Origin of the sequence: Paenibacillus litoralis, from assembly GCF_046244365.1 — a bacterium.
GTDB lineage: Bacteria > Bacillota > Bacilli > Paenibacillales > NBRC-103111 > Paenibacillus_V.
On sequence record NZ_CP176395.1, the window covers coordinates 7,970,444 to 8,431,816 of the forward strand.

391 protein-coding genes, 19 tRNA genes, 4 rRNA genes, 3 pseudogenes, 4 riboswitches and 1 other annotated feature (1 of these 422 running past the window's edge) are annotated in these 461,373 nt (G+C 53.5%); of the genes and pseudogenes, 91 read left to right on the top strand and 326 right to left on the bottom strand.

The window, feature by feature from the left end; all coding sequences use genetic code 11:
* From ACKGJP_RS33470 to ACKGJP_RS33480, 3 genes are all read left to right on the top strand, one after another.
* A protein-coding gene (locus ACKGJP_RS33470; RefSeq protein WP_409343050.1) for a ThuA domain-containing protein crosses the window boundary here: on the top strand, window positions 1–141 show its 3' portion. The gene continues 597 nt to the left of window position 1, outside the view; the window shows 141 of its 738 coding nt (coding positions 598–738); the start codon falls outside the window, past its left edge; its stop codon occupies window positions 139–141.
* A 51-nt stretch (window positions 142–192) separates the two neighbouring features.
* Window positions 193–1,212 (top strand): Gfo/Idh/MocA family protein, encoded by a 1,020-nt coding sequence (locus ACKGJP_RS33475; RefSeq protein WP_409343051.1) that lies wholly within the window; start codon window positions 193–195, stop codon window positions 1,210–1,212.
* A gap of 439 nt (window positions 1,213–1,651) precedes the next feature.
* Window positions 1,652–2,263 carry a superoxide dismutase gene (locus ACKGJP_RS33480; protein WP_409343052.1) on the top strand — a complete coding sequence of 204 codons (612 nt, stop codon included), beginning with the start codon at window positions 1,652–1,654 and terminating at the stop codon, window positions 2,261–2,263.
* Between the two features lie 1,095 nt (window positions 2,264–3,358).
* Here ACKGJP_RS33480 and ACKGJP_RS33485 read toward each other — a convergent pair.
* The 3 genes from ACKGJP_RS33485 to ACKGJP_RS33495 form a co-directional block, all read right to left on the bottom strand.
* Entirely contained in the window at window positions 3,359–4,261 is a 903-nt protein-coding gene (locus tag ACKGJP_RS33485; RefSeq protein ID WP_409343053.1) for an IS3 family transposase, read from the bottom strand.
* 38 nt (window positions 4,262–4,299) lie between these two features.
* On the bottom strand, window positions 4,300–4,623 hold the full coding sequence (locus tag ACKGJP_RS33490) for a transposase (RefSeq protein ID WP_409343054.1): 324 nt from the start codon (window positions 4,621–4,623) through the stop codon (window positions 4,300–4,302).
* A gap of 339 nt (window positions 4,624–4,962) precedes the next feature.
* On the bottom strand, window positions 4,963–5,673 hold the full coding sequence (locus ACKGJP_RS33495) for a class I SAM-dependent methyltransferase (protein WP_409343055.1): 711 nt from the start codon (window positions 5,671–5,673) through the stop codon (window positions 4,963–4,965).
* A gap of 226 nt (window positions 5,674–5,899) precedes the next feature.
* Between ACKGJP_RS33495 and ACKGJP_RS33500 the strand changes: the two genes are divergently transcribed.
* Window positions 5,900–6,214, top strand: a complete 315-nt coding sequence (locus ACKGJP_RS33500) for a hypothetical protein (protein WP_409343056.1) — start codon at window positions 5,900–5,902, stop codon at window positions 6,212–6,214.
* Between the two features lie 20 nt (window positions 6,215–6,234).
* Here the strand turns inward: ACKGJP_RS33500 and ACKGJP_RS33505 are convergent, their stop codons facing one another.
* The 7 genes from ACKGJP_RS33505 to ACKGJP_RS33535 all read right to left on the bottom strand — a co-directional run bounded on the left by ACKGJP_RS33505 (window position 6,235) and on the right by ACKGJP_RS33535 (window position 14,852).
* Window positions 6,235–7,152 carry a Gfo/Idh/MocA family protein gene (locus tag ACKGJP_RS33505; protein ID WP_409343057.1) on the bottom strand — a complete coding sequence of 306 codons (918 nt, stop codon included), beginning with the start codon at window positions 7,150–7,152 and terminating at the stop codon, window positions 6,235–6,237.
* A 182-nt stretch (window positions 7,153–7,334) separates the two neighbouring features.
* Window positions 7,335–7,886 (bottom strand): sugar phosphate isomerase/epimerase family protein, encoded by a 552-nt coding sequence (locus tag ACKGJP_RS33510; RefSeq protein ID WP_409343058.1) that lies wholly within the window; start codon window positions 7,884–7,886, stop codon window positions 7,335–7,337.
* A 1,044-nt stretch (window positions 7,887–8,930) separates the two neighbouring features.
* Complete coding sequence (locus tag ACKGJP_RS33515; protein ID WP_409343059.1) at window positions 8,931–9,899, bottom strand: EamA family transporter; 969 nt, start codon at window positions 9,897–9,899, stop codon at window positions 8,931–8,933.
* Window positions 9,900–9,951: 52 nt separating this feature from the next.
* Window positions 9,952–11,436, bottom strand: a complete 1,485-nt coding sequence (locus ACKGJP_RS33520; RefSeq protein WP_409343060.1) for a sulfatase — start codon at window positions 11,434–11,436, stop codon at window positions 9,952–9,954.
* Window positions 11,433–12,968, bottom strand: coding sequence for an extracellular solute-binding protein (locus tag ACKGJP_RS33525; RefSeq protein WP_409343061.1), 1,536 nt, complete (start codon window positions 12,966–12,968; stop codon window positions 11,433–11,435). The genes ACKGJP_RS33520 and ACKGJP_RS33525 overlap by 4 nt, the downstream gene beginning before the upstream one ends.
* 30 nt (window positions 12,969–12,998) lie before the next feature.
* Entirely contained in the window at window positions 12,999–13,853 is an 855-nt protein-coding gene (locus tag ACKGJP_RS33530) for a carbohydrate ABC transporter permease (RefSeq protein WP_409343062.1), read from the bottom strand.
* Between the two features lie 57 nt (window positions 13,854–13,910).
* Window positions 13,911–14,852, bottom strand: a complete 942-nt coding sequence (locus tag ACKGJP_RS33535; RefSeq protein WP_409347332.1) for an ABC transporter permease — start codon at window positions 14,850–14,852, stop codon at window positions 13,911–13,913.
* Window positions 14,853–15,122: 270 nt separating this feature from the next.
* Here ACKGJP_RS33535 and ACKGJP_RS33540 point away from each other — a divergent pair, with 270 nt between their 5' ends.
* On the top strand, window positions 15,123–17,414 hold the full coding sequence (locus tag ACKGJP_RS33540; RefSeq protein WP_409343063.1) for a helix-turn-helix domain-containing protein: 2,292 nt from the start codon (window positions 15,123–15,125) through the stop codon (window positions 17,412–17,414).
* A gap of 134 nt (window positions 17,415–17,548) precedes the next feature.
* Here ACKGJP_RS33540 and ACKGJP_RS33545 read toward each other — a convergent pair whose 3' ends face one another.
* The 3 genes from ACKGJP_RS33545 to ACKGJP_RS33555 form a co-directional block, all read right to left on the bottom strand.
* Window positions 17,549–17,845: a hypothetical protein gene (locus ACKGJP_RS33545; RefSeq protein ID WP_409343064.1), complete on the bottom strand. Its 297-nt coding sequence runs from the start codon at window positions 17,843–17,845 to the stop codon at window positions 17,549–17,551.
* Between the two features lie 60 nt (window positions 17,846–17,905).
* Window positions 17,906–18,367, bottom strand: coding sequence for a hypothetical protein (locus tag ACKGJP_RS33550; RefSeq protein WP_409343065.1), 462 nt, complete (start codon window positions 18,365–18,367; stop codon window positions 17,906–17,908).
* A gap of 469 nt (window positions 18,368–18,836) precedes the next feature.
* Window positions 18,837–19,106 (bottom strand): hypothetical protein, encoded by a 270-nt coding sequence (locus tag ACKGJP_RS33555; RefSeq protein ID WP_409343066.1) that lies wholly within the window; start codon window positions 19,104–19,106, stop codon window positions 18,837–18,839.
* A gap of 13 nt (window positions 19,107–19,119) precedes the next feature.
* Between ACKGJP_RS33555 and ACKGJP_RS33560 the strand changes: the two genes are divergently transcribed.
* A complete protein-coding gene (locus ACKGJP_RS33560) occupies window positions 19,120–20,355 on the top strand; it encodes a sensor histidine kinase (protein WP_409343067.1) in 1,236 nt (411 codons plus the stop codon).
* A 192-nt stretch (window positions 20,356–20,547) separates the two neighbouring features.
* Here the strand turns inward: ACKGJP_RS33560 and ACKGJP_RS33565 are convergent, their stop codons facing one another.
* The 10 genes from ACKGJP_RS33565 to ACKGJP_RS33610 all read right to left on the bottom strand — a co-directional run bounded on the left by ACKGJP_RS33565 (window position 20,548) and on the right by ACKGJP_RS33610 (window position 32,043).
* Window positions 20,548–21,615, bottom strand: a complete 1,068-nt coding sequence (locus ACKGJP_RS33565; protein WP_409343068.1) for a MerR family transcriptional regulator — start codon at window positions 21,613–21,615, stop codon at window positions 20,548–20,550.
* Window positions 21,616–21,785: 170 nt separating this feature from the next.
* Complete coding sequence (locus tag ACKGJP_RS33570) at window positions 21,786–22,907, bottom strand: hypothetical protein (RefSeq protein ID WP_409343069.1); 1,122 nt, start codon at window positions 22,905–22,907, stop codon at window positions 21,786–21,788.
* A 123-nt stretch (window positions 22,908–23,030) separates the two neighbouring features.
* Window positions 23,031–24,074 carry an anti sigma factor C-terminal domain-containing protein gene (locus tag ACKGJP_RS33575; protein ID WP_409343070.1) on the bottom strand — a complete coding sequence of 348 codons (1,044 nt, stop codon included), beginning with the start codon at window positions 24,072–24,074 and terminating at the stop codon, window positions 23,031–23,033.
* 260 nt (window positions 24,075–24,334) lie between these two features.
* Window positions 24,335–25,555 carry an ABC transporter permease gene (locus tag ACKGJP_RS33580; RefSeq protein ID WP_409343071.1) on the bottom strand — a complete coding sequence of 407 codons (1,221 nt, stop codon included), beginning with the start codon at window positions 25,553–25,555 and terminating at the stop codon, window positions 24,335–24,337.
* Window positions 25,552–26,292: an ABC transporter ATP-binding protein gene (locus ACKGJP_RS33585; protein ID WP_409343072.1), complete on the bottom strand. Its 741-nt coding sequence runs from the start codon at window positions 26,290–26,292 to the stop codon at window positions 25,552–25,554. The genes ACKGJP_RS33580 and ACKGJP_RS33585 overlap by 4 nt, the downstream gene beginning before the upstream one ends.
* Window positions 26,293–26,427: 135 nt before the next feature.
* Window positions 26,428–27,519, bottom strand: a complete 1,092-nt coding sequence (locus ACKGJP_RS33590) for an endospore germination permease (protein WP_409343073.1) — start codon at window positions 27,517–27,519, stop codon at window positions 26,428–26,430.
* A 25-nt stretch (window positions 27,520–27,544) separates the two neighbouring features.
* Window positions 27,545–27,757: a hypothetical protein gene (locus tag ACKGJP_RS33595; RefSeq protein ID WP_409343074.1), complete on the bottom strand. Its 213-nt coding sequence runs from the start codon at window positions 27,755–27,757 to the stop codon at window positions 27,545–27,547.
* A 32-nt stretch (window positions 27,758–27,789) separates the two neighbouring features.
* Entirely contained in the window at window positions 27,790–28,983 is a 1,194-nt protein-coding gene (locus ACKGJP_RS33600; protein WP_409343075.1) for a Ger(x)C family spore germination protein, read from the bottom strand.
* Between the two features lies 1 nt (window position 28,984).
* Window positions 28,985–30,646 (bottom strand): spore germination protein, encoded by a 1,662-nt coding sequence (locus ACKGJP_RS33605; protein WP_409343076.1) that lies wholly within the window; start codon window positions 30,644–30,646, stop codon window positions 28,985–28,987.
* A gap of 167 nt (window positions 30,647–30,813) precedes the next feature.
* Complete coding sequence (locus tag ACKGJP_RS33610; protein WP_409343077.1) at window positions 30,814–32,043, bottom strand: NAD(P)/FAD-dependent oxidoreductase; 1,230 nt, start codon at window positions 32,041–32,043, stop codon at window positions 30,814–30,816.
* Between the two features lie 161 nt (window positions 32,044–32,204).
* Between ACKGJP_RS33610 and ACKGJP_RS33615 the strand changes: the two genes are divergently transcribed.
* Both ACKGJP_RS33615 and ACKGJP_RS33620 read left to right on the top strand, forming a co-directional pair.
* Window positions 32,205–32,435 carry a hypothetical protein gene (locus ACKGJP_RS33615; RefSeq protein WP_409343078.1) on the top strand — a complete coding sequence of 77 codons (231 nt, stop codon included), beginning with the start codon at window positions 32,205–32,207 and terminating at the stop codon, window positions 32,433–32,435.
* 45 nt (window positions 32,436–32,480) lie between these two features.
* On the top strand, window positions 32,481–33,236 hold the full coding sequence (locus tag ACKGJP_RS33620) for a spore coat protein (protein WP_409343079.1): 756 nt from the start codon (window positions 32,481–32,483) through the stop codon (window positions 33,234–33,236).
* A gap of 99 nt (window positions 33,237–33,335) precedes the next feature.
* Here the strand turns inward: ACKGJP_RS33620 and thrC are convergent, their stop codons facing one another.
* The 3 genes from thrC to mutY form a co-directional block, all read right to left on the bottom strand.
* Window positions 33,336–34,613 (bottom strand): threonine synthase, encoded by a 1,278-nt coding sequence (gene thrC / locus ACKGJP_RS33625; RefSeq protein WP_409343080.1) that lies wholly within the window; start codon window positions 34,611–34,613, stop codon window positions 33,336–33,338.
* A gap of 47 nt (window positions 34,614–34,660) precedes the next feature.
* Window positions 34,661–35,428, bottom strand: a complete 768-nt coding sequence (locus ACKGJP_RS33630; RefSeq protein ID WP_409343081.1) for a DeoR/GlpR family DNA-binding transcription regulator — start codon at window positions 35,426–35,428, stop codon at window positions 34,661–34,663.
* Window positions 35,429–35,859: 431 nt separating this feature from the next.
* Window positions 35,860–37,047, bottom strand: coding sequence for an A/G-specific adenine glycosylase (mutY, locus tag ACKGJP_RS33635; RefSeq protein WP_409343082.1), 1,188 nt, complete (start codon window positions 37,045–37,047; stop codon window positions 35,860–35,862).
* A 503-nt stretch (window positions 37,048–37,550) separates the two neighbouring features.
* Between mutY and ACKGJP_RS33640 the strand changes: the two genes are divergently transcribed.
* The 4 genes from ACKGJP_RS33640 (at window position 37,551) to ACKGJP_RS33655 (ending at window position 40,343) form a co-directional block, all read left to right on the top strand.
* Entirely contained in the window at window positions 37,551–38,414 is an 864-nt protein-coding gene (locus ACKGJP_RS33640; RefSeq protein WP_409343083.1) for a helix-turn-helix domain-containing protein, read from the top strand.
* Between the two features lie 8 nt (window positions 38,415–38,422).
* Window positions 38,423–38,998, top strand: a complete 576-nt coding sequence (locus tag ACKGJP_RS33645; protein WP_409343084.1) for a hypothetical protein — start codon at window positions 38,423–38,425, stop codon at window positions 38,996–38,998.
* 94 nt (window positions 38,999–39,092) lie between these two features.
* The gene (locus tag ACKGJP_RS33650; RefSeq protein WP_409343085.1) at window positions 39,093–39,794 is read left to right on the top strand and encodes a c-type cytochrome; all 702 of its coding nucleotides are present in this window, start codon (window positions 39,093–39,095) and stop codon (window positions 39,792–39,794) included.
* A gap of 153 nt (window positions 39,795–39,947) precedes the next feature.
* On the top strand, window positions 39,948–40,343 hold the full coding sequence (locus tag ACKGJP_RS33655; protein WP_409343086.1) for a c-type cytochrome: 396 nt from the start codon (window positions 39,948–39,950) through the stop codon (window positions 40,341–40,343).
* Window positions 40,344–40,420: 77 nt separating this feature from the next.
* Here ACKGJP_RS33655 and ACKGJP_RS33660 read toward each other — a convergent pair whose 3' ends face one another.
* The 21 genes from ACKGJP_RS33660 to ACKGJP_RS33760 all read right to left on the bottom strand — a co-directional run bounded on the left by ACKGJP_RS33660 (window position 40,421) and on the right by ACKGJP_RS33760 (window position 73,879).
* A complete protein-coding gene (locus ACKGJP_RS33660) occupies window positions 40,421–40,585 on the bottom strand; it encodes a hypothetical protein (protein WP_409343087.1) in 165 nt (54 codons plus the stop codon).
* A gap of 118 nt (window positions 40,586–40,703) precedes the next feature.
* Complete coding sequence (gene acpS, locus ACKGJP_RS33665) at window positions 40,704–41,168, bottom strand: holo-ACP synthase (RefSeq protein ID WP_409343088.1); 465 nt, start codon at window positions 41,166–41,168, stop codon at window positions 40,704–40,706.
* 170 nt (window positions 41,169–41,338) lie between these two features.
* Window positions 41,339–41,743, bottom strand: a complete 405-nt coding sequence (locus ACKGJP_RS33670) for a DoxX family protein (RefSeq protein ID WP_409343089.1) — start codon at window positions 41,741–41,743, stop codon at window positions 41,339–41,341.
* Between the two features lie 191 nt (window positions 41,744–41,934).
* On the bottom strand, window positions 41,935–42,183 hold the full coding sequence (locus ACKGJP_RS33675) for a hypothetical protein (RefSeq protein WP_409343090.1): 249 nt from the start codon (window positions 42,181–42,183) through the stop codon (window positions 41,935–41,937).
* 79 nt (window positions 42,184–42,262) lie between these two features.
* On the bottom strand, window positions 42,263–43,072 hold the full coding sequence (nadE, locus tag ACKGJP_RS33680; RefSeq protein ID WP_409343091.1) for an ammonia-dependent NAD(+) synthetase: 810 nt from the start codon (window positions 43,070–43,072) through the stop codon (window positions 42,263–42,265).
* Window positions 43,073–43,751: 679 nt separating this feature from the next.
* Window positions 43,752–45,134, bottom strand: a complete 1,383-nt coding sequence (locus ACKGJP_RS33685) for an extracellular solute-binding protein (protein ID WP_409343092.1) — start codon at window positions 45,132–45,134, stop codon at window positions 43,752–43,754.
* A gap of 156 nt (window positions 45,135–45,290) precedes the next feature.
* On the bottom strand, window positions 45,291–47,498 hold the full coding sequence (locus tag ACKGJP_RS33690; RefSeq protein WP_409343093.1) for a hypothetical protein: 2,208 nt from the start codon (window positions 47,496–47,498) through the stop codon (window positions 45,291–45,293).
* 153 nt (window positions 47,499–47,651) lie between these two features.
* A complete protein-coding gene (locus ACKGJP_RS33695; RefSeq protein WP_409343094.1) occupies window positions 47,652–50,075 on the bottom strand; it encodes a hypothetical protein in 2,424 nt (807 codons plus the stop codon).
* 115 nt (window positions 50,076–50,190) lie between these two features.
* Window positions 50,191–52,536, bottom strand: coding sequence for a twin-arginine translocation signal domain-containing protein (locus ACKGJP_RS33700; protein ID WP_409343095.1), 2,346 nt, complete (start codon window positions 52,534–52,536; stop codon window positions 50,191–50,193).
* Window positions 52,537–52,582: 46 nt separating this feature from the next.
* The gene (locus tag ACKGJP_RS33705) at window positions 52,583–54,316 is read right to left on the bottom strand and encodes an IlvD/Edd family dehydratase (RefSeq protein WP_409343096.1); all 1,734 of its coding nucleotides are present in this window, start codon (window positions 54,314–54,316) and stop codon (window positions 52,583–52,585) included.
* Window positions 54,317–54,357: 41 nt separating this feature from the next.
* Window positions 54,358–55,140: an SDR family NAD(P)-dependent oxidoreductase gene (locus tag ACKGJP_RS33710; protein WP_409343097.1), complete on the bottom strand. Its 783-nt coding sequence runs from the start codon at window positions 55,138–55,140 to the stop codon at window positions 54,358–54,360.
* 248 nt (window positions 55,141–55,388) lie between these two features.
* A complete protein-coding gene (locus tag ACKGJP_RS33715) occupies window positions 55,389–56,996 on the bottom strand; it encodes a hypothetical protein (protein ID WP_409343098.1) in 1,608 nt (535 codons plus the stop codon).
* Window positions 56,997–57,197: 201 nt separating this feature from the next.
* Entirely contained in the window at window positions 57,198–58,085 is an 888-nt protein-coding gene (locus ACKGJP_RS33720) for a carbohydrate ABC transporter permease (RefSeq protein WP_409343099.1), read from the bottom strand.
* A 16-nt stretch (window positions 58,086–58,101) separates the two neighbouring features.
* Entirely contained in the window at window positions 58,102–59,058 is a 957-nt protein-coding gene (locus ACKGJP_RS33725; RefSeq protein WP_409343100.1) for an ABC transporter permease, read from the bottom strand.
* A 59-nt stretch (window positions 59,059–59,117) separates the two neighbouring features.
* The gene (locus ACKGJP_RS33730) at window positions 59,118–60,116 is read right to left on the bottom strand and encodes a zinc-dependent alcohol dehydrogenase (RefSeq protein WP_409343101.1); all 999 of its coding nucleotides are present in this window, start codon (window positions 60,114–60,116) and stop codon (window positions 59,118–59,120) included.
* Between the two features lie 590 nt (window positions 60,117–60,706).
* Complete coding sequence (locus ACKGJP_RS33735; protein ID WP_409343102.1) at window positions 60,707–62,290, bottom strand: response regulator; 1,584 nt, start codon at window positions 62,288–62,290, stop codon at window positions 60,707–60,709.
* A complete protein-coding gene (locus tag ACKGJP_RS33740; RefSeq protein ID WP_409343103.1) occupies window positions 62,283–64,034 on the bottom strand; it encodes a sensor histidine kinase in 1,752 nt (583 codons plus the stop codon). Before ACKGJP_RS33740 ends, ACKGJP_RS33735 begins: the two co-directional genes overlap by 8 nt.
* Window positions 64,035–64,254: 220 nt before the next feature.
* Window positions 64,255–65,859: an extracellular solute-binding protein gene (locus ACKGJP_RS33745; RefSeq protein ID WP_409343104.1), complete on the bottom strand. Its 1,605-nt coding sequence runs from the start codon at window positions 65,857–65,859 to the stop codon at window positions 64,255–64,257.
* 51 nt (window positions 65,860–65,910) lie between these two features.
* Entirely contained in the window at window positions 65,911–66,798 is an 888-nt protein-coding gene (locus ACKGJP_RS33750; RefSeq protein WP_409343105.1) for a carbohydrate ABC transporter permease, read from the bottom strand.
* Between the two features lie 15 nt (window positions 66,799–66,813).
* Entirely contained in the window at window positions 66,814–67,776 is a 963-nt protein-coding gene (locus tag ACKGJP_RS33755) for an ABC transporter permease (protein WP_409343106.1), read from the bottom strand.
* A gap of 220 nt (window positions 67,777–67,996) precedes the next feature.
* Window positions 67,997–73,879 carry an OmpL47-type beta-barrel domain-containing protein gene (locus ACKGJP_RS33760; protein WP_409343107.1) on the bottom strand — a complete coding sequence of 1,961 codons (5,883 nt, stop codon included), beginning with the start codon at window positions 73,877–73,879 and terminating at the stop codon, window positions 67,997–67,999.
* A 331-nt stretch (window positions 73,880–74,210) separates the two neighbouring features.
* Between ACKGJP_RS33760 and ACKGJP_RS33765 the strand changes: the two genes are divergently transcribed.
* Both ACKGJP_RS33765 and ACKGJP_RS33770 read left to right on the top strand, forming a co-directional pair.
* Window positions 74,211–76,553, top strand: a complete 2,343-nt coding sequence (locus ACKGJP_RS33765; RefSeq protein ID WP_409343108.1) for a beta-galactosidase — start codon at window positions 74,211–74,213, stop codon at window positions 76,551–76,553.
* Window positions 76,554–76,678: 125 nt separating this feature from the next.
* Window positions 76,679–77,500: a helix-turn-helix domain-containing protein gene (locus ACKGJP_RS33770; RefSeq protein WP_409343109.1), complete on the top strand. Its 822-nt coding sequence runs from the start codon at window positions 76,679–76,681 to the stop codon at window positions 77,498–77,500.
* Between the two features lie 98 nt (window positions 77,501–77,598).
* On the opposite strand, the gene ACKGJP_RS33775 is transcribed toward ACKGJP_RS33770, so the two are convergent.
* The 3 genes from ACKGJP_RS33775 to ACKGJP_RS33785 all read right to left on the bottom strand — a co-directional run bounded on the left by ACKGJP_RS33775 (window position 77,599) and on the right by ACKGJP_RS33785 (window position 79,689).
* Window positions 77,599–78,033, bottom strand: a complete 435-nt coding sequence (locus ACKGJP_RS33775) for a BrxA/BrxB family bacilliredoxin (protein WP_409343110.1) — start codon at window positions 78,031–78,033, stop codon at window positions 77,599–77,601.
* A gap of 166 nt (window positions 78,034–78,199) precedes the next feature.
* Window positions 78,200–78,640, bottom strand: coding sequence for a DUF3905 domain-containing protein (locus tag ACKGJP_RS33780; protein ID WP_409343111.1), 441 nt, complete (start codon window positions 78,638–78,640; stop codon window positions 78,200–78,202).
* Window positions 78,641–78,657: 17 nt separating this feature from the next.
* Window positions 78,658–79,689, bottom strand: a complete 1,032-nt coding sequence (locus tag ACKGJP_RS33785; protein ID WP_409343112.1) for a hypothetical protein — start codon at window positions 79,687–79,689, stop codon at window positions 78,658–78,660.
* A gap of 525 nt (window positions 79,690–80,214) precedes the next feature.
* Here ACKGJP_RS33785 and ACKGJP_RS33790 point away from each other — a divergent pair.
* Together ACKGJP_RS33790 and ACKGJP_RS33795 are read left to right on the top strand one after the other, a co-directional pair.
* Entirely contained in the window at window positions 80,215–81,576 is a 1,362-nt protein-coding gene (locus ACKGJP_RS33790) for an arsenic transporter (protein WP_409347333.1), read from the top strand.
* 57 nt (window positions 81,577–81,633) lie between these two features.
* Window positions 81,634–82,305 (top strand): hypothetical protein, encoded by a 672-nt coding sequence (locus ACKGJP_RS33795; protein WP_409343113.1) that lies wholly within the window; start codon window positions 81,634–81,636, stop codon window positions 82,303–82,305.
* A gap of 3 nt (window positions 82,306–82,308) precedes the next feature.
* Here ACKGJP_RS33795 and ACKGJP_RS33800 read toward each other — a convergent pair whose 3' ends face one another.
* The 19 genes from ACKGJP_RS33800 to ACKGJP_RS33890 all read right to left on the bottom strand — a co-directional run bounded on the left by ACKGJP_RS33800 (window position 82,309) and on the right by ACKGJP_RS33890 (window position 105,898).
* Complete coding sequence (locus ACKGJP_RS33800) at window positions 82,309–84,642, bottom strand: universal stress protein (RefSeq protein WP_409343114.1); 2,334 nt, start codon at window positions 84,640–84,642, stop codon at window positions 82,309–82,311.
* Between the two features lie 66 nt (window positions 84,643–84,708).
* Window positions 84,709–85,326: a potassium-transporting ATPase subunit KdpC gene (gene kdpC / locus ACKGJP_RS33805; protein WP_409343115.1), complete on the bottom strand. Its 618-nt coding sequence runs from the start codon at window positions 85,324–85,326 to the stop codon at window positions 84,709–84,711.
* Between the two features lie 42 nt (window positions 85,327–85,368).
* Window positions 85,369–87,399, bottom strand: coding sequence for a potassium-transporting ATPase subunit KdpB (gene kdpB / locus ACKGJP_RS33810; RefSeq protein WP_409343116.1), 2,031 nt, complete (start codon window positions 87,397–87,399; stop codon window positions 85,369–85,371).
* 74 nt (window positions 87,400–87,473) lie between these two features.
* Window positions 87,474–89,153, bottom strand: a complete 1,680-nt coding sequence (gene kdpA / locus ACKGJP_RS33815) for a potassium-transporting ATPase subunit KdpA (RefSeq protein ID WP_409343117.1) — start codon at window positions 89,151–89,153, stop codon at window positions 87,474–87,476.
* A 114-nt stretch (window positions 89,154–89,267) separates the two neighbouring features.
* Window positions 89,268–89,345: a K(+)-transporting ATPase subunit F gene (gene kdpF, locus ACKGJP_RS33820; RefSeq protein ID WP_409347334.1), complete on the bottom strand. Its 78-nt coding sequence runs from the start codon at window positions 89,343–89,345 to the stop codon at window positions 89,268–89,270.
* 148 nt (window positions 89,346–89,493) lie between these two features.
* Entirely contained in the window at window positions 89,494–89,892 is a 399-nt protein-coding gene (locus tag ACKGJP_RS33825; RefSeq protein WP_409343118.1) for a hypothetical protein, read from the bottom strand.
* A 216-nt stretch (window positions 89,893–90,108) separates the two neighbouring features.
* Window positions 90,109–90,280, bottom strand: a riboswitch (cyclic di-AMP (ydaO/yuaA leader).
* Window positions 90,281–90,389: 109 nt separating this feature from the next.
* A riboswitch (cyclic di-AMP (ydaO/yuaA leader) is annotated at window positions 90,390–90,580 on the bottom strand.
* A gap of 911 nt (window positions 90,581–91,491) precedes the next feature.
* Window positions 91,492–92,664: a KamA family radical SAM protein gene (locus ACKGJP_RS33830; protein WP_409343119.1), complete on the bottom strand. Its 1,173-nt coding sequence runs from the start codon at window positions 92,662–92,664 to the stop codon at window positions 91,492–91,494.
* A 291-nt stretch (window positions 92,665–92,955) separates the two neighbouring features.
* Window positions 92,956–93,102: riboswitch (cyclic di-AMP (ydaO/yuaA leader) on the bottom strand.
* 554 nt (window positions 93,103–93,656) lie between these two features.
* A complete protein-coding gene (locus ACKGJP_RS33835; RefSeq protein WP_409343120.1) occupies window positions 93,657–94,220 on the bottom strand; it encodes an FAD-dependent oxidoreductase in 564 nt (187 codons plus the stop codon).
* A gap of 126 nt (window positions 94,221–94,346) precedes the next feature.
* Window positions 94,347–95,891, bottom strand: a complete 1,545-nt coding sequence (locus tag ACKGJP_RS33840; protein WP_409343121.1) for an MDR family MFS transporter — start codon at window positions 95,889–95,891, stop codon at window positions 94,347–94,349.
* A 26-nt stretch (window positions 95,892–95,917) separates the two neighbouring features.
* Window positions 95,918–96,862, bottom strand: coding sequence for a thioredoxin-disulfide reductase (gene trxB / locus ACKGJP_RS33845; protein WP_409343122.1), 945 nt, complete (start codon window positions 96,860–96,862; stop codon window positions 95,918–95,920).
* A 234-nt stretch (window positions 96,863–97,096) separates the two neighbouring features.
* Window positions 97,097–98,635 (bottom strand): MDR family MFS transporter, encoded by a 1,539-nt coding sequence (locus ACKGJP_RS33850; RefSeq protein ID WP_409343123.1) that lies wholly within the window; start codon window positions 98,633–98,635, stop codon window positions 97,097–97,099.
* Window positions 98,636–98,822: 187 nt separating this feature from the next.
* On the bottom strand, window positions 98,823–99,509 hold the full coding sequence (locus ACKGJP_RS33855; RefSeq protein WP_409343124.1) for a response regulator transcription factor: 687 nt from the start codon (window positions 99,507–99,509) through the stop codon (window positions 98,823–98,825).
* Between the two features lie 5 nt (window positions 99,510–99,514).
* Complete coding sequence (locus ACKGJP_RS33860) at window positions 99,515–100,993, bottom strand: sensor histidine kinase (RefSeq protein WP_409343125.1); 1,479 nt, start codon at window positions 100,991–100,993, stop codon at window positions 99,515–99,517.
* Between the two features lie 23 nt (window positions 100,994–101,016).
* Window positions 101,017–101,763: an ABC transporter permease subunit gene (locus ACKGJP_RS33865; RefSeq protein ID WP_409343126.1), complete on the bottom strand. Its 747-nt coding sequence runs from the start codon at window positions 101,761–101,763 to the stop codon at window positions 101,017–101,019.
* Window positions 101,756–102,499 (bottom strand): ABC transporter ATP-binding protein, encoded by a 744-nt coding sequence (locus ACKGJP_RS33870; protein ID WP_409343127.1) that lies wholly within the window; start codon window positions 102,497–102,499, stop codon window positions 101,756–101,758. The genes ACKGJP_RS33865 and ACKGJP_RS33870 overlap by 8 nt, the downstream gene beginning before the upstream one ends.
* Window positions 102,500–102,585: 86 nt before the next feature.
* Window positions 102,586–103,506, bottom strand: a complete 921-nt coding sequence (locus tag ACKGJP_RS33875) for a hypothetical protein (protein ID WP_409343128.1) — start codon at window positions 103,504–103,506, stop codon at window positions 102,586–102,588.
* 89 nt (window positions 103,507–103,595) lie between these two features.
* A complete protein-coding gene (locus tag ACKGJP_RS33880; protein ID WP_409343129.1) occupies window positions 103,596–104,195 on the bottom strand; it encodes an undecaprenyl-diphosphatase in 600 nt (199 codons plus the stop codon).
* Between the two features lie 12 nt (window positions 104,196–104,207).
* The gene (locus tag ACKGJP_RS33885; protein WP_409343130.1) at window positions 104,208–104,828 is read right to left on the bottom strand and encodes a DedA family protein; all 621 of its coding nucleotides are present in this window, start codon (window positions 104,826–104,828) and stop codon (window positions 104,208–104,210) included.
* 191 nt (window positions 104,829–105,019) lie between these two features.
* Complete coding sequence (locus ACKGJP_RS33890) at window positions 105,020–105,898, bottom strand: helix-turn-helix domain-containing protein (RefSeq protein ID WP_409343131.1); 879 nt, start codon at window positions 105,896–105,898, stop codon at window positions 105,020–105,022.
* A 663-nt stretch (window positions 105,899–106,561) separates the two neighbouring features.
* Between ACKGJP_RS33890 and ACKGJP_RS33895 the strand changes: the two genes are divergently transcribed.
* The 4 genes from ACKGJP_RS33895 to ACKGJP_RS33910 all read left to right on the top strand — a co-directional run bounded on the left by ACKGJP_RS33895 (window position 106,562) and on the right by ACKGJP_RS33910 (window position 109,335).
* Entirely contained in the window at window positions 106,562–106,816 is a 255-nt protein-coding gene (locus ACKGJP_RS33895; protein ID WP_409343132.1) for a hypothetical protein, read from the top strand.
* Between the two features lie 53 nt (window positions 106,817–106,869).
* Window positions 106,870–107,124 carry a hypothetical protein gene (locus ACKGJP_RS33900; protein ID WP_409343133.1) on the top strand — a complete coding sequence of 85 codons (255 nt, stop codon included), beginning with the start codon at window positions 106,870–106,872 and terminating at the stop codon, window positions 107,122–107,124.
* Window positions 107,121–107,777 carry a glycoside hydrolase family 73 protein gene (locus ACKGJP_RS33905; RefSeq protein WP_409343134.1) on the top strand — a complete coding sequence of 219 codons (657 nt, stop codon included), beginning with the start codon at window positions 107,121–107,123 and terminating at the stop codon, window positions 107,775–107,777. The genes ACKGJP_RS33900 and ACKGJP_RS33905 overlap by 4 nt, the downstream gene beginning before the upstream one ends.
* Window positions 107,778–108,057: 280 nt before the next feature.
* Entirely contained in the window at window positions 108,058–109,335 is a 1,278-nt protein-coding gene (locus ACKGJP_RS33910) for an NAD(P)/FAD-dependent oxidoreductase (RefSeq protein WP_409343135.1), read from the top strand.
* Window positions 109,336–110,017: 682 nt separating this feature from the next.
* On the opposite strand, the gene ACKGJP_RS33915 is transcribed toward ACKGJP_RS33910, so the two are convergent.
* The 5 genes from ACKGJP_RS33915 to ACKGJP_RS33935 all read right to left on the bottom strand — a co-directional run bounded on the left by ACKGJP_RS33915 (window position 110,018) and on the right by ACKGJP_RS33935 (window position 114,804).
* Complete coding sequence (locus ACKGJP_RS33915; RefSeq protein ID WP_409343136.1) at window positions 110,018–110,161, bottom strand: hypothetical protein; 144 nt, start codon at window positions 110,159–110,161, stop codon at window positions 110,018–110,020.
* Between the two features lie 24 nt (window positions 110,162–110,185).
* Window positions 110,186–112,114: an ABC-F family ATP-binding cassette domain-containing protein gene (locus tag ACKGJP_RS33920; protein WP_409343137.1), complete on the bottom strand. Its 1,929-nt coding sequence runs from the start codon at window positions 112,112–112,114 to the stop codon at window positions 110,186–110,188.
* A gap of 98 nt (window positions 112,115–112,212) precedes the next feature.
* A complete protein-coding gene (locus ACKGJP_RS33925) occupies window positions 112,213–112,731 on the bottom strand; it encodes a PadR family transcriptional regulator (protein WP_409343138.1) in 519 nt (172 codons plus the stop codon).
* A 403-nt stretch (window positions 112,732–113,134) separates the two neighbouring features.
* A complete protein-coding gene (locus ACKGJP_RS33930) occupies window positions 113,135–113,563 on the bottom strand; it encodes a hypothetical protein (protein ID WP_409343139.1) in 429 nt (142 codons plus the stop codon).
* A gap of 110 nt (window positions 113,564–113,673) precedes the next feature.
* Window positions 113,674–114,804 carry a Gfo/Idh/MocA family protein gene (locus ACKGJP_RS33935; RefSeq protein WP_409343140.1) on the bottom strand — a complete coding sequence of 377 codons (1,131 nt, stop codon included), beginning with the start codon at window positions 114,802–114,804 and terminating at the stop codon, window positions 113,674–113,676.
* Window positions 114,805–115,007: 203 nt separating this feature from the next.
* On the opposite strand from ACKGJP_RS33935, the gene ACKGJP_RS33940 reads away from it, so the two are divergent.
* Window positions 115,008–115,913, top strand: a complete 906-nt coding sequence (locus tag ACKGJP_RS33940; protein ID WP_409343141.1) for a helix-turn-helix domain-containing protein — start codon at window positions 115,008–115,010, stop codon at window positions 115,911–115,913.
* A gap of 47 nt (window positions 115,914–115,960) precedes the next feature.
* Here ACKGJP_RS33940 and ACKGJP_RS33945 read toward each other — a convergent pair whose 3' ends face one another.
* The gene (locus tag ACKGJP_RS33945; RefSeq protein ID WP_409343142.1) at window positions 115,961–117,199 is read right to left on the bottom strand and encodes a two-component system sensor histidine kinase NtrB; all 1,239 of its coding nucleotides are present in this window, start codon (window positions 117,197–117,199) and stop codon (window positions 115,961–115,963) included.
* Window positions 117,200–117,500: 301 nt separating this feature from the next.
* Between ACKGJP_RS33945 and ACKGJP_RS33950 the strand changes: the two genes are divergently transcribed.
* The gene (locus ACKGJP_RS33950) at window positions 117,501–117,833 is read left to right on the top strand and encodes a DUF4870 domain-containing protein (RefSeq protein WP_409347335.1); all 333 of its coding nucleotides are present in this window, start codon (window positions 117,501–117,503) and stop codon (window positions 117,831–117,833) included.
* A 160-nt stretch (window positions 117,834–117,993) separates the two neighbouring features.
* On the opposite strand, the gene ACKGJP_RS33955 is transcribed toward ACKGJP_RS33950, so the two are convergent.
* The 10 genes from ACKGJP_RS33955 to ACKGJP_RS34000 form a co-directional block, all read right to left on the bottom strand.
* Complete coding sequence (locus tag ACKGJP_RS33955; protein WP_409343143.1) at window positions 117,994–118,989, bottom strand: anion permease; 996 nt, start codon at window positions 118,987–118,989, stop codon at window positions 117,994–117,996.
* A 73-nt stretch (window positions 118,990–119,062) separates the two neighbouring features.
* Window positions 119,063–119,653, bottom strand: coding sequence for a TVP38/TMEM64 family protein (locus ACKGJP_RS33960; RefSeq protein ID WP_409343144.1), 591 nt, complete (start codon window positions 119,651–119,653; stop codon window positions 119,063–119,065).
* 15 nt (window positions 119,654–119,668) lie between these two features.
* Window positions 119,669–122,080 (bottom strand): heavy metal translocating P-type ATPase, encoded by a 2,412-nt coding sequence (locus tag ACKGJP_RS33965; protein WP_409343145.1) that lies wholly within the window; start codon window positions 122,078–122,080, stop codon window positions 119,669–119,671.
* Between the two features lie 108 nt (window positions 122,081–122,188).
* A complete protein-coding gene (locus tag ACKGJP_RS33970; protein WP_409343146.1) occupies window positions 122,189–122,392 on the bottom strand; it encodes a cation transporter in 204 nt (67 codons plus the stop codon).
* Window positions 122,393–122,476: 84 nt separating this feature from the next.
* On the bottom strand, window positions 122,477–122,821 hold the full coding sequence (locus ACKGJP_RS33975; protein ID WP_409343147.1) for a metal-sensitive transcriptional regulator: 345 nt from the start codon (window positions 122,819–122,821) through the stop codon (window positions 122,477–122,479).
* 127 nt (window positions 122,822–122,948) lie between these two features.
* Complete coding sequence (locus tag ACKGJP_RS33980) at window positions 122,949–123,671, bottom strand: response regulator transcription factor (RefSeq protein WP_409343148.1); 723 nt, start codon at window positions 123,669–123,671, stop codon at window positions 122,949–122,951.
* A gap of 334 nt (window positions 123,672–124,005) precedes the next feature.
* Complete coding sequence (locus tag ACKGJP_RS33985; protein ID WP_409343149.1) at window positions 124,006–124,512, bottom strand: C40 family peptidase; 507 nt, start codon at window positions 124,510–124,512, stop codon at window positions 124,006–124,008.
* Between the two features lie 196 nt (window positions 124,513–124,708).
* Window positions 124,709–126,406 carry an FAD-dependent oxidoreductase gene (locus ACKGJP_RS33990; protein ID WP_409343150.1) on the bottom strand — a complete coding sequence of 566 codons (1,698 nt, stop codon included), beginning with the start codon at window positions 126,404–126,406 and terminating at the stop codon, window positions 124,709–124,711.
* Between the two features lie 313 nt (window positions 126,407–126,719).
* A complete protein-coding gene (gene nagA, locus ACKGJP_RS33995; protein WP_409343151.1) occupies window positions 126,720–127,907 on the bottom strand; it encodes an N-acetylglucosamine-6-phosphate deacetylase in 1,188 nt (395 codons plus the stop codon).
* Between the two features lie 120 nt (window positions 127,908–128,027).
* Entirely contained in the window at window positions 128,028–128,501 is a 474-nt protein-coding gene (locus ACKGJP_RS34000) for a Fur family transcriptional regulator (RefSeq protein WP_409343152.1), read from the bottom strand.
* 218 nt (window positions 128,502–128,719) lie between these two features.
* Between ACKGJP_RS34000 and ACKGJP_RS34005 the strand changes: the two genes are divergently transcribed.
* The gene (locus ACKGJP_RS34005; RefSeq protein ID WP_409343153.1) at window positions 128,720–129,256 is read left to right on the top strand and encodes an acyl-CoA thioesterase; all 537 of its coding nucleotides are present in this window, start codon (window positions 128,720–128,722) and stop codon (window positions 129,254–129,256) included.
* A gap of 100 nt (window positions 129,257–129,356) precedes the next feature.
* Window positions 129,357–130,292, top strand: coding sequence for a diacylglycerol/lipid kinase family protein (locus tag ACKGJP_RS34010; protein WP_409343154.1), 936 nt, complete (start codon window positions 129,357–129,359; stop codon window positions 130,290–130,292).
* 121 nt (window positions 130,293–130,413) lie between these two features.
* Here ACKGJP_RS34010 and ACKGJP_RS34015 read toward each other — a convergent pair whose 3' ends face one another.
* From ACKGJP_RS34015 to ACKGJP_RS34025, 3 genes are all read right to left on the bottom strand, one after another.
* The gene (locus tag ACKGJP_RS34015; protein ID WP_409343155.1) at window positions 130,414–132,207 is read right to left on the bottom strand and encodes a PdaC/SigV domain-containing protein; all 1,794 of its coding nucleotides are present in this window, start codon (window positions 132,205–132,207) and stop codon (window positions 130,414–130,416) included.
* A gap of 1,161 nt (window positions 132,208–133,368) precedes the next feature.
* Window positions 133,369–133,830 carry a carboxymuconolactone decarboxylase family protein gene (locus ACKGJP_RS34020; protein ID WP_409343156.1) on the bottom strand — a complete coding sequence of 154 codons (462 nt, stop codon included), beginning with the start codon at window positions 133,828–133,830 and terminating at the stop codon, window positions 133,369–133,371.
* Window positions 133,831–133,931: 101 nt separating this feature from the next.
* On the bottom strand, window positions 133,932–134,732 hold the full coding sequence (locus tag ACKGJP_RS34025; RefSeq protein WP_409343157.1) for an RDD family protein: 801 nt from the start codon (window positions 134,730–134,732) through the stop codon (window positions 133,932–133,934).
* Between the two features lie 178 nt (window positions 134,733–134,910).
* Here ACKGJP_RS34025 and ACKGJP_RS34030 point away from each other — a divergent pair, with 178 nt between their 5' ends.
* A complete protein-coding gene (locus ACKGJP_RS34030) occupies window positions 134,911–135,885 on the top strand; it encodes a stage II sporulation protein M (protein ID WP_409343158.1) in 975 nt (324 codons plus the stop codon).
* Between the two features lie 127 nt (window positions 135,886–136,012).
* Here the strand turns inward: ACKGJP_RS34030 and ACKGJP_RS34035 are convergent, their stop codons facing one another.
* From ACKGJP_RS34035 to ACKGJP_RS34080, 10 genes are all read right to left on the bottom strand, one after another.
* Window positions 136,013–137,386 carry a DUF58 domain-containing protein gene (locus ACKGJP_RS34035; protein WP_409343159.1) on the bottom strand — a complete coding sequence of 458 codons (1,374 nt, stop codon included), beginning with the start codon at window positions 137,384–137,386 and terminating at the stop codon, window positions 136,013–136,015.
* Window positions 137,337–138,236: an AAA family ATPase gene (locus tag ACKGJP_RS34040; protein ID WP_409347336.1), complete on the bottom strand. Its 900-nt coding sequence runs from the start codon at window positions 138,234–138,236 to the stop codon at window positions 137,337–137,339. Before ACKGJP_RS34040 ends, ACKGJP_RS34035 begins: the two co-directional genes overlap by 50 nt.
* Before the next feature lie 27 nt (window positions 138,237–138,263).
* Window positions 138,264–139,550 carry a DUF4350 domain-containing protein gene (locus ACKGJP_RS34045; protein WP_409343160.1) on the bottom strand — a complete coding sequence of 429 codons (1,287 nt, stop codon included), beginning with the start codon at window positions 139,548–139,550 and terminating at the stop codon, window positions 138,264–138,266.
* Window positions 139,534–140,169 carry a DUF4129 domain-containing protein gene (locus tag ACKGJP_RS34050; RefSeq protein ID WP_409343161.1) on the bottom strand — a complete coding sequence of 212 codons (636 nt, stop codon included), beginning with the start codon at window positions 140,167–140,169 and terminating at the stop codon, window positions 139,534–139,536. Before ACKGJP_RS34050 ends, ACKGJP_RS34045 begins: the two co-directional genes overlap by 17 nt.
* On the bottom strand, window positions 140,166–141,497 hold the full coding sequence (locus ACKGJP_RS34055; RefSeq protein WP_409343162.1) for a hypothetical protein: 1,332 nt from the start codon (window positions 141,495–141,497) through the stop codon (window positions 140,166–140,168). Before ACKGJP_RS34055 ends, ACKGJP_RS34050 begins: the two co-directional genes overlap by 4 nt.
* A 61-nt stretch (window positions 141,498–141,558) precedes the next feature.
* On the bottom strand, window positions 141,559–141,897 hold the full coding sequence (locus tag ACKGJP_RS34060) for a hypothetical protein (protein WP_409343163.1): 339 nt from the start codon (window positions 141,895–141,897) through the stop codon (window positions 141,559–141,561).
* 146 nt (window positions 141,898–142,043) lie between these two features.
* On the bottom strand, window positions 142,044–143,459 hold the full coding sequence (locus tag ACKGJP_RS34065; protein WP_409343164.1) for a sulfatase-like hydrolase/transferase: 1,416 nt from the start codon (window positions 143,457–143,459) through the stop codon (window positions 142,044–142,046).
* 228 nt (window positions 143,460–143,687) lie between these two features.
* On the bottom strand, window positions 143,688–145,220 hold the full coding sequence (locus ACKGJP_RS34070) for an extracellular solute-binding protein (RefSeq protein ID WP_409343165.1): 1,533 nt from the start codon (window positions 145,218–145,220) through the stop codon (window positions 143,688–143,690).
* Window positions 145,221–145,289: 69 nt separating this feature from the next.
* The gene (locus tag ACKGJP_RS34075; protein WP_409343166.1) at window positions 145,290–146,156 is read right to left on the bottom strand and encodes a carbohydrate ABC transporter permease; all 867 of its coding nucleotides are present in this window, start codon (window positions 146,154–146,156) and stop codon (window positions 145,290–145,292) included.
* A gap of 31 nt (window positions 146,157–146,187) precedes the next feature.
* Entirely contained in the window at window positions 146,188–147,099 is a 912-nt protein-coding gene (locus ACKGJP_RS34080; protein ID WP_409343167.1) for an ABC transporter permease, read from the bottom strand.
* Between the two features lie 393 nt (window positions 147,100–147,492).
* Between ACKGJP_RS34080 and ACKGJP_RS34085 the strand changes: the two genes are divergently transcribed.
* Together ACKGJP_RS34085 and ACKGJP_RS34090 are read left to right on the top strand one after the other, a co-directional pair.
* Complete coding sequence (locus ACKGJP_RS34085) at window positions 147,493–148,026, top strand: YceI family protein (protein ID WP_409343168.1); 534 nt, start codon at window positions 147,493–147,495, stop codon at window positions 148,024–148,026.
* Window positions 148,027–148,128: 102 nt separating this feature from the next.
* Window positions 148,129–148,356 (top strand): hypothetical protein, encoded by a 228-nt coding sequence (locus tag ACKGJP_RS34090; RefSeq protein WP_409343169.1) that lies wholly within the window; start codon window positions 148,129–148,131, stop codon window positions 148,354–148,356.
* 245 nt (window positions 148,357–148,601) lie between these two features.
* Here the strand turns inward: ACKGJP_RS34090 and ACKGJP_RS34095 are convergent, their stop codons facing one another.
* The 5 genes from ACKGJP_RS34095 to ACKGJP_RS34115 all read right to left on the bottom strand — a co-directional run bounded on the left by ACKGJP_RS34095 (window position 148,602) and on the right by ACKGJP_RS34115 (window position 154,664).
* On the bottom strand, window positions 148,602–149,594 hold the full coding sequence (locus ACKGJP_RS34095; RefSeq protein WP_409343170.1) for a phosphotransferase enzyme family protein: 993 nt from the start codon (window positions 149,592–149,594) through the stop codon (window positions 148,602–148,604).
* Window positions 149,595–149,941: 347 nt separating this feature from the next.
* The gene (locus tag ACKGJP_RS34100; RefSeq protein ID WP_409343171.1) at window positions 149,942–150,508 is read right to left on the bottom strand and encodes a pyridoxamine 5'-phosphate oxidase family protein; all 567 of its coding nucleotides are present in this window, start codon (window positions 150,506–150,508) and stop codon (window positions 149,942–149,944) included.
* A 70-nt stretch (window positions 150,509–150,578) separates the two neighbouring features.
* Complete coding sequence (locus ACKGJP_RS34105; protein ID WP_409343172.1) at window positions 150,579–151,265, bottom strand: DNA alkylation repair protein; 687 nt, start codon at window positions 151,263–151,265, stop codon at window positions 150,579–150,581.
* A gap of 82 nt (window positions 151,266–151,347) precedes the next feature.
* Window positions 151,348–153,738: a helix-turn-helix domain-containing protein gene (locus tag ACKGJP_RS34110; protein ID WP_409343173.1), complete on the bottom strand. Its 2,391-nt coding sequence runs from the start codon at window positions 153,736–153,738 to the stop codon at window positions 151,348–151,350.
* A gap of 83 nt (window positions 153,739–153,821) precedes the next feature.
* Window positions 153,822–154,664, bottom strand: coding sequence for an AraC family transcriptional regulator (locus ACKGJP_RS34115; RefSeq protein WP_409343174.1), 843 nt, complete (start codon window positions 154,662–154,664; stop codon window positions 153,822–153,824).
* Window positions 154,665–155,449: 785 nt separating this feature from the next.
* On the opposite strand from ACKGJP_RS34115, the gene ACKGJP_RS34120 reads away from it, so the two are divergent.
* A complete protein-coding gene (locus tag ACKGJP_RS34120) occupies window positions 155,450–157,345 on the top strand; it encodes a DapH/DapD/GlmU-related protein (RefSeq protein WP_409343175.1) in 1,896 nt (631 codons plus the stop codon).
* 111 nt (window positions 157,346–157,456) lie between these two features.
* Here ACKGJP_RS34120 and ACKGJP_RS34125 read toward each other — a convergent pair whose 3' ends face one another.
* Both ACKGJP_RS34125 and ACKGJP_RS34130 read right to left on the bottom strand, forming a co-directional pair.
* Entirely contained in the window at window positions 157,457–160,087 is a 2,631-nt protein-coding gene (locus tag ACKGJP_RS34125; protein WP_409343176.1) for a heavy metal translocating P-type ATPase, read from the bottom strand.
* Window positions 160,088–160,285: 198 nt separating this feature from the next.
* Complete coding sequence (locus tag ACKGJP_RS34130) at window positions 160,286–160,648, bottom strand: ArsR/SmtB family transcription factor (protein WP_409343177.1); 363 nt, start codon at window positions 160,646–160,648, stop codon at window positions 160,286–160,288.
* A gap of 218 nt (window positions 160,649–160,866) precedes the next feature.
* Between ACKGJP_RS34130 and ACKGJP_RS34135 the strand changes: the two genes are divergently transcribed.
* Window positions 160,867–161,226, top strand: a complete 360-nt coding sequence (locus ACKGJP_RS34135) for a hypothetical protein (protein ID WP_409343178.1) — start codon at window positions 160,867–160,869, stop codon at window positions 161,224–161,226.
* Window positions 161,227–161,618: 392 nt separating this feature from the next.
* On the opposite strand, the gene ACKGJP_RS34140 is transcribed toward ACKGJP_RS34135, so the two are convergent.
* The 8 genes from ACKGJP_RS34140 to ACKGJP_RS34175 all read right to left on the bottom strand — a co-directional run bounded on the left by ACKGJP_RS34140 (window position 161,619) and on the right by ACKGJP_RS34175 (window position 170,946).
* Window positions 161,619–164,189: a hypothetical protein gene (locus ACKGJP_RS34140; protein ID WP_409343179.1), complete on the bottom strand. Its 2,571-nt coding sequence runs from the start codon at window positions 164,187–164,189 to the stop codon at window positions 161,619–161,621.
* Window positions 164,190–164,361: 172 nt separating this feature from the next.
* Entirely contained in the window at window positions 164,362–165,540 is a 1,179-nt protein-coding gene (locus ACKGJP_RS34145; protein ID WP_409343180.1) for an ABC transporter permease, read from the bottom strand.
* Complete coding sequence (locus tag ACKGJP_RS34150) at window positions 165,537–166,271, bottom strand: ABC transporter ATP-binding protein (RefSeq protein WP_409343181.1); 735 nt, start codon at window positions 166,269–166,271, stop codon at window positions 165,537–165,539. Before ACKGJP_RS34150 ends, ACKGJP_RS34145 begins: the two co-directional genes overlap by 4 nt.
* Window positions 166,272–166,294: 23 nt before the next feature.
* The gene (locus tag ACKGJP_RS34155) at window positions 166,295–168,088 is read right to left on the bottom strand and encodes an efflux RND transporter periplasmic adaptor subunit (RefSeq protein ID WP_409343182.1); all 1,794 of its coding nucleotides are present in this window, start codon (window positions 168,086–168,088) and stop codon (window positions 166,295–166,297) included.
* Window positions 168,089–168,173: 85 nt separating this feature from the next.
* On the bottom strand, window positions 168,174–168,755 hold the full coding sequence (locus tag ACKGJP_RS34160; protein ID WP_409343183.1) for a hypothetical protein: 582 nt from the start codon (window positions 168,753–168,755) through the stop codon (window positions 168,174–168,176).
* A 27-nt stretch (window positions 168,756–168,782) separates the two neighbouring features.
* Window positions 168,783–169,796 (bottom strand): FAD:protein FMN transferase, encoded by a 1,014-nt coding sequence (locus tag ACKGJP_RS34165; RefSeq protein WP_409343184.1) that lies wholly within the window; start codon window positions 169,794–169,796, stop codon window positions 168,783–168,785.
* 27 nt (window positions 169,797–169,823) lie between these two features.
* Window positions 169,824–170,225, bottom strand: coding sequence for a hypothetical protein (locus ACKGJP_RS34170; protein WP_409343185.1), 402 nt, complete (start codon window positions 170,223–170,225; stop codon window positions 169,824–169,826).
* A gap of 142 nt (window positions 170,226–170,367) precedes the next feature.
* Window positions 170,368–170,946 carry a ferric reductase-like transmembrane domain-containing protein gene (locus tag ACKGJP_RS34175; RefSeq protein ID WP_409343186.1) on the bottom strand — a complete coding sequence of 193 codons (579 nt, stop codon included), beginning with the start codon at window positions 170,944–170,946 and terminating at the stop codon, window positions 170,368–170,370.
* Window positions 170,947–171,279: 333 nt separating this feature from the next.
* Between ACKGJP_RS34175 and ACKGJP_RS34180 the strand changes: the two genes are divergently transcribed.
* From ACKGJP_RS34180 to ACKGJP_RS34190, 3 genes are all read left to right on the top strand, one after another.
* Window positions 171,280–171,963, top strand: a complete 684-nt coding sequence (locus ACKGJP_RS34180; RefSeq protein ID WP_409347337.1) for a response regulator transcription factor — start codon at window positions 171,280–171,282, stop codon at window positions 171,961–171,963.
* Window positions 171,960–173,438, top strand: coding sequence for a sensor histidine kinase (locus tag ACKGJP_RS34185; RefSeq protein WP_409343187.1), 1,479 nt, complete (start codon window positions 171,960–171,962; stop codon window positions 173,436–173,438). Before ACKGJP_RS34180 ends, ACKGJP_RS34185 begins: the two co-directional genes overlap by 4 nt.
* A 149-nt stretch (window positions 173,439–173,587) precedes the next feature.
* Window positions 173,588–175,642, top strand: coding sequence for a LuxR C-terminal-related transcriptional regulator (locus ACKGJP_RS34190; RefSeq protein ID WP_409343188.1), 2,055 nt, complete (start codon window positions 173,588–173,590; stop codon window positions 175,640–175,642).
* 4 nt (window positions 175,643–175,646) lie between these two features.
* Here the strand turns inward: ACKGJP_RS34190 and ACKGJP_RS34195 are convergent, their stop codons facing one another.
* The 7 genes from ACKGJP_RS34195 to ACKGJP_RS34225 all read right to left on the bottom strand — a co-directional run bounded on the left by ACKGJP_RS34195 (window position 175,647) and on the right by ACKGJP_RS34225 (window position 194,489).
* Window positions 175,647–176,873 (bottom strand): DUF418 domain-containing protein, encoded by a 1,227-nt coding sequence (locus ACKGJP_RS34195; protein WP_409343189.1) that lies wholly within the window; start codon window positions 176,871–176,873, stop codon window positions 175,647–175,649.
* A 228-nt stretch (window positions 176,874–177,101) separates the two neighbouring features.
* Window positions 177,102–178,070, bottom strand: coding sequence for a carbohydrate kinase family protein (locus ACKGJP_RS34200; RefSeq protein WP_409343190.1), 969 nt, complete (start codon window positions 178,068–178,070; stop codon window positions 177,102–177,104).
* A gap of 419 nt (window positions 178,071–178,489) precedes the next feature.
* Entirely contained in the window at window positions 178,490–186,886 is an 8,397-nt protein-coding gene (locus ACKGJP_RS34205) for a cadherin-like beta sandwich domain-containing protein (protein ID WP_409343191.1), read from the bottom strand.
* A 346-nt stretch (window positions 186,887–187,232) separates the two neighbouring features.
* On the bottom strand, window positions 187,233–189,650 hold the full coding sequence (locus tag ACKGJP_RS34210) for a sugar phosphate nucleotidyltransferase (protein ID WP_409343192.1): 2,418 nt from the start codon (window positions 189,648–189,650) through the stop codon (window positions 187,233–187,235).
* A gap of 37 nt (window positions 189,651–189,687) precedes the next feature.
* The gene (locus ACKGJP_RS34215; protein ID WP_409343193.1) at window positions 189,688–192,528 is read right to left on the bottom strand and encodes a 1,4-alpha-glucan branching protein domain-containing protein; all 2,841 of its coding nucleotides are present in this window, start codon (window positions 192,526–192,528) and stop codon (window positions 189,688–189,690) included.
* A gap of 25 nt (window positions 192,529–192,553) precedes the next feature.
* Entirely contained in the window at window positions 192,554–193,204 is a 651-nt protein-coding gene (locus ACKGJP_RS34220; protein WP_409343194.1) for a DUF4912 domain-containing protein, read from the bottom strand.
* A 217-nt stretch (window positions 193,205–193,421) separates the two neighbouring features.
* A complete protein-coding gene (locus ACKGJP_RS34225; protein ID WP_409343195.1) occupies window positions 193,422–194,489 on the bottom strand; it encodes a glycoside hydrolase family 15 protein in 1,068 nt (355 codons plus the stop codon).
* Between the two features lie 387 nt (window positions 194,490–194,876).
* Here ACKGJP_RS34225 and ACKGJP_RS34230 point away from each other — a divergent pair, with 387 nt between their 5' ends.
* Window positions 194,877–195,329 (top strand): hypothetical protein, encoded by a 453-nt coding sequence (locus tag ACKGJP_RS34230; protein ID WP_409343196.1) that lies wholly within the window; start codon window positions 194,877–194,879, stop codon window positions 195,327–195,329.
* 5 nt (window positions 195,330–195,334) lie between these two features.
* Here ACKGJP_RS34230 and ACKGJP_RS34235 read toward each other — a convergent pair whose 3' ends face one another.
* The 7 genes from ACKGJP_RS34235 to modA all read right to left on the bottom strand — a co-directional run bounded on the left by ACKGJP_RS34235 (window position 195,335) and on the right by modA (window position 201,364).
* Window positions 195,335–196,162 carry an undecaprenyl-diphosphate phosphatase gene (locus ACKGJP_RS34235; RefSeq protein ID WP_409343197.1) on the bottom strand — a complete coding sequence of 276 codons (828 nt, stop codon included), beginning with the start codon at window positions 196,160–196,162 and terminating at the stop codon, window positions 195,335–195,337.
* A 38-nt stretch (window positions 196,163–196,200) separates the two neighbouring features.
* Complete coding sequence (locus ACKGJP_RS34240) at window positions 196,201–196,935, bottom strand: ABC transporter permease (protein WP_409343198.1); 735 nt, start codon at window positions 196,933–196,935, stop codon at window positions 196,201–196,203.
* Complete coding sequence (locus ACKGJP_RS34245) at window positions 196,928–197,851, bottom strand: ABC transporter ATP-binding protein (RefSeq protein WP_409343199.1); 924 nt, start codon at window positions 197,849–197,851, stop codon at window positions 196,928–196,930. Before ACKGJP_RS34245 ends, ACKGJP_RS34240 begins: the two co-directional genes overlap by 8 nt.
* Before the next feature lie 98 nt (window positions 197,852–197,949).
* A complete protein-coding gene (locus ACKGJP_RS34250) occupies window positions 197,950–198,981 on the bottom strand; it encodes a sensor histidine kinase (RefSeq protein WP_409343200.1) in 1,032 nt (343 codons plus the stop codon).
* Window positions 198,971–199,684: a response regulator transcription factor gene (locus ACKGJP_RS34255; RefSeq protein ID WP_409343201.1), complete on the bottom strand. Its 714-nt coding sequence runs from the start codon at window positions 199,682–199,684 to the stop codon at window positions 198,971–198,973. Before ACKGJP_RS34255 ends, ACKGJP_RS34250 begins: the two co-directional genes overlap by 11 nt.
* Window positions 199,685–199,844: 160 nt before the next feature.
* A complete protein-coding gene (gene modB, locus ACKGJP_RS34260; protein ID WP_409343202.1) occupies window positions 199,845–200,522 on the bottom strand; it encodes a molybdate ABC transporter permease subunit in 678 nt (225 codons plus the stop codon).
* Window positions 200,519–201,364, bottom strand: a complete 846-nt coding sequence (gene modA, locus ACKGJP_RS34265; RefSeq protein ID WP_409343203.1) for a molybdate ABC transporter substrate-binding protein — start codon at window positions 201,362–201,364, stop codon at window positions 200,519–200,521. The genes modB and modA overlap by 4 nt, the downstream gene beginning before the upstream one ends.
* Before the next feature lie 209 nt (window positions 201,365–201,573).
* Here modA and ACKGJP_RS34270 point away from each other — a divergent pair, with 209 nt between their 5' ends.
* On the top strand, window positions 201,574–202,527 hold the full coding sequence (locus tag ACKGJP_RS34270) for a substrate-binding domain-containing protein (RefSeq protein ID WP_409343204.1): 954 nt from the start codon (window positions 201,574–201,576) through the stop codon (window positions 202,525–202,527).
* Window positions 202,528–202,613: 86 nt separating this feature from the next.
* Here the strand turns inward: ACKGJP_RS34270 and ACKGJP_RS34275 are convergent, their stop codons facing one another.
* From ACKGJP_RS34275 to coxB, 15 genes are all read right to left on the bottom strand, one after another.
* Window positions 202,614–203,351 carry a GDSL-type esterase/lipase family protein gene (locus ACKGJP_RS34275; protein WP_409343205.1) on the bottom strand — a complete coding sequence of 246 codons (738 nt, stop codon included), beginning with the start codon at window positions 203,349–203,351 and terminating at the stop codon, window positions 202,614–202,616.
* 117 nt (window positions 203,352–203,468) lie between these two features.
* Window positions 203,469–205,643, bottom strand: coding sequence for an MMPL family transporter (locus tag ACKGJP_RS34280; RefSeq protein WP_409343206.1), 2,175 nt, complete (start codon window positions 205,641–205,643; stop codon window positions 203,469–203,471).
* A gap of 116 nt (window positions 205,644–205,759) precedes the next feature.
* On the bottom strand, window positions 205,760–206,407 hold the full coding sequence (locus ACKGJP_RS34285) for a response regulator (RefSeq protein ID WP_409343207.1): 648 nt from the start codon (window positions 206,405–206,407) through the stop codon (window positions 205,760–205,762).
* Window positions 206,404–207,630 (bottom strand): sensor histidine kinase, encoded by a 1,227-nt coding sequence (locus ACKGJP_RS34290; RefSeq protein WP_409343208.1) that lies wholly within the window; start codon window positions 207,628–207,630, stop codon window positions 206,404–206,406. The genes ACKGJP_RS34285 and ACKGJP_RS34290 overlap by 4 nt, the downstream gene beginning before the upstream one ends.
* 192 nt (window positions 207,631–207,822) lie before the next feature.
* Window positions 207,823–209,109: an ABC transporter permease gene (locus ACKGJP_RS34295; protein WP_409343209.1), complete on the bottom strand. Its 1,287-nt coding sequence runs from the start codon at window positions 209,107–209,109 to the stop codon at window positions 207,823–207,825.
* Entirely contained in the window at window positions 209,106–210,005 is a 900-nt protein-coding gene (locus ACKGJP_RS34300; RefSeq protein ID WP_409343210.1) for an ABC transporter ATP-binding protein, read from the bottom strand. Before ACKGJP_RS34300 ends, ACKGJP_RS34295 begins: the two co-directional genes overlap by 4 nt.
* Before the next feature lie 21 nt (window positions 210,006–210,026).
* Complete coding sequence (locus ACKGJP_RS34305) at window positions 210,027–210,917, bottom strand: ABC transporter ATP-binding protein (protein WP_409343211.1); 891 nt, start codon at window positions 210,915–210,917, stop codon at window positions 210,027–210,029.
* Window positions 210,901–211,317: a GntR family transcriptional regulator gene (locus tag ACKGJP_RS34310; RefSeq protein ID WP_409343212.1), complete on the bottom strand. Its 417-nt coding sequence runs from the start codon at window positions 211,315–211,317 to the stop codon at window positions 210,901–210,903. Before ACKGJP_RS34310 ends, ACKGJP_RS34305 begins: the two co-directional genes overlap by 17 nt.
* 19 nt (window positions 211,318–211,336) lie before the next feature.
* Window positions 211,337–212,065 carry a hypothetical protein gene (locus ACKGJP_RS34315; protein WP_409343213.1) on the bottom strand — a complete coding sequence of 243 codons (729 nt, stop codon included), beginning with the start codon at window positions 212,063–212,065 and terminating at the stop codon, window positions 211,337–211,339.
* Window positions 212,066–212,347: 282 nt separating this feature from the next.
* Entirely contained in the window at window positions 212,348–212,803 is a 456-nt protein-coding gene (locus ACKGJP_RS34320) for a DUF420 domain-containing protein (protein ID WP_409343214.1), read from the bottom strand.
* 142 nt (window positions 212,804–212,945) lie between these two features.
* Window positions 212,946–213,827, bottom strand: a complete 882-nt coding sequence (locus ACKGJP_RS34325) for a cytochrome c oxidase assembly protein (RefSeq protein WP_409343215.1) — start codon at window positions 213,825–213,827, stop codon at window positions 212,946–212,948.
* 89 nt (window positions 213,828–213,916) lie between these two features.
* Window positions 213,917–214,231 (bottom strand): cytochrome C oxidase subunit IV family protein, encoded by a 315-nt coding sequence (locus tag ACKGJP_RS34330; protein WP_409343216.1) that lies wholly within the window; start codon window positions 214,229–214,231, stop codon window positions 213,917–213,919.
* Window positions 214,232–214,235: 4 nt separating this feature from the next.
* A complete protein-coding gene (locus ACKGJP_RS34335; protein ID WP_409343217.1) occupies window positions 214,236–214,853 on the bottom strand; it encodes a cytochrome (ubi)quinol oxidase subunit III in 618 nt (205 codons plus the stop codon).
* Complete coding sequence (ctaD, locus tag ACKGJP_RS34340) at window positions 214,853–216,697, bottom strand: cytochrome c oxidase subunit I (protein ID WP_409347338.1); 1,845 nt, start codon at window positions 216,695–216,697, stop codon at window positions 214,853–214,855. The genes ACKGJP_RS34335 and ctaD overlap by 1 nt, the downstream gene beginning before the upstream one ends.
* 179 nt (window positions 216,698–216,876) lie before the next feature.
* A complete protein-coding gene (coxB, locus tag ACKGJP_RS34345; RefSeq protein ID WP_409343218.1) occupies window positions 216,877–217,881 on the bottom strand; it encodes a cytochrome c oxidase subunit II in 1,005 nt (334 codons plus the stop codon).
* A 412-nt stretch (window positions 217,882–218,293) separates the two neighbouring features.
* Between coxB and ACKGJP_RS34350 the strand changes: the two genes are divergently transcribed.
* Entirely contained in the window at window positions 218,294–218,998 is a 705-nt protein-coding gene (locus ACKGJP_RS34350; protein ID WP_409343219.1) for a hypothetical protein, read from the top strand.
* 113 nt (window positions 218,999–219,111) lie between these two features.
* Complete coding sequence (locus ACKGJP_RS34355) at window positions 219,112–219,699, top strand: guanylate kinase (RefSeq protein WP_409343220.1); 588 nt, start codon at window positions 219,112–219,114, stop codon at window positions 219,697–219,699.
* A gap of 134 nt (window positions 219,700–219,833) precedes the next feature.
* On the opposite strand, the gene ACKGJP_RS34360 is transcribed toward ACKGJP_RS34355, so the two are convergent.
* From ACKGJP_RS34360 to ACKGJP_RS34375, 4 genes are all read right to left on the bottom strand, one after another.
* A complete protein-coding gene (locus ACKGJP_RS34360) occupies window positions 219,834–222,218 on the bottom strand; it encodes an S-layer homology domain-containing protein (protein ID WP_409343221.1) in 2,385 nt (794 codons plus the stop codon).
* Between the two features lie 332 nt (window positions 222,219–222,550).
* Window positions 222,551–224,086, bottom strand: coding sequence for an SPFH domain-containing protein (locus ACKGJP_RS34365; protein ID WP_409343222.1), 1,536 nt, complete (start codon window positions 224,084–224,086; stop codon window positions 222,551–222,553).
* A gap of 20 nt (window positions 224,087–224,106) precedes the next feature.
* Window positions 224,107–224,625, bottom strand: a complete 519-nt coding sequence (locus tag ACKGJP_RS34370; RefSeq protein WP_409343223.1) for a protease — start codon at window positions 224,623–224,625, stop codon at window positions 224,107–224,109.
* Window positions 224,626–225,017: 392 nt separating this feature from the next.
* Window positions 225,018–227,009 carry a DEAD/DEAH box helicase gene (locus ACKGJP_RS34375; RefSeq protein WP_409343224.1) on the bottom strand — a complete coding sequence of 664 codons (1,992 nt, stop codon included), beginning with the start codon at window positions 227,007–227,009 and terminating at the stop codon, window positions 225,018–225,020.
* Between the two features lie 357 nt (window positions 227,010–227,366).
* On the opposite strand from ACKGJP_RS34375, the gene ACKGJP_RS34380 reads away from it, so the two are divergent.
* Window positions 227,367–228,611, top strand: a complete 1,245-nt coding sequence (locus ACKGJP_RS34380) for an MFS transporter (RefSeq protein ID WP_409343225.1) — start codon at window positions 227,367–227,369, stop codon at window positions 228,609–228,611.
* Between the two features lie 84 nt (window positions 228,612–228,695).
* On the opposite strand, the gene ACKGJP_RS34385 is transcribed toward ACKGJP_RS34380, so the two are convergent.
* On the bottom strand, window positions 228,696–229,175 hold the full coding sequence (locus ACKGJP_RS34385; protein ID WP_409343226.1) for a hypothetical protein: 480 nt from the start codon (window positions 229,173–229,175) through the stop codon (window positions 228,696–228,698).
* Window positions 229,176–229,395: 220 nt separating this feature from the next.
* On the opposite strand from ACKGJP_RS34385, the gene ACKGJP_RS34390 reads away from it, so the two are divergent.
* The 7 genes from ACKGJP_RS34390 to ACKGJP_RS34420 all read left to right on the top strand — a co-directional run bounded on the left by ACKGJP_RS34390 (window position 229,396) and on the right by ACKGJP_RS34420 (window position 235,569).
* A complete protein-coding gene (locus ACKGJP_RS34390; protein WP_409343227.1) occupies window positions 229,396–230,595 on the top strand; it encodes a conserved virulence factor C family protein in 1,200 nt (399 codons plus the stop codon).
* A 127-nt stretch (window positions 230,596–230,722) separates the two neighbouring features.
* Window positions 230,723–231,505: a glycosyltransferase family 2 protein gene (locus ACKGJP_RS34395; RefSeq protein ID WP_409343228.1), complete on the top strand. Its 783-nt coding sequence runs from the start codon at window positions 230,723–230,725 to the stop codon at window positions 231,503–231,505.
* Entirely contained in the window at window positions 231,498–231,860 is a 363-nt protein-coding gene (locus tag ACKGJP_RS34400; RefSeq protein WP_409343229.1) for an SMR family transporter, read from the top strand. Before ACKGJP_RS34395 ends, ACKGJP_RS34400 begins: the two co-directional genes overlap by 8 nt.
* A 12-nt stretch (window positions 231,861–231,872) precedes the next feature.
* Window positions 231,873–233,294 (top strand): ArnT family glycosyltransferase, encoded by a 1,422-nt coding sequence (locus ACKGJP_RS34405; RefSeq protein ID WP_409343230.1) that lies wholly within the window; start codon window positions 231,873–231,875, stop codon window positions 233,292–233,294.
* Between the two features lie 203 nt (window positions 233,295–233,497).
* Complete coding sequence (locus tag ACKGJP_RS34410; RefSeq protein ID WP_409343231.1) at window positions 233,498–233,908, top strand: BlaI/MecI/CopY family transcriptional regulator; 411 nt, start codon at window positions 233,498–233,500, stop codon at window positions 233,906–233,908.
* 3 nt (window positions 233,909–233,911) lie between these two features.
* Window positions 233,912–234,757 (top strand): M56 family metallopeptidase, encoded by an 846-nt coding sequence (locus tag ACKGJP_RS34415; protein WP_409343232.1) that lies wholly within the window; start codon window positions 233,912–233,914, stop codon window positions 234,755–234,757.
* Between the two features lie 125 nt (window positions 234,758–234,882).
* Entirely contained in the window at window positions 234,883–235,569 is a 687-nt protein-coding gene (locus ACKGJP_RS34420; protein ID WP_409343233.1) for a YceI family protein, read from the top strand.
* Between the two features lie 490 nt (window positions 235,570–236,059).
* Here ACKGJP_RS34420 and ACKGJP_RS34425 read toward each other — a convergent pair whose 3' ends face one another.
* From ACKGJP_RS34425 to ACKGJP_RS34440, 4 genes are all read right to left on the bottom strand, one after another.
* Window positions 236,060–237,085 carry a Gfo/Idh/MocA family protein gene (locus tag ACKGJP_RS34425; protein WP_409343234.1) on the bottom strand — a complete coding sequence of 342 codons (1,026 nt, stop codon included), beginning with the start codon at window positions 237,083–237,085 and terminating at the stop codon, window positions 236,060–236,062.
* 142 nt (window positions 237,086–237,227) lie between these two features.
* Complete coding sequence (locus ACKGJP_RS34430; protein ID WP_409343235.1) at window positions 237,228–237,932, bottom strand: PIG-L deacetylase family protein; 705 nt, start codon at window positions 237,930–237,932, stop codon at window positions 237,228–237,230.
* An 11-nt stretch (window positions 237,933–237,943) separates the two neighbouring features.
* Complete coding sequence (locus ACKGJP_RS34435; RefSeq protein ID WP_409343236.1) at window positions 237,944–238,894, bottom strand: glucosamine-6-phosphate isomerase; 951 nt, start codon at window positions 238,892–238,894, stop codon at window positions 237,944–237,946.
* 22 nt (window positions 238,895–238,916) lie between these two features.
* Entirely contained in the window at window positions 238,917–239,729 is an 813-nt protein-coding gene (locus ACKGJP_RS34440; protein WP_409343237.1) for a sugar phosphate isomerase/epimerase family protein, read from the bottom strand.
* Between the two features lie 237 nt (window positions 239,730–239,966).
* Between ACKGJP_RS34440 and ACKGJP_RS34445 the strand changes: the two genes are divergently transcribed.
* Window positions 239,967–240,878: a helix-turn-helix domain-containing protein gene (locus ACKGJP_RS34445; RefSeq protein ID WP_409343238.1), complete on the top strand. Its 912-nt coding sequence runs from the start codon at window positions 239,967–239,969 to the stop codon at window positions 240,876–240,878.
* Window positions 240,879–240,992: 114 nt separating this feature from the next.
* Here ACKGJP_RS34445 and ACKGJP_RS34450 read toward each other — a convergent pair whose 3' ends face one another.
* The 23 genes from ACKGJP_RS34450 to ACKGJP_RS34560 form a co-directional block, all read right to left on the bottom strand.
* Entirely contained in the window at window positions 240,993–242,003 is a 1,011-nt protein-coding gene (locus ACKGJP_RS34450) for a Gfo/Idh/MocA family protein (protein WP_409343239.1), read from the bottom strand.
* A gap of 77 nt (window positions 242,004–242,080) precedes the next feature.
* Window positions 242,081–243,004, bottom strand: coding sequence for a carbohydrate ABC transporter permease (locus ACKGJP_RS34455; protein ID WP_409343240.1), 924 nt, complete (start codon window positions 243,002–243,004; stop codon window positions 242,081–242,083).
* Window positions 243,005–243,013: 9 nt separating this feature from the next.
* Complete coding sequence (locus ACKGJP_RS34460) at window positions 243,014–243,916, bottom strand: carbohydrate ABC transporter permease (RefSeq protein WP_409343241.1); 903 nt, start codon at window positions 243,914–243,916, stop codon at window positions 243,014–243,016.
* A gap of 1 nt (window position 243,917) precedes the next feature.
* Window positions 243,918–246,134 (bottom strand): DUF5696 domain-containing protein, encoded by a 2,217-nt coding sequence (locus ACKGJP_RS34465; protein ID WP_409343242.1) that lies wholly within the window; start codon window positions 246,132–246,134, stop codon window positions 243,918–243,920.
* Window positions 246,124–246,876, bottom strand: coding sequence for a Yip1 family protein (locus ACKGJP_RS34470; protein ID WP_409343243.1), 753 nt, complete (start codon window positions 246,874–246,876; stop codon window positions 246,124–246,126). The genes ACKGJP_RS34465 and ACKGJP_RS34470 overlap by 11 nt, the downstream gene beginning before the upstream one ends.
* The gene (locus ACKGJP_RS34475) at window positions 246,851–248,287 is read right to left on the bottom strand and encodes a hypothetical protein (RefSeq protein WP_409343244.1); all 1,437 of its coding nucleotides are present in this window, start codon (window positions 248,285–248,287) and stop codon (window positions 246,851–246,853) included. The genes ACKGJP_RS34470 and ACKGJP_RS34475 overlap by 26 nt, the downstream gene beginning before the upstream one ends.
* Before the next feature lie 35 nt (window positions 248,288–248,322).
* The gene (locus tag ACKGJP_RS34480) at window positions 248,323–249,201 is read right to left on the bottom strand and encodes a carbohydrate ABC transporter permease (protein WP_409343245.1); all 879 of its coding nucleotides are present in this window, start codon (window positions 249,199–249,201) and stop codon (window positions 248,323–248,325) included.
* 3 nt (window positions 249,202–249,204) lie between these two features.
* Entirely contained in the window at window positions 249,205–250,197 is a 993-nt protein-coding gene (locus tag ACKGJP_RS34485; protein WP_409343246.1) for a carbohydrate ABC transporter permease, read from the bottom strand.
* Window positions 250,181–253,153 carry an extracellular solute-binding protein gene (locus tag ACKGJP_RS34490; RefSeq protein WP_409343247.1) on the bottom strand — a complete coding sequence of 991 codons (2,973 nt, stop codon included), beginning with the start codon at window positions 253,151–253,153 and terminating at the stop codon, window positions 250,181–250,183. The genes ACKGJP_RS34485 and ACKGJP_RS34490 overlap by 17 nt, the downstream gene beginning before the upstream one ends.
* 26 nt (window positions 253,154–253,179) lie before the next feature.
* Window positions 253,180–254,301: an ABC transporter ATP-binding protein gene (locus ACKGJP_RS34495; protein WP_409343248.1), complete on the bottom strand. Its 1,122-nt coding sequence runs from the start codon at window positions 254,299–254,301 to the stop codon at window positions 253,180–253,182.
* Window positions 254,302–254,347: 46 nt separating this feature from the next.
* Window positions 254,348–256,792, bottom strand: a complete 2,445-nt coding sequence (locus tag ACKGJP_RS34500) for a glycosyl hydrolase family 28-related protein (protein ID WP_409343249.1) — start codon at window positions 256,790–256,792, stop codon at window positions 254,348–254,350.
* A 192-nt stretch (window positions 256,793–256,984) separates the two neighbouring features.
* Window positions 256,985–258,370, bottom strand: coding sequence for an extracellular solute-binding protein (locus ACKGJP_RS34505; RefSeq protein WP_409343250.1), 1,386 nt, complete (start codon window positions 258,368–258,370; stop codon window positions 256,985–256,987).
* Between the two features lie 620 nt (window positions 258,371–258,990).
* A complete protein-coding gene (locus tag ACKGJP_RS34510) occupies window positions 258,991–259,458 on the bottom strand; it encodes an SHOCT domain-containing protein (protein ID WP_409343251.1) in 468 nt (155 codons plus the stop codon).
* 106 nt (window positions 259,459–259,564) lie between these two features.
* Complete coding sequence (gene tyrS, locus ACKGJP_RS34515) at window positions 259,565–260,821, bottom strand: tyrosine--tRNA ligase (protein ID WP_409343252.1); 1,257 nt, start codon at window positions 260,819–260,821, stop codon at window positions 259,565–259,567.
* Between the two features lie 15 nt (window positions 260,822–260,836).
* Complete coding sequence (locus ACKGJP_RS34520; protein ID WP_409343253.1) at window positions 260,837–261,952, bottom strand: aminopeptidase; 1,116 nt, start codon at window positions 261,950–261,952, stop codon at window positions 260,837–260,839.
* A gap of 115 nt (window positions 261,953–262,067) precedes the next feature.
* The gene (locus tag ACKGJP_RS34525; protein WP_409347339.1) at window positions 262,068–262,946 is read right to left on the bottom strand and encodes an NAD-dependent epimerase/dehydratase family protein; all 879 of its coding nucleotides are present in this window, start codon (window positions 262,944–262,946) and stop codon (window positions 262,068–262,070) included.
* 240 nt (window positions 262,947–263,186) lie between these two features.
* The gene (locus tag ACKGJP_RS34530) at window positions 263,187–263,936 is read right to left on the bottom strand and encodes a YqjF family protein (protein ID WP_409343254.1); all 750 of its coding nucleotides are present in this window, start codon (window positions 263,934–263,936) and stop codon (window positions 263,187–263,189) included.
* A 12-nt stretch (window positions 263,937–263,948) separates the two neighbouring features.
* Window positions 263,949–265,550 (bottom strand): PH domain-containing protein, encoded by a 1,602-nt coding sequence (locus tag ACKGJP_RS34535; RefSeq protein ID WP_409343255.1) that lies wholly within the window; start codon window positions 265,548–265,550, stop codon window positions 263,949–263,951.
* The gene (locus ACKGJP_RS34540; RefSeq protein WP_409343256.1) at window positions 265,537–266,016 is read right to left on the bottom strand and encodes a PH domain-containing protein; all 480 of its coding nucleotides are present in this window, start codon (window positions 266,014–266,016) and stop codon (window positions 265,537–265,539) included. The genes ACKGJP_RS34535 and ACKGJP_RS34540 overlap by 14 nt, the downstream gene beginning before the upstream one ends.
* Before the next feature lie 323 nt (window positions 266,017–266,339).
* Window positions 266,340–268,535 (bottom strand): stalk domain-containing protein, encoded by a 2,196-nt coding sequence (locus tag ACKGJP_RS34545; RefSeq protein ID WP_409343257.1) that lies wholly within the window; start codon window positions 268,533–268,535, stop codon window positions 266,340–266,342.
* A gap of 144 nt (window positions 268,536–268,679) precedes the next feature.
* Window positions 268,680–269,555, bottom strand: coding sequence for a sugar phosphate isomerase/epimerase family protein (locus ACKGJP_RS34550; protein WP_409343258.1), 876 nt, complete (start codon window positions 269,553–269,555; stop codon window positions 268,680–268,682).
* Between the two features lie 109 nt (window positions 269,556–269,664).
* Window positions 269,665–270,522: a sugar phosphate isomerase/epimerase family protein gene (locus tag ACKGJP_RS34555; RefSeq protein ID WP_409343259.1), complete on the bottom strand. Its 858-nt coding sequence runs from the start codon at window positions 270,520–270,522 to the stop codon at window positions 269,665–269,667.
* A gap of 152 nt (window positions 270,523–270,674) precedes the next feature.
* Window positions 270,675–272,687 carry a methyl-accepting chemotaxis protein gene (locus tag ACKGJP_RS34560; protein WP_409343260.1) on the bottom strand — a complete coding sequence of 671 codons (2,013 nt, stop codon included), beginning with the start codon at window positions 272,685–272,687 and terminating at the stop codon, window positions 270,675–270,677.
* Window positions 272,688–273,004: 317 nt separating this feature from the next.
* On the opposite strand from ACKGJP_RS34560, the gene ACKGJP_RS34565 reads away from it, so the two are divergent.
* From ACKGJP_RS34565 to ACKGJP_RS34595, 7 genes are all read left to right on the top strand, one after another.
* Entirely contained in the window at window positions 273,005–273,844 is an 840-nt protein-coding gene (locus ACKGJP_RS34565) for an SMP-30/gluconolactonase/LRE family protein (protein WP_409343261.1), read from the top strand.
* A gap of 162 nt (window positions 273,845–274,006) precedes the next feature.
* Window positions 274,007–275,158 (top strand): DUF2264 domain-containing protein, encoded by a 1,152-nt coding sequence (locus tag ACKGJP_RS34570; RefSeq protein WP_409343262.1) that lies wholly within the window; start codon window positions 274,007–274,009, stop codon window positions 275,156–275,158.
* A gap of 95 nt (window positions 275,159–275,253) precedes the next feature.
* Entirely contained in the window at window positions 275,254–275,580 is a 327-nt protein-coding gene (locus ACKGJP_RS34575) for a metal-sensitive transcriptional regulator (protein ID WP_409343263.1), read from the top strand.
* A 166-nt stretch (window positions 275,581–275,746) separates the two neighbouring features.
* Window positions 275,747–275,947 carry a copper ion binding protein gene (locus ACKGJP_RS34580; protein ID WP_409343264.1) on the top strand — a complete coding sequence of 67 codons (201 nt, stop codon included), beginning with the start codon at window positions 275,747–275,749 and terminating at the stop codon, window positions 275,945–275,947.
* A gap of 59 nt (window positions 275,948–276,006) precedes the next feature.
* The gene (locus ACKGJP_RS34585; RefSeq protein WP_409343265.1) at window positions 276,007–278,235 is read left to right on the top strand and encodes a heavy metal translocating P-type ATPase; all 2,229 of its coding nucleotides are present in this window, start codon (window positions 276,007–276,009) and stop codon (window positions 278,233–278,235) included.
* Between the two features lie 31 nt (window positions 278,236–278,266).
* A complete protein-coding gene (locus ACKGJP_RS34590; protein ID WP_409343266.1) occupies window positions 278,267–279,130 on the top strand; it encodes a hypothetical protein in 864 nt (287 codons plus the stop codon).
* 57 nt (window positions 279,131–279,187) lie between these two features.
* On the top strand, window positions 279,188–279,805 hold the full coding sequence (locus tag ACKGJP_RS34595) for a nitrite reductase (protein WP_409343267.1): 618 nt from the start codon (window positions 279,188–279,190) through the stop codon (window positions 279,803–279,805).
* A 404-nt stretch (window positions 279,806–280,209) separates the two neighbouring features.
* Here the strand turns inward: ACKGJP_RS34595 and ACKGJP_RS34600 are convergent, their stop codons facing one another.
* Window positions 280,210–281,118, bottom strand: coding sequence for a helix-turn-helix domain-containing protein (locus ACKGJP_RS34600; protein WP_409343268.1), 909 nt, complete (start codon window positions 281,116–281,118; stop codon window positions 280,210–280,212).
* Window positions 281,119–281,305: 187 nt separating this feature from the next.
* Between ACKGJP_RS34600 and ACKGJP_RS34605 the strand changes: the two genes are divergently transcribed.
* Window positions 281,306–282,397 (top strand): glycoside hydrolase family 105 protein, encoded by a 1,092-nt coding sequence (locus ACKGJP_RS34605; RefSeq protein WP_409343269.1) that lies wholly within the window; start codon window positions 281,306–281,308, stop codon window positions 282,395–282,397.
* On the top strand, window positions 282,357–283,157 hold the full coding sequence (locus ACKGJP_RS34610) for a polysaccharide deacetylase family protein (protein WP_409343270.1): 801 nt from the start codon (window positions 282,357–282,359) through the stop codon (window positions 283,155–283,157). The genes ACKGJP_RS34605 and ACKGJP_RS34610 overlap by 41 nt, the downstream gene beginning before the upstream one ends.
* A 404-nt stretch (window positions 283,158–283,561) precedes the next feature.
* Here ACKGJP_RS34610 and ACKGJP_RS34615 read toward each other — a convergent pair whose 3' ends face one another.
* From ACKGJP_RS34615 to pxpB, 5 genes are all read right to left on the bottom strand, one after another.
* On the bottom strand, window positions 283,562–284,044 hold the full coding sequence (locus ACKGJP_RS34615; protein ID WP_409343271.1) for a dihydrofolate reductase: 483 nt from the start codon (window positions 284,042–284,044) through the stop codon (window positions 283,562–283,564).
* Window positions 284,045–284,253: 209 nt separating this feature from the next.
* Window positions 284,254–284,901: a pyroglutamyl-peptidase I gene (gene pcp, locus ACKGJP_RS34620; RefSeq protein WP_409343272.1), complete on the bottom strand. Its 648-nt coding sequence runs from the start codon at window positions 284,899–284,901 to the stop codon at window positions 284,254–284,256.
* A 272-nt stretch (window positions 284,902–285,173) separates the two neighbouring features.
* Window positions 285,174–285,950, bottom strand: a complete 777-nt coding sequence (locus ACKGJP_RS34625) for a LamB/YcsF family protein (RefSeq protein ID WP_409343273.1) — start codon at window positions 285,948–285,950, stop codon at window positions 285,174–285,176.
* Between the two features lie 52 nt (window positions 285,951–286,002).
* Window positions 286,003–286,629 (bottom strand): class I SAM-dependent methyltransferase, encoded by a 627-nt coding sequence (locus ACKGJP_RS34630; RefSeq protein WP_409343274.1) that lies wholly within the window; start codon window positions 286,627–286,629, stop codon window positions 286,003–286,005.
* A 160-nt stretch (window positions 286,630–286,789) separates the two neighbouring features.
* A complete protein-coding gene (pxpB, locus tag ACKGJP_RS34635) occupies window positions 286,790–288,976 on the bottom strand; it encodes a 5-oxoprolinase subunit PxpB (protein ID WP_409343275.1) in 2,187 nt (728 codons plus the stop codon).
* A gap of 406 nt (window positions 288,977–289,382) precedes the next feature.
* On the opposite strand from pxpB, the gene ACKGJP_RS34640 reads away from it, so the two are divergent.
* The 6 genes from ACKGJP_RS34640 (at window position 289,383) to ACKGJP_RS34665 (ending at window position 294,701) form a co-directional block, all read left to right on the top strand.
* Window positions 289,383–290,507 carry a sulfate ABC transporter substrate-binding protein gene (locus ACKGJP_RS34640; RefSeq protein ID WP_409343276.1) on the top strand — a complete coding sequence of 375 codons (1,125 nt, stop codon included), beginning with the start codon at window positions 289,383–289,385 and terminating at the stop codon, window positions 290,505–290,507.
* Between the two features lie 22 nt (window positions 290,508–290,529).
* Window positions 290,530–291,366 carry a sulfate ABC transporter permease subunit CysT gene (gene cysT / locus ACKGJP_RS34645; protein WP_409343277.1) on the top strand — a complete coding sequence of 279 codons (837 nt, stop codon included), beginning with the start codon at window positions 290,530–290,532 and terminating at the stop codon, window positions 291,364–291,366.
* A 15-nt stretch (window positions 291,367–291,381) separates the two neighbouring features.
* Window positions 291,382–292,284, top strand: coding sequence for a sulfate ABC transporter permease subunit CysW (gene cysW, locus ACKGJP_RS34650; RefSeq protein ID WP_409343278.1), 903 nt, complete (start codon window positions 291,382–291,384; stop codon window positions 292,282–292,284).
* Window positions 292,285–292,338: 54 nt separating this feature from the next.
* Window positions 292,339–293,424 carry a sulfate/molybdate ABC transporter ATP-binding protein gene (locus ACKGJP_RS34655; protein WP_409343279.1) on the top strand — a complete coding sequence of 362 codons (1,086 nt, stop codon included), beginning with the start codon at window positions 292,339–292,341 and terminating at the stop codon, window positions 293,422–293,424.
* A gap of 176 nt (window positions 293,425–293,600) precedes the next feature.
* Entirely contained in the window at window positions 293,601–294,431 is an 831-nt protein-coding gene (locus ACKGJP_RS34660; protein WP_409343280.1) for an alpha/beta hydrolase family protein, read from the top strand.
* A gap of 57 nt (window positions 294,432–294,488) precedes the next feature.
* Entirely contained in the window at window positions 294,489–294,701 is a 213-nt protein-coding gene (locus tag ACKGJP_RS34665; protein WP_409343281.1) for a YezD family protein, read from the top strand.
* 933 nt (window positions 294,702–295,634) lie between these two features.
* On the opposite strand, the gene ppdK is transcribed toward ACKGJP_RS34665, so the two are convergent.
* Window positions 295,635–298,388 carry a pyruvate, phosphate dikinase gene (gene ppdK / locus ACKGJP_RS34670; RefSeq protein ID WP_409343282.1) on the bottom strand — a complete coding sequence of 918 codons (2,754 nt, stop codon included), beginning with the start codon at window positions 298,386–298,388 and terminating at the stop codon, window positions 295,635–295,637.
* Window positions 298,389–298,732: 344 nt separating this feature from the next.
* Between ppdK and uraA the strand changes: the two genes are divergently transcribed.
* Window positions 298,733–299,995 carry a uracil permease gene (gene uraA / locus ACKGJP_RS34675; RefSeq protein WP_409343283.1) on the top strand — a complete coding sequence of 421 codons (1,263 nt, stop codon included), beginning with the start codon at window positions 298,733–298,735 and terminating at the stop codon, window positions 299,993–299,995.
* Between the two features lie 146 nt (window positions 299,996–300,141).
* Here the strand turns inward: uraA and ACKGJP_RS34680 are convergent, their stop codons facing one another.
* Together ACKGJP_RS34680 and ACKGJP_RS34685 are read right to left on the bottom strand one after the other, a co-directional pair.
* Window positions 300,142–300,573: a methylglyoxal synthase gene (locus ACKGJP_RS34680; protein WP_409343284.1), complete on the bottom strand. Its 432-nt coding sequence runs from the start codon at window positions 300,571–300,573 to the stop codon at window positions 300,142–300,144.
* 182 nt (window positions 300,574–300,755) lie between these two features.
* Window positions 300,756–301,226, bottom strand: coding sequence for a nucleoside deaminase (locus ACKGJP_RS34685; RefSeq protein WP_409343285.1), 471 nt, complete (start codon window positions 301,224–301,226; stop codon window positions 300,756–300,758).
* A 148-nt stretch (window positions 301,227–301,374) separates the two neighbouring features.
* On the opposite strand from ACKGJP_RS34685, the gene ACKGJP_RS34690 reads away from it, so the two are divergent.
* On the top strand, window positions 301,375–302,268 hold the full coding sequence (locus ACKGJP_RS34690) for an SDR family oxidoreductase (protein WP_409343286.1): 894 nt from the start codon (window positions 301,375–301,377) through the stop codon (window positions 302,266–302,268).
* On the opposite strand, the gene ACKGJP_RS34695 is transcribed toward ACKGJP_RS34690, so the two are convergent.
* On the bottom strand, window positions 302,265–303,257 hold the full coding sequence (locus ACKGJP_RS34695; protein ID WP_409343287.1) for an NADPH:quinone oxidoreductase family protein: 993 nt from the start codon (window positions 303,255–303,257) through the stop codon (window positions 302,265–302,267). The two genes, ACKGJP_RS34690 and ACKGJP_RS34695, sit on opposite strands and share 4 nt — an antisense overlap.
* A gap of 246 nt (window positions 303,258–303,503) precedes the next feature.
* Here ACKGJP_RS34695 and ACKGJP_RS34700 point away from each other — a divergent pair, with 246 nt between their 5' ends.
* Window positions 303,504–303,881 carry a winged helix-turn-helix transcriptional regulator gene (locus ACKGJP_RS34700; RefSeq protein ID WP_409343288.1) on the top strand — a complete coding sequence of 126 codons (378 nt, stop codon included), beginning with the start codon at window positions 303,504–303,506 and terminating at the stop codon, window positions 303,879–303,881.
* Between the two features lie 224 nt (window positions 303,882–304,105).
* On the opposite strand, the gene ACKGJP_RS34705 is transcribed toward ACKGJP_RS34700, so the two are convergent.
* The gene (locus ACKGJP_RS34705) at window positions 304,106–305,080 is read right to left on the bottom strand and encodes a helix-turn-helix transcriptional regulator (protein ID WP_409343289.1); all 975 of its coding nucleotides are present in this window, start codon (window positions 305,078–305,080) and stop codon (window positions 304,106–304,108) included.
* A gap of 202 nt (window positions 305,081–305,282) precedes the next feature.
* Here ACKGJP_RS34705 and ACKGJP_RS34710 point away from each other — a divergent pair, with 202 nt between their 5' ends.
* Window positions 305,283–306,257: an aldo/keto reductase family oxidoreductase gene (locus ACKGJP_RS34710; protein ID WP_409343290.1), complete on the top strand. Its 975-nt coding sequence runs from the start codon at window positions 305,283–305,285 to the stop codon at window positions 306,255–306,257.
* Between the two features lie 185 nt (window positions 306,258–306,442).
* Here the strand turns inward: ACKGJP_RS34710 and ACKGJP_RS34715 are convergent, their stop codons facing one another.
* Complete coding sequence (locus tag ACKGJP_RS34715; RefSeq protein ID WP_409343291.1) at window positions 306,443–307,102, bottom strand: phosphatase PAP2 family protein; 660 nt, start codon at window positions 307,100–307,102, stop codon at window positions 306,443–306,445.
* Window positions 307,103–307,419: 317 nt separating this feature from the next.
* Here ACKGJP_RS34715 and ACKGJP_RS34720 point away from each other — a divergent pair, with 317 nt between their 5' ends.
* Both ACKGJP_RS34720 and ACKGJP_RS34725 read left to right on the top strand, forming a co-directional pair.
* Window positions 307,420–308,625, top strand: coding sequence for an MFS transporter (locus tag ACKGJP_RS34720; protein ID WP_409343292.1), 1,206 nt, complete (start codon window positions 307,420–307,422; stop codon window positions 308,623–308,625).
* Window positions 308,626–309,666: 1,041 nt separating this feature from the next.
* On the top strand, window positions 309,667–310,020 hold the full coding sequence (locus tag ACKGJP_RS34725; RefSeq protein ID WP_409343293.1) for a phasin family protein: 354 nt from the start codon (window positions 309,667–309,669) through the stop codon (window positions 310,018–310,020).
* Between the two features lie 42 nt (window positions 310,021–310,062).
* Here ACKGJP_RS34725 and ACKGJP_RS34730 read toward each other — a convergent pair whose 3' ends face one another.
* A complete protein-coding gene (locus ACKGJP_RS34730) occupies window positions 310,063–310,194 on the bottom strand; it encodes a hypothetical protein (protein ID WP_409343294.1) in 132 nt (43 codons plus the stop codon).
* Between the two features lie 37 nt (window positions 310,195–310,231).
* On the opposite strand from ACKGJP_RS34730, the gene ACKGJP_RS34735 reads away from it, so the two are divergent.
* The 3 genes from ACKGJP_RS34735 (at window position 310,232) to ACKGJP_RS34745 (ending at window position 313,259) form a co-directional block, all read left to right on the top strand.
* Entirely contained in the window at window positions 310,232–311,908 is a 1,677-nt protein-coding gene (locus ACKGJP_RS34735; RefSeq protein ID WP_409343295.1) for an ABC1 kinase family protein, read from the top strand.
* Between the two features lie 117 nt (window positions 311,909–312,025).
* Complete coding sequence (locus tag ACKGJP_RS34740; protein WP_409343296.1) at window positions 312,026–312,364, top strand: winged helix-turn-helix transcriptional regulator; 339 nt, start codon at window positions 312,026–312,028, stop codon at window positions 312,362–312,364.
* Between the two features lie 184 nt (window positions 312,365–312,548).
* Window positions 312,549–313,259 carry an SDR family oxidoreductase gene (locus ACKGJP_RS34745; RefSeq protein ID WP_409343297.1) on the top strand — a complete coding sequence of 237 codons (711 nt, stop codon included), beginning with the start codon at window positions 312,549–312,551 and terminating at the stop codon, window positions 313,257–313,259.
* A 127-nt stretch (window positions 313,260–313,386) separates the two neighbouring features.
* Here the strand turns inward: ACKGJP_RS34745 and ACKGJP_RS34750 are convergent, their stop codons facing one another.
* Entirely contained in the window at window positions 313,387–315,273 is a 1,887-nt protein-coding gene (locus tag ACKGJP_RS34750) for an ADP-ribosylglycohydrolase family protein (protein WP_409343298.1), read from the bottom strand.
* Between the two features lie 120 nt (window positions 315,274–315,393).
* Between ACKGJP_RS34750 and ACKGJP_RS34755 the strand changes: the two genes are divergently transcribed.
* Entirely contained in the window at window positions 315,394–316,284 is an 891-nt protein-coding gene (locus ACKGJP_RS34755) for a helix-turn-helix domain-containing protein (protein WP_409343299.1), read from the top strand.
* A 485-nt stretch (window positions 316,285–316,769) separates the two neighbouring features.
* Window positions 316,770–317,492, top strand: a complete 723-nt coding sequence (locus tag ACKGJP_RS34760; RefSeq protein ID WP_409343300.1) for a hypothetical protein — start codon at window positions 316,770–316,772, stop codon at window positions 317,490–317,492.
* A 99-nt stretch (window positions 317,493–317,591) separates the two neighbouring features.
* Here the strand turns inward: ACKGJP_RS34760 and msrA are convergent, their stop codons facing one another.
* The 6 genes from msrA to ACKGJP_RS34790 all read right to left on the bottom strand — a co-directional run bounded on the left by msrA (window position 317,592) and on the right by ACKGJP_RS34790 (window position 325,416).
* Window positions 317,592–318,545: a peptide-methionine (S)-S-oxide reductase MsrA gene (gene msrA / locus ACKGJP_RS34765; protein WP_409343301.1), complete on the bottom strand. Its 954-nt coding sequence runs from the start codon at window positions 318,543–318,545 to the stop codon at window positions 317,592–317,594.
* A 178-nt stretch (window positions 318,546–318,723) separates the two neighbouring features.
* Complete coding sequence (locus tag ACKGJP_RS34770; RefSeq protein ID WP_409343302.1) at window positions 318,724–320,355, bottom strand: extracellular solute-binding protein; 1,632 nt, start codon at window positions 320,353–320,355, stop codon at window positions 318,724–318,726.
* Window positions 320,356–320,438: 83 nt separating this feature from the next.
* Complete coding sequence (locus ACKGJP_RS34775) at window positions 320,439–321,323, bottom strand: carbohydrate ABC transporter permease (protein ID WP_409343303.1); 885 nt, start codon at window positions 321,321–321,323, stop codon at window positions 320,439–320,441.
* 11 nt (window positions 321,324–321,334) lie between these two features.
* Entirely contained in the window at window positions 321,335–322,267 is a 933-nt protein-coding gene (locus ACKGJP_RS34780; RefSeq protein WP_409347340.1) for an ABC transporter permease, read from the bottom strand.
* A gap of 438 nt (window positions 322,268–322,705) precedes the next feature.
* Entirely contained in the window at window positions 322,706–324,994 is a 2,289-nt protein-coding gene (locus ACKGJP_RS34785) for an ATP-dependent helicase (protein WP_409343304.1), read from the bottom strand.
* A gap of 38 nt (window positions 324,995–325,032) precedes the next feature.
* Window positions 325,033–325,416, bottom strand: coding sequence for a hypothetical protein (locus ACKGJP_RS34790; RefSeq protein ID WP_409343305.1), 384 nt, complete (start codon window positions 325,414–325,416; stop codon window positions 325,033–325,035).
* Between the two features lie 26 nt (window positions 325,417–325,442).
* On the opposite strand from ACKGJP_RS34790, the gene ACKGJP_RS34795 reads away from it, so the two are divergent.
* A complete protein-coding gene (locus ACKGJP_RS34795; RefSeq protein ID WP_409343306.1) occupies window positions 325,443–326,084 on the top strand; it encodes a LytTR family DNA-binding domain-containing protein in 642 nt (213 codons plus the stop codon).
* A 198-nt stretch (window positions 326,085–326,282) separates the two neighbouring features.
* Window positions 326,283–327,797, top strand: a complete 1,515-nt coding sequence (locus ACKGJP_RS34800) for an acetyl-CoA hydrolase/transferase family protein (RefSeq protein ID WP_409343307.1) — start codon at window positions 326,283–326,285, stop codon at window positions 327,795–327,797.
* Window positions 327,798–327,879: 82 nt separating this feature from the next.
* On the opposite strand, the gene ACKGJP_RS34805 is transcribed toward ACKGJP_RS34800, so the two are convergent.
* The 13 genes from ACKGJP_RS34805 to ACKGJP_RS34865 form a co-directional block, all read right to left on the bottom strand.
* On the bottom strand, window positions 327,880–331,716 hold the full coding sequence (locus ACKGJP_RS34805; RefSeq protein WP_409343308.1) for a DUF2341 domain-containing protein: 3,837 nt from the start codon (window positions 331,714–331,716) through the stop codon (window positions 327,880–327,882).
* Window positions 331,717–331,849: 133 nt separating this feature from the next.
* Entirely contained in the window at window positions 331,850–332,581 is a 732-nt protein-coding gene (locus tag ACKGJP_RS34810; protein WP_409343309.1) for a response regulator, read from the bottom strand.
* Window positions 332,578–334,365 carry a sensor histidine kinase gene (locus ACKGJP_RS34815; protein WP_409343310.1) on the bottom strand — a complete coding sequence of 596 codons (1,788 nt, stop codon included), beginning with the start codon at window positions 334,363–334,365 and terminating at the stop codon, window positions 332,578–332,580. Before ACKGJP_RS34815 ends, ACKGJP_RS34810 begins: the two co-directional genes overlap by 4 nt.
* A 42-nt stretch (window positions 334,366–334,407) precedes the next feature.
* Complete coding sequence (locus tag ACKGJP_RS34820; protein ID WP_409343311.1) at window positions 334,408–336,111, bottom strand: extracellular solute-binding protein; 1,704 nt, start codon at window positions 336,109–336,111, stop codon at window positions 334,408–334,410.
* A gap of 63 nt (window positions 336,112–336,174) precedes the next feature.
* On the bottom strand, window positions 336,175–337,065 hold the full coding sequence (locus ACKGJP_RS34825) for a carbohydrate ABC transporter permease (RefSeq protein ID WP_409343312.1): 891 nt from the start codon (window positions 337,063–337,065) through the stop codon (window positions 336,175–336,177).
* A 25-nt stretch (window positions 337,066–337,090) separates the two neighbouring features.
* Window positions 337,091–338,020, bottom strand: coding sequence for an ABC transporter permease (locus ACKGJP_RS34830; protein ID WP_409343313.1), 930 nt, complete (start codon window positions 338,018–338,020; stop codon window positions 337,091–337,093).
* Window positions 338,021–338,208: 188 nt separating this feature from the next.
* Window positions 338,209–338,589, bottom strand: a complete 381-nt coding sequence (locus ACKGJP_RS34835) for a rhodanese-like domain-containing protein (RefSeq protein WP_409343314.1) — start codon at window positions 338,587–338,589, stop codon at window positions 338,209–338,211.
* Between the two features lie 14 nt (window positions 338,590–338,603).
* A complete protein-coding gene (locus ACKGJP_RS34840; RefSeq protein ID WP_409343315.1) occupies window positions 338,604–338,864 on the bottom strand; it encodes a metal-sensitive transcriptional regulator in 261 nt (86 codons plus the stop codon).
* Window positions 338,865–338,948: 84 nt separating this feature from the next.
* The gene (locus ACKGJP_RS34845; RefSeq protein WP_409343316.1) at window positions 338,949–339,428 is read right to left on the bottom strand and encodes a DsrE/DsrF/DrsH-like family protein; all 480 of its coding nucleotides are present in this window, start codon (window positions 339,426–339,428) and stop codon (window positions 338,949–338,951) included.
* A gap of 64 nt (window positions 339,429–339,492) precedes the next feature.
* A complete protein-coding gene (locus ACKGJP_RS34850; RefSeq protein ID WP_409343317.1) occupies window positions 339,493–339,720 on the bottom strand; it encodes a sulfurtransferase TusA family protein in 228 nt (75 codons plus the stop codon).
* Window positions 339,721–339,745: 25 nt separating this feature from the next.
* Window positions 339,746–340,882, bottom strand: a complete 1,137-nt coding sequence (locus ACKGJP_RS34855) for an MBL fold metallo-hydrolase (protein WP_409343318.1) — start codon at window positions 340,880–340,882, stop codon at window positions 339,746–339,748.
* Window positions 340,883–340,927: 45 nt separating this feature from the next.
* A complete protein-coding gene (locus tag ACKGJP_RS34860) occupies window positions 340,928–341,500 on the bottom strand; it encodes a sulfurtransferase TusA family protein (RefSeq protein ID WP_409343319.1) in 573 nt (190 codons plus the stop codon).
* A gap of 33 nt (window positions 341,501–341,533) precedes the next feature.
* A complete protein-coding gene (locus tag ACKGJP_RS34865; RefSeq protein ID WP_409343320.1) occupies window positions 341,534–341,854 on the bottom strand; it encodes a rhodanese-like domain-containing protein in 321 nt (106 codons plus the stop codon).
* 539 nt (window positions 341,855–342,393) lie between these two features.
* Between ACKGJP_RS34865 and ACKGJP_RS34870 the strand changes: the two genes are divergently transcribed.
* Window positions 342,394–342,867 carry an SRPBCC family protein gene (locus tag ACKGJP_RS34870; protein WP_409343321.1) on the top strand — a complete coding sequence of 158 codons (474 nt, stop codon included), beginning with the start codon at window positions 342,394–342,396 and terminating at the stop codon, window positions 342,865–342,867.
* Here ACKGJP_RS34870 and ACKGJP_RS34875 read toward each other — a convergent pair.
* Both ACKGJP_RS34875 and ACKGJP_RS34880 read right to left on the bottom strand, forming a co-directional pair.
* Complete coding sequence (locus ACKGJP_RS34875; RefSeq protein WP_409343322.1) at window positions 342,857–345,067, bottom strand: ATP-dependent DNA helicase; 2,211 nt, start codon at window positions 345,065–345,067, stop codon at window positions 342,857–342,859. The genes ACKGJP_RS34870 and ACKGJP_RS34875 overlap by 11 nt on opposite strands.
* Before the next feature lie 375 nt (window positions 345,068–345,442).
* The gene (locus ACKGJP_RS34880) at window positions 345,443–346,192 is read right to left on the bottom strand and encodes a class I SAM-dependent methyltransferase (protein ID WP_409343323.1); all 750 of its coding nucleotides are present in this window, start codon (window positions 346,190–346,192) and stop codon (window positions 345,443–345,445) included.
* Between the two features lie 213 nt (window positions 346,193–346,405).
* Between ACKGJP_RS34880 and ACKGJP_RS34885 the strand changes: the two genes are divergently transcribed.
* From ACKGJP_RS34885 to ACKGJP_RS34895, 3 genes and pseudogenes are all read left to right on the top strand, one after another.
* On the top strand, window positions 346,406–346,813 hold the full coding sequence (locus ACKGJP_RS34885; protein WP_409343324.1) for a MerR family transcriptional regulator: 408 nt from the start codon (window positions 346,406–346,408) through the stop codon (window positions 346,811–346,813).
* A 64-nt stretch (window positions 346,814–346,877) separates the two neighbouring features.
* On the top strand, window positions 346,878–347,804 hold the full coding sequence (locus tag ACKGJP_RS34890) for an alpha/beta hydrolase (RefSeq protein ID WP_409343325.1): 927 nt from the start codon (window positions 346,878–346,880) through the stop codon (window positions 347,802–347,804).
* Window positions 347,805–347,942: 138 nt separating this feature from the next.
* Window positions 347,943–348,074, top strand: a pseudogene (locus ACKGJP_RS34895) (SDR family oxidoreductase); the annotation flags it as partial.
* Between the two features lie 188 nt (window positions 348,075–348,262).
* Here the strand turns inward: ACKGJP_RS34895 and ACKGJP_RS34900 are convergent.
* The 5 genes from ACKGJP_RS34900 to ACKGJP_RS34920 form a co-directional block, all read right to left on the bottom strand.
* A complete protein-coding gene (locus ACKGJP_RS34900; RefSeq protein WP_409343326.1) occupies window positions 348,263–348,874 on the bottom strand; it encodes a flavin reductase family protein in 612 nt (203 codons plus the stop codon).
* Between the two features lie 51 nt (window positions 348,875–348,925).
* On the bottom strand, window positions 348,926–349,534 hold the full coding sequence (locus ACKGJP_RS34905; protein ID WP_409343327.1) for an alpha/beta hydrolase: 609 nt from the start codon (window positions 349,532–349,534) through the stop codon (window positions 348,926–348,928).
* Window positions 349,531–350,481 carry a ring-cleaving dioxygenase gene (locus ACKGJP_RS34910; protein WP_409343328.1) on the bottom strand — a complete coding sequence of 317 codons (951 nt, stop codon included), beginning with the start codon at window positions 350,479–350,481 and terminating at the stop codon, window positions 349,531–349,533. Before ACKGJP_RS34910 ends, ACKGJP_RS34905 begins: the two co-directional genes overlap by 4 nt.
* A 139-nt stretch (window positions 350,482–350,620) precedes the next feature.
* Window positions 350,621–351,076, bottom strand: coding sequence for a MarR family winged helix-turn-helix transcriptional regulator (locus tag ACKGJP_RS34915; RefSeq protein ID WP_409343329.1), 456 nt, complete (start codon window positions 351,074–351,076; stop codon window positions 350,621–350,623).
* 369 nt (window positions 351,077–351,445) lie between these two features.
* On the bottom strand, window positions 351,446–353,701 hold the full coding sequence (locus tag ACKGJP_RS34920) for a helix-turn-helix domain-containing protein (RefSeq protein WP_409343330.1): 2,256 nt from the start codon (window positions 353,699–353,701) through the stop codon (window positions 351,446–351,448).
* A gap of 286 nt (window positions 353,702–353,987) precedes the next feature.
* Here ACKGJP_RS34920 and ACKGJP_RS34925 point away from each other — a divergent pair, with 286 nt between their 5' ends.
* From ACKGJP_RS34925 to ACKGJP_RS34950, 6 genes are all read left to right on the top strand, one after another.
* Complete coding sequence (locus tag ACKGJP_RS34925; protein WP_409343331.1) at window positions 353,988–355,643, top strand: ABC transporter substrate-binding protein; 1,656 nt, start codon at window positions 353,988–353,990, stop codon at window positions 355,641–355,643.
* A gap of 48 nt (window positions 355,644–355,691) precedes the next feature.
* A complete protein-coding gene (locus tag ACKGJP_RS34930) occupies window positions 355,692–356,588 on the top strand; it encodes an ABC transporter permease (RefSeq protein ID WP_409343332.1) in 897 nt (298 codons plus the stop codon).
* A gap of 20 nt (window positions 356,589–356,608) precedes the next feature.
* Window positions 356,609–357,493 (top strand): carbohydrate ABC transporter permease, encoded by an 885-nt coding sequence (locus ACKGJP_RS34935; protein ID WP_409343333.1) that lies wholly within the window; start codon window positions 356,609–356,611, stop codon window positions 357,491–357,493.
* Window positions 357,494–357,933: 440 nt separating this feature from the next.
* A complete protein-coding gene (locus ACKGJP_RS34940) occupies window positions 357,934–358,824 on the top strand; it encodes a rhodanese-related sulfurtransferase (RefSeq protein WP_409343334.1) in 891 nt (296 codons plus the stop codon).
* 582 nt (window positions 358,825–359,406) lie between these two features.
* Window positions 359,407–360,405 carry an NAD(P)/FAD-dependent oxidoreductase gene (locus tag ACKGJP_RS34945; RefSeq protein ID WP_409343335.1) on the top strand — a complete coding sequence of 333 codons (999 nt, stop codon included), beginning with the start codon at window positions 359,407–359,409 and terminating at the stop codon, window positions 360,403–360,405.
* A gap of 443 nt (window positions 360,406–360,848) precedes the next feature.
* The gene (locus tag ACKGJP_RS34950) at window positions 360,849–361,982 is read left to right on the top strand and encodes an SGNH/GDSL hydrolase family protein (RefSeq protein ID WP_409343336.1); all 1,134 of its coding nucleotides are present in this window, start codon (window positions 360,849–360,851) and stop codon (window positions 361,980–361,982) included.
* 369 nt (window positions 361,983–362,351) lie between these two features.
* Here ACKGJP_RS34950 and ACKGJP_RS34955 read toward each other — a convergent pair whose 3' ends face one another.
* From ACKGJP_RS34955 to ACKGJP_RS34990, 8 genes are all read right to left on the bottom strand, one after another.
* The gene (locus ACKGJP_RS34955; protein WP_409343337.1) at window positions 362,352–362,849 is read right to left on the bottom strand and encodes a VOC family protein; all 498 of its coding nucleotides are present in this window, start codon (window positions 362,847–362,849) and stop codon (window positions 362,352–362,354) included.
* Window positions 362,850–363,050: 201 nt separating this feature from the next.
* On the bottom strand, window positions 363,051–363,683 hold the full coding sequence (locus tag ACKGJP_RS34960) for a class I SAM-dependent methyltransferase (protein ID WP_409343338.1): 633 nt from the start codon (window positions 363,681–363,683) through the stop codon (window positions 363,051–363,053).
* Between the two features lie 299 nt (window positions 363,684–363,982).
* Complete coding sequence (locus ACKGJP_RS34965; protein WP_409343339.1) at window positions 363,983–364,855, bottom strand: metallophosphoesterase; 873 nt, start codon at window positions 364,853–364,855, stop codon at window positions 363,983–363,985.
* 763 nt (window positions 364,856–365,618) lie between these two features.
* A complete protein-coding gene (locus tag ACKGJP_RS34970) occupies window positions 365,619–370,538 on the bottom strand; it encodes an Ig-like domain-containing protein (RefSeq protein WP_409343340.1) in 4,920 nt (1,639 codons plus the stop codon).
* Window positions 370,539–370,630: 92 nt separating this feature from the next.
* Window positions 370,631–371,467, bottom strand: a complete 837-nt coding sequence (locus ACKGJP_RS34975) for a carbohydrate ABC transporter permease (protein ID WP_409343341.1) — start codon at window positions 371,465–371,467, stop codon at window positions 370,631–370,633.
* Between the two features lie 29 nt (window positions 371,468–371,496).
* Window positions 371,497–372,456: a carbohydrate ABC transporter permease gene (locus ACKGJP_RS34980; RefSeq protein WP_409343342.1), complete on the bottom strand. Its 960-nt coding sequence runs from the start codon at window positions 372,454–372,456 to the stop codon at window positions 371,497–371,499.
* A gap of 135 nt (window positions 372,457–372,591) precedes the next feature.
* A complete protein-coding gene (locus ACKGJP_RS34985; RefSeq protein WP_409343343.1) occupies window positions 372,592–374,049 on the bottom strand; it encodes an extracellular solute-binding protein in 1,458 nt (485 codons plus the stop codon).
* Between the two features lie 258 nt (window positions 374,050–374,307).
* On the bottom strand, window positions 374,308–376,554 hold the full coding sequence (locus tag ACKGJP_RS34990) for a helix-turn-helix domain-containing protein (RefSeq protein WP_409343344.1): 2,247 nt from the start codon (window positions 376,552–376,554) through the stop codon (window positions 374,308–374,310).
* A 452-nt stretch (window positions 376,555–377,006) separates the two neighbouring features.
* Between ACKGJP_RS34990 and ACKGJP_RS34995 the strand changes: the two genes are divergently transcribed.
* Window positions 377,007–378,581, top strand: a complete 1,575-nt coding sequence (locus tag ACKGJP_RS34995) for an extracellular solute-binding protein (protein ID WP_409343345.1) — start codon at window positions 377,007–377,009, stop codon at window positions 378,579–378,581.
* A gap of 604 nt (window positions 378,582–379,185) precedes the next feature.
* On the opposite strand, the gene ACKGJP_RS35000 is transcribed toward ACKGJP_RS34995, so the two are convergent.
* From ACKGJP_RS35000 to ACKGJP_RS35050, 11 genes are all read right to left on the bottom strand, one after another.
* Window positions 379,186–379,371: a helix-turn-helix domain-containing protein gene (locus ACKGJP_RS35000; protein ID WP_409347341.1), complete on the bottom strand. Its 186-nt coding sequence runs from the start codon at window positions 379,369–379,371 to the stop codon at window positions 379,186–379,188.
* 681 nt (window positions 379,372–380,052) lie between these two features.
* The gene (locus ACKGJP_RS35005; protein ID WP_409347342.1) at window positions 380,053–381,273 is read right to left on the bottom strand and encodes an IS256 family transposase; all 1,221 of its coding nucleotides are present in this window, start codon (window positions 381,271–381,273) and stop codon (window positions 380,053–380,055) included.
* Between the two features lie 382 nt (window positions 381,274–381,655).
* Window positions 381,656–383,494, bottom strand: coding sequence for an ABC transporter ATP-binding protein (locus tag ACKGJP_RS35010; RefSeq protein WP_409343346.1), 1,839 nt, complete (start codon window positions 383,492–383,494; stop codon window positions 381,656–381,658).
* Window positions 383,491–385,293 carry an ABC transporter ATP-binding protein gene (locus ACKGJP_RS35015; RefSeq protein ID WP_409343347.1) on the bottom strand — a complete coding sequence of 601 codons (1,803 nt, stop codon included), beginning with the start codon at window positions 385,291–385,293 and terminating at the stop codon, window positions 383,491–383,493. The genes ACKGJP_RS35010 and ACKGJP_RS35015 overlap by 4 nt, the downstream gene beginning before the upstream one ends.
* Window positions 385,294–386,317: 1,024 nt before the next feature.
* Window positions 386,318–386,818 (bottom strand): Mov34/MPN/PAD-1 family protein, encoded by a 501-nt coding sequence (locus tag ACKGJP_RS35020; protein WP_409343348.1) that lies wholly within the window; start codon window positions 386,816–386,818, stop codon window positions 386,318–386,320.
* On the bottom strand, window positions 386,819–387,805 hold the full coding sequence (locus tag ACKGJP_RS35025) for a ThiF family adenylyltransferase (RefSeq protein ID WP_409343349.1): 987 nt from the start codon (window positions 387,803–387,805) through the stop codon (window positions 386,819–386,821).
* Window positions 387,805–388,116, bottom strand: a complete 312-nt coding sequence (locus tag ACKGJP_RS35030; RefSeq protein WP_409343350.1) for a hypothetical protein — start codon at window positions 388,114–388,116, stop codon at window positions 387,805–387,807. The genes ACKGJP_RS35025 and ACKGJP_RS35030 overlap by 1 nt, the downstream gene beginning before the upstream one ends.
* Window positions 388,117–388,189: 73 nt before the next feature.
* Window positions 388,190–388,585, bottom strand: a complete 396-nt coding sequence (locus ACKGJP_RS35035) for a hypothetical protein (RefSeq protein WP_409343351.1) — start codon at window positions 388,583–388,585, stop codon at window positions 388,190–388,192.
* A gap of 75 nt (window positions 388,586–388,660) precedes the next feature.
* Window positions 388,661–389,491 (bottom strand): class I SAM-dependent methyltransferase, encoded by an 831-nt coding sequence (locus tag ACKGJP_RS35040; RefSeq protein ID WP_409343352.1) that lies wholly within the window; start codon window positions 389,489–389,491, stop codon window positions 388,661–388,663.
* A 47-nt stretch (window positions 389,492–389,538) separates the two neighbouring features.
* Window positions 389,539–389,618: riboswitch (ZMP/ZTP riboswitch) on the bottom strand.
* Between the two features lie 150 nt (window positions 389,619–389,768).
* Window positions 389,769–390,524, bottom strand: coding sequence for a Cof-type HAD-IIB family hydrolase (locus ACKGJP_RS35045; RefSeq protein ID WP_409343353.1), 756 nt, complete (start codon window positions 390,522–390,524; stop codon window positions 389,769–389,771).
* A 219-nt stretch (window positions 390,525–390,743) separates the two neighbouring features.
* Window positions 390,744–391,121 carry a winged helix-turn-helix transcriptional regulator gene (locus ACKGJP_RS35050; protein ID WP_409343354.1) on the bottom strand — a complete coding sequence of 126 codons (378 nt, stop codon included), beginning with the start codon at window positions 391,119–391,121 and terminating at the stop codon, window positions 390,744–390,746.
* Window positions 391,122–391,249: 128 nt separating this feature from the next.
* Between ACKGJP_RS35050 and ACKGJP_RS35055 the strand changes: the two genes are divergently transcribed.
* Window positions 391,250–392,293 (top strand): zinc-binding alcohol dehydrogenase family protein, encoded by a 1,044-nt coding sequence (locus ACKGJP_RS35055; protein WP_409343355.1) that lies wholly within the window; start codon window positions 391,250–391,252, stop codon window positions 392,291–392,293.
* 295 nt (window positions 392,294–392,588) lie between these two features.
* On the opposite strand, the gene ACKGJP_RS35060 is transcribed toward ACKGJP_RS35055, so the two are convergent.
* From ACKGJP_RS35060 to ACKGJP_RS35105, 10 genes are all read right to left on the bottom strand, one after another.
* Window positions 392,589–393,065, bottom strand: a complete 477-nt coding sequence (locus tag ACKGJP_RS35060; protein ID WP_409343356.1) for a DinB family protein — start codon at window positions 393,063–393,065, stop codon at window positions 392,589–392,591.
* 138 nt (window positions 393,066–393,203) lie between these two features.
* Window positions 393,204–393,740, bottom strand: coding sequence for an orotate phosphoribosyltransferase (gene pyrE, locus ACKGJP_RS35065; protein WP_409343357.1), 537 nt, complete (start codon window positions 393,738–393,740; stop codon window positions 393,204–393,206).
* A 200-nt stretch (window positions 393,741–393,940) separates the two neighbouring features.
* On the bottom strand, window positions 393,941–394,678 hold the full coding sequence (locus ACKGJP_RS35070) for a hypothetical protein (RefSeq protein ID WP_409343358.1): 738 nt from the start codon (window positions 394,676–394,678) through the stop codon (window positions 393,941–393,943).
* On the bottom strand, window positions 394,675–395,214 hold the full coding sequence (locus ACKGJP_RS35075; RefSeq protein ID WP_409343359.1) for an RNA polymerase sigma factor: 540 nt from the start codon (window positions 395,212–395,214) through the stop codon (window positions 394,675–394,677). The genes ACKGJP_RS35070 and ACKGJP_RS35075 overlap by 4 nt, the downstream gene beginning before the upstream one ends.
* Window positions 395,215–395,479: 265 nt before the next feature.
* Window positions 395,480–396,436, bottom strand: coding sequence for a phosphotransferase (locus ACKGJP_RS35080; RefSeq protein ID WP_409343360.1), 957 nt, complete (start codon window positions 396,434–396,436; stop codon window positions 395,480–395,482).
* A 619-nt stretch (window positions 396,437–397,055) separates the two neighbouring features.
* Window positions 397,056–397,370 carry a hypothetical protein gene (locus ACKGJP_RS35085; protein ID WP_409343361.1) on the bottom strand — a complete coding sequence of 105 codons (315 nt, stop codon included), beginning with the start codon at window positions 397,368–397,370 and terminating at the stop codon, window positions 397,056–397,058.
* A gap of 15 nt (window positions 397,371–397,385) precedes the next feature.
* Entirely contained in the window at window positions 397,386–398,510 is a 1,125-nt protein-coding gene (gene dnaN / locus ACKGJP_RS35090; protein WP_409343362.1) for a DNA polymerase III subunit beta, read from the bottom strand.
* Window positions 398,511–398,526: 16 nt separating this feature from the next.
* Window positions 398,527–398,823 (bottom strand): ribbon-helix-helix domain-containing protein, encoded by a 297-nt coding sequence (locus tag ACKGJP_RS35095; RefSeq protein WP_409343363.1) that lies wholly within the window; start codon window positions 398,821–398,823, stop codon window positions 398,527–398,529.
* 326 nt (window positions 398,824–399,149) lie between these two features.
* Complete coding sequence (locus tag ACKGJP_RS35100; RefSeq protein WP_409343364.1) at window positions 399,150–399,707, bottom strand: adenylate kinase; 558 nt, start codon at window positions 399,705–399,707, stop codon at window positions 399,150–399,152.
* 244 nt (window positions 399,708–399,951) lie between these two features.
* Window positions 399,952–400,623, bottom strand: coding sequence for an O-methyltransferase (locus ACKGJP_RS35105; protein ID WP_409343365.1), 672 nt, complete (start codon window positions 400,621–400,623; stop codon window positions 399,952–399,954).
* 128 nt (window positions 400,624–400,751) lie between these two features.
* Here ACKGJP_RS35105 and ACKGJP_RS35110 point away from each other — a divergent pair, with 128 nt between their 5' ends.
* Window positions 400,752–401,648, top strand: a complete 897-nt coding sequence (locus tag ACKGJP_RS35110) for a LysR family transcriptional regulator (RefSeq protein WP_409343366.1) — start codon at window positions 400,752–400,754, stop codon at window positions 401,646–401,648.
* Between the two features lie 254 nt (window positions 401,649–401,902).
* Here ACKGJP_RS35110 and ACKGJP_RS35115 read toward each other — a convergent pair whose 3' ends face one another.
* Window positions 401,903–402,817, bottom strand: coding sequence for a phosphotransferase (locus ACKGJP_RS35115; protein WP_409343367.1), 915 nt, complete (start codon window positions 402,815–402,817; stop codon window positions 401,903–401,905).
* 155 nt (window positions 402,818–402,972) lie between these two features.
* Entirely contained in the window at window positions 402,973–403,143 is a 171-nt protein-coding gene (locus ACKGJP_RS35120; RefSeq protein WP_409347343.1) for a DUF6262 family protein, read from the bottom strand.
* Window positions 403,144–403,532: 389 nt separating this feature from the next.
* Between ACKGJP_RS35120 and ACKGJP_RS35125 the strand changes: the two genes are divergently transcribed.
* The gene (locus ACKGJP_RS35125; RefSeq protein WP_409343368.1) at window positions 403,533–403,856 is read left to right on the top strand and encodes a 2Fe-2S iron-sulfur cluster-binding protein; all 324 of its coding nucleotides are present in this window, start codon (window positions 403,533–403,535) and stop codon (window positions 403,854–403,856) included.
* Between the two features lie 318 nt (window positions 403,857–404,174).
* On the opposite strand, the gene ACKGJP_RS35130 is transcribed toward ACKGJP_RS35125, so the two are convergent.
* Both ACKGJP_RS35130 and ACKGJP_RS35135 read right to left on the bottom strand, forming a co-directional pair.
* On the bottom strand, window positions 404,175–404,681 hold the full coding sequence (locus ACKGJP_RS35130) for a UPF0158 family protein (protein ID WP_409343369.1): 507 nt from the start codon (window positions 404,679–404,681) through the stop codon (window positions 404,175–404,177).
* Window positions 404,682–404,860: 179 nt separating this feature from the next.
* A complete protein-coding gene (locus ACKGJP_RS35135) occupies window positions 404,861–405,280 on the bottom strand; it encodes a hypothetical protein (RefSeq protein WP_409343370.1) in 420 nt (139 codons plus the stop codon).
* Window positions 405,281–405,572: 292 nt separating this feature from the next.
* Between ACKGJP_RS35135 and ACKGJP_RS35140 the strand changes: the two genes are divergently transcribed.
* Window positions 405,573–406,556: a Gfo/Idh/MocA family protein gene (locus ACKGJP_RS35140; protein ID WP_409343371.1), complete on the top strand. Its 984-nt coding sequence runs from the start codon at window positions 405,573–405,575 to the stop codon at window positions 406,554–406,556.
* Window positions 406,557–406,941: 385 nt separating this feature from the next.
* Window positions 406,942–407,616: pseudogene (locus ACKGJP_RS35145) on the top strand (IS110 family transposase); the annotation flags it as partial.
* A 225-nt stretch (window positions 407,617–407,841) separates the two neighbouring features.
* Here the strand turns inward: ACKGJP_RS35145 and ACKGJP_RS35150 are convergent.
* The 40 genes and pseudogenes from ACKGJP_RS35150 to ACKGJP_RS35345 form a co-directional block, all read right to left on the bottom strand.
* Window positions 407,842–411,435, bottom strand: a complete 3,594-nt coding sequence (locus ACKGJP_RS35150; protein WP_409343372.1) for an exo-alpha-sialidase — start codon at window positions 411,433–411,435, stop codon at window positions 407,842–407,844.
* A gap of 746 nt (window positions 411,436–412,181) precedes the next feature.
* Complete coding sequence (locus tag ACKGJP_RS35155; protein WP_409343373.1) at window positions 412,182–412,874, bottom strand: DUF3888 domain-containing protein; 693 nt, start codon at window positions 412,872–412,874, stop codon at window positions 412,182–412,184.
* A gap of 200 nt (window positions 412,875–413,074) precedes the next feature.
* Entirely contained in the window at window positions 413,075–413,500 is a 426-nt protein-coding gene (locus ACKGJP_RS35160) for a hypothetical protein (protein WP_409343374.1), read from the bottom strand.
* A 211-nt stretch (window positions 413,501–413,711) separates the two neighbouring features.
* On the bottom strand, window positions 413,712–414,101 hold the full coding sequence (locus ACKGJP_RS35165; RefSeq protein WP_409343375.1) for a hypothetical protein: 390 nt from the start codon (window positions 414,099–414,101) through the stop codon (window positions 413,712–413,714).
* 225 nt (window positions 414,102–414,326) lie between these two features.
* A tRNA-Phe gene (locus ACKGJP_RS35170) sits at window positions 414,327–414,402 on the bottom strand.
* 15 nt (window positions 414,403–414,417) lie between these two features.
* A tRNA-Phe gene (locus ACKGJP_RS35175) sits at window positions 414,418–414,493 on the bottom strand.
* A 14-nt stretch (window positions 414,494–414,507) separates the two neighbouring features.
* Window positions 414,508–414,583, bottom strand: a tRNA-Phe gene (locus ACKGJP_RS35180).
* A 14-nt stretch (window positions 414,584–414,597) separates the two neighbouring features.
* Window positions 414,598–414,673, bottom strand: a tRNA-Phe gene (locus ACKGJP_RS35185).
* A 15-nt stretch (window positions 414,674–414,688) separates the two neighbouring features.
* Window positions 414,689–414,764, bottom strand: a tRNA-Phe gene (locus ACKGJP_RS35190).
* A gap of 72 nt (window positions 414,765–414,836) precedes the next feature.
* Window positions 414,837–415,069 (bottom strand) — a binding site (T-box leader).
* Window positions 415,070–415,349: 280 nt separating this feature from the next.
* Complete coding sequence (locus tag ACKGJP_RS35195) at window positions 415,350–415,748, bottom strand: NUDIX hydrolase (RefSeq protein ID WP_409347344.1); 399 nt, start codon at window positions 415,746–415,748, stop codon at window positions 415,350–415,352.
* A gap of 33 nt (window positions 415,749–415,781) precedes the next feature.
* A pseudogene (locus ACKGJP_RS35200) lies at window positions 415,782–415,865 on the bottom strand (hypothetical protein); the annotation flags it as partial.
* Window positions 415,866–416,562: 697 nt separating this feature from the next.
* The gene (locus ACKGJP_RS35205) at window positions 416,563–416,901 is read right to left on the bottom strand and encodes a helix-turn-helix domain-containing protein (RefSeq protein ID WP_409343376.1); all 339 of its coding nucleotides are present in this window, start codon (window positions 416,899–416,901) and stop codon (window positions 416,563–416,565) included.
* 202 nt (window positions 416,902–417,103) lie between these two features.
* Window positions 417,104–418,933: a glutamine--fructose-6-phosphate transaminase (isomerizing) gene (gene glmS / locus ACKGJP_RS35210; RefSeq protein ID WP_409343377.1), complete on the bottom strand. Its 1,830-nt coding sequence runs from the start codon at window positions 418,931–418,933 to the stop codon at window positions 417,104–417,106.
* 575 nt (window positions 418,934–419,508) lie between these two features.
* Window positions 419,509–420,849 (bottom strand): phosphoglucosamine mutase, encoded by a 1,341-nt coding sequence (gene glmM, locus ACKGJP_RS35215; RefSeq protein ID WP_409343378.1) that lies wholly within the window; start codon window positions 420,847–420,849, stop codon window positions 419,509–419,511.
* A gap of 29 nt (window positions 420,850–420,878) precedes the next feature.
* The gene (locus ACKGJP_RS35220; RefSeq protein ID WP_409343379.1) at window positions 420,879–422,294 is read right to left on the bottom strand and encodes a CdaR family protein; all 1,416 of its coding nucleotides are present in this window, start codon (window positions 422,292–422,294) and stop codon (window positions 420,879–420,881) included.
* Window positions 422,287–423,117 carry a diadenylate cyclase CdaA gene (gene cdaA, locus ACKGJP_RS35225; protein WP_409343380.1) on the bottom strand — a complete coding sequence of 277 codons (831 nt, stop codon included), beginning with the start codon at window positions 423,115–423,117 and terminating at the stop codon, window positions 422,287–422,289. Before cdaA ends, ACKGJP_RS35220 begins: the two co-directional genes overlap by 8 nt.
* 228 nt (window positions 423,118–423,345) lie before the next feature.
* The gene (locus ACKGJP_RS35230; RefSeq protein WP_409343381.1) at window positions 423,346–423,951 is read right to left on the bottom strand and encodes a zf-HC2 domain-containing protein; all 606 of its coding nucleotides are present in this window, start codon (window positions 423,949–423,951) and stop codon (window positions 423,346–423,348) included.
* 73 nt (window positions 423,952–424,024) lie between these two features.
* Entirely contained in the window at window positions 424,025–424,606 is a 582-nt protein-coding gene (gene sigW, locus ACKGJP_RS35235) for an RNA polymerase sigma factor SigW (RefSeq protein WP_409343382.1), read from the bottom strand.
* Window positions 424,607–424,695: 89 nt separating this feature from the next.
* The gene (locus ACKGJP_RS35240) at window positions 424,696–425,004 is read right to left on the bottom strand and encodes a hypothetical protein (protein WP_409343383.1); all 309 of its coding nucleotides are present in this window, start codon (window positions 425,002–425,004) and stop codon (window positions 424,696–424,698) included.
* A 202-nt stretch (window positions 425,005–425,206) separates the two neighbouring features.
* Complete coding sequence (ppc, locus tag ACKGJP_RS35245; protein ID WP_409343384.1) at window positions 425,207–428,002, bottom strand: phosphoenolpyruvate carboxylase; 2,796 nt, start codon at window positions 428,000–428,002, stop codon at window positions 425,207–425,209.
* A gap of 194 nt (window positions 428,003–428,196) precedes the next feature.
* Window positions 428,197–428,270, bottom strand: a tRNA-Gly gene (locus tag ACKGJP_RS35250).
* Between the two features lie 9 nt (window positions 428,271–428,279).
* Window positions 428,280–428,356, bottom strand: a tRNA-Pro gene (locus ACKGJP_RS35255).
* An 8-nt stretch (window positions 428,357–428,364) separates the two neighbouring features.
* A tRNA-Arg gene (locus tag ACKGJP_RS35260) sits at window positions 428,365–428,441 on the bottom strand.
* A 41-nt stretch (window positions 428,442–428,482) separates the two neighbouring features.
* Window positions 428,483–428,557: transfer RNA gene (locus ACKGJP_RS35265), tRNA-Gly, on the bottom strand.
* A 1,283-nt stretch (window positions 428,558–429,840) separates the two neighbouring features.
* Window positions 429,841–429,923: transfer RNA gene (locus tag ACKGJP_RS35270), tRNA-Leu, on the bottom strand.
* Window positions 429,924–429,930: 7 nt separating this feature from the next.
* A tRNA-Lys gene (locus ACKGJP_RS35275) sits at window positions 429,931–430,006 on the bottom strand.
* A gap of 6 nt (window positions 430,007–430,012) precedes the next feature.
* Window positions 430,013–430,087 (bottom strand) — tRNA-Gln (locus ACKGJP_RS35280).
* An 8-nt stretch (window positions 430,088–430,095) separates the two neighbouring features.
* Window positions 430,096–430,171 (bottom strand) — tRNA-Thr (locus ACKGJP_RS35285).
* A gap of 18 nt (window positions 430,172–430,189) precedes the next feature.
* Window positions 430,190–430,265, bottom strand: a tRNA-Val gene (locus ACKGJP_RS35290).
* An 8-nt stretch (window positions 430,266–430,273) separates the two neighbouring features.
* Window positions 430,274–430,348 (bottom strand) — tRNA-Glu (locus ACKGJP_RS35295).
* A gap of 8 nt (window positions 430,349–430,356) precedes the next feature.
* A tRNA-Thr gene (locus tag ACKGJP_RS35300) sits at window positions 430,357–430,432 on the bottom strand.
* A gap of 3 nt (window positions 430,433–430,435) precedes the next feature.
* Window positions 430,436–430,511 (bottom strand) — tRNA-Asn (locus ACKGJP_RS35305).
* 41 nt (window positions 430,512–430,552) lie between these two features.
* Window positions 430,553–430,669, bottom strand: a 5S ribosomal RNA gene (gene rrf / locus ACKGJP_RS35310).
* 104 nt (window positions 430,670–430,773) lie between these two features.
* Window positions 430,774–433,693 (bottom strand): 23S ribosomal RNA (locus ACKGJP_RS35315).
* A gap of 178 nt (window positions 433,694–433,871) precedes the next feature.
* Window positions 433,872–433,947: transfer RNA gene (locus ACKGJP_RS35320), tRNA-Ala, on the bottom strand.
* Between the two features lie 87 nt (window positions 433,948–434,034).
* A tRNA-Ile gene (locus ACKGJP_RS35325) sits at window positions 434,035–434,111 on the bottom strand.
* Window positions 434,112–434,223: 112 nt separating this feature from the next.
* Window positions 434,224–434,340, bottom strand: a 5S ribosomal RNA gene (gene rrf / locus ACKGJP_RS35330).
* Between the two features lie 106 nt (window positions 434,341–434,446).
* Window positions 434,447–435,987 (bottom strand): 16S ribosomal RNA (locus ACKGJP_RS35335).
* Together the 16S, 23S and 5S rRNA genes with 10 tRNA genes alongside form the textbook arrangement of a ribosomal RNA operon.
* Window positions 435,988–436,324: 337 nt before the next feature.
* A complete protein-coding gene (locus ACKGJP_RS35340) occupies window positions 436,325–436,543 on the bottom strand; it encodes a hypothetical protein (RefSeq protein WP_409343385.1) in 219 nt (72 codons plus the stop codon).
* Between the two features lie 127 nt (window positions 436,544–436,670).
* Window positions 436,671–437,273: a stage II sporulation protein M gene (locus ACKGJP_RS35345; RefSeq protein WP_409343386.1), complete on the bottom strand. Its 603-nt coding sequence runs from the start codon at window positions 437,271–437,273 to the stop codon at window positions 436,671–436,673.
* A 131-nt stretch (window positions 437,274–437,404) separates the two neighbouring features.
* Between ACKGJP_RS35345 and pdaB the strand changes: the two genes are divergently transcribed.
* Window positions 437,405–438,184: a polysaccharide deacetylase family sporulation protein PdaB gene (gene pdaB, locus ACKGJP_RS35350; RefSeq protein WP_409343387.1), complete on the top strand. Its 780-nt coding sequence runs from the start codon at window positions 437,405–437,407 to the stop codon at window positions 438,182–438,184.
* A 4-nt stretch (window positions 438,185–438,188) separates the two neighbouring features.
* Here pdaB and ACKGJP_RS35355 read toward each other — a convergent pair whose 3' ends face one another.
* The gene (locus ACKGJP_RS35355; protein ID WP_409343388.1) at window positions 438,189–438,803 is read right to left on the bottom strand and encodes a KinB-signaling pathway activation protein; all 615 of its coding nucleotides are present in this window, start codon (window positions 438,801–438,803) and stop codon (window positions 438,189–438,191) included.
* 177 nt (window positions 438,804–438,980) lie between these two features.
* On the opposite strand from ACKGJP_RS35355, the gene gerD reads away from it, so the two are divergent.
* Window positions 438,981–439,673: a spore germination lipoprotein GerD gene (gene gerD / locus ACKGJP_RS35360; RefSeq protein ID WP_409343389.1), complete on the top strand. Its 693-nt coding sequence runs from the start codon at window positions 438,981–438,983 to the stop codon at window positions 439,671–439,673.
* A 58-nt stretch (window positions 439,674–439,731) separates the two neighbouring features.
* Here gerD and ACKGJP_RS35365 read toward each other — a convergent pair whose 3' ends face one another.
* The 38 genes from ACKGJP_RS35365 to rpsJ all read right to left on the bottom strand — a co-directional run bounded on the left by ACKGJP_RS35365 (window position 439,732) and on the right by rpsJ (window position 461,344).
* Window positions 439,732–440,838: a P-loop NTPase gene (locus tag ACKGJP_RS35365; RefSeq protein ID WP_409343390.1), complete on the bottom strand. Its 1,107-nt coding sequence runs from the start codon at window positions 440,836–440,838 to the stop codon at window positions 439,732–439,734.
* A gap of 110 nt (window positions 440,839–440,948) precedes the next feature.
* Window positions 440,949–441,737: an N-acetylmuramoyl-L-alanine amidase CwlD gene (cwlD, locus tag ACKGJP_RS35370; protein ID WP_409343391.1), complete on the bottom strand. Its 789-nt coding sequence runs from the start codon at window positions 441,735–441,737 to the stop codon at window positions 440,949–440,951.
* A gap of 69 nt (window positions 441,738–441,806) precedes the next feature.
* Window positions 441,807–442,994 carry a sulfate adenylyltransferase gene (sat, locus tag ACKGJP_RS35375; RefSeq protein ID WP_409343392.1) on the bottom strand — a complete coding sequence of 396 codons (1,188 nt, stop codon included), beginning with the start codon at window positions 442,992–442,994 and terminating at the stop codon, window positions 441,807–441,809.
* Between the two features lie 61 nt (window positions 442,995–443,055).
* Window positions 443,056–443,748: a phosphoadenylyl-sulfate reductase gene (locus ACKGJP_RS35380; protein ID WP_409343393.1), complete on the bottom strand. Its 693-nt coding sequence runs from the start codon at window positions 443,746–443,748 to the stop codon at window positions 443,056–443,058.
* A 442-nt stretch (window positions 443,749–444,190) separates the two neighbouring features.
* A complete protein-coding gene (gene rpsI, locus ACKGJP_RS35385; protein WP_409343394.1) occupies window positions 444,191–444,583 on the bottom strand; it encodes a 30S ribosomal protein S9 in 393 nt (130 codons plus the stop codon).
* Between the two features lie 18 nt (window positions 444,584–444,601).
* Window positions 444,602–445,039, bottom strand: a complete 438-nt coding sequence (gene rplM / locus ACKGJP_RS35390) for a 50S ribosomal protein L13 (protein WP_409343395.1) — start codon at window positions 445,037–445,039, stop codon at window positions 444,602–444,604.
* A gap of 217 nt (window positions 445,040–445,256) precedes the next feature.
* On the bottom strand, window positions 445,257–446,018 hold the full coding sequence (gene truA / locus ACKGJP_RS35395) for a tRNA pseudouridine(38-40) synthase TruA (RefSeq protein WP_409343396.1): 762 nt from the start codon (window positions 446,016–446,018) through the stop codon (window positions 445,257–445,259).
* A gap of 79 nt (window positions 446,019–446,097) precedes the next feature.
* Window positions 446,098–446,463 (bottom strand): 50S ribosomal protein L17, encoded by a 366-nt coding sequence (gene rplQ, locus ACKGJP_RS35400; protein ID WP_113036302.1) that lies wholly within the window; start codon window positions 446,461–446,463, stop codon window positions 446,098–446,100.
* 30 nt (window positions 446,464–446,493) lie between these two features.
* Window positions 446,494–447,438, bottom strand: coding sequence for a DNA-directed RNA polymerase subunit alpha (locus tag ACKGJP_RS35405; RefSeq protein ID WP_409343397.1), 945 nt, complete (start codon window positions 447,436–447,438; stop codon window positions 446,494–446,496).
* A gap of 125 nt (window positions 447,439–447,563) precedes the next feature.
* Entirely contained in the window at window positions 447,564–447,959 is a 396-nt protein-coding gene (gene rpsK, locus ACKGJP_RS35410; protein ID WP_409343398.1) for a 30S ribosomal protein S11, read from the bottom strand.
* 18 nt (window positions 447,960–447,977) lie between these two features.
* On the bottom strand, window positions 447,978–448,346 hold the full coding sequence (gene rpsM / locus ACKGJP_RS35415; protein WP_409343399.1) for a 30S ribosomal protein S13: 369 nt from the start codon (window positions 448,344–448,346) through the stop codon (window positions 447,978–447,980).
* An 18-nt stretch (window positions 448,347–448,364) separates the two neighbouring features.
* A complete protein-coding gene (gene rpmJ, locus ACKGJP_RS35420; RefSeq protein WP_023388342.1) occupies window positions 448,365–448,478 on the bottom strand; it encodes a 50S ribosomal protein L36 in 114 nt (37 codons plus the stop codon).
* 226 nt (window positions 448,479–448,704) lie between these two features.
* On the bottom strand, window positions 448,705–448,923 hold the full coding sequence (gene infA, locus ACKGJP_RS35425) for a translation initiation factor IF-1 (RefSeq protein WP_113036298.1): 219 nt from the start codon (window positions 448,921–448,923) through the stop codon (window positions 448,705–448,707).
* 2 nt (window positions 448,924–448,925) lie between these two features.
* Entirely contained in the window at window positions 448,926–449,243 is a 318-nt protein-coding gene (locus ACKGJP_RS35430; RefSeq protein ID WP_409343400.1) for a hypothetical protein, read from the bottom strand.
* Between the two features lie 3 nt (window positions 449,244–449,246).
* Entirely contained in the window at window positions 449,247–449,999 is a 753-nt protein-coding gene (gene map / locus ACKGJP_RS35435) for a type I methionyl aminopeptidase (protein WP_409343401.1), read from the bottom strand.
* Window positions 449,999–450,649 carry an adenylate kinase gene (locus ACKGJP_RS35440; RefSeq protein ID WP_409343402.1) on the bottom strand — a complete coding sequence of 217 codons (651 nt, stop codon included), beginning with the start codon at window positions 450,647–450,649 and terminating at the stop codon, window positions 449,999–450,001. The genes map and ACKGJP_RS35440 overlap by 1 nt, the downstream gene beginning before the upstream one ends.
* A gap of 86 nt (window positions 450,650–450,735) precedes the next feature.
* On the bottom strand, window positions 450,736–452,040 hold the full coding sequence (gene secY / locus ACKGJP_RS35445; protein ID WP_409343403.1) for a preprotein translocase subunit SecY: 1,305 nt from the start codon (window positions 452,038–452,040) through the stop codon (window positions 450,736–450,738).
* Window positions 452,040–452,480: a 50S ribosomal protein L15 gene (gene rplO / locus ACKGJP_RS35450; RefSeq protein ID WP_409343404.1), complete on the bottom strand. Its 441-nt coding sequence runs from the start codon at window positions 452,478–452,480 to the stop codon at window positions 452,040–452,042. Before rplO ends, secY begins: the two co-directional genes overlap by 1 nt.
* Window positions 452,481–452,529: 49 nt before the next feature.
* Window positions 452,530–452,712 carry a 50S ribosomal protein L30 gene (gene rpmD, locus ACKGJP_RS35455; protein WP_409343405.1) on the bottom strand — a complete coding sequence of 61 codons (183 nt, stop codon included), beginning with the start codon at window positions 452,710–452,712 and terminating at the stop codon, window positions 452,530–452,532.
* Window positions 452,713–452,724: 12 nt separating this feature from the next.
* Window positions 452,725–453,222, bottom strand: a complete 498-nt coding sequence (rpsE, locus tag ACKGJP_RS35460; protein ID WP_409343406.1) for a 30S ribosomal protein S5 — start codon at window positions 453,220–453,222, stop codon at window positions 452,725–452,727.
* A 32-nt stretch (window positions 453,223–453,254) separates the two neighbouring features.
* Window positions 453,255–453,623: a 50S ribosomal protein L18 gene (gene rplR / locus ACKGJP_RS35465; protein ID WP_409343407.1), complete on the bottom strand. Its 369-nt coding sequence runs from the start codon at window positions 453,621–453,623 to the stop codon at window positions 453,255–453,257.
* Between the two features lie 46 nt (window positions 453,624–453,669).
* Window positions 453,670–454,212, bottom strand: a complete 543-nt coding sequence (gene rplF, locus ACKGJP_RS35470) for a 50S ribosomal protein L6 (RefSeq protein ID WP_409343408.1) — start codon at window positions 454,210–454,212, stop codon at window positions 453,670–453,672.
* 29 nt (window positions 454,213–454,241) lie between these two features.
* A complete protein-coding gene (gene rpsH / locus ACKGJP_RS35475) occupies window positions 454,242–454,640 on the bottom strand; it encodes a 30S ribosomal protein S8 (protein ID WP_113036288.1) in 399 nt (132 codons plus the stop codon).
* 31 nt (window positions 454,641–454,671) lie between these two features.
* Window positions 454,672–454,857, bottom strand: a complete 186-nt coding sequence (locus ACKGJP_RS35480; protein WP_113036287.1) for a type Z 30S ribosomal protein S14 — start codon at window positions 454,855–454,857, stop codon at window positions 454,672–454,674.
* 33 nt (window positions 454,858–454,890) lie between these two features.
* Window positions 454,891–455,433, bottom strand: coding sequence for a 50S ribosomal protein L5 (gene rplE / locus ACKGJP_RS35485; RefSeq protein ID WP_409343409.1), 543 nt, complete (start codon window positions 455,431–455,433; stop codon window positions 454,891–454,893).
* A gap of 29 nt (window positions 455,434–455,462) precedes the next feature.
* A complete protein-coding gene (gene rplX / locus ACKGJP_RS35490; protein ID WP_409343410.1) occupies window positions 455,463–455,816 on the bottom strand; it encodes a 50S ribosomal protein L24 in 354 nt (117 codons plus the stop codon).
* Window positions 455,817–455,863: 47 nt separating this feature from the next.
* Complete coding sequence (rplN, locus tag ACKGJP_RS35495) at window positions 455,864–456,232, bottom strand: 50S ribosomal protein L14 (RefSeq protein WP_409343411.1); 369 nt, start codon at window positions 456,230–456,232, stop codon at window positions 455,864–455,866.
* Window positions 456,233–456,277: 45 nt separating this feature from the next.
* On the bottom strand, window positions 456,278–456,541 hold the full coding sequence (gene rpsQ / locus ACKGJP_RS35500; protein WP_409343412.1) for a 30S ribosomal protein S17: 264 nt from the start codon (window positions 456,539–456,541) through the stop codon (window positions 456,278–456,280).
* A 31-nt stretch (window positions 456,542–456,572) separates the two neighbouring features.
* Complete coding sequence (gene rpmC / locus ACKGJP_RS35505) at window positions 456,573–456,770, bottom strand: 50S ribosomal protein L29 (RefSeq protein ID WP_409343413.1); 198 nt, start codon at window positions 456,768–456,770, stop codon at window positions 456,573–456,575.
* Entirely contained in the window at window positions 456,760–457,194 is a 435-nt protein-coding gene (gene rplP / locus ACKGJP_RS35510; protein WP_409343414.1) for a 50S ribosomal protein L16, read from the bottom strand. The genes rpmC and rplP overlap by 11 nt, the downstream gene beginning before the upstream one ends.
* Before the next feature lie 2 nt (window positions 457,195–457,196).
* Window positions 457,197–457,859: a 30S ribosomal protein S3 gene (gene rpsC / locus ACKGJP_RS35515; protein WP_409343415.1), complete on the bottom strand. Its 663-nt coding sequence runs from the start codon at window positions 457,857–457,859 to the stop codon at window positions 457,197–457,199.
* 13 nt (window positions 457,860–457,872) lie between these two features.
* Window positions 457,873–458,205 (bottom strand): 50S ribosomal protein L22, encoded by a 333-nt coding sequence (gene rplV / locus ACKGJP_RS35520; RefSeq protein WP_409343416.1) that lies wholly within the window; start codon window positions 458,203–458,205, stop codon window positions 457,873–457,875.
* A 41-nt stretch (window positions 458,206–458,246) separates the two neighbouring features.
* Entirely contained in the window at window positions 458,247–458,528 is a 282-nt protein-coding gene (rpsS, locus tag ACKGJP_RS35525; RefSeq protein WP_409343417.1) for a 30S ribosomal protein S19, read from the bottom strand.
* A 42-nt stretch (window positions 458,529–458,570) separates the two neighbouring features.
* Complete coding sequence (rplB, locus tag ACKGJP_RS35530) at window positions 458,571–459,401, bottom strand: 50S ribosomal protein L2 (protein WP_409343418.1); 831 nt, start codon at window positions 459,399–459,401, stop codon at window positions 458,571–458,573.
* Between the two features lie 32 nt (window positions 459,402–459,433).
* Window positions 459,434–459,724 carry a 50S ribosomal protein L23 gene (gene rplW / locus ACKGJP_RS35535; protein ID WP_409343419.1) on the bottom strand — a complete coding sequence of 97 codons (291 nt, stop codon included), beginning with the start codon at window positions 459,722–459,724 and terminating at the stop codon, window positions 459,434–459,436.
* Window positions 459,724–460,347: a 50S ribosomal protein L4 gene (gene rplD / locus ACKGJP_RS35540; RefSeq protein WP_409343420.1), complete on the bottom strand. Its 624-nt coding sequence runs from the start codon at window positions 460,345–460,347 to the stop codon at window positions 459,724–459,726. The genes rplW and rplD overlap by 1 nt, the downstream gene beginning before the upstream one ends.
* A gap of 24 nt (window positions 460,348–460,371) precedes the next feature.
* Complete coding sequence (gene rplC / locus ACKGJP_RS35545; protein ID WP_409343421.1) at window positions 460,372–460,998, bottom strand: 50S ribosomal protein L3; 627 nt, start codon at window positions 460,996–460,998, stop codon at window positions 460,372–460,374.
* A gap of 37 nt (window positions 460,999–461,035) precedes the next feature.
* Complete coding sequence (gene rpsJ / locus ACKGJP_RS35550; protein ID WP_005544556.1) at window positions 461,036–461,344, bottom strand: 30S ribosomal protein S10; 309 nt, start codon at window positions 461,342–461,344, stop codon at window positions 461,036–461,038.
* Window positions 461,345–461,373 lie beyond the last annotated feature (29 nt).

A 461,373-nucleotide genomic window follows, 5' to 3' on the forward strand; every position in this document is an offset into this window, starting at 1 on the left:
ACGCACCCTACTTACTATAATACGCAAATTCAGCGGGTTATCGCCAATGCGGCGAAATGGGCTGCGCCGTCGACCCGTCCGTATCCGAAATACGGCCACGCGCCGGTACCGATCGAAACGATCAAACCGAAAGACGCATAAAAAGACGACAGCGGGCCAGTTTGGATAGCTGCGCCGGGGTAGGAGCATACCATGAAAACGAACAAAATCGTCATTGTCGGCTGCGGCAATATGTCTCACGCGTGGGTAAAGACCGCCTTGGCGCGGCAAGATGCGGAGATCGTCGCGCTCGTCGATATTAAGGAAGAGAGTGCCAAACGGCTCTCCGAGGCGTTCAGCCTGGATGTCCCTTTCTTTACCGACGTTCAGGAAGCGATTCGCGGAACGAATGCCACTCTCGTCTTCGACGTTTCGATTCCGGAAGCGCGCAAGCAAATCGTGACCGCGTCCCTCGAGGCCGGCTGCGACGTGTTCAGCGAAAAACCGATGGCCGTTTCCCTCGGGGATGCCAGGGAGTTAGCGGCTGCGGCCGAACGCAGCGACCGGACGTACGCCGTTATGCAGAACCGTAGGTATACCAAAGGAATTCGCGCCTTGAAGGGACTTCTAGCAGAAGGAACCATTGGACAACCGGGTATGGTTTGCGCCGATTTTTTCCTTGGCCCGCATTTCGGCGGCTTCCGCGACGCGATGGCGAGTCCGCTTCTGCTGGACATGGCCATCCATACGTTCGATCAAGCGCGTTTTCTGATCGGCTCCGATCCCGTCTCCGTCTATTGCGCCGAATTTAATCCGGCCGGCTCCTGGTATCAAGGCAGCGCCGCCGCCGTCTGCCTGTTCGAGTTTGCGGACGGCAGCGTCTTCAGCTACCGGGGCTCGTGGTGCGCGGAAGGCGCCCCCACCTCATGGGAGGCCGCTTGGCGCATAACGGGAAGCGGCGGCACCGCCATGTGGGACGGCAGCGCCCCTCCGTACGCCGAAATCCCCGTGTCCGGCGGGCAATCCTCGTTGATCCGCGAAACCCGCAGGACCGAAGCTCCGCTTTCGTGGCCGGGGGAGGTAGGGCACGCGGGCTGCTTGGAGGAAATGTTCGCGGCAAGGCAAGCGGGACGGCGTGCGGAAACGGATTGCACAGACAATCTGAAGAGCATCGCCATGGTGTTCGGCGCACTCGAAAGCAGTGCGAAGGGCGTCAAGGTTTCGCTGGTTTAGCGGCGTTATGAAACCATTGCCTCTAATAAGGAGTTCCAGTCGGACTCCCTCGATAACCGTCTCTCCGCTATTGTGCGGGGTGGCGGTTTTTCGTTTGGAGAATGAGGAAGGTGCAATCGGGGCGTCTGATGAATAGAAAAGGGAGGCGGATTGGAGCAAATACGAACGGGGTACTATAGCGAAATGCCGCTCCCCCTGCCATCTTCGTTTTTCAAATGGACAAGGAATCTTTACGCAAACGACGTAAAAATTAGGAATAAACGATTTGGCAGCTGGAGCATAATAAACAAGGCATTTGAAGATGCCAAAATGCGACGAACACCCGTGTTTCAAGCCGTTAACCGAATTGGCGGCGACTTTCGATACATACATGTTGATTTATTATCGAAATTGCGGGATAATAGAGAAGTCACCATACATATTTAGGAGGGTTTGAACCATGGCACACCAATTGCCTGCGTTACCGTATTCGAACAATGCGCTTGAGCCGCACATCGACGAACAAACGATGATGATTCACCACGACCGTCACCACAATGCATACGTGACGAACCTGAATGCCGCTCTGGAAGGGCATGCAGACCTGCAAGCCAAGTCGATCGAAGATCTGATCGCAGACCTGAACGCCGTTCCTGAGAACATTCGTGCAGCAGTCCGCAACAACGGCGGCGGCCATGCAAACCACTCCCTATTCTGGGAAGTTATCGGACCAAACGGCGGCGGCGAGCCAACTGGCGCGCTTGCAGACGCAATCAACAACGAGCTTGGCGGATTCGCCAAATTCAAAGAAGACTTCGCTAAAGCCGGCGCTACACGTTTCGGCAGCGGCTGGGCATGGTTGTCCGTTGACAAAAGCGGCAAGCTTGTCGTAAGCAGCACACCTAACCAAGACAGCCCGATCATGGAAGGCAACACGCCGATCCTCGGGATGGACGTTTGGGAGCATGCCTACTACCTGAAATACCAAAACAAACGCCCTGACTACATCGCAGCGTTCTGGAACGTTGTAAACTGGGCGGAAGTCGGCAAACGCTACGAAGCAGCTAAGTAATAAGCTTTGACTTTGCTAACCATAAGCGGCAGCGATGCCGCGCAAGCAGAAAGCCCCGATACCGGCCGGTATCGGGGCTTTCTGCTTGCCTCTTCGAGCTTCCTGTGGAGGAGCCGGATTCATGGTAGGGGGAATGCAACTACGCAGCTCCTTTTCCCCCTCCAATCCGGGATAGCATACGGCTATATCCCACCATGGAGTAATAAGGTAACTGCCGTGATAATTAGGTTCACCGTTGTGAACCTGAGCCCGGGCGCCGTTTCTTCACCGTCGTGGCATACAAAGAGCAGCTAAAGATATACCTGAATCCAACGTTGGGAGCGTAATGCCAACCTCGCTTCTTCTCCCTACCATGGAATGTAAAGTAACTTAGTAATGGCTAGGTCCACCGTTGGGAGCGTAATGCCAACTTCGATTCTTCACCCCACCGTGGAATGTAAAGCAACTTAGTAATACCTAGGCCCACCGTTGTGAACGTAATGCCAACCTTCGATTCTTCCCCCACCGCGGCATGTAAAGTAACTTAGTAATGCCTAGATTCACCGTTGTGATCGTAATGCCAACTTCGTTTCTTCTCCCCACCGTGGAATGTAAAGTAACTTAGTATTTCCTAGGTCCACCGTTGTGAGCGTAATGCCGACTTCGCTTCTTCTCCCCACCGTGGAATGTAAAGTATCTTAGGATTTCCTAGGCCCACCGTTGGGAGCGTAATGCCGACTTCGCTTCTTCTCCCCACCGTGGAATGTAAAGTATCTTAGGATTTCCTAGGCCCACCGTTGCGAGCGTAATGCCAACCTCGCTTCTTCTCCCCACCGTGGAATGTAAAGTATCTTAGGATTTCCTAGACCCACCGTTGGGAGCGAAATGCCGACTTCGCTTCTTCTCTCGTGGGATTAGCGCAGCTTAGTGAAGCAAGGTTCACTATTAGTGAACGTAACTTCACTATCTCCCCTTCATATTGGAACAATATGCAGCATAGTGAAGCTAGCTTCACTATTAGTGAACTTGAGGGCAATTTCGGATCGGCCCCTCAATTATGGAGTCTTACAGTGAATTGCTTGGTTTTTCTTAGTTTCTCATTTCTTCACAGAGGCTTCATAGTGCTATCTTGATCGCAGGCAACTTGTTGGCCTTCCAAGCTTCGTAGAACTGTGCAGGACTCATTCGCTTTAAGCTGCCGTGGAAGCGCCTCTGGTTGTAAAAATCGAGGTATCGATGAACGGATTCGTATGCTTCTTCAAAGGTGCTGTAATCTTCTTTGGCGAACAAATCCCGCTGAATGATGCTATGGAACGATTCGATGTATGCGTTCATGTTCGGCGTTTTAGGCGGGATCCGTTCATGGATCAGTGGGTCTTGCTCATCCTCTAGGCACATCTCACCAAACCGATTACTGACGAATTGAGGTCCGTTATCCGTCCGGACGACAGGTTTCTTCTCGCCGGGTTGTATACGGTCCTCTAAGGCCCGTTTCACCGCTGTACAGACGTCTTTAGCCTCACAGCTGGATCCGAGGTGATACCCGACAATCGCGCGGTCAAATACATCAATGATGTCAAACAGAAAAAAGAAACGGTCATATCCAGCCACATACCCATATTTGATATCCATTTGCCATAGCTGATTCGGCCCTGTCACCAACCGGTTTTGAGGTAGGCGCCGTGGATGTTTAAACTTCTTGCGCCGCTGCTTCTGAAGGATGCCTAGCTTCTTACAAAGTCGGTATGCCTTCTTATGGTTCACCACGAGTCCCCGCTGGACGTATAGAGCATGGGCTAGGTTCCGGTAGCCATACCCCTGTTCCTCGCCCTCCACCAGTTCCATCAGCCATTCTTCGATCTGGGCATCACTGACTTTTTGCCCATGGATCGTTGTGGAATACTGGGAGTAGGGGCGGCCTACAGGAACCGGCTTTATCTTAGAGCCGTACTGCTGCTCCGAACGCCGTTTCTTTCGGGAGTAGTAGGTCGATTCATTCACGCCGACCAAGCGCAGCACGATGGCTGCATGATAGCCCCGCTTTATATATTTGTCGGCTATTTCGATTTTGTCTTGTAAGCGGGGTTGGTCTTTTTTACGAGGTCACGTAAAATTTCGATCTCTAAGTCTTTTTCCCCGAGCAACTTTACGGCCTTCTCGTACTTATTTTCTAACTCCTGAACACGCTTGGAGTCCGAAATTCGCTCTTCAACGGAAAGGACGGCTTCATCTCCGTACCTTTCTTTGTAAAACTTCACCCAGTTGTGAATGGTTTTAGGAGTAACGCTGTATTTGCGGGCTAAGTAGGCAACCCGGGTTCCACCAAGAGCTTCCTGAGCTACCTTGATTCGCATTTCATCGTAGATGGTTGTACTCTTCATAGGACTCATCCCCCTCATCACTAGTGTAATTCATTTCACTGTGATGACTCCATTCCAATTTTGGGGCTTAAGAGATTTAGTGACGTTTGGTTCACTATGCAGCAAAAAAGGCCTTAACACGGGGCAAATAGTGAACTTTGATTCACTAATAATGAACCCGTGTTCACTATGTGGCGTATCTGAGTGGGATATTCGTAGATAGCCAGGTATAGCTTATCATTTTCTGCTTTTGCCTTTGCCTTTGCCTTTGCCTTTGCCTTTGTCTTTGCCTTTGTCTTTGCCTTTACCTCTGCCTCTCCCCTATCCTTACCCCCTATCCCCCACCAATACAGCCTACTACTACGCCCACATCCGCAGCCACCATACGCCCGCCCATTCGGGCACGAATCCGGCTTTGCGGAACTCCCCTGCCGCTACGCGATCCGCCAGCGCGTTTCCAAAAAAGAATCGCGTCAGCTCCTCCGCTTCCTTGCCGTCTTCAAACTGGTAGTCCGTACGGATCCACGTATGGGAAAAACCGTATTCGCGCTTGAGCGCATCGTAGTAGCCGCGCAAGATGTCCGGCGCCTGCGGCGTTTCCGTTCCGGTGCCAAGCGTCTCAAACAGCACGATCGTGCCGTTCGGGCGGAGCACCCGCTTGATTTCGGCGATCGTTTGGGCCAAATGGTCCCGCCAGCCGGATACGTCCGAATTGGCGATATAGCAGACGCTCCATCCGGAAACGATCAGATCGGCGCTCCGGTCGGGAAGCGGCAGCGACCGGTGATCGCCGGTCACGGTGCGCCAGTTGTTCAGACCGCTTGCTCTTAGCCGGGCTTCGGTCACGGCCAGCATCGCCGGAGAACGGTCGACGGCGGTCACCGACTTCGCGACAGGGGCCAACAGACGCGCAAAGCGTCCTGTTCCCGCCCCCAGATCGACGACATCCAGCCCCTCAGCCGGACAAATATCCTGAAGCTGCGCAAGGATATTGCCTTCGCAGTCGGCCCCGTCTATCAGCTTCTCGTACCCCTCGGCATGGCGGGCATAAATCTCTTCGTGGGATGGCATAATGGAAATCCTCGCTTTCGTGTTGTCGTAAATGACAACTTTATCGTAAGCGTTGACCTAAGGTGAAGCTCAATCCCTTTTTTTATGAGGATGCCTGATTCCAGCTTTCCGTTAATGCCGGCAAAGCCTCCAAAAAAAGCGAAAATGCAACTTTTCCCTTTCCTTCTCGTCTAGTAGACAAGCCCAGGCCAATTATTGGGATCAATCAGGAAAGGGGCCCTCTCTTATGCCAATGGAAGAAGAAGTACTCCCGCTGCTTAAATTCGGATTCGGAATCGTCATGGCGGTTGCCTTTGCCGTAGTCATCGGCCTCTGGTTCATTCACAAAAAAACCGCCTTTGCCTGGATACTCACGCACCTGCTGCTGTTCAGCTTCGCGGCAGCCGGCTTCCTAGGCATTCTGTCGCCGGACCGCAGCCAAGACGGAATGGCCTCCGAAAACAACTCGCTGCTCATCGCGGGATACGGCGTATTATGGGCGGCTTCGATGATCTGCTTATTGATCGGTCTCATCGTGTTTGCGGCGGATCGCAGGCGATAAACGAATCGATCCCAGACATTCTATTCGAACAGGCAGGTTCCCGCAATACGCTTGAGCGGCTTGCGAACTGCCGCGGACTCATTCGCTGCCAGCGTGACGGCGAGCGTTTCCAGCGCATCCGTGTAGCTGCCAAGCACCATTTCCTGAGAGCGGCTCTGCACCGCGTCGATGAACCTACGGTCCTGCTCCATGTAGAAATCCATGCGGGACAACTCCGTCACGTCCTGCCGATCGTCCACGATCCGCAGGCTGTTGCCGTTCAACTGGACATAAAAGTTCCGTCCCGTGATCTCTACCTCGGAGCGTACCACTTGCGGCAGCGTGCACGTATTGCTGACATTTCCGACGGCACCGCCTTCCAGCCGCAGCGCGACCGTCCCGACATCATAGATCGTAGCCGCAGAATCGTCCTGCCGGATCGCCCGGATGTCGAATTGGGCGAACACTTCGTCGATCTCGCCTGCCAAATAGCGGATCAGATCGATCTGATGCGTCGTCTGGTCGACAAGTTGATCGCCGGACAACTCCACCCGCCGCCACCATGCCGGCACATGAGCGCCGCCGAATCGATAGGCTAGCGCCATGTCCGTCTGCTTATCCTCTAAGTAGCGCTTTGCCTTCTGCACCGTATCCAAATAGCGGAGGCAGTAGCCCGATGAATGGATAACCCCGCTTTCCCGTACCAGCTTTTCCTTCCGGATAACCTGCTCCAAGTCCAGCCCGAGTGGCTTCTCCACAAGAACGTGAATACCGCGGGATACCGCTTCGATTTCCGTATCGTCGCGCGCGAACTGCGGGGAGCAGACGAACAGCGCGTCGATACCGCTATCAAGCAGCTCCATCGTGCTTTCGAAGCCCTTTGCCCCGAATGAGACGGCCGCCTCCTGCGTTTTGTCCTTATCGATATCGTAAATGGCGGTAGTCTCGACGCCCGGCATTGCCCAACCTTGATCAATGAGCGCGGGCAATTTCACCCATGCCGATAAAACCGACTTTCGTTTTCACCTTATCTCTCCTTTGTTCTCATAAAATGTAATGGAGCCGGTTTGCCCTTCGCCGCACACCGGACGAAGCACATACACGACTCCATCGTAAGACAAGCATCATAAAAAGCGATGTCTCAAACCTCAAGCCAGCTTTTCAAATCGTCCACCGTCTGCCGGATGTCCCGCTCCTGCTCCTCGCCGTGCACTTCCCGCTCGATTATGAGTTCTCCGCTGAAGCCTCTTTCCTTAAGCAGCCTGATCAATAACGGAAAGTTCACTTTCCCGAGTCCCGTACGGACCTCGCGTCCAAGAGCATTTCCGTTCGTAGGATAAAAGCCGTCTTTGACATGGACGTTACGGACATAACCGCCGATAACATCAAGTGCATCAATCGGATTGCCTTTCCCGTACAAAATCAAATTGGCAGGATCCAGATTAATGCCAAGGTTCGATGTCCCGACCCGCTCGATCGTGCGGAGCAGAACAATAGGCGTTTCCTGCCCGGTTTCGAACCAGAACCCGATGCCAAGCCTATCACAATATTCGGCAACCTCCCGGATCGCCTCTACGACCGCCGGATAAGCGGGATCAGTCATGTTTTCCGGTATGAAGCCGCAATGCGTAATGATCGCCGGCGCCCCGATACGGACGGCAAAATCGACCCATCGCTTGAAGTACAACGACAAGAAAATATACTCATTAGCGACATGAAAATCCCGACAATCAAGAAAGATACAATTATACAACAAAGGCAACCGATCACTTTTTATTGTAATATTAGATACCCTTCATTCCAAAATCTAATAGAAACTGCAGCGGCGCAACCTCGTTGGATCAATCTTTGTAAGAACTGGATGCCCCTCCTTGCGAAGCCCGATAAAGTTCTTCTTGGGGATACGCACTGAATAAACCTTATTTCCTTTCACAAATAAGGCAAAGTAACGATCTACAGATCGAGCAAGATAAGCAAAGCGCGCTCTATTTTGGCATGTACATGCCCTCTTTACTGTGCTTTTTCTTTTGCAGGAGCAGCTTGATTTAACCGCAGAAGGGTTCTGCTTTTCGCAGAAACAACTCGTTTTAGCCGTTGAACTGCCTCCGTGTTTTTTGTGACAAGAACAGCCCAATAATATCGCCTCCCAACTCTCGTTATTTATATTGGATTCGATAATAGGGAGAAATGCTTGGACTAATGACTCAAAATAAAAAGGAGCATCCTCATCACGAGAAAGCCCGCTCAATCTCACAAATTCAAATACACTGCCCGTTAGGTTAGCCACCTTCACTTTACTTCGACAAAAGGGTCAAGTTCTTGTCGTTCGTCCGCAACAAGAACTTGACCCTTTTAACGATAAGAACCTGACCCTGGAATAACCTGATCGCCCGTGATCAGGATATCAAAGTAGACATTGATCTCGCTGCCAGTTTCCGCAGAAATCCAAGGAGGTAGCACAAGTTTGTAACCCTTCATGCTAATCACTCAATTTCGCTAAATTTAATTCAAGTCCAGTGCCCCGTCAAACTAAGCTCCGATTTAAGACTATGGGGAGCGACTCATTCGAAAAGCTGGAAATTTTTTTTCGCATACGATTTCATTAATTGCTTTATAGTAGACCTATTACGTCCTCCATTATTGTACAAAAAGCAACTTCCTCTATTATTTTCGTCTCTGCTGAAATCAAGATTTCCCTATGTCCCCAACATTCCGTTCAAACCAAAACGGATCGCCGTCATCCAAGCAGTCTGAGCACGACGATTCCGGCGAGCGTCAACAGCGCCCCTGCCGTTTCCATGCGGCTGAAGGGATCGCGGAGAATAAGCCGCGCATAAAGCAGGATGAGCACGACGCTCATAGCGCTAATTGCCGAAACGAGACCGGTTACGCCATACTTGAAAGCGGGCATAAGCAAAACCATCCCGGATATGTTGGTTATTCCGACAACCATACCCCAAACCACCGTTTTTCCGTATGGCCACAGGTCATCCTCCACGGCAGGCAGGACCGCCGTTTTCTCTTCGTCATCCGTACCTGCCAGCTTGGAGACGGCCGCTTCGGCGGCCGCCAATTGGAATGAACGGCCGGCAACGGACAACGCCTTTGCCGGCCTAGCCTTCAAGACGCTGCGCAGCCAGGTTGAGAAGAACATAGCCGTTCCCGTCCCGTACATAAGCGTCAGTGTCGGAAAAGTAAACCCGTTCCAGATCGTCGCTTGCTTTGAGGACAAGTCGGTAACGGCAAAACCGAGCATTGCGATGATCGCCCATTGCACGCCGTTCAGATTGGAGAACGACAGTTCGTTGGAATAGCGGATCATAACAATCCCGCCCAAAATGACGACGAAGGCAATGATTTGGCCGAAGTTAAGCTTCTCCTGCCATAAGACGTATGCCCCTACAATGACGACAACGGCCGGCAACGCCGTAATAATGGCAACGAGCGATGTTTTGCCGACAGCGAAGCCTTTGTACATCGAGGCGTTCGAAATGTAGGAAAACAAGCCCATAACAAGTCCCATCAGCGCGCCTTCCGTCCATGGCTGGCCGGTGATCGACGTTGCCGTCAAGGAGACGATTGTTCCGAATAAGTAAACGCCGAACAGCATCAGGCTCCGGTCGAGCGGTTTTTGCGAGGTCCATTGGTACAAGATGCCCCGCAGTCCGAAACAAATGGCCGCTGCTGAAGCGTATGCTATCCACATATGTGCAAACCCCTTTATGATGCCATAAAATGAATTTTTTCTAACCTAGCGCTTATAGACCCAGTCGGGCAAACTGCTCCTCCGGCGCATCGCTCTCTCGCATAAGCCGGATCAATATGGCGATCATTCTTTCCTCAAGAGCTCGATTTTGCAACGGGTTAGCCTGTCCGGGATCGTCTTGCAAATCGAACAGCAAGTTGCCGGTGAACAAGTGCTCGTAGCCGGTCCGAGGGACAAACCCTCCGGATTTCACTTTCAATACGGGACACCCCTTCGTAAAAGACAACGGGGAAACAAGCTTTGCCGATCGCAGCTCATCCGTTCGAAAAGGCGCTTTCATATGAGTCGGCATTAATGTGTATTCATACAAGTCTTCATTGAAAGGCTGCGCAGGCTGTCTCATATAGACATACCGGCCGTCGGTGCAATTGACGTGTCCGCCGAACACGCCGAACAGACAGGCTTCGCGTACAGTCTTGTTGTCTGCAACCGCCTCCTTCAGCGATTTCCCCTGCATGTCGCCGGGAATATCCAGCCCGAAAAAATCCAGCAAGGTCGGCGCCAAATCAATCGTCTGCACCAGGCAGTCGCATCGTACTCCCGCCCTCTTGCTGCGAGGGTCCCAAATAAACAGCGGCGTGTGGACGACCTCGTTATAGAACGGCTGCACGACCTTTCCCCACCAATCATGTTCGCCCAACAAAAAACCGTGATCCGTGTTGACAATAAGCATCGTATCTTCCCATAGATCGTACTCATCCATCAAGTCCAGCACTTTCCCCAATTGCTCGTCGCACATGGTGACTAATGCCGAATACTCCAGCTTGCAGTGTTCGGCTTGTTCGGACGTTTCCTGCACTTTCCTGTAAGCGGGCCAATCGAAATGCGGTCCGTCGTAATCGTGCTCATAATACCTTTTATAGGGTTCCGGAGAGTGGAAAGGCTCGTGCGGATCGAATGTTTCGACCTGCAAAAACCATTGATCCTCTTTATGATTGCACCGGATAAAATCAAGTCCCAGCTCGAACGTTTTCAATTGAGGATGACTGCCCGGCTTCTGCGTATGCTTGCGGTTGATCCAATCCTGCCGGACATGCTTGACATGCGTATTGGCATTAACGCCAATCGCTTGTACAGGATAGGCGGGGTCCAGCACCTCGCCTTTCCACGGATCCCCTTCCTGTCCCCGGACGATTTCCCAGCTGTTATACCGATTATGGTAGGTGGCCCCGCCATCTTCCCAGTAGTGGTAATGATCGCTGATCAGATGCGTATAAACGCCGGCATTTTGCAAAAGCTGCGGCATCGAATCGTCGAACGGCTCGAGCGGCCCCCAGCTTCGGTGAAGAAAATTATATCTTCCCGTATGGAGCTCCCTTCTCGCAGGCATACAAGGGAGGCTTGCCGAATAACTGTTGTCGAACGTCACGGTCTTCCTTGCAAGGCGGGCAAAATGAGGAGCATGAATATCCTCGCAGCCATATGGGGGAAGCATATGCCGGTTCAAGGAATCAAACATGACCATGATGGCCCTCATTTGAGCTGCACCTCTTCCCCGCGTTGATAAGCTTCTTTATAAACATCGACCATCTTTTGCAAGCCAAGCCCTTTGATCTCGGTTACGAACTTATCCCACTCGCTCAAGCTGCGATCGCCCATAACGAATTTCGCCACGTTCTCTTGCAGATGCTTCTTGATCGCCTCGCCCGTCAATGACAAAACCTCGTTCTCCTTCGCGTTGAAAGCCGGCCGCGGCTGCAAGGGCATATCATACTTGCGTGCTTCCGTGTACGCGTTTTGCAATTGGGAGGAGAATAAGGAAATATGCGCATCGTAATCGATCCATGTGTAAGTGCCGTTCGTAGCCATCCCGGTTTTGGCACGGAGGTCCGGTACGGACGTGAAACCGGGCACAAATTTTTTCTTGCCGTTCTCAACCGTGAACGTTTCCCCTTCTTTTCCCCAGCTGCTCATTTCACGGGCTTCCTCCGAATAAAAGAAATCCATGTATTTCATGACATCTTTGATGTTTTTGGACGTCGAAGCGACAGTCAAACCGTCGTCAACCACTTGAAGGTTCGGATTTTGCCGCTTGCCGCCCGGCGTTCCCGCAGGTGGGGCCATGAAATCCAGATTGAATTGCGGATTGTCCTTACGCATCGACGGGTTGAACAAATCGATTCGTCCAATATAATCGGCGGTAATGAACGCTTTGTTAGTCGAAATCAAATCCTGCCACTGCTTCGTCTGCATTGTCATCCAGTCCGGCGGAATAAGCCCTTCCTTGTAGAATCGGTTCATGTATTCGATAAGCGTTTTGAAGCTGTCTTCGATCGGGCCGTATTTCCACTCTTTCTTGTCAAAATCATAGTACATGCCGTTAAAGGTTTCAAAATTCGCCGACATATTCGTCAAAATATCCAGCGTTTGCCCGCGGTCGAAAGCGAACGGATACGTATCCGGGTAAAGCTCCTTAAGCTTCTTCATAACGGCATACAATTCTTCGTAGTCGTCGGGTGCCTTCAGCCCATGCTTGTCGAATATGTCCTTGCGGTACAACCAAATATTCCGGTTCGTTTCTCCGAACCCCTGATTAGGGAGTATATACATTTTGCCGTCCGCGCTTATTGCTCGCTTTGCCATTTCCGGATAGCTTTCGATCCATTTCTTGAAATTCGGCATCGAATCGACGTAGTCAAGTATATTCGCAAGCGCTCCTTGTTCCCCGTACTTATTGGCCAAAGTTGAGCTCATGAAGATCAGATCGGGCAAACTTCCCGATGCCATCGTCAAGCTGATCGTATCGTTCAAGGTGCCGGAAGGAAGCGTGACATCGAAGGTCACACCGGTTTTTTCCTCGATCCATTTCCAAATCGGCCATTCTTTCTTGTAGGGGAACGTCGGATTCGATGAGGTCAGCATCGTGAATTTCTTGTCAATCTTCCGGACCGCTCCGGATTGTTCTCCGTTCTCATCGCCTTTTGGAACTTGTTTCGGTTCGCTGCTGCATCCGGCAATCAGCAGAACGGCCATTATGGAAACCATTAGCAGCGATATCGTCTTCTTCATGAGTTGCTCATCTCCTGCGTCAAATTTTCGCTATCCTTTTACAGCTCCTATCAAAGCTCCCTTGACAAAGTACTTTTGCAGGAACGGATACACAAGGAGGATCGGAAGCGTCGATACCATAATCGTGGCAAACTTCAAGGAATCTTCCATAACGAGATTGTCCGCATTCGATAGATCCGAAGCGCTTCCAGCCAGTACAATATTTCTTAAGATAACTTGAAGCGGGAATAAGTCCGGATTTCGCAAATACATGAGCGGCAGCATAAAATTGTTCCAAATCCCCACCGCATAAAATAATCCGATCGTGGCGAACGCCGCTTGAGAAAGCGGGACCGCAATACGGAAAAAAATACCGATGTCCGTTAAGCCGTCCATGCGCCCCGATTCTTCCAGTTCTTTGGGAATCCCGCTAAAAAACGTGCGCATCATGATCAGATTCCAGCTGCTGACCGCGCCGGGCAGCAGCATGGCCCAAATCGTATCCATCAGGTGAAGCGATTTCACAACCAGAAAGGTCGGGATCATGCCGCCGCCGAAAAACATCGTGAATACGACAAGAAACGTAAACGTTTTGTGCAAGCTCATGTCTTTGCGGGATAAGGCGTAGGCGCCCATGGAGGTCACAAGCAGCGATAAGCAAGTGCCCAGCGCCGTATAAACAATCGTGTTGCGGTATGCCGTCCAAATGTCGCCGTTGCGGAACACGGCCTTATACGTCTCGACATTCAGCCCTTTGGGCCATAACATCACATCGTTCTTCATGACATGTATATTGTCGCTCAGCGATACGGCGGCCATGTAAACGAACGGATATAACGTAGCCGCAATGACGGCCAGCATAATCATCGAATTGAGGACGGAGAACCATGTTATCTTTTTCGCCACAAGAACCTCCCGATCGTCATGATTTCAAAACCTGCGTTTTCGCAGCGGCCGGCGCCTTTACCACAAACTGCTTTCCCCGGCTTTACGGCTCAAATAATTGGCGGAGAATACAAAAACAAAGCTAATGATGCTCGTAAACAAGTCGATGGCGGCAGCGTAGCTGTAATTGCCTTGGACAAGTCCGATCCGATAAACGTAAGTGCTCATAATATCGGCCGTTTCGTATGTGGCCGGGTTGTAGAGCAGGAATACTTTCTCAAAGCCGATATCGAGTATATGCCCGACATCCAGAATGAACATGATGACGATCGCCGGCGCAATTCCGGGAAGCGTCACATGGAGCAGCCTGCCCCAGCGATTGGCGCCGTCAAGCTCGGCGGCCTCGTACTGCTGCGGATCGATCGTTGTGAGCGCTGCCAAATAAATGATCGCCGACCAGCCCATGTGCTGCCAAATATCCGAGATGACGTATATGGCGCGGAACAGTTCTTTATCCATCATAAAGTTGACCGGCTGGAATCCGAAAACGCTGATGAACCGGTTTACAATCCCTCCGGTAGGCGACAAGAACATAATCACCATGCTGGCCACAACTACGTTGGATATAAAATGCGGCAAATAGCTGACGGTTTGTACGAACCGTTTAAAGAACGCATGCTTGACCTCATTAAGCAGCAGCGCAAAAGCGATCGGTGCCGAAAATCCGAACAGCAGCTTGTAAATGCCGAGCAAAAACGTGTTTCGAATCAGCTTAAAAAAATCGAGGTTCTCAAAAAACATAGAATAGTACTTAAAGCCGACCCACTCGCTTGCCCAAATCCCCTTAAACACGTTGAAATCTTTAAACGAAACGACAAGCCCGAACATGGGAGCGTATTTAAAAACCAGATAATACACCAAACACGGAAAAAATAAAAGCCACAAATATTTGCTTCGCCGCCAATGCCGCCTTAAACCGGATCGGTTTGCCGCAGCTGATACGCCCGTTGTTGATGCCAAGCCCAGACCCCCATTGTTACCTTTGCCTCCCAAAGCTCCTCCTCCTTTCCCTTACGGGTTAGCTCAAGCAGCCTCAGCGTAACAGACACGGTCTCCTAAAGATATTGACATCTCTACCTGCGCATCGGCGTTCTCACCAAAAACGGAGTGGATGAAGACGTTTCAAAGAAAATGAATATTGTTGGCTTGGTATAACGATGTTAGGATTGTTTTATAAACGGGGCTCGGAGAACGAAGACTTTGTATGCCGACAAATTGGGGGCCGCATTTATGATGAAGAAAATTGTACCGATGTGGAAATCGAAATCGCTATTTACCATGCTGCTGATCAGTTTCCTGACGATTATCGGTTTGCTGGTATCGTTTGCCTTCTTTTCTTCCTTCATTCTAAAAAACAAAATCTACGATGAAATCATCAAGTATAACGATGCGAATTTGGAGACGGCCGTTGCCGGTTACGAAAAGCAATTCAAATTTGTTTCAACGACTTTGCTGAATTTTTATATCAACGATAAGGTAAGCGCTCTCAGAAAAATGACGGAACGGACCGATTATGTCATGATGAGCGCCGTGCGCGCAGAGCTGCAGGCCTCGGTATCGAATCCGTTTCTATTTTTGGACAACATCATCCTTTACTTCAAGCGGAATGACATGGTATTGGAGAAGGAAGGAACGAACAAGGCGGAAACGATGTTTGCGAAGTTTTACAAAAGCGACCGCTATCCGCCCGAATATTGGAAGCGGCAATTCGAGGAATCCTACAACAGCCGCATGCTGCCTTCCGCGCCGTTTGTCGAGGTCGCTTTGCAGGCAAACCATTCGAAAGGAACGCTTCTGCCGCTCATCGTCAAATCCAAATTCGTCGACGATATGTATATGATTGCGATGCTGGATGCCGACCGGCTTTTCCAGTCGCTTCATGCTTCCATCAATAGAACGTTCTATATACTGGACGCAGACGGGCAGCTGATTTATTCCTCCGCTTTGAACGGAAGAACGGATATCCCCGTATCTTTCGAGTGGGGGGAACGATGGACGAAGCGCGGAACCGACTACTTTTTCTATCAAAAAGGTCCGGAAACCGGTTTTACGTACGTGAACATCATCCCGGCCAAAAGCATCTCATCGCAGCTGCTGAAGTTGAATAGCGTTCTTGTCATCCTGCTTATCGTATCGGTTGCAATCAGTATCGGGGCATCCGTCCTGTTTACCATTCGGTTCAATAACCCGATTCAAAAAATGATCCGGTCCGTGCTGCAGCTTAACCGGGTTAAGCCGCTGCACAGCCGTATTCAGGAATTCGATCTGCTCAGCAGCAAAATCGGTCAAATCCTCGAATCGAACGAGAACATTAATAACGATTTAGTCAAAAAAAATTCGCTGCTGCGCACCTACGCTTTCACGAACCGGATCAAAGAAATCTATATGAATGCGCATGATTTCGGCGACTTGGCCGAGACGGACAAGCCATTCGTTTTTATCCTGTTCCGTTTCAGGTTTAAAGAAGAGCCAGAGGCCCGGCTGCAAGACGGTACGAATAAGGAGCTCTATTTCTTTCGGGAGTATATCGATTTAACGCTTACGCAAAACCATAAAGAAACGGTTACCTTTCAGACGGAGAAAGATCGGATTTTGTCCGTTGTATCCGTCAATCCGGATGAAGCCGATGTTGCGGATACGCTTGAACAAATCATAAGGCCTTTTGAGGCCGACCGTACATCCTGTATTCCGACCATCGCCTTGAGCGACATCTATCCGGACTCTTCCCACTTTACGAAAGCGTATGAGCAGGTACAGATCAGGATCGGCATGCGCGTACTGAATGACGAAATCCAAATCATCGACAGAAGTCCGGCTAAGCAGCCGAAATTCGCGTTTACGGGGCTGCAGGAGCATGAGCTGGAGGCCAAATTGACTTCCGGCAGCGAAGAAGCCGCCTTTTTATGGATGAAACGCATACTGGAGCAGATGGAGAAAAACCAGGAAACCGCCGAGACGGTAGCGACTTTCGCTTTGGAAACGGCGGATCTATTGAATCGGATCATCATGAAGGTGAACGGCAGGCTTTTGAATGAATGCGAAGCCCCTGAGCTTGTCTATAAACAGATCAAAGGCTTTTACTCCTATCGGCAATTTGAAAAATGGTTCGAGAACCTGCTTCAGTCGGCAGTACATGGTTTAAAAAAAGCCTCGGAAAATCGCGATCCGATTATTAGCTACGTTTTTCATTATCTAGAGAATCACTACAATACGGATATCTCGTTGGACATGCTGTCCGAGCATCTGAACATTACCGCCAACTATTTATCCACCTATTTCAAAGACAAAACCGGCCTAAACATCAGCGACTGTTTAAACGACCTCCGTGTGAGAAAAGCCAAAGAAATGCTTTGCCATGTCGATCATAAAATCGTAGAAATCGCTACAAATGTGGGCTATCAGAACGTCAACTCGTTTATCCGCATGTTCAAACGATTTACCGGGGTAACGCCCGGCGAATTTCGCAAAATGCACGCAGCGAGTCCGGAGAGCAGCATGCGCGAAGGCGATGCTTCCATCTAAATAAGCACCTCTGGTGCGAAACGCTCATGTCGCTCGTACGTTATAGCGGGATTTTCATGTCATGAAAAAAACGACAAGAAGTTCTCCCCAAATGAAAAAGAACCTTGATATATCAAGGTTCTTTTTTGGGATTTTTATGTCGTTGTACTCTTGAGCGCGTCTATCCTCGCATCCCGGTATGCTTCCGGTACAAAGCCTAACGTAACCGGTCCCTCGGTGAAATTCCATTCAGCCGGTCCGGGCACCCCCGCCCACATGGCGCATACCCGTACATCCGCCGCTTTCGCCTCGCGTACGACCTGTTCAGCCACCTCCTGCGTAGTCAAACCGGTATCCCAACTAACCAACTGGCAAACATGAAGCCCGAACCGGCTTACATGCCCGAAGCAATCGCCGCCGTTCGCGAGCGTATTAATGACGCCAATTTCCACTACACTTCATCCTTCCTCCAGTACGCATGTGATCAGACCGCCACCATACAGCACTACAATCTACACAAAATAAAACGAGCCTATATGTTTATCCGTCAGATCGAATTGTATCGACATATTGATTAGAGCGTTGGTCAGCGCTCCGCTTACGGAAACATAGGCGTCAGGACCGGACACATCGAGCGTCACCGCCAGATCCCTGCTTTGCACCACATCGACCCTCGGCAGCGACATTTGCCAATTACCTGTGGAGTGCTTGAAGGCTTGATAAACGGATTCTCGCGCAGCCGTTTGACCGGGTACGTTCTGATTGTTTATGATCGCATACGAAATGTTGACCTTTAGCCACCCTAGACTATTCGGGCTGAAATTTTTGAATCGGGCAATTACCTCGCCTGCCGAGTAATCCTTAATGTTCGTATAACGGATCGTGTCGGTGAACGTATAATCTTCTGCATCTACCGGTATCTGTATGCCTTTCTTCATCGCATTGGTAGAGTAGCAGACGATCTCCTGCCCCATTTGCGAGTCGCCCGGGATGACCGCCAGCCGTTTTGCCGTCTTGCCCCATCAGGAAACCGTATACCGTTGACTAACTTCCAGTACATGCTGTTATACTCCGGCGTAGACTGATCGGCTGCGCCTCCGATGAGATAATCCCCTACTCTTATATGACTAGGCATGTTGATGTATTCGCCGATTTTCACAGGCGTGCCGGATGATATATCCAGAGCGACGGTCTTTGAAAAAATCGTGCTGTACCCGCCTACCGTCATCACTCCATTGGTTATATTCGCGTAGCGGGGGAGGTAAACCCCGGGAATCGTGAATGTTCCCCTGCCGTACACGTTCCCGTATTCGTCTATATCGAGCCGCGTAATATTATCGGTAGCCGTCCATGTGATGAGGTAGTGTATCGATCCGTTGGACGCGATCGTCGCATTCCCTAGCGCTCCAACGCTGAATTGCGTTTCGTTAGACGGCACGCCATTCACAATATCGAATCTGTCAATCTTCCCAAGCCCCAGTTGCAGGCGTAGAGCCTTCCGTTAATGATGCGGCAGGACTGCACAAACCCTTCATATTTACGCGTGATTTCGAGCTTGAAATGCAAAGCGGTGTCAACGATCCGGTACACTTTAATTTTATCCCCTGCAAAAACAAAGACTTTGTCGTTATGAATTGCCATCGCTACCCGATATTGGGTCGCTTCAAGATCGGCAAGGCAATACACCGGAGAACATTCGCTCCAGCACTTCATCTCACTCTTCTACATGACTCCTCCGGATAAAAAGGACAAACAGGGGGTTGTCGTCGTCAACATCGATACGGAGCGGCTCGGCAAATTTATCAATAATGTAAGCGACAACGTTCTCGAGGACATCTACATTATCGATAAGGACGGCACCGTACTTTACAATAGAGATTCTTCTCTCTTGAACCGTCCCATGTCGGATATCGGCCCTTTGAAAGATCTGCTCGAGGAGACCGAAGGGAAGCCCGTCCAAAAAAATATGAACGGGAGGACCGAATCGGTCACCTACTTGAGCTCTCAGTATAATGATTGGAAAATCATTTCCGTCCTTCCTCTTCAGCTATACCAGGAGAAGGATTCGTACCTGCGCAATTATTTGCTGCTCATATTCGCCGCCGGGCTGGCTGTCGCGCTTCTTCTTGCCTGGCTGATCGCGACGAAAGTGTTCCAGCCGATCCGCAAAATCATTTCAATCGTCGAAAATCCCGATAAGTGGACATATGTCGAGCTGGAGAAGCAGGAGCCTCACCTGAATGAAATCCGGCAAGTGGCGGCGGCGATCGCCCGGTCGCATGGCATGCGCCTGGAGCTGGAGCAGGAGCTGCGCAAGCGGCTCGCTTTATTGAAGCAAGCGCAGAACGTTGCCCTGCAGTCCCAAATCAGCCCGCATTTTCTGTACAATACGCTGGAAACGATCAACTGGAATGCCATCCGGCTGACAGGCGGCGATAACAAAGTATCGGAAATGATCTCTTCCCTGTCCAGACTTATGAGGCTGTCTCTCGAAACGCCCATGACTTTGATTCCCATCAAGGCGGAGCTTGAGCACGTTCAGCATTACATCGAAATTTTATTGATTCGTTACAAAAACAGCTTTTCTGTCGTATGGGAGATCGACGAGGCTATCCATGCGTGCAAAATACCGAAAATCACTCTGCAGCCGCTCGTGGAAAACGCCGTCTATCACGGTATGAAACCGAGACAAGGAAAAGGAACCGTCCGTATTTCCGGATGCGTGCAGGACGAGCTTATCTTGTTCGAGATAACCGACGACGGCGTCGGAATCGACCCTGAGCGTACGGAGCAAATCAATTCCGCGCTACAGCACGACTACAGCGAGCCCGGCGATCACATCGGCATCAAAAATGTGAACCAGCGCATCAAACTGACGTTCGGCGATCCTTACGGCATAACCGTCTTCAGCGAAAAGCATATAGGGACGACCGTGCGGCTTACGCTTCCTGTCGTGGAATGACAATCGCATAGACGCCAAAAATGACGGCACCGAAGCCCGTCATTTTTTGGCTTGCTATGCGATTGCCCAATGTTACTTGCTCCTAATGGAGGGGATGCGCACGAAGACTAGTCTTCCGGCACTCGTATCCACCCCCTGCAATCTCCATTCGTTGCAGCGCTGCAGGAGGGAGGGCCTAACCGGTTGCCGGCGCTACTCCTTCACCGCCAACACGACGCGCAGCGCACTCCCGTTAACGGCGACATCGCTTGCAGCGAAGCCGTTCCGGCGCAGCCAGCCCAGCAGCGCAGGGCGCAGCGCGTACACTTCCTCCGCCGCATGCTGGACGCCGGGCGCGAGACCGTTCTCCCGCAGCGCCGCAAGCAGCTCCGCGCGGTGCGCCTTGTCATCGGCCATCCAATCGGCGATGCACAGCCTCCCTCCGCGCTTCAGCACGCGGTTCATTTCCTCCAGCGCCAACGGCTGCTGTTCATCGGTCAAGTGATGAAACGCAAAGCTCGTTACGACGAAATCGAACTGCTGGTCGAAGCACGGCAGCGCCAGAAAATTGCCGATTTTGGTCTCGAGGCCCGGCACCTTGCCCGCACACCTCTTCAGCATTTCCCGCGACTGGTCGACGCCGACCATCGCCGCTCCCGCCGCAGCCAGCTTGGCCGCCAGGTTGCCCGTTCCGGCGCCGATATCAAGCCCAGCCTCGCCCTGCCGGGGGGCGACCAGCTCCGCGACCCGGTCCAGCGCCGCTTCGTAATAGCCGACATAGACGCCCGCCGTATTCTCCTCGCCGAACGATCCGTTCAGCTCCGCATCGTACGTTTCCGCCAGCCTGTCGAAGCCCCATCGGTCGGACCAGCCGGTTCTCGCGCTGCGCAGTCGCTTGGCACCGTCCGCCAGCGTATACATGTCGCTTACGTCCAGCTTATCCTGGCGCCGGATTCGCTCCATCATCGAATCGATCGTGCCGATCATCTGCTTGAGCTCCGCCCACTGCGCGAACAGCAGGCTGCGCTGCATGTCCAAGTAATGGCCGACTTCGTCTTTGTCGCCTTGATCGATCCGCTCCAGCATGCCGCGTATATCGTCCAGCGGCACGCCGATCTCGCGCAGCGCCGCGATCGTTTGGAGCCGCCATGCGTCCGTATCGCTGAAGATGCGATATTGATTATGCGAATCTTTAACGGGGCGAATCAATCCTTTGGCCTCGTACAAACGGATCGCCCGCGGCGTTACGTTAAGCTTCCGGGCCATTTCTTTAATTTTCACCGTAATCCCTCCATCCCCTCTATTGTAAACCTTAACCCAAGGGAAAGGTAAAGGGCAGGCTGCCGGAGAGAAATAAAAAGAACCGCTCTGAAAGCCGGTTCTTTTCCCTATCGTCGCTCCTATCGGCAATTTCGACCCGCCTCTCGGCCGGTCTCAAACAGCAGGCACCATTACCCCTGCGTCTCCACTTGCCGCTTCGTTTCGATTTTCTTCTTCATCTCTACCTTGAAGCCGCCCTTCTGGTCGACGAACTTCTCGAGCGCCGGCTTCGTCAGCTCCTGCAGCTTCGCGATCAGCTGGTCCTTCGAAATGCCTTTCTCCTGCGCGATATCAGCGATCGATTTGCCGCCTTCCAGCTCCTTCTTCAAATCGTCAACCGACAAGCCGACGATTTCGGCGACTTTGTCGAGAGGGGCATGAATACCCAGCGCGCCTCCCATCTTGCCGGGGCCCGGGCCAAAGCCGCGGCCGTGATCGCCTTCGATGCCCTTGAGGCCTTTTTGTTCAACGGCTTGCTTAACCTGCTCGGCGATTTTCTCCTTAACGGTCACAGCTTGCTCTGCCGTCAGCTTGCCGGCCTCCACCGTTTTGTCGATGCCGGCGTTCCGCTCCTCGATGAGAGCGGCTGTCAGCGTATCGACGGCAATCCCTTTCTCCTTGGCCACGTCCGCAAGCGATTTATCCGCCTTCAGCTCTTTTTTCAGATCCTCGACGGAAAGGCCGAGCACTTCAGCCGCTTTATCGAGGGAAGCGCCTTTGCCCCCTACCGCAACAAAGCCGAATTTCTCGCCGCCCGGCTTGCCGTGGCCGCGACCGCCTTCGCCGAAGCCCGGCAGCCCTTTCTGCTCGACGGCTTGCTTCGCTTGTGCAGCCGCCTTTTCTTTGGCGGTCGCCGCTTGCTCGGCGGTCAGCTTGCCGGCCTCGACCGTTTTGTCGATTTTGGCGTTCAGCTCCTTCGTCAGAGCGGCGATAACGGTATCGACGGCAACGCCTTTCTCCTGCGCTACGTCAGCCAGCGATTTGCCCGCTTCCAGCTCCGTGCGAAGCGCACTTTCTTCTATGCCGAGCGCATCGGCGGCGATGCTGAGATGCTGCTTCAGCTGGACGCCGATTTTGACGCCTTTCTCAGCTGCGAATTTGCCCCTGACTTCGCCTTTCCCTTGCTTCGCGCTCTGCTGCTGATCGGCTGAAGACGGTGCGGATGTGCTGTCGGACGCCGCATAGGCGGCCCCTCCCCCAAGGGCAAGCGTGAGGGCAATACCTGCGGCGATCATTTTGTGCGAACGTTTCATCGAATCACTCCTCCTATGTAACGAATTGTACATAGAAAGGATACCCCGCCGAGATTAAACCAAACTTAAGAACAGATTAAATAGGATTAGAAATTGCATAGTAATATTTCCCAATACTTCCGTCTAATCCTGCCAGTTCCACACTTCGATGCGCCCCAGCTGAAAATGATGAAATTCACGGTCTTCGCGCAGCTTCTCCAGCTCCCGTACCGGCCCGGTTACGACCCCTCCGTACACGATAACGCCGTTATTCCGCAAATACGCCAGCCGCTGCTTGTCGGTTTCCTTCCCTTCATACGAGGCTCCGCCTGTAAGCCACTCGAGATCGATTAACATCTGGTCTAAGGATTGCTGCAGCAAGGCCTCGTCGCCGAACCATTTCGAGAAGGAACTACCACTTTGATAATAGATTTTGAGAGGCCGCAGGTTCAAGTGCGGCAGCCAGTAATCGCTCCCGGAGCTGGAATAGGAGGAAAGCTTGGTGATCTCCTTCAATTCCCCCGCGTACACGGGCATGTTCAACAACCGGACATTCACCCCGTTCAGCCTCTGCTGCAGCTGCCCGGGCTCCATCCCGCTGCGGGTGGAGAACGCCATCTCGGCCACGTAACCGTCTCCGATATGGCTCAACTGCTCCCATACCCGCACGCTGTCGTTAGGCGCGATCGAGGCGGAGCCCTTGCCGTGCAGCTCGTTCGGAGCGACGAAAGCGAACGTTTTCGCAGCGTTCATATGAGGAGAGGAGAGCCTCAGCTCATAGTGCAAGTCGCCGAACAAGCTTTTGGATGCATGAACCTCCCCTGCCACGGCATCCCAATAGCCAACCTGACGGTAAAGCTTTAACGTGGTCCGCTGCGTAAGCCAAGGGGTCAAAGACGCTGCCCCGGTGCTGACATTCTCTACGCGCAGCCCGGTTTCGTGCGTTTCGACCAGCGTCGCCGTCAGCCGGTCGAATTCCGCGCTCTTGCCGGAAATGGTATAATAAGCGGCCAATGCCATCATGCCTATCAAGCCTGCCAACATTAAGCCGGCAATCGTAACGACAACTGTGGTCAAAATCGTAAACCGGGTACTCCACAGCATGCTTTTAAATGCGGCTTTTTCCTCATCGCCTCCATCCGCCTTCCTGCGTACCGCCGTCCTCTTCCATTCCTTCAGCGCTCCCATTCCCGGCTCCATCCCTTCTTCCATTTCCGACGCCGAACGGCCTTTCCTTTCGTCCTAGCGCCGTCCGGCTTCTTTCCCCCATACGCAGCCCATATCGCTCTTTCCATACAGCCGTTAAGTATGTCATATTCTGGTTCAACTACCTATATAACGCACCTTCCGTACACTTCCTGACGTTCCATCCGAAAATAGCCGTCAAAATAAAAAAATCATGCCTCCGCCAATTGACGAAAGCATGATTTATTACCTATATGCAGCTGCTACTTCCCCCATGCTCCGACGGTCTCGGCAACGGCATAACCGACCGCGGCGGAAATGGGAGTCATCCATAAAGCCCCCCACCAAGGGTAGACGACGGTACCAAGCACCGCGCCGATCAATAAAAAACCGGGCAGCATAATCAGGAAGACCGCTTTCTTGCGCGCTTCCCATACGGCGTGGTCCTGCCACCGGAAAAGCTTCAAAAAGGGCTCGGCGCCAACGTCCCTGACGTACAGCTTCGTGTAATAGGTCAGCAGCAAGCCGGAGCCGAACCAGAGCATCCACTTACCTGCCGCCGGTATCGCCACTATGCCGCCGCAGCTGATTACGGCCAGCTGGATGTACACTTTCATATTCGCTTTGCTGCGAAAGAATGATTTCACCGCAAGCTCCGTCAATCCGTTAACCTGAGTCCGCGAACGAAACAGCCGGTTGGACGACCGGAACAGGAGAGGACGTTTGCGGGCGATGCGCGATTTTTTCTGAATGATCTGCCCCAGCATAATGGCGGCGTACTTCATTCGTTCCGTCCGTTCCCGCTCGACATCATGATGGAATGCGCCCTTCCGCGCCAGCCGGAGGCGAAGCAGCCACGGGAATGCCGCAAGCAGCACGACGCAAGCCGCCGCGCCGATCAGCGCGTTCGAGCGAAGGGCAAGCACTACCGCCAGGAACGAAGCGGCTTCGGCTGCGAGCAGCGCTGCGGAAGCAAGAAATCGCCCGAAGCCGGCGAAACGAATCGACACCGCTTGACGCAGCATACTCGCGGTCATTTTGAACAAGACGAGCAGAAGGTACAGCACGAGCGTATCCGTCCACGACAAGCCGTGCGAGCGATGCAGCAGCGGGAAGAGGAAGACGAGGACAGCGGCCGCCGTTACCGCCTGAAAGGCGATCGAATACCGAACGCCCTGCAGCATCAGCCTTCGGAGCCATGCCGTATGCAGAATCACGAGCTGGTCCGCCTCCTGAACGAAATAACGGATCGTGCCTACCCTCGTCCACCCGTACAGTATGACTGCTACCGCAGCATAAGGAATGTAGTCGAACCAACCGGGCGCTTGCTTCCACCATAAGTAAACATGATAGCCTCCAAACAGCAGCGCCGGAATGACGACATACAGCGCGACGACCCAATCCACAGCCAGCCGCCATACGCTCCACTGGAACGCCCAGTCCTCCCGCACCCGCCGCCAAAAAAGCTTTCCGACGGTTATCATCGTCCTCCATCGCCCCCATCCGTAGGCGGCTCGGCAAGCTCCAGCAGGGAATGGAAGCAGTCGAACAACGATTCGCCCGGCATCCCGCATTGCTCCCGAATCGCCTCCAGATCGCCCGATGCCACGAGCTGCCCGTCAGCAAGCAGGACGAACGCGTCGCATAGCCTTTCCGCGGTATCCAGCACATGCGTCGACATGAGAACGCCGGCGCCGCGCTTCCTCTCCTCGTGCAGCATGTTCATGAAATCTTTCGTCGCCTTCGGGTCCAGCCCGATGAACGGCTCGTCGATAATGTACAGATCCGGCTTCTGCAGGAAACCGATAATGAGCATCATCTTCTGCTGCATTCCTTTGGAGAACGAGGAAGGGAGGTGGTGCTTGACTGCGGTCAGCCGAAACTGCTTCAGAAGCATCATGCCTCTTTCTTCGAATTCCGCAGTCTCCATCTCCAGAGCGGAAGCCGCCAGCTCCAGGTGCTCCCACAATGTCAACGTGTCGTATAGAACCGGATGCTCGGGAATATAGGCGACCCTTCCGCTGGGATCGGTAAAGCCGATTGTTCCCGCAACGTCGGGAAGCAGCCCGAGAATGGCTTTGATCGTGGTGCTTTTCCCCGCTCCGTTAGGACCGATTAGTCCGATTAATTGCCCCGCTTCAATAGTAAAATGAATATCGTTTATGACGCCCTCGCGGCCCGGATATCCGGCCCGATTGATCGAAACCTCGACGATTGACATATAAACCCCTCTCCGGAAAACGGTGTAGACGGAAGCTCCGCTAGTACGAGCCGCACCTGCCGTATCTACCCGAATATGTACGCTGCGCGAGCGAATAAGTTACGCAGCCGTTTCCATTCCGGACGCTAATACGGCTCAGCCTGGCGAAAGCTTTTTGCCGCGCAGCCAATAGACGAGCAAATACAAGACCGGGAGCAATTCCATAAAGTAAATATAAGTCGTCCAGGACGGAGAGTTCAAGAAATGTTCCAATTCCCCGTAATTCGTCGCGATTCCCATCGAAAGCGCCGTCATGAAGATCCCTATCGAAAAGGATAACGGCCGGTAGTCGCGTACATTGACGATATGCGAAACGCCGAGCGTCGACACGTACAGCAGCAGGCTTGCTTTGACCAGCACGCTCATCGTCCACCAAGATACGAGCAGCGGATCGACGTTCTCCAGGAAATCGCCGATGCGGATAAACCGCAGCATTTCCAGCACGGGGTAGGTTAAATGGGCGTTCAGCTTCGGGCCGAACAGCATCATGCAGAACAGCCAGGTCATTAGCACGAACATCATCGTGAACAGCCAGGCTATCGTCATGGAACGCATCGTCTTTTGCGGCTCTTTCACATTCGCCATGAGCACTACGATATAGAACATTTCCCCGAACCACGGAAACGTAAAGACGCTCGAATCAAGGATCCGCTTGAAATCGTAGTGCGTAACGAAAGCAATCGCCATATCGGTTTGCAGTTCTTTGCCGACGAAGAACGGGATGGCGACGCCGAGCACAATCGTGAGGAGAAAGATGGTTTCCGCAAAGCGCGCGATCGCCTCCAGCCCGGAACGAACCGCTAGAGCGGCGCAAAGCCCGATAATGAGCGCCAGCACCCACGAAGGCGTATCCGGCATGTAAATCGAGGTGAAAAAATCGACGTATTTCCGGACGGCGATCGCGCACAGGTGTATGGCAAAAAAACTGAATAGAATCAAAACCGGAATGTGCACCCACTTGCCGACGATTCTGCTGCCGAACTTCAGCCATTGGCCCGCAGGCTCGATCCGTCCCAGCACGATCCCGAAATAGGCGGCCAGAAGCGCCCCCGCCGAGCCTATAACCAGTCCCATCCAGCCTTGAAAACCGCCTAATTCCGTAAGCGGTGCGATCAGAAAGCCTACCGGCGACGAAAACAAATAAATCGTAAACAGCCGAATGACCTGGGCCTGCGAAATACGCTCCATGGGAACGCCTCCTCTCGTTCGAGATTCAGGAAAACAGCCTTACGATCGGCCCAATCACCCATTCGACCAGCAAATTCGGGCTGGGCAGCTTTTTGAACCACTCCAGCATGAAGTGGTACGAGAAACAAACAAACATGACGGCAAACACCTTGACATAGGTTTTCGGCTTGCGGTTCCGCTTATGCAGAAACAAGCCCTCGTACAAGGCAACGATGCCGAACAGGATAACCGTAACCATCTCGTTCCTCCACTTCTATCCGCCCGGATCGGCTATTCCCCAGGCTTCAGTTTTACCCAAAGCGGGTTCGTTTCTTTGCCGAGCCTTGTAATCTGCAGATCCGCACGCACCCGAAAGCTCACTTCATTTTTATAAACGTCTCGCCAGTCCTCGCTGATTTGTTTCCATTTTTTGGGATAACGCCAGTCGACATATTTCCCGAGCTGCAGCACGTCGGAGCGAAGCTGCTGCGTTCGGGACAATCCCTTGCGGATATACGCTTCCAGCTGAGCATTAAACCGCTTCTGAATAAGCTCCAGACTAGCCGGATCGACCAGATCCAAATTGGACTCCGAAGAAATGACATCCCCCACGGCCCGGACGATAATCTCATAAACGATGCCGCCATTTTCCAGCTTGACTAAAATATCCGGCTTTTCCGGGACGAACAGCACGCTGATCAGCTTTCCGTTATCCGGCATCCGAACGGTAATGGCCGCGCTCCGCATCCCGCCGTCCATCCAGAACAGCGCTCTCGTTTCGTCAACATCAAGCGTTCCGACCATGCGTCCTTCCCGGAAAACGGCTGACCCGTACGTGCCTGCCCACCCGCTCGTTTTGCCTTTTTCGCTGACCATTTTATTTTCGCCGAACGTAAGCAAATTCGTATACATATCCGGCTCGTCGTCCAGCGCCGTCAGAAAATCGCGGACATTCGTATCGATCAGCGCAGGCTGGGCCCCGAATTCCCGGAGCACCTCGTATGGAGAGCGCTCGAAGACCGGCGTCAATTGCGTAATCTCCCGCGCTTTGCCGGGGGCAACCATGACGAAGGTTTTGAGCTGAAAGGAGGGCTGCCGGGCGACAAACTCCAAAAGCGGCCGTATGCCCTCTTCCGCCAGCTCGCGGCCGATGACGATGATTCGCGTATGTCCCCATGCGATGCGCCGCGTCAAGTCGGACTGTATTTTGCGAAGCGCGATCGCGAAGTTCTCGCCTTGCTTCGTTACCGTGGCATACGGATTTCCGGAGCTTTGCGAGCCTGACTGCATACTGGACGAGATCCGGTTCGGCAGCGGAAAAGCCAGCGTCAGCTCCAGCATCCCCGGTTCGCTGCCTTTATCGATAAAAACCCCGGTGACGATCGAGCGGTCGTTAATTTCCACTCTGGACCAGCAGCCGCTCAGAAGCGGAACAAGGGCGAACAGAAGAAAGCAAACGGCCCATTGCCGCGCGCCGGTTTGCACCTCAATCCTCCTCCTCTCCGCTGATCGGTCTGCCGGACGGAACGAGCCGTTGCCGGTTTTTCGTGCCGAACAGGTGCGGTCTGATCATCATCTTCCACCATGGCACCCGAACAAAGACGTCTTTCAGGTCCCTGCGGTCAAGAGGCGCGATGGGCGCCATATACGGAGTACCGAAGGAACGAAGGGTGACGAGATGCAAATAGATGAGAAAGACGGCAATGATAATTCCGAAGAGTCCGAACGTGGTGGCAAGCAGCATGACCGGAAAACGCAGCAGACGGAACGACAGCCCGAGCTCGTAATGCGGGATAATAAACGAGGCTACCCCCGTTATCGACACGACGATGACCATCGGCGTTGAAACAAGCCCCGCCTGCACGGCCGCTTGCCCGATAATGAGCGCGCCGATAATCGAGATGGTCTGCCCGATCGTTTTGGGTATGCGCAGCCCGGCTTCCCGCAGCCCTTCGAAGGATATTTCCATGATAAGCGCCTCCACGATAGCCGGAAACGGCACATTCTCGCGCGAGGCGGCGACCGTCGTAAGCAGCAAGGGGGGCATCATCTCCGGATGAAACGTCGTAACCGCAATGTATAAGGAAGGGAGCAGCAGCGATACGATCAGGAACAGAAACCGTATCCAGCGAATCCACGTCGTTGCAATGTACCTCTGATAATAGTCTTCTGCCGACTGCATCATCATCGGGAACGTTGCCGGAACGATGATCGGATTCGGCGAGCCGTCGGCGATAATGCCGACTCTGCCTTCCAGTAAAGCGGCAGCCAGGCTATCCGGTCTTTCCGTAAAGATGACTTGAGGGAACGGGGAGTACGGATTGTCCTCGATGTACTCCTCGATGTAGTTCGCGCTTAAGACGCCGTCAATATCGATTCGGGACATCCGGTGCTTCACTTCTGCCACAAGCTCCGGTTTGCACACCGTATCGATGTAAACGACAACGACGGCCGTACGGGTCAAACGCCCGAACGTGAGCCGCTTCACTTGAAGAGCCGGGGTCTTGATTTTGCGGCGAATCATCGTCAAATTGGTCGCGATGTCTTCGACAAACGCTTCCTTCGGACCACGGATGACGCTTTCGTTCAGCGCCTCGAATATTTGCCTTTTCTCCACCTGCCGGATCGGAAACAGCATAACCCGTTCTTCGCCATCGACGAAAAACGCAACTTGTCCCTCCAGAATCGCATCGATTACCTTGGCCGATTCGTCTGCGACGGTTACGGCAACAGGCAATTGCCCCCGCTCCGCCACCTGCCTGAATATTTCCTCCGGAGTACGGACAAAGCCCGGAACGAGCAGCGGCTCCAATATTTCCATGCGGTATGTCGAATCGTCGATCATGTGTTCGATCGAAACCGTTGCGCAAGGCACCCTGCCGCCAACCATGAACTCGTGATACAGAAAATCGTCAGATCCGCCCATTGCATCGCGGATCTTCTGCAGGATGCGGCTGGCAGGCGTTCTGCCGGCCTCTTCGTTCTTCTCCCCGGAGTCCGGTCGGGGCCGTTCGGAGGACAGGTCTGAGGCGGCGGCAACAGCTTCGTCCTTCTTTGAATCCTGCCGGCTTTCCGGCTTGTGCCGAGCCGATTCGCCGGACTTTGCTCCCCCGAAAAGCTTTCGTTTAAGCAGCCTGAACAACCCCATCCCCTTCCCCCTCTCCCTTTATGCAAACATCGGATTTTACTTCCAAAGCCTCTGACTTGGTTGCCTTAGTTTGATGCAGAATACGGTAATTTATCCAGCGGGAAAAACCCCTTTAAGCGAAAGCGCTTGTCGGGGCTACCTTTTGACAATATTAATCTTTAACGGCTTTAAACGGTTGCAGTCGCATACTTATCCCGTTCGAACCGAAACAGGTCCGCGTCCGGATGATGTCCCTTCGTAATCAAACCGGTAATGACCGAAGCCGCGATCGTGCTGTAAGCCGTTCCGTTGCCCCCGTAGCCTAGCGCAAAGTAACAGCCGGGGAAGTCTTCCTGCATCCCGATCAGCGGATAGCCGTCATGCGTACTGCCGAATGTCGCAGACCAGTAGTACTCAGCCTTAAGCTCGGGAATCCTCGGAAACAGCTCCTGCAGCGCCTTCACAAGCAGATCGCGTTTGCGTTCAAGCATGGCATCGCGTTCTTTCGGAGCGATCACATCTTCGTCAAATCCACCGGCGACTATCCGGTTGTCCGGGGTCGTGCGAATGTACAGATAAGGACGCGCCGTTTCCCAGAGCAAGCACCGGTTGTGCCAGCCCTCGAAGGTGTCCAGCCGCTGGGTCGCGATTCCAAAAGAACTGGACAGCACGGCGTTCGGATTTCTTTTGATCTGCTGCGTTTCGTAGCCCGTCGCAAATACGGCATTGTTCGCAACGATCCGCCGATTGCCCTTGGTAACAAAAACAAGCCGGCCGCCCTCTTCGCGGCGGTTGACGATTTCCGTATTTACGTATGCCCGGGCTCCGCGCCGAACCGCCGCATCGATCAGGGAAACCGCCAGCTTATACGGGTTAACCTCCGCGTCGCCTCGGGAATAGATCGCACCGGCTTTGCGGAAGGAGAACCTGTCGCTGATCCGCTCCGGCGACAAGTATTCGACGGGGAAGCCGTTCGCGATGAGAACCTCGTATTCTTCTTGAAGCCGGACCGCGTCTTCCGGGCATGAAGCGAAGTAGAGGCTGTCCCTCCTGACATACTCGGGATCGATCGATAACTTGCCGCATATGTCCCCGACCTCGCCGACAGCGCGCTGGCAGCAACGGTAAAAGCGAATGCCCTTATCTTGTCCGAAGGTTCGTATGCATGAGGTCAGCTCTTTATCGTTCGCATATTGGATAAGACCGGTATTGGCTCTCGTGCTGCCGAATCCTATATGCCGTTTATCGACGACTATCGTTTTTACGCCTGCCTCGGTTAAGCCAAAGGCGCATAGCGCCCCCGCCTCTCCGCTGCCGATTACAAGCGTTTCGCACTCCGTGTCCTCCTCCAGCGGCGGATAAACCGGCACATGCGGCAAGGTGTCCGGCCATAACAAAAAACCCGTGCTAAGATTCAATGTGCAAACCCCTTTTACGCCAAAGTTGAATGTATTATATACCGCCGCGCAACCCCCTATTCCATTCGTTTACAGCTCTTCCCGCACCAGGGGATGTTACATATCGGCAGGGCAACCGGGCATACTACTTTGCGGAAAATAGAAGGGAGGAAGACAAGATTATGCATGCGCAACCGCTAACGGCCAAGGAGTTGGAGTATGTCGCAGACTGTATGTCAAATGAGGATTTGCTGATCAAGCAATGCTATGCCGCTTCGGCCACGACGCTAAATGCGGCAACCCTCCAATTTTGCGGACAGATGCTGCAAACGCACACGCAGCACTACCAAACGCTGATGCACCTGCTGGACCAGCACCGCCAGATGGCGCCTACTCAGCCTCAGCTGCAATAGGTCCCTTTCATTCCCGTCAGACAAACTCTTTCAGGAGGGATACCCTTGTACCAACAATCGCAGCAGCAGCAACAACAGCAGCAATCCGCTGGCCTCATTCCGGAAAAAGACATGTTGTACACCATTTTAGCCGATTTGAAAAGGTCTACCCGCGAGTACGCAACGGCGGTGACCGAGTCGAATTGCCCGATCGTCCGCCAAACGTTCACGCAGCTGCTGAACGGCACGCTCAAGCTGCAAGGAGAGCTTTACGATTTTATGAAGCGGCAAAACATGTACAACACGGCGTCGCCCGCGCTGCGTCAGGAAATCGACAAGCAGCTGCAGCAATATAAGCAAACGGAGCAGCAAACGGAGCAGCTGGTCAGCCGGCGCATGAGCGCGCCAAACGAACAGCCGGGCGGATACATGCAGTCCGCTTTTGCGCAGCAGGGGCAGTCGGGGCAAATGCAAGCTGGACAGGCTGGACGATTCGGGCAGCACATGCAGCCGGCCTTCTCGCCGCAGCAAGGGCGGTCCGAGCAACAAGTGTCCGGACAAATGCAGGTCGCCCAGTCCTACGGGCAGCACATGCAGCCGGCCTTCTCGCCGCAGCAAGGGCAGTCCGAGCAACAAGTGCCCGGACAAATGCAGATCGCCCAGTCCTACGGGCAGCACATGCAGCCGACCTTCTCGCCGCAGCACTCGTCCCAGCACGGCTTCGTTCAAGGGCAGTCCGGCGGTCGGCAGCAAGGACAGCAGGGAGCCGGGTACATGCAGCAGCAGAACCAGCCGCCCAAGCAGGCGCCTTACTTTATGTAAAGAAGATTCGCAAAGAAGCCTCCGGTCCCGCGTTCACCCGGGATGCCGGAGGCTTCTTTATGCTGCTTGCGAGGTTAGGGGCATTCACCATTCGTTGCGTTAAAGATGTTCCTCAAGAAGCCCGCGAAGCTCCCGCTCGCTCAAGCCGGTCTGACGAATCCGGTTCGGGTAAGCCGCTTCTGCCGAATCGCCTAGATGATAGTCGCGAATCGCATCGGTATCCTTGAGCACGTTCCCCGTCAAGATGCACACGGCGGTCTCGTCGGAATCCACAATCTTAAGCGCGGTTAACTTCCGTAAGCCGGCCAGCGTCGCGGCGGAAGCCGGCTCGCAGCCGATCCCGCTTCTGTCGATCAGCGCCTTGGCGTTAAAAATATCTTCGTCCGACACGGATACCGTCACGCCGTTCGTGTATTCGACCGTTCCTCGGAGCGCTTTGCGCCAGCTTGGCGGATTGCCGATATTCATGGCGGTGGCGCGCGTATACGGCGCCGGATCCGGGACGAAATTGCGGCCGCCCAACTCGATCATCCGGTGAAACGGGCTCGCCCCGTCCGCCTGTACGATCGCGACCCGAGGCAGCTTGTCGATGAGCCCCAGCGTAAACAGATCGCGGAGCCCTTTGCCGAGCGCCGTCGCGTTGCTAAGCGCGCCGCCGGGAACGACGATCCAGTCGGGAAGCGTCCAGCCCATGTTCTGCGCCGTCTCGTAGACGATGCTCTTCTGGCCTTCGATTCGCCAAGGATTGATCGAATTGCATACATACAAGCCTAGCTCTTCCGCAGACTGCTTCAAAAAGGCTATGCCGTCGTCGTACGTCCCGGGAAACGATACGACGCGAGCGCCGTATGCCAGCGTCTGAAGCACCTTATTCAGCGAAATGTTGCGGTCCGGCATCAGTACGAGCGAGGTCATCCCGGCAAGCGCCGCATACATCGCCAAAGAGGACGACGTATTGCCCGTCGAGCTGCAGACGAAGCGGTCATAACCGAGCGAACGGCCGTATGAAACGGCGACGGTCATCCCGTTGTCCTTGAACGACCCGCTCGGATTTTCACTCTGCGCCTTGAACCGGCACGACCGGACTCCCGCGTAGCGGTTCAACGCTTCTGTTTCATACAATCCTGTATTCCCTTCGTATTTCGTCGTCACGAACGGTTCCGGCAGCACCGGAGCGATCAGCTCCTTGTACCGCCATACGCCTCCCGAATGAAGCGTCATCCGTTCGCTCAACCGTTTGTCGAACAGCCGCTTCAGCTTCTCCCCGTCCATCGCGCCATAGTCGTGCACAATTTCCAGCATGTCGCCGCAATCGCAAGCATACCGATTTTCGGCAGCCGAATACGTTCGTCCGCATTCGATGCATACAAGTCTCATTTAAAATGCCCCCTTCGTTCCATTGCGTTTCGCCGATCCGGATAAGATTACGATCCCGGAACGAACCGGGTTTTGCTTGCTTCGAGCAAGCGCAGCGCCGCTTCGTCCTGCGTATTCGAGACGACCGTTCCTATGTCTCCCAGCGTACAGACGTTGTAGCGGTCGCGGCGGCTCCAATCCGCTGCGTCAAGCAAAATAACAGTATGGTTCGACTGCCGCATAGCCGCCTGCTTGATCGCCAGGCTTTCCTGCAAGCCTGTCGTCACCTGCCCTTCCGCCGAAATCGCGGCCGGCTTCAGGAAGCATTTGTCGAAGTTCATTTGCGCAAGGGTTTGCAGCGCGAACGGTCCGTAGCACGCTTCATCTTCGGGATGAACGGCTCCCCCGACATGGACGAGATTTACTTTGCGAACCAAATCGGCTAGCCCGTATATGCTGTTCGTTACGACCGTCACGTTCAGCTGGGGCTTGATCTCCTGCAGCAGCAGGTTCGTATAGCTGGACGACTCGACGAAAACGGTGTCCCCTTCCTCGATCAGGGCCGCCGCCGCCCGAGCGAGCGGGCGCTTGCGCTCCGGCTCGCCGCGGTCCCGGTACGGGACGAACGCCGACACTTTGTCGGACAGGACGGCGCCGCCGTACGTTTTGCTCAGCATGCCGGCGCTTTCCAGCGCTCGCAAATCCTTGCGGATGGCATCCTCCGTCACTTTAAACCGCTCGGCCAGCGCCTTCACCTGTACCCTGCCCTGCTCATGAAGCTGCGCCATTATCAGTTCCCTGCGTTCGTCACCGTATCGCTGCTCGCCGTCGCTCATCCAGACACCTCTTACTTTTTATTGTTATTTATTACTTTATCATTAATTTTTATTGTTTTCTACACAAAAAATCCTTCATGATTTCATGAAGGATTGATTTACGAGACCCCAACGTCGTCTAATTTCCCATTTCCGCGTGAAATGGATGATTTAGACGACGTTGGGGGCTTCTATTTCGGGGGCAACCCGCCCCAGACGGGCCAAACGCCCCCTTTACGAGCCCCTAACGTCGTCTAATTTCCCATTTCTGCGTGAAATGGACGATTTAGACGACGTTGGGGGCTTCTATTCCAGGGGCAGCCCGCCCCAGACGGGCCAAACGCCCCCTTTACGAGACCCTAACGTCGTCTATTTCCCCATTTCTGCGTGAAATGGACGATTTAAACGACGTTGGGGGCTCTTCCTTCGGGGCACCCGACCCGAGGCAGCCGCTACAGCTCCCACCAGTCCGCGAGAATGCGCAGGAAGACGTTCGGGAATGCATACTGCTCCATCTCGTCCGGATGGAGCCAGCGGTAATTCGGCGGCAGGGCAGCCATGCCCGCCGCCTGCTCGTTCAAGCGGCAGCGGTAGACGGCCAAGTTCCAGCGGATATGGCTGAACGTATGCTCCGCATCGCGCAGCCACTCCGCCGGGAGGACGTCGACGCCGTCCGACGCCGCAAGCTCCGCCCGCAGCGCAGACATGCTCGCTGCATGGGCGCCCGCCACAGCTGCGGCCCCGCCGGCAGCAGCTTGTGCCTGCAGCGTCGCGGCGAGCTCTCCTGCCGCCGCGGCCGCTCCGCCGGGCTTGCCCTGCGCGAGCGCCACGTGCGGCAGCTCCCACATCCGGGCGAGCAGCCCGTCTTCGGGACGCTGACGCACGAGCAGCTTGCCCGCGTGCGGCCCGCTGCCTTCGACCAAGGCAACCGCCCGGGCCTCCGGCCGCGGCGGCTTCGCCTTGGTCTTAATCGGCAGCTCTGCTTCCCTGCCCTCAAGACGAGCGCCGCAGCGCTCCATGACCGGGCAGGTCAAGCAGTGCGGCGAGCGCGGCGTACAAACCGTCGCGCCCAGCTCCATAAGCGCCTGATTGAAGTCGCTAGCCTCCCCTTCGGGGATAAGCTCCTGCGCCAGGCGCTCGATTTTGATCCGGGTCGATGGCTTCGCGATGTCATCCTCCAGTACGAAAAAGCGCGACAGCACCCGCATCACATTCCCGTCGACCGCAGGCTCCGGCTTATTGTAAGCGATGCTGAGCACAGCGCCCGCCGTGTAAGGTCCGACGCCCTTCAGAGAGGTGATCTCGTCCTTCACCGCGGGAACGACGCCGCCATACTGCTCGTGCACTTCCCGCACCGCCGCTTGCAAATTCCGGGCCCGCGAATAATAGCCCAGCCCTTCCCAAGCCTTCAGAACGGTTTCCTCGGGGGCCTCGGCCAGCGCTTCGACTGTCGGAAATTTCTCCAGAAACCGGTGGTAATACGGAATGACCGTGTCCACGCGCGTCTGCTGCAGCATCACCTCCGACACCCAAATGTAGTACGGATTTTTGCTTCTTCTCCACGGTAGTTCGCGTTTATTCGCTTTATACCAAGCAAGTAAACCATTTGCATAAAATATTTTCAGATCCTGGCTCTCCATGTTGTTCTCCTCTTCAAGTTATGGCAATTGGCGAACCTTCCGCCGCTTCTCTCCGCACTCGCTGTCAGGGCCCTTATCCCTCTTTTTGACGTCCGACTATACCGTTTCCGTCTATCTCTTCTATTTATCTCTTCTGTTTATCTCTTCTGTTTATCTCTTCTGTTTATCTCTTCTGTTTATCTCTTCTGTTTATCTCTTCTGTTTATCTCTTCTGTTTATCTCTTCCGTTCAACTCTTACGTTTAACTCTTCTGTTTATCGCTTCCGTCTATCTCTTACATTCATCTCTTACGTTCATCATTTATCTCTTACATTCATCTCTTCCATATCCATCTTCCCATGCAGTCCGTTTCTTCCGTCCCTCTATTCACCCGCATCTCCATGCTCCCGCCTATGAAGCGTCCCCTGTCCTGCATCCAAAGGCGGGAGCAAGCAGCGGCCGGCTGTGTTATAATGGGGAAGTATTCCGAAAGACCCGCAGTCGCGCGGGAGGAGGCTTGTCCCATGCTGACGCCCGGCGAATTAGCCGCCAAGCTGAATAAATTGGTGTTCTCGATCCTGCTGATCGGCCATCAAAAATGCGGTCCGGACTGGTACCAGCCGCTTCGCACGATCCGCCACCCTTCGTTCTGGCTTATCATTAAAGGCAAAGGGTCGTTCGCAATCGACGGCACGAATTATCCCGCAGAGCCGGGCAAAATTTTTTTCTTTACTCCGGGAACCGTCGTAGAGCGGCGCACGGATTCCGATAACCCGCTGGAATACTACCTGCTCCGTTTTCATTATACGGAAACTTACGAGGAGAAGGAACAATGGATTTCCCGCAGCGCAGCCGAAAGCCCGTTTCCGCTGGCCGGCATGTACACGGTACAAAATCCGCCTCAACTCATTTATATGATGGAGCAGCTCGTCATTCTTTGGAAGCGCAGGGGTCATATGACCGCGATGCGGCGCAATATTTTGCTGCATGAGCTGCTGCTCGCGCTCGTCCAGGATTTTCGTGCGCAGAAAATCGCCGGCGACGCCACAGCCGCCATCGAATCGACGCAGGATTATATGACGACGAATTACCGCGAACCGCTTACGCTGGAGGGACTCGCCAGCATGGCCGGCCTTAGCGTCAGCCATTATTCCCGCCTGTTCAAGAAGGTTATCGGCTACACCCCGATCGACTACTTGACTCACTTGCGCGTCGACCGCGCCAAGGAGCTGCTCGTTCTTTCCGACTATCGGCTCAAGTCGATCGCAAACAGCGTCGGCTATACCGACGAATTTTATTTCAGCCGCATGTTCAAAAAAATAGAAGGGCTGTCGCCGCGGGAGTATGCCAAAAAATACCGTGTCGCGCCTATCAGGCCCGGAGAATAGGTGATGGAATGCCGAAAACGAATATAACGCGGCAACAAGCCGCGCACGCTTACATACATATAGCCAAGCCTTGGCTGCCGCTTTTCGCCGTATGGGGGGCGGAGTGGATGATCGTCTCGATTACCGCAATCATCGGAAAATGGAAATTCCCCTCTTGGCTCGACGTTGCTTTACTAGGCCTTGCCGTTCTGCTCAGCATCGGCATTTTGATACGCAGCGCGTTAGGAAACAAAGCTCAAGCGGAAGGGGATCAGGGCGCTGCCTCAGGTCTCGTCAACCTGCTTCCCGCGCTCATCCTGGCCGCCGCCGTCGTGCTGTTGGAACGGCTGAATGCCGTCGACCCCTATTTTCGCGAACTGTTCCGTTCCCTCCTGCTGTCTTTCTTCTATGTACAGCTAGGCGTATTCGCCGGACGGACGTTCATTTATTTGGGGTTATGGCTGTTTGCTCTAAGCGCGATCGTCGGATCGTTGTACATCGGATTTTCCGTGGAGGTGCTCGGCTTGTTCGGTGGAGCCAGTCTCGTCGCGTGCGGTTGGCTGCTGGGACGGATGGCGCGCGGATCAGCATCGGTTAAACAATAACGAAACAAATAAACAGGCTATTCCACTGCCCCTTTGAGGCAGATGCGATAGCCTATTTTATTTGTTTGCTGGTCGGAATAGAAGGATTTTGGCCTTGCACCGAGAATACGATACGTACTACCATGGCAGGGCGAACATCGCTCGCCTCTCTATGGTTTACCAAGTGGAGGTGCGGTTGTATATGAGAAAAATGGCTCTTGCCCTTGTTTCCGCAGCTTTAATCGCAGCGCTGACCGCATGCGGCGGCAAAGAAAACGGTGCCGCTCCGGCAGCAACGCTCTCCCCGAGCGCCAAGCCGACGGCGTCTGTAACGCCCGCTTCATCCGGCAGCTCCCCTACGGCGAGCTCGTCGCCATCGGCGTCCCCGTCGGCGGCGGCTTCGTCAGCGCCTTCTGCCAGCGCATCCGCACAGCCTTCCGCAAGCGCCAAACCGGCCGCGCCCTCGGCTTCGCCTGCGGCAACCGCAGCGTCAACGGCCGCCCCGTCGCCAAGTACGGCACCGACCGCTCAGCCGGCAACGAAGGCGCCGGAGGTCCAGCCGTCCGCCAGCGCCACTCCTAAAGCAGATCCTGCCGAAGCGGCGCAAGCTTTGTTTAAACAAAGCTGCACGGGCTGCCATGGAGTCGATCTGAGCGGCAAAAGCGGGCCGAATCTGCAGAAAATCGGCGCCAGCCTGTCCAAGGACAAAATTGCCGAGCAAATCTTGAACGGCGGCAGTAAAATGCCCGGCTTTAAAGGGAAACTAAAAGACGACGAGATTAGCTCTCTTGCAGAATGGCTTGCAGCCAAAAAATAAGTAAATCATACCGGTCTCTTCTTGCGGATTGCTGCAAACACTTCCGATGAATGAGCGTCGCGGCGATGGTTATGCTAACCATGAAGGCGGAATCCTTTCCGCTCAAGGCGATGAAAGCCGCTCCAGGGCGGTCACTCAAGGAGGAAACGCAGCATGAACAACAAGTCTAAAGCGATGCTCGTCGCGTTGCTGCTATGCGCTATTATGGCCAGCGGCTGCGGCAAGAAAAGCGAACCGGCCAAGAGCCCTTCGCCGTCTCCGGGCGCGACGGCCGGAATAACGGGAAGTCCATCCCCTTCCCCGGGCGGGTCTGCGGGCACAGTCGATGCGCAAGCGGTCTACAAGCAAAATTGCATCAGCTGCCACGGCGATAATCTGCAAGGGAAAATGGGTCCGAACACCGATATTTCCAAGGTGGGCACGAAGCTATCCAAGGACAAAATCGTCAATCAAATTTCGAACGGCGGCGGCGGCATGATGGCATTCAAAGGAAAACTGAAGGACGAGGAAATCAACGCCCTTGCCGATTGGCTAGCTGCCAAAAAGTAATCGCCCCGCAAAAAGGCAAACACCCGCATCGCCGGAAACGGCGATGCGGGTGTTTGCCTTTTTGGCTTATCCGGTTTCTAAGTATACGTTACCCAGTCCAGCGACTCGCCTTCCTGCGCATGCCCATGTGAAGAGACGCTTTGCTCAGGTGCAGTCATATCCTCTTGCCGCAAGCAGTCCAAAAACCAATCCCAATCCGGCAGATGCGGAACCGAGCTGCCGGTGCGCTCCGATTGCTCCAAGCGGGATCACCTCCAGAGAACGGGTATCCTTATCGTTCCAGCCCGTTCCTAGCATGTCCCTTCCGGCAGCCCGTTATGCGGCAAGCACGATTCGCCGCCCCGCTTCCTTCCGGAACCGTTAATCGATCCGCTCCGCCACCGCATAGGCGCCGGCCGTATCCCTGCTGTGCGTAATGCTGAGATGTATGCGGAATCCCGCGCCGAATGCAAGCCGCTCAGAGGCGGCAGCCGAAAGCCGCACTTCCGGTTTGCCCAGAGCGTCCGGCAGCACCTCGATATCTTGAAAGCCGACGGCCTTTCCAACTCCGCAGCCAAGCGCTTTAACGACGGCTTCCTTCGCGGCGAACCGCCCGGCTACAAACTCCGTGAGCCGTCCCGTTCTAGGCGCAGCGGCTTGTCCGGCCGAGCTTGCTTCATGCCAAGCGGCCATCGCCTCCGGGATGGAGACGCCGAGCCGTTTTTCGAGCAGCTCCCTCTCCCCGGGCGTCAGCACCCGTTCGATAAAGCGTTCCCCTGAGGCTTGCCGCAGCAGCCTGCCTACACGGTCAATATTCAGCAAATCGATGCCTACTCCGATAATCAACGCAATCATTCCCGATAGTAAAGTGACCGGCCTTATCCCGGCTTTGGCTACCTCCCGAATTTCTCTAGGGTGCCGGCCGTTTGACGGATCAGGCGGATTTATCACCAGTGTACCCGATTCGGACGCAATTTGCACCGGGGCAGCGCGTTGTGCTCAAACGAGCAACGGCGTTACGCTTTCCCTCCGTTGTCGAATAGCTGACCAAGACCGTATCCCAGCCTAGGATTTGCAGCTATATAGAGAGAGGCCGTCAGCAAGGCAAGATCGATCTCATAGCCCGCCGATTTACCGTCGCCCAGAAGGCCTGCAGGCAGTTTGACCGTCACGATCGCCCCAACCATAATGACGGCAAAGGCAATTGCAGCCCAGCGCGAGCCTAGCCCGACGATCAATGCCGCTCCGCCCAGCATCTCCACATAAGCGACCAAAAAGGCCAAGAAAGGCGGCAGCCCGACGCTTCCGAACCAGCTTGAAATATTGTCCAGCCCGCTTTCCAGCTTATCGATACCATGAGCAAGAAATATAATGCCGACCACGACCCTCATCAACGTAAAAAACAAGCTTTGCTTCACCATACGATCACCCCTAACCTATATTTTATAACTTACTAATTGTAAGTATATTACCTTATAAAACTTACTTATGTCAAGTTGCTTATTAAAAGTTTTTTACCGAGAACGGGGCACGCCTCGTTCGTCTTCCTCCGCGCGCACAAAAAAACCGTTCCAACGGCTGCAGGCCGTCAAAACGGTTTCCTCTACTATGCTTAACGCTTGAACAATTCCAGGTAGCCGGACAGGGTACCCGCCGCCGATTCTTCGATGCCGATGCTGCGAACCGATGCAAGAGGTATCAGGTGTTTGACTTGCCCGCTGCGTTCCGCGTAAGTAAACACTTGTGCGCTCCGGTCGAAAGCTACGATCATGCCGATCAATTCGTTCTCGCCCGCGCCGATCGTTACCGTCGTTTGTTCGGCTATCAGCCGGTCCATGATTGCGCTGAATGATTGCTCCATTCGGTTCCCCTCCAATAGGTCGGCCTTCGCCGCCGCGATTGTTAAGCTCTTTAATGCCGCATGATGAGTTCGATTTGGCTTAGATGCCCGGAATCGGTGAGCGCTTATGCTCGGTTTTCAAGTACTGCTTCTCGAGCTTTTCTTTGGCAGCCGGATCGATCTCCTTGCCTTCCAGATAGCTGCTGTTATCGCCGTAGGTAATGCCGAGCTCGTTCTCATCCGTTTGCCCGTCCCACAGGCCGGCGGTCGGGGCTTTGTCGAGCACGCTTTGCGGAACGCCTAGATGAGAAGCCAGCTGGCGTACTTGCCGCTTATTAAGCGAACTGAGCGGGGTAATGTCGACGGCGCCGTCTCCGTATTTCGTGAAAAATCCGGTGATCGCTTCCGAAGCATGATCCGTTCCGACGACTAGCAAATTAAGCTCGAACGCGAGCGCATACTGGACGACCATACGGGTGCGGGCTTTCACGTTGCCTTTGCCTCCGCGGCTCAAATGCTTGTGGATCCCGATCGACTTTAGTGCGAATTCGGATTCGAGCACCGTTTCGTTAACCGCTTCCTCGATGTTCGTTTCCACCTTCTTGTCCAGCTTGAAGGCTTCAGCCACCGCGTAGCTGTCGGAAATATCGACCTGCTCCCCGTAAGGCTGGAAAACGCCGAGCGTGATGTACTCCTTGCCGGTTTCCGCCGTCAGCTCGTCGGTCGCTTTTTTGCAAAGTCCGGTCGCCACTGCGCTGTCGATGCCGCCGCTAATGGCGATGAGCAGCCCGCTCGTTCCGGATTTGAGCACATATTCCTTCAAGAAGTCAATCCGCTTGCGAATTTCCGCATCCGCATCGATTTCCGGCTTGACTCCAAGCCGGTTGATAATGTCCTGCTGTAAGCTCATCGTCTCTCCACCTCTTTTGCGTGCAATCGTTTCTCCCTTGATTATACCGCTTTTATCCGTACAAGGAAAATAAAACAACTCCACTCCGGCCTCCGGTGACGGCACTAGCCGCCCTACGCCTTTTCGGGCAAAAACGACTACGCGAGCACTTTGTCGAACAACCGCGTTTGCGGGGTAGATCTATCGTTCCGACTTGGCAAGGATAAACGCCTACCGGCGTCTTTTGACGCTGGCGTTTACCGTAGGTGGAGAGCCGCAACCGAGGATATGAAAAACACCTTGAGGCGTCCTTGATGTACGATTTACGTCTGCGCGTGGGAGAGGGGGACGGGTATGGGATTCCAGCCACTCTTCCACCCCATACCCGCCTCCTCTTCTCACCTTCCCTGCTTTCTGTTACGTCTTGGTCTTGGTTACCTACCGGTCTTCCAGCCGGTATTCATTGCCATGAACACGGATGTTCTTATCCAGACGGAACGTAGATGCGTGATTTGCCGCATCCACTCTCGATTTCATAGCCAAGCGGAACTGCAGTACGTTATTCGCCTCATTTTGAATCATACACTGGCGTTTTGCCGGAAATAACGTACTCTCGTTCCGCTACAAAAAAGACCGTCCCCGGGCCACGACTCATGGCTCCAGGGACAGTATCTCCGCAATCCGTATAATGTACCTTCAGCTAGACGGCGCTGTCCGCCACCCGTTCCTCGATTTGCAAACTTAGCGTCTCCTCGTTCTCGAGGCCCGCCCAATACAGCTTCAGCTCCTGGTTCAGCTCGGCCAGCTCCGTCGCGTTGATCCCAAGGTCCGTGAAATACCGGAAGCAAGGCATCGTCTCGCGGAACAGCGAGAACCGGGACGGCCTGTAGCGCTGCTCCTCACCGACCCACTCCGCCGCCAGCTTGCGAGCCGGCAAGCTGTACGTCTGCTGCCGGATAAACAGCTGGGACTGGTAGGAGGTCAGGAACTCGACCAGCTTGACGGCCGCATCCTTCACTTGCGAATGACGATACACGGCTAACCCCGTATTCAAGAGCAGCGTAAGCGGCGTGCCAAGATGAGGGACCGGCGCGATATCAAAAGGAAGCTCTTCGCCGAGCAGATAATTCAAATAAAAATAACTGGTCATAATCATCGATACTTTGCCTTTGGCGAGCAGTCGCTCGGATTCGCCGGTCGTCACGCCTTCCGACAAGTACGGAATGCTATGCTTCATTTCTTTGCTGTACCGGAGAGCATCCATCATCGGCGTGCCGGACAGCCTGATTCTGCCGTCGGCGTTCCGCTCGAACTTGGCGCCCGCCTGAAGCAGCAGAAGCGGCCAGCGGTTCGGCGAGTACAGATCGCAATGGAAGCCGAGCCGTTCGTTCGGAATCGCCAGCTTGCCGGCGTTCTCGATCAGATCCTGCCACTGCCAGCTGCTATCCGGCTCAGGCAGATTGGCCTCCTGAAAATGACTCCGGTTATAGCAAAGAATAAGCGGCGAGAATATGAACGGCTGCACGAGCTGCCGCCCGTCCTTCGCCATAAACGCATCCGACAGAAAAGGATACGTAGCCGGATTCCGCTGCGTAGGTTCCAGCAAATCGCCGTTATCGATCTCAAGAAATTCCTGAAAATTCGTGTAGTTCATCATCACGACGTCCAGAATGCCGCCGGTCAAATAGTTGTGAATATAGGAGTAGCTATATCCCGACAACGGCACGGCCTGCACCCGGATATGCGGATTCTCTTTATGGAACAGGGACAACAGCCTTAAAATGTCCGCTTCACCGGTAACGGAAGTGTGGAAGCCAAGCTTCACGGTGACGAACGACCCTTCGGGCTGTCCCACCACTTTCGTCCCGACTCGAGGAATTTTCTCGATCAGCCCTTCCGAGACCAATACGTCGAGTCCCTTGCGAACCGACTGGTTGCTCAGGTTATATTGCTCTGCGAACGCTTTTTCGGAGGGCAAGTATTCGCCGGCCGTTCGTTTTCCCATCAAAATCTCTTCCCGCAGCAGGCTGACGAGATCGCCGAGCCGTGTTCGGGATGTTTTGCGACTATTCCGTTTGTCCATTTTAAGACCTCATTCTTCATGCTATAGGCCGAATCGTTTGCATAGCGGAAAATGCTGCTCCGCATGCCGTTAAATGTTATTATAGCAACCGTCTGCCATCTAATGTCAATAGAGCCCGCTTAAGAGGGTAAGATGTCCCGCAGCGGTTCAGAACGACTACTTAAACGTCAAGTTGCCTTCGCTATGCTTGATCATGCCGGATTCCTTCGGCAGCGACGAACGATCGACGCTTTCTTCGATACAGGAGGCCATGAATAAATACCGGCCATCTTCGCCGAACCCGCCGCCCGCAACCTCGTATTTGCCGCCGATAAACCGCGACCCGACCGCCTTTACTCGATGTTTGCCTCCGGCTATATGAAAATGCGCGGTGTCTTCATCTCCCGCGGTGCTGGTAACATCTCCGAAGCTCCAAGTTACCTTGTTGTCCGGCTCCGCGCTTTTCAAGAACGCCTTCTCGGCATTCGTACCGCTAAACTGAGCCCCGCCGCCGATCGTGACGGATTGCTGCCGCTTACCCGCCGCTTCCGCGTCCCAAGCTCCCGCCAGCACGATTCCGCAATTGCGGAGGCCGCCGCCTTGCATGAAAATTTCTTTGCTTTTCACTTGCAAGCTGCCAGCTTCCTGCGAAGCGCCTTCGAACCAGCTGTTGATCAAGACGAGACGGTCGATGCTGCCGATGCTCACCCGATCGACGGCATTGAATCTGCAGTTCTGCATCACGACTTCCGACGCAACGGGCCGGTAGCCGACATCCGTATTTGCTGCCGGTCTGGCTATTTCTATGTCGTTCACCGTGCCGAACGTGCAGTTGTCCAGCACATTCCTTCTGACGGAACGGGCCGAGCTTTGCGAGAGCGTCACCGTTTTTTGCGCGGTGCAGCCTTTCATTTGCAGCCCGTCCGCATTTGCCCATATAGCCCCGGAATACGGATTCCCTTCCTTGACGAAAACATGAACGTCCTCAAGCGTCAGATCGGTCAGCTTCTTGTGCGCGACGACCCAGCAAGCCGTATGCTTCTGAACCTTAATCCGCTTTGCGCTGTCACCCCAGTGGGTGCCGCTGTTGGCGAAAGACAGCAGACCGGAGTTGCCGACGAACGTCAGGTCGTGCTCGAACTGGCCGTGCGTCACGAACGGACCGTAATCGTCTCCGTCGCTGTGGCAGTTCTCGACCATACAGTAGGCCGCGCAAGTGAAATCGTTCAGATGGCGGGCGTTGCTCGCGTTGCAATCCCGAATATGCCCGTACAGCACATTGAGCTGCTGGGTCAAATAACCGGTTCCGCCCCAGTCGCGCTCCACCGGATTGATCAGCTCGCAGCGTTCCGTCACGAAGTAGGTGCAGTACCGGCGCTGAATGACCGGCCAAAACACATGAATCGCATGGATTCCGGAAACGTCGCAGCTAACCGCAAACTCGTACGCGATCGGGTTCGAACCGATCTGGTCCCACGTTTCAAACGGCCGGACGCTGGTTGAAGTACTCGGGGGCACCGGTACGCCTTTGAATTTCATATTCCGGACACTACAGCGCTCGACCGGATTCATTTTCTTGTAGGTGATTTCGCGTCCCGCCTCGATCGTCCAGCCCAGCTTATAGTTGACCCGAACATGTGTGGCATCGACGATTTCCGTCACCTTCAAGAGATAGTCCAGCTCGCGCTGCGCCTTGCCCTCCGGGCGGTTCGCGATCCGGGCGATCCACCAATCCTCCACTTGAAAGGCAGAGGAATCGGCGACCTCGAGTACATCCGCCAGCTCCGCAAGATCTGTGCTCAACCGTAGCGTTTGCGTATCGCCGGTCTCCGTCCCTTGAAAGAAGATAACGGCTCCGAACGGGTTATCCCTCGTATTTAAGGCGATACCTTCCGTCGTAACCGTATGTCCGTGAAAATCGAATTCCAGATTGCTGCGATGAAACGTATGCCGGCGCACGAAGTTCAGGTCCGTATGGGCTTCGATCCGGCGAATCGTAAGATCGTCCGCCATCGCGTCCATCGCATCGTCCGCAGGAACGGCCGCACCGAAGATCCCGAACCAGCGAAAATCCGCCACGCCGTTATGCACCGCTTCCCACCGGCCGTTCGCGTCAGCGCCCGCTCCTGCGGATGCCGGATCGTGAACCGTACCGCCGTTATCGGGCTTCCGGCTGTCCGCCGCCCAGCGCACCAGCTTCGCGCCGCCGTCGCCGCTCTCGAAATAACCGCCTACCTGGACTAGCAAGCCGTCCTGCAGCAGGTTCGCCGAGAGCGCCAGCAGCTCCTTCACACTCGCGGCCTGCAGCAACCGGCGGCCTTGCGGGACGCCCTGCAGCTGAAGATCGTCCATATGTTCCTTCGTGCCTTCGTTGTTTGGAAACATGGTTTAACAGCTCGTTTCTTTAACCAAGATAAACGCTTAACGGCGTCCTTTGACGCCGTGCGTTTGCCGAACGATGAACAATCATCGAGATATACTTTCTGAATCGTTAAAAAATTGATAGGGTGTATGAGTACTAGTATACCGTAAAGCCGCTTAGGTTAGTGCGATCGTTAAGTTGCCTGTGCTGTGTTTAATCGTTGCGGTTTCGGCCGGCAAGGAGGAACGATCGACGCCTTCCTCGATGCAAGAGGTCAAGCTGAAATAGTTGCTGTTGCCCGATCCGCTATTTTTAACGGTGTATTTACCGCCGATAAAGCGTGATCCTTGAATCCTCGCTTTATGCGTACCGCCTTCGATATGGAAATGCGACGTTGCCGCATCCGCCGTAGAGCTCGTAAGCTCTCCGAAGTTCCATGTAATCACATTGTCCGCAGCCACGCTTTTCAGGAAAGCCTTCTCCGGATTGGTGCCGCTGAACGACGCACCGCCTTCAACCGTGATCCATTGGTCGATTTTGTTTTTCGCATTGTTGACGTCGCCGTTCTTGTCCCATGCACCGGTGAACAAGAAACAGCAATCGACGAGGCCGCCGCCCCGCATGATTACTTCGCGAGTACCGACTTTGACCGTACCGCCCGTGCCGGGCAAGCCTTTGAACCAAGTGTTGATCAGCGTCAGCTTGTTGATCGATCCGAGGTTGACGTCTTCCACGTTGAAGAATTCGCTGTTGATAATCGTCAGTTCCCCGTTGCTTGGCGTATAGCCGACCTGCGTCGTGCCTGAACGGATCGGACGGGCAATCTCATAGCCCTTCAGCATGCCGAAGGAACAGGTGTCGATGATGTTTACTTTTTTGCCGCGGGACGAACCTTTCGAGATCGTCACCATTTCCTGCGCCGTACAGTTTCTCATAACCAATCCGTCCATGTTGACCCAGATCGATCCCGAGTTCGCCATCTTCGTGCCCGGCTTCGTGTACGTTACTACGGCATGGCAGTCTTCCAGCGTCAAATCCGTGATTCGTTTCATTGCCACGATCCGCGAAGCAATGTGCTTCTTGACCGTGATCCGCTTCGCGCTATCGCCCCATGTCGTGCCGCTGTTCGCGAACGACAGTAAGCCCGAGTTCCCGATATACGTAATGTCATGCTCGTACTGGCCATGCGTAACATACGGACCGTACTCGTCGCCGTCGCCGTGGCAGTTCTCGACCATACAGTACGCCGCGCACGTGAAGTCGTTCAAGTGACGGGCGTTGCTCGTATTGCAGTCCCTAACATGCCCGTAAAGTACGTTGATCTGCTGAGTCAGGTAACCCGTACCGCCCCAGTCGCGCTCCTCCGGGTTCATCAGCTGGCAGCGTTCCGTTACATAGTGCGTGCAGTAGCGGCGCATAACGACCGGCCAAAATACCGCCGTCGCTTGGATGCCTGATGCATCACATTCAACCGCAAATTCATAAGCAACAGGATTCGTTCCTTCCTGATCCCAGGTCGGGTAAGGTCTCAGGCTTGTGCCGTTGACCGACACCGGAATGCCGGTAAAGCCCATGTTTCTTACGTTACAGCGAAATGCCGGGTTCACTTGCTTATACGTGATTTCGCGGCCTTTAGCCAGCAGCCAGCCGGATTTATAGTTCAAGCGGATATGGGTTTTGTCGAAAATCTCGGTAACCTTGACCAGGTAGTCCAGCTCTTTTTGCTGACCGCCGGCCGGGTTGTTTTTGATTTGCGCGTGCCACCAGCTGCCTACGCTGAAGATGGACGAGTCGGCTACTTCAAAAATGTCCGAGTACTCGATAACGTCCTCCGACAACGTAACCTTCTGCGTTAGGCCGGTCAGCGTGCCTTGGAAGAACATAACCGCGCCGAACGGATTGTCGATAGTATTCAATTCGGCTCCGATCGTCGTGACCATATGACCGTGGAAATCCACTTCAATATCACTGCGGTGGAATACGTTCCGCTTCACGAAGTTCAAGTTGGAGTGCGCTTCCACACGATGGATCGACAAATCGTTTACCATCGCGTCCAGCGCGGCATCTGCGTTCTTCGTTGCATCAAAAATGCCGAACCAACGGAAGTCTGCAACGCCGTTATGCACCACTTCGAAACGACCGATATAGCCGCCGTCGACAAAACGCATTTCGGAATTGTTCGCACTTTGCACCCATCTGGCATCTCCGAGACTATACGGGTCATGCACCGTCCCGCCGTTATCAGGTTTAGAACTAGCTTCCACCCAACGTACAAGCTTGCCGCCTCCGTCGCCGCTTTGGTAGTAGCCGTTTACATAAACATGCAAACCATCCTTGAACAAACCGCGGGGAAGCTTTAGAAGTTCAGCCACGTTCGCAACCTGCAACACTTTATCACGCCCGTTGCCGTTAGATTGCGGGCTATCGGCAAATGCGAGCTGCGAAGCGATTGCGCTACCCGCGAGCATTGCGCCGCCGATGCCAAGCGTTTTCAGCATCGTTCTTCTGCTGACATTCTCCTTGTCGCTGCTGGATTCATTGTCCTTCAAGCCGGAGTCCTTCAGAACGTCAAGCTTTTCCTTGCTTTTATCATGAAACATCGTCATCTGCTCCTTTTTGCAAAAGGGATCGTGTATGCATTTACACCTACCGGCCAGGCAGATGTAAATACACACTCCTAACAGTTGTCGTACCTTGGGGCTATCAATCTGCCGATTAAATCGTTAGGTTGCCCTCGCTATGCTTGATCGTGGCGGTTTCCGCCGGAAGCGAGGAGCGGTCGACGCCTTCCTCGATGCAGGATGTCATGAATAAATAATTGCTGTTGCCAAATCCGCCGTTAGAAGTAACGTATTTGCCGCCTTTAAAATTGGAACGAATCGCCTTCAGCTTGTGCGTGCCGCCTTCGATATGGAAATGAGCCGTATCCGAGGTGCCAGCCGTACTGGTAACGTTTCCGAAAGTCCAAGTAATCACATTGTCCGTAGCAACGCTTTTCAGGAATGCTTTGTCCGGATTCGTGCCGCTGAACGAAGCGCCTCCGTCGACCGTAATCCATTGGTCGATCTTGCCCTTCGCATTGTTAACGTCCCCTACTTTATCCCAAGCGCCGGTGAACAGGAAGCAGCAATCGACGAGGCCTCCGCCCTGCATGGTGACTTCGCGGGTACCGACCTTTACCGTGCCGCCCGTGCCCGGCAAGCCTTTGAACCAAGTGTTGATCAGTGTCAGCTTGTTGATCGAGCCGAGGTTGACGTCTTCCACGTTGAAGAACTCGCTGTTGATAATCGTCAGTTCTCCGTTGCTTGGCGTATAGCCGACCTGCGTCGTGCCTGTACGAATCGGACGGGCAATCTCATAGCCCTTCAGCATGCCGAAGGAACAGGTGTCGATGATGTTTACTTTTTTGCCGCGGGACGAACCTTTCGAGATCGTCACCATTTCTTGCGCCGTACAGTTTCTCATAACCAATCCGTCCATGTTGACCCAGATCGATCCCGAGTTCGCCATCTTCGTACCCGGCTTCGTGTACGTTACTACGGCATGACAGTCTTCCAGCGTCAAATCCGTGATTCGTTTCATTGCCACGATCCGCGAAGCAATGTGCTTCTTGACCGTGATCCGCTTCGCGCTATCGCCCCATGTCGTGCCGCTGTTCGCGAACGACAGCAAGCCCGAGTTCCCGATATACGTAATGTCATGCTCGTACTGGCCATGCGTTACATACGGACCGTACTCGTCGCCGTCGCCGTGGCAGTTCTCGACCATACAGTACGCCGCGCACGTGAAGTCGTTCAAGTGACGGGCGTTGCTCGTGTTACAATCCCGCACGTGTCCGTATAGCACGTTGATCTGCTGCGTCAGGTAGCCCGTACCGCCCCAATCGCGCTCCTCCGGGTTCATCAGCTGGCAGCGTTCCGTTACATAGTGCGTGCAGTAGCGGCGCATAACGACCGGCCAGAATACAGCCGTCGCTTGGATGCCGGAAGCATCGCATTCAACCGCAAATTCGTAAGCAACGGGGTTCGTTCCTTCCTGATCCCAGGTCGGGTAAGGTCTCAGGCTTGTGCCGTTGACCGACACCGGAATGCCGGTAAAGCGCATGTTTCTTACGTTACAGCGAAATGCCGGGTTCACTTGCTTATACGTGATTTCACGGCCTTTGGCCAGCAGCCAACCGGACTTATAGTTCAAGCGGATATGCGTTTTATCGAAAATCTCGGTAACCTTAACCAGATAATCCAGCTCTTTTTGCTGGCCGCCGGCCGGGTTGTTTTTGATTTGCGCATGCCACCAGCTGCCTACGCTGAAGATGGACGAGTCAGCTACTTCAAAAATGTCCGAGTACTCGATAACGTCCTCCGACAACGTAACCTTCTGCGTTACGCCGGTCAGCGTGCCTTGGAAGAACATAACCGCGCCGAACGGATTGTCGATAGTGTTCAATTCGGCTCCGATCGTCGTGACCATATGTCCCATGAAATCCACTTCGATATCGCTGCGGTGGAACACGTTGCGCTTCACGAAGTTCAAATCCGAGTGCGCTTCCACACGATGGATCGACAAATCGTTAACCATTGCGTTCAGCGCGGCGTCCGCATTCGGAGTCGTGCCGAACACACCGAACCAGCGAAAATCCGCTACGCCGTTGTGCACGACTTCAAAACGTCCCTTACCGCTTGCCGGTTGATGAACCGTTCCGCCGTTTCCTGCTTTTTGGCTGTCCGCTACGTAGCGAACAAGCTTACCGCCACCATCGCCGCTGGCGGCAAAACCTGCAACGTGAATTAGCAACCCGTCTTTGAGCTGCCCGGCCGGAAGGGCGGTTAATTCAGCCACATTCGCGACCTGCAGTACTTGATTCCCCCCGTTGCCGTTCGACGATTGCGGGCTATCCGCAAAAGCGAGCTGGGAGCCGAACGCGCTGCCGGCCAGCATGGCGCCGCCCAGCCCTAGCGTCTTCAGCACTTTCCTTCTGCTAACGGCTTCATTCGCCTTGCCATTGCCCTCATTATTCACGTTCGCAGCATTCGGCTTTCCCTTATTTCCATCAAGAAACATCGTTCAACAGCTCCTTTTCGTAAGGGGGTTAAGTTGGTGTCGTTGCTTATTTTTTATTGCGAATCTCCGGCGGCTGGAGGAAGTCGAAGTCGCAGCCCTCGTCTGCTTGGAGAACACGCTCCAGGAACAGCAGTCCGTACCCGCGGTCATACGCAGGAGCCGGTGCCTGCCACTTTTCTTTGCGCCGGCGGAGCGTTTCGTCGTCGACGTACAGCTCCAGCTTGCGCGCATCGATATCAAGCTCGATTTCGTCTCCGTCCTCGACGAGTGCCAGAGGTCCGCCTACCGCCGCTTCCGGCGCGGTGTGCACGATCAGGGCGCCGTATGAGGTACCGCTGATCCGAGCGTCGGAAATCCGCACCATATCGCGGACGCCTTTCAGCAAAAGCTTCTTCGGAATCGGAATTTGCCCGATTTCCGGCATCGCCGGAGCGCCCTTCGGTCCTGCGTTCTTCAGAACGAGCACGCAGCTTTCGTCAACGTCCAGGTTAGGATCGTCTACGCGATCGATCAAATCCTGCGGCGAGTTGAACACGACGGCGCGGCCGCGGTGCTTCTTGAGATGCTCGGATACGGCCGTTTGCTTGATCAGCGCGCCGTTAGGGGCAAGGTTTCCGCGCAATACCGCGATACCGCCTTGCGAACCTAGCGGCCGGTCGAGCGGAGCAATGAGCTCGCGGCTCGGAATCGTAACGTCCTTCAAATTTTCCCGGACGGTTTGACCGGTGACGGTCAGGCAATCGCCGTTCAGCATCGGCTCCAGTTCCTTCATCAGAGCGGGCACGCCGCCCGCCTCGAAGAACTCTTCCATCTGGTACTTGCCGGACGGACGAACGTTGAGGATAAACGGTGTCGTTGCGCTGATTTCGTCAAAACGCTCCAGCGGCAGCTTGTAACCGAGACGTCCCGCCATCGCCACCAAGTGAATGATCGCGTTGGTCGAGCCCGCGCATGCCATCGTCACGCGAATCGCGTTGTCGAGCGACGCCGGCGTGATGATGTCGCGCGGACGAATGTTGCGGCGCACGAGCTCGACGATCTGAATGCCCGTTGCTTCCGACATATGACGGCGGCGGGAATCCGGCGCGGGGATTGCGGCGCAGCCCGGAAGAGCCATGCCGAGCGCTTCGGCGATCGCCGCCATCGTGCTCGCCGTGCCCATAACCTGGCAGTGGCCGTCGCTGCGGCAAACCGAGTTCTCCGCATCGGAAAGCTGCTCGTCCGAAATGTTGCCCGCTTTATGCTCAAGCGTGAATCCGTAGCAATCCGTGCAAGCACCGAGCGAACGGCCGTTCATTCTGCCGTTCAGCATCGGCCCGCCCGTCAGGACAATTGCCGGAATGTTGGCGCTGATCGCAGCCATCAGCTGTGCCGGAACCGTTTTGTCGCAGCCGCCGATCAAGACGACGCCGTCGATCTGGTGACCCTTGATCATTTCCTCCGTGTCCATCGCCATAAGGTTGCGAAGCAGCATCGTCGTCGGCTTTACATACGGTTCGCCGATCGAAATCGTAGGAAACTCCATCGGCAAGCCGCCCGCCTGCCAAACGCCGCGCTTGACGTATTCGGTCAGCTCGCGAAAATGGGAATGGCATTTGTTCAGCTCGCTGAACGTGTTGGCAATACCGATTACCGGCTTCTTCAGATCGCCGTCCGTATAGCCCATCGATTTAGTAAAAGAACGGTGAATGAAGCCCCAAAAGCCCGGATCGTTAAAAAACTTCTCCCCGCGCAGCTGCTCCTCGCCGTTTGTTTCAGACTTCTTTTCTTGCTCCGCCATGTTCGTAAGTCCTCCTTGGGTGAGTTTTCTCTCTATTGAGATTACAGATCGCTTGCATTGGCCAGGTGACCGCCGTCGACGACAATCGTCGTGCCGGTAATATAGGAAGCCTCGTCGGAAGCCAAGAACAGGAAGGCATTCGCCACTTCCTCGATCGTCCCGAGTCTGCGCATCGGCGTTCGCTCGGTCAGATTCAGCGTTTCAGCGGACTTTTCCTTCAGCTCGCGGTCGAGCGGCGTATCGATGAAGCCCGGTGCCACCGCATTGACGCGGATGCCGTTCCCGGCTAAATCGGCGGCCATCGATTGCGTCAGCAGCACGACTCCGCCTTTGGAGGCGTTATAGTGGGCAAGCACGGCGCTGCCGGCCAGACCGTTCTTCGAGGCCATATTCACGATAGAGCCGCGAATCACGTTCGCGATCATCCGCTTTGCCATCCATTGGCTCAGCTGGAACGTCGCGTTCAGATTGACATCGATAATCTTCTGCCAACGCGATAACGGAATGTCGACGAACGATTCGCGCGTCGCGATTCCCGCATTGTTTATCAAAATATCGATGCCGTCCCAGCAGTCCCACGCGGCTTGCGCCGCCTGCTCTACCTGCTCCGGATCGCTCAAATCGCAAACGACCGTCGACACTTGAGCCGTTTTTCCCAGCTCGTTGGCGGCTCTGCGGATCGTACTTGCCGACTCCTCAAGCTGATCGGCGCGGAAGTCGAGCAGAACGACGCTTGCTCCCTCCAGCACGAATTTCTCGGCAATCCCTTGCCCAATACCTCTGGCGCTTCCGGTAATCAGCACCCGTTTTCCTTGTAAACGCATGTAGAAAGCCCTCCGATTCGTATTAGCGAGAAAGCATCCACACGGCCATACCTACGAACTTGCAGACCATATGTAAGTCTGACAGGATGGTTCTCCCGCGACATCATTTTCACTCCTACCGATCCTGCATACCTATCTCTCTACCGCAAAAAAACTCTCTAGTTTATCGTGCATAGTATGGAAGAAAGGCCAATGCTACGATTGGCCTTTCCCTCGTTTCGTACTGTGAAATCAGAACGCGATTTCGATTAGTTTTCCGATTTGAACGTGATGGTTTTGCCTTGTGCCGCCGAAGTAAGCGCAGCATAGTTTTCGAAGATCGCTTTACCGCCGTATTTATTCATCACTTCTTGACGGTACTCGCCCCATTTGGAAGCGTCTTTCTCTTTAAACAAGATTTGCGTATGGAACACGCTCATCTGTTTACGCAATGCGCCGATATCCATGCCTTCTTTAACGGTCAGAGCAGTTCCGACCGAAGGATTGATTTTGTAAGAACGGATTTTCTCAACGATTTTCTTGTCGCGATCGGTGATGTTCGGATCGATGATGTTAAGTCCGAATACTTCCGGTTTACGCGGTGTGAACCAGCCGTAAATTTCCAGGAAGTTGCCGTTGTCGGTAATGTCTTTCTTATACGCATCCTTGTTGACTTCGATTTTCTTGCCGTCTTTTTTGTAGTGGGTTCCTTCTTGGCCGTAACGGGTCATCAGGAAGCCTTCTTCGCTGGCGAGCCAATCAAGAATTTCGATCGAGCGTTGAATTTTAGCGTCGGACGATTTCGAGCTAAGCAGGAACGGGTTGCCTGGAATCGTTTCTACCCAAGTACCGGTTTTCTCCCAAGGGTGGAAAGGCTGCCAGTTAGCGTTAGTTTGACCGGCTTGCTTCGATTTCACTTGCAGACCTGCGGCATTGTTGTCGAACGCAATTTCTTTGCCTTGACCTACGACGATACCGGCTTTGCCTTGTGCCGCCTTGTCGTATTGCTGTCCAGCTTTGTTCAGGAACCAGTCCGGATCAACAACGCCCAAGTCGATCGTCTTCTTGATATCGTTCAATACATTGGTCATGCCGATATCGGTACGAACGTCGATAAATTTATCGTCTTTCACATACGTATCGCCGATAAAACCGTTTTTGAGGAACTCAGGGAAGTCCATCGAAACGTTAGCGCCGCCGCCTGCAGCCGTGAAGCCGTACGTATCGTTCTTGCCGTTGCCGTCCGGATCTTTGAATGTGAAAGCTTTCATGACTTCGATGAGTTCATCATAGTTGGTCGGCATCTTCAAGCCGAGCTTATCAAGCCAGTCTTGGCGGATGTAGAACGTACGGTACAGATCGGTTTCATACGGCACAGGGGCACGCATGAATTTACCTTGCACTTGATAGGTTTTGAGGTTGGCTTCCGTTACCCAATATTTGAAATAGTTAGGCATTTTGGCAGGCGTTACGATACCGGTCATGTCACGGGCAGCGCCGTCCGTAATGTACTTATTGGCATCTACGCCTTGTGAATAGAACACGTCCGGAATTTGGCCCGATGCGATCAGCGTGTTCAGTTTCGTTTGGTAATCGGTACCCATCGGCAAGTATGTCAATTTCATTTCAACGTTAAATTTCGATTCAATCGCTTTCTTCACAAAATCTTTATCCGCCGATGGCAGCTGGGACGTTGCGTCTGCGATTACCATCCAGTCCAATGTCAGCTTTTCTTTAGCAGCCGCGCTAGGCGATCCGCTTGCAGCGCCGCCGGACGGAGCCGGGGATGTAGCCGGTTTTTCTTCTTTTCCGCCGCATGCGGCAAGCACGAGGGACGAAGCCAGCAATACGGATGTTACCTTCGAGAACGTTTTCAAAAAAATGACCTCCCTATTCGTTTCGCATAATTGAGAATAACAACTTACTGAGAGAGCTACAAGTCAAAACGTTTGGTAAACGGAACTTCCACCTTCGAACTTTGATCGCTGCCGATCCGGATGCTTCCCGCCCGGCCGTCATCACCCCCAAGTAGAATAAACCGAAGCTATTTCGCCTTGCGGTAAAGCCGCTGCCGGGCTTTAGCCTTTAATGGCGCCCAGCAGCATGCCTTTCACAAAATACTTTTGAAGGAACGGGTATATGATAAGGACAGGAATGGTAGCTACTACGACGGTCGCCATCTTGATCGTCTCCGGCGGCAGCGCGTTAAGTGTAGACTGTGACACCGCTAGTTCTTGACTGACGGCAGGCGATTGAATCATGTTTCGCAGCACGACCTGAAGCGGATAAAGCGTGCGGTCGCTCAAATACATGATCCCGCCGAAATAGGCATTCCAGTGGCTGACCCCGTAGAATAACCCGAGCGTCGCCATGATCGGCATAGAGAGCGGAAGCACGATCCGGATCATCGTTCCGATATCGCCGCAGCCATCCACTTTCGCCGCTTCCTCGACTTCGCTAGGCAAGCCCTCGAAGTAGGTCTTCATAATCAACAAGTTAAAGGATGATACGAGCCCCGGAATGATAAGCGCCCAGAGCGTGTTCATCAATCCCGTTGCTTTGACCGTCATATAAGTCGGGATTAGACCGCCCGAGAACAGCATCGTGAATACGATTCCCATCAGGACGATGTTACGTCCCGGCAAAAATCTTTTGGACAGCGGGTAAGCAAGCATCGTCGTAATAGCCAGATTGAGCGCCGTGCCTACTACCGTGATGAAAACAGTAACCTGCAGCGCCTTAGGCACCGTGTTGCTGGAGAAGATCGTCTTGAAGGCGTCGAAGGTGACCGAAGTCGGCCATACGACGAAGCCCCCGTTTTTCAGCACCTCGGTATATGGGGTTAACGACATGACGATAACGAAATAAAGCGGAAATAATGTCGCCAAACAGAACAGTGTCAGGCCTGTATACAGGACGGCATCGACAACGCGATCCGATTTGGTTTTCTTTAATGCGATTGACATTTTGGCGATGCCTCCTTTACCAGATGCCGGACCCGCCGACTTTTTTGGACAGCTTGTTCGCGCCTAAGACGAGGACAAGACCGATGACTGATTTGAATACGCCCATCGCAGCCGGGACGCTGAACTCCATCTGCTCGATACCGCGCCGGAAAATCCAGGTGTCGAGAATGTCGCCTACATCGAGTACCCTGGCATTCAGGAAAATGTAGATTTGCTCGAAGCCGGCATCCATAATATGCCCGATTCGCAAAATTAACAATAGAATGAATACTTCGCGAATACCTGGGAGCGTAATATGCCACAACTGGCGCCAACGCCCTGCCCCGTCGACGACAGCAGCCTCGTATAGCTCGCCGTTAATCGTAGAAAGTGCAGCCAAATAAATGATGGCTCCATATCCGGTACTTTTCCAGATGTCCGTCGTAATAATCAACGACCGGAAGTAATCCGAATTGGTCAATACATCGAGCTGCCCCCAGCCCATATCCCGGAACCAAGTGGTGATCAGCCCCGCGCCAGGCGCAAAGAAGGAGAAGACAAGACCGTACACGATGATCCACGATAAGAAGTAAGGACCGTACGTAATCGTTTGAACGATCTTCTTAAACCATTGCGACCGTATTTCGTTCAAGATGAGCGCCAGCATGACGTCCGGCAGCATGTTGAACACGATCCGGTAAAAACTGATCAAGACGGTGTTCCTGATCAGAAGCGGAAAGTCCGGCGAGTTGAAAATGGTACGGAAATTTTCGAATCCGACCCACTCGCTCCCCCACATGCCCTTCATCAGGTTATACTTCTTGAACGCGATAATCAGGCCGAACATCGGAACGTATTGATAAATGATGTAATAGAGAATCCCCGGAACCATCAATAAGTAAAGCCATTTGTACCGGAGAAACGTTTTCCAAGCGCTTTTTTTAGGAAATTGGATCACGGGCGTCTCGGAAGCCGCCGTCCCGTTCGCTTGCATCGTCTCTTCACCTCCATAATTTTTCAGTTACACTCTTGATGTCGGGCATGGCGGCTTTTCTAAGCGTAACGTACGACGATTCCCATCGATTGCTGCGGCGCCTCCGCCAAGCTCTTATACATCGTCGGCAGACGGTCAAGCACGCACTCGTTCGTAATTAGCGGCGTTACATCGATTCGCTTGCCTTCCAGCAGCCGCAAAAACTCGCTCATATTGCGGCCCTCCGTCCAGCGCACGTAACCGACCGGGTAGTCGACGCCTTCCTGCTCGTAGGAAGACTCATAACGGCCCGGGCCGCCTGCGCGTGAAATATGAACGCTGGCTTCTTTGACGAACAGCAGGTCGCGATCGAATTCCGTACCGGTATCGCCTACGATAACGACGCGTCCGCGATCGCGAAGCCAGTGAAGACCTTGGTCGATCATGCTGTGCTTCCGGTTGCTTGCGCAGAGCAGAACGGCATCGGCGCCTTTGCAGGAAGGATCCGCTTGAATCGCCCGCTTCAGCTCTTCCTCGTTGCGGCAAGCCGTCGCGCCGATCGCTTCAAGCATTTGGCAGCGCTCTTCCATCAGTTCAAGACCGATAACCCGATAGCATGCGGCATGCGCGATACGGGCGATCATCTGTCCCAAGATTCCAAGCCCGGCTACGATAACCGTTTCGCCAAAACGAAGATCGGCTTGTCGAAGCGCATGTATGGCAATGGCCCCTATTCCGACGAAAGCCGCTTCTTCCGGCCGAACGCCATCGGGCACCGGCGCTACAAGATACTTCGGCAGAAGCAAGTATTCGCGGTGAGCGGGTACGCCGTAGCAGGCTACTCGTTGACCCGGCGACACATGAGTAACCCCTTCGCCGACTTCGACTACAATACCTGTCGCACTGTATCCCAACGGGGCATCATTTGAAGTATTGCCCGTGTTGCGAATCATCATCAGTTCGGTTCCGACGCTGACAGCCGAATAATCCGTTTTTACTTTCACGAATTGAGCGCGAACTCCAGGAATCGGAAGATCGGTCAATTCAGCCGCGCCATTGCGACCAATTACAGCTCTCATTATGCACAACCTCTTTCTGGTTTCGAACTAAGTTTATGGGATAAATTATTCGTATAACATATGAGTTTCTAATTTGTTTCTGGTTTGTTTTTTAATTATATAGGTCTATTGGAAGCGATGTCAACGGCGAATTTTTACACAAAAATTCTAAAGAACTATTGATCTTCCAGTAATTAAACCGCTTTCAAGAACATATGTTCCATTGTCTATATGTTGTCTCTAATGAAACATCAGCCCTTCCGCATGTGTCTCTGTGGTGTTTTTAAGCTTAATTGTCGATTTGTGATTTGATTCTGATGTTTAATAAATCAGGATTCTGAGTTATCGGTATAATTTTTCATCTCATTCGACTGCATTCGATCTTTTTCGACATAATTATCCAAAACCCCCTTCACCTTTTCTGGTTTATTTCCTATCAGCCTGGTTTGAATTCCTTTCACTCTATCCCGTTTTGGAGTGTGCAAAGCACGCTTTCAGTAGTTCTCCACACAGTGAAATGTCATTCTGGTTTACTAATAATAAAAAACCCGGTTCCGCTGCATAAGCAGCAAAGCCGGGTTTATCGCGGATACAGCAGCCTGCCTCTACCTTTATTGGGCTGCTTTTTTATACTGTGTCGGGGTCGATCCTGTTACGCTTTTAAACAGTCTGCAAAAATACCGGTAGTCCGAAATGCCGACCGCCTGCGAAACCTCATATATCTTCATCGTCGTATGGCCGAGCAGCTCCTCCGCCTTCTTGATCCGGATGCGGTTCAAATAATCGGAAACGTGTTCCCCGGTCTCCTGCTTGAACAACTGGCCGGCATATGAAGGATGTAGCAATACGTGCTGCGCCAATTCGGTTACCTGCAAATCCTCGGTATACCGTTCGCGGATGATCCGGCACATGGTCTGCACTTCTTTGCGCATTTTGAACAGCCCTTGTTCGCCGATCGCTTGGTTCAAATGTTGAAGCATCTCGTCCCACCACTCCTTGAAATCCTCCATTCGCTCGATATATGGGATCGCGCCCAGCTTAGCCGCGACAGCCGGAGGCAGAACGACCAGAGCGGGATCGAGCAGCTTTTGGGAGATGCGGAGAAGATCCGGCGGATAATAAGACGGCTCCGCTTTATTCGTCATGTCCGCGACCGCTCTGCGCAGAGGATCGATCATGCCCTGCTCGAGCGATTTGACCGCATCCGCAAGCCATTTGCGGCTCGTCACCGGATCTACCCGCTGGAACGAAGCGGCTCCGGTTTCCGTTATATAGGGGCTGTCTTTATAGAAATAACCCGATAATCCGTCCCTCAAAGCCCGCAGCTGCTCCGTGCATTGCTGCGAATCGGTCAAGCCGCTTCCGTAATGCGTAAAGCAATGGGGTCCCGCAATCGATCGAAGCAAATCCAAGCCGGCCTTGGCGATCGACAGCAGCTCCGATTGTATGGCCGCGTGAGCGGACATGCCGATAATGACAAACAGACGGTTTTCCTTATAAGGAATGACGACGGCCTTATGCTTTTCCGAACCGGTTATGGCGCGATCGCGCATTTCCTGCGCGAGCCGGCTCTCAATCGCCATCCCCGCTTCCGCCTGAAGCTGGCGGGAGCGGTCATCCGCAGCATGGCCGCCGAACGTCCGGTATACATCCCAGCCATAGGCTACGATCGCACATGACGGAGAGCGCTTTTGCAGCAGCAGCTCGGCGACTGCCGGAGGATATTCCGTCCGCTCCGCTTCTCCGGACTCTCCGAGAACGCGTTCCGCCCACCGTTTGCGTTCCTTCCAATCCTGATGCCAATCCACGTCTATTTCTTTGCGAAGCTCCTGTGCGGCAAGCCTAACCGAGGCCAAAATATGCTCGGGCGATTTCGCCATTTTCATCAAGTAATCCGTTACGCCTATCGAGATGGCGCGCTGGGCAAAAGCAAATTCGCCGTAAGCCGTAAGAATAATAATCTTAACCTTCGGCCACCTCTCCCGGACGTATGCGGCAAGTTCCAAACCGTTCATGCCCGGCATCGTAATGTCGGTTAGAAGCAAATGCGGCCTCTCGCTCTCCATCAGCTGGATAGCTTCCTCCGCATCGGACGCCGCGCCGATCAGACGGATACCGATCGATTCCCAGTCGATTCGTTCGGAAAACCGTTCACGTACCCAGAGCTCGTCGTCTACGATCAGCAGCCTAAGCATGGGAGCGCTCCCCCCTGTTCGAAAATAAGGTTTGATCGATTTCCGCTGCCGGACCCGGAAGCCGAACGGAAACCGCCAAGCCTCCGCCCGGCTCGTTCTGGAATCGAAGTCCGTATTCGGATCCGAAATAAAGCTGGATACGCTCCTGGATATTGCGCAGGCCCAAATTATTCAATCCTTTGGCGGAGGAATGGGACTGCACTCCCGAAAGAAACCTCTCCAATTTTTCCGGCTCCATGCCCGGACCCGTATCGGAAACTTCGATTACCGCTGCCGTATCGGGCTCGGGCGATCCCGACACGATGATATGATTCACTTCCCGCTTCCGCAGACCGTAAAAAATGCTGTTTTCCACCAAGGTAATAATCGTCAGCTTTGGAATCGGCACGGCTAGCAGCTGCTCCGGCACGACGATATCGACCTCGAACGTCTCCCCGTAACGCAGCTTCATCAAGCGCACGTAATGCTCCACATGCCGCAGCTCCTCCTCGAGCGTGACGATATCGCCTACTTTATCGATCGAATACTGCAGCATGCCCATTAAGGAATGAATCATCGTCACCATTTCGGAAGCCCGTCCCGCTTCGTCCAGGCAGTATATCGCGTTCAGCGTGTTATTCAGAAAATGAGGATGGATTTGCGACTGCAGCACCTTCAGCTCATGATGGCGCTTCTTCTCTTCCGCAAGCTTCAGGTCTTCGAACAGCAGTTGAATGTTGTCCATCATCCGGTTGAAGCCGTCGGTTATAAGCGAGAATTCATCGTTTCGTTTCAGCGATACCCGGGCATGCAGATCTCCCCTGGACCCCGCCTTCATCTGCTTAATGATCACGCTAACCGGCTTCTGAATATATTTGGCGATCCAAATCGAAACAATGGCGGATAAAAAGACGGCCATCGCCAGCACGAACCACAGCTGCCGCTTCAGCAGCGAAATAAGCGGATAGGCTTCCTCTTCCTTCACAACGGATAGAACGACCCAGTTCCAGCGGTTTTGCTCGCTTCTTAATACTTTGTACGCCGCTTTCGACGTATGGATCTCATCGAACGGGGACCGGCTTATCGAAACAAGCTCCTGCAGCTCGTCAACCATCTGCCGATGCTCCATAATCGTTTCATAATCGCCTTGTTTCATATTGGAAGTAATGAATTCGCTCTTGTCCGTGAACAAAAATATGTTTTGATCCCTTTTCTGTACGATTAAAGGTCCCGCTAAAGCACGCAGATTCAGATCGATGACGATCATCCGGCGCTCGTTGATCCGCTTCGCTACCGAGAGCGACTTTCTTTCCGACACTTGATAGGGCGGACTCCACCAAAAGCCGGTTTTCTCCGTTTGCTTAAATAATCTCTCTACTTGCTGGCCCGGTATGAAAAATTGATAAGCAAAAGGAACGCTTCTCAATATTTGCCCGTCCTCTACGAGGTAAACCCCTTCGATCTCCTCCTGATGCAGACTGACCATATTCTCCATAAGCGACTGATAATCGTTCTTCTCATAGATCACCGGATTGGACAGAAACAGCAATTGGGATTGAATATTGTTCATAAACGTTTTCAAGTAGTTTTCAACTTCGACAACCGACGATTGAAGCGCTTTCTCGTTGTTCTCGCGAATCGGCTCGAATACTCTTTGGTAACCGAAAAAGCTGATGACCGTAACGACGCCGACGACCGAAATGAAGGTAAGGACGAACAGCTTTTTACTGATGCCGACAAAGCTCGGCTTTTTTATCATCCTCATGCTGGCAGATCCTTTCCCCGTCGAATCGATAAGGCAGTTACGAATCATTATATCACTTGACAAGGATAAACGGCTTCGTCTACACGTTTTCGAAGAAAACGGCATCGGAAGCATATGCTTTTGGCGGCGCGTTTACCGAGAAGTCGAACAATCGGCGGAGGATATACGTTCCGAGACTTCGGAAAAGCTGTCCGCGATGCGGACAGCCTTAGATGGCAGATCAATTATTCCGGAATGTGATCGGTTTCCCGAAAGCGCTTGAAACCTGCTCGGCGTAGTAATCGAAGATCGCTTTCCCGCCGAATTTGTCCATCAGCTCCTGGCGCATTTGCGGCCATTTCGAAGCGTCCTTCTCCTTGAACAAAATCTCGACATGGTATTCGCTCATCTTCTTGCGCAGCGAAGCGAGGTCCATCCCCTCTTTCACGACAAGACTCGTGCCGTACGACGGAATCAATTTATAGGATAAAATTTTAGCGGCAATCGCTTTATCCCGTTCCGTCATATTCGGGTCGATGACATCGAGTCCAAGCTGCTTCGCTTCGCTCTGCACGAACCAGCTGTAGATGGTCAAGAAGTTCCCGTTGTCGGTGATGTCTTTCTTATAGGCGTCTGCAATCGGTTCGATTTTATTGCCGCTCCGTTTGTAGTGAACGCCTTCCTTGCCGTACTTGGCCAGCAGGAAGCCTTCTTCGCTCGCGAGCCAGTCGAGGATCTCGATCGAGCGTTTGGCTTTCTCGTCCGACGACTTGGAGCTGAGCAAGAACGGATTAAGCGGCAGCGGCTCGTACCAAACGCCTGTCTTGGCCGCGATATGGAACGGCTGCCAATCCGCCTTCTGATCGCCGGTCACCGCTTTCGTCTTGACTTGAAGTCCGTTCGCATTGTTGTCATAGGCATAGTCGAGACCGTTGGCAAGCACGATGCCCACCTTGCCCTGCTGCGCCTTCTCCAGATGCTGACTGCCCTTGTTCAGCAGCCAATCCGGGTCGATAATTTTCATATCCATGACTTTGCGGATATCGTCCAGCACTTTCTGCATCCGCAGATCGGTACGAACATCGACAAATTGATTGCCGTCCAGCATAAAGTCGCCGACCAGGCCGTTCTTTATAATTTCCGGGAAGTCCTGAGACAAGGAGGCGCCGTTTCCGGATGCCGAAAACCCGTAGGTGTCGTTTTTGCCGTTCCCGTCAGGATCCTTCTCCGTAAATGCCTTCATAACGGCAACCATGTCCTCATACGTCTCCGGCATTTTTAAATTCAATTTGTCCAGCCAGTCTTTCCTTACATAGTAAGAACGAGCCATCGTCTTCGGGAAAGGGATCGGCGCGCGCTTGAATACGCCCAGCGCTTGATACCGTTTGACTTCGTCCTCTTTCACCCAATATTTGAAATAGTTCGGCATGGCCGCAGGCGTTACGAGCCCCGTCAAATCGCGGGCAACGCCGTCCTTAATATATTTCACCGACTCCAAGCCGTCCGAGTAGAATACGTCGGGAATATCGCCGGAAGCGATCATCGTATTCAGCTTGCTCGTATAGTCCGGACCCGTCGCCATATAAATCAGCTTCAAATCCACGTTGAACTTCGATTCGATCGCCTGCTTGACGAAGTCCTTGTCGGCCGAAGGCAGCTGCGCATTATTAGGAGCGTTAACGAACCAGGTAAGCGAAACTTTCTCTTTCTTGGCTGCCTCGGACGGCTTGACGGACGGCGCTGACGATGCCGTAGTGCCCGTATCCGTTTTAGTGCCGCACGCCGAAGCCGCTACCGCCGTCAAAAGCAAAACCGACATCCATGACCATGAGCTTCTTATTTTCATGTTTAGACCCTCCCGTGTTTTCATCAGTAGTTCACCGAATAGCGATACGCATTACCCTTTGATCGAGCCGAGCAACACCCCCTTCATGAAATATTTTTGCAGGAACGGATACAGAATCAGCACGGGTACGGTAGCGACGACGACAACCGCCATCTTGATCGTTTCCGGAGGCAGACTCTCCATCTGCGTCGCGGGAACCGCAAGCTCCTGGCTGACGCTCGGCGTTACGATCATATTGCGCAGCACCACCTGAAGAGGATAGAGTGTTCGCTCGTGCAAATACATGATCCCGGAGAAATACGTATTCCAATGCCCGACGGCGAAAAATAGAGCCAGCGTCGCCATGATCGGCAGCGATAAGGGCAGTACGATGCGCACAAGCGTCGACAAATCCCCGCAGCCGTCTACTTTAGCCGCATCTTCGAGTTCGGGAGGCAGCCCTTCGAAATAGGTTTTCATAATCAGCAGATTGAAGGTAGAGACAAGCCCCGGAATCATGAGCGCCCACAGCGTATTGATCAGCCCGAGCCCTTTGACGACCATATAGCCGGGAATGATGCCGCCGGAAAACAGCATGGTGAACACGATCATGAGCAGCATGACGCTTCTCCCCGGCAAATATTTTTTGGAGAGCGCATAGGCGAGCGCCGTCGTGACCGCCAAATTCATCGCCGTGCCGGCCACCGTAATATAAATCGTAATTTGAAGCGCACGCGGGACGGTCGCACTGCTGAAAATGGTTTTGAACGCCTCCAGCGTGAGCTCGCTCGGAATAAGGACGAAGCCCCCGTTTCGCATCACCTCGGTATAAGGCGTGACCGACATGATGAAGACGAAATACAGCGGAAACAGCGTTGCCAGACAAAATAAGGAGAGGATTACATACAGGAAGCCGTCGATCGCTCGATCGGACGCTTTCTTCTTAAGCACGAAAGACATCGATGTCACCCTCCATTACCATATACCGGAATTCCCGATTTTTTTGGCCAATTTATTGGCGCCCAGTACAAGCACGAGTCCGATGACCGACTTGAACACGCCCATTGCCGCAGGCACGCTGAAATCCAAATTCTCGATGCCCCTTCGGAAGATCCAGGTATCCAGAATGTCTCCCACCTCGTAAACGCGTGCATTCAAAAAGATATAAACCTGATCGAAGCCTGCGTCAAGAATAGCCCCGATGCGGAAAATCATCAGCAGGACGAACACTTCGCGGATACCGGGCAGCGTAATGTGCCACAATTGCCGCCAGCGGCTCGCGCCGTCGACTACGGCGGCCTCGTACAGCTCCGGATTGATCGCGGACAGTGCGGCCAAATAGATGATGGCTCCGAAACCGGTATTTTTCCAAATATCCGTTAGGAGGAGCATCGGACGGAACGTGTCCGCGTTGGTCAGAACATCGATCTCTCCCCAGCCCATATCGCGAAAGAATGTCGTCACAAAGCCCGCACCCGGAGCGAAGAAGGAGAACACGAGCCCGTAGACGATGATCCATGAAAGAAAATGCGGACCGTACGTAATCGTTTGAACGACCCGCTTGAACCATTTTACCCGAATCTCGTTAAGCATCAGCGCCAGGATAATATCCGGAAACATGTTGAACACGATCCGGTATAGGCTCAGAAGAATCGTGTTCTTCATCAGAATGGGAAAGTCGGGCGTATTCCAAATCGTCCGGAAATTGTCGAATCCGACCCACGGGCTCCCCCAAATCCCCTTCATCAGGTTGTAATCCTTGAATGCGATTACCAATCCGACCATCGGACCGTAGTGAAAGATCAGATAGTAGACCATTCCCGGAAGGGCCAACATATACAACCATCGGTACCGGTACAGCGTCCTGAAAAATCCTCCGTTAACGGACCGCTTCGTGAGGTTCGGTGTAACGAGAACGTTCGACTTGTCAATCTGCATATCATACTCCCTTCTGCCTTCAAGCCGCACGTTTCATACAACTGAAGCGCTTACATCGTTTATCTATTTTCATTATAAGTTGGCCGGGAGGATGAAAATATGCAACTGATTCTAAATTGTGTATACTTTTTCAAGAAGAGGCGCGCCCCCGCAGCATAAGGGCCGCAAACGGCCGAAGCACGGGGCGCGCCAGTTTAGCGGCTTCTCCTCAATCCCTTCGTTAAGGCAACTGGAATACGACCGTCGGGCTGGTTGCGATGTTATTCAAAAGTTCCTTCCGCACTCCTCCATAGGTCATACTGAACGTATACGAGACAGGCAGCAGCTCCTTGCCGATCTCTCCGCCGGCTGTAAGGCCGATCGTCCTCCAGCTACCCGCATAATACGAGGCGTTCCCGTTGTTCAGCGGATTTCCCTCGCTGTCCTTCAGCTGTACAATGGCCTTCACCGTCTGGAATACGACCACAGGGTCCGTTCCGATCTGCTGCACTTTCTGCTGGATCCCGCCTTCATACGTAATGCTGAACGGATAGTTGCCGGGCAGCAGCTCCTTTACGGCCTCTCCGCCGGTTGTAAGTCCGAACGTCTTCCAGCCTCCCGCATAGAACGCAACGCTGCCGCTATTCAGCGGATTTCCCAGGCTGTCCTTCAGCTGTACCTTGGCTTTTACCGTCTGGAAAACAACGGCCGAATCCGTTCCGATATGCTGTGTTTTCTGCTGATGCGCGCCTTCATACGCGATGCTGAACGGATAGTTGCCGGGCAGCAGCTCCTTGACGGCCTCTCCGCCGGTTGTATCCCCAAATGTTTTCCAGCCATTCGCATAATAAGCCGCGCTGCCGTGATCCAGCGGATTTCCCATGCTGTCCTTCAGCTGTACCTTCGCTTTTACCGTCTGAAATACGACCTCCGGGTTCGTTCCCGTATGCTGCACCTTATCCAGTTGGGTTCCCTCATAGGTCATGCGGAAGGTGTAGCTTTTGTTCGCCAAAGGCTTGGATGCTCGGCCGTTTTCGTCCGTCACGCCAAAATCTTTCCATCCCCCGTCATAATAGGTCACTACGCCTCCGCTGAGCGGATTTCCGCTGCTGTCCAGCAGTCGCACCGCGGCCGGCTTGTCGATCTTCACGATAGCCGTACGATCCGCCTCCCTGTTGCCTGCCTTGTCTACGCTCCAATAAGTCAGCGTGTGTGTTCCCTCTGCGGTTAGCACGACGGAGGTACCGGATTGCGGCGCGCCGCCGTTCACGGTATAGAAGGTGTTCGCCACGCCCAAGCCTTCATCCGTCGGACTCAACACGACGGTCGTTTCCTGACCGACCCATTCCTGCGGCGCGTTGTCCGTTGTCGTCGGCGGTATCTTGTCGATGTTGTTCACCGCATAGCTGCTTATATTGGACACGCGGCCTGCCGCGTCCGTACTTCTTGCATACACCGCGTCGTTAACGGAAACGACGACGGGAGCCGCGTAAGCGGTCCATTCGCCGCCCGCGCCAAGCTTGTATTCTTTCGACGTCACAGCGGCCGGATAGCCGATTGTTACGGTGACGTCGGTGTTGGTCGGTGCCGTTATATCCGCCGAGAAGGTCGCTTCCGCCGGCGGCTGAGCCTCCTGGCTTGCGGTATACGTCAACGGAATCCGAAAAGCGGCGCTCTCGGCTATATCGTATACATATCCTTTGCTGAAATCTTTCGAATCCTTATAGGATCGGATCAGCGTAATATCCCCGATGTCGAGCTTCAAGCGACTTCCGTTCAAGACGGATACCCCCTTGATGAGGTACGCCGCATTGCGGACGCGGTCATTTTGAATGATGATGCTCTTCCCGATCAAATCGGCCGGGGAACCGGAAAGCCCGGGAGCATCGACGATAATCTCGTTCTGCTGCGACAGCTCCTTCGTGAAGTCCGCGACCGTCCCCGTTACGGCTCCCGTGCGGTCCTGCAGGACTTCGCCGCTCTTCCCGATATAAGAGCCATCGTGTACATAAGTGCTTACCCGTCCGTCCTCCTGCACCGAATAAACGCCGAGGAAGCCTTTAAACGCCAGAGCGATTGCGGAACCAGGAAGTTCAACCGTGTAGGCTTTGCCCGAATCCAAGCTGTTCACGATCGTATCGGTTCTGCCGTTCGTGAGCGTCACGCTTACCGCACGAGCCTCGCTGTCGGCGACGGTTTGGCCGTTATGCTTGACGACAAGCGGCGTAATGGAGCTGATAAAGCGTTGTCCCTTGTACGGCTCGATGATCGAAGTAAAGATGCTATCCAAGCCTGTGCCGCTGCGGTGAGCGACCAGATAGCGGAGCTCCTTGGGGTTGCCCGCCTTATTGTCCGGCGGTACGCCGTCCGCAAGCGCCACGTCGTTCACGCCGCCCAGCATCGTTAGCCGGAGATGGACATCCGTCGCGGCTCCGCTGCCTTGGCCGTACACGTTCCACGTATCCTTCACGTTCCAATCGACGCTGAACGCCTCCGACGGCGACGCATCGCGCTCCACATTTTTCAGGTAATGGAACCCGCTGCCCTTGTACGGAACCCCGTCCTTATCGTCGACTCTCGTCCCAAAAGGCACGTCGGCTCCTGCATACGTTCCCGCTTCCTGACGGGTCAGATTCAGTCCTTCGGTCGTAACCGTTCCTTCCGCGCCGTGGAAGCTGAAATAATGATCCGTTCCTCCTTTGACCCGGAACAAATCCACGGCATAGGAGTTCTCGCCGTCCGCCTTGATCATCGCGGTAGTCCGCTTATAGAGCGTTGTCTGCGGATATACGTTGGGCGCTTCCACGTCGATGAGCTTGACCAGATCCGTATCGTCAAAATGCTTGGGCTCTGCCGCCCCTTCGTTCTGACTTTGCTTCAGCTTATCCACGACAACCGTATTATGGCTGATCGTATTGACGACCCACTGCTCCCGGTGCATATCGATCGTATCGGAAAATTTGGGATATCCGAGGTCCGGCGACAAATCGAGGCCGAACGCATGCATGCCGATGTTTAACGTATCCCGGTGGCCATGGCTCGAGTTGCGTCCATAGAACATCCACACGTCCCGAAGCGTGTTCTTCCCGCCGGCCTGCGCATCCCGCTCGGCGCGCGCCGCTGCGTTCAGCAGGTTCAAGACGCGAACGGCCATTTTGAAGCCGCCGGATGAAGGATGCTTTCCGATGCCCTCGAAGGAAATCCGGTGCGTTCCCTGCGCAAGGTTAAGCCGGGCTATCGACTCGTACCGGTTCAGATCCGTTCCGTAGAAGTCCAGCTCCTTAACGGGCTGCCCGTCGATGGAAATCCGGTACTTGCCGAAGGTCGGCGCTTTGACGGGGAGCAAATCCAGATCATACTCGTCCGTGTTCGGTACGATGAAATCGAAGGCAAGCGTCGCTCCGGTTTGCGCCGCCTCCAGCTGGACGGCGCCGGACTCCTCGAAAAATTTTGTCGGCACGCTCTGCTCGTGCACGTTCATGCCGCCGAAGCCGAGTCTCGTTCCGTAGTCGACATCCGGGCTTTCGCCGTCCCGCAGCGCGGCAAATCCGTAGCCGCTCCGGTTGTCGGTCTCCATGTCGAGCAGACCGTGCTCCTCTATGGCCGCTTCAATGCGGTCCGCGATCACGCCCGGATTTTGGGAGAATACATCCGTATGGATACCGTCCGTCGTATTGTTGTTCATAAAATAGGCAAGCTGCGCATAAATCGGATCGCCGTATTCCTCAAATGCCTTGATGACGTCCGTCATGCGGTAAATAAGGAACGGATTCCCCGTTTTGCCCGTATCTCCGATGTTTGCCGTATACTTCTCGCTGAGCAGAAGCGGATTCATGGCCGAAAACATTTTCTGAAACTTCACATTGCGGTAAAGATCGGCCTCCGGATAAAGATCGTAGCCGTCCAAAATATCGGCCGTCATCCGGTGAGTTTGCAGCCATAACACATTGTAGCCCGGTGCGCTCTCGTTGCCGTTCCCGTCCCGGTCGACGTCCGATACGAGCGAGTTCAGAATGTTTCCGCCTGTCAAGCGGGTAGGATTGGAAAGGACTTCGCCGGACTCAAAAATAAAGTCCAGCCACTCCTTCGTGTCGGGCATCGTATCGTAAACGACGGCGGCCATCGCCAGAGCGCTTTGGTGCATGCCGTCATTCCCGAGTATTTGCGTCTTCCCGACCGCCGGGAACACCTGCTTGATAATGCCGTCTTCGATATTCCGGCGGATGTCCGCTCCGGCGCTCTTCGTATTCGTCATCCGGAACTGCGCCGACTTCGCGCTCAGAAACTGGATGATTTCCGGGTCGTCCATCGCCGGGAAGAAGGCGTCGTACGCGCTGATGAACGATTTCACGAGTTCGGTTTCCCAAATGCCGCCCAGCACCTTGCCGTTCCCCTTCGATTTGCCCCATGAATTCAAATAAACGTTGATGTCGTACTTGCTTACGTCCATATCCGGATACACGTCCGCCACCCGGTCGAGCAAAATCGTGCCGGCGCGGGCATACTTGATGTCCCCCGTATACAAATAAGCGTCGCGGAACGCGTTAAGCGCCTGCTGAATCAGCGAATTTTCCTTGTACCAAGAGAACCAGTGGACGTAGTAGGCGATAAACGTATACCGGCGGCCTTGATCGTCCACCCAGCCGGAGCCGTCGTCGACTCCCCATGTAGGCCCCTTCTCGGGGTAGAGCGTGTTCACGAGCAGACTCCGGTCCGCAAGCTTCGGCTGGAATACGCCGTGTTCGTCCAGACCGCTGCGGTAATAGGCTCCGAAATCGTTGGTCGGATAGCGGTAGTAATTGCCGTTTGCGTCTTTGGCGCTCGGATCGACGATTTTCCACGGATCGTTCATCAGATCGGCCCGGTAAGGATAATTGCCGAATGCGTCGATTGCGGTGCCGCTAACCGGACTGCCGAACTTCTGATTGACGGCATAGCTGCGGGGAAGCGTTTGTCCGGGAACCGCATTCCATAGAAATTCCATGCCTTTGGCCAAATATTTATCGGCGTTTATAACCGCCGCGTCCTTCAGGCTTTTCGCCCATTGCAGCTGCTGCACGTTCTGGCGGGCGGCGGCAACCTTGCCCGTGCTGTACAGCGTCGTTCGCGTTTTGCTGTTCAAAGCTACACCTGTCCTTCTGAATGTCGCGTTATCGAAATATACGGTGCCTCCCGTGGACGGAGCCGTGCCGAGCCGCAGACTGATATAAGCGGTCTGTGCAGGGGTAACGCCCTTAAGCGTTACGGACTCCCAAGCGTTACCGGATACGCCCGTTTGGTACACCGATGAAAGAACGGTTTTGTCCGCATTCCAAAACTCCATCTTCAGCTCTGCCGCCCCGGAGCTCGCGAAGGCGAATACGCTGGACGTGTACTCCGTGCCGGGCAGTACCGGAATGAGATGGCTGCGCAGTCCTGCCGATTGGCCTTCCGCGTTCGTTATTTTCACGCTGCGGGCTCCGTCGTACGCTTTCGCGCCGGATATTTCCGCGACGCCGTCAACCTCGCGCCAATGACCGGCCCCTCCGTTTTCCGTTTGCTCGAACGAGCCGTTATTCAAATTCGGACTCGGGTCCGGAGGGAGTTCGCCGAACTGGGCGTCGTCAAAATAGGCGGTGCCGATGTTCGCAAGCCCCGTATACACCCGCAGGCTCGCCGTTACGGCTCCTGTCGGCGCCTTTTGCCGGATCGAGAGCGGCTTCCACTGGTTTAACGACGTATTGCTGGTAATCGGGAAAAGAATGAGCGTATTATTCGCGTCCCAAAACTCCAAATACAGGACGGAGCCGCCCTCCGTATTGTAAGAATACGCCGAAGCCTCGTAATCCCTGCCGACCGTAACCGGGAACTTCTGGCTCCGCAGACCGACGGACGCGGTACTGCTCGGATCCTTCAGCTCGACGCTGTAAGCGCCGCTGCGCACGACGTACGTGGAGGACGTCACCGTCCCGCTGATCACCGACCAGCCTACAGGCTTCCCGCCGGAAACCTGCTCGAAGCCGCCGTTAAGCGAAGCCGGCAGCGGATTCGCGTACAGCTTCCCGGGAGAAAACGGAAAGACCGATAACACCATCAACAAAGACAACCACATAGACAAGAAACGCAAAGCTCGAACTCGACTCATTCCTAAAACCATTCCCTTCCAACCGGATTTTGGGCAGTCGTGGCTGAATAGAGCGCTTTCATTTGACCCTCGACCATTATAAAGTCCATAAACGGCTTGAAAATAGGCATCCAATTCAACAAAGTGTTCACTAATTCAATACGGACCCGTTAGCCCTCCCCTATTCGAAGATGCCGTTCACTCACCGTTATTCCGCGAACCTATTGAATTTGTGAACATTTTATTGAATGGAACGCATAGTTTGAGTCTGCCGCGGACCTTATAATGGTCGATGATATGGAATGAAAGCGCTTCTATCCAGTAGGAGCTACCCCAATCAGGAGGATATACGATGACCGCTTCGATAAAAGATAACGAACCTCTTATTTACCGAATTTCCGCAGCAACCGTCAAAAATGAAGTTCTTCACGATCATCTCCATATGAGCGGAACAAATCCGCAGGGCGTTGAAATCAAAGCAAACAGCCGATATTTGACCGTGAACGGAAAACCGGTTCTCTTCACGATGGGCGAGTTTCATTTTTCCAGATACCCCAGAGCGTATTGGGAAGAATCCCTTCTTAAAATGAAGGCCGCCAACATTCGAATCGTCGCCTCTTATATATTCTGGATCCATCACGAAGGAATAGAAGGAAGCTATAGCTGGACGGGCAATCATGATGTAAGACGGTTTGCCGAACTTTGCGGAAAACACGGTTTGTTTTTTTACCCGAGAATCGGTCCTTGGAGTCATGGAGAATGCCGGAACGGCGGCTTTCCGGATTGGATTTACGGCAAATGCGAGGTGCGGACGAACGATCCGGCGTATTTGCGCTATGCGCGTCAATTTTACGGTCAAATCTATAGCCAGTTAACCGGGCTGCTGTATAAAGATGGCGGCCCCGTCGTCGGCGTCCAAATCGAGAACGAGTTTTACGGCGATATGGAGCATATTCGAACGCTCAAGCGAATGGCAGTGGAAACGGGGTTTGACGTGCCGATTTATACCGCTACGGGATGGGGGGATGCGGCCATTCCCCTAGATGAGCTTATTCCCGTTTTCGGGGGATATCCGGAGGCGCCTTGGACGCAGCATACCGGCGAGCTGGAGCCTAGCGTCAACTATTTTTTTCGTCATGTTCGAAACGATTCGAATATCGGGAACGATCTGTTCGAGCCGGGGCTCGAGTCCATGGGGAAGGATGATCCGAACATTGAACGGTACCCCTACTTCACGTGCGAAATGGGCGGGGGAAACCAGGTTACGTATCATCGCAGACCGGTTATAACGCCTGAAGACGTGGCTTCCTTATCGTTACTGCAGCTGGGCAACGGCTGTACGCTGCTCGGGTATTATATGTTTCATGGAGGCACACACCCAATCGGGCAACTCACGACGATGAACGAATCGAAAGAAACGGGGTATCCGAACGACTATCCGGTCCTTTCCTATGACTTCCAAGCGCCGATCGGCGAATTCGGGACGATTAAGCCCTCCTATCATGCCTTGAAACGATTGACCCTATTTGCGGCGGAATTCGGGGACCTTCTGGCGCCTATGATCTCGGTGCTTCCCGAGCAATATCCCGGCAGCTTCGACGATTCGGACACGCTGAAATATGCGATTCGCACACTAGATAACAGCGGATTTCTGTTTATCAATAACTATGTTCGCCGGTCGGCTATGAAAAGGCTGGAAAACCTCCGGTTCGAGATCGAATTGGAGCAGGAAACGCTGCGGTTTCCTCAGAAACCGATGACCGTTCCGAAGGGGGCTTATTTCCTTTTGCCGTTCAATCTGAGGCTGGCCGGGGGGATCGTCTTAAAGTACGCTACGGTACAACCGATCTGTAAGCTGGAGTATGAAGGGGTCACGTCCTATTTCTTGTTCGCTCCGGAAGGGATCGACCCGGAGTTCGCTTTCGATGCGGGAACCGTTCAATCGATAAACGCTTTAGGCGCGCAGGTAAATACCGAATGCGGAACCGTCTGCATGACAGGCCTGCAGCCGGACCCGTATGTGCCGATCCGTGTCAGGGGGGCGCAAGGGACAACGATCCAGCTGATCACCTTGACCGAGCAGCAATCGCTGCGCCTTTGGAAAGGCGAAGCTTGGGGACAACAGCGGATAGTCGTATCGCCGGCCAACATCCTGTTCGAGCAAGACCGGCTGCAGCTGTTTGCAACCGATGAAGAGAAGCTGTCGTTCTCGGTGTTTCCCCCGGCGGAGCATGATTTGAAGGCGGATGGCGAGCTGCTGCAGGCCGAGCGGGACGGCATCTTCTCGCTCTTCACGATAGCGGCTGCCAAGAAAGAAATCGAAGTCCGGACACGGTTAGCATCCGTTTTCCGTCAAGCAAACGAAACTTCCCAGTGGTCCGTCGCCATTCCGAAAGGGAGCATGGACGGCGTAAACGATCTGTTTCTTTGCATTCGATACGTCGGTGATGCCGCAAGCCTGTTTTTGAACGGACAGCGGATTGCGGATCATTTTTATGACGGAACGGAGTGGGTGATAGGCTTAAAACGCTTTATGCCCGACATCCTGGAAGGGGAACTCGTCCTGCATATTTCGCCTCTGAGCAAGGATGCGGACATTTATATGGAGCCTCGGCCCGATCTAACCGACGTACTGACGGCGGAATTGGAACAAGTAAGCATCATGCCCGAGTATCGTTATACGATCCAATCCTAGCCTGCGCAAAGACAGCCCTGGATTATTCCCGCTCCGGCATCGCTTATGGTATTCTGTAGCTAGGCTGCCAAGGCGTACGGATCGTACGACCTCGCCCTACCCGGTTGGAGGAGTCGACGTTTCCTATGAATGAATCCATTCTGTTTTTGCTGGAGCATGCGGATATCGACGTCATCACGTTCGATGTGCATACCCGCCGGGAAATCGGCATTTTCAACCGGGTATTGAAGTCCTACTATATGATGACCTATATCAAACAAGGAACCGCCAAGCTCCGTGTCGGCGGCCGTACCTACGTCCTTCGTCCCGGCACGGTTATTTTCATTCCTCCCCATTTGGAGCATGATCAATTTAAGGATACGGATGACGAAACGGTGTTCCTTTGGTGGCATTTCACATACAGAATCGAGAATTACATCGATGTGCTGTCCTTATTCGATATTCCTCTCGTGTTTCCCCTAAGCCAGAGCGAGCCGTTCGAGCTAGCGTTCGGCCAACTGATGAATACGTTCAACCGGCTTCATTCCATAACCGCCGCAATTTACCGGAAAGCCAAATGTCTGGAGGTACTGTCCATTTTGCTCGACAGCGCTCTTGGCCATGAAGCCGCCGTCATCCGTTCACCCGTCACGGCCCCCTTTCTAGGCGTCTTGTGCAGCATGATCCGGCATACCGGCTCGAAGCTGACACTGAAAGAAATAGCCAGAGAGCTTCATCTTAACGACACCTACGTGAGCGCCCGGTTCAAGGAGCTGTTCGGCACGTCCCCCATCCATATGCATCGCCAACTAAAAATCGAGAGGGCCAAGATGCTTCTCGCCACGGCGGATATGAGCGTCAAAGAAATTGCCGAAACGCTCGGCTTCGACGAGATTTCGAACTTCTCCCGCTATTTCAAATCGAGCGCCGGGATTTCCCCCATGCAATACCGCAAAAGCACTCGATAAAAACAACCCCTCCGGCTTCGCCGTTATCAACGGCGGAACCGGAGGGGTTGTCGTTTAGACGCAGAAAAAAGACTGCGGCTATGCCGCAGTCGCAGATCTTACTTGCAGAACTCCTCGAACGCACCCGTCAGATCGGCAGCGATCATGTCAGCGGAGCGGTCTTCGATCTGGTGACGCTGGATGAAATGCACCAGCTCGCCGTCCTTGAACAGCGCGATAGACGGGGAAGACGGCGGATACGGCGCCAAATATTCGCGCGCTTTCGCTGTCGCTTCCTTGTCCTGGCCTGCGAACACGGTGAACAGATGGTCCGGCTTCACATCGTTTTGCAGCGCTTTGGCAACGCCCGGACGGCATTGTCCGGCGGCACAGCCGCAAACGGAGTTGATTACGAGAAGCGCCGTTCCTTTAGCGCTTACCAACTGTTCGACGACTTCTTCAGGCGTACGCAGCTCGGTTACCCCGATACGGGTAAGATCGTCGCGCATCGGCTGAACCATGTCGCGCATATATGATTCAAAAGACATCGACATATTCCATTCACTCCTCTTTTTCCACTTTGGAAAAGTTGCTTACCTTTTTTATTATACATGGCAGGCAAGTGAATGCAAAGCATACCGTATCTTCGATCAGCCGTTTTTTGCATCCGGGTGCGGACAAGCGGCCTCCATTCGATACCTGATCGAATGGCGCCTCCGATCAGTCGGCGGAACGTTCGTCGTCCGCTTCGTCCGCCACCTGCTCCGTCGCCAAATCATAGGCGGAATTTTTGTCCGGATGCATGAAGTTACCGGTTTGCGGCGCGATGCCCCGTTCGAAATAATCGCGATTTTCGTCCGTTTGAAATCCGACATCCTTAAACGGATGCACCCATTCGTCGCCCGCCATGACGGAAGGATCGGTTTGCTCCGTCCACTGCTCCAGCGGCGAGTTCGGCGATTCGTAATCGTGATCCCCGATCACAACGCCGTGCTCGTTGACGAACGGCTCCTCCGGCCCCCGGTTTTGACGGAATTCCGGCAGAAATTCGATTTCAAACGGATCGAGCTCGGAACGGTCGTTCGTGACGGCCTTCTCAACGGGTTCTCCCGATTCGGTTTCATGACGCTCGGGCTGCTTGCCCGTCTGTTCGTTATTCATCGAAAACAAGCCCCCGATCAGGTTGACGGGCGATTCGGCCCGTTCAGTTTTTTATCCGTCTGTATCGAATCGGCTGCATCTCCGCCATGGTTGCGTTCCGCTTCGTTTTGCCGCTCCTGCTTGATTTGCGCTTTGGAATCGTTCTGTGCCATCGGTTCTTGCTCCTTTGCGGTAGTGTAGGCTTCCGCCCCGCTCGCCTTAGTATGCCGCATGGAGGGAAATTGTATCAACGCAAGCAAACGGGAGGCGTAATTACCGACAAGCACCAGTGCCGCATATCCCCACTGCTCGGCGGTGAGCAGGAAGACGGGTCCCTTGGAAGGCTCCTCGAGCAGCGACAGCGCAAGCAAACCAAGTCCTCCGAACGTACATACGTCGCGAATATACGTGCCGCTGCCGAGAGCATCGCGCTTGTTCCACAGCCATAGGCCCAGCACGAGGGATAGCAGCAGCGTATACGCGCCAATCGGGTGAACGCCGGTAAGCGAAGGCTCCGCGGCGATCGCCCAAGGCAGATCTGTCGGTTTGCCGCCGCTCCAAAGCGCCGCTTGCCTGACGGCATACGACGCAAGAACGCCGAATGCAGCCGCATCGACCGCCGTCTGCACGGCGATGCCCGCTCTTCGCAGCTGCGCAAGGACAAGCACGCCGGCCGCCACCACTCCAAGCGCCACCATATCCGCAGAGCTCCAATAAATGAGCAGGCCTAGCGGCTGCTCCCAGATGATCGCGGGCGTTTGCAGCAGGAAGCCGAACTTCCAGAACAAGAGCACGACAAACAGCCCGTTCGCCAAAATGTTCATCAGCCCGCTGCGGATCGGCCGGCCCCGGAAGCCTTCTTCATCGCCGTCTTCAGACGCAGCCCCCTCCGGCTCTACGCTGCCGCCCGCGCTTGCGCCGTTCACGAGTCCTCCATTCCTTTGATCCGTCAAACGATCCTCCCGCTTCAAGCGCAAGCTGACTAAGGCATAGCCCGCCCACACCGACAGCAGCATGCTCAACAAGCTCCACTGAAGCTGCAGCGGCCCGAGCGAAATGCTATCCGGCATTTTGCCCTCCCCCTTCGTTTTCCATGTTCTTCTTCTCTTTGTATCACACTTAGGCGGCGCGGAGCAAAACGATAGATTCGTATCTATCAACTAGAGTGGAATTTGCTGCCCGGCAGGCGTTAAGAGGAGAGCAAACCGTTAGCAGGCTACGTATACATAAGGTATCACTATCTATCAATGATAGTTGGTAGGTAGACGAAAACACTAGATGAGTCACACGGTTTAACCATGAACGCAGAAGCCGACATAGACGGGCTCAAAAGAAGGGGGGACACTGTCAGTCATGGTATCGGCCATTGCGACGTCTGCCGCCCGCGATTGCATGGGAGAGCGGAATCGAAGATTCCCGGTTCCGATCGCGGGTAAAGTCAATCTGCACCGCAAGGTTTGCAACGGAAAGTGAAATAGAGTCTTAAAGTACGTGTTCAAAAAGTCGGCTTATTAGCGTCGAAACATCTTCTCGATACATTCCGTGAACATAAGGCGGCTTTTTGAACAACCTCTTAAAGGAAAAAGGGTGACATGATGAACATATCCTCCTCCATGGTATCTTTGACCGTTCTGGCATTTCTATTAACAATGGTTCTCGTCCTATGGCGTCCGAGAGGGATTAATGAAGCGATACCCGCCACGGTCGGCGCGCTCCTTGTGCTTGCAAGCGGAAGCGTAACGATTGCGGATCTGGGAACAATCGGGGAAACGATAGGAGGCGCAGCCATTACCATTATGGCGACCATCGTCATGGCGATCGTGCTGGAAAGCTTCGGTTTTTTCGTATGGGCCGCCGAAGGGCTTGCCGCCAGGGCGAAAGGTGACGGCATCCGGTTGTTCTGGTACGTCAATCTAATCTGTTTTCTCATGACGCTGTTTTTCAACAATGACGGAAGCATTCTGATTACGACGCCGATTCTGCTGATCCTTCTTAAAAACCTCGGCCTCAAAAACCACCAAAAAATTCCCTACCTATTATCCGGCGCCTTAGTCGCTACAGCGTCCAGCGCTCCGATCGGGGTCAGCAATATCGTAAATCTGATCGCGCTCAAAATCGTCGGCATGGACCTCTACATGCATACGCTCATGATGTTCGTTCCGGCGACGCTCGGCCTTATTTTCCTGGTATTTCTGTTGTTCCTGTGCTTCTACAAGCAATTGCCGCGCAAGCTGCAGCCGCCGGCCAGAGGCATCCCGTTCCAAGGACCCGGTAAGCATCCGCTCGGGCCGCAGGCAAGCCAATCGATTTTTCTTCCGGAAAACCGCGACAAGTTCATGCGCAACTTGCTCTTATTCGTCTTCTCCATCCGCGTGAGTTTGTTCGTCGCTTCCTATTTACACATACCCATTGAAATCGTTGCCGTATTCGGTTCGGCGGTTTTGCTGCTATGGCGCTGGTATTACTTGAAGGTTACGCCGGTCGACATGCTGAAGAAAACGCCGTGGCACATACTCGTATTCGCATTCGGCATGTACGTGATCATTTACGGCCTGAACAATATCGGATTAACCGAGTGGCTCGTTCGCGTTATACAGCCGATGATCCACGGCGATTTGCTCAATGCCAGCTTGATGATGGGCGGACTGCTGTCGGTCATGTCCATCTTCTTTAACAACCATCCGGCTTTAATGATCGGCACCCTGACGCTAACCTCCATGCATCTGGATCCGCTGACGCTCAAAATCGCCTACCTGGCCAGCGTTATCGGAAGCGATGTCGGTTCCTTGCTGCTGCCGATCGGTACGCTCGCCTCGCTGATTTGGCTGCATATCCTCCGCCAGCATCATGTCAAAGTGGCTTGGAAGGATTATGTAAAAGTTACGATTATCGCGATACCGGCATCCGTAGTGTTTACGCTCGTTTGCTTGGCCTTCTGGGTGGATTGGCTTTACTGATCCGCTTACGACTCCTATTAAACTCACGTAAATCATCATATTGGCAGGAGGATTCCTATGCATACCTTTAAATCTTATTTAGGGAAAGATATCATCATCGAACTGTCCGGTGACCGCAGACGCGCCGGCATGCTGATCGATTGCGGGCCGGATGTGCTCGTTATTTACGAGGACACCAAATATTTGTATATTCCGCTCACGCACATTCAGAATCTGGAAGTCAGCCCTAAGAAAAATACGGACTATGCGGCACCTCCGCAGAAAAAAGCCCGCAACGGGGAAACGCTGAGCTTTGCTAAGATCGTTCAGGAAGCGCAAGGAAAGCTTACGGAGCTGTGCCTGGCGGAGAGGCAATCGGTCTACGGCCATATCCTGCATATCAAAAACGATTATATCGTTTTCTATTCCCCGGTTCATCAGACGCTGCTGATTCCTATATTCCATATTAAATGGTTGAGTCCTTATGAGGGCGGCATGCTTGCCGTTGACAAGAAAATCTCCGAAACCAACGCCGCGTCCGCACAGCCGCAATCGTATGCCGACTCGTTCGAAGCTCAGCTCCAAACCTTCGAAGGCAAGGTCGTCATGCTCGATTTCGGATTGAAATCAAACCGGCTGGGAACATTGGAAAAGATAGAAGATCATACCTTGGAGTTTGTTACCACGGATCAGCAACGACAGCATTTCCATATCAGCCATGTCAAAAATTTCGTCAGTCCGAATCCGTAAACGCTATGATTCAACTTTGAGCATGAGGGGGTCGAAATCGGCGACGACGAGTACGTCCATATGCCTGCCATGGTGCAGGAGCGTACCCGCGACCGATTTCCCCCGCACTTTTTCCCAAATGGATCGATTCGACTGACCGACGATGATTTGGGTCGCTTGATGCGAATTGGCTTGGTCCAGCAAAATATGCGGGATCTGCTTACGGCTCCGCGCGGCCGACAGCTCGAATCCGCCGCCCAACCGCGAGGTCAGCTCTTTTAGCGCTTCGATTCTCTTCTGCAGCTCCTCCGGAACCGCCGTATTATCGTGTACATAGGTTACCGTCCAATCCGCCTTCAGCCGGTGGGCGATGCGAAACCCTCTCCGGATAAGACGCTCCGCATTCGAGCTCGTTGTAACGCCGACGAAGATCGACTCCCTCCTGCGCCAGGGACCTCTCAAAGAACCGCTGCGTTCCCACGATTCCAACCGCTCGTCGACGTCATCGGCGATTTCCCTGAGCGCAAGCTCGCGCAGCGCGATCAAATTGCCCGTTCGGAAAAAATGGCCGAGCGCCTGCTCCACTTTATCGGCCGCATAAATTTTACCCTCGCGCATGCGCTGCTGCAGCGATTTGGGCGCTACGTCGATCAACTCCACCTCGTCGGCGAGCCGCAGCATATGATCCGGCACGGTTTCGCGCACGCGCACGCCGGTAATCTGTTCCACTGCATCGTTCAGGCTTTCGAGATGCTGCACATTCATTGTGGAGATGACCGAAATTCCCGCATTCAACAGTTTTTCGATATCCTCATACCTTTTTTGGTTGGCGCTGCCGGGCACGTTCGTGTGCGCCAGCTCGTCGACCAGCACAACCTCGGGGTTGCGGCGGAGTATCCGCGGAACGTCCATCTCCTCCAGCTTCGTTCCGCGATAGTCGATGACGGCTCGGGGGATAGTCTCAAGCAAGCCCTCCTGCTCCTTCGTTTCCTTGCGTCCATGCGTCTCAAGCAGACCTATGACGACGTCGATCCCTTTCTTGAGCAGATCGTTGCCTTCGCGCAGCATGGCGTATGTTTTGCCGACGCCCGGCGCCGCTCCGATATAAACCTTAAACCGTCCTCTGCGAATGCCGGCGATGCGGTCGTTTACCTCCTGATCGCTCAATCGCCGGTAAGCGTCGTTCGGGGCGCCTGCTGCCGACTTTGCCGGTAAAATGCGTTCGCCCTCCCGTTCCGCCCGGTCGGCGACGAAATAGACGTCGACGTTCTTGGTTTTGCGGAGAATTCCGCTTCCGATCGAGCCTTGCCATAACTCCTGCCACCGGCTTTGCTTGGAATGCCCGAGCACGATCCTCGTCACGTTATGCCTCACCGCGTAATCGACTAAAATACCGGGAAGCCGCCGCCTTCCGGGCAAGGGCAGCTCCTCGAACGCGGCTTCGACCTTCAGGGCCAGCTTTTTGACGGCCCGCTTGAACGTTTCCGCTTCTTTGGAGAGCCGCTTGCCCGGCCGGACAAACGTCACGACGAGCAGCTCCCCGCTCAACCGCTTGGCGATCTGCTGGCCCCTGCGTATATAGATGGAGCCGTTCCAATGGTATTGCGCCGAAACGAGAATGCGCTCCGCCGCACCGGAGGGACCGATCAAGCCTTCCTCCTCCCGGTGCTTTTCCAGCGAATCGTTGACGTCCTCCGCGACGAGCCGCAGCGCAAGCTCGCGCAGCTTCCCGATGTTGCCGCGCTTCAGGACGGAAGCGCCGGCCGCGCTGCGCAGATGCCCCTCCGCCAGCCTCTTCAGGATGGTTTCCGGCGTGGCGTCGATCAGCCTCACCTCGTCCGCCAGCTCCAGCGTATCGGCCGGAACCGTCTCTTCGACGGAAATGCCGGTCAGCTTCTGGGCCATTTCCGTGGCGCCCTCCAGCTCATAGACGTTGACCGTCGCAATGACGCTGATACCTTTGCTAAGGAGGAAGCGGATATCTTCGAGCCGCGTCTGAAATCGCGCGCCAGTGCGGTTGCGGTGCGCAAGCCCGTCTACCAGCACCACTTCCGGATTCCGCTCCACCAGCGCCTCCAGGTTCAAATCCTTTTTCTCGGAGCCGTCCTTCAGCCAGTGAACGCTCGGAATGCGCTCCAGATCCCCTAGCTGCTCCACCGTCTCCGGCCTGCGCATCGTCGATACGGCGCATATGACGACGTCGATCCCCTGCGACTTCAATTGGCAGCCTTCGCGCAGCATATGGTACGTCTTGCCCGAGCCGCTGACGGCGCCGATATACACTTTGAGCCGGCCCTGATGCAGCTTGGAGATCGACAGCAAAATTTCCTCCGGCGTCCTCCTTCTGAACGTTTCCATCCGCTCCCCCTCCTAACGCACGCAGGCCCTGCCTGCATAGAGACAGACAAGGCGGCATACTCGCTCCTATTTTTTCAGTAAACCTTGCAGGGCGATATTGATGTTCAGAACGTTCACCCGCTTCTCTCCGAAAATGCCGAGATCGCGTCCCTCCGTATGATCGCTCACCAATTTCTCCAGCTGTGCGGCAGGAATGCCGGTCAGCTTGCTAATGCGCGAAATCTGAACGGCAGCCGATTCCGGCGTAATATGCGGATCGAGTCCGGAGCCCGAGTTGGTCACGAGCGCAATCGGCAGGCTGTCGGCCGGTACGTCCGGATTGGCGGCCTTCCATGCCTCGATCGACTCCTGCGTCCGCTTCAACAAATCCGGATTGGACGGCGCATAGTTGTTCGAGCCCGAAGCATCCGCCTTGTAAGCGATGCTGGATACGCGTCCTTGAAAATACTTAGGGTCGCTAAACGTTTGTCCGATCAGCTCGGAACCCACCGTCTCTCCGCTTCCGTTCTTAACAAGACTCCCGCCAGCTTGATTCGGCATGAGCGCTTGGGCGATCCCTGTCGTCACAAGCGGATATACGATCCCCGCCAGCAAAACAAACAACACGCCGATGCGAATAAGGGTAAACAGATACGCGCCTACCGACTGAACCGGCGCCCGTTCCGCTGCTTCCATGTTTTTCATTCCTTTTTCATCCCTCTCGAAAAGCTTCTTTGTCTATATGTTTTATACCCACAAATGAACGACCAGATCGATCAGCTTGATGCCGATAAAAGGCGCCACAACGCCGCCAAGACCATAAATGAACAGATTTCGGCCGAGCAGCTTGGTGGAGCTCATCGGCTTATAGGCGACGCCTTTCATCGCCAGCGGAATGAGCAGCGGGATGATAACCGCGTTGAACACGAGCGCCGACAAGATCGCCGACATCGGGGAGCCGAGTCCCATCACGTTCAGCACATCCATCTCCGGAATCGCCAGCATAAACATCGCGGGAATAATGGCAAAATATTTGGCGATATCGTTCGCGATGCTGAATGTCGTCAAAGCGCCGCGCGTCATGAGCAGCTGCTTGCCGATCGCGACCACCTCGATGATTTTGGACGGGTCGGAATCGAGATCGACCATGTTCGCCGCTTCCTTCGCCGCTACCGTCCCGCTGTTCATCGCCAGACCCACGTCGGCTTGCGCCAGCGCCGGCGCGTCGTTCGTGCCGTCGCCGGTCATCGCGACCAGCTTGCCTTCGGCTTGCTCGCGGCGGATGACCGCGATTTTGTCCTCCGGCTTGCTCTCGGCGATAAAGTCGTCGACGCCCGCTTCCTTCGCGATCGTTGCAGCCGTCAGCGGATTGTCGCCGGTACACATGATCGTTCGGATTCCCATTCGGCGAAGCTCCTCGAACCGTTCCCGCATACCGGGCTTAACCGTATCCTTCAAATAGATGAGGCCGAAAATACGATCGTCGACCGCCACCGCCAGAGGCGTTCCGCCAAGCGAGGCAATCGCGTTTCCCTTCGCCTCCAGATCGGCCGGAACCGTGCCGCCTTGGGCGAGCACCCATTTGCGCACCGCGTCGACCGCGCCCTTGCGGACCCTGCGCCCGTCCTTCAGATCGACGCCGCTCATTCGCGTTTCCGCCTTGAATTCGATGAACTCGGCTCCTGCAGCGAGCCCGTCGTCGTAGCTCAAGCTTTGCTTTTTCATCAGCTCCAGCACCGACCGGCCCTCCGGCGTTTCGTCCTTGACCGAGCCGATCGCCGCCCAAGCCGCCAGCACGCTCAGTTCCTCGCCGCCCACGGCTTTGAACTCGCTGGCCATCCGGTTTCCATACGTGATCGTCCCCGTCTTATCCAGGATCATCGTGTTGATATCGCCTGCAGCTTCGACCGCTTTCCCGGACATCGCCAGCACGTTGAATTGCGTCACCCGGTCCATCCCGGCAATCCCGATCGCCGACAGCAAACCGCCGATCGTGGTAGGAATCAAGCACACCAGCAGCGCGATAAGCACAGGCACTTCCAGATCGACTTGCACATAAGAAGCGATCGGTCCGAGCGTCACCACCACGATCAGGAAGATGATCGTCAGACTGATCAGCAGCGTGTTCAGCGCGATTTCGTTCGGCGTCTTCTGCCGTTTGGCGCCTTCGACGAGGGCGATCATCCGGTCGATGAACGATTCGCCCGGATCGCTCGTAATCCGGACCTTGATCCGGTCGCTGACGACGCGCGTTCCTCCGGTAACCGAGCTGAAATCGCCGCCCGCTTCCTTGATCACCGGCGCTGATTCACCGGTTATCGCCGATTCGTCGACCGAAGCGAGCCCCTCGATGACTTCGCCGTCTCCCGGGATCATCTCTCCTTGGGAGACGATGACGATATCGCCTTTGCGCAGCTCGGTGGAGGCAACGACCTTAACGCCGTCTCCGACCGCCTTATTGGCGGAAATCTCCTTTTTCGACTGCTTCAGCGAGTCGGCCTGGGCCTTGCCCCGTCCCTCAGCCAGCGCTTCGGCGAAGTTCGCGAACAACAGGGTAAACAGCAGAATCAAAAAGACGGACAGATTGAAGCCGACATTGCCTTCGGCATCGAAGGCTGACGGGAACAGCGTCATGATCAGCACGATCAGCGTCCCGACTTCCACGACGAACATGACCGGATTTTTCATCATCGCGGCAGGATTCAGCTTCGTAAAGCTATCGATAACGGCCCGCTTGACGATTCCCGGCGTCAGCAGCCTTTTGCGTTTCGTATTCATTACAGTTCACCTCATTATAGATTGGCGGGCTATTCAAAATTAGACGCGGAGCACGCTCACCCGGACGGCTTCGGTTAACGGAGCGTCAGATGTTCGGCGATAGGCCCCAGCACCAGCACAGGCAGGAACGTCAGCGCCCCGATAATGAGGACAGTCCCGATCAGAATGCCCGTGAACAGCTTGTTATCCGTGCGAAACGTCCCGACCGTTTCCGGCACCCATTGCTTCTTGACCATCGAGCCGGCGACTGCCAGCAGGGCGATCATCGAGACGTATCGGCCGAACAGCATCACAAGCCCCGTCGAAATGTTCCAGAACTTCGTATTGTCCGCCAGCCCTTCGAAGCCCGAACCGTTATTGGCGGCTGAAGACGTATATTCGTAGAGCACCTGAGAGATGCCGTGAAAGCCTGAATTCGTAATCGCGCCTTTGCCGAGGTCGGTCATGAAAGCCAGCGCCGTCGGAGCCAAAATAATGAAAGGATGCGCCAGAATGGCGATGGCGATCAGCTTCATTTCGCGCGCCTCGATTTTGCGCCCGAGAAATTCCGGTGTCCGGCCGACCATCAGCCCCGCCAAAAACACGCCGAGTATGGCGTACATCAGCATATTCACAAGCCCGACGCCTTTGCCGCCGAAAACGCAGTTGAGCATCATTTCGGCCATCGGCACAAGCCCTCCGAGCGGGGTCAGCGTGTCGTGCATGTTATTGACCGTGCCGGTCGTCGCCGCCGTCGTTACAGCCGTGAACAGGGCGGATTGGGCGATGCCGAAGCGGACTTCCTTCCCCTCCATGCTGCCCTGAGACGCATCGATACCGAGTGCGTTCAACACCGGATTCCCTTGGCTTTCCGCATAGTACACAAGCGATAGGAACGAGAGGAACAAGAACATCATCGCGGAAAACACGACCCAGCCCTGCTTCTTGTTGCGGGCAAACAGCCCGTACGTGTAAGGAAGAGCGGCAGGCAGCATCCACATCGAGAGCATTTCGATCACGTTGGTTAACGGGCTCGGATTTTCGAACGGATGCGCTGAGTTAGCCCCAAAAAAGCCGCCGCCGTTCGTCCCCAAATGCTTGATCGATTCCAGCGAAGCGACAGGTCCGATCGCGATCGTCTGCGTCTCGCCCTCCAGCGTCGTAACGGTCAAATTCGGCTGCAGCGTTTGCGGCACCTTTAGTGCGACGAGAACTAGCGTAACGACGATCGCCAGCGGGAAGAATACGCGTGTATGGGCTTTAATGAAGTCTTCAAAAAAGTTGCCGACCGTCTTCCCTCTGCTCGTTATCCCGCGGACAAAGGCAATCGCAACGGAAAAGCCCGTAGCCGCCGAGGTGAACATCATCATCGTCATAACGGCCATTTGCGAGAAATACGATACACCTGATTCGCCGCTATAGTGCTGCAGATTCGTATTCGTCATAAAGCTGATGACCGTGTTGAAGATGAGAGACGGCTCCATATTGCCGATCCCGTTCGGATTAAGCGGCAATCCGTTTTGCAGCCGAAGAATGATATAGCTGATCGCGACTAAGACGATATTCGTCAAAATAAAGCTGACCGCGTACGTTTTCCACGACATGCCGCCGCGGTTTTTTAGTCCGACGATCTTGAATATGACATTCTCGAACGGCCCGAAAACCTTGTCCGTGCGATTCGGTTCATTTGAAAATACGTGAAACAAATAGGTGCCCATCGGCTTAACCAGCAGCAGCAGAATGACGATCACCGCCGCTATTTGCAGTACTCCCATTGCGATTCCTCCTCTTTCATTCCCCAAAAAGTGAAGCGAAGCTTCGAAGCTTATTCCGATTACTTCCGAGGAGCCCCGGTTGTTCCCCAAAAAGTGAAGCGATGCTTGACGGCGTTAAAATTTCTCCGGGTTAATTAACGCATAGATAAGATATACAAACAGGAATACCGTAAACACGTACACGAGTATCACCGGCCATCGCCTCCCGTTTCATCGACTACCCGGCCGCACCAGGCGAGAAACCCGTAGAACAACAGGAACGTACCTGCCAACGTCAAAATCATGACCAGATCGAGCATGCTTGCCCCTCCTTCTTCCTTCCAACCGTTTGGCGGCATCGCTACCGCATCAAGAACGACATTTCCTCTTGCCGGCTGTAGATGACATAGTCAGCGCCCAGCCCTTTATAGATGGCCCGCGGATTCGGGCTTTGCGTGATCACGTAAATCGGCTTCGACGTCCAGCTCCGGCAAACCTGAATATACCGGCAGCACAAGGGCAAGCTTTGTTCAAACAAAAAAACTTTGCCGATCGGCCAATCCGGCACTTGCCACGTATCAATCGCATTCGTATCGACCGTGCAGATTCGCTTAACGCCGATTCGCCGCATTCTGGCTTCTTCCGTCTCGTTATTTACCAGCGCCGCATAGGGGATTCCCTTCACTTCCAGCAGCCTGATCAAGCTTTCGCCGGCTTTGTTGGGCGCAGCGACGAGACAATATTCGATTTCCCGTTCCATTCCCGTTCTCCTCTCGTTCATGCAAGAGAGGGCAACCTGTACTCCCAATAACGGTGCTGTCAGTCAAAGCGCATTCCGGGCTGGCAAACCCGCTTCTGCCGAACTCCTGAAAACGTCTTTCACAATTCCGCACAGCAAAAAGAAGCCCGGTTGAAGAGGACTCTTCTCGTGGCTTCTAGCAAGCACGGCGAAATAACCGCACCCGTCACGATTCAGGTTGCCTCTCTCAATACGCTTACGAGGTTAGCTGCCGGATTCGGGCGTGAGAGTCGCCCTACCTCTATCGTTATGGCATTCGCATAACTTATAGAGGATTCACCCCATGCGCCATTAAGGCGCGTCGGTTCCCCCGCTCCCCGGTATTCCGGGGACTCAGCGTCTTTCCTTACGGTATAAGACAATACAAAACCACAGGGATGGAATCCCTGTGGCCGTTTAGGCGATCACAAAGCTTCATCATCCTCTCTCCAAAAGCACGTCTGCGGACTTTCTCCGCTTCGTGTGCCAAACAACGCTTGCGAGGTTAGCTGACGGATTCGGGCGGTGAGAGTCGCCCTACGTCCCGCAGCGCTCCATGGCGCCCTGCGGAACGATTCACCCCGTGCGGCGCATGCCCGGCTCTCACACCGGTTCGCGTGCCGCGATTGGTTCCCCCGTTTTCCTTGCGGAAATTCAGCGAATCAGAATTTGGAAACTGTATAAGTAAATCATGAATCGTATCTTACTCCCTGCTCTACGACCTGTAAAGCAACGCCGATGCCGAAATTCGGCGCGCCGGCCCCGCGCGGGATTGCCCTATCCCCCTCAAACCATAAAATCTCCCATTATCACTGAATATCTCTTATTTCCTACGATTATCGTTATTATCGCGAAAGATGAAGCAAAAGAGCTCCCAGCGCATGAAAAACGAACTTTCGGCCCGATGAAAGCGATACAATGGCGAATAGCCGTCTCACACGTCGTTTTCTCGCGATTGGAATACTTTACAAGCCATATTCGCTGCTGGTATCATTTCATGCTGCTTCGCGCAGATAGGGATACAAGAATAAACGCATTGCGGCGTCTTTAAAGCCAGACGTTACCGAGAAATCGAACAATTAGCGGAGGATATACTCTGAGATTTAAGAAAAACCTTCAGGAAAGTTCACCCTGTCGGTCCTTTTTGTGCGAAGCCTTACGTCTGCGCGTGGGAGAGGGGACGGGTATGGGATTCCAGCCGCTCTTGAAATCGTGTTTCATTGAATTGGTTTTACGGTAATAACACGATTTCAAAGGCGGCCGCTGTCGCTCTTCCACCCCATACCCGTCCCCTCTTCTCACCTTTCCTGCTTTCTGTTACGCCTTGGTTCCCTACCGGTCTTCCAGCCGGTATTCATTGCCATGAACACCGCTGTCCTTGTCCAGACAGAACGTAGATGCGTGATTTGCCGCATTCACTTTCGATTTCATAGCCAAGCGGAACTGCAGTACACTACGTCTTATTCCGAAAAAACCAGTCAAAAGCGCAAAATAAGAGTCCTCCACGTCTTCTAAAATGAGCGTTTTGCCACCACGAAAAAACCGCCTAGCGCATGCGCTAGGCAGTTTCTTTGCAAATCACTATCGCGTGGTTACACGCTTTTGCGGCATATCGGGCAGTTCGTTGACCGAAACGACGCGGTTCGTTTTTTTGACAGGCTTGATCCAGTGCCGCTCGTTGCCCGGCAGGTCATCGAACCAGGACGCATCGTCCGGGCAATCCAGCGTCATAAATTTGCCGTAATGGCCGTCGCGCGACTGGTGATATTTCAAGTAAGCTTTTCCGTTTTCGATCGCTAAAATTTCGATTTTCCCGGATGTGTGGCTCATGGACAGTCGTACCCGCTTACCGAGTCCCGACGTTCTCGCCTTGGCTCCTTCTACGATTCGGTACACTTCGTGCAAAGGAAGGACGAAGTCCCGATTGCCCGCCACCGGACGATTGATGAAAAAATAGTATGGCGTGACGCCCGCCCAGGACAGCCGGTTAAGAAGCTCGCCAAGCACCTCGGGATCGTCGTTGATTCCTTTGAGCACCGGCGTTTGATTAACGACGATCGCGCCCGCTTCATGGAGCGCTTGGAATCCTTTCTGCGCTTCGGGCGTGATCTCGCGGGGATGGTTGATATGCGCCATCACATAAATCCGCTTCTCGGGCGTAGAGTACATCCGGATCGTTTCGAGAAGCTCTTCGTCCTCGTAAATGCGCATCGGGTTAAAGACCGGAATTTTGGAGCCCAAACGGATGATTTTCACATGAGGAATTTCGCGAAGGCGCTCCAAAATCATGCGCAGCTTCGGCGTTGCAAGAATCAGGCTGTCGCCGCCTGTGAGCAGCACGTTGTTGATTTCCGGATTTTCGGCGATATAAGCGAGACCCGGTTCGACGTCGGACATCGCCTCTTTGACGTCGTTGCGGAACAGCCGCTTGCGGAAGCAGTACCGGCAGTAGGAGCCGCATACCTCCGAAACGATCAGCAGGGCGGTCGAACGGTATTTGTGCTGGCAGCCCGGCACGACATAATTGGTGTCCTCGTCCGAGGCGTCCCAGCGCCCGTATTCCTCGAGCTCGCCTTCGTTCGGGATGACAAGCTTGCGGATCGGATCGTTCGGGTCGTTCCAGTCGATCAGATTCAAGTAGTAATCGTTGACGCGAAACACAAACTTTTCGGTAATTTGCTTGAGCCGGGCCCGTTCCTTCTCGGGTATCGATGTGATTTTCTCGATATCGGTAATGTACTTTGGTTGTGGCATGGCATATTCCTCCTTAGGTTGTGTTGCATGTTTATATGTGATCCCCGGGACTGGCGGCGGCATGTTGCAAGCCTGAAGCTGCAGGAGCTTCCGTCCGAGTCCGATGGGGGCTAAGCGCCCTATCCCTCCCGATGAATGGCGAAATGCGAAACGATTTCCGTAAACAAAAAAATCCCGGTCCTGCTGCAAACGCGAACGAAACATGAACGCGCTTGAGCAAGCCGGGAGGTCCAGAAAAACGCAAAAAGACCCTATTCACGGGTCAAAACGTGCAGCAACTAATAAAGATCGGATTTGACCCATCCCCTGCTGACGAGGTTAGCTGACGGACTCGGGAAAGATGGTTCCCTACGATTCAACCTGCAAATCGATTCGCCCCAGAAAAGTGGTTCCCCCGCTTTCCGATTTCTACAATCGGAAATTAAGCGCAATTAAAGTGTAGCCCAATGTGAAAAAAAAGTCAAATTCGCATCCTTCGTTCGCAGTAGGAAGAAAACCGGAGAGAACATTGAAAACTTTCAAGCAACGGGATGGATTTGGTTAATTTCGGCTTATTTCCGGCTAAATCGCAAATAAAAACCTCCGGCGGCAAGCAGCTTAACCCGGTTCTTTCGCACAAACTCGGTTATTTCGATTTCATCTTCAAACGACACGCGGCCATAAACGCTAAACAGCACGCGCATCATGTTGTATGTTTTGCAGCATTTCGGCCTCCAAAACGATGTCCGGCTAATCGATGCTGCAATTTTTACAACATTTTTCTATATGGAAGGCCGGATTTGACCAGTCCAACGGAAAAATGCTGCATTTTGTGCAACATGAGCCTGCTCTTAGCAGGAAATTAAGAAAAAATGCTGCATTTTGTGCAACATCGCTCGCGTTTCATAGGCTGCCTGATTCGGCTTCCTGCCCGCCCAGCTGCAGCAAGGCAGGGGCATGCTTCGCGATTTAAAAAAAGCTGCCGGAATCTTCCGGCAGCCTGCAGCTATCCCTTACGCCTTCAACACGTCGTGATCGACATAACGCGCGCCGTTCAGCTCGCTGATGACGTTGATGGCCACCTTCGCGCCGTCGCCGGCCGTGACGATCGTATGCATGCTGACGCCTGCACACGTACCGGCAGCCCAAATGCCGCTTACGTTCGTTTGGCCTGTTGCGTCGGCCTTCAAAATTTTCGCGACGCGCGGCTCCGTCCCCGGAATCACTTCAACGCCGGAAGCTTCCGCCAAATCGACCAGCATGCCCGTTGCGATAATAACATGCTTCGCTTCGTAGGAGCCGTTCTCGGTGGAAACGGTGAAGCCGTTATCGCCCTTGGCGATGCCGGTAGCCTTGTCCTCTACGTACTCCGCCCCAAACTTGGTCGCTTGCTCTCTGCCGATGGCAACGAGATCCGGTCCGGAAATTTCCTTCACGCCGTAATGGTTTTCAACCCATGCGCGCTTAGTGACGCTTTTGTCGTTGTCGATAACGAGAGTCTTCTTACCTGCCTTAGCCGTGAAAATAGCTGCGCTGGACCCTGCCGGTCCGGCTCCGATAATGGCGATGTCGTACATGTTCGGATACACTCCCTCAAAATATAATGGCCTTGCAGCAATTCAAGCTTCCCCTGAGCCAAAACCTTTTATGCATAAGCTCCGCTGCCGCAAGAGCGGCGGAGCGGCGGGGCTAGGTTTATTCGCCTATTCGCCGCTGGCTTTGGCCGGCACGTTAGCGGCCATTGCGCCAGCCTGCCGTTTGGGCAGCAGGAACGCCCCGGCGAATGCGACGACCGAGATTGCGGCAAGCAGCAGGAATACGCCGTGCATGCCGGAAACGAGCACTTCCCTCAGCGCTTGCTTGGCGCCTTCCGGCAGCTGTGCCGCCGTCTCCGGATTAATGAGCCGGTTGATGTCTTCCAGCCTCATGCCGCCGGATTCGACTTGCCTTTCCGCCAGTTCGGACGCCAGCCGTTCATTGAAGTAGGTTCCGTAAACCGCTACGCCGAACGTCTGCCCGAGCGTACGGAACAGCGTGATCGAAGCGGTCGAAACGCCGCGCATCGTCCAGTCTACCGCGGATTGCGCGGTAACGGTGAATACGGTCACGACGATGCCGAAGCTGATGCCGTACACACCTGTAATGACGTAGAAAACAAACTGCGAAGCCGATATATCGAGCAGCGAGAGCCACAACGACCCGGCTATCAGAATGGCGAGCCCAAGGATGGCGCTGTAGCGAGTGCCTTTCTTGACAAGCAGCTTGCCGCTCAGGAAAGCGCCGACCGTCCAGGTGATCGTCATCGGCGTTATCGCAAAGCCCGCATACGTGGCCCCATAGCCGAGCACACCTTGAATCCACATCGGAATGTATACCATAATGCCGATCATCACCATGCTCGACAAAAAGCTGACGATGCTCGCGACGGTAATGTCGCGAATCCGGAACAGCTTAAGCGGAAGCATCGGCTCGGCCGCTTTTGTCTCAATGAACAAGAATAGCGCAAGAAAAACGGCTGCCGCCGCATAAAGCAGCAGCATCGAGCCCGATGCCCAGCTATGCGTTTCGCTGCCTTTCTGCAGGGCGTAAAGCAGCGCGACCATGCCGATCGTAAAGGTCGCTGCGCCGGCATAGTCGATTTTTTTGCGGCTGCGTTCGAACGATTCCTTCAAAGACGCCGCTACCAGCACCATCGAGAGAAGCCCGAACGGAATGTTGATAAAGAAAATCCAGTGCCAGGACAGCACCTCGACGAAAAATCCGCCGACGAGCGGCCCGACGACACCGGCAACGCCCCAAATCATCCCGATAATTCCCTGAACCCTGGCGCGCTGCTCCACCGGATACAGATCCCCGATAATCGTAAAGGTTACGGGCATAATGGCCCCTGCCCCGATTCCTTGCAGCGCCCGAAACCAGATCAGCTGATCCATATTTTGAGCAAAGCCGCAAAGGGTCGATCCGAGGAGAAACAGCACCGTCCCGACCGTGAAAATGACCTTCCGCCCGAACAAATCGGCCAGCTTGCCGAAAATCGGCGTCGTTACGGCCGAGGTGAGCAGATAGACGGCGAATACCCAATTCATCCGCTCCAAGCCGTGCAGCTCGCTGACGATCGTCGGCATCGCCGTGCTGACGATCGTGCCTTCGATCGCCGTGAGGAACGTAGCGACCATCAGCGCGATCGTGACGTTCCGGCGATTCGAGCCGCTACCCGGGGCTGCGCCGTTATTTTGTATATGTGACATAATGCCTCCTAACCGAATGTACCCAATTACGCTTGTTGAACATGCAGCTCCGCATGCTCCAAATATTTTTCGCAATCGAGAGCCGCCATGCAGCCGCTGCCCGCAGCCGTAATTGCCTGCCGGTATTTGTGATCCTGCACGTCGCCGCACGCGAACACGCCGGGAATATTCGTTTCCGAGGTGCCCGGTTTAACCGTAATATACCCGAGCTCGTCGGTTTCGATCTGTCCGTCCAGAAACTTGGTGTTCGGCGTATGTCCGATCGCTACGAAAATACCGTCCGCCTCCAGCAGCTCCTCGGAGCCCGTCTCGTTGTTGCGCACCTTCAAGCCCGTTACGCCCTTCTCCCCCGCTACCACTTCCAGCGGCGTACGGTCGAGGCTCCAAACGATTTTGCCGTTCCCGCGGGCGCGGTCCTGCATGATTTTGGACGCCCGCATTTCGCTGCGGCGATGCACAAGACGCACCTCCGATCCGAAGCGCGACAAGAAGCTCGCTTCCTCCATCGCCGAATCGCCGCCTCCGACCACGATGATCTTCTTGCCGCGGAAGAAGAATCCGTCACAGGTCGCGCATGTGCTGACGCCCCGACCCACGTTGTCCTTCTCCCCGGGAATACCCAAATATTTAGCCGAAGCGCCGGTCGAAATCACGATCGTTTCGGCGGTCAATTCACCGATACCCTCCACGGACAGCTTGAACGGACGCTGCGACAAATCCGCTTTGTTCACCCAGCCGGTACGGAACTCCGCGCCGAAGCGCTCGGCCTGCTTGCGCATATTGTCCATCAGCTCCGGACCCAGGATACCCTCGGGAAATCCGGGGAAGTTCTCGACCTCGGTCGTCGTCGTCAACTGCCCGCCCGGTTCGGGACCTTCGATAATAAGCGGCTTCAGGTTGGCGCGGGCCAGGTAAATAGCCGCAGTGAGTCCGGCCGGACCGGTTCCGATAATAATCGATTTGTATGTCATAGGAAAACCTCCCTCGATACGAATGATGACAGCTAACTTTACATACATTACATACATAATAGTATGTTAATTATGCGATTATGCGGAGGGAAAGTCAACCATTATTTTAACGTTCGTCTTACCAGGTCCGAATGCTCCTTCCGACGTCTGCCTTAACCCGCTCCCCGCGCCGACGTTCCTGCGGCATGCCAAAATAGCCTAACCGTTGCGGTCAGGCTGCTGCATCAGAAAAAGCTAGTGTCCTCCGTTCCATTCGACTTGCGCTTTAGACGCCTGTTCTTTCTCTCCCTTGGCCGGGATGATGAGACGGGCATTCCCCATGAACAACACCGCTGCCAAGGCCAGTCCTGCAGGAATCAGCGCCCACAAAAACATGGTGGAGATGGACGATGAGAGCGAGTCGACGATCTTATCCATGACATCCGCCGGTATGGCGGCGCGCTTCTCCGGAGAAAGCAGCTCCCGGGTATCCCCGAACGAACCGCCCGCTTCGCCGAACGCGTCGCCCAGCTTGCCCGTCAACAGGTTCCGCTGCAAGATGCCGAATACCGTAAGTCCGACCGTCATGCCAAGCGAACGGACGAAAGCCATCGTCGAATTCGCCGAGCCCCTTTGGCGCATATCGAAATGATGGATGCCGGCCATGCCGAGCACCGAGAACGAGAAGCCTACGCCGAACCCTGCCGCGATCATGTAGACGGTCAGCATCCATTTGGACGTATCGGGCGTAATCGTGCCGAGCAGGAACGTGCCCAGTATAAACACGACGGCGGAAAATATCATGATGTTCCGGTACGAGGTCTTCGTTGCGAGCATACCGCCTACCTGCGCGGCAGCTACGGAGCCGAGCGTCATCGGCAGCAGAATAAGTCCGGAGTTCGTCGCCGACCCTCCCGTTACCCCTTGAATATAGATCGGGATATACATGGCGAAGGTGATGAAAGCCGCACCGTACAGCAGCCCGGTTACCGTGCTGGCCGCAAAGAGCCTTTCCTTGAACATCGCGAAAGAGATGATCGGCTCCTCCGCCTTCGTTTCGACGACCAGGAACACGATAAGAAGAACAGCCGCCGCCGCAAACAAACCGAGAATGACAGCGGAATCCCAAGCGTATTCCTGTCCGCCGAGCTCGAGCGCGAACATCAGGCAGACGATCGAGCCGACGAGCGTCGCCGCGCCCCACCAATCGATGCGCTGCTTGGAATGCTCCATCGATTCATGATAGAAGAGCAGAATGAACGCCAGCGCAATCAAGCCGATCGGCAGATTGATGTAGAAAATCCAGCGCCAGTCGATATAGTCCGTAATGTATGCGCCGAGCAGAGGCCCGAATAGGCTGGAGGTACCGAACACCGCTCCGAACAAGCCGCCCATGCCGCCCCTTTTCTCCGGCGGAATGACATCGAACATCACCGTGAATGCGATCGGCACCAAGGCTCCGCCGCCTATTCCTTGAATTGCTCGGTAAATACTCAGCTCTACGATGCTGTTGGCCGTACCGCACAAAATCGACCCCAGCAGGAACAAAGCAATGCCCAGCACGAAAAACCGTTTACGTCCGTACATGTCGGACAGCTTGCCGAATATCGGCATCGCCGCCATCTCCGTTACGAGGTACGCGGATGTTACCCACACGAATTTGTCGAGACCGCCGAGATCCGAAACGATCGTCCCCATTGCGGTCGCCACGATCGTATTGTCGATCGCCGCAACGAAAATCCCGAGCAGAAGCCCGGCGATAACGTATCCCAGCTTGCTTTTTTGTTGTACCATAAGGTTCAAAATCCTCCTCAATCCATCGTTTACTCTCTTTCACAAGCTTATTTTAAGGGGCTAACGCTGACAGCACTGTGTCAGTGTTAGCGGGCGGAACAAAAAAAGACTTCCCCCTCCTGCCAAATGCAAGAGAGAGTAGTCTTATGGACGACGTCCCGATATACCGTACCCGTACCCATACTGCTCAAGCCCTGAAACGGTAGCCCGCCCCCCAGATCGTCTCGATATACTGCGCGTTGTCCGCGTTCATTTCGATCTTCTCCCGCAGCTTTCGGATGTGCACGGTCACGGTGGACGTATCTCCGATCGCATCCATGCCCCAAAGCTTCTCAAAAAGCTGATCTTTGCTGAACACCCGGTTCGGATTCGAAGCGAGATAGGCAAGCAGGTCGAATTCTTTGGTCGTCAGCGACACTTCCTGCTCATGCACGAATACCATGCGCGTCTCCGTATCGATCACCAGTCCGCGAATCCGAAGCTGCGCTGCAGGGGTTTTCCTGCCGACGAGCCGATCATAGCGGGCCAGATGAGCCTTGACTCTGGCGACCAGCGCGCCGGGGCTGAACGGCTTCGTAATATAATCGTCCGCACCGAGACCGAGTCCGCGGATCATGTCGATGTCCTCTTTCTTTGCGGTGACCATCAAGATCGGAATGTCGCGCTTCTCGCGAATTTGCCGGCACAGCTCGAAGCCGTTTATTTTGGGAAGCATCAAGTCCAGAATGATCAGGTCGTACTCCCCGTGCAGCCCCATCTGCAGCCCCTGCTCCCCGTTCGAGGCGATATCCGCGCGGAAACCGCCGATTTCCAGGTAGTCTCTCTCCAGCTCCGCTATGCTTTGCTCATCCTCAATCACCAGAATGGATTTCATCGTTTTCACCGCTCTTTGCCTGTAGATGATAGTACCTTTAATGTGATAAAAATAGAGGTGCCTACGCCTTCCGCGCTCTCCGCCCGGATCTCGCCCCCATGTCCCTCGACGATCTGCTTGGCGATGGCCAGCCCCAGCCCGCTGCCGCCCGTATCGGAGTTGCGCGACTGTTCCGCCCGGTAAAACCGGTCGAATATGTGAGGAAGCGACTCCGCTTCGATTCCCTGGCCGTTATCGGTTATTCGTATCCGAACGCCGCCGTCGCCCGATACCTCGGCGTGCAAGTCGATTCGTTTATCCGGCTTATCCATATAGTTCACGCAATTGCGGATGATATTATGAATGACGCGAATGATTTTGTCGCGGTCCAGCGAAACCCACGTTCCCGGCGGCAGCGCGATGTCGGAGCGGAACCGGAACCCCTTTTTCTCCAGATCGAACCTTAAGTCCTCCGAGCAATCCTGCAAAAAATCGGTGATGTCGACGCGCTCGAATGCAAACGGCAGCCTCTTCAAGTCCAGCTTCGAGTATAAAAACAGCTCGTCGATCAGACGGTCCATTTCTTCCGATTTGGCATAAATGGTGCTGACGTATTTTTTCATTTTTTCCGGCGTATCGGCGATTCCGTCCTGAATGCCTTCTACATATCCTTTAATCGCGGTGATCGGCGTCTTCAGATCGTGGGAGATGTTCGTCACCAGCTCTTTGCGGTTCTCCTCGTACTGCAGCTGCGTCTCGATCGACAGCTTCAGCTGGGCCCGCATTTCCTCGAAAGCGACGGCGAGCTGACCGATTTCATCCTTGCCGGTGGCCGCCACCCGAAAGTCGAGATTCCCTTCCTTGATCTGTTTCACGGCATGCTTGAGCGATTGCAAGGGCCGAATGATGCTTCTCGACATGAAATAAGTAAGAACGGTATGCGTCAGCACCAGAATGATTAGGAGCGCGAGAAAGAGGATCGGAAAAAACTTTTGGGCAAAATTCGCAAAAGGGCTTATCGTCGTAACCAGAAACACGCTGCCCGGCGTTTGATCCGGAAACAGAAAGTCGACCTGCGTGAATGCGTAAATCCGATTGCCGATCCGGACGGCGGACTCTTCCTCTTTATAGCCGGTATGTTTAAAGGCTGGCAGCCGGCCGATCAGCTCCGGCTCGTCGATCGAACCGGATATATGCGTGAGGTTCCCGCCTTTCCGCACGATAAAGCCCGCCTCATTTGGTGCAAGCTCTTGGTCGAGCTCCGCCAAGTACTCCGTTTGCGCGAAGCGTCCGGGGTCGCCTGCGGCCGTACGCCGAATATCCTTGATCCACCGCTCGTCATGCCACGATTCAAATTGACTGGACGCTTGGCCTTTTACGCCGCGAAGGTCCTGCACATCGCCCCGGAAAACGATAACCAGCAGCAGAGCGGTGATCACCATGAGAACGACAGGCACTACAAGCATGGCCGCATAGGAGAGCAGCAGTCTTACCCGTATCGACATCAGGCTCCCCCTCCGTTGTTGAGCTAAGCTTCTTTTCTATCAAACATAGAATATCCGAGGGACAAAAACAAGATGCAGCCCGACGCCAGCAAAAGCGAAGTAACCGCCAGCTTGCTGCCCGAAACGACCGGACTCAGCCACAGCAGATGCCAATCCGTATACGAGGCCGGCGAGAAAACCGAAACGGAGCCTGCGAAAAAGGGAGCCAGCTTTGCCGCTCCATACAACACGATCGAGCCGATGATCGCGCTGCCCGCGCTTTTGAAAAACTGCGAGAAGAAGACGAACACCGAAGCAAGCGCCGACATGGCGAAGAAGGCCGCCAAATAGGCTTTACCCGTTCCGAGCCAATCGCTTCCGCTGCCGGCCGCTCCCGCAAACAAGCCGCAAACGAGCGTAACCGCCCCAAGAACCGCTAGCAGAACGCCGATGCCGATTACGAGCGCCGCCGTCTTGGCCGCATAAACCCGGAACCGCGTAATCGGCCTCAGCAGAGCCAGCTTTAAGGTACGGGAAGCCGTTTCGTTCGGAAACAGATCCGCCGCCGTCACAAAAATAAAAAGCGGAATCCAAAACGCCGTATACATGCCGAGCATTTGAACGGGGAACGATTGACTGACGGCCACCAATCCCAATATCGGCTGCAAGGCATGAAGCGACAAGGCTAAAATAACCGGGATGCATGCGGAAATGATCAGAAACGCAATCATCTTTTTGCGGTACATCAGCAGCAACAGCTCATTTATTAAACCGGCTTGGAAGCTACGCACTCTCGATTCCCTCCCTTGCTTGTTGCAGCTCGGCGATGTAGAACGATTCCAGAGACTGATTGTGCTGCAGCAGTTCGGAAACGTTCCCTTCCTTCCGTAAACGCCCCTCAAACACGATGCCGACCCGGTTGCACAGCTGCTCCAGCTCATGGATCATATGGCTCGAAATGAGGAAGGATGTGCCTCTCTCCTCCGCCAGCCGTTTGACCAGCTTGCGGAAAATCACGGTTCCCTCGATATCCAGCCCGTTCGTCGGCTCATCCAAAATGACGAGCTCCGGCTCCGGCAGAACGGCGGCGGCCAGCGCCAATTTTTGCTTCATGCCCGTCGAGTACTGCCTGATTTTATCTTTACGAACCGCGAGCAGCCCGACCAGCTCCAGCGTTTCGTCCATTTTCTTCTCCGTAATGTGGGGATAATAACGAGCGATCATCCGCAAGTATTGGGACGCATTCAGAAAATCGTGAAAATCTGCCGATTCGATCATGCAGCCGACGGGCCGCATCGCTTGCTCGTAATGCTCCGCGATATCGTTGCCGAATAAGGCGACCGAGCCTGTTTTGGCCCGGATCAGTCCGGTCATGAGCTTTAAAATCGTCGTTTTGCCGGCCCCGTTCGGTCCGAGCAGCCCGTATACGTCACCGGCGCGAAGCTCGAGACTGATGTCCCGTATTCCCCTTCCGTTGCCGTATATCTTCGTTACTTGCTTCATGTTCAAAATAGCTGTCGGCGTCATCGGGATCCCGTCCTCTCTTCCATTTTTGAAAAAACAGATAGAGCAGCCATTGCGCCCTATCTGCCTGTTCGCTTGCCTGAACGCTATTAATTTTCGCGTTTCCACTTATGATCGTTTTTGATCGTTTGCACTTGCTTGCCTGTCAGATCGATCTGGTCCGGCGTCGTGCTGTTGTAGTCCGAGAGATCGGCGTTTACATGAAAGGTCACGACATGCGGCGTGCCGGCTTCGTCTTTTCCGGATACGGTAAGATCCGCTTCTTGATGCGTAATATAGTTCGATGCGTCGATGACTGCTTTTAGCGATACTTTATCGATCTTGATGTCTTGGCTCAGCTGCGGCTCCTGCCCAAGAAAGTCTTTGTTGAACGGGAGTTCGCCCTTATTGTCGACCGCCTCTTCCTTGCCGCCGTCATGATGTTCTTTTACCGCGTTCTTAATGGCGATCGGCGCGATCGCATTCACGACTGCCGGAAGCTGCGCATTGGTCAACTCGACGGAAACTTCCTTCGATCCGTCGGCTTTCGCGTCAACCGCCACATAATCCTTCAGGTTGCCGACAAGCGCGTCAATGACCGTTTCCACCTGCTGCGGAATCGCTTGGTCGATCGGCTCCTTGGCTTTTTTGCGCTTGTCCTGCTTATCCTGCTCGTCCTGACGGACGTAATAGACGTCGCTGTCGGCCGACTTCAGCACCGTTCCGCTCTCCTGCTTATAGAAGCTGAGCTTTTGTCCGGCTCCTCCGCTCGTTACATCGACCGTACCGCTTCCTGTCTTGTTGTCCAAACTTGCTTTAAAGCTGCCGTTCGCGCTGGTCAGCACAACGCCGTTATCCTGCACGACCGCTTCCGCTTGGACGCTGACGCTTTTCGCCGCTTTCGTCGTCTTAAGCGCCGATTTATACGTGTCGTACCCCGACGTTCCAGCCATTACCGACATGCCCGCCGTCACCATCACGATGCTGCTGATGCCGATGGCGCTGCCCAGCGTTACCCATTTCTTCTTCATGTTTTGCCTCCTTATTCGAATGATTTCCCTTACATGCCTATCGTACACGCCAAAAATAAAACGCCTATAAATCAACTATTAAATAAATCTTAACTCGTTCGGCTTGGCCAAACCCTTCGCTCCGCACGCTCGTAAAACGCGATTCCCGCCGTCATCCACTTGCGCAGCAGTCCGGATTTAACGAATAAACCATGCGCCCCGACTGCCGCTAGAACGCCGATTCCCGCTCCAGCCGCCACATCCAGCGGATAATGAACGCCTGTCCATATCCTCGAAAACGCGATACAAGCCGCAAGCAGCAGCCAAACCGATCCGTCCCTCTTGCGGTACAGCCATATCGACGCGGCAATGACGAAGGAGCCGATCGCATGATCGCTCGGGAGCGAGGCATTGGCAGCGTGATCGATCAGTTGCTGCACATGATGGGCGACAAAAGGTCTGTCACGGTAAAACAGATGGCTAAGCAGCATACCGATGCCAAATGCGGAGCATGCCGACATGCCGGCTTGTACGACCATTTTCCGGTTGGTCTCCGATCTGGTGAACCAATAGAGCACAACCCCCAAGTAAAAGAAATATTCCGCGTCCTGCGCTAGAAACCGCATAACGGCGTCAAGGACGGGAAAGCGCCCGGCTAAATCGTTAACCGACTGGAAAAGCGAATAATCAAAGCTGGTAATCGACATCATAATCGGTACTCCTTACCTATGAATTTTCTCGCCGCGAATTTTGCGCAATAGCAGCCAGCAGGCATAAACCAGTACCAGACCTGCCACCGCATAGCTGAACGGATGCATAAACGTTTCGACGACCTGCCATTGCTCGTGAAGCTGGAATCCCAAATACGTTAACGCCAAATTCCACGTCAAGCAACCAAGCAGCGTATATAGAACGAACCGGGAAATATTCATTTTACAAATGCCGGCAGGCAGCGAAATGAACGTCCGAACGACAGGCAGCAAACGGCCGAAAAATGCCGCCTTCCCGCCGTAACGGGCAAACCAGGCGTCCGCTTTCGCGATGTGCTTCGAATGAATCAGCACGTATTTCCCATAACGCTCCAAAACCTTTCGCGCCCCTGAAGCGCCGATATAATAGACGAGTATAGAGCCCGCCACGTTGCCTGCCGTGCCTGCGGCAAAAACCTGCCAGAAATCGAGCGTGCCCTCGGCCGCGTAAAATCCCCCAACCAGCATGATCACCTCGCTCGGTATCGGTATGCAGGCGCTTTCCAGCAGCATGCCTGCAAATATCCCGGCCGTTCCCCAATGTTCCACCATATAGGAGGCGAGGGACGATATCCATTCCATGATCTGATGCATCTGTCCACATCCTTTCGTAACCACTTTACCTTCAACAAATGAAATTTCGCTTAGGAGAAACGGTAGAAAAGATTAAAGAATAATTAACAAAAGATTAAGTCCGGCGCATAGGCAACGTAAAAAAAGCTTCGAAACGCCGGCCGGGGCAACCCCGGGGCATCTCAAAGCTTCGTTCGTTGTTCGGATTAAGATTAAGGCTCGGCGATAACCGCTTCCTTGGCCGAAATAAAATGAACCACCTTGCCGACGATCTGCATCTGCTGGCTGCGATGGTACACCATCGGCTCGAATTCCTCATTCTCCGAAACGAGCGTGGCATGCTCCTTTGACAGCTTGAACCTTTTGATCGTGGCCCGGTTCTCCACCATGACGAGCGCGATTTCGTTGTTGTTCACCATGTCCTGCTGGCGGATGATCGCATATCCGCTGTCCGTAATGCCGGCGCCGACCATACTGCGCCCCTTTACGCGAACGGCAAAACACCTTTTGTACTCCTCGGGAACGCCGAGGTATCCCTCGAACATGCGGATCGCCTCAATCGGTTCTCCCGCTGCCGCTTCACCCCAAATCGGCACCATATCCGCATTCGACAAGGCGGCGTCGGCCAGACCTCCGGTACCGTACTTGCCGGCGGCAGACGTTTCTTTAACTATGCGGCGGTCTTCGCGGGCGGTGGCTATTTTGTCATACGTATGCACCTTGGCGAGCTTCATGGCCATCGTTTTCAAAAGCTCGATCTCATCCTCAGGCAGCGATTGCGCCTCATTGAATAGCTCTTTGAGCGATTGCGTCGCATGGAGCCGCAGGGAGAGAGCTCTGCCTGCGCCGGCAAAATCGCCTTCAGCCTGCCCGTACTCATCCAGCGCTTCGCCCGTTCCTTTCAAAATCCAATCCGTCGGCACCTGGAAAAACTCCGATAGCGCAACGATCGAATTGCCGCCGGGAATACTCCGTTCCTTCTCCCATTGATTGACGCTGCCTCGGGAGGAGCCGATCTCGTCCTCCAGCTCCGCCATCGACAAACCTTTTGTCGTTCTAAGATGCTTGATCCGCTTTCCGATCGAGTTCAATCCGACCTACCTCCCAAGGATAACGTGTTGCGGCGTTCTTTGCGTTCCCACGATGGCCGGCTTCCGGAGCGTGTGCGGCTGTGCGAAGACGTCATGCATGAGGAATAGCGTTTGCTTACTATTTTTATTATCGCAGAAAAAAATCTATAAATACAGTTGCTTGTGCTGATTATTTTCTGTAATATAGACGTACGGGACATGCATTCCTCATAAATTATAGAATAAATTCAGTGTTTTGGCTATTGGCAAGTGATGAAAGTCCCCATCCATCAAGAAAAAAGCCGCTACCACTGAAAACGTTCATTGATAATGGCGGGTGACGCATAAACGCTTGACCCTGCCGCACGCGCTTTCTAGTGCCATACAGCCCGTTATCGGGATACGGGGGCCGAAACGGACACCGGTCGGCAGCCGGTGCGGCGTCGCGACGATCTGCAAAGCCGCAAGGAGCGATCAGCGGGAACGAACCGCGAACCCGTATCCGCTAGGAGCATTATGCTCCATTGAGGAGTTGGAAAGCATATTTATCCTTCGGTAACCGTGCGCCCCCCTCTTACGGTTCCGGCGCATCGTATGACAGAGAGCAAGCCGAATAGCTAGTGGAGAGGAAAGGTGATCCGAGGCTCCGAGCCGATCGGAGGTATTTTTATTGGAGGTGCTGGGATGCCGGACGAAAAGAACGAAATGTTTCAACGGATAACCCGGGTCGAAACGAAATTGGATATTATGAACAGCACTCGCGAAACCGCCCAAGAGGCGCTATTGAGCACAAAGGCGTCGCACCGCCGTCTCGATGAGCTGCGCGAAGAAATAGCCGCAATGAAACAAGCGCAGCGATGGCTGATCGGGATCGCCATCAGCGCGGCGGGTTTCGCGCTTGCTGTAGCTGGATTTCTGCTGAAAGTGGTGAATGGCTGATGGAGACCCGCCTGTTTACGTGGGAAGCTCTCTCCGCCATGGGAGGAGCTTCTTTGCTTACCTTTTTTATTGTTCAATATACGAAAGGCTTGATGGACCGGGTTGCGAGCCGGCTGCCTACCGATCTGTACGCTGTAGCTGTAGCCTTTATCGTGCTAGTTATGGCCCAATTGGCCGTCGGCGCGCATGCAGCGGATTGGCGGGTATACGGACTCGCCTTTGCGAATGCCTTCCTTATCGCCGCGGCCGCCGGCCAGATGCAGAACAAGGTCATACGGCCGCCGGGGTTAGGGGGAGACACGCCATGACACGAGAAGAGTTTATCGCTGCAGTCGCGCCGATTGCGGTCCATTTGAGACACAAAAACTCTCCGATCTTCCCGTCCGTCCGGATTGCGCAGGCCATGCTGGAAACCGGCTGCACCCTGCATCCGTGGAACAATCTCATCGGCTATAAAGTCGGGATCGGGCTGCCGAGCGATTATTGGCGCGGTCGCAACGTCAGCGCGAAGACGTGGGAGGTTTACGACGGCATGCGCGTCGACGGTGTCCAGGCCCACTTTCGGGCCTACGATTCCATAGAAGAATGTTTTATGGATCAGGATCTGTTGTTCGCCTGGAGCCGTTACGACCGTGTGAGGACCGCCCGATCGCCGCATTTGCAGGCAGAAATGCTGCAGGTATGCGGTTATGCCACCGATCCCGATTATTCGATCAAGCTGGTTCGCCTAATCGATTGGCACGAATTGATGCACTACGATCAGATGGAGGAGGAAATGATGGTTTTCGAGAACGATTGGCAGTGGAAAATGCTCGGCGACGCGCTGGACGGCTTATACCGCAAAGGGGTAGTCAGCGACTATACATGGGCCGAAAAAGCCTATAAACGCGAGCTGACGCAGTCGGAGCTGGCATGGCTTACGACGATCGCTTTTGCGCGGTTTAACGGGATTGAAATTTAGCCGGATCAACAATCGCAAGCGTTGCTCGAGGGTTGGCGGAATCGAAATGCAGCAGGAAAAAACAACCGCATGCGTTTGCGTTGGCACGGATTGCGGAATCGAAAGGTAACCGAATCAACAGCCTACACGCGTCGCGATAATTCGTGGCGGACATAGGATCCGGCACAATAACGAACGCTCTGCGTTTGTGAGGATAGCGACTATGTCTCTCATTTTACTTCCCGCCCCCGGTACGCTAGAATGACGGTAACGAAACATAACCGGTAAGGAGCAAGTACATTTGAACACAGATGTTATCGTAATCGGCGGAGGACCCTCCGGGCTGATGGCAAGCATCGCTGCCGCGGAACGCGGCGCGGAGGTGCTGCTGATCGACAAAGGAGACAAACTCGGGAGGAAACTCGGTATCTCAGGCGGGGGACGCTGTAACGTGACCAACGCCAAAGAAATAGACGAGCTTATCAAGCATATACCCGGCAATGGCCGGTTTCTGCACAGCGCATTGGCAACGTTCAGCAACCGGGATATAATCCGATTCTTCGAAGATCTCGGCATTAAGCTGAAAGAAGAAGACCGCGGACGCATGTTCCCCGTTTCCGATCGCGCCAAAACGGTCGTGGACGCGCTTGTCGGCAAGGCGCGCGGTCTTGGCGTGCGCATGCGCGTCAACACCCCCGTCGCAGAGGTAATCTACGGAGACGGGATCGTAAAAGGAGTTCGGCTTCGCTCCGGCGAAACGATCCCTTGCACAGCCGTCATACTCGCGACCGGAGGCAAGTCCGTCCCGCACACCGGCTCTACCGGCGACGGCTATGCATGGGCGGAAGCAGGCGGCCATTCGATCACCGAACTGTATCCGACCGAGGTGCCGCTAACTTCCCGCGAACCCTGGATTCGCAGCAAGGAGCTGCAGGGACTCAGTTTGCGCGACATTACGCTGTCCGTTTGGAATGCCAAGTCCAAAAAAGTAATCGAGCATGAAGGCGACCTTTTGTTTACCCATTTCGGCATATCCGGACCGACGGCACTGCGCTGCAGCCAGTTCGTCGTGAAGGCGCTCAAGCAATCCGGCGCCGCCGCCGTTCGGTTGACGATCGACCTGTTCCCGGATAAGCGTGCCGACGAGCTCTATGCGGAGTCGCTTTCACTAGCCAAGAACGAGTCAAAGAAAGCCGTGCGCAACGTGCTGAAAGGCTTGCTGCCGGAGCGGCTGATCCCGCTTCTGCTCGACAAGGCCGGGATTTCAGGAGACGTCACCTTCGACAACATTCCGAAGCAGCCGTGGACGGAGCTCTCGAAGCTCATGAAAGCATTCCCGGTCGATGTAAACGGCACGCTTTCCATCGAAGAAGCGTTCGTCACGGGCGGCGGCGTCAATCTGAAGGAAATCGACCCGAGCACGATGCATTCGAAGCTGACGGCCGGCCTGTTCTTCTGCGGCGAAATTCTCGATATACACGGATATACCGGAGGCTACAACATCACAGCGGCGTTCGTCACCGGCTACACGGCAGGCAAAAGCGCGGCTGAATTACGCGGCGCGTACGCGGAACGATGATTGGTTTGGCAAGGCAAAGCCGAAGCTTACAAGCTTCGGCTTCCGTTTTAATCGGCAAGGAAGCAGCCACGGAGCTTAAGTTTACGAATCGGATAGATAAAGGTTCTAACAACGGTTTACCGGTAACCTTCCTGGCAACGATATCTCCGCTGTCTGGCTGTCCGCTCCCCGTCCCCGCTGCTCTGTGGTTGACAGCCAACACGTATCGCCCCGCCGCGCGCTGCGCACGTTCCAATTCTATGGCCAACCTTGTTGCGAAGATTTACTATTTTGCCGACTGCCAAATGAAATAGTGAACCTAAGTTCACTGATAATGAGGCAAACTTCACTATTCTTTTCTCGACACCCCACTTTCCAGCTCATAGTGAACCATACAGGACTATTTTGACGCTCACGTTCACTAATAGTGAAGCTTGATTCACTATCCGCTCCTAAGCGCGGAAATCAATTGAATTAGTGAATTTTGGTTCACTAATAGTGAAGCTGTATTCACTAATTGCCCCAGTCACGCCTTCTGAGTGAACAACGAACCGCATTTACTCTTTCTCTGCCCCGACATTTACTCCCTACACTAACTGCGGACCTTCGCTTCAGCCCCCAACTACTTTCTGGACTAACTTTTTGCTCTGTAGATTAACTACGGATCTTTTTGTGTGTAGAAACCTTTGTCCTCCCCTGCCGCCTACTCCCCTTCCTCAACAGCCATCCCCGCCATACCAAAAACGGCAAGAGAAACGGTACAACCGACCGTTTCCCTTGCCGCATCCGTAGCTGCATCCCTGCCGCTCCCTCTCACGGAAGCGCTGTGCAGAACCTGCCCGCTCACCGCTCACGCTCCCCAGCGCAAAGCTTACTTCTTCTGGCCGGCGATCTGCTCGGCCAGCTCGTTCAAATACGTCCAGCGCTCGAGCAGATGGTCGAGCCGCGCTTCCTGCTCCTGCTGCTCGGCAACGAGCTTCTGCAATGACGCCGAATCGCTGCCCGCCGCGTTCATCTCCTCGCCGATGGCCTGCAGGCGCGCTTCCGTCGCCGCGATGAGCTCGTCAATCTGCTCGTACTCCTTCTGCTCGCTGTACGTGAAACGCAGCGCGCGCTCCTTGCGCGGCTCGGCCGGAGCCGCGTCGCCCTTGGCAGCGGCGGGCTGAGCCGCCTTCTTGCCGCTATCGCTTGGCGCGGCAGCCTGCTTGGCGGCAAACTCCCGGTACTCCGTGTAGTTGCCGACATGGTGGGAAATAACGCCGTCTCCCTCGAAGGCCAGCAGCTTCTCCACCGTCCGGTCGAGGAAATACCGGTCATGGGAGACCACGATGACGGCACCCGGAAAGTCGTCCAAATAATCCTCAAGAACAGTCAGAGTCTGAATGTCCAGATCGTTCGTGGGCTCGTCGAGCAGCAGCACGTTAGGCGCCCCCATCAGCACGCGGAGCAAATACAGCCTCCGGCGCTCCCCGCCCGACAGCTTGGCGATCGGCGTCCACTGCATCGTGCCGGTGAACAGGAACCGCTCCAGCATTTGCGAAGCGGATATGGCTTCTCCTTCCGCCGTCCGGACGACTTCAGCCGCTTCCTTGATATATTCGATTACCCGCTGATTCGGGTCCATCTCTACGGCCTCTTGCGAAAAATAGCCGATGTTCACCGTCTGCCCGATGTCGATCGCGCCGCCGTCCGGCGCAATACGGCCGGCAATCATGTTCAGCAGCGTCGACTTGCCGCTGCCGTTCGGCCCGATAATGCCGACGCGGTCGTCGCGCTGCGTGATGTAGCTGAAGTCGCGGATGAGCGTGCGACCCTCATAGCTTTTGCGCAGATGCTCGATCTCGAGCACTTTTTTGCCCAATCTCGTAGCGCCGACGGAGATGTCGAACTGCTCGCCGCGAGCTTCCGGGGCCGCGTCCTGCAGCTTCTCGAAGCGCTCGATGCGCGCCTTCTGCTTCGTCGAACGCGCCTTCGCGCCGCGGCGAATCCATGCGAGCTCGTTCCGAAACAGGTTTTGCCGCTTTTTCTCCGAAGCGTGCTCGCGCTCCTCGCGCTCCACTTTCAGCTCGAGAAAACGGCTGTAGTTCGCCGTATACGGGTACAGCTTTCCGCGGTCCAGCTCCAGCATCCGGTTCGCCACGCGATCCAGGAAGTAGCGGTCATGCGTAATCATCAGCAAAGCGCCGCGCCGTTTATTCAGAAATTGCTCCAGCCAATCGACCGTATCGTTGTCGATATGGTTCGTCGGCTCGTCGAGAATAAGCAGATCCGAGGGGTGAATGAGCGCTTCTGCAAGCGCCACCCGTTTCCGCTGCCCGCCGGACAGGCTTTCGATTTTCGCATCGAAGCGGTCGATGCCGAGCTTGCCGAGAATCGTTTTGGCGTCGCTCTCGAACTGCCAGGCGTCATGGGCATCCATCTGCGCGCTCAGCTGAAGAAGCTTCTGCTGAAGCTTCTCGTCCGCCGGCTCGCGTTCGATCGCCGCCATCGTCTCCTCGTAGGCGCGAATCGTCCGAATGACCGGAGAATCCCCCTGATAGAGCTGCTCCAGCACCGTTGCGCCCTCGAGAAATTGCGGGTTTTGCGGCAAATAACGGACGGTAACGCGATTTCCTTTGGACACCGTCCCGCTGTCCGGCGGCTCTAGACCGGCGATTACTTTCAGGAAGGTCGACTTGCCTGTCCCGTTCACGCCGATGACGCCGATTTTGTCATGCTCGTCGATGCCGAAGGAAGCGTTGTCGAACAATATTTTTTCCCCGTAGCTTTTGGAAATCGATTCAATCGATAATAGGTTCATGATTCAAATCCTTTTCGCTTAATGAAATGGATGCGCCGCCGCTCAAGCGGCTCCGCCGTTCGGCCTTATGCCCGTTTGCAACCGGCACGGTTGTCCCTTTAGCGCTCTTCCTCGATGTCCTTGATCGCCTGAATCAGCCAATCGCGGTCGCATCGCAGCAGCGCAATCCGGTGCCGGTTCGACAGATCGACGCCGATTCCGTGGCCGTGCGCGGGGGAAGCCTCGAACCATTTGAGCAGTTCCTCCAGCTTGTCCAGCCTCTGCCGCAGACATGCCGTCACTTCCGTCTTAGGCAAATGATCGAGGAACATCAAGCCGATGTCGCCGGCAGGCGTCACTTGATCATGGTTCGTAAGCGAGAACCGCAGCAGCTCGTCGAACTTCTTCTCGCCCAGCGGAGTAATCGCATATACTTGACGAGGCGGCCTATTTCCCTCCTGCTCGTGGGAAACGTCCACATAACCCGCTTTATTTAACCGTTTCAGAATGGCATAAGCCGTCGCCTTTTTCATATCCGAAACGCGTCCGAGATTTTTCTCGATAAATTCATTGATCTGGTAGCCGTGCTGGCTTTGCGACTTTAAGAGCCCCAGCACCAGCAGTTCGCGTTCATCCATTTCAAGCACCTCCCTTGCCTTCCGCAAAGCAAGCTTCATCGCCATCGCAGTAAAAAATCCGACGAAACCATACGCAAAGCAAACCGTTCATTCGGCATCCACGCCCTGCTCTCATTATAGTCCCACAAGACCGGCCATTCAATGGAATCATGAATCGGGACGACCGGCGAAGCCGCAATACGCCAAGGGAAGAACATGAGGTTAAACAGAAACGCGCTAAACTTCCTATGCTTCAGTCCCGTCTCGAACCCTAGTAAACAAGGATAAACGGCTTCGCCGTCCTTTTAGGGACAAGCGCGTTTACCGAGATTTAGAGCGACTTCCACGATATACTTTCTGATAAAACGAAAAAGAACGACCGCCACTTCCACGCGGATCGTCCTTTATCTTGTCCATCATCGCCTTACAAATGAATGCCCGCCGAAAATTGGCTGTAATCGTCATCCGACGGGTCGAACGGCTGATCGTCGCTGTTATCCGACGTCGTGCCCTGGTACGGGCCGCCGTCTGCCGATGACATATATCCTTCCGGCAAATCTTCCGTAACCACATGCGCGGGAATCGGGATGCCGTTCAGCCCGTAAGCCGACGTATAGGCCTGCGACTCGCTGCCGCTGTCTGACGTCTCCAGCAGCTGCCCGCCGAACGCCTGGGTAATTTCCAGCGCCGACGTCAAATCGTTGTTCTCGATATACACCTGCAAAGTCGGTCTATGCTCCGGATGCGCATGATCGATCCAATTGGCTCGGAATCCAAGCTCGTGCAGCGTATCCATCGCCTGATAAGCGGCTTTGCTCTCGGCGAATTGAAAAAAAATAGGGGCTAAGTGCATCCACACCGAATCCTTTCTGTACAAGCCGGCGCCGATCGCTGCATGAAACCATGCACGCCTTCGTACGCGCCAAGATGGAATGGATATAGCTTAACCCCATGATTTTCTTTTTATTCCCAAGAAATCTGCTGGAACGTGCCGGTAACGGCCGACTGCTTCGCTTTCAGACAGAGAAGGGCGCTTAACAGACCGTCGTCGAGCGTCGATACCGACTGGGTACCGCCTTGCATCAAGTCGACGAAGTTCTTCGCAAGCAGCGTGTCGCCGCCAAAATGCCCTTCATCCCCGCTTATCTCGTAGGTTTCCACGCGCGGCGTATGGTGCATGAACACCTTGACCATGCCCGTGTAGAAGTCGAACTCGACCGTTCCTTTATAGCCGAGGAACCGCGCCCCGCGAGCTGCAGCCTTGTTCCTGGCGAAGAAATTTTGCGAGTACGACACGTGCATGCCCGATTCGTAACGAATCAGCGCGCTGCCCGAGTCCTCATTGCCCGTATCCTCCGCATAGCAGCAGAACGGCCAAGCTTCCTTCAAGCCGTCCGTCCGGAAGGCGGTGCTTTCCTTACATGTCCGGTTTTCGTCGCAATCCACGCATTTCAGCCCCGCCGGCTTCGTGCCTTTGAAAATCTGCTTCGACATCATCGCGGCGACGGTTTCCGGTTTCGTACCGAGCACGTAGTTGATGTAATCGAAATCATGCGTCGCCTTCTGCAGGAACAAGCCGCCGGTTTCGTTCTCGTCGCGATACCAGTTCTGATAGTAAACGCTTCCGTACGGCACGTTGTTTACGGCCTGCACATGCTCGATCGTTCCGATCTTTCCGGAATCCACGATCTCCTTCACGAGTTGGACGAGCGATGTGACACGCAGCGGAAACGATACGACCACCTTGCGGTTGCCGGAAGCTTCATAGCCTTCCTTAAGACGCAGCACATCCTTCATCGTCGTCGCTACCGGCTTCTCCAGAAACAGCGGCAGACCGCTCGGCAGCACCTTAAGCGCCATCGTCGTATGCAAGGAGCAGCGCGTGCCGATCATAACGCCGTCCAGCTCCATGCCGTTCAGCATATCCTCCGGCGTCTCGAATGCGCGCACACCGGGACTTTCTTGTTCAACGTTTTGCCGCTTCTCCGGATTTACGTCTACAATGGCTGCCACCCGGATGCCCGGCTCCACCTTTTGCACTTCGCCAATGACGCCGCGAATACGCGCGCCGTATCCAATTACTCCTATTTTCAAGACGTTAGCCTCCCCTTACGGTCCCTTGTTGATCACCTTCAGTATAGTAGGAGAGCGCTTGCTTTTCTTTGTCCTGAAAGCCGCTTTTTTTGTTCTTTTTGTCCCGCCGAAAACCAATTTGTTTCTTTTCCGAATGCTTGTCCCGATGTATGATAGAGCCAAGGCTATACGAATCAGACGCAACCATGCGAGGGGAACCCTAAATGGCAGGCCAGATGAACTACCAGCGGACGCGCTTGAAACAAACGATCGTCATTCAAAACCTTATCACGATGTACTATTTCGAATTCGGCAAAAACTACGTGTTCCCGGGCGAGCAGCACGATTTTTGGGAGATCATTTACGTAGACAAGGGCGAGGTCGAATTTTTGGCGGAAACGACCCGCCATCTGCTCAAGCAGGGCACGATCATCTTTCATAAGCCGAACGAATTTCACAGCTTCTATGCCTACCGGGGAAAAGCGCCCAACCTGATCGTCATCACGTTCGACTGCAAATCGGCCGCGATGCGTCATTTTGAGAACCAAGTGATTGCACTCGCCGACGAGGAACGCAATTTGCTCGCCCAAATCGTCAAAGAAGGCATGGCTTCTTTCCAGTTTCCTTTTCGCTACCCTCTGGAACAATCGCGTCGCAGCGACGCTCCGATAGGCAGCGAGCAGCTCATCAAGCTTTATTTGGAAATGTTCCTGATCCAGCTGCTGCGCAGGGACAGCTTCACGGAAACGACCGAGCCGCTTTCCTCCGCCCCGCGGGAGAAGGACAACGCCGAGCTGATCCGAAACGTGATCCGTTACATGGAAGAACGTCTGGACACGAATGTCTCGCTGGCCGAAATCGGCGATGCGCTGCACATTTCCAAAACCCGGCTCAAGGATCTGTTCAAAAAGAGCATGGGCCATACCGTCATGGAATATTTCGCAAGAATGAAGATCAAACGGTCCAAGGAGCTCATCCGCGAGGAATCCTACAACATGACGGAAATCGCCTCGATGCTGGGCTTCAGCAGCGTGCACTATTTTTCCAAAGCGTTCAAAAAAGCGAGCGGCATGAGCCCCTCCGAATACGCCCGCTCCGTCAAAGGCCGGATCAAAGCCGGCGCTGATTAAGCAATTTCCTTTCTGACATGATAAAAAACGCAGCCATTCATGCCCGATTATGAGCTGGCTGCGTAATTTTTGACCTCGATGCTGGATACTCTCGGAATATTGATCGTAAACTCGGCGCCGTGATCCGGCAAATTGCGCACCGAAATCGCCCCGTCATGCGCTTTGATGATGGACTGGCAGATCGACAGTCCAAGCCCCGTCCCCTCTTCTTTCGTCGTGTAGAACGGCGTGAACAAATAATCCAGCTTATCCTCCGGAATACCCGGTCCCGTATCGCGAATGCGAATGATCGCCTGATTGTCATCCTCGTACAGCAAAATATCGATATTGCCGTTCTCCTGCACCGCCTCGAAAGCGTTGCGTAGCACGTTCAGAAAAACTTGCTGCAGCTTTTCCTCGGATCCCGACACGATGAGCTCCTTCTGCAGGTGGAGCCGGATTTGAATGTTCCACTTGATGGCGTCGGGCTGCATCAGCAACACCAAGCGCTGCAGCGACTCCCCCAGATGAACGTTCTGAATCGAGTCCGCAATCGTATGCGACTTGGAGAGCATCAGCACTTCCCGAAGCAGCTTGTCGATACGCGCAATTTCCGTTCGGATAATATGGTAATACTCCTGATAGCTGCCTCTTCGCTCGTTTTTCTCAATCAGTTGAACGAAGCCTTGGATGGACGTCAGCGGATTGCGGATATCATGGGCGATGGAGGCGGCGATTTGCCCGATCGTGGCCAAATGCTGCTGCTGGCCGAGCCGCTCGAAATTTTGCTCCCGTTCCAGCTTGCGGATGAGCAGCATATTTTCCCTGTAAATGTAACATATCATATGTAGGCCCGCCACGATGAACAGCTCCAGAAAAAGCAGCACCATCTGGGAGGAAGTCTCTTGCTGTAAAGCGATTACATTTCTGCCGAGCAGCAAAAATCCGATACTATAACAGCCAGCCACCGCCCAAATGAGGAGAGGCTGCAGGTAAAGCGCGGAAATGACGATAATGGTCAACGCATGCACAATCAGCACGGTGTAGGAAAAATCCATATGCCACCAGAGCGGCTCGCAGCAAAGCAGCCCGATAAAAAGAAAATACCGGTGATGGACGCTAGTCCGGCGCCACCAGGCGCTGCATGTAACCATAAGCACAGCGCCGGCGATGACAATGATCGTTCCCGGCAGCAGGTACCGCACTCCATTGTAAATCGAGACGACAGCCCAACCTGCCAGCAAGTGAACGAGCAGCAGGAGCAAAACGAACTGATCAGGCTTGTCGGTCGTAGCCGCGCGATTCATGGCCTGACTCCTCTCAAGCGCTTATCGGGATCACAATGCCGTTGCACCCGGCATATATGCTTGTTATGTATGTCCGCTTTCTATCTATCTGTGCTTACTCTAGTTCTTATAACCGTTAGATGTCGTCTCATATTGTATCACAATTACCTTTAATTAGAAAATAATAATTTCTGCGCGGATATTCGAGAGGGTTATCCACAGATTGACAATTCAATAGAAGGTGTGTCATATTTGTGAACAGGAAACATAGTATACGAGTATAACGGCATCATAGAGGTAAAAAATTTTGAGCGAGGTGTTCATGTTGGAGCCGAACTTGCAAACTCCGGAACCATCCGATGTACAGAAGAACAAAGGGATGGCTATTCTTGCCTACATTTTATTTTTCATTCCGCTTCTCGCAGCAAAGGATTCGAAATTCGCCATGTATCACGCCAATCAAGGATTGCTTATTTTTCTGGGCTACTTGATTGCGAACGTCGTTCTGACCATCATCCCGTTCATCGGTTGGATTTTGCTGCCGTTCGCCAACCTGTTCATCTTCATCCTCATGATCATCGGTATCATCAATGCGGCGAACGGCCAGGTGAAACCTCTGCCCCTGATCGGCTCGATTACGATCCTCAAGCCGTAACGGATCCGCTTCTCAACTTATACGGCACGAGCCTCCTCGCAGGAGGCTTTTTCTGTTTTCCGGGGCTTTTAGGCAAAATAAAAACCGCTTTTCCGCAATACCTTGCCGGTATCTAAAAAAGGCGGCTTGCTTTTTGTAAGTAAGGCCGATCGTGCCTGCGCTACAGTATCGCAAACAAGATCTTGAAAATAACGAAGGACAACGCCATCGAGATCGGAATCGTGATCGCCCACGTCATCACCATCCGGCCGACCACGCTCCAGTTGACCGACTTCGGTCTGAGCGCCGTACCTGTTCCAATAATCGAGGAGGTAATGACATGCGTCGTGGAGAGCGGCATGCCGAAGGCCGTGGCCGTCTGCAGGACGGAGAATGCGGTAATGTCGGATGTGAAACCGTTCATCGGCTCGATTTTGAAAATTTTACGGCCGACCGTTTTGATGATTTTCCATCCCCCTACCGATGTTCCAAGCCCCATTGCCGTCGCTGCCGCCAGCTTAACCCACAGCGGAACGTGCATCTCGGTCATCTGGCCCTGCGCCACAAGCGCGAATACGATAATCCCCATCGCCTTCTGAGCGTCGTTCGTACCATGGGAGAAAGCTTGAAGCCCCGCGGAGACGATTTGCATGGTTCTGAACGTCCGATTGAATTTGCTCGGAGAACCGTTGCCAAGCAGCCTGACGATTCCCTTGACGAGATTCATGAAGATGTAACCGACAATAAAAGCGATCACCGGCGACAGAATCAGAATGATGATGATTTTGTTGAACCCGGCCCAGTTCAAACCGCCCCAGCCCGCACCCGCAATAACCGCTCCAGCAAGCGAACCGATCAGCGTATGGGAGGAAGACGAAGGAATCCCGAAGTACCAGGTAAGCAGATTCCAGGCAATCGCCGAAATAAGCGTGGCGATCACGATTTCCAGACCGTGCTCGATTTTGAAAGGATCCGCAATGCTGCCGCCGATGTTTTTGGCGACGCCCTCGAACGTTATGGCCCCCACGAAATTGAGCACTGCTGCGTAAAACACGGCGAAACGGGGATTCATCGCTTTGGTGGAAACCGACGTCGCAATGGCGTTTGCGGTATCGTGAAACCCGTTAATGAAATCGAACAACAGGGCTAAAATTACAATTATGACAAGAAGTGTCACGTTACGCCTCCCGAGTGTTGCACATTGTCGAAATTGCACACTCGATTATTTTATGTATTTTTCGTAAATAAAGTCAAGCTGTCGAGCCAAGAAGCTCGAACCCGGCGATTGCGTATAGAGCCATGAGCGGCAATTTGCCGATTCCCGACGCAAGCGCGAACGACCAAAACGGAATTCGGATGACCGCAGCGTATATATTTATAGCTTGGGCAGGCAGCACCGGAATCATTCTCGAAAGCATGATGGAGACAAAGGGATGCCGCTCGATGAACGACGTGAATCTGTCGATGCCCTTATATTTGGCGAGCAGCAAGCGACCCTTGTCCGCACCCATTCCGCGCACGAGAAGCAGCATGAGGAGCGCCGCCAGGGTGGAGCCTGCCCAGCTCAGGGCAATGCCGACGGGAAGACCGTACTTGGCTGCCATAAGGCCGCTGACGACGCCGTAAGGGATAACCGGAACGGGCAGCATCGCAACGAGGGTTGCGACGGCGAGCATCACGAACACAGGCGGGCGGGCGCCTTCCTGAATCCATACCCGCAGCTCGTCCCTGTAAAGAACCGCAAGGATGACCATGCCGGCATAGAGCAGCATGGCCGCATATTTGATCATTCGGCTCAGCATAGAAGTCGGTACGATTCCTTTCTTTTCGAAGCCTTGCAAGGCCAAGTTGATCCGTTAGTCGGGGTTCGCCCGTTGCAGGCGCAGCGCGTTCAAGACGACCGACACCGAGCTTAGCGCCATTGCCGCTCCCGCTACCCAAGGGGCAAGCAAGCCCGCTGCCGCTATCGGAATGCCCAGCGAGTTGTAGGCAAGGGCCCAGAACAAATTTTGCCGGATATTGCCCATCGTCCGCCGGCTCAATGCGATCGCGTCGGCTATGCCGTTCAGATCGCCCCGCATCAGCGTAATGTCCGCCACCTCCATCGCGACATCGGTGCCCGTTCCCATCGCCATGCCGATATCGGCCGTGGCCAGCGCGGGGGCATCGTTGATGCCGTCGCCCACCATCGCTACCTTCAGCCCCTTGGCCTGAAGGCTCCGCACCATCTCGGCTTTGCCTTCCGGCAGCACATCCGCCGCGACCTCCGCGATTCCCGCTTGCCTAGCGATCGTTTGCGCAGTCCGGTAGTTGTCGCCGGTCAGCAGGACGACACGGAGCCCCTGCTTGCGCAGTCTGGACACCGCCTGGCGCGACGTACGCTTCATCGTGTCCGCAACGGCCAGAAGACCGGCAAACTTGCCGTTGACGGCCGCCAGCACGACCGTTTTGCCGGCTTCCTCCAGCTCCGCGATGCGGGCCGCTACGTGCCGGACGGCGACCCCGTGCATGTCCATCAGCCGGCCTGTCCCCACCAGCACCGCTTGTCCGTCGACGACGGCGCGTATCCCGCAGCCGGGTACCGCTTCGAATGCCGACGCTTCGGGCAGGGCGACGCCCCGTTCGGCGATGCCTGCGGCAATGGCTTCGGCCAGCGGGTGCTCGGAGCTTTTTTCGGCCGCTCCGACAAGCTGCAGGAACCGCTCTTCGTCCTGCATCACCGCGACGATATCAGTCAAGGCCGGCTTCCCTTCCGTAACGGTGCCGGTCTTATCGAGCAGAACGGCGTCGATCCGGTGGGCGGATTCCAGCTGCTCTCCTCCCTTGAACAGGATGCCGAGCTCCGCAGCCCGGCCCGAGCCGGCCATGATGGAGGTCGGCGTCGCCAACCCGAGCGAGCACGGACAGGCAATCACGAGAACCGCGATCAACTTCTCAAGCGCGCCCGCAAAATCGCCCGGGTCCGCCCACCAGTACCACACCGCGAAAGTCAACGCGGCGATAAGAATCACGACCGGAACGAATATGCCGGAGATCCGATCGGCAATCCGTTGTATCGGGGCCTTGGAGCTTTGCGCTTCTTCGACGACGCGAATGATCTGAGCCAGCCTCGTCTCCTTGCCGACCTTCGTCGCCCGTATCGTCAGCGCCCCGTTCTTGTTCAGCGTAGCGCCGGTTACAAGATCGCCCGGCCCTTTGCCGATGGGCATGCTTTCCCCCGTAAGCATGGCTTCATCGACCGCCGACAGCCCCCGCAAAACTACGCCGTCCACCGGAATCGTCGAACCCGGCTTGACGATAACCGTATCGCCCCGCATGACCGCCTCGGCGGGTACGACCGCTTCCTTTCCGTCTCTGAGCACGATAGCGGACTTCGCCTGCAAATTCATCAGCTTCTTGATCGCATCGGTCGTCCGGCCCTTGGCCAACGCTTCCAGCCACTTTCCGAGAACGATCAGCGTAATAAGCACGGCGCTTGTCTCAAAATACAGCGGTACGCCATGCTGGCCTCTCCCTCCCGACAGAAGCATCTGCACGACGCTGTAGCCGTAAGCGGCCGAGGTGCCTAGCGCCACAAGCACATCCATGTTCGCGCCGCCGCCGCGAAGCGCCTTGAAAGCGGCGATATAGAAGCGTCCGCCTACCACAAATTGAACGGGGGTGGCCAAAATGAGCTGAAAGGCCGGGTCCAGCAGGAACGCCGGCGTCCATATGCCCGAAGCGAACGCAAAATGACCGGTCATCGCCCACAGCAGGGGCAGCGTAAGCAGAGCCGAAATCATAAAAGAGAAGCGCTGCCAAGCCAGCTCCGCCTTACGGCGCTCCGCCTCCGCAGATGCTCCGATATCCTGCTTGATTGCGGCTTTATAGCCGATCTGGCTCACTTTGTCCGCGAGCTGCGCCGGAGTGACCAGCGCTCCCGCGTACTCGACATGCGCCGTTTCCAGCGCCAGATTTACGCTCACGGCGCTGACTCCCGGCAATCGCCCCAAGCCCTTCTCGATGCGAACGGCGCAGGCGGCGCAAGTCATGCCGGTAATCGTAAAGTCCGCGCTGTCCCTAACCGTCCCATAGCCGAGCTGCTCGATTTTCCGTTCGATTTGCGGCCAGTCGGCCCTCGACGGATCGTAAGAAACCGACGCTCTCTCGAGCGCCAAGTTAACCGCCGCCTCCACTCCTTCAAGCTTGTTTAAGCTCTTCTCGATGCGTGCGGCGCAAGCCGCGCAAGTCATGCCGGTAATCGAAACCGTCGCATGGCGGTTCCCCACTGCCGCTTCCTCCTCCCCAATCCCCTGCCTGGTTAACGGTACGAATGCCGCCGGCTAGTCTCACTCTTTCCACAAAAAAAATGCCGCCAAAGCGCGGCATTGCCGCGCCTATTTGACGACATCGTATCCTTGGTCTTCAATGGCCGACTTGATGGCATCAACCGAAACGGCGCCGTCATGGAATTTGACCGTCACCGTTTTGCTAGCCAGATCGACTTTTCCTTCCGCCCCTGCCTGCTTAACCGCACCTTCCACGGCGCTGACGCAATGGCCGCAGGACATGCCCTCGACCTTCAACGTGATCTCTTTCATCCGTCATGCTCCTTCCTCGCTAGGAGAAATGTTTGGGTAAGCCAATACCGCATACCGTTCCATACTAAGCTATGCGCCGTTTCTTTATTTCAGTAGCTTGTTTACCGTCTTCAGCAGCTCGTCAATGACCGCATGGTCCCCTTCTTGAATGCGTTCGATCACGCAGCTCCTCATGTGGCCTTCCAGCAGCAGCTTCCCGACGCCGTTCAAGGCCGCCTGGATAGCGCTGATCTGATTCAGCACGTCGTCACAATACGTATCCTTCTCGATCATGCCCTTCACGCCGCGAATTTGCCCTTCGATGCGGTTGAGCCTTGAGACAAGCGTCATTTTCGTTTGCTCGGAATGGTGGCTCTTGCGGCCGTTATCGTCTGCGGAACAGCAGGAGTCGTTCGAAGCGTCCAGCTCTGCTTTAATGATTTCGTCCATTTGCCTCACTCCCTTTATCCTCATCCTAACATACCCCCATAGGGTATGTCAATCCATGCGCAAAGACGGCCCGCCTCCCAGCTAGCAAGGCTTGACCGTCTCCTTTTCATCCGTGCGGCGGGCTCCTTCACGCGTCCGAACCGTCCTCTTCCGAGCTGATCCGCAGGCAGTAGCCGACTCCCCGGACCGTATGAATAAGCGAAGGGCGGAAGTTTTGATCGATTTTTTTGCGCAAATAACCGATGTAGACGTCCGTAATGTTCGTATCCCCTACAAAGTCATAACCCCAGACTTGCTGGATAAGCTCTTCCCGGCGAATCACCTCGCCAGCCCTCTCCAGCATGTACACGAGCAGATCGAACTCCTTCGGCGTCAAGTCGATCGGCTGCCCGCAACGCACGACGGTCCTCGCCTTCGTATCCACCTCCAGCTTATCGATTTGCAGCACATGCGGGTGCGGGTCAGGCTCCTCCCGATACGACGCTCTCGCATGCCGCAGGCAGGCTCGTATACGCGCAAGCAGCTCCTCGATGGCAAAAGGCTTCGTGATGTAATCGTTAGCTCCCTGGTCAAGCGCGGCGACCTTATCCGGCGTAGCCGACCGGCCCGAAACCATAATGATCGGCATACCCTTTCCGGCTGCCCGCAGCCTGCGGAGCACCTCCATCCCGCTCAGCTCCGGCAGGATGACGTCCAGCAAGATAAGATCCCACGAGCCGGACAGCGCCTGATCCAGCCCTTCGCGCCCCGTAGCGGCGCTTCCCACGGCATACCCGTCATGCGCAAGCTCCTGCTCCAGCAGCCATCTGGTTTCTTGTTCATCGTCCACGATTAATATGTTTTCGCTCATCGCCTGCGTCCCCTACCGCTCATCTCCGATTTCCTCCGTCGCTCAGCTGTTTACCGGCATTAATGAGCTGCCCCGCATGCGTCTGGCCCTTTGCGGAAGGTTTTCGAATAGTTTGAGCCGCGGCGTCCAAAAATATGAACCGTCATGAAATTAACCCTTTATCTTGCGAAAACGACCAAGGATAAACGCCTGCCGGCGTCTTATGACGCCGTGCGTTTACCGGTGAAATATAAGCGCTTATCGTGTGAAACCTATAAATTCTTAAAAAAAAGCCCGAAACCGTTGAAGGTCCGGACTTTTCGAATTCCCGATGCGTTCCTATGCTTGTCCCGAATCAGTAAACGCGGCGGGCTGTGATATAGTGGCTTTTCCACCAGCTGCTGTTGATGTTGGAGAATGTAACGCCCTGCGGGTTGCCGTACGTATTCAAAAACTTGCCGTTGCCCGCATAAATGCCGACATGCGCGACTTTGCCTTTGGAGCCTGCCGTAGAGAAGAACACGAGGTCCCCTTTGCGAAGCTGGCTTTTCGGAACGTACTTGCCGACCTTCGATTGCTGGCTTGAAGTGCGCGGCAGGCTGATGCCGAAATGCTTGAATACGTGCTGCGTGAACGAAGAGCAATCGAATGAAGCCGTCGTCGACGTAGAGGCGCCGAATTTGTAGGGTCTGCCCAAATAATTGTCGCCGTAGCTGATAAGCTTGTCGCCCAGCGATTGAGCGGAAGCGGTAGCGGCGTGTGCCGATTGAGGCGCCAGAGCCAGCGTGCCGGTAACGGCAAGAGTGACACTGAGGCCGATAGTGGCCATACTTTGCACAAGGCGTCTTTTGATGTTGATCATGATGGGATAGTTCCTCCTTGGGTTTCAGTAGTTAGGCCATTGCCTGAAACCCACTATATCACGAGAAAAAATGCCCACATTTACCACATCGCCCTGAAAGCGTGTCCAATCAACGGCTTAAGCCGGTTTCTAAGAATTCAATAAGAATTTTCTCATCCTTTTTTTATTGCATTTACCCTGCTGTGGAATACAAACCTTATTTATCCAAAATTACCTGCTGTACCTTCAACTGCTGCTGAAGCAGCTTCATTTGCGCGGGAGTCGGCTTATCGACCGAAAACTTCCGTTCCAGCGAAAGCGCCGCCGCCGTCCCAGCCGCATCGCCCAGCATGATCAAATTCGGATACACGCGCATCGCCGTCCAGGCGAAAGAGTCCATATTGGCCGCATAGCCCGGAATGAGCACATTCGTCAGCTTGGGCGAGCGCAGCACGTCATAAGGGACGTACCACGGCTCTTTGCCAAGCGGATTGGAAAGCTGCTCGCCCTTTTTATACGAGTTGGAGTCAAAATGATAATACCCTAGGCCGATCCGGCTCTCATAATACGGCTCGTCGTTTCCCGTCACGCCGTTCTTATCGAGGGCAAAACGGTAGGTGCGCGTCGCCGGATCCGCCACATTCGCCGTATGGACGCTTTCGCGGATATACAGCATTTCTCCGGCCACCGGTTCCCCGTCCTTCATCACAAGCTCCGCATTTTCCAGCCCGTTCATGCTTCGCAGCATTTGGATGAATGCCGGCTTTTTGAGCTCCTTCAGCGCCATTTCGCGCGCAACTTCCGGATCCAACCCGCCGCCCGAAGGATAGCTGCCCCCGCTCGCATCCGCATCACGAATCGTTTTGCGGGCATCCACGTTATAGACGAGCAGCATGTTCATCCAGAATTCCATCTCCGTCGAACCCGCTTCGCCTTTGCCGGAATATCCGTCTTCGCCCGCATTGTAAGGCTTGATGCGAAAGAAAGGAGACGCCGCATCGTACGCGAGGATGACGGGATTGCTGCGCATTTCGTGCCCCGCCCACAGCTGGAAGGAGCCTTTGTACGTCAAAGCCTTCCCCTGCAGCTTCGGATCGATAACCGCCTTCTTGGCATCCAGCCCCTTCAGCTTGAACATCAGGGTGGCCGCCATTTGCGCGCCATCCGGGTTCTGATCCTCCCGTCCTACGGTACCGACATGCTCGCCGGTAAACCGCACAAGCCTTCCGGTCTCGGAAGCGTCCACGAACAGAGGCGCCCGCACCTCACGTTCCTTCGCCGTACTGCTGAACCGGTAGTAGCCTTTTTCCCCTTTGACCAGCGGCCGCGTAACGACCGATTCGATTTCGAACGCATCGTCTCCCCCGCCCCCCGCGTGGACGGGAGCGCTCCCTGCAGCCGTCGGCCGGGCCTCGTTCGATAGAGCGGTTACCGCCTTTTTGGGCTTCCCCTTCGCAGCGTCTGCGGCGGCCGGCCTTATTTTGACCTCCGTAATGTCGGTTTCATAGGCGACCTCGATGTTCTTGTGAGCGCTAAGCTTCTCGGCCAAATAAGTCTCGAACCGGTCCGGAGGAAAGACGGCGGTCACATCCTGCATAAAATAATAAAACGTTCCGGCCTGCGAGCCTTCGTAGCTAGGCTTAACGCCGCGCGGCAGCGATTTCGGCTTGTAATAGTTAACGTCGAACAAATTTTGCTTGCCCAGCGTCAAAATCGATCCGAGCGCCCGCTCGGGAACGACCATCAAGATTTTTACCGGCTTGTTCGTCCGTTTAGCGGCAAGCGCAGTCGAAACGGCTTGCGGACCGCCGCCGTATATGACCAGGTCATAATCATGTTCGTCGTCGCGGAATGATGCAAATACCGCCAAAAGAGCGAGCACGGATGCGGTGATGCAGTATAGAGATTTGCTCAATGGATTGGCCCCCAGACCCCATGATATGACCGATAGGCAGCGGTTCGCCGCCCCTAAAGTGTCGACTTGCATGAAGGATTGCGCGGGAAAACAACTTACCGTTAAGATGGCGATAATCCCGGCATTTCATGTGTTCGCCGTCTTTCTTTATTTTCCTTGGTGCACCTGCAAAAATTTATCAAAGTACGCGTTTAAAAACAGGATTAGCCGCTCCGAAAAGGCCGGGTATTTGAAAACTCAGCAAAAAGCGCACCGGGACTTTTCCGTCCGTCCGGTGCGCTTTACCGATGCGTACAAGCGCCGACTCTCGGAGTTACGCCTGAAACACGTTTCTCCCTCTTACGTAGGTCGCTTTCACGTTAAGGTCTGCGTCTAGGATGACAAGGTCTGCGTCTTTTCCCGCTTCGATCGAGCCTTTGCGGTCGTCGATGCCGACTTGGCGCGCGGGATTGAGCGTAAGACCCGGCAGTACGCTTTCCAGGGATAAGCCTGTGAATGCGATCGTGTTGCGCAGCGCGCGGTCCATCGTCAGCGTGCTTCCCGCCAGGCTGCCGCCGTCGCGCAGCGTCGCCTTGTTATCCTTCACGATAATCGGCAGTTCGCCAAGGAAATAGTCGCCGTCCGGACAGCCGGTCGCTTCGATCGCGTCCGTGATGAGCACGATTTTGTCGGCAGGCTTCGTTTTATATACGAGCGAAACGATATCCGGTGTCATATGAATGCCGTCGACGATCAATTCGACCGCCAGCTCGTCCATAAGCAGCGCCGAACCCGCCACTCCCGGCTCACGGTGATGCATCGGGCTCATCCCGTTGAACATATGGGTCACATGGCTTGCGCCTTTTGCGACCGCTTCGCGGATGTCTGCGATTTTGCCGTCGGAATGCCCGATCGAAGCGGTAACGCCGTTCTGCGTTGCATAAGCGATCGTTTCGAGGTTGCCTGCAAACTCAGGCGCAATCGTCATGAGACGAATCGAGTGTCCGGAATCGTCCATATATTTCTTCATTTCTTCGACTGTCGCTTCGCGGATATGAGCCGGGTTCTGCGCACCGCAGCGGACCGGATTGATAAACGGTCCTTCCAGATGGATGCCTACCGCATCGGCGCCGGAAGTCCCTGCCTCGAGCTCCTGCGCAAGGCTTTGCAAAGCCGCGTCGATATCTTCCTTGCTGGCCGTGAGCGTCGTTGCCAGGAAAGCGGTAGTGCCGTGCTTGGCATGAAATAAGCTCATGCCGTCAAGCATCGGCTTGCCGGGACGCGAGGACATCACGTCGAACCCTCCGCCGCCGTGAACGTGAACGTCGACGAAGCCGGGCACCAGATTCGCGCCCCCTACATCGATGATCTCCGCTCCTTCCGTATCGGCCGAACCGGCAAGCGCAGCCGGGATGATCGATTCGATCATGCCGTCCCGCACCAGCAGGCTCGCTCCTTCAAAAACGCCGTCCGGCGTATACACATTCGCATTCGTAAACAGCTTTACGCTTGATTCAGGCATGGTATTCTCCCTCCAGATGGTTGGGCGTTCCGCCCTATGTCTGTGCTATAGTTGATCTAATGAGGCTAGTATTGCATAGCGCACGTCTTTTGACAACGCCGCGGACGGCTTGCCTTAGGGTTATTCGCCTTGCGTTTCGTCCTCGTTCTCCTGCTTTCTGCTCTGCTTGCAATCGGAGCAATAGCCGAATATTTCAAAGCGATGGGAAACGATGTCAAAGGAAGCCGGCAGCTCCGGAACGGAAGGCATCGGGCAGAACTCGAACGTATACGTCTTTTCGCAGGATAGGCAGATCAGGTGATGATGGTGGTGCGATTGGCAGCGCGCTTTGAATTTCAGCCCGTCGTTCAAATAAAACTGCTCCAGCACGCCCATCTCCGACAGCAGCCGTAAATTGCGGTAAACGGTGTCGAAGCTCATGCCGGGATATTTTTTGGTCATGTGGTCATATACGTCGCGGGGAGACAGATAACCGTCCGCATGCGCAAACAGCGTTGCGAGCGTTCTTCGCTGCTCCGTAATGCGCCACCCTTTCTTGACCATACTTTGCAAGATTTCGTGTACCGTCTGGTCCGTATGCGTAGCCACTGGCATTACCCCTTTATCTGATCCCGTTCGCCCGGGTGTCGTTCCTGCCGGGGAGCTTCTCAATTCTAGTACTTTACTAATAATAGTGCCCCAATCCGGCGAAGGAGTCAACCTTTGCCATATTTCCCCGCGCCGATGGGAACAACGGGAAGTATACGGCGCATTCGGCCGGGAATCGTACATAGCAAAAGAAACGATCAAACCACCAGCGAGGTGCTTCTAAAATGACCGCAATGAAATGGGTAAGCGATTCGCGTTCCGTCAATTCCAGCTACGTGCTGCCGCCGGATACGAACAATCACGGGACGCTTTTCGGAGGCAAGCTGATGTCCTATATCGACGACGTCGCCGCACGCGCAGCCATGCGCCATGCGGGGCTGCCGATCGTGACCGCATCGACGGATTCGATCGATTTCCTGCATCCTATCCGCGTCGGACACGAAGTTTTTCTGGAGGCGGTCGTTACGTGGACGAACAAAACGTCCATGGAGGTGTTCGTCAAAGTCATCGGCGAAAATTTGCTGACCGGCGAGCGCATCGTTTGCGCCACATCGTTCCTTACCTATGTCGCGCTCGGGAAAGACGGGCGGCCGACCGACGTTCCGAAGGCGATGCCGCAAACCGAGGAGGAGAAGCTGCTTCACGAATCGGCTCCCGCTCGTGCGGAAGCGCGCCGGCAGCGCCGGGCGGAGAGCAAGCGACTGGCCGAGACGTTCGGCGCCAAGCGGCCATGGGAGCCGAATCCGCATGAGACTAAATAGAGAGGCGAGCGGCATGCAGGATTTTTGCCGGGAGGCTCGAACTACATATAGCCTTGAGTAATCGAATAATGACTAGCATATAGTGGGAGCGGCTGGGCGGATGATTGTTTTTATCGTCAATCCCGTATCCGGGAACGGGCGCGGGAAGAAAGTATGGAAAGAAATTGAACGGGTGCTGCGGCAGCGAAGCATCGGCCATGCCGTTCGGTTTACGACCGGCGCGGGGACTGCCGGAGCGCTGGCCGGCGAGCTGCTGCGAACCGTCCGGCCCGCGGCTGTGATTGCCGTCGGCGGCGACGGCACCGTTCACGAGATCGTGAACGGGCTATGGGGAGCTGCCCGCTCCGGCGGCGCAGACCCAGCCGCGGCTGCAGACGCGGCTTGGCGGTTCGGATACATCCCCGCCGGCTCGGGCAACGACTTCGCCCGCGGTCACGGACTACCGCAGGAGCCGCTAGCCGCGCTTGAGCTTATTTTGGCCGGAACTTCCGTTATCCCGATCGATTTGCTGCTCATGGAAGGCCGGGTTGCCGCCAATTCGATCGGCACGGGCTTGGACGGCCAGGTGGCGCTGGAAACGAACGAGGCCGGCTATAAGAAACTGCTCAACCGGCTTCGCCTCGGCAAGCTTGCTTACGTTCTGGCGCTTGTACGCGTCCTTCTGACTTACCGCCCGTGCGACATGCGGCTGCTGGTGGACGGCCGGACTACGGAGAAATCCCGCGTCTGGCTGATCGCCGTCTGCAACATTCCGCATTACGGCGGAGGGATGATGATCAACCCGGCCGCAAAGCCCGATGACGGCCTAGCGGAAGTCTGCATCGTCAGCGGCATTAGCAGGCTGAAGCTGCTTTTGCTGTTCCCGCTCGTATATTCCGGCAAGCATGTCGGGCATCCGGCCGTCACCTTCCTATCCGGGCGTGCCATCGAGATCGAGTCGTCACGACCCCATGTCGCACATATGGACGGCGAGCTCGCAAGACCCGAACGGATGCGGATCGAAGTGCTGCCAGCCCAGATTTCCGTTATCAAGTAGCGTTTCGCCCGTCTGTTCGAAAGCAAGAATAAAGCCGTCAAACCCGCTTTGTAAGCGGTTTGACGGCTTCTTCTTTTTGAGGACGGGTAAACTATAACGGGATTACACCATGTCTGCGCGTTTAAGGCTGCGTATTCGAAGCAGCTGGTCCGGCAGCCTGAATGGCGATCGAATCCGCGCCGACTTTTACATCGGCCTTCAGAATGTCGGAGAAGAACGCAACCGGCACGAACATCCTGCCGTCCTCACGTATTACCGGCGCTGCCCCCAGGGCGATCGGCGCCATTTTATTGTACGCATACTCATCCTTGTCTACGCGAACGGTCGTCCATTGGGCGCCCTTCGACAGCTCGACGGCTTTCTGCTCGTCGTTCCACGTCAGCTCGTAGCCGAGCGCCTCGGCGATCACCCGCAGCGGCACCAGCGCTTTGCCCGATTGCTCCGGATAGAAGGCGCCGTCTTCCGCACCCAGCTCTTTGCCGTTTACGGCAACCTTGGCCGGCTTCAGCGCCGCATCCGTACTCCCGGCGCCTCCGCCGGCCAGCGGAAACCGGAACTCGGGAAAGCCTGCCGCATAAGGCGCGATTTCGTAAGGCGAGAACACGACGACCGCTTCGCCGTCTTCGATATAGAACAATTGAGCTTCGTCAATGCCGGCGAAATCGTTGGCAAAATAATCGTCCGGATGCTGGGCCATTTCCTGTTTGACGCGATCGTCGACAAGCGCTTTATAGCCGCTGCCGAGCAGATCGCCGAGCGTGATCCGCGCCGCTTCCGCATCGTTCTGCACGTTGTATGTGCTCATGGCCGGCATGCCGTGTGCGCCGCCTGTATAGACGTAGCTGTTCACCGCGAGCGAAAATTTTCCATTGTCCGCTGAGCCTCCGCCTGCGTTCACTTCGTAGCCGATCGTCAGCGAGTAAGGACGGAATTCGTAGCCGCTTTCCTTAGCCGCGGCTGCGTCTTCCTCCGCCTGTTTTTTGAGCTCGTCCAGGCCCGTCATCGCATTGCGCTCCAAAATATCGTTGAGCTGCTCCTCGTAACGCTTGTCCTTGAGCCCGGATACCACCGGAATGTTCAAATCCGCGATATACTGGGAAGTCTCTTCTTTGACTGTCTTGCTTGTCACGCTGACGGCTCCTTCGTTCGCAGCGGAGGCCGGAATCGGCATGCGAAACTCCGGAGTCCCTGAGGAACCGGGGGCGATCTCGTATTTGCCGAATACGATAACGGCGCTGCCCTTTTCGATATAAAAGGACTGGGTTTCGGAGATCCCTTTAAAGCCGTCTTGGAAATAACTTTCCGGTTTTTTGGCAATCTCTTTCCCGATTTCGTAATCGATCGTTTTCTTATAATCGGCGCCGAACAAGCCGCTGAGCTCGATTCTTTTGGCTTCCGTGCGATTGGCGACATTGTAAGTATCGATTCGAGGCATGCCGTTCGCGCCGCCCGTGTATGTATAAGTCGTCACCTTCAAAGAAAACATACCGGCATCGGCCGCACCGCCGGTTGCTTTTACCTCATAGCTGATTTTCAGTTCATACGGGCGTACGGGAAGCCCCGCTTCCTTCGCTTTGACGGCGTCGGCCTTCGCCTGCCGCTTGATGCCTTCCACATCCTTCATCGCGTGACGCTCGAGAATGTCGTTCAGCTCAGCCTCGTACTTCTTATCCTTCAATCCGGCGATAACCGGAATGCTAGCGTCGACGGAAACCTCGTCCGTTTTTTCGTTGACCGTTTTGGCCGAGACCTGCACCTCGTCCTGCTGAACGATTGCGGATATCGGAACCGCCGTTACGTTATACGGAATAGCGTCCGTTTGTTGAGAGCCTTCCGCGAAGGACAGCTGCGTCCCCGAAACGATTAGGCAGCTGCCCGCAATCGACAGCGTGAACATTTTAAAAGATCTTTTCATCAATATCCCTCCCGGTGCGATATGTTTCCATTATAAAGTCGTTCGGTCTGCCCGGGGTTACAATCCGTTTACATTTTCCATGTTGAGACGGCCGGCTTCGGGGTCAAGCTGGGATGATTTCCGCATCGTTAGCGGAGGGAGCTCCATACATTTTCGGGAAAGCGGTGGAACAACCATTATGTTTTGAAGGTCCCCTTGTTTGCGGGCGGTGATTTCCTTTAAGCCCACTAAATGAAAGGGAAAGTGTACGATCATGCTCCCGAGTGAACCTGCGTTCACTATTAGTGAACGCAGGTTCACTATTTCCGCACCATTCCCCCTTTTTCAAGCGGATAGTGAAGCAAATGGGACTATTTGGCCGTGAGGTTCACTATTAGTGAAGTTTTCTTCACTATTTCCAATGGGGGGCGTTTTTGAGCCCGGATAGTGAAGTTAGGTTCAGTATTAGTGAACTTGAGTTCACTAAACGGTCATGACGCCCAGTTTGCGGGGGAGGAGTTGTTTTGGCGGTTTTTTACGGGAGATGGTTAGGCGAACTTAGTTGTGGAGCTGGGATGGCGGCTGTTGCGACTAGTTGTGGAGCTGGTTGGGTGGCCGTACGGCGGTTGTTTGCGGGGCTGGTTGGGCGACTTTTGTGGAGCTGGTTGGGGTGGCTAGTTGTGGAGGTGGTAGAGCGGTTGTTCTGCGGTTGGTTACGGGGTTGGTTGGGCGTTTGTGGAGATGGTAGGGCGCCAGTTCGGCGGTTGGTTGCGGGGTAGGTGGGGCGGCTAGTTGTGGAGTTGGGAGGCAGCGAGTTTGGGGGCTTATTTAGCCACTTTTTTGACGGCTGTTGGGCCGCTGCTGCGAAGTTTTGTGGAACTGGTAGGGCGACAGTTCGGCGGTTGTTTGCGGGGCAGGTTGGGCGGCTAGTTGTGGAGCTGAGAGGCTATTGGGTAGCTGTTGGACGGCTGTCGAGCGGTTGTTGGGCTGCTAGTTATGGAGCTGAGAGGCAGCTGTTGAGCCGTTGTTTGTGAATCGCTATTGGGTAGCTGTTGAGTGGCTGTATGTCGCACTGTCGTGGGGTGCTTTGCGGGGCTCGTTCAACGAAAAAGGCCGTCCCACCGCCATTTTCATGACTTTTGAGACAGCCTCGTCGTAACCTGATACGGAATATGCTGCGGTTTATTTTTTCACCAGCGACTTATAGCTTCCCGGCACGTTGTTCACGGCGATCGAAAACCGGTTCCACCCGTTGATGGCCACGATCATCATGACCAGATCGACATACTGCTTCTCGTCAAAATGCTTCCGCGCTTCCTCGTACACCTCGTCCGGCACTCCGTTCGCCGAGATGAGCGTAACCGCCTCGGTAAGCGCCAAAGCGGCTCTCTCCTCATCGGTATAGAACGGCGACTCGCGCCATGCGGACAGCAAATAAATGCGCTGCTCGGTTTCCCCGTAAGCCCGCGCGTCCTTCGTATGCATGTCGAGGCAGTAAGCGCAGCTGTTGATCTGGGAGGCGCGTATTTTGACCAGCTCGATCAGCGTGTCCGAAAAACCCGTCGTCCGGGTATACGTTCCGAACTGACTCATGATTTGATATACCTCTGGCGCCACTTGATAAAAGTTCACTCTTTGTTTCATCTCGATCTCTCCTTCGTTATCCTGTTTTTGATTCTTGCGCAGGTATAACGAAGGAAGGCGCCCGTTTGTGACAAGAAAACGAAAAGGAAGAAAAAAATAATTTACACTTCCCACTCTTCCCGGAGCTGCCTATACAGCCAGACGAGATAAACCTGATCATGCTCGAGCATATGCAAATCGGCCAGCCCCAGTTTGGTTCGGAAATGCCGGGCGATCGGCGCCCCAAGCTCCACCGCCCTATGCGAGGTCAAATCCGGCAACCGCTCGATATACGCCGACAAAAGCAGCCAATCGTCGTGCCCGACAAGCTGTCTGTCCGTTTCGGACAGCGCCGCATGCGGCAGCGACGGGAGCCATGCCTCCAGCGACCTGTCGACGACGCGCCTTCGCTTCAGGCGATCGCGCTGCTGCTCCACGACCACGATCGTTCCGGCTGCCATATCGCCGATCCGCTTGTCGCGTTTGCTGAAAATCATCACCACCGTACCGAGGAAATACAGGGAAGGCAGCATGTCGAGCAGCCGGAAAAAATTGCGGATCAGCACCGAAAGAAACGTGGCCGATTGTCCGTTTTCCTGGACGACGCGGATGCCGATCCATTTTTTGCCGAGCGTTTGTCCCCCGTTGTAATGCTCCAGTCCGACATAGTACCCGACATTTAACAGGACGAAAAAAAGGATCAAGAAAGCCAGCGCATAATCGTTCGCCCACGAGGCAAGCGAGCTGCCGATCCATTCGGAACCGAAGGCGAGCAGCAGGAGCAGCAGCCCGTTCAAAGCCGCCAGCAGCACGTTGTCGAGGAAATGGGCGATGGCACGCGTCCCGATCCCAGCCGTTTGAAGCTGCAGCTCCACCCGTTCCGGCGTGACGACCGTAAATTGTTTTTCAAAGGGGGCGTTCATGAAATCTCCTCACCGATTCGAAATTATGGTAGCATAAGGAAGAAAGTCAACCGATCCCATGCGTCGTTGTGCCAGGAGACACGCTAACCGCAACATTCGATAACCGTGGCCTAACAGAAACCTCGCGCCCAATCTTGGCGCAGCGGCCTGACAACACGCCAGCAAAAGGAGGCTTCCGATGGATCTCGGCGCATTCACCAGACAGCATAAACCGCTTTGGTCGGAGCTGGAGCAATTGCTCGCCCGCTTCGGAAAGCGAAAAGGCCGCATCGCCGCTGAAGACGTGGACCGGCTAACCGCCTTGTATAAATCCGCTTCGTCCCATCTGGCCGCGCTCCGCACCTACCGGCCTAACGACGAAACGACGCAATACTTGAACCATCTTGTCTCCCGAGCGCACCACGCGATGTACCAGGAGAGCAATAAAAGCTCGGCCCAGCTGCGGCATTTTTTCGGACGCCATCTCATCGGGCTCGTTCGCGAGCGGCGCCTGTTCATTATACTGGCACTCGTTCTGTTTGCGGTAGGAGGCTTATCCGGCTACATAGCGGTTTGGCAGGATCCGGCCAATGCGTATGCCGTTCTTCCTGCAGGCATGGCCGACAGCATCGACCCGGCCAAAACCGAGCTGCCGCGCGGAGACATTCACAGCCCCGTCGTTTCGACGGAGATTATGACCAACAATATTCGTGTGGCCGTCCTCGCCTTCGTAAGCGGGATCACGCTCGGCGTCGGCACCGTCTACCTGATGCTGTATAACGGACTGCTTATCGGTGCGCTGGCCGCGGTATTCATGCACTCCGGCAAAAGCTACGTATTCTGGGCGTACATCCTGCCCCACGGCGTCATCGAGCTGACGGCGATCTTTATCGCCGGCGGAGCCGGTTTCTATATGGCTTACCGGATGATCGTGCCGACGCGCTACTCCCGCAAATACGAGTTCCTGCAGGCGGCCAAGCAATCCGCTCAGCTACTGATCGGCACTATTCCGCTTTTTGTGATCGCAGGAATCATCGAAGGCTACATCACGCCTTCCGTGCTGTCCCTCGAAGTCAAGTACGCCGTCGCAGGAGCCACTCTGCTGCTGCTGGCCGCCTACTACGCCTACGGAATCCGCTCGGCCCGGGCGGCCGAAAGAGAAAACACGGGCTGATCGCCGGAAAGGCTTCATGACGGAGCCGAGGTCGACTGCCAACACATGTCGCCCCACCGCGCGCTGGGAGCTGCGCACGGAGCCGAAGAACAAGATAACCAAGCAGAATCGCTCCCTCCCCCTAGCGCTACCACGCATCCTTCGCCTTCAGATCGAGGTAATGGTTGACCGCGCTTAGCGTATACTGGTCGGCCGGCACATCCAGCACCTGAATCCCGTTAAGCGCCATTTCATGCGCATATTGGCTGCGGTCGCGGCCGAATTTGTGCGCTACGCTCTGGGCGAAAGCCGTGCGGGCGTTCACTGCCTCCGCATGCGCCCAGCGGTGCAGCAGAGGATCCTGCATCGACAGCAGGAGCAGCATATGGCTCCGCCTCAGCTTATGCGCGTAGGCGGCCAGGTCCTGATGATACAAATAGTTTTCCATATCCGAAAAAACCGCGACGAACGAACGCTTCTTCTGTACCCGGAGCAAGTAAGCCAGCGCCATGCCGTAATTCGATTCCACGAATTCGCTTTGCAAATCGTAAGAGGCTTCGACGAGCCGGTTTAAGTGGGCGATTCCTTTGTCCGGCGGCACGTACACCTTCAAGCCCGCGGCGAAGGCAAGCAAGGCGACTTGATCCCCTTGCTTTAACGCAACCGCCGCAAGCGCGAGCGCCGCCTCGAGCGTCCGGTCCAGCTTCGTCTGTCCGTCCAGCTCGATCCCCATCATCCGTCCGCAATCGATCAGCAGCGTCACGGTTTTGCCTTTCTCCGGACGCAGCACGCTTGTCATCAGCTTGCCCGTTCGCGCCGTGGCCCGCCAGTTGACCGTACGCGGATCGTCTCCCTGCACGTAATCGCGAATCGAATCGAAATCGGAGCCGCTGCTCAGCTTTTTGAATATTTTTCGTCCCTCCAGCAAGAGCATGGAAGGAGTCGATTGAAGAATTCCCCGCACCTGCGACAAATCGGGGTAGATATTCACCTCGCCCGGGCATTCGAGCCGTATGAACTTGCGGACGAGCCCCAAACCGCCGGAATACAGCAAAAAAGCGTGATGAAGCTTATACCGGCCGCGTTCCGCGCCCGTTGTCGCGTACGTCAGCATCAGGCTGCGGCCGTTCATTTCGGCGTGAACCGTCGCCTGCCCGAAGCTCACCGGCAAGTCGTCGGTAAACGATACGCGAAGCGATTGCGGAATATCCGCATGAATCGTTACCGTCACGTCGAACGGCTTGCCGATATCGGCTTGCTCCGGCGCAATCCGATCCGCGCGAAACACGCGGTTACGCGGAAGCAGCAAGAAATCGACCGCGGCAAACAACAGTAGAAGCCCGTTCCAAATGAGGAACGCAAAGCGGCCTGCAGACGCCTCAAGCAAGCTCACGGCTGCCGTTACCGGAGCTCCTGCCGCGGCAAGCCATACGAGCCGGGACGTCGGCAGCGCGAACCGGCGGATGAACCGGTCAGCGAGGTACTTGCGCAGAGGCAAGCGCTTCTTGGATGATGACGTCACTTGTTCCGCCCTCCAATTCCGCCTGCGCCGACAGCAGAATGCGGTGCCGCAGAGCGGGACGCGCCACGAGCTTCACATCGTCCGGCGTCACATACGTTCTGCCGTCAAGCAGCGCCCACGCCTTGCTCGCCATCAGCACCGCAATGCCGGCCCGCGGCGAGGCCCCGAGCTGCACCTTCCGCGACTCCCTCGTTCGCCTGACGATAGCCGTTATGTAAGCGAGAACCGAATCCTCTACGACGACGTCCGCGAGCTGCCGCTGCTTCTCGCGCAGCGTTTCGGGAGTCAGCAACGGCTGCAGCGTTTCTTCCCTCTGTTCCCTGTAAGAGCGATGCTGCTTCAGGATATTCCGCTCGCTCGCTTCATCCGGATATTCCAGCACCAGCTTGAACAGAAAGCGGTCGAGCTGCGCCTCCGGCAGCGGATAGGTGCCTTCGTATTCGACCGGGTTTTGCGTTGCGATGACGAAGAACGGGTCCGGCAGCGGATAAGTCGTTCCTTGGATCGTCACTTGCCGCTCTTCCATCGCTTCGAGCAGAGCGGCTTGCGTTTTGGGCCCGGACCGGTTGATTTCGTCGGCCAGCAGCACATTCGTAAAGACGGGACCCTTCACCGTCTGGAATTCGTTGTCGCGCATTTGAAAAATAACGCTCCCGGTAATATCGCTAGGCATCAGGTCCGGCGTAAACTGAATGCGCCGGAAATCGCCGCCCGACAAACCCGCCAGCGTCCGCGCCATTCGGGTTTTGCCGAGGCCCGGCACCCCCTCGAGCAGCACATGGCCGCCGGCCAGCAGCGCCGTCACCAGCAGGCGCAGATTCGGCCCTTGGCCGAGCAAATGCCGTTCCATCGATTGCAGCACGTTATGCAAAGCGAATCACTCCTTCTCCAAATCGGCGATACATTCGCCGTACTCCCGCATGCGCGCCGTAAACTCGCGCGCGCTCACGGTCCCGCCGCGCCCTTCGGGCCGCGCGGCGCCATTCCCCTGCACCGGCTGCGCCAGGTGCAGGAGCCGCTCGAGGCGGCTCGCCCGGTCCGCATCCCAGTGGATGCGGGCGGCGCTTGCCGCCTCTTGCGGAGCAGCGCCGGGCGCAACGCCCCAGCGCTGCCAGAGCAGCTGGCGCAGCCGCTCCGCGCTGTGCGCCAGCGCTTCCGAGCGGAGCTTGCGCCGCTCGTACCAGCCGGCGACGGCGAGCAGCGTCTCGTCGCCGCGCCGCACCGTCCACGCCCGCGGAGCGTGGACGGGCCCGATGCGCTTCGCGCGCATCCACAGCCATAGGGCGAGCGCCAGCGCAAGCTGCGCGCCCGCCGCGAGCAGCCATTCCGGGTAGGCGGCGAGCAGCCCGGGCTTTGTCTGGATGCCATGGTGGTATTCGTCGATCCAGAGCGTATCCCACCGGCGTTCGAACAGCGGCCAGACCAGCTCAAATTGCTTATGCTCCAGCACCTCGCTGTTCAACAGCCAGTTCGGCGCCAGCACGATCGTCAGCGATCCGTCACCGATCGTCTGCCGCGCCCCCACAGCCCCGAGCTCGTCTTCGAGCAGCGTCTCGACGCCGGACGCCTTCTCGAGGCGACGCGCCGAATGGACGACCGCTTCCAGCGGCTCGGCCCCTGCAGCCGTGCCGGTCTTGCGGAGCTGGCGCAGCTCGGCATACGCCTTCCGGTCCGCTGAAGGAGAAGGCACGGGCACCGAACCATTCGCCGCAGCGACTGTCCCGCCTTCCTCGCCGCCAGTCTTCCCGGCACCTTGCGTTCGCCCTTCGGCCATGCCGCCTGCTTCATCGCTTGTCTTGCCTGTGTTCGGCTGAAAACCGGCCCATGCCGGAGGCAGCGAGGTAAACAGCACCACGTCGTTGCCTTGCGCCATCCAGCTTCCTAACGCCTTCAGCTCTTCGTCCGCAAGCTGGGAAGGCTGTATGATCAGAAGCGCTTCGCCGCCGCCGGACGGCAGTCTTTTCATCGGGAGCTCCCAAGTTTTGACCGTCTGTTCTTTCTCCCGCAGCAGCTCGGCGAATGCCTTCGTTCCGTCCAAATCCGCCGAGAACGACAGATAAGGCGCCATATTGGGAGCCTCCGGCTTATAGATGAAATACCCGAAGCCGATAAAAAGCGCGACGCTGACCGCCAAGCCGATATAAGCGTTAGTTCGTTTGCTCATGGCGGCTCGCCTCCGTTTCCCCGACGGTTTCCCGCACCTGCTCGTAAAAAGCGGTCAAGCCCGCCTCATCGATCGGCTCCTTGCCGTACCAGACCCGGTCGAACAGCTTCGCGCTGCCCCGAAATAACGGCACCAGCCCCTCGCGGCTCCGCTGGAGCTCCTCGCCATACTCCCAGTTCGTCTTCCACTTCTCGACAGCGATCCAGCTTCGCTCCTGCATGTAGAAGAGCAGCGCCAAAAACACGTAGCGCACGCCTTCGCGCCAAGCGCCTTCCGCTTTGAGCGTCTCCGCCTTTTGCAAATAGTCGCGATGGGACCAGGTAAGCTCCTCGTCGGTGAGCATCGGCTTGGGCCGGAAGGCTCCTTGCCTGACGAGCTGCTTGGAGAACCAGTAGATCGCCCAAACGAGCAGTCCGAATACGACGACAGCCAAGGCGTACGCAATTGCCGAACCCGCACCGTCGGATACATGAAGCGAAGGGAAGAAGTCAAACAGCTTCTTAAGCCACCGCCCGAACAGCTCCCACAGGCTCGTTCCGCCGCCGCTCTGATCGTATGCCCGGTACTCGTCTCTCTCTAAAATGTCGCGGAGACGCTCCTTATCGTCAGGCACGCTCATCCCTGCTCATCCTTTTTCGGGCCCGCTCCTGCCTCGCCCGCCTTGTTTCCCCCATTGTCCTGCGCCTCGGAGCTCTCGCTCCCGGCTGCAGAGTCGGCAGCGCCCGCTTCGGTCTGACTTTCGGCCGTTTTCGGCTGCCTAGGCTCAAGCCCGGCCTCGGTATTCTTCGTAGCCGTGTCCGCAAGCTCTTCCTGCGCCGCACCTTCATCTTGTCTGCTTGGAGCTGCGGAAGGAGCGTGATCCGGCTGAATGCCGTACACCTTTTGCCCGTAGCCTGTCTGCGCTCGCGATCCAAGCACCCCGTAGACGGGTTCTCCCTGCTCGGTACCGGTGCCTACCGTTTGACGAATCATGGCCTCCAGTCCGAAGCCTTCGCTGCGTACCCGCAGGTCGAAATAGCTCACCGCATACAGCACGACCATAAGCGGCGCAAGCACCGTGTTCACCAGCATCAGCGCCGCTTGCGATACCCAAGCCGGTGCGACAAGCAGCAGAACGACCCCGAACAGCATGCTTAGAATGATCGTTATGATATAAATAATCAGATACATGACAAACATGGTCCCGAACAGCCGCCAGAAGCTTTTGCGCGTCAATCCCCAGCTCCGGCCGAATCCGATCGACTCGTTCTCCAGCGCCGCCAGAGGCAAATAATACATCAAGCGGATGATGAAGAAGGCGGTCAAGATCACCAGACCCAGCATCGCCCCAAAAATCATGATCGCGATAAAAATCCCGCCGCCGATGCCGACGCTTCCGCCCGCAAAGCCCGCCGCCCCGACTACGAGCGTTACCGTCATCGTTACAGCCATAATGGCGATCATAGCTCCGATCGAAATCGCGATCAGAATGAGCCCGAACAGCAGATTGCTGCCGACTAGCGGCCAAAAACGGCGGAACGCCTGCTTTATCGTGTCGCCGATGGAGGGCTCCCCTTGCCCGTTCAAAACGCGGTGAACATAAATCACAACGGAGGCAATGGCGATCGGAATGATTGCGACGACAAACAATATGGAAATAATCGCAAATAGAACGATTTTACCGATCTGGACGCTTGCATCCGTTTCATAGTCGAGTAGACGATTTTCAAACACGCCGGCGTCGAGCCCCGCTCCGTCCCTAACACCCTCCAAGAATGATTGCAAAATAAAAGAATTCCCCGCCATGGCGTCCGGCAGCAACAGCTGCTGCAGGATGTAGAACGGGCCGTAAAACGCGAGTGCAAGCAAAAAAAGCTTAACGAAATGGCGCCGGTAAAACTGGAAGCTGTAATCCAGCATCCGGCCTATCCCCATCGGCTTCCAAGTAACATTCGTCACGGACGTCAAATCGAATCCTCCCGACTCCTCAAATGTAAAACATTGCCTGATTATTATACTATAGAAAGGGTTAGAGCGGACGAAAAAGCGAGTGATCTTCCTTGTCTATGATATCCGCATGTTGCACTAAATGCAGCATTTTCCCGGATTTCGGCAGCCTATCGATTAAATGTTGTACAAAATGCAGGATATTGGACGAAAACGGGCCTAAAACGGTCATATCCGGCCTAAATTGTTGTAAAAAATACAACATCACTCCCCAATACCAGCCGATCTGCTCCGAAATGTTGTAAAATCTGCAACACTTGATCCCTCTGCTTGTTGGCAGCGAATGATTTGACGCTCGCTCCATCCCTTCATCCGTTAAAAAAGCCCCAAAACCGGTATAAGCGGTTTTGAGGCTCTGCATCGCATCCTGCGATGCTAGTCTACTTGTGTTTATTGAGCTTAATCTCCGGCTCCCGGTACGCCTTCCTGCCGTTTCCGCACACGCCTGCCCACCTGCTTCCGCGAGCTGTCCGCAGCGCTAACCGGCTCGCGAAAACCCTCCAGGCTTTACTCCAGCTCCTGGTACGCCTTCCTGCCGTTCCCGCGTACGCCCGCTTCCGCGAGCTGGCCGTAGCCGCTGACCGGCTCGCGGACGCCGTCGACCGCCGGGTCGACATAGCGCACGAACCATTGTTCCAGCTGCGCTTTCATCGCTTCCCGCGTTTCGCGGTGCTCCGGCGCGTCGATCAGATTCGCCGCCTCGTCCGGGTCGCCGGCCAAATGGTACAGCTCATGCGGCCCATACGGATACCGGTGAACGTATTTCCATTCCTTGCTGCGGATCATTCGCACCGGGCCGTACTCGTCGTAGATGACGACGTTCTCCCGTTCGGCGGATGCTTCGCCCAAGAGCTGCGGCAGGAAGCTGCGTCCCGGCAAGCCGTCGGCAGCCGGACTAGACAGCCCGGCATAAGCGAGCAGCGTCGGCATAAAGTCGTAGCCGCTCGCCATCGTCTCCGACACGGCGCCCTGCGGAATGCGCCCCGGCTGGCTGAAAATGGCCGGCACTTTGACGGACGTATCGTACATGTTTTGCGGGAAGGTCCCGTTCCCTTTGCCGAACACCCCGTGATGGCCGAAATTAAAGCCGTTGTCGCCCATAAACACGACCAGCGTGTCGTCCGTCAAGCCTTGCACCTCCAGCTTGTCGAGGATGCGGCCGATATTCGCGTCCATCGCCGTTATCGACGCATAATAGCCGCGCATGTTCTCAAGCGGCTTATCCTCGCCCGGCGCCGTCTTGATCAGCCATGGGTGCCTCGGCGTATCGAGCGGGCACGACTCGCCCGGACAGTCGGCGTACAGATCGAGAACCTCCTGCGGATGGTTGCCGTTCAGCCAAGGGCTGTGCGGTGCGGTATAATGGACGCTCAAATAGAACGGGCGTCCTTCCCCCGCGTCCGCCTGCCGGTCGAGAAAAGCCAGAGCGTCGTCGGTGATGACGTCGGTCACGTAAGCCGGCTCATTATACAGCCTCCCGTCCCGGATCATCGGGGCGTTGTAGTACGGGCTGCCGCCGGTTTGATGCACGAACCAGTGCGTGAATCCCTTCTGCGGCTTGACGCTGTCGCCGAGATGCCATTTGCCGCTCAGGCCGCAGACGTAGCCGTTGTCCGCCAGCACCTCCGTATAAGCCGGCTGGCCGGCCAAATATTCGATCGCGTCCGGCCCCACGCTGCCCGCGCGAATCCAATCATGCACGCCGTGCTGCGACGGAATGCGGCCGGTAAACAGCGAAGCCCGCGCCGGTGAGCATACCGGAGACGTGCAGAAGAAGTTGTCAAACCGGACGCCCCTAGCCGCCAGCCGGTCCAGATTCGGCGTCTTTACTTCGGCGTTGCCTGCGCAGCCCATCGCCCAAGCGCCCTGATCGTCGGATAAAATAAATACGATATTCGGTCGTTTCGTTCTTGCTTCTCCCATGAAAACCGCCTCCGTTATTCATTTAGTACGGCACAACGCCGTCCGCTAGCGCCGATCGCTTCGTCCTGCGCACAGGGAACGGCCGGACGCTATAGCGCAATCCGGCCTGATTTACCCTTTGTTATGGTTTTTTGAAACCGCCGCGCATCCTAGCGGTGCGTGCGTCGATCCCCATCGACCGGCTCCGCCAACCTTGCTCCCTCACTGCGTCCAAGCGCTCGCGGACGGTTATTTTTTCTCTTTGTAGGCGGCGTTGACTTCCTCGAGAATTTTACTGCCGCCCTGCTCGCGCCATTTTTTGCCCAGCTCGGCAATGCCGGTGTCGACGTCCATTTTTCCGATCATCATGTTCGTAAAATATTGGTAGTACAGCTCGTTCACGACCCCATTGAATTCCGTTTCCGCCTTGGTCGTCACGTTAACGAGGTTAGGCTTCATGTTCTCCGTCGCCAGGCGCACCGAATCTTTCGCCCGGTCGGCCTGCGGCTCGGTTTGCGGCAAATAGTTCTCGGTAAGCGGCCAAACGACGCTGCCCCAGGCAAGCGGATGCGCCCAGCCGTTAGAGGCGAAGCTGTCCTTCGCGCGCTCTTCTTCGTTATACGTGATTTTGTCGCCCTGCTTCGTATAGTGAACACCTTCGAAGCCGAGCTCGAGCAGCTCGCGGCCTTCCTTGGACAGCATGAATTCGATGAACTTGGCCGCCTTTTCCGGGTTTTTGGAGCCCTTCGTAATGGCGGTGAATAGGCCTGATTTCGGCGTCGCGCTCATCCCGCGTTTGCCATCCTGACCGGCCGGCGGCGCCGTAAAACCCAGCTTCCCGCTCGGATTCACCTTCTGAAGGCTCGTTTCCAGCCTGTTGACGTGGCGGAATAATGCCGCATCCATAAAGCCGACCTTGCCCTGATAGAACTTCTGCTCCTTCATCTGCGTATCGTTGAGCATGTACTCCGGCTCGATCAGCTTTTCGTCCCACAGCTTTTTCAGGTATGTCATCCCTCTTTTGAAGGCGGGATGCTCGAATTTCGGAATGACGGAGCCCTTCTCGTCGAGCGCCCAGTCCCCGTTCGGCATGCCGTTCGCGTAGAAGATGAAATCGAAGGTCGGCACATTGGACCCGCTCTTCGCCGATGTCAGTCCGAACGTATCGTTCTTGCCGTTGCCGTCAGGATCCTTCGTAGCAATCGCTTTCAGTGTCTCGTAAAACTCGTCGAGCGTCTGCGGCGGCTTGAGGCCCAGCTTCTCCAGCCAGTCGGCCCGGTATACGATGTTCATGTTCGAGCGTTCCTCAATAAACGGATAACCGTAATATTTGCCGTTCACCGCCGTCCAGGACAGGCTGCTCTCCAGCTTCTTCTTCACCGTCGGCATATCCTTCAAATAATCGTTGATCGGCACGACGATGCCTTCGTTAATCCATTGGCTAAGCGAGTTCGTCGGATAGTTGATCGTCAGGACATCCGGATAGTCGCCCGTCGCCATGGCCACGTTGACTTTATCGTAAGAGCCTTCGGGAACGATCTTCAGAACGAGCTCGATGCCGAGCCTCTTATTGATTTCGGCGATGATGCGGTCATTTCCTTTCAGGTTGGCAGCCGCCTGGTCGCCGGTCGTCATGAAGACGAGCTTATAAGGCTTTTCGTCCGTCTGGCCTTGCTTGGAATCCGCCGATGCGCCCTCCTTCGCCTTCCCGCACGCCGATACTAGCGTAAATGCCATGGATGCGCTCAGAAGCAGCGCCGCTGATTTCTTAACTTTGTTCAAGTGAGAAACCTCCCTTTTGTTATTATATCGCAACGCGTTTTCGAAACGAAAACGCAGCCGATACTCCGGTTACTCCTTTACGGCGCCCAGCATGACGCCCTGCGAAAAGAAACGCTGAAAGAACGGGTAAATAAGCATGACCGGAATCGTTGCGACCATGATCGTCGCCATTTTGATCGACTGGCCGAGCAGGAACGGGCTGTCCGAGCCGCCCTGGTAGCTGGCCGCGTTCTCGACAAGCATCGAGCGCAGGAATAACTGCATCGGCCAGGCGTCCTTGTCTGTGATGTACATAACCGCCGCGAAAAACTCGTTCCACCGCGCCACCGCATAAAACAAGCTGATCGTCGCGATCGCCGGCATCGACAGCGGAATGACGATCCGGAACAAAATGCCGACGTCGGTGCAGCCGTCCATTTTGGCCGCCTCCTCCAAGCTCTCCGGCATGCCGAGAAAAAAGTTGCGCATAATGATCAGGTTATACGTGTTCAAAGCCATCGGGATGATCAGCGCCCAGACCGAGTTCATCAACCCGACTTGCTTGACGGCCATGTAAGTCGGGATGAGACCGCCGTTAAAAAGCATCGTGAACACGATCAAAAACATGATGGTTCGCGTGCCCTTCAGATGGCGTTTCGATAGGGCATAGGCGGCAAGTATCGTAAGCAGCATGCTGACCGCCGTCCCGACGACCGTCACGAAAATGCTGACCCGGTACGACGACCACAATTCGTCCATTTTGAACAGATGGCGGTAGGCCTCGAACGTGATGGTTTTCGGGAATAGATGAATGTTCGTCGCCATGCTTTCCTTCAGCGGTGTAATCGAAACGATCAGCGAATCCCAGAACGGGTACAGCGTCGTTAGCGTCACGAGCGCAAGCAGCGTATAGTTCAGCGTCTGAAAGGCAGCGCCTCCCAAGCTCGTTTTGTGCATCGTATATCCCCCTTTTGCCGGGTTAATCCCGTTAATAAACGCCCTGCTCGCCCATCATGCGAGCCAGCTTGTTGGCTACGATGAGCAGCACGAAATTGATCGCCGATTTGAATAATCCGACAGCCGCAGCCAGACTGAAGCGTCCTTCGGTCAAACCGATCCGGTAAACGTAAGTGTCGATAATATCCGAAACACTGTACACGCCCGTATGGTACAAGACGAAAATTTGCTCGAAGCCGGCCTCCATCATGCTTCCGATACGGAGCAGCAGCAGGATGACGATCGTGCTGCGGATACACGGAAGCGTAATGTGCCAGATGCGGTGCCACCGGTTGGCGCCGTCCATGACGGCCGCCTCGTACAGCTGCGGATTGACGCCTGCAAGCGCTGCCATATAAATGATCGTGTTCCAGCCGAACTCCTTCCAGATCATCGACCAGACCAGCGTGCTGCGAAAATGGCTGTCGTCGCTCAGAAACCCGACCGGGCTTCCCCCCAGCGATTCGATCACCTTATTGACGACGCCGCCGTCCGTGGACAGCAGATTCACTAGTAAACCGCCAAGAATGACCCATGAAATGAAGTGCGGCAGGTAGATGACGGTCTGCACCGTCCGTTTGAACACCCGATTCATGATCTCGTGCAGCAGAAGCGCTACGACGATCGGAGCCGGAAAGCCGAAGACGAGCCGGTAAAAGCTGATGACGACCGTATTCCAGAACACCGACCAAAACTTATCGAGCTCGAACAAATACGTAAAATGCTTCGTCCCGACCCACGGGCTGCCCAAAATACCTTTCGTAATATTAAAATCCTTGAACGCGATGATCGCCCCGTACATCGGGTAATAATGAAAGACCGCATAAAAAACGAGCGCAGGCAGCAGCATCAAATACAGGTAACGATTTGCGCGGACGTACTGCCAAACCTTGCCGAAAGCCATCGTGTCGAGCCCCCTTTTTCAACTTGCGCATGTGTCGCGATACCGGCTATTCCGCCGTTTTGGAAACGCTTCAGCATGCCGGCAAGCAGTCGATCCCAGCTGACAGATACCGTAAACCGCCATATCTAAAGCGTATTTTCAGCATACGAAGGGCGGGAACGACCGACAAGATTCGGAATCGGAAAACGGTTTCATTATCGGATTTCAGCCAGGTATCATTTTCTCGGATTGGCATCAAATGCGGAGAAACGGCCGGTTTTGGGGTGGAGATACCGCCTTATGTCATTTACAAAAATAACGATTGACAAAAAATAGGGGCTCGAATAGAATATGTATTATACGAATAAGTTAGTTAGTTATATAAAGTAAGTTAATAATGGGAGGTAGTTTCCAATGGCAAACACGAAATGGGCAGTCGATCCTACGCACAGCAGTCTTGATTTCTCCGTTAAGCACATGATGATCGCCAAAGTAAAAGGCACGTTCCATGCATTCGAAGCACAAATCGAAGCTGACCCTAGCGATCTGACGTCCGCCTCCATCCGCTTTGACATCGACTTGAACAGCATCGATACGAAGAACAGCGACCGCGACGCGCATCTGCGTTCCGCCGATTTCTTCGAAATCGAAAAATATCCGAAGCTGACGTTCGTTGCGACTTCGATCGAGAAATCCGGAAACGGCGAATACGACGTTACCGGCGATGTTTCGCTACACGGCGTTACGCGCTCCGAAACGTTCTCCGTTTCGTTCGAAGGCGCAGGCAAAGATCCTTGGGGCAACGAAAAAGCGGGCTTCAGCGCAACGGGCAGCCTCAAACGGAGCGACTACGGCCTCACGTACAACGCTGTGCTTGAAACCGGCGGCGTATTGATCGGCGACGAAGTGAAAATTTCGATCGAAATCGAAGCAGCCAAGCAAGCGTAAGCATCAATAATGAAAAACGGCATCGCTGGAGCAGTCCAGCCGATGCCGTTTTCTTTTATTTTGGGTGCGCCGGAGCATACTAACAGGCAAAGGAGGCTGGTCATGAACGAGGATTCGGTTGTGCAACGCAACGGCCTTTCAAACCGGCATATAGGCTCGGAAATAGCGGACTTTGGGGGCGTTATGATGGAGCCGATGCCGGGACAGAGGGGCTTTGCGGATTTTGAGGGCGTTATGATGGAGCCGATGCCGGGACAGAGGGGCTTTGCGGATTTTGAGGGCGTTATTCCGACCCTTCCAGCACGTCTATGCGGAATTCGCCTCGGATAAGACCCTCATAGTCCGCTATATGCTCCGTCACTCGCGAGACGGTCTTTTTAACGCCTCGAAAATCCTTTATTTCGGTAAGAGGGCTGATCGTCCCATCAGTGAAAATCGATGAGCTTGGAGCTGAAACTCGCGCCGGTAATCTTCCGCTGCCGTATCTCCCGGGGGATACACCTCCATTTCGGGCGCCCCTGGATTGCTCGTCTCCCGAAAAATATGCTGGCTCAGACAGTGCGGCGAACCGTGTCTCACTGCGTTGCCCGCCGGCGAAATCCCTCCCTGTCCTTCTCCAGCGAACGGAGCAGCTTCGTCCTTAAGCCTTCGTACCACGGCGGCGCATCCGGCACGCCATCGCTGTCCTCCAGAGCATGCAGAACACGTGCAAATCCGTACAAGCCGGAGAACCGCTCAAAATACGGAGCTAGCGCCAACTGCCCCTCTTCTAGCTCCTTAACGCTGCGATAGCCTTCCAAAAATGCTTCGGCGGCCGAGTCGGCTTCTTCCTGTCCGGAGTCGGCAATGTCCCTCAGCGTCGATACGACGTCCATGGCAAACCAGTGAACCATCGCATCGTCAAAATCGATGGCGGTGAATTCCCCCGTCGCTTCATCCAGGAAAACGTTATCCCGCTCGAAATCGTAATGAATATGGCCGTATTGCCCGGGTGTTTGAGGCAGCTTTTCCAAACGGTCGTTCAACCGGACCCACTCGGCGATCGCGTCCGTTTCATTCGGGTGCTGCCGCAATACGCTGCTTATGAAAGCCATCGCATCCTTCCAGCTGCCGCGTCCCGCTCCTTTCGGCTCGAACGTCATGGACGATCGGTGCAGCGACGCCAGCGACACCCCCCACCGTCCATAATCGGCCGCGGCCAGCTTGCAGCGGTCCAGCCTTATCCCTTTTGCTTCCTCGAACGCTACCGCATAGTAAATGCCGTGAGCCGTCGGAACCTGTTCGATCAGCTCGCCGCGGTTTGAGGCAACAGGCTTCACGGCAGCATAGCCGTCGTTCCGCAGGTGCTGCATAAATTCGAGCTCCGCCTCGATTTGACCGGCATCGTTATCTTCTTCATGGGAAAAACGTAAAAAATACGTCTCCCCCCGGTTTTTAATCCCATAAACAAAATTCGTGCTTGCCCGCCAAAACGCCAGCGTTCCGGAATCGTGCTCCCAGAGCCGAACGGCTTCCCTAGCTGCGGCGTCCGCTTCCAGACCGCGTACCATCCTCTTCAAATTCATCATCTTCTTTACCCCCTGCGGCCGGCAAAAGGATGGCAATTCGTCAAACGGCGTCTCCCCCTGCAGGCATAGTTAGTTGCAACTCGGTTCTCATCGATCCGCCACACCCCTTCCGTTCTTGTATTCTTTAAGAGCTTACCTCGGCATGCCGCTGAAATATATTGAAAGAATCTTTATACTTAAGTTTCCCGAGCAAGCAAGGACAACCGGCTTACGCGCCCTAACCGTTATATGATGCCGTACGTTTGCCGAGACGATGAACAATCAGCGGAAATATCCTTTCTGAACCGTCAAAAAGACGAGCCGACCGAAGTCATGCTCGCCTTTATTTACGATCGCCGATCCAGCGCTCATTCCGCTTCCGATAATCGCTTGCCGATCGGCGTCATTTGCCCATCCAGCGTATACGAATTTTTCTCGCGATGATAGTCGCGCATGCCGTCTTCGCCTTTATGTTCCGCCCATTTCTTAAGCGTCTCCCGTTCGCCCGTATACGAAAAGAACGGCACCGCATAGCCGCACGACGTTTGCACCATATGGATGTCGGCTACGATCAGCTGCCGCGCGCCGGGAAGCAGCTCGAAATGCAGGATGCGTTCCTCCCATTCGGGCGTACCCGGCAGGACGACGCGTCCCGTTCCGTACAGCCGCATAATCATCGGCGGACCCTCGAACGCGCAAAACATAAACGTCACGCGCCCGTTCTCCTCGACATGCGCGCTCGTTTCGTTGCCGCTGCCGGTCAAATCCAAGTAAGCGACCTCGGACGGCGAAAAAATACGAAGCACGTCATGACCTTTCGGCGAAAGATTGACATGGCCGTCCGCCTTCAGCGGCGCCGACCCGACGAAAAACATATGCTGCTTCTTGATAAAAGCCTCATGCTCCGGAAGTATTGCCGAAAACTGTTTCCCCATTGCCGCTCACCTCTATGAATGAAAATGATTCCTGATTCCATTATATAGGAACGGGCGGCATTTCACGACATTACCCTTTCGCCTGCTTAAGTATTCCCTTGAGCGCTTCGCGGCGGCTTAATGCAGCGAGCGGCTGTGCCTCCGCGAACGCGATGACCGCGGCGGGATCGGTTTTGGCGTATTCGCGCAGCGCCCAGCCGATCGCCTTCTGGATAAAAAATTCGCGCGAGCCGAAGCCGGTTTCGATGCACCGGAACAACAGCGGCACGTCCGTCTTCTTTTTGTACTTCAGCTGAAAAAGAATCGCCGTCCTCTGCAGCCACATGTTTCCTGACGACAGCCACTTGTCGATATAAGGGACGATCAGTTCGGGATAGGCCTCGAACAGGCTCCCTACTAGAATCGAGGCGATCGCATCGACCGTATCCCACCATGATTTATCGGTTACGAGCGTTTCCAGCAGACCGATATCCTGCTTGCGAAGCTTTTTCGCTTTTTTGGCGAGCAAATCGAGCGCCAAATAGTGGTACTCCCGCTCCGGAAGCTCCCAAAGCGCAATCACCGCGTCGCACAGTTCATCGCCCTCCGGCCACCCGCACTCGGCCGCATAACCGCGGATCAGCTCTTTCCGCTTCGGCGACGGGATGCCGAGAAATCGAAACTGATGCTTCATGTAAGCCTGCATCGGACCTGCCGCCTGCACATCGGCGTTCATTCGCATCACGTTTTGCAAACCTTCCGCATAGGCATTGATCATATATGCTTTCCCCTTTCGGTTATTTCTTGAGCCTTCACGGGCATCAGCCGGACAATCTCTCTGCCGTTTCACGATACGATGCCTATTGCTCCAAACGATCGATCACACTGTTGTTGCGGTACTCCGTCGGGGTCATCCCCAGCTGCTTTTTGAACGTGCGGATCAAATTCTGCTTCTGTCCGAAGCCGCACAGCTCGGCTATTTCGTTAATGCCGCGGTCGGTGCCGCGCAGCATGCCGCATGCGCTCTTGACGCGGACATCGGTCAGCAGCTCGTGAAACGACTGTCCCGTCTCTTCCTTAAACAGCTTCGATACGTAATTGCCGTTCATATAAACATGGTCGGCGATCGTCTGCAGCGTGAGCGGCTCGGCAAAATGACCGCGGACGTACTCGATGATTTTCCGGATCAGATCGGCGTTCTTGTTCTCCCGCTTGCTCTGAATATACGCGTGCGTCTTCTCCAGCACGTCGTCGAACCAGCCGCTCATCACTTGCAGCGAGTCGAGCTTGCCGAACTCGTTATAAATATTGTATCCGGGCGCGTAGACGTCCTCGATCTGGCCGTTGATTTCCAAAATGACGGTAACGAGGCTGTGCACGATTTGCGTCAGCACCATGTTTTTGTAAGGAAAGCTCAGTTCTTCTTCTCCCTGCAGCTCGGCGATCAGCCGGTTTTTGACCGCCTTGGCGTTTTCGAGAGAGCCCGCCTTCAGCTCCTGGATCAGCTTGTCCGATTGGCTCTTATAGGCGAGAAAGCTTTTGCGGCTGAACGGTCCTCCCATCATATCCGCATACGAAATGACGCTGCCCGGTCCGGCGACGCGCTCTAGGAGCAGCATTTCCATCGCTTCGCTGAACGATACGGAAATATCGGGCGCCCGGTCGTAAAAGCCGCCGACTCCGATCGTAGCCTGCAAGCCGAACTGTTCTTCAATCGCGTCGCGAATGTGCACGGCCGCTTCCTTCGCAAAACCGATCGCCGTATCGAGGCCGCCGTCGCCGATCCGCTCAGGCACGTTGAGCACGATTGCCGTGTCGAAGCGCTGAATGCGGCCGACGACGACCCCCTTGCCGAACCGGCTGACGATTTCTTCGCACAAGGTCATGATGCCGTAGCTGAGCAGATTTTCTTCACGTTCCATTTCCTCGTCCCGGCCGCGCGCGAACGTCTCCTGCGAATAGCCTTCCTCGGCCGTACCGTCCGCAACCGCCGCCGTTTCGCGAAAAGCGAGACCCTTGTGCCGCAGCACCAGGACGACGAAGCGCTCCGGATCGACGTTCAAGCCGTAATACTGCATCTGCCGCACGATATCGTGCGTGTCCTTCTGCTGGCCGATGAGCAGGCTGAGCAGAAAATGGTTTTTGAGCACCATTTCATTTTGCCGGAACCGTTCCTGGAATTCCTCGTTCTGCCCGACCAGAAAACGAAAAGAATCGGCGATGTAGCTGAATTCGTCCCGCTGCCCGGACGGCGGCGGAAGCTTGCCGAACTGCCCCTCCACAGCCCGAAGCATGCGGCGGATCGGCGTATAATGGCGGCCCGAAACGATAGAGACGAGAAGGAGCCCGACGGCGAGGCAAATGCCGGAAACGGTCAGCGTCATCTTGAGGACGACGCTCGATTTCTGGAATACCTCGCTGGCCGGATTCAGCGTCACGTAGCGCCAGCCGTTGAAATCGGACGTAATATACGAAACGAACGTGGAGACCCCGGCCATATCGACGATCATGTAGCCCGATTTGCTTTCGTCCATCCTGTGGTCCTCGGCCGGCTCAAAACGGTTGAACAGCATGCTTTTGTCCTTATAGGAAAGCACCTGTCCGTCCTTGTTCAGCACCGCCACATTGCCCAGCTTGCTGTTGTTGATGTTAACGACCGCATCGTACAGCAGATCCTCCTTGATGTTCAGAAGCAGCGCGCCAGACTTCGGGTATTCGTTGATCGGGACGCTCATCAAGAAGCTGATCAAATTCTCCTGCTTGCCGGTAACGCTGCCGACGGTTCTCGTATCGAGCCACCTATTCGGCGCCTTACTATCCAGGAACCCGCGAACCTCATCCTCAAAGCGGGAGCCGGCCAGCACATCGACGCCGCCGTTCGAAATGCTTTTGCCGTTCTTGACGTTGTACAAGTAAATGGAATGAATGTAGCTCGAGGATACCAGCTTGTCCCCGAACAAGACATTGACATTCTGCATAAAATCGTAGCTTTCCCTCTGATCCCATGGCAGCCAGACCGCCCGCTGCACATCCTTATTGATCGCAAGGGACAATGCCATTTGCTCGGTTTCGCGCAGAAAAAGCTCGATCATGTTTTTGGTTTGCCCGAGCAGCTCGGTGTTCGCTTGGAACACTTCCTCCTTCAGCGTCTGGTTGACGTAACGGTAAACGAGGGTACCGGTTGAAAGCGTTATCAAAATAACGGCGGCCGTCAGCTGCAGCAGCAGTTTCATAAAGGCTGTTCTTCTCACGATTGTTCATCCCTCTTGTGTATAAGGTAAGCTTCGCCGCTCTATTATACCACGGTTCGCCGTCATGGGCGGCCCGGAATGATTTAACGGCTTCTTGCGCGAAACTCGGTCGGGGACATGCCGTTCGTTTGCTTGAACGTTTTACTGAAATGGTATTCGTCCGGATACCCGCAGGATGACGCGATTTCCTTCATCGGAGCATTCGTATGCTGCAAATACCGGCAGGCATGCTCGTTGCGGATGCGGCTCAAATAGCCCTTCGGCGTGATGCCCAGCCTCTCGCCGAACAGCTTACGGATATACGAGCCGGAAATGCCGTGCCGGCGCGCCAGCTGATGCAGTTTGATGTCCTCGTTGTAGTGCCGCTCCAGGTATGTTTTTACGGCGTCGAAGGCAGCCGGCGGGGCACCGTTCTCTTGCCCGTTTCCGGCATAGAGAAGCAGCGCGTCGAGCAGCTCGAGCATGTTACGCTGCACGGCTAAACCGCCGCTGTCGGGACCGGGCACCCATTCCTTCACGACGGTCCGGAACATGGCCGACAATCGCTTGTCTTCATCGATGGAGCATCTGCGCAAAAAAGGCAAAGCAAGCTCCTCCGTCCGTCCCGGCATTTCCCAGCCCTCGGCTTCCCGCCGGACGGCCAGCAGATCGGTGACGATCATCGTCATTTGCAGCGGCCTTTCGGCATCCGTGAACATTTCCATCTCCAGACCCGGCTTCAAATAAACGGCCGTTCCTCCTTCCACCTCGAAGACGCCGGCTTGCGTTACAAAGGTGCCTCTTCCCTCGTGGATGTAGTAGAAGCTGTGCGCCCGAACGTTGCGCCTGCAATCCGTCCAGCCCGGGAACGTCGGCTTGGCGGCCGCCCAAAGCAAATGAAAAACCGCATAGCCGGGCCGGCCGGACTTATCGAACGCTGTAGTCATTTTTAACAACCCGCCTTTTCCTTTCAGCTAGAAACGTTAAGAGTAGTATACCAAACGGTGGAGCGTTTTTGACAAATCGCGGTGCTGTTTTTGCCATTCCTGATATCGCATGGGGAGTGGTACACTTCGGGTATCGGAAGCGGGAGCACCGGAAAGCATGCTGCTAGACAAAGGCGATGCGTCACCGCAGTTGATCAAGCTATCCCTTTTTGCTTGATTCCCGGCAGCCGCTTACCCACTAACTGAGATTGCTGATCGGCTGAGGTGACCGACTGGCTTCGGCAGCCTATCGACTGCGAGGGCCCGCTAACTGCGGCGGTTCACCAACTGCGGTAACCCTCAAACGAAGGCGGCTGATCGGTTGCGAGGTCCCGCTAACTTGCGGCGGTTCACCAACTGCGGTAACCCACTAACGAAGGCGGCTGATCGACTGCCGATGGCCCGCTAACTGCGGCAGTTCACCAACTGCGGTAACCCTCAAACGAAGGCGGCTGATCGACTGGTACCGACCTTTGCAATAGCGGACTTTGGAGGCGTTATCGGCTGCCTAATACCAAAATGGCGAGCATTAGCGGATTTCGGAGTGCTTATTCCGGCGAATTCCATCATTAACGAGCTGTGGAGGCTGGGATAGCGCCTTCAAAAACCGTTAAAATACTTTCCCATACTGTACTCAGGAAAGTAAAGACTCGAAAATCCGTTATTTTGGGAATCTTCGATGCCTGCCTCGGCTGAGGTTTGCATAATGCAGTCACAGAAAAATTAAAGTCGGGACGGTGACCTTGATGATATCCAAAGAAAACCGCGAGCAAGCTTGGCTGAACGACCGGATCGACCATATGCCATGGCTGGCCATGACCGAGGCGCAAAAAGCGGAGCAAGCGGAATGGCAGTCTTTCCTCGCTTCCAAGAGCGACGCCGTCTTCGGCACGGGCTGTTTCGTTTCGCCGAATGCGCATGTTTATGCCGACCGGCTGCGGATGGGCGACCGCAGCTACATTGCGGCGAACGCTACGGTGCGGGGCCCCCGCATCGAGATGGGCGCCGATTGCACGCTGAATCCGTTCGCCGCGCTGGCCGGCCTGGTTACGCTCGGCGACGGCGTGCGTATCGGCACGCACGTCAGCATATTCGGCTTCAATCACGGCTACGCCGAGATCGAAAGGCCGATCTTCCGGCAGCCGTGCACGCATGTCGGCATTCGCATCGGCGACGACGTATGGATCGGTGCGAATGCGGTCATCGTCGACGGCGTAACCGTCGGCGCGCACAGCATCATCGCCGGAGGCGCGGTCGTCACGAAGGACGTGCCGCCCTACAGCATCGTCGGCGGCAATCCGGCGCGGCTTCTCCGCAGCCGGCTGGACGGCGTGGCGGCGAGCGAGGAGCGCAGCGGGCAGAGCGTGGCGGCGGCGAGTGAGGAGCTCGGTGGGCGGAGCTCGGCGGCGGCGGCGGGCGAGGAGCGCAGCGGGCAGAGCGTGGCGGCAGCGGCAAGCGAGAAGCTCGGCGGGCGGTGCGCGGCGGCGGCGGCAGGCGAGGCGGGCGCAGCCGCTCAGGCGAGCGCAGGCCGCGATGCGGCGGTGCGGGCGAGCGCCGACACGGCCTCAAGCGAGCGAGCGGCGCTCGCCGAGCGGCTGCGCGAGTTCGGCGCGGAGGACGCTGCGCAGCTGCCGGCGCTTCTGGCGCGCTGCCTCGCGGACGAAGGCGGCGAGCTGCATTACCGCAACCGCCCGGACTCCGAACGTACCGTTCGGGCATGGTGCGATGCGGTCGAGCTCGCCGCGATGTTCGGCCAGCTGCCGCCGGGCTTCAGCCGCGAAGAGCTCGTCGCGCGGCTGCAGGGCTTCCAGGATCCGGCCACCGGACTGCTGCCGGATCCCTGGAAGCTGCCGGATGAGCGGACGAACGATCCGGCGCGAATGTCGGACCACCTGTCACGTTATCATATATTGGCGGTCGGCTATGCGCTTGAGACGCTTGGCGCAGCGTTCCTCCATCCGATTCGGGTTATCGAGGAGATGCCGGCGGAGGCGCTGTACCGTCAGCTGGAGCAGCTGCCATGGGAAACGAATGCCTGGGGCTGCGGCGACTGGATCGACGCCTACGCGACAGGCCTGTACTTCAACCGCAAGCAGTTCGGGTCGCAGCAGGCGCCTGACGCCTTGTTCGGATGGCTGCTCCTGCATGCCGACCGGTATACCGGCCTTTGGGGCAAGCCGACTGCGAAGGAGCAGTGGCTGCAGCCTGTCAACGGCTTCTATCGTCTGACGCGCGCCACCTACGCGCAATTCGGCGTCCCGCTGCCTTATCCGCAAATGACAATCGATACGGTGCTAGCGCACACCCGCAACGCCGCCTTCTTCCGGCCGGATCTGGGCAACGCCTGCAATGTGCTCGACGTCATCCACCCTCTGTGGCTCTGCCTAAAGCAGACCGACTACCGCCGGCCTGAAATCGAGCAATGGGCGGCTGGCCAGATTGACCGCATATTGTCGCGCTGGGTTCCCGGGGAAGGCTTCAGCTTCCCGCTCGAGCATACGGAAGCGCCGGGGCTGCAGGGCAGCGAAATGTGGCTGTCCATCCTGTATCTGCTTGCGGATGTATGCGGGCTTAGCGGCAGCCTCGGCTACAAACCTCGCGGCGTTCACCGCATAGAGGTTCCGATGCCGCTGATCGGTTAAGCAAGTAAGAAAGGCAGCCTCCGCGAACGATTGCTCGTTAGCGGGGGCTGCCTCTTCTCTTTCTTGCAGAAATCGATCGGCTAGCCGGAGGGAATTCCGGACGATCGCCCTTTACTTCGGTGCGCGCAGCAAGCGCATCCCGTTCGCGATGACGAGCAGCGAGCTTCCGGTGTCGGCCAGCACGGCCAGCCATAGCGACGAATGCCCCAAGGCGATCAGCGCCAGGAAAACGGCCTTGACGAGCAGCGAGAAGGCGATGTTCTGCTTGATCACGCGCAGCGCCTTCCTGCTCATGCTTACGGCTTCGGGGAGCTTGCCGAGATCGTCGCCCATAAGCGCCACATCCGCCGTCTCGAGGGCCGTGTCCGTCCCGGCCGCGCCCATGGCGATGCCGACGGTTGCCGAAGCGAGAGCCGGCGTATCGTTGACCCCGTCGCCGACCATCGCCACTCCGTTATGCCGCTCCAGCAGCTCGCGGATCGCCGTCACTTTATCCTGCGGCAGCAGCTCCGCCCGGTAGTCGATGCCGCCGAGCTGCCCGGCCACATTGCGCGCCGTACCCGCATTATCGCCGGTCAGCATGACGATGCGTCCGATGCCCGCTTCACGCAGCCGGCCGATCGTCTCCGCGCTGTTCGCCCGCACCGTGTCGGCAACGGCCAGCAGCGCTTCCGCTCGTTCTTCCGACGCCAGCAGCATGACGGTTTGACCGGCATCCTGAAGCGCCGCGATCCGTTCGGCCTCATAGTCCGGCGAAAGTCCGAGCTCCTGCCGGACCCAGCGCGGATTGCCGATCCGATACGTCCTTCCGCCGACGAGCGCGACCGCCCCGTCTCCCGGCACGGCGCGGAATTCGCCGCTCCCCGGCACATTCAGCCCCTCCTCCAGCGCTTTTCGCACGATCGCCTTCGCCAGCGGATGCTCCGAGTACCGCTCTACCGCTGCCGCCAGCGCCAGGAGCTCTCCTTCCGCTTGATCGTGCAAGGGATAGATGCCCGTTACCTGCGGTTTGCCCTCCGTTAGCGTTCCGGTCTTATCGAAGGCAATGGCGGAAATCGCGCCAAGCCGTTCCAAATGCGCTCCGCCTTTGATCAGAATGCCGGTTCTAGCCGCCCGGCCGATCGCCGATACGATCGTAACCGGGGTGGAAATGACGAGCGCGCAAGGACAGGATACGACCAGCATCATGAGCGCTTTGTAAAACCAATCCTGGAACGATCCGCCGAGCAGCAGAGGAGGAATGATTGCGATGACCGCCGCGATGGCGATGACCGCCGGCGTGTATATTTTGGCGAATCGGTCTACGAACCGCTGCGACGGCGCCTTTTGCGCCTGCGCCTCCTCCACCATGTGCACGATACGAGCCAGCGTGTTGTCGTTCGCAAGCTTCGTCACTTCCACCTCAAGCGCGCCGTATTCGTTGATCGTTCCCGCGAAAACGGCGTCACCCGCGCCTTTCTCGACGGGCAGCGATTCTCCCGTGATCGGCGCTTCGTTTACCGCGGAACGCCCGCTGACGACCGTACCGTCCATGGCCAGCTTCTCGCCAGGCTTAACGATCATGACGTCGCCTACGACGATGTCGTCGACGGACATGCTCGACTCCCGTTCGCCCCTGCGTATGCGGGCTTCATTCGGCGCAAGCTCCATGAGGCCGCGAATCGACCGGCGCGTCCGGTCCATCGTGAGCGCCTCCAGCGTCTCGCCGAGCGAGAACAAGGCGACGACCGCAGCGCCCTCCGCCCATTCGCCGATCGCGGCCGCTCCTATCGCGGCAATCGTCATCAGCAGATCCATGCCGATCGTGCCCGACTTCAGCCCGTATAGACCGCTCTTCGCGATCCGGTAACCGCCGGCGACGATTGCCGCCGCATACAGGATGTTCGGCAATGCATCCGGACCCGCTCCGGTCAGCGCCAGCAGCCAGCCCGCCGCAAACAGCGCTCCTGCAATCGCGGTTCCGGCCGCTTTCCGGTTTTTGCGCCAGAACGACGCTTCGCGATCCGCAGCGGGAACGTTTCTGCCCTTTTGCTCATACGCTGCGTAACCGGCCTGCTTCACCGTTTGGACGATCGCCTCGGCCGCTTTGCCGCCGTGCTCCACCGTCATTTTGGCGGCGCCGAAATTGACGGTTACCCGCGCAACGCCGCCCAGCGCGCCGACGCGCTTCTCCAGCCCGCGTGCGCAATCGGCGCAATCCATGCCGTCGATGCGGAACACGCTGACGGTACCTTCAGCTCCGCCGGCCCCCGCCAAGCCGGGCAGGGCTATGCCGTTCTCCGCCGCACATGCAACGTCGTCAGATGCCGCATGTCTGCCAGCGTCATGATCGCAGCATCCGCAAGCGGGCTTTTCCTTATGATGACTCCGTTCTTCCCCTGCGTCATGAACATGCGGATGACTATGCGGCCCGCAGCAGGAGTCCTGCGCCGAAACGAGGCGATTTTCGCGCTCCCCATTATGACTATAGGCATGAGTATGGCTATGATCGGCATGGTTATGGTTATGATCATCACTGCTGTTGCCATGGCTGTGACCGTGATCGTGGCTATGATTACATGTCGAGCCGTGACTATGTTCGCGTTGGCCGGCGTCGTGCTCTTCGCTGCAGCCATGAGCATGGCTATGCTCGTGATCATGACCGCAAGTCGAGCCGCGGTTAGGCCCGCCTTCTTTTGCATGACTAGGAGTATGCTTGTGCTTGGCGGCGGAATCGCTGCCTTGAGAAGGTTTAGAAGCCATTTTGAGCCGCTCCTTATATATGATTATATATTCATACGTTTGCTCCATCATATGCCTCATACGCAAATTTTGTCAATCATACATGAACAAATATTCATGTATTTATTTCCCCGATACATGCCAAAAAGCGGCACGCCGCAGCGTACCGCTTACCCTTTCATCGCCTTCCATCCTAAACGTTCCCACCGGCAACCATCTTTATTCATGCTTTAAATGCTGGAGCGTCTGCACGAAGATTTGTTCGATATGGCCGTCATCGAGCGAATAGTATACCGTCTTCCCTGCTTTCCGCCGTTTGACGATACGCAAATTGCGCAAATACCGAAGCTGGTGCGATACCGCCGATTGCCCCATCTCCAGCACGACGGACAGATCATGCACGCACAGCTCCTTTTGCAGCAGCGCATAAATGATCTTGACGCGGGTCGGGTCGCCGAGCGCCTTGAACAGTTCCGCCAAGCCGCCGGCCGTGTCGTCGGCGATCATTTTGCCTCTGACCTCGACCGCGTCCGCCGAGCCTCCGCACGAATCGTCGCATTGATCCTGCACCGTTTTATCCAAGCTTACACCGCCTCTACTACAACCATTGTCCCCATTATATAGAATAACGGCGAGCGCCGTCCACTCGCCTCCGCCCCGGCTACCCAATAGAAAGAAGTTCAACTACAATATTAGCAAGTCTTGCAGCCTCAGGCGGAATGCTCGGCAGAACGTCCAGGCGCCGCTCCTATGTAGATGGCACGCTTGACGAGAACCGTTTTTTCGTGCGGAGGTGGAGGATGAAGTCACTTCTGCCAAGCCGCAATATGGCGGTAAGGCTGGCTTACTGCTGCAGTCCGATATTTTCCAGCTGGGTTACCAACATGTACCGGCAAACGGACATGTTACCCGTCCTGAAGGAAGCTTACGGCGATCCGATGTACGATGAGCCCCAGCCTTTTTACGCGGGCCAGCAGACGCGCCGGTTTTTCGTGGAGATCGCCGAGAAGACGCCCGCCGTCTTCTTCTCCGACGACTTTCGGGCGCTGCGGGGAATCGCCGGACTGGAAATATACAAGGCGGTGAAGGGGGTCATTTCGCCGGAAGCCGCATTGCAGCAGATGGAAACGAAGATGAACGAGTACCGGAAGAAAAAATAACACTATATCCCGAAAAAACGAAAAGACTGCCCGGCAGGCTGTTACACCTGGGGCAGTCTTTTTGCTTGGGCCGGTTAAACGACCCAATATGAAGATAATAAGGGATTTCGGAGGCGTTATGACGAAACGTGCATCGAACGAAAGAAGCTTAACGGATTTTGAGGGCGTTATTCCGGTGGTCCCAGCCCATGAACGAGGGATTTGACCCCGATAAGACCCTCAAAGTCCGCTAAGTGCTCTTTCGTCCGCCAAACCGATCTTATAACGCCTCGAAAACCCGTTATTTCTGCATAATCAGACGCGAGATTCACTTTGAACCGTACATACCGCCAGCCATCTATGCCGACTGACTTGTATCGTCTAAATACAGCCAGACTAACCGAGTCTCCCGTCTAGTACAAAGACAAAGAGATCTTGCCGATCAGCCGGGTTCCGCCTTCGAACTTCTCATAGACGGCGAGTTTCGGACCGTTGATTAGCGCAGACAGATCGGGAATCGCATTAAGCGCCACGGACATTTTGTTCGTCTGGCCGCTTTCCAGCGCCGCCAACGTGCCCGTGCCGGTCGTCTGCGGTTTCTCCAGCGCATACTCCCATGTTTTGACGGCCGTATTGTTGTTGTCCTGCAGCACGAGCTGAATCGAACGGTTCTTGGTTGCGCCGTTGATCCCGCTCTGCCCTTCCTGCGTGTAGTCGAAGGACAGCTCGTATGTAGCGTTGGCGTTCAACAGCAGCTTCGCGTTCTGCAGCGTAATCGCGTACGGATAGAGCGACGCCTTGCTGATTTGTCCGCCGGCCGTACCCGTTTCCGGAGAAACGGCGAACGCATAGCTTTGCGGGTTCGTGAACGTATCGGCGTCGATTTTGGAGCCGAACACCATGTTCCAGCCATCCGTGCTTACGCCGGCAGGAAGCGTCGTCCACAAAGTCGTCAGCTCTTGGCCTTCCTTGGCGAGCTTGGTTGTATCTTCCGTAGCCTTAAGCGTCCAAACGTTGCCGTTGGCATCGGCCGCATAGCCTGCATAAGGAACGACGGAGCCGTTGCGGGTCGCTTTGTTCGTTTGCAAAATGCGGACCGCCATCATTTTTTGCGTGCCGACGTCGTAAATTTTGCTTTCCACAACCTTGCCTGTCGACAGCTGGCCGGCCTTGTTGATCATCCATTCGCCGCTTAAGCTTGCCTCCGCCGGCCCGGACAGCTTAGCGCTGAACGGAAGCTCGATCCACTCCGTCTTCGCCGCCGGAGTCGTTTTGGTATCGTTCGCGCCGAGGTAGACAGAGCCGCCGGAGGACAGCGCAGTATCGTAAGGAATTTTCGTATACACGTAAACCGTCGTAGCCTGCCCCGGATTCAGCAGGGGCGAGCTTTGCAGATAAATCGCTTTGCCGGACGCATCGTAAGAACCGATATGCAGACCGCCGTACAAGGCGTTTGCCGCAGGCAAGGTAACCACTTTGCTGTCGTTGTTCCGCACCTCGATCTCGCTCATGACGACGTCGTCTCCCGTTTCGGTCAACAGCCGGTAGGTCGAGTTCACTTTAAAAGCAAGCCGCCCTACGGATGTGTACACACCGTCGGACGATGAGCCGGAGGAGCCGGTTCCGGATGGAACCTCGGTTACGTTGACCGGCAGCGAGGCCGTGGCCGACGCCTTCTCCCATACGACGAACTGGATGCTCGATGCGTCTACGCCTTTAGGCAGCGTACCGGTAAACGAGTAGGTCGTGCTTTCCCCGCCGGCCAAATACGCCGGATGCGATCCGGCCGCGTTGTCGGCGGCGGCTGCGGACAGAGTGCTTTGGGATATCTGGTAGCCCGCGCTTATGCTCGGCACCGGGAGTACGCCGGCCGTTTCGTTCTTCAGCGTGAAGATGCCCGTCACCTGCGTGCCTTCCGACATCGGAACGACCGTAAACCGCTCCGTCACCATCGACAACGCGCTGCCGCCGACGCTCGGGTAAGCGATCGTGTCGCCCGCCTTCGTTTGCTTCATGGAGCCGGACAAATTCATCGTCCCGAGCACTTCCGCATCCGTATCGGCGGATGCCGCCGTCGAGGCAGACGAGGATCCGCCGGCAGCGCCCGTTCCGCTGCTGCCGGTCTGGGAAGAACCGTTCCCACCGGTGCCCGAGGCCGCTGTGCCGGCCTTCTTGATCAGCTCCAGCAAAAGCGGCTCGTTCGCCGTTCCGTCCCCGAGCGGGAGCTGCAGCACGAGCATGCTGCGCTGGTGCGGCAGCAGCGTTTTGTCCGCGCCCGTCACCGACGACAAAGCATACGTCAGCCCCTCCGTATCCTTCATGTCGAACGACAGCTCGCTCGGCAGCTTGAGGCTGCTGGAGCTGAGATTTTCCGCGATCACGTTCGCGTACAAATACCAGCTCCCGTTAACAAACGCCTTATACCCGTTCGCCAGCTCGAAGGAAACGATCGCGTCGTCAGGCTGCGATGCGTTCACATCCTGCAAATTTACGACGATCTGCCCTTTTTGCGACTGATCGACCGGGACGGCCGCCACAGACAGCATGCCTAGATCGCGCATGTAGGAAGCTTGGCTGGAATCCCATGCGAAAATGTCGACCTTCAGCTGATCCGGCGCGATGTTCTTCGGTATGGAAGCGATATATTTGTATTTGGAGGAGCTTCCCGCCGAAACGCGCGCTTGCGACCGCTCGGTCAGCTGCGCGGAGTAGCTGTTTCCGTTCGTATCGACGAGACGCACGCCGTAGCCGTTATAATCGAACGTCGACTGCGAGCCGTTGACCAGCTCGATGCCGAACCGTACGGTTTGATCGTCGGCGCCCGGCGACAACGCCACGTTGTCCAGCGTAAAATAAATGTCGCTCGACACGAACACGCCTTCCTTCCCGGCAAATACCGCCGGCGTGGCAAGCGGAGCCGCGGTGGAAGCGAGCAGCGTCATGGCAACGGATAGTCGAATGAATAAAGTTCGTCTTTTTACCACTGATGTATCCTCCTCAAACTTTTCGCAGGAAAAGTTACTTCGTAAGCGGCAAGCCTGCCGCTACATGAGCCCGCAAAGGGAAGGGAAGCTCCGAAACGTGTTCCTCTTCCTCCGCCTTTGCATGGAACTCCGAAACGGTTACCCAAAGAAATAGAAGCCCGGCAACCCCGTCTCAATCGGTGCGAAGCGCATCGATCGGACGCAGCTTGGAAGCCTTGTTCGCCGGATACAAGCCGAATATGACACCGACAAGCACCGAGAACAGGAAGGCGTATAGCCCGACATCCAACGAGATTTTGGTCGTTTGGCTCGGGTTGAAATGAGGCCAGGCGAACGCTAGCGCGATACCGCCCAGCAAGCCGATCAGCCCGCCGAGTCCGCTGATCACCGACGCTTCCACTAGAAACTGAATCAGGATATTCCTGCGCTTGGCGCCGATCGATTTGCGGATGCCGATTTCCCTCGTCCGTTCGCTGACCGTAACCATCATGATGTTCATGATCCCGATGCCGCCGACAAGCAGCGATATGCAGGCTACGCTGATCAATTGATTGGTCAAGGAGCTTGACGCTTCCTTCCGCGCGTTCATCAGCTCATCCTGATTGACGACCCGGTAGCCGTCGCTGCTCTTGAACTTCGTCGTCAAGTACGCTTCGATCGTCGCCTGGGCTGCGGCAATATTGTCCTTGTCGGCCGCTTCGATATTGAGCGTACGAATGCTGCCAAGCTTAAAGTCGCGCTGCGCGCTGATCAAGGGCAGAAAAATCGAGTTGTCGACGGACGTTCCCGTCGAATTCGAGCCTTTGGTTTTCGTCTTGCCGACGATGGTGTACACGACGCCGTCGATATTGATTTCTTCGCCGACCGGGTTGAGCGACCCGAATAAATCCTGGGCTACGGTACTGCCGACTATCGCCACTTGGCTGCGGTTCTCCACGTCGGCCGGCGTAATGAAGCGGCCCGTTTCCATCTCCGCCTTCATGACGTCCAAGTACCGGTCGTTCGTGCCGATGACCGTATACGTCTTCTTGGTGCGGTCGTATTTGACGTTCGCGCCCGCTTTGTTGATCGTCGGCGCGAAAGCGGCAAACTCCGGCAGCTGCTCGATCTGCATCAGCTCGTTGTAATCGAGCTGCTGGGCGCGTCCGTTGCCGAGCAGGTTGACGACGATCAGGTTCGTTCCGAGACTTTCATACTGCTTCTCGATCTGAGCGGACGTCCCTTGTCCGATCGCGACCAGCGTAATGACGGACGCTACCCCGATAATAACGCCCAGCATCGTAAGAATCGTCCGCATCGGGTTGGAGATGACCGTTCGCATCGCCATGCCGAATAGCTCTAGCACGTTCACGCGATCACCACCTCTTGCCTGGACGAAGCGGGAGCGGGGGCAGGCGCCGGCGAATGGCGTTCGTCGCTGACGATATTGCCGTCACGAATCGAGATGACGCGCCGGGCATTGGCCGCAATGTGCAGATCGTGGGTAATCAGCACGATCGTGTTGCCCGCCTCGTTCAGCTGCAGCATGAGCTCCATCACCTCGGCTCCGGTTTTCGTATCGAGCGCGCCCGTCGGCTCGTCGGCGAGAAGCAGGGAAGGCGAGCCCGCCAGCGCCCTGGCGATCGCAACGCGCTGCTGCTGGCCGCCGGAAAGCTCGCTCGGCTTATGGCCTCCGCGCCCGCCCATGCCGAGCGATTCCAGCATGGCGAGCGCTTTTTCCCGCCGCATTTTCTTCGGCATGCCGGAATAGATCAGCGGCAGCTCGACATTCTCCACGGCGGTCAGCCGCGGCAGCAAATTAAACTGCTGAAAAATAAATCCGATCTTCTTGTTTCTGAGCTCCGCGAGCTGATCTTCCTTCATCCGCTCGGTTTCTACGCCGTCCAGCGTATACGTGCCGGTGGTCGGGACGTCCAGTAGCCCGATCATGTTCATCAGCGTCGATTTGCCGGAGCCGCTGGGGCCGACGATGCCGACGAAATCTCCCTTGGCTACGTTCAAGGAGATGCCTTTCAGAATCGGCAGCTCTTCGCTTCCCCGGTAGTATATTTTTTTGACGTCCTGCAAGACGATCATGTCCATAAGGATCCTCTCCTTCCCAATCCTTAACGGCCGGCTCCGCCGCCACCTGCTCCACCGGTACCGCCGCCTTGGCCACCGTTTCTTGCTCCTTGGCCGCCAGCTCCCCCTGCTGCTCCGCCAACGTTGTCCCTTTGTATTTGCACGGCTCCCGTTCCGCCTCCTGCGCCTCCCGCACCGCCGAAGTTTGCGCCGCCTTGACCGCCTTGGAATCCGCCGCTGTTGATAAACTGCTGGCGCAAACGCTCCGCGTCCGTTTGGCTCAAATTCGTCGATTGCCGGACAGGAATGACAACCTGATCGCCTTCCTTGAGTCCTTCGGTTACCTCGATCGCCGTTTTGCTGCGAATGCCCACTTTGATTTCATGCTGCTCTTCGACTGTTCCGTCGGCTTTTTTGAGCTTCACGAAACGTTTTCCTTGCGCCTGCTGCATCGCATCGAGCGGAATCGTAATAATATCCGTTTTGTTTTGGATCAAAATTTCGCCTGTCGCCGTCATCCCGACCTTAAGCGCGCTGTTCGGATCGGCGTTCTTCACGAGCACCACCGCTTGGTAATTGGTAACGCCGTTCGTCGTCGTACCGACTGTCGACACCTGTCCGACTTCGCCTTCGAGCGATCTTCCGGAGAGAGCATCCACTTTCACCGACGCCTTCATTCCCGCCTTAATGTTCGGCAAGTCGAGCTCGTCGACCTGAATCGGCAGCTGCATCGTATCCAGGCTTGCCACTGCCCCGAACTGCGTGCCGGAGGCCACCTTGGCTCCTACCGGATAGTTGTTGAGCACGTTCGCTTTCTGGTTGGCAAAGTCGGAAGAAAATACGCCGTCGAACGGTGCCGTTACCTTCAAGGCGTCCACTTTCTGCTGGTTGTCCGCAACCGTAAGCTTCTGCCGCTCGATTTGCGACTGCTTGTTCTTGATTTGGGTCGGGAGCGTATCGTTTCCGAGAACCGCAATGACATCGCCTTTGCGGACGGTGCTGCCGCTTTTGGCGTTCAGCTGCTTGATCGTACCGCCGGCCTCGGCCAAGATCGGCTCCACCTTGGCGTAATCCAGCGTGCCTTTTTCCTTCGATTCGACGCTGCGTCCGCCGATGGCGGCCGTGGCGTTCAATTTCAGCCCTGAAGTCAAAGTACCGTCGTTTGAGAGCGAGATGTCTACGTCCAGCATTTTATTGCCTTTCGTATCCGGCCGCGGATCGCTCCCTACCGATTGTACGGTAGCGCTCTTCGTCAGCATGTAGCCGTCGATCGCCACCTCCAGGGTATCCCCCTTATGCAACTGCACGGCATCCTCTAACAGGAAAGGAACCTTCGCGGTAAACGTCGACGAATCGGAAACCGTTCCGATTTGCGCGCCTTTCTGCACATTGGAGCCTGCCGCGATATTGCCGGACAGCGTCAGCTTTCCGTTCGCCGTTGCAGCGATGCTCATATGATTTTGCTGGGCGAGCAAGTCGCTCAAGTCGTCCTCGTACTGCCCGAGCGTAACCTGGGATTCCTGCAGCGCCGTTTCCAGCGTCGGGTTGGAGATTTCGAACAGCAGATCCCCCTTCTTGACCGACAGGCTGCGGGTCAGCTTCATCGTTTTGATCGTGCCGTCCGCCGAAGCCGTAATATTTTGCACGTCCTTGGCTTCCAGCTGGGACGTTCCCGAAACGCTCACGCGAATCGAGCCTTTTTTGATCGTCTCCACCGTTTCCGTCTGTTTCGAAGCCGCTTTGGCGGGCTTGTATTCCAGGTACCCGTATGTAGCTGCGGCGCAAACGACCACAACCAGCGATATTGTCCACCATTTCTTACCGATCTTCCGCACCATTTGTGCTCTCCTTTCCGACTTTGCCTGAACAATGGTATGTCTCGTGCTCCGATTGCTGCGGTCTTGCTTTGCCTTCCGGCCTGCGTCAATCTTGCCGGCGGATCGACCTCCTTTGTTTCGTCACGGTTTTATGCGAAGCCGGGTGAATCGAGAGCCGGAGCATCGTAACCGATAAAACCGAGACGGCCGAGAACATGTACAAAAACCGAATGTGATGCGAGCCGCTGTCGGCAACGGCGCTAAATCCGTGCACGAGCGTCATGACCCAAATCGGATACGGAAGCAAATGTGCCGTCCGCCATGCCCGCTTTCCCATTTTCCCGCGAATATCCGTACTGAAAAGGATAACAATCATGCCGTAAGAGGCCAGCATGCCCAGCCCGGTTACGAAAGGTTCGTTCTTGGCGGCAAACGGAATCAGCGCCTCTTCCCATGAAGAGGGAGACCCGCCGGCTGCCGCCGCTGCGCCGTACAACAGCCCGATGGCCGCTCCCGCGGCGGATGCGCCCCTATGCACGCATAACAAAGACCGTTTCGCAGGTTCGTTCCATACGGGGATGCCGCACATAATGCCGACGCAAACGGCAAAAGAAAACAGCACATAAGAAATGACGCCGAATGCCCGAATGCTATCCCAAGTAGACAGAGCTGTCATCCATTCGATCATAAGGGCGTCTCCTCCCGATGCTGCGCTTCATGAGTCCGTACCGTATACGCGGTCAAATGCAATCCCCCGCCATTCGCAAACCGGCGATCCGCCCGTCCCCGCGAAAATCGTTTGCTTCCGGTCGGTAAACAGAAGCGCCTCATACGCCGGCGCCTTCTCCCGAAATCGCGGAAGCCCCTCTTCGCTGCCTAGAATGCAGAGCGCTTTGGCCCAAGCCTCGCAAGCCGTGACGTCGGGACCTGCCACCGTGCACTGAACCGTATCGCTCTCGCTCGGAAGCAGCGTGCGAGGATCGATCAAATGATGCATCGGTCCGCGTTCCGTCAGCCAGCGCCTGCCGAGCTTGCTGGAGGTAGCCGCGGCTCCGTTCGCCATGGCAAGCACGCCAGCATCCGATTCCGGCCTCCAGGGATGCTCGACGCCCACAAGCCAAGGCTGGCTGCTCCGCTTCCGGTGATCCCAAACCGTGAGATCGCCTCCCGCGTTCACCATGCCCTGCTTCAGCTTTCGCTGATGCTGCATCCAATGGGCAAGACGCTTGACCGCCCAGCTTTTGGCGATTCCGCCCAAATCCGCCTCCGTACCCGGCGACAGCCGGACGGCCTTCATGCCGGCGTCAAACTCGATCGGATGCGCGGCATTCGCAAGCGGCCGGGCAGGCGCTTCCAGACTTTGCGGCTTCGTCCCGCCCATATATTCGAACGATACATCATAACCCGCATTCCGCAGTGCGGTCAGCAGAAAAGGATTGAACGCGCCGGCCGTCTCTTCGCGGTATTTTTCCGCCAGGAGCAGCACCTCGAGCATATTTTCCGAGACGAGCGCCCGCCTTCCTGCGGACCGATTCAAGCGGCATAGCTCGCTGCCGGGCCAGAACCGGCTAAACGCCGTCTCGACGTTCTGAAACCAGCCGCGCGCCCGCATGTCCAGACTTCGGACATCTTCCTCGGCGCAAACGAAGCTGATGTCGATGTCCGTGTTCATCGCTCGAAAGCCGAACTGATGAAGAACGCTTACTCCTCCTGCAGCCGTTTCCGTCATGGCAGCCCCTCCTTATCCGCAATCCGGTTACGAACGGCCGGTTCTCGTCTGCGTTCTTCCGCTCTGCGATTGCGTATTCGGCTGGGTGCCGTTCGGCTGCGTCAATTGCGTATCGCCGGACTGTCCTTGACCGCCGCCGCTATTGCCCGGCATCCGGGCCCGCGGTCCGTTCGCCCGTTCCGTCCCCTGATTGCCGCGCGGAGGCGCGCCGATGCCCGTTTGACCGCCGTCCGCCGCACGTTTGTCGAAGCCGTCCCCCAGCGCGAGCTCCCCGCTCGACTCGGTATCGGCCTGTTTGCTTTTGGCCGCTAGCGTTTGTTCATGCGCCTTGGCAAAAGCGGCGCTCCCCTTCACCTGCTGAAAGAGCAGCCCGATCGCGAGCGCGCCGACGGCGCCGATTTGCCATTTTAGCCATTTGTCCTTTTTCATGGGAAGCACCTCCCGTTAATTTGATAGCTCTCCAGTAACGTTCGTATACAAACCATGCCCTCATTATGAAGGCGCAATCTGAGTTAAACATTAATGCCGGCTGAATGTTTGCTGAAAGCGTTCCCCTTTGAGAGGACGCAGGCTACCGTCCCGCGTGGCCTTTGGAGCGAAGCGCCGAAGCTTGCCCTGCAGGCCGCATGAAGATGCGCAGCAAGGTAACCGATAGAATCGCTCCCGCCGAGACGATGTATAAGACGCGAATCGGGGCGGTGCCGCTGTCCGAACCGAGCAGCAGGCCGTGCAGCAGAGCCATGATCCATATGGGGTAGGAGAGCATGTGAATAAGACGCCATGTTCTTCTGCCGAGCTTGCTTCGGATATCGGATGTGAAAATAACGATCAGCAAGCCGTACGCTGCAAGCGTTCCGAGGCCGCTCAGGAACGGGCGGTTGCCTGCAGCGAACGGAATCAGCACGCCGCTCCAGGAATACGGCAAATACGCGTCGATCACGGTAACTGCGCCATGCAGCAGCCCGATCACGGTCCCCCCGATGGTAGCTCCGGTATGAAGCCGGTACAAGTTCGCCCGCGTCTTTCCGCGAAATATCGGCATGCTGTGCGCAATGCCCAAACAAATGCCGATGCAGAGCAGCACGTACGACGTAATGCCAAGCGTTCGAATCATTTCCCATGTGGGCCATCCCACTATCCAATCGGTCATGTGCATTTCCCTCCTTCATTTCCCTTCGAAGCGCATAAGCACGTTGTTGCGCCGCCTTAGAGCCGTCATTGCTCCGTGCTCCTCTCCGGCTGCTTTTCCAGTATGCGCCCGCTACCTGAACCCGTCTTGAACGCAGGCTGAGTATTCGCTGAATGATTTCCGCGCAGCACCCGGCGAAAGGTTGCCCGCTTCTTCTTGCCGGAATAAAGAATGGCCGCACTCAGCTATTTTTCAGCTTGCGCTCAGGCCCTTTTTAGGTGGATGGCGGATAATGATGGAGAAGTCTTTTATACGAACCTTAAAAAGGTATACAATAACGTCGAGGTGATCCGCTTGCGCCAGCTAAAAGGTGTAAAAATACTGCTTGTTGACGATGAGCCTACGATTCTGCAGTTTCTGGAGCTTGGCTTGCAGAACGAAGGCTTTGAGGTGGCCACTGCACAGGACGGCATGTCCGGCATTATGCTAGCCAAGCAATTTCAGCCGCATATCGCCATTCTGGATGTGATGATGCCGGGCATGGACGGCTTCGAAGTATGCCGCATGCTCAAAAAATCGGGGAATATCGCGGTGATTATGCTGACGGCGAAAGAAGAAGTGGAGGATCGCGTCAAAGGATTGACGCTGGGCGCCGACGACTATATGGTCAAGCCGTTCAGCTTCGAAGAGCTGCTCGCCCGCATTCACGCGCGAATCCGCAACCATTTTCCAAACCTGCTCGGCGAAGTTGTGATGGGCGCGTTTCGCGTCGACGACCGCCGCAAAGAAATCGTATACGACAGCCGCGTGCTCGAGCTTTCGCCTACGGAATACGAACTGCTTAAGTTTCTAGTGATTAATCACGGGCTGGTGCTCAGTAAAGCGATGATTTTGGATAAAGTATGGGGCTATGACTTCGGCGGGGAGGAAAATATCGTCGAGGTGTATATCCGTTCGCTGCGGGATAAATTAAACGACAAAGAACATAAGCTGATTCGTACGCTCAGGGGCTCCGGCTACAGGATGGATTTGACATGAATGCGGCCAGACAGGCTTTAAACCGGCTTGTCCGGCGACTGTCGGTCCCCCGTTCCCTTCGCTATCAGCTGCTTTCCCGGTCCTTACTTATTCTGCTGGGGCTGCTGCTGCTGATCGGAGCCTTTCAATACGTGATCATGCATTCCTTCTTGTACCGAAACCGGGCGGAGACGATCCAGAACCAGATCCGGACGCTTCGGCTCGACATGTTCTCGCAAAACGGGAGGCCGAATACCTCGCCCAGGGAGGAGGGGCCGTCCCGCTTCATCTTCCCCGACTGGTCGCTTGCGATAATCCGGGACGGGGACTTTACCGTTATTGCCGAAGATACCAAAGCGGGGAGCATCCCGAGGCTTTCCAGCGAGGTGTATACTAATGCGCTCAAGCAGGATACCAAGAAGCCGAACTTCCGGACGGTTAAGAACGAGCAAGGCACGGAGCTTCTCGTCGTTCTGGAGCCGATCGGTCCGCGCGGCCACATGATCGGCGTCGTGCAGGTTAGCACCCCGACGGGACCGCTCCGAGACGTGCTGCTTCAGCAGATGCTTATTTTCGTTTCCCTCTCCATCCTTGCCTTGGTAGGAGGCTTGCTGTTGTTCCTGCCGATACTGAAGCGGACGCTCGTCCCTCTTTCCAATATCGTGGACAAAGTGGGAAGCATCGACGCAGGCAAGTTGGACGAACGGCTTCCCCCTGATCAGGGACAGACGGAGGTCGACCGCTTGTCGGTTTCGTTCAACGGCATGCTCGAACGCTTGCAATCGTCCTTCGAGGCCGAGAAGGAAGCGATGGAGCATATGCGCCGGTTCATTGCGGACGCTTCCCATGAGCTTCGGACGCCGCTGACCTCCATTCACGGCTTCCTGGAAGTGCTTCTTCGCGGAGCCGCCTCGCATCCGGAGCAGCTGGAGAAAGCTTTAAAAAGCATGTACGGCGAGTCCGAACGCATCAACAAGCTGGTTCAGGATTTGCTGCTTCTGGCCAAGTTGGACCGCAGTCCGACGTTCCATATGAAGGTCGAATCTCTCGATTCCGTCATCGTCGACATGGAGCCGCAGCTCCGGCTGCTGGCCGGAGACCGGAAGGTGCGGTTCAAGATAGCGCCGGACGTAAACATTCCTTTCAATCAGGACAAAATCAAACAAGTCATTCTTAACCTGTTCCATAACGCCGTACAGCATACGGACCCGATCAGCGGGATCGTCGAAGTTTCGCTCGACCGCAGCGGGAACGGCGTCGCCTTATCCGTGAAGGACAACGGCTCCGGCATCCCGGAGGAGCATCTGCCGCATCTGTTCGAACGCTTCTATCGCGTCGATTCCTCCCGCGCCCGCAAGCACGGAGGATCGGGTCTCGGGCTTGCCATCACGAAATCGATCGTCGACCTGCATAACGGATCGATCAAGGTGGAAAGCTCGGGAGGCAAAGGCAGCGTGTTCCGGATCTGGCTTCCCGGACAGCCGGCCATCGAATGACCCCGATGTAAAAGAACCAAAGCCTCGCAACCGCTAAACGCGGCGCGAGGCTTTTACTATTCCGATTCCTCCGGTATTACCCGAGCGGAGCATTAATAGTATACTTAGAGCATATGCATAAAATTGGAAATCGGGGAGACATGGGCTGCATGGACGATCAACTGAGCCGCATACAGCAGCGGGAAGACGACTTTCTGGTCGGACGGGAAGGCCAGCTGGAGCGTTATCTTCGTTTTCTGAACGGAGAAGCTTTATGCGGCAAAAACGTGTGGAACGTGTACGGGACAGGCGGCTTGGGCAAAAGCACCCTGATCGACGCCTTCCGCAGAATGTCCGTCCAACACGGCGGCGCCCTGTTTCTTTATCTGGATAGCCGCGATTTCCATCATACCGCCGATGAGCTTTGCAAGAAGCTGCTGCAGCAATGCGGCAGAAAGGATGCGCCTGCGGCCGATGCATCGAATCTGGCCGAACCGTGCCTGACGGCATTGCAAACCGCAGCGCAGACGGCTCCGGTTACGATCGCTTTCGATACCTACGAGGAAATGGACGATCTCGATCCATGGCTGATGGAGCATCTGATCCAGTGGCTTCCCGAGCGTATCCTGGTCGTCATAGCGGGCCGCACTCCGCTTAAAGGGAAATGGCAGCTTTCACCGGCCTGGAGGGAGAGAGTCGAGCGTTTTCCGCTCGTTCCGTTCGATCGCCGTCAAGCGTTTGCGTATTTGCGAAGTTGCGGAATCGAATCGGCGCACAAACAGGAAAGCTTATGGTCCAAATCCAAAGGCCATCCGCTTGCGCTATCTCTAGCGGTTGCGACCGATTTCGACAACGATGATTGGGCAACAGGCAGCGGCGGCGACTGGTTCGATCATTTGGTGGAGCTATGGCTTCGCGAAGTACCGGATCCTCAGCTTCGCCAACTGGTGGAAGTGGCCTCCACCCTGCGCCAGTTCGATTACGAGTCCCTGTCTTCCATCAACGGCGAGACGATTCCGCAAGAACGCTTTAGCCAGCTGTGCCGGCTGTCGTTCGTCCGCAAAGCGGCGCGCGGCTGGGCGCTGCACGATCTAATGAGGGAAGCGACGATCAAATTGCTTAAAAGCCGGCTGCCATCGCATTACCGCCATTTGCTTACGCGCTGCGCCTCTTTCTATGTATCGCGTATCTTGCAGGTTCCGCGGGACGGCAGCGCGGTATGGGAGATGGGCGAGTTGTTTTCCTATATCGGCAACGCCACCATCCGCTGGCTCGTTTCCCCCTCCGTCAAGGGGCATGTATTCTGGGAGCCCTTGAACGCGGGTAACATAGAGGACGCCGAACGCTATATTCACAAACGTTATGCCGAAGCCAGGCCGATCCAAAAAACCGAAACCGATCCTGCAACGGGCGAAACGCTCGAGCTGAAGATGGACGTTCTTATGGATCTGTGCAAGCTGAACGAACTGCCTCTGCGATCCTATCTCCAAATGAAAGAAGAGATCGTCAAACTTTTGCGTACAACGGAAGGCGAGGTTGCCGGTATAGCGGCCATCATTCCCATTCATTCGGCTACCTTACCTTATCTGCTGGAAGATCCGCTGGCGTCGCCCTATCTAAAGAGCCTTTCTCCCGCGGAATATATGGAATTGGACGTTCCCTCCGGGCGCAAGGCGGGATGGTTCATTCGGCTCATCGATATTTCCGATTCGGGGGACCCTTCCCTTGCGATGGAGGCCTTAAATCTGTTATTTACCCTTATGGTGTCCGACGGTATATTGATCGCATCTCCTCCACCTCACCCGGTGTACGTCAAATCGCATCTAAATATGGGGTTTGCGGAAGTTGCGGGCGTCAAGCATTACTATTACGACGATGTAACGCCTACCTCGACGTTCGTGCTCGACACCCGCGGAGATAAACTGGATGGTTTGCTTAACCGGCTGCTGCAGAATACCGGAATGAAGGAAACGCCCCTTCCGATGCCCGAAACGGAACCGGAAATACCGGCGCCGGCCGCACCCGGCAAATCGGAAATAACGGCAGCCCTTACGAACAGGGAGAAAGAAATCGTAGCCCTTACGCTGCAAGGCTTGTCGAACCTGGAGATCGCATCCCGCATTTTCGTATCGGAGGTTACCGTCAAGAAACACCTTCGTTCCGTATATGAAAAATTGCAGATACGCAACCGCAAGGAACTGCTCCGACTGCTTTTAACGAATTAACGGGCTACGTTTCCAAACGGCTGCTGTTTGAAGAACCGGCCGGTTTCCCGGACATCGGTTGGAAGGCCAAATACGTAAACGAACGCCATACCCATTCAAGCGGACCGAATCGGAACTTGCGCATCCATAGGGTGCTGATCAAGACTTGGCATGCATAAATCAGGAAACAGAGCAGAATGGCCTGTATGCCTCCTAGTCCTTTGAGGTGAAAGCCGACAACGAGCACGAGACAGACGACCGTTTGGCCTATATAATTCGTGAGCGCCATTTGCCCGACATAGCCGATCGGCCGAAGACGAACGATCCATTTGGGATTCATCATGAGCAGCAGGAATGAAGATATATACAAAATACTCATGGTAATCCCGCTTAGCTGGACGAATACGGTAGCAACCGAATCATGGCGAAAGCCGAAATCGATCCGTTTGGTCAGAATGAGAGCCAGGACCGACATGAAAGGGACATTGATGCATAGGCTGACGATCCACAGCTTGCGGATCGAGCGTTTGTTAGCGGTAAGGTTGCCCAGCCAATTTTGTTTCCCGCAGTAAACGCCGATCAGAAACATAGCCAGCACCGCCAGCGCGAAAATGGGCTCGAACGGAGTCACGGCAGGGACGACCATGTTCAGCTGGTAGCTGATCCACTTCGCATACGTCAAATGCTCGTAGATATCGCCCACGACCGGAATCAGCTTTTGTCCCTCGAGAGCAAGCTCCTGCGCTTGTTCTGGCGTCGAGATAAAGGCAAGGCCGAACAAGCCGACCCAAACGAACACCAGACTGATGATCCAGGTAACGATCGTTTTGCTTTTTCTTTTGTAGAACAGCATCAAAAACATTCCGGAGAACGCGTACAAATGCAAAATGTCTCCGCTAAACCCGAAAAGAAAATGAACGACGCCGAAAACGGCAAGCGCCGCTATTCTTCTGAAGTAGAGCCGGTTATAATTCAGCCCCTTGGCTTCCGCCCTGCTCATAAACAAATAGAACCCTAGTCCGAATAAAAAGGAAAAGACGGTAAAAAACTTTCCCTCCGCAAACAGTTTGATCATCAGGTCGCCCGCTTTATCGGCAGTTGTGCGCTCTACAGGTATGCCGTATACGCTGTACAACCAGGCCGGGCTAAAAAAACCGGGCAAATTCATCAATAAGATCCCTAGAAGCGCCACTCCCCTCAGGATGTCGATCACGACGTTCCGTTCCTTCGATTGAACCGGATTTGCTTGCATCTCCTACTCACCTCATACGCAAAATGATTTCTCCCTATACCATACCGCTGAAGAAACCGCGGCGGAATTATCCGCAAGGATACAAAAGCAGTATACCTGGGGATAAACGCGTGAATGGCGGGGTGAAACCGCAAGCAGCGTGGAGAACGAATCGGTTCCAGCACAAAAAAGCTGCAGACCTCCTTTACGGGAGCGGCTGCAGCTTTCTTGCGCGATTCATGAAACCCCTTAGATTCCTTCCATCAAGCGGGTAATTTCCTCCTTCGTCGCCATCGAGGGAATCGCCCCTTTTCGGGTCGTAGCCAGCGCCCCCGCAGCATTTGCAAAAGCGACCGCTTCTTCGAGCTCCGGCTTCTCCCATGCTTCAAGAGCTTTGCCGCTCTCCGCAGCCCGATACAGGAACGCCCCGAAAAAGCCGTCTCCCGCACCCGTCGTGTCGACCGTGCGCACCTCGAATGCAGGGACATGGCCGGAAGCTCCCGTTCCACGGTAATAAAAGGTCCCCTCAGACCCAAGCGTCACGAGGAGCAGCTTCAGCGCCGGGAACCGTTCCGCCAATTGCTTGGAACCAGCCTCCAGGTCGCCGGTGCCCGATAGGAAGAGCAGCTCCTCCTGCGAAATTTTAACCAGATCGGCGTAAAGAAACCCTTCTTCGATCGTTCTGCGCGCATGCGCTTCGTCTTCCCACAATGCCGGCCTGAGGTTCGGGTCGTACGAAATAACGGCGCCGCTTGCTTTCGCATGCCGGACCGCCTGCAAAGTTGCGGTATACGAAGGATCCGCTGTCATCGATATCGAACCGAAGTGGAAAATCGCCGTCTTTTCCAGGAGACGCTTATCGATTTCTTCCCCGCTCAGCTCTTGATCGGCTCCCGGCTGCCGGCAAAAGTGGAAGGAGCGCTCTCCCTGCTCGTCCAATTGGACGAATGCCATCGTGGTATGCGCGCGAGGAGCGAATACGAGCCCGCTCGCATCGATTCCTTGCTCTAGGAGCACATCGCGCAAATACTCGCCGAACGGATCTTTGCCGACCTTACCGATAAACGCGGTTTTCTTCTCCAGCTTAGCGAGCGCGGCCAGCACGTTGACCGGCGCTCCTCCCGGGTTCCGTTCGAACAGCGGCTGTCCCGCCTCCGACCTGCCCGCCGGCAAAAAGTCGATCAAATATTCGCCAAGGGCGACGACATCGTACATCATGCAAATCTCCTCCTCGGAAGTAACGTTGTCCCTATTATGAAGCGCGGGGCGATTTCCTGCAATCCCGACCGTGCAGCACTCGACTACCAACGTTTTCCGCCGCAGGGTTCGGAGCGAATAAGAGCCTCAAACGTCTTCTAATCGCGCCATTTCCGCCGTTTCGCCCCAATTAGAAGCCTCCAGGGGCTCTTATTCCGCTGCGCGATCCCCGTTCCGCCGGTTTCGGAGCGAATAAGAGCCTCAAGCGTCTTCTATTTGCGCCATTTCCGCCGTTTCGCCCCAATTAGAAGCCTCCAGGGGCTCTTATTCGCCCCCCCCGATCCCCGTTCCCCAGTTTCTCGCCCGCCGGCATCTCCCCATACCAAAAAACCGCTCCGGACCCTGATCGGGTGCGGAACGGTTTGTCGGCAATGAACGATCTACGGCTGAATCAATTCCGATTTCAGCAAGAGATTGCGAAGCAGTGTGGCCGTTTCGGCCCTCGTAATGGAGCGCTGCGATTGCACGCTGCCATCCTCATAGCCTTGCAGAAGGCCCAGCCGGATTGCGGAACCGATCGACGGCTTCGCCCAAGCAGGAACTTCGGATTTGTCGCTTACTCCGCTCAACGCGGAAGCAGCTTCTTCCTCCTTCGACGGCTGCTGTCCGGCGAGCTCCCAGGCTTTGCTCAGAATGACTGTAGCTTCCGCCCGCGAGATCGTCTGATCCGGACGGAACGTGCCGTCTTCATACCCGGAAATCAGCCCGTACGTTTTGGCCGTGGCCACGAACGAAGCGAACCAGTCTGCGGCCTGCACATCGATGTACGCCGATGCCGCGGCCTCCGGCGCCAAGCCCAGCGAACGGATGACGATCGCCGTAAATTCGGCTCTTGTCACCTTGTCGTTCGGCTCGAAGCGGTCGTCGCTTTTGCCGTTGACGACCAACCGGGAGGCGAGGTCTTCAACAGCCTTTTGAGCCCAATGCCCCTCGATGTCGGCAAATGTTTTGCTGTTCTCGATAAGCGAGTATGTGCTGTTCGTGAAGCTTTTCATGACAGCCCAATACTTGCCTTTGATTTGCGTTACGTAGGTCGGCACATGATACAAGCTGCCGTCCTCTTGATAGCGGACGCCCGTCGTGATCCGTTTCGGATCGATGCCTTCAGGCAGCGGAAGCGCCCTTTCGACATACTGCTCGTAACGGCCGGAATCGAGCGTACGGCCTTGGTACGTAAAGGTTACGTTGAAATCGACCGGCGTGCCGACGATAGCGGCGCCTGCAGACGCTGCGCTGCCCTCGATCGCTTGGCGAATCGATTCCGCCGAAGGCGTCAGCTCCACCAAGACTTTGATCGCATCAGGCGCGGTATTCAAGCCGAATCGGCTTTCCATATCCTTCGTGCGGATGGCCGACGCAGGAAGCGTATAGCTGCCTTGGCTGGTTTGGATAACCAGCACGGCTTCCTTCTGCGCCATCTTCCTCAGCAAGCTTCCTGTCAGCTCGCTAACGATCTTGTCATAACGCTCGTCGATCGAGATCGTAATAACCGGATTGGACGTTTGACTGTCGAGCGCCTTCTCCAGCTGATCCGGCACGAATGCGACATGCAGGAGGCTCGATCCGTTATTCGTCGTTTTCGTAGCGACCGCCGCCGTACGATTCGTGCTCTCGTTCACGCCGATGCTGAACGACGGAATCGTTGTGGTCGTAGCCGCGCCCGGATTAGGCGTTTGCGGCTCCTGCCCCGACGTGTCCTGCACCACCCGCGTAATGCCGATCGCGTAGACGTTGGATTCGGCGCGATCCGGCGATTCCAGCCTTACGAGTACGGTATTGCTGCCCGGATTAAGATCGACGACAGCACCGCTCTTATCGTCAATCGGCTTGCCGTTTACCGTCACAAGCGTACCTGGAACGGCCGGTACTGCATAGACCGTAAGAATTCTGGCATACGTCAGATTTCTGGCGGTATAGTTGCGCACCCACGGATCGAACGGCTTCGTGAAGACCATCTCATTGTTCAACGATAAATCCTTCAGGCTTAGCTCCGTACGCATCTGCTGCTGCCGGAAGACAGTCAGCGTATACGTTTGCTCGTCCCCGTTTTGCGCTTTCACCGCAAGCTTGAACCGGTTTGCGCCTGCAGCCAGCTCAAGCGCTGCCTTGCCTGACGCATGGAGCGGTTCGCCGTTCAGCTGTATGACAGCATGCGAATCCGCCGAGACGGCGTTCAGGGAAATTTTCGTCACATCGAACGGAACGGTCGCTTGATAGTCGAGCACATCCGCTCGGAATGTTCCCGGCGTCATCGGAGCGCCTTCCAGCTCCAGACTCCGCAAATCCGCGTTCCCGCTTGCTTCCCTATTAACATGGACCGCATAGGACGCCGCTTTGCTCCAATCGCGCTGCCCTTCGGCTTTGCGAGCTTCGTCAGGAGAAATAACCTGCACCGTAAAGGTGTTGTCGCCTACGCTCAGAGGCAAAGAAGCGGAAGCATGCGCGCTTGCTGTCTCTGTGCCGTTAACCCGGATCAGCGAGCCCTCTGCGGCAGAAGTAGGCGTGACGCTTGCCGTCGTAACGCCGTTCGGGACATTCACTTCATAAGCGGTTCTCGTGCTGTTGAATTTCGCGCTCAGTCCCAAGTCCGATGGATCGGACACCTCTTCCGGCAGCCCGTTCACTTTAAGATCCTTCAGAGCGGCAAGTCCCGACTCCGTAGCGATATGGAGACGGTAAGCCTTCTCGGCGCCGCCGGCCTTCACGACCGCCGTGACGACCGCACCGTCAACGACATCAATCAGCGCCGAACGGTCACCGTCCAACGCCGTTCCGTTCAAGGTGACGGTTGCGTTCAGGTCGGCCGGCAATGCCCATACGCGCAGCTTCTTCACGCCGGCATCGACGGACGTATAGTAATCCTGCCCTTCCGGAGCGAACGGCGACGTCAGAACGCCTTCATCTACGGCGAAGGCCGCAAGATCCGCAGGGCCTCCGGTGCTGCGGGCTTCCGCGCTTCTCAATACTTCCAGGCGGTGCTCCGTAGTATTGCCTGCCTCGTCCTTGGCGACGAGGACAATCGGCATTTTACCGTTCTGCGGGAATTGCACATAATAGTCGAACTTTCCGTTCCGGTCGACCGGCACCGCTATTCCGTTAACGGTCAAGCGAACGCCCGCCTCCGAGGCTCCCTCCAGCTTCACCCGGTTATCGCCGAGCACTTCCCCGTTAATCGGCGACTTCAGGTACAGATAAGGGGCCGTACGATCCACGACCATTTTCTGCTCATGAAAGCTTCTGTCGCCGCGCTCGTTGACGGCTTCCGCCGAGACCGTATAGTCCCGTTCGTTCAAGCCGTTCAGCTCGAACGAGGCGGCTTGCTGCGCAGTCGCTGCTTTCACGCCCGCGGATTTGCCGTTGACGAACAACTCGACCTGAGCCGCCTGATCGCTGCCGACCTCGATGGTCACGCGATTGGCAGCCGTTACCGTGAGCTTGTCCTTGAGCAGTTCCTTCTCTTGCTCGGTTAATCCGGCAAGCTCCTCGTCCTTCACATAGTACGGGTAATACGAATGCTCAACCGCCGTCTGACCGTGCGTGTTCAGCGCAAGCGACAGACCCGCAGGATTAGGATCCGGCAAATGAACGGTTACGGCTCCGGAAGGAGCGCTAACGAGGCCGCCCGTCTCCGTTTGCTGAAGAGCCATCACGCTCAAATGATACGTCTCATTCGTCTTCAATCCGGACAAGATCGCTTCCTGCGTTTCCCCTTGCTTAGGACTGACATCGAATACCGTGCCGTTGTAGTCCACTTTCCCTTGCTCATCGGCTAACAGTACCCGGTAAGCGGTCGCTTTGGCCGATTCGCTGTCTTTGAACCGCAGCGCGATCTCGCCGTTGCCCGTCGAGACGACTTGTACGTCCGTCGGCGACTGCAGCATGCTTGCGGCTTTCAATTCTACAGGACTGTCCATGATCTTGAAAACGGGACCGAACGTATCGCTGTCCGCCACAACCGCCAAGTAGTAGCTGCCCGGCAGGTTGCCTTCCGGAAGCGTTACGGCTTTGATGCCGGATGCCGGCAAATCGGCGGCGATGACTTGACCTGCAGCCTCCGCAGGATTTTCGGTCATGATCAGACTGACCTTCGTGTCCGGCTTCGGATTGTCGACGCGCCACGACACTTCGTAGCTGTTCATCGCGGCTTGAGGCGCGGCTTGCAGCACGCTAACCTCCGGTACCGGGTTCACCTTGTACTGGTCGATCGTAACGGCGCCGATCGTCTTGATCGTCCAGGTCCCGGCACCCGGAACATTTACCGTTACTTTAAGCGAATGATTGACCGTATCCAGAATCGCGTTGCGATCCGGGCGGTTCTCCTCATAAACGATCGGAACGGCGTTGCCGGCCGCATCCGTAATTTCCGTAGAAGCGTCTCCTCCGGCGATGTCGTACAGGAATTTCCCCTTCTCGTTCATCACCAAAGAATACTCGTACTTGACGCCTTCTGCGTTCAATTCCGCCATCGAGACGAACTGATCGAGAATAAGGGCCGACACATTCGTAAAATCGTTAGACTTCACGAGCCACGTGCCGTCTGCATTAATGTCGATCAGTGCGGTGATAACGCCGCGGCTTTCATCGAACACGGCATTCCAGCCGGCCGCCGAAGAATCGAACACTAGCGGATACAGGCTGCCGTCCGGCTTGTACAGCTTCGTTTCGGCGGAAGCCGATTCGATCTCAAGCAGCGCCTGCACGCCGGAAAGCCCGTTAAAGTCAGCCGCCGTAGCGAACTCGGGGGCCTCTCTCCATGCTTTCACTTTCGACATGGCGACGCCGGACTGTATTCTGTATAAGGATATCTTGGCGCTCGCGCCGGCGTCCGCCAGCCAGGTGCCGGTTTCCGCGACCTCGGCCAATATATACAGCTTGCCGTTGTCGGCGTCCAAATAGGTATTCCAAGCGGCTTCCTGCTCGTTCGCTTCGACCGCGTACGGTCTTCCGTCCGCTTTGAGCAGCGCAGCTTCCGCATTCGCTCCTTCGATCTCGACAAGATACGTGCCGCGCTCCGCGAACGTTAATGGAACATAAGCTTTGCGCCCGGCAGACGGCACGTTTCCGGCAACTTCAGCGAAAGTCATGCCGGGATTGCGGTAGAGCGACTTATGGATCTCCACCGATAAGGTGTCATCCGCTTCAAGCGTCCATTCGCCTGCGGCATTCAAATCGATTTCCGCAATCAGCGAGCCTGCGGCCTGGTCATAAACCGCATTCGCCCGATTGTTTAAACGAAGCTCGGCAAGCGTGCCGTCAGGCTTCATGAGACGAACGTCCGAATTCGCGTACTTCAGAACGATAACCGCTTTGTATGGAGCGTCTACCTTAAAGGCATGACGGACGGTCGATCCGGATTTGCTCACGAACGGATTCGTCTCGAGCAGCTGTGTGGTCAGAACGCCCGGAATCATGAGGCCGCCGGCCGTCGCCTTGACGTTCTCCGTTTCGAACAGCTTCTGTCCGATGATTTCCGGCTTCGCCGCCTTGCCGCCGGCGTCCGCGCTGAGAATCATGACGCCTTTCTTGGTAGGAGCGGTTCCGAATAAACTGCCGAAAAATTTCTTGACGCCGTTAACGATTTTTTTGCCGGTATTGATTACGGCTTTGCCTATATTTTTCACTGTGCTCGCCACATCGACGTCGAAGTCGGTCGCTTTGGTTTTAAAAGCGTAGGCAAGCTTGAAGCCGATTCCGATAACGGACAAGCCGGCTCTCATATCTTTCTCGTATACGCCGACTTCCGCCGATGCCAACCGGGTGCCGCCGATCAGCTTGATATTTCTCGGCACCTGGACGGCCGCTTTCGCGTATCCCGTAAAGGAAGCGCCTTGGAAATATTTTACCAGTACTTCTCCGATAATGACATCCAGGATGTTGACCTTCGCCCCCATCCGGAACCCGGCTTTGTTGAAGCCTTGATAGCCGGTAGGGTTGAAGACGACGAACGTCTCCAGATCGGCCGCTTTGATCTTATAGATGGCCAGCGAGCCGGAAGCTCCGAAATGGTTGGCCGACAGATCGATCTTCAGATCGTTGGCGTTCAGCATGTTCTCGCCGCCGATCGGAGGCGTCACGTAGTCCGACAAGGCGCCAAGCACGGAGAACGTAAGCGGCGCTTCTCTCTTGCCGGCCATATTGCTCACGCCGCCGCCAATTTTGGTCAATTGGGCGCCGGTCGAGCCGAGCTTCATTTTCTTCTTCACGGCGAAGCTGATCGCATCCAGTCTCGCCTTCTTGATCGTCAAATCGATGTCAAAGCCGATTTTGGCCTTCTTCAGCTCCGCCGAAGCGCCCGCACTGAATTCGGGAACCCTCGTGTCGATCCCGAAGCGAAGCTCCGAGCTTTCCAGAGGGCCGGATTTGAAATCCGCGCCGATGGAGAAGTCCGCGTCCAGATCGATGCGGTTCTTTTTGAATTCGAGCGCGTCGATTTTGGCTTTCCCGTTGATCTTCGCGGAGCCGACGCCGAACTCGACTTCCATATCGCCCGTAACGCGGATACCGCCGGGAATAAACGTAAACGACTTTACGACGACGGGCATATTCATGCCGATATAGTCGAAGGCATCCGTCACGTTCGAGAGATCGAACGAAAAGTTGTCGGGATTGAATTCGAACTCGCCTTCAAAAATCGTATACGTGGTCATAACCGGCACGACGCCCTTGCCGTTAACGTACAGTCTTCCGTTCCCCTTGATCGTTTCTTTGTTAGGATTGGTCTTGTCCACGACAAGCGACGTTCCTTTAAACAGCAAATTATCGTTAAGGGTGACGATCGCGTTCGTATCCTTCAAGTGGTATACGTCCTTCTGAGAACCGTATTCGACGAAAGGACCGCGTAAAGTAATGTCGACCTTGTTCGGATCCACTTTCTCCGATTTGTTCTCCACGACGATTTCGTCGTAATTTCTCGATCGATAGGCGGCATCGTCCGTAATCAGGAACGCGCCGGTGAAGGTCTTACCGCTAAAAAAGGCATGGCCGATCGTCAGATCGTAAGCGCCTAGCGGCAGAGGACTGCCGTCCGCCCGCTTCGGCAGCTCGATTTTCATATTCGTCGGACTGAGGAGCTTCAAGCTTTCACGGGGAACCTCATATGTCTGGCCGTTCCCGCTGACGGTAACCTTCAAATCGGTAACCGGCATTCTCTTGAGCAGCATGGTAAGATTTTGTCCGATCAGCGTAACCGACCGCTCGTCGTCCACGAACAAATAAGCCGGTCCGATTCTATCGTACGTAACGTCGCTGGGCTGCATCGGCATTTGCACGGCAAACGTCTTCGCTTCCCCGTAGCGGATGCCGCCGGTGTTTTTGGCATAGGCTCTCGCTTCGTAGTAGGTGTCTTCGTCGAGACCTTCCAGCGTGACCGGGTATTTGCCTGGCGTATCGATCACGTAAGGCTCGGCCCGCTGCGCGGTCCACTTGTCTTCCGGCGCGCTGCCTACGCTCTTCTTGCGATATTCGATTCCCCAATCGATGACCGATTCGTCGCCCGTACTCCGGATATCGGCTACGGCGGATGCCTTCATCTTCGAGCCGGGCGCCGTATAGATCGGGGTTACGCTATCGGTCGCCACCTGCGGAGGCAGTCCGATTTTGATATCTTCATAAGCGCCGAACTCCGTAGATACGCGGAATCGCGGCGAAGCTCCGTTCGGATCGCTAGGCATAAAATAAAACCCTGTCGATCCGTATGTATTCGTCGTGACCGACGGAGCGCCCGGATAAGGCTTCCATTCGTCATTCTCGTTCAGGAACTTGACGTTCGTCTCGTTGCTGATCTGAAGGGCGATGCCTGTTCCCGGGTTGCCAACCGAATCGCTCAAGCCGAAATCGGTGAAGTACACCGTCTCGCCGGGTCTGTACACGGATTCCGCAATCGATGTTTTGGCGTTGATCAAGCTCGGCGCTTCCTTGTAGCAGCCGCAGTTCACATCGATCGGATCGTATTTGTTCGTAAAATACCATTTCAGAATGTCATGGTTTTCATACGAGCCGCCCGTTGCGGAAGTAAAGCCCGCATAGACGTCCTCCGCCGTCAAAATTTTGCCGAGATCGACATTGTTCTGCACCAGAACCGGACTGCCCGGTCTTGTGCTGCTGTCGTTCAGGAACACTTCGAGCTTGCCGTTGTTTCCGTTATAATCGATCCAAACGTAGAACTGCTTGTTCGGATTTTTGAAATTGAACCGGCTTGGGTCTATGTCTGCATAGGCTTTGGTGCTGCCGTCCTTGTTCCGGTTTCTGTGGTTGACGGTGCCGTCCATATGAATGCCGATATGATTGGCGCTCGTTTCGCCGTATACCGTGCCGTTGTTATAGGTATCGAACTCGATGCCGAGGCTGTCCCGAATACCGTCATAGCCGATGCCGCCTCCCAGCGTTCCCGCGCTGTTGGAATTGGTCTGCAGCGTAAAGACGATTCCGTCCGCTCCCCCCTGACCCAAGTCATGACCGCTGGTCTGGAACGCAAAGTACGTGCTGAACGATTTGCTCGCGCTCAGCGATACGCGTTCTTTATTGAACACGGATCCGGCTTGGTTGTTTCTGGCCGGGGTCAACCTCAGGCGCCCGTCAGGCGTGACGGAAGCATTGTTGTTGAATCTGATCCGCGATGCGGCCTTTATAAAATCTTCATATAGAAACGTAATGTACTTCGGCGCAGGCGCAGGTTCCGCCGATGCGTCTTTAACGCGCGCGGCTGCAGGAGCGAAAATGGATACGATCATTTCGAGCACAAGCAGAAACGATAGCAGCAGCGCCGTTCTTCGCTTCAAATCCCGCTTTCCTACCAACCTAATCTGTTGCGGTGCGTTCACAGGATACTCCCTCTTTTCTTTCAGCGTTTGATAGCCCACCTAAGCGTGAGCGAACATCAAAAAACAGGCTTCACCTCGCTTGAATTAATCAACTCTAGTACTAACAACCTATTATACCGTCGGCCACTGAGCAAATTCTGAGCGAGTCCGACATCCTTCGCATGGCTAAGCGCGCATTGCCCCGGAACGTGTCGATTGCGCGCGACATGAAACCCTCGGGTATAGACGGGACAATGACAAAAAAGCCTTGCTAGGGCGCCATGTCCATGGAGCCAAGCAAGGCTTTTCATATAAGCTTACGCGTTTACGGGCAGTACCGTTTCCGGTAATCCTGAATTTTCTGGGTGTAGGTTACGGCCAATTCCCGGGCCGCCTGCTGGCTAGCCGCGTTGGCGAACACCCGGAACACAGGCTCCTCGTTATCGGGCAAAATCAACGTCCAGCCGCCATCGTGGAATATTTTGATGCCGTCGATCAGCTCCACTTGCTTCTCCTTCGTTTCCTCCATGAGTAGCCTCATGACTTTGCCCTTCTCCGTCCACGGGCAAGCCACCTTCTCCTTGAGCAGCGCGAAGCTCGGTATCGTGGCCAGCAGCCGGGACAGCGCCATCCCCTCGTCCGCGATCATCTGCATAATGGATACAAACGTATAAATGGCATCGCCGTACACATGGAAGCCTTGATGCTCGCATCCTTCCATAATGGAACGCATGTCGGCTTTCGTATGGATGACCTGACGGTTATACTGCCCCGCGAGCTCCTCCACGATATTCGGCACATGAACGGGCACGTACAGCGTCTCATCCTGCTTGTTCCGGATTTGGATCATGATTTGGAGGATCGACAGCAGCTCGTCCGTCACCACTTCTCCTTCATCCGTTACCAGTACCATGTTCTGCCCGTTGGCATCCAAGCGTATCCCGAAATCGGCGTTGGCCGAACGAACCCATTTGCCCAGCTCCGCCGGAGACGAGGTCATGCGGTTAAGCTGGATGACCTTGCAGTTCAGGCCTTTTAGCAGTCCGGCAATGACCGCGTTCATATTCCGGTTGTCAAATTCAAGCACGATCGTATACCGCTCGTAATCGCCTTTGGCCATATCGACCAGCTGCTCGCTATACAGCGTGCCTGCTTGCGGGCATATTTTTTTGCTGCCTGCAAGGTCCGGTTTGATCAACCGGAACTCCTCCTGGGCGTGCGCGTTCTCGATCTTGCGTTCCATGCCTTTGCTGATCGGGAGGCCGTCTTCATCCAGAAATTCGATAACCAGCTGATCCTCGGTTCCGTCCTCCAGCATCCTCACATGAATGCCGCCTTTGCAGTCGAGGCGATGTACGGCATATCTCGTTACGGCGGATACCCCCGTGCCGAAATCGTACGTATGAACGCCGGACGCATGCAGGCCCGAAGCGAAGGAGCCCGCTATAATCGACGCGAAGCGGGAGGAGTCATGGCCAATGCCTACGGTCGTCCCGGCGGCAACCGTCGTCGCGTAAGCCATCGCAAGCTTGTTCGCAAAGCTTGTGGTCATGTCGATGCCGCACGTTCCCTTGACGCCGAATTGGCCGAACAGATTCAGCACGTTCTTTTCGCCCCAGATCAAGGAATGGTTGAGCGTCGTATGAGCCTCCACCGCCTTATTCGGAAATACCTTGATTCCCGGCTGTACGACGCTTTTGATGCCGATGGTGCAGTTATCGCCGATAACGGCCCCTTCCCGGACGATGGCGCCTAGGCGAGTCACCACGTTGTGGCAGCATGTGCCTCCTTTCATTTCGACACCTTGCTCGATGTAGTTGTTGCTCCACAGCACCGTCCGCTCCAGGGTTACGCGTCTCCCGCTCAGCACGGATCCGGCTCCGACAACTGTGTAGGGCTTGATTTTCACGCCATTTTCCACGACGCAGTTGTTCCCGATAAAACAAGGCCCGCTTACCGTAACGTCAGGATCGATTTTGGCATTGTAGCCGACCCATACCCCGCCGTCCAACTGCGCTCCCGTGATCGTTACCTCTACTTTGCCGTCCAGCATATCGAACTGGGTTTGGCGGTATTGCACCAGATTGCCGATGTCCGACCAGTAGCCTTCCGCCACGTAGCCGTATAACGGCCTTTGGTTGCGCATCAGAATCGGGAACAGATCCTTGCTGAAATCGAACTCCTTCCCATGGTCGAAATACTTGAAAATTTCCGTCTCCAAAATATAGATGCCCGTATTTACCGTATCGCTGAACACTTCGCCCCAACTCGGCTTCTCCAGAAAGCGAATAATTTCGCCCGAATCATTCGTCATGACGACTCCGAATTCGAGAGGGTTCTCGACCGTGGTCAGCACCAGCGTGGCAACCGCTTGATTGCGCTCGTGGTAGGCGATCGCCTCCGATAAATCGAAATCCGTCAATGCATCGCCGCTGATGACGATGAAGGTTTCATCCAGAAACGCTTCCGCGTTCTTCACGCTTCCCGCCGTCCCCAAAGGGCTGTTCTCCTCGAAATAATGCAGCTTCACTCCAAAATCGGATCCGTCTCCGAAATATTGCCGGATGACCTCCGGCAAGTACTGCACGGTTACGGCGATTTCCGTAATGCCGTGCTTCTTCAGCAGCTCGATCGTATATTCCATGACGGGCCGGTCCAGAAGCGGCACCATCGGTTTGGGCGTATTGCTGGTAAGCGGGCGTAAACGGGTTCCTTTGCCTCCGGCCATAATGACTGCTTTCATAGTCGTTTATTCCCCCTATTTATGATATCGGATTGCATTAGCGCGTAGCCGCAGCTTCACGGTAGCCAAGGGCGTTTATCTTCTTATGAGCGACTTGACGATAAGTATCCAGCGTCTGACTCGCGATCGCTTCCCAGTCGTACCGGGCTTCCACTTTATGCAAGGCTCTCTCGGCCATAGCGCCTGCTGCGTCTTCTTCCTTCAGCATCTTGACGATGTGGAGCACCAAGGACGGCACATCTCCCGGTATGACCTTGTATCCGTCTTCCCCGTGGCTGACGATCTCGCCGAGACCTCCCACATCCGAAACAATAACCGGCGCTCCGAGCGCCATAGCCTCCAGTGCGACGATGCCAAAAGGCTCGTACAAGCTGGGAAATACCGCCGCGGACGCTAAGCCCAGCAGCTGGTTTCTCGTTTCGTCGTCGATAAAGCCGGTGAATGCGACCTTGGAATCGACCTTCATTTCCTGGACCCTTTGTTTCAGCTCATCCAGCAAAGGCCCTTTGCCTCCGATGACAAATTTCGCATCCGGAAACTGGGATATTACCTCGGGTATACTGGCAAGCAGCGTATGAACGCCCTTCTCATGCACAAGACGTCCAACGAAAAAAACGATTTTTTCATGCGGCAATGCAAAGCGCTCTCTTACGCCCGCATCTTTTTCGCCGACCCGGATCAGCTGCAGATCCACCCCGTTGGGAACCATGTCGATCTTATCGCCCGGCAGTTGGAATAGACCCTTAACCTCCTCCTCCATATAGTGGCTGCATACGATAACTCGCCATGCTTCGTACGTCAACTGCCATTCCAGATGATGAATGGAACGCTGCAGCTCGGTATGGAGCCCGCGATTGCGACCATGCTCCGTTGCATGAATCGTCGCGACGAGCGGAAGCTCCGTATATGATTTCAGCATTTTGGCTGCGTGCCCGACGAGCCAATCATGCGCGTGAATAAGGTCGAAGGGACCGTAGTTGGCCAGCAGATCCTTCCCGTAATCCGCCATCGCCAAGTTCAATTGAAAAATCCATTCCATAAATTGCAGTTCTTGCGCCTGATACGTCTTGACGCGATGGACGTGAACGCCTTGATTGATCTCGTATGCCGGATAACCGTCCACATGCGAAGTGATCACATGAACTTCGGTTCCCTGCATAACCAGCTTGCGCGACAAATCGTACACGTGGCGGGACAATCCCCCCACCGTCATCGGCGGGAATTCCCACGTGAGCATCAGGACGCGAAGGCCGCTTCCTTGCTCCGGCGCATGAACGTTCGCCAATTCCTTCGCCCGCTCCGGCATGTAAATGCGGTAATCGGCATCCGGGAATATCGCGTCGCGGCGCTCCGCTTCCGCCAGCCATTTCTCATCGAGCGAATCGCTTCGAAGATCGCGGCAAATCTTGAGAAAGCGGGAAATATGGCTCTTGATCCGCTTAATCGCGTATTCCACCGTCGTCCGGTTATCCATAATGAACGCCCAATCGCTGCTTTGCGCGAGCATCAGTTCCCGAGCCGCTTGATTCAAAGCCCGCTCCTGCAGGCCGGAGGCGTCCGCGAAGCGGCCCGCCAGCTCGATCATCTGATCCTCCATCCGGTGAAGATGCCTGTAAACCCACTCGTTGTCCTGTCCCAGCCACACTTCGCCGTAACCCGCCCTCCCCCAGCTCGAGAAGGAAAGCCGGCACTGCTGGTTCTCCGGGTATTCCAGCAAATAATCCGCAGGCGTAATCATTCGGATCGTTTGCTGATCGTGATGGATTTTGCGGCACAGATAGTCGATCCACATCGGCCCCTCGTACCACCAATGCCCGAACAATTCGGCGTCGTACGAGGCGACGATGATCGGTTTGCGGCCCGATTGAGCGAATAGATGCTCTGCCTGCTTCTCGCGGCAGAACATGAAATTTCCTGCGTGCGAAGCCGCCTTCTCCTTGGCCCAAGCCGGATGATACGGTTCCTTATGGCCGTCTTTGCCGGTAATCCGGTAATACTTCATCCCTGTATTCAGCCGGATGCCGGACTCGTGCAAATAAGGCTTGATATAGTCATACTCAAGGTCGTAGCCGATATCCCGGTAATATTCCCGGTAATCGTAGTCGCCCGGATACCCCTCCTGCGAGCTCCAAACCTGCTTCGACGTTTCTTGATCCCTCGCGAAGGCCGCAACGCCGCTCGGCGTGACGACCGGGCCGAATACGCCGTACTGCGGCTGCGGATCGGCATGCAGCAGGCTATGCGTATCCGTGAAGAAAAACTGCAGGCCGTATTCGCTCAGGATACGGTCCAAGCCCTCCTGAAAGCCGCATTCCGGCAGCCAGATGCCGCGCGGTCTTTTGCCCAGAACAGCCGTATGCAGCCTGACCGCGTTCTCGATTTGTGCACGAAGCGCTTGCTCCGTTCGGACGTAGGGAAGGAAAGCATGCGTCGCGGAGGACGTGATGAGCTCGAGATGGCCGGAATCCTGCAGCGCCCGGAACCCGTTTATTAAGTTGCCGCCGTATCTATGAATAAATTGCGATCGGATATGTGTAAAATGCTCGGCGTACATCGCGGCCAGAGGAGCGAATGCTTCGTCCTCTTTCGTGCGCTCGCACTCTTTGTCCGCCAGCATAATCAGGTTGTCCATATGTCGGATATACCTTGTTTGCAGCAAGGGGCTGCCCAGCATGGACAGCAAGGACGGCGTCAATGACATCGTCACGCGAAAATCGACGGCGTCGCGGATCAGCCCCTCGAATACGTCCAGCAGAGGGATGTACGTTTCGGTAATGGCTTCGAACAACCACCGTTCCTCCATATAGCTCTCGCTTTCGGGATGATGCACGAAAGGCAGATGGGCATGCAGGACAAGAGAGAGATATCCTTTGGTCACGTTGATGTTCCTTCCTATCGTTATATTAGGTTGAAGAGGATAGCGTGTAGCCTGTAAAAGAACGCTGCCAAGGCGGTTCCGGCAGTTCGGCGGACATATCCACTACCGCGCTTCGGGGCGACTGCCATCCGGCTGCCCCTGACGGCGGGATACGGACCGGGTTCGAACGAAGCAGTGTAATAAACCTGCCGTCCAATGCCGTCGTGCCGTAATCCACGATATAATCGCAGCCTGACGCAAGCCCTTTGACAAACCAATTGCTCGCTTCCTGATTGACGGCGATCAGCCAATGCCGATTGGCGTTATCCCCATTGAAGTGAATATAGCTCACATCGTAGACGCGCAAATATTTGGGAAGCTCTCCCCAGCCGCAATGAAAATGCTCCTCCGTCATCCGCTTTCTCCCGTCGGTGATCTCCCAGCAGGCATACAGACATTCCGGATCTCTCGGCAGCGCCGTCAACCGGTCGGCTGCGCCGTGATGCTGCTCCAAAGCGGCAAGGTCATCGAAGGGGCCAAAGCCTTCCTCTTCCGCTTGCGGGCTGCTTGTCTCCGACGCTTTGCGGTGCTTCGTCAATTGATAATTCAATTTACCGATGGTGATGCCCAGCCTTTCGGCAATCTGCTTGTGCGTCAATCCCTCTTCGGCCAGCTGCAGTATGATGTTTACATCCAATGCTAGATTTCCTCCTACCAGTCTCTATTAGTTTTGCATATGCTATAGTCTAATCCATGCGCTGTGATAATTTTGGCGAACGGTCGTGCCGGAAACCCACTTATTTTGTAGAATAATCTTTATTTTTCGTAAATGACTCCGACGGGATAACGAACGAACAGAAGGTGCGAGACGGAGAACGATGATTATTCTCCCGCAAAAAAAGGAAAGACCCGGCTTACGCCAGGTCTCGATGTTCCCGGTACCGCTTCAGGAACGCTTCCTTCGCCAAAATGTACATCGCGCTGCTCCAACCGAGCGGGGTGTTCCGGTTGGGAATGTCGGTGCCGCCGTAATACAGCTCCGGCAGCATGCCCGGCTCAACCATCACTTCCTCGGTCCTTCTCACATATTCGTAGGCCTTCCCGAAATTGCCGAGCTCCATATGGCAGAGCGCCAGCCAGGGCAGACCGAACGTCCACTCGGCTTCCGAGCCGATATAGAAATCGCGGGAACGGCCGCGTCCATATTCGTCCTCCAGCGTGCTGTAGTAGCTGTCGCCCGCATAGCGGATAACCCCCCGGCTGCGAAGCAGCTGCTCCTCCACCCGTGCAACGACGACTTCCCCTAACAGTCCCGTGAACAATCGGTACGGGTAAACCAGACTGAGCTGAGCCAAATCGGCCGCTTTGTTCCCGCTCTCCCGCGGATAAAGCCGCAGGAGTGTCCGTAGCCCTTGCTCGATCATGCCCTCCGGCAGGTCGACGAGTGAAGACACCGCCTTTAGCCCGGCTACGCAAGCGCCGACCGAGGAGGCATGAATCTCCCGCTCCTCTTCCCACATGCCGTTATCGGCATCCTGCCAATATTCGACCGATTGCAGGTAGCCGACTAGCTTTTGAACGATGTCCAGGCTTCTTTGGTCTTTGATCACGTTTTTGCCGTTCTCTACGCCAAGGCCGACCCCGTACAGGAAGGCGCCGATCATGTCGTGCTGGACATGCCCCCAGCTCTGATCGTGAATTTCCTTCACCTCGTCCCGGGAATAACGCGCGTGAACATACTCCCATTCCATGTTCGGCCTTTGCAGGCAGGCGATGTCAAGCTTCCATTCGTATTCCTTGAACAGCTCGAACAACCGGTCATAGGCTTTCTCGTAGCGGTCCCCCGGTTTATCGACAAATGGCAAAGACATATAGACGCAATCCCGTATCCAAATATACCGGTAATCCTCCGACGGACTGGCCATATACAACCCATGGGGCAAACAAAGCCTATCGAGCACTTGATAGCTTTCAGGCAGCATCTTGACTGACTCCTCCTCTACTATTTCCGTTTTCATATAGTAGTAGGATTGCCTGATTAAAGGATTTCTAATCCCGGGAGTCTCTTAATATAGGTAAAGTAGGGATAAAGAAGGATAGACGGAGCATTTCTGCCGCGCCGAATCGAAAGAGCCCGTTGAACCCGCTTTCATCAATGGAATTGTCCAAAAAAGCGCGGCCATCCCCTTCCGCCGATTTTACTTCGGCGCCGATTCGGCGTAAGATTCCTAGCAATAACGGAGAGAGAATCCGGGCCGGCGCTTCCGCTAAGCTGCAAAAAAAGCCCGAGAGCAGCGGATTCCTACTCTACGGACTTTTGGACAAAGGCGATCATTCGAGTCATTCATGATGAAGGGTGCGTGTATCTAATGGCATTAAGGATAGAGGATTTACCCGTTTCGTACGACTTGCATTTAGCGCATTACCGTATCGGAGCCGTTGAGCTATACCGGTTCGATCGGGAAAGCTTCAGGCCGATCGATTCCGCCGACGGCTCCGGCTACTGCTGCGGACTGCTCAAAATAACGAGCGGGAACAGCTTCGGCTGGGGAGCCTATGCCTTGCTCTGCCCGCAAAGGCACTTCGATCTTGTCCGCTGGGCTAACGTATACATGCAGCTTAAGGGACTTTCCGTCGCCGAAGCCGTCCATTGCGTCCGATCCAAAGGCAGCGCTTGGGGACTGGAACGCAAAACCCTTGCCGAAGCCGCTTTGCTTGATCTCGCTAACGATTTGAGGCGTGAATCGCCTCTGCAGAGAAAGGCATGTATGCTCGAGCGTTCCGCTTTAATCGCTTGCTCCGAATCCTATTTTTCCTTCTAGCGCAGCTATAGCAACACAAAATAAATCAAAGCGGCGAGCGCCAACCGGTAAAGAGCGAATGGAACAAGCTTAATGCGGTTAATCAGCTTCAAGAAGAAGCGGATCGAAAGAAGCGCGAATACGAATGCGCTGATGAAACCGACGATGAAGAAGGGGATCACATCGCCGGTGATCGAATCCCAGCTCTTCAAGAGCGAGATGAAGCTTGCGCCCGCCATGATCGGAACCGCCATAATGAAAGTGAAATCGGCGGCCGCGCGATGGCTCATCCCCGTCAGGATCCCGCCGGAAATGGTGGAGCCGGAACGGGAGAACCCCGGCCACATAGCCAAGCATTGCACAAGCCCGATAATTAGCGCTTGCTTATGCGTCATCCGGTCGACCGTCTCCGTCTTCGGACGGCGCGGCCGGAGCCACTCCGCCGCGAGCATCAGCAAGGCCCCGAGGACAAGGCCGATCACGACGTTCTCGGTAGAGAACAGGTATCGGTCGATATAATCCTCAAACAGGAAGCCGAGTACGCCGAAGGGAAGAAGCCCGACCAGAACCTGCGAAAGTTTTAGACGCGAGCCGCGTGCTTCCTCCCCTGCCGTTTTGCTCAATCCCAGCAGGTTCAGGAACCGGTCCCGCATCAGCACGACGACAGCCAGAATGGAGCCGAGCTGAATGACGATCTTAAACGTATTGGCCGCTTCAGGCGAGAACATATTTTTCGTTTGGAACAAAAAATCGTCGACGACAATCATATGCCCGGTGGAAGAAACCGGAGCAAACTCGGTAAGGCCTTCGACAAAGCCCAACACGACCGCAACAAATGCTTCCCATAAACTCACTGCTTTCACGCTCCCGGAGGTTGACTACTTGATGCGCTTCAATGGACGTCCGTCCGCTTAAAGTAAATGATCGTCGCAAGGAATCCGGCAATCGAAGTCAGCAGAATCGCCGCATACGAATAGAGGGCCGGATATGCCGGGGCGAATTCGCCGCTCGCAATGACATGTACGGCAGACCAAGGAAACAATCCCTGATAATCCTGTTCTGCGAGCGCGACATTGCCCATCGTGACAATCGCCGTAAAAATGATGGTAGGGACATAATTTTTGAACAGCAAGGTAATGAAGACGGTTGGCGTCGATAGAAGGAAAATAAAGGCTGCGCCCACGATATATTGCTTCAACGAGCCCGTTATGACCGAGGCGTCCAGTCCTTCGAACCGTCCGATAAGCCCCAGCAGGAGCGTCAGTCCCCAAGCGACCAGCGTCAATACCACGATCCACAAAAACAGCATGATCCATTTGCTGATCAACAGGCTGATTCTCGACACCGGGATGGTTAACAAATTTTTGAGCGTGTCCTCCGCATACTCGCGGTTAAACAAATACGCCGTAATGATTCCATATAAAAGCGTGCCGATCAGCAGCAGAACGTACAGATTGGTGTTGTAGAAGGAAAGCTCGAACGTGATCGGGGTTTCGGGTTTATCTTTACGCATATTTAAGAACCCGATGAACATCATGATGGGGGCGGCAGCCGCACCGACCACGCTGACTAGAAACATTTTCGCCCGCTTCAGCTTCAGCAGCTCCGTATAAACCAAGCTAACCAATCGTCCCGCCCCCTATCAATCGAATAAAATAATCCTCGAGTCTGTCTTCGCTCGTCGTCAGCTTCATAACCTCGATGCCATGCTCCACGAGCAGCTTGTTCAGCTTGCCCTGCTCGCCGATGTGGGAATACACGCGGATGTTTCCTTCGCCATGCACCTCGTAATCGGTAATCTGAAAATGCCGTTCCAGAAGCATAGCCGCTTTATTGTCATTCGACACTTGGAATTCCAAGTACTTGCGGTTTCTTTTCCTCAGCTCGTCGAAGGAGATTTCCTCAAGCAGCTTACCCTTGTGAATCACCCCGATATGATCGGCCAACTGCTCGACTTCGGTTAAAATATGGCTGGAAATCAAGATCGTGATGTTTCGTTCAACGGCCAGCGACTTGATGAGCTTCCGTATTTCCTTGATGCCGATCGGATCCAAGCCGTTGGTCGGCTCATCCAAGATGAGCAGCTCCGGATGGTGAAGAATGGCCCTGGCGATTCCGAGCCGTTGTTTCATACCCAAGGAATATTTGCCGACCAGCTTGCTCGTTTCATCCTGAAGGCCTACGATTTCCAGCGCTTCTTCCATGGCATTGCGTTTATGAACGCCCATCAGCTTTGCATTGATGAGCAGATTTTCCCTAGCCGTCAAATTTTCATAAAACCCCGAAAACTCGACAACCGATCCGATCCTTCTCAAAATTTCTTTTTGCTTGGCCTGCAGGCTTTCGCCGAATAGCTCGATTTGCCCATGGGTCGGCTTGATCAGTCCGAGCAGCATGCGGATCGTCGTCGTTTTGCCCGCGCCGTTCTGTCCGAGAAACCCGTATATTTGCCCCTGCTTCACCGTCATCTCGAGATTGTCCACGGCTTTCTGCTCGCCGTACGCTTTGGTTACCCCTGTGGTTTTTATAATGGTCGTGCTCATGCTGCACCTCCCTTTTTGCCCGATTCTCTTGCTCGGCTCCTGGTTACTATGATAGGGAGGCGAATTTAAATGCCTCTTAACGAGTTCTTAATTGTTTCTTAATTGCCGCTGTGCCGGCTCCGTTTAGGAATCGAAAAGCGAAAGGCCGTTTTCCGGCCCGGCTCGCTCTCCGCCAAAAGGACCCCGCCGTTTTTTTCAACTAGCGCTTTGGCTATCGCGAGTCCCAGACCGCTGCCTCCATGGCCGGAGCTTCTGGACCGGTCCGTGCGGTACATCCTTTCGAAAATGCGGGGCAAATCCTCGGCGGCGATCCCCGCTCCTTTGTCCCACACGCAGAGCTCGTACTCCGCATTGTACTCCGTAAGCTCAATGCCTGCAGCCTTGCCCTCCGCTCCGTACTGTACGGCGTTTTTCATTAAGTTATTTACGATTCGCAGCATGCTAAGGCGGTCGGCCAGAACCATGCAGCTTCCTTCCGGAATGCTTACTTGCAGCTCCATCCCGGCCATTTGCAGCTCAGGCAGGAAGGCAATGACCGATTCCCTAGCGATTTCCGCAAAATCCACCGCCTCCGGCTTCATCGGCGCTTCGTCGGCATCCAGCTTGGCCAAATGGAAAATTTCCTCGATCAGTTCCTTTAAAGCGCCGGCTTTTCTGGAAATAATCTCGACATACTCCCGTTTCAGCTCCGGCGAAGCGGCGATATCGTCCTTCAGGGCGTCGGCATATCCGATAATCGAGGTGAGCGGCGTTCGGATATCGTGGGAAATGTTCGTGAGCAAGCTCTTTCTTGCGGCTTCCGACTTAATCGTTCGCACGCCCAGCTTGTCCAGCTGTTCGATCAGTTCGTTAATCGAGAAAATAACCTCATCAAATGCGGGATCGCCCTTGGCCAACAATCGGGTATTTACATTTCCGCGAACGGCGCGGTTTAGCGCTTCAACCATGCCCTTTACTTTGGACAAGAACCGGAGCCTGATCAGCAGCAGCATGCCGGACAGGATGAAAAGCGCAGCGAAAAGAACCCCGCGAACGATTCCCGGGGGCTGATTCGTCATATCCAGGATCACAAGACCCGTTACCGCCAGAAACTGCAAGGCAAGATACAGAACGATTTTATCAATCTTCATCTTTATCACCTACGAACTTATACCCGATTCCCCAAACGGTCTGAATCATTTTCGGATTGGAGGCGTCGTCCTCTATTTTCATTCTGAGCTTGCGGATATGAACCATCACCGTATTGTCGTCTTCTATATAATCGCTGTCCCATACTTGGCGGAAAATTTGAGTCTTGGTGAACACCTGCCCCGGATGCGAAGCAAAAAAAGCAAGCAGCTCAAATTCTTTGGCGGTTAAAGCGATCTGTTCTCCGGCCTTCGTTGCCGTGTAGGTTTTCCTATCGATCTGCAGGTTGCGGAACAGGATGCGCGTTTCCTCTGGGGCGGCCCGGTCGCTGCTTAATACATAAAACCGCCTCATATGCGCTTTGATTCTCGCCACCAGCTCGTGTATGCTAAACGGCTTCGTCATATAATCGTCGGCCCCGATGCTGAGGCCAATGATTTTATCCATCTCTTGATCCTTGGCCGTCAGCATCAGGATGGGAACGTTGGACGTACTCCGCATTCTTCTGCACACCTCTATACCGTCGATTCTCGGCATCATCAGATCCAAGATGACCAAGCTGTAGCGATTCAGCTCGAACAAACGCAGGGCTTCCTCTCCGTCCGCCGCCGCGTCGACCTTATAGGTTTCCCTTTGCAGGTAAGTTATCAATAAATCCCGAATTTCCTTCTCGTCATCCGCTATCAGTATTCGGATCGGTTTCATCTTCTCATCATCGCTCCCGTTATCCGGTCCGGATCGGCCGCTTGTTTACGAGCGGTTCCTTGTAGTCATTATAGCAGGATGTGCGGGGACATGCCTTACGGACGAAGCCTGGAAATAAGGCAAAAAGAAAAAGCCCTGCCGGACTTTTAAACGGGTACGCTCAGTTTTTGTCGGCTTTACGGTTGGCGAACAACAGCAAGCCGAACGAGATCAAAATAATGGTTCCCGCCCAATACCACGCAAGGGTCTGGTCTCCGGATTCGACAGCAATATAAATGGCGGTAGGCAAAGTCTGCGTTTTGTGAGGGATGTTGCCCGCAATCATGAGTGTTGCGCCGAATTCCCCCAGCGCTCGAGCAAAACCAAGAATGTAAGCGGTCGTAACGGAGCGCCATGCCAAAGGCATGGTTATATATCGCAGAACTTGCCACTCGTTTGCTCCCATGGATCTTCCCGCATCCTCCAAATCTTTGTCGACCGAGGCGAAGCCCGTTTTCATCGTTTGATATACCAAAGGAAAAGCCACCACGATCGAAGCGATCACAGCAGCCCCCCATGTAAAGATGATTAGCCGGTTGAATAACGTATCCATCAGGTACCCGATCCAACTCTTTTTGCCTAGCAGGACAAGAAGAATGAAGCCCACGACCGTAGGCGGCAGCACCAAAGGAAGCAGAAACGCCGTTTCTACCAATGTCTTTCCGCGAAAGCTCTTCCTTGACATTCTCCATGCGGATAAGCCGCCTATCATAAGGACAAACACGCTGGAAACGGCTGCAACCTTTAGCGAGAGCACGATCGGATAAGTGAATTCCGTCCAGTCAATCCGTCCGATCATTGCTTGGGTATCGTGAAGCCGAATTTGACAAAGACGTCTTGGGCTTCTTTGGTTTGGAGATAAGCGTAAAAGTCTGCGGATTCCTTGCTATGTTTTGTTGCTTTTACAATACCCGCAGGATACTCGATGGGCGTGTACGTTTTTGAATCGACGCTGAAAGCGATTTTGACATTTTTGGAAGTCAGCGCATCGGTCTTATAAACAAAACCGGCCTCCGCATTCCCGGACTCCACATAGGTAAGGACTTGACGCACGTCTTTTCCTTGCACCGTTTTGGCTTGAAGCGAGTCCCATAGCTTAGCGTTAGTCAAAGCTTCTTTGGCATAGCTGCCGGCAGGAACGGTTTGAGGCTCGCCGACTGCAAGATGCTTAATGCTTTCGCTTGATAAGTCTTCCATCTTTTGAACGGCTGCTTTGCCGCTTGCCGGCACCACGACAACCAATTCGTTGATTAACAAATTCTTTTGCTGCGCACCATCGATCAGTTGCTTATCGACTAAGGCTTTCATATTTTTGGCTGCTGCCGATAGGAACAAGTCCGCCGGAGCTCCTTGCTCGATTTGCTGTTGAAGCGCGCCGGAGGCACCGAAGTTAAAGGTTAGTTTGACCTGTTTGTTTTTATTTTCGTAATTGGTTTGAATCTCTTTTAACGCATCGGTTAAGCTGGCTGCCGCCGAAATGGTGAGCTCGACTTTTTCAGCCGGGGTTTGCACGGCCGAGGCGGCTTGCGAAGGAGTCGTGCTGCTAACCGGTTGTTCCTTTTGACTGGCACATCCTGTGAAGATCACCGAAGCAATAACAAAACTTAATGAAAGATAACTAAACCTGCGAGCACTGAACATTTCTTCCCCTCCAACTATATAAATACATCTATTTGATTATAAATAGAATGGTTTAATGCTTTTCCATTATATATAATCCTGTTTAAATAGTAAATAATCCGGATTGAAGTCTTTCATCCGGCAACATATGATAAACTAAAATGAATCAGCAAGATCAATGGACGAACAGATTCGCGATGTTTTCCGAACAACATCTTTGGAGGACGGCTATGACAATCGACATTTCATATACAACCGAGGAAATTTCCCGGATTCTCAAAATATCCAAACTAACGGTTTACGATCTTATTAAAAAAGGCGAACTGCCCGCTTATCGCGTCGGCAAACAAATGCGCGTGGATGCATCGGATCTCGAAGCCTATAAAGCTCGAACCAAGGGCGGTTGGTCCTATGCACCCGGCGCGGATTTGTCGGTCTCTCCCGTACAGCACCAATTTCACGAGAACCCTTCTTCCAAACAATCGCTTGTCATAACCGGGCAGGATGTCAGCCTTGACATTTTGGCCAAACATATAGAGAAGACGGTTTCTCATTTCAGGCCGCTTCGTTCTTACGTAGGAAGTCTGGACAGCCTGATTTCTATGTATAAAGGGGAATCCGATATTGTCAGTACCCATCTGCTGGACGGTGACACGGGTGATTACAATCTCCCCTATATCCGAAAAATACTGACCGGTTTTTCCTATCTCGTTGTCAATCTTGTTTCGCGATCGGCCGGTCTGTACGTGAAACAAGGAAATCCAAAGCAAATATACGGCTGGGCCGATCTCAAGAAGCCCGGTCTCCGGCTGGTCAACCGCGAGAAGGGCTCCGGCGCCCGCGTTTTACTCGATGAACAGCTCCGCCTTCACGGCATAGCCTGTCAACAACTGACCGGCTATGAGCAGGAAGAGTCGAATCACATGGGCGTCGCGGGCAAAGTTGCCACAGGCGAAGCCGATATCGGGGTGGGTATAGAAAAAGCCGTGCACATGGTCTCCGGCGTGGATTTCATTCCGCTTATTCAAGAACGATACGACCTTGTGATGATAAAGAAGCCGGGGAACCTGGAGTGGATAGAACAGGTGAAGACCATTTTACAATCCGAATCGTTCCATAACGAGCTCCGGCCTATCCAAGGCTACGATTTATCGCAGACAGGACGCATCCTGTTCGAAACTTAACGCATCGGCGCAGGATCCATTCCCGCATCAACAAAGAAAGGCCGCCGTTCCCATGACGGCAGCCTTCTTCAGCATGTGCCCTATGTTTAGCCTTTAGCGATGGCATCATATACCGCATTTGCAATTGCTTTTGCTCCGTCTGCATTTGGATGGATTCCATCTTTGATAAACCATTGTCGATGGTTCTTCGTTACTTCATTAATATCTATTACTATTAAATCAAGCTCTTCAGCCAATTCCTTGCCAGCTTCAACGACTTCATCTACCTTATCCTTCTGTATATTGAATTTCATAGGGCCTTCCGTTTTGCCATTTACATAATAGGGAGTAGCGGGTGTACAGAGATAGACAACGGGTTTTGATTCTAACTGAGTATAGGATAGCAGAAGTTTCCGATATTGTTCTTTAAACTCCTCTTTACTTTTCCAATTTTGTACTTTTGAATCGTTAGTTCCAAACATAATGACAACAATATTCGGTAAGTAGTTTAAACTCTTCTGATAAATTTTCTCATCAACATACGGATTATCACCTGTAGTCATCGCAGTTCTGCCGCTATAACCGAAATTTTTCACATTATATCCGATGCCAAGCATGTTCTGTAATGTGATGGGATAATTTTTCTTATACCAGTTAACAACCCCAAATCCGTAAGTTATGTTATCCCCAACAGCAGCAACTCGGATGTCATTTCCCTTGATTTTATTATCATGCCTGATTGTTGAGGCACCCATAAAAGTGGCCAGAAAGCCTAATGAACTTATTAACGTTACCAAAAGGATGATTACAAATAAGAAGCTTTTCTTCGTTTTTTGTTTTACCACTATTCTCTCACTACTTTAATTGACTTTGTAATTTCACATCGAACTGTTAAAACAAGGCTGCCGTGTTGGTATTTCGGCAGCCCAATGTTTTTCACCATGATGGTTAGACCGTAAAAGCTAACTTGCCTTCTGATCGCCTTTATTGGAAACCATGCTTTCACCCTCAATATCTACCTTCGGTAACAAGCGGTCCAGCCATTTTGGAATGTACCACGCCGATTTTCCCATTAGAGCCATTACAGCAGGTACTAACGTCATTCTAACGATAAACGCATCAATGAATACCGCAGCCGTAAGGGCTAGACCCAAGGATTGAATGATTGGTTCATCCATAAAGATAAAGCCGCAAAATACAGAAATCATGATAAGTGCCGCAAGCGTTACGACTAGACCATTATGTTCCATACCGGAAATAACCGATTTCTTAGCATCACCGCTGTGACTGTAGTCTTCCCGCATTCGAGATACTAAGAAAACTTGGTAATCCATGGCTAGTCCGAATACGATCCCTACGACCAGTATAGGAAGGAAATTCAAAAGCGGCCCTACGTTCGTTATACCAAATAAATCGCTTAAATAACCGTCTTGGAAAACAAGCACAACAGCACCGAGAGAAGAGAAGATCGTAAACAGAAAACCAATTATCGCCTTTATGGGAACCAGAATAGAGCGAAACACAATAGCAAGGATAATCAAACCGAACCCTACAATAGTTGCGATGAAAATGGGCAAAGCGTTATTTAAACTATCCGTTATATCCATATTCATAACGGCAACACCTGTAAGCATAATGTCTGCTTGGTACTTCTCCTCAATTTCCGAATTATGTTTTCTAACCGATTTAACGAGCTCTAGAGTTTGATCTGCTAACGGCCCGTCACTTGGCATTAATGTTTGGATCGATACATTCTTCGATTGATTGAAGAATGGCTGTGATACACTTACAACGCCGTCCAGTTTGCTGATTTCTTCCCTAACGACGGAAGCAACCTGCTTTGTTGTTTCGCTGTCGGAAGCATTCACTACGACTGTAAAAGGGCCGTTAACTCCTGGCCCAAATCCTTCAGCCATGAGATCGTAAGCTCTTCTTTCGGTCGTTTCGACGGACCTTGTCCCATTATCGGGAAGTCCGGTTTTCATGTGCAGCACTGGATAACACATAGAGCCGATTAAGAGAAGAGTTACCAAAATGACGGGCGCTGGAAATCGCGAAACAAAACGTCCCCAAGAGCCAAAAACATTCGAAGTTCGCTGCTTTGCTGCCGCTTTTCTTCTTTTCGGAATGATACGCTTACCCATCAAGGAAAGAAGTGCGGGTAAAAGTGTAATGGAAACAGCCATCGCCATAAGGACCGTTAATGCAGCGGCGATCCCCATCTCGGTAAGAAACGGAATGTTAACCACAGCTAAGCCTACAAGTGCAATAATGACGGTCAGACCGGCAAAAATAACGGCACTTCCTGCAGTAGCAGTAGCAATAGCTATCGTTTCCGTTGTGTCTGATCGTTTGCTCGCTTCCTGCCGAACCCTGGAAATAATGAGCAGTGCATAGTCAATCCCTACAGCAAGACCTAACATCGTCGATAATGCAGTTGAGGAACTACCCATGGAAATGAAACCTGATCCGAAATTGATGAGCATTATTCCTGCAATGACACCAACACCGGCTATTAGTATCGGGATTCCTGCCATAAGCATGGACATAAATGTGATGACTAGGATCATAAAGGCAACCAGCATACCAATTAATTCAACACTAGCACCGCCATGACTGGCACTAAGTTGGACGGTTCCACTTAACTCCGTCTGAATTCCTGCATCTTTAGTGATATTAATATTGGTCAAGACTTGATCTTTTGATTCTTGTGGAACATCGTTTGCGACAACACCATAAGTCAAGTTGGCGTAACCGATCCGTTTATCCTGACTTAGGGTTCCCAGCGTATAGGGGTCCATGGCTGCAATGATTTCTTTATCTTTTTTGGAGGCCTCGATAAAGGACATGACGGCCTCTTTCATTTTTTCATCTTCAAGCGTTTTTCCTTCGGGTGCTTTGAAAACGACTTGAACGGTTCCACCCTTTGGTTCATTATTTCCGGATGAAAACTCTTTCGACAACAGATCATTAGCTTTTTGCGATTCCGTTCCCGGTATAGACATTGTTGTTGATTTCTCACCATTAAAAGACACGCCTAACGTGACGATTATACCCAAGATAAGTACCCAGGATAATAGGGTCTTCCCTCGATTTTTGGCGCACCATCTTCCAAGTTTATAAAGCTTTTCTGCCATCTAACACTCACTCCTCTTTTATTCATACACCCATCATAAGCTGAGGAGAAAAATAAAAAATCGTACAAAAGGGCAACCCCCTAATGTACGATCGGGCAAATCTATGAAATTTCCGATTATAAATGCAGGATTCCACGCTCCACCGCCACGGCGACGGCCTGCGATCTCGAATCAACTCCCAATTTATTATAAATATTGGTTAAATGGGCCTTTACTGTCCGTTCGGATATTCCCATATCGAAGCCGATCTCTTTGCTTCGAGACCCACGGGCAATCGCTTGAAGCACGATCAATTCTTTGTCTGTAAGAGACATCTTCGCCGAGGATGACTCTTTCGCCTGTATTGGCGTCTTGTTACCGAATACTTTCTCGGTGATTTCCGGAAGTAGCAACGTCTCCCCCCTCATCGCTGCATCAATCGAGCGAAATATCATCTCCCTTCCCGTATCCTTGAGCAAATACCCTTTGGCACCTAACGCCAGTCCTCCGATCATCATTTCATCCTCGTTATAGGTAGTCAAAATAATGACCGGAATATCGAGTCCTTTAGCTTTGAGCGCTGTCATGGTATCTAAGCCGCCCATCTCAGGCATGTTCAAATCCAATAGGATAATGTCCGGCTTGTATGCCTCCACCAGTCGGACCGCTTCCACACCGTTGGATGCTTCTGCGACTACCTCGTACCTTTGATTCGTTTCCAGGATCAGCTTAAGTCCCTCACGAACGACTAGGTGGTCATCCACTAAAAGAATCTTAATTGTCATAAGATGGTGTCCTCCTGTTGTAATGGAATGCGAACAGAAACTTTTGTTCCTTGCTTTCCGCTTTCGATTTGGATATCCCCTCCAATAATTCTGGCTCGTTCATATAGGCCAATTAAACCATAGCTACCGGATTGTTTCCCGATCAGCTTGGTATCGAACCCTATTCCGTCATCCGTAATTCGTAGCTCGATTACGTTTTCTCGTGCTGCAACCACGACTTCTACGTTCGTCGCGTTGGCGTATTTTGCTATATTTGCCAAGCATTCTCGTACGATGTGTAAGCTATGTTCGAAGATCAACTTCGGCACCGAATGGGGTATCGATAACTGTGTGGAAATATGAATCCCTGTCGCATGTGCGAAATGTTCAGCCTCATCCTGCACCGCTTTAGAAATTTCTATAACCTCTGCGGAATACGAACGCAAGTCGTCAATAGCGCTTCTCGCCTCTGAAAGCGTGCGCTTTGCTTGGGCTTTCGACAGCTGAACAATCTCGTGAGCGCGATGCATATTATCGTTCTCTAGATGCGCATCCACGGCATCAAGCTGCATGATGAGACCTGCCAGCCCTTGTGCCAAGGTATCATGTAAATCACGGGCCATTCTTTGACGTTCGTTGGCAATGGTTAGATCCTCCACTTTCCTGTGCGCTCGTTCCAATTCACGCAAAAACAACTGGGTCCGCAATTTAACACGAACCTGTTTATAGAACAGAGTAGCATAGCCGATTACGAAAACCATCATGAAGATGAGCGCTGGCAATGTTGTTGACAAATCCTCGCTCGTCCCGGGCCAAACCAGTGAAAAAGAAAACAAAGCACAATAAAGGGTACAGAGCAAAAGCACCTTGAACCGTTGGGAATATACACCAATACTTTGCCCGACCAAGACCATTAATAAACTTACAAAGATGAGAGAGTAATTCTTTGGCATGAGTAACGCACAGCCCCAACCGATGAATCCTTGCGTCACAAAATAGATCCAAGGCCTTCTATCGACGATGGACCCGGCATACCAATGCAACAAAATGTGGATCAGAATGAGACAAGTAAAAATAATAAATTCGAACAATATGGGGAACACGGGTATCTGGGAGGACAATACAGAAAAATAAATCAAAATGACCCAGATTAAAACAGGTAGTCGAGAGTCCCGCAGAACATTTGGGGAATCGGATCGGAAGTCTTCATAAGGTTGGTTTTTCGAATAATTCTGATCTTTCACGCAGGGTCACCTCTATCATGTACCTATTATAAAACAATGCAAGTTCATGTCCCTGTCAAGGGCCATGAACTTGCATCCATAAACATGCATTCATATTTTAACTCTTATTCGCCAAGAAGCCAATTTAAATCGACACCAAATTGCTTTCTCAGAGCTATCCATAACTCACTCACAAACCGAAAACCCAATCTCCTACACCTTAAAAGCCTTCATCGCCTTGCGAAGCTCCTTAAACGAAGGACGCTTGCCGTACATGAGCACGCCGGTGCGGTAAATTTTCGCAGCCAGCCAGCCCATCCCGAGGATCGAGGCGAACAGGATGCCGATGCTCAGCCAAATTTCCCAAACGGCCGGATCACTCATGCCGATACGCAGGAACATTAGCAGCGGCGAGAAGAACGGAATGAACGACATGACGACGACGAACGTCGCATTCGGGTCCTGCAGGCCGTACATCGATATCATGAACGCAGCAATGATGACGAAGGTAACCGGCATGATCGCTTGACCGACCTCTTCCGTACGGCTGACGAGCGAGCCGACCGCCGCGAAGATCGTTGCATAGATGAAGTACCCGGTCAAATAGAAGAGAATGAAATAGAACAGCAGCCCGATCGGCAGATCGTTCAAATTCAGGTTCAGCTTGTCGAGCAGCTCGCGGTTATGCGGCAGCACGAGGTTCGCTCCCCCGACCACGATGTAAAGGACGATCGATGTCAAGCCGAGCATGCAGACGCCGATAATTTTACCGAACATTTGCTTAAGCGGCGATACGCTGGAAATGAGCACTTCCATGACGCGAGAGCTTTTTTCGGCCGTAATTTCCGTCGCCACCATGTTGCCGTAGCCGATTACGCCGATGTAGAGCATGAACAGCAGCGCATAAACGAGTCCGAATGCAAGCGCCATCTGCGATTCCGATTTGCCTTGGCCGACGGAATCTCCTGTTGTGGAAATTTGTACGGACTCGATCGCGACAGGGCTGAAAAGCTTATTCAGAACGTCCTGGCTCAGGTTCGCGTCCCGCACGGCCATTTCCGTTTTGACGCTGCTCAGCGCCGTTTGCAGGTCGCTCTTCATGCCGGAGCCGATGGAATCCTCGGATTTATAAACGATTTTGGGGAAGCCTTTGCCCGCCTCTTCGGCGAATTCGACATAGCCCTCGATTTGCCCGTCTTTAATCTGATCCTTGGCGAATTTCTCGTTCGCCTCTTTGCCGCCTTGATCCTTGAGACGGATGACAGTCACATCGGGTTTTTCTTGCTTCTTGAAGTATTCTTCCAGCTTAACGGAGACGCCTTGCTGATCGTCGAACACGCCGATCTTCGACGGCTCGTCGGAGGAAAATTGCGAGATGATATAAGGCAAATTGATCATAACCGTAAGCAGAACGGCGAATATAAGATTCGAGATAATCGTCGACTTCGCCTTAAACCGTGTCCAAAACGTGAATTTTACGACCGTCCACATGCTGTTCATACTTGGCCACCTACCGTTCTAATGAAAATTTCGTTAAGCGTGGGCTCCATGATTTGAAAACGGGTAACCGTCGCTTGGTACATCGCCGCCTTGAGCGCGTCCTGCGCAGCCGTCTCATGCTCGATATGAAGCTCGTAGCCGTTGGCGTGCCGGGATACCGAGCGTACGCCCGGAATTTGCTCCAGACCGTTAATGTCCTGCTCCGCCTCCAGCAGCACCCGCTCGCGGGGAAACTTGCGCTTCAAGTCCTTGATTTTCCCTTGCAGCACGGTGTTCGAACGATGCAAAATGCTGATGTTCTCGCACAGCTCTTCCACATGGTCCATCCTATGGCTGGAGAAAAGGATCGTTTTGCCTTCGTCGCGAAGCGCTTTGACCGTGCTTTTCAGCAGCTCCACGTTAACCGGATCGAGTCCGCTGAACGCCTCGTCGAGAATCATGATTTCGGGATCGTGAATTGCCGCCGCGATAAACTGAATCTTTTGCTGATTGCCCTTCGAAAGCTCTTCGACCCGCTTGCTGTAGTATTCCGGCACTTCAAAACGCTCCAGCCACTCTTTCAGCCGCTGATCCGCCTTTTTGCGGTTCATGCCCCGCAGTTCGGCCAAGTACAGGATTTGATCGCTTACCTTCACTTTCGGATAAAGACCGCGCTCCTCCGGCAAATAGCCCATTAGACTGCGAAGCTGATCGGTGTAGGGCTTTCCTTGCCATTCAATGCGTCCCCCGTCCGGATAAATGAGACCGAGCACCATCCGCATCGTCGTCGTTTTGCCGGCTCCGTTCGCGCCGAGCAGCCCGTAAATTTCTCCCTGCTTCACCTGTATGTTGATGGCGTTAACCGCCGTTTTGTCCCCGTAATGCTTCGTCACTTCGTGCAATTGCAATGCGTACATCGTCGTCCGCTCCCCTCGTTATTAAGAACTTTTCGTTCCGATCGTTTGCATCCGCTGCAGTTGTACGAATATTTCGTCCAGCTCGAGCGACTGCATACGAATTACCGAAATTCCTTGTTTAGCAAGCGCCGCCTCGGTTAGGTCGGGCTCGTACGAAATCAATCTTGCCGGCTGATCGTGCGCTTCCGTCACGCCGGGCAAACGGCCCGGATTATCCGGCATCCGATCGACCCATATCATTTTCCATGTATCGAGCAGCGCATCTTTCTCATGAAAACCGATTAGCTTCCCCTTATACATGAAGGCGACATAATCGGCAAGCCTGCGCACTTCATCCATGATGTGAGTCGCAATGACAACCGTCCGATCGCCGCCGCGCATAAACTGCGTCAGCTCATCGATCATTTGGCGCCAGGCGAACGGGTCGAGACCGGAAGAAGGCTCGTCGAGCAGCAGCAGCTCCGGATTCGGGGCGAGCGCCAGCGTCAGCGAAAGCTTCCGCTGCATGCCCTTGGATAGGGCGGACAGCTTCATCCCCGGATCCAGCTCAAACTTCGCGATCAGCTCCCGGCAGCGGCGTTCGTCCCAGCCCGGATACCAATAGGAGACGAATTCGATCAGCTGCCCGATCGTTTTGGCAACGCCGCCAAAGTCGCTGAACTCCGGCACATAGCCGATTTTCTGCTTCATGCTGACCGCATCCTGCGGGTAGTGCTGCTGCAGCACGCTAAGTGACCCGCGATCCGGCTGAAGCATGTGCATGAGCATGCGGAACATCGTGCTTTTGCCCGAACCGTTCGGGCCGACAACCGCCACCACGTATCCCCGCTCAATTTCCATGCTGATCGGACCCAGCCGGAACTTGCCGTCTACCAGCTTCTCGATGTCCTGAAATTTAATGACCGTCTCCATCCCGATCGCTCCCCTCTTTCCCGTATTCGCGCAGAAGCTCCTCCAGCATGTCTCGCATTTCATCCGCCGAACAGTGAATACGCTGACCGACTTCAACCGCTGCCTTCAGCGCCTCGTATACGGCATCCCGCCGGTAACGTTCCCTTTCCGTCACGTCGACTTTCGCAACGAACGTTCCCGTCCCCTGTCTCGTCCGCAAAAAACCCTCCTGCTCCAGATCCTGATACACCCGCCGAATCGTAATGACGCTGCACGACAAGTCTGCGGCAAACTCGCGAATCGAGGGAAGCAGCAGTCCTTCAGCCAGTTGTCCGCTTAAGATAAGCGCCCTAAGCTGTTCCTCGATCTGGTGGTACATAGGCTCTGCGCGGTCTGCCGAAACATCGATCGGTATTTTCACGGCCACACCACCTTGCCATTCATGTTAAGTTTCTCCGATTCAGCTTCGTCACCGCGAACTTTTTCAACAGCAGTTGGCTTGCGGCACCGAGTAGGAGCGTGATTGCAGGAAGCACGAAGCCCGTTTCTTTCACGACCCGAATCGAGCTTTGCACGGCATGAGCGTCGAGCAGCCAGAGCAGCACCGGTACTCCCATATACAGCAAGATGCTTGAACAGCTGATGATAAAATAGATCTTCTCTTTGTACCCGAGTTCCACATATAGGAAGAAGCTTGCTAGGATCAACGAATACCCCGTCCAAGCCAATGCGAAGGCGACATATTCCAACGGCTCGAAAGCCGTTCGGACATAATCGGTCATCAGGTAAAGACTGATAAAGAAGACGAGACCGCTGAAGACCGTGGTGATGAACAGCGTAAGCTGCCGGCAAACGACGATTTCTTCCGAGCTGATCGGTAAGCTTTTGTAGTACTTCATTTTGCTGCTTAGCCGATTGTTCTTCCAGTACTTGAGATAGTCCTTCGAAAAGGCGAACCCCATCATTCCGACGCTGGTTAGAAAGATGAAGTCTATCATCACGTTCGTAAACACGTATTCCTTATGCTCGGCGCTTCCGATGTAGCGGAACAGCATCGTGCCTCCAAAGAAGGCGAAGTACACCATCATAATCATCGTCCATAGGAAGCCGAATCCGATTCTCCTCAATTCCCCGCGAAGAAGCCATCTAACGTTACGCCAAAAGGTCATCGTCACCCTCATCCTCCTCGATCCCTGACAGAGCGCTGTGCTTACTGTGCTTACTGTGTCTACTGTGTATATCTATATTCACAGTATAATCACCCCGCGTGCATTTTGCAACCATATTTTGCAATAAAACAAGGATAAACGGCTTCGCCGTCCTTTTAGGGACAAGCGCGTTTACCGAGATTTAGAGCGACTTCCACGATATACTCTCTGATAAATTAAAAAAAAACCGAAAGCTGGTTACAGCTTCGGTTCTTCGCAGCTTGCTATTTGGTTTACGTTTCCCTATCCGCCCATAAGTACATCGATTACCGGCTTCGTTTCCCCGCCCGGATAGAACACATACAGCAGCAGGTACACAAGCACGCCGGTCGGTGCCGTCAATAACCACATGATAGCCGTCCAGCGGCCGATTTTCTTATGCTTGGCGAAACGTTTGTTGAATGCGTGCAGGATGGTCACGATACCGAAAATGCCGGAAACCGTGGCGAGCAAAATATGAAAGATTAAGAAAATGAAGTAAGCATCCCGGATCCAAATCGGCGCTTCTTCCGAAAAGGACGTATTCCCGACGAATATCGTCCGGCACACGTAAAGAATGAAGAACGCGAGGGCGCACACCGCCCCGATCAGCATCAGCTTCTGGTGCGTCTCCCGGTTGCCTTTGATAATCTGCGCCCAGCCAAATCCGACAAACGTCGCGCTAATGACTATTAAGCTTGTACATAGTAATGGCAGCATCGTTCCAATCACCCGTTCGTTTCGCATATTGGTTCAAACCGTTAATGCTCCCGCTAAGCACAATCAGTAGCACCTTGATCTATGTGCAATACTTTGCGGGAGCCCGGAATCATTTTCAATCATCATCACTGTAAGAATTAGCTTAAGCGCCGTTCAGGTTTCCCCCGTTAGACGTCCGCAGCATCGTGTCCTGGGAATTCGGCTCGATCGGCTCGTCCTTGCTGCGTTCCATACGGAACCAGCGGAAAAAGATGTAGGCGAGTGCGAAGCCGTATACGATTTCTTGAATAATTTTCATGATCGTTCCGCCAAGCTGCTGATCGTCCAAAGGAGGCAGCGCTTCAATGATAAGCGGCGCGCCAATGTACGGCTCATACAACAAATCTTTGGCGAAAATGATCAACGCGCAGGCCGGTGTCAACAGAACGCCGTTCGCAAAAATATAGGCAAGCGTCTGCAGATCGGACATTCGCTTCCAGCTGGTAGCATTGTTGAAAACAGGGAACCACATATGGAAGGCAGCCGCAATCAGGATGAAATGATATCCCAAGTGATAGACAGGATGTTGCGCAACCGCATTGAAAATAAGCGGGATATGGTACATCGAGAATAGCAGATTAAACAAAAGCACCGAGAACAAAGGCTGCGTAAACGGGTACACCCATTTGCGCATCCATTTACGGTCCAGCAGCGGATTCAGCATCCACCCCGGAATGGACATATAAACCAGCGGCGGCATAACCAAATACAGAATGGACTGCTGCAGCATGTGCGCGCTGAACAAATGGGCATGGCCGTAATAACTCAGCGGCGTACCCTGCGCAATATAAAACAGTGCCAAGGCCGTTACGAACAGCAGCTTTTTCCCTATCGCAACAGGCTCCGATCCGGCAAAGCGGTGTCTCCCCGGACCCGTAAAGTAAAAATAAACATAACCGACAAGCAGTGTGATGAGCAGAACGCCCGGACTCCACAAATCAGAGAAGCTCGGACTTGCCCCATGCATCTCCAAATGATTATGCATCGGTTACCCTCCTGTCCTTGCCATACTTCTTTACTTACACAAAACAAAAGAGGCGGCATTGCAAGCAAACCGCCTCCGACAGATCGACCTTACCACCAAACCCAATATAGAGCGGCGATTACCGCCGTTATTGCAATAACAAAACCGAATGCCAACCCAACGATCGGGAACGTATGTCCGCGCTCTTTCATATGCATCCAGACAGCCAATTGGAACACGGCTTGGACAAGCCCGAGTACAATAAGGAAAATAACCAGGAACGTTTTGTCCAATCCGCCGTAAATGACCGCCGCAAAAGCGAACATGGTAAGCAGAATCGAAATGATATACGCCAAGTAGTGGTTTTTAGGGCCCTCTACACGGTGAGGTTTGCCTGGCGACGAAGCATGATGTTCAGAACTCATCAGCTTAACCCACCTTTCCCATCAGGTAGACGACGGTGAAGATGAAGACCCACACGACGTCGATAAAGTGCCAATAAAGACTCGCCACGTAAAACTTCGGCGCGGTAACGACCGTTAATCCTTTTTTCATGCCTTGCAGGATAAGCAGTGTGATCCACAAAATACCGAATGCAACGTGGGCTCCGTGGAAGCCGACAAGCGTATAGAACGATGTTGCGAAGGCGCTAGCCGAGAAGGTATGCCCTTCATGTACATATTCGACAAATTCGTAAATTTCCAAACCTAAGAAGGAAAGTCCGAACAATACGGTAACCGCCAGCCAGCCAAGCATCGCTTTGAACTGGTTTTTGTGCATGGCGATCATAGCGAAAACGCTGGTCAAGGAGCTGGTCAACAAGATGAAGGTGGACCATGCTACCGTTTCAAGCTTGAACAAGTGCTCGCCGGACAATCCTCCGGCCGTACCGTGGCGAAGCGCCAGGTACGTTGCGAACAACGTACCGAACAGAACCGTTTCTCCGCCTAAGAAGAGCCAGAAGCCGAGCAGTTTATTTTTCCCTTCAAGGGTCGCCTTTTCAGGCTCGGCCGGCAATGCGCCGGCTGCATGATGTGCATTAGCCATTATGCTTTAACCCCTTTCTCTTCAAGCTCTTCCACTTCGATATGCCAGCCGTGATCGTCGTAAACCGAACGAAGCAGCATGCAAATCAGAGTAATGGCGAGACCGCAGCCTGCAATGATGTAATTATTGAACAGCGTATTAAAGAATGCTGTTTCGAACGTATGCTTGCCGTACATGAACCCGAAGCCTGCGATAAACAATCCGAGCGACATAAAGAACGGCAAGATGGAGCCGGACGGCATGTGAATCGGACCAAGCGGTTCGGCTGGCGTCATTTCTTTGTTGCCGGCCATTTTCTCTTTCCAGAGCGGATCGAGACCGCGGACAAGCGGCGTTTGTTTAAAGTTGTATTCCGGTGCCGGGGATGGAATCGCCCACTCCAGCGTACGAGCGTCCCAAGGATCGCTTACTGCATCTTTGCGTTTCATTCCAGTAATAATCATGTTGTACAAGAAAGCTATCGTACCTACGCCCATCGAGAATGCGCCGATCGTACTGATAAAGTTCATCGTATCGAGGCCTTGATTCGGCAAATACGTAAATACGCGGCGCGGCATTCCGATCAAGCCAAGGAAATGCTGCGGGAAGAACGTCAGATGGAATCCGATAAAGAAGAACCAGAAATGCACTTTACCAACTGCTTCGCTGAGCAATCGGCCCGTAATTTTCGGCCACCAGTAGTAAAGACCGGAGAAGATACCGAAAATCAAGCCGCCTACAATTACATAGTGGAAATGCGCTACGACGAAGTAGGAGTCGGTATACTGGAAGTCAGCTGCCGGAACCGCAAGCATAACGCCTGTAACGCCGCCCATTACGAACGTCGGAATAAAGCCGAGCGCCCACAGGTTAGCTACGGTAAAGCGGATATGTCCGCCCCACATCGTGAACAGCCAGTTGAAAATTTTGACGCCGGTCGGAACGGCGATCGCCATTGTCGCAACCCCGAAGATGGAGTTGGCTACCGGACCGAGGCCTGTCGCAAACATATGATGCGCCCAAACCATGAAGCCGAGAAATCCGATTACGACTGTCGCGAATACCATCGAGCTGTAACCGAACAATACTTTTTTGGAGAACGTACTTACAACTTCGGAAATGATACCAAATGCCGGCAAAATCAAAATGTACACTTCGGGGTGACCGAAGATCCAGAACAGATGCTGCCATAGAACCGTGTTACCGCCCTGTCCGACTTCGAAGAAGTTACCGTTGAACAACCGGTCAAACATCAGCTCGACCAAGCCGACGGTGATCGCCGGGAAAGCGAACAGAATGAGAGCGGACGTAATGAACGCCGTCCAGGTAAACAGCGGCATACGCATGAACGTCATGCCTGGCGCGCGCATGTTGATGATCGTAACAAGGAAGTTAATACCGCCGATCAGCGTACCGATACCCGCAATCTGCAAGCCGACTACATAAAAGTCAACGCCGCGTCCGCTGTACGTATCGGAAGAAAGCGGAGCGTAAGCGGTCCAGCCTGCGTCCGGAGCGCCGCCCATGAACCAGCTCAGGTTAAGCAGCAAACCGCCGAAGAAGAACAGCCAGAAGCCTAACGAGTTAACGAAAGGGAATGCTACGTCGCGCGCACCGATTTGAAGCGGCACGATCGCGTTCATAAACCCGAACAAAAGCGGCATCGCTGCCAAGAAAATCATTGTCGTTCCGTGCATCGTAAGCAGTTGGTTAAACGTACCGCCTACGAAGATGTGTAAATCCGGGTACATCAGCTGAATCCGAATCAGGATCGCTTCAATCCCGCCGGCCAGGAAGAAAAAGCCGCCGGCGAGAAAATAAAGGATACCTATTTTTTTGTGGTCGACGGTTGTAAGCCAATCCATCAAGCCAGTATACCTTTTCACCGTATGTGCGTGGGCCAACTTGGTAACCTCCTAAAAGTTTTGCTTACGCAAAGCTTGCTCGTAAGCATCAACCCAGTTTTCATAAGAAAACTGACATCTTAAGCTAAAGCTTTGTTGTTACAAAACCGCTTCGTAAGTATCGTCCGTACGGAATCGAGCTACTTGAGCGAGTTTAAGTATTTCACAACGTCGTTTACTTGCGCTTCGTTCAAGCCTACTGCAGGCATTTTGGAGCCCGGTTTCACAGCTTGCGGATCGTTGATCCAATCTTTGAGCGACTGATCGTCATGCGGCAGGAAGCCCGCTACGCGAGTCCGATTCGCAAATCCGTTCAGGTTCGGTCCAAGACCTGCACCTGCAGCATTAACGGCGTGACAAGATAAGCAGTTATCTTTAAACACTTGCTCGCCTTTAGCCGCATCGGCAGAAACCGTTTTCGGAGCTGTCATCTTGCTTACCCACTGATTGAACTCAGCCTCTGAAACCGCTACGACTTTGAAGTCCATCAATGCGTGCGACGCTCCGCAAAGCTCGGCGCATTTCCCTTTATATTCGCCCGGCTCATCCGCTTGAAGATAAAGAACGTTTACGTTCTTTTCGCCAGGGTTCGTATCGATTTTACCGCCCAGGGACGGAACCCAGAACGAGTGGTTGACGTCAGCGGTCGTAAGCTCGAACGCGACTTTCTTGCCCACCGGAATATACAAATCTTGAGCAGTGTTAATGCCTTGATCCGGATATTCGAACTGCCACCAGAACTGATGACCCGTTACTTTCACATGAAGGGAATCTTTATCCTGCGTGTAATCTTGAGAATGCTTAAAGGTGTAATACACGGTCGGAACCGCCAAAATGACCAGCAAAATAATCGGAACGACAGTCCAGATAATTTCGAGAACATGGCTGCCTTCAACCTGTTTCGGAATACCGGTTTGTCCTTTCCGCTGGCGGAAACGAATAATGACGTAAATATAAATCAAAAATACAGCGGCAAGAACGAAGAGCATAATGCCGAAGCTGATCATCATCAGGTTCCGCTGCTCGTCCGCTACTGGTCCTTTCGGGTCAAGCGTTGACAGCGTCGGATCACCGCAGCCTGTCAGTACTAACGCCAGCACCGCGAATAGGGGCATCAGACGCCATACAAATTTCCATCGACTCATCAATTATCAACCCCACTTGTGTGTAATAAACCGTCAGACGCCCATGAAGCTGCTTTGGTTTTTGAAGCCATTTTGCTTACACAAAACGATCGTATCGGCGTACCTCCGGCGACTATAAAACCGCGCCAAAACAGGCGATTTTATAGATTACATCGACGATCGTACATGTCAATGAACCTAATCACTTTATTAACTATAAATTCGGTGCACTCTTTTGTCAATCTTCCTGGGAAAGTTCACAAATTGTTCTAAAACCGCGTCGTTATGCATCTTCTTCCTTCTGTAGGTTTCCTAAAAACGGGGGTTTTATTCACCATTTTCTAACCCGCGCCCAGCATATTTTACGCCAAAACATAAATGCTATGTAATGAGATCATTTTGTAAACCTAGCCTGTGAAAAAGGAGGTCATTCATGATGAAACGAACGGGACGACTGCTGTCCATCGGCATGCTGTCCGCCATTCTCCTGTTGTGCGGCGGGTGCGGCGAGTACGGGCCGAAGGATAAGTACCGGGAAAACCGGACAGGCATCCGATATGGCGCTCATAAAGACGTTTACCCGGACACGAGCGGTCCGAAAGCATACGGTTCGCCCCAGCAGGAAGGAACGATTCTGCACGGCAACACCCAGCTTGCTTACAGCCAGAAGCTGTCGGATCAAGTCGGCGCCTTGAACGGCGTAGGCAGCTCCATCGTTATGCTGACCGACAACAATGCATACGTCGCCATTCTGATCGACAATACCGGCAACAATACGTACGGACGCAACGCACGCAAGGAGCTTAACAATTCGGGGACTTCGCTTGGCCGATACAACCCTCATTCCGGCGGCTCCTATATGGATCCTAAAGACTTGACCAACGGCGTGAACAATTTCTATACCGTAGAAGACCATAACGATCTGACCCACGAATTCAAGCAAAAAATCGCATCAACCGTGCGCTTAGGCCAGCCTGCCGTTCATGACGTATACATTTCGGCCAATCGGGACTTCGTCAATAAAATGAACGCCCTGGCGCAGGAAAGCTGGTCCGGCCATTCCTTAACGGGACATGTGGGCGAATTCAACACAATCGCGAACCGCATATTCGGCACGCCGGAAAGGCCTCGCGAGTAGACGCATGGAACGCTTGTACAAACAATTGCGCGAATGTTCTGTAAACGACTGGTATCAGAAGCCCGATCCATCTATACTATATAGTAGAAGAAACACGATTGGAGGATGGGGCTATGTATGAACTTAAGGATAAGGAAATCATTATCGTATTCACCGGTCCGAACGGTGCCGGACGCAAAACGATCGCCGAAATGGCCGGTTCCACGCTGAACATGAAACAAGTTCTTTCTTATACGACAAGGGAACGCCGACCGACCGAAGCCGATGGAGTCGACTACTTCTTCATAACTCCAGCGCAGTTTCTTAAGGACCAGGCTGACAATCAGTTTGTCGAGGTTATCGAAATAGACGGACATTTGTATGGTATCAAGAGCGCCGACATTGAAAAGCAGTTTCAAAAGAAAGGCTGTATTTATCTGATCCTGAACAGCACCGGCACCGATATCGTTAAAAAGGTTTACGGAGACAAAGTAAAACGCTTCTTCATCTATGCAAGTCCGGAAACCATTATTAGCCGGCAGCGCCAGCGCGGAGATACCGAAGAAATGATCGAACGCTATATGTCGCATTACGAAGAAGAAATGGCTTATAAAAGCGAGTGTGAACATACTTACGAAAACTTAGACTCGTCACACACGATATATGATGTAACGAAAGCGCTGGAAGGCTATTTGCAAAGAGGCTTGCTGGATCTGGATTGATTGGATGCCGGAGGCCAACTGCCAGGTAAAAAACAAACCTCCAATTCCACTCCTCGAAGTGGTTTTGGAGGTTTGTCCGTTCTTACCGGGAAGATTCGTTAGCGATTAACGAAGACAGTTCCGGTGAAATGCAATTATTCAAGCACGATCGAATGGGACGATCCGCCCCAAGCAACCAGCGTATATCTTCCCGCAGCAAGACCCGCCGTAGAAATCGAAGCTTGTTGATTCGCGCTGATCGTAACCGACTTCCCTTTGCCTTCCGCGACCAGCTTGTTGAAATCGGCCATCGTTCCGCTAGTTCCTCCCGGCAATAAGAAAACGAGAGCCTCTTTGTCGGATTGAACGGTCAGATTGCTCCCCGCCTTCAGAGGGCTTTGCGACAGGACGGTCAATACCGCTCCGAAATCCACGCCGACAAAAGTATCGTTGAGAAGCGGTGCATGGGAGGCGTCTTTAAGCGCTCCCGCAGGAATTTTGATATTCATTGGGCCCGTGACAGGTTGAGCAAAAGTAATGCGCAATACGTTATCGCGTATTTCAATGGAATCGCCTGCAGTCAGCCAATAGGTCGCCTGCGTCACGCTTGGCGCATAAGAGGCTTCCGTTACGGATTGCTTCAGCTTTTCCAAGCTGCCGAGCCCATTGAATATCGCTTTGTTGAAACCGATGTCTACTACATGGGTATTGCTGTATACGGAAATAGAGTTCTGCTTGAGCGGAGTTTCAGCCGTCGCGCTCAGACGAAGCTCTTGTTCAGGCGCATAATCGCTGATCATAGCGCCTGAACTTACGCCAAACAGCTGATAATCGCCAACAGCAAGATTTGCTGTATTGAACTGCACTTTCGTGTTCGCTTTTGCCGCCAACGCCAGACCTTTATTTTGCGAAACAGCAAGCTCTAGAACGGCCTTCGATTTGTTCGTTCCGCTAGGCACCAAGTACAGAGTCGCATCCATATTGCTTACCGCATATACGGAGTCGCCAACCGTAGCAAGGCGTTGATGGTACGTATATACGCTTTGGGTTACCGAACCTTCCGCCGTCAGGTAAACCTGAGGAATTGCACCGGTCGGAGGCGTTACCGGAGGTGTGGTTGATCCGCCATCGCCAGATCCCCCGCCTGAAACAGGGGGCACAGGCGTAGCCACTGAAGCAAGCGCGCTCTCGACGCCGCCGATTTTGACTTTCACGTTACCGTCGATGCCGCCGCCGATCGTTATCGTATTCGGCTTTCTGTCGAACTCTACACCTGCGGAGTTAACTACAGCCGACTTGATTTCTCCTTGCCCGAAAACCGAAGCCGCAGCATGCAGCACGAGGGAAACCACCGAAGCGTCCTTGCCGACTGTAAATTTCCCTCCGGTAGCTTGACTTCCGATCGTCAGCCCAGCCACGAAGCCTTTTGGAATATTGACAACCAGACTTTGCGTCATAACCGTAACGGACTCAAACGTTCCCGCCAGTGTAACTTGGCTGCCCTTCGGCAGTTTGTCGCTCAGAACGACGCTGCCGATGCCTTTTCCCGTCAGGCCGTCCGCCTCGATTTTGGCAGGAGACTCGATTTCGATATCTTGAATGGCCGACAAGCCGCTAGCTACAATGCGGACTACGCCGGTTTTCTTATTGACAATGATTTTGACCAGAACGGAGTTCTCGAAGTGAACGCTGTTCTCGCCGCCGCCGTTTACGAACGTCTTGCCGGTAACGGTCACGTTCTTCAGGAAAACTTCGCCTTCGCCGATTCCTTCGCCCAGCGTCAGGTCTCCGTCGATTTTCATATTTTGGAGCGTAACCCCAGGAACTGTAACGCTTACATTTCCCGAAATCGCAGCTACGCCTTCTTTAGGACCATATACTCCCGCTTTGCCATAGACGTTGCCGGTAACGGAGCCCGTCCCGTCCAAGCTTTGCGCGCGATCCAATAGCACTACCGCTTCCGCACGAGTGACAGCGCCTTCGGCTTTAAAGGTGCGATCCGCATAGCCGTCAATTACTTTAAGCGATGCAAGTGCGGATATGGCTGCGCGGCTCCATGTTGGAATGGATGCGCCATCCGTAAAGGTGGCGGACAAATGATCCGATGTGGATTCCAGCTTCAGCAGCTTCGCGACCATAACGGCGAGCTCCTGTCTGCTGACTTTCGCCTCCACGCGAATGGTACGATCGTCATAGCCGTCGATGTAGCCGGCTTTAACCGCCTTTACTGCTTCCGCATGCGCCCAATGGCTGCTCGGCAAATCCGTAAAATCGATCGCAGCCGATTCTTTCAATTGAAAAACGCGATTGATAAGTGCCATTAATTCGCCGCGGCGAATCGAATCGTCCGGACGAAGACTTCCATCTTCGTAGCCTTGAATGTACCCTTTTTGCAGCCAGGCTTGCAGCTGCGTTTCCGCCCAGTGACCTTTACTGTCGCTGCTGGCAGAAGTTTCCGCCGCATAGGCAGGCGACAAACCAATCGTCATCATACATAATATAAGCAGGGCAATTGTAAAGCGCTTCGCTTTCCGATACATCTGATGGTTCCCCTCCCTAAAGACTGACATGATTTTCCGAAAACTACTTGTGCCCGAATAAAACTACGGTTGTTGCAACCGTCAGTAGCGGCCGGACTCCCCCTCCCTGTTCCTCATCACCCTATCAGAATATAATTGTACATAGTTCTCTCCAAAAATTCAATCCATTGAACCTGGTTCATAATAATAAACTTTTAAACCAGAACCTGATATAAATACAGGTTTAATACATGAACTGCAGACAACAGACAAAACCCGCGCTCCGGTTAGGAGGCGGGTTCTCTTTATTCCTTCTATTATAGAATAATGGCGCTTGTAAATATAAGGGTCGATTACTCTTGTTTCGGCGTTACGATTTCAGCCAAGCTTCCTGCCGCAGGCAACTCTTCTCCCGCGAGCTTAGGCGCGATTGCACCAGAGCGGTTAACCAATCCCTTGACGAGCTGCTCGACGTCAATGCCCGATACGCTCTTAAGCATTTCCGGCGCAGTGGCCATCAGTTGGGTAACGTAATTGCTCACACGTGCGGCACCTTCGCCGTTGCCCGTATCGACGACCGTCAGCTTGTCGATGTTACCGATTGGCGCAGCGATTTTGCCTGCCAGCTCAGGCAGCATTTTGACGATGATATCGAGAACGGCCGCCTCGCCAAACTTCTGGAACGCTTCGGCCAGCTTCTCCTTCGCTTCCGCTTCGGCCAAACCACGCAGTCGTATGACATCAGCCTCAGCGGTACCTTTGGCACGCTCGGCATCGGCGATCGCAAGACCTTCAAGCCGCTTTTGCTCGGCATTCGCTCTGGCTTCGGCCTCAATGCGGTATTGCATGGCGTCCGCTTCACGCATCCGTTTCGCCTTATCTGCTTCCGCCGCCTGTTCCACGGAATAGCGGTCGGCTTCCGCTTTCTTCTTCACATCCGCGTCGTATTGCTTCTCGCGAATCAAAATCTCTTTCTGCTGCAGGTCGATTTCGCGCTCCTTACGGACAAGCTCGACCTTCATCTGCTCCTCGACGGCCGTTTGCTTCGCCCGAGCCTCTTGGATAAAGTAGGCTTGGTCGGCTTCCGCTTTCGCCGTGTCCTGATCCTTCTTAAATGCCGCTACCTTGATTTCGCGTTCCTTCTCCGCTTCGGCGATGTTCGTGTCGCGGAGCAGCTCCGCCTTCTTCCCCTCTTCTTCGGCGCGCGCCTTCTGGATCCGGGCGTCACGAACCGCTTCCGCTTGGGCGATTTCGGCATCGCGCTTGACGATCGCAATACGCGGTTTACCGAGCGCATCCAAATACCCTTGTTTGTCGCGTACATCTTTAATGGTGAACGAAACGATTTGCAGCCCCATTTTTTTCAAATCTTTAGCCGCTACGCCCTGTACTTCTTGAGCGAACTTATCGCGGTTACGGTAAACCTCTTCGACCGTCATCGAGCCGAGAATGGCACGCAAATGGCCTTCGAGCACTTCTTGCGCTTCGCTTTTGAGCGCATCGATCGGCTTACCTAGGAACTGCTCGGCCGCAGTAGCGACGTCTTCGACGGAACCGCCGATCTTGATGATGGCCACCCCGTCGGCGATAACCGGAACGCCTTGCTCCGTATATACTTCCGGCGTGGAGACGTCCAGCTTGTGCGACAAGAGCGATAAAAATTCAGCCTGTTGGAAAATCGGCCAGATGAACCCGCCGCCGCCTCGTACGATTTTAATTTTGCGACCGTTATCTTCCAAGTCTTCGGTTACATTTCTGTTGCCGAGAAACGATCCCGTTACGATCATCGCTTCCTCAGGTCCAACCGTCTTGTAACGAGCCCAAAACGCGAGACCGAGTACAACAATGACACCAACTACAATTGCGGGAATCATCAATTCTTCTGGCATCTTTCCAACTCCTCTGCGGTTTATTGTTCAAAGCGGGAAACGTACAGCGTGTCGTCTTTCACTTCTACAACGACCACTTTCGCTCCCGCCTGAATGGCGATGTTCTCGAAGCTTGCGGCAATTTGGTTCGTATGCCCGGCGCCTGTAGACATAAGCACTTCTCCATAGCCTTGGGCGGGGATCGGCACCGTCACCTCTCCGATTCTGCCGGACAGCCTTTTCATGGAAAAAGCGGTCGACGTCTCCGAATTGCGCATAGGCCTTACATAGCCGTAGTACACCGCCAGCGCGATAACCGCGGCGGCGAGTATCGCGAGTACCAGCACCGGGACGGTGCCGAAGCCCGTATACTTGGTAAGCATGATGCCGGCTCCGCCAAAAGCGGTAACGAAGCCCGCCACAACCATCGGCTGTAAAATATCGATCGAAAGAAAATCAAGCAGCCCGTCAACCGCGCCGCTGAGCAAATCGCCCAACACCACAGTCACGATGGCGAACAACACGCCGAATAGCAGGCAGCTCCAGAATACCGTCAGCATCAAGCATCCCCCTCGTTTTCTAAATGGCTTGAACGTATGGCATCAGACTTGGGGTTATCCCTCAAAGATTTGTAATTGCGTCAATCATAACACATTTGTTATATTCGCAAGTCGGCTTCTTTTGAAGGATATTTACAGTTGCTACCTGTTTATACGGCCTTCAGCCAAAAATGTTTCAAAATTTCGACACTTTCCGGGAGGCGAGTCCGCAGGATTGCGATAATCGTTGAATACGTTGGCGACGAACTCAGGATTGGACGCCTCAAAAATCCGTTATATACGGTTAGGTCAAGGTGCCGGCCGACGGTAGCGTTGATAATGCGCAATAAAAAAAGCGGGTTCCCTTCAGCCGAAGCTGAAAAAGGTACCCGCTTTCTACCGCCTGCGCTCGGCTACCGCTTGCCCCGGCCGCGAGGCGCGTCGCCGCGTTTCGGCCCGCGGCCGTCGCCCGCGCTAGAGCCGCGCGGCTTGCCGCCGCGTGGCACACCGCCGGCTCCGCCACGGCCAGCTCCGGCTGCGCCACGATCGCGCCCGCCTTCGCTGCGCCCGAACCGCGGCTCTGCCGCGCCAGCTTCGCTGCGGCGCGCGCCGCCGGCTCCGCCACGGCCAGCTCCGGCTGCGCCACGATCGCGCCCGCCTTCGCTGCGCCCGAACCGCGGCTCTGCCGCGCCAGCTTCGCTGCGGCGCACACCGCCGGCTCCGCCTCGGCCAGCTCCGGCTGCGCTGCGTTCGCGCCCGCCTTCGCCGCGCCCGAACCGCGGCTCTGCTGCGCCAGCTTCGCTGCGGCGCACACCGCCGGCTCCGCCCCGGCTAGCTCCGGCTGCGCTGCGTTCGCGCCCGCCTTCGCCGCGCCCGAACCGCGGCTCTGCCGCGCCAGCTTCGCTGCGGCGCACACCGCCGGCTCCGCCTCGGCCAGCTCCGGCTGCGCCATGATCGCGGCCGCCTTCGCTGCGCCCGAACCGCGGCTCTGCCGCGCCCGCTTCGCTGCGGCGCACGCCACCGGCTCCGCCCCGGCTAGCTCCGGCTGCGCTGCGTTCGCGCCCGCCTTCGCCGCGCCCGAACCGCGGCTCTGCTGCGCCAGCTTCGCCGCGACGACCGCCGCCGGCTCCGCCCCGTCCGCGGCCGCCTTCGCTGCGCCCGCGTCCGCCTGCCGCACGGCCCTCGCCGCTGCGGCTTCCGCGCGGCTTACCGCCGGCTTCGCCGCGTTCGTGCTCGCCGCCGCGCCGTCCGCCAGCCGCGCGTCCCGTACCTGCGTCTTCAGACGAGGCCGTACTAAGCTTCCCTTTCGGAAGCGTCATCTTAATCGCCTTTTCGATCAGATCCAAGTAGATCTGATCGCGAGGCGAGGCAAATGTAATTGCCACACCCTTCTGCCCGGCGCGCCCGGTTCTGCCGATCCGGTGAATGTAGCTTTCGCCGTCATGCGGGATGTCATAGTTGAAGACATGCGTGACGCCTTCGACGTCCAGCCCTCTCGCGGCGATATCCGTCGCGACAAGCAGCTGGATTTTGGCATCCCTGAACCGTTTCATGACTTGTTCCCGCTTCGCCTGGGACAGATCGCCGTGCAGCTCGTCTGAGGCGTACCCGCGTTCCTGCAGCTCCTGATTAAGCGTACTCGCCCGCCGTTTGGTCCGGCAAAAGATCATCGCCAAATACGGACTCGTTTCGTCAATCGCCTTGCAAAGCGTATCCTGCTTGGCCCGATCGGTCGTCAGCACGACCTGCTGTTCGATCTCTTTAAGCGTTACCTGCTTAACGGGCCGGACACGAACCTCGCGCGGCTGCCGCAGGATTTGCTGCGCCAAATCGCGCACCTGCACCGGCATCGTCGCGGAGAACAGCATCGTCTGCTTCCGGTACGGCGTTTGGGAAAGAATCGCTTCCACATCGTTCAAGAAGCCCATATGAAGCATCTGATCGGCTTCGTCCAGCACCAGCATCGATACTTTGTGCAGCTGTACCGACTCCCTGCGCAAATGATCGAGCAACCGCCCCGGCGTAGCTACGATCAGATGCACATCGCCCTGCAGCTTGCGCAGCTGCCGTTCTACATCTTGTCCGCCGTATACGGCAAGAACGTTCACTTTTACGACAGGCGCCAGCTTCTCCAGTTCCTCGGTAATTTGAATGGCCAGCTCGCGTGTAGGACTAAGCACAAGGCCCTGCACATGCGGGGAGTCCGGATTTATTTTCTCCAGCATCGGCAGTACGAAAGCAAGCGTCTTGCCCGTTCCTGTCTGCGCCTCGGCAATCAAGTCGTGGCCTTCCGCGATCAGCGGTATCGATTCGACTTGAACCGGCGTAGCCTCCGTAATACCGGCTGCCTGCAGTTGACGGACTAACTCGGCGCGAATTCCTAATTGGTCAAAAGTTTTTGACATTATCGTTTCGGTCTCCCTTATCGTACATGATCTACCTATTCTACAGGATGCGCGGCCAAAACGGAAATAACTCCTCTGTCAAACTAGGTTCCGCCGAAAATTTAAGTATAGTTGAAAAATCTCCCTTTTCCCTCTAGCGCCGGGTGTTATAATGAGAGCACTTACTTTCGGAGGTGCATGTATCATGCTAAAAACCCGCCAACGTCTCTCTATCCCAATAACCGGAAAACAAAAAAAACGGTAGAGCACGTTCGCATTTGCCATTTCGCTATACGGGGTATACGCCTCCGCGCGGTACCTGCCGATACAGCATAAAACGTGACGTGCAAGCTGCCGGAAAAAGGTGGATCCACTTCCATGATATTTCGCGCGTCACAGCTTTTTCTGATCATGAGATTCGTCGCTTCTCTTGCCGGATCGACGATGTTTACGACCTATTCGGTATACTACGTCGCAACGCTTGGCTTAAATCCTTTTCAGCTGCTGCTCGTCGGAGCCGTTCTCGAGCTCACCGTGCTCGTTTTTGAAGGCATTACGGGCGTGGTCGCCGATACGTACGGACGACGCCGATCTGTCGTTACGGGAATGTTCATTCTCGGCTTCGGCTTCATGCTGGAGGGCAGCGTGCTTGGGCTCGAAGCGATCAGCCCGATGATTTCCTTATTCGTTTGGGTGCTGATTGCGCAATTTTTTTATGGCTTAGGCCATACGTTCGTCAGCGGAGCCGACACGGCCTGGATTGTGGACGAAGTGGGCGAAGAGAACGCGGGCAGCCTTTTCATGCGGGCCAAGAGCCTCTCCTTGCTTGCCGTCCTGCTCGGCATTGCGCTTAGCGTCGGCTTATCCACTCTAGCGCCCAACCTGCCTTATGTGATCGGCGGAGCGATGTATGCGGGACTTGGCTTTTTCCTCCTTTTCTATATGAAGGAAACCCGGTTCGTTCCCTTGGAACGTACGGAAGGCACTTCCCGCTGGCTAAGCCTGAAGACGACTTGGCTGTCCGGCATGCGCGCCGTTCGCCGTCAGCCCGTGCTGCTTATGATTCTCGTCGTAACGGTATTCAGCGGAGCGGCGTCCGAAGGCTACGATCGGCTATGGCAAGCGCATCTGATCTCCGGCATCGGCTTTCCGCAGCAGGTTGCGTTCTCGATGGCGCTCTGGTTCGGCATCATTGCCGTAGTAACGACGCTGCTCAGCATGCTGGCCGTGCATCTTGCGGAAAAACGGTTGGATATGGGGAACGAGCGGATCGTGTTCGCCGGCATGCTGATTCTGACCGGCGCCCGTATCGCGGCGGTCGTTTGCTTCGCCTTCTCGCCGAACTTCGCCTGGGCGATCGGCTCCGTCCTCTTGCTGGGGGTGATCGGCGCCCTTAGCGGACCGCTTTTCGACACGTGGCTGAACCTGAATATCGAAAGCAAGGTGCGCGCCACCGTTCTGTCGATGATGAGCCAATCGGATGCGCTCGGCCAAACGGCAGGCGGTCCTCTGGTCGGCTGGGTCGGCAGCCGTCATTCGATCCGGGCATCCCTCGTCGTCGCCGCCATCCTGCTCTCGCCGATTCTCATCGTGTTCGGCAGGGCGCTTCGTAAGAAAGCTTGAATAAACAAGGACGCCTGGGTTCCAGGCGTCCTTCTTCATGAGACGGCAAGCAAGCTGTCGTCTTGATACAGCGGTTTGGGACGGTTAGTCAATCTCGAAATTAGCCTGCCACCCGTCCGATTGGAAAACGGTGGAAGTCGTCGTGCTTGCGTTATGAACAGCAAAAACCAATAATACCGTTGTATCTTCTGTGCCGGTATTCTCGAATAGAACGAAATTCGGCTTCTCTTCGGCACAGCTGGAAGCGGATTGAAATCTGTTGCCGCCCAGTACCGCCACAACGAAACGATTTTTAGCGTCACCAAAGCAAAATCTGGTCCTCTTGAGAACAAGCTTTTCGCCACAGGGGACAATGACGGCAATTTGCTGCCTGGTGGAAGTAAAATCTGCATTAAGCGTAAAATTGGACGTCCCCCCGATAACTCCGCTTACTTGGAAGCTGTCCCACGATCCTTTTATTCTCGCTTTCGATTTCGAGTTCAATCTGGCTGCGGGTTTCATTCTGGCGACATCTTTCTTTCTGGATACGGGCGTTCTTTTTGATGCGGGCTTTATTTTAGCCATAGGATGCTTACCTCCCATCTATCAAATCTAATTTAGTATATTAAGAGATTCCGGATTCTAACTGGACGATTACGCAACTATTTTCATAGTTTCCAACACAAAAAAAAACGCTAGAGCATGATCGCCCTGGCGTTTTACCTGTTTGCGCAGCGCCTTGGGTTTTGCGGTGCGGAATGGTAAGATAGCAGTACTTACATGACGAGCGAAGGAGTGCTTCCCGATGAAAATCGTTTCCATCGAACCGACGCCAAGTCCGAACTCGATGAAGCTGAATATGGACGAAAAATTGAATCCGGGCGTCCGGCTCACGTACGCGCCGGACAACGCGCAGCAAGCCCCCGCTTACGTACAGCGGCTGCTGGAAATACCGGGTGTAACCGGCCTGTTTCAGACGGCCGATTTTATCGCGCTCGACCGTCACCCCAAGGGGGACTGGCAGGCGATATTGGGCGCCGCGCGGGAGGTGCTCGGCGAAGCCGGGGCCGGGGCCGACGGCGGCAAACCTGCGGGCGCCGCTGCCGGCGAAAGCGGCAGCGGGCAACCGGCTTCGCAAGGAGCAGCAACCCCCGAGAACGTCCCTCCCGCAGGCTGGGGCGAGGTGAACGTCCTCGTGCAAATGTTCCGCGGCATCCCGATGCAGGTTCGCGTGCAGAGCGCCGGCGAGGAACGGCGCGCGGCGCTGCCCGAGCGCTTCGCGCAAACGGCGGTGAAGGCGGGCGCCGCATCCCCCAACCTGCTCTATGAGCGGAAGCTCGTAGAGCAGGGCGTACGCTACGGCGAGCTTGCGGACGTGCTCGACGAAGTCGTCCGCGAGCTGGACGCCGCCTATGACGCCGAGCGGCTGGACGCGCTCGCGGCGGCGGCGCAAGCCGACGCCGGCGACGCGGGAGAGCAGCGCAGCGAAGCCGCTGAGCTGGCCGAGCTGGAAGCGGCGCTGGAGGACGGCGATTGGCGCAAGCGCTATGCCGCGCTCCAGCGCCTTACGCCGACCATAGCGGCGGTTCCGCTGCTCGCGCGGGCACTCAGCGACGCGCAAATGTCGGTGCGCCGGCTCGCCGTCGTGTATCTCGGCGACATCAAGGAGCCGGAGACGCTCCCGCATTTGTTCCGGGCGCTGAAGGACAGCGCCGTAGCGGTGCGGCGCACGGCCGGCGATACGCTGTCGGATCTCGGCGATCCGGCCGCCATCGGCCCGATGAGCGAGGCGCTGCGCGACCCGAACAAGCTCGTCCGCTGGCGCGCCGCCCGGTACCTGTTCGAGACGGGCGACGACACGGCGCTGAACGCGCTTCATCAAGCGAAGGACGACCCCGAATTCGAGGTGCGCATGCAGATCAACATGGCGATCGAGCGGATCGAAGGCGGAGAAGCGGCAAGCGGCTCCGTTTGGCAGCAAATGACGAACCGCTCCCGGGAATAGCGGCGAACAAGCGGTTCTGATCCGAATAGCCAAGCATATATTAGGAATAAAGCTTCTGGTGTTTCATACACGGGAAGCTTTTTCTTTTGTCCGCTTTTGGGCCAAGTCGGGTGCTGGAGTGATGGGCATGACCTATAAAGTCGTCGTAGGCGTTCCGGTGTATAACGAATATCCGGCTTTACCGCGCCTGCTGGATAAGCTTGTCGCGCTTAAGGCGCAGCTTGGCGAGCAGCTTCACGTTTGTGTCGTAAACGACGGAAGCACGGACCTGACGGAAGCGGTTTTGCACAAATATGCCGCTGCGCATGCTTTTATCACCTACAGAAGCCATGACCGGAACAGAGGACTCGGCGCCGCGATCGATACGCTGTTCGCCTTCGTGTCGGAGCAATACGGACCGGACGATGTGCTGGTGACGATAGACGGGGACAATACGCATCATCCCCGGTTCATTCCCGGCCTGGTGCGTCAATTAAAAACAAAAGACCTCGATCTCGTCATCGCTTCCCGGTTCACGGCAGGTGGCAAGGAAAAGGGGGTTTCCGCCGCAAGAAAGCTGTGCAGCCGCGGGGCGGCGGTCTTCTTCAAGCTGTTCTTCCCGATTGCCGGCGTGACCGATTATTCCAGCGGATACCGCTGCTACCGGATCGGCTACGTCCAAAAGGCGATGGCCGCTTACGGCGGAAAGCTCGTTACGACGGCGGGCTTCGCCTGCATGGCGGAAATCATCGCGAAATTCAGTAGGCTCGGCGTGAAAGCCGGGGAATATCCGCTCATTCTGGATTACCATCTCAAGCAGGGGCACAGCAAAATGAACATTTACAAAACCGTACGCGGCTATATCCGCCTACTCCGGACCGTCCGCGACGCCGAGCCTTCTGCCGGAAATCGAGGGATTGATCATGAATAATATCGTGCTGCTCGTCTTTTCCGTCTTGCTCGGCTCGCTTGGACAAGTCACGCTCAAGATCGGGGCCGACAAAATCGGCAAGCTCGACCTTGCCCCGAGCCTCCTTTTGCCTGAGCTGATCAGGGTTTTCCGTACGCCGGAAATGATCGTCGGGGTTCTGCTGTTCGGCGTAAGCTTCGTTACCTGGATCAAGGTGCTGACCGGCTCGCAGCTGAGCCTTGCCTATCCGATGGTGAGCCTCGGCTATATCAACGTCGTGCTGTTATCTTCCTTTCTGTTCAACGAGCCGATTACGCTTCCCAAAATTTGCGGAATCGCCTTGATCATCTCGGGCGTTCTCATTCTGCACCGGTAGGGAGTGAGCTTCATGGCCGAAAAATGGAAAGAGCATCGTGTCGCCGTCTTTTTGCTGCTGTTGCTGCTGCTGCTCCGGCTGCCGTACCTTGGCGCTTCGCCTTACGAATACGATTCGTGGCGGCAATCGGATACCGAAGCGATGGCCCGCAATTTCGTCGAAAATCGTTTTAACCCGTTCTACCCGCAAATGCACTACGAAGGGCCGCAGCCCAATTACGTTCAGCTGGAATTGCAAATTACGACGTTCCTGATCGCCATCCTATACAAGCTGTTCGGCTTTCATTACGAGCTGGCGCGAATCGTCCCGGTGCTGTTTTTTACGGGATCGGCTGTGTTCGTTTACCTGATCGCCCGCCACTATTTCGCCAAGCCCGCGGCGTGGATTGCGATCGTGCTGTACGGCTCGCTGCCGCTGACTCTTCTGTATTCGCGGGCCATTATGCCCGAATCGGCGGCCTTGTTCTTTTTCACCGGATGCTTCTACTTCTTCTCGCGCTGGATCAAAGAGGATCGGCTGTGGGTGCTTCTCCTTGCCGCCGTATTCACGGCGTTGGCGATTTCCCAGAAGGTTCCGACCGTCTTCGTCGGACTGCCGATGATCGGCATGGCTGTCGCCAAGTACAAATTGCGCTCCTTGTGGAGCTGGAAGCTGTGGGGCTTCGCCCTCCTATCCTTGCTGCCCCCGTATTTGTATTTCGTCTGGCTCGCCTCCATTTCCGAATATACGTTCGTAAGCGGCATCGCAAGCAAACATGTCATCCCGAATTTCCTGCATGCTTTCTATACGAAGGGAGGGCTCGACTTTTTCCGAAAGGAGCTGCCGGAGGCTTTTACCGTCTGGGGGATCGCATTGTTCGCCGCTGGACTGGCATCTTTGCATTGGAGGAAGCATTATCCCTTGGGACTGTGGGCGATCGCCATGATCCTGGAGGCGCTGACGGTCGTAGCCGTCATCAAGTTCAACTACTATCTCATTTTCCTGTGCCCGCTCGTCGCGCTACTAGGGGCCCGCTTCCTTCATGTGCTGGGCAAAGCCCGGATTGGCATGGCGGCTTCGCTCGTCATTGCGTCTGCGGCCTGTTGGGCCGGTCTTCAGACTGCCATCCCCTCCATGCACAAACAGCAGGCCGAGCTTATTCATCAGGCTGCCGTCGTCCAGCAATTGACGAATATAGACGATCTGATCGTAGTCGGCACGGACGACCCCTCTCTGCTTAACGCGAGCAACCGGAACGGGTGGCGGGTGACGAATACGCTCCCTGGCAAGCCGATCGAAGAGCTTCAAACCTTTAAACGTCAAGGCGCCAAATATTTCGTCCCGTTAAAAGGCTTCATCTATGACGACGACGGCAAGGTCAAAGCGTACCTCGACGCCCATTTCGAGAAGATCGAGGCGGAAGGCGGGTACTCGATTTATCGGCTAAATCCATGAATGGCTAGCGGACATCGAAACGGCGGGATGAAACCATCCATATTCGATTCGTCATTCTTTTCCATTTGTCATATTTAATGTTATTTTAAGGTTCGTTTAAGCTAACGTTCAGGAATGTTTCTTATGATGTGGGAAAGCTGCCCGGCAGGGTTGACTTCCCACCCCTCTTACACTACAATTCGTAGTGAAAGGTGTGTGCCGGAATGAAGAAAAAGTTCAATTTCAACCAGAGAGGCTTGGAACTTTTTTTCGGGCCGCTTGAAGCTCAAATCATGGAAATCCTTTGGTCCTGTCCCGATCTGTCCATTAAGGATGTTCAGGTAAAGCTGGAGAAAAACAAAGATCTCAACTTCAACACCGTGATGACGGTCATGAACCGGCTAATGGATAAGGGAGTACTAACCAAAACCATGATCGGGAGAACCTCCATTTACCGCACGGTGGATTCGAAGGAACGCTTTCTGGAGAACCAGTCCAAAGAAATCTCCCACAACCTGGTCGAGGATTTCGGGCCCTTAGTCGTCAATCACATGCTCGACGGCTTGGATGAAGCCGATCCCGGTTTGCTTGAAAAGCTGGAACAAAAAATAAAAGCGCTCAAAGAAGGAAGATAGAAGATGTGGAAACGGAGATCGAAGGTTCTGTTTTTCTCGAGTGCGTTTATTTCTCTGTTTATTCTCGCTCAAATGGGCATGTACGTCACCGAAACGCTGTCCGGCATTTCCGTGTATAACCTTTTTCAGCAATGCACGAGCTGGATGCAAAAGCTCGGTTTGCCGTGGATGGCCTATATGCTGGATTTCTTGGCCGTATCTACGCCGGTACTGGCCGCCTGGTTCATCGGCAAACAACTGTATCTATCCGGACGCACCTATAAGAAGCTGTCGTCTCTCAAGAACGTCGAGCTTACCGCCGACTTGAACGACGCTTACCTCGACGGAAGGAACGGCATTCTGGTCGTATCCCATCCGGACCCGATTGCCCTTACGATGGGGTTTATCCGCCCGCGAATCGTACTGTCCACCGGTCTATTGCAGCTGCTTGATTCCGGCGAGCTTGAGGCGCTGATTCAGCACGAAATTTACCATATGAAACACAGGGATCCGCTCAAAACATTCATCATGTCCTTATGTTCGTCCGTCTTGTGGTACGTGCCTATTCTTAAATGGAGCCAGAAGCAATATACGGCTGCGAGGGAAGTTTTGGCGGATTCGTATGCCATCGAAGCGATGGGATCTGCGGAGAGCCTCGGCAGCGCCCTATTGAAGCTGCTGCGGAGAAAGCAGACGAAGCGTTATCCGTTCACCTATGCGTCCTTCGCCGAGTCCTCCATTAACTATAGAATCCAGTATCTGATCGATCCTCAGGCCAAGCCGCCATTCCGGCTGCCCGTCAAGAGGATGATGCTTTCTTTGCAGGTGGTCGCGGCGTTATCGGTCATGCTGATCGGCGAGCTCCTGTAATTTTTTTTAGCCACGAGCACTACATGTCGTAGTGTATTTCAAAAAGGAGGGGTGCCGAGATCAAGGCTGCGAAAGTCAGCGTTCCACTTCACCTATTCCACCACAACCCATAAGGAGGACGAATCATGAACATCAAAAAAGCGGTAATTTCCTTAGGAACTCTAGTTGTATTGGCAGGCGGCGCCTATGGCGCTTACGATTACTTCGCGGGGAATCACGTTACGATTCAGGAGGTCATTCCCGCGGATGCCCCTGTACAAGCCGGTGCGGCAGTCGTAGAGGCGAGTAAGCTAAACGGTCAATGGAGCATTCAACCGGATTCGAAAGTATATTTTTCCGTCACCACTTCCAAGGAAACCGTCAACTTCGAGGGAGGATCGGTCCAAGGAAGCTGGCTGATCGACACGTCGGATCTTAACAAAATGAGCGGAAAAGGCGCGGTCGACATCAATGCCCTTCAGTCGGGCAATTCGCAGCGGGACGGGCATATCAAAGGGGCGGAATATTTAAACGCGTCGGCGAATCCCGAGGCGACCTTCACCGTCAAATCGTTCGAAAATTTCCCGAAGGAATGGAAGGAAGGGTCGAAAGCCCCCTTCACTATGAAAGGCACGCTTACGATTAAAGGCATATCGAAGGACGTCACCTTTGCGAGCGAGGCGCTTTATACCCAAGGCGCTTTCAAAATGGAAGGCAGCACGGTGGTTACATTCCACGACTTCGGCATGAAAAACCCTCACACGGTCATGCTGGATACCCAGAACGATGTAACCGTTCAGCTCAGGCTCAATTTCGGCAAGAAGCAAGCCTAGACGGGTTCAACTGTGGGATCCGAGTGAACCTGGGTTGACCAGTGTGGGAGGCACTCTGCGTCTGAGTGAACTTGGGTTGACCAGCGTGAGCGGCGCTCTGCGTCCGAGTGAACCTGAGTTCACTAATAGTGAACCTTTCTTCACTAAATGCCCTAAAATCCCACCCTCAAGGGCATTTAGTGAACTTGAAGGGACTATTTAGCCGTGAGGTTCACTAATAGTGAACTTTTCTTCACTATTTGCCGTCGATGCACATTTTCCACCCCGTATAGTGAAGCCAGATTCACTAATAGTGAACCCGGGTTCACTATTTCGGCCGCAGTCTCGCCTCCCCGAGATTTAGTGAACCAGAAGGGACTATTTGGCCGTGAGGCTCACGATTTCGGCTGCAGCATCACCCTTTCCCTAGCAAAAAGGCCGTCCCTCGCCATCATTCGCGGCTTGTGAGACGGCCTTTACAGCAGCAGCGATACGCTGCGCGAACTCAAACTTACGCGATATCCACGACCGCTCCGCCTGCGCCGGCCGAACGGGCTTCCGCCTCGGCAATGACGAGCGACGTCAGCGTATCCTCGGGCAGCGCGCGATCCAAGGGACGGCCGCCCGCTATCGCCTCCGCGAAATATTTGATTTCGCGGTAATAACCGGGCTCCTCCGGCAATTCGGGCACGAAGCCTTTGCCCTCCTTCGGATTGTCGCGCAGCGTCCGCTTCTCGTACACGAGGTTGCCGCCCTCAAAATTGACGCGGAACGACATCTCGAAGCCGAACTCGCCCTGCAGCGTCCGGTCGCATTGCGAGCTGACGACCTTTTTGTCCGGATACGCGTAGTTGGTCGAGATGATGTCGAACGAGCTGCCGGGCAGCACGTCGCGCGCGAACGTCGAGACGGATTGCGGTTTGCCGAATAGCCAGTTTACCATATCGACATCATGGATATGCAGGTCGAACAAACCGCCGCCGCTCGTTTCTTTGCGGACCATCCAGTCGTTATGCGTCCACTGCGGCGGATTGCCGCCGCGGAAGAAGTGAGCCGACAGCACCTGCCCGTACCGTCCGCTTTCCACCGTTTCCTTTAAGTACTCGTACTCCGGCCAGAACCGCAGCACTTGGGCGATCATCAGCTTTTTGCCGTTACGCTGTGCGGCATCGACCATCAGGCGACCCTCCGCCGAGCTGAGCGCCATCGGCTTCTCGCAGAGGACGTGAAAGCCCCTGTCGAGCGCCTTCACGGTCATCTCCGCGTGGAGATGACTCGGCATGGCGATATCAACGTAGTCGAATTCTTCCTCCGCCAACATCCGGTCATAATCGTGATAATGCTTATAGCCGGACAGATCGAAGCCGCTCGCCGCCGTCTGAATGTTGCCCTCGATAAAGATGCCGCGGAATTTTTTCTCATCCGCATCGCATATCGACGTTACTTGAATCGGAAACCCTTCCTCCACCAGCCGCTCGTAGCTTTTCAGATGGGCGCGTCCCATAAAGCCGAGACCAACCAAACCGACTTTCAGCATATGTTTCTCTCCTAACTATAGGTAATCCTCTTCATGATCCTTTTAAGCTTCGTACCTACCAGGCAGAGCAGCTACCCCGCTCGAACGCCTTCTGCGAGGAACGAGTCGTTCGAATAACGCCGTCCCCCTAGAGCTTGCCTAGTTATACCGGAAACCGGACGGCGTTCGGACGCGTCCAGACAAGATGCTGAACAAATCCCTCCGCATACGTGCAGCCCGCTTGGATGCCTCTCGTCTTGCCGAGCGTCGTGACGAAATCGACGATGTCGACGTTGTCGTGCTCCTTCAGCCAGACTAGCTGGCTCTGATGCTTGCGGAGCATTTCCAGCTTCGTATCGAGATGGTCGGTCACGTCGACGAAGAATGTCGGCTCGAAGCCTAGTCCGGATAAATTGTCCATGTAGTACAAGCCCGGCACCTTGTCCGCAGCCGGATGCTTCGTGCGAAACCAAGGCAGCGTCGCGAAGAACGTCGCGTGAAAAACGAGCTGACTGACGGCAATATGATCCGGCATGTAATCATTCGGCGCATGGGTGATGACGATATCGGGCTTCGCGTAACGAACGAGATCGATGAACATCATCCGGTTCTCCTGATTTTCCGCAATCAGCTCGCCGTCCCCGAAGCCGAGCGATACGACTTCGCTTCCGATAACGGCGCCTGCCTCACGGGCCTCGATGCGGCGTATTTCCGTCAGCTCCTCCGGTTCGATCCGGTAATGCCCCTTGTCTCCCTTGCAGGCATGGCACAGCACGATATGATGTCCGGCCTGCTTCAGCTTGGAAAGCGTGCCGGCGCAAGATATTTCGATGTCGTCGGGATGCGCTCCTACCGCCAAAATGTTCATATTCTCGCTCCTTAGTTCAGCTCGGGCTGCAGCGGCCCCGCCAGCTCGTTCAAGAAATACAACTTGCCGGGAATCGTCGGCATGTAGCTCGACGGCACCCACGGATTCGGCCCGTATTTGAGCGTCGTCAGCAGCGACATCCCCTGCCACATCATACCCCGCCCCAGCGCGCCGTCGGCCCCCCCTATCGCATAGTCCGCCTGCAGGAACAAGCCTGGTCCGATCGTATTGGCATAGCAAGGCACGAGCGTCGTCCGGCTTTTAAAGCTTGTGATGGCGTTCTGCTCGATCGTGAGCGGATGCAGCTTCGCGGCGATCCGGTGCGTATCCGCCCGCCACTCGGCTTCCGTATCGTACTCGCCGGCAAAATGGGGCTCCCAGAACGCGATGTGGAAAACCCGTCCGATGCCGTAAACGACGGCGAGCTTGGCGCCTTCGCTGCGGAGCGCGGCGATTTTGTCCGCATACGCCGGCAAATTTTCCTTCGTGGCGAAATTCCTTTGGCTTTCCGGCACCGTCAAGCCGCCGAGCGGCCCGTAGAAGCTGTTCTCCATCGCGTACTGGAACGCGCCCGGATTCGACGGCGGCAGCGTATTGCCATCGGCGTCGCTCCATTCGTCCATGTTGAAGCCGTACACATGGGAAGCGCTTACTCCCCATTCCTTCAAGAAAAACACCGTCCACTTGTACATCCCCATCGGTCCCACCGGCAAAATAAGTGCGAGCTTCTCGCCCCGCTCCCGCGTCCGCTTGATCAGCAGCGCGATTTCGTGGCCCATGTACGTATCGAACTGCTCCAAGCTTGCGCACGGCACCGGTTCGAAGCCTTCGTTCCAATGCGGCTCCCGTTTCAGCGCCTCTTGCGGCGCCAGCGAGGCGCAGGCATCGATTTTGGCCAAATCCCAGCCTGCCGGAAAATAGCCTTCCATCATGGAGCCCTTGATCGTCGTGAACAGATTCATCCTCGATACTCCTCCCCGGCGCTCAGGCCAGCCACTTATTTAAGTTCTCGATCGTCGTGCGGATGTCGCGCGCCTGCTCGTCGCCGGATATTTCCCGCTCTATGATCAGCTCCCCGTCGTAGCCGATGTCGCGGAGCTTCGCCAAAAACTCGGGAAACCGCACCTTGCCCGTACCTACCAGCACTTCCTTGCCGAGCAGCTCCCCGTTCGTCGGATAAAGCCCGTCCTTCACATGGACGTTCCGCACGTACGGTCCGATGACATCGAGCGCATCGATCGGGTTTCCTTTGCCGTATAAAATCAGATTGGCCGGATCGAGATTGATGCCGAGGTTGGATGTCCCTACCCGCTCGATCGTGCGCAGCAGGACGACCGGAGTCTCCTGGCCCGTTTCGAACCAGAACCCGAGCCCCTTGCTTTCGCAGTATGCGGCGACCTCGCGGATCGCCTGAACGACGCCCTCATAAGCCGGATCGGTCATGTTCTCCGGGATGAAGCCGCAATGCGTAACGACTGCAGGCGCGCCGATCCGTTCGGCGAAGTCCGCCCAGCCCTTGAGCGTCTTTACCCGTTCCTCCCGGTACTGCTCCGGCACAAGTCCAAGCGTGACCGGTCCCTCGGTGAAATTCCATTTGCCCGGCCCGGCTACCCAGCCCCACAGCGCGCAAATACGCACGCCGTGCTTGTGCGATTCGCGTACGACATTGTCCGCAATTTCCGTCGTGCACAGCGCGGGATCCCATCCCGTCAACTGGCACACGTTCAAGCCGAACTGGCTGACATGTTCGAAGCAGCTGCCGTTGTTTTTCAAAATATTGATGACGCCGATCTCCATCGGTTACGCCCTCCGTTTCTTTGCGTCATGTGCGGTTGTAACGTAATCATAACGTGGATGCAGAACCCGATCTTTAGACGACTAAACGTCTTTTTTGCACATTCTTTTGTACAATCGTTCGTAAATTTTGCATTATGCTTCGTTTTCCGTTTGCCTGCCAAAACATACAGGAATTTTCACCTTTCGTGTGGAATGAAGAAACGACAACGTTTTCTACAGAGAGGGCGATGCCGTGCCATGCGATTCCCGCGCTATGAGATTCACGAGGACATTCATATCCGCAAGCTGATCTCCTGCTACTATTTCGAGCTGTCCAAAAACTACAGGTACGCCGGCGAGAAACACGATTTTTGGGAAATTTATTACGTCGACAAGGGCGAAATTGAAATCGATACGGACTGCGGCCACTTCAACCTGAAGCAGGGCGACCTGCTCTTTCACGAGCCGGACGAGTTTCACAGCCCGAAGAGCAACGGCAAAGTGTCGCCGAACGTCTTCATCGTCACCTTCGAGTGCGAATCCGAGCCGATGTCCTACTTCCTGCAAAATAAGCTGTTCCATCTTGGCCCCGGAGAGCGCGCGGTGCTCGCTCAGCTGATACAGGAGGGCTGGAACGCCTTCAGTCCGAGCCCGACCGGCAGCGGCCGTATTTTGTATCCGCGCGAGGGGGCTCCCTTCGGCAGCGAGCAGCTGTTCAAGAATCATCTTGAAACGCTTATCATTCAGCTGATCCGCAGCGGACACGACGGACAAAAAAGCAGGCAAGCGCCCGTCGTTAGGGAGAAACCCGAAACCGGAGCGGCGGATAAAATCATTGCCTACATGAACGAGCATCTCGGCGACAACCTGACGCTCGATCAGCTTTGCGATCACTTCGCCATCGGACGGACGCAGATTAGCATCATGTTCAAAAAACGGGTCGGCTGCGGCGTCATGGAATACGTTAACCAGCTAAAAATCGACCGCGCCAAAATGTACATCCGCGAAGACATTTACAACCTGACGGAAATTTCGGAGCTGCTCGGCTACAGCAGCGTCCACTATTTCTCGCGCCATTTCAAGAAAACGACCGGCATGACGCCGTCGGAGTACGCGCGAATGCTGTCTGCGACCTATACGCGGATTACGATGCAGCCGACGGAATCATAACATTTACGTTATATTCCGAATATCGGAATTGCCGCTGGTACGTCTGCCGTCGACACGGCTTACAGAGCAAGCGGAACAAACAGGGCATGCCGCTCACGGCATACCCTGTTTGTCTTACAGAAACCGGATTTCCCGGAAGCTCCGCTGGGATTCATACGTTCCCAGTATGATTTCGAGCGAATGCTTGCCGTCCTCCCCGCTGACGACCGGACGCCTGTCCTCGAGCACCGCCAGCGCCATATCGCGGATTTGCGCCGCATGGCCGTCGGGAATGACCTCGAATGCCGGGAAGACCGGAATATCCATCGTCTCCCCGATCAGCTCCAGCGCCGTAATGCGGTCGCCGGTCAGCTCGACCGTCCCCTTCTCGCCTTGCAGCAAAATCCGGTGCTCCGGCTGCTTGTAAGCCGTCGTCGTCGCCTCAATGCTGCCCAGCGCACCGCTCTTATACTGGAGCGACACGACGGCGGTATCCTCGACCTCGATGTCCCTCAGCACGTTGCGGGCATAGCCCGTCAAAGCGGCGACCGGTCCGGCCAGCCATTGAAGCAGGTCGATCGTATGAATGCCCTGATTCATCATGGCCCCGCCGCCGTCCATCGCCCATGTCCCGCGCCAGCCGGCGCTGTTGTAATACGCCTGGTCGCGGTAAAATTTCACGTAGCCCGAGCATAAGCTGAGCTTGCCGAGACGCTCTTCGTCCAGCAGCCGCTTGACGAACTGCGACGCAGGCGACATGCGCCGGGGAAAAATCGTCGCCAGCTTGACGCCCATAACGTCGCAGGCTTCGACCATCCGGTCGGCGTCCGGCAGCGTAATCGCCATCGGCTTTTCGCATACGATATGCTTGCCCGCCTCCGCCGCCTGGACGGTCTGCTCCGCATGCATCCCGCTCGGCGTGCACAGGCAGACGACGTCGATCGTCGGATCGGCCAGCAGCTGCCGGTAATCGGTATATGCGTTGACGCCGTATGCCGCTCCGAACTCCTCCGCCCGGCGTCCGTTCATATCGCACACCGCGGCCAGCTCGGCCTCCGGCGCCCGCTCGATCCCGGTAAAATGGCTTTGGGCAATGCCTCCGCAGCCGACGACGGCAAATCTCACCTTACGCTTCGAAGCGTTCATTTATCCTTCTCACCTTTCTTAACGTTAATCGTCAGCGTCATCATTCGTTCATGCCGTTAACGCTCTTATCCGCCTGCTCACTCCACCAGTCCCGTCCGTTCCACGCCTTCCACGAACCAGCGCTGGGCGATCATATAGACGAGCAGCGGCGGCATGATGATGAGAAAGCTCGCCGCCATCCGAATCGTTTCGTTCAAGTCGAAGCCGGCCTCGGCATCCGGATACAGCCCGGACAGCACCTTGTTCAATTGAAACAGGCTGAGCGATAGAGGCAAATCTTTCCCTCCGAGCATCATGCCGGTCACGAATGTCTCGTTCCAGTGCCAGACGAAGGAAAACAGGAAGACGACCAGAATGGCGGGCCTCGCAAGCGGAATCATTACGCGCCAGTATACCCGGAACGGTCCGGCACCGTCGATCAGCGCCGCATCCTCCAGCTCTCTGGGCAGCGTCATGAAAAACTGCCGGAAAATGATGACGAACAACGCTCCCCTAATGCCGTGTCCGAGCATAGCCGGCAAAATGACGCCCCATTGCGTGCCGAGCAGCCCTAAATTTTTGAACAGCACGTAGAGCGGGATGATCAGCGTCTGCGGCGGAATAAGAAAGCTGAAGACGAGCAGCGCGAACAACAAGTTTTTGCCCGGAAACTTCAGCCTCGCGAACGAATAGCCGGCAATAGAGCAGAAAACCACCTGCCCGACCGCCGAGCATCCGGCGATGACGAGGCTGTTTCCGAGGGCGTCGGGAAACTTCAGCCCCTGCCAAGCAAGCTTCAGGTTATCCCATTCGAATGCGGTCGGAATCCATTTAACCGTCGGATCGAGCAGGTCGGCGGTCGTCTTGAACATCGTCGAAAGCATGTACAGGAACGGCGTCAAATACATGAAGGCGATGTCGATCAGCACGAGATACAAAATGAGCAGCGCAATGATTCCTTTGCGCTCCCGGTCGCCGAACAGCAGCATGTGCGCTTTTTCGAGCCAGTTCATACCCAGCATGGAGCTCGCCTACCTTTCCCCCGAGTAATGGACAAATTTGCGGGACAAGCCGAGCACGGCAAGCAGAACGAGGAACACGATCGTAAAATAGATCCACCCCTGCGCGCTGGCATACCCGTATCCGAGCGTAGGCACCGACATGTTGGTGACGATCATGTTCAGCACCGGATTAAGCAGCGGCACCGTAAACATGTCGACGATCGTATAGACGACGTTCAGCAGGATGAAGGGCGTCAGCGCCGGCAGCGTGATTTTCCAGAACATTTCCCAAGGCGTCGCCCCGTCGATAAGCGAAGCTTCGTAAACGCTCGTGCCGATCGTTTGCAGACCGGCCAGGTATAGCAGAATCTGCACCCCGGAGTACCATAAAATGACGACGAACAAATTCAGCACGGTCAAGATCGGGTCGGCCCAGAAGGTCGGCACGTTCGCCGAAACGAAGCCGGCAATATCGTATTTGTTCAGCATGTCGAGGCTGCCCGCCTTCTGGTTGAATATTTCCGAGAGCACCTGTCCGGTGCTGAAAATGACCGGAAGGAAAAAAACGGCCCGAAACGCCATGCGCCCCTTGAACTTCATATTCAGCAGAATCGCCACGAACAGCGAGAACAGCACGATAATCGGAATGACGAGCAGCGTGTTTTTCATAATGCCGGCAAGCGCGGCGACGAACGTATTGTCGGACAGGAAGGCGTAGGAGTAATTCTCCCAGCCCTTGAATTCGAACTTCATCCCGTCACCGGTAAACCGTACCTTCTGAAAGCTCATATACAGCGAAAAGCCGAGCGGGAACAAGACGAACACCCCGAGGCCGATCAGCCAGGGAACGAGAAACAGGTAGCCGGAAATCGCCTGCTGCGTCTCGATCGACAGGCGCGATCTTCTTTTGCGCAAGGATGGTAAAAGCGCCATCTTATCCCTCCTTCCCGGTGACGGCAAAATCGAGCGGCTTTACGGTCAAGCCGTTTCGCGTATAAGCCGTTTCGTTGTAGTTGACGACGATCGCAGTGCCGTTCGCGTAGCGGGTTTCGTAAACGCCTTCGGCCAGCTCGCGATGGCCCGAAATGAACGTCCCGCGTACCGGTCCGAGCGCTTCGTTCCAGCGTCGATACTCCGCCGCGAGGGAATCCTTCCATTCCGCGAACTTGCTGCTGTAAATAAAGCTGCCCGCCGTCTTGCGCAGCTCGGACGAATCCTCGTACGTCAATAAATATTGGGGCACGGCGCCGTATTCGATCGATCGCAGCCAGTCCGTCTTGCCCGAATCCCGCAGATTGCCCCACATGCCCGAATAGTCGACCATGCCGTGAATCGCGATCGGCAGAAACGGGACGGCCTTCGTGGCAACGAGATCGTAGCTCGGATCCATCGGCAGCTGCTGGATAAAATCCAGGCTGCCGACGATGTAGCTGTTGCCCTCCGCCGCTCCCGCAGCCCCAAGCCGGTCTTTGGCCAGCTTGAGCAGCTTCCGGTAATCTTCGGCCGCCTGGGCGCGGGTAGCCGGATCGGAGGCGCGGAAATTCGAGTAGACGCTGCCGAACCCTCTAAAGTACATGCCGTCGATTCCGAGCGCTTCGTATTTGCTAACGTTATCCTCGAACAGCCGCAGCGCTACCGACGCCGAATTGACATATTCGGTTTCGCCCATGGTCTTGCCGGACTGCACCTTGCCGTTGATGTCCTTCAGGGAATCGCGAGAGGGCACGAAGCTGCCGTTCAGCCGCGAGCTGGTATAGTCCGCCTGCAAAAAGACGCGGTCGCCGTTCGCTTGTGCTTCGCGGGCTAACGCAGCAAGCCCCTTGTCGCCGCCGAGCTCTTTCTCCGCGGGCGGAACGTCGGGCATCACGTTGCGGTCCCCGCCCTTAGCCCATCCGGTATACATCACGTTGATGGGCCCCACCCCCGCTTCGTGCAGGCCCTTCAGGACGGATGACGCCTGCCCGAACGTCGTAGCGGAAACGAAGTTCGGGGCGAACAGCCCGCTCTCCTGAGCCCCTCCGTACAAAGTCAAATACAGCGGCAGTCCTTTAGCGTCCGATTGGATTTGCCGCATGCCCTGCGTCTCCTTCAAATAGCCGCGGTAATCGGCCGCCATACCGGCGTAATCGGCTTGACCGCCGGATTGGAAATAATACCGGATGCGCCTGTTCTCCGTGGACCTGTCCTTCTCCACCGTCTTGTAACCGGCGCCCAGCTTGCTCGTTTGGCGAAAATACGCGTTCCGGTATACGAATTGCGGCGCAATCCAGTGGAACGACGTGTAGAGGCCGGACGGCGTCGCATGGACCGATGACGTATATTCCCCTTCCTCGATGACGGCAAGGTACGAATGCGAGTCCCGCTTCATGCCGAACGCCGGGAAAATCGTATAGGTGCCCGGCTGCCCCGGTATCGCCCGGTCGTTGCCGAATATTTTGGCCGAGACGCGCGACAGCAGCTGGTGCTCATCCTTCATCGGAACGATGGCGCCCATCTGCAGCGGCACAAGCATGTAGCCCTCCTGAACCGCCTGCTTCTGAACGGCCCCGAAGAACGGGAACGGCCAGACGGAGACGACCTCCTTGCCTGCGCTTTCGACGATCGAGCCGGATGGAACCGACACTTCCAAATAGCCGTTTTTCAAACGCACCTCGGTCTTGAACCGGATACCCAGCGTTTGCAGGTCGAACGTCAGCTCCGCCCCTCCCTCGGTCCCGGCCACGGTCGTTTTCGTTTTGGCGTCGTTCAGGTTGGCCGTATTGAACTGCAAGCCTGTGCTTTGCTTGGACGCATCCACATATTCGACCAGGAACGGGGAATCCGCGTTGCTTTTCCAGAGTCCCTTCAAATCCGGCTCGAGGCCGGTGTCCGGATCGCTGTTCCAGACAAAATCGCCTTGTTTATCCCGTACGCGTATATGTCCCGCATCGTTTACAAGCAACTCCAGCCTGCCGTCCTCGGCTACTTTCCTGTAACTGTCCGCCTTGTACTCGATCCGTTGTACGGACGCGGGGTTGATGACGGCGGGGGCCGTAGCCGCTTGACGGGATACCGGCTTCATGGCGAGCTTATCCCCTTGCAATAGGACATAAACGGCGCCGGCCAGCGCCGCGAGAACGAGCAGCAGCGTCAAAACGCGTTTAACCGCCACGATAGGACACCTCCCTGACGACCTGTACGAGGAAATCGTACAGCTGGAACGTAAGCCCCGCGAGAATGAACAGCAAAATCCAGATCGCGAAGATGAAAAGCACCGACAAAACGACGTTCAGCGCCGTTTCGCCGATCTCGTAGTTGTGAATCTCCTTGGCCATGATAAAAAAAAGAATAAGGGTCCAGCCGATCATAACCGTATTGCCGAAATCGTAAACGACACGTTCGTTCAAGGTCAGCACGTTCGACAGAACCGCCAGCGGCAGCGAGATGACAAGGAACGGCATAAGCGCATAAGCGCTGCCGACGAACACCTCCGTCCATTTCCCCTGCCCCTTCATGATGGAGCCGATCATGTAGTTGGCGACCACCCAGGTAAGCCATGGCAGCAAGTACTGAAGCATCAGCGTCAGCAGGCTGACGTTCTCCACTCCGGAGGGGTTGAATAAATAGGCGGTGGCGAGCTTCGATAACAGCAAAACGACATAAGCGGCTGCAAGCAGCAGGATCGCCGCCACCATGCTTCCGTCGCCGGAATAGCGAATTTCCCAGAACACCTCAAAAGGATGCTTCAGCACCCTGAACGATTGCTTGAGCTGAAAACGGACGTCCTGCGCAAGCCGGGCCCAAAAAGAAGCCGAGCGAAACGGCAGGAGCGTGCCGGGAAATCGGCCGCGCCGAATGCGGGTTGACGGTTTGGTGCGGTCTTGCGGTTCAGGCTGCGGGTTCAACGCTTCCATCGTCCTTCCTCCCGGCAATCGTTTTCTTCAACTTTCTTAAGGCGACATAGGCGAGAAGCAGAATGGCCGCGAGCAGCGCAAGCGCCGAAAAATGCTTCTGCATCCACGCGAGACGCACCTGCCAGAACGCGTCGGAGTAGCCCTTCGTATCCCCGCCTTCGCGGAACTCCTTCATCGCCCGTTTGTAGTCGCCTTCTTTGTAGTACGCCTTCGCAAGGCCGAGATGCGCCCGAAAATATTTGCTGTTCATATGCAGAACTTCACGCCATGGCCCCGCGCTCTCCTCATAATGGCCTTGAATGTGCAGATCCGTAGCCTTCTGCACGAGCGTTCCGAATTCGGTTCGCTTGAACGTCTGGACGATGCTCGCCGTCCGGTCCAGCACGAACAGCTTGCCGGCCGAGTCGATCGCAAGAGCCGACGGGTATTTGAACAGCCCGAGCTTCTGGTAGCCCTCGTCTTTATAGCCGAATGCAAACATCAAATCTCCTATCGCATTGTATTGAAACAGCAGACCGAACTGCGCATCGACCGCCGTGATGTTGCCGAGCGCGTCCACGACGACGTCGGTGAACTGCTTTTGCTGGCCGGTGAGCAGCTTGGTGACGCCGTAATTTTTCTCCCCGAGCAAATCCTTTCCTTCGTAGTTCAGCTTCTTGATCTGCCCCTTGGGCACTTGGATCGAAGTGGTGTACAGCAAGCCGTTCGGTCCCGCAGCCACGTTCGAAACGGTGCCTGGCAGCTTGAGAAGTTCCTTCTGCTTCTGCTCCTTGGTGAAGAACATCCGTTTCAGCGCATCGGACATCGTGAAATCGACCTTATTGGAGCCGAAAAATCCTTCGAAGCCGCCGTCCGGATCGAGCAGCAGCAGCCCTTGATAGCCGTTCTTCGTAGCTACATACATATGGCCTCGTTCGTCGACGGCCAGCTTGGTCGGTTGATAGGTGAAATTTTTCGGCAGGATCGCCGATTGCGGCCGCTTGAACGCGCGCACGAACGTTCCTTTCGCGTCGAATACGGCTATGCGCTCATTTTTCGTATCCGCCACATAAATCGTCCCGTCCGGCCGTACGAACAACCCGTTCGGCTCGTTCAGCTTACCCTCGCCCTCAGGCTGGATGACGCGAATCGTATCGCCCCGACCGTTCAACTGAACGATCCGGTTGTTCCCCGTGTCGGCGATGTAGAGCTCATCCTTCGCATCGATAAACAGATCCTCCGGATTTTTCAAGCCGCCGTGAAAGAACGTCTCCGGCACGTACGCCGGCTGCACCGGAATTTCCCTTCCGTTCAGGTCATAAATAAATGTGCCGTAGGGCACCTCCGCATGAGCGCTCTTCCCGCTCCACGGGCCGAAGGCCGCAATCGTCAGCGCCAGCAGGACCAGGCTTCGTCTTATGAACCTTTTCATCGCTCTTCCCCTTTCCTGGAATGGCCTCCCGCCGGTCATTTCAGCCCCGAGTGCGCCATCGTCGAAATGACCTTCCGCTGGAGAAGCAGGAACAGAACGAAGCTCGGCAAGAACATAAGCAAACTGGCCGCCGCCGCCACCCCTTGGCGGGCTACACTGTTGGCAAGGCCGCCGGTCAGCGTGCTGACGAAGAAGGGCAGCGTCTTCATCGTTTCGTCCTCGATATAGAGCGATGACGATTCCATATTGCCCCAGCTGGACTGAAAGATGAGAATGCTGGCGGTCGCCACCGCAGGCATGCACAGCGGCAATATGATCCGCGCGAATACGGTGAACTCGTTCGCGCCTTCCATTCTTGCCGCTTCCATCAATTCGTCCGGCAGCAGGTCGATGAACTGCTTGAACAGGAAAACGATGACGGGCAAGGCGATGACGGGCAAAATATGCGCCCAATACGTATTGATGATCCCCAGCTTGCTGATGACGTAATAACGCGGAATTTGCACCGTTTCCGGCGCGAACATCAGCGAAACGATGATCAGGGAAAACATCTGCTTCTTGCCGATGAACCGGTGCTTGGACAAGGCGTAAGCGCATAACGCGCTGATGAGCGTGCCGATCGCGATCGTCGCCGCCGCGACGATCACGCCGTTGAACACGTACCGGCTGACCGGCACGACCGCCGTTTTGGTCACCACCAGCAAGTCGTAAAAGTTATCGAGCGTCGGCTGCCGCGCCAGGAACGTAGGCGGATACAGAAACAGCTCGTGATACGGCTTCAGCGCATGATTGAACAAGTACACCATCGGCAGAAGCATGAAGACGGCAAGCAGCGTCAGCAAGGCGGTCAGCACCCACTGGAACGGCGTCGTTCCGTTCAATCGGCTGCGTCTGCGGAACCGTAATATGTCCATGCGTTATTCCCCCTTCGAGCCGAACAGCTTCCAGCACAGCTTGCTGGACAAATAAATGATGACGAGCAGGACGACCGAAATCGCGGAAGCGTACCCCATTTCAAAGCGGATAAAGCCGAAATCGTCGATATGGTTGATCATTAAGTGCCCCGCATAGTTGGGCGACGGGTTGGAGCCGGTCAGCTCCACGCTGATCGAGCCCGCCTTCAGCGTGCCGACGACCGCCATGACGGCGCCGAACAGCATTTGCGGCTTCATCGCCGGTATGGTGATATACCAAATTTCCTGCAGCCGGGAACGAATCCCGTCGATCCGGCCCGCTTCGTACAATTGGCGGTCCACATTCTGAATGCCGGCCAGCATGGCAAGAAAACCGACGCCCATACTCGCCCAGAGTGAGACGATTATCATGATTTTCATAATGTATTGGGGCAGAATCGTCCACAGCTTCGGCTCGTTGATGTAGCCGATATCGAGCAGGAAGTTGTTCAAATACCCGAGCCGGTCTCCGCTGAAAAAAATGAGCCAGACGACGGACATCGCAATGCCGGCCGTCATGGAGGGCGCATAGATCGCAAGCGTATAGAACGACCGGACGCGGGACGGCAGCTGGGCGATTAGCCAAGCGAGCGCAAACGACAGCACATAGCCGACGGGCCCGACGATGACCGCGAACAGAAACGTGTTCGGCAGCGCATACTGCCAGAACACGAGATCCTGCGTAAACAACGCCTGATAATTGAGCAGGCCGATGAATTTCGGCGGCTCGATGGCGTTGAAGCTCGTAAAGGACAGCATGATCGCCGCTCCTGTCGGCAGGGCAATGAACAGTGCGAACAACAGGAAGAACGGCGACACGAACAAATACGACACCCATGTCTTTTTCATATCCGCAGCGGCCGTCTGAAGCTTCTCCTTGAACGTAACGGCTGCTCTTGAAGACTTGACTGGGGCGGAAGCCGCCGTGGCACCCGCTCCGCTACTTGGATTCGCCATGCGCGCCGCCTCCTTCCCAGGGCTCCTTCAGATCCGGCACCTTCAGCTTGCGTACCGCTTGGCCGTTCTCGTCGACGAACCCGAACTCGCGCTGCTTGCGCTTCAGCTCGCTGTCGATCTGGAACACCGCCTTCTCCAGCATTTCACGGTAATTTTGATTTTGCAGCACCGTCCGGGTCCAAGCGAACGTCAGCTCTCTCGGTGTAAAATAGCCTCCCGGCACGTTAGGCATTTCCTTATACCATTTCCACTGCGAAAGAATCGTGCCCGCGTCCTTCTCCGGCCACGGAAGCCTCTTGAACGCTTCCACATTGGCCGTATTCCAGCGGAATTCCACGCCGTTCAGCAGCTCGATCTCGTTGCCGAAGCGCGCTTGCGTATCCGCCGAAGTCCACCATTTCAGGAATGACCAGGCATCCTCCCGCCTCTCGGACGACTTGAAGATCATGCCTGACGACAGATTGCCGCCCGACCAGCGCACGACGCTGCCGTCCTTCTGCCCGGTCCCCGGAATGGGGGCGATTTCCCACGATCCGGCTAGCTCCGGAGCGGCCACGAGCAGCTGCATATAGGTGTTGTAGTCGGCGATGCCGATCGGCATATCTCCGCTGCGAAAGTGCATGTAGAAGCTCGAAACCTCGCTCGGGAATCCGTAAACCGTAAACAGCTCCGTCCATTGCTTAAATGCGTTGAAGCCCTCGCGGGAGCTCAAAGCGGATTTCGCTCCGTCCTCCGCGTAGAAGGATGCTCCGTTTTGCATGAAGAGCGGGGCATAGTTGAGCTTGGATAAATAGAAGCCGAGGCCCTTCTGCTGCAGCGTCGGCAGCATCTTGTACATGTCGTCCCACGTATCCGGCGGCTTTAGCCCTATGCTCTGCAGCACGTCCGTCCGGTAAAACAGTACGTTCAAGGCGACCGTCTCGGGGAGCGCGTACACGCCGCCGTCAAACGTGAACGGAATGAGCGTCCCCGGTTGAAAGCGTCCTGCGACCTCCTTGTAGTCGGGAAAGTCGCTGAGCGGCACAAGCGCGTTCCGCATCGCGAAATCGACCGGCGCCCCTTCCGCGATGCCGAGCGCGACATCCGGCTCGCGGCCTGACGAATTGCTAAGCAGGAGCTGTCCGGGGTTCGGCATCAAGTTCACGTTGACCTTAATGCCGGTCTTTGCCGTAAACGATTCGTCGGCCAGCTGCTGCATGAGCGACACGTAATCCCGCCCTCTGCTTACCCAAACGTCGATGCCGTCCGGATCCCGCCTGCCGTAATAATGATAATTCGGCGAGAAGGTGCGGAAGAAATTGACAACCAAATCCTGAACGACGGCGAAAGTCCCCGGAGGCTTCTCCGGCTGCCCGGGCGATGCCGTCACGTAAATCCGGTCGAGCGTGAGCGGCTGGCGGCCGAGCGAATCGATAAACATCGTCATTTTCTCAAGGTTCTGCGCATGCATCTCCGGCGGACGCTTCGAGAGCAAATCCGGCTCCTCCGCCATTTTGCGCAGATCGTAGATGACGGAGCGAAGTCCGTCCGCGCCCTGCAGCGAACTGCCGTAAAGCGCTTGCAGCCTCTCGACCTGGCGCTGCAGCCCGTCCGCCAGCTCATTCAGCCTCGTTATGGCGTCCGGCATCGTTTCGGCCAGATTCCAGTCCCGGTTCTGGTCGACCATGCTGCGGTTTTTGACGCCGGTGACCATGGCGACCTGACGGTTGATTTCCTGGTAGCCGTCCACGATCGCCTGCAGCGATTCGCGAACCGGCGTCGTCGGCGAAGGATCGGCCGTCAGTTCCAGCCGGTGCGTGCCTTGATGAAGGTACAGGGCAAACGGCTTGCCCTCCTCGTCCTTAAGCGCTTCGACATTCCAGCTCCGCGAATAAGGGAACGGGTACGATTTCAGCTCGCGGAACGGCACTTGACCGTCGATGCGGATTTCGCGGAAGCTGACGGCGTCCTTCGTAAAGTTCTGCAAATATTTGAAATGAATATAGTAGATCCCATCCTTCGGAACGTCGAACGACCATTCCGCCGACTGGCCTCCCCGGCTCCAGCGTATGCCTCCCATCGTGTTGAAAAGCTGCTTGCCGTTCGAATGCGGGCTTGCAAGATTATCGTTGCTCGCCTGCACTTGAACGGAAGGATCGGATTTGGCGCTCATCGCTTCCGCTTCGACCGTCAGCCTCCAATCGGAGTCGGCTCCGTTCGGAAGCGGCTTCCACGCTGCGGCAGCCTGCTCGTAGTCCGGTAAGGACTGAGGCGCCTTGACCGCGATTTCCGCCAGCGCGACCGGCTCGAGGACCGATTCCAGACGAAGCCTGTGCTTCCCTTTGGACAGCTTCCAGCGAAGCGGCTCGGGATCCGACATTTTGGCATCGGTCAGCCGGCGGCTGGACCATTCCGTCACTTCCTCCTGCGACGGCCGAATCTGGTCGCCGTGCTCATTAAGCTTGGGCGGATAAGCCGAGTCCTTCCACTTGCGCGCCAGCTGTACGCTTTTCGCCTCGGCGAACGGCAGCTCCCCGTCGACCCGTATCCCGATCTGCACCGGACTCGACGATCCTTCCAGCGGCAGAGCCGTAAGCTCGATATCGTACAACCCGTCTTGCGCCACGTCGATTTCGTACTCGGCCCACTGCTTCGCTTGCTTAAACTGGACGACGCCCGTCCTTCCTTTAACGCCGCCTGTGACGACGCCTTCGGACGCACTGGCGTAGCGTTCCGCCGGCCAGTTGCCTGCATCCGCAGCCGCGTCCTTCCAGCCTTCCTTGCTCCAGGCTAGAAGCTTCTGCGAATAAAGCGACGCATAGGGTTCAGCCAATTGCTCGACCGCCGGCATCGCCGTCTTGACGCGGCCCTCCCCCTCGACGATTCCGCCCGAGAGCATGCCGCCTGCGGGTGCAAGCAGCAGCAATAAGGCGGCCGCAAGCTTCGTAACGGTTACAGTCACAGTCTTCGTTCCCATCGGAAATCCTCTCCACCTCTTGCGGTTTAGGCAATAACCTGCTGTGTATCCCGGTTAAAAAAGAGCATGAACGGCGGGCTCAGCGTCAGCTCCAGCTTCGTGCCGTCGGCGATCCGATCGTACGCCGCGGCGCGCATGACGATCTTATCGTCGCCTACCTTAACGTGGATGTACCGGTCCGCCCCCACGAGCTCGCTGAAATAGACGATGCCGACAATAGGCGTTTCCGCCTGCAGGCCAGGTTCCCGCACATCCGCCGACTTGTGGACATACTCCGCTCGGATGCCGAGAACGACCGTTTTGTCCAAATAGCCCTGCTCCAGCAGCAGCCTGCTCTTCTCGGGCGTAACCGGGACCGCATAACGGGGCGTATCGAACAGCAGCCCGCCGTCCTTGTTCAAGCGGAGACGGCCCTCGAGGAAATTGATCGGCGGCGATCCGATGAAATTGGCGACGAACATATTGGCCGGCTTCATGTACACCTCTTCCGGCACGCCCACCTGCTGGATGATGCCGTCCTTCATGATGCAAATGCGGGAGCCCATCGTCATCGCCTCCGTCTGGTCGTGCGTGACGTAAATCATCGTCGTCTCCAGTCGGCGGTGCAGCTCGACGATCTCCGTGCGCATTTGCACGCGCAGCCGGGCGTCCAAATTGGATAGCGGCTCATCCATAAGAAACACTTTGGGATGGCGGACGATCGCCCGTCCCAAGGCGACCCGTTGACGCTGGCCGCCGGATAGCTGCCGCGGCTTGCGCCCCAGCAAATGCTCGATTTCCAGTGTCCGCGCGTTCTGCTTCACCGACGAATCGATCAGATGCTTCTCCGTTTTGCGCAGCCGCAGGCCGAACGCCATATTTTCGAATACGCTCATATTCGGATACAGCGCATAATTTTGAAATACCATCGCGATATCCCGTTTCTTAGGGGGGAGGTTGTTCACCAGCTCGTCGCCGATATAGATCTCCCCTTGGCTGACCCGCTCCAGCCCCGCAACCATGCGAAGCGTGGTCGACTTGCCGCAGCCGGACGGACCGACGAATACCATAAACTCGCCGTCCTCGATCTCGAGGCTCACGTCCTTCACGACAAGCGGACCGTTCTTGCTGTAGCTCTTGTGTAAATGCCGAAGCGATACCCCTGCCATAACGGTTTGCCCCTTCTCGTCATGTAATGTTGGCTCGTTGGCTCCGTTACGCCATCAAGCCGAAATTTCTAAGCGCCTGCTTCAAGCGGTTCAGCTCCGCTTCCAGCTGCTCTACCGTAGAGCCGCTCGTATCCGGCTGTGAAGGAAGCTTGCCGGGCTGGCCGAACGGCAAATACGACGGAGGCAAATAGGACACGGCGCTTGGCGCGAGCACATCCGCGGCTAGCGCCGCATTGACCCGCAGCTCGTTGCCCGCTATGCGGACGATGCGGCGTTCCTGATTGCCCGACTGGATAAGGATCCACTGACCGACTTTCAGCTGCGAAGCATCGTTAACGGTTACGACGGAAGAAGAGATCCGGCCCGTCGCCGTCACGCCTCCGAGCGTCCCGAAGGTGCCGCCCGTCAGCACTTTATAGCCGACCGGGGCCTTTCCCCCGTTCGCGCCCGTCTTGACGACGAGCACGATCGTGCCGGCCTGATAGGTCGTTCCCGCCGCAAGCAGCGGATCGTCCAGGAACGTATCCGTGTACTTCAAATATTTCTCGGCCGCATCCGTCTTGACCGCCGCGTTCAAATCGAGCCACAGGCCTCCCTGCTTGGAGGCGATGTGGTTGCCCGACACCTCGACGTCGGTGAACACGCCGTCCGCCGCGTTCAGCCGGATCGAGTACAGGCCGCGGGCCGTATCGTACGTGTCCGTGATCATATTTCCCGCGATCCTTGCGCCGACGACAGTCGAGCGAAGCAAAATCGCCGCTTTGTACGCCTCATTGGCTGCCGGATAATGGGCCGCATTGACGATCACGTTGCCGGTGATTTGCAAATTCGCCATCGTGCCGACTTTCTTCGTGTTGCCGATATGGATCGCCGCCATCGGCGAATTTTTGATAATGTTGCCGCTAATGACGACGTTCTTGACGTCGGTTTCGCGGACGAAGCCGATGCCGTAGCAAAACCCTTCGAGCAGATCGCGCTTGACGAACTCCTCCTGGAATAAAATCGTGTTGCCGGTTATGGTGACGTTCTCGAAGGTCCCCGTATAGTCGGCGGGCAGGAAGCCCGGATAAGCGCCTATACCGACCATCATCGTCCTCTTTTTATCCGCGTTGACGATGCTGACCGTGTTGCCGGTTATCGTCACGTTCTTGATCGAGTGCTGCTTGTAGGTCCACAGTTGAATCGCATGGACGGCGTTCGTGAAGGTATTGCCCGACACCGTGATGTCGGCGTGATCCCCGCTCGTTTCGCTTGCCTGAATATGCACCCCAGTTATGTAGCCGTCGGATACGTTGCCGGATACGACGCTTTGCCCCGTGTGCGTTTCGATTGCACCGAACGCCGTTTGTCCCGGCGCCGCGTAAAACTTGCAGTTCGTCACGGTATGCTTCCGTCCGTTCATGTAGACGGCCGAATTGTCGTAATTCGGAGCGCCCTTGGCCGCCACGAAATTGAAGGTGCAATTGTTCACGACCGCGTTCTTGGAATTCGCATTGTTCATGATGACGGTGTTCATGCCGCAAATCGGATCGAACAGGCAGTCCTCGACGGCGATATTGTCGTAATCGAACAGGCTGATGCAAAACTGCGCCCAATAGTACGTATCCGTCCGGCTTAAGTCGATGTTGCAGGTCAGGTTGTTCTGCGGATTCTGGTCGAACTTCAGCCCGCGGATTTTGACGTTCTTGACGTTAGGCCACGTCTGGAAATCGCCGAAAATCGTCCAGTAATCGCCGGCATTGTCCTTGACCTTAATAACGGAAGAGGAGCCTGCTCCCTGTAAATTGACGTTGCTTTTGAGCGGGATGTGGCGGGTCTGCAGCGACGGTGATACGATGTACGTTCCGGGAGGAAAATAGAGCGTCCCGCCGCCCAAATTGAACACGGCGAGGATTGCCGCCCGGATGACGTCCAGATCGTCGGTCGCGCCGTCCCCCTTGGCGCCGAACCACTTGACGCTGTAAAAATCGCCTTCCACAATGCGCTTGAACCGAAACGCGCCCGCCGCCGAAGAGACAAGCACCGTCCCCTTATTGTCGGGCGTCGCCGTGTCTGCGGCATCGTAGTAAAAATGTCCTTCCTGTCCCGGATCGGTCACATAGTAAATGACATCCGCATCCGCCGTCGCCGCCGTCCTGAGCTCGGTGATCGTCGTCTTGACGAAATCGCCCTTGTTTTTATCCCCCTTCGGCGGTTTGGGCGGCTTTGGCGGCTTCGGCTTTTTCTCGTGCCCCTGCTTCCCGTCGCTCGCTTCGTCCCCGTATACCGCTTCGGTCACGCTCCCTTTCGCGCTAGCCGTTCCGAATCCCGAGCCGTATGCGACCGCCGCCGCCCCCATAACCCCGATCGAAGCCAGCAGCCGCCGGCGTGTCATCCGCTGCTGCACGATCCGCTCCAGGTCGTACCCGCCCTGATCTTCGCGGCTATCGCCATGCGTATCCGATAATACCTGCACATCCCGTTCCGTTTCGCTTTCGTGCCTTTTCTCCATTCGCCCATTCCTCCTTGGTTTTGGATCAAGCAAATTGATTGTGCGGTTTCGTGGCGGTACCGGGACGTCAAGAGCGGGCGGGTTCCCGGGTCGTTCCGTTTTCGACATTTCCTGCGCAATTTCGACGGCAGAAGCGGCCGCCGAAAGGCGAATGAACGGCTTCGGATAGTCCGAAACCGTTTCGCTGCATCATCACTTTTTCTTGCTCGCATAGAAATCGTCGATTCGTTTTTGCACTTCCTTGTTGACTTGGTCCATCAGCTCTTTCGCCGTGATTTTGCCCGCAATGAGATCCGGGAACAGTTTTTTGTACTCGGTGTCGTAGGCGACCGGGAATTGCGGAATCCACTTCGCCGCTTGCGCGTTGATATCGAGGAATAATTTCAGATCGGGATCGTTCTTGCTCTTGTCTTCCAGAAACTTGCTCGATTTCATCGGCGACAGCAGTCCAAGCCGGTTATAAAGCGATTCCGAGCCTTGCTCGGTCGACGACATCCATTTGATGAACGCCCAAGCGGCATCTTTGTCTTTGCCCGCCTTCAGGATCGCCAAGTTCGACCCGCCGTTCCAGAGACTGCTTTGCGGAGCCGGCAGGACGGTCAGATCGAGATCCGGCTTCGCCTTGCGGAAATCCTTCAGATTGCTGGACGTCAAGATGGCCATCGCCTGTTTTTCGGCCAGGAACGGATGCGTGTTTTTCGGAAGCTCGCTCTTGAGCTGCGTATAGGCTTGCTGGTTGATCGTTTCGCGGTTGAATTTGGCCATCCAGTCAATTGCATCGACGATTTTCGGATCGTTGAAGTTAACCTTCTTCGTCTCCGGATTCCAGAAGGTGGACGGGTCGGCGCCGTTCAAATACGATACGAAGAACAAGCCGGACAAATTGCCGTAGTAGAAGAGCGGATTGTCGCCGGTCATTTCATACTGGCCGTTTTTCATGACCCAGAACTTTTTGAAAAACTCGTCGGTGTCCTTCATCCCCTGCAGCTTCGGAATCGATTTCTCGCCGTATTGGTTCATGATCTTATTGTTAATGACGAGCGCATAGGTCGGATTGGAGAACATCGGTATGCCGTACTGCCCTTTCTCGAACTGCGGGATTTCATACAGGACTTTGTGGAACAGGCTCTCGGGCTTGTAATCCGGATCTTTCTTGATGTAGGGCGTCAGCTCCTCGAACATCCCGTCCATGATCCAGTTGGCCTCCAGCCGGTTGTTCGTCGCGACGTTAGGCGGATTGCCGGCGGCGATCATCGGTTCCAGCGGGCCCAGCACCGTCTTCACCGTGACGTTCGGATACGTCTTGTTGAAGTCGGCGATCAGGTTTTTCAACTCCTGCTCCGGCCATGTCGTGTTCGCATACTGCCAGACGACTTCACCCTTGATCGAGGCCGGATCCTCCTTCGGCTTCGGCGCAGCCGACGAGCTGGCCGAAGGACTGTTCGAACCTGAAGGAGATGCCGAGCCCGTCCCGGTCCCGCCTCCATCTCCGCCGCCGCATGCCGACAATACCGCCGTGGACAGCAATACCAGTGCCGAGCCAAGTATAGACCGCTTTTTGCTCTTTGCGTTGAACATGTTCGTCTCAAACTCCTTTTAAGTAAATTGGTGTAATCAAACCCCCGAAACCTTGCGAACCGCCAATTCGTAACCGTTTTCATTTCTCGTTGATACCGTTATCATATCGTGGTTGCCCATTGAAAGCTTTGGAGGATAAATCGTTCTTTTTGCACTGCAAGTTGTACATTCGTTCACTTTTTTTGCACATAAAGAAAGACCGTCCATTAAATCGTTGGACAGTCCTTTTTGCCGTACGCACCCGTACGTTTGTACATCGTGAGAGAATGGGGGGGTGAAATTGAGCCGGGATTATAGCATCGTGCCGTCATAACGGATTTTCGAGGCGTTATCCGTAGACAATCGGGCAACTCATACAGTATAGCGGATTTTCGCGGTCTTATTAGGCTGCATGGCTGCGGACCTATGCCGGATATGGCGGAATAACGCCCCACAAACCCGCTATCCCCCCGAGCGAACAAGTTCCCGAACCGATAAGCACTCGAAAGTCCGCTATTTCCATTTTCGCGCGCGTTGGCCGAGTCATTCGAACGTTTGCTACCGGGGCCATACACTCATTACCAGCTAAAAAAACCGCGGGAGCATCTGCCCCCGCGGCTTTACAAATGCATTTGCACCGCTTACCACTTCTGTTCCATCAGCTCTTTGCGCTTGGCCGCGAACTCTTCCTCTGTTATAAGACCGTCGCGGCGCAATCCGTCCAGCTTGCGCAGCTTGCTCTCGAAATCGTCCGCCGCCGGGCTGGCAAGAGAAGACTTGCCGGCACTGACGCTCTGTCCGGTTCGAACGCTGTGTCCCGTTCGCATCGGCTGTCCGGCGTACCCGCCGCCCCTGCTCAGCCTGCCGGACGATCCGTTCCGACCGCCCCGCGTCCGAACGTCGAACTCCCAAGCCGCGGCTCCGCTCCGCGAGAAAAAGTTAAACGCATGGTAACCGGCAATCGCTACCGCGATAAACGTCCACAAAAAACCGAACCACCCGAAAATCGGAATGACCGTCGTCACTCCAAGAATGACGAAAACGCTGCCGACAATCATGCCCATCAGCGACGCCGCCTTGCTAGGCCTTACCCTGCCTCCGTAGAACATCGCGACCGCCTCCTTTTGCTTAGTAATACGCCGCAAAAGCCGGTCGGTCGCGAAATGTTTAGAGGCGATGCAAGGGCCGCAGCATCACGAAACCATCGCGTTACGGTTACCCGAGCTTGACGAGGAAGTAATTTTTCTTACCGCGACGGATGACCAGGTATTTCCCGGCTAGCCTGTCGAATTCGCCGATCTTCTTCTCCAGCTCCGTCGTGCGCTCGCCGTTAACGGATACTGCGCCGCTCTCCACGTCCTGCCGCGCTTGGCGCTTGGATGGAGCCGCCTTCACGGCAACGAGAAGATCGAGAAGCCCAAGCTGCTCGTCCTCGATCGTAGTCGACGGCACGTCCTTGAACGCCTCGGCGATTTCGGCCTCCGTCAGCTCCCGCACGTTGCCGTCGAACAGAGCGCGCGTGATGTTGATCGCGCTCTCCAGCGCCTCCTTGCCGTGCACGAGCTCGGTCACTTCCTTGGCCAGCACGCGCTGCGCCTCGCGCTTCTCCGGCTGCTCGCGCAATGCCGTTTCGAGGCGGGCGATTTCCTCCCGGTCCAGGAACGTGTAATACTTCAGCAGCTTGATGACGTCCTGATCGTCGGTGTTCACCCAGAACTGGTAGAACTGATACGGCGACGTTTTTTCCGCATCGAGCCAGATCGCGCCGGATGCCGTTTTGCCGAACTTCGTGCCGTCGCTTTTGGTGACAAGAGGAATCGTCAGGCCGAACGCCTTGTTGCCCGAGGTCCGTCCGATCAGCTCCATGCCCGCCGTAATGTTGCCCCATTGATCGCTTCCGCCCACCTGAAGCGCGCATCCCTGCGTTTCGTTCAGCTTCATGAAGTCGAACGCCTGAAGCAGCATGTAGCTGAATTCGGTGAACGAAATGCCGCTGCTCAGCCGCGAATCGACCGAATCCTTGGCCAGCATGTAATTGACCGTGAAGTTTTTCCCTACGTCCCGCAAAAACTCGATCAGGCTGACAGGCGAAATCCAATCGTAGTTGTTGACGATTTTCGCCGGATTGTCGCCGGTTTCGAAATCCAGAAAGCGCTCCAGCTGCGCTTTGATTTTATTCGTCCATTCACCGACGGTATCGGCCGTGTTCAAGGACCGCTCCGTGCTTCTGCCGCTCGGATCGCCGATAAGTCCCGTCGCGCCGCCTACGAGCGCAATCGACGTGTGCCCCGCCAGCTGAAACCGCCTGAGGCACAGGATCGGCAGCAGGTTTCCGATATGCAGGCTGTCCGCCGTCGGGTCGAAGCCCGTATAGAGCGCTACCCGCTCCGTGTTCAATTTTTGCTCCAATCCTTCGCGGTCCGTCACCTGATTGATCAACCCGCGAAACTCCAGCTCCTGCAAAATGCTCATTTTCCCGTATTCCCCTTACTTCAAATTTTCCGGATTCAGCTGCTCGAGCTCCGGTATAACGAACCGTCCGTCCTTGCGGATCAGCCTGCCGTCGAACCACATTTCCCCGCCGCCGTATTCGGGGCGCTGGATGCAAACCATATCCCAGTGAACCGCCGAGCGGTTGCCGTTAAACGCATCCTCGTAGCTGTTGCCCGGCGTAAAGTGAAAGCTGCCGTCGATCTTCTCGTCGAACAAAATGTCCTGCATCGGCTCCCGGATGAATGGGTTGACGCCGATCGCAAACTCGCCGATATAGCGGGCTCCCTCATCCGTATCGAGCACCCGGTTGATCCGCTCCGTATCGTTCGAGGTCGCTTTCACGATCTTGCCGTTCACGAACTCCAGTTTCACGTTCTCATGCGTGAAGCCCTCGTAAGGCGTCGGCGCGTTATACGAAAGCGTGCCGTTAACCGAATCGCGAACCGGAGCGGTGTACACTTCGCCGTCCGGAATGTTGCAGCCGCCCGGGCATTTGATCGCGCCGATCCCTTTGATCGAGAACGTCAAATCGGTGCCGGGGCCGACGATGCGCACCTGATCGGTTTTGTCCATAAGCGCTTTGAGCGGATCCATCGCCTTCGACATTTTGCCGTAGTCGAGCGTGCAGACGTCGAAATAAAACTGCTCGAACGCTTCCGTGCTCATCCGCGCGAGCTGCGCCATGGAAGGGCTCGGATAGCGAAGCACAACCCACTTCGTTTTGTTGACGCGGGTGTTGAAATGAACTTCTTGCTGGTAGATCGACGAATACAGCTTGCGGCGCTCGGAAGGCACGTCCGAATGCTCATAAATGTTATTGCCGCCGCGCACCGCGATGTACGCCTGCATGTTTTGCATCTCGACAAGGTCGTTTTCCATCCAAACGCGGATCTGCTCTTCGGTTGCTCCCATCAGCAGCTGTCGAATGACGGAGGGGTCGCGCAGCTTCACATGCGGGAAGCCTCCCGCCTGATGAACGGCCTTAATCAATTCGTTCACTAGCGGCGGCTCGATTCCGGTCGCCTCGATCAGCACATGTTCGCCCGGCTGAACGCGTGTCGAATAGTTGACGAGCACGTCGGCCAATTTCGTTAATCGTGGGTCCAGCATATCGTCGATCCCTTCTTTCTTTTATTTGCGGTATGTTGGTATTGTTTGCCTCCCGAAGGCTCCTTAACCGTGCATGAGACAAGCGCCATACGGAATGGCTTTATCGTTTGCCCGTTTACTTGCCGCCCGCAAGCTCGCGGATCAGCGCCGGCATCCAGTCGTCCAGCCGCTCGAAATCGAAGCCGGCCTCTTCCGCCTTGGCCGTATCCATATACCAAGCGTCCGGGACGCCGAACGGCGATTTATGCTCCTGCTCGGTTTGCGGCATGACGATAGCTCGTTTGCCTGTCGCTTTTTCGATTTCCGCAACGATCCGGCCCGGAGAAATTTCCCCTCGCGAGCAAGCGTTGACGGGACCGGACAAGCCCGAATGCCCCAGCCATTCGAGGAACGCCGCCGCTTCGTCGGAGCGAATGAACGACAGCTGCGCATCCGGATTCGGAATCCCGATCGGCAGGCCGCCAAGCACATGCTCCACATGAAAATGCAGCCGTCTCGTATAGTCGTCCGGTCCGAGCACGATCGGAAAACGAACCGCCGCGACCGGAAACGGCGCTTTCTGATAAAGCACAGCCTCGACAAGCCGTTTGCCTTCGGCGTAATCCGGTTTGAGCGGATACGGCTCCGGAAGCCGGTATGTATAAGGATCGAAATAGCTCTCCTGCTTGCGCGGCTCGCCATAAGGATATACGCTAAGCGACGAGGTGACGATATAGAAGCTCGTACGGCCGGCGAACAGCTCGGCTGCTTGCTCCGCCTCCAGCGGCGTATAGCAGATGTTGTCGTACACGACATCGTAAGACCCATCCCCGAGCGCCCTTCTCAGCGCCTCCGCATCGGTGCGGTCCGCATGAACCCGCTTCACGGCATCCCCGAAGGAGTCCGGCGTCAGCCCTCTCGTCAAAATGGTGACGTCCGTCCCGCCGGCGATCAGCCGTTCCACCAGCTTTTTGCCGAAAAATCTAGTTCCTCCAAGCACGAGTGCGCTCTTCATGCATCCGGTCTCTCCCTTCGTTACCCTGCATCGCACATAGTCCTGCATGTACTCGACCTTCTTTGTGGGTCCTAGGCGCTTCCCATCATTGTAGCAAATTTTAGCCGCAAGCTTCAAAACAAATTAACGCCTGCGTCTTCTTTTCGTCAACGAAAACCAAGCGCGCGGCCGGCGATTCCGGCATCTGCGGTCACAAAAAATCCGCAGCACGGACGCCGAAAGGGCGCTTCATGCTGCGGATTATCGGATCGGGGAAAGCGGCCAGACGAGCACGTCCAGCCTAGCCGTATAGGTAAGCAGCGCAGGGGCGCCGGGCAAGCCGACTCCGAGCGGCTCCGTCATCGTGTTTCGCCGGATATCCGCCTCCGCGCGCTGCAGCATCCACGGCAGGTGATGAATGTGGCCGATGTGAAGTCCTCCGTGCGGATCCGCGCTGAACAAGCAATACCGCTCGGTTAGCCAATGTTCAAGCGAACCGCGTTCCGCCTCATAAGGCTCGGACACGGGCCGGTACGCCCCTTCGAAGCTTGCTCCGCCGTTAGACGGATGCGGCTCCCGCCTTACGCTGCCGTAGCGGAACGACTCGCCTTCGCGGACTATGTTCATGTCTGCGAACCGGTAGGGCAGATGATAAACGGCGCGCGCCGCCTTTACGGCAAGCCGGTGATTCGCATCGAGGCTAAAAAAGTAAACGCCCGCTTTCCCGCCCGCCTTTACATAGGTCCGCACATTCAACTCGATAAAGCGGCTCGTCCCCGGCAAAGGGGGAAGCCAGCGGAGTCGGATGCCCGTCATATGGAACGGCACGACGCTGATCCACGCTTGGCCGTCCCGCAGATCCAGCTCCAGGCCGTTCGGGAGGAGCGGCTGCAAGCTTGCGGGAGGCAGCGGCCAATGCGCGAACAGAAGATCGCGCCAGGTTTGTTTCATGACCCAGGGCCTGCCTGGCAGCGGCCACGGGCGGTGGCCGGTTTGTCCGATCGGATTCATCGCGGACTCTCCTTAGCTCCCGGCCGGTTCGTTCCCCGAATCCGGGCTGCTCCTTTTTCGTTTCCGAAACCAATCTGTCAGCGCGTACGCGTCCTCCAGGCGCATCCCCCGAAGCGTAAATGCCGCTCCCGCCATGCCGGATGCAACCACGAACTGGAAAGCGGACAGGCCGCGGCGAAACTGAAGCGGATTTTGCTCAATATCGCATGATTGAATGCGGGCTCGCTCGGCGATGACCGTAGTCCGCGCCAACCGGCGAAAACGGAGCTTCAGCAGCCGCTCTCCGGCCTGCCAGCCTCCGTCCTTGTGGCTGATCGCGCCATTCAGAACCAGCAGCAGACATACGGGAATGCCGAGCAGCCCCCATAGCGTAAAGTAGGAAACGGCCGCCGTGACCGCAGCAAAAAAGAGCGGGAGCCTCAGCATGTAGCCCGGCCGCGAAGCGGCAGGCAGCGGCTGCAGCCGGACGCTTGCCGCTTCGGCAAAGGCGGGAGCGATTTCCCGCAGGAACGTCTCCAGCTCATGCCGGTGAAGCAGCGGGAATAGCAGCGTGGACTCACCCTTCTGCTTGCCGTATCCTGCGCTTTCCACGTGAATGGCGGCAAGACCGAACGGCTGCCAGACGACTTCCTCGACGATGCGGATCGCTTGAATACGGGACAATGCCAGCTTTACCTGCTTCCGTTCCAGTAGCCCCCGGAAGATCGTCACCTCATCGTCCGTACGCGTTACCGTGAAGCCGGTAAACTTCAGCAGCGAAGAGACGACCGCAATAAGCCAGGCAAACAGGAACACGGCCGCAATAAGGACGGGCAATAAGCCCAGCTGAAAGTTGTCTGCGATAAAGCGGTACACCTTGACGTTCGGAAACAAATCGTCAAGCTGGGACCAAGCCGCGCCGATCAGAGACACCGCAACGCCTATGCTGCCGCCCGTCGTTCCGGCTAACAACAGCCGGCGAAACGAAATCGTGTAGGAGCGCGATGTGGCGGGAATCCCCGCTTGTACGGCCCCGCCCCGCTTCTTGATCTCCGCCTGTTGAACAGACGGCGCTGACTGCGCAAGCCCGGTTCCGTTGTGGTCTTGTTCCTCACCGATAGGCACCGTTGTCGAGAAGTCGGAAGCCGTCTCCCCGTCGCCTTCCGCCGTTTCCGCCGCCTCCGAAGCAGCCGACGGGCGCAGCAAGCGCTGCAGCTCCGCCGCTTCTGCACGGGTAACGGCGGCAAACACCGCTTCCGGCTTTTTGCCGCCGGCGGTTTGCACCTGCAAGCGGACGACGCCGAACATGCGGTGCAGCAAGCCTTCCGTTAAATCAACGGTCTGAATTCGTTCCAGCGGAATAAACTGTTTTTTGCGCACGATGGCGCCATGCCACACCTTTAGCTGCCCGTCCGTCACTTCGTAACGGAACATGAGCCAGTGAAGCAGACCGGAAACGAGCGCGGCAACGAACACGACGACGGGAGGCCCGACCTTCCATAGCGTATGCGCATCCGCTCTCGCTCCGTTCGTCACGATCAGAACGATAACGGGGATGATTGCATCTTTCACGAACTTAAAGGATACGAGCGCAACGGATAAGGGGTGCAGCCTGCGGCCGCTAGACGTCTTCATCGTTAACCCTCGCCAGCTCCGCTATCTGGATCCGCACCCGATCCGCTTCCTCGTTCGCCAGTGCCGGAATCTCATGCTGGCCCGCCGCCGTCGAGAACGTTACGGAAGATAAGCCGTACTTGCGCATAAGCGGCCCTTGCTGCGTATCGACATGCTGAACACGGACCATGGGGATAACCGTCCGTTTGCGCACTACGATGCCCCGCAGCAAATCGATTTCCTGCTCGCGTATTTCATAGCGCCAACGATTCAGTCGCAGCCGGGGTACAAGCAGGATGACCAACAGCCCCTCCAGGGCGGTGAGCAGCCCCGCGGCGACCGAAATCCAAACCGGCCAATCAAACCGGATAGTCAGCACGATAAGAGCGACTACTATCGCTAGCGATATGAGCGTCGTCAACGCGCCCGACCAGCGCCAAACGAACAGCGCCTTGCCGTCAAGCCGGTTCAGAGGCTCCATTTGCATATGTACACCGCCTTTCGAATTACTTGCAAGCCCAATGTCCGAGCCGAATCGGACAGAACCTTTCCTTTGCCGGCCTCATCCTTCCGGACAAGGTTAATCGCGATCATCCTGATCCCACTTCTTGGAATAGGCCTTATTCGTTACCCATATGGTTATCCCGCAGATGATGACGATAGCGACAAAGCCGATCACCATGGCTGAGGTCATGGACATAGCAGTTCACTCCTTTGCACTTAGGTCTGCCTATATTGTAGCAGAAAAGCAAATCCGATTCCGCGCAGCCATCAAAGCGTCACAACTGGCGCGCGGATTCGCGTTCAATCCTATTCCGCAAGCAAATCGAACGGCAGCATACGCGCTACCTCAATAGTCTTGCGTTCTTTATCCGTGAGTACGGTAATAAAAGCCGTTTGATCGACGCTGACGACTGCAAACCGGTATCCGGTATCCGCAATCATGGCATTGATGTCCTCGATGATGCCGATATCCATAAAATCGCCCCTATACGCGGGATACAGCTTGCGCTTCTTTCCGTTCAGCATAAACTCGACAATCGCCGGACCGTCCTCCGAGCGCCAGGTCTCTTTAATTTCAGTAGGGGTAAAGGAGCCGCGCGAAATGGCCGCCCACTGCTTGATCGCCGTCTCATAAACGGCGTTGCCTTCGCCTGTATCGTTCTCCGTATCCATCATCCATACCCTAGCGGAATCGGCCTCCAGCACGTACAAATCGGCAAAGCGGCTATAACCGCTGTTCGGGTCGAACGGATCCCATTCCTTACCTTCGTATTCCTTCTTATAGCGTTCGATAGCCGCCTTCTCCGCTTCATCCGCGCTTGACGGCTTATCTCCGAAAAACCCCAATTCCTTGTAAAAACGAACCGCATCGGAAATCCGCTCTTCGGCTTTCATGCCGCCGAACTTGGCAGCGAATCGTTCCTCCGTCGACTTAGTCGCCCGGAAGCTGGAAACGATGCTTTCATATTCGCGGACCATCGTGTCGGATGCTCCACCCCCTGCAAAGACCGTTAAAAACAACCGATAGTAGTCATTCCCGCTTTCTAGTATCGTGTCGAATATTTCTATAGCAATCGTCTCGTTTATTGACAACAGGTGCCTCTGACGGATGCCTTTTAGTCCGTTGACGACAATATCCTGAGGCGCTTCCACCTCAACCACTTCCTCGCTTGCTCCTGCTCCCGTCAACTCTGCAATATGCTGAAGCGTCATTTGATCGTCTTTCAGGCCGAGCTCCTTCTGCGCGGATTTTTTGTCAATACGGAAGTAGTATAATTCACTATCGCCAGGATCATTTTTCAAAGTCAGTGAATGGGTTTCGGGGGAAGCTTCGACCTTCCATACATGGCCGGCCTCGAATTCCGCCTTCTGGTCCGGCGCAACGACTTGCTGCCTCGAAGCGTATAGACGAACCGCTTTTTCCGCGTTGTCCCATACGACCTCATAGCCAAGAGCTTCCCCTACGAAGCGGAGCGGCACATACGTGTAGTCGCCGATTAGCTGCGGAGCGGCAGCCAGCTGCCGGCTGCTTCCGTTGACCTCGGCGGTTGCCCTGCCGATCTGCAGCTGCAGGCGGATGCTTTCCTTGCTCCCCGTTACCGTCTTCGCGGCATCGTCCCAGCCGACCGATAGACCGAACGCTTCGAACAGCGAGCGGAAAGGCACAAGCGTGCTTCCCTCTACAATGACGGGATCAGCGTCCAGCGTCATTTTTTTGCCTTCAAAATATACCGGAATTCCCGCCGTTTTTTCTACAACCTTGGTTCCATTTACATTTACTCCCTGCTTCTCTAACTTAAGCAAGACGGAAGGGGCGCCTGCGTTAAGCGGATTTCGATCCACATAAGCGCCTTTAAGCCCGGGCACGGCAAGGAGCGGCCCCAATTCTTCTACCCGATTCCCCGTTATGTACAGATGTTCTAGCTGGCGATGCCACTCCAGAGGAGTCAAATCCGTCACCAGATTATTCTCCAAAATCAGCCACTTTAGCGGAAGATTAGCAAGCGCTGCAATATCAGAGATTTGATTGTGGCCTGCAAGCAGATCGGTAAGTCCGTACAATTGCGACAAGCAATCGATATTTTGAATCTTATTTTCGGAAATGACGAGCTTGGTTATTCGATATAAATGACTGATCGGGCAAATGTCCTCGATCTCGTTTCCGTCGAGCGCCAAAAAATTTAGGCTTATCAAGTTTTCAAGCGGTTTAATATCGCTTATTTCATTGCCCGGCAAATAAAGCTTCTGTAAATTCGACGCTTGCTCGAGCCCTTTCAGGCTTTTGATTTTCTCTTTTTCCTGCGGATATAGCGATGTCAGCTTCAACAAGTCTTTCGAAGCCAGTTCCCTGTCTTCGATGCCAAGCTGCTTGCGGATCGCCTGCTCCAAAACCGGATCTTCGATACCCGCGGATTGCGCGTTTGCGCTTCCTTCCCCTACCCAACCGGGCACAGCCGCCGCAAGCAGCGCGAAAGCCAGTAAAACCCGAATCCATTGTTTCATTCTATGAAATCCCCTCTCATGAGACGCTGCCTAAAATCGTACCATATTTTGGACAAACGGACTATGAGAAACCATTCTCCATTCGCATGGAACGGCATCAAAAAAGCGCACAGCCGTCAACCGGCCATGCGCTCCTGTTCTAGCCTATTTAAACTGCTGGATAAAACGTACCGCCTTCAAAATGTCTTCTTCCGGATTCAGGCCGACTTCGCGTTCGATCGTCAGGTACCCTTTGAAGCCGATATCCTGAAGCGCTTTGAAATAGCCCTCAAAGTTCACTTTGCCTTCGCCGAGCGGCGTTTCCTTGAAAATGTTGCCGTCCGTCACCATCTGGGCCAGCTTCTCATGGCTCATTTTCTCGTAGCCGAGCGCACCGTACACTTCACGCGGATCGACTTCCGCAAAGCGAACGCCGTCCTTCACGTGCGTATGCACGATGTAATCCTTCAGCGTATACACGCCTTGCACCGGATCATCGCCCGTTACCATGACCATGTTGGCTGGGTCGAAGTTAACCGATACGCCCTTCGAGCCGAGCGTGTCGAGGAAGCTTTTGAGGTGGGCCGACGTTTCGGGTCCGGTTTCGATTGCAAAATAAGCGTCCAGGCTTGTCGCATAATCAGCCAGCTCTACGCAAGCCTTCTGCATCGACTCGTATACTTCGCCGTTCTTGTCGCTCGGAACGACGCCGATATGCGTAGTCACGACGTTCGTGCCAAGCTCGACCGCCAGGTCGAGAATGCGCTTCGATTTCTCGATTTTCTCCGCGTTGACCGTTTTATCCTGGAAGCCGTGGCCGCCGAGATCGCCGCAAAGCGCGGAAATTTCGAGGCCCAGCGATTCGATATAGCTGCGAAGCTCTTTACGGGCCGATGCCGACAGGTTTGCCGGATCCATTTCGCCGGATACCGCATAAATCTGCACGCCGTCAGCGCCAAGCTCCTTGGAACGCTTCAAGCCTTCCCGCAGCGGCATGCGCAGGCTGTCTACCATGATACCGATTTTATTCGACAATGCCATTTCTATTATCCTCCTGCCATGAATAAGATATTATCGCTTTACCGGGGATCCCCGCCAAGGCGCCGTAAAAAGCAGCGAAGCTTCTCGTCACATTGCGGGGAGTTTTTTATTATACTTCGTCCCAAATGCGGCGGATGTTGTCCAAGCCGATCCTGGAGCCCTGTTTGCATTCTTCCATGCCTTCGAATTCCAGCGACAAATAGCCGTCATAGCCGGAGTGCTTCACGATGCGCAGCACTTCCCACATATCGATGTCGCCTTGTCCCGTAATCGCGCCGCGCAGGTATTGCCCGCCCGTCGACTGGAACCAACCGGCTCCCGGATTGCGGTACGACGGACGCACATAGAAATCCTTAATATGTACGATCGAAGCGTACGGCAAGTTTTTCTTCACGGCGCAGGTCGGGTTTTCGTCGGCGCACAGGAAGTTGCCGATATCCAGAGTCGTCTTGAAGTTCGGGCGACCTACCGCCTCGACAAGTGCTTGTACGCGGTCCGAATACTGAATGAAATAGCCATGGTTTTCTACGCTCGTCGTAATGCCGTATTGCGACGCATAGTCGGCTACTTCACGACAAGCGGCGGCCAGCAGCTCGAGCTCGCTAAGAAACTGTCTGATGGACAAATCTTTGCGGTTAGCGACGTCATGCCGCATCAGCTTGACGCCGAGCGCATTCGCAACGTCGACCTGCTTTTTGACGCGTTCGATTTCCGCTTTGTAGGCTTCCGCATCTTCGGTAAGGAAATTGGCGCCGATCGCATAGTTGGAAACGTCGATGCCGACATCGCCCGCTTTTTTGCGGATTTGTTCGGCGAGCTGCAGATTGTCCGTCAGATCGAAGCCGATCGGAACGATCTCTACATGCTCTCCTCCGTTGTCTGCAATCCATTGAATCGCATCGAGAATCGTCATCTCTCCTGCGTTAATTGCTCTAGATAAGCTGTATGAGCTTAGACCGAGTTTCATGTGCGTACATCCTTCCCCTAGTGGAATGATTGGAAACGGAATTGGAACCGCGCTTGCCATGCATTTTGTCCGTTCGTTCTGCTCCCGAGACCATATTAGCGCACTGGGAAAAAGATTACAATACAAAATGGGTATTCTCCGCAACATCCTCTTTAGGAGAGCTTAAAAGACGTCAGCTGATCCTGCAAGCCTTGCGCCATCCGGTGCAGCTCGTCCGCCGCCGCGCGAATTTGCTCGATCGAAGCGGTCTGCTCCTCGGACGCCGCGACGATGCTCTGGGATCCTTCGGCGGACGCTTTGGAGATGCCGACCATCTCACCCATCGAAGCGCTCACCTGCTGAGTGCCGGCAGAGATTTGCTCCGCCGAAGCCGATATTTCCTGAATTTGATCGGCAACCTGCCCCACGGCATCGACGATCCCGCGAAATACGCCGCCAGCCTCGTTCATCGCTTGCGTTCCTTTCGAAACTTCGAGCACGCCGTCCTTCATCGAAACGACGACATGTCCGATCGATTCGCGAATGCCGCCGATCATCTCCGCGATTTGCTCGGCCGACTCCCTCGACTGCTCGGCCAGCTTCTTCACCTCTCCGGCGACGACGGCAAAGCCCTTGCCGTGCTCGCCGGCCCTCGCCGCTTCTATGCTGGCATTGAGCGCCAAAATATTCGTCTGCGAAGCGACATGCGTCAGTACCTCGACAATATGCTCGATCTCGGCGGAGCGCGTGCCGAGCTGCTCGATCAGCAGCGCGCTGCCGTCTACCGATTTGCGAATGCTTTCCACCTGCACGGCTGCCGCTTGCAGCGCTTCGCCGCCGGCTTTCGCGCTTACTCCGGCGCTGCCCGCCATTTCTACGGCCGTCGCCGAAGACTCCGCGATCCGCTGAACGCCGATCGCCATTTGCTCCATCGCCGCCGCGCTCTGCTCGGCCCCTTGCAGTCCGGTTTCCGCGCCGGCCGCCACTTCCTCGATGACCTGCACGATCTGGTCGGAAGCCACGCTCGTTTGCTCCGCCCCCGCGCTTAGACGCTCCGCCGTTTCCGTCACCTGCTTCGAGCTTTCGCTTACATGGACGATTACGCGCTTTAGCGCGGCCGTCATCGAGTCGATGTCGGCAGCAAGGCCGCCCACTTCGTCCTTCTTATTGATCCGCAGCTCGTCCACCGTCAAATCTCCCGCGGCGATACGTTTGACCTGCCTGGCGATTTTGCCGATCGGCCTGGCGATGCCGCTTGCGATCAGGAATGCGATGAGCAGCGTTGCCACGGCCGAAACGATGATGGTCGTGAAGAGCAGCTTCTCCGCCTTATGCTGGGACACGAGCACGACGTCTATTGGAATATCGAAATACAGCCGGTATCCGGTATCCGCAACCGGCGAAAATGTCAAAAGATACTGCGAGCCTTCCGACGACGCATAGTCTTCTAAGCTTTCCCCGAGCTTTTCCTTCTGCAGCAGCGTTCGCAGACCGGCAGGCATATTGGCCTCGGCTGGCGTTTTGCCGATCCATTCCGCTTGCTTGGCATATTGAATGACACCTTTATGATCGATCATGATCGGCGATCCGGAGCCTTTGGCGATAACGAGATTTTTGAAAAAGTGCTGAACGAACGCGTCGAACTCGATCGTATTCGAGAGAACCCCGATCGGCTGCTTGCCTGCGGCGTCCATGACCGGCATCGCCAGCGCGATCGAAGGCTTGCCCGTATTCTTCGATACGAGAATGTCGGAGACGTTGGCCTCGCCTTTCATCGCACGCTGAAAGTATTCCCGGTCGGCCAGCGACGTTCCGATGCGGTCCGCGCTCGTATGCGCCTTAATCGTCCCGGCCGGGTCGATGAAGACCATGGCGCTGCTGACGGGCGTCAAGCCCTTGATCGTGGTCAGCAATTTAACCTGAGCTGCCTGATCGTTCGTTCGCAGCGATTCGTCCTTGGACGCGAGCATCAGCTCGTTCATTCGCTGGTCGATCCATTCGACCATGTCGCCGGCCGTATTTTCGTTCATATTTTGATATACGGACGCTTCGCTCTTCAGCTGGTCCTCCGCCGTCACGGTGTACATAATCGTCGTACCGGCAACCATCGGCACCAGTCCGGCTATGAGAAACCAAATCACGAGCCGGGTACGAACGGAATGGAACCATTTACGGAATATTCGCATATATAAATCCTCCTTTAGTCCTATTACCAAGATGTTCCTCTACTATGGCGGAAACCGGTTATCTTTGGTAGTGAACGCCGTCATATGCCTGTCATTACCTGTCATGTAAGGTCACTATGACTTTCGTCACAAGGACGTGACTCCGATCACTATTGACGAGGCTCTCCACGCGCCGGCTGCCGGAAATTGCGCGTCCCGGCCCCCTGTTTCCGTGGTATAATCGTTCCGATGCAAGCAACCGACATTTTCGTTTTCGGATCCGGACTTTGACAAGCGAAGCCGGCCGTAACGTACCAGTGAGAGGAGCCGCCCGAACCATGAGCGAAACGCTTTTTACAAGCAGCGTCTTTACCGAACCCAACGGCTTTACGCAAGGGATCGAAGGTCCCGCCGTCGACAGCGAAGGCAATGTATATGCGGTCAATTACGAACGCCAGCACACGATCGGCAAAGTAACGCCCAAAGGGAAATGCAGCATATTCATCGAATTGCCGGACGGCAGCGTAGGCAACGGCATCCGCTTTGACAGCGCGGGCGACATGCTGATTGCCGACTATGTGAACCACAACGTGCTGCGGGTCGATATGCAAACAAAAGCGATTTCCGTTCATGCTCACGAGCCGACGATGAATCAGCCGAACGATATTGCCATTTCCGCCGACGACTACGTCTTTGCAAGCGATCCGAACTGGGCGGAGTCGACAGGCCAACTATGGCGCATTGCGCCGAACGGAGAAGTGACTCTGCTCGAAGCAGGCATGGGAACGACCAACGGCATAGAAGTAAGTCCCGACGGGCAGACGCTTTACGTGAACGAAACGGTACAGCGGCGCATTTGGGCCTACGATCTGTCTCCGGAGAGAACGGTCAGCAACAAGAGGCTGCTCATCGAGTTTCCCGATTTCGGCATGGACGGCATGCGCTGCGACGTGACCGGCAATCTGTATGTCACGCGCTACGGCAAAGGCACGGTGGCAATCGTCGCTCCGAACGGGAACGTGCTGCGCGAAATCGAACTGCACGGCAAAAGCTGCTCGAACCTGACGTTCGGCGGACCGGACGGCCGTACGGTGTACGTTACGCTGGCCGACAACGGCAACATCGAAACGTTCCGCACGGACACGGCAGGGCTTTGCTGGGCGACTTGGCGCAGATGACGTTCTTCTTATAATAGAAAAAGCTTGGCGGCGACCGCTCACACAGCGGCGCCCCAAACCGGATGCGGCGGCTGATATGCCGGGCTTCGGTTTCCTTACGGCGTTACCGATAACTCTAACTCGGATAAGAGATTTAAGTCAGGACGAAGAGGAGAATGGAAAATGGAACGAGCCGAACTAAACGACCGCCGCTACTGGGTTAGCGTTATGACGAAAATCGCCGAACCGGTGCTTGCCGCGCTCGCGGCAAGGAAGCTTAAAGCGACTATGCCGGTGGAAGGCAAAGTGGAAGACAGGCCGATGTACACGCATCTCGAAGCTTTGGGCCGCCTCCTTGCGGGAGTCGCTCCATGGCTGCAGTCGAGCCCTGCCGATGCGGAGGAGGAAGAGCTGCGCGTCCGCTTCGCCGAGCTGGCGCGGTCGGCGATCGATGCCGGAACGGATCCGTCATCGCCGGATTTTCTTAACTTCTCTGCCGGTTATCAGCCGATCGTGGACGCGGCTTTTCTGTCTCACGCGATTTTGCGCGCGCCCGTAGAACTATGGGACAAGCTGGAGCCGCGCGTACAAAGGAATTTGGCCGACGCCCTCAAGCAAACGCGGACGCGCAAGCCCCATTTTAACAATTGGCTGCTATTCGCCGCGATGATCGAGACCGCACTGCGCAAAATGGGCGAGGACTGGGATCCGATGCGTGTCGATTTTGCCCTGAAGCAGCACGAGCAATGGTACCTTGGCGACGGCATGTACGGAGACGGCCCTAATTACCATGCCGATTACTACAACAGCTTCGTCATCCAGCCGATGCTCTTAGACATCGTCGCTCAAGTAGCCGGCGAATACCACGACTGGGCCGGCCTGCAAGAGCGCGTCGCCGCCCGCGCCCGCCGGTATGCGACCGTGCAGGAGCGCTCGATTTCTCCGGAAGGCACGTTCCCCGTGTGGGGCCGCTCGCTCGCGTACCGGTTCGGCGCCTTCCAATCGCTGGCGCAATCGGCGCTTCGCCAGGAGCTCGACGCCGAGCTTCATCCCGCTCAGGTGCGCTGCGCTTTGACCGCCGTAATCCGGCGGACGATCGAGGCGCCGGGCACGTTCGACGAGAACGGCTGGCTCCGCATCGGCTTATGCGGCCATCAGCCGGAGCTTGGCGAGACGTATATTTCGACGGGCAGCCTGTACTTGTGCGCAACCGTCTTTTTGCCTCTCGGCTTAAGCCCGGACACACCTTTCTGGCAGGGCGAACCGATGCCGTGGACCGCGCAAAAGGCTTGGGGCGGAGCCGCCACGCCGATCGATAAGGCCATCGGCCATTAAAGGCTTCCGCTCATGCCCGGCAGAATGCACGCCGGCCCTCTTTTGCTCCTTATTGGCTCCATAGTATAATGGACGGGTAAAGGGGGTTTGGCCGGATGCAAGATGCACATAACGACAACCTGACGCCGCATTGCGATACGTCGGAGCGCAAAAGCCATCATTCCGATAAAACGAAAACGAATTTGATCAGCCGCCTAAACCGGATCGAAGGCCAAATTCGCGGAGTGAAAGGGCTAATTGAGAAAGACACGTATTGCGATGACGTTTTGAACCAGATCGCATCCATTCAAGCCGCTTTGAACGGCGTCGGGAAGCTGCTGCTGGAGAACCATATGAAAAGCTGCGTGGTGGAGCGCATTCAGGAAGGCGATCATGCCGTCATCACGGAGCTCATTACTACAATGAATAAGCTCATGAAATAAGGTAGAGTCAAAGGAACGCCGGAACTATCGTCCGGCGTTTTTATTTGTTTTTAAAATAGGGTACGGGGGTATACTAAAAACCGCTTGACTTAATATACGGTAGGGGGGTATACTACATTCAACGGGGCAAACCAAACCGAGCATCCCCGCAAAGGAGAAATGAACAATGACGAACGTAACGCTACAGGTTGAAGGCATGTCCTGCGGACACTGCGTGAATGCTATTGAGAAAGCGATGAAGGAAATCGGAGCGGCCGGCAAAGTGGACCTTGCAGCCGGATCGGTCACCGTCGATTATGACGAAGCTTCTCTCACACTTGAAGCCGTCAAAGCGGCTATCGAAGATCAAGGCTACGAAGTTGTGTAATGCAACGAGCGGGTCCCGCCCGCTCGTCGCCTATCCCATCCCCCAATGAGGTGAACCTTATGGAAACGGCAGCTCCCAAAGAAACGGAACTGGCCTCCCTGCAAATTACAGGAATGACCTGTGCAGCCTGCGCCAATCGCATAGAAAAAGGTTTGAACAAAATCGAAGGCGTAGCGGAAGCGAACGTGAATTTCGCGCTTGAAACCGCCCGCGTCGCCTATAACCCGGATGCCGTATCGATCGCCGATATGCAGAAGAAAGTGGAGCAGCTCGGTTATAAAGCGGAGCTCAAGCAAGAGCAAGCGGATCCTGCGGTTAAGCGGCAAATGGAACTGTCCCGTCAAAAGAAGACGCTGCTGGCGTCAGCTCTGCTTTCTCTCCCCTTGCTCTGGTCGATGGTGAGCCACTTCTCCTTCACATCGTGGATATGGATCCCCGAACTGTTTATGAATCCTTGGTTTCAGCTTGCTCTGGCAACGCCCGTTCAATTCGTAATCGGCTGGCATTTTTACGTCGGCGCCTACAAAGCGCTGCGCAACCGCAGCGCCAACATGGATGTCCTGGTTTCGCTCGGAACATCGGCGGCTTATTTCTATAGCTTGTATCTTACGATTGATTGGGCCTTCAATGCGCATCCCGGCCACCACGCGCCGGCTATGTATTTCGAAACGAGCGCAGTGCTGATTACCCTTGTACTGACCGGAAAGTTATTTGAATCGCTGGCGAAAGGAAGAACGTCGGAAGCGATCAAAACGCTGATGGGCCTGCAGGCGAAAACCGCGCTGGTCGTTAGAAACGGCGAGGAGATGACCGTTCCGGTCGAGCAAGTCATGACTGGGGATGTCGTTCTGGTGAAGCCGGGCGACAAAGTACCGGTCGACGGCGAAGTCATCGAGGGCGTATCCTCGGTCGACGAGTCTATGCTGACGGGCGAAAGCATTCCTGTGGCCAAAAGCGCCGGCGATGCCGTTATCGGCGCAACGATCAACAAGAACGGCGCGCTCCGGATAAGAGCCACTAAAGTAGGCAAAGAAACCGCACTCGCGCAAATCATTAAAGTCGTGGAGGAAGCGCAAGGCTCCAAAGCGCCGATCCAGCGGGTAGCCGACGTCATTTCCGGCATTTTCGTACCGATCGTAGTCGGCATCGCCGTTATCACCTTCCTCGTCTGGTACTTTGCAGTCGATCCGGGCTCCTTCGCCGGCGCCCTGGAGAAAGCCATCGCCGTGCTTGTCATCGCCTGCCCTTGTGCGCTAGGTTTGGCAACCCCGACGTCTATCATGGCGGGCTCCGGCCGCGCAGCCGAGCTGGGCGTCTTGTTCAAAGGCGGAGAGCACCTGGAATCCGCTCACCGCGTCGATACGATCGTTCTGGATAAAACCGGTACCGTAACGAAAGGCAAACCCGAGCTTACGGACGTCATAACGGCCGGCATGGACGAATCCTCCTTTCTCCGGCTTGTAGGCGCTGCAGAGAAAAGCTCCGAGCATCCGCTTGCCGAAGCCATCGTCTCCGGCATCGTACAGAAAGGGATCTCTATTCCCGCAGCCGAATCGTTCGAGGCCATCCCGGGGTTCGGCATCCGCGCCTTCGTCGAAGGGAGAGAGGTGCTGGCCGGCACAAGGAAGCTGCTGGCGTCGTACAACGTCGTTGCCGATCATGCCTTCGAACAGATGGAACAGCTGGAGCAGGCCGGCAAAACCGCCATGCTGATCGCCGTAGACCGCGAGTACGCCGGCCTCGTCGCAGCGGCGGACACGGTTAAGGAAACGTCCGGCGAAGCGGTGGCCCGGCTCAAAGGGCTCGGCATCCGCGTCATCATGATTACCGGCGACAACGAACGGACGGCAAAAGCGATAGCCCGCCAAGTCGGTATCGAGCATGTATTAGCAGAGGTATTGCCGGAAGGCAAAGCGGAGGAAGTGCGCAAACTGCAGAAGCAAGGCGGCAAGGTAGCGATGGTCGGCGACGGCATTAACGATGCCCCTGCCCTTGCGGTTGCGGATGTGGGCATGGCGATCGGGACCGGTACGGACGTAGCCATGGAGGCTGCCGACGTGACGCTGATGCGTGGCGATTTGAACAGCATTGCCGACGCTATTGCCATGAGCCGTATGACAATGGCCAATATTAGGCAAAACTTGTTTTGGGCGCTCGGCTACAACACGCTTGGCATTCCGATCGCCGCCATCGGCCTCCTGGCTCCTTGGGTTGCCGGAGCCGCAATGGCGCTCAGCTCGGTATCCGTCGTGCTTAACGCCCTCCGCCTGCAGCGGGCCAAACCGTAACATACTCGAGAAAACGAAGGTGGTAGATTTCATGAATCGTACGGCAATCGTCTTGCTTGCAGCGGCAGCGCTGCTGTCGGCATGCGGCAAAAAAGAAGATCACAGCGTGCACGGCGGCGTACAAAGCGCCGCTCCGGCAGGACACGGCGACCACGGATCGGGCTCCTCCGACGCCGGCTCCAGCTCCGCAGCGCTATCTTCCTCAGACGTCAAGGCCTTGTGGAAAACTGGCAGCGAAAAAACGCCGAAGGCGAAGCAGGATGTCCGGTTATCCGTGGAAATTCAGGATACGGCAGGGAAGCCGCTCCAAAATTTCGATATCAATCACGAAAAGAAGCTTCATTTGATTGCGGTAAGCAAAGATTTGTCCTACTTCTCCCACCTCCATCCGGAGTATAAAGGAAACGGCCAATTCGATGTGACGACGCAATTCCCGGCAGGCGGCGAATATAAGCTGTTTGCGGACTTCATTCCAACCGGCGGCAGCGCGATGACCAAAAGCGAATGGATCAAAGTCGACGGCGATGCGGCGAAGCAAATCCCTGTGCAGCCGGACAGCCAGCTGACGAAGTCCGTCGACGGCAAAGAAGTGACGCTCGCCACCGGCAAGCTGCAAGCCTCCAAAGAAGCCACGCTTACGTTTACGGTCAAGGATGACAAGACGAAAGCGCCGATCAACAATCTCGAGCAGTACCTCGGAGCCGTCGGTCACGTCGTAATCTTGACGGAGGACGCGGAGCAGTACCTGCACGTTCATCCTATGGAGGAAAAAGCGACAGGTCCCGACGCCAAATTCATGACGACGTTCCCGAAGAGCGGCGTCTACAAAATCTGGGCGCAGTTTCAGCATAACGGAAAGGTGTTTACCGTTCCGTACGTCGTGAAGGTGCCGTAAGCAGCAACTCCTGCAGGCTTTAGCGGTGCTGGAGTGAGAGAGGAGAAACCTTTTGTCATGGGGAAAATCAAATTTGCGGTAACTCCCGGCTTCGAGGTCGGCGGAACCCTGTTCCGGCCGGAGCAGCTAGCCCTTATCGGCTCTGTGATCGGCAAGGAAGGCAAGGTGGAGATGACCACCTTCAAGCAGCTCTACGTAGAGATGGAGGAAGAAAGCGCGGAAGCCGCCAAATCGGCATTGGAAACTGCCGGGCTTCAAGTTCATCCGGCGGGCTTTTATACGAAAAGCTTGATTACGTGCAACTTCTGCAAGGGCGAAGAAGACGCCGGCCTACCCATTGCAAGACAGCTGGACGAAGCCATTGCCGGCCACGAAACGCCAAGCCCGCTGAAAATCGGCTACTCCGGCTGTGCCTTGGCCACCGGCGAACCGCTGCTGAAAGATATCGGGATCGTCAAAATGCGCGATACCTTCGATATTTACATCGGCGGCGAAGCCAAAAGCTTAAAACCTACCCTCGGCCGTCCGTTGGCGACCGGCGTCCCGGAAGCCGGTCTCATCGCGGCCGTGCTTGGACTGATCCGCCATTTCCAAGCCCACGGGAAGAAAAAAGAGAAGTTCGCCAAATTTATCGATCGCATCGGCATGGATGCGCTGCGGGAAGCGGCGGAATAGAAAAGGGGCTGTCTCCAAAGCCATGAAAGTGGCGGAGGAATAGCCTCTTTTTTTGCGAGTCCTTACAAACAGACCTCACTAAAGAACCTTCACAAGCCGCCTTCGCACCCCCCTAACACTAAACAGCCTTCGCAACTTGAGAGTATAAGGATAGGAATTCACCCCACCCTGGGGCGACGTGAGCGGATGACAACGGAGCAGCAAGCTCAACTTAAACAGACGATTATAGATTTCCTTCCTCACGAGGTAGGATTTATAGCAAAGTTAACTGGACACTGGAACTGATCGATGCAAGCCTTCGGCTGTATGTCGACGGAGTTATGGTCGGTCAGGACAATTCGCTGATCGGCGGTAATAATTTCGAGGAGCAGCTTTTGCTTGACACTGAAGCCTTAAGTCCAACACTAGGATTTAGGCGGCATTATTTTTCCAGTCCCTTTGCGGTATGTGTTCGGTGTACGGCCGGTTTCCGATTTGAACGTATGGAAGAAATGCGAGAGATCGACGAATCCGACTGTGGAAGCGATCTCGGTTACGGAAAGCAGTGTGTCCAGGAGCAGCCGTTTGGCCTGATTGATCCGGTAGATCGTCAAATAACGGTTCAAGGAATGACCGGTAGCTTGTTTAAAATGATCGTACATATGTGACCGGGAGACGTTGAACCGTTCGTGCAGGCGGCTGACCTCGATCGATTCGGCATAATGCGCGGCCAAATACTGCAAAATGCGCTGCGCCAGATGAAACGTTACATTGTCCGCTTCGTCTGCGGCTGGGGGACTAAGCTGCTCCCGCACGAGCGCAACGAACAATTCGGCAAGCAGATGGTGAATAGCCGCTTCGTAATAGAGCGGTTTTTCGGAGATTTCCCGGGTTAGTCGAAGCAAAACATCTCGGATCGCCTCCGCCTTTGCCGCCGGTAACAGCCAGTAGGAGGAAGGAGACTGCGGCTCCGTAAGCAGGGCACGCACACAATTGCCGATTCCGGGCGCGTTGTCGAAAGCGGCCAGCGCGTACCGCTCGTCAATCGACAGCACGACACGGTGCAATGGCTTCGTCCCGATGACGCGGGGCAAGTGAAGGACGTGCGGCTTCATGATAGCGAAGGCGCCTGGGAGCAGGGAGTATACGCGATCCCCGACCAAGAGTTTGCCATTACCCTCCAGACAAAAGTATAGCTCGTAGCCCCGGTGAGCATGCATTTCGCTTTGGCCGATCATGCCTTTTCGAAAATGGCAATGGACGGGAAAATCGTCTAAAAAACGATTCGTTACGGCGTCCAATTGATAGCCGGAGGAAATGCCGCGTGAACCCATTTCATTCTGCCTCCTTCCATACCGAATGACGGTCAGTAACGATATTTTATCACAATGGGTTCGTTAGCCGGCATCATATTCTGGAAAAATCCCCATAAACGCCGAACAAACGGCCAAGTCGCCAGGGTTCTTATCCGTTACATTATAAGGAGTATGATAGAAAAGAAGCTTGGAGGGGATTGGGTATATGAACGGAAATAACGAACTTGCGACATCTGCTGAACGCGTTTATCGTCGAATGATCGATGGAGCCGCAACCGACTGGGGCATGAACATGGACAGCTGGGACTGGGTGCCGGGCGTAGGAGTCGTCTCGATTCTCGCTTACGCCGAGCTGGCGGGAAAGCAAGAAGCGATCGGCTATTTGCGGGAATGGGTGGAACGCAATAAGCATTTGAGCGAGCAGGCGAAAGTCATCAATTCTATGGCGCCATACGCGATTTTTCCGGAGCTTTACCGGCTTACGGGGGATGGCTGGTATTTGGAGAAGGCGCTGCAGATCGGCGATTGGATGCTGACGGAAGCGCCGCGCACGCGGGAAGGCGCCTTCGAGCATACGGTTACGGAAAATGCGAGCTTTCCCGAGCAAGTATGGGCGGACACTTTGTTTATGGCGGTGCTTTTTTTGGCCCGACTTGCGAAGCTGACCGGCGAGTGCAAATATGCTAAGGAGGCGGAGTTCCAACTGCTTGTCCATCTGCGCTTGCTTCAGGATCCGCAAACCGGGGTGTTGTTCCACGGCTGGAATTGCGCGGAGCGGAATCATATGTCCGCGGCCCGCTGGACGCGAGCCAATGCATGGGTCGTGCTGGCCTGCCCTTGGATTGCCGGGGAAATCGCTTCTCTGCTTCCGGCTTCAGACGAAATCGCCGATCGATACCGGAAGCTCGCGAAGGGACTGCTGCGTTATCAGGGCGCCGACGGCATGTGGGCTACGGTGATGGACCTGCCGGGATTTTATCCGGAAACGTCCGGAAGCGCGGGGATTGCCGCAGGATGGCTGGCCGGGATCAAGCTCGGCTGGCTGGACGATACCTATAAGGAAGGGATAGATCGGGCGCTGAAGGGCGTAATGGCGCAAATCGGTTCGGACGGGACGGTTCAAGGCGTATCCGGAGGGACGCCGGTTATGCCGAGCGTTGCGGCCTACGATGAAATTCCGTGCTACCCGACGCTATACGGGCAAGGGCTGACGCTTATTTTGCTGTCGCTCGCGCTCTCAAATCGAGGAGGATCATATGACGAACGTGTTGCTGACATTTCCCGAAGGGAAGCATAAAGTGCTGACCGCAAGCTATGATGACGGAAGGGCAGCCGATAGAAGGCTTGTCCGGATTTTTAACGAGCATGGGATTAAAGGGACTTTCCATCTCAACTCGGGCTTGGCCGGGGGGAACGATCGCTTATCGCTGGAGGAAGCGGCGGAGCTTTACCGTGGGCATGAAATTGCCGCACACACGGTTGCTCATCCGACTATAGCAAGATGCGCAAGGGAACAACTCGTCGCGGAGATTTCGGAAGACCGCAAGGCGCTGGAGCGCGTCGCGAATTATCCCGTCAGAGGTTTTTCTTACCCGAACGGCTCCTTCAACCGGGAGATCAAGGAGATCCTTCCGTATCTCGGCATCGAATACGCCAGAACGGTCAATAGCCACGGCGACTTCCGCATGCCGGACGATTTCATGGAGTGGAACCCGACATGCCATCATAATAGGAATCTGCTGGAGCTGACGGAGACGTTCAAACAGCTGAAGGCAAGGCAGCATCTCTATATGATGTATGTATGGGGACACAGCTACGAGTTCGACCAGGACAATAACTGGGAGCTCATCGAGAGCTTTTGCGAGGCGGCCGGCGGGCGTGACGATATTTGGTACGCGACGAACATGGAAATCGTGGAATATTTGAAAGGCTTTAAGCGCCTTCAATTTTCGGCTGCGATGGATTTCGTTACTAATCCTTCCTATGCTTCGATCTGGCTCGAAGCCGGCGGGACCGTCATAGAAGTCAAAGGAGGCTGTATGACGAAGCTGGTTTAACCTGAAACGGTTAAGCTGCGGCATTACGTTGGAGGGGCGGCTGACGTTTCCGTTTGCTCCCGTCCCCCGGCATACAATGCGATTCAGGTGACGCAAAAGTCTCAAGAGAGCCGGATTGCCGAAAAAGAACGTTGCAGGATCTTAATCGGCTGAAACCGCCTCGTAACTTGACGACGCTCTCCATCCGATATCGCGTTTCCCTTCTTGTCTGCCAAATCTGTCCCACAAGATGGAGTTTGCCGACGAGAAGGGATTTTTTTAACGATTCAAAAAGTATATTTTCGCCGCACGACGATTCCAGAGTTGGATTTTCATCAAAGCTGCTATTCCCGCCGAAAGTGGAATAAGGTCATTACGGTGCGGACCCCCCATTCTTTGGGGATAGCCTCTAATCAACTACGTGGTTATGCTCCGTTCTTCCTCTCGTAGGTAAAATACGTATACGGAATCGAGGCCGCTACGCGCTCTTCATACGTAACCGCAAACCGGTCCTTGTCGAATTCGGGAAACGTAATATTCCCCTCGATTTCCCGGTCGATAAGCGTGAGGTATATTTTATCGGCATGAGGCAGGGCTAACCGGTAAATCTCCCCGCCGCCCGCGATAAACACCTCCTCCTCTTCTTTCAACAACTCATATGCATCTTCCAGCGATGCTACTGTCGTACAGCCTTCGGCCTCGATCCGCCCTCTTCCCGATACGATGACGGTCTTCCTTCCGGGCAGCGGTTTGCCTATCGACTCGAACGTCTTTCTGCCCATAATAACCGGCTTGCCCATCGTCAAACCCTTGAACCGCTTCTGTTCGCCCGGTATCTTCCATGGGATCGCCGCATCCATGCCGATGACATGGTTCTGCGCGACCGCCGCTATTAGCGAGATGATCATGGCCCGTCTCCTTCAACTTTTGAGAATGGAATTATGCCAAAAAATAGAACATGGCCGAAGCAACCCGAGCTTTCCATACGGGCTTCTTGCAGCGCACGCAAGGCAGAACGGCGGCCTGGTCGGCGTTATGCTTGAACCCAACCAAACACATTTCGCCCCGCTCCGCTTCGCCCGGGAGCTACTCACGGGGCAGCAAGCACTACCCTGTGTCAGCTTATACGCCCGCCCTCTTCCTCGATATCCCGTTCGACGCGAACGGAGGTCGAAATGGCGATTGCCAGCCCTTGTACAATACTGCCCAGCGGCATGCTTGGCATATCCGGCCGGCCCTCGGCCTGTTCGGGGATTAACGGAACATGAATAAAGCCGCCGCGTATTTGCGGATATTCCGTTGCAAGCAGATGCGCCAACCCGTAGAACAGATGGTTGCAAACGTACGTTCCCGCCGTATTCGACACGGCCGCCGCGATACCGGCTTCGCGGATATCCCGGACGATTGCCTTAATCGGCAGCGTCGACCAATAAGCGGCCGGCCCCTCCGGGACAATCGGCTTGTCGATGGGCGCATGTCCGGCATTATCCGGGATGCGCGCATCGTCTACGTTGATCGCCACCCGCTCCGGCGTTATTTCTTTGCGGCCGGCCGCTTGTCCTACACTAATCACCACATCCGGCTGCGCATCGCGAACAGCCTGCTTTAGCGCCTCGACGGACCGACCGAATACGGTCGGCAGCTGCGCGACGGCTACCTCCATACCTTCAGGCTGACTCCCCGCAAGCTGCTTGACCGCTTCCCATGCGGCGTTCGTCGCTTCTCCGCCGAACGGCTCGAAGCCGGTAACCAATACTTTTGCCATCTCTATCGTCCGCCTCGCTGTCTCTATTGGTTTGGTTTCCATTTCATCGTGGTGCAATAAGGCTGAAACCCGGCGCGTTCCCAGAACCGGTACCCTTGCGGATTCGCCGCCAGCACATCGATCACCATTCCGGCACCGGCCGGGAAGCGAGTCTCTGCCAGCAATCTAATCCCGATGCCGGCCAATCGGACTCTTCGGCCCGATGTAAAGTAACCGTCACCATTCGTCCCTCCGACCTGCGATGATGGCCTTCCTGCGGCAAACCTCCGCCATCAGCCCCGTCCGATCGCCTGCACCGTCACGCTTGCGGCCTCCAGCCGTTCCCGGACAAGCCGCGCAAACGCGAGCGCCTGCGCACCGTCGCCATGGATGCAAACCGTATCCGCCGCAAGCGGAACGTCGACGCCTTGCTGCGAGCGGACGACGCCTTCGCGAACCATGCGCACGACCCGTTCCGCAGCTTCGCCGGCGTCATGCAGAAACGCATTCGGCTTGCTGCGCGGCGTTAGCGACCCGTCGGCCTGGTAGGTCCGGTCGGCGAACACTTCGCTTGCCGTACGAAGCCCCAGCTTCGTTCCGGCGCGAATCAGCTCGCTGCCGGCAAGCCCGAATAAAATGAGCGACGGATCGACTCTATACACCGCCTCGGCTATGGCTTCGGCCAGCGCCGCATCCTTCGCCGCCATATTATATAAAGCGCCGTGCGGCTTGACATGCGCAAGGCGCACACCCTCTGCACTGACGAAGGCGTTCAGCGCGCCGATCTGGTACACGGTCAGCGCATACGCATCCTCCGGCGAAACCGCCATCTCCCGCCGTCCGAAGCCGACGAGATCGGGCAGTCCCGGGTGCGCGCCGACAGCCACGCCGCGTCCCAGCGCTTCCGCCACGGTCCGCCGCATGGTCGACGGATCGCCCGCGTGAAAGCCGCACGCGATATTCGCCGACGAAACGACAGCCAGCAGCGCGGCATCGTTCCCCATTTCGTAAGCGCCATAGCTTTCGCCCATGTCGCCGTTCATATCGATCGTTACCGCAGCTTGTGTCATCGTCCGTTCTCCTTCTGTCACAGCTTAAGGAATGCACCCCGTTCAAAGTCGTTTACGATAGACTCCCGCGTTTCCTCAGCACAAACGACTGAAAGTCCGGGCCTGTCCCTTCGATCGGTACAATGTCTGCCCGCACCACATCGAACACTTCGCCGACCTTCGCCTTCAAGGCTTCCGTTTCGTAGAAAGCGAAGAATCGCTTCGGCTCGTAAGTGTCGGCTTCCCATACGCCCTCGCTGTTCGATCCGCCGTACACGCCCATATAGAAAAGGCCGTCCTCCTTCAAGATCCGGCTTATGCCGCGAAGCACGGTCAACAGATCGGCTTTCGGGACGTGCAGCAAGCTGTTCATCGCCCAGACGGCATCGAACGCTCCTTTTTCAAAGCCGGGCGAGTAGAAGTCCGATACGCGGGCTTTAAGCCCTTTATTCGCGCAGGCCTTCACCATTTCCGGCGAGAGATCGGCGCATGTTACATCCAGACCCCGCTCTTGAAAAAACTTGCCAGAATGCCCCGCTCCGGCGCCGAAATCCAACAAGCTTGGCCGCTTCTCTTCCCCCACATACGACAGAAACATGTTCATTTCGTCTATCTTCCATTTCTCCAGGACGCTCCGGTCCCGAAGCGAAGCGTTGCGGTCGTAGCTTTCGAGCAAATCCCGTTTGATCGACGTATTCATATTTCCCTCCTCCACTCCTATGCCCGGCTCTGGCGAGGCTACCATTTGTATAATTATAGAAATTATAGCGAACACATGTTCTTATTGTCAATAATGATCACCAACGGACAACCGGTATCGGCAAAACTGCGGCTTACCGGCTTAGAACCATAGCAGGCCGTTATCGGTATTCCGCCAGCTTCAAGCTAATCGAGCTTTGGAGCAGCTCCAATTGCGACTCCTGGCGCAGCAGGAGTTCCTCCGCTTCCTCAAGCGAAATTTCTTGAAAAGAAATCGCTTCGCCGGGCCGTACCTGAGCCAGCACAGGCAGATCGACCGCCGCAATCTGCGCGATGCGCGGATAACCTCCGGTCGTCTGCCGATCGGCCATAAGCACGATCGGCCGGCCGCTCGGAGGCACCTGTACCGTGCCGAAGGTCACGGCCTCCGACAGCAGCTCGAACGGCTCGCCGAGCGCAAGCCGCGGGCCGTCGAGCCGGCAGCCCATCCGGTCGGACTGCGGCGTGACCGCGAATGCGGCGGATTCGAAAGCCGCCTGGCTGGCGGCGTCGAACCGCCCGTATTCGCAGCCGCGGACGAACCGGAGCGCCGGCTCGCGGCGGTAGGCGGGCAGCGCGTCCGCGCTGACGTACCACGGCACCGCTGTGAACAGCGGTTCGCCGGCTTCGTCAGCTTCGCGCGGCCCCGCCGCGGGCGCGTGCGCTACGCGCAAGCGGCCGAGCAGCCGACGCGCTGCTGCCGAAGGGGTGCCGAGCGGGAGCTCGTCTCCCCTTCGCAGCGCGCGGCCTGCGAGGCCGCCAAGCGCGGCGCGCACGTACGTGCTGCGGCTGCCGAGCGCAGCCGGCACGGCAATGCCGCCGGCCGCGGCCAAGTAGCCGCGGCAGCCGGCGCCGCACGCGCCGAAGCGCAGCACGGCGCCGCGGCGCACGAGCACGGGCCGCCACGCAGGCACCGGGCGGCCGCCTAGCGTAGGCGACATATCGCCGCCGCACACGGCGATCAGCGTATCGGCCTCGAACGCAAGCTCCGGTCCGTTAAGCGTAATTTCAAGCGCAGCCGCTCCCGCGTCGTTGCCGACGAGCACGTTCGCGGTACGAAGCGCAAACGTGTCCACGGCGCCGCCGCAGGGGACGCCATAGCGCTGCGAGCCCGTGCGGCCCAAGTCCTGCACCGTCGTGAACAGCCCCGCCTTCAGCACGCGGATCGCCCGCTGTGCACCCCCCGCCAAGCGTGATACCGGCTCCTCCGGGTCGATCGCCCCCGACTTGGACCCGAAAGCCGGCGGCTGGACCGTCTGCCCGCTGTCATGCCGCTCCAATCGTTCCCCGTCATTTGTCGTGCATATCCCTTCCTTACGAGCAACGGACGATACCGGCCGGTCATCCTTAGGCGCTGTCGGCATGTCCGCCGGGTCGGCACTCGCCGATTGCCCGAGCGCCGTTCCGCCCTCCTTGGCTTTTAGCGTCCTCTCCTGCCCTAGCCTTTCCTCCAATTGAGCGAGCCGCTCGTACTCCGCATCCCCGACCGGCCGAAACCTCACCTTATCGCCCGCGTCCAGCAAAGCGGGCGGATTCCGATCCGGCCGGAATAAAGAAACTGGCGTACGCCCGATCAACTGCCAGCCGCCGGGACTTTCGAGCGTGTAAACGCCGGTTTGGCCTCCCCCGATGCCGACCGACCCGGCGGGGACCGCCAAGCGCGGCGTCTCCAGCCTCGGCGTCGCGAGCCGCTCCGGCAATCCGCCCAAATAAGGAAAGCCCGGAGCAAACCCAAGCATATAAACCGTATACTCGGCTTGCGTATGCAGCTCGATCACAGTCTCTTCGGTAAGCCCGTTATACCGCGCCACCGCCTCCAGATCCGGCCCGCAGCCGGCGCCGTATCGGACGGGAATTTCGACGGTGCGGGGCAATACCGCCTCCGCTTCCTCACCGCATTCGAGCAGCGCTTCAAGAAAGCTGCGGACGACCGCGAACGGGGACTGGTGCGCCCCCCGGGCATCCGAACAGCGGCTTCCGTCCGCCCGATCCGAATCGCGGGATTCTGTGCCGATGTTTTCGGGCGGGCTCGCCATCTCATTTTCGCCAATCCGACCCTCCTCCCCTATGCGGCGCATCCCGTTCGGCCTTCTCCATGCCCCGGCCGTTTGACGCGCATCATAAAAGACCGCGACCGCCGCAAACGACGGGACCGTTTCGATCAGTCCCGGAAACGGCTGTTTTTTGACGAGAGCATCGAATGCGCGAACCTTCCGATGGGTATCCTCGTCCAATTTTCGGCCGAACCTTACGACCGCCGCCCGATCGCCAAGCGGTAAAACCTCTGCGCCGTCGACGAATCGCTCCACGCCTCCATCACCGTCCCTTTCGATAAGCTTATTGTAACAAACCCGGCTTCGTTTTGCCGTATCTTTGGTTTTGAAGGAATTTTGGGCTTGTAACGCCGCTGGCTGGCACCGTCCAAAATTCCCATGATTTAGGGTCAAGCCTGCGATAAAATTCGTTGACACGATTTCCCTGCGATGATATGATCATTTTAATTCATAGTTAGTTTATAGGAATTATGCATTTTGTCGACCGGACCACCGGAGACCCGTCGCTTTCCGCTTGCAAGTCCCCTTGTAAGGACCGATTTGCAGCAGCAAGGTTGATCCTCATTCGCCGTTTTCATCCGGCGCGCGTTCGATCTTCCGGAAAGCATTCGGCTCATTTCGAGCCTTCAAATCTTATACAGATTCGAAAGGGGTATTTCCAATGTCGGTCAGATCAAACAAAACCGCAAAGCCAGCATTATCCTTGCGCAGCAGTTTCCTGTTCGCTTTCCTTGCTTTCCTTCTTGTTCTCACCGCTTGCGGCTCCGGCAACTCCGGCGGCACGAAGCAAGCCGCAGGCTCCGCCGATCCATCCGCGAAGCCGTCCGGTTCCGCCTCCCCAGCCGCTTCGACGGCACCGAAGCCGCCGGTCGAGCTGCTCAACGTTTCTTATGACCCTACTCGCGAACTCTACCAATCCTATAACACGGCCTTCGCAAAATATTGGAAGGACAAAACCGGCCAAACCGTTACGTTCAAGCAATCGCACGGCGGCTCCGGCAAGCAAGGCCGGGCGGTCATCGACGGTCTCGAAGCCGACGTCGTGACCCTGGCGCTCGCATACGACATCGACGAAATCCAAACCAAGGGCTTGATCAATGCCGACTGGCAAAAACGTTTGAAAAACAACAGCTCCCCGTACACGTCCACCATCGTTTTCCTCGTCAAAAAAGGAAATCCGAAGGGCATCAAAGATTGGGACGATCTGGTCAAATCCGGCGTGTCGGTCATCACCCCGAACCCGAAAACATCCGGCGGCGCCCGGTGGAACTACGTTGCCGCATGGGGCTATGCTTACCAGAAATATGGCAAGGATGAAGCAAAAGCGAAAGATTTCGTCACCAAGCTGTTCAAAAACGTGCCCGTACTCGATTCCGGCGCCCGCGACGCTACGAACACTTTCGTGCAGCGCGGTATCGGCGACGTGCTGATCGCATGGGAGAACGAAGCTTATCTGTCCATCAACGAGCTTGGCAAAGACAAATATGAAATCATCGTTCCATCCGTCAGCGTTCTGGCTGAGCCTCCCGTGTCGGTAGTCGACAAGATCGTCGACAAGAAAGGGACGCGCGAAGTCGCGAATGCCTACCTCGAATACTTGTATTCGGACGAAGGACAGCAAATCGCCGCCAAAAACTACTACCGCCCGATCAACGAAAAATACGCCGGCAGCTTCCCTAAGCTGAACCTGTTCACTATTAATGACGAGCCGTTCGGCGGCTGGCAAGCGGTTCACAAGAAGCACTTTGCCGACGGCGGCACGTTCGACCAAATTTATAAGCCTTAACGGCCGAGGAGCTTGATTACGAATGTCGTTTCGATGGAAGGAACGAAGTATCCTCCCGGGCTTCGGATTAACGATGGGCTTCACCGTAACGTATATGTGTCTGCTCGTGCTGCTTCCGCTATCGCTATTGTTTCTTAAAGCGTCCGGACTCGGTTGGAGCTCGTTTTGGGAAACCGTTACGGATGCCAGGGTACTCGCCGCTTATAAGCTAAGCTTCGCCGCCTCCGCAGGCGCAGCTGTCGCAAACGTTATTTTCGGACTCATTGTCGCTTGGGTGCTCGTCCGATATTCTTTTCCCGGCAAACGGTTCGTCGACGCTATCGTCGACCTGCCGTTCGCTTTGCCTACGGCGGTAGCCGGCATTGCGCTTACGACGATCTATTCGCAGAACGGCTGGATCGGGAAGCTGCTCGAACCGTTCGGCATCAAGGTTGCCTACCATCCGATCGGGATCGTGCTGGCGCTGACTTTCATCGGCATCCCGTTCGTCGTCCGCACGGTGCAGCCGGTCATCGAGCAGCTGTCGTCGGAAGTCGAGGACGCTGCCGCTTCTCTGGGCGCTTCCCGCTGGCGGACGTTCCGTCGCGTCATTTTACCGGAGCTTACACCTGCGCTGCTGACCGGCTTCACATTGGCGTTCGCCCGTTCGCTCGGCGAATACGGCTCGGTCGTCTTTATTTCCGGCAACATGCCGATGAAGACGGAAATCGCCCCTTTGCTCATTATGACTAAGCTGGAACAGTACAATTACGGCGGCGCTACGGCCATCGCCGCCGTCATGCTCCTGATCTCGTTCGTGCTGCTTCTTGCAATCAATATCGTCCAACGGCGGGCCAACCGGTTTCGGCCCATCGCATAGAAAGGAACTGATTACATGGCAGGATCGGTACCGGCCGCTTCCATTTCGCTCGCCCCGAAACCGTCCGTGCACCGGACGGAGTCCCGATGGGTCAGGTGGCTGCTTATCGGCATCACGTTCTTGTTTCTCGGCCTGATGCTGATACTCCCGCTCGTTTCCATCTTTACCGAGGCGTTCCGCAAAGGCATTCAAGTGTATTTTGCGGCTCTGAACGAACCCGATGCCCGCGCCGCCATTCGCTTGACGCTCCTTACGGCCGTTTTGTCCGTACCGCTCAACGCGCTGTTCGGCGTATCGGCCGCTTGGGCGATTACGAAGTTCCGTTTTCGCGGCAAACAGCTTCTGATTACGCTTATCGACCTCCCGGTCGCCGTTTCACCGGTCATTTCCGGCCTTATCTTCGTTCTCCTGTTTGGAGCGCACGGTTTGTTCGGGCCTTGGCTCTTCGACCATGACATTAAAATCATTTTCGCGCTTCCCGGCATCGTGCTCGCTACTACGTTCGTCACCTTCCCTTTCGTCGCCCGCGAGCTGATCCCTCTCATGCAGGCGCAAGGAGCGGAAGAGGAAGAGGCGGCCGTGACGCTCGGCGCCAGAGGCTGGCGCATTTTCTGGAAGGTTACGCTGCCGAATATCAAATGGGGACTGCTCTACGGCGTCATCCTCAGCAATGCCCGCGCCATGGGCGAATTCGGAGCCGTTTCCGTCGTATCGGGACATATTCGCGGATGGACGAACACGATTCCGCTGCATATTCAAATTTTGTACAACGAGTACCAATTCGCCGCTTCCTTCGCCATCGCCTCGCTGTTAGTACTGCTCGCAGCGCTTACGCTGGCCGTCAAAAGCTTGATGGAATGGAATATGCGGCGGCAAGCCGCGGCGAACGAAGCCCGGTTTCAGCAAACGGTATCGTAGGGGCAACGCCCCATTGGTTTTATCAACCAAATCCATCCAAGGAGGAATCCGGCCATGCAAATCGCGGTCCGGCAGCTGTCGAAAAAGTTCGGCAGCTTTCAGGCGGTAGACGGGGTCAGCTTTGAGATCGGCGAAGGTAAGCTCGTCGGCCTGCTCGGTCCGAGCGGCGGCGGGAAAACGACGATTTTACGCATGCTGGCAGGCTTGGAAGAGCCCGATTCGGGAGAGCTTTTTTTCGGGGGCCGCAAGGTCAACCGCCTCTCGCCTCAGGAACGGGAAATCGGCTTCGTTTTTCAGCAATATGCGCTTTTTCAGCACATGACGGTTTATGAGAACATCGCCTTCGGCCTGCAGACCAAAATGAAGCAGCTCCCGGAAGCGATTCGCCGCAATAGCAAGTCATACATCGACAATCGCATAAACGAGCTGCTTGCGCTCATCGGGCTGTCCGAATTGGCGGCCCGCTTCCCCCATCAATTATCCGGGGGCCAAAAGCAGCGTGTCGCCTTCGCCCGCGCCCTCGCGCCGGAGCCGAAGCTGCTGCTGCTCGACGAGCCTTTTGCCGCAATGGATGCCAAGGTTCGCAGGGAGCTGCGCGGATGGCTGCGCGAGATGATCGACCGTCTCGGCATTACGACGATTTTCGTCACGCACGACCAGGAAGAAGCGGTTGAAGTGGCGGATGAAATGCTGATCCTGCAGAAGGGCAGACTGGAGCAGCAAGGCTCCCCGGTCGATATGTACACGAAGCCGCACACGCCTTTTGTCGCCAGCTTTATCGGAGAATCGATCCGGATCGAAGGGTTGTCGCGTTGGAAGGGCTTTGAAGAAACGCCGCCCGACGCCGAAGCGTTCGTCCGGCCGGAGTGGATCGAAATCGGCACGGCCAAGGAAGTGCCTTTGAAATCGGCGGCCAGACTAGGCGTGGTCGAGAACTGTCTGTTCCGCGGCAGCCAGTGGCTGATCGAAGCGAAGGTGGACGATACGAAGCTGTTCGCTTACCGCCCTGTCGAGCTCGGGCCGCTGCAGCCGAATACAGCCGTATTCGTCCTGCTGCACAGGGCTTACGCCTTCCGCGGCAACGACTCGTTCCCGCTGGAAAACACGCTTAAGAACGACCCGCAGCCGGTTCATATTTAAACGGATTCGATTTTTCGTATACGCAACTACCAACCGGCAACCGGCTGCAACTACAGATAACTACAGAAAAAGACAGCCAACCTCCGGTACCAGCCGCGCAACCGCTGCCCGGAACCGACCATGCGGCCAAACGACGCCGTAATCGCAAGCCCGAATCATCGAGAGGAGATACCCCCATGGAACACACCATTTCAATCCGAACCGCGAACGGCTCCTTAGCCGGGACGCTGCATTATCCGACGAACAACGCAGAAAACGAAACCGCCCGGCCTACCCGCCATCCTCTTGTCATCATTTGTCACGGCTTCATCGGCAACCGGATCGGCGTCGACCGGCTCTTCGTGAAAGCGGCACGTTCGTTCAGCGCGCAGGGCTATATGGTGCTCCGTTTCGATTACGAGGGCTGCGGCGAAAGCGAAGGCGAGTACGGCGAAGGCGGGCTCGACAGCTTGATCGAGCAAACGCGCAGCGCCCTGGATTACGGGCTCTCGATCGACTGCGTCGACCCGAGCCGCGTCGTGCTGCTCGGCCACAGTCTCGGAGGAGCCGTAGCGCTGCTGACGGCCGCACAGGATAAACGCGTCAAAACACTCGTGCTTTGGGCAGCCGTAGCCCATCCGCTTAGCGACATCGTGCGGGTAACCGGCAAACGCGTTTACGAAGAAGCGAAGCAGATCGGCCGTGCCGATCATTCGGGCTATGCGTTCACGCCCGACTTTTTCGCCTCGTTATCCCGCCACCATCCGCTTGAGCAGACCAGGAAGTTTACCGGCGACGTACTGCTTGTCCATGGGACGGGCGACGAGGTTATTCCGGTCGACTACTGCTTCCTGTATGAGAAGCTGTTTTGGCTCCGCAGCCAGGGGCAATGCGATAAAGAAGTCATTTTGCAGGCGAATCATACGTTTTCCACGATCGATCATACCGATCAGCTGCTGGAGCGTACCGGCAATTGGCTGAAATATATCCGGAAGCGGAATACGGAATGGCTGGATTGGACCATCTAACCGGCTAAGCAAGTCTCGCTATCGCGAATGCCACCGGAAGAACGGGAGGGAATGAAGATGTCAAAATCGTTTGAGCTCGACGAGCTTTGGCTGAACCGCGTCAAGGAAAGCTTGAACGGACTCGCCTACGGCATTGTGCAGATCGTCGTTCATGACGGACAAATCGTCCAGATCGAGCGGACCGAGCGGCAGCGGTTCGATGCCGAGCCGTACCGGGGACAACAAAAGCCCGTGCAGCAGAACCCTTCGCAAAAACGAACGAAACCCTAGCTTTGCCTGCTTTTCGACGTAAAAAATCCCGCCTCACCCGGTATGGGCAAGCGGGATTTTTTTGCGTTTCGGCGATAATCAGGTACGCCCACAGGCGCGGCAGCTCGCTAGATTCCATCGGGTTAACGAACAGCGTGTCGTCTTCCTCATGGGTGCGGCACGTCAGCTCGACATCATGAAAATCCGGCGTAAAAAAAGACGGCCATCCGGCTTTCCTCGCAAGCGACGCGGCTCCATATATCCGTAAACCTTACTTTTCCCAGGCCGACGATATCGTATGCAGCTTTTCGGCTTCCTGCTCGTAAATGACAACCGTTTTTTCGTCATCTCAGTAATAAATCTGCTCGGTAAAAATATTCAGCGCATACCACACGAGAATGTGCGCCGTGTATTTGGTCGGCATCTTCCGCCGCCTCCCACTTCGCGCCTTGCCCGCCCCTTATGCTAAAGTCCGCATCTCTAGCGGGCACTATTCGGCTCGCACCGGCGGTTTCCGCCTGTTTCCAACCAAATAGAAGCCTTTGGCGTCGTCTAAATCGGCACATGGCCGCTTTTCCGCGAAATTAAGAGCCTCTAACGTCTTCTATTCGGCTCACACCGGCGGTTTCCGCCAGTTTCCGGCCAAATAGAAGCCTTTGGCGGCGTCTAAATCGGCACATTTCCGATTTTCCGCGAAATTAAGAGCCTTCAGCGTCTTCTATTCGGCTCACACCGGCGATTTTCGACAGTTTCCAGCGGCAAATAGAAGCCTTTGGCGTCGTCTAAATCGGCACATTTCCAATTTTCCGCGAAATTAAGAGCCTCTAACGTCTTCTATCGGCTCATAACGGCGGTTTCCGCCAGTTTCCGGCCAAATAGAAGCCCTTGGCGTCGTCTAAATCGGCGCATTTCCGCAAAAATCCCCTCGACCGCTTGGCCGAGGGGATTCCTTTCTTATCTTAAAGCCATGCCGTACGCCTTCTCGCCGGTTTGCGGCGCTTCGCTTGCGGCGGCCGCTTCCGGAGCCGCCTTCGCTTCGCGGGCGCGTACGACGAGCTCCGCCTGAGCGGCGGCAATGCGCGCGAGCGGTACGCGGTATGGCGAGCAGCTCACGTAGTCGACGCCCGTTGCGCGGCAGAACAAGATGGACTGCTTGTTGCCGCCGTGCTCGCCGCAGACGCCCGTCTTCAGCGCCGGGTTAGCCGCTCTGCCTTTGCTCACCGCCAAATCGATCAGCTGGCCGACGCCGTCTTCGTCGAGCACCTCGAACGGGTTGGCCGGCAGCAGCTTCGTGTCGACATAATGCGTAAGGAACTTCCCTTCCGCATCGTCGCGGCTGTAGCCGAACGTCATCTGCGTCAGGTCGTTCGTGCCGAACGAGAAGAAGTCCGCGTATTGCGCGATATCCTTCGCCGTCAGCGCGGCGCGCGGCACCTCGATCATCGTGCCGATCCGGAACGGCACAGCCGCCCCCGCTTCCTCCTGCACCCGCCCAGCGACACGCTCGATCATCTCGCGCATGAGCTTCAGCTCGTTGACATGGCCGACCAGCGGCACCATGATGTCCGGACGCACGTCGACGCCGTCGCGCTTGCAATCGGCCGCAGCGAGCAAAATCGCCTCGACCTGCATCTCGTAAATTTCCGGGAATACGATGCCGAGCCGGCAGCCGCGATGGCCGAGCATCGGATTCGCTTCGTGCAGCTGGCGCACTTTGCGGATCAGCTGCTCCAATTGTTTCCGCTCGCCGTCCGCGTCCGGGCCGCCTTCGGCAGCCGCGCCCGTTTTGCCGCCCAGCACGAGCGCCTGGTGGCGAAGCAGCAGCTCCTCCAAATTCGGCAAAAACTCGTGCAGCGGCGGGTCAAGCAGACGGATCGTCACCGGCAAGCCCTCCATCGCGCGCAGCATGCCGTCAAAATCGGCCCGCTGCATCGGCAGCAGCCGGGCAAGCGCGCTGCGGCGGTCCGCCTCGCTATCCGCCAATATCATCTCCTGCACGACCGGCAGCCGATCCTGCGACATGAACATATGCTCGGTCCGGCACAAGCCGATGCCTTCCGCGCCGAATTGCCGCGCCTTCTCCGCATCCTCCGGATTGTCGGCGTTCGCCTGTACGCCGAGCGTACGAACTTCGTCGGCCCACAGGAGGAGCTGCGACAAATCCCCGTCGATCTCGGGCTCGCGAAGCTTCACCGTGCCGCGGATAAGCCGGCCGGTCGCACCGTCGATCGAGATCGAATCGCCTTCGGCAATCCGGACGCCGTCTACCACGAATACGCGCTCTTCTTCATCGATGCGCAGCTTCTCGCAGCCGCAAATGCACGGCTTGCCCATACCTCTCGCGACTACAGCAGCATGGCTTGTCATACCGCCGCGGCTCGTGACGACGCCTTCCGCGGCGATCACGCCGTGAATGTCTTCCGGCGACGTTTCTTCCGTCACGAGGATGACCTTTTTGCCCGAACGCCCCCATGCCTCGGCCGTATCCGCATCGAACACCGCCATGCCCGACGCCGCGCCCGGCGAAGCCGGAAGCCCTGTCGCAATCACATCGAGCGTATCTTCCCCGTCGATCGCGCGGTGCAAAAGCTGGTTCAGATGCTCCATTTCGATCCGCTGAAGCGCCTCTTCCTTCGAAATAAGCCCTTCCTGCTCAAGCTGTACGGCGATGCGAACAGCCGCTTTGGCCGTCCTTTTGCCGTTGCGGGTTTGCAAAATGTACAGCGTCCCCTTCTCCACCGTGAACTCGATATCCTGCATATCCTGGTAATGGCGCTCGAGACGCTGTGCCGTTTCCAGCAGCTGTTCGTAAACGACCGGCATTTCCTGCTGCAGCAGCGCTACCGCAAGCGGCGTACGAACGCCGGCCACCACGTCTTCGCCCTGCGCCTTGGTTAAATATTCGCCGAACAGCACCGCTTCGCCGGTAGACGGATTGCGTGTAAACACGACGCCTGTACCGCTGTCGTCGCCGCGGTTCCCGAATACCATCGACTGGACGTTGACTGCCGTCCCTTGCGCTTCCGGGATGTTGTAGAGGTTGCGGTATACGATCGCCCGCTGGTTGTTCCAGGAACGGAACACCGCGTCGACCGCGAGAGCCAATTGCTCATATACATTTTGCGGGAACACTTTGCCGGCTTGCCGTTCCATGATCGCCTTGTACTGCTCAAGCATCAGCTTCCAGTCTTCCGCGGTCATTTGCCCGTCCTCGCCGTAGCCCCGGTCATTTTTATAACGCTTAAGCGCATGCTCGAACATGTGGCTTTCCACATTAAAAACAACGTTGCCGAACATTTGAACGAGGCGCCGGTAGCAATCGTAAGCGAATCGTTCGTCGCCGGTCTGGCGCGCCAGACCTTGAACGGTCGCATCGTTCAAGCCAAGGTTGAGGATCGTATCCATCATGCCGGGCATCGAGGAAACCGAGCCGGAACGTACCGATACGAGAAGCGGCCTCTCCGGATTGCCGAAGGTTTCCTTCTTCTTCGCTTCCAGCTCCCTCATGTGCTCGCGAATGTCGTCAAGCAAGCCGTCCGGCATCGTCTTTCCAGCCGCATAGAAGGCACGGCAAGCGTCCGTCGTTACCGTGAATCCCGGAGGTACGGGAAGACCGGCTCTTGTCATTTCGGCAAGATTCGCCCCCTTGCCACCAAGCGTTTCCTTCATCTTTGCATTTCCTGCTTCGAACGGCATAACCCACTTCATGTCATTTCCCCCTTGGCGCACCATTAATAATGATGGATCATTGCTTTATTTAGTACGTCATAATTCATAATTAATACATACCATATGTAAAAGTAATGCGCAATATATTTTCACAAAATAAAAAGCCCGAACCGGCATTTTTGCCGCTTCAAGCTTGCCCTTTTCGCCTTAGTTTTAGGCTTCCCGCTACATTTCGCGCCGTCCGCGCAACCCTCCTCATATTTGTTACCATTTTGTGAAAAAATAGCTGTTCAAACGGATAATTTCTGATAATATATGGCATGGAGCAAAAATGCTCGTTTTTTGTCGAAGATGAAAACGTTTAATCGAGGAGGAACCGATTCGTGTCACGAGTCATTCAAGTTAACGAGCGTCCCGCTCCGTTTAAGAGCGCGCTGCTCAGCCTGCAGCATCTGTTTGCGATGTTCGGCTCAACCGTGCTTGTACCGATTTTATTCAAGGTTGACCCGGCCACCATTCTGCTCATGAACGGGATCGGAACGCTGCTTTACATCTTTATCTGCAAGGGAAAAATTCCGGCCTACCTGGGCTCCAGCTTCGCTTTCCTGTCGCCTGTCTTTGTGGTGCTCGGGACGAAGAGTTATGAGGCGGCACTTGGGGCGTTCATCGTAGTAGGGATCATCTTTACGCTGGTGGGACTCTTGGTGAAGTGGATTGGGACGAGCTGGATCGACGTTGTGTTTCCGCCCGCGGCAATGGGTGCGATCGTCGCGATTATCGGGCTCGAGCTCATTCCGGTCGCTGCCGAAATGGCGGGCCTGATCAAGCCTGCAGGCGCTGCGGACTGGTCCATCGACGGCAAAACGATCGCCGTTTCGCTCACCACGCTTGGCGTCGTCATTCTCGGCAACGTGCTGCTGCGCGGCTTTCTCAAAATCATCCCGATTCTGATCGGAATCGTAGTCGGCTACGCATTAGCCGCATCTCTCGGCATGGTTAAATTCGACGGGGTTAAAACTGCCGACATGTTGTCGATGCCAACCTTCTACACGCCTACCTTCGACTGGTCGGCCATCGCGATCATCGCCCCTGCCGCGCTCGTGGTCATTGTAGAGCATATCGGCCACTTGCTCGTGACGAGCAATATCGTAGGCAAAGACTTGTCCAAGGATCCGGGACTCGACAAATCGCTGCTCGGCAACGGGATTTCCACCATCCTGTCCGGCTTTGTCGGCTCGACTCCGAATACGACGTACGGCGAGAACATCGGCGTACTGGCTATCACGCGGGTATACTCCACCTGGGTAATCGGCGGTGCAGCTGTTATCGCCATTATCCTGTCGTTTTTCGGCAAGCTTGCCGCTCTGATTCAAGCGATTCCCGCACCGGTAATGGGCGGCGTCTCTCTCCTGCTGTTCGGGGTTATCGGGGTTTCCGGCATCCGGATTCTCGTCGAGTCGAAGGTCGACTACTCGAAGCCGTCCAACATGATTTTGACATCCGTCGTCCTTGTAATCGGACTGAGCGGCACGACATTCGCTTGGGGCAACTTTTCGATGAAAGGAATGGCGCTCGCTACCGTCGTCGCCATCGTGCTCAGCTTGCTCTTCAAGCTGTTCGACAAGCTGAAGCTGTCCAACGAATAAACTTCGCTTTCCCCCACAAAGTAACGCGCTCATCGAAGCCTATTCCTTTTAGTTCGCGGGGATGTCAATACATTCGCAAACAAATACGAGCTTATCCGCCATCTGTATGGGTGCGGATAAGCTCGTTTCATGATTTGCAGCATTCGTTAACCCTCCGTGCCGCTTCTTTTATAAGATTTATATTTATGGATGACTTCACGCCAAGCAAAATCTCCTCGTTCCAGCGATTTGACCAGCAGCTCGGCAGTCGCGATGTTGGTCGCCACCGGGACGCACTGCACATCGCATAATCTCAGCAGTGCCGTGATGTCCGGTTCATGCGCCAAAGCGGAAAGAGGATCGCGCAGGAAAATGACTGCGTCGATTTCATTTTGAGCCACGAGCGCGCCGATTTGCTGATCGCCGCCAAGAGGGCCCGATTTCAGCTTACTGACCTTGAGCTTCGCTTCCTCGATGATCCGGGTCCCCGTCGTTCCCGTCGCAAAAATCGTATGTCCGTCAAACAAGCCGCTGTACGCAATGACGAAATTGACGAGTTCCTCTTTCTTCACATCATGAGCAATCAACGCGATGTTCATTGTTCAGTCACCCTCACCTTTGATTTTGTGTCATGGTTTCTAACACTATATTCTCATTATACAGAATTATTCCGCAATTTCAATGAGTTTTGTTAGAATACATAACATAATTAAAGACCATAACCCTTAAATTTAATATTATATGTAATATTTAATAACACAAACATAGCATTTATAACATTTCACAAATCGCTTTTGGAGCCGAATCTTTCCATCCACGCTTCAAAAGGCTGCTTGTACCCTTCGGGAAGAACACGCTTCATGCTAATATCCCGCCGCTCGATCGGCAGCGCCAATTCCTTGTACATAAAAGTATCGTCGAACCCGTACTCGGCCGCCTCTTGGATCGTGCATGCATAATAAACCGCATCGGGCCGCGCCCAGTAAATAGCCCCGAGACACATCGGACATGGTTCACAGCTCGTATACAGCTCGCAGCCTTCCAGCGAGACGGTTCCGAGCGCTTCGCAAGCTTTGCGGATCGCTTGCATTTCGGCATGCGCCGTCGGATCGAGGAGACCCGCCATTTCGTTGACGCCCTCCGCCACCACTTTGCCGTCCTTGACGATCATCGCGGCGAACGGCTCTTCGCCCGCTTCGACCGTTTGCCGGCGGGCAAGCGTTACGCACGCTTTCATAATGCGAATATCCATGGACAATTCCCTCGCCGTTTCCGTTATATTTATATATCCCTATGAAAATTCATTCGTTCCCGCTCTTTATATATGACAGAGGATGTCGTCTTTCTAAGGCTACAATAAAGAAGAATCATTCGCAACCAATAGAACGGAGGCAAAGGACATGATCGATTTGCAAGGTAAAGTCGCCGTTGTAGCCGGGGCAACACGCGGCGCGGGACGCGGCATAGCCGCTGCGTTGGGTGCGGCGGGAGCGACGGTATACGTGACGGGCCGCAGCGTGCGGGGACAGGCCTCTCCCATGAAACGGACGGAGACGATCGAAGAAACGGCAGAGCTCGTTAACGCGAAGGGCGGCACGGGTATCGCCGTCAGGGTCGACCATACGATCGAGGAGGACGTCGTTTCCTTGTTCGAGCGCGTCAAGCGGGAGCAAAACGGCCGCCTCGATCTGCTGGTCAACGACATATGGGGAGGAGATCCGTTATGCACTTGGGGCAAGCCGTTCTGGGAGCAATCGCTGCAAGACGGTCTCCAAATGCAGAAGCAAGCCGTCCATGCCCATATCCTGACAAGCTATCACGGAGCGCCGCTGATGATTGCGAACAAAAGCGGCCTCATCATCGAAATCACCGACGGTGTCGATTATAAATATCGCGGCAATCTGTATTACAGCCTCGCCAAAGTATCCGCCATCCATCTGGCCGAAGCGATGGCGGAGGAGCTTCGGCCGCATGGCGTGACGGCGCTGTCGCTGACCCCCGGCTTTCTCCGGTCGGAAGCGATGCTCGACCATTTCGGCGTGACGGAGCTCAACTGGCGCGAAGGGGCGGCGATCGATCCGCATTTTATCGCTTCCGAAACGCCGGCTTACGTCGGGCAAGCCGTAGCCTCCCTTGCGGCCGATCCGAATATCGCCGCCAAGGCCGGCAAAGCGCTCAGCACCTGGCAGCTCAGCGACGAATACGGCTTTGTCGACGCCGACGGCAGCCGCCCCCACTGGGGACGCCACTTCGAGGCGCACTTCGGCGGAGAATCCGGTAAAGCCGCGGATTAAAGCCGAACGATCGTCCTTCCCGTCCCGGTTCCTTGGAGGAGCCGGGACGCCGCTTGCGGCAGCTCCTCCAGCGCGATTTCCCGGCTAATGGATGCCGACAGCTGTTTAGGCTTCAGCTCGCTCGCCATACGCGCCCATAAGATCAGACGCGTTTCTCGCGGGCAATACACCGAATCGATGCCGAGCAGATTCACTCCCCGCAAAATGAACGGATACACCGATGTCGGCACATCGCCGCCTCCGGTCAAGCCGCTAACGGCAACGGAGCCGCCATAGGACGTCGCACTCAGTACGTAAGCAAGCTGCCGCCCGCCCACCGGGTCCACGGCCGCCGCCCACCGCTGCTTATCGAGCGGGCGCAGCTTCTCCGGCGCAAGCTCGGCGCGGTCTATAATCGTTTTCGCCCCAAGACTCCGCAAATAATCGTGCTCGCTAGACTTTCCGGTGCTCGCCGCCACCTCGTAGCCAAGCCCTGCCAGCATGGATACCGCCAAGCTTCCTACCCCGCCCGTCGCCCCCGTGACTAGAACCGGACCTTGGTCCGGCCGAAGTCCGTTCTGCTCCAGCCGATGAATCGACAACGCCGCCGTCAGCCCGGCCGTACCCAGCGCCATCGCCTCCTTTGCCGAGAGCCCATCCGGAACGGGCACTATCCAATCCCCAGGCACGCGTGCATATTCGCTGAAGCCCCCGTGATGTGATATACCGAGCTCAAATCCGGTGACGAGGACTTCGTCGCCTTCCTTGTAACGGGGATCCTGCGAGGCCACAACGGTGCCCGCCAGATCGATTCCCGGTACGATCGGGTATTTTTTGACGACTCGTCCTTCCGGCGATAACGCAAGCGCATCCTTATAATTGATGCTGGAATATTGCACGCGGATCGTTACATCGCCCTCTGGCAAGTCGTTCTGCGCAAGCCGCTCGATCGCGGAGTGAATCCTTTCTTCCTCCTGATGAACGACGAGCGCCCGAAATGTTTCCGCCATGATAGCATCCTCCTTATGTCCTGTTTCCAATAAGGTTTCCAAAACTAGCCGAGCGACCCGCACTCCGCTCAATCTTTCCGCTTTTTAAGTTGATGCCGCGGCTCTGCTTACCAGCCTTTTCTCGCTGTACGAATAGTCATGATCCGATTATAGATGATATAATGTATGGATGTAAGTACGCACAATGATGTACGGTAGTATCACTAAATATACCGTATTCTTATAGCGACGAAGGAGGCAGGTACGGTGAGAGATCGCAAAAGCGGATATGGAACTTGTCCCGACGACAGCGGCTGTCCGGTGGAATATACGCTCGATGTTATCGGAGGCAAGTGGAAGGGGCTGCTGCTCTATTACCTGATCGGCGGCTGCAAACGGTTCAACGAGCTGCGCCGGATATGCCCGTCCATCACCCAGCGCATGCTTACGCTCCAACTGAGGGAATTGGAGGAGGACGGCATCGTTCATCGTGAAGTGTATCATGAAGTGCCGCCGAAGGTGGAATATTCGTTGACCGAATTCGGCCGGACGCTCGTCCCGATCATTTTACTTATGAAGGAGTGGGGCGAATCGTACCGCAAAAAGAATCCGCAAAGCGGCGAATCCGCTCCCGGACAAGGTTGACTCTTTGGGGCGGCGCCTCTCGGTGACGGCAAGGCGGGGTCGAAACGGTGTCTTTGGCGCCGTGCCTTTTCTTAGAAAGCGGACAACCGGCTGAGGATATCCATACCGTCATTTTCAAAAAAACGGCTCCGGAAGGAACCGTTTTTTTCGCGCGCTCACCGATTGACCTCATACAAATAAAACCCATAATCGGTCGGCGTACCCGGGTGGGCTGACAAAAGCGGTCAGCTAAGCTGCATGTTTTTGTAGTGGGTTAGCAAATCTGCGGCGGCAGCCACAAGCCGTTCCTTAAGCGCGTCCGGCTCGAGCACCTGAATGGATTGCCTGTACGTCATGAGAAGATGAGGCACGTAATGGAGCATCATATTTTTCTCAAGCTTAAATACGGCCGACTCCGCATCCCGTTCCTGCAGCAGCTGGCCGAACAGCCAATGCCCGCATAGGTCGTCGATCGCCTGCCGCTTGCCTCGGATGCGCATTGTGACGAGCTGATCCGGCTTATCCGTTTCGGGTATAATATTGGCCATAAAAACCTGACGGGCCGAGAACCCGGCCGGGCGCTCAAAAACCGAATCGGTACGGGTTAACCGGCGAATCCGGTCTACACGAAAGCTACGGATATCGAGCCGCAGATGACAATGGCCGACGACATACCATTTGCCCTTCCAGAGGACAATGCCATACGGGTCTATACGGCGTTCGAACGTCTGCGCCCCGTATCCTTTTTGATAGTCGATCCCGATCGTATGGCTGTCTGCGACGGCAGCTTCCAGCTCCTGCAGAATCGGCGCCTCGGAGCCGTCAGGAGGCGGACCGATAACGTCAAAGCCGGCGGCATGCCGGTTAATGCGCTCCAGCTGCTCCTGATTGGTGTACATCTTTAGCTTGGCAATAGCCTGCGCGAGCGCATCGCCGAACGGATACCCCGATTCCTGTGCGAAAATAGCGGCATGAACGAGCGCCTTCTGTTCGTTCATATCGAAAAAAAGCGGAGCTTCCATAAACGTCCCCAGGAGGCTGTACCCGCCGTTATGCCCGGCGTCCGAAACGATCGGGACGCCGCTGGCGCACAGCGCGTCGATATACCGGTATACGGTGCGAATATTGATTTCGAGCGCATCCGCCAGCTGCTTGCCCGTCATTCGTTTTTCCGTTTTCAGCAGCCATAGGATAGAAAGCATGTTGTCGGCTTTGGACATAATTCGGAGGCTTCCTTTCTCGAATAGCTGAAACAGGCTTAGCGCCGCTCGCCGGTGTGATTCCTTTCATTTTATTGCCAATCGCCTTCCGGTTCAATATTTGCAATCTCGCCTTGTATGGATAGCCAAAAAAATCGGCCTCAAGTATACTAATGGGAATCGCCAGTCACCTATGAAACTTTGACGATACGGAGGGAAAATCATGAAAGCGATTCCGCTTGAACGCAGAGGATTGCCCGTAAGCCGCCTAGTGTTAGGCTGTATGGGACTAGGGGGAGGCTGGAACCGGGAGCCGATTGCCCAGGAGCATGTCCGGCAAGCCCATGAAGCCGTCGAGGCCGCGCTGTCTATCGGGATCAACATGTTCGATCATGCGGACATTTACGCGTACGGCAAAGCGGAGAAGGTGTTCGGCCGCGTGCTGCAAGAACGCCCGGAGCTGCGGGAGCGCATCCTTATCCAATCCAAATGCGGCATCCGCCCGGCCGATCCTTCAGCGGGGCTACCCGGACGGTACGATTTCTCGGAAGCGCACCTCCTGGACAGCGTCGACGGCATTTTGGACAGGCTGGGTACCGGATACCTTGACGTTCTGCTGCTTCATCGCCCGGATCCGCTAATGGATCCAGAGGAAGTCGGCCGCGCCTTTCAAGCCCTGAAAGCTTCCGGCAAGGTGCGGGCATTCGGCGTTTCGAATATGAGCGCGGGACAAATCAAGCTGCTGCAGGCTTATTCGGATGAACCGCTGATCGTCAACCAGCTGGAAATGAGCCTGGCCCGGCACGGCTGGCTGCAAACCGGCGTCCATGTCAATCAAGACGCGGCTAGAGACAATGTATTTCCGGAAGGCACGCTGGAGCACTGCATGCTAGAGAACATCCAGCTTCAAGCGTGGAGCCCGCTTGCCCGGGGGCTGTACTCGCGCAATCCCGAAGGGCAACCGGAATCCGTCGCTGCCACCGCCAAGCTTGTACGGGAGATGGCCGAGCGGAAGCAGACGTCGACGGAGGCAATCCTCTTATCCTGGCTGATGACTCATCCGGCCGGCATCCAGCCCGTTATCGGCACGGCCAACCCTGAGCGCATCCGGGCTTGCGGGGATGCCCTCAAGCTGACGCTTACCCGCGAGGAGTGGTACTCCCTTTACGTCAGCGCAAGAGGCAAAGCGCTGCCTTAGGCGGCGCTTCGTCCGCTGCTGCAAAGCAAAGAGGCTGCCCCGCTCCGATATGAATTCCCTGCCAAAAAAAACGCCTCCATCCCCACTTGTGAAGTGGTTTTGGAGGCGTTGCTGCATGTTATTCGGAACTCGCGCATTCACCGATACTCTTTTGAGACCGTCCTTTTGGCGTTTATCAGATGCCGTTAACCCGAATGATGCCGGGAGACGCCGGCTCCCGCCGGATTCGCCACTCTGCTCGCGCGCGACAGAAGACGGTAGACGACTTCCACCAGCGCGATTGCCGCCACCACATCCAGAATGACATGCTGCTTGACGAACAAGGTCGAAAGAATGATCAAAGTGGACATGCCGTAAATGAGCGTCTGATTCCATTTGTTGCGGAAATTGCTTGTATAAAGAGCCTTCATTACCATATAACTGGAGAAGCAATGGATGCTTGGGAAACAGTTGAACGGCTGATCCCGGTCATAGATATAGGCCATCAATCGGGTGACGGGATCCGTTCCTTCCAGCATCGGCCGGGGTACGGTCGTCTGAAAGACAAGATAAATCATGTAACAGGTCAGCGCGCACAAAACGTAAGTTTTTAAGCTTTTGGCGTATACCGCCGGGTCTTTTAGAAAAAAATAGACGAGACAAACATAGATGTAAAAAATCCAAATCGAATACGGCAAAGCGAAAATTTTCAGAAACGGGATGGCGCGATCCAAATCGGTCACGAGATTGTAAACCTTCTCGCCCGGCTTGTTGACGAACGCATACATCCACCCCAGCACCGGAAAAACAAGCATCCAGAGCAATGGCGCGAAGCGTTTGGCCTTAAGCTGCAGTTTCGTTTGCATGACTCCACTCCCTCGATCCGGTCCCGGGGCTCCCTTGGTTTTCTATCTCTCTATCTTCTAATTGCATAGCTAGTCTTTCATTGCCTGCTAGGACATGGGAACCCTGCCGAACATGTATTTACAAATTCTTAGCATACCGTATGGACATCCGCTTTGTCTATGATAATACGGCGAAAAAGATTGACAATATTGAAAAATCCGTAAAAATGGACGATTCCTTCCACCTCATGGCGTATTCGGGGAGCCGGCGGTTTCCTGTCGTTCGTTAAAATGGTGTATGCTTATGTTTTAGAGGCAACCGAAGGATGTGACATCACGTGGAATTTTCATGGAAACGGAATCTGTTCGTATTATGGACAGGCGTATTTTTTTGCAGTACGGCCTACTCGATCTCGATCCCGTTCATCCCGATTTTCCTGCATACGGAACTCGGCGTAAGCAGCCACCTCGAAATGTGGTCCGGCTTCGCCTTCGGCATTACGTTTCTGTCCAGCGCGCTCATCTCCCCCTATTGGGGTTCTTTGGCCGACAAATACGGACGCAAGCCGATGCTGATCCGCTCCGGCTTTAGTTTGGCGGTCTTGTACGGTCTGACCTACTTCATCCACGACCCTTATTTGTTTCTGCTGCTGCGTGTGTTTCAAGGTCTGCTCGCCGGCTATGTGCCTGCGGCCATCGCCCTGATCGCCACCAATACGCCAGAGGAAAAATCCGGATATGCGCTGGGCATCATGGCCACAGCCGGCGCCACCGGCGGTATCATCGGCCCTGTGGTGGGGGGCGTCGTCAGCCATCTGTTCGGCAACCGGGAAGCCTTCCTCTTCTCCGGCGGCGTGGTGCTGGTGGCTGCGCTGATTGCGACCTTATTCGCTCACGAGCATAATTTTAACCGTTCGGCCGTCCGTTCCTCCGTCCGAGACGATCTGAGGCAGGCGCTGGCGAACCGGACGTTCATCACGCTGCTGGGCCTCGTCGCGCTCGGAACGTTTTCCGTCATGATTCTCGAGCCGCTGCTTACCGTCTATGTATTGAAGCTCGGCGTGACACAAGGCGAAGCGTCCTTGAAATCGGGCATTATTTTCTCGGCGACGGGCATCGCCACCTTGCTTGCGGCTCCGCAATGGGGCAAAATCGGCAGCCGGATCGGCTTCTCCAAGGTGCTGTTTATCGGCATGCTGGGCGGCGGGATCGGCAACCTGCTGCAGTTTTTCGTCGGGCATTACGTCGAATTCGGCTTGCTTCGCTTCGTATACGGCTTGTTCTTCGCCGGAGTATATCCGGCCCTGAACGCCATGATCGTAAGGGTGACGGACAGCGGCTTTCGCGGGCGCGCATTCAGCCTCAATCAATCGGCCACCCAGCTTGCCACGATGCTCGGCCCGATGATCGGCGGCGTCCTCGGCGGCTGGATTCCGATCAAATGGGTGTTTATTATCAACGGCCTCATGCTCATCGCAGCCGCCTTGCTCATCAAGCGCCAAAACCTGGACAGCCGCATTTCCGCCGCGGAACAAGCGGGCTGAGCGGCGAAACGCGGGGTTAGCTAACCTCTGGTTAGGTAGGAGTGGAGAACGACTATTTTAGTATGCAGGAATTCATTGTCCCGACAAGAACGTGGCAACTCATCCTTGGGTTAGTGAACCCAAGTTCACTAATAGTGAAGCAAGATTCACTATTTGGAAGCTATAACGGGCTTTTCCCATAAATAGTGAACCAGACGTCGCTATTCGGCCCGCAAGTTCACTAATAGTGAACTTCGCTTCACTATTGCCTCCTACAGCCTATTTTCCAAGATATATAGTGAACTTACGCTCAGTAATAGTGAACTTTGCTTCACTATCATCTCCTAGCCTGCTATTCCAGCTATCTCACCAAGTCAAGGAGCAGGAATTCGTCGTCCCGACAAGAACGTGGCAACCCATCCTTGGGCTAGTGAACCCAAGTTCACTAATAGTGAAGCAAGATTCACTATTTGGAAGCTATAACGGGCTTTTCCCATAAATAGTGAACCAGACGTCGCTATTCGGCCCGCAAGTTCACTAATAGTGAACTTCGCTTCACTATTGCCTCCCACAGCATGTTTTCCGAGATATTTAGTGAACTTACGCTCAGTAATAGTGAACTTTGCTTCACTATCGTCTCCTAGACTGCTATTCCAGCTATTCCAGCTATCTCACCCAATCCATCACCATCATACCGCCGACAGCAGGCTAAACGCGAAGCCGCTTCGCCGCAAGCCGTCTACAGCAAAACACCTATGGCTTTCTGCCGCATACGGACATAAAAGCAGCATCTCTTACAGCCATGAAAGATTGCGCTTCAGATCAGACGAGAAGCCAAAACCGCATAAATACGAAGACTCCGACACGTTCACATATATGGTGAACCCTTTTTTTTGAAACAAGCCCTGCCGGGAAGCGGCTGACACTGCTCCCAGAGGGCCTTTTCATCATTTCTTCGCACTTACCCGCTCTCCCCGGCGCGCATTTTCACGTCAAATGCATAAGGAACGGTTTTCCATTGAAAACTACCTAACAAGAAGAACCTTAAGGAGAGTGGCAAAAATGAGGGATATGATCGACAAAGCGGTATCGCTCGGATTCGGCATAGCGGCGGCGAGCAAGGAGCAGGTTGAGAAACTGGTCGACGAGCTCGTGAAAAAAGGAGAAATGACGAAGAAGGAGTCCCCGGCTTACATCAGCGAGCTGATGGCCAAGGGAGAGGAAGCCCGGAATAAGGTGGAAACGATGGTTCGCGACCGGGTTCAAGCAACATTGCGCGATTGGAAGGTCGCTACGCGGGAAGATATCGAGCGGCTTGAACGCCGTCTGGAAGCGCTCGAGAAGAGAAGCAATCCTGAGGGAGAGAACCAGAGAAGCCTCGAGCTTCCGGAAAGTCCGCAATCTCTGGAATCGTAAAACGCGGAAGGCTGACTGCCGGTTCCATCCGGTTACCCATATCTAATCGACCGAATCCAGTTTGACGAATCCGATTACCCATATCTGATCGGCCGAGTCCGGTTTGACGAGTCCGATTACCAAATCTAATCGAATCCGGTTTGGTCGAATCCGTTTCACGATCCGGTTACCCATATCCGGTTGACCGAACTCCGCGGCGAGGAGGAAGCGTATGTGGCAAGTAGGCAGGAAGCTCCGCCATTTGAAGCGGTACAGGGAAATCGCGGTCGCCTTCGTCCGCAACGGCTTCGGCTATATCGCCAGAGAGCTCGGGTTTCAAGAGAGCTTTCCTTTCCTGAAGGTGGGGCCTAAGGCGGAACGGCATCACCAGTCGCTCGGTACACGGATTCGGATGCTGCTGGAAGAGCTGGGTCCAACATTCGTCAAGCTCGGACAAATTGCCAGCACGCGTCCCGACCTTATCCCGGGCGATATTATCGCCGAGCTGGAAAGGTTGCAGGACAGTGTCCCCGCTTTCTCGTATACGGAAGCCGTGGACATTATCGAGGCCGAGCTCGGCGCGGAAGTCGACGAGTTGTTCGCCGAGTTCGGCGAGAAGCCTTTGGCGTCGGCATCGATCGGCCAGGTGTACCGGGCCGTTCTGCATAGCGGCGACATCGTAGCCGTCAAGGTGCAGCGTCCCGGCATCGAGAGCGTGATGGATACCGATCTCGATATACTGGCGGAGCTGTCCCGCCTGATGGAAAGCCGGATGGAATGGGCCCGGCAGTACCGGCTTCGCGACGTGATCGACGAAATTGCGAAGGCGCTCAAGGAAGAGCTGAATTACGGCGCCGAAGCGCGAAATGCGGAGAAATTCGCTCAGCAATGCCGGCAGCTACCCCATATTCGCGTCCCGAAGGTCAACTGGAGCTATACGACCAAACGCGTGTTGACCATGGAATTCGCGGAAGGCATCAAGCTGTCCGACAAGGATCGCCTCCAAGAAGAAGGCCATAACCTTGAGCAGATTGCCGAGCGATTTACGACGGCCCTCTTCCATCAGATCCTGGTGGCGGGCTTCTTCCACGGCGACCCCCATCCCGGCAATGTGCTGGTCCAGCCCGACGGCAGCTTGATGCTGCTCGACTTCGGCATGGTCGGGCAGCTGTCTCCGGATATGAAAATGCATGTCGCCTCGCTCGTCATCGCGCTTCGCAACCAAAGCACGAACGGCGTGATCCGCGCGGTATTCAACATGGGGATGATCCCCGAGGAAGTCGATATGCGGGCGCTGCGGAAAGACGTGGACAAGGTCCGCGAGAAATACTACAAGGTGCCGCTCAGCCAGATCAGTCTCGGCGAGGCGGTGAACGATCTGTTCGCACTGGCGTTTCGCCACCGGATCCGCATTTCGGCGGAGCTGACGCTGCTCGGCAAGGCGCTGCTGACGCTGGAAGGCGTCGTGACGGCGCTCGATTCTTCCTTTAGCGTTTTTGCCGTGGCGGAGCCCTTCGGGAGACGGCTGCTGTTCAAGCGGCTGGACCCCCGCGAAGCGCTGAAAAAATGGCTGCAAAGCATCCCCGATTATTTGGATCTCGCTTCGGACATTCCGATGCGGCTGAGCGAATTGCTGGCGCTTCTCCGCAAGGGCAAAATCGGCCTGGAAGTTACGGCCCCCGATTTGGATGCGGTCATGAGAAAGCTGGACAAGGTCAGCAACCGTTTGTCGTTCAGCATCATTTTGCTATCGTTCAGCATCATCATGGTCGGTCTTATGATCGGCTCCTCGCTCGGTAACGAAAACAACGAGCTTTGGCGGAATCCCGTGATCGAGATCGGGTTCGGCATTGCTTCGGTCTTGTTCTTGTGGATGTTTTATGCGATTTTCCGGTCCGGGCGCTTCTAACGCCGCTCGGCGCAGATGACGATCCCCTTCATCGGCGTGTTTTCGCATCGTTACCCAAACGATCGTTATGTTATATACTTACGGTAACATAACTATTTCTCAAAGGATGATGCTCCCATGGGTGAATCGGAACCCCTCGCGCTGAATAAGGGAACGCCCGGCCAGCCTTGCCCGATAGCCAAAACGATCGATGTGATCGGAACCAAATGGACATTCCTTATCATTCGCGACCTGCTGATCGGCGGCACGATGCGGTTCAGCGAACTGCTGAAATCGATGGATGGCATTAGCCCCAAAACGTTGTCACTCCGCCTAAGAGAGCTTGAGGAGCATGGACTGGTCGAACGGACGGTCTATCCCGAAGTCCCTCCGCGCGTAGAATACGTCATAACGGAAAAAGGAAGACAGCTCGAAGCCATCTTTATCGAGCTCAAACGGTTCGGGCTTACTCTGTAACGCAACAAGAACGAAGTGAAAAGACCGTAGTCGGCCGCTGGCTGAAGACGGTCTTTTTGGCGTAGCTGCACAATAGTAACTTTTATGAAACTACATGAAAATAATATCACTACTTCCCTAATGGAACTAATAGGTCTACACTAGGCCTACAAACCACCACTACTCGACATCAGGAGGAATCCCTATGTTAAACGGTCAAAAAATAGTCGTCATCGGCGGAAGCTCGGGAATCGGCCTGGAAACGGCAAAACAAGCGGCGGCGCTTGGAGCCGAGGTGATCATTGCCAGCCGTTCCGAGGAAAAGCTGCGCAAAGCGCTGGAGGATGGCCTCTCCGCTTCGTACCGCACCCTGGATATGACGCAGGAGGAGCAGGTGCGAGCATTCTTCGATAGGATCGGCCCGTTCGATCATCTGGTTGTAAGCGCGGCGGAAACGTCAGGAGGCCCGTTCCTCCAAACGGATACGGCCAAGGCTCGCCGGTTGTTCGAAAATAAATTTTGGGGACAATATTATGCGGCCAAATACGGCGCTCATCACTTATCCTCGGACGGTTCCATCACCTTGTTCTCCGGCGTTGTCGCCTATAAGCCCGCGATCGGCTCTTCGATACTCGGGGCCGTCAATGCGGCCGTCGCGAGCCTCGCTCAAACCTTGGCTTTAGAGCTTGCTCCGATTCGGGTCAACGTCGTTTCACCCGGCATTATCGATACGCCGTCGCGAAGCGGCATGCCGGAAGAGGCGCGAAACGATTTTTACGCCGCCGTTGCGGGCAAGCTTCCCGTAAAACGGGTGGGAAGAGCCGATGACGTCGCGCAAGGCGTACTCTACCTTATGCAGAACCGGTTTGTGACCGGCACCGTACTGCACGTGGATGGCGGGCATATTCTCGCATAACCGTGAGCGGGACTCGCCGTGTTTAGAGGCTCTATCCCCCTACAGGGACTAGAATTGTAAAAAGACCGTTCAGGAAAGCGGCAACGCCGCTCTCCTGGACGGTCATTCTTTTGTTCAAGCCGGCACGTTAACTTCTTGGGCCGAACAGAATGTCTGTGTAGTAGTAGAACGGCCCCGGCATTTCCGTATGCCGCTGCGCTACCGGCAGCACGTATACGTGCAGCGAATCGGCCGTGCCGTAAGCCTCCACCTCTACCTTGTGCGTACCGGCTGCCAGCTTCAGCTCCGTCAACTGCTGGCCGTGCGCCCTGTGATAAGCAGGCATAAACTCCAGCGTCTCCTTGCAGTCGATTACGACTTCTCCGTTCAGCTTCAGCTTCACCGGCCCGTTCGCCGCCGCAATCAAGCGGATATTGCGCTCCGAAGGCGCGAACATATAAGTTTCCGCCCGGTGTATCCCCTCTTGCGACGTATGCAGCGCCCTCTCCCACTCCAGACGGTTACCCGGGAAGCAAGCCTCAACGCCTCGGCCTTGGCCTTGACTCTCATCCGGCCCCCAAACCGTCCATCGGGAGGCACCGACCAGCGTGAACGCCACCTTCTCTACGGACCATACCGATCCGTCGTGCAGGCGCGTCCAGCAGAGCGCAAGCTCGTGGTAAGCCGCCGGCGCCGCGGACGAGCGCACCTCTGCCTCCCAATCCGCCGATTCTCCTGGCTGGAGATTGACCTCCAGCGGCAGCGAGCCTTCCCAGCCCTCGGGCAAATCGAGCGAAAGCGCACCCGCAAGCGGAACCTTCGAGCGGTTGGTCAGCTTGATCTGCAGGCTCTTTTGCCCGTTCGTTCCGATGGCCGGCCCATCTGCGCCATACTCGATCGTAAGCTCAACATCCGCCTCCCGCATGGTTCCTTGCGGCAGCAAATAGAGATTAGCCGTCGCCGTGCGCCCCCAGAGCTCCCGAACCGCATGCTCTTGGGCTCCGCGTTCGCTCCAGGACGTCGGCTGGCCGGGAAGCACGACGATGTCCGTGTCCCACGCCGCCAAAACCTGCTTGCCCATGCGGATGGTACGGCGCGTCAGCTCGTCAAGGTTCCGGGGGGCCGGGAAGCCTTTGATCGGCGGACTGACGACGACGCGGTCGCCTACCGGCTTCACCCACTTGTCCGGCAGCCCTTCCGGTCCGAGAATCATCCCAAGTATCGCCGCCAGCGTCGCAGCCGTACAGTCGGTATCGTAGCCGCAATTGACCGCTTTCAGAATCGCATCCTCGAAATCTTCGCCGTACAGCCAGCCCAGTATCGTGAACGCTATATTTTGCGGCGCGTCGGTGAAGTTGTCCCTGCCATGATGCTCGAGGATGAGCGAACGCGCTTCGATCCAGCCTTTGCCCTCCCGATGCCAGCGGATCAGATCGCGCAGCGCTTTGGCCGTCCGGCATTCGGCGGGGATATAGCGCAGCCCGATATCGATCAGACGGTCGCGGTCCGTTTCGAAGAACACCGCGCTCTCGATGGCGGCGAAAAACATTTCGCCGTATACGCCCTCTCCCCCGGCATGGTCGACGATCGCGTCCTGATACGCGTAGTACGCCGCCCGCTCCGGCGCTCCGGGAGCAACCATCGCCCATATTTCGGAGCGAATCGGCGAGCCCATGCAATCCGTGAACGGATTGTTGAACGAGCCGGCTACCGGCGGAATGAGGCCTCTCCGCAGATTGGTCAGCGCGTAGCCGTATTCGTCGAACGGGAAGAAGACATGCTCTACCCACTCCTTCCCAAGCTCGCGGGACGTCAAGCCAGGGCCGTATTGCTCCAGCGCATGCAGCCACACGAGCTGCAGATCCAGGTCGTCATTTTCCAAAGGGCCGTCAGGCAGCTCCGGATAGAAGGTCAGCTCGAGCAGCTCCTTTTTCCCTTCTACCGGTGCGCCTAGCGTTCCTCCTATATTTTTGCCCAGCCATCCACCGTACACGATCCGATAATAGTCCTGCTCGTTCAATATGCTGATGCCCATGCGGAAGCCTCCATTAATTGTGATATAATCAACCTGATTCGATTATAGGAACGGCATAACCCCTCGCGCCATGAACAAGACTTCTTTTTTTGGAGAAAAAACATTGGAGGCAGTCATCCCATGCACTATTCCTTGTCGCGTTTATCCGTGCTCGATGTGAAGTGGGCCGATCTGTTCGATGCGAATGCGGAAGGCTTTCTGAGCGACCACTATAATCCGTATTACGAGCTCATTATCGCAGCCGAAGGCACGGTGTATTTGCAAGCCGGCGAGTCGCAGCTGACGCTGCAGACCGGGGAAGCCGTGCTGCTGAAGCCGTGGGAAACGCATGCGGGGTGGAAGACGGGCGGCATCCAGGGGAAGTTTTATTGGGTGCAGTTTTCATGCGAGCCCGGCCTGGATGAATTCGCCCTAAATCGGGCGGCCGAACTTAATATTGTCCATGCCGAACGAACCGAGCTGCGCACGGTAGATATCCGCCATGAGGACCAGTTGATCATTCCCCGCCACTATCGCATCCAACAGCGGTACAAGCTGCTCGGCCTGTTCGAAAGCCTTGTAGAAACGATGAACCGGCCGCAGGGGTATTTCCGTTTTCACGCTACTCTGCTGCTTGCCGAAATGCTGCGGCTGATCGCCGACGACTTTCTGGAGCGGAGCCATCTCGATACGACGTTCCCGATTTCATACATCACCTTCCGCAACCTAGTCAACCATCTGAACAATTCCTACGTGGCCGAAATATCGAAAGAGAGACTGGAGTCCGCCACCGACCGGAAATACGAATACTTGTGCCAAGTGTTCAAACGATACGCCGGCACTTCCATTCACCATTATGTCCAGCAGCTTCGCGTCCAGCGCGCCAAGCATCTTCTCCACAACACCGCCAAAAGCGTCCAAGAAATCGCCCGCGACGTCGGGTACCCGGATCCCTTCTACTTCAGCCGCATATTCAAAAAGATCGAGGGCGTCGCACCGCAGCGCTTCCGGGACCGCGGTCCGTTTGCATGAACGGCGGACAGGCTTGGAGCTTGGAGCTCGGGGCTTGGGGCTCGGGGCTCGAGGCTCCAGCTAAAGAGCGCGGCCGGCGGACGGGGACAACGTATTAAAGAACGCCTAGAACGGGAAGACGCTCGGTAGCGCGCAGCATGTTGCATTTTTTGCAGCATTTCGGTGTTCAAAACCGCTTCTGGCTAAACGATGCTGCATTTTATACAACAATCCCGCGTAGAAAGCTCGTTATGGCCGCCTAAACGTCAAAAATGCTGCATTTTGTACAACATCCGTGCGTTGAAATCCGGAATATGGTGAAAATGTTGCATTTTGTACAGCATCTCCGGTTTCCTTCCCTTCTTCTTATGCGTTTTCTAACCTCCCGTTAAGTTTGCTTTAATGTTTTCTTCTTATAATGAGTCCATGTTCCCGATACGGGGGATGGTCGGACGGTGAATGAACCTTCCAGCCTGAGCAGCATCATTTGGGAGGAGACGGTACATATGAATACGAAACAAGTGGTCGGAGCGGCGGCTCTCATCGCCGTGTTGTTGACGGGCTGCGGAGCGAAGCCGACGACGGATGGCGCCGCCGCTCAAGCGAGCGCAAGTCCCGGAGCGAACGCGAATCAGGAGCAGCAGGGTCAGCAGCGGCAAGGGGGCGAGCGGCCGGCGATGAACCCAAGCCTGATGCAGATGAACCTGACTTTCCAATCGCTGGTGGCGATGGACAAAGCGGAAGGCCTTGCGATTACGAAGGATCAAGCGGCGCAATTGCTGCCGATCGTGCAGGAAAGCCTGTCGGCCAACGAGCTGTCCGCCGATAACAAGACCAAGCTCGCCGAAAAGCTGACGGCCGATCAGAAAAAATATTTGGAAGACAACGAAGCGAAAATGCAAGAGCGGATGAGCCAAGGCTTTCAAGGCGGGCAAGGCAGACAGGGCGGCGAAAACGGCCAAGGCCGGCAGGGCGGCGGGCAGAACGGCCAAGCCACACAAAACGGCCAGACCACACAAAACGGCCAAGCCACACAGAACGGCCAGGCCACACAGAACGGCCAGGCCACACAGAACGGCCAGGCCCCACAAAACGGCCAAGCCGAGCAGAACGGCCAGGCCGGGCCAAACGGCCGTGGCGGGCCAAACGGCAGCGGCCGTGGCGGCTTCGGCGGCGGCATGAATGCCGGGCAGCAGCTTGTCGAGCTGCTGCAAGCCAAAACCCAATAGCCCGCCGCGCAGCAACGCCCGTTAGGCGCAAACAAAAACGAGCGATCCCGAAGGACGCTCGTTTTTGTTATGCACTCCATAATCACTGTTCAGCGATTCTTACTTGAACAATCCCAAATATGCGCCGTACCCTTCCTTCTCCAGCTCTTCCTTCGGAATAAACCGCAGCGATGCGGAGTTGATGCAATAGCGCAGCCCCGTCTCCCCGGGACCGTCGTTAAACACATGGCCCAAATGCGAGTCGGCCGTGCGGCTGCGCACTTCCGTACGGATCATCGAATGGGTGTAGTCCGCCTCTTCCTTAATAATCCCATCCTCGAGCGGCTTCGTGAAGCTCGGCCAGCCGCAGCCCGAATCGAATTTATCATGTGAGCTGAACAACGGCTCCCCAGAGACGATGTCCACATACAGGCCTTCCCTGTGATTATCCCAAAACTCGTTGCGGAAAGGCGGCTCCGTCGCGCTGTTCTGGGTCACCTCGAACTGGAGCGGCGTCAGCCTTTGACGCAGCGCAGCTTTATCCTTATCGGTGTTCCACGTCTGCTTCAGGAACGCGTCTCTTCCCGAGCCTTTCCGGTACATTTTGTAACGCAGCGGGTTCTTCTTGTGGTAGTCCTGGTGATACTCTTCGGCGGCATAAAAATCGGGAGCCGTCTCAATCGGCGTGACGATCGGACGCTCGAAACGCCCGCTTTCGGCAAGCTCCCGTTTGGAAGCTTCTGCGGCTTGACGCTGCTCCTCATTGTGGACGAAAATCGCCGTCCGGTAGGACGAGCCCCGGTCATGAAATTGGCCGCCCGCATCCGTCGGATCGATTTGCTGCCAGAACACGCTCAGGAGCTTTTCATATGTGATTTTCGAAGGATCAAACGTAATTTGCACGGCTTCGGTATGTCCCGTCGCATCGGAGCAAACTTCCTCGTACGTCGGATTCGGCACGTGTCCGCCCGTATATCCGGAAACGACCTTCACGATACCCGGCCATTCCTCGAATGGAGTAACCATACACCAAAAGCATCCGCCCGCAAACGTGGCCAGCTGATATTCGCTCATTCGCATTCCCTCGCTTTACTCGGTTTCGCACTTCTCCCTTTCATTATAATCCTAATCGTCGCCGAAAGGTAATTCCCGGCATACTGCCTTCTTCCAAAAGAAAAGACCAAACAGAAAATCCCTTCTGCCCGGCCTTTCCAATCTGCCGCGTTCGCGACGATGCGCGGCGCTCTCGCCCTTACTTGCTCTTGCTGTACCGGTCGTATGCCGCTTTGTACACCTTCAGGTACTCGGCAACGCCCATGTTCTTGACCGTATTCACGTATTTATCCCAGTCGTCCAGCGATGCCGCGCCCGTAATGAACTTCGCTTCCATCTCGCCGATGTAGGTGTGGATGTCGCTGCCCTTCGTTTTCATGAACTCGGACTCTTCTTCCGTGAAGTTGAAGTTGTACCACAGCTCTTTGATCGCGTGAGGCTGCGCTTTTTTGCCCGCTTCGACCGATTCCGGCAGCGTCTCCGATCCTTTGAAATACTTCTCCTGCACGTAGCCCGGGTAGCTTCCGCCCATCCAGGTCACGTACTTCGTCAGCGCTTGGTCCATCGTCAGGCCGCCCGGATTTTTCTTGATTTCGTCGATGTATTCGAGCTTGCCGTCCGCCGTTTTGTTATAGCTGACGCCTTCTACGCCCATAAAGTAGAACTGCGCGCCTTCGTCGCCGTAGAAGTTGTCCATCCAGCGGATCGTCGCTTCCGGATTTTTATTTTTGTCCGTGATGACGAATGCGCCCGGCCATACCATCGGCACTTTGATGTGCGTATACAGCTGATCGCCGTTCGGCCCTTTTAAAGCGCCCAGGCCGAAGTATCCTTCGCCGTTGAATTGCGTTTTGGGATTCGGGTTGATGGTCGCACCGAGCACTCCCTTGCCGCCTTTGGCGTACAGCGCGTTGCCGTTCTGCGTGAACACGTCCTTGTCGATCAGCCCTTCCGCATAAAGCTTCCGGACATACTGCAGGACGCCTTTGAAATTATCGCTCAACCGGTAAAAACGCAGCTCGTTCGTTTTCGGATCGACGTCGACATATTTATGGCCGAGTCCGCGCGTGCCGACGCCCCAGGCTCCCATGATTTGATCCATCAGAGGCCCGATGCCCGTTCCGCTGTACGGAATTTCGTCCGCCTGTCCGTTCCCGTTCAGATCGGTCGTTTTCACGGCCTTCAAGTAGTTGTACAGCTCCTCCGTCGTCTGAGGCTCCTTCATGCCCAGCTTGTCCAGCCAATCCTTCTTCACCCAGAGCGGCGTCCCGATCAGCATCGGCAGAAATTCCGGGTTGTAGAAAGACGGGAAGGAATAGATGTTGCCGTCCGGCATCGTCAGCGCTTTGCGCAGGTCCGGGTACTTGTCCATCAGTTTCTTGAGATTCGGCGCGTACTTATCCAAGTAATCGTTCAGCTTCAGGAAAACGCCTTGACTGCCATACTTCATCAGATCGGCTGCAGGCACCCGTGCGGAATAGAACGCATCCGGATAGTCGCCGTTAGCCAGCGCCAAATTCCGTTTTTCCGTCAGGCTTTCGAACGGTACGAATTGGAAGTTGACCTTGATATTCGACTTCTTCGCGTATTCGCTCCATACGAGCCTGTCCTCGAACTTGTTGCTGCCGTTCGTCGCCGCAAGACCGGTAAAGAACGTCAGCTCCAGCGGCTCCTTCGCGATCGGCATGCCGCTCGCATTCAGGTATTGCGGCGTTTGGTCCTGCGCTCCCGTGGAAGCTGTATCCGAATCCTTCGTGTTCCCGCAGGCCGCGAGCAGACTGATGGCCATAACGGAGCTTACGGATAGTGCGGTCAATTGCTTGAATCTCATGGGGTTGATTCCTCCTACGATTGGTATGACGCCCTAATGCTGTGAAGCCTAATAGGCATGAAGCCTTATATGCTAATAGGGTCTCAGCCCTTTATAGCCCCTATCATTACACCCTTGACGAAATACTTTTGCAGCAGCGGATACAGCACCAGAATCGGCAAATTCGCGACGACGACGACGGCGTATTTGACCAGTTCCTCGTCCATGATCGTTTGGGCGTGCGAGCTGTCGCCGATGCTGACCATTTCCTCCATCTGCCCTTGAATCAGAATCTCGCGCAAAATCAGCTGAAGCGGATAAGCGCTCCGATCCGTCAAATAAATAAGCGCATTAAAGTACGCGTTCCAATGGCCGACGCTGTAGAACAGCACCATTACCGCCATGATCGGCATCGACAGCGGCAGCACGACCCGCCAGAGGATTTTCCAATCGGAGCAGCCGTCGATGGCCGCCGCCTCCTGAATCTCGTTCGGGATGCTCGACTGGAAGAACGTTCTCATGATGATGATGTTCCAGATGGAAACAGCACTTGGGATAATGAGCGCCCAGAACGTATTCAGCATGCCGAGCTGTTTCACGAGCATATAGCTCGGAACGAGCCCCCCGCCGAAAAACATCGTAAACACCATCAGTCCCATCATGGCATTGCGTCCTGCAAAATCGCGTTTGGAGAGCGGGTACGCCGCCATAATGGTCATGACGAGGTTGATCGCCGTCCCCGCAGCGGTATAGAAAATCGTATTGCCGTAGCTGTTCAGCAGCTCCTTGTTGTCCAGCACTTTGCTGTAGCCCTTCCAGGTCAAATCCATGGGCAGCAGCCACATGTCCCCGTTCAGAACGTGCGCGGGGTTGCTGACGGACGCGCTCAGAACGAACACAAGCGGATATAGCACGATAAGCGAGACAACGGCGAGCAGCGCGATATTCACGCCGTCGAACCATTTGTCCCCCAAGCTTCGGGTTTCCATGGGATTCCTCCTTACCACAGGCTTACTTGATTGACTTTTTTGGCGATCCGGTTGACCGTCAGCAGCAGAATGAAATTGACCAACGAGTTAAACAGCCCCACCGCGGCGGAAAAGCTGTACTGCGCGCCCAAAATACCGCTCCGGTACACATACGTCGAGATGACGTCCGAGCTTTCGTTGTTCAGCGAGTTCTGCATCAGAAACACCTTCTCGAAGCCGACGCCCATCAGTGTCCCGATATTCAGAATGAGCAAAATGACGATGGTCGGACGAATCCCCGGCAAATTAACGTGCCAGATGCGCTGCAGCCGGGATGCGCCGTCCACCCTGGCCGCTTCGTGAAGCTGGGGGTCGATGCCGGCAAGCGCAGCCAGGTAAATGATCGAGCTCCAGCCCATTTGCTGCCAAACGCCAGACAATACGTAAACGGTTTTGAACCATTCGGGCTGCGTCATGAACGGAATCGGCTCGCCGCCGAGCGCTTTGATCGCCACATTGACGAGGCCGCTGTTCGGCGACAGGAACATCATCACCATGCCGACGACGACAACGGTCGACAAGAAATGCGGCGCGTACGTCACCGTCTGTACGAACTTGCGGTAGCCCTTCAGACGCACCTCGTTAATCATCAGCGCCAAAATAATCGGCACAGGAAAGCCTACGGCCAGCTCGTACAAGCTGATCCCCAGCGTGTTCCGGATGAGCCGCCAAAAGAAATAGCTCTCGAAGAACCGGTTAAAATGCTTGAAGCCGACCCAGGGGCTCCCCCAAATGCCCTTGGTGGCGATAAAATTTTTGAAGGCGATCTGAACCCCGTACATCGGCCAATAGTGAAAAACGAGAAAATAGACAAGGACGGGCGCAATCAGCAAATAGAGCTGCCAATGCTTGCGGAGCGCCCTAATTACCGCACTTCGTCTTTTTCTGACCGTCACTGCCGGCATTTGCCGGGCATGTGCCTGTTCCAAAACGTATTCCTCCTTAACTTTCCATTCACACTCACGATGCGAAATCCGGCGGCAATGCAAAAAGACGATAGATTAACCAAAAGTCAAAGGCGCCGTCCCGTTTGTACGGAAACCGCCGCTTTCCTTTTGGGGTTTTCTCATCGTCTCCACCCAAAACATTATTCAATTGTCCGACGCTCTCTGCCGCAAGCTTGCTGCAATCGAAAGAACGTCTTTCTCTTCCCGGCCGACCCGATCATGGGTGCCGCCCGTTCCGAATACGCACTGCCGGTTACTCCGGCTGCATAAAAAGCTCTCGTGGTGTATGACATTGATGTTGCGCCTAGTAAAAGCTTAACGCCCGACTATTAGCGGAAGATCAATTGGACGTGAAGAAATTGTAAAGGCCGGCTGCGCGCGCAGCCGGCCGACCGGTTAGGCATCCGCAGCCGGCTCCAACAGCCCCAGCTCCACGCATGCTTCTATAGAGAGAACCTTCATGCCCGTCTTAAACCGGATATGGATAAAGTCGCCTTCGAGCTTCTCCACTTCCCCCCGGCCGAACGCCCGATGGGTGATGGCCGTCCGCGGGGTCAGCCGCGAACGGTGCTTGATCGCGTTCGGATTGTACGCCGCCTTCGGCTTCGCAGCCTTCGACACGCGAGGCGCCGCGGTGCTGCCGCCTTTGGGCTTGTATGAGGATAGCTTGGCGTCCTCTACCCGTTTCCCGGAGCCTTGACCGGCAGCAGCCGGCTTCGGAGGATCTTGGATGTGACGAACATTGGTCATAAACCGAGATTCCCTTACTTTAACGCCGTCCCTCGTGCCGTATGCCAGCAGCTCCAAGTGCGTTTTAGCCCGCGTCATGCCGACATAGAAAAGGCGGACCGCCTCCTCCATATCGTCCCTGTTGCCGTCCTCCAGCTTCTTGATATCCTCGCTCGACGGGATGATGCCGTCGATCAGGTCGATCATAAACACGCGCTCGAACTCGAGGCCCTTGGCGCTGTGGAAGGTAGAAAGCGTGACGGCATTCGCTTGTTTGTTGAACCGGGATGTTTTCAAGGCCGACGCCAGATGATTCAGCCTATTCGCGAAATCCTCCATCGCCGCGAGACCGTCCGCAATCTCCTCCAGCGTGTTCATGATGCCGATCAAATACTCCTTGCGAAAGCCGAACCGCTCGCACATCTTCTCAATCGCTTTCTCGTAGCCGAGCTTCAGGCGCACGGTGCGAATGACGTGTAGAGGCGCAGCGCCTTTCAACTGCTCGAAAGCTTCCTTCACTTCCGGCAGCAGCTTGACCTGGTAATCCTGCAGCGGAACGTAGCGCAGCAAGTTGTCGAATACGGATTCCCCGTTATCGATTTCCTTGAGCGCGGCCATCTGCTTTTTCGTAATGTAGCCGCTGCACTTCGTATGGATTTTTTCGAGAATGTCGGAACGTTTGTCCGTATACGTCATCCGCATGAAATTCAGGATGTCCTCCACGACCCAATGGGAGAAGAAACGGTTGTCTCCGTCCTTCATGTAGAAGGGAATGCCGGCACGGTCGAACGCGTTCATCAGCGAGATGGAGGACGAATTGTTCCGGTACAGCACGGCAGCTTCCCGGAGATTGTCCAGCCCGGACAACTGCCCGACCAAATAGCCGGCCTGTCCGTTATAATCCGTCAGGGTTTGCAGAACGATCGGCTTGTGCCGGGGATTCTCGGTAAACATGTTTTTGTCGTACCTGTTTTTGTTGCGCTTAATGAAACGGTTTGCGACCTCCACCACGTTCTTCGACGACCGGTAGTTTTGCTCCATTTTCAAAATCGCGGCCGAAGGATATGTTTTCTTGAAATCGAGCAGGTACTGCGGCTCCGCGGCCCGCCACGTATAGATGCTCTGATCGTCGTCCGCGACCACGCATAAATTGCCGTGCGCCTCCACCAGCTTCGCGATAATCGCATGCTGTACGAGCGACGTATCCTGGCTTTCGTCCGTCAGCACATAGTCGTACCGGCGCTGGTAACGCCGCTTCAGCTCCGCATCCTTGGCAAGCGCTTCGTTGGCAACGGTAAGCATATCGTCGTAATCGACCAGCAGCTTGTCCGCGCCCGACCGCTTGAACGTCTCGTACTCCTTCAGCAATCGCTCGGCCTGCGGCACGTCGCACTTCACCTCGGACCATCTGTCCGGAGGAAGCCCTTTGTTTTTGACAAAGCTGACATAAGAGGTCAACTCGTCCATCTGATCGTCGGTAATCGTTTCCCCGGCAACCCTTTTATATAAGTCGCGCAAAATCAGCTTCTTGTGCAAAGGCAGCGCGCCGGGATCGGACTCCCCGTCCTCTTCCGTGTCGATGTCGCCTTCAATAATCCGGTATGCCGTTCCCGTCCGGCGAAAATGCTCCCGCATGATGTCGAAGGCCAAGCTGTGAATCGTCGAAAAGTTCGCCCCGCCTCCCGGACGACCCGGGAAAAAGCGCTCAAACCGCTCCTTCATGTCCTGGGCCGACGCCCGGCTGAACGTAACGGCTTTGATTCGCTTCGGATCGACGCCCTTCTCTTCTAGCAGATAGCCGATTCTCATAATGATCGTGCTCGTTTTGCCCGACCCGGGGGAGGCTAGCAGCAGCAAAGGCCCTTCGGTATGAAGCACCGCCTGCTTCTGCACCGAGTTGAGCGCAATGCCCGTTTCCTTCATCTTGCGAACAAAAAAGTGTTCGTTCTCGCGCATCGCTTACTATCCTTCCGTTCGTTTGCTTTCCGATTCTATTAATAGGTTGGCATTCCGCCGACTAATCCGTCTATAGTCTCATTATAAACCAAGACCCGCCGCCAATATCCGATGATTTTACCGAATGCCGCTTTCCTTGCGGGAAAAAAGCCAAAAGCCGTCAAAGCCGGCCCGGCATGGCGTTTTTTTGCTGAAGCGGCATTTATGCGCGCCTTCCGGGGAATACCAGATAACAAGGATTTACCGAGATTACTTTCTGATAAATCAAAAATAACCGCCATACCGCGTCTTTGATGCCTGGTCTTTGCCGAGCATGCAACAAGCAGCAGAGGATACATAATTTGACATTTGATACAAATCGTAAACGCATTTTCACAATTTATTAAAAAATTCGCTGCAAGTTTATTATATAATAAGGTCAAGAGCTACACGTTAAGAGGTGCAAGGAATGGAATTTTCAATGGAATCCCTTTTGGAGACGATTGGCGAGTTGTTTTCAGATGAAGCGTCCATTGCCGTATCGGATTTGCATACATACAAGTACTACCGCCCCAGTAAACGAATCGACCTCAAAATCAAAGTAGGCGATCCCGTCAAAGAGGGCACCATTACTTACAAAGCTCTGGCCACCAAACAAAAAGTAGCCGAATTCATCGATCGCGACATTTTCGGCGTTCCTTATTACGGCATGGCCGCTCCGCTCATGCGCGACGGCAAGCTCCAAGGCTCCGTATCCGCTATTTTCCCCACACTGACGAACGGCAAGGCGGTCATCACGATCCGGTACAACGACGGATGGATCCCGCTTCCTTTTCCGGAAGTCATGTACTTGGAGGCAAGCGACCGCAAAACGAAAGTCGTCAGCGAACGCGTTACCGGCACCCATAAATACACGCTGAACGAATTCGATTTTTTGCTGCCGAAAGATTATTTTGTCCGCTGCCACCGTTCATTCATTGTCAACATTAATCACATCAAAGAAATTTATCCCGACACCCACTCGACCCTAGTGTTGATTATGAGGAACAAGACGAAAATTACCGTTAGCCAAACCTATACCAGCTATTTTCGCAAATTGCTTGGTTTTTGACGGTTTTCTCTTCTTCATGCCCAAAAAATAAGCTTTCATCCGTTTTTTTGCCCATTTCATCCGAAAATTTCTCTTTAGAAAAGCACATGGATTAAAATGATCCTAAAAGTCTGTATCCTAATTCTAAACATTTTGTAAATGATTCCAAAGCTTAACAAATGGATTGTAAAAAAGTCATAAAAACGGGAGTAGAGTTCAATGGAGAGCGTTTACAGCCGTATTCGTAATGAGAACCTTCATAGCCGGGTAGTCTCTGCAGAAGAAGCAGCGTCCTGGATTCAAGACGGAATGACACTCGGACTTAGCGGTTTTACCCGCGCGGGAGATGCGAAAGCCGTTCCGCTTGCGCTCGTTGAGCGTGCGAAGACCGACCCCCTTAAAGTAAACCTGTTTACGGGCGCTTCGCTTGGCGGCGACACCGACAGGCTGTTCGCCGAGGTAGGTATGATCAACAAACGTCTGCCTTTCCAAGCCGATGCTACCATGCGCAAGAAAATCAATAAGGGCGAATTCTACTTCTATGACCAGCATCTTTCCCATACGTCCGAAATGCTGCGCGCCGGAACGCTTCCCGCTATCGATTTCGCGATCTTGGAAGCCATTGCCATCACCGAAGACGGCATGATTATTCCGACGACATCGACAGGAAACAACCTGGCGTTCGCGCAAAGCGCGAAGTCCATCATTGTTGAAATCAATACAGCGCAATCTCCGCTTCTGGAAGGCGTTCACGATCTGTACGCGCCAGGCAAGCAAGGAGAACGCGAGCCGGTTCCCGTACTGAACCCGCAAAGCCGGATCGGCGATGTAGGCATCAAGGTCGACTTGGATCGCATTCGCGGAATCGTCTTCACCAACCAGGAAGATTCCCCGTCCACGATTTTTGAGCCGGACGAAGAGACGAACATCATCGCCCAGCATCTGACCACTTTCCTTCGCAAAGAAGTGGAAGCAGGACGTTTAACGAACAGCCTCGCCCCTCTTCAATCCGGTATCGGTTCCGTAGCCAATGCGGTCTTGTCCGGAATGGTAAATTCCGAGTTTCATGATTTGACCGTATATTCGGAAGTTCTTCAGGATGCCGTGTTCGAGTTGATGGACGCCGGCAAAGTGAAATTCGCTTCCTGCTGTTCCATTACGCTTTCGGCTCCGATGATGCAGAAAGTGTTCAACAACCTGGAGCAGTACCGCGATAAGCTGATTATGCGTCCGCAAGAAATTTCCAACCACCCAGAGGTTATTCGCCGTATGGGATTGATCGCGATCAACACCGCGCTCGAATTCGACATTTACGGAAACGTGAACTCAACTCATGTCTCCGGTACGCATATGATGAACGGTATCGGCGGTTCAGGCGACTTTGCCCGGAATTCCCGGATTTCGATTTTCGTAACGAAATCGATCGCGAAGGACGGCGCTATTTCGAGTATCGTCCCTATGGTATCTCACGTCGATCATACGGAGCATGACGTCCAAGTCGTCGTTACGGAGCAAGGCTATGCGGATCTCCGCGGATTGGCCCCAAGAGAGCGTGCATTGCTCATTATCGAGAACTGCGTTCACCCTCTGTACAAAGAACAACTTCGTGCATACTACGAAGAAGCTCTTACCAGAGGCGGACAAACGCCTCACGTTCTGGAAAAGGCGCTTTCGTGGCACACGAACTACATGCAAACGGGAACCATGCAGCACAAAGTTGCAGAGCTGGCTTAAGCCGGTCTAACCCATACGAACGCCAGTCATCCAGCCTTATCGGCTAGATGGCTGGCGTTTTTCATTTGAAGCGCCTTGGCGGCTATGAGCCCGCTTCTTCCGCGCCCACAGCGCCGGCGGCAGGAAGGCTGACCGACATGTCCTGAAGCATAAATTCGTCCATGTAGACATCCGTCCCTGACCCTGCGCCGGAGGAAAGCATGAAATGCGTCACGATCGGCCCCGGATGAGCTGCCGGAATTTGCCCTTTATAGGCGCCGTTCACATAGACGCCGGCCGAAGACGTATCCAGATCGAACTCCACCCGAATCTCGTTCCACTGCTGGAGCGGAAGCGTCGTGGCCGTAGGCAGGCTTTGGAACGAACTGCTAGCCAACAGCAGCGTTTTGACCGTCATCAGGTTCTTCGTTTCGTTGACGAATGTAAAACTCGTATCCGGGAAGCTTTGGTGAACCTTCACGTACCGGGCGTTCACGGACATGCCGCCGATGGTGATCGTACCGTTCGATTTGGCATACGTCCAGCCCGTTACCGGCACCCAATCGCCTGTATTCGTCTGGCTCGCGTAAACGGTTAAATCGCTCGCCGTCAAACGGGTTGCGGAGTCGTTGTCGTGCAGCTTGATTTCATTGATCGTTTCCGTCTTGCCCAGATCGACGCCGATGCTGCGGTCTTTGTAATCGAAGCCGAAAAGGCCGGTATAGCCGAAGCCGCTCAAATTTCCGGTGGCCGGGCTTGTATCGTTGGTCAGGAACCCCGTCGTTTGGCCATGCTCCAGCGTCTTGACCGTCATTATATCCTGCGTTTCATTGCTGAACGTAAAGCTTGTGTCGTTATAGTTCTGGTGGACCTTCACGTATCTCGCCTGCACGGACAAACCGCCTATCGTGATCGTTCCGTCCGTCTTGCCGAAGGTCCAGCCGCTCACCGGCACCCAATCACCCGCGTTCTTATCGCTCACATACACGGACAAGTCGCTTGACGTAAGGCGGCTCGTACTGTCCGTATCCCACAGCTTGATCTCCTTAACCGTCTCCACGCCCCCGAGATCGGTTCCGATGCTCCGCTTCTTATAGTCGAAGCCAAATGCGCCGGTATAGCCAAAATTGCTGAGATTCCCTGCAGCCGGATTAACATCGTCGATCAGAAAGCCGGTCAGTCTTGAAGGCTCCGCCGTCTCCGCATCGATCATATCCTGCATGCCGTTCACGAAGGTATAGGAAGTATCCGCAAAGTTCTGATGAACCTTCACATACCGCGTATTGACGGAAAGCCCGCCGATCGTAATGGTTCCGTTCGATTTCGAGACCGTCCAGCCAGTAACGGGCAGCCAATCACCTTGGTTCGTATTGCTTACATAGACCGACAGGTTGCTTGCGGCTATCCGGTTGCTTGCATCGTTGTCGAAAAGCTTGATTTGCTTCAAGCGCTCCACTCGGCCTAAATCGAGGCCCAGGCTGCGGCTTTTATAGTCAAATGCGAACAGTCCGGTATTCCCGAAATCCACCAAATTGCCGGAGGCGGGACTCGTATCGTCGGTCAGAAAGCCCGCCCGCCGGTTATACGGCATAGACGCGCTCGAATACTTCAACGCCCCGTCAGGCGCCACCTGAAGCGTAAAGGCAGTACCCGCCGCGTTCCAATGATTCGAGAAGCCTTCCTGCAAAGACATATAGAGACTATTCCCGAAGCTTTGGCCATATAAGGAAAAGCGGACGCTCCCTTTGCTCGTGCCGGGAAAGAGCCGCGAAGCAGCCGTAATGGCGGTGTTGTCGAGGTTATCGTAAATACGGAGCGACCTTCCCCCCTGCTTGGCTTGCGTCCCGCTCGTCGCAACGCTTCCGGCGCTCGTCGTTTGCCACCAATAATCGTTTGCCACGCCGCTGCCGTTGACCGTCCCGCTCTTCTCGTATTCAAAATCGTCAAGCGCCCCGTGACTGCGGTACAAAAACCGGGAGAAGTCCTCCACGCGAAGCGAGCCGGTCACGCCGCCCCCGGACCAGGAGAACAGATACGCATCGTCGCCGGCGGGAACCTTATCCGATTCCACCGCGGCGAGCCTATCGGCATTCGAATACCAGCCCGGCGCAGAAAGCCTCGTTCGGCCGAACACATCGCGATAGCCTTTCCAGGTGAGCGTCTCGTCGTCGCTATAGGCCACCGTCAGATTGTTCCGGTAATAGCTGCTTGCGCCCATGGCATTATGCCCCGACCAGTTGAGCAAAATATTGCCGTCCGAAGCGCGGCTCATGGCCGGAAACGTATTCGAGCTTAAAATATCGCTATCCTGGATCGGCGACCAGGTAGCCCCGTGATCGGTCGACACGCTTACGCCCAGCACGGTATTGTCTCCCCTTTGCTGGCGCGCGAATATTTTGACCGTGCCGTCCGCGAGCTCGACCATCGCCGTTTCCGAGACGCCCCCTTCTCCGCCGCTCGAGGCGATTGTCAGATCGGATGCGCTTTTCGTCCAGGTAGCCCCGTTATCGTCCGAGTAAGCGACGCCGGCTCCGAATGTGCCGTCATTGCCGAGCACGAAACCGAACGTAACGGCAAGGCGCCCCGTGCTCAATCGAATCGGGTTCGTGTAGGTAACCGCGTAGTTGACCGGATTGCCCAGGGAAGATACCATGCCGGATATCGGGACGGGCGTTCCGAACACAGGCTTATGGCCGCTAAAACCGGTCGATTTCACGTAGAACATGTCGCTGCGGCAGACGGAAGGGTTGAGGCAGCTGTTCACCCCGTCCCATACGCCGAAGTAATAGTAGGAGTAAAAGAGAACGTGCACTTCTCCCGTCGCAGGATCGACATAGGCCCCTCCGGGGCTGTCGAGCGAAACCCCGGCGCGGCCGCCCGGCGAGATCAGCGGTTCCGGAGCCGTCCAGGTTCGTCCGTCATCCGACGAAAACCTTGCGTAAATGCCCGTCGTTTTATCCGTTTGGGCCATCAGCATTAAGGTTCCGTCCTTGAGCCGAACCGGCTTGATGTTAGCGCCGAACGTCGACGTCCCCTGGTTGACCAGCGTTTTGTTGCCGTACTCGACCTGAAGCGCTTCCTGGCCGCCGCCGACGAACGCTGCCGACGGATTGCCGTAATAGAGGTATATCGTCTTGGAGGCTAATGCCTGCATGTCGGGAATGCGTACATAAAAACCACTGCCGTCCATGTAATAAGGCAGCTCTTTGCCGTCAGCACCGGCAAACCGGACGTCGCGATAGTCGGCCTGCATTTTGCCTGCCGCAATCAAGGCGGACACGCCAAGAGAAGCTTTGCCGAGATAGACGGCGCGGTCGTAGATCGTTTGGTTATTCGGGTTCGATACCGTCACCGGCTTGCGGTACAACCAGCCGCTTCCCCCGTTAGCCGTCCAGCGTCCGGGAGGTTCGTTCGAAACCTTAAGCATGCTTTGCAGATTGGAGCCGCCGAATTCGGCATTCGTATCGTCAAAATGGCTGTGTACCTTCACGTAGCGCGCCGATGCCGAAATATTGTATAGGATAAGCGTATTGCCCAGCTTCCGAAAATCCCAATCCGCAACCTTCGTATACGAAACATTATCCGGACTTATATAAAGCGACAAATCGGCTTTCTCCACCCGGCTCTTATTGTTCGCTGCATAAAGTTCAATTGTATTGAACGCCTGCATGGAGCCCAGGTCCGCTCCGATGCTGTTCAAGCCGCTGTCCAGCGAGAAGCTTCCCGTCGTCCCGAAGGCGCTCAAGACGCCTGTTAACGGATTCGAATCGCCATTTACTCGCCCTATCGTGCCGGGCAGCACCGCGGAGCCGGTCAATGCCGGCTGCGGATCCTCAGAAGCATGCGAAACCGAATTGATTGTAAGCGATTGCAAAGAAATCGAAACAAACGCCAGGATGAAGCATAGCAGCCCCCGGCAGCCTTTCCCTATCCTTCTCATCGGACAACCTCCCAATAGTCGATACACGCATCTCACTGCTCAAGACGGGCTTATGCGTACCCGATCCGATCCGTCACCCGGCATTCCTTCGATACTAACGGTCAAGCTTACGGCGGGAGTTCGCTCCGCTCTCTTACGAGATCATGGACTTATTGCGGTAATCCCCGGGATTGACGCCGGTATACTGCTTAAATTTCTCGTAAAACCAATCCATATCGTTATAGCCGACGCTCGATGCGACTTCATACACCTTCATGTCGGTTCTCTCCAGCATTTCCTTGGCCTTCTCCATCCTGACGCGAAGCACATATTCATTGAAGCCGACACCGGTCTGGGTTTTGAACAAGCTGCCCAAATAGGCCGCATTCATGTAGAGAGAGGCGGCAATGCTCTTCATGCTGACCTGCTCGGCATAATGCTCCTTCACCCAGCGCTTCACAAAGTCGACGGCATCGGCAGTGCTTTCGTGACGCGTTTGAACGTCGCCGTTCTTCCGTTCCAGCTCCTGCCTCACTTGACGAAGCAGATGCTCTAGCTCCTCGGATTCCGCCGGCTTCAGCAGATAATCCTTCACTCCGTACTTCATGGCCGCCTTGGCGTTGCCGAAATCCTCATAGCCGCTCATGATGGCGACCGCAATATCCGAAAACTCGCGTATCGCCGCAATCAATTCGATTCCGTCCATGACCGGCATCCGGATATCCGTAATAACCAGCGCAAAAGACTGTTCGCGAAGCAGATCGAGCGCCTGCTTGCCGTTCGAGGCCTCTCCCGCAATGACAAACCCGGTTTGTTCCCAATCCACCAAATATTTAACCGATTTCAATGCTCCGGGTTCGTCGTCGACAAGCAATACTTTATTCATGCGGAGCCCTCCTTTCTGTATGAAGATGTCGAATACGGAATGTGCAAATGGGCGCTGGCGCCTCCTCCCGATTCGCTTTCGAGAAGGACGCCGTACTTAGGTCCGAAGCTTTGCAGCCGCTGATGGACGTTAAGCAGACCGATATGCTGCTGGCCCGAAGGCTGCGAGGCATCCTCTAGCCTTTGGCGTACCTCGGCCAGACGCTCGGGCGTCATGCCCGGTCCGTTGTCCGCTACGCTTAGCCGCAGCGTATGCTCGTCGGCCCTTTCGGCCGACACCGTCACCAAGGTTGCCGCTTCGTTCCGCTCAAGCCCGTGCACGATCGCGTTCTCGATCAGCGTCTGCAAAGACAGCTTCGGAATTTGCAGCTCCCGGAACGATTCCGGCACTTCGATACGGTAAGAAAGCCTGTCGGAGTAGCGGAAAGCCTGAATTTTCAAATACGTCTCGACTACGTTAATTTCCTCCTCCAGCGAGACCATCCGCCCACTCTTTCCCAGCACCTGACGGAACGACTTCGCCAGCAGGCTGACGATTTCCGCATTGGCCCGGTCGCCCTTTTCCAGCAGGTTGCCCCGGATCGCGTTCAGCGTGTTGTACAAATAATGCGGGTTGATTTGCGTTTGCAGCGCGTACAGCTCGGCTTCCTTGGTCTTCAGCTGCAGCTCCTTGGCGACGAGCTCCGATTCGTACACCTCGCGGATCAGCCGCTGCATCCGGACCACCATGCCATTGAACACATGGCTGAGACTGCTGACTTCATCGCTTCCCTTGACGCGCTCGATCGGCTGCAGCCGGTCCATATCGGTCTGCCGCATTCTGGCCGATAATTGCCGAAGCCTGCGGGTAATTCGCCCGGAAACGAAAAAATTAACGATCATAAACACAATGAGCGTCAAGAAGCAAAAAATAATGGAAGTTGTAAGCAGCGTCTTCGAACGGGCTTCCAGTTCATTAAGGGGAATCAAGGATGCGACCCGAATCCCTCTAATGCTGCTGCGCGAATCCAATTGCTGCACGGTCAGCAAGTATTCCTTGTTGTCGTGCTTCACGATATGAACGCCGGGCGTTTCCGGCAGCTCGCTATAATACCAGTCGCGGTCGGCCTCCACCGGCATCCGCCCTCCCGTCATGCTGTCCAATACGGGAACGCCGTCCGGCATGACGATTAGAAAACGGTTTTTCTCGCTCTCCTTCATAATCAGATTGTGCAGCTTCCCTGCATTCAGATCGATCTGCATAAACAGGCAGGAGCCTGCCGTCAAATGGTTAAGCCTTTGCGTCAGACGCAGCTGGCCCTGTCCTCCGCTCTCGGGTAGGACGCTCCATCGCCGCATCGAATCCCGGTTCGATCCGTCCGGCGGACAAGCGCTTGCCTCGGCGATTCCGTTCATGTCGGTCAGCGGCCTAATGTTTCCGACGTGAAACGTCGGATTGTCCGTATAGAAGTTGATATCCAGCATTTCCTTGGACGACTGGATCGCGAATACCTGCGGCCTAACGAATTCGAAATAATCGTTATGCGCTTCGGCGTACGTTTCGAATTTTTTCTGAAGCCGGAGCTGAAGCACATCGTCCATGTAGACGTAGTCGGAAATTTCCTCGTACGACTTCAGCATATTGTCCACGTTCTCCGCCAATTGGGACAACGAGTGCGCCGCGTTTTCCTTCAGCATGACGAGAATCGATTTGCGCGCGTAGCTTTCCATGACGAAAATAAGGGAAACGATCAAAATAACGACAACCGCTCCGTTCGTAATAAAGAGCTTGCTGCGTATATTCATCCCGTTTCCCCCCTTTCCGTTATTCGCTTGGAAGCTTACCGGTTACTTGAAATATTTCTCGTTCTTCTTGATATTTTCTTTCCAGAGCGCGGTATATGCCTCTTCGACTTTCTTAATGTCTTCTTTAACCAGCTGCGCTTGGAAAGACTCCCACTGCTTGTTGAACTCTTCTTCGTTTTTGCTGAAAATGATTTTCGGCGATTCCTTCAGCCACAGCTGCTTAGCCCGCTCCGTAATTTTCGCGGCTTCCGCCTTCATGTCTCCGGATAGTTCGCCAAGCGTTCCTTCTTTGAGCTTAATTTTCGGCAGGAAATCGGACCACACTTCTTTGCCGTATGCCTTCAATACTTCATTCGTTCTTGCGTCATAGCCTTTCTTCACGGATTCCTTCGTAGTCGGCGTAGCGTAGTCGCCATCTGCAAGTCTCGTGCCGTGGTCGAGATAGAGCGACGTTCCGTAGAAAGGAGAAGCGATTTCCTTCCAGATCAGATCCGGGTTGGACGCTTTGTTCTTATCGAATTCGGCGTTAACCGTCCGTTTGCCGTCCTTCACCTCGAAGTGCTTGCCTTGAATACCCCAGTTGATCAAGATTTGTCCTTCATCCGAGAAAATATAATCGAGCAGCTTGATGACTTCCTCCGGATTTTTGGTTTTCTTCGAGATGACCCAGTTCCAGTTCGAACGAGTCAAAGTAGAAGTGAAGGAATTATTCGGTGCGCTGCTGTCGAACGTGATTGGGAAATACCCGAACAGATGGTCGACATCGCCCGAAGCCCGCATGACCTTCTCTACCTCAGGCTGAGCCCACCAAGACGGGAAGAAGCCCGCCAAGACCCGGTTTTCCGTAATTTTCTTGACCGCCGCTTCCGGCTTGAGCGTGAAAAACTCTTTGTCCAGCATGCCGGCATTGTACATTTTGTTCAGGAACTGATAATACTTCTTCATTTCTTCGGTACGGTAAAGGTTCTGCAAGCTGTTGTCGGGACCGACTTTATATCCGCCTTCATTAATAATTCCGGATCCTTCAGAGGACGGGCCCGATAAATTTTCGCCCCCGTTCCCGTTATAGTTAAAGCCGGTGAACGGGATGATTTGCTTGCCGTCGATCTCCGGATGCTTCTTGTAAAACGCTTGCAAAACCTCAAACAGCTGATCGAATGTTTTAATTTCCGGATAGCCGGATTCCTTAAGCACGTCATACCGCACGCCGAAATTCGCTTGAAGCAAAGGCGAAGGCTCCGTTGCCAGCTTCGGCACGAACAAGGAATAGATGTGGCCGTCATTGCCCCTCAGCAGATCGAAATATTTGCCGTATTTCTCTTTAATGTTTTTGCCGTGCTTCTCGATCAGCTCATCCAGCTGAAGGATGGCCCCGGCATCCTTATATTTTTCCACGTAATCCGGTTTCAGCACGAGCATATCCGCCGGATAGTCGCCTGAGGCAAGCCACAGATCGAACTTCTGGTTGCGGTCCCCGGTTACGGTAACGGCATCGAACTTCGTGTTCGTGCGTTTTTGCAGCTCCGCCATCACCGGATTGTTCAGATCCAGGTTCGGATACAGGTTGCCGAATTGGATATTCGTCGGCGCTTTGGCCGTCGGGCTCGGGCTTACGCTCGAACTCGGGCTTGTGCTGGCCCCTCCTGACTTCGTATCGGTTTCCTTAGTCTTGTCTCCGCTGCTGCAGCCGGCCAGCGCCGTAACGGCCAGCGAGGCGCTCAGAAAGTAAGCGACTGTTTTTTTCATAGTCCCACCCTTTCGTCTCTTGTATTATATCATCCGGAATTTCCGGTAGATATCGTAAAATCGCTATTCTTTAACGGCGCCGAGCGTCATGCCTTTGATAAAGTATTTCTGCATGAACGGGTATACGAGCAGAATCGGTACGGTTACCACAATCGTCATCGTCGCACGAATCGACTCCGGCGTCGTCATCCGCATCATCTCCGGATCGATCGAATCCATATTGCCGGCGCTAATCTGATCGGTAGACTGCATCAGTATTTTCATAAGCTCATATTGCAGCAAGGACAAGCTCTCTCTCGTATTGAACAAGAAGTTGTCCATCCACGCGTTCCAGTGGCCGACGGAAACGAACAGCGAGATCGTCGCGATAACCGGCAAGCTGATCGGCACCACGACCCGGGACAGCACTTGAAACTCGCTCGCGCCCTCCAGTCTGGCCGATTCGATAAGCCCCTTGGGAAGCTCGTCGAAGAAGCTGCGCATGATCATTACGTTGAAGGCGCCGATCAAGCCGGGAATGATGTAGACAAGGAAAGTGTTCGTCAGTCCCAGATTCTTGATGAGCAAATAATAAGGAATCAGTCCCCCGTTGACGTACATGCTGACGACGATGATCGTATTCAGCGTTTTGCGGAGCACGTACTCTCTCCGGCTGAGCGCATAGGACACCATGATCGTGGCAATCAGCGACAGCCCTGTCCCGATCAGCGTTCGGGCTACCGAAAGACTGACCGAAGAAAACAGCCGCTGGTTCTGAAAAATAAGAACGTAATTGTCGAACGTGAACTTCCGGGGAAGCAGATAAATGCCTCCCTTTACCGTATCGATCGATTGATTGAGCGAGATGGCCAGCAGATTCAAGAACGGATACAGCGTGGCCGCCGCCAATAGCGACAGCGCCACAAAATTGATCGCGTGAAAGGAAGCGCCGCCCCAGGTTAATTTTTCTCTCATCGTGTGTCCCCCCCTTACCCGCAGCTTACAGAACATGGGACTGCCCCAGTCTTTTGGCCAGCTGATTGACGCCGAGCACCAGAATGATGCTGACCATCGATTTGAACATGCTGATCGCCACGCCGTAAGAATAATCCCCCAGCTTAAGCGCATAATCGAGCGCATACAGATCGAGTACCTTCGAATATTCGATGACCAAGGAGTTGCCGAGCAGCATCTGGGATTCGTATCCGGTCGAGATCAGATGCCCGACGGCCAGAATGAGCAGCATGGTCGCGGTTGGCAGCAAGGAGGGGAACGAAATATACAGCATTTTCTTAAACCGGCCCGCTCCGTCGACATCCGCCGCTTCGTACAATTCGGGATTGACCCCGGAAAGCACCGCCAAATAAATGATCGTGCTCCACCCGAGCTCCTTCCATAAGCTGGCCAACGTATGGATCACCCAGAACCATTTTTCCTTGGACAGGAAATAAATCGGCTCCTTGATCACGCCCAAGGACTGCAGCAGCTCGTTGAGCGGACCGTAATCGGGGGAAAGCAGGAAAATCATAATGTTGGAAATCACGACCCACGATACGAAATGCGGAATGTAGGCGATCGTCTGAACCGTCCGCTTAAATAAGGTAAACCGGACTTCATTCAGAAGCAGTGCGAGCAGAATCGCGCATACGAAGCCGGACACCAGGCTCATCACGCTCATCGCCAACGTATTGCGCAGGGCGTTGTAAAACTGATCGTCCTTGAACAGCTCGGCGAACTGAGCGAAGCCTACGAAAGGGCTTCCAAAAATACCTTTCGGTATGGAGTATTTCTGGAACGCCATAATCCAGCCCCATAAGGGCAAGTAGCCGAATACGATCAACACGCCCACGAAAGGGACGGACATCAATACCAGCTGATATTGAGAAATTAACTTTCGGAAACCGCTCGTCTTGCGCCTCGGCGTTTCCATCTTCGCCGCTCTGATGTTGCTGACTTGGCTGTCTATTGTTCTCCCTCCCAAAACGTTCCGATACATAAAGTATATAAAGAGACCATTGCCGCTCCTATCCGGGAACGTTCAGGAGAACACCGGAGAAAATTCAGGAATATAAAAAAACAATCATTAACGCCGGAGCGCCAATGATTGTTCGGTATCGGTTATTTCGTCATTTTCCCCTGCCAGGACATGATGCCGCCCTGCAAATGCGATAGCTCTTGATAGCCGTTCTTGCGGAGGATTTTGGCCGCCTGCTTGCTCCTCATCCCGCTCCGGCAGTACAAATAAATGCTTTGATCCCGCGGGATGTCCGCCATTCTTCCTTTTATCTGGGACAGCGGAACGTTGATCGCCCCCGGAATCATGCCCTGCTTCACTTCCATCTGCTCCCTGACGTCAATCAGGACGCGATTGCGGTTCGATTGCAGCTCCTGTGCGAATCGATCGGCCGTCAGGTTTTTCAAGTCCTTCACTCCGGCAAATCGCGAATACAGCAGCCAGATTACGAGCCCCAGGACGATTATAGTAATGACGGTATTCATCATGAACCTCTTTTCTAGCGGCTTTTCACCAGCAGCTCGACCGCTTGCTTGACGACCTTGCTGGAATCCCGGCCGGCTTCCTTCTCTTCGAGAATGCATTGCTCCAGGTTAACGGCGACAATGTAGGCGATCGCCTTATCGGCCGCGCTGCGGACCGCGGAAATTTGACTGACCACGTCCTTGCAGTCTTGACCTTCCTCCATCATCTTCAGAACGCCTCGTATTTGGCCTTCCATGCGCTTTAATCTCTTCTTCACATCGTCATCGTAGTTCATGCAAGCCTTCCTTTCACGAATACCGGTATAGGTATATTATTGCCGATACGGCGGTCGGACACAACAGGAAGGCGTGCGGTTGAGCTAGATGAATAAATTCACCTTGGCATCCGCCGCGTCGCCCAAATAGGCAGCAACCCCTGCGTATTCGATGCCGTCCAGCAACTCCTCCTGCTGCAGCCCCAGCAAATCCATCGTCATCGTGCAGGCTACTAATTTCACGCCCTGCTCCTGCGCCAGCTCGATGAGCTGCGGAAGCGTAAGCGCGTTATGCTTTTTCATCACATGCTTGATCATCTTGGGACCCATACCGCCGAATTGCATTTTGGAGAGTCCCAGCTTGTTCGCGCCCCTCGGCATCATTTTGGCGAACATGCCTTCCAGCCAGCCCTTTTTAACGGGAACCGGTTCGTCCTTGCGAAGCGCGTTCAATCCCCAAAAGGTAAAGAAGATCGTTACTTCATGATCGTAAGCGGCCGCTCCGTTGGCTATGATGAATGCCGCGATCGCTTTGTCCAGATCCCCGCTAAACAGCACGATTGTCGTCTTCTGTTTGTTCTCCATGTACGCCACCTTTTTATCGTTTGATACATATACCCGCATGGGTATTGAATGAACCAAAAAAAATTTAAGACCCTTTCCTGACGATAAACGTAAACACGCCGTCCGCTTCCTTCGCCTCGACCAGCTCATGCTTCGTTTGTTTCACCCATGCCTGAAAATCGTTCATGGACCCTTTATCCGTCGTCTGCAGCTCCATGAGCTGTCCCGGCTCGAGCGAGTCGATCCCTTTCTTCGCTTTGACGATCGGCATCGGGCAAGCGAGTCCTTTGGCGTCCACAATCAGGTTAGCCATATCATTTCCCTCCTCTTACTCTTGATCAGTGATGGTGAATCGCACAACGGTTCGGTCCGATTTCGAGCTCCGCCGCGCGTTCCGGCTCTACCCGAAGCTCGCCGCGGTTGATCGCAACAATCTCTTCGAAGTTCGGCGGCTTCTCCGATGAAGCGGCGTCCGCTGCCTGCTCGATGAATATGTCCCGGTCCGCGTTCTGCATTATCTCGTTGTTTTGGCGGATTTGGCCGAGCGCAGCCCCGACGATTCCGTCAGCGCCGATTTCCGATGCATCCGCATAATGGGCCGGCAGCACCTTAACATCGTCGGACAAGGCGTCTATTTTGGTGAAAACGGTGTGGTACAGATCCTCCGCCCATTCCTTCGCTTTTCCGCCAAGATCGGGACGCCCCAAACCGCCGACGAAGATCGTGTCCCCCGACATCAACAGCTTGTTGTTCAGAAGAAACGACGTGGAACCGGGCGTATGGCCGGGAGTAGGAATGGCCAGTACCTCGACCTCCGCTTGACCGAACCGGATCGTGCCATGATTCTCGAGAGGCTCGAACGGCAAATGCGTCCCTTGCGCTTCACCGGACGAAATGTAGTAAGTCGCCCCGGTCGCGGAAGCCAATTCCGGGCCGCCCGATATATGATCGGCATGCAAGTGAGAATCGACGATATGCTCGATCTTGAAGCCGCGCTGCTCGGCGAGCGCCATGTAGAATTCGATTTGGCGGCTCGGGTCGACGATCATCGCCTTTCCTTCCGAGATGACGGCATAGGACAAGCAGCCCTTGGACAGACGATTGATTTGCAGCAGCTCCACCCGTTCATCCCGGGCAACAGTCGCAGCATGGTAAAATTGGCTCCACGCCAGCATCCCTCCATCGAGCACGGAGGACTTGAAGCCTTTCTCCGCGAGCAGTTCGGCAACGAACATCGCCGATCCGCCCTTGGCGCAAACGACGGTCATCTCTTCCTCGCGCGGCAGATCCTTGAAGCTGGCTTCATCCTCTTCCAGAAAATCAAAATAAGGGATGTTGATCGATCGGACCGTCTTCCCATCTATTTTCCAACCGGCATACTCCTCCGTATTGCGAACGTCCAAAATCCAAACGTCTTTGCCGTCGTTCATTCTAGCGTGCAGCGTTTCTGCGGTAATGAGCGGTATCGTTGACACGGTTGTTTTCCTCCTTTGCGGGTAAACGGCCTGAGAAAGGGAAACCTATTCCTCAACCGCTCCATGGTTCCATTGCGACATACCGGGCGTTACATTGATAACGCTTGTGAAGCCCTTCTCATCCATGAGCCGGCAGGCCTCGTCGCTTCGGTTCCCGGTACGACATACGACATAATAAGTGAGTTGCGGATCGAGCTCCGCCAGCTTTCCTTCCAGCTCTCCGAGAGGGATGGATTCCGCTCCGGCAATATGGCCGAAGGCGTACTCGGCAGGCTCCCGGACATCGATCAGCCGAAGCTTCTCGCCTGATGCCAGTTTCTTTTGCAGGTTGTCATTGGCAATCGTATGCGGGAAATTCAGCTCGGCCTTCGTCTCGGATGCTTCCGCTTTGCGGATAAAGTGACGGTAGAGGCCGCCCTCTTCTTTTAGCCCCACATACTGATGTCCGGTCCGGTTTGCCCAGCTTTTCAAATCCGCTACCGATCCTTTATCCGTCGCTCGAATCTCCAATACTTGACCGGGATGCATCTCGTCCATCGTTTTTTTGGTGCGAACGACCGGAAGCGGACATGCTTGTCCCTCGCACGCCAATGTCCGATCCGCCTGTAAAGTGTTCATCCTATCCTTCCTCCCCATATATCGTGTCTGCCGTTACTTCCCGTAATCTACCTTGCCCGGCCAGCTCGACATCCCTCCGGCCATATTGCTTACGCGGTACCCAAGCGGAGCCAAATATTCGCAGGCCATTCCGCTTCGGTTGCCGCTGCGGCATACGACGATCGTTTCCGCCTTCGGGTCAAGCTCGTTAAGCGCGCGGGCGATTTGCCCAAGGGGAATATGCTTGGCGCCGGGAATATGCCCGGACTCCCACTCTTCCTGCTCGCGTACGTCCAGTATCGTCACCGGGTCGTTTCTGCCGATGCGATCGAGCGCTTGCTGCGGCAATAGTTCACTAAATGATTTGGCACTCATTTGGCCATCCTCCTACCTAAGACTGGATTCATGTTCTCTACAAGCCAACCTAGGCAATTGCGCCGAACCGAAAAGGGACGAAACCCCCGACCATATACCCTATGGGGTATATAAGTTTGCAAAAAAAATACACACCTACATGGAAAATCCTTAATCGTTTCTAAGAATTTTCGTTTCGGGACTAGGATTTCCTTAGTCGTCCTTGTTTCTCCCTGCCGGTTAACCATTTATACATATACCCGTATAGGTATGTGAACACTATAATAAAAAAATATTCCGTCGTCAACCTTTTACAGCATGCATTTTTCTCCTTCCCTTCCTCAAAGCAGAAAATCTCCCTCTACGTATGCCACCAACCGGCTAAGGAATGCAAGCAGCATTGTCGCCAATTATTCGTCTTCCAACGAATAGTACGCTTTTCATCCCGCACGCTCCAATCCCGCAGCTTCGTTTGCAGAGTGCATTTTAACGATTCTTAAACTTGATCGATTATGATGGGGGTGTTTGATGAAACAAGTCGAGAATTAGGAGAGTCGTTCATGCAGACGTTCAAGTACAATTTCGAAACCAACTGGAAACTGGAAACGGATATCGACAAGGCTTGGGGATTGATCAGCTCATTCACATATGGCGACTGGTGGCCCGGCGTCAGCTCGGATCGGGTCTACGAGAGCGGCGATCCGAACAAAATCGGCGACCGGTACCGATATGTATTCCGTACGAAGCTTCCCTATCAATTGGCTTTCGTAGCGGAGGTCGTCAGACGAGAAGAGCCGCATGCGATGGAAATCCGCGCACACGGCGAGCTTGAGGGCAGAGGCGTCTGGCAGCTGACGCAGGAAGGCCGGATCACGCATATCCGATATATTTGGCAGGTCAATACGAACAAGAAGTGGATGGATCGGTTGGCACCGGTTCTGAGGCCCATGTTCGTCTGGAATCACGATCAAGTGATGGACGCAGGCGCCAAAGGGCTTGCCGGCGCCTTGGGCGTCAAGCTTGTCAGTTATTAAGACGATTCACTACCTCATAATGCTGCCACTCGGCAGGGAGCAGACGGTTGTAAGGGTATTTCAAATACCGGTCGTCGATCAGCAAAAGCGTACCGCGGTCCGTCAGATTTCGCTCCAAGCATAGCTGGGGCAAGCCGACGCCCACGACGGCAACGCCGGTCAGCCGGTCGCCGACCAAGTCGATCCCCTCGGAGAAAATACCGCCCATTACGGCGAAGCCGACAAGCGGTTTGTCGTTCCCCGCCTGAAACCGCTGCAGGAAGCTCTCCCGCTCCTCCTCCGGCATCGCCGTCTGCTGCACGATCGTATCGACGTTCTCCGCTCCCTCCAGACTCATGAATTGCTCGTAGACGCTGTTCATATAGTCATAGGAAGGGAAGAAGGTGAAATAATTCCCGGGCTTTGCCGTGACGGCACGCAGGATGTGGAGCGCGATCGGCCCCTTGGTCCGGTCCCGGTCCTGGTAGCGCGTCGATAACGGGACAAGCTCTACGTTCAGCTGATCGCCCGAGAACGGAGACGGAATGGACACCGAGTAATCGTCTTCCTTTTCTCCTCCCAGCATGTCCATGAAATAGCCGAGAGGGGACAAAGTAGCGGAGAAAAACACCTGCGACCGGTAACCTTTGCCCATTTGCTTCAGCAGATGGGATGGGTCGAGGCACATCAGCTTGATCCGGAAGCCGTCCCTCGTATCCTCCGTATAGGTCACATACCGTTCGTCGTACAGCTTGGCGATGCGGATGAAGCTCTGGGCGGCAAAATACGTGTCCAGCAACTGCTGGCTATCCGTTCCCGCTGCCTGCGGGATCGCCGAAAGATAGCGCTCCGCTTGAGCCGCGAACGCCTCCAGCAGCGTGATCAGCTCGTCGGGCCGCTCCGGCGTTGCGGTCGCTTGGCGGCTTCCCGCCTGCTTTCGCAAGTCGATCAAATGCTTATTGATCTTTTTCGCCTCCTCATGAAGAGCCGACTGAACGGATTTGTACTCGCGCTGAACCGCCAGAAAAGCGGACTTGTCCAGCTCGCTCGAATACATCTCCCGCGCCCGGTCCACCAGATTGTGAGCTTCATCGATCAGCAAGGCGGTCCGGCGCTTACGCTCCTCGAACAGCCGCTTCAAGCTTACGCGTGGATCGAATGCGTAGTTGTAATCGCAAATGACCGCATCCGCCGCATACGCGGCATCGAGGGCGAATTCGAACGGACAGACGGTATGCTTGCGCGCATAGCTCTCGATGACGGGCCTCGTCATAATCGTTTCATTCGCCAGCATATCGAGCAGCGCCCCGTTAATCCGGTCATAGTAACCGTCCGCGAATGGGCAATGCTCCTTCGCGCAGCGCATTTCCTCTTGAAAGCAAACCTTTTCCTTGGCCGTCAGCGTAACGGTATGCACGTGAAGACCTTTGGAACGAAGCAGCGCGAATGCCTCTTCCGCCGCGGTTCTGACGATCGTTTTGGCCGTAAGATAGAAGAGCTGCTGGATCAGCTCTTCCCCCATCGCCTTTACGGCGGGAAAAAGGGTCGATATCGTCTTCCCCGTGCCGGTCGGCGCTTTGGCAAACAGCTTGCGTCCGTCCGCAATCGATTTGTAAACCGTGCCCGCGAATTTACGCTGGCCTTCGCGATACGAATCGAACGGAAAAGGCAGCGCCTTGATGCTTGCCGTCCGTTTTTGCTCGTGCTCATGCTTGAGCTGCGCATACGGGGCATAGATTTCCGCAACCCGGAGCACGAACCGCTCGAGCTCCTCGAACGATACGTCCTCTGCGAAGCGCTTCTGCTCCTCCGTGTCCACCTGCACATAGGTGAGCTGCACGCGCATCCGGCTTCGCTCGTGCGCTTTGGCGTACATGTAGGCGTAGCATTTGGCTTGCGCCCAGTGAACGGGGTATGTGTCCTCCTCGATATAAGACAAGTCGCCGGAGGTCGACTTGATTTCGTCCACGGTGACGTCCTCGCCCTCGAACAGCAGCCCGTCGCATCTTCCTTCGATCGCAAATAGCATGCCGCCCGCATCGATTTCCGTTCGCAGGAACACTTCCTTCTGATCCGTCTCGCCATAATGCTTCTGCACCTTCAAATGGGCTTTCGTGCCTTCGGTCAGCGCTTGAGCCGTCCGAAAGCCCGACTCGATGCTGCCGCCGCGAAACGCATATTCAACTAAGGTTCTCACCGAGATCGCTACCGTATGGGACATAAGCTCTCCTTTATAAACCAGACCGAACAGGGGTTCTTGTTTCCATTATACCAAAAAAAGAGACATTGCGGATTTTCGAGGCGCTATTTACGATCTAACGGCCAAATGAAACGGAATAACGGATTTGGAAGTTCTTATTCAACCGCCAGGCACCAGACCGGCAGACGGAACGGCATCATAACGCCCCCGAAATCCGCTATCGCTCCGAGCGAGCAAATAACCGGGCCAATCCGCTATCCCGATCGCATCACTCCAACCACCCCCCGCCCGCTCTCAAAAATACCTCCGCATAGGTTCCCCTAACGCTTAAGTAACGGATAGGCTGTTCCATACAAAAACAGCCCCGGCCGCTTGTGCCGGAGCTTGGATAACCGTTTATTTGGTAGCGATAATCATGAAGCGTTCCTCGTTCGTCCGAATGCCTTGATCCGTCTGGTTGTCAGCAACAAAGGTCTGGAGCGTTTCGAAGTCGTCCGGGTCCTCCCCAAAGCCGGGAACGATCGGGGTATGCGTCAGGAGGAAGATCAGATCCTCGCAGCTTTCATAGTAAACCGCCGCATCGTAGACAAAGGACTTGATGTCGGCGAAGCCCGCCTCCCGCAGCGCCGTCACGTTTTGCTTCAGCAGAGTGCCCGGCTCGGCGATCCCGTGTTGGCCTCTTCCGAACGCTTGCTTCATATTCCATTTATCCCGCTCGCTCACTTGCTGCGTCAGGAATACGCCATCCTCCGCCAGCACTCTGGCCGTCTCCTTCGCATCAAAGCCGCAATGCCGCGCGCACGCCACGTTGAAAAAATGCGCAGGGAACTCAAGCCTCCCGGCATCCATTTGCATGAAGCGCACATGGCGTTTGCCGAGCCGTTCCAGATTCGTTTTTGCCGTATCCACCATGGAGGACGAAAGGTCGACGCCTACCGCAAGCAGCGCCGCATCCGCGATCTGCAGCAGCTTTTCGCCCCCGCCGGTGCCGATATCGAGCAGCAAGTCCGACGGTTTGCACTTGCCCGCGACTTCTTCGTAAAAATCCCATGCGGCGCCTTCGGTTCTAACGTTCAGCTTACTGAAGTCCCAACCGTTCAGCCGCCCGATCTTATCGTAAAACTCCTTATAGGAGTGTAGATCCATTTTATTCGTCCGCCTTTCAAAATGAGGTAATCAGTCCCCCACCCGGCTACTTCGAACGTTATGGAACCGCATCCCCTTCCCCCCCCTTCCTTCAGCTTGATTCAGTATAGAGCCGATATCCGCACCGCCGCAAGGGAATGCTTGCTTGGAACGATTTTCTCCGTCAAATTTGGTAAAATGTTGCTAGACTGTACGGCGAGAGGAGCGTATGCTGTGACCGGCTATTTGCGGGGGGAGATTGCGAAAATGGCGAACGTAAACGCCGAAACGCTGCGGTACTACGAAAATCACGGACTTCTTCCAGCCCCGGCTCGATCCGAGGCCGGTTACCGCGTCTATTCGGAGGAGGTGCTGAACCGCATTGCGTTCATCAAGAACGCCAAGCTGTGCGGCTTCACGCTGAAGGAAATCCGGAAGGCACTGGCTAAGTCGGCAAGCGGAAGCATCGGCATTCCCGATTTCATCGCCGTCATCGAGCGGAAGGTCGGCTCCATCGACGCCGAGATCGACAAGCTGGAGCGGACGAAAGCGATGCTGGCGGGCTTAAAGGCAAATCTTCAGGCTGCAAGCAAGCATCCCGAAATAAAAGACGTGCTGCGCGAGCTCCATATGGAATCTTAGCTTGACCTTGTACCTTACTACAGGATTTACCCTATGCGTATCCACAGTGTAGGAGGTACCCGATATGGAACGAACGAATGCCGAACAGTTGGCGGCGATCAAGGGTTATTTAAGAAGCACGAGTAATCACGCAGGGAAAACGGTGGAGCAAATAAGGCGGGAAATGACTGAAGCGGCTGCCAAGCTGCCTGCGCTTCCTCCCGATATGACGGTAAAACAGACGGCTATCGGGGCTTTACGCGGAGAATGGATCAGCATCGAAGAACGCCGGCCGGAGGACGGCAGGAAAGCGGTTCTTTATTTTCACGGCGGCGGCTTCGTCTCGGGTACTTGCGCGTTTTACCGGGAGCTTGCCGGAAGAATAGCGAAGGCAAGCGGCGTAGAAGTACTTACGTTCGAATACCGGCTGGCCCCGGAGCATCCGTACCCCGCCGCTAACGCAGACTGCTTGAACGCCTACCGCTGGCTGCTGGCAAACGGTTATGCCGCCCGCAATCTCGTCCTCGGAGGCGATTCCGTCGGGGGAAGCCTTGCGTTCATGACGCTGCTCTCTCTGCGGGATGCCGGAGAAGAACTGCCTGCAGGGGCCTTCCTGCTGTCTCCCCACGCTGATCTGGCGCATTTGGACGGCGAATCGTACCGGAGCCGCGCTGCGCTCGATCCGACCGGCAGCCTGGAGGGCAATCAAGCGATATTGGCTGCTTATTTAGGCGACTGGCAAGGGGAGCCCCCGGCTATTCTGTCGCCGCTCAAGATGGATTTGAGCGGCCTGCCTGCGCTTTTGATTCAAGCAGGGGATCAAGAGGTGCTGCTGAGCGATGCTACGAGGCTGGCCGCCAAAGCCGAAGCGGCAGGGGTAGAGGTAACTCTCGAGGTTTGGGAGCACATGTGGAGTGTATTCCAACTCCTTGCCTATATGCTGCCCGAAGCGCAGCAGGCGATCGCGAATATCGGGCATTTTGTGCGTGCCAGCCTTCAAGCGGGCAACTAAAGCACTCCCCGAACGGCCAAAAAGCCTCCAAGCCGCACGATGCGGAGTGGAGGCTTTGATTTGAGATGCATGAAAATAGGTTAATAGGGTTTAGCGCCGAGAAACCCATACAAACTTTGCGCACTGCTGAATCCCATGCACGCGATTCCCCCCGGCCGGATTGGAGATACCGAGGAAGCTACCCGAGTCATAGTTTTTCTAGCATTGGACGCAGCCTCCTATGTCGCGGGCACGTCCGTAAATGTGGATGGAGGTACTGGAGCAGCGCTTGTAGAAGCCGTTCGCTTTACAGTTTCCGTCTTTCACGCCCCTCGCCTAAGGCAAAAAAGGCTGCCCGGCTCTATGCAAAAAGAGTTAAAGGGGGCTGGTTACTCCTTCTATTCCGTTGGACGGAACGATAGTGCGCTATTTGCCGGTTTCTCTTTTTTTTATTATCCCGCTTCTTTTCGCGCACGGGTTCACACCGGACGCTCTATCGCAAACATCGCACCCAGCTTGGCGTACGTGCTGCCGGCCATGCGGCTGACCGGGTTTAGCGCGACGGGATCGATATGCCCGTCTTCATAAACGTCCTCGGCCAGATGGAAGCGAACGACGCGTCCGATCAGCAAATCGCAAGCGGGCCCGCTACCGGAGCCGCCAAGCGGAATCGCCTGCTCCAGCACGCATTCCATGCGGATTTTGGCTTCCTTCAGGCCGGGTACGGCTATCGCTTCGCTGGCAACCGGCGTAAAGCCCGCCCTTGTTACCTCGCTCTCGTCGGGAGGCAGAGCGGCGGCCGTTTCATTTACCCTCTCGACGATCGATTCGTCCGTGATATGAATGACGAACGCTCCGGCCTCGATCGCGTTTCTAGCCGTATCCTTCATCGCGCCTTGCTTCCGCTGGACGGACACCGAAAGCAAAGGGGGCGAAGCCGACACAATGGAAAAGTAACTGAACGGCGCCGCATTCAGAACGCCGTCCTTCGTAAGCGTCGTAACGAGCGCGATCGGCCTCGGGACGACGCTCCCGATCAGCAGCTTATAGTTGTCCCGCTCATTTTGAGCGGCCGGATCTATCGTGATCATGAGCATTCTCCTGTTCATGTGATCTTTCCTGTCGATACCCACGCGGAACGGTTACGCCAAATGCTCCCGATACCACGCAGCTGCTGCCTGTACTTCCGTTGCAGTCAGTTGGTGCCCGTGGCGTTCCCAGTGCACCGCCACCGAGGCCCCGGCTCCGCTTAGAAGTCCTTGAAGCTCCTCGGTTTCCCGAGCGGAACAGATCGGGTCGTTCTCTCCCGCACCGATGAAAATCGGGGTGCCGGACAAATCCGGAACCGCTATTCCCCGCCTTGGCACCATCGGATGATGAAGAATCGCTCCCTTCAAAGCGTTCTTGTAATGGAACAGCAAGCTGCCTGCAATATTGGCCCCGTTGGAATACCCGACGGCCACGACGTTGCTGCGGTCGAAGCCGTATTCGGCGGCTGCCTGATCGAGGAAATCGTTCACTTCCTTCGTGCGGAAAATCAAATCCTCCTCGTCGAATACGCCTTCCGCCAGTCTTCTGAAGAAACGGGGCATCCCGTTCTCCAGCACGTTGCCGCGTACGCTAAGCACGGCGGATTCCGGGGAAATCAGCTCGGCAAGCGGCAGCAGGTCGTGCTCCGTTCCTCCGGTACCGTGGAATAAGACTAAGGTCGGTGTGTCCGGACGGCCGCTCTCTTTGAAAATATGCTTCATTTCCGATTCCCCTCCAATACTCTCACTTCAATCGGCCGCAAATTGGCTTCGATCTCGGCACGGTTCGGCTCGAACCATTCCGGCAGCATCAATTTCTCGCCGAGCGATTCCGCCGGCTCGTCATTCGCGAAGCCCGGAGGATCCGTCGCGATCTCGAACAGAATGCCGCCGCTCTCGCGGAAGTAAATCGCATTGAAATATTGCCGGTCGATAATTTGCGTAGGCTGATAGCCGTACTGCGAAACGGCGCTCTGCCAATCCGCATGCTCGGCAAAATCTTTGGCGCGCCAAGCGATATGGTGAACGGTGCCTGCGCCGCCGCCGCCCCAGCCCATTGCTGCCAGCGGCACGTCGATGAGGTTGCCGATGTCGCCTGCGGCTTGGAGGCGCGCATACTCGCCGTTTTCCGCTATTTTTGCCAAGCCGAGCACTTGCTCCAGCACTTCGATCGTTTTTTGCGGGTTCACGCTGAACAGTACGGCACCGCCGAAGCCTTTGATCGCTTGGTCGGGCGTTATGCCGCCGAACGACCAGCTGCTGTTCGGTCCCTCCGCGCGTTCGACGAGCTCGAGGCGCAGTCCTTCGTTATCCGTAAACTGAAGGTAATCCTCGGAAAAGCGGCTCGTTTTCGCCGTTGCAATGCCGAAGCCTTCCAAGCGATTTTGCCAGAACGCCATCGAGCCCTGCGGGATGACATAAGTCGTGATGCCCACTTGGCCTCCCCCGATGCGTCCTTTGCGCGATTCCGGCCACGGGAAGAAGGTAATGATCGTTCCGGGACTTCCAGCCCCGTCGCCAAAGTACAAGTGGTACACTTCGGGAGCGTCGAAATTGATCGTTTTTTTGACAAGACGAAGACCGAGAACCCCTGCATAGAAATCGACGTTCGCCTGCGGATCGCTTGCAAAAGCCGTAATATGATGAATGCCTGCCGTTTGCATAGTCATGTAAAATGCCTCCTTATGATCGCTTATAAGTTTTTTTAAGTTGCCCTTACCTGCCGGTGTGCATTCGAGTCGTTGCCCGACTATTATCTTAGTTTAAATTATCTTTCATTTAAGATATATGGCGACAGAAAAGCCATTGCTATGGCTGCTGCTCTTCCGCGCCCTTACCCAGCTTTTTGAGCAGCTCGATGGCGGCTTGCTTTTCTTCCGGGGCGAGAGTCTTCGTCAGGCTGTGAATCGTTTGCGCATGATCGGGAAAAATACGATCGAAAAACGCGCTTCCTTCCGGCGTTATCTCCGCATAGATCACCCGTCTGTCTTCTAGGCAAGGGACCCGCTTCAACAGCCGCTTTTTCTCGAGCTTATCGATATTATACGTAATGCTGCCGCTCGTAATCAGAATCTTCTCCCCAATTTGCTGCAGAGGGATCTTCCCCTTCGTGTACAGCACCTCGAGTATCGTAAATTCGGACGGCGACAAGCCGTATTGCTTCATGTCTTTAACGGCTCGGTCCATGACCGCTCTGTACGCTTTGGACAGGACGACGAACAGTTTCAAGGATTCCCCTTGCGCATCGTCTAATTTCGTTTGCATTTGGCTGCACCTCCAAGGATAAACGGCGCTTTCGCCGATCCTCTCCTGCTATTTTGAACCTAAACGCCGAACGTATCCGGAATATACTCGATCGACCGCGAATATCCCTCCCTTAATCAAGCGTCAATGTTTTGGATTTGAGTATCTTGAATTAAAGATATATGATTTGCGCAGCAATGTCAAGCCTCTATTTTTATTTAAATAACGTAAAGCGCCCACCTCCGCTTCGGATGTGCGCTTCCCTAAGCTTTCCTCTTTTCCGCCCGCTTCCGTTTTCCCTGAAAAACCAGCGGATGATGCCTCAGCCAAATGCCGGCGTGTTCAACGTTTTGCCTTCTCCTCCTCCATAATCCCCTGACCGGCTCCCCGCTACCCCTTCTCGGCAACGAGGTGAACCCTCTTGTACTCGCCGGGCGTAATGCCCGTTACCTTTTTGAACATGCGCGTAAACGAATTGGCGTTCAAATAGCCGACTTGCTCGGCGATGTCCTGAATTCTTTGATCCGAATACAAGAGCAGATACTTCGCCTTCAGAATGCGCAGCTCGGTCAAATAGTCGGAGAAGTTGACGCCCGTTTTATCCTTAAAGTACGAAGAAAAGTAGTTGGCCGACATATTCAGCTTATCCGCCACCATTTCAAGCGAAAGATCCTCGTTATAATGCGTATGAATGTATTCCAGCATAAAATGCTTGATCGGATGCTGCCCTTCTTTTTGCTCCGCCAGCAGCTGGACGGCCTCCGTCAGAAGCCACTCGAAAAATTCCGCAAAGTGATCCGTGCCTGTGCACTCCTGAATGCGCTGATAGGGCGAGCTCAGATCGAAAACCGAGCTGATGTCCAGGTTCACCGCGATCATGTGCTTCAGCACCTTGCCCACGACTTCTTTGGCGAGCTCCATGTATTGATGGGCGGAAGCGTCCGCTTTCTCCATCTGCGCAAGCATTCTGGCAAGGATCCGGTGCGCGGAAACCGCATTGCCCGCCTGAATATACGTCAGGAACTCCTGTTCTTGGGCTGAAGTGAATCCGGCCGTATGCGGCTCAGGCAAAAGCTCCGTGATCGTTTGCGTCTCGCTCCTCAGCTTGCGCCGTTTGGCCATTTCGAGCGTTTGCTCGTAAGCGGCATTGAATGCGGTTGACGACCGCAGCACCGGGCTGTAAGCGATCGTAACGCTGATAGGCTTCCTCTCGTCGTCGAAGGCCTGCTTGAGCTGGTTAATCGCATCCGCAAGCTCCTCCAGCTGCTGCTCTTCGGCAAATATCAACGTGAGGATATGATCCTTCTCCGTTTGCAGCGTCACCGAATCCGGAAAGCGGCCCGCCAGCGCCGCCCCGATGAATTCGTGGATATAGGACACGGCCCCGTCCTGCTCCAAACTGGACAGCTCGCGGAATTCGCGGGTCATCGTCAAATGAAACAGAACGAGATAGAACGGCTTATTGTTCGTCTCCTGTCCTTCCGCCGGCTTGCTGTAAATATTTTTGAGCTTATACATGTAATCCAGCTGACGAAGCTGCGACCGCTTCCGGTCCAGGTCCACGTTGATTTCCTGATTCGTTTTGATGATGCTTTTGATTTCTTCATAAATGAAGTTGTATTCCTCGATCTTGCTCTTCCAATGGTTGTTCGGGTTGAACCGGCGAATGGCGGCGATCATCTGCTGAACCGGCGTGTTGAATTTCAGGCTCATGATAATGGAGATCAGGACGCTGAGCAGAAGCGCACCCGCAAGCACCATAATCAGAATGAAATTGAGCCGCGACACCTGCTTCGTAATATTCTCAAGCGGAACGACCGTTAGATAGGTAAGCCCCGTAAGCGCCCCTTTCTTATAGAAATAAAGCTGGTTATTCTGCTTGATATAGGATTCGCTGCCGGTAAGCCGGCCCAGAATTTCGGCTGGAACGGCTTCGGAGCCTGACCCGAACACCTGCTGGTTCAAGGCGTCGAACATATAGAACTGATTCTGATTGGAGTTGCGGTAGGCGAGGTACATTTTCTCGGGCTCGAGCAGAGCCGTAATATAAAGCTCACTGTAAATATCGTTTTTCAGTACAATGGGAATTAAGGAGGCGACGCTCCGATTGCTGTAGTTGTCCATGAATACGGCTTCCTTAAACACCTTGAGCTGGTAAGACTCCTGGAACTGCTTCCTCCAAAATGAATAATCGTAGCTCGGACTGCTGTAGTTTTTGGTGAAAAATTGCGTCGCGTCGCTCGGGCCGTTCTTGTCGATCAGAAGTGAGGGATTATGAAAATGCAAAAGAATATTGTTCAAATACATTTGATCGTTGGACAAGATGTTCTTCACTTCGTCGACGACCCGGTTCACCGTATCGAAGTATTTGCTCATCCCGAGGTCGTTTAGCACGATGACCTTCTCGTCAAAATAAAGCCGAACAACCGCCCCTTGGATCATCCGAATATGATTTTCATACCGTTCTACGGTGTTGTTCAGGTTCTGCTGATTGTTATTGATAATCTCCCGCTGGATATTGCGGTTGAAGAAGGAGTAGGAGAACAAATGGAACGAGAGCACGAGTACGATGACGCAAATAAAGCCGGTCAGCAGCTTAAAGAACAGCGTATTTTTACCGAATGTAAAAGGAAGCGGTTTCAACACGGAGCAGCACCAGCCTTTTTCTTAAGTCTCCTCCCCATTGTAGCACAGCGTCTGTAAGCGGTCAGCGACCCGGAATATTCACTTTCTCCGAATCTATTCCGGTTTACACATTCCCCCATTCCGGCTTCTATTCGGAGAAATTGAAGCTGTTCGCCCCTCCGCCGTTCCGTTAAGGTAAAGCCACAGCACGACGAACACGAAGACAGGACGGAAGGAGGCGCAATCGGCCAAAATGTAAGCGGTTCACATGTGCATCTCTATACGAAACGAGGAGGGTGTCAATCCAATGAAACGCACAAGCATGGCAGCCGCAGCTTCGATGCTGTTCGCTGCAACGGTCCTGTCCGCCTGCAGCTCCGCTAAAGAAAACGAACCCGCTGCATCGGTTCAACCCAAAGAATCGGCGGCAGTCAAGACGACTTCCGGCAAATACGATCCGCCCATCGAGCTGACATCCGTGAACTTCACCTACGGCTCTTCCACCAAGTTCGGTCCCGGCGACGATATGAACAACAATCCTTGGACGCGCCATTTGAAGGACACGCTCGGCATTTCGGTCAAAACGCTGTGGGAGGTGCCTTCCGCCGAGCTAGAGCAGAAGACGAACTTGTTGATCGCTTCCGGCGACATACCGAACTTTTTCTTGGCCACGGCCACCCAACTGGTTCAGCTGGAGAAAGCCAATCTTATCGAGGATATGACGAACGTATATAAACAGCAGGCCCCGGAGAACGTCAGGCAGGTAGTCGAGCAAGCCGGTAAGGATGTTGTAGACGCCGCTACCATTAAAGGCAAGCTCATGGGGATCCCTTTCACAGGGGTCGCCAAAGAATCGGTGCCCTTGCTATGGGTCCGCGACGATTGGATGAAGAAGCTTAATCTCCCGGAGCCCAAAACGATGCAGGACGTTCTCGCCATCTCGGACGCCTTCACCACCAAAGATCCGGACGGGAACGGCAAGAACGACACCTTCGGTTTGGCGCTGGATAAAGATTTCGGCCTCGCCGCAGGCTTCCTTAACGCTTACCATGCGTACAGAGGAATCTGGGTAAAAGACAAGAACGGACAGCTCGCTTACGGCAGCGTTCTTCCGGAGATGAAAGCCGCCCTCGCCAAGCTTCAAGAGATGTATAAGAACGCGCAGCTGGATAAGGAATTCGGCGTGAAAAACTCGGCTAAAGTGAACGAGGACATAGGCAGCGGCAAGGTAGGCATGATGTACAGCAGCTTGACCGCGGGCATCGCCCCGTTGGCCGGTTTGACCAAAGACGCCGTATGGAAACCTTATCCCGCTCCGTCGGCCGACTCGCAGCCTGCGCTTTTGCAGCATCCGCTCAATACGTTCTACGGGTTCTGGGTCGTCAAGAAGGGCACCAAAAATCCGGAAGCCGTCTTGAAAATGGCGGACGAATGGATCAAATTGTTCTATTTGAATACATCGGACGATCTGTTCAAAAAATTCAACGCCGACGGCAGCATCTCCTACTGGATGAATTCCCCGGTCAAAATGTACAAATCGTTCAAAAACGCGGAAATTTACACGCATTTGGAGCCGATTCTGAAAAGCGGCAAAAAGCCGGACGCCGATCAACTGGCCAAGCTGACGCCGGAAGAACGGCAGGAATACGACTATATCCAGAAGTACAAGGAAGGCGACAAGAGCTTATGGGGCTGGGCTTCGCGCAGCGAAATCGGCGGCTCGGGGAGCATCGTCAACCAGTACATCAAGAACAATCAGTTTATGCCGAACTTGTTTACAGCTCCTCCCACGCCAGCCATGGTCCAGAAGAACGCGAACCTCCAGAAGACGGAGCTTGAAGTGTTCACCAAAATCGTACTTGGCGAATCCATCGATCTGTTCGATCAATTCGTAAGCGACTGGAAGAAGCTTGGCGGCGACGAGATTACGAAAGAAGTGAACGACTGGTATAAGAACAAATGACGAAAGGGAGCTTAGTCTCCCTTTCCCTTTGAATCGGAGGATCTGGTTATGCTGAAAACCTTCAAGATGGAGATGCCGCTGCACCTCATGATTTGGCCGGGATTATTCCTTGTTCTCCTGTATCATTATGGCCCTATGGTCGGCATAGCCATGGCTTTCCAAAATTACATCCCTACGATGGGAATTCGCGGATCGGAATGGGTAGGGCTCGACAATTTCAAATATATGTTCAGTCTCCCCGATACCTTGGTCGTATTGCGGAACACGCTCGCCATTTCCACAATGAAAATTGCAGCCGGCCTCCTTGTGCCCATCACGATGGCTTTGCTCATAAATGAAGTGCGGATCAAATCGTTCAAGCGGTCCGTGCAAACGATGATTTACCTGCCCCATTTCTTATCCTGGGTCATTGCCGGCGGCATCCTGATCGATATTCTCTCGCCTTCCCAAGGAATCGTCAATCACATCCTGTCTGCGCTGGGCATCGAACCGATCTATTTCCTCGGCGACAAAAGCTGGTTCCGGTACGTGCTGGTCGTCTCCAACGAATGGAAGGAATTCGGCTTCAGCACGATCGTCTATTTGGCCGCCTTGACCGGCATCGATCCGTCCCAATACGAGGCGGCAACTATGGACGGCGCGAACCGTTGGCGGCAAACGTGGCACGTTTCGCTTCCCGGTATGCGGCCGATCATTTTCCTGCTCATGACGCTAAGCCTCGGCAATGTGCTGAATGCGGGCTTCGAGCAGGTGTTCATCCTGTACAGCCCTCAAGTATATGAGACCGGCGATATTATCGACACGATGGTATACCGCATGGGCCTCGTTCAGCTGCAGTACAGCATGGCCGCCACCGTCGGATTGTTTAAATCGGTCGTTTCTTTGGTGCTCGTCAGCTTGTCCTATTGGCTGGCTTACCGTTTCGCTAAATACCGCATCTTCTGAGGAGAAAGGAGGGGAATCGTATGGTCGAAAAACCGACTGTGTCAAGAAAGGCGTTCGTTGCGCTAAATTATACGGCATTAGCCGTCCTCTCTCTTCTATGCTTGCTTCCGCTCGTCCATATGCTGGCGATCTCCCTTAGCTCCAGCACGGCGGCGGGGGCGGGAGCGGTTAAGCTGTGGCCGGTGGAGTTCAACACGAAGGCCTATCAATACGTGCTGCAGAAGGATCAGTTTCTGGACTCGCTGCTCATCTCCGTGAAGAGGGTGCTGCTCGGCACCTCCCTGAATCTCTTGCTGATCGTGCTTTGCGCTTATCCGCTGTCGAAAGAAATCAAAGCTTTCAAGCTCCGTACCGTATACGTCTGGCTCTTCTTCATTACCATCCTGTTCGGCGGCGGGCTCATCCCGACCTATATGGTCATTCAGAGCACGGGTCTGCTTAATTCCATCTGGGCGCTCATTATCCCCAATGCGGTTCCGGTATTCAGCGTCGTGCTAATGCTTAATTTCTTCCGGGGTCTTCCGCGGGAGCTGGAGGAATCGGCCTTTATCGACGGAGCCGGACATTTCACGATTCTATGGAAAATTTTCGTTCCGCTTTCCCTTCCCGCGCTTGCGACGCTTACGCTGTTCTCGATCGTCGGGCATTGGAACGCTTGGTTCGACGGCATCATCTACATGAACACGCCTGTCAAATACCCGCTTCAGAGCTACCTGCAGACCGCCGTCATCCAAGAGGATCTGGCCGCCATGTCGGTGAACGATCAGAAGCTGATCAAGGAACTCTCCAATAAAACGTTCCGAGCCGCCCAGCTCTTTCTGGGCGCATTGCCGGTCCTCCTCGTGTACCCGTTCCTTCAGCGTTTTTTCATTAGCGGTATCGTTATGGGAAGCGTTAAGGGCTAAAGTTCGGACAATGCCACACGATGCGACTTCCCGGATGCCTACAAAACCATGGAGACTTGTAAAGCTATGTCGACGCCCTGAGCACGTTCTCCGTTTCGCTGACCGCCTAACAACGGTCGATTCCGCTTTAAGCTTATACGGCACAAGATGACGAGGCTGCCCCCAAGGTCTGAACCAAGGCCTGAAGGGCGCCCTCGTCTTTTCACGGCTTGTTTGTCCGGCTGGCAACGGCATCTCTAAATATACTTTATATACCAAAATATTGACTAAGTAAGCAAATACGTCTACAATTAGAAGTATCGAAATCACTCGAAAAGATCCGGCTACTGCCGCCAACAATCTTTTGCGGCATTACCCTTAAGCATGCTGCGGAAGAGAAAGGTTCCCTTTCCTTCCGCTATTCTTTGTTTCAACCCTAAACGGAAAGGTGTATATCCCCTATGAACCCATATCGAATCTTACTGTACTATAAATATGTCCCGGTTCCCGAAGCCGAGGTCTTTGCAGCCGAACATCTCGAATATTGCAAGGAGCTTGGCATCAAAGGCCGCATTCTGATCGCCGACGAAGGCATTAACGGCACCTTGTCCGGCACGGTCGAGCAAACCGAACGCTATATGGCCGAAATGCGCAAGCATCCGCTGTTCGCCGACCTCGTCTTTAAGATCGACGAAAGCGAAAGCCACGCGTTCAAGAAGCTTTTCGTCCGTTACAAGCAAGAGCTGGTTACGCTGCGCTACCACAAGAAGCTTAATCCCGTCACCGACGGCGGGAAGCGGCTGCAGCCGAAGGAGTTCTACGACTACTTGCAGAGAGAAGACGTCATCGTTCTCGACGGAAGAAGCGATTACGAATATGACCTCGGCCACTTCCGCAATGCGATCAAGCCTGACTTGGATGCTTTCCGCGAGTTTCCGTCCTGGATTCAGGAGAATATGGCCGAGCACAAGGATAAGCCGATTCTGACTTACTGCACAGGCGGCATCCGCTGCGAAATGCTGACGGCGGTTCTGCGGGATCAAGGCTTTAAGGACGTATTCCAGCTGGATGGCGGGATCGTGACGTACGGCAAAGACCCCGAGGTGCAGGGCAGAGGCTTTGACGGAAACTGCTACGTATTCGACGAACGCATCTCGGTGCGGATCAATCAGACCGACGAGCATATTGTCGTCGGCGAATGCCATCACTGCGGCAAGCCCACCGAACGGTATATCAACTGCAAAGACGACACCTGCCACCATCAGCATCTGATCTGCGACGAATGCGAGACGATGTCCGGCGGCTACTGCTCGGCAGAATGCGAAAAGCACGATACGGCCGCTGCGGTTTAACCGCAGGCCTCTGCCCGCTCATAATCGGCAGCCTTCGGATATAAGCTTTAGCCTGGTCCAATAGAAAACAGCGACGGTAAAGGACGAGAAACTAATGTCCTGGATCGTCGCTGTTTTTGTTGCGGCATCGTTTCGTTAAAGCTCAATCATAGCCACGCTGCGGTATGATTGAAATGTTCATTGCCGCTATGCGGTTTCCGTTTCATTAAGAACCTAACCTACCACATCCTGCACGTTAGCTTAAAACCACTGCCAATCCGCAACTTTCTTCTAGCCTACTACTGCATTTTTCGAGTATACTCTCCCTATTTTCAGCGGACGGCCTCCCTTCATGATTTATCGCGGGGATCTTATGTTGTTCTACCGGAGTTTAAACCTGACACCAATCAGCCGAGTTCAAGCGTTACCAGCAGCCTGAAGCTCGGTACCGGCACAGCAGACCCCTCTTAAACTAACAATCCATGTAAGGTTATCCTACAAATCTAGTAACAAAATATCATTTCCATATTGACTCAAGTTGCACTTTTCCGCATAATGTGATAAATAGACGATAAAACGACATCGTGTGAGGAGTGCGGGAAAGTGAATCCAGAACAGCAGAATGAATTTGTGGATATTACGATTATCGGCGGGGGTCCTGCCGGAATGTTTGCCGCTTTCTATGCGGGCATGCGTCAAGCCAGCGCCAAAATCATCGAAAGCATGCCGCAGCTCGGCGGCCAGCTTGCCGCATTATACCCGGAGAAGTACATTTACGACGTGGCCGGCTTCCCTAAAGTAACGGCCCAGCAGCTCGTCAACAACCTGAAGGAGCAGATGGAGCACTTTCCCGTACAAGTGTGCCTCGAGGAAAAGGTGCAGCAGGTGATCAAGGTTGCCGAGCGGCATTTCGAGATCGTTACCGATAAAGGCACGCATTACAGCCGTGCCGTCATTATCACCGCCGGGGTCGGAGCCTTTGAACCAAGAAGGTTGGAGCTGCCCGAAGCCGCGCAATTCGAGAAGAAAAACCTTCACTATTTCGTAAACGACTTGACTGCATTCGCCGGGCAAAAGGTCGTCGTCAGCGGCGGCGGCGATTCCGCCGTTGACTGGGCGCTCATGCTCGAGCCTGTCGCCGAGCAGGTGACGCTGATCCACCGCCGGGACAAATTCCGGGCGCATGAGCATAGCGTCGAGAACCTGATGAACTCGAGCGTCGCCGTCGTCACGCCTGTCGATATCGAGAAGCTGCACGGCGATGACCTCATCAGCAAAGTATCGATTACGCACAGCAAAACGGGCGAAACCCGCGAGCTCGACTGCGACTCGCTGATCGTGAACTTCGGCTTCGTCTCCTCAATCGGCCCGATCGCCGAATGGGGACTCGAGATCGACAACGGCTCCATCGTCGTCGACTCCAGAATGGAGACGAACATTCCGGGCATTTTCGCGGCCGGTGACATCACGACCTATCCCGGCAAGCTAAAGCTGATCGCCGTCGGGTTCGGCGAAGCACCTACCGCCATCAACAACGCCAAAGTATACATCGACCCGTCAGCCAAGCTGTCCCCGGGCCACAGCAGCAACATGAAACGCTAAATCCCGATACCGCCGGAGTCTTGACCCGCTCCTGCGGTATTTTTACGTTCTAACGGAGGCGGGGCTAGCCGGATAACATTGCGGCTTGTTGTACAATGTACAACATAATTAGCCTTTTACACGTCCAAAGCTACCTGTTGTTGCAGAAAATGCAACAATTTTGCCCCTTATCCGGACCAGTCGCCCCTTTTCCGCTGATAATGTTGCATAATCTGCAACAAGAGGGGGACGAAGGACTCATTTCGCGCGAAGATGTTGTAAAACCTACAACATATTGGGTTATTAGAAAGGATAAAAAGGCCAATCCATTAGTTTGCTACGCCTCCGCATGAAATACCGCTACTTGGCCGCACAAGCTCCGTCAAGCGGCTTTGATTGTCCTATTTTGTTTGAAAGGATTCCCCCGCTCCATGAAGAATATGTTAGTTTAGGAGGTGCGGACATTGCATACGATTCCTGCTACTGGGCCAAATGAAACGCGAATACCGCAAAAAACACTGACGTTTAACGATGCATGGACGGAGTGGTTGAAGGGAAACAAGTTCCCGGTTGCTTTTTTCGGAGACAGTACGTTCGACGGCGCGAATACGACCGATTGGACGGCCAACACCGTGGGAGCGGACAACCGATCGCCAAACGCTTTTTCGATGAAATTGGAGGAGCTGCTTCGGCGGGCTGCAAACAATGAGGAATTGCGCATCTATAACGCCGGCTTTAGCGGGCAAACGGCAAGATGGGCCGTAACCGTTATAGAGGAGCAGTTTGGCGAAGCTTCCGCTTATCACGATACTCGAATGATCGGCATCGGATTCGGCATCAACGACCGGCTGCACTACGCTAGCGAAAAAGAATATAGGGACGGATTCAAGGGCTTTATCGAACAAATCATTCACTGGTGTTACTCCAAAAATATTCAGCCGTTCCTGCTGACCACCCAAGCGTCCGTAGAGCCGGGCGTACTGACGAAATACGCCGATTCGTACCCGTTGAGGACGAGCGAGCATATCGATTCCGTAGCCAATGAAGTGAAGAGGGAGCTGGCGGGGAAATATGGCCTGCAGCTCATCGATATGAACCGCTACACGGAAAGATTTCTGCTCTACTCCTCAGTCAGCACCCGACACATCATTTCGGATCGGCTGCATTTTGGAGACATTGGCCACCAGTACGAAGCGGATGTGCTTTTTTCCCGCTTGTGTCCTCGTACGATCGTCGCCGACGGCTACACCAAAATCGACTATTCCAGTCAAAAAATCAAAGATAGCGTGCCGGAGGACTGGCTGTCGATGCCCGACGAGCCGACGGACAGCTTCAAGGTTTACGTCGATTATACGAAGCCGGATACGGCGGACATGATCATCATGTCGGCGTGGGTGTTCGTTGACGCCAAGCGTAAGCTAACATTGAAGGCATACAAAGGAAGCTCGCCGGATACCTATGTCCGTCTAAACGGCGCGATCCACCGGTTAACGGATGCGGAAACGATCCTCGGTCAGTTGGATTTAGGCCTGTACAAGCTGGAAGTATTCACAGGAGCATCCGCTAAAGCGGATTTCAAAGGCTTCCTATTGGAGTAGCCGTGGCAGCACGGAAGCGCTAAATCCAAACAAAAAAGACTATCGCCAAGCAGCGTAAAGCTGCTGAAGCGATAGTCTTTTTTACGAAGCCGTGGGCCTTTAGCTGCCTTTTCCTATCTCCTCCTGCCCGATCGAGCAAGAGGTCTATCGGAACAATGAACAGCTTGCGGGATTATTGTCTTGAAAAAATAAAGTATTAGACTGGATGTATTGAATTCGTGCGGTGTTTCGAATTGCAAAACCGTCAGGCTCTGAAAAATGAGTATTAGACTGACCCCTAGAAACGGAACAGCAGCAGTCATGGACGTGAAAATAAAGTCCTTGACTGCTGCTGTTTTGTTGAACTAACGTTTCCCGTTAGCGGAATAATTAGGGTTGCCATATTTCCCACGTGTTTCCGTCGGGGTCAGCGAACGTTACATTTGGACCGCAAGTTACCCGCTCGCCTATAATGTTAACTCCGTTTTCTTTAAAACGTTCGAAAAGTTCTTGGATATGAGGAGTGACGAAACAACCCACTGCATGTCGTTCACCGATTTCCCATGTTCCTGTAAATCCGAGACGACCACCTTCTGCCCCTGATTCTCTTAGGAACAAAGCAGGAATCGACCCTGTAGCAGCGTCCTGAGGGAGACCTTCAGCATCGAGAAATCTCAAAATCGCCATTTCCATCCCGGGCTCAACAGGATGGATGTTTGACGGTTGGCATCCTAAATTTTTCTGATACCATTTCACGGACTCGTAGACGTTACTCACAGGGACGTAAAGACATGTCATTCCTGTAATGTCGCGCACTCTTTTCTCTACCATAGTTTCTTCATTTTGCGGCACACCCATTTCCCCTTCCAAAAATGTTAAATAAACCATAATTGTATTTCAATCTCCTTTATTCCATTTTAACTTCATTTTTTGATGTCAGTATGTATTTTTTGTAAAATATTATCTGTTTTATTGAGTTAATCTACCCGTTAGCGCAACGAGGCTGCCGGCGTATATCGGCAGCCTCGTTCTGGTTGAATATTATGCTTTCCTACGCGTTAGCATCGTCTCCTCTTCCCGAAGCTGACATCAGCGGACACAAGCCGCCAGCTCCCAGCAAATTTTCGGCTTCCCGTAGCGCTGCATGTTCGTTTCCGTCAGTACGTCGATCGCCCATCCGGCAAACAACCGCTGCAAATCTGCTTCGTCAAAAAAACGTTTCCGCCGTCCCTCATGCTCGTAATAACGGGGTTCCACTTGGATGCCCTGACCAGCGCCGTAATGAACATCGCGCGTGGAATTCAAGCGGGCCAACAGCAATCCGCCGGTGCCGACAACTCTAGCGATTTCGCTAACGATAGAAACAGTATCGTCCCAGCGAAAATAATGCAGCGACAAATCCGCGACAACCGCCCTCGCGCTGCCATCCGGAAACGGCAATCCGCACGTCATATCGAACAGCTTCGTTTCCGCGCCAGGCACGTATTCGCGTATAATCGCCAACGCTTCCGAGGAGAAGTCGCAGGCGATGACCCGATAACCTCGTTCCGTTAAAAACATAGAGTCGCAGCCATATCTGCAGCCAAGATCAATGACCGGTCCATTTTGGGGCGATGCCAGCCTCGGTTCGTATTTTTCCAGCCAAAAATCCGCTTGTGGCTTGCCGAGCTTCAGACCGGCAAACACCTCGTTCCAATGCTCCGCTTCTGAACGCATCGTCATAGGCAGTTCCTCACTTTCTGCGCATCAGCAGCGCAAGCCATATTTTCAAACATCGAAATCAATTCCTTTACTGTCTGGAACGCTTTGCCGCGCATCGGCTTGACGGTTACGATCGAAAGACCGTCGATGCGCAGCGAGGCTGCCGATATCCTTGCCGGCAGCCCCGCCTTAAGCGATTATTGAGTTAGCGTGCCCGTTAGTACAACAGACGAAGACAGACGAAAGGAACTTCCATTTAAAAATTTCCATTAGTCAAACTTTCTTAAAAGAGACAATAAAAAAAGACAATCGATTTCACTCTAATTGTCCCTTTTTATTAACTCTTCCGTATGGCAGATGAAATCGAAATCCTTATCAATACTCGATAGCCAATCGTCAGTTACAAAATTGAGGCTATTCTTTTCAGTATCCAACACCGCAATACTGCCAGGTCGGACTCTCCTGAGTTCACCATCATCTCTAAGATCGACCAATACATTAAGTCCTAGATATGTCGTGCTGCCGAAAGTTCTAGGACCATTCATATGATGATAGTGACCCGCAATAACATATTTGGGCTTTATTGCTCCAATTAAATCTGAAATTAATGTCGAGCCTTGTGTTTGACCATGATAGTTTGTACCAATTCCAAATGGTGCATCATGCGTAATTAAGATATCAATTTCACCAGGGGGGATTTGAATAAGTTTTTCGTAAGCGACAGGATCAATTGATTTTGGTTGCTGTGTTAATGTTTGTATCCCACCTAGAAAAGCTATTTTTAAATTATCTTCATTCATAATGGTGCCGTCGGTTACGTAATAGTACAAATCAAACGGATCAATATTAACAATGCCCTGCTCAGCTTGTAGCCTTTTGGAATTAAGCCAGTCGAAGTCTTCATGATTGCCACGGATAAAATAAATACGATTAAGATATTTTCTCCGAATGTAACGAATGCTCTTTTCTAACATTTCTTCAGCCATTAAAAAACGACTAAAATCTAATTCAGCTGGATCTTGTCGTACATACTTTTCGTTCCTAACTTCTTCACTTGGTTCAGGATATGCTCCTAAGTCACCAACCTGGATAATCAGATCAAGCTTCCGTTTTGTACGTATTTGCCATTCACTTAGAATCGCTAAGGTATGCAACACTCTTCCATGAGTATCACCGACAAACGCAATTAACAATGTGTATCCTCCTTCATTAGTCATGGATTAGTTATTCGATATTAGTCAAACTCTTCCTCTTTGAACCAGGTAATCGAAGTTATAAAAATGACTCAACCATTAAGCTAAACTGCCTGATACTTCAATGAGAATCAAAAAGAGCTGCCCTTGCGGCAGCTCCATACTAACGTACCCGTTAGCAATAACGTGCTTGGGAAAAATAGCCCCATGAAAGATAAAAATTATATGTCACGTTATTGGGGTCTGAACTTTCACCGGTAAACGCGCCTGTCCTTAGAGGACAGGCGCGTTTATCCTTGGGCTTATAATTTGCGTTCCTCTATCCTTTTGCGCACATGCAAGCAGTTGATAACTTTTCCATGAGATTCCATATAAAAGTAATGATTGCTGGCTTCGAAACCGATTCTCGAATCGTTCCGTACGAGACTCAGCGGTTTAATATGTTCATTTGGTGCATAGCCGGGATACAACATAGTTACCTCCGCGTATGTTTAATACCGCTAACCAACGGTCCTATAAATAATAATTCTATTATATATAATATATAATATTCATTGTAGCGAAGTTCATTTATTTGAACAATAGGTGACAAAGAAAAGACGGTACGGCTAAGGGCTGTACCGTCACACTATTGGTTTCGTAGTAGCGGCTCTAAACTCGCGGTGAACGCCAGCTTCAACTCTCCGGTAGGCGATTGCCTTTGACAAATCGGACTCGAGCAAATCGCAGTTGCGGCCTAAAACACGTTCGGCTGAAGTCCCCTTTATTGTTTTTTTGGTTTTTTTGGATTTATTGTTATAGATACCGATGCGATATTGGAGTAATCCTGGCCGTCAAAAGCCTGAAAAGTAAAAGTATCGCTGCCCGTTTTTCCGGGTCTGGGCGTGTAAATGAAGGAACCTGTCGAAGGGTTCGTTATTACCGCCGTACCTATAGTCCCGTTCTGCACGATCCTGTAAGTCAATTGGTCTTCATCGCCGTCCGCAGCTGATAAAGTACCGCCTACCGCCGTTTTTTTCAAGGTCGACACCGTCATATTTTGAGCGACGGGTGCTTTATTTGTCAGGGCAGGCGCAACCGCCTTTTCGTAAGCCAGCGGGATGCGGAAAGCGGCCCCGGGAGCAATGTCATACACATACCCCTTGCCGAAGTCATGATTGTCCACATAACGTCGGATGAGCGTCGTACTTCCCAAATCGAGCTTATATTGATTTGTTCCGGCCGGCGTAATGCCGTGGATTTTATATACCGCATTCCGCTCGCCGTCATTTTCGATATACACATATCTTCCGATCAGCTCGCCGCTTTCAATCCCCTGTAAATTCAAATTGACCGTGATATCGTTGCTCATGGACAGCTTCTGCGTAAAATCGGCAACGGTGCCTGTCAATTGCGCCATATCGGCGTTGATGAGCGGTAGTCCGGCCGGTCCGATCAGCGTGCCTTCATTGAGATAGCTGTAGACAGGCTCGCCATTTTGCTCCGAGTAGACACCGAACGCCCCCTGGAACTGGAATTTCCCATCCACGGTATAAAGCACGGACGGATCGAGTGCGCTGACGATGTAGTCGGTTCTGCCGTTCGTCAAAACAACTTTTACCGCCTTCACATCATTGCCAGTCGCCGGTGTACCATACACGGTTACCGTTACCGGCTCGATCGTTTGCACGTATCTTTGCGTTTCGTACGGCTCGATGATCGAAGTGAACAGCGAATCCAGATTGCTGCCGCTGCGATGGGCGACTACATAACGGAAGCTTTTCGGATTGTTCGGCACTCTTTGCGACGGGCTTCCGTCCGCCAGCGCCACATCGTCGACCTGTCCGAGCATAGTCAAGCGGAGATGAACGTCCCGCAGCGGCTGGTTGATATTCCATGTATCCGTAACATCCCAATCCACGCTGAATTGCTCGGCCGGAGCCGTATCCCGATCGACATTTTTCAAATAGTGGAAGCCGGAGCCCATATAGTTGGGGCCATCGACGCTGTCGCCCGGCGCCCGTTTTCCATACTCGACATTCTCGCCGGCATAGGAGCCGATATAGTTACCGCTTCCGTCCTTTTGGGAAACGAGGGTCAAGCCATCTGAAGTCACCGGCCCCTCGGCCGCATGGAAGCTGAAATGATGGTCGTTGCCGCCCTTAATCCGGAAGAAGTCCACCGTGTAAGAATTGGCGTCGTCAACCTTGATCATCGCCGTTGTCCGTTTGTACAGTTCGGTTTGCAGATACGGATCGGGCGCATCCACGTCGATCAGCTTCACTTGCTCGCTATCGTCAAAATGCTGCGGATCGCCGACCCATTGAATCTGCTGCTTCGCCTTATCGACGACAACCGTATTATGGGAAATCGTATTGCGTACCCATTGATAGTTGTGGGTATCCGCCGATTCGGTTGTCTCGGGATAGCCCAAATCCGGCGTCAGGTCTAGGTTGAAGGCGTGCAGCCCGATTTGCAGCGTGTCCCGGTGGCCGTGGAAGCTGTTATTCCCGTAATACATCCAGACATTGCGCAGCGTGTCGCTATTGAAGCCTTCGCCTTTGCCGTCCCTGAGCGCGGCGAACCCGGTACCGGTCATATTTGTGCTTTTTAAATTCAAAGGACCGTATTGCGCAATAACCGCATCAATATCATCGGCAATTTGCTCGGGATCACTCATAAAAATGTCGCCGTACAAGCCATCCGTGCTAAACCCGTTCAAGAAATGAATCAATTGCGCGTATTCGGGGTCTTGATAGTGTTTGAAAGCTTCGATCATCGTCGGCATCGAGAAGAAGATGATCGGTTTTCCCGTACTTCCCGAATCGCCTATTGCCGGGGTGAAAGCCTCGCTTTGTATCCATTGGTAGACGCCTGAAAACATGTTTCGGAACTTTACATTCTGGTAAAGGTCGGCGCTCGGATACAAGTCGTAGCCGTCAAGGATATTCGCCAGCTCGAGATAGTTCGTTAGCCATAACGAGTTATAGAGAGGGGCGGCCTCGTTGCCGTTGCCGTCGCGGTCTACATCGTTCACCATCGTCGAGCCGATGTTACCCCCGGTAACCCGAAACGGGTTCGTTTGGAAGCCGCCGGACTGGAAGTCGAAATCCAGCCATTCCTTCGTTTCCGGAAATTTGTCGTAGACGACAGCCGCCAGCGCCAGCGCGCTTTGATGAAATCCGGGATTCCCCCTTATGCGGGAGGATTGCACACCGGGATAAATCTGTTTGACGATGCCATCCTCAATGTTGCGGCGAATGCCGCTTGCGCTGAATTTCAGCGGTCCGAGATCATATGCCTCTGATTTCGCTCCCAGAAACGAGAGGAGCGCCGAATCGTTCATTACCGGATAGAAAGCGTCGTAAGCATAAAGGAAATGCTTGACGAGCATGGTTTCCCAAATGGACCCCGTGGCTTTGCCCAAGCGGGTAAAGCCGTCGGCATTCTGGTAAATGCTTCTGTTGTAAACCGACGTATCCAGGCTCGGATAAATATCGGCTATGCGATCCAGCAAAACGGTGCCTGCACGGGCATAGGTCATATCCCCCGTATACAGATAGGCGTCCCGGAACGCATCCAGCGCCTTAGGAATAAATCCTTTAAAACCTCCGGGACCGTTATCGGCCCAAATTCCCCAATGGATATAGTAGGCGATAAACGTAAAGTATTTACCGTTTTCATCTACCCAGCCTGTGCCGTCATCCACTCCCCAAGTCGGGCCTTTTTCCGGATAAAGCGTGTTGACGAGCAGGCTGCGGTCCGCTTTGGCCGGATCAAAGACGCCATGCTGATCGAGTCCGCTGCGGTAAAAAGCGCCGAAATCATTTGTCGGGAATTTGTAGCCGCTGCTCGGGTCGGTTATTTTCCAGGGATCGTTAAGCGGATCGATCCTATACGGGGTGGAACCGAATTTATCGATTTCTTTCCCGGTGACCGGGCTTCCGAGAGCCTCGTTTACGCTATAGCTGCGGGGCAGACTTTGCGGCGGCACCAGTTCCCAAAGAGCATTAAGCCCTTTCGTCAAATAGCTGTTCGCTCTGGCGACGGCATCGTCTTTCAAATCGGCCGCCCAAGCGTAGTTGTCAATATTGCTGCGGGCTGCGGCGATTTTATCGGCTGTATAGATCGTGCTGCGGGTTTTCCCGTTTACGACTTCGGTCACACTGACCGGCAAGGAGGCCGAGCGGCTGACGCCGTTCAAATAGACGTCGGCCGTTACGGTAGCCGTTCCTAGTCCGGACGCCGTCAGCATTCCGGTATGATCGACTGTGACGACATTCTCGTCGCTGCTTGAATATTGAACATTATCCTGCGCCAATTCAAACCGAACGCCGGCTTGCGTCATCCCGATAACCGGGAGCTTAAACTTGGAGCCGACGTAAAGCTCGGGCGGCGTGGCAGTGAATGCAACGTTATCCAATGCAGGCAAGACAGGGGTATGCTCCATAATAAATTCGCTCGGCGTCATCCGGTATTGGGCCGATGCCGCTTGCTTGCCAATCGTTGTCAGCGTCAGCGTGTGCGTGCCTGCCGTTAAAGCGGTGTATCGAATCGTGGCCGTTGGGCCATAGCCAGCGGTTGCGCCGTAGAAGTCGTAAGTACCCATCGCTTTGCCGTCGATTTGCAGCTCCGCGATCGCTCCCGACCCGGCCAGGAAGCCTTTGAATCTAAGCAAATACGTTCCGTCTGCGGGGACATCGAACCGGAAGTCGCGCGACATGCCGACACCTTCGGTACCGATCGCCGCTCCGTAATATTGGTAGCCAAGCGTAGGATACGTTGTCGGCAAACCTACCAGACTCCAGCCTGGCTGTGTCGGTTGGCCGGGAAAGCCGATGTGCGTGAACTTGTAAGTCATTGTCGGAATCCGCACATTGATTGGCAATACCGCGGTAAAGTGGGCGCCGTTATAATAAACATTTGCCGTTACGGAAGCGGCACCTGCTCCGGCGGCGGTCAGTATGCCGCTATTGGAATCGACGAGGGCGACCGCTTCGTTATCGCTGGCATACTGAATTTGCGCTCCGGGAAGATCCGTCGCAACGCCGTTATTCGTTTGGCCGTGGACGGCTAATTGCACTTGGGAGCCGAGGAAGATGTCCGGCTGCCCGGCGGCAAGCGCCACGCCCGCCAATGACGGCATGGCCGAAACCGGCTCCAGTATAAACTCGCTCGGCGTCATCCGGTATTGGGCCGACGCCGCTTGCTTGCCAATCGTTTTCAGCGTCAACGTGTGCGTGCCTGCTGTTAAAGCGGCGTATCGAATCGGGGTCGTCGGGCCATAGCCGGCGGTCGCGCCGTAGAAGTCGTAGGCGCCAATCGCTTTGCCGTCGATTTGCAGCTCCGCGATCGCTCCCGATCCGGCAAGGAAGCCTTTGAATTTGATCAAATACGTTCCATCTTCGGGGACATCGAACAAGAAGTCGCGCGACATGCCGATATTTTCGGTGCCGATCGCCGCTCCGTAAAACTGATAGCCCAGGACAGGGTAAGTCGTCGTTAAACCTACCAGGCTCCAGCCTGGCTGTGTCGGCTGTCCGGGAAAGCCGATGTGAGTGAATTTGTAAACGATAGGGCTCGTTCCTGAGGCATGGGCGACAGGCGAAGTAACGCTAGGCATCCCACTTACAAGCAAACTGAGAAGCAAAAGATAAAGGACAAGACTGCTTTTCATAAGCTTCATTGCTTTTCGCACGCTCATGGACACTTCCTTTTCTCATGAATTTGTTCACGCTCAGAAAGCCTGTCTTCTCTCTGCTTCGGCAACCGCCTCCTTCGGGAGCCGTCACAAATTCAGCCCTTTACGGCCCCGAGTGTAGCGCCCTCGACAATCCACCTCTGGAAGAAAACGAACATGGCGATAGAAGGGATCATCGCAATGACGACGCCCGCAAACAGGGTGACCCAATCGGCCGTATACTGCATCATCTGATTGGCCGCATACATGCTGACGCCGATCGTATATTTCTTAGGATCGCTCAAGTATATAAAAGGGCCGAGGAAGTTGTTGTACAACCCGAGAAACTTGAATATGGCGACCGTCATCACACCCGGCATCGATAACGGCACGATAATGCGCCAAAACACTTGGAAAAGGGTTGCGCCATCCATGAAAGCGCTCTCCTCAAGCTCCTTGGGAAGCGACTGCATAAAGCCTCCAAGCAGCAGCAAATAAAATACGCTTTCGCCAAGACTGTCGAGAATGACGAGTCCCGTCAAGCTGTTGGTCAAATGCAAATCTCGCATCAGCACATACTGCGGAATCAAAGCATTAATACCAGGCAGAAACAAGGAGAGCATGATGATGGCCCAAAGCAGCTTTCGGCCTTTAAATTGCATGCGCGTCAGCGCGTAGGCGTTAATGGTCGTCAGGAAGAGACCGATCAGCAAGCTTGCTCCTACGTAGTACAACGTATTGATCATCGATGATCCGATCCCGTATTTGGACCAGGCCCGTGAATAATTGAGCCACTGAAGCTTATCGGGAAGCGCCCATACGTCTTGAAAAAAATCACGGTTCGTTTTCAATGATTCGTACAGTACCCATACCAGCGGGAAAAGAATGGTGACGGACCAGGCCAGCAAAATGATCCACCATAAGCCGTCAACCCAAGTGCGTTTTTCTTTCATGCAAGCTACCTGCCCTTTCGCGCTGCAAGTTAATATTCGACAGACTTGTTCGGCATCGCTTTGTCCATCAGCAGCTTGGCGGCTACGAGAATAACGAACAGGAACATGCCTACCGCCGAAGCATAACCGTAATTGTGATAATCTTTGCCGAAGGCGAGGTTAAACATATACAGGCCGATCACATCCGTCGAGCCTGCTGGCCCTCCGTTTGTCAAAATCAGCACATGCTCGAAGCCCTTGAGCGAACCGAGAACGAGAAACAAAGCCCCGACGCGGATGATCGGCATAATTAGCGGGATCGTAATCCGCACGAGCCGGGTAAGATGAGAGGCCCCCTCCAAAACAGCGGACTCATAGAGCGATTTCGGAATCGTCGTCATGGCATTGACGAAAATGATCACATATAAGCCGATCCCTCCCCACACATAAGGCGGAATTACAGCCCATATCGCCGTGCGGACGTCGCCAAGCCAGTAAAAATTGCCGACATCGATCCCGATAAGCCTCAGCAAAGCGTTAAGAATGCCGATGCTGCCATCGTAGACGAACGCCCATAGCAAGGCGATGACTACGGTAGACAGAACATTGGGAAAGAAGAACAACAGTTTGAACAAAGAGGAGCCTTTGTATGCTTTGCTTGTCAAGATATACGCCAGCAGCAAGGAAATGAAGATGACGAGTAACGGAACGATCGCCATGTAAAGCAAATTATGCAGCAGCGAGCGCCAGACGTATTTATCCTGGAGCATCGCCGTATAGTTGCTCAGTCCTACGAATTTCGCCGGTGAAATGCCGTCCCAATCCAGCAGCGAATAGTAGACGGACAGAAGGTTAGGATACAGCGTAAACAGCAAATAACCTCCGAAAGCAGGCGCAATCGCTACAAGCAGAAAAATATTTTTTTGTGTTTGCGCGCGGGTCAACCTTTTTTGCAGCCACCCATGTCGAGCGGGTCTTCGTACGGCTGCGGCAGGTTCATGCTGGCTCAACGGCAGCGCTCCTTTCAAAACCGGCGGGAGGAGGGAGCATGGAGCGTCCGAGGATCGGAGAAAGAAGAGCGGAACATCCGCTTAAGTCCGAAACTCGAAGCCCCGGGGCCCTAAACCTCCTCCACAGGTCGCCGTCTATTTGGTCTGTGCTTCGATTGCTTTCTTCAACAATTCATCCGCTTCCTTCAGCTTCGGTAGAGGATCCTGCTTGCCGGAGGCAATTTCCGAGGCCGCGTCGCTCATCACCTTTTTCGCTTGGGCGGCAGCGGGGTCGGTCAAATTCGTAGCGCGGAATTCGCTTTCGATACGAACCTTATTGCGTTTCATATAATCCAGCAATGCTCTAGGAGCATCCTGAAGCTTGCCGGCGCGAGTCTGGTCATCCGAATAATCCTTGCGAATCGGCAGCTGTCCGCCCTTCTCCGCAATGGCCCCCTGGATATCCAAATTCCACAGCCATACGCTGAATTCTTTCGCCCATTTCTTGGTTAGCTCCGGCTTGGCCGCCCAGATGAAAAAGCCCTCGCTGGTCGTATTTCTGACCCAGATCGTATCGTCCGGACTGTTGCCCATCGGCACCGACATAAATCCCCATTTGAAATTTTGCGGCGTCGAATCTTTCATTTCGTTCTGTACCCAAACGCCTGTAGAAACCATGGCGGCTTGATGCTGAAGCACCTGCATTTGCGATTGGGTATGGTTCAGCGCGGCAACGCCCTCGGGGAAAAATCCCTTCTTGCCAAGCTCATAAATGCGGCTCCAGAGCTCGACGCTTTCAGGTGACATATATAGTGATTGCGTATAATTTCTGAAGTTGTCCTCGACCTTATTTAAATTCCCTTTCAAGTTGGCGAGTTCGAACAGCTTATAATCCCCAAAGCCATTCGTAAGGTAGCCGGGGAACTTGCCGGGATACGTAATCGGAATGATTCCCTTCGCTTTGATGGCTTCGCATAATTCGACGAATTCCTTCCAGGTTTTCGGGTTTTGATTCCAGCCATGCTGTTCGAACAAGACTTTGTCGAAGAATAACCCGCCGCCGGAGGAAACGATCGGTACGGCGTACGATTTCCCGAGAAAACGCGGCGCCGAGGCGAATTGGCCGTCCAGGGACAATTCCTTCAAGGTTTTCCCGTTGCCGTCGTATGCTTTCCGGGCCCAAACGTCATCCTGCGGCTCCAGCTTGCCCGCTTTTACGAGCGATAGGGCATCCGTAGCGGTGGAGAACATATCGAACATATCGTTATCGTTATTGGCCGACACTTTGGTTGTAATGATTTTCGTCATCTCCGGCGAATAGGTAACGGCAAAGTCGACATTAGGAAATTTTTTCTTGAACGTGTCAATCGCGTAATCGAAATATTCCCTGCCCATACCGCCTTCGAAAAAGCCGACCTTCAGCGTCACTTTTTCATCCTTCGGCAGCCCGTTCTCCGCATAAACCTTAGGCTCTGCGGCGGCCGGAGAATTTTTCGCCGCAAGCGGGCTTGCGGAAGGCGACTGTTCGTTTTTACCGCTGCAGCCAATCAGCGACAGCGAGGTGGCCAGACAAAAAAGCGATACCCCTATAGCTTTCCAATTGTTGATTTTCAAATCTGCCCCTCCTTGAAATGCTTGCTCATATTTTCGAAAATGTTATGCTCTGGCGAGCTCGCCGTTTAGACGGCAAGCGATACCTCCTTCCTCGTTCCAGCCAAACGCCGGTTTCGTGACTTAAGGTATCATGCTGCCTTCGCAGCGTAAATGACCGTTTTTTTTCTGATGGCCAATATTTGCAATCGCCCGATAAAAACAGCCTGAATCGGCTCCGCAAGCGCTTTTGGCACATGTCGGAACGATTCAGGCCGGTCGTTACATTTCTTCATTGCGAAAATTCCCGGGGGTGGATCCCTTGAGCTTTTTGAACACGCGGATGAATGTCCGGGCATTCGTATAGCCGACAGCGACCGCAACATCTTGGACGGCTGTCCCGGTATTTTGCAGCAGCTCCTCCGCTTTATCGATTCTTATCCGGGTCAAATAATCGACGAAATTCACGCCGAACGCTTCCTTGAACAATCTGCTCAGATAGCTGGCATTCAAGCCGAATTCATCGCTCAGATGAGACAAGGACAAGTCGGGATTTACAAAATGCTCTTCGATATACTGTTTCGCATTGCGAATCAGTTGATAACTGTTTTTGCTTTCGCGAATCCCGCGAATTTGCGCGGAGGCTTCCAGCATTACCCGGAAAATCCCGGCATAAATCTCCGCTGCGGTTTCCTCCTGCTCCAAGATCATTTGCAGCTTCGGATAGGTGTCGGATTCCCAAATTCCGTGCTGCTCCTCCGGCAATTCCAGCATCTCCTTATGCATGTGATAGAGCAGGTAATTCAGCAGACTGAGCAAATCCTCATGAGCGAACATACAGGAGTCGAGCGTGTCGCAAAGCTCATGGAATCGTCCCTCCCAATCGCTGTCCCCGGCACGGAAGGATTGGCAGATGGCGCGAATGATATGCAGCTGCATGAAAATTTCGCCTTGCGGCTTCAACGTCAAATCGCTTGGTATGATTAGCCGGTTCATGCCTAGAGATGATTTGTAATGCAGAGCCTGAAGAGCGTTTTTATACGTTTCCGAGGTGTCCTCGATGTGTGTGATTCTATTTCCGATGCCGACGGTGACGGTAAAGGACAAATTTTGCTCTACCCAAGTGCGCAGCTGTTCACACAACTGTATAACGTTCTCGTCCTGTTCGGAGCCCCCGGCATCCTGATAAAAATAAAGGGCGGCCAGTTGATGCCGGCTTACCCATTCCGGCCAAACGAGGAAAGGGCTGCTCTCGCTAATTTCCATCACGACGGTCCGCAGCGCTTGCTTCAGCAAATATTGGTCCCGGCTGTTATAGCGTGCGACGAAATCTGCGTAACGATCTATTTCTACAACTACGGCCAAAAAACCCGGATATGTACCGTGAAACCCTAACTGCCTCAGTTCGGACTCCCAACCATCCCTTCGGCTGCTCGCGGCGCCCTCGATCATATTAAGAAAAACATGAAGCTTACGATAATCGAGATTTTCCTTGTTTTGCTCCTGCAGCAAGCTGGAACGGTCCAGCAATTGTTCGAACACCGTTTCGATATATTGGAATTCGTCCAATTTGTCCGTATGAGTGACTTGATCTCCTTGTTGCACGGAATAATCGGCAACTTTATCGGCGAAGTTTCGAATCGGTTTATAATTGCGTCTGGTGGCGTAGACAAGCCATACGATACAAAGCGTTACGACAAGAAAACCGATGGCAATCCATAGATAGAACAGAGAGGATACCCATTCGGCAATACTGGCTTGATACACACCGCTGCGTAGCGACCATTCGGTATAATCGGAGCGAACGCTCGACCATTGTTTGCCCGAGGGGTGGGGCGTGCCGGCATTCGTTCCATTCGCCAAATCCCGCGATGCGATCAGGTTTCCCTCCTGATCGACTAAATCGAGGAAATTAAGCGATAAGCTCGACATGATGCGCATGTGCTTATTCAGACTGGCTGTATCCACGTTAACGACAATGAGGCTTTTATCTGATAGCTTGGCGAATTTAACCAGAGTAACGACATCCGCAGGCCGGTCTCCGGTTTCCTTTTGGTATTCCCTTCGCCCCGTCCACTTAAAAGGTGCAAAGTTCGTAACCTGCTGTCCGATAAACTCCCTGTCGCCGAAGTCAGCCAATCCAACAGATGTCGAGGGCGTAATAATCGTATTATCTTCCAGCCTGTATACATAGAGCGAATGGATCATCGGATTGCCGGCAGCAAGATCGCTCAGGGCGACAGCGGCCTGATAATCAACATATTGCCTTTGCCCGGCGGGAAGCGGTTCGAATAATCGCTTTATCGGGCCGTTATCCGTAATGGCCTTGCTCAGCATCGAATCGATGCCGCGCAGCGAAACCTCGACGGACTGCATAATGTCCCGTGAAAGCATTTCATTCGCCCGCAGCGCGGATTTTTTGGACATCTCGCTTAAAGTCAGATACGTCATCAGCAATAAACTGAGACTGACCACGAATATGATCGGCAGGTAAGAAAGTAGCAATCGGTGAAACCACTTCTTGTGCATATGACGCCTCCGATATTTATCAGGGTTTGCGGATCGTCTGACGTAAAAAAACGTTTCAGATGCTCGTTTTCTTGAATTTGCTGAACGAGGTATTCGTCAAGGCTGGCGCGCGCGATGTCGATCTATTGCTTGGCATGCTGGGATAGCACCTCGTTCGCTTTTATTAAGCGGGGTTTTTCGACATTTCGCTAATGGTTAAATAGGCGACCAACAAAAGGGACGAGCTGATGACGAAAAAACAGGCAAATACGAAAGCAACATCCGATAAAACCAATTTTTCCACATAAGCGTCTCCTTCCGGGTTCCTCTTCTTTGCATCATAATGAAATTCAAGGCGAAATGGCAAGACCCGATTCAAAAGTAATCTCTATTTCATTTCGCGGCGAATCGTATTAACATAGACGATGAAAACGAATTCTTTTTGTTAATCGGCCCAGGACGGAGGAGTAAAAGTGAAGCGGGTAATGATCGTATCAATCGCCTCAACGGCGATTCTAGGCGGTATAGCGGCAGCATTCTTGATGAAACTTGATCTCTTTGTCAGGCGTGAAGACGTTCCGCTACAGTCGAATCCCGGTGAACGGATGTCTTTGCATATCTTCGTGAGCAGACCTGATTCCGATTCTCTGCCTGCGCCTTCGCTCGATTTCGTCAAACAGGCGATCGAAACGAAGTTCGGCGTCAGATTGCAAGTGACGGCAACGGCTGAGGGGGACTATAATACTCGACTGCAAGCTTTGCTTGCCGCAAACGATCCGCCCGACATGTGGCTTGGCCTCGGTTCGGACGGAGGCGCGTCCTATGCGCTTGACAACGCTCTTGCGGACATGACGCTGTTCGTTTCGCCAAGCACGATGCCGAATTATTTCAAATATTGGATGAATACAGAAGAGCTGCGCCAATACCAGTTCCACAACAAATTCATGCGCGCGCCGATCCCCTACGACAAACAGTCGAATAGAGCTTACTATATCCGCAAAGACTGGCTGGACCGTCTCGGACTTCCGATTCCCGATACTTACGATGCCTATGTACGAACGCTTCATGTACTCACCTTCGGCGACCCGGATGGAAACGGAAAAAACGATACGTACGGCTTTACCGCCTCTGGCGGCGGTTCGAGCTTGTCCACGGATTGGCCGGAATATGTCAAAAACGGGCTATTGTATCCGGCATATTATGACGGAAAAAAACTCGTCATTATGCAGATGGACGAACGAGTCGGCCATGTCGTGGACGACATCTTGAAAGTGATGAATGCGGGCGTGGTGGAGCCGGATTGGTTTTTGAACAAACGAAATGATGTCGTCGATAAAGCCGTTCGCGGCAAGGTCGGCGTTGTGCTGGGGACTACGGCGGACTTTGCCTACGATTCCAATCCGAACAGCCTCCAGACCCGCAGCAAAGCCATCGATCCGCATGCGAACTGGGTCCCTTTCAATCCGTTCGGACATGAACCGCTGCAGGCCGCTGTTATGCCGGGCTCTCCGTTCGTATTCTCGAATAATGCCGCCGGCCTGAATCCGGATAAACTGAAGCGGCTTGCCGAGATTTTGGACTGGTTATGCGGGGAGGAAGGATTTTTGCTCACCCATTACGGGCTGGAGGGTAAACATTACACGCGTCAGGGCAATACGATTACGCTGATCCCGTCCGGGATCGAGAACGATATCGTCAAGCAGGGCCGATTTCTCGATATATGGGGCTTTTTTACCCCGATTTCCCCTCAAGTTTTGGGCCTGAAGGTGATCGATCCGCGGATGACGGCAAGGGACGAGACGATTGCCCGGACGATTGCCGGCATTCCCGTGCATGAAGGCGTCGGAACCACGCTGACGCCGCCGCTAGGCGTAAGCGTCGAAACGATGCGCGACAAGCAGAACGAGCTGCAGGTGCGCATGCTGTTTACGGACAAGTCGGGGAGAAACTGGCCGGAATACCGCAAGGAAATCATGCAAAACTACAACGGCGACGAAATATTCAGACAGTATGAAATCAAAATCCGCGAGGCACACGAAGGCAAATGAGTAGCAATATGGAACGAGGGAAGACATGCGCACGAACTGGTTCAACAGGCTGCTGATATCGTATCTTCCGTTTTTTTGGGCGATCAGTTGAACGCTTCTGTCGCTTGCCTATTTGTCGTTGAACGAGATGTCCAAAAGCGCCGTGCGGGCGGCGCTTCGCTATCCAAGATTGACGATTGGATGTTTCGAACGGTTCTGACGAATACGACGATCAAGCGTTCCTATCAACCTGCTACGCCTAGCTCTTCCTGTAGCATGGCAACTGCCACAAGCCGTCGCTGTGCTAACGCTACCAAACATCGTCGATCAGTTTACGCCCAATACCGGTCCATCTGTTGCAAATATGCCTTTATCGGCGGTAACGTCAACGGAAACTAGCGGATCGGATTCCGCTTCAAATACGGCTCCTTCCGGTTTTTCGCCGGATATTTTAACTATAGTATCTTGGATATGGCTGCTGGGAGCAGCATGCTATTTATCCTGGCGGCTTATCAATTATCGGCTTACATTGCGAAGTTTAAGGGCCTTCTCGCGACCAGTTCATCTGCGACTGAATTGGCATTATCGAACAATGTTATACTTTGGAACAGAGATCTATTAAATATTATGACCAGCCGTGTAGATCCGGTAGCCAACCTAAATCAGTTTTAAACGCATTATGTATAGCTAACAACGTTTCAAAGGATGGGTTGTACTTGTCTTGCTCCAACTCACTTAATGTCGCCTGAGATAAACCAATTAAGCCAGAAAACTCGATTTGATTTAATCGATTTGTGTTTTTCTTATAAATCTTATACGGTCTCCAACAGAAACTAACATTATTTCTCTCCTTTAAAAAAAGTCCCGATGACTAATTAATAGTCACCGGGACTCGCAATGTAGTTATCAACCCTTTAAACATTTCCGAAGAACACTTATTGTAATGAATCAGTTACACACTTTATTGGTCAATTACAAATAATATTGATCAGTTACAAAGTTTATTGTTTAGTTACCAACAATATTTAACACATTCAATTATTGTCAGAAGAAAATAAAGTATTAGACTGGAGTTGTTGATTTGACGCAGTTTTTGAGCTAGAAAATCGTCAGCTTTTGAAAAATAAGTTTTAGACTAACTTTTAGAAAATAACATCTAGGGTACAAGGGCTTGAAAAATAAAGTCTTAGACTATTGCTGATGCATCCTTAATGTTTTTTTCTTCTAACAAAAGTCCCGCAATCACGAGGTAGGCTGCGGGACTTTTTGTGTCTTAGTAATGGGAAACTATTGTTTCACCTTTTATCTTAAGATAACTGTTCAAGTCGTTTCCCGAGTGGCAAAACAATGCAGGATTAATGAACTGGCTAAAAAGTTTAGGCAAGTAAGTGGGAACATAATGAGAAGTTGATTTGCAGGTTTCTCGCGGGTCTGTCAAGATCTTTGTGTAAACTCTCTTAAAAAGCTTTCTCCCCGAGGGGAGAAAAAAATTTTAGCGTAAAAATTGGCCGATGCGGTCGGGAAAGAAGACCGAGAGCTGGAGCAGAATTTGCCCCCAATTTTGAACGCGTCCCGTCCATTTACGTACGACATCCATTGTGGCTAGATAGAGCATTTTGAGCAGAGCTTCGTCTGTTGGGAAAATGCTTTTCCCTTTCGTGACCTTACGAAGCTGGCGATGGTAGCTCTCAATCATATTAGTGGTGTAGATGAGCTTTCGAAGCTCAGGCGGATACTTGAAAAAGGTGGCCAATTCATCCCAGTTCGATCGCCAGGAACGGATGATCAAAGGATACTTGCTACCCCAGGCCTCTTCAAATTGGTCAAGTTCCAGCAAAGCCGCTTCTTCCGTTGCTGCTTTGTAAATAGGCTTCAAGGCAGCCGTTACCTTCTTGAGATCCTTGTAGGACACATAGCGGGTCGAGTTCCGGATCTGGTGAATGATGCACTTCTGGATTTCAGTCTTGGGATAAGAGGCTGCTATGGCTTGGGAAAAACCGGTCAGGTTGTCGACACAAGTGATCAAGATGTCTTGTACGCCGCGGTTCTTCAGATCATTCAGAACGCCGAGCCAGAATTTAGAGGACTCATTCTCGCCGATCCACATACCGAGGACGTCCTTGTTTCCATCCAGATCAATACCGATAACCATGTAAGAAGCCTTATTTACGATGTGCCCGTCCTGCTTCACTTTGAAATGAATGGCATCCAAGAAGACCACAGCGTACACGCTTTGCAAGGGGCGGCTCTGCCATTCTTTAATGAGGGGAACGAGTTTATTGGTGACATTGGAAATCATCGTAGGCGACACTTGGGCGCCGTACAACTGCTCGAGGTGATCCTGAATATCTCTCGTGCTGACTCCCTTGGCGTACATGGCAACAATCTGATCCTCAATGCCCGTTACAGTCGATTGGTGCTTCTTCACCACAACCGGCTCGAACTCGCCTTGACGGTCCCGTGGAACTTCGATTTCATGTTCCCCGTATTCGCTGATGATCGTTTTCTTGCTTTTGCCGTTTCTGCTGTTGGTGGTCTGTTTGTTCTGGACGTCGTGCTTCTCGTACCCTAAATGCGTATCGAGCTCCGCTTCCAACATCTCCTGCAGCGTCTCAGCGAAGAGCTCCTTCAGCGCATTTTGGGCATCTTGTGCCGTTACAAGCTTGTTCTCCTTAATAAATTGCCGTAGCTGTTCCTTAGACCATAATCCCATGTGTTCTCCCAACCTTTCCTTGTAACTCTTATTTTAAAAGGTTTGAGAGTTTACACAAAGAATTTTACAGCCTCTTTCTCGCTAAAACTGCGGTCCTTTACAAACAACTTCTCATTATCCCGGGCTTCTCATTACCGTTCGATCCTGAGTAGTTACTCTATTCTAATGATAGCACGAGGCAATTATACGTATAACTGATGAGAAGCATTGCGCTATTCAGATTACTCCTCTGCGCAAACGAGCACCCGATTCAGATTAGCCAACTCTCGCTTATGCCTCTCCATCGTCCACCGCCTGTCCACCGCTGTACGCGAAATTTTCCGTCACATTGCAGCTTCGGCAGTACGCATAACGTACCGCGGTCGCTCTTTACCATTTATCTTCACCGGTAATACTGCGCCTGGGCCTTCCACATCTCACTATACTTCCCAGGCACGCCAAGCAGTTCGTCATGGGTGCCTGTCTGCACAATTTCGCCTTTATCCAGCACGATAATCCGCTCTGCAATCCGCGCCGATCCGAGGCGGTGGGTGACGATGACGGAGGTCACCCCGCGGGAAATTTCCATGAATTGGCGGTACAGGCGGCTCTCCTCGATGGGGTCAATCGCCGCTGTGGGTTCGTCTAGGGCGATCAAGTGGTGCCGCCGGAACAGGCCGCGGGCGATGGCCACCTTCTGCCACTGCCCGCCGGACAGGTCGATGCCGCCGAATTCCCGGTCCAGCAGCGTGACAATCCCGTTGGGATAACGGGTATCTTGGCAGTCGATCTCCATCTGTGCCAATAGCTCGGTCGCTTGCACGGACACCGGGTCATCCGTGGTATGGCGGAGCAGGCTGTTGATTTCCTCACTATACCCGCTGTCTCGCTGGGCATGCGTCAGGTCGCTGATGGCGATATTGTCCTTTAGCGTGACCTTATAGCGCATATAATCCTGAAACACAGCGGAGGTTTTATGGGTCAGCCCGGCGCAAGAGACCATGGCAATATCCCGCCCGTCATAGCTCACCGTGCCGGACTGGGGTAGATAAATGCCCAGCAGCATTTTCACCAGCGTTGATTTGCCGGATCCGTTTTCCCCCAGCACGGCGATGGTTTGCCCCGCCGGTATGGTCAGGCTAATATTTCGCAGGGAGTCGTGTTCCTTTCCCGGATAGCGGAAACTGACGTTTTCCAGTTGGATTTCCCGGTCGAGCGACAGTGGCGTGTTGTCCCCTCTACGTTCCGGCAGGTTCATAAAGGCAAAGTAGTTGCGCACATAGCCGAACTCGCGGGAAATCCAACCGATCTCCTGCAGGACCAGGTTTTCCATCATGGAGAACATCGTATTGATGGCCGCAAACACCGCCGCGAAGGCCCCAATGGAGATGACGCCCGTCGCCGCGGCGCGCACCAGTAAATATAGAACCAGTCCGAAGCCGGCCAGGGACAGGGCCTTGCTGATCAGGTCCAGCCAAGCCCCTTTCCGCTCCGCCCGCCACGTTTCACGGCTCAACATATCTAGTGCGGCGGTATACAGGCCTTTGAAATACCCAAAGGCATGCAATACCCGGGTTTCCTTGAACAGTTCTCTCCGCCCCACACAGTCCTGATAATAATTCGTCTCCCGCCGAATGGGCGCGGCGGCGTCCTCCAGCTTTGAGAATGCAGTCGTGCGCGCTATCTGGGTTAGGATGATGGGAATAAACACCACAATGGGCATGATGCAGAGAATCGGGTCCAGCAGGAACAGATACCGCCCCATGATGATGAAGTTCGTCAGGTACAGAAACAGGGCGTTCATGAAGGTAAAGAAGGTTGCGAACATGCGCCAAGTGGCAAACCCGGTTTTCTCAATGGCCACCAGAGAGGCCGGATCGTCAAAGCAAATCGGGTTGAGCCGCCCGGTCTTGAGATTCAGTTTCTCTGTCAGCGTACCTGCCGACTTGGTGCGAACGATGGTAAACAGGATGTCGTGCAAGCCATTGAGGGCATGGGTCAGTAGCACCATCCCGCCCAAAAGCAAGCCGGCTAACAGGATGGGGCGAAAGCCGTCGGGCACGCCCGCCTGTGCCGTGAGGGTGTCGAAGAAGTTCTGCAATACCTTGGCAAATAGCCCGGTGATCGCCCCCTCAGCCAGCAGAAGCAGCGCGAACAGTGCCGTCATATGCCACGGAAGAGCGGATACGACCTCCCGCACAGCCATTAGAAGATATTTGACGTCTTTCCATCCGTTTTTCATATGTACCAGCTCCTTTGGCTGTCATACATGGCGTGATAGCTCGCTCGGTTCGCCATCAGCTCGTCATGGCTGCCGGCTTCGGTGACTTTTCCGTTTTCCAAGACGAAAATCACATCAGCCAGCTGGGTAGAACCAAGGCGATGGCTGATGAATAGGGTGGTGGCATCCTTGATAATTCGGTCGAACTGCTCGTAGACACGGCTCTCGCTGATGGGGTCCAGAGCAGCCGTCGGCTCGTCTAAAATCTTCAATTGCGCTGGGCTAAGCGCCGCGCGAGCCATGGCAATGCGCTGCCATTCGCCGCCGGATAGCTCCATGCCGCCCTGCTTGAGCTTCCCCAGAGGGGTGTGGATCCCGCCCGGGAGCCTGTCCACCACATCCGACAGCCCAATCAGGCGGATGACCTCCGCCAGCTCTGCCTCTGTCGCATCGGGCTTCCCCAGGCGGATGTTGTCCGCAAAGGGGATTTCATAGCGAGCGAAGTCCTGAAACACCGCTGCGAACATCTGCCTCCTTCTAGCTGGCGGGATGGCGCGTAACTCGATGCCATTGAGCAGGATTTCCCCTTCATAATCGGTATACAGACCCATAATCAGCTTGGTGATGGTCGTTTTCCCCGCCCCGTTGGCCCCGACAAAGGCGTAATGTCGCCCTTGTTCGATTGTCAAATTCACGCCGTTGAGCACATATTGCTCCGTGCCGGGATAGCGGAAGCGGACATTGTGAAATTCCAATGTGCGGAATGCACCCGGATCCAGATCGTCGGCTGATTCCGTCATATTCAGCTCTGAGAGCAGGGAGAACTTCGTTAAGTCCACAAAGAAGCGCTGCGTTTCGGCAAGGGAATGCAAGGAAGAGGATAGATCACGGGAAAGGGTGTTGCTTAAATTGAACAATGCTGGCACCAGCGGAATAAATGTCGCTACGCCGAAGCTGCCTCGGGTGACCAGATAGGCCATGAGCAAGATCAAAATAATCGCCATGAGAGCGCTGCCGATACCGCCCAGCTTTATGATCGAAGTCTTCTTCACTGCCAGCCGAATCATCTGCCGGCGGATGAACGCATAATTTTGCGCCCATTTCGCGTTCACCTGGGGCGAGAAGTTGAATAGGAAGCGCTCCGCGGTGTATTGCCGATGTAACAATACCTCGCCCATGTTACCGCTGGCCCGGGAGTATTTCTTCCAGGATTGACTGTTGTCGTAACTGCGCTCGCCCAGCCTATAGGACAAAAACAACATAGGCACGGCAATGACCACCATCACAAGCCCCAACCACCAGATCTGCAAGGATAAGACGGCGACCACGCTGAACACATTGATGATAATTTGCAGCAGCCGCCCGCTCTGCTCGAACATCTCGCTGAACTTTTCTTCCATGTAGACGTTGTTTTTCTGGAAATTCAAGGTCAGCCGACCGATGATGTCCCACACCGCGGGGGATTCGATGTGAACATACTCCAAGCGGTTTAATTTCTCCAGATACGCCACACGCAGCGTCCCACGCAACTTCATCTGCAAACGCAAATGGATAAACTGCCGCAGTGGTGTCAGGAGCAATTGTAAAAGCATCAAGGAAAACATGGTCAGCGCCGGGATGAGCAGCGGCGCCATCCCCCCGGCGATGGCTAACGTAGCCTGCACGGCTTGAATGAAGGCGGCAATCGCCAGAATCTGCAACGAGGGCGTCAGTGCAATAACCACTGTGAGCAGCAGGTACAACCCTGCCCAAAGCGGTGTGACCTTCAGCGGTACCCGAATGGCATCCGCGCTGTGGAACTTGCGGTTAAATGCAAACATACGATCCCCCTACTATTCATTTTCAAATTGGAATAATTATACACGGGTGGATAGTTGTTGTAAATAAAAATCGCAGGGGCGACCTTCAATGCCCTTGCAGTTAAAAGTGGGAGGACACAGCTTGGACGCCGAACTAGCGCATTAGCTGTTCGGTTGGACCTCCAAATCCACCATGCTGCTAAGCGCGAGATACTCGATATAAAGCTCATAATGCATGATTTCGGATTCCGCATCCGCAATAATTTTAGAAAAGCCTACGCTATTATCCGTATGAGCCCAAGCACCTGTAGGAAATAACCACAATCCCAGACAAAAAACCAACAAAACGCAAATTCGTAAGTTGGTTACTTTCAATGTTCGCACCTCATCTCTTCTGTATAGAGCGGCTCATTACCCATGCAAAAAAAGAGAAAGCCAAACAACAAACTAAGGCATGTTACTGCCCGTTTATTGTTTAGAGCTTCCTCTTGGTCACTCACTCCAAACTGCGGATTATGAAATTATACCTATTAAAAGGTGCAAGGCAGGTCTTGAAACATTAGGTTCAAAGGAACTGTATCTCGGACTAACAGGGAAATCGCACCGGCATGCAGCCCTACGATCGAGTTCGATATCCTCCGGCTGATATTCCTTATTATGAACAGAAAATGTTCTAAGAGTATTAACTACACATATCAGCTCCAAAATACAAAAATACCCCGTAATTAAAGAATTACGGGGTTTGAGCTTCTTGATGTCGTGTACTTGTGAGCAATGCCGAAACACCAAGTAGTCTAATACTTTATTTTCTCAGTCTATAACTTTATTTTCCCAGTCTAATACTTTATTTTCTTTTAACAATTATGTTCAGTGACATTAAAGTTGGTTTCTATAAATCCAGTCATATCAAGGCTTTTCCTAAAAATACGTTTGTTCATGAGTTACAATAAAGTTGGTTGCAGTGAATCCAGTAGAAATTAACAATTACAATAAAGTTTGTACCTGTATATGACAAAAAAGTTTGGTCAGAATGCGAAAATCAGATTTACAAGTACTCTATGCTATGCTCTGTAAGTTGGACCGGCCCACCATTACTTCTAAAAACAGTAATGCTAACGGAGTAAGTATTATTAGGATCGCCTCCAATAATAAATAAAATCGGCTCTGGGCAATGATAGGATTTATCTTTAGATATTTCTTGCATTTGGTTAATATCCACTGGACTCATTTCACTTGAAGAAAACGGGTGGAAATGCCACTCTCCAAGATAATAGGCTTTTTCTTCATCCCATTTTTCTTTAAGCCAACTTTTGAGTCCTTTAATCCCACGATGGAATCTAGCTCGCATATGCCTGGAATCTTCCGGGGCAATACTACCTCCAACAATAACTGCTTTCTTTAATGAGTCATCATAGTACCCAGCAAGAATTCCACCTGTTTCATATTTTCCGTAAGAAGAACATTCTTTAAGCATTTCATTCAATATCGTTTCGTCAAATTCAACTTCGAGTCCCCGTTCAGGGTTTCGATATCTGTGTAACAGCATCTAGAACTCCTCTCGTTGTTTCAATAAAACTCCTGCCGGCAACCCATTCAATTGTTGTTGTTCATAAACTGCGAATATACTTGGCCCCAGATTATTCGGCCACCAAGATTCCAATTCTTTAACCGCTAATCCTGCCATTGTCCATATGTCATCAAGACGAGCTGGAAACAATGGATGATAGCACCCGATCCCTTCTCTAGGAAAAACAACGTTTTGGTTCTCCGATTTTTCAAGTCTAATCCAGGGTTGCAGAAATTCAAAAAAATCCTTTTTTGGGAAGGGATTTTTATTGGATAGTAAAATAAACATTCTTCTCGCGCCGAACCCAAGAGATATAGATACAAATCTCTTGGGAACAGTCCAGTCAAACGAATATAAGTAATCTATTACTGCATCGCTACCCGTTGTATCAATAATAACGTCATGTTCTTCAAGATAATCAATTTCATCATCACTTAAATCGGGAAATGAGCTTGTGAATGAACTTGAGCTAATATGTAAGTTATTATTAATCAGTTTTCGAGATAGGGCAGTTGCTTTATTTTGGTTCAATTCGCCTAAACCAAGCATGTGCCTAGATAAGTTGCCAATCTTTATTTTATCCCCATCACAAATAGTAAGATGAGATACTCCAGTACGCGAAAGTAATTCCCCTATAGCCGAGCCTAAAGCTCCTGCACCCAGTAAGAACACTTTATCTTGCTGAATTTTTTTGTTTAAGCTACCTCTACTTAGAATAGCCTCTCTGCTCCAATTTTCAGTGCGAAGATACTTGATTCTCTTTTTTGAATTTAGTTCATTTAATCGATCTCTAGAAAAGTAATAATCGTTTTCATGTCTAAATCCCTTTATTTTCTTTGCCCTTTTTGTTAATTGAGAAAGTTCCAAAGCGATCCAGTGAATAATCGAATTCCCTTGCCCGACAATTTCAGGTATTGGGAATCCAATTAAAATAAAATTACGATCCTGTTTTCTAAAGATATGCATTAAACCGTAGATCTCTTTCCAAAGGTCAATCCGATTTTCATCCCCCTATATTCAGCTAAAACAAATATCTCTTCGACGTAACTTATTAAACCATTAGCGTAAAAAGTTGAGTGATGAAATGCCAATACATATCCAATTATTATTGATTCCGATTCTGCAATAAGTAAATCAGCATTTGTATTACTCAAGATTTCTTGATAAGTTCTCGAAAAATCCCCTTTATTAAGTTTAAAACTTGTCGCAAGTTTTGCAGCCAATTCAAACAATTCCTCTTCATCTTGCATAGATGCCACTCTATATTTTATTCTCACTCCAGTCATCCTTTCTTGGTTCTCATTAAAGCAAAAGGAGCCCGCCTGCAAAGCGTTCTTGCAATATCGTAAATCAACTTGCATGATCCTGAGCTGTAATATTTGCTTCAAAAAAGTTTTCCTTATGAATTGGAGCGTCCGCCATTCTTCTTAGCAGCGCAAGCTGGCCGATATGTGTCATAACATCGGATAATGGACCTTGCAATAACTTTTCCGCTATTTTTTCCCTATCTGGCAAACCCATCGCTATTGCCTTATCAAGTATTCCTACAATCTTATAAAACCGGTTGATTTCTTCTTCCCATGTTCCTATCTCCAGTTCTTCAATTTGATCGTAATGGTGGAACACGGAGTGAGCACATGTAAGCACGAAGGAAATATGGGATAATATAACGATTGGTTTTCGAACTCCCTTGCCAATCTCCAAATTCGGGTAATCATCGGGGGCGTTCAGAATGGCTTTCTCCAATCGGTAAATCATTGTGGCTACGTAGTGACGTAATATACTTTCCACAGGCGACACCTAGCCTTCCATACAAAATTTTTAACACTGTTTTTTCCCGAAAGAATACATAAATGAACATGAATCATAACGGTGAGGGTAGCGACAAAATGTGGGAATAATACTATCCACAATCTCCACTCGTTCTTCTTCTGAGAGCAATCCAGTCGTTACAAGGCGCTTTGCATTATCGTTTCCTAATGCTAATTTAATTAATATAGGCATCTCCTCGTCCTCTCTATTTTTCATGATATAGTCGCTTGTTTGAATGATCACTTTAACATCCTGCAGGTTCTCGGAAACAAAATAAGAATAGAGCTTCCTGCCAATTGTACGGTCTGTGCCATTAATACGTGCGTATTCGATATGTGCATTAATCAGTTTAGAAAGTTCCAAACCAAACGGATGGAAAACTTGGGTACCATCATCAATTTCCACTACACAAACTACCCCACCCGGCTTGCACACCCTTGTCATTTCTTTAATGATTTCTTGCGGCCTAGGATTGTGCATTAAAACAAGGCGAGTATATATAAAGTCAAATGTATTGTCACTAAACGGCAGACTGTTTGCAATGGCATGAACGAATTTAATGCCCTCATTCCCCAAGAACTTACTTTGTGCTGCTTCTAGGATTTTAACACTGTTATCTATTCCAATAATGGAAATATCGGGTAAATACTTAGAGAATAACTCGATCATCGTTCCAGTGCCACACCCTACGTCAAGAACGTTCTTTGCACCATATAGACCGTTTTCGAAAAATAAACGTACTAGTGCTTCCGAGTGACTGCCGACATTCGCTGTTAATCTCTTAATTTCAGATTTCATTTGTTCTTGATCAAAACGATCAAACTGATAGGATACATTCATCTCCATAAGCCTCCTTAAATTAAAAGAGGCAAGGGGATATCTCCCCTTACCTCTGCCCAGGCGCACGGCTTTATGAATATGTGCTCCCTCGTGGGTCTCCACGTTTACGCCAGTAACACATACCAAATAATTACATCTATTATAGTCTGAAAATTGAAATTACAGCAAGTATTTTTTATTGCGCAATTCTGCCCGTTAGTTGAGAAACGGCAGCCGATCGTTCTGGCCGGCTGCCGTCATATATGTATTGAGCTCTTGTACCCGTTAATTTAGCGACCTACCACCTTAAGTGCTTTTCTAACGCATAATATACTCCATCTTCATCGTTTGAAAGCGTCACATCATTGGCTTTCTCTTTGACATCGTCAGGCGCATTGCCCATTGCGACTCCTAAGCCAGCGTATTCAATCATGTCCAAGTCGTTGTAAAAATCACCGATAGCAATAATTTCGGATGGATCAATTCCGTAAGATTCAAGCACTTTTCTCAGTCCATTGGTCTTACTAGTCTGATGATGGACGTATTCTTTGAAAAACTCGGCGTTGGCTCTTAATTTGATGTGTGACGGTAAGACGATATCTTGCCATCCATTAATTCGCTTCTCATCATCAATGGTCAGTTTCATTACAGGCTCTTTCAGTTCTAACACGTCATTATGTGTTGAGTACTGAATCTCATATTGTTTGCATTTGTCGATCTGGTAAGGGCTCATAAACTCTACGTAATGATTGAAAGCTGTGGTCAAAGAAAAATGGATTTCATGTTGGCGGCAGTAAGTGATTAACGGCGAAATATCTTCGACAGAAAAAGAATGCTCATGTATGATTTCTTTTGTCTTATTCTTAATTGTCGCAGCCCCATCGTTTGACACTAAGATTCCGTCAAAATCCAGTGTTTTCATGATTCGTTCAGCTTGCATGTAATATCGTCCTGTTGCAATTACAACGATAACCCCAGCATCTTGCGCATTTCTGACGGCTTCAATGTGTTTTGTTGACACCACGCTTTGACTGTTTAGCAGGGTACCGTCCAAATCAAATCTAAGGCTACTAATTTATAGCGCATTATCTCCACCTACCTAGCTTAATGAAGCTACCAAGATCGCTCTGGCAGCTTCATGATGGTGTTACTGAACAATCGTACCCGTTAGCGTAATGATCCAATTTGCTAGATGATACGGTTCACCGTAAACGGAACTATTTCCTATTACTTCGCCTTGCACCCGCCGCCTGGCTTGTTACCCAACTTGCCTTTAACTATCCTCCACTTGTATCGTGTGATTTTCATCAAGCCGCACTTTATAAGACTCCCCCCATGCTTTCATAGACATGATCACCGGTTCCACAGTCCTTCCGAAATCTGTAAGGGAGTATTCCACTCTTGGCGGAACCTCTTTATATATTTCTCGATGAATGATACCATCCCGTTCAAGCTCTCTTAACTGCAATGTGAGCATAAACTGCGTAATTCCTGGATTGAGGCGTCTGAATTCATTGAATCTTTTCGTTCCGTCCAGGAGCTGATAGAGAATGATCCCCTTCCACTTTCCGCCAATAACATCCAACGTTGTTTCAACCGGACACGCTTGCATATCTGGACGCATTCCATATTTGTTTCTACGGTCTCCCATCAGCTTATCCTCCCAAAGGTTTGATTTTTAATACTATACCATAAAAATATGCGTACTTACTTAAAGTAATCTAACTGATATACAATGCTATCTGTACAACATTTGCTAATCGAGAGGATGGGATACCTATGAATACTCGCCAAAAAATGAAAGCAATCGGTGCATACCGATACCTCCCAATATCTGATCCTGAAAGCCTTATTGATCTGCATTTGGATAAACCGGAACCTACAGGCCGTGATTTGCTTGTAAATGTAAAAGCGATCTCTGTCAACCCTGCAGACGTAGGCGTTCGCGAGCAACATAACTACGAAGCCGAATTACCGAAAATTTTTGGTTGGGATGCTGCTGGAATCGTAGAACAAGTTGGTCCTGACTGTCAATTGTTTAAACCAGGGGACAAGATCTATTATGCGGGTAGCGTGGCTCGTCCAGGCACAAATAGCGAATTTCACTTGGTTGATGAACGAATTGTAGGAAAAATGCCAAGAAGTTTGGATTTCGCAGCAGCAGCCGCATTACCGCTTACCTCGATAACTGCATGGGAGGGCCTATTTGATCGTTTAGGAATTAGCCTAAACACAAATGAAAACAAAAGTATACTTATTATCGGCGCAGCTGGAGGAGTAGGATCGATTGCCGTGCAACTTGCCAAATTAGCAGGTTTGACTGTCATCGGTACTGCTTCGCGTCCGGAGTCAACTCATTGGGCCAAAAGATTTGGTGCGGATTTTATAATAAACCACAACAACCCTTTCCAACCTCAGCTCAAAGAATTTGGTATCGATTCCGTAGATTATATTTTCTGCTTGAACGATACTGTACAACATCTAGCGAATATGTCGGAGGCTATTACCCCCCAAGGTAAAATTTGCTGTATCGTTCCTACGGATAAGGCTACCTGGGCAGGAAGCTTGAAAATGGACTTGCTGTTTTCTAAAAGTGTAACGTTTGTATGGGAGTTCATGTTTACACGGCCCTTGTTTCATACCGAAGACATGATAAAACAACACGAATTGCTGAATAGCCTGGCGGACTTAATCGATGATGGAAAATTAAAAACAACACTAAATGAACGACTAGAACCCATTAATGCAGCTAACCTGCGTTTAGCACATGAGAAGTTGGAAAACGGACGGTCTATTGGTAAAATTGTTTTAGAAAACTTCTGATACCTACGAAGAAGGCACGTTTGGTTCCAAAAAGCTGTATACGTATAGACAAGACTAAGGCCCCTTGCCACTTTGGGGCCTTTTTGTGTACAACGGTATAGTGCAGGCGTGAGGAAATCCTCCCAAACTTAATAAAAAACGTTGCCCTTACATTGATACGATTTACCGCATACGATCTTAAACTAACCTGCCCTTGAGAAACGGCAGCCGATCGTTCTGGCCGGCTGCCGTCATGTATGTATTAAACTCTTGTACCCGTTAGTTGAGTCATCATAACCCACTTTAAAAAAAAGAGTTAAATGTTATGAACACGTCGAGTCTCGAGAATTTGGTTAATGTGATGATCTGCGTGTGATACATCCCAATTCATTTCATCGCGTACGACAACTGACCCATTTTCCATAGATACAACCCTATCTAACGGGGCTGACAATGTCTGATACAGATAAACAATATATTCTCTTATCAATTCAAATAGTCGCAGTTCAAGCTCAATCGATCGTTGGGAATATTTCATGGAGTCAGCCCATATGTCTGGATCAAAGCCACCGTCAAAAATAAACCTGTGACCCGTATTGGAGAGCGCAATACGATGCGTTTGGAAGTAGTTAAGTTCACAATCAACAATGTGATGAACAAGTTGACGGATAGACCATTTCCCTGGTGATCGGCAGAAATCCAATTGTTCTGCTGACAAACCCGATACTGCATTTACAAGCTGTTTGGATTGTTCACTATATTGGTTCAAAAGAGCTCTGTCTGAATCTGACAAATCGCCTTCCTCCAGTCTAGTCCAAAGAATCATATTATTTAATATCACGAAGTTTCACTACGCTGCCAGTTTGTTGAGCTGCCAAAATAAAACACAGAAAAAGCAATGGATTTGACCATCACTTCGCTCTCGTTCCCGTTAGTTTAAAGCAAGACTCGCATTAATTAGTTCTTCCATTTTAAACAAAGACAAAAATGTTAGTCCCGCATCCTCAAGATTATCTCGACCTTGTTGTTCACGTTCGATAACGCTTAAGACATTATTTACAATTGCACCACAGTCTTTCAAATCTTGATTACTTAATAATATTTGTCCTCCTGTTGTCACAACATCCTCGATGATACAAACATTTTTGCCCTGAATTTCTATACCTTCAGCCAGTTTACAAGTTCCATATTCTTTAGCCTTTTTTCTTACAAAAGCAACTGGAATGCCTGTTTTTAGGGATAAAGCTGTTGCAATAGGTATTCCGCCCATCTCAAGACCAGCCAAAACTTCAGTGCCTTCAGGGATTAGTCGAGATAAATGTTCTGCAATTTCCTTTAGTAAGATTGGGTTGGATTCAAACAAGTATTTATCAAAATAATCATTGGACACCTTTCCCGACCTTAACTTAAAACTTCCCGTCAAATGTGCTGTTTTATATATCTCATTTGCCAATGTCATTCTTTCCATTTTGCACCCACCTCAAGTTTTTCTTTATTTTACCACATAGATTTTATTTAAGATAACTGCCCGTTACTTCAACAGAAACAGGGAGCAGTCGCCGCAGTGATCTGCACCCTGATATTTGCACTATCGTACCCGTTAGCTTAATCAGTAGTTTGAAACCAACTAAGGGGAACAAGATTTCCGGTTAACTATGAGGACTGAACTTACCATTTGACTGACCGCGCAATGTTCATCGCTTCATCTTCTGTGAAGTGTGGTGCCGGGAGCTTGCCATCATCAGTACCTTGAGCAATCCCTTGGATTACGATTTTCCAATCGCCATTTTCCATATAAATCCAATACCCGTCAAACTCCTTTACGGCGATAAGGTGGGTTGGGATTCCGTTTATATCCACTGTTTTATTAACAACGGCCTCCGTCGATTCCACGTTAAATCGTGGGTCGGTTTCGGACTTATAGTTAGCCGTTACTGATAACATGCGCTCCTTTGTTCTTAACGAATAATAATACCCTACTATGTTCCCTTTTTCAGTTGTAACGCTCATTTCCCGGTTAATCGCCCCCGCCTCACTGCTTAGAAATTGCTGTGGAAACGGAAGTTTTGTCCCCAATGCCTTCTCAGCATCCTGAAGAGTTGCATAAGTAGTTGAAGTATCCCATTTTCTTGAGCTAACCCAGCCTTCATATACCATAGCCTGCGAGCTATTTTTAATAATTTTGGTATCAATAAGGTTGCTTATTGAGGCTCTAACCGCAGGGCTGAGCATTAAACTAAACATAATCATGGCGGCGATGCCTGCCATCCAGGCTTTACGTGTGCTTCGGATGGGCCTCTTTGACCGAGTCGGATGAAGCTGCCAAACACGATCAAACGTAACGGAAGATTGCACTGAATTAACGCTATCTTTCAAAGCTTTTCCCAAATCGGACTCTTTTGTCATACTAATTCTCCTCCTTCTGAAATCGAAAACATTTCGTTACCAGGAAGCTGTATACGCAATATTTTAAGTGCCGCGTTAAGCCGTGACTTACATGTTCCTAAAGGAATTTGAAGCGTTTCAGCGATTTCGGTCAACTTCAACCCAACATAAAAATGAAGAACAATGACTTCTCTGCCCTTCAGAGGCAGCCGGTTAACTTCCTTTAATAGTTCTTCATTTTCAGCAGCCTGAATAATCGAACCTTCAACTGATGCACTTTCACATTGCACATCGGGGGTGAATCCGACGAATGATAACCATCTTTGTTTTCGTAACAAATTGCGAGTAGTATTGACCGTAATACGGTAAATCCAGGGCTGCATTGGTTTCATAGGATCATAGGTGTGAATTTTTTTGAATACCTTTAGAAAGGTTTCTTGCGTCACATCATCTGCCAATGATGCTGACCTGGTCAATAGAAGGGCTACCCGATATACGTATGTAGAGTAGTCATTAAAAACCTCCTCTGCACGCTTTCGGGCTATTTTTTGATGCATGTTGCTTCCTCCTTTCTTGTTTTTCACTCTATCTACACGCTAGTTGTCAAAAAGGTTCACTTTTCGTATTAGAAATAAATTCGCGTTCCATTTAAGGAGCAAATAAAAAGAAGCTCATGATTATAGCTTGGCATGAGCTTTCGATATATTTCCATAGTATCAGGTGAAACCTTGGATTTCCACGTTATCCTGCCCGTTCGTTGAGAAACGGCAGCCGATCGTTTTGGCCGGCTGCCGTCATGTATTTGTTGAGCTATCGTACCCGTTAGCTTAATAGAATATCTTCAACATATTCGTCCAATTTCGCCCAATTATCCCCAATCCAAATCAATTCTTCTACAAACCGGCTCATAGGTCGGTTGTTCCTATACTTTGCATGTATCCATTTGCATTCTTTGTACCACGTTAATTTTAGAGATCTTACTAATCGTTTAGCCGTTATAATTTCGTGTTCCGAATAACCCTCGACATAAGCCTTTACGTTTTCTGATGGAAAACCATTAGATGTAAGCGTACAGGAAAGCAATGCTCTTGATATGTCGAAGTCGGTGTATACGTAACTGATTCGATCAAAATCAATAATATCGACTATTTGCTCATCATCAAACAATAAATTATCGATATGCATATCCCAATGCGCCCATCCATGAGTACAGGCAAATAGATCATTAAGATCAATAAGATTTAAAATATTCATCTGACATTCAATAGCTTCAGCATACCGTTTATGTTCGGCAAACGATGTTTCCATAAGGTTTGTCTGGAGTCTTCTATACATACTTTCTTTTGAAGGTAATTCCCAATGGAGAGATTCAAGTTGTGGTAAGTTGGTGTTCATCCATTTATGCATATGCCTGGTTGCTTTCCCTAGCGTGAACATCTGGGAAGAATTCGCTTGTCCAGCCTGAATATGTCTTCCCTGGCTTGCTCCAGTTATGGTGTATTCAACATCCCTTGCCGTCGAATAAATACATTCGCCCTTGTAGGACATTACAGGCTGACATGGGATCCCTTCAGTGTACATCTGATTTTGAAATTTTAATGCTTGACGTGTCCCTTCGATTGTTCGTTTATTCCGTATTTTATCGTGCACTTTAACAAAAAGCTCTCCTTGGTCGGACATCATAAGCCAACAGACATTTCCATGATTCCAACCTACTGGCAGTGCTGAATCTACACGGATCCCAAATTTTAATTTCATATCCGCAATAATATCGTCCATCAGTAAATCACGAATGACATCATCTAACGGAGGTTACGCTTAATCAATCGCAGGTCAAATGCCCAATAATTCGAGTAAGCTATATCACCGGCACATCAGACATAAATGATGTTAGGGGATGGGGATAAATTAGTGGAAAATGAAACATAGGCAGTCGATCATTCAAGCCGCTGCCGTCGCGGTGACTTATTCAACTCTTGTACCCGTTAGCGTAACGAGCTACACGTAATTCTGCAGCTAGAGTTGAGCTGGCGGTATGACTAACCCGCATTCTACCACTATCAACTATGTTTTTAGATTCATTAACTTGATATCTAGCTTTACAGTTAACATCTAAAATCTGATTTAACCAAGGATAGCAAACATCTATGGACCTACGTGCAGCACGTTCAATGTATGCAATAATCCCCTCCAATGTAACAATGGAAAGGGGTTTACTAATATTTTCTAATGGGTAATTAAAATCTTCGATGGCCGCATGTCTTATTCGCAAAACAGATTCTCTATCTATCTCATCTAATATGGGTACATAATCACAAAACCTCAAAGCTTCAATTAGACCATCCGATACGTATTTCTCAGCTAACTTAGCATTACACAAATAAAAGTCTTGGTGTAACTATCTATAGAAATTTGGTTCACTTCTTAATCTTTCTTTTAATCCGCTGTAATACATAAACGTTGCCCACATATCGTCAGCCACCAAGTGAGTTAAATATCCGACATAAAAGGAATCTGAAAACAGCTGATGGTATTTAGAAATAAACCGCCCATACTCAGTTGGAGCACCGTCTGAAAACGAATATCTAGCTCCTTTGAAGTGTGTCTCACTCTTAATTTCATCACCATCTGGAGCAATAGAACCTAATAAAATACGACCTCTATCAATGATATTTAATTCCGTTGCTACAAGGTCGGCAATAAGCAAATGCATTAGACGAGAACCCATCTAAAAAGGGGTCCTAACCGGCGAAATGATGTAAAAACCGTCATGACTGTCAACCGGCTGAACGATGATGGGCTTTTCTTTACTTGTGAATCTGAGCTGTACATGCTTGCTGTCAATAACGCGCATAATGTCCCTCATATACTTGCCGTTGAAGGATATGATCATTGGTTCCAAAAATGTCTCTTCAAATGTGACCACTTCCGTGACATCACCAATATCAGCGTCTCTAGCAAATAACTCAGCACCTGACTGCGATATTCGGAGACCGACAACGTTTGTATCCCCGGAAAGCAAGGAAACTCGTTCAACGGCATCAAGAAAATGAGAAGTACTTAAAGTTATTTCTGAACTACCGCCATCAGGCTTTAATTTATCGACAGCAGGATACGTCCCATTAATCAGTGATGATTGCATCGTGAAGTTGTCCGTAGTGAACCGGATGATATGTTCCCCGAGCGTAACCTCCGTCACCCCGGATACGTTGGTAATCATTTTGGAGTATTCAAATAAATATTTTGCTGGAATAACTGCGGGAGGGAACATATCTGATATTGTAGTGTTCGTGTTCGAAGTACGAGACGCAAAGCGTATACCATCGGTTGCCACGAGTCTAAGACTGGCCCCGTCTGTTTGGAACAAAACGCCCGTCAAGACCATTCTTGACTCTGAAGAAGAGGCTGCAAAAGATACTTGTTTCACCATTTTCTTAAAACAATCGTTATCTATACAGAACCAAGCTTTGTTATCAATAGGGTCCATATCTGGGAATTCTTCAGAATTTATTGTAGAAAGCCGATAAACAGATCTACCTGATTGAATGCAAATATTCCTGTTTTCAACTTCTTCAAGAGTAACAACATCCTCTGGGAGAGTCCGAATAATATCCATAAAGTAGCGTGCATGGATGACGACATCCCCAGACCTTTCAACAGTTAAAACATCGCCATCCATAGGTATCATATATTTCAGTGCCATAGATGTATTACTGGCAGTCAGTGTTAATCCATATTTGTTAGCTTGTACTTTTATCCCCGCAAGGACGGGTATGAGAGGTCTTGCCGATAAGCCAGCTGCTACATGCTGCAATGCGTTATGTAAAGACTGTTGCTTTAACTTAACCAGCACTGACTTCACCCGCCCCTCAATTAGTCGCCAAATAAGATTCAATCATGTCGCGTAATATTTCAGATCTGGTGAGACGTGAGACCGTACAGCGTTTATCAAGCTCGTCCCACATTTCTTTCGTGAGGGTTAAGGAGACCTTCCTTGTCTCCCCGATTCCTTTACGTCCAGCACCGGTACGCGGTCCTCCACGTGTAAACATAATAGACAATTGTCCCTCTTGATCAGGAACTCCGAGTTTAAGTTTTTGTTTGCTCATGAAACCACCAATCTCGCTTTGATTAAGGTAACTAAAATCATTTATTAATTTTAGCATATCCTATTACTTAATGGCAATGTCTGGATTGCAAATATTTGGTGTCAGGACGATGTTGCAAACAGGTCTACGTTTGCCTCTACATCAAAGTGAATTTTCTGATAAGCTTGGGTGTGTATATAAAAGTAGCTATTACGCTGCCCTTTACTTCAATAACCAAAAAAGTGACCCACAGCAACGGGCTGTGGGCCTTAATTTTATATATTTTAAAGGGGGTCGTTTTTTATTATAGGCTTGATTCATTAAAGCCATATGTAAATTAGATTTCATTCTTATTACATTTACACAACTAACAGTGCCCGGTAGAGCTTAACTATAATTGATCGCTACTTTCTTAAAAAGTAAGATACAATCGTGTCCAAAGTCTTTTCGAAATGAAAAGAGCTCTCAAAATATTTAAGATTATGTTTTTCGCATTCCTCCATTATTCGAATGCTGTCTGTTTTAATCCTCACTAGTTCAGCCATTGCTTCAGCATGGCTAAGTTCTTTGAAACCATCATTTTCTGTTTTGCTGGAATGGAATTTCATTTCTTCTACGCTCTCGACATTTATTTCCGCCATACCTATAAAACAGGACATTACTTTCCCAGGGTATGTCTGTTCAAATTGTGATACGTAGTTTGGAATTAACTGTACACCTTCAATGGTATAATCTATTTGGTTCTCAACCATGGCCGTCATTAAAGGGTTTATTACTTTCCATAACCGTTGTCCTGTAATAAAGTCACCCTCAGTTGGATGAACTCCGAGTTCTGGAATACCATTCGCAATTCCCATCATTAAATAATCTAAAGAAAAATACGGAATGTTTGTTTCATTTAAAATTCTTTTCGCAGTTGTTGTTTTGCCACTTCTGGAAGCGCCTCCTATAAGGTATAGCATTTTAACCTCCGTAAAGTTAAATTGGAAAAATTCCCTTATAATTTTACCTTAATCGGCCCCAATATTGTCCAATTTGTTGAAGCTATACTGCCAGTTACTTCAATGAAAAAAAGGAGATGCATCGCTGCAAGCTCCTCAACTAACGTTCGCCGTTAGCGTAACATATCATTGTTCCATTCTTCGGAAGTCTAAAGATGCAGGTCGTAAACTTAATAATTTAATTTTGCGAGAGATTCTTTATAACTCAGCAAGTAACAAAACCAAAAACGAACCCATCATATCCTTTACTTCCAACTGTTTGAATTGCAGTGGCTGCAATTCTATCCTCATCTGCCAAAAGATCATAAAACGCCCTTACACCTTGTACACGTGGATCTTGACTGTTTTCATTAATAACTTCGCCTTCGCGAATGACATTATCTCCAATAATAACAGTTCCAGGATGGGAAAAGTGAAGAGCCCATTTCAAATAATTGGGATTATTCGGCTTGTCAGCATCAATAAATATAAAATCAAAAGACTCAATTCCTTCGTTACTCATCTGCGCTAGTTGCTCTAAAGCATCCCCTACTCTAAGCTCTACCTTATCTTGCACTTCAGCCAGGCAGAGATTAGCTGCTGCCACCTGTGCATGATGTGGATCAAGTTCCAACGTGACTATCTTCCCCTCAGCAGGCAGTGCTCGTGCCATCCAGATTGTACTGTATCCTCCCAATGTACCGATCTCCAGGATACGATTTGATCTTTGCATTTGTATAAGCAAGTTTAAAAATTTTCCTTGCGTGGGTGAGACATCATAAGCTGGTAATCCTGCTTTTTGATTTGTGGATAACACTTTTTCGAGAATAGCATCATTCTGAATTAGGCGCTCCGTTATATACTGGTCAACCTTATCCCAGACATTTGTTTGACTCATATAGATCACTTCTCCTCTTCATTGTTAACTTCTATTACCAGTGTAACCGAGATATAATTATAAACATAATATATCTTTATGATAAATGCATACAAATAATATATGAGTTAATGAATAGGAGAATCGAAATGAACCTACATGCCTTACGCTTGTTTCATGTGATCGCCAGTACCGGAAGTGTGACTCGTGCTTCAGAATTACTCAATATTAGCCAACCAGCCATAACTTCACAGATTAAAAAATTTGAAAAAGAGCTACTCCTAACGCTACTCAAGCCCCAAGGAAGAGGTATTGCTTTAACAGATGCAGGTGAAGAAATTGCTTTACTTGCTAAGCGACTTTTTGCTGTAGAACAACAAATTGAACAATACACTCAGGATTACCGAAAAGGCTCAAACGGGTGTATCCGTTTAGCCGCGACGTATTTACCTGCTCATTTTCTGATCCCTACCTGGATAGCAAAATTCAAACAACAATTCGAACAAGTCGAAATGATAATTACAACTACGAATTCAAAAGAAGCTTTTAAAAAACTATTAAATGTAGATGTGGATATAGCCATTTATGGGGGGATACCAGAGGAGTATTCAGATACGATTCAGACAGAGGAACTTTTTCAGGACGAGTTATGGTTCGTCGTTTCACCTAATCATCGATATGCGAATCAACGTGTTTCACTAATTGACATGATGAAGGAACCCTTCGTTATGCGTGAGGAAGGAAGTTCAACACGAGAGAGATTGTTATCTTTATGTCGCACCTACAATACTTCGACACCCATAATCTCTTTGCAATTCAATGGGTTGCATGAAGCTATCACAGCTGTTATTGCAGGCTATGGTGCCAATTTCGTTTCTTCTTTGGTTGTGCGTGAATATGTAAGACGTGGAGAGTTATGCCGAGTTTATGTAGAAGGGATTCATCTAACCAATACAATTGCCATTTGTACCCGCAATAATGAACCATTATCTGCTTCCACTATGAACTTCATTAAGATGATTCGTCAAAATCCTGTTATAAAATAGAAAAGGCTGACCACCTTCATTTGAACTATCCTGCCCGTTACTTCAACGGGGAACAGCGGGCAGCTGCCGCGGCGATCTACTCCCTGTTATTTGCACTATCGTACCCGCTAGCTCAATGACTTACTCTGTTGTTGAAATTCGTGTTCCTTAACATAAAGCGGCATCAGAGAAGGCGAATCGTACCTTATCACGGCTTTTAAACGACAAAATGGTGCCGATAGCCATAGCCCCATAGCCGCAACGAAATAATGAGCCTAATCCGACAGTGCCCGCATGATGTTGGATTTCGCCTCTGCCGCAATCGCTTCATTCCCGTCATCGACCGCTTGCATTAAGATCAGTACGGGGATGTATACCGCGATCAGCCGCGCCAGCAGCTTCGTTTCCTCGTCCGCTCCTCCGTACGTTTCGAAAAACACGCCGCGAGCGTAAGGTGGTAAAAAGCTGTAAGCAACGCTCAAATCGCAAGCCGGATGGCCTACGCTCAGATCGCCCCAATCAATGATGCCGGAAACGATCCCTTTCTCATTCACAAGCATATTTTTGAAATGAAGATCGCCATGTAGCATTGCATTCACCGCCTCGACACGGTCCGTTTGTAACCTGCTAATATACGCTTCGATCACACCGGACTCCTCCGGCGACAAGTGTTCAACCACCTTCGATAGAAAGCCCGCCAATTTCACTTTGCGCGATGCTATGTCCGTCAAGCTTCGATGATCTTGCTGAACTCCGCACTTCAGCGCCGCCTGCACCGGAAACTCATGCAATCTCCGCAAAAATTTCGCCAGCGTCTCTGCCGATAAAGCCCGGCGTTCTTCCGTCAAACCGATTGGGAAATCTCCTGGCACGTAGGCATAGCCAAGAAATGGTGCCGGGTATTCGTCACTTGCTTCGCCATAAAACAACGGTTTCGGATAGGGGATGGTCATATATGCCTCCAGCATCGGCAGCAGCTTCCCTTCCATACGAATCGAGCCAACTGCAATCGTTCTTCTTGGAAACCGGAACACGTACTCGTCACCGATGAGAAAAACCGTATTGTCCCAGCCCCAGCCCAATCGCTTCACTTGCTTCGATGACAGCTGAGGGAATTGTCTGCCGATCAGCGTCCGCGCCTGCTCTTCGTTAACTTCCCACTCCGCATCCCATACATTCGTTCCTCCCATGAATTGTCTGCCTCCTCCATCGGTTACAACGGCGAAACGTTCGGTTTAGCCGGTCTTTCCTTCATGTCCCGAACTCATCCTCCAGTTGTTTGTTTTCAGTTTGGAGTTCTTATATCCGCTTGTTTTTAGCAGCGATGAGAACGCTCTTGCTTGTTTCAGTCATTCCACGTTTGTTTAGCAGAGGACATGCCTTCTTGCTGATTGCGCAGCGTTTCTATTCGTTCGCGAATCTCCGAATGGTTATAAAGGTAGGCTTTAGAGACGCCCGACTCTGTGGAAAAGCTATTGAAGTTTAACTTGCCTTGTTGCTCAATAAGTCTTTGGATTGCCTCATCAACCTTTTCTGCAGCGGATAGCTTCTATTGCCTGGGTGTGCAAGTTTCTCTTCGGCTCTAATTGCCGTTCCTTACGTTATTTAAACGTTTACATTCCCTGGAAGTTGCGCATAACTGCCCGTTAGTATAACGAAAAAAGCAACCGATCGATAATCGACTGCCTTCTTGTTGCTATTGAACTCCCTCGATTTTATCCGATGCCGCTATTACGCAACCGTGATGAAGTAGCAAAGCTTGATCTCCTTATGCATGCCAAAGGTTAACTAGTGACGCGTTCGGTTGTTTACAGATCGCGATTTTGGATAGTATGATTAGTGATATTGCACATGATAAGCCATTGATTGCGCAGCTACCAAATTAGGAATGGGGAGAAGTCCAAGATGCCGACGATTCAAATTGAAGGAAGAGGCTCCTATGAAGTTGCAGAAGGTACTAAACTTGTGCTTGCCCTGGAGGATAACGGGGTAGACATATTGCACCGCTGCGGCGGCAACGCCAAATGCACGACGTGCCGGGTCGAAGTGGTGGATGGAGACGCCGGTCCGGTTGGTGAAGCGGAGGCCGCTCTTCTTCAGGCCAAAGGCATTGTGGAATCGAACATCCGCTTATCGTGCCAGATTCGAGTACATAACGATCTTACTGTAAAACCAGTGATGACGGTATCGTCATCCGGCCTGGAGCCAGGCAATCGACCGCAAGACTAACCGATCGCGAACCAGCTTCCGGGCTCGTAACCACGCTGAGGCATCTCGCATGAGGTACTCAGCGTGGTTTTTTAATGGATGGCCTTGGCCAGTTCACCGAACCAGCTAAGCCTTATGCGAACATGTCGCGAATCTCGTCGTGCAGCGAACGCAGCGGTCGCCTTGCTAGTCGCGCCAAATCCGGCGATACGCTTCCCATATCGGATAAAGACAACAATCGAGAGTTTAACGTTACTAGTGTTTGGAAAGTTGCGTTAACTGCCCGTTAGCGTAACCCATGTATATTATTCAAATAATGTGTTGGAAATGGGACGTATTTTATGCCTGGATTTCAATATCATGATTCTTGCACCATTCAATTACAAAATCCTTTATCTTAGTTTCTTTGTATTTATACCATTGTTTATCGACACCATGTTCAATAATCCCATCTTTAAATCTTCGGAATGCACCTCTTCCTTGAATAGCTTCATACAAATCTTCTCGGATATCTCCATCTTCTAAAGTCCCAATAAAATCCTTTATGATTTCATATTCATTGAAGTCGTTTTTTAACGTAAAATCAACGTAAACCCCGTCTTCATCTTCAATAATCCTTATTGCTCTTTCAATGTTCTCCCTTTGCCATTCAGGGAACTTATCAAGTGGCTTTCCATCTTCTGCAGCACTATATTCTTCTCTCGTTAATGTAATAACTTCACTTGTTGTAATATTTATAAATGTAAAAGTATCATCTATTTGCATTTCGATCTCACCAACAAGATCATCCAATTTAACTGGTTTCTTCGTATGCATATTCGCTTTCACACCTTCTTTTGTATTCATTAATAAACATCTTATCCAAATAAACAAAACAATCTACCTAATCTGTTACTTCAAAAAATTAATATACTCGTCCACACTCTAGTTCTCCGTTAGCTCAATAAACTTGGGAACGCCCCACCCTTATCCGCCGAGCAATTTAATAATAAGCTCTAATAATAAGGCTTTCCTTATAAAATCACTTACTTCTCTGGACCACCAACATATTTGGTTTTGCCATCCCAAAAATCATTAAGGTGATTCCACCATTTTAATGATTCTTGTTTTAAATATTGATTAAAGACATTCGTATTTATTTCATTACTTAGTAATCTATTTTGCAAATCTTCCAATAATCCAATTGACGCAGCCTCTTTAACAAAATCGTCGCCACTTGTATGCAATAATTCAATTACATCAAACACAGATGGAAACTCACTTAACTCATTTTGTTTATACAAATCAACAACATAAGTAGCAAAATCAGCTAAATCTATATATAGTAACTGTTCATCTCCACTCTTATAATTTTCCTGAACATATTCATCCCACTGTTTTTTATAAGATGGACACGCTTGGAGAAATAGTTCCATTACTTCGCTTTTAGAGATTTCTTTTTTCACTGTACACCCACCTTTTTAGGAGTAAAATAATTCAAAATTTTCACCCCACGACACGTAAATCATTTTGCTTCGATTTTACCACGCAGATCGGATTGATCGCGCCTTATTTCGTGGAACAATACGCGGAACTGTACGTCCGCGGCCGAATCAAAGAAATCTCCTCGGCGCCAATCCACGTTTCCGGAGGAAACGGCGTCCAGTTGGTGATAGCCTCTTCGATGGGGGCATGGTAAATTATACATGATGCCGAGACCCGAGGTTCGGCAGATCATGCGAAGAACGGAGTGAGCTCATGACATCAGTGATCAAATGGGGTTTTATCGGGGCAGGGGGAATTACGAGGCGGGTCATGAACGACTTCAAGGAGATGAGGGATGCTAAATTAGCCGCAGTATTTTCTCGCACGGACACTAATGCGGAGCAGTTGGCGCTGCCCTACGGGGCAAAGGCTTACACCGACTGCGAAACGATGATCCGGGATCCAGAAGTGGATGCGGTCTATGTCGCCACGCCTCACCATCTTCACATGGAACATGCTTGTTTGGCGTTGGAATTAGGGAAGCCGGTGTTATGCGAGAAACCGATGGCTCCGAACGCCGCGCAAGTTCGGACGATGGTCGGGAAGGCGAGAGAGACCGGAACGTATCTAATGGAAGCGATGTGGACCCGATTTTTCCCAGTGACGCGCAGGGTCATTCAGTGGGTTTCGGACGGCGCTATAGGAGATGTGCATTATTTGACGGCGGATTTCGGATTTTCGGCCACGGAGAACCCGCAATCGCGTCTGTTCAATCCACATACGGCCGGAGGCAGCCTGCTCGATGTCGGCGTTTACGCAGTCTCCTACGCCTCGATGATTTTCGGAGCCAAGCCCGTCGAGGTACTCAGCCGTTCCCGCTACGCTTCTACCGGAGTAGATGCCCGAATGGCATGTTTGCTGGAATATGAAAACGGACAGATGGCTTCACTCTACTCTTCCGTCTCGAGTTCGACCCCTCAAGAGGTTCGCATCATCGGAAGCAAAGGACATATTGAAGTTCCGCGGTTCTGGTCCCCTAGAGAAGCCAGATTGATCGTAGGGAACCAGCTTAAGGATGAATGCAAGGATGATCGGATCGGGGAAGGATTCGGATATGAATTTTCGGCCGTACATGAAGACCTGCGGGCAGGAAGGAAGGAAAACGCCTGGATAACGCTCGACGAATCGATCGCGATCGCCGAGACGCTGGATCGAATTAGAGCCCAGTGGGGGCTTGTCTATCCGTTCGAGGCGTGAGATGCCAAGCAAACGAATATTAGGGGTACCGCCAGCCGCTAAGACAGTTTTCACCAAAATAAAGGTCGGTTTTCCTCTTCCCAGGATTACCGACTTTTTGGTTTTTTGTATTCAGCTATCGTGCCCGTTAGCCACACATGCAGCGCAAGCGCCGCACCAAAGATGATGAAAATGGGATGCAGAATCCTCAATACTGGTACTACGGCTGGGAGAGGAAGGTCGATAAGCTATGTTGCCTTAGAGTCCATCCGTTAGTCTGACTCCAACGATCACGGTGCATCACAGATTGTCGCTCCCTTTTGGGAAGCACTCATGGGAGATTAATCCTGCTCTGATTGTTGCACCAGCCTCTTACCTAATGAGCCGTAGAGAGGGCGTATTCAGGATGGAAGTTGTCATTGAACGAGCATGCGGTGTGGATACTCACAAGGATAATATTACTGCATGCATTCTAACGTCTACGGGAAAGGAGATCCAAACGTTCTCAACGAAAACGGCGCATCTCTTACAACTAATCGATTGGATTAAACAACACGAATGTTCTCACGTTGCAATGGAAAGCACAGGAGTGTTTTGGAAGCCCATCGTCAATCTGCTTGAAGCGGAAGGGATTAAGTTTTTAGTTGTAAATGCCCAGCATATGAAGGCATTGCCTGGACGTAAAACAGATGTCAAGGATTCGGAATGGATTGCTAAGCTTCTCTGTCATGGATTACTTAAAGCAAGCTTCATTCCCAACCGAAATCAACGAGAACTTCGAGAGCTTGTTCGGTATCGCCGCAGCATCATTGAAGAGAGATCCAGGCAGCACAATCGTATTCAGAAGGTGTTAGAAGGGGCGAACATTAAGCTTGGTTCCGTTGTCTCGGACATTATGGGTGTTTCTTCGCGAGACATGCTTCGTGCCATTGCAGATGGTGAAGATGATCCCGAAAAACTAGCGAGCTTCGCTCGACGCACCCTCAAGCGGAAAAAGGAAGATCTCGAACTGGCACTTCAAGGCTATGTAAATCCTCACCAACGTCTGATGATCAAAACCATTTTAACTCACATTAATTTTAAGAAAAACCTGAGGCTCTGCCTCAGGTCCTTTGGCGAATGAGTTCAGTTTGGCGTGTGGGAGGGCATGGGGAAGGGCCCGACCGCTGTTGAAATCTTATTCCTTGAATTATATTTTGTCGCAGTTGGAAGACGATTTCAAAGGCGGACGCTGACGCTTCTCCGCTCCTTCCCCATGCCCTCTTAGGCCTTTCTACCGCCTCTTCAACCTCATCCGTACCAAACTCTATTCACCTGAGCCATCATGAGGAATGGTTACTGTTGCAGAAGCGGTTGTTTCATTCCCTGCTTTATCGATAGCGGCATAAATGATCGTATAAACACGTCCTTGGCCCTTGCCCGACCTCTCCGCACGCACGCTGAAAGACGTATCGTCCGTACCATATAAAGCGTCTTGAATATCATTCGGCTGATCCCCGTCCCCTAAGCCATTCTCAGGTTCATTACTGGTAATTGAACGTAACACAACGGAGTCAATCCCAGAAAGTCCATCACTATAATTCAATGTTGCACGAATGGGAACTAACTTATGATTCGGTGCTTTAATGCTAGTGACATCTAACGTTAACGATAATATTGGGGCTGTCTTGTCCACTCGGATTGTCGTTTCTTTCACGTCCTCCACATTCCCGGCACTGTCCATACTGCGATACTCTACCTTATTCATGCCATCAGCTGTCAGGGTGAACGCTTGGTCGTATGCTGACCATACCCCTCCGTTGATCCGGTATTCCGTTCTGATTACCCCCGGAACGTTATCATAGGTAGCAAGAGTTACCGTCACATCTCTGGAGTACCAACCGCCAGAGCCGTTCGATTCGGCAGGACTGATGGCCGCTATAGTACTTGGTGCCGTAAAATCTGCCCATTGTTCACCCCCGACCGCTCCTGCTATAGGCAATCCGGCTTCCGTGTCCTGAATCATTAAGTTGTCGATATATACGTCGGTTCCCGTTCCTGCGGTACTCGCTGAAGCTATGTTGAAATGCGTGATTAGATTGCCATCCAAATAATTTTCTACATTCCCTTTAAAGGCGCCATCCACCCAAACGCCGATTAGCTTGGCCGCCACATCGAATTGGAGTTCAATATCATGCCAGGTTCCGGTTGTAATATCGGTCTGTACCGGAAGCTCCACTCGATTCCCCGCACGATTGTACACTCTTAAGGAACCGTCCGCTTCCAGCATGAACTGGAATACCGTTCCCGGCGCATTATGAACATAAGAATACGGCTCACGCAAGGAAAAGCTAAACAAATCACTCAGATTAGACGCATATAGGCTGAATTTGACCGTCCCTTTTCGGATTCCCGGAAACAATCGGCTGCCTGCAGTCAGACTGGTTGTATTATTGTCGAGCAATCTCAATGAGCTGGCTCCGCTTTTGGATTGATTGGTACTGGTTGAAATCGAACCTCCTAATTCCCACCAATAGTCATTTTTCAATTCAGAGTATTCAAAATCGTCGAAAACGCCATGCGATCGGTACAAGTAACGGTTAAAGTCTTCGACCAACAGGGTGGTTGCCGTTGACCAATTCGATCCCCACCAGCCGAACAAATAAGTATCCGGGTCCACCTCAACCAAAGACGGTTGGGTCGCCACTTGTTTGGCAGGGTTTACAGCGGATTGAGACAGACGTGTTCTTCCCAACAGATCCCGCATAGCCCTCCAGGAGTTGGTTTCATCTTGGCTGTAAGCGAGCGTCAGCGGATTACGCAAATAACTGGTTCCCCCGAAGGAGTTGTTCCCCGGCCACAGCAGCAAAATATCGTGATTGCTATGACGCTTCAGGACCGACATCGTATTGGATGAAAACACGGGAGCATCAGTCGGAACCGACCAGGTTCTGCCGTTATCCGTTGATGTACTTTGCGCCAGCTTGACCTTGCCGGGAACCTGCTGACGCATATACATTCTTAGCGATCCATCTGCCAACTGCACGATCGACGGTTCCGACAGTCCCGCTTCGCTTCCGCTTGAACCTACGGCCAGCTGGCTCACACTTTTGGTCCATGTGACGCCTTGATCCGTTGAAATCAGCACGCTTACCGCAAAAGAACCATCTGGAGCCTTCACGTAGACAAAAGGAAAGATCCAGTCTCCGTTAACAAGTTCAATCGGATTCGTATATGTGACATTGTAATTGATTGGATATGTGGCTCCATTATACTCAAGCGTTCCTGTGTTTATTTTCACCGGTTGCGCAAAAGTGCGTCCATGATCCATCGATACGGTATAGTATAAATCGTTGCGGCATGCGTTTCCTGCCGTCAAGCAATTGGTCGTTGTGTATCCATAATACGAGTAGAAGAATAAGACTACTTTCCCGGTCGCAGGGTCGACGAACAAGCTTGCCGGCTCATCTCGGCCCGCATCGTTCAAATTCACGATCTGAGTTTGGGCTGTCCACGTACGTCCGCCGTCCGAGGAATATTTGGCATAAATGCCGCTGGTTGTTGAGCTTACCCTGTTGGCGACCATCAGGATGTCCCCGTTGGCTAACTTCTCGGGTTTTACATTATCCCTAAACTCAGGAGTTGAATGCTCCATCAAAGTTTTATTCCCATACTCCACTTGAAGACCTTCCTGTCCGGCACCGACAAACTCCGCAGATGCATTGCCGTAGTAAAAGTAAACCGTGGAAAGGCCTGGTTCCAGCGTCGGGATGTTGACATAAAAACCGTTATCGTCCATGTAATAAGCCAGCTCATGGTTCGCTTCATCGGCAAACCGAACGTCCCTGAAGTCCCGTTGCAGCTTGCCGGCAGCCTGTAATGCAGCTGTACCCAATGCCGATTTGGCAATATACACCGATCGGTCTAACAACGGGGACGTACCGGCGTTGGATACCTGAACGGATTTTTTATACAGCCATGTCCCTCCGCCAGACGCCGTCCATTCGCCTACCGATCGGTTCGATACATAGATCATGTTTTGTAAATTCGTATTGGAAAAGGTAAACGAAGTATCGTCAAAATGGTTATGAACTTTAATATAACGTCCTGATGCGTTCATGTTATAAAGGATGATCCGGTTATTCAGCTTGAGAAACCTCCAATCCGAGACTTTCGTGTAGCTTTGGTTGTCATTGCTTACGTAAACCGATAAATCGGTTTTTTCTACACGTGAAGGTCCTTGATTCTCCACCAATTCAATTGTATTGAATGGTTGAGAGGAGCCAAGATCGATACCTAGGCTTCGATAATTATAATCCAATGCTGCTGCAACAACGGTTCCCCAGTTGCCTATCGGCATAGTTGCGGGGTTGAGGTCTTGATTGACATAACCGATCGTCCCCGGAATTGAGGGCGATCGCGGCATGACTTGACGTACTTCAAGCATGTGCTGCAAATTGGACTGAGTCAGCCAAGTCCCCGAAGGTCCTGCATCGGTAAAATGGGAGTGTACTTTAACAAAGCGCGCACTCACTGAGAAATCCTGAAGGACGATCGCTTGGCCTGCTTTCCAAAAGCTCCATCCGCTTAATTGGGTGTATGTAACGTTGTCGTTGCTTATGTAGACGGAAATATTAGCGCTAGAATTTACACGGTTGGTGCTATTCTCGTCATGAAGTCTAATCTCGTTGAAGGTACGGGATTCCCCGAGGTCGATCCCGATACTCCGGTTGAAGTAATCAAAGTACGCACTGCCCGAATAGCCAAAATTGGCCAACGAACCGCTTAGAGGAGCGCTGTCATTGTTTAGATATCCCACGCTCCCCGCCCACTCGGCCGCATGGGCAGTCGATCCGGCAGGCGAAAAGGGCATAAGCCCTGCAAAAAGAACGAAAATCAGCAAAAGACAACTTTTTCTCATAGTTCCATCCCTTCCTGAGACCCTAGTTTGATCCTTCACCATTCCATTGCTTCATGTTTGTAATCACAACCACGTTGGACATTTCATTCTTGTTGCTTAGAACTCTCCACCCCCTCTGCTCCAGGTGAAATCATTTTGGAAGCGCTATCATTTTCGCTTAATACTGATCTTAACCATCGTAAAGCTCTAACGAATGAATGGTGGCGGGAACATCACGCCTACAATAAAATATGTATAATGGTTAGACCATATTATCAATACAATTATAACTTAGCAATCAAGCGATTCGTTGTCAACTCTTATTATTCGCCACTTTGGATATACCTTGGCATGTAGGTTCTCGACTCCGCGCGCACATTGGGCCAGCATGGACTTCACGGCGTTGCATCCCTGACTCGTAATCGTCTTGAGCAGATAAGCGAGTAGTAGCTTCAACGGCTCTTTGACCGTGAATTGCTTTGGCGCGCTAGGATGCGGTTTCATCCGATTGGAAGGGTGTTTAGCAGCCATAGATCAGCGTATTGTTCTAAAGAAAAACCGTCCGAAAATCACGGACGGTCCTTGGTGAGTAGCTGTTTGATAAAGTTTTAGACAGGAAGGCTTGATATTACGGGCTTTGAGAACAGGAAAATCGTCAGCTTACTGGAAAATAGTATTAGACTGCCCCCAAAAATCGAAACAGCGACAGACTTGGACGAGAAAATAAAGTCCTAGACTGTCGCTATATTGTTGAACTATCGTGCCCGTTACTTCAAAAGATTTTGATAATTGGGGAGGAAATCATCCTTATCGGGGCCTCTAAGATGTTCAAAATTTTTAAGCTCAACTCCTGCCGACGAGATCCGATATGTAAGTACATCTTCGCCGACAGGGATATGAGGACCGACTATGGGCTGAGCATCTAATGTGATTAAAAAATCAAAACCACGAAAAGCAGCTACCCTTCCAATGCTCTTCACATTTACATAATCCGGATGAATAACTGGTGGTACTGTAGTTACATCTGCGTATACCCTAGTAAGTTTCTCCTGCATATGTGGAAGTAGAATTAAAACAAGCATATCTTGTAGCTGCAGTTCCCTTGAGTCTTCAAGCGGCTTATTACCATCTGCATTTGAAGTTTGCTCTGAAAGAGCCTCTTCATCAACATAGTGAACATCTATTTTATGTTTGTTATCCGTCTCAGGAGAGGCTTGTGTGTATTCTACAAGAGCACCACTGCCCTCAGCGAATAAACGAAGAGGTACATATGCCTTGTTATTATAGTTAAGCACCTCCTCACTTTCCTGTAGTTGTACTTCTTTGGAGAGCCCGTTAGCTAGAAAAAAAGTAACTTTACTTGGAAAGATTGTTGCTTCAATTACACTTGAAGCAAATACAGAAGTTGTTGCCATTAAGAAGGCACCACACAACACACCAGCAATATAATGTTTCTTCAATTCGTCCTCTCCTCTTCAAATGTAAATTATTATCTAATAGACGAAGCAAATGTACTGTTTGTTCCTAACACGTATAAACTAAATACCGCTAACATACATGCGACTCAAGGGAATGGATAGTTGCGTTATTCTGCCCGTTAGGTCCGTTAGTTAAGCAAAGGTGTTTTTCGGCAGCCTATACACGTTGTTATGTTTACGGCTTATTTAAGCCAATCATAAAGTTCTGTTGATTTTGTGCGAATCAGGTTTGAACCATTCCTTATTACGATTTCACCTTTTATAGGGAAAGCTTGTGAATAGCCTCTCCCATCGACCAATGTTCCATGAACCCATTTATACGCTTGTGAAACTGTAATCAACCTTCGGTCGTTCATTCGTACCTTTAAAAGAATTGTGCGCTTTCCAAACTCCGCTAGCCCATCGACAGGTTCTGAAGCGTTGATCCACCCCATCACTTTTGAAATTGTGGCTTTTCCTGATTCATCGGCATTTATATACATATGCCCTTGTTCTCCAGGCATGTTTCGAACAATCTCCATGGATGTAACATCTTCACCCCTTAGCAATGGCATTTTTGGTGAGATATTAGCGGTCAAGATCATGATAGATAAGAGAATTATTTTCATTACTTAGCCTCATTTCATTTTTTGGTTAAATTAGCCGAATTTCAAAGAAAAATTCTCTGCGCAACGCAGATCCATCGGAAACTTTTGAGTTGTAAACCCTTGTAGGTCAACTAAGTCTGCTCAACAGCTAATAAAACAAGGAGCAGTTTGCTCGCGGCAAACTACTCCCTGGTTCTTTGAACTAACGGGCACGATCAATCGCTGATAGTTCTTAATGAATTTTATATCCGACAAGATAATATTGGGCATATGCGGTGTCGTTCCTTAAATCCATCTCCACAGTGTGTCCATCTGGTCTACACAAAGCAATCTTAATTTCAAAATACTGTGCACCATGTATTGCATCAACTGGTCTTGATTTTTCTTTATTTTTATTAAAGGTCACACGCTCGTTGATAGAGAGTATTTTTTCACAGTTAAATTGAGTGTATTCTTCATTAAATATTTCCTTCAGTGATGAGATAATTACGGGTCTTAATTGTTGTATCAATGCATTTTCGGTTACTTCTAACCTTGGGTCTGGGTGTGCGAAAGCTCCTGGTTCAAAAGATAAAAAACATCCAATAAGTATAACAGTGACTAAGCCTAACCTACTTTTCATAATTTTTCACCTGACCATTTTTTGCTTAGTCTGGTCACAATTAGGGAAAATATGTATCCTTGATCGATAATCGATTACTGCCCGTTACTTCAATGAAAAAGAGGAGATGCATAGCTGCAAGCTCCTCAACTATCGTTATCCGATAGCTTAAATAACGATACGTTCATCAACGATCAAAAGTTTATCTTCTACCAATTGAGCTACCGAGCCTTAGTTTTTTGGATATGGTGGCTCGGGGCGGAATCGAACCGCCGACACTAGGATTTTCAGTCCTATGCTCTACCAACTGAGCTACCGAGCCTTAGTTTTTTGGATATGGTGGCTCGCGACGGAATCGAACCGCCGACACTAGGATTTTCAGTCCTATGCTCTACCAACTGAGCTACCGAGCCTTAGTTTTTGGATATGGTGGCTCGCGACGGAATCGAACCGCCGACACTAGGATTTTCAGTCCTATGCTCTACCAACTGAGCTACCGAGCCTTAGTTTTTGGATATGGTGGCTCGGGACGGAATCGAACCGCCGACACTAGGATTTTCAGTCCTATGCTCTACCAACTGAGCTACCGAGCCTTAGTTTTTTGGATATGGTGGCTCGGGACGGAATCGAACCGCCGACACTAGGATTTTCAGTCCTATGCTCTACCAACTGAGCTACCGAGCCAAAATTTTGGATTGTATTTTAACAAGGGCGAACGCGCAATAGAAGTCGTTGAACAACAAAAAGCCCCTCATCCGAAGGGACGAGGAGCCGTGGTACCACCCTAATTAGAACATTCTTTTGATAAAGATTGTTCTCACTTTAATAAAATAACGGTTTAACCGGTACCCTCTACTTACCGTAAGTGGTTTCAAGGGACTGCTCCGGAGCGAACTTCATTCAACCTGATCCTTAGAAACGCTCTCAATCTCCGGCGTTTCTTCCCTGTAAAGAGGTATTGAATTACTTTTCTCCATCAAAGCATTTCATTTGGATATAAAATTTCCCTTATTATACGTTAGCAGATTAACAAAGTCAATAACTGGAACTGATTGTTGGCTAAACTGCGCGATGCCTTAATTCCGTTCTCAGTCTACATTTCCGAGTCTAACACTTTATTTTCTTCGGACAACGCTATCCTGCCCGTTACTTAAGCGAAAGGCTACCGATGATGCTGGCAGCCTGTATCATGGTGCTATCGTACCCGTCGTAAAACCTTGGCGCGTAAATGAGATCAATATCGGTATGTGTTTAGATGATCTGTTGCGGCTAGCTTATGAGCTGCTCCTCCAGCAATTTGCGAATCACGATTTCATGTGCGGGAAAAGCGATTCGGGGGAGCTCCTCGTAAGAGAAATAACCTACTTGGTCGATGTCATCTCCCGCACGAAGCTCGCCGCCGGTCTCTTTGGCCAGAAACCAGATCATGACGCTCTGCTGCTCTGGATTATACCATTCAGTGCCTACGTACGGCTCGCCATAAAGGGAAGTGACGGTATAGAGAGAGGTAAGCTCTATGCGTAGCCCCGTCTCCTCCAACATTTCACGCTTTGCTGCCTCATACACATCCTCTCCCCACTCCACAAAACCGCAGGGCACACACCATTGCCCACTGTAGCGTCCCTGCTTTCGGCCTAGCAGCACCTTGCCGTTCCGGATGAGAATCATAGCTACGCTCGCCGATGGATTCTGGTAAAACACAAATCCGCACGCGCTGCAGACGAGCCTCTTGTTCTCGTTAAGTCGCAGAGAACCCCCGCATTTTGGACAATAGCTGTATCTCATCAGCAATCAACCCCCAATATAAGGAAATCTTTATCTCGATCCGATTGTACATTACTTCTGGCAGGCCCTCCAATACATGTTTGCGAGGAATTTGTTCTCGCTATGCGATCAAGGAAAACGGTAGTCCTACCGGTAGTCGTGGGCTTCGACAGCTTAATATGGAATGCCGGACTCTTTACGTAGAGCGCCTCCTTGTTGATGGGTATGTTCGATCCCGAATATTACAACAATCCCGTCTATGTGATGAGCATATTCGTGGTGCCCTTTGTTTATTCTGCTGCTGAACGCTCTGCCTAAAAGGCAACGCCCTTCGGCCCTGAGCATTGCCGCGTGCTTCTAGGAGGGAGGTTAACTACACTAAACTGCCCGTTAGTTGAGAAACGGCAGGCGGTCGTTCTGGTCGGCTGCCGTCTTGTATTTATTGATCTATTGTACCCGTTAGCCATCCATGCTGCATAAAGCGCAGCACCACAGAGAGCGAAAGTTAATCCGTTCTTTCATAGTAGTTGAATCGCCAGGGTGGCCATCATATTACAAACCTGCCTAACAAAGATTCGTTCATGTCAGCATGATCACCTACTCCACGCAGCTAAAAAAAAGCGTTCATTCAGTAGAGTGATCGCCTAATTACTTCAAAACTTTATTGTTTACTTCAAGACTTCATTTGTTACTTCAAAAGATATTCGTCATCTAATAGTCATTTTTCCATTTTCCTCAACTCGATCTTTAGCTTAATTATCTCTAATACTTCTTTGCGATCAAATTGAGCTAATGATTTATATAATTTAAGCAATAACACTTCCTCTTCTGATAATAAAGAATATCCCAAATTATTTTCAGCATCGGAAACTAAATCATCAATACTACATTTAAATTTCTTTTTTATAGCCATTAATGTATCGAGAGATGGATTGCAATTGCCTTGCTCAATCTCACTTAGATTCCCCTGAGAAATACCTATGTAACTTGAAAACTCTACTTGATTAAGATTATTCAGTTTTCGTAACTTTCGAATATTTGACCCAATGTATTTCAAAAAAACACACTCCTTTTGCAGGCTAATAAATTAGAAAAGTCCCGAAATATCAGTTCTGATATTATCGGGACTTTTCTTGTTGAGGCCATTCGATTACCAACTTTAATGTTCATTTACTAACTTTAATGTTCATTTACCAACTATGTTGTAAACTTACCAACTTTAATGTCACTGGACATATATTTTTGATATATCACCAACCCTACTCCACCGTCACGCTCTTCGCCAAATTCCTCGGCTTATCGACATCATTGCCTCTAGCAAGCGAGGCGTAGTAGGCAAGCAGCTGCAGCGGGACGACCGACAGCGCCGGTGTCAGCAGCGGGAGCGTGCGCGGAATGGAGAACACTTGGTCGACCGCCTTCGCAAGCTCGTGGTCGCCTTCGTTCGCAAGACCAAGCACGTGCGCGCCGCGCGCCTTCACTTCCTTGATATTGCTCACGGTTTTCTCGAACAGCGCATCCTGCGTCGCCAAAGCAATGACCGGAATGCCTTCCTCGATAAGCGCCAGGGTACCGTGCTTCAGCTCTCCGGCTGCATAAGCCTCGGAGTGAATATACGAAATCTCCTTCAGCTTCAGCGAGCCTTCCAATGCGACCGCATAGTCCAAACCGCGTCCAATGAAGAACAAGTCGTCATGACCCGCGATATCCTCGGCGATTTGCTTGATCGCATCCTTTTGCTGCAACATGCTTTCCACCTGCTCCGGCAGCGCCTTAAGCGCGGCGATCGTTTGCGCGATATCGGCCGCTTCCATCGTACCGAGCGTTTGCGCGAGGTGCAAGCCAAGCAGATAAAACGCGATCAGCTGCGATGTGTACGCCTTCGTCGAGGCGACGGCGATTTCCGGCCCCGCCCAGGTGACGATGACATCGTCCGCCTCGCGGGCGACGGAGCTGCCGACCACGTTCGTGATGGCGACAACGCGCGCCCCGCAACGTTTAGCTTCGCGCAGCGCAGCCAGCGTATCGGCCGTTTCGCCGGATTGGCTGACTACGATCGCCAGCGTGTCGCTCGTTATGATCGGGGACCGGTACCTGTACTCCGACGCGACGTCCGTTTCTACCGGGATGCGCGCCAGCTTCTCGATCACCGACTTGCCGATCATGCCCGCATGGAACGCGGTGCCGCAGGCGACGATATGAATGTTGCGAATGCCGCGGATTTGCTCGGCGCTCATGCCGATTTCCTTCAGCTCGACGCGGTCGCCCTCAGCCGAGATCCGACTGCCCATCGTGTCGCGATATGCTTTCGGCTGCTCATGAATTTCCTTGAGCATGAAATGATCGAAGCCGGCCTTCTCCGCCGTCACGATGTCCCAATCGACATGAAACATTTCGCGGGAAATGAAGTTGCCCTCGATCGTCATCAGCTCGACGCCGTCCTGCGTCAGCGCGGCCATTTCGCCGTCGTTCAGAATATAGACGTTGCGCGTATGCTCCAGAATCGCCGGAATATCCGAGCCGATGAAATTCTCTTCTTGCCCCACGCCAATAATAAGCGGGCTGGCCAGCCGGACGGCCACAAGCTTATTCGGCTCATACTCGGTCAACACGCCAAGCGCAAACGCTCCGTTCATCCGCTTGACGGCCTTCTGAACCGCCTTCACAATGTCGCCTTCATACAAACTTGCAATGAGGTGCGAAATGACCTCCGTGTCCGTTTCCGATACGAACTGCACCCCTTGCTCGATCAATTCCTCTTTTAATGCGATATAATTTTCAATAATGCCGTTATGCACGACAGAAAATTTCTGCGAATTATCCGTATGCGGATGCGAATTGACGTCCGACGGCTTGCCGTGCGTCGCCCAGCGCGTATGTCCGATTCCGATCGTTCCGCGCAGCGGAGTGCCGCTAAGCTGCGACTCGAGAACGGCGAGGCGTCCCTTCGCTTTCTTGACCTCGAGTCCGTTTGCCGTGTGCACGGCGATGCCGGCGGAGTCGTACCCGCGATATTCAAGCTTTTTCAGCCCATCGATCAAAATGTCCTGGGAATCCCGTTTACCAACATAGCCAACAATACCACACATTGTGATTACCTCCGATATATTCGTCCGCGACGATTTTCAAGGAATCCAGTCAAGGAATAGACAATAGCAAACCAAAGGCATCTGCATGCCTTTTTTGAAAAAGAACGTCCCTCGTCTATTGCTTCTCCTCCCCTGCATGAGACAAGTCGCATAGGCGCAGCAATCCAACCCTCAATCAGAGTGTTTACTCCCTGAGGCATCGTAAAAGACGCTTCTTCGCTATTGAATTACCTGCTGGTTCATCACATGCTGGGATCTTGTCCGACCGGTCGCCCGGTTTTTTGCCCCCCAACTTACGGCACTGATGGTGTACCGGAAGGCCCCCGCCGAATAAATTCGAACACCTTCACCTCGTCAGCTCAAGCCGTTTCCGTTCCGCTCGAGCTCTGGCGCTTACGTTGCTAAAACCGCTGTCCACCTTTCCATTTTGAGTCATATTCAATCATATTCATTTTAGCTCGAATGCGCAACAGGTTTTTTGCGACAGCTTTTGCGGACAAGCCCCGACTTCGTCTCATGCCAAAATCCCCCGATTTCGACATCGGAGGATTTAGAACCGCAATATGCGAAGCTGCCTAGCTAAGCTCCCGTTCAATAACGTCGGCGATGGAACGTACGCACCGCTCGACCTGATCCTTCTCCGGCCCTTCGGCCATGACGCGGATTAACGACTCCGTTCCCGAAGGTCTCACGAGCACGCGGCCATTGTCGCCTAGCTCTTCTTCCACCAACCGGGTCGCTTCGGCAATCGCCTTATTTTCTTTCCAAGTGCTTTTGTCGGCAACGCGGACATTGACGAGCACCTGAGGAAACTTACGCATCAGCTTGCGCAGTTCGCTCAGTTTCTTACCGGAGCGGATGACCGTATCGACGAGCTGCAGCCCGGACAGAATGCCGTCGCCGGACGTGCTGTAATCGAGGAAAATGATATGGCCGGACTGCTCGCCGCCAAGATTGAAGCCGCCCTTGCGCATTTCTTCCATGACATAACGGTCGCCTACAGCCGTTTGTGCGGTGTTCAGCCCAAGCTCCTTGGCCGCTTTAAAAAAGCCCAGGTTGCTCATCACGGTCGTGACTACGGTGCCGTGGTTGAGTTTGCCTTGCTTATTCATGGCATCTCCGCAGATGGTCAGCACGAAATCGCCGTCCACTTCCTCGCCCGTCTCATCGATTGCAATAAGGCGGTCGGCGTCCCCGTCAAACGACAAGCCTAGGTCGGCCTTATGCTTCAGCACTTCGTCACGCAGCGCTTCCGGATGCGTCGAGCCGCAATGGTCGTTGATGTTGCGTCCGTTCGGCTCTGCGCCGATCGTCACCACTTCGGCGCCGAGCTCGCGGAATACGCGAGGCGCAAGCTCGTATGCAGCGCCATGAGCGCAGTCGAGCACGATTTTCAAACCTGCGAACGGAGTGGCTACCGTCGTTTTCAAAAACTCGGCGTACTGCCATTTCAGCTCCGAATCGTCGACAAGCGCACCAAGATCTCCGCCTACCGGGCGCGGCAGTTCGTCCAACTCGGCATCCAGTAGACGCTCGATTTCGAGTTCCTTGTCATCCAGCAGCTTGAAGCCGTCGCCGCCGAAAAACTTAATTCCATTGTCCTGCACAGGGTTATGCGACGCCGAAATCATAACGCCTGCATCGGCGCCCAGCTTCCGCGTCAAATAAGCGACTGCGGGCGTGGACACGACGCCGAGACGAATAACGTCTGCGCCGATCGAGAGAAGCCCCGCAATCAGCGAAGCCTCCAGCATCGGTCCGGAAATGCGCGTATCCCGTCCGATAACGACCTTCGGCTGCTTGGCCTGACCCGTTAGCACGTAGCCGCCGCAGCGTCCGATTTTATAGGCAAGCTCCGGTGTCAACTCCTGATTAGCGACACCGCGAACGCCGTCTGTTCCAAAATATTTCCCCATTTGATATACTCCCCCGAATATCTCTTATTTTAGTTGGTTTTCTTGCCGTCTCCCCCGGCCGGACTTCCGGACGCCCCCGTGCTGCTGTTCGCAGGCTTCGCCGGCGTCGGCGAAGCCGAGCCCGCATTAGCGGAAGGATTTGGCGTCGGAGACCCGCTCCCCCCTGCCGGAGGGACGGACGGCGTCTCTGTCGACTCGCCCCCCGTTACCGGTTTGGACGGCTGATTCGCCGTAATTTCCACAACCGCCTTCAGCTCCGGCTGCTGTGCAGCCCGCATAATAAATGGCGGCATATTCAAGGTGATCGGCAGCTCCTGCGTACCGGATGCGGCATTCGTCACGTCGACGACCGCCTGAATGTCCTGCGGCTTCAGTTTATCCAGCAGCGCCGGAGCGCCCTCCACGGTAACAGTCAGTTGGCTGCCTTCCGGCGCAATCAGCTTGGCGGTATAGCCCTCGCTTTGTCCGATTAGCGTGACAGGCACCTTCTCCACAACCTTCGTTGCGGACGGCACAACGCTAATTCGTATTTCCGCCTTGGCCGGGTCGACCCGGGTTACGCCCTTTTTGAGCGGCACATCGACCGTCAGCACCTTGTCTTCCTTGAGTCCGTTCAGGTCAATTTGCAGCCCGTCATAGAACTCCATCTTATCCAGTATATCCTGAGGTCCAAAAACGGTGACTTGCTCCGGTTTCGTAATCGACGCCACGCTGAAGCCTGCAGCAGGACGGCCGACGAACTTAACCTGAAGCGGCATCGTTTTGAAAGGACTCGTGATCGGCACTTCCACGTCGACGACCTGAGGGTTGATTACGCCTTCGATCGGCTTGCCGTTCTTGTCGTAAGCGACGAGCTTCACCTGCTTGGTTACCGCTGATGTCGCCTTATCGACGCTGACCTCGCCGCGGGCCGTTTCCACCGCATTGATCTGGCTCTCCGGCACGGTTACCTGCACGCGAGTCGGCTTGATGACCGGCTGTCCCGCTTTATAGCCCTCCGCAGGCGTACCCGTCACATTAATCGTAACCGGAACCTGCTTCTCCTGCTTCTCTTCCAGCTCCGCTCTGACGAAGGACGGCGTCGCTTCGGCCGTTACCGTGCTCGGCACTCCGGTCACTTTAACGGGAAGCGAATGTACGCCGCTCTTCACCTGGGTCAAATCGAGCTCGACGCGGATTTTGGCCGTATCGACCTTGCGTACCGCATCCGATCTGCCGCTTATTACAACGGTTATTTCCGCAGGCTGTATGGAACGCAAAAAATATAGCTCCTGATCATATTTCGCGACGATGCTTACATTGCTGATCGTTTGATTGCGGAGCGCCGACCCGGAGCTGCCGCTCGATGGCGTCTGCACGTCCATGTGGACGACCACCCACAGCAAAATGCCGATAACCAAAGCAATCCCTTTGACGACATTGTTGTTGCGCAGCCATTTATCCATGATGCTTGTCCCCCTTCCCTTTCCAGAAGGTGAACGACGTCTTCTCTTTCACTTTCGGCTTCAGCTCCGAGTGCAGCTTGGAGATCAGCGATTCCTCTTTAATGTCGCGCACGATCATACCGTTGATGGCAAGCGACACTTGCCCGGTTTCTTCCGAGACGACGACGGAGATCGCATCCGACACTTCGCTCATGCCGATAGCGGCGCGGTGACGCGTACCAAGCTCCTTGCTGATAAAAGGGTTCTCGGACAGCGGCAAATAACAGCCGGCCGCCATCAGCCGGTTTTGCCGGATAATGACCGCTCCGTCATGCAGCGGCGTATTCGGTATGAAAATGTTGATCAACAGCTCCGACGTAATTTCCGAGCCTACCGGGATTCCCGATTCGATATATTCGTTCAAGCCGGTTTCCCGCTCGAATACGATCAGCGCGCCGATCCGCCTTTTGGATAGGTTTGCGACGGTTTTCATAATTTCGCCGATCCGCTTGTTCACTTCCTGGTCTTCCTCGGCCGTCGAACGGCTGAACAGCTTACCTCTTCCGAGCTGCTCAAGCGCGCGTCTCAGCTCCGGCTGGAAAATGATAATAAGCGCGATCAGTCCGATGTTGAACATTTGCGTCATCATCCACTGCAGGGTGTTCAAATGGAACGTAATGCTGAGCGCCCATGTCACGACGACGACGAAAATGCCTTTGAGCAGTTGGATCGCCCTCGTGCCGCGCAGCAGCATAAGCAGCTTATAAATTACATAGCTTACAATCAGAACGTCGATGATTTCTTTAATGGAATCTTTAAACGACAGCTCGGTCAAATAGTCCATTCTAAGTCCCCCAGTAAAGCCTGTCTCTTTCTTTCGTATACGTTTCGGGGCTTCCCGCAATGTATGTAGGCCCGCCTCTTCCGTTTTTGGACTAGCGGGTTATTCTTAGTATATGCCTTACCTTAGATCATACCATATTTTAAATAAAAAACCTCCCCTTTCAACGATTCCAAGGGAGGTTTTCAGAAAATGAGCTTGAGGTACTAACCCGTCGGAGTTTGTCTATGGCTATTTCGCCACGAGCGAAACCCATTCGTTCACTTTGTACCATACCCACTCGAGCGTTTGGTCAACCGGCTTGATTTTACCGGCAATGTGAGCGGTCGAAGCCAGATTGTAGGTTCCGTCAATGACGATCAGGTTGCCTTTGACTTCGCCTTCCACTTGGACTTTCCCGCGCTGCACTAACAGATCCCCGTTCACCGAATGACCGGCCGGGACGTATACGGTATCCCCTTTAATGACGACATCCTCCAGATCCGGTCCTTTGACGATCATATCCGTATCCTGGTTCCAGAGCGTCGCGAAGCTGCTCAGCATAACCAGCAAAAATACGGAAGCGACCGAAATAGCCGGATGCCGCTTCACCCAATGCGTCCATATCTTGCGGCGCTTCGGCTGGGGCAGCGAGGATATGATCCGGGCGGTTAACTCGTCGGACGCATAACTGCGCGGCAGCGTCTTAACGAGCGCTTCCGTCTTCTCCAATTGCTGGAACCGCTCCCGGCAAGCGGGACAAGCCAGCAGATGCCGTTTGAGCTCCGTAGCTTTCGATCCTGTAAGATCGCCGTCCAAATAGTCGTGCATCAAGGGGAGCGCTTCTTTGCAATTCATCGGTCAGCTGCTCCTTTCTGCCACCATTCTGATTGTTTATTGATATACCATACGGATGAGTTTCGGATATGTTTCATAAATTTTTGCCGCCGTACTCGTTCTCCAGCTTTTTCCTAAGGAACTCTCTGCCTCGGTGAACCCTCGTTTTGACCGTGGTGACGGGCATATCCAAGACATCCCCGATCTCCTGCAGCGACATATCGTGCAAATACCGGAGAATGACGACGGATTTATATTTTTCCGGCAGCGAATCGATCGCTTTACGGATGTTGTGCTGCGTCTCGGACAAAATGAGCTCGCTCTCCGGCGTCGCTTCATCGCTAGGCAGCAGCGAGTACCAGTCGGAACCTTCGCCGTCCGGCATTTCGGCATCCAGCGAATAATTGGCTTTCCGCTTGCGCAGCCGGTCTATGCATAGGTTCGTAGCAATCCGGTATATCCACGTCGAAAACTTCTGGTTCTCGTCGTAACGCTCCAAGTTCGTATATACGCGCAAAAATGTTTCCTGCACGATGTCTTCCGCCTCATGCGCCTGGCTTAACATCCGGTAAGCCAAATGGTACAGCTTGTCTTTATACATGTCGACCAATTCGGCAAACGCCCTGCGATCGCCGTTTCGCGACAGTTTGGCAAGCCGCGTCTCCACATAGTTCACTGAATCTCCTCCAGCCCAGGTTTCCCCTACCCGACAGCGTGCTATTTTGCTTCCATATCGTCGGTTTTCTCAACTAAACGCCGGCCTCGTCAGCCAAACGCTTTTTCTCTATTGTAAACAAAAAATGTACGTTTGACGAATTTCTTTCCGGCCGCTATGACCTGCTTCGCAAACCCCAGCACCCCAATGCCCGCCGGCTTCAGCCAAGGCCCCTTAAACGGGCTTCTGCGCGCCTGGGGAGTCACCGCCAACATGCACCACAGGAGCACAGATCCCATCGTGATCTGGCTGACGCTAACGTCGAGCTCATTCCAGCCGCCGGCAAGCGCCATTTTGACGAGGGGCGAGATGAGCCCGAATCCGGACGCCCCGATCACGACAAGCGCGATAGCCGCCAAGCGTTACTTGCCCATTCCTCCTGCCCTCCACATGGAAGAAAGAGCCGGACAGCCTCACTAGTAAGGTCGCCGACTCCTGTTCAATCATTCAAATTACGCCGTCAACCGTCCCGTTAAAACTAGTATACGAAGCGGTTGCTCTCGCGTTTCAATTTGTTCCATCCGTCCGTTGTTGCTGCTGCGAATCCTATCCGAAAACGGATCAGCCCGTGTTCCGAAGCCCCGCTGCGATTCCGTTGATCGTCAGCAGCACCTCGCGCAGCAGACCGTTATCGTCTTCTCCGCGTTCTCTAAGCTCACGAAGCTCCGTAAGCAAGCCTACCTGCATGTAACTTAGCGGATCGACGTACGGATTGCGGAGACGAATCGATTCCTGCAGAATCGGCACATTGTCCAAAATATCCTTTTGGCCCGTAATTTCGAGAATCAGATTGGACGTCAACTCGTACTCTTCTTTGATAAGCGTGAAGATACGCGTGGCGACATCCTGGTTTTTGACCATACTGCCATATTCGTTCGCGATCGTCAAATCCGCTTTGGCGAGCGCCATCTGCAGGTTGTCGATCGTCGAGCGGAAAAACGGCCATTTGGCGTACATCTGCTGAAGCTGCTTCATATTGTCCGGATTGTTCTGCAAGAAGCTCTGAAGACCGGTTCCTGCAGCATACCATGCCGGCAGCAAATACCGCGTCTGCGTCCAAGCGAATACCCAAGGAATCGCGCGCAAATCTTCAAAACGGTCGCCATTCTTACGCTTCGACGGACGCGAGCCGATGTTCAGCTCTCCGATTTCAGGCAGCGGCGTCGTTTCTTTAAAGAACCCGTAGAAATCCGGATCGCGGAAAATGAGATCCTGATACTTGTTCTGGGCCTGCTCCGAGATGCCGAGCATGATTTTCTCCCACTTGTCTTCCGAAACGTCGCTCTGCGGGTTCTTGGCCATTGTGGATGCCGTAATCAGCGCCCAAGTCGCCTGTTCCAGACTGCGATAAGCAATCTCCTTGATCGCATAGCGCTGCGACAGAACCTCGCCCTGCTCGGTGATTTTGATGCCGCCGCCGACCGTGTCGGCAGGCTGCGCCAGAATGCTCCGGTTGAGCGGCATTCCGCCGCGTCCGAGCGCTCCGCCGCGCCCGTGGAAAAACTTCAGCTTCACGCCGAATTCGTTAGCCGCCTCCGTGATGCACTTGAGCGCTACACGCAGCTCCCAGTTCGCGGTAAGCACGCCGCCGTCCTTGTTGCTGTCCGAATAGCCGAGCATGATTTCCTGCAGTTCGCTCAGCCCTTTCAAGCTGTCGCGGTATGCGGGGATCGCGAACAAAGTGCGCATAATATCCGGAGCGGCATGCAAGTCGTCGATCGTCTCGAACAACGGAACAGGCTGCAGCGTACAGATCACTTGCCCGCTGCGTTCGCGGCGGTACAAGCCGACTTCCTTGCTGAATACCATCACTTCAAGCAGGTCGCTGGAGTCCTGGGTCATGCTGATCAAATAACTGTTGATACAGCCGCGCCCGAACTCTTCTTGCGCTTTGCGGATCGTCCGGTATACGTTCAAGCATTCTTCGGTCGACTCGGTATACTCCAAATATTGCGAAGTAATCGGACGCGGATCGTTGAGCACGGATGTAAGCAGCGCGGTCTTCTCCTGTTCGGAAAGCTCCGCGTAGTTATCCGAAACGCCCATCTTCTGCAAAATTTCGGTCATCGCATTTTCATGCTCTTTGCTGTGCTGTCTGACGTCCAGAGCGGCCATATGGAAGCCGAACAGCTCGACTTGACGAATCAGCTTACGGACATATTTGTCGCTTATATAGTCCGCGTAATGACCTCTCAGGCTGCGGTCGATGATTTGCAAATCCTCGAGCAGTTCTTTGGAGCTGTTGTAGCGGTCTTGTTTCGCCGGTTGAGGCTGCGGTTGACCGATATTGCGAAGCTTTTCCAGCATGTATTTGATTTTGATGCGGTACGTTTCCCGGTCATTGCGCCAGAGCTCCTCCGGTTTCAATTCGAGCCGTTCGCTATCCCGCTTGATCGAATCGTACAGCTCGCCCGAAACCGCAGCGATGCTGTTGCTGAAGCTGAGGTGAGCCATTAAACCGCGGAGAGCGTCATCGTATTTCCGAAGCGCGAGCGCGCGGTGCATGCCAAGCGTTTCCCAAGTAACTCGGGAAGTAACCGAAGGATTGCCGTCGCGGTCTCCGCCGATCCATGAACCGAAACGAAGGAAAGACGGCACATGCCACGAGGCGTCTGGATAATATTTATTCAAGCAGCGCTCCAGCTCTCCGTATACTTCCGGAAGTACCTCGAACAACGTCTCGTCGAAATAATACATGCCGTTTTTGACTTCGTCGATAACGGTTGGCTTGCGTTCCCGCAGCTCGTCGGTTTGCCACAGCGTCAGCACTTCGCCTAGCAGCGTTTCGCGAAGCTGATCCCTCTCCCGGTTCGTCAGCATCGGATTGTCGAGCTCCAGCACTTCGCGCGCGATACGCTGATGAATGTCGAGCACCGCACGGCGGGTTGCTTCCGTAGGATGCGCCGTCATGACCAGCTCAAGCGAAATTTTTTGCAGGATATCGTTCACTTCGTCGGCTCCGGTCCCTTTCAGGCTGAGCTCCTTCACAACGCTCTCGATCGACCCCGGCTGGATCGATTCGCCTGCCGTTCTCTCGTAGTCGCGTTTACGACGAATCCTATGGTTTTGTTCGGCAATATTGACAAGTTGAAAGAAGATGGCGAATGCGCGAATGACTTTCTTACGCTTATCCGGGGCAAGCGATCCGATCGTACTCTTAAAGCGATCGTATAGCTCCGGCGTAAATTGAGCCCGCATCGACTTGCTCATTTCCCTGATTTGCTCAACGATATCCAGTAATTCAGTACCGCCTTGATGAACCAGCACTTCCCCCAAAATGCTCGTGAGAAAGCGAACGTCGCGGCGCAGCAACTGCTTCGACGAATCGTTCGACAAGGAGCTTCTAGCTTCTGACATAAGTACCTATCCTTTCTGTCTGGTAAGCCTCATCCTGATGATTTAACCATTTTGTCACATTCCTTTATTTTATCACAATTATCGCTTTTGCGTAGCGCATTGCTAAAACTTTTTGGGCAATCATTTTTTTCTAAACAACTTATGAAAACAACAAAAAAAGCCTTCTATGCAGAAGGCTTCGTTATTTGCTCTTATGGAGCGGGTGATGGGAATCGAACCCACGCTACCAGCTTGGAAGGCTGGAGTTCTACCATTGAACTACACCCGCTTAAAAATATGGTCGGGACGACACGATTTGAACATGCGACCCCCTGGTCCCAAACCAGGTGCTCTACCAAGCTGAGCTACGTCCCGAAAATGAATGGCGCGCCCTGAGAGATTCGAACTCCCGACCTTTTGATTCGTAGTCAAACGCTCTATCCAGCTGAGCTAAGGGCGCAATTCATGAAGTTGTAAACTTTGCCGAAGCAAAATTATTTATGGAGCGGACGACGGGAATCGAACCCGCGACCCTCGCCTTGGCAAGGCGATGCTCTACCGCTGAGCCACGTCCGCATGTTGGTGGTGAAGCTTTTCATTGACTCGACGCTGATTTGATGCAGTTGTCATTGCTTCTTTCGAAGTTCGTTTCTTATGCTTGCCTCAGCGGCGACAAGAAATAATATAACAAATATTAAAATGAATTGCAACTGTTTTTCTAAAAAAATTAAAAAAAAATTATAAATGCCAGATTTACAGGCGTTCAGGCCTTGTTCTGCTTGCGATTTTACTAATAAATCACGATTGACTAGGGAGGGGTAATACGAAGTCTAAGTGCTCAATCGACTCTAAAAATCGGGGAAGCACATACCGAGCCCCAGCTAATCTGCGAAACGATCTAAGTACAAGCCTCATTCCTCTGCTCACCGACGGAAGCCTTCGACATCATCCTTCATCCGGATAGCTCGCAAGGAGCGTGTAGAGCCTTAATACCTGCTAACCTGGCTGCTTAGGATCCCTTGCTTAACAGAAGGGCCTTACTCCTATTACCTATGTCGACGTAAAGCGTTATCAGCTTACGTACATTACACACAAAAGAATCAATAGCCTGCAGCTTATTAGGGCAGCAAAAGGCCCATTTACCACATCGAGTGCTAAACAGCAGGGGAAAGCAGCCTCTTAGCGGATGAGAGCGCCTGGAGGGCCGCTATTGCCGCTATGGCGAGCTAAGCAGTCGCCCCTTCCTGGGATCCTCGTTTAGCGTTTTGATCTCTGAAAATGTTTTTACTTCGCAATCGTGTTCCGCGTTCTTCTCTTCACCCATTACCTGAAAATGCATGGACATGTTCTAACGGTTATACATCTTCAACTAACACCACTCACCGGAAAACGATCACATCCCTTCTATAGAAGCTGCCTTTGTTCGTCTGTATTGTGAGCTTGATCAAAGACGACATTCCACCCCGCTTATATTTTAGCTCCCATATAGAGAGCAGTCTCGTACTACGGCGTTATGGAGGGCCTGTAACGGCGCAGAATGCCTCCATAACCACTGTAAGCTCATTCTACCCTTATACAGAGAGTTCTACCGCTGTAATAAGTAAATAGCAGCCTTCGTACGCTACGGTCTCGCCTGTTGTGTACATCAGACAGCCCCTCGACACTCCTTCAAACTTTCACTATTCCGTACATGACAAAATCCACCACCCAAGAGCTTACGTCTCCAGTTGAATGGCGGTTGGCATATAAGATATAGCGTTAATCCATGGAAAAGTATTATCGACAAAAGGATTAAGTATTGAAACCAAACAAAAAAGCCTTCAATCCGCATTTGCTTCATGAAGGCTTACGTTTATGTATGGTGCGCGTAGAGGGACTTGAACCCCCACGGTCGCCCGCCAGATCCTAAGTCTGGTGCGTCTGCCAATTCCGCCATACGCGCATAAAACTGGTGAGGCATGTAGGACTCGAACCTACGACACCCTGATTAAAAGTCAGGTGCTCTACCAACTGAGCTAATGCCTCATAAAATGGCTGAGGATCCAGGATTTGAACCTGGGCATGACGGAGTCAAAGTCCGTTGCCTTACCGCTTGGCTAATCCCCAATAGAACATGGTGCCGTCGAGAGGACTTGAACCCCCAACCTACTGATTACAAGTCAGTTGCTCTACCAGTTGAGCTACAACGGCTCGTACCTATTTAAATTATGGTGGGCGCTGACGGGATCGAACCGCCGACCCTCTGCTTGTAAGGCAGATGCTCTCCCAGCTGAGCTAAGCGCCCTTAAAAAATGGTGACCCGTAGGGGATTCGAACCCCTGTTACCTCCGTGAAAGGGAGGTGTCTTAACCCCTTGACCAACGGGCCGGAATTGCTGGAGCTTCCAACCGGAATCGAACCGGTGACCTCATCCTTACCATGGATGCACTCTACCTACTGAGCTATGGAAGCATATGGCTCCCCGAACAGGACTCGAACCTGTGACAACTCGATTAACAGTCGAGTGCTCTACCAACTGAGCTATCAGGGAATATTGTCGCAATAGCAAGAGCCAGTCCTACTATTGCGTTTGCTTGGCAACGTCCTACTCTCCCAGATCCCTGCGGATCAAGTACAATCGGCGCTGGAGGGCTTAACGGTCGTGTTCGGGATGGGTACGCGTGGTTCCCCTCCGCCATCGTCACCAAACATGTTGCCCATATACAGGGGGTTTACTCCCTGAAAACTAGATGCGAAGTTCTGCATTCATCCTTGTTCCTTTTGTAGTCCTTACACCTGTCGATGTAAAGATGTTGGATAAGCCCTCGACCGATTAGTATTCGTCAGCTGCATGCATTGCTGCACTTCCACCTCGAACCTATCTACCTCGTCGTCTTCAAGGGGTCTTACATACTGGGAAATCTCATCTTGAGGGGGGCTTCACGCTTAGATGCTTTCAGCGCTTATCCCGTCCGTACTTGGCTACCCAGCGATGCTCCTGGCGGAACAACTGGTACACCAGCGGTACGTCCATCCCGGTCCTCTCGTACTAAGGACAGCTCCTCTCAAATTTCCTGCGCCCGCGACAGATAGGGACCGAACTGTCTCACGACGTTCTGAACCCAGCTCGCGTACCGCTTTAATGGGCGAACAGCCCAACCCTTGGGACCTACTTCAGCCCCAGGATGCGATGAGCCGACATCGAGGTGCCAAACCTCCCCGTCGATGTGGACTCTTGGGGGAGATAAGCCTGTTATCCCCAGGGTAGCTTTTATCCGTTGAGCGATGGCCCTTCCATTCGGTACCACCGGATCACTAAGCCCGACTTTCGTCCCTGCTCGACTTGTCTGTCTCGCAGTCAAGCTCCCTTATGCCTTTGCACTCTTCGAATGATTTCCAACCATTCTGAGGGAACCTTGGGGCGCCTCCGTTACGCTTTAGGAGGCGACCGCCCCAGTCAAACTGCCCGCCTGACACGGTCCCTCTCCCGGATCACGGGAGTAGGTTAGAACCTAGATACGATCAGGGTGGTATCCCAACGTCGCCTCCACACAAGCTGGCGCTCATGCTTCCAAGGCTCCCACCTATCCTGTACAGATCGTACCCAAGTCCAATATCAAGCTGCAGTAAAGCTCCATGGGGTCTTTCCGTCTTGTCGCGGGTAACCTGCATCTTCACAGGTATTAAAATTTCACCGGATCTCTCGTTGAGACAGCGCCCAAGTCGTTACGCCATTCGTGCGGGTCAGAATTTACCTGACAAGGAATTTCGCTACCTTAGGACCGTTATAGTTACGGCCGCCGTTTACTGGGGCTTCGGTTCACAGCTTCGGGTTACCCCTAACCGCTCCCCTTAACCTTCCAGCACCGGGCAGGCGTCAGCCCGTATACTTCGCCTTGCGGCTTCGCACAGACCTGTGTTTTTGCTAAACAGTCGCTTGGGCCTTTTCACTGCGGCCCCCTCGGGCTATTCACCCTACCGAGGCACCCCTTCTCCCGAAGTTACGGGGTCATTTTGCCGAGTTCCTTAACGAGAGTTCTTCCGCGCGCCTTAGCATGCTCTGCTCGCCTACCTGTGTCGGTTTGCGGTACGGGCACCTTCGCCTCACTAGAGGCTTTTCTTGGCAGCATGAGTACAAGACCTTCGGTACTTTCGAAATTTCCCTCCCCATCACAGCCCAGCCTTCACGATGTGCGGATTTGCCTACACATCAGCCTCACTGCTTGGACAGACACTTCCATCCGTCTGCGTCCTTGCCCTTCTGCGTCACCCCGTCGTTCAAACGGCTACGGTGGTACAGGAATATCAACCTGTTGTCCTTCGACTACGCCTTTCGGCCTCGCCTTAGGTCCCGACTTACCCTGAGCGGACGAGCCTTCCTCAGGAACCCTTAGGCTTTCGGCGGACAAGATTCTCACTTGTCTTTTCGTTACTCATACCGGCATTCTCACTTGTGTACTGTCCAGCCGTCCTTACGATCGACCTTCAACCTATACACAACGCTCCCCTACCCAACAACATTGCTGCTGTAGCCATAGCTTCGGTGGCGTGTTTAGCCCCGTTACATTTTCGGCGCAGAGTCACTCGACCAGTGAGCTATTACGCACTCTTTAAATGGTGGCTGCTTCTAAGCCAACATCCTGGTTGTCTTTGCAACTCCACATCCTTTCCCACTTAACACACACTTGGGGACCTTAGCTGATGGTCTGGGCTGTTTCCCTCTTGACAATGGATCTTAGCACTCACTGTCTGACTCCCGGACAGAAGTATGTGGCATTCAGAGTTTGACTGGACTTGGTAACCCTTGGCGGGCCCCGCACCCAATCAGTGCTTTACCTCCACTACTCTCATTCCGAGGCTAGCCCTAAAGCTATTTCGGGGAGAACCAGCTATCTCCGAGTTCGATTGGAATTTCTCCGCTACCCCCACCTCATCCCCGAATTTTTCAACATTCGTGGGTTCGGGCCTCCAGTGCGTGTTACCGCACCTTCACCCTGGACAGGGGTAGATCACACGGTTTCGGGTCTACGACCACGCACTCATTCGCCCTATTCAGACTCGCTTTCGCTGCGGCTCCGCCTCTTCAGCTTAACCTTGCACGTGAACGTAACTCGCCGGTTCATTCTACAAAAGGCACGCCATCACCCATTAACGGGCTCTGACTTCTTGTAAGCACACGGTTTCAGGTTCTATTTCACTCCGCTCCCGCGGTTCTTTTCACCTTTCCCTCACGGTACTGCTTCGCTATCGGTCGCTAGGGAGTATTTAGCCTTGGCAGATGGTCCTGCCGGATTCATACGGGGTTTCACGTGCCCCGCACTACTCGGGATCCGTCTAGGGATACGTTCGTTTTGAGCTACAGGGCTGTTACCTGCTATGGCGAGCCTTTCCAGACCGCTTCACCTAACGAACTTTTCCCATGTTGACGTCCCACAACCCCAAGGAGCAAGCTCCTTGGTTTGGGCTAATCCGCGTTCGCTCGCCGCTACTGACGGAATCACTATTGTTTTCTTTTCCTCCAGGTACTTAGATGTTTCAGTTCCCTGGGTATGCCTCTACATCACCTATGTATTCAGTGATGAGTACACGCGCATTACCACGTGCGGGTTCCCCCATTCGGACATCCCCGGATCGACGCCTGCTTACGGCTCCCCGAGGCATTTCGTTGTTCGCCACGTCCTTCATCGGCTCCTAGCGCCTAGGCATCCTCCGTGTGCTCTTAGTAGCTTAACCAATGATCTCTCTCGAGATCGCTACAAAAAACTAAGGATGTTTTGCATTGCTTCGCTATCTAGTTTTCAAGGAACAAACGTTCATTATCTCTTACCGCCTCAAAAGCGGCGAGATCTAATGTAACACATCTCTTCGACTCTTTGCAAGTGGTTTTTTTAACCATTTTCTGGAGTCTGTTTGGTGGAGCCAAGCGGGATCGAACCGCTGACCTCCTGCTTGCAAGGCAGGCGCTCTCCCAGCTGAGCTATGGCCCCAAATTCCCCACAAAGTGACGTTATCCTTCGAAGCTTATTCCGAGTACTTTCCGGGGAGCCCCAAACGATCACTTTATAAAAGGTAATTGGTGGGCCCTAGTGGACTCGAACCACCGACCTCACCCTTATCAGGGGTGCGCTCTAACCAGCTGAGCTAAGGGCCCAAGGATAAACGTTTCCTTACCCGACTGGGTAAAAGGCGTTTACCGGGATACCGAGTCATCAACGAAGCATACGCTCGCCGAGGTCTCGAAAAAAGCCCACAATAGTGGGCTCGCTTGGCAACGTCCTACTCTCCCAGATCCCTGCGGATCAAGTACCCTTGGCGCTGGAGGGCTTAACGGTCGTGTTCGGGATGGGTACGCGTGGTTCCCCTCCGCCATCGTCACCAAACGATTTGCGTTTACCAAAGAAAGAGCATTGCCCTTTCAAAACTGAACATGAGCGAGTAAAACCAGCTTATTGATCCGACAGCCTACAGCCATCATGATCTCCATAGAAAGGAGGTGATCCAGCCGCACCTTCCGATACGGCTACCTTGTTACGACTTCACCCCAATCATCTACCCCACCTTCGGCGGCTGGCTCCTTGCGGTTACCTCACCGACTTCGGGTGTTGTAAACTCTCGTGGTGTGACGGGCGGTGTGTACAAGACCCGGGAACGTATTCACCGCGGCATGCTGATCCGCGATTACTAGCAATTCCGACTTCATGCAGGCGAGTTGCAGCCTGCAATCCGAACTGAGACCGGCTTTTTAGGATTCGCTCCACCTCGCGGTTTCGCAGCCCGTTGTACCGGCCATTGTAGTACGTGTGTAGCCCAGGTCATAAGGGGCATGATGATTTGACGTCATCCCCACCTTCCTCCGGTTTGTCACCGGCAGTCATCCTAGAGTGCCCAACTTAATGCTGGCAACTAAGATCAAGGGTTGCGCTCGTTGCGGGACTTAACCCAACATCTCACGACACGAGCTGACGACAACCATGCACCACCTGTCTTGGATGTCCCGAAGGAGGGCGCTATCTCTAACGCTTGCATCCAGATGTCAAGACCTGGTAAGGTTCTTCGCGTTGCTTCGAATTAAACCACATACTCCACTGCTTGTGCGGGTCCCCGTCAATTCCTTTGAGTTTCACTCTTGCGAGCGTACTCCCCAGGCGGCATGCTTAATGTGTTTACTTCGGCACCAAGGGTATCGAAACCCCTAACACCTAGCATGCATCGTTTACGGCGTGGACTACCAGGGTATCTAATCCTGTTTGCTCCCCACGCTTTCGCGCCTCAGCGTCAGTTATAGGCCAGAAAGTCGCCTTCGCCACTGGTGTTCCTCCACATCTCTACGCATTTCACCGCTACACGTGGAATTCCACTTTCCTCTCCTACACTCCAGTTGCCCAGTTTCCAATGCGACCCAAGGTTGAGCCCTGGGTTTAAACATCAGACTTAAACAACCGCCTGCGCGCGCTTTACGCCCAATAATTCCGGACAACGCTTGCCCCCTACGTATTACCGCGGCTGCTGGCACGTAGTTAGCCGGGGCTTTCTTCTCAGGTACCGTCAAATGAAGAGCAGTTACTCTCCTCACCCTTCTTCCCTGGCAACAGAGTTTTACGATCCGAAAACCTTCATCACTCACGCGGCGTTGCTCGGTCAGACTTTCGTCCATTGCCGAAGATTCCCTACTGCTGCCTCCCGTAGGAGTCTGGGCCGTGTCTCAGTCCCAGTGTGGCCGTTCACCCTCTCAGGTCGGCTACGCATCGTCGCCTTGGTGAGCCGTTACCTCACCAACTAGCTAATGCGCCGCAGGCCCATCTGTAAGTGACAGCTTGCACCGTCTTTCCTGATCTCTCCAGGTGGAGAAACCAACTATCCGGTCTTAGCACACGTTTCCGTGAGTTATCCCGGTCTTACAGGCAGGTTGCCTACGTGTTACTCACCCGTCCGCCGCTAACCTTTCCCGAAGGAAAGATCCGCTCGACTTGCATGTATTAGGCACGCCGCCAGCGTTCGTCCTGAGCCAGGATCAAACTCTCCATAAAAGTTGAAGCCGAGGCTTCGTTTTATTTCGATATTGACTTGCTCATGCGATTTGTTGCTTTGTTTTGCTGGCTTTATTCGCTCATTGTTCAGTTTTCAAAGGACAATTTCGAATTCCTTACTTACGTCACCGCGCTTAACGGCGACTTTTATAATATACCACAGTTTCAATCCGGAATGCAACAACTTTTTTTGAAGTTAGTTTCTTTCATTCCCTTTATCATCTGCCCCTAACAAGACAAGCTTGATCAGGGAAGACTAATTTAGCATATTAACATCATTCGTGTCAACACTTTTCATTTATTTCTTTAAATCATCAATCCAAATGATGGCTTTCGGCTAACGGTGCACCTTATTTCGCGCATAGCGGGAAATATCACGCGGTGATGCTAATCTGGCATACATGCGAAAAATAACTTTGTACCGGGTTTCGATCGCTGTTTTAGTGTCATGATCCATTCTTTGATCGTTCAGGTCGAATAGCATTTCTTCCAACTCTTTGCGCAGTACGTAGTCCAACTCCCTGCATTCCCGATCATTAAACAAAAAACCGATCATCCTTAAATCTCCCTCCAGCGCACACATGTAAAGAACGTCCCCGATACGACTTCTTAGCACCGAAAACATTTCGCCTTACTGTTATGCTCACATTTTTGGAAATTTATGAATGTCGGTTTGTAAAAATTTAACGGATTAGCCAATACGAAATCGTGCTTTCAATTATGGCCGCCAGGAGCAAAGATGATGCAAGAACAAGCATAAACGGTATGGTCACCTTCATGAAACCGACTAGCTTAGCGGCTGCTCTCGCTCTTCTCTGGGCAAAAGGGAAGCTTATAAGCGATTCTGTCGCGATCGTACCGAACCTTATGCCGTAAGCGCAAGCGATTATAACCACAGGAATTTCAATGATGCCATGGGGAACGATGCCCTTCACGAATAGAAACCAATTATCGGCATTAACTTGAGTGGAAGCCAAATATCCCAAAACCAAGCCGTTCATGATTAGAAAATATACGGGCGCGATCGCAAAAAAAGCACCCAGATACATAACCAGCAGCGAGAGAACGACATTGTTGACGAAAATGAAAACGAACATCCAAAGCTGAGGATATTTCATATTCTGAATGGCTTCCGCAATTCCCTTCATGTTGCTCATCTGACCCTCAACGATGGAGGGAAACTGTTTGGAGTAGCCCAAGTACATGCCTATGGCAAAGATGATGAAGGAAACGATGATTTCCCGTTTCATGCTTCGCAAATGAGCATACCACACGCTCAATCCCAATAACCTCAACTCCTTTCCAAAATATTCGGTACAAGACATAAGTTAATCGTACGAGCATAGACTTGGTAGTAAACAAGCATTCCAAGCCTGCCGGCGCTTGTCCGGCGCGAAAAACAGAGGAGGCAACAATCGTGAATTATTTTTATGTGGTAAACGGAAAAAGACTGAAGCAATACTTGATCGTCGTCGTCGCCCTGTTATTTGCGGCAGCAATCATTTATGCGGAAAGAGATCACGTTTCGGTTTTCACGCAAAACGACCCAAGTGCCTTATACAGCGTCCAAACCGAGAAAAAACTGATCGCCCTTACGTTCGATATTAGCTGGGGCGAATTGCGAACCAAGCCGATTATCGATGTGCTCGATAAGAAAAACGTAAAGAAAGCCACGTTCTTCCTATCGTCCCCTTGGTCGCAATCGCATCAAGAAATTGTCGGCGATATCGTGAAGCATGGATATGAAATCGGCAGCCACGGCCACAAGCACGTCAATTACAGCAGCCTGAGCGATGAGGAGATTCGTAAGCAGCTCACAACCGCTCACCGTATTTTGTCCGATGTAACCAAACAAGAACCAAGTCTCCTCCGTTTGCCTAATGGCGATTTCGACAAACGTGTCCTCCGCATTGCCAATGAATTGAATTACACGGTCGTCCAATGGGATACGGATTCGCTCGACTGGAAAAATCCCGGAACAGAAAACATCATTGAACGCGTAGTAAGCAAAGCGCATCCAGGCGATATCGTGCTGCTGCATGCAAGCGATTCGGTTAAACAAACGCATGAAGCCTTGCCGGTCATTATTGATAAACTGCGCGCTGAGGGCTACGAATTCGTTACCGTATCCGAGCTGATGAAGCAGGCCCAGGTAACCAAAAAACCGGTCGACGACCCGACCTTGAAACAATCTTGAGCTGCTAAGCCAGCTCTTTTTTGTTGCCCACGAGCTTATGAAGAATCATGATTTGCCATGTATTGCAAACAATCAACGTGCCCATCATATAAATATTGGCCGCCACGCTATCGTATCGAAGGACAGGCAGCATTTCGATCAAAGTAACGACTACCATGAAAAACAAGGTCGGAATGAAGGCGTTTTTGTTCGTGCGCTTCATTTTCCAATAGGACACGATTAAAGAAACCGCAAGCAAAATGAGCGGCAGCCAAATGTAAGGAACCCAGCTTGTCCCTTCTTCAGCGAAGGTTGTATAGCTTAAATAAGCCGTTAAGAACAGTGCGTCCGCAACAAGAAATAACTGCAGTCCTTCCCAAACCCATTTGCTGCGAATGATGCCTACCGCAATATACCGCACGGTCAAATATGCGAAAAAGCCGGTCTGGCTTACCGTGCTGATTAAAGCGCCGCCCAATAAAGCAAAAATGAGTGTTTGCCAGTTGAAGCCCGGCTCCGTCATTTCCAGAAAGCTGAAATCATCGAACAGCATAACAAGAAAAATACTTGCCGCGACGGCAATTACCGAGCCCCAAGCAAGCGTCGTCCAAAACAGATAGCCCCATTTTTTAAGCGTCACGTTCCGTTCTCCTTTTACTAGTTGTTTCATGGCGGCACTTCTTGCATTTTAGGCAAAAATAGCCCTAGTACATTGTACCAACGTTCACAATAAAAAGCTATTTGGCACGGTCATAAATCAACGCCTGACAGACATAATAAAAGCACACGACCTGTTTAGAAGGGAGTACGCCTGACGATGAGCGCCAAATGGATCCGCCTTATACCCGTCCTTCTTGCATGCTTGCTCTTAGTGTCATGCGGTTCCGGTTCCGGGGGCCAAAGCCAAACGCAGAGCTATAAGGATACTAAGTCAATGGTGCTGGATGTGCTCAAGACCGAAGACGGACAAAAAGCGATTAAAGAAGCCAGCGAAAAAAATAAAGACAAGACCGCCAAACTGCTTTCATCCGGCGAAGGCGTCCAAATCCAGACAGCCGTCAAGGATGTCCTGACAGATCCGAGCAACAGTAAATTGATCGAGAAAACGATGACCGACCCAAAATTCGCCGGAGACTTCGCCAAAGCGATTCAGAAATCGAATAAAGATCTTCACAAGGATTTAATGAAGGATCCTGAATATCAGAAATCGATGCTGGAGCTCATGAATTCAACGGATTACGAAAAAATGCTTTTGTCCGTCATGAAGAGCCCGCAGTATCGTCAGCAGGTTATGACGGTGATGGAGGAATCGCTGAAAAGCCCTTTGTTCAAAGCCCAGCTGATGGAATTGTTCAAAAAAGTGGCGCAAGACGAAATGAAGCCGAGCGAAGAGGATATGAAAGCCAAGTCGTCCGACGAGAAGGGGAAAAGCAAGGGGAAGAGCGATGAAAAGTCCAAAGAGAAGGATAAGAAGCAGGATTCTTCATCCCAGGACAAGCAAGAGCAATAACGGCATAAGAAAAGGACTGGGCTCCCCCAGTCCTTTTTGCATAAGTAAGCAAGCCGAGTTAACCAAGCTTCGCGATAATTTTGTCGGCGACATCCAGATAAATTTGCCCTGTAGGATGTTCGGCGCTGTATACGGAAGGGGAAAAATCCGGCTCCGCAATATGATTATCCGGTGCGCGAAGCGGAATTTGCGCCAGGAGTTCGGTATGCAGCTCATCGGCAAGCTTGGCGCCGCCCCCGCGTCCGAACACATAGTCCTTCTCGCCGGATTGATTTTCGTAGTAAGACATATTTTCCACGATACCCAAAATGTCATGCTTCGTATGAACGGCCATAGCGCCTGCGCGAGCGGCTACGAACGCAGCTGTCGCATGCGGCGTGGTCACTATAATTTCTTTGCTTTGCGGAATCATTTGATGGACATCAAGTGCTACGTCCCCTGTCCCCGGCGGCAGATCGAGAAGCATGTAATCCAGCTCGCCCCACTGCACTTCAGCGAAGAAATTGCGCAGCATTTTGCCAAGCATCGGGCCCCGCCAAATAATCGGTGCGTTGTCCTCGACGAAGAAGCCCATCGAGATGACTTTCACGCCGAACCGCTCAACCGGAATGATTTTATTATCCGCCATTTCCGGACGGGTTTCGATCCCCATCATATCCGGCACGCTGAATCCGTAAATATCCGCATCAATGATGCCTACGCGCTTTCCTTTACGCGCTAAAGCAGCAGCTACGTTGACGGTTACCGTCGATTTGCCGACGCCGCCTTTGCCGCTCGCTATGGCAATAAATTGGACGCCGGAATCCGGCGAAAGCAGCGACGATACGTTGGGCGAGCGCAGCTCTGACGGAGGAGTCGCTTGCTTGGGTGCGGGTGCACCCGCTCCTTGTCCGGCTTTTTTGGCTATTTCAGCGCGCTCGTGGTCGGAAATTTCGCGAAAGCGAATATGAACGTCTTGAATGCCGAGACCTTTCAAAGCCTCTTGAACATCTTGACGGTATTGTCCTTTCAATACCTCGTCATTTACGGAAAGCACTAACGTTAAGGCGACATGTCCTTCTTTCACCATAACATCGCGCACGAACCCGAGTTCGGTCACCGTTTTTTTATATTCGGGATCGTATATATGGCCAACGGCCTCCAGAACCTGATCTTTCGTTACCATCGTTACACCTCGGAATTGGACGTATTGTACACCGATTATTATACCATAACTGAGTTCCGCTTACATGCAGCCTGTTCTAAGCACGATTTGAGCATACCGTGTACAGGAGGCTATCCTTTTTGTCCGGAGCCGACAGCGTCGCTCTTACCTTCCGACTTCTCGCCCGAATAATACCTCAATATGCCTTGGTAGATTGATGCCGCCACCTTCTTCTGATACCCCTCCTGCGCCATGAGCCGGGATTCCTCGGGATTTGACAAGAATCCTACTTCCACCAAAGCAGCGGGAATCTGTAGCGATTTTAGCAAAAATACCGTATCAACCTGCTTCGAAACCCTATCCGTATTCTCAAGATTATGCTTAAGCTCGTTCTGAATTAAATTGGCGAGTGTGAAGTTGTCTTTATGCGAGGGATAGAAGAAGGTCTGCGCTCCGCTCCATTTGGAGGACGGATAGCTGTTCAGATGGATGCTGATCATCAAATCGGACTTTTGCTTACGGATAAACTCCACGCGTTTCTGCAGATCTTCCGTTTTGCGGCGGCTCAATCCCTTCGTATCCGGACTTGCCAAATCGTTATCCTGCTCGCGCGTCATCACGACGAGGGCCCCTGCCTGCTGCAAATAATCGCGCAAATAAAGGGAAATCGCAAGATTCACATCCTTCTCGATAATCCCTTTCGGGCTGCTTTCAGCTCCGCCGTCCGGCCCTCCGTGGCCGGCATCCAACGCAATCACCTTACCGGAGAGCGGCATGGTCCAATACGTCCATGTTTTCGTCGAGGGGAGCTCGTACGAGAAAATAAAACCGATCATTAGTACAAGGACGGCGGTCGAAACCATTTTTAACACACCGTGATAGTTCATCCACACAACGATATGTCTAGGAAATTTCCGCATTAAAAAACCACCCCACCCATAAGAGTCTTTACATCTTATGGGACAGGGTGGACAAATATGACAAGTTGCTTACGCCTCTTTGTCCGCCGATACGAGCTGCTCGCTCATACCTTCGATCAGAACCTCCGCAACCTCGGGCCGCGTAAATTCTCTTGGCGGGCAAATACCGTCGCGCAGAAGCGCACGCACTTTCGTGCCCGATAAGTGGAGATGGTCCGCTTTGTCATGCGGGCAAGTTTTGCTGGAGGCCATATTGCCGCACTTCGTACAGAAAAAGCTGTGCTCGAAAAATAGCGGCGTAATGTCGAGCTCTTCAGCCGTGAAATTGCGGAATATTTCCTGCGCCTCGTATGTGCCGTAATAATCGCCTACGCCTGCGTGATCGCGTCCGACGATAAAGTGGGTGCATCCGTAGTTTTTCCTGACTAGCGCGTGAAAGATCGCTTCTCTTGGCCCTGCATAACGCATGGCAGCCGGGAAAACACCCAGGAAGGCGCGATCCTTAGGATAGTAATTTTCCAGGAGCACCAAGTAGCTTTTCATGCGTACGTCAGCCGAAATATCGTCCGACTTCGTTTCCCCGACAAGCGGATTTAAGAATAGAGCGTCCACTATTTCCATCGCGCTCTTTTGAATATATTCATGCGCCCGATGAACCGGATTACGCGTTTGGAAGCCCACAACCGTTTTCCAGCCCTTCTCGGCAAAAATACGGCGCGTTTCGGACGGATCAAAATAAAACTCGCCGAACTTCTCCGGCTGCGGACGATTCAGAACCTGCACGGAACCGCCAACGTATGTGGATGGCTTCGTATAAAGCTTCTGAACCCCCGGATGCTCTTCGCTATCCGTTTTATATACTTGAATGGCCTCATGCTTCTGATCGGCCTCATATACGCTTGTAACATCGAGAATAGCATAAACTACGCGATCGGACTCTCCAACCAAAGCGATTTGCTCGCCGACCCGAATACGCGACGCCTCTTCTTTCTCTACGCCGAGTGTGATCGGAATGCTCCATACTTGGCCGTCCGCAAGACGCATACGTTGAACAACCGACTGGTAATCCGCTTCATCCATAAACCCTGTCAACGGCGAAAATGCGCCGACCGCAATAAGATCAAGATCGGAAATCGCCCAGCTGTTTACCGGAATTTGAGTCAGCTGCTTCGCTTTCTCCAGAAGCTGCTCCCTTGCCTCTCCTTCGACCAGCCGATTGACCAGCTTGCCTCCATGCGCCTGTATCGTTTCTCCCATAATCGTCCCTCCCGAAATGAATCCCCGCTTGAACGGGTGCAAGTGCTGTCATTACGCACGCTTACTTATGCAATCCGCATTCCGTTTTCTCAAAGCCCGCCCAACGACCCGCGCGCGGATCTTCACCGGCCTTCACTTGTCTTGTGCAGTGCTCGCAACCAATGCTCGGGTAATCCATATCATGTAACGGATTGTAAAAAATATTGTTGGCCCGGATATATGCCCACACGTCTTCCGACGTCCAGCTTGCAATCGGGTTAAATTTTACAAGACCGAATTTCGTGTCGTACTCGATTTTTTTGGCATTGGCCCTAGTCGGAGCCTGATCGCGGCGAATACCCGTTATCCATGCCTCGTAATTGCCCAAAATTCGCGTTAACGGCTCTACTTTACGAATATTGCAGCATTGGGTGGGATCGGATTTCCACAATGCTTCTCCGTGCTTCTCAGCTTGCTCCTCGGGCGTAATCACCGGCTTCACTTGTACGAATTTCAAACCGTAGTTTTGCTCCAAACGGTCTCTGGTTTCGTAAGTTTCCTTGAAGTGAAAATCGGTGTCCAAGTAAAAAATATCCGTTTTCGGACTGATTTTCTGAACCATATCAACCAGTACGACATCTTCGGCTCCAAAGCTGCATGCAAACGTTATATTAGGAAACCGCTCAATGGCCCATTGAATAATCGCTTCCGGCGTTTCGTGCTCCAAATCGACGCTGGCCTGCGCGATAAGCGCTTCTTTTTCGAACAAATTCATACACGTTCCTCCTCATCATTTTGCCAAAACCATTAATTCCGACTATTACGATGCGATTTAACATTTATAGCACAATTATAAATGTTCGCTATAAAAAGTCAATCTTTTTCTTATAATGGATGAAAGCCCGATATCCTCATTTTATTGGGCTGTTCCCTAGGTGGTGCACGGACTATTGGAAAGCGTTACTACGTTTGTTTAGCCGTATTCGCTACCTCACCCAGCAAGGTAAATGGAATCTTTCTCTCCGACTTCTGTTCACAATTAATTAAACCCTGCAAAGGTTGCCGCTATTTGCATAAAATGCAATATGCAATCGCATGATGCGGCCTCATTTAGACGTTTGCGTCTTATTGTCGCGGTGTATTGAAATGCAAAAAAGCCTCCTCTGTCCGCAGACAGAGAAGGCCTTGTGTTGAACGTATAAAAGTCGCTCCAAAAATTAACGTTTGGAGAATTGAGGTGCGCGACGAGCTGCTTTCAAGCCGTATTTCTTACGTTCCTTCATACGTGGGTCACGAGTCAGGAAGCCGGCTTTCTTCAGCGATCCGCGGAACTCAGGGTCGGCTTTGAGCAGCGCACGGGAAATGCCGTGACGGATTGCTCCAGCTTGTCCTGTAGTACCGCCACCGTGTGCGATAACCAAAACGTCGTATTTGTCAGTCGTTTCAGTCAGCGTGAGCGGTTGTTTTACGATCAGCTTCAATGTTTCGTGACCGAAGTATTCGTTCAGGTCACGCTTATTGATGACGATTCGTCCTTCACCCGGTACAAGGCGCACGCGCGCTACCGAATGTTTACGACGACCCGTTCCATAGTATTGAACTTGAGCCATGAAACTGTCCTCCCTTTATTATCCGCGAAGTTCCCAAACTTCAGGTTGTTGTGCTTGATGCGGATGCTCGGCACCAGCATAGACTTTCAATTTCAACTTCATGCTGTTACCAAGACGCGTTTTCGGCAGCATACCGTGAATGGCAAGCTCGAGCATACGTTCAGGCTTGTTAGCCAGCATGTCTTGAGCAACAGTTACTTTCAAACCGCCCGAGTACATGGAGTGCGTGTAGTACTTCTTGTTTTGAAGCTTCTTACCTGTCAGAACAATTTTGCTTGCGTTGATGACGATAACGAAGTCGCCAGTGTCAACGTGCGGCGTAAACTGCGGCTTGTGCTTACCGCGGATAATGCTTGCCGCTTCGCTCGCCAAACGACCAAGCGTTTTGCCGGCAGCATCAATAACGAACCATTTACGCTCAATTTCAAGCGGTTTGGCCATATATGTGGTACTCATTAGCGTTAATCCTCCTAAACCAAGCGAACACTCGGTTCACTACGTTTGTGTTTTACCTTGTCTTGCATTTAACGGGTTATAAATACCCAAATCATTTACATCGCAACATGGTTTCACACTCGGGGCTGTGGGATAGCCAGTAATGAAAACCAACTATAATCATACTATATAGCGAAGATATTCGCAAGGCCTAGACATAAACATTTTAAGGATTTCGTCAGTACACGACATCCCATAGCATAAGCCCATGAGGCTCGGCCGTCGGACCCGCCGTATTACGATCTTTGGCATCCAAAATATGCTGCATGTCGTTCTGGCTTCGCTTTCCTTCGCCTATTTCGATCAGCGTCCCGACAATGATGCGAACCATATTGTACAGAAAACCGTTGCCGGTAATGTACATGTGAATCACACCTGCTTGACCATCTACGCTACGTTCGTCAACGACTGTTTCCAGCCGGGTTTCGAAAATGGTCCGCACGTGTGACTCTACCGACGAACGGATCGAACAGAACGAAGTAAAGTCATGTTCGCCTTCCAGCATGGCAAGCGCCTGACGCATCAGATCCGTGTTTAAAGGAGCGTGATGGTGGAAAGTCGTACGGCGCGTAAACAAATCGGGATGACGTCCATAACGGATCGAATACCGATAGGTCTTCCGTTTAGCCGACCTTCTAGCGTGGAAATCGAACCGTGCTTCCTCCGCGGCATAAACGACGATATCCTCGGGCAGCCTGGAGTTCATCGCCAGGCACCAGCGCTCGATCGGTATTTTCGAAGAAATTTCGAAATTAACGATCTGCGCTCTGGCGTGAACGCCGGCATCGGTACGACCGGATCCGATAATCTTAACCGTTTCACCGGTAAGCGAGGCAACGGCCTCTTCTAGCTTATCCTGAATCGTATTGCGATGCGGCTGTGTTTGAAACCCGGAATATAACGTTCCTTCGTAGCTGACGTTTAGCTTGACATTACGCATGATAACGCTTCTCCCAAACCTACAAAAAAAGGGCTTCACCAGAATCAAATGATTCTGTCCACCCTTTCCCATCCGTCATTTACGCACGATCGACAAGCTCTATATACACCATAGGCGCTGCGTCCCCGCGACGAGGTCCCAGCTTCAAAATGCGAGTGTATCCGCCTTGACGCTCGGAATAACGGGTAGCAAGCTCCGAAAACAGCTTCTGGATTGCATCCTGTTCGCCGTTTGCAGGCTCGCGACGTACGAACGAAGCTACTTGACGACGAGCAGCCAGATCGCCGCGTTTAGCCAGCGTAATCAGCTTCTCGGCAATGGGGCGGAGCTCCTTTGCTTTCGCTTCGGTCGTTTGAATGCGTTCCTGTATGAACAAGTCGGTTACCAGATCACGGAACAATGCTTTACGTGCGCTGGAATCGCGACCAAGCTTTTGGTATGCCATGTTGTTCCCTCCTTCTGTATTCGTTGCGGATCAATCTTCTACGCGAAGACCCAATCCGAGTTCTTCAAGCTTCTCTTGAACTTCCTCAAGGGATTTGCGGCCCAAGTTTCGGACCTTCATCATGTCCTCTTCGGTTTTCGTGATCAGCTCTTGAACCGTGTTAATGCCGGCACGTTTCAGACAGTTATAAGAACGTACGGAAAGATCCAGCTCTTCGATGGTCATTTCCAATACTTTCTCTTTCTTGTCTTCTTCTTTCTCGACCATGATCTCCGCATCGCGAGCTTCGTCCGTTAATCCGACGAACAACATAAGATGTTCAGTCAAGATTTTAGCGCCCAAACTTACCGCTTCTTCCGGACGAATGCTCCCGTCGGTCCATACTTCGAGAGTTAATTTATCGTAGTTGGTCACTTGGCCAACGCGGGTATTTTCTACCGAATAATTAACGCGGGTGATCGGGGTGTAGATCGAATCAATCGGAATAACGCCGATCGGCTGATCGTCTTTTTTGTTTTTGTCGGCTTGTACATAACCGCGCCCGCGGCTAGCCAGAATGCGCATTTGCAAACGCGCGTCCGGTGCTAGCGTAGCAATGTGAAGATCCGGATTCAGAATCTCCACGTCGCTGTCTGCGCGAATGTCTCCGGCAAGAACATGCCCTTCGCCCTCCGCATCAATTTCCAGCACTTTATCTTCGTCGGAATGAATTTTCAACGATAACCCTTTGAGGTTAAGGATGATTTCCGTTACATCCTCGACAACACCTGGTACCGTAGAAAACTCATGCAGTACTCCAACGATTTGCACGGAGTTTACAGCCGCTCCAGGCAAAGACGAAAGGAGGATCCGCCGCAGCGAGTTCCCGAGCGTTGTGCCGTAGCCGCGTTCCAGCGGTTCTACGACAAATTTGCCGTATGTGCCTTCCTCGCTTATCGATACGGTCTCTATTTTAGGCTTTTCAATCTCGATCATGAAATTAACCCTCCTTCGAACGTCGCTTCCTCTGGATTCCCTTGTTATCCAAAACTAGTAGTATGCCTATCCTCCCACACATTATTCACATGTTGAGGATATTTATACCACCGAGCGATCCTGAATTAGACACGACGACGTTTTGGTGGGCGGCAGCCATTATGCGGGACTGGAGTTACGTCTTTAATCAGGTTCACTTCAAGACCAGCAGCCTGCAGGGAGCGGATTGCCGCTTCACGGCCTGCGCCAGGACCTTTAACCATGACTTCGACAGTTTTCATACCATGCTCCATCGCTGCTTTAGCTGCAGTTTCTGCTGCCATTTGCGCCGCGAAAGGCGTGCTTTTCTTGGATCCCTTGAAGCCAAGGTTACCCGAGCTTGCCCAGGAGATGGCGTTGCCGTGCGGATCCGTAATGGTAACGATCGTATTGTTGAATGTGGAGCGGATGTGCGCTACTCCAGTCTCAATATTTTTACGGTCACGACGCTTGGTACGGACGACTTTTTTCGGTTTTGCCATTTGCTTTATCCCCCCTTATTATTTCTTCTTGTTCGCTACGGTACGACGCGGACCTTTGCGAGTACGTGCATTCGTTTTCGTACGTTGACCGCGAACAGGCAGGCCACGACGGTGACGAATTCCACGGTAGGAACCGATTTCGATCAGGCGCTTGATGTTCAGCGCGATTTCACGACGAAGGTCGCCTTCCACCTTAACGTTTTTGTCGATCTGTTCACGAAGTTTGCTTACTTCGTCTTCTGTCAGATCGCGAACGCGAGTGTTTGCGTTAACGCCAGTTGTAGCAAGAATGTTTTGCGACGTTGTTTTACCGATGCCGAAAATGTACGTCAAAGCGATTTCTACACGCTTGTCACGCGGTAAGTCTACTCCAGCTATACGAGCCATCTTGTAAGATGCACCTCCTTACCCTTGTTTTTGTTTATGCTTAGGATTTTCGCAAATGACCATTACGTTGCCTTTGCGCTTGATTACCTTGCATTTCTCACAAATCGGTTTAACCGACGGTCTCACCTTCATTGTTGTTACCTCCTAAAAGCTTTGCCTAGCAAAGCTTGCTTCGTAAGCATTGGCTAAGCTTTGCGATGCAAAGCTCGCTTCGTAAGATTCCGCTAAGCTTTACGCGGCAAAGCTCGCATCGTAAGCATCCGCAAAGCTTTGCTTAACAAAGCTTGAATCGAATCCTTAAGCTGTAAGCTCATCGCAGAAAGCCCAAATTACCGTTCTAAACTTTATCGGATCCGATCTATTTGAAACGATACGTGATCCGGCCTCGAGTCAGGTCGTACGGGGAAAGCTCCACGGTCACTTTGTCGCCCGGCAAAATCCGAATGAAGTGCATGCGGATCTTTCCGGATACATGCGCCAGTATTCTGTGTCCGTTCTCGAGCTCAACCTTAAACATTGCGTTCGGAAGCGGTTCGATAACCGTTCCTTCGACTTCAATCACATCTTCTTTGGCCATGGTTATTCTCCTTTCTCCAGTGCTTCTGCTTGCTCATTTTCGACAAATTTATTGACTGCGTACCTTAATTTGCCGTTGGTCACACGACCGGTTTCTTTTAAACTTTCCACAACTTCACGACTGATCACATTTTGCAATTGAAGATGCAGCAGGTTTTTTCGTTTCGGCTGGTCAAATTTCCGCTTGTCGCCGTCGGCCAGAAGAACAAAACGTTCGTCCACAATGCCGACAATGACGGCAACCTTTTCTGTATCTCTGCCGCGCAGTACTTTGACGATTTGTCCGAGCTGAGCTTGGTTTCGTTCAATCACGGCATTCATCCCCTACGTTCCCGGCTTCGTCAGAATTTCGTAACCGTCATCGGTGATCGCAATCGTATGCTCGAAATGCGCGCATATCGATCCGTCCACCGTTACGACCGTCCAGTTGTCCTGCAGCGTCTTGACATAGCGCTGACCGGCGTTGACCATTGGCTCTATTGCCAAAACCATGCCCGATTTCAGCCGCGGTCCGTGATTCGGTAACCCGTAATTCGGAATCTGCGGATCTTCGTGCAATTGTTTGCCGATACCGTGTCCCGCGTATTCGCGAACAACGGAAAACCCTTCGTTCTCAATGCATTTTTGGATCGCGTGCGAGATTGCATACAGACGAACACCTGACTTTGCCTCTTCAAGACCTGTGTACAAAGAGCGTTCGGAAACCTCCAAAAGCTTCCTTGCCGTATCCGAAATCGTACCGACCGGATAGGTCCATGCCGAGTCGCCGTGATAGCCCTGATACTGTGCGCCAATATCAATGCTGATGATGTCGCCTTCGTTTAATTTCCGGTCGCCTGGTATACCGTGAACCAATTGTTCGTTAATGGAAGCACAAATACTGGCTGGAAAACCATAGAGACCTTTGAAAGACGGGATTGCATCCTGACTACGAATAAACGCTTCGGCGATCGCATCAAGTTCTCTTGTTGTGATTCCCGGCACGATTGCTTTTTCAAGCGTCTTGTGCGTTTCCGCAACAATCCGACCGGCTTCCCGCATAAGCTTCAATTCGCTGTCGGTCTTACAAATGATCATTACGCTTGACCTCGCAGCAACGTTTGAATGTCCTTGGAAACATTGTCGATCTCTTGCTCGCCGTCCACTTGACGCAAAATGCCCTGCTTCTCGTAATACGCAAGCAGCGGAGCGGTTTTGTTCAAATATTCATCGAGCCGAGTACCGACTTTTTCTTCGGTATCGTCGGAACGTTGATACAATTCGCCGGAACAACGGTCGCACACGCCTTCCGTCTTGGACGGATTGAAGATGACATGGTACGTTGCGCCACACGATTTGCAAATTCTGCGTCCGGTCAATCGGGCAAGCAGCTTATCGCGGTCAACCGCGAGGTTGATCACATGATCGATGCTTCTGCCCATAGCCCGCAGCATCTCATCAAGCGCTTCGGCTTGAGCGATCGTGCGGGGAAAGCCATCGAGCAGGAAGCCTTTTTCGGCGTCCGGCTGTTGAAGCCTTTCGCGTACGATGCCGTTCGTGATTTCGTCCGGCACAAGCAGTCCTTGATCGACATATTTTTTCGCTTCCACGCCAAGCGGTGTTCCTTGACTCATTGCGAGCCGGAACGCATCGCCCGTCGAGATATGCGGAATTCCGAATTCACTGACAATCCGTTCAGCCTGCGTGCCCTTACCGGCTCCCGGAGGGCCCATAAACAGGATATTCACCTTGCTTTACCTCCCCGTACATCACCCGTTCAAGCATACAAACAAACGAGCAGCTGTCGCTGTTATGAAAAAGCAGAAGCTGCCGTCTATTTATTGATAAACCCTTTGTAGTGACGTTTGATCAATTGGCTTTCGATCTGCTTCATCGTCTCCAAACCGACGCCGATGACGATTAACAGCGATGTGCCTCCGATTTGTACGGAGTTTGGCAAATCGGCTAGCTTGGTAAATATCATTGGCAGAATCGATATGGCAGCCAAGAATAACGCACCGGAAAGCGTAATGCGCGTCATCACGCGAGTCAAATACATGGCCGTTGTTTTACCCGGACGGATGCCCGGAATATAGCCGCCGTTCTTCTTCATTTGATCGGCCATCTGCATCGGATTGATCTGCACGAATGTGTAGAAGTAAGTAAATCCGATAATCAGAAGGATATAAAGCACAATCGCGAGTGGCGAATTACTCGTTAGGCTGAAATGTCTAATGATCCAGTCAGCCACAACGTTACCGCTCCAGAACTGGGCGATAGTCGCCGGGAAAACGAGCAGGGACATCGCGAAGATAACCGGAATAACACCTGCTGCATTGACTTTCATCGGAATGTGCGTTGATTGACCACCGTACATCTTACGTCCAACAACACGCTTAGCATACTGGACAGGAATCTTCCGTACACCTTGTTGTACATAGATAGTGCCGGCGATAATCAGGATAATCGCTACGACGATCAACACGGCGAGAATAATGTTTAAAAACAACGCATCGCCTGCATCGACAAACAGCTTTTGATAAATCTGTTTTCCTGCCGATGGGAATCCGGCGACAATCGCCGCAAAAATGATGATTGAGATCCCGTTCCCGATACCATTCTCGGTAATTTGTTCACCCAACCACATGAGAAACGCAACACCTGCGGTCAATACGATCGCAATCAACGTATATGTCGCGAACGACGGGTTGATGACAAGTGAACCGTAGTAATTGTTGAAGCCGATCGATACGCCGTAGCCTTGAATAAGGCCGAGCACGATCGTGCCGTATCTCGTGATTTGCGCCAACTTCTTTCTTCCGACTTCGCCTTCCTTAGCCCATTGCGCAAACCTTGGAATGACATCCATCGATAGCAGCTGTACGATGATCGAAGCCGTAATATACGGCGTGATCCCCATCGCGAAGATGGAGAATTGGAACAACGCACCACCCGAGAATGTATTCAGTAGACCGAACACATCATTGGATTGCTGGTCGATAGCCTTCAGGAATTGGGAGTCGATGTTAGGCACCGGGATAAAAGCACCAATCCGGTAGACGATCAGAACGAGAAGCGTAAACATGATACGCTTACGCAGATCGTCTACTTTCATGATGTTAGAGATCGTTCTAAACATCAAATCACCTCGGTTTGACCGCCGGCAGCCTTGATTTTATCTACCGCAGATTGAGAGAACTTATTCGCCTTCACTGTCAATTTAACAGTAACTTCTCCGTTTCCGAGAACTTTAATGCCGCTCTTCGGACTTTTTACGATACCGGACTCCATAAGCAATTCTGGAGTTACTTCAGTACCAGCTGCGAATTTATTCAGTTCCTCGATGTTAACAATCGCGTACTCCTTGCGGGAGATGTTGTTGAATCCGCGCTTAGGCAGACGACGGTACAAAGGGTTTTGACCACCCTCAAAGCCAGGACGAACGCCGCCACCCGAACGAGCGTTTTGACCTTTGTGACCTTTACCGGCCGTTTTGCCAGTACCGCTACCGATACCGCGACCGATACGTTTACGGGTTTGACGGGAACCAGGAGCTGGAGCTAACTCATGTAGTTTCATCGTTGTGCACCTCCTTAGCGTTTTTTGTTATTCGAAACCTTATTCAGGTTTATACTTCTTTTACTTCAACCAGATGACTTACTTTGTTCACCATACCGCGGATAGCCGCGTTATCTTGGTGAGTAACCGATTGATGCAACTTGGACAGACCCAACGTTTTCACTGTTACGCGTTGCGTTTCCGGACGGCCGATCAAGCTGCGTTTGAGGGTAATCTGTAATTGGTTAGCCATTCTTTTCCCCTCCTAACCCAAGAGCTCTTCAACAGTTTTACCGCGAAGTTTGGCCACTTCATCCGCTTTTTTCAAGCGTTGCAAGCCTTCCAACGTAGCATTTACCATGTTGATGGAGTTCGAAGAGCCTAACGATTTTGTCAGAATATCACCGATGCCTGCAAGTTCAAGAACTGCACGAACAGGACCGCCCGCGATAACTCCGGTACCTTGGGAAGCCGGCTTCAGAAGCACGCGGCCTGCGCCAAACTTACCAGTAACCAAATGCGGGATTGTAGTGCCAACGATCGGAATGTGGATCAGGTTTTTCTTCGCATCTTCGATACCCTTCTTGATGGCATCGCCGACTTCGCCAGCTTTACCGATACCGGCGCCTACCCAACCGTTTCCGTCTCCGACGACAACGAGTGCGCTGAAGCTAAACCGGCGTCCGCCCTTTACGACTTTCGCTACACGGTTGATGTGTACGGTTTTATCTTTAAGATCTAACGTATTCGGATCTACACGCAAGTTTTTTACCTCCTTATCATTGAAAGTTACGGTTAGAATTCAAGTCCTGCTTCACGCGCAGCGTCAGCCAAAGCTTGAATACGTCCATGGTACAGGTAACCTCCGCGGTCGAAAACAACATGCTCAATGCCGCTTTCTTTCGCACGTTTTGCGATCAAAGCGCCAACTTGACGAGCTGCCTCAACGTTTCCGCCGTTTTTCACCGCTTCTTGAAGCTCTTTATCCTGCGTCGATGCTGCAGCGATCGTTACGCCTTTCACATCGTCGATGATTTGAGCGTACATATGTTTCGAGGAACGAAATACGTTCAACCGTGGGCGAACTGTCGTGCCGTTGATTTTCTTACGTACCCGAAGATGTCTTTTCAGACGCGATTTGTTTTTATCGCCTTTAGTAATCATTGGGAAATTCACTCCTTTCCGCTTACTTTAAGCCGCTAGGCCGTTCTTACTTCTTCTTGCCTGCTTTACCTTCTTTACGAAGAATGCGTTCGCCTTCATACTTGATCCCTTTGCCTTTATACGGCTCTGGTTCACGTACGGCACGAACTTGTGCAGCAGTTGCGCCTACGCGCTCTTTATCGATACCTTTAATGATAATACGAGTGTTGGTTGGTACTTCGAATTCGATGCCTGTTTCCGGTTGAATTTCAACTGGGTGCGAGTAGCCGACGTTCAAAACCAGCTTCTCTCCACTTTTGTTCGCACGGTAACCTACACCAACGAGTTCCAACGTTTTGGAGAAGCCTTCCGTTACGCCGCTAACCATGTTGGCCACGACGCTGCGAGTCGTTCCGTGAAGGGAACGGTGCAGTTTGTTGTCGGACGGGCGTTCTACCGAAATCACGTTTTCTTCAACAGTAACTTTCATATCTTTATGCAGCTCACGGGATAGCGTCCCTTTTGGTCCTTTTACGGTGATAACCGTATTGTCCAAAGTAACGTTAACGCCGCCAGGTACAGTAATGGGTTTGCGTCCAATACGAGACATGCTTACACCTCCAATCGCTATCTAGTTCATTACCAAACGTAGCAGACGACTTCGCCGCCGGATTTCGACTGACGAGCTTCTTTGTCTGTCATAACGCCTTTCGACGTCGAGATGATCGCTAAGCCGAGTCCGCCCAGAACGCGCGGTACTTCCATCGACTTCGTGTACACGCGAAGTCCCGGCTTGCTGATCCGTTTCAATCCCGTGATTACACGTTCATTGTTAGGACCGTATTTCAAGAACAAACGGATGATCCCGTGCTTGTTGTCTTGAACATATTCGGCGTCACGGATGAAACCTTCCTTTTTCAGGATTTCCGCGATCTCCCTCTTGATCTTGGAAGCCGGAATTTCTACGGTTTCGTGACGAACGATATTTGCGTTGCGAATACGAGTTAACATATCTGCAATCGGATCTGACATAACCATATTGCGAACCTCCTTCCCGAACTATAAGTCATTACCAGCTTGCTTTACGAACGCCAGGGATCTGGCCTTTGTATGCTAATTCACGGAAACATATTCTGCAAATTTTAAATTTGCGCAAAACGGAATGCGGACGTCCACAACGTTCGCAGCGCGTATAGGCTTGCACCTTAAACTTCGGTTTGCGCTGTTGCTTGACGATCATCGAAGTTTTTGCCACTTATTTTTCCACCTCCGTAAAGTTCTTTACGATTTACTTCACGAACGGCATGCCCAGTTGAGCCAGCAATTCGCGCGATTCTTCGTCCGATTTAGCCGTAGTGACAATAACAATGTCCATACCGCGGACTTTGTCCACTTTGTCATACTCGATTTCCGGGAAGATCAATTGCTCTTTCAAGCCAAGCGTATAGTTACCGCGGCCATCGAACGCCTTAGCCGATACGCCACGGAAGTCGCGGACGCGCGGAAGCGTTACGTTGAACAGCTTGTCGAGGAAGTGGTACATGCGCTCGCCGCGCAGTGTCACTTTCACGCCAATTGGCATTCCTTCACGAAGCTTGAAGCCCGCGATGGATTTTTTAGCCCGTGTAATAACCGGTTTTTGACCGGAGATCAGACGGAGATCTTCAACCGCATTGTCCAAAATTTTCGAGTTGCTCGTCGCTTCGCCAACACCCATGTTGATGACGACCTTCTCGATTTTTGGAACTTGCATGACGCTTGTATAGGTAAACTTCTGCATCAAAGCAGGTGTAATATCGTTCAGGTAACGATCCTTCATTCTTGCTGCCATGTTTCACGTACCTCCTTTCCAGCTAACGATTAGTCGATTACTTCGCCAGATTTCTTGGCAACCCGCACTTTTTTACCGTTCTCGAGCACCTTGTACCCGACGCGAGTCGGTTGTCCGCTCTTCGGATCGATCAGCATTACGTTGGAGACGTGAATTGGCGCCTCTTGCGTAAGGATTCCGCCTTGCGGGTTTTGCTGCGTTGGCTTCGCGTGCTTCTTCACCATGTTTACGCCTTCGATGAGAACGCGGTTTTCACGTGGATAAGCGGCGATAACGCGGCCTTTTTTACCTTTATCTTTACCGGTAATAACGAATACCGTGTCGTCTTTTTTAACATGAAGCTTATTGTTGTGGGACTCCAGCTTCTTACCTGTTTTCGGCATGTTCGATTACACCTCCTAAACCTGAGTAACCCATGACTCTTACGGAATTAGATAACTTCCGGAGCCAGAGAAACGATTTTCATAAAATCTCTATCGCGAAGTTCGCGTGCCACTGGCCCGAAAATACGCGTGCCGCGCGGGCTTTTGTCGTCTTTAACGATAACTGCCGCATTTTCGTCGAACGTGATGTACGAACCGTCTTTACGGCGAGCACCGCTCTTCGTACGAACGATAACTGCTTTTACTACGTCACCTTTTTTGACAACGCCGCCTGGTGTTGCTTCTTTAACGGAGCAGATGATCAAATCGCCGATATGACCCACCCGACGTCCAGTACCACCAAGGACACGAATGCACATCAGTTGCTTCGCGCCAGAGTTGTCAGCTACTTGTAACCGTGTAAGAGGTTGAATCATTCGAATACCCTCCCTTCAAAAACTACTTGTTCCGAGTCGATTTTTTTATACAATTACCGCAACTTCTACGACTTCAACCAATCTCCAACGCTTATCTTTCGACAGCGGGCGAGTCTCCATAATTTTTACGGTGTCCCCGATTTTCGCTTGGTTGTTCTCGTCATGCGCCTTGAACTTTTTCGTGTATTTGATCCGTTTGTGGTACAAGTCATGCTTTTTGTACGTTTCAACGGCAACTACGATCGTTTTATCCATTTTGTCGCTAACGACTTTGCCGATTTGTACTCTGCGTTCATTGCGTTCGCTCATGGTACATCCTCCTCTCTAGGTTTCTGGTTAATTAACCGATCCCCAGTTCTCTTTCACGCAAAATCGTTTTGGCACGAGCAATCTCTTTACGCACGTCACGAATGCGAGTAGGGTTATCCAGTTGGCCGGTAGCCAGTTGAAAACGGAGGTTAAAGAGTTCTTCTTTAAATCCGGAAATTTTTACTTCGATCTCAGCAGTGGTCAAATTACGAATATCACTAGCCTTCATTTGCTTCACCACCCAGTTCTTCGCGTTTCACAAATTTCGTCTTGATCGGCAGCTTGTGAGCGGCAAGACGCATTGCTTCACGCGCGATTTCTTCGCTTACGCCGGCCAATTCGAACAGAATTTTGCCTGGCTTCACGACGGAAACCCACTTCTCAACGTTACCTTTACCGCTACCCATCCGTACTTCAAGCGGCTTTTGCGTAATCGGCTTGGAAGGGAAAATTTTGATCCATACTTTACCGCCCCGTTTGATATAACGAGTCATAGCAATACGAGCGGCTTCGATTTGACGGTTCGTTACCCATGCCGGCTCCATCGCTTGAAGGCCAAATTCGCCAAACGCCACTTCCGTGCCGCCTTTGGCGCGACCTTTCATGTTGCCGCGATGTTCTTTCCGGTGTTTCACACGCTTAGGTACCAACATGATTATTTTCCTCCTTCCGGAGCAGCTTTCTTCTTCGCAGTAGGAAGAACTTCTCCACGATAAATCCATACTTTAACGCCGATACGGCCGTATGTCGTGTGTGCTTCAGCGGTTCCGTAGTCGATGTCCGCACGCAGGGTGTGCAGAGGTACCGTACCCTCGCTGTAACCTTCCGTACGAGCGATCTCAGCGCCGCCAAGACGGCCGCTAGTGGAAACCTTGATACCTTTAGCACCCATACGCATCGTACGTTGGATCGCTTGTTTCATGGCGCGGCGGAAAGATACGCGACGCTCCAATTGTTGTGCAATGCTTTCTGCAACGAGAATCGCATCCAGGTCCGGAGTTTTGATCTCGGTGATGTTGATATGAACTTTTTTGCCGGTAAGCTTCGTCAGGTAAGCGCGAATAACTTCCACTTCCGCGCCGCCTTTACCGATTACCATACCTGGCTTAGCGGTGTGAATCGTGACGTTAACACGGTTAGCCGCACGTTCAATTTCAAAACGGGAAACTGCGGAATCCTTGAGTTTACCCTTCAAGTATTCACGAATCTTGACGTCTTCAAGCAACAGCGTGCCGTATTCCTTCTCCGCGTACCATTTGGATTCCCAGTCGCGAATAATACCAACCCGTAGTCCAATCGGACTTACTTTTTGACCCACACGTTATCCCTCCTTATTTTTCAGATACCACTAACGTAATGTGGCTAGTCCGTTTGCGAATGGCGCTTGCGCGGCCCATCGCACGTTGTTGAAACCGTTTCATGACCGGTCCGTGATTCACGAATGCTTGCGTGATCACCAGTTTGCTCGGATCGAGCGAATGGTTGTGCTCCGCATTGGCAATAGCCGCGTTCAGCACTTTCTCCAGAACCGGAGATGCTGCTTTAGGCGTATGGCGCAGGATTGCGATCGCTTCGCCAACTTGCTTACCGCGAATCAGATCGATAACCAATTGAACCTTCCGAGGAGCGATCCGGATATATCTTGCATTAGCAGTTGCTTGCATAGTAGTACCTCCTCTCGAACATTTCAGAGGCAGCGCCGTTTTTAGCGCTTGCCGGTTTTCTTATCGTCGTCCGTGTGACCTTTGTAGGAACGGGTTGGCGCGAACTCACCGAGCTTGTGACCAACCATGTCTTCCGTCACATATACCGGAACGTGTTTTTTGCCGTCGTATACACCGAATGTATGCCCAACGAATTGTGGGAAAATCGTAGAACGACGGGACCACGTTTTGATGACGACCTTCTTGCTAGCCTCGTTCATCACTTCGACCTTTTTCATCAGGTAACCGTCGATAAACGGCCCTTTTTTCAAGCTGCGACCCATGGATAAATCCTCCCTTCATCGAACCTTACGCAATATCGTAAATTATTTCGTACGACGACGAACAATGTACTTATTCGATGCTTTTTTCTTCTTGCGCGTTTTGAAGCCCAAGGTCGGTTTGCCCCATGGAGACATCGGCGACTTACGTCCGATTGGCGCACGGCCTTCACCACCACCGTGTGGGTGATCGACAGGGTTCATTACTACCCCGCGCACTTCAGGACGCTTGCCGAGCCAACGGGAACGGCCTGCTTTACCGATTTTGACGAGCTCGTGGTCTTCGTTACCAACAGAGCCTACAGTCGCGCGGCAAGTTTTCAAGATTTTACGCATTTCGCCGGAGGACAAGCGGATCGTCACATACTCTTCTTCTTTACCAAGAAGCTGTGCTTCCGTTCCTGCCGCACGCACCAATTGTCCGCCTTTGCCAGGCTTCAATTCGATGTTGTGGATAACGGTACCGACCGGGATGTTCTCGAGCGGAAGCGCGTTGCCGATTTTGATGTCGGAAGCCGGTCCGGACGTAATCACGTCGTCCACCTTCAGACCTTTTGGAGCGATGATGTAGCGTTTCTCTCCATCGGCGTAGTTGATCAGAGCGATGTTTGCAGAGCGGTTTGGATCGTATTCGATCGTAGCAACGCGTCCTGGTATTCCATCTTTAGTACGTTTGAAGTCGATAATCCGGTATTTACGCTTATGTCCGCCGCCTTGATGACGGACCGTAATTTTACCTTGGTTGTTACGGCCTGCATTCTTGCTAAGCGGCGCAAGCAACGATTTCTCCGGTGTGGATGTCGTGATTTCTTCAAATGTCGAAACGGACATCGCACGTCTTGCCGGCGAGGTTGGTTTATACTTTTTTACTGGCACGTCGTTTCCCTCCTTACTTCACAGAAGTCTTGTTACACCGATTCAAAGAACTCAAGTTCTTTGCTTTCCGCGCTCAAGCTAACAATCGCTTTTTTCCATTCGGACGTATAGCCGGAATGACGACCGTAGCGTTTAGGTTTAGCAGGCATTCTCAATGTGTTGACCGTAGTCACTTTCACTTTGAAAATTTGCTCGATCGCCTGCTTGATTTCGGTTTTGTTGGCACGAATGTCAACTTCGAAAACGTATTTCTTGTTAGCCATCAAGTCGCTGGAGCGCTCCGTAATCAGCGGGCGCTTGATAATATCACGAGGATTTTTCATTACGCAAGCACCTCCTCTACCTTCTGAACGGCATCCTTCGTAATGATCAATTTGTCGTGCACGAGAACATCAAGAACGTTGATGCCTTCTGCGCTAACGAATTTCACGCCTGGGATGTTGCGTGCAGACAAAGCCACGTTGTCGTCGAATTGCGAAGCGACTACAAGCGCTTTGCGCTCAACCTTCAGGTTGTTAAGGATATTCGCGAATTCTTTCGTTTTCGGCTGCGCCATTGCCAGCTGATCAAGAACGATGATTTCATTCGCAATTACTTTCGAAGACAGCGCCGATTTGATCGCCAGACGACGAACTTTTCTCGGCAGTTTATAAGCATAGCTGCGAGGTGTCGGTCCGAAAACGATACCGCCGCCTTTCCATTGAGGCGCGCGAATGCTTCCTTGACGAGCACGACCTGTTCCTTTTTGTTTCCACGGCTTACGACCGCCGCCACGAACTTCAGAACGTCCCTTGGTGTCATGTGTTCCTTGACGAAGGGAAGCCTGTTGCATGACAACCGCATCATGCAGCACATGTTTGTTCGGCTCGATTCCGAATACTGCATCGGACAATTCGATTTCCCCAACTTGTGCACCGCTCACGTTGTATACTGCTACTTTTGGCATGTGAAATCCTCCTTTCCGGCTTTCTTACTTTTTAACAGTCGACTTCACGGTAACGAAGCTGTTTTTAGGGCCCGGAATGGAACCTTTAACGAGAAGCACGTTACGTTCTGCATCGACTTTAACGACTTGCAGGTTTTGCAATGTTACCGTTTCGTTACCCATATGTCCTGGCAAGTGCTTGCCTTTTGGTACACGGTTTGCTTGGATCGAGCCCATCGAACCCGGACCACGGTGATAACGGGAACCGTGCGCCATAGGACCGCGCGATTGACCCCATCTTTTGATCGTACCTGTGAAGCCTTTACCTTTGGAAATACCCGTTACATCAACGAATTCGCCTTCTGCAAACAGATCAGCTTTGATTTCTTGGCCAACCTCGTATGCTGTCAACTCAACACCACGAATTTCTTTAATGTAGCGCTTAGGAGCGGCGCCCGCTTTTTTAGCGTGACCGATTTCCGGTTTCGTCGCATTCTTTTCTTTCTTGTCGCTGTAGCCGATTTGAATGGCTTCGTAGCCGTCGTTCTCGGAATCTTTCTTCTGCAGAACCACGCAAGGACCTGCTTGGATTACGGTTACCGGAACTACGTTACCATCTGGCGTAAACACCTGAGTCATGCCCAGCTTTTTGCCTAAGATACCCTTTGTCATGTTGACACCTCTTTTCCTTTACGTGTGTACTCCGATATTAAAGTTTGATCTCAATGTCCACGCCGGACGGCAAATCCAAACGCATAAGCGCGTCAACGGTTTGTGGTGTCGGGTTGACAATGTCGATCAAACGCTTATGTGTGCGCATTTCGAATTGCTCCCGCGAATCCTTGTACTTGTGCACCGCACGCAGAATCGTAATGATTTGCTTCTCAGTCGGAAGCGGAATCGGACCGGACACACCTGCACCGGAACGTTTCGCCGTCTCCACGATTTTCTCTGCGGACTGGTCAAGAATTCTGTGATCGTATGCCTTTAAACGGATACGAATCTTTTGTTTTGCCATTTGAGTCCCCTCCTTCTATCGCCCAATTT

Excerpts from the sequence above, each read along its gene's own strand:
- ACKGJP_RS34870 (WP_409343321.1), top strand. The coding sequence starts at position 342,394 with ATGCAGACGTTCAAGTACAATTTCGAAACCAACTGGAAACTGGAAACG.
- ACKGJP_RS34575 (WP_409343263.1), top strand. The coding sequence starts at position 275,254 with ATGCAAGATGCACATAACGACAACCTGACGCCGCATTGCGATACGTCG.
- rpsH (WP_113036288.1), bottom strand. The coding sequence starts at position 454,640 with ATGGTTATGTCAGATCCGATTGCAGATATGTTAACTCGTATTCGCAAC.
- ACKGJP_RS33905 (WP_409343134.1), top strand. The coding sequence starts at position 107,121 with ATGACACGAGAAGAGTTTATCGCTGCAGTCGCGCCGATTGCGGTCCAT.
- mutY (WP_409343082.1), bottom strand. The coding sequence starts at position 37,047 with ATGGAGAGCCAGGATCTGAAAATATTTTATGCAAATGGTTTACTTGCT.
- rpmJ (WP_023388342.1), bottom strand. The coding sequence starts at position 448,478 with ATGAAGGTGAGACCGTCGGTTAAACCGATTTGTGAGAAATGCAAGGTA.
- ACKGJP_RS34105 (WP_409343172.1), bottom strand. The coding sequence starts at position 151,265 with ATGATCAATGCCTATGCGGAAGGTTTGCAAAACGTGATGCGAATGAAC.
- ACKGJP_RS34845 (WP_409343316.1), bottom strand. The coding sequence starts at position 339,428 with ATGGAGAACAAACAGAAGACGACAATCGTGCTGTTTAGCGGGGATCTG.
- ACKGJP_RS34160 (WP_409343183.1), bottom strand. The coding sequence starts at position 168,755 with ATGATCGAATGGATGACAGCTCTGTCTACTTGGGATAGCATTCGGGCA.
- ACKGJP_RS34915 (WP_409343329.1), bottom strand. The coding sequence starts at position 351,076 with ATGCAAACGAAATTAGACGATGCGCAAGGGGAATCCTTGAAACTGTTC.
- ACKGJP_RS34540 (WP_409343256.1), bottom strand. The coding sequence starts at position 266,016 with ATGCAAATGGAGCCTCTGAACCGGCTTGACGGCAAGGCGCTGTTCGTT.
- ACKGJP_RS34805 (WP_409343308.1), bottom strand. The coding sequence starts at position 331,716 with ATGAGAAGGATAGGGAAAGGCTGCCGGGGGCTGCTATGCTTCATCCTG.
- ACKGJP_RS34690 (WP_409343286.1), top strand. The coding sequence starts at position 301,375 with ATGATCGATTTGCAAGGTAAAGTCGCCGTTGTAGCCGGGGCAACACGC.
- ACKGJP_RS34795 (WP_409343306.1), top strand. The coding sequence starts at position 325,443 with ATGGAATTTTCAATGGAATCCCTTTTGGAGACGATTGGCGAGTTGTTT.
- ACKGJP_RS34930 (WP_409343332.1), top strand. The coding sequence starts at position 355,692 with ATGCTGAAAACCTTCAAGATGGAGATGCCGCTGCACCTCATGATTTGG.
- rpsM (WP_409343399.1), bottom strand. The coding sequence starts at position 448,346 with ATGGCTCGTATAGCTGGAGTAGACTTACCGCGTGACAAGCGTGTAGAA.
- ACKGJP_RS33885 (WP_409343130.1), bottom strand. The coding sequence starts at position 104,828 with ATGCATCAGATCATGGAATGGATATCGTCCCTCGCCTCCTATATGGTG.
- ACKGJP_RS33780 (WP_409343111.1), bottom strand. The coding sequence starts at position 78,640 with ATGAATAACGAACAGACGGGCAAGCAGCCCGAGCGTCATGAAACCGAA.
- kdpC (WP_409343115.1), bottom strand. The coding sequence starts at position 85,326 with ATGAAAAACATGGAAGCAGCGGAACGGGCGCCGGTTCAGTCGGTAGGC.
- ACKGJP_RS34605 (WP_409343269.1), top strand. The coding sequence starts at position 281,306 with ATGAACGGAAATAACGAACTTGCGACATCTGCTGAACGCGTTTATCGT.
- ACKGJP_RS34750 (WP_409343298.1), bottom strand. The coding sequence starts at position 315,273 with ATGGGCATCAGCATATTGAACGAGCAGGACTATTATCGGATCGTGTAC.
- ACKGJP_RS34935 (WP_409343333.1), top strand. The coding sequence starts at position 356,609 with ATGGTCGAAAAACCGACTGTGTCAAGAAAGGCGTTCGTTGCGCTAAAT.
- ACKGJP_RS34075 (WP_409343166.1), bottom strand. The coding sequence starts at position 146,156 with ATGCACAAAACGAGCTTGGGAGGCGCTGCCTTTCAGACGCTGAACTAT.
- ACKGJP_RS33795 (WP_409343113.1), top strand. The coding sequence starts at position 81,634 with ATGCATACCTTTAAATCTTATTTAGGGAAAGATATCATCATCGAACTG.
- ACKGJP_RS33690 (WP_409343093.1), bottom strand. The coding sequence starts at position 47,498 with ATGTTTCCAAACAACGAAGGCACGAAGGAACATATGGACGATCTTCAG.
- ACKGJP_RS33525 (WP_409343061.1), bottom strand. The coding sequence starts at position 12,968 with ATGAAGAAGACGATATCGCTGCTAATGGTTTCCATAATGGCCGTTCTG.
- sat (WP_409343392.1), bottom strand. The coding sequence starts at position 442,994 with ATGGGAGAAACGATACAGGCGCATGGAGGCAAGCTGGTCAATCGGCTG.
- ACKGJP_RS34315 (WP_409343213.1), bottom strand. The coding sequence starts at position 212,065 with ATGACCTTTTGGCGTAACGTTAGATGGCTTCTTCGCGGGGAATTGAGG.
- ACKGJP_RS33720 (WP_409343099.1), bottom strand. The coding sequence starts at position 58,085 with ATGTCAATCGCATTAAAGAAAACCAAATCGGATCGCGTTGTCGATGCC.
- ACKGJP_RS33730 (WP_409343101.1), bottom strand. The coding sequence starts at position 60,116 with ATGAGAGCTGTAATTGGTCGCAATGGCGCGGCTGAATTGACCGATCTT.
- truA (WP_409343396.1), bottom strand. The coding sequence starts at position 446,018 with ATGCGTAATGTCAAGCTAAACGTCAGCTACGAAGGAACGTTATATTCC.
- ACKGJP_RS34350 (WP_409343219.1), top strand. The coding sequence starts at position 218,294 with ATGATGAAACGAACGGGACGACTGCTGTCCATCGGCATGCTGTCCGCC.
- ACKGJP_RS34545 (WP_409343257.1), bottom strand. The coding sequence starts at position 268,535 with ATGAAACAATGGATTCGGGTTTTACTGGCTTTCGCGCTGCTTGCGGCG.
- ACKGJP_RS34165 (WP_409343184.1), bottom strand. The coding sequence starts at position 169,796 with ATGACGGAAACGGCTGCAGGAGGAGTAAGCGTTCTTCATCAGTTCGGC.
- ACKGJP_RS34860 (WP_409343319.1), bottom strand. The coding sequence starts at position 341,500 with ATGAACACTTTACAGGCGGATCGGACATTGGCGTGCGAGGGACAAGCA.
- ACKGJP_RS34085 (WP_409343168.1), top strand. The coding sequence starts at position 147,493 with ATGGCAAACACGAAATGGGCAGTCGATCCTACGCACAGCAGTCTTGAT.
- ACKGJP_RS34190 (WP_409343188.1), top strand. The coding sequence starts at position 173,588 with ATGGACGATCAACTGAGCCGCATACAGCAGCGGGAAGACGACTTTCTG.
- rplP (WP_409343414.1), bottom strand. The coding sequence starts at position 457,194 with ATGTTGGTACCTAAGCGTGTGAAACACCGGAAAGAACATCGCGGCAAC.
- ACKGJP_RS34740 (WP_409343296.1), top strand. The coding sequence starts at position 312,026 with ATGGGTGAATCGGAACCCCTCGCGCTGAATAAGGGAACGCCCGGCCAG.
- ACKGJP_RS33570 (WP_409343069.1), bottom strand. The coding sequence starts at position 22,907 with ATGAAACGTTCGCACAAAATGATCGCCGCAGGTATTGCCCTCACGCTT.
- ACKGJP_RS34760 (WP_409343300.1), top strand. The coding sequence starts at position 316,770 with ATGAATACGAAACAAGTGGTCGGAGCGGCGGCTCTCATCGCCGTGTTG.
- ACKGJP_RS33750 (WP_409343105.1), bottom strand. The coding sequence starts at position 66,798 with ATGTCTTTCGTGCTTAAGAAGAAAGCGTCCGATCGAGCGATCGACGGC.
- ACKGJP_RS35195 (WP_409347344.1), bottom strand. The coding sequence starts at position 415,748 with ATGATTCTCATCCGGAACGGCAAGGTGCTGCTAGGCCGAAAGCAGGGA.
- ACKGJP_RS34040 (WP_409347336.1), bottom strand. The coding sequence starts at position 138,236 with ATGGAACGGCATTTGCTCGGCCAAGGGCCGAATCTGCGCCTGCTGGTG.
- ACKGJP_RS34225 (WP_409343195.1), bottom strand. The coding sequence starts at position 194,489 with ATGCTGCCTGAAAGCTATCAAGTGCTCGATAGGCTTTGTTTGCCCCAT.
- ACKGJP_RS34600 (WP_409343268.1), bottom strand. The coding sequence starts at position 281,118 with ATGGGTTCACGCGGCATTTCCTCCGGCTATCAATTGGACGCCGTAACG.
- ACKGJP_RS35025 (WP_409343349.1), bottom strand. The coding sequence starts at position 387,805 with ATGCATATCTTTAGAAAACAGGATCGTAATTTTATTTTAATTGGATTC.
- ACKGJP_RS35340 (WP_409343385.1), bottom strand. The coding sequence starts at position 436,543 with ATGATCGGTTTTTTGTTTAATGATCGGGAATGCAGGGAGTTGGACTAC.
- ACKGJP_RS33670 (WP_409343089.1), bottom strand. The coding sequence starts at position 41,743 with ATGGTGAAGCAAAGCTTGTTTTTTACGTTGATGAGGGTCGTGGTCGGC.
- ACKGJP_RS34550 (WP_409343258.1), bottom strand. The coding sequence starts at position 269,555 with ATGGCATTGTCGAATAAAATCGGTATCATGGTAGACAGCCTGCGCATG.
- ACKGJP_RS33605 (WP_409343076.1), bottom strand. The coding sequence starts at position 30,646 with ATGGGGTTGTTCAGGCTGCTTAAACGAAAGCTTTTCGGGGGAGCAAAG.
- ACKGJP_RS34095 (WP_409343170.1), bottom strand. The coding sequence starts at position 149,594 with ATGATGAATTTGAAGAGGATGGTACGCGGTCTGGAAGCGGACGCCGCA.
- glmM (WP_409343378.1), bottom strand. The coding sequence starts at position 420,849 with ATGGGGAAATATTTTGGAACAGACGGCGTTCGCGGTGTCGCTAATCAG.
- ACKGJP_RS33550 (WP_409343065.1), bottom strand. The coding sequence starts at position 18,367 with ATGGGGCAGGAGATCGTCTGCTACTCTACCAATGCGATGAAGAAAGGC.
- ACKGJP_RS33490 (WP_409343054.1), bottom strand. The coding sequence starts at position 4,623 with ATGAAGAGTACAACCATCTACGATGAAATGCGAATCAAGGTAGCTCAG.
- ACKGJP_RS34300 (WP_409343210.1), bottom strand. The coding sequence starts at position 210,005 with ATGTACGCATTGCAATTGCACGAAGTGACGAAGCATTACGGGGACAAA.
- ACKGJP_RS34585 (WP_409343265.1), top strand. The coding sequence starts at position 276,007 with ATGGAAACGGCAGCTCCCAAAGAAACGGAACTGGCCTCCCTGCAAATT.
- ACKGJP_RS34745 (WP_409343297.1), top strand. The coding sequence starts at position 312,549 with ATGTTAAACGGTCAAAAAATAGTCGTCATCGGCGGAAGCTCGGGAATC.
- ACKGJP_RS33580 (WP_409343071.1), bottom strand. The coding sequence starts at position 25,555 with ATGATAACCGTCGGAAAGCTTTTTTGGCGGCGGGTGCGGGAGGACTGG.
- ACKGJP_RS35020 (WP_409343348.1), bottom strand. The coding sequence starts at position 386,818 with ATGCTGTTACACAGATATCGAAACCCTGAACGGGGACTCGAAGTTGAA.
- ACKGJP_RS34840 (WP_409343315.1), bottom strand. The coding sequence starts at position 338,864 with ATGAACTACGATGACGATGTGAAGAAGAGATTAAAGCGCATGGAAGGC.
- ACKGJP_RS33710 (WP_409343097.1), bottom strand. The coding sequence starts at position 55,140 with ATGCGTTTACAAGGAAAACGGGTGCTGATTACCGGAAGCGCCAGAGGT.
- ACKGJP_RS35095 (WP_409343363.1), bottom strand. The coding sequence starts at position 398,823 with ATGCTAAAATTAATAAATGATTTTAGTTACCTTAATCAAAGCGAGATT.
- ACKGJP_RS33825 (WP_409343118.1), bottom strand. The coding sequence starts at position 89,892 with ATGGAACGGGAAATCGAATATTGTCTCGTCGCTGCGCCCAACAAAGCC.
- ACKGJP_RS35220 (WP_409343379.1), bottom strand. The coding sequence starts at position 422,294 with ATGGATAAATGGCTGCGCAACAACAATGTCGTCAAAGGGATTGCTTTG.
- rplM (WP_409343395.1), bottom strand. The coding sequence starts at position 445,039 with ATGAGTACCACATATATGGCCAAACCGCTTGAAATTGAGCGTAAATGG.
- ACKGJP_RS34825 (WP_409343312.1), bottom strand. The coding sequence starts at position 337,065 with ATGAGAGAAAAATTAACCTGGGGCGGCGCTTCCTTTCACGCGATCAAT.
- ACKGJP_RS34580 (WP_409343264.1), top strand. The coding sequence starts at position 275,747 with ATGACGAACGTAACGCTACAGGTTGAAGGCATGTCCTGCGGACACTGC.
- pyrE (WP_409343357.1), bottom strand. The coding sequence starts at position 393,740 with ATGGAAAGAATGACATTGGCAAATGAGATATATAAAACAGCACATTTG.
- ACKGJP_RS34900 (WP_409343326.1), bottom strand. The coding sequence starts at position 348,874 with ATGATCACGATAGATCCGGCCGCTCAAAATGAGCGGGACAACTATAAG.
- infA (WP_113036298.1), bottom strand. The coding sequence starts at position 448,923 with ATGGCCAAAGAAGATGTGATTGAAGTCGAAGGAACGGTTATCGAACCG.
- nagA (WP_409343151.1), bottom strand. The coding sequence starts at position 127,907 with ATGCCTGAATCAAGCGTAAAGCTGTTTACGAATGCGAATGTGTATACG.
- gerD (WP_409343389.1), top strand. The coding sequence starts at position 438,981 with ATGAGCGCCAAATGGATCCGCCTTATACCCGTCCTTCTTGCATGCTTG.
- ACKGJP_RS34365 (WP_409343222.1), bottom strand. The coding sequence starts at position 224,086 with ATGCCAGAAGAATTGATGATTCCCGCAATTGTAGTTGGTGTCATTGTT.
- nadE (WP_409343091.1), bottom strand. The coding sequence starts at position 43,072 with ATGAGCTTACAGCAGGACATTATCAACCGGCTTGGAGTCAAGCCGGAA.
- ppc (WP_409343384.1), bottom strand. The coding sequence starts at position 428,002 with ATGTCAGAAGCTAGAAGCTCCTTGTCGAACGATTCGTCGAAGCAGTTG.
- rplW (WP_409343419.1), bottom strand. The coding sequence starts at position 459,724 with ATGAAAAATCCTCGTGATATTATCAAGCGCCCGCTGATTACGGAGCGC.
- ACKGJP_RS35115 (WP_409343367.1), bottom strand. The coding sequence starts at position 402,817 with ATGGGAGGAACGAATGTATGGGATGCGGAGTGGGAAGTTAACGAAGAG.
- rpsK (WP_409343398.1), bottom strand. The coding sequence starts at position 447,959 with ATGGCAAAACCGAAAAAAGTCGTCCGTACCAAGCGTCGTGACCGTAAA.
- ACKGJP_RS34065 (WP_409343164.1), bottom strand. The coding sequence starts at position 143,459 with ATGGGAGAAGCAAGAACGAAACGACCGAATATCGTATTTATTTTATCC.
- ACKGJP_RS34330 (WP_409343216.1), bottom strand. The coding sequence starts at position 214,231 with ATGAGTTCTGAACATCATGCTTCGTCGCCAGGCAAACCTCACCGTGTA.
- ACKGJP_RS34280 (WP_409343206.1), bottom strand. The coding sequence starts at position 205,643 with ATGGCAGAAAAGCTTTATAAACTTGGAAGATGGTGCGCCAAAAATCGA.
- ACKGJP_RS34685 (WP_409343285.1), bottom strand. The coding sequence starts at position 301,226 with ATGGATATTCGCATTATGAAAGCGTGCGTAACGCTTGCCCGCCGGCAA.
- ACKGJP_RS34415 (WP_409343232.1), top strand. The coding sequence starts at position 233,912 with ATGTGGAAACGGAGATCGAAGGTTCTGTTTTTCTCGAGTGCGTTTATT.
- ACKGJP_RS33505 (WP_409343057.1), bottom strand. The coding sequence starts at position 7,152 with ATGCCGGGCGTCGAGACTACCGCCATTTACGATATCGATAAGGACAAA.
- ACKGJP_RS34170 (WP_409343185.1), bottom strand. The coding sequence starts at position 170,225 with ATGAAAAAGGACAAATGGCTAAAATGGCAAATCGGCGCCGTCGGCGCG.
- ACKGJP_RS34150 (WP_409343181.1), bottom strand. The coding sequence starts at position 166,271 with ATGGACATGATCGTCTTGCAGGACGTCAAAAAAATATACTACCGGGGA.
- rplC (WP_409343421.1), bottom strand. The coding sequence starts at position 460,998 with ATGACAAAGGGTATCTTAGGCAAAAAGCTGGGCATGACTCAGGTGTTT.
- ACKGJP_RS34510 (WP_409343251.1), bottom strand. The coding sequence starts at position 259,458 with ATGTTCTACGGAGGCAGGGTAAGGCCTAGCAAGGCGGCGTCGCTGATG.
- ACKGJP_RS34200 (WP_409343190.1), bottom strand. The coding sequence starts at position 178,070 with ATGATGTACGATGTCGTCGCCCTTGGCGAATATTTGATCGACTTTTTG.
- ACKGJP_RS33615 (WP_409343078.1), top strand. The coding sequence starts at position 32,205 with ATGCATGCGCAACCGCTAACGGCCAAGGAGTTGGAGTATGTCGCAGAC.
- ACKGJP_RS34305 (WP_409343211.1), bottom strand. The coding sequence starts at position 210,917 with ATGGAGACGGTCATTAAATTTCAGGACATCGAGAAGCTGGTAGACGGC.
- ACKGJP_RS34890 (WP_409343325.1), top strand. The coding sequence starts at position 346,878 with ATGGAACGAACGAATGCCGAACAGTTGGCGGCGATCAAGGGTTATTTA.
- ACKGJP_RS33590 (WP_409343073.1), bottom strand. The coding sequence starts at position 27,519 with ATGGAGCGTATTTCGCAGGCCCAGGTCATTCGGCTGTTTACGATTTAT.
- rplQ (WP_113036302.1), bottom strand. The coding sequence starts at position 446,463 with ATGGCATACCAAAAGCTTGGTCGCGATTCCAGCGCACGTAAAGCATTG.
- ACKGJP_RS34420 (WP_409343233.1), top strand. The coding sequence starts at position 234,883 with ATGAACATCAAAAAAGCGGTAATTTCCTTAGGAACTCTAGTTGTATTG.
- ACKGJP_RS34185 (WP_409343187.1), top strand. The coding sequence starts at position 171,960 with ATGAATGCGGCCAGACAGGCTTTAAACCGGCTTGTCCGGCGACTGTCG.
- ACKGJP_RS33705 (WP_409343096.1), bottom strand. The coding sequence starts at position 54,316 with ATGGCGGAGCAAGAAAAGAAGTCTGAAACAAACGGCGAGGAGCAGCTG.
- ACKGJP_RS33495 (WP_409343055.1), bottom strand. The coding sequence starts at position 5,673 with ATGCCATCCCACGAAGAGATTTATGCCCGCCATGCCGAGGGGTACGAG.
- ACKGJP_RS35125 (WP_409343368.1), top strand. The coding sequence starts at position 403,533 with ATGCCGACGATTCAAATTGAAGGAAGAGGCTCCTATGAAGTTGCAGAA.
- ACKGJP_RS33765 (WP_409343108.1), top strand. The coding sequence starts at position 74,211 with ATGACCGCTTCGATAAAAGATAACGAACCTCTTATTTACCGAATTTCC.
- ACKGJP_RS33520 (WP_409343060.1), bottom strand. The coding sequence starts at position 11,436 with ATGAGGGCCATCATGGTCATGTTTGATTCCTTGAACCGGCATATGCTT.
- cysT (WP_409343277.1), top strand. The coding sequence starts at position 290,530 with ATGTCGTTTCGATGGAAGGAACGAAGTATCCTCCCGGGCTTCGGATTA.
- ACKGJP_RS34460 (WP_409343241.1), bottom strand. The coding sequence starts at position 243,916 with ATGGCGCTTTTACCATCCTTGCGCAAAAGAAGATCGCGCCTGTCGATC.
- ACKGJP_RS33875 (WP_409343128.1), bottom strand. The coding sequence starts at position 103,506 with ATGAAGAAGAAATGGGTAACGCTGGGCAGCGCCATCGGCATCAGCAGC.
- ACKGJP_RS34390 (WP_409343227.1), top strand. The coding sequence starts at position 229,396 with ATGAAAATCGTTTCCATCGAACCGACGCCAAGTCCGAACTCGATGAAG.
- ACKGJP_RS33500 (WP_409343056.1), top strand. The coding sequence starts at position 5,900 with ATGCCAATGGAAGAAGAAGTACTCCCGCTGCTTAAATTCGGATTCGGA.
- ACKGJP_RS34725 (WP_409343293.1), top strand. The coding sequence starts at position 309,667 with ATGAGGGATATGATCGACAAAGCGGTATCGCTCGGATTCGGCATAGCG.
- ACKGJP_RS34875 (WP_409343322.1), bottom strand. The coding sequence starts at position 345,067 with ATGTCCCATACGGTAGCGATCTCGGTGAGAACCTTAGTTGAATATGCG.
- ACKGJP_RS33695 (WP_409343094.1), bottom strand. The coding sequence starts at position 50,075 with ATGTTTCATGATAAAAGCAAGGAAAAGCTTGACGTTCTGAAGGACTCC.
- ACKGJP_RS33840 (WP_409343121.1), bottom strand. The coding sequence starts at position 95,891 with ATGTCACATATACAAAATAACGGCGCAGCCCCGGGTAGCGGCTCGAAT.
- ACKGJP_RS35165 (WP_409343375.1), bottom strand. The coding sequence starts at position 414,101 with ATGAAAAGTAGGTTAGGCTTAGTCACTGTTATACTTATTGGATGTTTT.
- ACKGJP_RS35075 (WP_409343359.1), bottom strand. The coding sequence starts at position 395,214 with ATGCATCAAAAAATAGCCCGAAAGCGTGCAGAGGAGGTTTTTAATGAC.
- ACKGJP_RS33925 (WP_409343138.1), bottom strand. The coding sequence starts at position 112,731 with ATGGATGAACGCGAACTGCTGGTGCTGGGGCTCTTAAAGTCGCAAAGC.
- ACKGJP_RS34595 (WP_409343267.1), top strand. The coding sequence starts at position 279,188 with ATGGGGAAAATCAAATTTGCGGTAACTCCCGGCTTCGAGGTCGGCGGA.
- ACKGJP_RS34210 (WP_409343192.1), bottom strand. The coding sequence starts at position 189,650 with ATGAAAGCAGTCATTATGGCCGGAGGCAAAGGAACCCGTTTACGCCCG.
- ACKGJP_RS33985 (WP_409343149.1), bottom strand. The coding sequence starts at position 124,512 with ATGATCAACATCAAAAGACGCCTTGTGCAAAGTATGGCCACTATCGGC.
- ACKGJP_RS34865 (WP_409343320.1), bottom strand. The coding sequence starts at position 341,854 with ATGAGTGCCAAATCATTTAGTGAACTATTGCCGCAGCAAGCGCTCGAT.
- ACKGJP_RS35010 (WP_409343346.1), bottom strand. The coding sequence starts at position 383,494 with ATGAAAAACGGATGGAAAGACGTCAAATATCTTCTAATGGCTGTGCGG.
- ACKGJP_RS34775 (WP_409343303.1), bottom strand. The coding sequence starts at position 321,323 with ATGGAAACCCGAAGCTTGGGGGACAAATGGTTCGACGGCGTGAATATC.
- ACKGJP_RS33725 (WP_409343100.1), bottom strand. The coding sequence starts at position 59,058 with ATGCAAGCGAACGGGACGGCGGCTTCCGAGACGCCCGTGATCCAATTT.
- ACKGJP_RS35105 (WP_409343365.1), bottom strand. The coding sequence starts at position 400,623 with ATGAGTCAAACAAATGTCTGGGATAAGGTTGACCAGTATATAACGGAG.
- ACKGJP_RS33800 (WP_409343114.1), bottom strand. The coding sequence starts at position 84,642 with ATGGAAACGTTCAGAAGGAGGACGCCGGAGGAAATTTTGCTGTCGATC.
- ACKGJP_RS34355 (WP_409343220.1), top strand. The coding sequence starts at position 219,112 with ATGTATGAACTTAAGGATAAGGAAATCATTATCGTATTCACCGGTCCG.
- map (WP_409343401.1), bottom strand. The coding sequence starts at position 449,999 with ATGATCATTTGTAAGACCGACAGCGAATTGAAGCTTATGCGGGAAGCC.
- ACKGJP_RS34000 (WP_409343152.1), bottom strand. The coding sequence starts at position 128,501 with ATGCCAGTGGCTACGCATACGGACCAGACGGTACACGAAATCTTGCAA.
- ACKGJP_RS34785 (WP_409343304.1), bottom strand. The coding sequence starts at position 324,994 with ATGCGCGAGAACGAACACTTTTTTGTTCGCAAGATGAAGGAAACGGGC.
- ACKGJP_RS34615 (WP_409343271.1), bottom strand. The coding sequence starts at position 284,044 with ATGATCATCTCGCTAATAGCGGCGGTCGCGCAGAACCATGTCATCGGC.
- cysW (WP_409343278.1), top strand. The coding sequence starts at position 291,382 with ATGGCAGGATCGGTACCGGCCGCTTCCATTTCGCTCGCCCCGAAACCG.
- rplR (WP_409343407.1), bottom strand. The coding sequence starts at position 453,623 with ATGATTACTAAAGGCGATAAAAACAAATCGCGTCTGAAAAGACATCTT.
- ACKGJP_RS34495 (WP_409343248.1), bottom strand. The coding sequence starts at position 254,301 with ATGGCAGGGGTATCGCTTCGGCATTTACACAAGAGCTACAGCAAGAAC.
- ACKGJP_RS35430 (WP_409343400.1), bottom strand. The coding sequence starts at position 449,243 with ATGAATGCCGTGATTGAACGAAACCAAGCTCAGCTCGGACAAATCGTC.
- ACKGJP_RS34115 (WP_409343174.1), bottom strand. The coding sequence starts at position 154,664 with ATGACTACAGCGTTCGATAAGTCCGGCCGGCCCGGCTATGCGGTTTTT.
- ACKGJP_RS34570 (WP_409343262.1), top strand. The coding sequence starts at position 274,007 with ATGGAACGAGCCGAACTAAACGACCGCCGCTACTGGGTTAGCGTTATG.
- ACKGJP_RS34250 (WP_409343200.1), bottom strand. The coding sequence starts at position 198,981 with ATGAAGATTGATAAAATCGTTCTGTATCTTGCCTTGCAGTTTCTGGCG.
- ACKGJP_RS34810 (WP_409343309.1), bottom strand. The coding sequence starts at position 332,581 with ATGAATAAAGTATTGCTTGTCGACGACGAACCCGGAGCATTGAAATCG.
- ACKGJP_RS34050 (WP_409343161.1), bottom strand. The coding sequence starts at position 140,169 with ATGAGCGTGCCTGACGATAAGGAGCGTCTCCGCGACATTTTAGAGAGA.
- rpsI (WP_409343394.1), bottom strand. The coding sequence starts at position 444,583 with ATGGCTCAAGTTCAATACTATGGAACGGGTCGTCGTAAACATTCGGTA.
- ACKGJP_RS34815 (WP_409343310.1), bottom strand. The coding sequence starts at position 334,365 with ATGAATATACGCAGCAAGCTCTTTATTACGAACGGAGCGGTTGTCGTT.
- ACKGJP_RS34560 (WP_409343260.1), bottom strand. The coding sequence starts at position 272,687 with ATGCGAATATTCCGTAAATGGTTCCATTCCGTTCGTACCCGGCTCGTG.
- ACKGJP_RS34435 (WP_409343236.1), bottom strand. The coding sequence starts at position 238,894 with ATGAATCTGTTCACGACGATCAAGGGCTCCATGATGGAAGGCTATTTT.
- ACKGJP_RS34005 (WP_409343153.1), top strand. The coding sequence starts at position 128,720 with ATGACCGCAATGAAATGGGTAAGCGATTCGCGTTCCGTCAATTCCAGC.
- ACKGJP_RS34820 (WP_409343311.1), bottom strand. The coding sequence starts at position 336,111 with ATGAAAAAAACAGTCGCTTACTTTCTGAGCGCCTCGCTGGCCGTTACG.
- ACKGJP_RS35005 (WP_409347342.1), bottom strand. The coding sequence starts at position 381,273 with ATGGGATTATGGTCTAAGGAACAGCTACGGCAATTTATTAAGGAGAAC.
- ACKGJP_RS34285 (WP_409343207.1), bottom strand. The coding sequence starts at position 206,407 with ATGACAATTAAGATTCTTTTAGTGGATGACCACCTAGTCGTTCGTGAG.
- ACKGJP_RS34970 (WP_409343340.1), bottom strand. The coding sequence starts at position 370,538 with ATGAGCGTGCGAAAAGCAATGAAGCTTATGAAAAGCAGTCTTGTCCTT.
- ACKGJP_RS33540 (WP_409343063.1), top strand. The coding sequence starts at position 15,123 with ATGATGAAGAAAATTGTACCGATGTGGAAATCGAAATCGCTATTTACC.
- rpsS (WP_409343417.1), bottom strand. The coding sequence starts at position 458,528 with ATGGGTCGCAGCTTGAAAAAAGGGCCGTTTATCGACGGTTACCTGATG.
- ACKGJP_RS33515 (WP_409343059.1), bottom strand. The coding sequence starts at position 9,899 with ATGTGGATAGCATACGCTTCAGCAGCGGCCATTTGTTTCGGACTGCGG.
- ACKGJP_RS34445 (WP_409343238.1), top strand. The coding sequence starts at position 239,967 with ATGCGATTCCCGCGCTATGAGATTCACGAGGACATTCATATCCGCAAG.
- ACKGJP_RS34680 (WP_409343284.1), bottom strand. The coding sequence starts at position 300,573 with ATGAACATCGCGTTGATTGCTCATGATGTGAAGAAAGAGGAACTCGTC.
- ACKGJP_RS33735 (WP_409343102.1), bottom strand. The coding sequence starts at position 62,290 with ATGCTTAGGCTGCTGATCGTAGACGACGAGCTCTGGGTACGTGAACGG.
- ACKGJP_RS35080 (WP_409343360.1), bottom strand. The coding sequence starts at position 396,436 with ATGGACGATATTATTGCGGATATGAAATTAAAATTTGGGATCCGTGTA.
- ACKGJP_RS34590 (WP_409343266.1), top strand. The coding sequence starts at position 278,267 with ATGAATCGTACGGCAATCGTCTTGCTTGCAGCGGCAGCGCTGCTGTCG.
- rplV (WP_409343416.1), bottom strand. The coding sequence starts at position 458,205 with ATGCAAGCAACTGCTAATGCAAGATATATCCGGATCGCTCCTCGGAAG.
- ACKGJP_RS33700 (WP_409343095.1), bottom strand. The coding sequence starts at position 52,536 with ATGTTTCTTGATGGAAATAAGGGAAAGCCGAATGCTGCGAACGTGAAT.
- ACKGJP_RS34470 (WP_409343243.1), bottom strand. The coding sequence starts at position 246,876 with ATGGAAGCGTTGAACCCGCAGCCTGAACCGCAAGACCGCACCAAACCG.
- ACKGJP_RS35110 (WP_409343366.1), top strand. The coding sequence starts at position 400,752 with ATGAACCTACATGCCTTACGCTTGTTTCATGTGATCGCCAGTACCGGA.
- ACKGJP_RS34195 (WP_409343189.1), bottom strand. The coding sequence starts at position 176,873 with ATGCAAGCAAATCCGGTTCAATCGAAGGAACGGAACGTCGTGATCGAC.
- ACKGJP_RS35040 (WP_409343352.1), bottom strand. The coding sequence starts at position 389,491 with ATGAATGTATCCTATCAGTTTGATCGTTTTGATCAAGAACAAATGAAA.
- ACKGJP_RS33870 (WP_409343127.1), bottom strand. The coding sequence starts at position 102,499 with ATGACGCCGACAGCTATTTTGAACATGAAGCAAGTAACGAAGATATAC.
- ACKGJP_RS34695 (WP_409343287.1), bottom strand. The coding sequence starts at position 303,257 with ATGGCGGAAACATTTCGGGCGCTCGTCGTTCATCAGGAGGAAGAAAGG.
- ACKGJP_RS34735 (WP_409343295.1), top strand. The coding sequence starts at position 310,232 with ATGTGGCAAGTAGGCAGGAAGCTCCGCCATTTGAAGCGGTACAGGGAA.
- ACKGJP_RS34525 (WP_409347339.1), bottom strand. The coding sequence starts at position 262,946 with ATGAAGAGCGCACTCGTGCTTGGAGGAACTAGATTTTTCGGCAAAAAG.
- ACKGJP_RS34060 (WP_409343163.1), bottom strand. The coding sequence starts at position 141,897 with ATGCAGAGCCTCAAAACCGCTTATACCGGTTTTGGGGCTTTTTTAACG.
- ACKGJP_RS34320 (WP_409343214.1), bottom strand. The coding sequence starts at position 212,803 with ATGCTGCCATTACTATGTACAAGCTTAATAGTCATTAGCGCGACGTTT.
- cwlD (WP_409343391.1), bottom strand. The coding sequence starts at position 441,737 with ATGCGGAAATTTCCTAGACATATCGTTGTGTGGATGAACTATCACGGT.
- ACKGJP_RS33760 (WP_409343107.1), bottom strand. The coding sequence starts at position 73,879 with ATGAGTCGAGTTCGAGCTTTGCGTTTCTTGTCTATGTGGTTGTCTTTG.
- ctaD (WP_409347338.1), bottom strand. The coding sequence starts at position 216,697 with ATGGATTGGCTTACAACCGTCGACCACAAAAAAATAGGTATCCTTTAT.
- ACKGJP_RS34020 (WP_409343156.1), bottom strand. The coding sequence starts at position 133,830 with ATGAAACAAAGAGTGAACTTTTATCAAGTGGCGCCAGAGGTATATCAA.
- ACKGJP_RS34705 (WP_409343289.1), bottom strand. The coding sequence starts at position 305,080 with ATGTCCAAAGCCGACAACATGCTTTCTATCCTATGGCTGCTGAAAACG.
- ACKGJP_RS34505 (WP_409343250.1), bottom strand. The coding sequence starts at position 258,370 with ATGTTCAACGCAAAGAGCAAAAAGCGGTCTATACTTGGCTCGGCACTG.
- ACKGJP_RS33755 (WP_409343106.1), bottom strand. The coding sequence starts at position 67,776 with ATGCAGATTGACAAGTCGAACGTTCTCGTTACACCGAACCTCACGAAG.
- thrC (WP_409343080.1), bottom strand. The coding sequence starts at position 34,613 with ATGAGACTTGTATGCATCGAATGCGGACGAACGTATTCGGCTGCCGAA.
- ACKGJP_RS33675 (WP_409343090.1), bottom strand. The coding sequence starts at position 42,183 with ATGGAGCAATCATTCAGCGCAATCATGGACCGGCTGATAGCCGAACAA.
- rplX (WP_409343410.1), bottom strand. The coding sequence starts at position 455,816 with ATGCCGAAAACAGGTAAGAAGCTGGAGTCCCACAACAATAAGCTTCAT.
- ACKGJP_RS34780 (WP_409347340.1), bottom strand. The coding sequence starts at position 322,267 with ATGCCGGCAGTGACGGTCAGAAAAAGACGAAGTGCGGTAATTAGGGCG.
- ACKGJP_RS33790 (WP_409347333.1), top strand. The coding sequence starts at position 80,215 with ATGAACATATCCTCCTCCATGGTATCTTTGACCGTTCTGGCATTTCTA.
- ACKGJP_RS34480 (WP_409343245.1), bottom strand. The coding sequence starts at position 249,201 with ATGGACATATTACGGTTCCGCAGACGCAGCCGATTGAACGGAACGACG.
- ACKGJP_RS33940 (WP_409343141.1), top strand. The coding sequence starts at position 115,008 with ATGGCAGGCCAGATGAACTACCAGCGGACGCGCTTGAAACAAACGATC.
- ACKGJP_RS34135 (WP_409343178.1), top strand. The coding sequence starts at position 160,867 with ATGAAGTCACTTCTGCCAAGCCGCAATATGGCGGTAAGGCTGGCTTAC.
- glmS (WP_409343377.1), bottom strand. The coding sequence starts at position 418,933 with ATGTGTGGTATTGTTGGCTATGTTGGTAAACGGGATTCCCAGGACATT.
- ACKGJP_RS34080 (WP_409343167.1), bottom strand. The coding sequence starts at position 147,099 with ATGGCTTTCGGCAAGGTTTGGCAGTACGTCCGCGCAAATCGTTACCTG.
- ACKGJP_RS34990 (WP_409343344.1), bottom strand. The coding sequence starts at position 376,554 with ATGCACAAGAAGTGGTTTCACCGATTGCTACTTTCTTACCTGCCGATC.
- ACKGJP_RS34940 (WP_409343334.1), top strand. The coding sequence starts at position 357,934 with ATGAACCCATATCGAATCTTACTGTACTATAAATATGTCCCGGTTCCC.
- ACKGJP_RS34270 (WP_409343204.1), top strand. The coding sequence starts at position 201,574 with ATGACAATCGACATTTCATATACAACCGAGGAAATTTCCCGGATTCTC.
- ACKGJP_RS33835 (WP_409343120.1), bottom strand. The coding sequence starts at position 94,220 with ATGTACGACATCGCCATTATCGGAGCCGGACCGGCAGGGTCCAGCGCA.
- ACKGJP_RS34485 (WP_409343246.1), bottom strand. The coding sequence starts at position 250,197 with ATGGCGAATCCAAGTAGCGGAGCGGGTGCCACGGCGGCTTCCGCCCCA.
- ACKGJP_RS34830 (WP_409343313.1), bottom strand. The coding sequence starts at position 338,020 with ATGGAAACGCCGAGGCGCAAGACGAGCGGTTTCCGAAAGTTAATTTCT.
- ACKGJP_RS34155 (WP_409343182.1), bottom strand. The coding sequence starts at position 168,088 with ATGGTGCGGAAGATCGGTAAGAAATGGTGGACAATATCGCTGGTTGTG.
- ACKGJP_RS35100 (WP_409343364.1), bottom strand. The coding sequence starts at position 399,707 with ATGCTATACCTTATAGGAGGCGCTTCCAGAAGTGGCAAAACAACAACT.
- ACKGJP_RS34245 (WP_409343199.1), bottom strand. The coding sequence starts at position 197,851 with ATGAGCACGACCATTATAAAAACCACAGGGGTAACCAAAGCGTACGGC.
- ACKGJP_RS35365 (WP_409343390.1), bottom strand. The coding sequence starts at position 440,838 with ATGGTAACGAAAGATCAGGTTCTGGAGGCCGTTGGCCATATATACGAT.
- ACKGJP_RS34630 (WP_409343274.1), bottom strand. The coding sequence starts at position 286,629 with ATGAATACGTCGATCAAACGGGATTTGCTCGAAAGCTACGACCGCAAC.
- cdaA (WP_409343380.1), bottom strand. The coding sequence starts at position 423,117 with ATGGACTATTTGACCGAGCTGTCGTTTAAAGATTCCATTAAAGAAATC.
- ACKGJP_RS34715 (WP_409343291.1), bottom strand. The coding sequence starts at position 307,102 with ATGCAAACGAAACTGCAGCTTAAGGCCAAACGCTTCGCGCCATTGCTC.
- ACKGJP_RS34030 (WP_409343158.1), top strand. The coding sequence starts at position 134,911 with ATGGATCTCGGCGCATTCACCAGACAGCATAAACCGCTTTGGTCGGAG.
- ACKGJP_RS34120 (WP_409343175.1), top strand. The coding sequence starts at position 155,450 with ATGATATCCAAAGAAAACCGCGAGCAAGCTTGGCTGAACGACCGGATC.
- ACKGJP_RS35055 (WP_409343355.1), top strand. The coding sequence starts at position 391,250 with ATGAATACTCGCCAAAAAATGAAAGCAATCGGTGCATACCGATACCTC.
- modA (WP_409343203.1), bottom strand. The coding sequence starts at position 201,364 with ATGTTCAGTGCTCGCAGGTTTAGTTATCTTTCATTAAGTTTTGTTATT.
- ACKGJP_RS33585 (WP_409343072.1), bottom strand. The coding sequence starts at position 26,292 with ATGTCAATCGTCGAGGTTTCGATCAATCGGGCCGGATATCCGGGCCGC.
- ACKGJP_RS34710 (WP_409343290.1), top strand. The coding sequence starts at position 305,283 with ATGAAAGCGATTCCGCTTGAACGCAGAGGATTGCCCGTAAGCCGCCTA.
- ACKGJP_RS35150 (WP_409343372.1), bottom strand. The coding sequence starts at position 411,435 with ATGAGAAAAAGTTGTCTTTTGCTGATTTTCGTTCTTTTTGCAGGGCTT.
- ACKGJP_RS33655 (WP_409343086.1), top strand. The coding sequence starts at position 39,948 with ATGAACAACAAGTCTAAAGCGATGCTCGTCGCGTTGCTGCTATGCGCT.
- rpmD (WP_409343405.1), bottom strand. The coding sequence starts at position 452,712 with ATGGCTAACCAATTACAGATTACCCTCAAACGCAGCTTGATCGGCCGT.
- ACKGJP_RS34385 (WP_409343226.1), bottom strand. The coding sequence starts at position 229,175 with ATGGCTAAAATAAAGCCCGCATCAAAAAGAACGCCCGTATCCAGAAAG.
- ACKGJP_RS34410 (WP_409343231.1), top strand. The coding sequence starts at position 233,498 with ATGAAGAAAAAGTTCAATTTCAACCAGAGAGGCTTGGAACTTTTTTTC.
- ACKGJP_RS35140 (WP_409343371.1), top strand. The coding sequence starts at position 405,573 with ATGACATCAGTGATCAAATGGGGTTTTATCGGGGCAGGGGGAATTACG.
- ACKGJP_RS34380 (WP_409343225.1), top strand. The coding sequence starts at position 227,367 with ATGATATTTCGCGCGTCACAGCTTTTTCTGATCATGAGATTCGTCGCT.
- ACKGJP_RS34475 (WP_409343244.1), bottom strand. The coding sequence starts at position 248,287 with ATGAAAAGGTTCATAAGACGAAGCCTGGTCCTGCTGGCGCTGACGATT.
- ACKGJP_RS35070 (WP_409343358.1), bottom strand. The coding sequence starts at position 394,678 with ATGACAAAAGAGTCCGATTTGGGAAAAGCTTTGAAAGATAGCGTTAAT.
- ACKGJP_RS34255 (WP_409343201.1), bottom strand. The coding sequence starts at position 199,684 with ATGAAACCGATCCGAATACTGATAGCGGATGACGAGAAGGAAATTCGG.
- msrA (WP_409343301.1), bottom strand. The coding sequence starts at position 318,545 with ATGAGCGAATATCAGCTGGCCACGTTTGCGGGCGGATGCTTTTGGTGT.
- ACKGJP_RS35230 (WP_409343381.1), bottom strand. The coding sequence starts at position 423,951 with ATGAATTGCAAAGAAGCGCTCCCCTTGATGCACGACTATTTGGACGGC.
- ppdK (WP_409343282.1), bottom strand. The coding sequence starts at position 298,388 with ATGAAGTGGGTTATGCCGTTCGAAGCAGGAAATGCAAAGATGAAGGAA.
- ACKGJP_RS34015 (WP_409343155.1), bottom strand. The coding sequence starts at position 132,207 with ATGAAAAGATCTTTTAAAATGTTCACGCTGTCGATTGCGGGCAGCTGC.
- ACKGJP_RS34535 (WP_409343255.1), bottom strand. The coding sequence starts at position 265,550 with ATGAAGACGTCTAGCGGCCGCAGGCTGCACCCCTTATCCGTTGCGCTC.
- rpsQ (WP_409343412.1), bottom strand. The coding sequence starts at position 456,541 with ATGAGCGAACGCAATGAACGCAGAGTACAAATCGGCAAAGTCGTTAGC.
- rpmC (WP_409343413.1), bottom strand. The coding sequence starts at position 456,770 with ATGAAGGCTAGTGATATTCGTAATTTGACCACTGCTGAGATCGAAGTA.
- ACKGJP_RS34955 (WP_409343337.1), bottom strand. The coding sequence starts at position 362,849 with ATGGTTTATTTAACATTTTTGGAAGGGGAAATGGGTGTGCCGCAAAAT.
- ACKGJP_RS33860 (WP_409343125.1), bottom strand. The coding sequence starts at position 100,993 with ATGTCGATACGGGTAAGACTGCTGCTCTCCTATGCGGCCATGCTTGTA.
- ACKGJP_RS33830 (WP_409343119.1), bottom strand. The coding sequence starts at position 92,664 with ATGCCACAACCAAAGTACATTACCGATATCGAGAAAATCACATCGATA.
- modB (WP_409343202.1), bottom strand. The coding sequence starts at position 200,522 with ATGATCGGACGGATTGACTGGACGGAATTCACTTATCCGATCGTGCTC.
- rpsJ (WP_005544556.1), bottom strand. The coding sequence starts at position 461,344 with ATGGCAAAACAAAAGATTCGTATCCGTTTAAAGGCATACGATCACAGA.
- ACKGJP_RS33745 (WP_409343104.1), bottom strand. The coding sequence starts at position 65,859 with ATGAAAATAAGAAGCTCATGGTCATGGATGTCGGTTTTGCTTTTGACG.
- ACKGJP_RS34175 (WP_409343186.1), bottom strand. The coding sequence starts at position 170,946 with ATGACCGATTGGATAGTGGGATGGCCCACATGGGAAATGATTCGAACG.
- ACKGJP_RS34455 (WP_409343240.1), bottom strand. The coding sequence starts at position 243,004 with ATGCTGGGTATGAACTGGCTCGAAAAAGCGCACATGCTGCTGTTCGGC.
- ACKGJP_RS34640 (WP_409343276.1), top strand. The coding sequence starts at position 289,383 with ATGTCGGTCAGATCAAACAAAACCGCAAAGCCAGCATTATCCTTGCGC.
- ACKGJP_RS34925 (WP_409343331.1), top strand. The coding sequence starts at position 353,988 with ATGAAACGCACAAGCATGGCAGCCGCAGCTTCGATGCTGTTCGCTGCA.
- ACKGJP_RS33685 (WP_409343092.1), bottom strand. The coding sequence starts at position 45,134 with ATGGACAAACGGAATAGTCGCAAAACATCCCGAACACGGCTCGGCGAT.
- ACKGJP_RS33480 (WP_409343052.1), top strand. The coding sequence starts at position 1,652 with ATGGCACACCAATTGCCTGCGTTACCGTATTCGAACAATGCGCTTGAG.
- ACKGJP_RS34335 (WP_409343217.1), bottom strand. The coding sequence starts at position 214,853 with ATGGCTAATGCACATCATGCAGCCGGCGCATTGCCGGCCGAGCCTGAA.
- ACKGJP_RS35160 (WP_409343374.1), bottom strand. The coding sequence starts at position 413,500 with ATGAAAATAATTCTCTTATCTATCATGATCTTGACCGCTAATATCTCA.
- ACKGJP_RS33770 (WP_409343109.1), top strand. The coding sequence starts at position 76,679 with ATGAATGAATCCATTCTGTTTTTGCTGGAGCATGCGGATATCGACGTC.
- ACKGJP_RS34520 (WP_409343253.1), bottom strand. The coding sequence starts at position 261,952 with ATGCTGGACCCACGATTAACGAAATTGGCCGACGTGCTCGTCAACTAT.
- ACKGJP_RS34395 (WP_409343228.1), top strand. The coding sequence starts at position 230,723 with ATGACCTATAAAGTCGTCGTAGGCGTTCCGGTGTATAACGAATATCCG.
- ACKGJP_RS33575 (WP_409343070.1), bottom strand. The coding sequence starts at position 24,074 with ATGGGAGCGCTGAAGGAATGGAAGAGGACGGCGGTACGCAGGAAGGCG.
- ACKGJP_RS34400 (WP_409343229.1), top strand. The coding sequence starts at position 231,498 with ATGAATAATATCGTGCTGCTCGTCTTTTCCGTCTTGCTCGGCTCGCTT.
- ACKGJP_RS34625 (WP_409343273.1), bottom strand. The coding sequence starts at position 285,950 with ATGACACAAGCTGCGGTAACGATCGATATGAACGGCGACATGGGCGAA.
- ACKGJP_RS33950 (WP_409347335.1), top strand. The coding sequence starts at position 117,501 with ATGTTGGAGCCGAACTTGCAAACTCCGGAACCATCCGATGTACAGAAG.
- pcp (WP_409343272.1), bottom strand. The coding sequence starts at position 284,901 with ATGGCAAAAGTATTGGTTACCGGCTTCGAGCCGTTCGGCGGAGAAGCG.
- rplD (WP_409343420.1), bottom strand. The coding sequence starts at position 460,347 with ATGCCAAAAGTAGCAGTATACAACGTGAGCGGTGCACAAGTTGGGGAA.
- ACKGJP_RS34450 (WP_409343239.1), bottom strand. The coding sequence starts at position 242,003 with ATGAACGCTTCGAAGCGTAAGGTGAGATTTGCCGTCGTCGGCTGCGGA.
- ACKGJP_RS34375 (WP_409343224.1), bottom strand. The coding sequence starts at position 227,009 with ATGTCAAAAACTTTTGACCAATTAGGAATTCGCGCCGAGTTAGTCCGT.
- ACKGJP_RS33855 (WP_409343124.1), bottom strand. The coding sequence starts at position 99,509 with ATGAAATCCATTCTGGTGATTGAGGATGAGCAAAGCATAGCGGAGCTG.
- ACKGJP_RS34905 (WP_409343327.1), bottom strand. The coding sequence starts at position 349,534 with ATGAAGCATATTTTCAAAGAGAGCGGCCGTCCGGACACACCGACCTTA.
- ACKGJP_RS34565 (WP_409343261.1), top strand. The coding sequence starts at position 273,005 with ATGAGCGAAACGCTTTTTACAAGCAGCGTCTTTACCGAACCCAACGGC.
- ACKGJP_RS34010 (WP_409343154.1), top strand. The coding sequence starts at position 129,357 with ATGATTGTTTTTATCGTCAATCCCGTATCCGGGAACGGGCGCGGGAAG.
- ACKGJP_RS34100 (WP_409343171.1), bottom strand. The coding sequence starts at position 150,508 with ATGGGGAAACAGTTTTCGGCAATACTTCCGGAGCATGAGGCTTTTATC.
- ACKGJP_RS35050 (WP_409343354.1), bottom strand. The coding sequence starts at position 391,121 with ATGGGAGACCGTAGAAACAAATATGGAATGCGTCCAGATATGCAAGCG.
- coxB (WP_409343218.1), bottom strand. The coding sequence starts at position 217,881 with ATGAGTCGATGGAAATTTGTATGGCGTCTGATGCCCCTATTCGCGGTG.
- ACKGJP_RS34045 (WP_409343160.1), bottom strand. The coding sequence starts at position 139,550 with ATGAGCAAACGAACTAACGCTTATATCGGCTTGGCGGTCAGCGTCGCG.
- ACKGJP_RS34610 (WP_409343270.1), top strand. The coding sequence starts at position 282,357 with ATGACGAACGTGTTGCTGACATTTCCCGAAGGGAAGCATAAAGTGCTG.
- ACKGJP_RS33740 (WP_409343103.1), bottom strand. The coding sequence starts at position 64,034 with ATGAGGATGATAAAAAAGCCGAGCTTTGTCGGCATCAGTAAAAAGCTG.
- ACKGJP_RS34425 (WP_409343234.1), bottom strand. The coding sequence starts at position 237,085 with ATGCTGAAAGTCGGTTTGGTTGGTCTCGGCTTTATGGGACGCGCCCAT.
- ACKGJP_RS34660 (WP_409343280.1), top strand. The coding sequence starts at position 293,601 with ATGGAACACACCATTTCAATCCGAACCGCGAACGGCTCCTTAGCCGGG.
- ACKGJP_RS34090 (WP_409343169.1), top strand. The coding sequence starts at position 148,129 with ATGAACGAGGATTCGGTTGTGCAACGCAACGGCCTTTCAAACCGGCAT.
- ACKGJP_RS34025 (WP_409343157.1), bottom strand. The coding sequence starts at position 134,732 with ATGAACGCCCCCTTTGAAAAACAATTTACGGTCGTCACGCCGGAACGG.
- ACKGJP_RS34295 (WP_409343209.1), bottom strand. The coding sequence starts at position 209,109 with ATGAACAGCATGTGGACGGTCGTAAAATTCACGTTTTGGACACGGTTT.
- ACKGJP_RS33975 (WP_409343147.1), bottom strand. The coding sequence starts at position 122,821 with ATGGACGAAATCATTAAAGCAGAGCTGGACGCTTCGAACGACTCCTGC.
- ACKGJP_RS35085 (WP_409343361.1), bottom strand. The coding sequence starts at position 397,370 with ATGCATTTGCTTATTGCCGACCTTGTAGCAACGGAATTAAATATCATT.
- rplN (WP_409343411.1), bottom strand. The coding sequence starts at position 456,232 with ATGATTCAACCTCTTACACGGTTACAAGTAGCTGACAACTCTGGCGCG.
- ACKGJP_RS34880 (WP_409343323.1), bottom strand. The coding sequence starts at position 346,192 with ATGGATCTACACTCCTATAAGGAGTTTTACGATAAGATCGGGCGGCTG.
- secY (WP_409343403.1), bottom strand. The coding sequence starts at position 452,040 with ATGTTTAGAACGATCTCTAACATCATGAAAGTAGACGATCTGCGTAAG.
- ACKGJP_RS33970 (WP_409343146.1), bottom strand. The coding sequence starts at position 122,392 with ATGAAAGAGATCACGTTGAAGGTCGAGGGCATGTCCTGCGGCCATTGC.
- kdpB (WP_409343116.1), bottom strand. The coding sequence starts at position 87,399 with ATGAATACGAAACGCAAAAGGCTGCTGACGCCGGGAATCGTCAAGCGG.
- tyrS (WP_409343252.1), bottom strand. The coding sequence starts at position 260,821 with ATGAGCATTTTGCAGGAGCTGGAGTTTCGCGGGTTGATCAATCAGGTG.
- ACKGJP_RS34500 (WP_409343249.1), bottom strand. The coding sequence starts at position 256,792 with ATGGAGAAAAGGCACGAAAGCGAAACGGAACGGGATGTGCAGGTATTA.
- ACKGJP_RS34440 (WP_409343237.1), bottom strand. The coding sequence starts at position 239,729 with ATGGAGATCGGCGTCATCAATATTTTGAAAAACAACGGCAGCTGCTTC.
- ACKGJP_RS34975 (WP_409343341.1), bottom strand. The coding sequence starts at position 371,467 with ATGAAAGAAAAACGCACTTGGGTTGACGGCTTATGGTGGATCATTTTG.
- ACKGJP_RS35015 (WP_409343347.1), bottom strand. The coding sequence starts at position 385,293 with ATGTTTGCATTTAACCGCAAGTTCCACAGCGCGGATGCCATTCGGGTA.
- ACKGJP_RS35405 (WP_409343397.1), bottom strand. The coding sequence starts at position 447,438 with ATGATCGAGATTGAAAAGCCTAAAATAGAGACCGTATCGATAAGCGAG.
- ACKGJP_RS34405 (WP_409343230.1), top strand. The coding sequence starts at position 231,873 with ATGGCCGAAAAATGGAAAGAGCATCGTGTCGCCGTCTTTTTGCTGCTG.
- ACKGJP_RS34655 (WP_409343279.1), top strand. The coding sequence starts at position 292,339 with ATGCAAATCGCGGTCCGGCAGCTGTCGAAAAAGTTCGGCAGCTTTCAG.
- ACKGJP_RS33785 (WP_409343112.1), bottom strand. The coding sequence starts at position 79,689 with ATGCCGGATAGCATTTCGCTCGGGCCGCTGCAGCTTCAGTGGAGCTTG.
- rplF (WP_409343408.1), bottom strand. The coding sequence starts at position 454,212 with ATGTCTCGTATTGGACGCAAACCCATTACTGTACCTGGCGGCGTTAAC.
- ACKGJP_RS35130 (WP_409343369.1), bottom strand. The coding sequence starts at position 404,681 with ATGAATACAAAAGAAGGTGTGAAAGCGAATATGCATACGAAGAAACCA.
- ACKGJP_RS35380 (WP_409343393.1), bottom strand. The coding sequence starts at position 443,748 with ATGAATTTGTTCGAAAAAGAAGCGCTTATCGCGCAGGCCAGCGTCGAT.
- ACKGJP_RS34125 (WP_409343176.1), bottom strand. The coding sequence starts at position 160,087 with ATGGCTTCTAAACCTTCTCAAGGCAGCGATTCCGCCGCCAAGCACAAG.
- ACKGJP_RS34430 (WP_409343235.1), bottom strand. The coding sequence starts at position 237,932 with ATGAACATTTTGGCGGTAGGAGCGCATCCCGACGACATCGAAATATCT.
- trxB (WP_409343122.1), bottom strand. The coding sequence starts at position 96,862 with ATGACATACAAATCGATTATTATCGGAACCGGTCCGGCCGGACTCACT.
- ACKGJP_RS34835 (WP_409343314.1), bottom strand. The coding sequence starts at position 338,589 with ATGAATACCGTCATTACTATAATCGTCCTGGGGCTCGTAATCTGGCTG.
- ACKGJP_RS34370 (WP_409343223.1), bottom strand. The coding sequence starts at position 224,625 with ATGCTGACGGTATTCTGGAGCTGCCTGCTATTCGGCGTGTTGTTCGCC.
- ACKGJP_RS34490 (WP_409343247.1), bottom strand. The coding sequence starts at position 253,153 with ATGGGAACGAAGACTGTGACTGTAACCGTTACGAAGCTTGCGGCCGCC.
- ACKGJP_RS34960 (WP_409343338.1), bottom strand. The coding sequence starts at position 363,683 with ATGACGATGCGTTCAGAAGCGGAGCATTGGAACGAGGTGTTTGCCGGT.
- ACKGJP_RS33880 (WP_409343129.1), bottom strand. The coding sequence starts at position 104,195 with ATGATGTCGATTACCAGCTTTGATTATTCGCTTTTCCAGTCGGTTAAC.
- ACKGJP_RS33645 (WP_409343084.1), top strand. The coding sequence starts at position 38,423 with ATGCCGAAAACGAATATAACGCGGCAACAAGCCGCGCACGCTTACATA.
- ACKGJP_RS33595 (WP_409343074.1), bottom strand. The coding sequence starts at position 27,757 with ATGGTTACGGTTATCCTGTTCGGCATCGTTGCCTTGTACGAGGGCTTG.
- ACKGJP_RS34230 (WP_409343196.1), top strand. The coding sequence starts at position 194,877 with ATGGCATTAAGGATAGAGGATTTACCCGTTTCGTACGACTTGCATTTA.
- kdpA (WP_409343117.1), bottom strand. The coding sequence starts at position 89,153 with ATGGGAGTACTGCAAATAGCGGCGGTGATCGTCATTCTGCTGCTGCTG.
- ACKGJP_RS34665 (WP_409343281.1), top strand. The coding sequence starts at position 294,489 with ATGTCAAAATCGTTTGAGCTCGACGAGCTTTGGCTGAACCGCGTCAAG.
- ACKGJP_RS34360 (WP_409343221.1), bottom strand. The coding sequence starts at position 222,218 with ATGTATCGGAAAGCGAAGCGCTTTACAATTGCCCTGCTTATATTATGT.
- ACKGJP_RS34910 (WP_409343328.1), bottom strand. The coding sequence starts at position 350,481 with ATGACTATGCAAACGGCAGGCATTCATCATATTACGGCTTTTGCAAGC.
- ACKGJP_RS34800 (WP_409343307.1), top strand. The coding sequence starts at position 326,283 with ATGGAGAGCGTTTACAGCCGTATTCGTAATGAGAACCTTCATAGCCGG.
- ACKGJP_RS33560 (WP_409343067.1), top strand. The coding sequence starts at position 19,120 with ATGACTCCTCCGGATAAAAAGGACAAACAGGGGGTTGTCGTCGTCAAC.
- ACKGJP_RS33945 (WP_409343142.1), bottom strand. The coding sequence starts at position 117,199 with ATGAATCGCGCGGCTACGACCGACAAGCCTGATCAGTTCGTTTTGCTC.
- ACKGJP_RS33640 (WP_409343083.1), top strand. The coding sequence starts at position 37,551 with ATGCTGACGCCCGGCGAATTAGCCGCCAAGCTGAATAAATTGGTGTTC.
- ACKGJP_RS34730 (WP_409343294.1), bottom strand. The coding sequence starts at position 310,194 with ATGGGTAACCGGATCGTGAAACGGATTCGACCAAACCGGATTCGATTA.
- ACKGJP_RS34530 (WP_409343254.1), bottom strand. The coding sequence starts at position 263,936 with ATGAATCCGATCGGACAAACCGGCCACCGCCCGTGGCCGCTGCCAGGC.
- ACKGJP_RS33980 (WP_409343148.1), bottom strand. The coding sequence starts at position 123,671 with ATGAGCGAAAACATATTAATCGTGGACGATGAACAAGAAACCAGATGG.
- rplO (WP_409343404.1), bottom strand. The coding sequence starts at position 452,480 with ATGAAACTACATGAGTTAGCTCCAGCTCCTGGTTCCCGTCAAACCCGT.
- ACKGJP_RS34755 (WP_409343299.1), top strand. The coding sequence starts at position 315,394 with ATGCACTATTCCTTGTCGCGTTTATCCGTGCTCGATGTGAAGTGGGCC.
- ACKGJP_RS33895 (WP_409343132.1), top strand. The coding sequence starts at position 106,562 with ATGCCGGACGAAAAGAACGAAATGTTTCAACGGATAACCCGGGTCGAA.
- rplE (WP_409343409.1), bottom strand. The coding sequence starts at position 455,433 with ATGGCAGCAAGAATGAAGGATCGTTACCTGAACGATATTACACCTGCT.
- ACKGJP_RS33555 (WP_409343066.1), bottom strand. The coding sequence starts at position 19,106 with ATGAAGTGCTGGAGCGAATGTTCTCCGGTGTATTGCCTTGCCGATCTT.
- ACKGJP_RS33930 (WP_409343139.1), bottom strand. The coding sequence starts at position 113,563 with ATGCACTTAGCCCCTATTTTTTTTCAATTCGCCGAGAGCAAAGCCGCT.
- ACKGJP_RS33475 (WP_409343051.1), top strand. The coding sequence starts at position 193 with ATGAAAACGAACAAAATCGTCATTGTCGGCTGCGGCAATATGTCTCAC.
- ACKGJP_RS33920 (WP_409343137.1), bottom strand. The coding sequence starts at position 112,114 with ATGAACCTATTATCGATTGAATCGATTTCCAAAAGCTACGGGGAAAAA.
- ACKGJP_RS33775 (WP_409343110.1), bottom strand. The coding sequence starts at position 78,033 with ATGTCGATGTCTTTTGAATCATATATGCGCGACATGGTTCAGCCGATG.
- ACKGJP_RS34850 (WP_409343317.1), bottom strand. The coding sequence starts at position 339,720 with ATGGCTAACCTGATTGTGGACGCCAAAGGACTCGCTTGCCCGATGCCG.
- ACKGJP_RS33630 (WP_409343081.1), bottom strand. The coding sequence starts at position 35,428 with ATGAGCGACGGCGAGCAGCGATACGGTGACGAACGCAGGGAACTGATA.
- ACKGJP_RS34770 (WP_409343302.1), bottom strand. The coding sequence starts at position 320,355 with ATGAGATTCAAGCAATTGACCGCACTATCCGTAAGCTCCGTTATGGCC.
- ACKGJP_RS33850 (WP_409343123.1), bottom strand. The coding sequence starts at position 98,635 with ATGGTACAACAAAAAAGCAAGCTGGGATACGTTATCGCCGGGCTTCTG.
- ACKGJP_RS34325 (WP_409343215.1), bottom strand. The coding sequence starts at position 213,827 with ATGCATAATCATTTGGAGATGCATGGGGCAAGTCCGAGCTTCTCTGAT.
- ACKGJP_RS34555 (WP_409343259.1), bottom strand. The coding sequence starts at position 270,522 with ATGAAACTCGGTCTAAGCTCATACAGCTTATCTAGAGCAATTAACGCA.